The organism is Enteractinococcus coprophilus (assembly GCF_006716305.1).
In the GTDB taxonomy this organism is placed as follows: Bacteria; Actinomycetota; Actinomycetes; order Actinomycetales; family Micrococcaceae; genus Yaniella; species Yaniella coprophila.
In genome coordinates this window covers 230,687-692,059 of record NZ_VFOU01000001.1, presented here as the reverse complement: position 1 = coordinate 692,059, position 461,373 = coordinate 230,687, and the positions used below count along the sequence as shown (strand labels likewise).

426 protein-coding genes, 3 pseudogenes and 5 riboswitches (2 of these 434 only partly in view) are annotated in these 461,373 nt (G+C 57.4%); of the genes and pseudogenes, 241 read left to right on the top strand and 188 right to left on the bottom strand.

Annotated features, from left to right (window positions below; translation table 11 throughout):
• The 3 genes from FB556_RS03205 to FB556_RS03195 all read left to right on the top strand — a co-directional run.
• Positions 1-1,188: the 3' portion of a CCA tRNA nucleotidyltransferase gene (locus tag FB556_RS03205; RefSeq protein WP_379985062.1), read on the top strand. Its footprint begins 270 nt before the window's first position; the window shows 1,188 of its 1,458 coding nt (coding positions 271-1,458); its start codon lies off the left edge, out of view; it ends in the stop codon at positions 1,186-1,188.
• Between the two features lie 159 nt (positions 1,189-1,347).
• The gene (locus tag FB556_RS03200) at positions 1,348-1,872 is read left to right on the top strand and encodes a DedA family protein (protein ID WP_211343962.1); all 525 of its coding nucleotides are present in this window, start codon (positions 1,348-1,350) and stop codon (positions 1,870-1,872) included.
• Between the two features lie 21 nt (positions 1,873-1,893).
• Positions 1,894-3,600: a formate--tetrahydrofolate ligase gene (locus FB556_RS03195; RefSeq protein ID WP_211343961.1), complete on the top strand. Its 1,707-nt coding sequence runs from the start codon at positions 1,894-1,896 to the stop codon at positions 3,598-3,600.
• Between the two features lie 95 nt (positions 3,601-3,695).
• On the opposite strand, the gene FB556_RS03190 is transcribed toward FB556_RS03195, so the two are convergent.
• From FB556_RS03190 to FB556_RS03180, 3 genes are all read right to left on the bottom strand, one after another.
• Positions 3,696-5,027, bottom strand: coding sequence for an acyl-CoA dehydrogenase family protein (locus FB556_RS03190; protein WP_141864666.1), 1,332 nt, complete (start codon positions 5,025-5,027; stop codon positions 3,696-3,698).
• 78 nt (positions 5,028-5,105) lie between these two features.
• A riboswitch (SAM riboswitch) is annotated at positions 5,106-5,218 on the bottom strand.
• A 285-nt stretch (positions 5,219-5,503) separates the two neighbouring features.
• Positions 5,504-6,655, bottom strand: coding sequence for a hypothetical protein (locus FB556_RS03185; protein WP_141864664.1), 1,152 nt, complete (start codon positions 6,653-6,655; stop codon positions 5,504-5,506).
• A 22-nt stretch (positions 6,656-6,677) separates the two neighbouring features.
• Entirely contained in the window at positions 6,678-8,111 is a 1,434-nt protein-coding gene (locus FB556_RS03180; protein WP_141864662.1) for a cbb3-type cytochrome c oxidase subunit I, read from the bottom strand.
• Positions 8,112-8,235: 124 nt separating this feature from the next.
• On the opposite strand from FB556_RS03180, the gene FB556_RS03175 reads away from it, so the two are divergent.
• A complete protein-coding gene (locus FB556_RS03175) occupies positions 8,236-8,667 on the top strand; it encodes a DUF1801 domain-containing protein (RefSeq protein ID WP_246057177.1) in 432 nt (143 codons plus the stop codon).
• An 85-nt stretch (positions 8,668-8,752) separates the two neighbouring features.
• Here FB556_RS03175 and FB556_RS03170 read toward each other — a convergent pair whose 3' ends face one another.
• Positions 8,753-10,114, bottom strand: coding sequence for an MFS transporter (locus FB556_RS03170; RefSeq protein WP_141864660.1), 1,362 nt, complete (start codon positions 10,112-10,114; stop codon positions 8,753-8,755).
• A 208-nt stretch (positions 10,115-10,322) separates the two neighbouring features.
• Here FB556_RS03170 and FB556_RS03165 point away from each other — a divergent pair, with 208 nt between their 5' ends.
• The gene (locus FB556_RS03165; protein WP_141864658.1) at positions 10,323-12,578 is read left to right on the top strand and encodes a carbon starvation CstA family protein; all 2,256 of its coding nucleotides are present in this window, start codon (positions 10,323-10,325) and stop codon (positions 12,576-12,578) included.
• On the top strand, positions 12,575-12,790 hold the full coding sequence (locus FB556_RS03160) for a YbdD/YjiX family protein (protein ID WP_141864655.1): 216 nt from the start codon (positions 12,575-12,577) through the stop codon (positions 12,788-12,790). The genes FB556_RS03165 and FB556_RS03160 overlap by 4 nt, the downstream gene beginning before the upstream one ends.
• Positions 12,791-13,024: 234 nt before the next feature.
• Here the strand turns inward: FB556_RS03160 and FB556_RS13790 are convergent, their stop codons facing one another.
• Together FB556_RS13790 and FB556_RS03150 are read right to left on the bottom strand one after the other, a co-directional pair.
• Positions 13,025-13,192 carry a putative quinol monooxygenase gene (locus FB556_RS13790; RefSeq protein ID WP_342774650.1) on the bottom strand — a complete coding sequence of 56 codons (168 nt, stop codon included), beginning with the start codon at positions 13,190-13,192 and terminating at the stop codon, positions 13,025-13,027.
• A 105-nt stretch (positions 13,193-13,297) separates the two neighbouring features.
• The gene (locus tag FB556_RS03150) at positions 13,298-13,885 is read right to left on the bottom strand and encodes a helix-turn-helix domain-containing protein (RefSeq protein WP_141864653.1); all 588 of its coding nucleotides are present in this window, start codon (positions 13,883-13,885) and stop codon (positions 13,298-13,300) included.
• Between the two features lie 86 nt (positions 13,886-13,971).
• Between FB556_RS03150 and FB556_RS03145 the strand changes: the two genes are divergently transcribed.
• Together FB556_RS03145 and FB556_RS03140 are read left to right on the top strand one after the other, a co-directional pair.
• A complete protein-coding gene (locus FB556_RS03145) occupies positions 13,972-14,937 on the top strand; it encodes an NAD(P)/FAD-dependent oxidoreductase (protein WP_141864651.1) in 966 nt (321 codons plus the stop codon).
• The gene (locus FB556_RS03140; RefSeq protein ID WP_141864649.1) at positions 14,934-15,578 is read left to right on the top strand and encodes a class I SAM-dependent methyltransferase; all 645 of its coding nucleotides are present in this window, start codon (positions 14,934-14,936) and stop codon (positions 15,576-15,578) included. The genes FB556_RS03145 and FB556_RS03140 overlap by 4 nt, the downstream gene beginning before the upstream one ends.
• Before the next feature lie 55 nt (positions 15,579-15,633).
• Here FB556_RS03140 and FB556_RS03135 read toward each other — a convergent pair whose 3' ends face one another.
• Complete coding sequence (locus tag FB556_RS03135; protein ID WP_141865314.1) at positions 15,634-16,719, bottom strand: inositol-3-phosphate synthase; 1,086 nt, start codon at positions 16,717-16,719, stop codon at positions 15,634-15,636.
• A gap of 125 nt (positions 16,720-16,844) precedes the next feature.
• Between FB556_RS03135 and FB556_RS03130 the strand changes: the two genes are divergently transcribed.
• Both FB556_RS03130 and FB556_RS03125 read left to right on the top strand, forming a co-directional pair.
• On the top strand, positions 16,845-18,311 hold the full coding sequence (locus FB556_RS03130) for a glycosyltransferase family 87 protein (protein ID WP_141864648.1): 1,467 nt from the start codon (positions 16,845-16,847) through the stop codon (positions 18,309-18,311).
• A gap of 5 nt (positions 18,312-18,316) precedes the next feature.
• Positions 18,317-19,570 carry a M18 family aminopeptidase gene (locus FB556_RS03125; RefSeq protein ID WP_141864646.1) on the top strand — a complete coding sequence of 418 codons (1,254 nt, stop codon included), beginning with the start codon at positions 18,317-18,319 and terminating at the stop codon, positions 19,568-19,570.
• On the opposite strand, the gene FB556_RS13850 is transcribed toward FB556_RS03125, so the two are convergent.
• The gene (locus FB556_RS13850) at positions 19,482-19,748 is read right to left on the bottom strand and encodes a hypothetical protein (protein WP_379985056.1); all 267 of its coding nucleotides are present in this window, start codon (positions 19,746-19,748) and stop codon (positions 19,482-19,484) included. The two genes, FB556_RS03125 and FB556_RS13850, sit on opposite strands and share 89 nt — an antisense overlap.
• Before the next feature lie 160 nt (positions 19,749-19,908).
• On the opposite strand from FB556_RS13850, the gene FB556_RS03120 reads away from it, so the two are divergent.
• On the top strand, positions 19,909-20,157 hold the full coding sequence (locus FB556_RS03120; RefSeq protein ID WP_141864644.1) for a type II toxin-antitoxin system Phd/YefM family antitoxin: 249 nt from the start codon (positions 19,909-19,911) through the stop codon (positions 20,155-20,157).
• Positions 20,158-20,395: 238 nt separating this feature from the next.
• On the opposite strand, the gene FB556_RS03115 is transcribed toward FB556_RS03120, so the two are convergent.
• Complete coding sequence (locus tag FB556_RS03115; protein WP_141864643.1) at positions 20,396-20,983, bottom strand: NAD(P)-dependent oxidoreductase; 588 nt, start codon at positions 20,981-20,983, stop codon at positions 20,396-20,398.
• A gap of 425 nt (positions 20,984-21,408) precedes the next feature.
• On the opposite strand from FB556_RS03115, the gene phoH2 reads away from it, so the two are divergent.
• Positions 21,409-22,746 (top strand): RNA 5'-3' helicase PhoH2, encoded by a 1,338-nt coding sequence (gene phoH2 / locus FB556_RS03110; RefSeq protein ID WP_246057210.1) that lies wholly within the window; start codon positions 21,409-21,411, stop codon positions 22,744-22,746.
• On the opposite strand, the gene FB556_RS03105 is transcribed toward phoH2, so the two are convergent.
• The 4 genes from FB556_RS03105 to FB556_RS03090 form a co-directional block, all read right to left on the bottom strand.
• Complete coding sequence (locus tag FB556_RS03105) at positions 22,743-23,003, bottom strand: hypothetical protein (RefSeq protein ID WP_246057176.1); 261 nt, start codon at positions 23,001-23,003, stop codon at positions 22,743-22,745. The two genes, phoH2 and FB556_RS03105, sit on opposite strands and share 4 nt — an antisense overlap.
• Positions 23,004-23,072: 69 nt before the next feature.
• Positions 23,073-23,684: a hypothetical protein gene (locus FB556_RS03100; protein WP_141864638.1), complete on the bottom strand. Its 612-nt coding sequence runs from the start codon at positions 23,682-23,684 to the stop codon at positions 23,073-23,075.
• Complete coding sequence (locus FB556_RS03095) at positions 23,685-24,152, bottom strand: hypothetical protein (protein ID WP_141864636.1); 468 nt, start codon at positions 24,150-24,152, stop codon at positions 23,685-23,687. It lies immediately after the preceding gene.
• A gap of 118 nt (positions 24,153-24,270) precedes the next feature.
• Entirely contained in the window at positions 24,271-26,355 is a 2,085-nt protein-coding gene (locus tag FB556_RS03090) for an alpha/beta hydrolase (protein WP_141864634.1), read from the bottom strand.
• A gap of 280 nt (positions 26,356-26,635) precedes the next feature.
• Here FB556_RS03090 and rpsF point away from each other — a divergent pair, with 280 nt between their 5' ends.
• The 5 genes from rpsF to FB556_RS03065 all read left to right on the top strand — a co-directional run bounded on the left by rpsF (position 26,636) and on the right by FB556_RS03065 (position 29,811).
• Positions 26,636-26,938 (top strand): 30S ribosomal protein S6, encoded by a 303-nt coding sequence (gene rpsF / locus FB556_RS03085; RefSeq protein WP_141864632.1) that lies wholly within the window; start codon positions 26,636-26,638, stop codon positions 26,936-26,938.
• A 43-nt stretch (positions 26,939-26,981) separates the two neighbouring features.
• The gene (locus FB556_RS03080; RefSeq protein ID WP_141864630.1) at positions 26,982-27,548 is read left to right on the top strand and encodes a single-stranded DNA-binding protein; all 567 of its coding nucleotides are present in this window, start codon (positions 26,982-26,984) and stop codon (positions 27,546-27,548) included.
• Between the two features lie 76 nt (positions 27,549-27,624).
• Positions 27,625-27,861 (top strand): 30S ribosomal protein S18, encoded by a 237-nt coding sequence (gene rpsR / locus FB556_RS03075; protein WP_043055447.1) that lies wholly within the window; start codon positions 27,625-27,627, stop codon positions 27,859-27,861.
• Between the two features lie 19 nt (positions 27,862-27,880).
• A complete protein-coding gene (gene rplI / locus FB556_RS03070) occupies positions 27,881-28,345 on the top strand; it encodes a 50S ribosomal protein L9 (RefSeq protein WP_141864628.1) in 465 nt (154 codons plus the stop codon).
• Positions 28,346-28,533: 188 nt separating this feature from the next.
• Complete coding sequence (locus FB556_RS03065) at positions 28,534-29,811, top strand: HNH endonuclease (RefSeq protein WP_170200343.1); 1,278 nt, start codon at positions 28,534-28,536, stop codon at positions 29,809-29,811.
• Between the two features lie 83 nt (positions 29,812-29,894).
• Here the strand turns inward: FB556_RS03065 and FB556_RS03060 are convergent, their stop codons facing one another.
• Entirely contained in the window at positions 29,895-30,098 is a 204-nt protein-coding gene (locus FB556_RS03060) for a cold-shock protein (RefSeq protein WP_043055449.1), read from the bottom strand.
• A 467-nt stretch (positions 30,099-30,565) separates the two neighbouring features.
• Positions 30,566-31,894, bottom strand: coding sequence for an aminotransferase class I/II-fold pyridoxal phosphate-dependent enzyme (locus tag FB556_RS03055; protein ID WP_246057175.1), 1,329 nt, complete (start codon positions 31,892-31,894; stop codon positions 30,566-30,568).
• Positions 31,895-31,966: 72 nt separating this feature from the next.
• On the opposite strand from FB556_RS03055, the gene FB556_RS03050 reads away from it, so the two are divergent.
• The 11 genes from FB556_RS03050 (at position 31,967) to FB556_RS03000 (ending at position 44,810) form a co-directional block, all read left to right on the top strand.
• Complete coding sequence (locus FB556_RS03050; RefSeq protein ID WP_141864624.1) at positions 31,967-32,707, top strand: YggS family pyridoxal phosphate-dependent enzyme; 741 nt, start codon at positions 31,967-31,969, stop codon at positions 32,705-32,707.
• Positions 32,708-33,656: 949 nt separating this feature from the next.
• Positions 33,657-35,030, top strand: a complete 1,374-nt coding sequence (gene dnaB, locus FB556_RS03045) for a replicative DNA helicase (protein WP_141864622.1) — start codon at positions 33,657-33,659, stop codon at positions 35,028-35,030.
• Between the two features lie 38 nt (positions 35,031-35,068).
• Positions 35,069-36,268, top strand: a complete 1,200-nt coding sequence (locus tag FB556_RS03040) for a pyridoxal phosphate-dependent aminotransferase (RefSeq protein ID WP_141864619.1) — start codon at positions 35,069-35,071, stop codon at positions 36,266-36,268.
• 103 nt (positions 36,269-36,371) lie between these two features.
• A complete protein-coding gene (locus tag FB556_RS03035; protein WP_141864618.1) occupies positions 36,372-36,569 on the top strand; it encodes a CsbD family protein in 198 nt (65 codons plus the stop codon).
• 125 nt (positions 36,570-36,694) lie between these two features.
• Entirely contained in the window at positions 36,695-37,258 is a 564-nt protein-coding gene (locus FB556_RS03030; RefSeq protein ID WP_141864616.1) for a YbhB/YbcL family Raf kinase inhibitor-like protein, read from the top strand.
• Between the two features lie 38 nt (positions 37,259-37,296).
• Complete coding sequence (locus FB556_RS03025) at positions 37,297-38,013, top strand: ubiquinone/menaquinone biosynthesis methyltransferase (protein ID WP_246057174.1); 717 nt, start codon at positions 37,297-37,299, stop codon at positions 38,011-38,013.
• Between the two features lie 17 nt (positions 38,014-38,030).
• Positions 38,031-38,594: a 2'-5' RNA ligase family protein gene (locus tag FB556_RS03020; RefSeq protein ID WP_211343959.1), complete on the top strand. Its 564-nt coding sequence runs from the start codon at positions 38,031-38,033 to the stop codon at positions 38,592-38,594.
• 401 nt (positions 38,595-38,995) lie between these two features.
• A complete protein-coding gene (locus tag FB556_RS03015; protein ID WP_246057173.1) occupies positions 38,996-40,780 on the top strand; it encodes an N-acetylglutaminylglutamine amidotransferase in 1,785 nt (594 codons plus the stop codon).
• 42 nt (positions 40,781-40,822) lie between these two features.
• Positions 40,823-41,947, top strand: coding sequence for a glutamate--cysteine ligase (locus FB556_RS03010; RefSeq protein WP_141864612.1), 1,125 nt, complete (start codon positions 40,823-40,825; stop codon positions 41,945-41,947).
• Between the two features lie 251 nt (positions 41,948-42,198).
• On the top strand, positions 42,199-43,977 hold the full coding sequence (locus FB556_RS03005) for an RNA-binding domain-containing protein (RefSeq protein WP_141864610.1): 1,779 nt from the start codon (positions 42,199-42,201) through the stop codon (positions 43,975-43,977).
• An 80-nt stretch (positions 43,978-44,057) separates the two neighbouring features.
• On the top strand, positions 44,058-44,810 hold the full coding sequence (locus tag FB556_RS03000; RefSeq protein ID WP_141864608.1) for a helix-turn-helix domain-containing protein: 753 nt from the start codon (positions 44,058-44,060) through the stop codon (positions 44,808-44,810).
• A 4-nt stretch (positions 44,811-44,814) separates the two neighbouring features.
• On the opposite strand, the gene FB556_RS02995 is transcribed toward FB556_RS03000, so the two are convergent.
• Both FB556_RS02995 and FB556_RS02990 read right to left on the bottom strand, forming a co-directional pair.
• Positions 44,815-45,078 (bottom strand): hypothetical protein, encoded by a 264-nt coding sequence (locus FB556_RS02995; protein ID WP_141864606.1) that lies wholly within the window; start codon positions 45,076-45,078, stop codon positions 44,815-44,817.
• A gap of 103 nt (positions 45,079-45,181) precedes the next feature.
• Positions 45,182-46,396, bottom strand: a complete 1,215-nt coding sequence (locus FB556_RS02990; RefSeq protein WP_141865305.1) for a globin domain-containing protein — start codon at positions 46,394-46,396, stop codon at positions 45,182-45,184.
• A gap of 244 nt (positions 46,397-46,640) precedes the next feature.
• Here FB556_RS02990 and FB556_RS02985 point away from each other — a divergent pair, with 244 nt between their 5' ends.
• Positions 46,641-46,925, top strand: a complete 285-nt coding sequence (locus FB556_RS02985) for a hypothetical protein (protein ID WP_141864604.1) — start codon at positions 46,641-46,643, stop codon at positions 46,923-46,925.
• Positions 46,926-47,129: 204 nt separating this feature from the next.
• On the opposite strand, the gene FB556_RS02980 is transcribed toward FB556_RS02985, so the two are convergent.
• Together FB556_RS02980 and FB556_RS02975 are read right to left on the bottom strand one after the other, a co-directional pair.
• Entirely contained in the window at positions 47,130-48,116 is a 987-nt protein-coding gene (locus tag FB556_RS02980) for a MetQ/NlpA family ABC transporter substrate-binding protein (RefSeq protein WP_246057172.1), read from the bottom strand.
• A 45-nt stretch (positions 48,117-48,161) separates the two neighbouring features.
• A riboswitch (SAM riboswitch) is annotated at positions 48,162-48,254 on the bottom strand.
• A gap of 283 nt (positions 48,255-48,537) precedes the next feature.
• On the bottom strand, positions 48,538-49,125 hold the full coding sequence (locus FB556_RS02975; protein ID WP_141864602.1) for a TetR/AcrR family transcriptional regulator: 588 nt from the start codon (positions 49,123-49,125) through the stop codon (positions 48,538-48,540).
• A gap of 132 nt (positions 49,126-49,257) precedes the next feature.
• On the opposite strand from FB556_RS02975, the gene FB556_RS02970 reads away from it, so the two are divergent.
• The 7 genes from FB556_RS02970 (at position 49,258) to FB556_RS02940 (ending at position 57,978) form a co-directional block, all read left to right on the top strand.
• Positions 49,258-50,028: an electron transfer flavoprotein subunit beta/FixA family protein gene (locus FB556_RS02970; protein WP_141864600.1), complete on the top strand. Its 771-nt coding sequence runs from the start codon at positions 49,258-49,260 to the stop codon at positions 50,026-50,028.
• 13 nt (positions 50,029-50,041) lie between these two features.
• Positions 50,042-50,989 carry an electron transfer flavoprotein subunit alpha/FixB family protein gene (locus FB556_RS02965; protein ID WP_246057171.1) on the top strand — a complete coding sequence of 316 codons (948 nt, stop codon included), beginning with the start codon at positions 50,042-50,044 and terminating at the stop codon, positions 50,987-50,989.
• Positions 50,990-50,994: 5 nt separating this feature from the next.
• The gene (locus tag FB556_RS13615; protein WP_246057170.1) at positions 50,995-52,791 is read left to right on the top strand and encodes a cytochrome b/b6 domain-containing protein; all 1,797 of its coding nucleotides are present in this window, start codon (positions 50,995-50,997) and stop codon (positions 52,789-52,791) included.
• Between the two features lie 9 nt (positions 52,792-52,800).
• Positions 52,801-53,961, top strand: a complete 1,161-nt coding sequence (locus FB556_RS02955; RefSeq protein WP_141864596.1) for an acyl-CoA dehydrogenase family protein — start codon at positions 52,801-52,803, stop codon at positions 53,959-53,961.
• Positions 53,962-54,081: 120 nt separating this feature from the next.
• Positions 54,082-54,519, top strand: coding sequence for a hypothetical protein (locus tag FB556_RS02950; protein ID WP_141864594.1), 438 nt, complete (start codon positions 54,082-54,084; stop codon positions 54,517-54,519).
• Positions 54,516-56,216 carry a DUF5671 domain-containing protein gene (locus FB556_RS02945; RefSeq protein WP_141864592.1) on the top strand — a complete coding sequence of 567 codons (1,701 nt, stop codon included), beginning with the start codon at positions 54,516-54,518 and terminating at the stop codon, positions 56,214-56,216. The genes FB556_RS02950 and FB556_RS02945 overlap by 4 nt, the downstream gene beginning before the upstream one ends.
• A 115-nt stretch (positions 56,217-56,331) precedes the next feature.
• Positions 56,332-57,978, top strand: coding sequence for a long-chain-fatty-acid--CoA ligase (locus tag FB556_RS02940; RefSeq protein ID WP_141864590.1), 1,647 nt, complete (start codon positions 56,332-56,334; stop codon positions 57,976-57,978).
• Positions 57,979-58,010: 32 nt separating this feature from the next.
• Here the strand turns inward: FB556_RS02940 and glsA are convergent, their stop codons facing one another.
• Positions 58,011-59,942 (bottom strand): glutaminase A, encoded by a 1,932-nt coding sequence (glsA, locus tag FB556_RS02935; protein WP_141864588.1) that lies wholly within the window; start codon positions 59,940-59,942, stop codon positions 58,011-58,013.
• A 165-nt stretch (positions 59,943-60,107) separates the two neighbouring features.
• Positions 60,108-60,605, bottom strand: coding sequence for a GreA/GreB family elongation factor (locus FB556_RS02930; RefSeq protein WP_141864586.1), 498 nt, complete (start codon positions 60,603-60,605; stop codon positions 60,108-60,110).
• 572 nt (positions 60,606-61,177) lie between these two features.
• Here FB556_RS02930 and FB556_RS02925 point away from each other — a divergent pair.
• A complete protein-coding gene (locus FB556_RS02925) occupies positions 61,178-62,005 on the top strand; it encodes a hypothetical protein (RefSeq protein WP_141864584.1) in 828 nt (275 codons plus the stop codon).
• Positions 62,002-63,471 (top strand): class I SAM-dependent RNA methyltransferase, encoded by a 1,470-nt coding sequence (locus FB556_RS02920; RefSeq protein ID WP_141864583.1) that lies wholly within the window; start codon positions 62,002-62,004, stop codon positions 63,469-63,471. The genes FB556_RS02925 and FB556_RS02920 overlap by 4 nt, the downstream gene beginning before the upstream one ends.
• Positions 63,472-63,570: 99 nt before the next feature.
• On the opposite strand, the gene FB556_RS02915 is transcribed toward FB556_RS02920, so the two are convergent.
• On the bottom strand, positions 63,571-64,302 hold the full coding sequence (locus tag FB556_RS02915) for a GAF and ANTAR domain-containing protein (RefSeq protein ID WP_170200342.1): 732 nt from the start codon (positions 64,300-64,302) through the stop codon (positions 63,571-63,573).
• A gap of 152 nt (positions 64,303-64,454) precedes the next feature.
• Positions 64,455-64,757, bottom strand: coding sequence for a Dabb family protein (locus FB556_RS02910; RefSeq protein ID WP_141864579.1), 303 nt, complete (start codon positions 64,755-64,757; stop codon positions 64,455-64,457).
• Positions 64,758-64,902: 145 nt separating this feature from the next.
• Between FB556_RS02910 and FB556_RS02905 the strand changes: the two genes are divergently transcribed.
• Entirely contained in the window at positions 64,903-65,391 is a 489-nt protein-coding gene (locus FB556_RS02905; RefSeq protein WP_141864578.1) for a Gmad2 immunoglobulin-like domain-containing protein, read from the top strand.
• Here FB556_RS02905 and FB556_RS02900 read toward each other — a convergent pair.
• From FB556_RS02900 to FB556_RS02890, 3 genes are read right to left on the bottom strand one after another with little or no spacing between them, the layout of a single operon-like run.
• Positions 65,388-66,182: an oxygenase MpaB family protein gene (locus FB556_RS02900; RefSeq protein ID WP_246057169.1), complete on the bottom strand. Its 795-nt coding sequence runs from the start codon at positions 66,180-66,182 to the stop codon at positions 65,388-65,390. The two genes, FB556_RS02905 and FB556_RS02900, sit on opposite strands and share 4 nt — an antisense overlap.
• Positions 66,179-67,306 (bottom strand): hypothetical protein, encoded by a 1,128-nt coding sequence (locus FB556_RS02895; protein WP_141864576.1) that lies wholly within the window; start codon positions 67,304-67,306, stop codon positions 66,179-66,181. Before FB556_RS02895 ends, FB556_RS02900 begins: the two co-directional genes overlap by 4 nt.
• Before the next feature lie 45 nt (positions 67,307-67,351).
• Positions 67,352-68,131 (bottom strand): aspartate dehydrogenase domain-containing protein, encoded by a 780-nt coding sequence (locus FB556_RS02890; RefSeq protein WP_141864574.1) that lies wholly within the window; start codon positions 68,129-68,131, stop codon positions 67,352-67,354.
• Positions 68,132-68,247: 116 nt separating this feature from the next.
• Between FB556_RS02890 and FB556_RS02885 the strand changes: the two genes are divergently transcribed.
• Positions 68,248-68,856 (top strand): isochorismatase family protein, encoded by a 609-nt coding sequence (locus tag FB556_RS02885; protein WP_141864572.1) that lies wholly within the window; start codon positions 68,248-68,250, stop codon positions 68,854-68,856.
• Between the two features lie 111 nt (positions 68,857-68,967).
• Complete coding sequence (locus tag FB556_RS02880; RefSeq protein ID WP_141864570.1) at positions 68,968-69,921, top strand: LysR family transcriptional regulator; 954 nt, start codon at positions 68,968-68,970, stop codon at positions 69,919-69,921.
• 83 nt (positions 69,922-70,004) lie between these two features.
• On the opposite strand, the gene FB556_RS02875 is transcribed toward FB556_RS02880, so the two are convergent.
• The 6 genes from FB556_RS02875 to FB556_RS02850 form a co-directional block, all read right to left on the bottom strand.
• Positions 70,005-70,673: a thiamine phosphate synthase gene (locus tag FB556_RS02875; protein WP_141864568.1), complete on the bottom strand. Its 669-nt coding sequence runs from the start codon at positions 70,671-70,673 to the stop codon at positions 70,005-70,007.
• The gene (thiM, locus tag FB556_RS02870) at positions 70,670-71,443 is read right to left on the bottom strand and encodes a hydroxyethylthiazole kinase (RefSeq protein WP_141864566.1); all 774 of its coding nucleotides are present in this window, start codon (positions 71,441-71,443) and stop codon (positions 70,670-70,672) included. Before thiM ends, FB556_RS02875 begins: the two co-directional genes overlap by 4 nt.
• On the bottom strand, positions 71,440-72,825 hold the full coding sequence (locus tag FB556_RS02865) for an MFS transporter (RefSeq protein ID WP_141864564.1): 1,386 nt from the start codon (positions 72,823-72,825) through the stop codon (positions 71,440-71,442). The genes thiM and FB556_RS02865 overlap by 4 nt, the downstream gene beginning before the upstream one ends.
• On the bottom strand, positions 72,822-73,724 hold the full coding sequence (thiD, locus tag FB556_RS02860) for a bifunctional hydroxymethylpyrimidine kinase/phosphomethylpyrimidine kinase (RefSeq protein ID WP_246057168.1): 903 nt from the start codon (positions 73,722-73,724) through the stop codon (positions 72,822-72,824). Before thiD ends, FB556_RS02865 begins: the two co-directional genes overlap by 4 nt.
• Positions 73,716-73,810: riboswitch (TPP riboswitch) on the bottom strand. Its footprint overlaps the gene before it by 9 nt.
• Positions 73,811-73,856: 46 nt before the next feature.
• Positions 73,857-75,158 (bottom strand): LLM class flavin-dependent oxidoreductase, encoded by a 1,302-nt coding sequence (locus tag FB556_RS02855; protein WP_141864562.1) that lies wholly within the window; start codon positions 75,156-75,158, stop codon positions 73,857-73,859.
• A 6-nt stretch (positions 75,159-75,164) separates the two neighbouring features.
• Positions 75,165-75,929, bottom strand: a complete 765-nt coding sequence (locus FB556_RS02850; protein WP_141864560.1) for a 3-oxoacyl-ACP reductase — start codon at positions 75,927-75,929, stop codon at positions 75,165-75,167.
• A 329-nt stretch (positions 75,930-76,258) separates the two neighbouring features.
• Positions 76,259-76,352: riboswitch (TPP riboswitch) on the bottom strand.
• A gap of 172 nt (positions 76,353-76,524) precedes the next feature.
• A riboswitch (SAM riboswitch) is annotated at positions 76,525-76,625 on the top strand.
• 5 nt (positions 76,626-76,630) lie between these two features.
• On the opposite strand from FB556_RS02850, the gene FB556_RS02845 reads away from it, so the two are divergent.
• The 6 genes from FB556_RS02845 (at position 76,631) to FB556_RS02820 (ending at position 82,652) form a co-directional block, all read left to right on the top strand.
• Positions 76,631-77,494, top strand: a complete 864-nt coding sequence (locus FB556_RS02845) for a methionine ABC transporter ATP-binding protein (RefSeq protein ID WP_141864558.1) — start codon at positions 76,631-76,633, stop codon at positions 77,492-77,494.
• Entirely contained in the window at positions 77,494-78,156 is a 663-nt protein-coding gene (locus FB556_RS02840; protein ID WP_141864556.1) for a methionine ABC transporter permease, read from the top strand. The genes FB556_RS02845 and FB556_RS02840 overlap by 1 nt, the downstream gene beginning before the upstream one ends.
• A 46-nt stretch (positions 78,157-78,202) precedes the next feature.
• Positions 78,203-79,120, top strand: a complete 918-nt coding sequence (locus FB556_RS02835) for a MetQ/NlpA family ABC transporter substrate-binding protein (protein WP_141864554.1) — start codon at positions 78,203-78,205, stop codon at positions 79,118-79,120.
• A 17-nt stretch (positions 79,121-79,137) separates the two neighbouring features.
• Positions 79,138-80,040 carry a MetQ/NlpA family ABC transporter substrate-binding protein gene (locus FB556_RS02830; RefSeq protein WP_141864552.1) on the top strand — a complete coding sequence of 301 codons (903 nt, stop codon included), beginning with the start codon at positions 79,138-79,140 and terminating at the stop codon, positions 80,038-80,040.
• A 44-nt stretch (positions 80,041-80,084) separates the two neighbouring features.
• Positions 80,085-81,605 (top strand): NtaA/DmoA family FMN-dependent monooxygenase, encoded by a 1,521-nt coding sequence (locus FB556_RS02825; RefSeq protein ID WP_342774645.1) that lies wholly within the window; start codon positions 80,085-80,087, stop codon positions 81,603-81,605.
• Positions 81,606-81,764: 159 nt separating this feature from the next.
• Positions 81,765-82,652, top strand: coding sequence for a polysaccharide deacetylase family protein (locus FB556_RS02820; protein WP_141864550.1), 888 nt, complete (start codon positions 81,765-81,767; stop codon positions 82,650-82,652).
• Between the two features lie 60 nt (positions 82,653-82,712).
• On the opposite strand, the gene FB556_RS02815 is transcribed toward FB556_RS02820, so the two are convergent.
• A complete protein-coding gene (locus FB556_RS02815; protein ID WP_170200339.1) occupies positions 82,713-83,984 on the bottom strand; it encodes an OmpA family protein in 1,272 nt (423 codons plus the stop codon).
• A gap of 226 nt (positions 83,985-84,210) precedes the next feature.
• Between FB556_RS02815 and FB556_RS02810 the strand changes: the two genes are divergently transcribed.
• Positions 84,211-85,014 carry an aldo/keto reductase gene (locus tag FB556_RS02810; protein WP_141864547.1) on the top strand — a complete coding sequence of 268 codons (804 nt, stop codon included), beginning with the start codon at positions 84,211-84,213 and terminating at the stop codon, positions 85,012-85,014.
• 3 nt (positions 85,015-85,017) lie between these two features.
• Here the strand turns inward: FB556_RS02810 and FB556_RS02805 are convergent, their stop codons facing one another.
• Together FB556_RS02805 and FB556_RS02800 are read right to left on the bottom strand one after the other, a co-directional pair.
• On the bottom strand, positions 85,018-86,262 hold the full coding sequence (locus tag FB556_RS02805) for a M20 family metallo-hydrolase (protein ID WP_211343958.1): 1,245 nt from the start codon (positions 86,260-86,262) through the stop codon (positions 85,018-85,020).
• Positions 86,263-86,275: 13 nt separating this feature from the next.
• A complete protein-coding gene (locus FB556_RS02800; RefSeq protein WP_141864543.1) occupies positions 86,276-87,931 on the bottom strand; it encodes an amidohydrolase in 1,656 nt (551 codons plus the stop codon).
• 106 nt (positions 87,932-88,037) lie between these two features.
• On the opposite strand from FB556_RS02800, the gene FB556_RS02795 reads away from it, so the two are divergent.
• On the top strand, positions 88,038-89,243 hold the full coding sequence (locus FB556_RS02795) for an RsbRD N-terminal domain-containing protein (RefSeq protein WP_170200338.1): 1,206 nt from the start codon (positions 88,038-88,040) through the stop codon (positions 89,241-89,243).
• A 93-nt stretch (positions 89,244-89,336) separates the two neighbouring features.
• Positions 89,337-90,692: an MFS transporter gene (locus FB556_RS02790; protein WP_246057167.1), complete on the top strand. Its 1,356-nt coding sequence runs from the start codon at positions 89,337-89,339 to the stop codon at positions 90,690-90,692.
• 64 nt (positions 90,693-90,756) lie between these two features.
• Here FB556_RS02790 and FB556_RS02785 read toward each other — a convergent pair whose 3' ends face one another.
• Entirely contained in the window at positions 90,757-91,047 is a 291-nt protein-coding gene (locus FB556_RS02785) for a DUF4287 domain-containing protein (RefSeq protein ID WP_141864538.1), read from the bottom strand.
• 183 nt (positions 91,048-91,230) lie between these two features.
• Here FB556_RS02785 and FB556_RS02780 point away from each other — a divergent pair, with 183 nt between their 5' ends.
• Positions 91,231-92,160, top strand: coding sequence for a DUF368 domain-containing protein (locus FB556_RS02780; protein WP_141864536.1), 930 nt, complete (start codon positions 91,231-91,233; stop codon positions 92,158-92,160).
• Between the two features lie 75 nt (positions 92,161-92,235).
• Here the strand turns inward: FB556_RS02780 and FB556_RS02775 are convergent, their stop codons facing one another.
• Both FB556_RS02775 and ppsA read right to left on the bottom strand, forming a co-directional pair.
• Positions 92,236-93,084 carry a pyruvate, water dikinase regulatory protein gene (locus tag FB556_RS02775; protein WP_141864534.1) on the bottom strand — a complete coding sequence of 283 codons (849 nt, stop codon included), beginning with the start codon at positions 93,082-93,084 and terminating at the stop codon, positions 92,236-92,238.
• Entirely contained in the window at positions 93,085-95,493 is a 2,409-nt protein-coding gene (gene ppsA, locus FB556_RS02770; RefSeq protein WP_141864532.1) for a phosphoenolpyruvate synthase, read from the bottom strand.
• A 238-nt stretch (positions 95,494-95,731) separates the two neighbouring features.
• Between ppsA and FB556_RS13610 the strand changes: the two are divergent.
• From FB556_RS13610 to FB556_RS13510, 4 genes and pseudogenes are all read left to right on the top strand, one after another.
• Positions 95,732-96,082, top strand: a pseudogene (locus tag FB556_RS13610) (NUDIX hydrolase); the annotation flags it as partial.
• Positions 96,083-96,184: 102 nt separating this feature from the next.
• Complete coding sequence (locus tag FB556_RS13605) at positions 96,185-96,526, top strand: metallopeptidase family protein (protein WP_246057209.1); 342 nt, start codon at positions 96,185-96,187, stop codon at positions 96,524-96,526.
• 243 nt (positions 96,527-96,769) lie between these two features.
• Positions 96,770-97,336: a hypothetical protein gene (locus FB556_RS13515; protein ID WP_211343957.1), complete on the top strand. Its 567-nt coding sequence runs from the start codon at positions 96,770-96,772 to the stop codon at positions 97,334-97,336.
• On the top strand, positions 97,337-97,930 hold the full coding sequence (locus tag FB556_RS13510) for a hypothetical protein (protein WP_211343956.1): 594 nt from the start codon (positions 97,337-97,339) through the stop codon (positions 97,928-97,930).
• Positions 97,931-98,196: 266 nt separating this feature from the next.
• On the opposite strand, the gene FB556_RS02755 is transcribed toward FB556_RS13510, so the two are convergent.
• Positions 98,197-98,508: a hypothetical protein gene (locus FB556_RS02755; protein WP_141864528.1), complete on the bottom strand. Its 312-nt coding sequence runs from the start codon at positions 98,506-98,508 to the stop codon at positions 98,197-98,199.
• Positions 98,509-98,683: 175 nt separating this feature from the next.
• Positions 98,684-98,875 carry a hypothetical protein gene (locus tag FB556_RS02750; RefSeq protein WP_141864526.1) on the bottom strand — a complete coding sequence of 64 codons (192 nt, stop codon included), beginning with the start codon at positions 98,873-98,875 and terminating at the stop codon, positions 98,684-98,686.
• A gap of 238 nt (positions 98,876-99,113) precedes the next feature.
• Between FB556_RS02750 and FB556_RS02745 the strand changes: the two genes are divergently transcribed.
• On the top strand, positions 99,114-99,407 hold the full coding sequence (locus FB556_RS02745) for a hypothetical protein (protein WP_141864524.1): 294 nt from the start codon (positions 99,114-99,116) through the stop codon (positions 99,405-99,407).
• A gap of 177 nt (positions 99,408-99,584) precedes the next feature.
• Here FB556_RS02745 and FB556_RS02740 read toward each other — a convergent pair whose 3' ends face one another.
• On the bottom strand, positions 99,585-101,852 hold the full coding sequence (locus tag FB556_RS02740) for a YhgE/Pip domain-containing protein (protein WP_141864523.1): 2,268 nt from the start codon (positions 101,850-101,852) through the stop codon (positions 99,585-99,587).
• 131 nt (positions 101,853-101,983) lie between these two features.
• On the opposite strand from FB556_RS02740, the gene FB556_RS02735 reads away from it, so the two are divergent.
• Both FB556_RS02735 and FB556_RS13505 read left to right on the top strand, forming a co-directional pair.
• Complete coding sequence (locus FB556_RS02735; RefSeq protein ID WP_141864521.1) at positions 101,984-102,613, top strand: TetR/AcrR family transcriptional regulator; 630 nt, start codon at positions 101,984-101,986, stop codon at positions 102,611-102,613.
• Between the two features lie 158 nt (positions 102,614-102,771).
• Positions 102,772-103,119 (top strand): hypothetical protein, encoded by a 348-nt coding sequence (locus FB556_RS13505; RefSeq protein WP_211343955.1) that lies wholly within the window; start codon positions 102,772-102,774, stop codon positions 103,117-103,119.
• Between the two features lie 5 nt (positions 103,120-103,124).
• Here the strand turns inward: FB556_RS13505 and FB556_RS02725 are convergent, their stop codons facing one another.
• Positions 103,125-104,984: an ABC transporter ATP-binding protein gene (locus tag FB556_RS02725; protein WP_141864519.1), complete on the bottom strand. Its 1,860-nt coding sequence runs from the start codon at positions 104,982-104,984 to the stop codon at positions 103,125-103,127.
• Positions 104,985-105,037: 53 nt separating this feature from the next.
• On the opposite strand from FB556_RS02725, the gene FB556_RS02720 reads away from it, so the two are divergent.
• Positions 105,038-105,508 carry a MarR family winged helix-turn-helix transcriptional regulator gene (locus FB556_RS02720; protein ID WP_141864517.1) on the top strand — a complete coding sequence of 157 codons (471 nt, stop codon included), beginning with the start codon at positions 105,038-105,040 and terminating at the stop codon, positions 105,506-105,508.
• Between the two features lie 52 nt (positions 105,509-105,560).
• On the opposite strand, the gene FB556_RS02715 is transcribed toward FB556_RS02720, so the two are convergent.
• The gene (locus FB556_RS02715) at positions 105,561-106,568 is read right to left on the bottom strand and encodes an LLM class flavin-dependent oxidoreductase (RefSeq protein ID WP_141864516.1); all 1,008 of its coding nucleotides are present in this window, start codon (positions 106,566-106,568) and stop codon (positions 105,561-105,563) included.
• Positions 106,569-106,764: 196 nt separating this feature from the next.
• Here FB556_RS02715 and FB556_RS02710 point away from each other — a divergent pair, with 196 nt between their 5' ends.
• The 3 genes from FB556_RS02710 to FB556_RS02700 are packed head-to-tail and all read left to right on the top strand — an operon-like array spanning position 106,765 to position 109,763.
• A complete protein-coding gene (locus FB556_RS02710) occupies positions 106,765-107,736 on the top strand; it encodes a Bug family tripartite tricarboxylate transporter substrate binding protein (RefSeq protein ID WP_170200337.1) in 972 nt (323 codons plus the stop codon).
• A 9-nt stretch (positions 107,737-107,745) separates the two neighbouring features.
• Positions 107,746-108,231, top strand: a complete 486-nt coding sequence (locus tag FB556_RS02705; protein ID WP_141864512.1) for a tripartite tricarboxylate transporter TctB family protein — start codon at positions 107,746-107,748, stop codon at positions 108,229-108,231.
• Positions 108,228-109,763, top strand: a complete 1,536-nt coding sequence (locus FB556_RS02700) for a tripartite tricarboxylate transporter permease (protein WP_141864511.1) — start codon at positions 108,228-108,230, stop codon at positions 109,761-109,763. Before FB556_RS02705 ends, FB556_RS02700 begins: the two co-directional genes overlap by 4 nt.
• Positions 109,764-109,925: 162 nt before the next feature.
• Here FB556_RS02700 and FB556_RS02695 read toward each other — a convergent pair whose 3' ends face one another.
• A complete protein-coding gene (locus FB556_RS02695; protein WP_141864509.1) occupies positions 109,926-111,164 on the bottom strand; it encodes an acyl-CoA dehydrogenase family protein in 1,239 nt (412 codons plus the stop codon).
• Positions 111,165-111,344: 180 nt separating this feature from the next.
• On the opposite strand from FB556_RS02695, the gene FB556_RS02690 reads away from it, so the two are divergent.
• Both FB556_RS02690 and FB556_RS02685 read left to right on the top strand, forming a co-directional pair.
• Positions 111,345-112,544 (top strand): CaiB/BaiF CoA transferase family protein, encoded by a 1,200-nt coding sequence (locus FB556_RS02690; protein ID WP_141864507.1) that lies wholly within the window; start codon positions 111,345-111,347, stop codon positions 112,542-112,544.
• Between the two features lie 14 nt (positions 112,545-112,558).
• Positions 112,559-114,034: an APC family permease gene (locus tag FB556_RS02685; RefSeq protein WP_141864505.1), complete on the top strand. Its 1,476-nt coding sequence runs from the start codon at positions 112,559-112,561 to the stop codon at positions 114,032-114,034.
• 469 nt (positions 114,035-114,503) lie between these two features.
• Here FB556_RS02685 and FB556_RS02675 read toward each other — a convergent pair whose 3' ends face one another.
• Positions 114,504-114,749: a hypothetical protein gene (locus FB556_RS02675; RefSeq protein ID WP_141864503.1), complete on the bottom strand. Its 246-nt coding sequence runs from the start codon at positions 114,747-114,749 to the stop codon at positions 114,504-114,506.
• A 501-nt stretch (positions 114,750-115,250) separates the two neighbouring features.
• Here FB556_RS02675 and FB556_RS02665 point away from each other — a divergent pair.
• The gene (locus tag FB556_RS02665) at positions 115,251-115,484 is read left to right on the top strand and encodes a FitA-like ribbon-helix-helix domain-containing protein (protein ID WP_141864500.1); all 234 of its coding nucleotides are present in this window, start codon (positions 115,251-115,253) and stop codon (positions 115,482-115,484) included.
• Positions 115,481-115,900, top strand: coding sequence for a type II toxin-antitoxin system VapC family toxin (locus FB556_RS02660; RefSeq protein ID WP_141864499.1), 420 nt, complete (start codon positions 115,481-115,483; stop codon positions 115,898-115,900). Before FB556_RS02665 ends, FB556_RS02660 begins: the two co-directional genes overlap by 4 nt.
• Positions 115,901-116,194: 294 nt before the next feature.
• Here FB556_RS02660 and FB556_RS02655 read toward each other — a convergent pair whose 3' ends face one another.
• On the bottom strand, positions 116,195-118,177 hold the full coding sequence (locus FB556_RS02655; RefSeq protein WP_141864497.1) for a hydantoinase B/oxoprolinase family protein: 1,983 nt from the start codon (positions 118,175-118,177) through the stop codon (positions 116,195-116,197).
• The gene (locus FB556_RS02650; protein WP_141864495.1) at positions 118,177-120,213 is read right to left on the bottom strand and encodes a hydantoinase/oxoprolinase family protein; all 2,037 of its coding nucleotides are present in this window, start codon (positions 120,211-120,213) and stop codon (positions 118,177-118,179) included. The genes FB556_RS02655 and FB556_RS02650 overlap by 1 nt, the downstream gene beginning before the upstream one ends.
• 164 nt (positions 120,214-120,377) lie before the next feature.
• Here FB556_RS02650 and FB556_RS02645 point away from each other — a divergent pair, with 164 nt between their 5' ends.
• Entirely contained in the window at positions 120,378-121,640 is a 1,263-nt protein-coding gene (locus FB556_RS02645) for a PucR family transcriptional regulator (protein ID WP_141864493.1), read from the top strand.
• A 17-nt stretch (positions 121,641-121,657) separates the two neighbouring features.
• On the opposite strand, the gene FB556_RS02640 is transcribed toward FB556_RS02645, so the two are convergent.
• Positions 121,658-122,443 carry an IclR family transcriptional regulator gene (locus FB556_RS02640; protein WP_141864492.1) on the bottom strand — a complete coding sequence of 262 codons (786 nt, stop codon included), beginning with the start codon at positions 122,441-122,443 and terminating at the stop codon, positions 121,658-121,660.
• 103 nt (positions 122,444-122,546) lie between these two features.
• Between FB556_RS02640 and FB556_RS02635 the strand changes: the two genes are divergently transcribed.
• Entirely contained in the window at positions 122,547-124,496 is a 1,950-nt protein-coding gene (locus FB556_RS02635) for an FAD-dependent monooxygenase (RefSeq protein ID WP_141864490.1), read from the top strand.
• 57 nt (positions 124,497-124,553) lie between these two features.
• On the opposite strand, the gene FB556_RS02630 is transcribed toward FB556_RS02635, so the two are convergent.
• The 3 genes from FB556_RS02630 to FB556_RS02620 form a co-directional block, all read right to left on the bottom strand.
• The gene (locus tag FB556_RS02630; RefSeq protein ID WP_141864488.1) at positions 124,554-125,444 is read right to left on the bottom strand and encodes a LysR family transcriptional regulator; all 891 of its coding nucleotides are present in this window, start codon (positions 125,442-125,444) and stop codon (positions 124,554-124,556) included.
• Between the two features lie 82 nt (positions 125,445-125,526).
• On the bottom strand, positions 125,527-126,147 hold the full coding sequence (locus FB556_RS02625; protein WP_141864486.1) for a response regulator: 621 nt from the start codon (positions 126,145-126,147) through the stop codon (positions 125,527-125,529).
• A complete protein-coding gene (locus FB556_RS02620; protein ID WP_141864484.1) occupies positions 126,144-127,499 on the bottom strand; it encodes a sensor histidine kinase in 1,356 nt (451 codons plus the stop codon). Before FB556_RS02620 ends, FB556_RS02625 begins: the two co-directional genes overlap by 4 nt.
• A gap of 141 nt (positions 127,500-127,640) precedes the next feature.
• Between FB556_RS02620 and FB556_RS02615 the strand changes: the two genes are divergently transcribed.
• Complete coding sequence (locus FB556_RS02615) at positions 127,641-128,747, top strand: ABC transporter permease (protein WP_141864482.1); 1,107 nt, start codon at positions 127,641-127,643, stop codon at positions 128,745-128,747.
• 33 nt (positions 128,748-128,780) lie between these two features.
• Positions 128,781-129,533, top strand: a complete 753-nt coding sequence (locus FB556_RS02610; protein WP_141864480.1) for an ABC transporter ATP-binding protein — start codon at positions 128,781-128,783, stop codon at positions 129,531-129,533.
• An 84-nt stretch (positions 129,534-129,617) separates the two neighbouring features.
• Here FB556_RS02610 and FB556_RS02605 read toward each other — a convergent pair whose 3' ends face one another.
• The 10 genes from FB556_RS02605 to FB556_RS02560 form a co-directional block, all read right to left on the bottom strand.
• Entirely contained in the window at positions 129,618-130,352 is a 735-nt protein-coding gene (locus FB556_RS02605) for a PspA/IM30 family protein (RefSeq protein WP_141864479.1), read from the bottom strand.
• 80 nt (positions 130,353-130,432) lie between these two features.
• On the bottom strand, positions 130,433-132,451 hold the full coding sequence (locus FB556_RS02600) for a TPM domain-containing protein (protein WP_141864477.1): 2,019 nt from the start codon (positions 132,449-132,451) through the stop codon (positions 130,433-130,435).
• Between the two features lie 227 nt (positions 132,452-132,678).
• Positions 132,679-133,224 carry a hypothetical protein gene (locus FB556_RS02595; RefSeq protein ID WP_141864475.1) on the bottom strand — a complete coding sequence of 182 codons (546 nt, stop codon included), beginning with the start codon at positions 133,222-133,224 and terminating at the stop codon, positions 132,679-132,681.
• Positions 133,221-133,928: a hypothetical protein gene (locus FB556_RS02590; RefSeq protein ID WP_141864474.1), complete on the bottom strand. Its 708-nt coding sequence runs from the start codon at positions 133,926-133,928 to the stop codon at positions 133,221-133,223. Before FB556_RS02590 ends, FB556_RS02595 begins: the two co-directional genes overlap by 4 nt.
• Entirely contained in the window at positions 133,925-134,527 is a 603-nt protein-coding gene (locus FB556_RS02585; RefSeq protein WP_141864472.1) for a SipW-dependent-type signal peptide-containing protein, read from the bottom strand. Before FB556_RS02585 ends, FB556_RS02590 begins: the two co-directional genes overlap by 4 nt.
• On the bottom strand, positions 134,511-135,128 hold the full coding sequence (locus tag FB556_RS02580; RefSeq protein WP_141864470.1) for a signal peptidase I: 618 nt from the start codon (positions 135,126-135,128) through the stop codon (positions 134,511-134,513). The genes FB556_RS02585 and FB556_RS02580 overlap by 17 nt, the downstream gene beginning before the upstream one ends.
• Positions 135,129-135,189: 61 nt before the next feature.
• Positions 135,190-135,861: an alternate-type signal peptide domain-containing protein gene (locus FB556_RS02575; RefSeq protein WP_141864468.1), complete on the bottom strand. Its 672-nt coding sequence runs from the start codon at positions 135,859-135,861 to the stop codon at positions 135,190-135,192.
• A 123-nt stretch (positions 135,862-135,984) separates the two neighbouring features.
• The gene (locus tag FB556_RS02570) at positions 135,985-137,838 is read right to left on the bottom strand and encodes a DUF7507 domain-containing protein (RefSeq protein WP_170200336.1); all 1,854 of its coding nucleotides are present in this window, start codon (positions 137,836-137,838) and stop codon (positions 135,985-135,987) included.
• 287 nt (positions 137,839-138,125) lie between these two features.
• The gene (locus FB556_RS13600) at positions 138,126-139,268 is read right to left on the bottom strand and encodes a helix-turn-helix domain-containing protein (protein ID WP_141864464.1); all 1,143 of its coding nucleotides are present in this window, start codon (positions 139,266-139,268) and stop codon (positions 138,126-138,128) included.
• Positions 139,265-140,938, bottom strand: a complete 1,674-nt coding sequence (locus tag FB556_RS02560) for an AAA family ATPase (protein ID WP_170200335.1) — start codon at positions 140,936-140,938, stop codon at positions 139,265-139,267. The genes FB556_RS13600 and FB556_RS02560 overlap by 4 nt, the downstream gene beginning before the upstream one ends.
• A gap of 439 nt (positions 140,939-141,377) precedes the next feature.
• On the opposite strand from FB556_RS02560, the gene FB556_RS02555 reads away from it, so the two are divergent.
• Entirely contained in the window at positions 141,378-141,797 is a 420-nt protein-coding gene (locus FB556_RS02555; RefSeq protein ID WP_170200334.1) for an acyl-CoA thioesterase, read from the top strand.
• An 83-nt stretch (positions 141,798-141,880) separates the two neighbouring features.
• On the opposite strand, the gene FB556_RS02550 is transcribed toward FB556_RS02555, so the two are convergent.
• The 3 genes from FB556_RS02550 to FB556_RS02540 all read right to left on the bottom strand — a co-directional run bounded on the left by FB556_RS02550 (position 141,881) and on the right by FB556_RS02540 (position 145,989).
• The gene (locus FB556_RS02550; protein ID WP_141864459.1) at positions 141,881-144,415 is read right to left on the bottom strand and encodes an ABC transporter permease; all 2,535 of its coding nucleotides are present in this window, start codon (positions 144,413-144,415) and stop codon (positions 141,881-141,883) included.
• Between the two features lie 2 nt (positions 144,416-144,417).
• Complete coding sequence (locus FB556_RS02545) at positions 144,418-145,164, bottom strand: ABC transporter ATP-binding protein (RefSeq protein WP_141864457.1); 747 nt, start codon at positions 145,162-145,164, stop codon at positions 144,418-144,420.
• Between the two features lie 129 nt (positions 145,165-145,293).
• Positions 145,294-145,989 carry a helix-turn-helix transcriptional regulator gene (locus FB556_RS02540; protein WP_141864456.1) on the bottom strand — a complete coding sequence of 232 codons (696 nt, stop codon included), beginning with the start codon at positions 145,987-145,989 and terminating at the stop codon, positions 145,294-145,296.
• Between the two features lie 73 nt (positions 145,990-146,062).
• On the opposite strand from FB556_RS02540, the gene FB556_RS02535 reads away from it, so the two are divergent.
• Complete coding sequence (locus FB556_RS02535) at positions 146,063-146,803, top strand: alpha/beta fold hydrolase (RefSeq protein ID WP_141864455.1); 741 nt, start codon at positions 146,063-146,065, stop codon at positions 146,801-146,803.
• A 44-nt stretch (positions 146,804-146,847) separates the two neighbouring features.
• Here FB556_RS02535 and FB556_RS13785 read toward each other — a convergent pair whose 3' ends face one another.
• Positions 146,848-148,290 (bottom strand): YeeE/YedE thiosulfate transporter family protein, encoded by a 1,443-nt coding sequence (locus tag FB556_RS13785; protein ID WP_141864454.1) that lies wholly within the window; start codon positions 148,288-148,290, stop codon positions 146,848-146,850.
• Positions 148,291-148,523: 233 nt separating this feature from the next.
• On the opposite strand from FB556_RS13785, the gene FB556_RS02525 reads away from it, so the two are divergent.
• Positions 148,524-149,963 carry an L-lactate permease gene (locus FB556_RS02525; RefSeq protein WP_141864452.1) on the top strand — a complete coding sequence of 480 codons (1,440 nt, stop codon included), beginning with the start codon at positions 148,524-148,526 and terminating at the stop codon, positions 149,961-149,963.
• Positions 149,964-149,988: 25 nt separating this feature from the next.
• Here FB556_RS02525 and FB556_RS02520 read toward each other — a convergent pair whose 3' ends face one another.
• The 6 genes from FB556_RS02520 to FB556_RS02495 all read right to left on the bottom strand — a co-directional run bounded on the left by FB556_RS02520 (position 149,989) and on the right by FB556_RS02495 (position 155,114).
• The gene (locus FB556_RS02520; protein ID WP_141864450.1) at positions 149,989-150,414 is read right to left on the bottom strand and encodes a hypothetical protein; all 426 of its coding nucleotides are present in this window, start codon (positions 150,412-150,414) and stop codon (positions 149,989-149,991) included.
• 107 nt (positions 150,415-150,521) lie between these two features.
• Entirely contained in the window at positions 150,522-150,767 is a 246-nt protein-coding gene (locus FB556_RS02515) for a hypothetical protein (RefSeq protein ID WP_141864449.1), read from the bottom strand.
• Between the two features lie 29 nt (positions 150,768-150,796).
• Entirely contained in the window at positions 150,797-151,474 is a 678-nt protein-coding gene (locus FB556_RS02510; protein WP_141864447.1) for a response regulator, read from the bottom strand.
• A gap of 17 nt (positions 151,475-151,491) precedes the next feature.
• A complete protein-coding gene (locus FB556_RS02505; RefSeq protein WP_141864445.1) occupies positions 151,492-152,757 on the bottom strand; it encodes a sensor histidine kinase in 1,266 nt (421 codons plus the stop codon).
• 98 nt (positions 152,758-152,855) lie between these two features.
• The gene (locus tag FB556_RS02500) at positions 152,856-153,887 is read right to left on the bottom strand and encodes a nitronate monooxygenase (protein ID WP_141864442.1); all 1,032 of its coding nucleotides are present in this window, start codon (positions 153,885-153,887) and stop codon (positions 152,856-152,858) included.
• 72 nt (positions 153,888-153,959) lie between these two features.
• The gene (locus tag FB556_RS02495; RefSeq protein ID WP_141864440.1) at positions 153,960-155,114 is read right to left on the bottom strand and encodes a class I SAM-dependent methyltransferase; all 1,155 of its coding nucleotides are present in this window, start codon (positions 155,112-155,114) and stop codon (positions 153,960-153,962) included.
• 142 nt (positions 155,115-155,256) lie between these two features.
• Between FB556_RS02495 and FB556_RS13375 the strand changes: the two genes are divergently transcribed.
• Positions 155,257-155,718: a ParB family protein gene (locus tag FB556_RS13375; RefSeq protein WP_246057166.1), complete on the top strand. Its 462-nt coding sequence runs from the start codon at positions 155,257-155,259 to the stop codon at positions 155,716-155,718.
• Between the two features lie 23 nt (positions 155,719-155,741).
• Here FB556_RS13375 and FB556_RS02485 read toward each other — a convergent pair whose 3' ends face one another.
• The 3 genes from FB556_RS02485 to FB556_RS02475 form a co-directional block, all read right to left on the bottom strand.
• Positions 155,742-157,808, bottom strand: coding sequence for an HNH endonuclease signature motif containing protein (locus tag FB556_RS02485; protein ID WP_141864438.1), 2,067 nt, complete (start codon positions 157,806-157,808; stop codon positions 155,742-155,744).
• A 472-nt stretch (positions 157,809-158,280) separates the two neighbouring features.
• Positions 158,281-158,769 carry an SPW repeat domain-containing protein gene (locus tag FB556_RS13495; protein ID WP_141864437.1) on the bottom strand — a complete coding sequence of 163 codons (489 nt, stop codon included), beginning with the start codon at positions 158,767-158,769 and terminating at the stop codon, positions 158,281-158,283.
• Positions 158,770-158,934: 165 nt separating this feature from the next.
• Positions 158,935-159,516: a HEAT repeat domain-containing protein gene (locus FB556_RS02475; protein WP_141864435.1), complete on the bottom strand. Its 582-nt coding sequence runs from the start codon at positions 159,514-159,516 to the stop codon at positions 158,935-158,937.
• 41 nt (positions 159,517-159,557) lie between these two features.
• On the opposite strand from FB556_RS02475, the gene FB556_RS02470 reads away from it, so the two are divergent.
• The 10 genes from FB556_RS02470 (at position 159,558) to FB556_RS02425 (ending at position 171,418) form a co-directional block, all read left to right on the top strand.
• Positions 159,558-160,517, top strand: a complete 960-nt coding sequence (locus tag FB556_RS02470; RefSeq protein WP_170200332.1) for an acyl-CoA thioesterase — start codon at positions 159,558-159,560, stop codon at positions 160,515-160,517.
• A 12-nt stretch (positions 160,518-160,529) separates the two neighbouring features.
• Entirely contained in the window at positions 160,530-162,260 is a 1,731-nt protein-coding gene (locus tag FB556_RS02465) for an ABC transporter ATP-binding protein (protein ID WP_141864431.1), read from the top strand.
• The gene (locus FB556_RS02460) at positions 162,253-164,058 is read left to right on the top strand and encodes an ABC transporter ATP-binding protein (RefSeq protein ID WP_170200331.1); all 1,806 of its coding nucleotides are present in this window, start codon (positions 162,253-162,255) and stop codon (positions 164,056-164,058) included. The genes FB556_RS02465 and FB556_RS02460 overlap by 8 nt, the downstream gene beginning before the upstream one ends.
• Positions 164,055-164,969 (top strand): CPBP family intramembrane glutamic endopeptidase, encoded by a 915-nt coding sequence (locus FB556_RS02455; RefSeq protein WP_141864427.1) that lies wholly within the window; start codon positions 164,055-164,057, stop codon positions 164,967-164,969. The genes FB556_RS02460 and FB556_RS02455 overlap by 4 nt, the downstream gene beginning before the upstream one ends.
• Before the next feature lies 1 nt (position 164,970).
• On the top strand, positions 164,971-166,302 hold the full coding sequence (locus tag FB556_RS02450; RefSeq protein ID WP_141864425.1) for an MATE family efflux transporter: 1,332 nt from the start codon (positions 164,971-164,973) through the stop codon (positions 166,300-166,302).
• A 28-nt stretch (positions 166,303-166,330) separates the two neighbouring features.
• On the top strand, positions 166,331-166,921 hold the full coding sequence (locus FB556_RS02445; RefSeq protein WP_141864423.1) for a hypothetical protein: 591 nt from the start codon (positions 166,331-166,333) through the stop codon (positions 166,919-166,921).
• Positions 166,922-167,025: 104 nt separating this feature from the next.
• A complete protein-coding gene (locus tag FB556_RS02440) occupies positions 167,026-167,439 on the top strand; it encodes a hypothetical protein (RefSeq protein WP_246057165.1) in 414 nt (137 codons plus the stop codon).
• Positions 167,440-167,456: 17 nt separating this feature from the next.
• Positions 167,457-168,557, top strand: a complete 1,101-nt coding sequence (locus tag FB556_RS02435; protein WP_141864421.1) for an alanine racemase — start codon at positions 167,457-167,459, stop codon at positions 168,555-168,557.
• A 264-nt stretch (positions 168,558-168,821) separates the two neighbouring features.
• On the top strand, positions 168,822-169,997 hold the full coding sequence (locus tag FB556_RS02430) for an alcohol dehydrogenase catalytic domain-containing protein (RefSeq protein WP_141864419.1): 1,176 nt from the start codon (positions 168,822-168,824) through the stop codon (positions 169,995-169,997).
• Between the two features lie 245 nt (positions 169,998-170,242).
• Positions 170,243-171,418, top strand: coding sequence for an alcohol dehydrogenase catalytic domain-containing protein (locus tag FB556_RS02425; protein ID WP_141864417.1), 1,176 nt, complete (start codon positions 170,243-170,245; stop codon positions 171,416-171,418).
• 68 nt (positions 171,419-171,486) lie between these two features.
• On the opposite strand, the gene FB556_RS02420 is transcribed toward FB556_RS02425, so the two are convergent.
• Complete coding sequence (locus FB556_RS02420) at positions 171,487-172,701, bottom strand: MFS transporter (protein ID WP_170200330.1); 1,215 nt, start codon at positions 172,699-172,701, stop codon at positions 171,487-171,489.
• A 260-nt stretch (positions 172,702-172,961) separates the two neighbouring features.
• On the opposite strand from FB556_RS02420, the gene FB556_RS02415 reads away from it, so the two are divergent.
• Positions 172,962-174,539 (top strand): NAD-dependent epimerase/dehydratase family protein, encoded by a 1,578-nt coding sequence (locus tag FB556_RS02415; protein ID WP_141864413.1) that lies wholly within the window; start codon positions 172,962-172,964, stop codon positions 174,537-174,539.
• A gap of 49 nt (positions 174,540-174,588) precedes the next feature.
• Here FB556_RS02415 and FB556_RS02410 read toward each other — a convergent pair whose 3' ends face one another.
• The gene (locus FB556_RS02410) at positions 174,589-175,785 is read right to left on the bottom strand and encodes an MFS transporter (protein WP_141864411.1); all 1,197 of its coding nucleotides are present in this window, start codon (positions 175,783-175,785) and stop codon (positions 174,589-174,591) included.
• 412 nt (positions 175,786-176,197) lie between these two features.
• Here FB556_RS02410 and FB556_RS02405 point away from each other — a divergent pair, with 412 nt between their 5' ends.
• Genes FB556_RS02405 through FB556_RS02380 form a run of 6 tightly spaced genes read left to right on the top strand, consistent with a single transcriptional unit; the run spans position 176,198 to position 181,938 of the window.
• On the top strand, positions 176,198-177,412 hold the full coding sequence (locus FB556_RS02405; protein WP_141864409.1) for an ABC transporter substrate-binding protein: 1,215 nt from the start codon (positions 176,198-176,200) through the stop codon (positions 177,410-177,412).
• Positions 177,412-178,170 (top strand): ABC transporter ATP-binding protein, encoded by a 759-nt coding sequence (locus FB556_RS02400; RefSeq protein WP_141864408.1) that lies wholly within the window; start codon positions 177,412-177,414, stop codon positions 178,168-178,170. Before FB556_RS02405 ends, FB556_RS02400 begins: the two co-directional genes overlap by 1 nt.
• Positions 178,171-178,196: 26 nt before the next feature.
• Complete coding sequence (locus FB556_RS02395; RefSeq protein ID WP_141864406.1) at positions 178,197-178,937, top strand: ABC transporter ATP-binding protein; 741 nt, start codon at positions 178,197-178,199, stop codon at positions 178,935-178,937.
• Positions 178,934-179,827 carry a branched-chain amino acid ABC transporter permease gene (locus tag FB556_RS02390; RefSeq protein ID WP_141864404.1) on the top strand — a complete coding sequence of 298 codons (894 nt, stop codon included), beginning with the start codon at positions 178,934-178,936 and terminating at the stop codon, positions 179,825-179,827. The genes FB556_RS02395 and FB556_RS02390 overlap by 4 nt, the downstream gene beginning before the upstream one ends.
• Positions 179,828-180,901, top strand: coding sequence for a branched-chain amino acid ABC transporter permease (locus FB556_RS02385; protein ID WP_141864402.1), 1,074 nt, complete (start codon positions 179,828-179,830; stop codon positions 180,899-180,901).
• Positions 180,898-181,938: an acetamidase/formamidase family protein gene (locus FB556_RS02380; RefSeq protein ID WP_170200329.1), complete on the top strand. Its 1,041-nt coding sequence runs from the start codon at positions 180,898-180,900 to the stop codon at positions 181,936-181,938. The genes FB556_RS02385 and FB556_RS02380 overlap by 4 nt, the downstream gene beginning before the upstream one ends.
• A 28-nt stretch (positions 181,939-181,966) precedes the next feature.
• Here the strand turns inward: FB556_RS02380 and FB556_RS02375 are convergent, their stop codons facing one another.
• Positions 181,967-182,899 (bottom strand): HpcH/HpaI aldolase/citrate lyase family protein, encoded by a 933-nt coding sequence (locus FB556_RS02375; RefSeq protein WP_141864400.1) that lies wholly within the window; start codon positions 182,897-182,899, stop codon positions 181,967-181,969.
• Between the two features lie 288 nt (positions 182,900-183,187).
• The gene (locus FB556_RS13740; protein WP_281280453.1) at positions 183,188-183,310 is read right to left on the bottom strand and encodes a hypothetical protein; all 123 of its coding nucleotides are present in this window, start codon (positions 183,308-183,310) and stop codon (positions 183,188-183,190) included.
• A 60-nt stretch (positions 183,311-183,370) separates the two neighbouring features.
• On the opposite strand from FB556_RS13740, the gene FB556_RS02370 reads away from it, so the two are divergent.
• Positions 183,371-184,207, top strand: a complete 837-nt coding sequence (locus FB556_RS02370; RefSeq protein ID WP_170200328.1) for a gamma-glutamyl-gamma-aminobutyrate hydrolase family protein — start codon at positions 183,371-183,373, stop codon at positions 184,205-184,207.
• A gap of 118 nt (positions 184,208-184,325) precedes the next feature.
• Here the strand turns inward: FB556_RS02370 and FB556_RS02365 are convergent, their stop codons facing one another.
• From FB556_RS02365 to FB556_RS02355, 3 genes are read right to left on the bottom strand one after another with little or no spacing between them, the layout of a single operon-like run.
• Complete coding sequence (locus FB556_RS02365; RefSeq protein WP_141864396.1) at positions 184,326-184,937, bottom strand: TetR/AcrR family transcriptional regulator; 612 nt, start codon at positions 184,935-184,937, stop codon at positions 184,326-184,328.
• 58 nt (positions 184,938-184,995) lie between these two features.
• Positions 184,996-186,360, bottom strand: a complete 1,365-nt coding sequence (paaK, locus tag FB556_RS02360) for a phenylacetate--CoA ligase PaaK (protein WP_141864394.1) — start codon at positions 186,358-186,360, stop codon at positions 184,996-184,998.
• 36 nt (positions 186,361-186,396) lie between these two features.
• Positions 186,397-186,876: a hotdog fold thioesterase gene (locus FB556_RS02355; protein ID WP_141864392.1), complete on the bottom strand. Its 480-nt coding sequence runs from the start codon at positions 186,874-186,876 to the stop codon at positions 186,397-186,399.
• 298 nt (positions 186,877-187,174) lie between these two features.
• On the opposite strand from FB556_RS02355, the gene paaA reads away from it, so the two are divergent.
• The 9 genes from paaA (at position 187,175) to FB556_RS02310 (ending at position 195,946) form a co-directional block, all read left to right on the top strand.
• Positions 187,175-188,185 carry a 1,2-phenylacetyl-CoA epoxidase subunit PaaA gene (paaA, locus tag FB556_RS02350; protein ID WP_141864390.1) on the top strand — a complete coding sequence of 337 codons (1,011 nt, stop codon included), beginning with the start codon at positions 187,175-187,177 and terminating at the stop codon, positions 188,183-188,185.
• Between the two features lie 6 nt (positions 188,186-188,191).
• Positions 188,192-188,491, top strand: coding sequence for a 1,2-phenylacetyl-CoA epoxidase subunit PaaB (paaB, locus tag FB556_RS02345; protein WP_141864388.1), 300 nt, complete (start codon positions 188,192-188,194; stop codon positions 188,489-188,491).
• Positions 188,488-189,321: a 1,2-phenylacetyl-CoA epoxidase subunit PaaC gene (paaC, locus tag FB556_RS02340; protein ID WP_141864386.1), complete on the top strand. Its 834-nt coding sequence runs from the start codon at positions 188,488-188,490 to the stop codon at positions 189,319-189,321. The genes paaB and paaC overlap by 4 nt, the downstream gene beginning before the upstream one ends.
• Entirely contained in the window at positions 189,321-189,836 is a 516-nt protein-coding gene (gene paaD / locus FB556_RS02335) for a 1,2-phenylacetyl-CoA epoxidase subunit PaaD (RefSeq protein ID WP_141864384.1), read from the top strand. The genes paaC and paaD overlap by 1 nt, the downstream gene beginning before the upstream one ends.
• A 15-nt stretch (positions 189,837-189,851) precedes the next feature.
• Entirely contained in the window at positions 189,852-191,012 is a 1,161-nt protein-coding gene (gene paaE / locus FB556_RS02330; RefSeq protein WP_141864383.1) for a 1,2-phenylacetyl-CoA epoxidase subunit PaaE, read from the top strand.
• 8 nt (positions 191,013-191,020) lie between these two features.
• Positions 191,021-191,803 carry an enoyl-CoA hydratase/isomerase family protein gene (locus tag FB556_RS02325; protein WP_141864381.1) on the top strand — a complete coding sequence of 261 codons (783 nt, stop codon included), beginning with the start codon at positions 191,021-191,023 and terminating at the stop codon, positions 191,801-191,803.
• A gap of 110 nt (positions 191,804-191,913) precedes the next feature.
• The gene (locus FB556_RS02320; RefSeq protein WP_141864379.1) at positions 191,914-193,152 is read left to right on the top strand and encodes a thiolase family protein; all 1,239 of its coding nucleotides are present in this window, start codon (positions 191,914-191,916) and stop codon (positions 193,150-193,152) included.
• Positions 193,153-193,183: 31 nt separating this feature from the next.
• Positions 193,184-194,041, top strand: a complete 858-nt coding sequence (locus tag FB556_RS02315; protein WP_141864377.1) for a 3-hydroxyacyl-CoA dehydrogenase family protein — start codon at positions 193,184-193,186, stop codon at positions 194,039-194,041.
• A gap of 387 nt (positions 194,042-194,428) precedes the next feature.
• The gene (locus FB556_RS02310; protein WP_211343953.1) at positions 194,429-195,946 is read left to right on the top strand and encodes an AMP-binding protein; all 1,518 of its coding nucleotides are present in this window, start codon (positions 194,429-194,431) and stop codon (positions 195,944-195,946) included.
• 49 nt (positions 195,947-195,995) lie between these two features.
• On the opposite strand, the gene FB556_RS02305 is transcribed toward FB556_RS02310, so the two are convergent.
• A complete protein-coding gene (locus FB556_RS02305; RefSeq protein ID WP_141864375.1) occupies positions 195,996-197,501 on the bottom strand; it encodes an FAD-dependent oxidoreductase in 1,506 nt (501 codons plus the stop codon).
• Between FB556_RS02305 and FB556_RS13845 the strand changes: the two genes are divergently transcribed.
• Together FB556_RS13845 and FB556_RS13485 are read left to right on the top strand one after the other, a co-directional pair.
• The gene (locus FB556_RS13845; RefSeq protein ID WP_211343952.1) at positions 197,500-197,766 is read left to right on the top strand and encodes an SDR family NAD(P)-dependent oxidoreductase; all 267 of its coding nucleotides are present in this window, start codon (positions 197,500-197,502) and stop codon (positions 197,764-197,766) included. The two genes, FB556_RS02305 and FB556_RS13845, sit on opposite strands and share 2 nt — an antisense overlap.
• The gene (locus FB556_RS13485; protein WP_211343951.1) at positions 197,717-197,989 is read left to right on the top strand and encodes an SDR family oxidoreductase; all 273 of its coding nucleotides are present in this window, start codon (positions 197,717-197,719) and stop codon (positions 197,987-197,989) included. Before FB556_RS13845 ends, FB556_RS13485 begins: the two co-directional genes overlap by 50 nt.
• 23 nt (positions 197,990-198,012) lie before the next feature.
• Here FB556_RS13485 and FB556_RS02295 read toward each other — a convergent pair whose 3' ends face one another.
• The 7 genes from FB556_RS02295 to FB556_RS02265 all read right to left on the bottom strand — a co-directional run bounded on the left by FB556_RS02295 (position 198,013) and on the right by FB556_RS02265 (position 206,687).
• Positions 198,013-199,098 (bottom strand): hypothetical protein, encoded by a 1,086-nt coding sequence (locus FB556_RS02295; protein WP_141864373.1) that lies wholly within the window; start codon positions 199,096-199,098, stop codon positions 198,013-198,015.
• Between the two features lie 172 nt (positions 199,099-199,270).
• Positions 199,271-201,373: a phenylacetic acid degradation bifunctional protein PaaZ gene (gene paaZ / locus FB556_RS02290; RefSeq protein ID WP_141864371.1), complete on the bottom strand. Its 2,103-nt coding sequence runs from the start codon at positions 201,371-201,373 to the stop codon at positions 199,271-199,273.
• A 115-nt stretch (positions 201,374-201,488) separates the two neighbouring features.
• Positions 201,489-202,307, bottom strand: coding sequence for an enoyl-CoA hydratase/isomerase family protein (locus tag FB556_RS02285; RefSeq protein ID WP_141864370.1), 819 nt, complete (start codon positions 202,305-202,307; stop codon positions 201,489-201,491).
• 104 nt (positions 202,308-202,411) lie between these two features.
• On the bottom strand, positions 202,412-203,776 hold the full coding sequence (locus tag FB556_RS02280; RefSeq protein ID WP_141864368.1) for an MFS transporter: 1,365 nt from the start codon (positions 203,774-203,776) through the stop codon (positions 202,412-202,414).
• 254 nt (positions 203,777-204,030) lie between these two features.
• Positions 204,031-204,501 carry a PaaI family thioesterase gene (locus FB556_RS02275; protein WP_141864366.1) on the bottom strand — a complete coding sequence of 157 codons (471 nt, stop codon included), beginning with the start codon at positions 204,499-204,501 and terminating at the stop codon, positions 204,031-204,033.
• A gap of 153 nt (positions 204,502-204,654) precedes the next feature.
• Positions 204,655-205,758, bottom strand: coding sequence for a mandelate racemase/muconate lactonizing enzyme family protein (locus FB556_RS02270; RefSeq protein WP_141864365.1), 1,104 nt, complete (start codon positions 205,756-205,758; stop codon positions 204,655-204,657).
• A 20-nt stretch (positions 205,759-205,778) separates the two neighbouring features.
• A complete protein-coding gene (locus tag FB556_RS02265) occupies positions 205,779-206,687 on the bottom strand; it encodes a LysR substrate-binding domain-containing protein (protein WP_141864363.1) in 909 nt (302 codons plus the stop codon).
• A gap of 254 nt (positions 206,688-206,941) precedes the next feature.
• Here FB556_RS02265 and FB556_RS02260 point away from each other — a divergent pair, with 254 nt between their 5' ends.
• Positions 206,942-208,009, top strand: a complete 1,068-nt coding sequence (locus FB556_RS02260; RefSeq protein WP_246057164.1) for an SLC13 family permease — start codon at positions 206,942-206,944, stop codon at positions 208,007-208,009.
• Between the two features lie 74 nt (positions 208,010-208,083).
• On the opposite strand, the gene FB556_RS02255 is transcribed toward FB556_RS02260, so the two are convergent.
• Positions 208,084-209,265: an IS481 family transposase gene (locus tag FB556_RS02255; protein WP_141864361.1), complete on the bottom strand. Its 1,182-nt coding sequence runs from the start codon at positions 209,263-209,265 to the stop codon at positions 208,084-208,086.
• Between the two features lie 76 nt (positions 209,266-209,341).
• On the opposite strand from FB556_RS02255, the gene FB556_RS02250 reads away from it, so the two are divergent.
• The 5 genes from FB556_RS02250 to FB556_RS02230 all read left to right on the top strand — a co-directional run bounded on the left by FB556_RS02250 (position 209,342) and on the right by FB556_RS02230 (position 213,840).
• A complete protein-coding gene (locus FB556_RS02250; RefSeq protein ID WP_246057163.1) occupies positions 209,342-209,953 on the top strand; it encodes an SLC13 family permease in 612 nt (203 codons plus the stop codon).
• Positions 209,954-209,987: 34 nt separating this feature from the next.
• Complete coding sequence (catC, locus tag FB556_RS02245) at positions 209,988-210,284, top strand: muconolactone Delta-isomerase (protein ID WP_141864356.1); 297 nt, start codon at positions 209,988-209,990, stop codon at positions 210,282-210,284.
• 279 nt (positions 210,285-210,563) lie between these two features.
• Positions 210,564-211,574, top strand: coding sequence for a Bug family tripartite tricarboxylate transporter substrate binding protein (locus FB556_RS02240; RefSeq protein ID WP_141864354.1), 1,011 nt, complete (start codon positions 210,564-210,566; stop codon positions 211,572-211,574).
• Positions 211,575-211,614: 40 nt separating this feature from the next.
• On the top strand, positions 211,615-212,118 hold the full coding sequence (locus FB556_RS02235; protein WP_141864353.1) for a tripartite tricarboxylate transporter TctB family protein: 504 nt from the start codon (positions 211,615-211,617) through the stop codon (positions 212,116-212,118).
• Positions 212,119-212,148: 30 nt separating this feature from the next.
• Entirely contained in the window at positions 212,149-213,840 is a 1,692-nt protein-coding gene (locus FB556_RS02230) for a tripartite tricarboxylate transporter permease (RefSeq protein ID WP_141864351.1), read from the top strand.
• Positions 213,841-213,855: 15 nt separating this feature from the next.
• On the opposite strand, the gene FB556_RS02225 is transcribed toward FB556_RS02230, so the two are convergent.
• On the bottom strand, positions 213,856-214,752 hold the full coding sequence (locus FB556_RS02225) for a LysR family transcriptional regulator (protein WP_141864349.1): 897 nt from the start codon (positions 214,750-214,752) through the stop codon (positions 213,856-213,858).
• A 137-nt stretch (positions 214,753-214,889) separates the two neighbouring features.
• Here FB556_RS02225 and FB556_RS02220 point away from each other — a divergent pair, with 137 nt between their 5' ends.
• From FB556_RS02220 to FB556_RS02205, 4 genes are all read left to right on the top strand, one after another.
• On the top strand, positions 214,890-215,897 hold the full coding sequence (locus FB556_RS02220; protein WP_141864347.1) for an MBL fold metallo-hydrolase: 1,008 nt from the start codon (positions 214,890-214,892) through the stop codon (positions 215,895-215,897).
• Between the two features lie 193 nt (positions 215,898-216,090).
• The gene (locus tag FB556_RS02215) at positions 216,091-216,438 is read left to right on the top strand and encodes a bifunctional 3-phenylpropionate/cinnamic acid dioxygenase ferredoxin subunit (protein ID WP_141864345.1); all 348 of its coding nucleotides are present in this window, start codon (positions 216,091-216,093) and stop codon (positions 216,436-216,438) included.
• Positions 216,435-217,631, top strand: a complete 1,197-nt coding sequence (locus FB556_RS02210) for an NAD(P)/FAD-dependent oxidoreductase (RefSeq protein WP_141864343.1) — start codon at positions 216,435-216,437, stop codon at positions 217,629-217,631. The genes FB556_RS02215 and FB556_RS02210 overlap by 4 nt, the downstream gene beginning before the upstream one ends.
• Before the next feature lie 96 nt (positions 217,632-217,727).
• Entirely contained in the window at positions 217,728-218,933 is a 1,206-nt protein-coding gene (locus FB556_RS02205) for an aromatic ring-hydroxylating oxygenase subunit alpha (RefSeq protein ID WP_141864341.1), read from the top strand.
• Positions 218,934-219,007: 74 nt separating this feature from the next.
• Here FB556_RS02205 and FB556_RS02200 read toward each other — a convergent pair whose 3' ends face one another.
• From FB556_RS02200 to FB556_RS02190, 3 genes are read right to left on the bottom strand one after another with little or no spacing between them, the layout of a single operon-like run.
• Positions 219,008-219,994 carry an ABC transporter substrate-binding protein gene (locus tag FB556_RS02200; RefSeq protein ID WP_141864339.1) on the bottom strand — a complete coding sequence of 329 codons (987 nt, stop codon included), beginning with the start codon at positions 219,992-219,994 and terminating at the stop codon, positions 219,008-219,010.
• A 44-nt stretch (positions 219,995-220,038) separates the two neighbouring features.
• A complete protein-coding gene (locus FB556_RS02195) occupies positions 220,039-221,328 on the bottom strand; it encodes a cytochrome P450 (protein WP_246057162.1) in 1,290 nt (429 codons plus the stop codon).
• A gap of 12 nt (positions 221,329-221,340) precedes the next feature.
• Positions 221,341-222,300, bottom strand: a complete 960-nt coding sequence (locus FB556_RS02190; protein ID WP_141864337.1) for a PDR/VanB family oxidoreductase — start codon at positions 222,298-222,300, stop codon at positions 221,341-221,343.
• 101 nt (positions 222,301-222,401) lie between these two features.
• On the opposite strand from FB556_RS02190, the gene FB556_RS02185 reads away from it, so the two are divergent.
• A complete protein-coding gene (locus FB556_RS02185; protein ID WP_141864335.1) occupies positions 222,402-223,262 on the top strand; it encodes an IclR family transcriptional regulator in 861 nt (286 codons plus the stop codon).
• On the opposite strand, the gene FB556_RS02180 is transcribed toward FB556_RS02185, so the two are convergent.
• Together FB556_RS02180 and FB556_RS02175 are read right to left on the bottom strand one after the other, a co-directional pair.
• Positions 223,259-224,599, bottom strand: a complete 1,341-nt coding sequence (locus tag FB556_RS02180) for a phenylacetate--CoA ligase family protein (RefSeq protein WP_141864333.1) — start codon at positions 224,597-224,599, stop codon at positions 223,259-223,261. The two genes, FB556_RS02185 and FB556_RS02180, sit on opposite strands and share 4 nt — an antisense overlap.
• 44 nt (positions 224,600-224,643) lie before the next feature.
• A complete protein-coding gene (locus FB556_RS02175) occupies positions 224,644-226,011 on the bottom strand; it encodes an MFS transporter (protein WP_141864331.1) in 1,368 nt (455 codons plus the stop codon).
• 278 nt (positions 226,012-226,289) lie between these two features.
• On the opposite strand from FB556_RS02175, the gene FB556_RS02170 reads away from it, so the two are divergent.
• The 8 genes from FB556_RS02170 (at position 226,290) to FB556_RS02135 (ending at position 234,321) form a co-directional block, all read left to right on the top strand.
• Positions 226,290-226,841 carry a GNAT family N-acetyltransferase gene (locus tag FB556_RS02170; protein WP_141864329.1) on the top strand — a complete coding sequence of 184 codons (552 nt, stop codon included), beginning with the start codon at positions 226,290-226,292 and terminating at the stop codon, positions 226,839-226,841.
• Between the two features lie 351 nt (positions 226,842-227,192).
• Positions 227,193-228,218 carry an ABC transporter permease gene (locus FB556_RS02165; protein ID WP_141864327.1) on the top strand — a complete coding sequence of 342 codons (1,026 nt, stop codon included), beginning with the start codon at positions 227,193-227,195 and terminating at the stop codon, positions 228,216-228,218.
• The gene (locus FB556_RS02160) at positions 228,218-228,991 is read left to right on the top strand and encodes an ABC transporter permease (protein ID WP_141864325.1); all 774 of its coding nucleotides are present in this window, start codon (positions 228,218-228,220) and stop codon (positions 228,989-228,991) included. Before FB556_RS02165 ends, FB556_RS02160 begins: the two co-directional genes overlap by 1 nt.
• 89 nt (positions 228,992-229,080) lie before the next feature.
• The gene (locus FB556_RS02155; RefSeq protein ID WP_141865285.1) at positions 229,081-229,938 is read left to right on the top strand and encodes an ABC transporter ATP-binding protein; all 858 of its coding nucleotides are present in this window, start codon (positions 229,081-229,083) and stop codon (positions 229,936-229,938) included.
• Positions 229,939-230,114: 176 nt separating this feature from the next.
• Positions 230,115-231,116, top strand: a complete 1,002-nt coding sequence (locus FB556_RS02150) for an ABC transporter substrate-binding protein (RefSeq protein ID WP_141864323.1) — start codon at positions 230,115-230,117, stop codon at positions 231,114-231,116.
• Positions 231,117-231,299: 183 nt separating this feature from the next.
• Positions 231,300-232,163, top strand: coding sequence for a methylenetetrahydrofolate reductase (locus FB556_RS02145; RefSeq protein WP_141864321.1), 864 nt, complete (start codon positions 231,300-231,302; stop codon positions 232,161-232,163).
• A 49-nt stretch (positions 232,164-232,212) separates the two neighbouring features.
• Positions 232,213-233,613, top strand: coding sequence for a vanillate/3-O-methylgallate O-demethylase (ligM, locus tag FB556_RS02140; RefSeq protein ID WP_141864319.1), 1,401 nt, complete (start codon positions 232,213-232,215; stop codon positions 233,611-233,613).
• A gap of 102 nt (positions 233,614-233,715) precedes the next feature.
• On the top strand, positions 233,716-234,321 hold the full coding sequence (locus FB556_RS02135; protein ID WP_141864317.1) for a PadR family transcriptional regulator: 606 nt from the start codon (positions 233,716-233,718) through the stop codon (positions 234,319-234,321).
• Here FB556_RS02135 and FB556_RS02130 read toward each other — a convergent pair.
• On the bottom strand, positions 234,307-234,969 hold the full coding sequence (locus tag FB556_RS02130) for a GntR family transcriptional regulator (RefSeq protein ID WP_141864315.1): 663 nt from the start codon (positions 234,967-234,969) through the stop codon (positions 234,307-234,309). The genes FB556_RS02135 and FB556_RS02130 overlap by 15 nt on opposite strands.
• Before the next feature lie 149 nt (positions 234,970-235,118).
• On the opposite strand from FB556_RS02130, the gene FB556_RS02125 reads away from it, so the two are divergent.
• From FB556_RS02125 to FB556_RS02105, 5 genes are all read left to right on the top strand, one after another.
• Complete coding sequence (locus FB556_RS02125) at positions 235,119-236,267, top strand: 4-oxalomesaconate tautomerase (RefSeq protein ID WP_141864313.1); 1,149 nt, start codon at positions 235,119-235,121, stop codon at positions 236,265-236,267.
• Between the two features lie 39 nt (positions 236,268-236,306).
• Positions 236,307-237,329, top strand: coding sequence for an amidohydrolase family protein (locus FB556_RS02120; RefSeq protein ID WP_141864311.1), 1,023 nt, complete (start codon positions 236,307-236,309; stop codon positions 237,327-237,329).
• Between the two features lie 8 nt (positions 237,330-237,337).
• A complete protein-coding gene (ligK, locus tag FB556_RS02115; protein WP_141864309.1) occupies positions 237,338-238,018 on the top strand; it encodes a 4-carboxy-4-hydroxy-2-oxoadipate aldolase/oxaloacetate decarboxylase in 681 nt (226 codons plus the stop codon).
• Positions 238,019-238,026: 8 nt separating this feature from the next.
• A complete protein-coding gene (locus tag FB556_RS02110) occupies positions 238,027-239,025 on the top strand; it encodes a VOC family protein (RefSeq protein WP_141864307.1) in 999 nt (332 codons plus the stop codon).
• Positions 239,026-239,214: 189 nt separating this feature from the next.
• Complete coding sequence (locus FB556_RS02105) at positions 239,215-240,774, top strand: acyl-CoA synthetase (RefSeq protein WP_141864305.1); 1,560 nt, start codon at positions 239,215-239,217, stop codon at positions 240,772-240,774.
• A gap of 63 nt (positions 240,775-240,837) precedes the next feature.
• Here the strand turns inward: FB556_RS02105 and FB556_RS02100 are convergent, their stop codons facing one another.
• Positions 240,838-241,302, bottom strand: coding sequence for a MarR family winged helix-turn-helix transcriptional regulator (locus FB556_RS02100; protein WP_141864303.1), 465 nt, complete (start codon positions 241,300-241,302; stop codon positions 240,838-240,840).
• A 131-nt stretch (positions 241,303-241,433) separates the two neighbouring features.
• Here FB556_RS02100 and FB556_RS02095 point away from each other — a divergent pair, with 131 nt between their 5' ends.
• The 9 genes from FB556_RS02095 (at position 241,434) to FB556_RS02055 (ending at position 250,624) form a co-directional block, all read left to right on the top strand.
• The gene (locus FB556_RS02095; RefSeq protein WP_141864301.1) at positions 241,434-242,357 is read left to right on the top strand and encodes an SDR family NAD(P)-dependent oxidoreductase; all 924 of its coding nucleotides are present in this window, start codon (positions 241,434-241,436) and stop codon (positions 242,355-242,357) included.
• Positions 242,358-242,360: 3 nt separating this feature from the next.
• Positions 242,361-243,269 (top strand): amidohydrolase family protein, encoded by a 909-nt coding sequence (locus tag FB556_RS02090; protein WP_141865283.1) that lies wholly within the window; start codon positions 242,361-242,363, stop codon positions 243,267-243,269.
• Entirely contained in the window at positions 243,266-244,444 is a 1,179-nt protein-coding gene (locus FB556_RS02085; RefSeq protein WP_141864299.1) for an acyl-CoA dehydrogenase family protein, read from the top strand. Before FB556_RS02090 ends, FB556_RS02085 begins: the two co-directional genes overlap by 4 nt.
• 37 nt (positions 244,445-244,481) lie before the next feature.
• Positions 244,482-244,952, top strand: a complete 471-nt coding sequence (locus FB556_RS02080) for a MaoC family dehydratase (protein ID WP_141864297.1) — start codon at positions 244,482-244,484, stop codon at positions 244,950-244,952.
• 315 nt (positions 244,953-245,267) lie between these two features.
• Positions 245,268-246,251, top strand: a complete 984-nt coding sequence (locus tag FB556_RS02075) for an ABC transporter substrate-binding protein (RefSeq protein ID WP_141864295.1) — start codon at positions 245,268-245,270, stop codon at positions 246,249-246,251.
• Positions 246,252-246,517: 266 nt separating this feature from the next.
• The gene (locus FB556_RS02070) at positions 246,518-248,197 is read left to right on the top strand and encodes a serine hydrolase (RefSeq protein ID WP_141864293.1); all 1,680 of its coding nucleotides are present in this window, start codon (positions 246,518-246,520) and stop codon (positions 248,195-248,197) included.
• Between the two features lie 69 nt (positions 248,198-248,266).
• Positions 248,267-249,271 (top strand): zinc-dependent alcohol dehydrogenase, encoded by a 1,005-nt coding sequence (locus tag FB556_RS02065; RefSeq protein WP_141864291.1) that lies wholly within the window; start codon positions 248,267-248,269, stop codon positions 249,269-249,271.
• Entirely contained in the window at positions 249,264-249,647 is a 384-nt protein-coding gene (locus FB556_RS02060) for a 6-pyruvoyl trahydropterin synthase family protein (protein WP_141864288.1), read from the top strand. The genes FB556_RS02065 and FB556_RS02060 overlap by 8 nt, the downstream gene beginning before the upstream one ends.
• Positions 249,647-250,624, top strand: coding sequence for a glycosyltransferase family 4 protein (locus FB556_RS02055; protein ID WP_141864286.1), 978 nt, complete (start codon positions 249,647-249,649; stop codon positions 250,622-250,624). The genes FB556_RS02060 and FB556_RS02055 overlap by 1 nt, the downstream gene beginning before the upstream one ends.
• On the opposite strand, the gene ribA is transcribed toward FB556_RS02055, so the two are convergent.
• The 3 genes from ribA to FB556_RS02040 all read right to left on the bottom strand — a co-directional run bounded on the left by ribA (position 250,613) and on the right by FB556_RS02040 (position 254,153).
• Entirely contained in the window at positions 250,613-251,998 is a 1,386-nt protein-coding gene (gene ribA, locus FB556_RS02050; protein ID WP_141864284.1) for a GTP cyclohydrolase II RibA, read from the bottom strand. The two genes, FB556_RS02055 and ribA, sit on opposite strands and share 12 nt — an antisense overlap.
• Positions 251,999-252,150: 152 nt before the next feature.
• A complete protein-coding gene (locus tag FB556_RS02045) occupies positions 252,151-253,224 on the bottom strand; it encodes a 2,3-butanediol dehydrogenase (RefSeq protein ID WP_141865281.1) in 1,074 nt (357 codons plus the stop codon).
• 257 nt (positions 253,225-253,481) lie between these two features.
• The gene (locus tag FB556_RS02040) at positions 253,482-254,153 is read right to left on the bottom strand and encodes an NAD(P)-dependent oxidoreductase (protein WP_141864282.1); all 672 of its coding nucleotides are present in this window, start codon (positions 254,151-254,153) and stop codon (positions 253,482-253,484) included.
• Between the two features lie 190 nt (positions 254,154-254,343).
• Between FB556_RS02040 and FB556_RS02035 the strand changes: the two genes are divergently transcribed.
• The 3 genes from FB556_RS02035 to FB556_RS02025 all read left to right on the top strand — a co-directional run bounded on the left by FB556_RS02035 (position 254,344) and on the right by FB556_RS02025 (position 257,350).
• On the top strand, positions 254,344-255,999 hold the full coding sequence (locus tag FB556_RS02035) for a thiamine pyrophosphate-dependent enzyme (protein WP_141864281.1): 1,656 nt from the start codon (positions 254,344-254,346) through the stop codon (positions 255,997-255,999).
• A gap of 194 nt (positions 256,000-256,193) precedes the next feature.
• A complete protein-coding gene (locus FB556_RS02030; protein ID WP_141864279.1) occupies positions 256,194-256,724 on the top strand; it encodes a hypothetical protein in 531 nt (176 codons plus the stop codon).
• On the top strand, positions 256,718-257,350 hold the full coding sequence (locus FB556_RS02025; protein ID WP_170200326.1) for an RES family NAD+ phosphorylase: 633 nt from the start codon (positions 256,718-256,720) through the stop codon (positions 257,348-257,350). The genes FB556_RS02030 and FB556_RS02025 overlap by 7 nt, the downstream gene beginning before the upstream one ends.
• A 64-nt stretch (positions 257,351-257,414) precedes the next feature.
• Here FB556_RS02025 and FB556_RS02020 read toward each other — a convergent pair whose 3' ends face one another.
• The 4 genes from FB556_RS02020 to FB556_RS02005 form a co-directional block, all read right to left on the bottom strand.
• The gene (locus tag FB556_RS02020; RefSeq protein ID WP_141864275.1) at positions 257,415-258,800 is read right to left on the bottom strand and encodes an NAD-dependent succinate-semialdehyde dehydrogenase; all 1,386 of its coding nucleotides are present in this window, start codon (positions 258,798-258,800) and stop codon (positions 257,415-257,417) included.
• A gap of 10 nt (positions 258,801-258,810) precedes the next feature.
• Positions 258,811-260,367: an APC family permease gene (locus FB556_RS02015; RefSeq protein ID WP_246057206.1), complete on the bottom strand. Its 1,557-nt coding sequence runs from the start codon at positions 260,365-260,367 to the stop codon at positions 258,811-258,813.
• Positions 260,368-260,428: 61 nt separating this feature from the next.
• On the bottom strand, positions 260,429-261,322 hold the full coding sequence (locus FB556_RS02010; protein WP_141864271.1) for a universal stress protein: 894 nt from the start codon (positions 261,320-261,322) through the stop codon (positions 260,429-260,431).
• Positions 261,319-262,866: a flavin monoamine oxidase family protein gene (locus tag FB556_RS02005; RefSeq protein ID WP_141864269.1), complete on the bottom strand. Its 1,548-nt coding sequence runs from the start codon at positions 262,864-262,866 to the stop codon at positions 261,319-261,321. The genes FB556_RS02010 and FB556_RS02005 overlap by 4 nt, the downstream gene beginning before the upstream one ends.
• A 112-nt stretch (positions 262,867-262,978) precedes the next feature.
• Here FB556_RS02005 and FB556_RS02000 point away from each other — a divergent pair, with 112 nt between their 5' ends.
• Entirely contained in the window at positions 262,979-263,677 is a 699-nt protein-coding gene (locus FB556_RS02000) for a TetR/AcrR family transcriptional regulator (protein WP_246057161.1), read from the top strand.
• Between the two features lie 64 nt (positions 263,678-263,741).
• On the opposite strand, the gene FB556_RS01995 is transcribed toward FB556_RS02000, so the two are convergent.
• The 3 genes from FB556_RS01995 to FB556_RS01985 are packed head-to-tail and all read right to left on the bottom strand — an operon-like array spanning position 263,742 to position 267,392.
• Positions 263,742-265,118: a dihydrolipoamide acetyltransferase family protein gene (locus tag FB556_RS01995; RefSeq protein ID WP_141864267.1), complete on the bottom strand. Its 1,377-nt coding sequence runs from the start codon at positions 265,116-265,118 to the stop codon at positions 263,742-263,744.
• Positions 265,115-266,200: an alpha-ketoacid dehydrogenase subunit beta gene (locus FB556_RS01990; protein ID WP_141864264.1), complete on the bottom strand. Its 1,086-nt coding sequence runs from the start codon at positions 266,198-266,200 to the stop codon at positions 265,115-265,117. Before FB556_RS01990 ends, FB556_RS01995 begins: the two co-directional genes overlap by 4 nt.
• 10 nt (positions 266,201-266,210) lie before the next feature.
• Positions 266,211-267,392 carry a thiamine pyrophosphate-dependent enzyme gene (locus FB556_RS01985; protein WP_141865277.1) on the bottom strand — a complete coding sequence of 394 codons (1,182 nt, stop codon included), beginning with the start codon at positions 267,390-267,392 and terminating at the stop codon, positions 266,211-266,213.
• Positions 267,393-267,563: 171 nt separating this feature from the next.
• On the opposite strand from FB556_RS01985, the gene FB556_RS01980 reads away from it, so the two are divergent.
• Complete coding sequence (locus FB556_RS01980) at positions 267,564-268,043, top strand: Lrp/AsnC family transcriptional regulator (RefSeq protein ID WP_379984652.1); 480 nt, start codon at positions 267,564-267,566, stop codon at positions 268,041-268,043.
• 55 nt (positions 268,044-268,098) lie between these two features.
• Complete coding sequence (locus FB556_RS01975) at positions 268,099-269,742, top strand: thiamine pyrophosphate-binding protein (RefSeq protein WP_246057160.1); 1,644 nt, start codon at positions 268,099-268,101, stop codon at positions 269,740-269,742.
• Between the two features lie 29 nt (positions 269,743-269,771).
• Here FB556_RS01975 and FB556_RS01970 read toward each other — a convergent pair whose 3' ends face one another.
• From FB556_RS01970 to FB556_RS01940, 7 genes are all read right to left on the bottom strand, one after another.
• A complete protein-coding gene (locus tag FB556_RS01970; protein WP_246057159.1) occupies positions 269,772-271,427 on the bottom strand; it encodes a thiamine pyrophosphate-binding protein in 1,656 nt (551 codons plus the stop codon).
• A 27-nt stretch (positions 271,428-271,454) separates the two neighbouring features.
• Positions 271,455-272,444 carry an agmatinase gene (speB, locus tag FB556_RS01965; protein WP_141864258.1) on the bottom strand — a complete coding sequence of 330 codons (990 nt, stop codon included), beginning with the start codon at positions 272,442-272,444 and terminating at the stop codon, positions 271,455-271,457.
• A 28-nt stretch (positions 272,445-272,472) separates the two neighbouring features.
• Entirely contained in the window at positions 272,473-272,892 is a 420-nt protein-coding gene (locus FB556_RS01960; RefSeq protein ID WP_211343949.1) for a cupin domain-containing protein, read from the bottom strand.
• An 82-nt stretch (positions 272,893-272,974) separates the two neighbouring features.
• Positions 272,975-274,633, bottom strand: coding sequence for an HNH endonuclease signature motif containing protein (locus tag FB556_RS01955; RefSeq protein ID WP_141864256.1), 1,659 nt, complete (start codon positions 274,631-274,633; stop codon positions 272,975-272,977).
• A 183-nt stretch (positions 274,634-274,816) separates the two neighbouring features.
• The gene (locus tag FB556_RS01950) at positions 274,817-276,583 is read right to left on the bottom strand and encodes a tannase/feruloyl esterase family alpha/beta hydrolase (RefSeq protein ID WP_211343948.1); all 1,767 of its coding nucleotides are present in this window, start codon (positions 276,581-276,583) and stop codon (positions 274,817-274,819) included.
• A 160-nt stretch (positions 276,584-276,743) separates the two neighbouring features.
• Positions 276,744-277,361, bottom strand: a complete 618-nt coding sequence (locus tag FB556_RS01945) for an LOG family protein (RefSeq protein ID WP_141864252.1) — start codon at positions 277,359-277,361, stop codon at positions 276,744-276,746.
• Positions 277,354-277,854 (bottom strand): SRPBCC family protein, encoded by a 501-nt coding sequence (locus tag FB556_RS01940; protein WP_141864250.1) that lies wholly within the window; start codon positions 277,852-277,854, stop codon positions 277,354-277,356. The genes FB556_RS01945 and FB556_RS01940 overlap by 8 nt, the downstream gene beginning before the upstream one ends.
• Positions 277,855-277,916: 62 nt before the next feature.
• On the opposite strand from FB556_RS01940, the gene FB556_RS01935 reads away from it, so the two are divergent.
• Entirely contained in the window at positions 277,917-279,401 is a 1,485-nt protein-coding gene (locus tag FB556_RS01935) for a SulP family inorganic anion transporter (protein WP_141864248.1), read from the top strand.
• Between the two features lie 32 nt (positions 279,402-279,433).
• On the opposite strand, the gene FB556_RS01930 is transcribed toward FB556_RS01935, so the two are convergent.
• The 4 genes from FB556_RS01930 to FB556_RS01915 all read right to left on the bottom strand — a co-directional run bounded on the left by FB556_RS01930 (position 279,434) and on the right by FB556_RS01915 (position 283,547).
• Positions 279,434-280,750 (bottom strand): SLC5/6 family protein, encoded by a 1,317-nt coding sequence (locus FB556_RS01930; RefSeq protein WP_211343947.1) that lies wholly within the window; start codon positions 280,748-280,750, stop codon positions 279,434-279,436.
• A gap of 273 nt (positions 280,751-281,023) precedes the next feature.
• A complete protein-coding gene (locus FB556_RS01925) occupies positions 281,024-282,193 on the bottom strand; it encodes an acetyl-CoA C-acyltransferase (protein ID WP_141864247.1) in 1,170 nt (389 codons plus the stop codon).
• Complete coding sequence (locus FB556_RS01920) at positions 282,190-282,840, bottom strand: 3-oxoacid CoA-transferase subunit B (protein WP_211343979.1); 651 nt, start codon at positions 282,838-282,840, stop codon at positions 282,190-282,192. The genes FB556_RS01925 and FB556_RS01920 overlap by 4 nt, the downstream gene beginning before the upstream one ends.
• A complete protein-coding gene (locus FB556_RS01915) occupies positions 282,837-283,547 on the bottom strand; it encodes a CoA transferase subunit A (protein ID WP_141864243.1) in 711 nt (236 codons plus the stop codon). Before FB556_RS01915 ends, FB556_RS01920 begins: the two co-directional genes overlap by 4 nt.
• Before the next feature lie 150 nt (positions 283,548-283,697).
• Between FB556_RS01915 and FB556_RS01910 the strand changes: the two genes are divergently transcribed.
• From FB556_RS01910 to FB556_RS01900, 3 genes are all read left to right on the top strand, one after another.
• Positions 283,698-284,483, top strand: a complete 786-nt coding sequence (locus FB556_RS01910) for an IclR family transcriptional regulator domain-containing protein (protein WP_141864241.1) — start codon at positions 283,698-283,700, stop codon at positions 284,481-284,483.
• A 68-nt stretch (positions 284,484-284,551) separates the two neighbouring features.
• Positions 284,552-285,349, top strand: a complete 798-nt coding sequence (locus FB556_RS01905) for a carbon-nitrogen hydrolase family protein (RefSeq protein ID WP_141864239.1) — start codon at positions 284,552-284,554, stop codon at positions 285,347-285,349.
• Positions 285,350-285,607: 258 nt separating this feature from the next.
• Entirely contained in the window at positions 285,608-287,317 is a 1,710-nt protein-coding gene (locus FB556_RS01900; protein WP_141864237.1) for a sulfate adenylyltransferase, read from the top strand.
• Positions 287,318-287,399: 82 nt separating this feature from the next.
• Here FB556_RS01900 and FB556_RS01895 read toward each other — a convergent pair whose 3' ends face one another.
• Positions 287,400-288,809 (bottom strand): NAD(P)-binding domain-containing protein, encoded by a 1,410-nt coding sequence (locus FB556_RS01895; protein ID WP_141864236.1) that lies wholly within the window; start codon positions 288,807-288,809, stop codon positions 287,400-287,402.
• Between the two features lie 266 nt (positions 288,810-289,075).
• Positions 289,076-289,387 carry a cupin domain-containing protein gene (locus FB556_RS01890; protein WP_141864234.1) on the bottom strand — a complete coding sequence of 104 codons (312 nt, stop codon included), beginning with the start codon at positions 289,385-289,387 and terminating at the stop codon, positions 289,076-289,078.
• A gap of 711 nt (positions 289,388-290,098) precedes the next feature.
• Between FB556_RS01890 and FB556_RS01885 the strand changes: the two genes are divergently transcribed.
• Together FB556_RS01885 and FB556_RS01880 are read left to right on the top strand one after the other, a co-directional pair.
• Positions 290,099-290,809: a DUF4956 domain-containing protein gene (locus FB556_RS01885; protein ID WP_141864232.1), complete on the top strand. Its 711-nt coding sequence runs from the start codon at positions 290,099-290,101 to the stop codon at positions 290,807-290,809.
• 3 nt (positions 290,810-290,812) lie between these two features.
• Positions 290,813-291,625 (top strand): polyphosphate polymerase domain-containing protein, encoded by an 813-nt coding sequence (locus tag FB556_RS01880; RefSeq protein ID WP_141864230.1) that lies wholly within the window; start codon positions 290,813-290,815, stop codon positions 291,623-291,625.
• On the opposite strand, the gene FB556_RS01875 is transcribed toward FB556_RS01880, so the two are convergent.
• The 4 genes from FB556_RS01875 to FB556_RS01860 are packed head-to-tail and all read right to left on the bottom strand — an operon-like array spanning position 291,622 to position 294,701.
• Entirely contained in the window at positions 291,622-292,296 is a 675-nt protein-coding gene (locus FB556_RS01875; RefSeq protein ID WP_141864228.1) for a response regulator transcription factor, read from the bottom strand. The two genes, FB556_RS01880 and FB556_RS01875, sit on opposite strands and share 4 nt — an antisense overlap.
• A complete protein-coding gene (locus FB556_RS01870) occupies positions 292,289-293,821 on the bottom strand; it encodes a sensor histidine kinase (protein ID WP_246057158.1) in 1,533 nt (510 codons plus the stop codon). Before FB556_RS01870 ends, FB556_RS01875 begins: the two co-directional genes overlap by 8 nt.
• Positions 293,808-294,149 carry a hypothetical protein gene (locus tag FB556_RS13480; protein WP_211343945.1) on the bottom strand — a complete coding sequence of 114 codons (342 nt, stop codon included), beginning with the start codon at positions 294,147-294,149 and terminating at the stop codon, positions 293,808-293,810. Before FB556_RS13480 ends, FB556_RS01870 begins: the two co-directional genes overlap by 14 nt.
• Positions 294,150-294,197: 48 nt before the next feature.
• Positions 294,198-294,701, bottom strand: coding sequence for a TetR/AcrR family transcriptional regulator (locus tag FB556_RS01860; protein WP_141864225.1), 504 nt, complete (start codon positions 294,699-294,701; stop codon positions 294,198-294,200).
• Positions 294,702-294,836: 135 nt separating this feature from the next.
• Here FB556_RS01860 and FB556_RS01855 point away from each other — a divergent pair, with 135 nt between their 5' ends.
• The 7 genes from FB556_RS01855 (at position 294,837) to FB556_RS01825 (ending at position 300,267) form a co-directional block, all read left to right on the top strand.
• Positions 294,837-295,406 carry a biotin transporter BioY gene (locus FB556_RS01855; protein ID WP_141864223.1) on the top strand — a complete coding sequence of 190 codons (570 nt, stop codon included), beginning with the start codon at positions 294,837-294,839 and terminating at the stop codon, positions 295,404-295,406.
• Positions 295,381-296,457 (top strand): AMP-binding enzyme, encoded by a 1,077-nt coding sequence (locus FB556_RS01850; RefSeq protein ID WP_170200323.1) that lies wholly within the window; start codon positions 295,381-295,383, stop codon positions 296,455-296,457. The genes FB556_RS01855 and FB556_RS01850 overlap by 26 nt, the downstream gene beginning before the upstream one ends.
• Entirely contained in the window at positions 296,454-297,497 is a 1,044-nt protein-coding gene (locus tag FB556_RS01845) for a thiolase family protein (protein WP_141864219.1), read from the top strand. Before FB556_RS01850 ends, FB556_RS01845 begins: the two co-directional genes overlap by 4 nt.
• Positions 297,494-298,162 (top strand): energy-coupling factor ABC transporter ATP-binding protein, encoded by a 669-nt coding sequence (locus FB556_RS01840; protein ID WP_141864217.1) that lies wholly within the window; start codon positions 297,494-297,496, stop codon positions 298,160-298,162. Before FB556_RS01845 ends, FB556_RS01840 begins: the two co-directional genes overlap by 4 nt.
• Positions 298,128-298,757, top strand: coding sequence for an energy-coupling factor transporter transmembrane component T family protein (locus tag FB556_RS01835; RefSeq protein WP_246057157.1), 630 nt, complete (start codon positions 298,128-298,130; stop codon positions 298,755-298,757). The genes FB556_RS01840 and FB556_RS01835 overlap by 35 nt, the downstream gene beginning before the upstream one ends.
• Positions 298,758-298,897: 140 nt before the next feature.
• The gene (locus FB556_RS01830; protein ID WP_141864214.1) at positions 298,898-299,650 is read left to right on the top strand and encodes a glucosamine-6-phosphate deaminase; all 753 of its coding nucleotides are present in this window, start codon (positions 298,898-298,900) and stop codon (positions 299,648-299,650) included.
• A 188-nt stretch (positions 299,651-299,838) separates the two neighbouring features.
• Entirely contained in the window at positions 299,839-300,267 is a 429-nt protein-coding gene (locus FB556_RS01825; protein ID WP_141864212.1) for a hypothetical protein, read from the top strand.
• A gap of 13 nt (positions 300,268-300,280) precedes the next feature.
• On the opposite strand, the gene FB556_RS01820 is transcribed toward FB556_RS01825, so the two are convergent.
• The 4 genes from FB556_RS01820 to FB556_RS01805 form a co-directional block, all read right to left on the bottom strand.
• Positions 300,281-300,550 carry a hypothetical protein gene (locus FB556_RS01820; RefSeq protein WP_246057156.1) on the bottom strand — a complete coding sequence of 90 codons (270 nt, stop codon included), beginning with the start codon at positions 300,548-300,550 and terminating at the stop codon, positions 300,281-300,283.
• Between the two features lie 155 nt (positions 300,551-300,705).
• Positions 300,706-301,695 carry a phosphatidate cytidylyltransferase gene (locus tag FB556_RS01815; protein ID WP_141864211.1) on the bottom strand — a complete coding sequence of 330 codons (990 nt, stop codon included), beginning with the start codon at positions 301,693-301,695 and terminating at the stop codon, positions 300,706-300,708.
• Positions 301,692-302,402: a lysophospholipid acyltransferase family protein gene (locus FB556_RS01810; RefSeq protein WP_141864209.1), complete on the bottom strand. Its 711-nt coding sequence runs from the start codon at positions 302,400-302,402 to the stop codon at positions 301,692-301,694. Before FB556_RS01810 ends, FB556_RS01815 begins: the two co-directional genes overlap by 4 nt.
• Complete coding sequence (locus FB556_RS01805) at positions 302,399-303,094, bottom strand: CDP-alcohol phosphatidyltransferase family protein (RefSeq protein ID WP_141864207.1); 696 nt, start codon at positions 303,092-303,094, stop codon at positions 302,399-302,401. The genes FB556_RS01810 and FB556_RS01805 overlap by 4 nt, the downstream gene beginning before the upstream one ends.
• A gap of 112 nt (positions 303,095-303,206) precedes the next feature.
• On the opposite strand from FB556_RS01805, the gene FB556_RS01800 reads away from it, so the two are divergent.
• Positions 303,207-303,782, top strand: coding sequence for a hypothetical protein (locus FB556_RS01800; RefSeq protein WP_141864205.1), 576 nt, complete (start codon positions 303,207-303,209; stop codon positions 303,780-303,782).
• An 83-nt stretch (positions 303,783-303,865) separates the two neighbouring features.
• The gene (gene hutG / locus FB556_RS01795) at positions 303,866-304,807 is read left to right on the top strand and encodes a formimidoylglutamase (protein ID WP_141864203.1); all 942 of its coding nucleotides are present in this window, start codon (positions 303,866-303,868) and stop codon (positions 304,805-304,807) included.
• An 81-nt stretch (positions 304,808-304,888) separates the two neighbouring features.
• Here hutG and FB556_RS13360 read toward each other — a convergent pair whose 3' ends face one another.
• A complete protein-coding gene (locus FB556_RS13360; RefSeq protein WP_170200321.1) occupies positions 304,889-305,056 on the bottom strand; it encodes a hypothetical protein in 168 nt (55 codons plus the stop codon).
• Between the two features lie 643 nt (positions 305,057-305,699).
• Here FB556_RS13360 and FB556_RS01790 point away from each other — a divergent pair.
• Positions 305,700-306,614, top strand: coding sequence for a cation diffusion facilitator family transporter (locus FB556_RS01790; RefSeq protein WP_141864201.1), 915 nt, complete (start codon positions 305,700-305,702; stop codon positions 306,612-306,614).
• Between the two features lie 22 nt (positions 306,615-306,636).
• Here the strand turns inward: FB556_RS01790 and FB556_RS01785 are convergent, their stop codons facing one another.
• The 4 genes from FB556_RS01785 to FB556_RS01770 all read right to left on the bottom strand — a co-directional run bounded on the left by FB556_RS01785 (position 306,637) and on the right by FB556_RS01770 (position 310,994).
• Positions 306,637-308,889 carry a heavy metal translocating P-type ATPase gene (locus FB556_RS01785; RefSeq protein WP_141864199.1) on the bottom strand — a complete coding sequence of 751 codons (2,253 nt, stop codon included), beginning with the start codon at positions 308,887-308,889 and terminating at the stop codon, positions 306,637-306,639.
• A gap of 27 nt (positions 308,890-308,916) precedes the next feature.
• Entirely contained in the window at positions 308,917-309,132 is a 216-nt protein-coding gene (locus FB556_RS01780; protein ID WP_141864197.1) for a heavy-metal-associated domain-containing protein, read from the bottom strand.
• Positions 309,133-309,147: 15 nt separating this feature from the next.
• Positions 309,148-309,456 carry a metal-sensitive transcriptional regulator gene (locus FB556_RS01775; RefSeq protein WP_141864196.1) on the bottom strand — a complete coding sequence of 103 codons (309 nt, stop codon included), beginning with the start codon at positions 309,454-309,456 and terminating at the stop codon, positions 309,148-309,150.
• A gap of 203 nt (positions 309,457-309,659) precedes the next feature.
• Complete coding sequence (locus tag FB556_RS01770) at positions 309,660-310,994, bottom strand: MFS transporter (protein ID WP_141864194.1); 1,335 nt, start codon at positions 310,992-310,994, stop codon at positions 309,660-309,662.
• Between the two features lie 141 nt (positions 310,995-311,135).
• Between FB556_RS01770 and FB556_RS01765 the strand changes: the two genes are divergently transcribed.
• Positions 311,136-312,458, top strand: a complete 1,323-nt coding sequence (locus FB556_RS01765; protein ID WP_141864192.1) for an HNH endonuclease — start codon at positions 311,136-311,138, stop codon at positions 312,456-312,458.
• A gap of 116 nt (positions 312,459-312,574) precedes the next feature.
• Here the strand turns inward: FB556_RS01765 and rraA are convergent, their stop codons facing one another.
• Together rraA and FB556_RS01755 are read right to left on the bottom strand one after the other, a co-directional pair.
• Entirely contained in the window at positions 312,575-313,063 is a 489-nt protein-coding gene (rraA, locus tag FB556_RS01760) for a ribonuclease E activity regulator RraA (RefSeq protein WP_141864190.1), read from the bottom strand.
• A gap of 329 nt (positions 313,064-313,392) precedes the next feature.
• A complete protein-coding gene (locus FB556_RS01755) occupies positions 313,393-313,821 on the bottom strand; it encodes an Hsp20/alpha crystallin family protein (RefSeq protein WP_141864189.1) in 429 nt (142 codons plus the stop codon).
• 87 nt (positions 313,822-313,908) lie between these two features.
• Between FB556_RS01755 and FB556_RS01750 the strand changes: the two genes are divergently transcribed.
• Together FB556_RS01750 and FB556_RS01745 are read left to right on the top strand one after the other, a co-directional pair.
• A complete protein-coding gene (locus FB556_RS01750) occupies positions 313,909-314,226 on the top strand; it encodes a MerR family transcriptional regulator (protein WP_141864187.1) in 318 nt (105 codons plus the stop codon).
• 5 nt (positions 314,227-314,231) lie between these two features.
• Positions 314,232-314,426 carry a hypothetical protein gene (locus tag FB556_RS01745; RefSeq protein ID WP_141864185.1) on the top strand — a complete coding sequence of 65 codons (195 nt, stop codon included), beginning with the start codon at positions 314,232-314,234 and terminating at the stop codon, positions 314,424-314,426.
• Positions 314,427-314,494: 68 nt separating this feature from the next.
• Here the strand turns inward: FB556_RS01745 and exaC are convergent, their stop codons facing one another.
• From exaC to FB556_RS01730, 3 genes are all read right to left on the bottom strand, one after another.
• Positions 314,495-316,018: an acetaldehyde dehydrogenase ExaC gene (gene exaC / locus FB556_RS01740; protein WP_141864184.1), complete on the bottom strand. Its 1,524-nt coding sequence runs from the start codon at positions 316,016-316,018 to the stop codon at positions 314,495-314,497.
• A 113-nt stretch (positions 316,019-316,131) separates the two neighbouring features.
• Positions 316,132-317,412 carry a GAF domain-containing protein gene (locus FB556_RS01735; RefSeq protein ID WP_141864182.1) on the bottom strand — a complete coding sequence of 427 codons (1,281 nt, stop codon included), beginning with the start codon at positions 317,410-317,412 and terminating at the stop codon, positions 316,132-316,134.
• Positions 317,409-317,813 (bottom strand): DUF779 domain-containing protein, encoded by a 405-nt coding sequence (locus FB556_RS01730; protein WP_141864180.1) that lies wholly within the window; start codon positions 317,811-317,813, stop codon positions 317,409-317,411. Before FB556_RS01730 ends, FB556_RS01735 begins: the two co-directional genes overlap by 4 nt.
• A gap of 338 nt (positions 317,814-318,151) precedes the next feature.
• Between FB556_RS01730 and rlmN the strand changes: the two genes are divergently transcribed.
• The 5 genes from rlmN to FB556_RS01705 all read left to right on the top strand — a co-directional run bounded on the left by rlmN (position 318,152) and on the right by FB556_RS01705 (position 322,844).
• The gene (rlmN, locus tag FB556_RS01725; RefSeq protein WP_484068181.1) at positions 318,152-319,339 is read left to right on the top strand and encodes a dual-specificity RNA methyltransferase RlmN; all 1,188 of its coding nucleotides are present in this window, start codon (positions 318,152-318,154) and stop codon (positions 319,337-319,339) included.
• Positions 319,339-319,539, top strand: coding sequence for a hypothetical protein (locus FB556_RS01720; RefSeq protein ID WP_141864177.1), 201 nt, complete (start codon positions 319,339-319,341; stop codon positions 319,537-319,539). Before rlmN ends, FB556_RS01720 begins: the two co-directional genes overlap by 1 nt.
• Positions 319,540-319,829: 290 nt before the next feature.
• Positions 319,830-321,059 (top strand): acyl-CoA dehydrogenase family protein, encoded by a 1,230-nt coding sequence (locus tag FB556_RS01715; protein ID WP_141864175.1) that lies wholly within the window; start codon positions 319,830-319,832, stop codon positions 321,057-321,059.
• 429 nt (positions 321,060-321,488) lie between these two features.
• A complete protein-coding gene (locus FB556_RS01710) occupies positions 321,489-321,905 on the top strand; it encodes a ChaB family protein (protein ID WP_141865265.1) in 417 nt (138 codons plus the stop codon).
• 39 nt (positions 321,906-321,944) lie between these two features.
• Positions 321,945-322,844 (top strand): SDR family oxidoreductase, encoded by a 900-nt coding sequence (locus FB556_RS01705; RefSeq protein WP_141864173.1) that lies wholly within the window; start codon positions 321,945-321,947, stop codon positions 322,842-322,844.
• A gap of 76 nt (positions 322,845-322,920) precedes the next feature.
• Here FB556_RS01705 and FB556_RS01700 read toward each other — a convergent pair whose 3' ends face one another.
• A complete protein-coding gene (locus FB556_RS01700; RefSeq protein ID WP_141864171.1) occupies positions 322,921-323,811 on the bottom strand; it encodes a LysR family transcriptional regulator in 891 nt (296 codons plus the stop codon).
• A 102-nt stretch (positions 323,812-323,913) separates the two neighbouring features.
• On the opposite strand from FB556_RS01700, the gene FB556_RS01695 reads away from it, so the two are divergent.
• Together FB556_RS01695 and FB556_RS01690 are read left to right on the top strand one after the other, a co-directional pair.
• Complete coding sequence (locus FB556_RS01695) at positions 323,914-324,981, top strand: MBL fold metallo-hydrolase (RefSeq protein ID WP_246057155.1); 1,068 nt, start codon at positions 323,914-323,916, stop codon at positions 324,979-324,981.
• Positions 324,953-326,293 (top strand): MFS transporter, encoded by a 1,341-nt coding sequence (locus FB556_RS01690; protein WP_141864170.1) that lies wholly within the window; start codon positions 324,953-324,955, stop codon positions 326,291-326,293. The genes FB556_RS01695 and FB556_RS01690 overlap by 29 nt, the downstream gene beginning before the upstream one ends.
• 76 nt (positions 326,294-326,369) lie before the next feature.
• Here FB556_RS01690 and FB556_RS01685 read toward each other — a convergent pair whose 3' ends face one another.
• Together FB556_RS01685 and FB556_RS01680 are read right to left on the bottom strand one after the other, a co-directional pair.
• Positions 326,370-327,359 (bottom strand): CPBP family intramembrane glutamic endopeptidase, encoded by a 990-nt coding sequence (locus tag FB556_RS01685; protein ID WP_170200320.1) that lies wholly within the window; start codon positions 327,357-327,359, stop codon positions 326,370-326,372.
• A gap of 20 nt (positions 327,360-327,379) precedes the next feature.
• On the bottom strand, positions 327,380-328,060 hold the full coding sequence (locus FB556_RS01680) for a GAP family protein (protein ID WP_141864166.1): 681 nt from the start codon (positions 328,058-328,060) through the stop codon (positions 327,380-327,382).
• A gap of 84 nt (positions 328,061-328,144) precedes the next feature.
• Between FB556_RS01680 and FB556_RS01675 the strand changes: the two genes are divergently transcribed.
• Positions 328,145-329,134, top strand: a complete 990-nt coding sequence (locus FB556_RS01675) for an ATP-binding protein (protein ID WP_141864164.1) — start codon at positions 328,145-328,147, stop codon at positions 329,132-329,134.
• Here FB556_RS01675 and FB556_RS01670 read toward each other — a convergent pair whose 3' ends face one another.
• On the bottom strand, positions 329,135-329,617 hold the full coding sequence (locus tag FB556_RS01670) for an Lrp/AsnC family transcriptional regulator (protein ID WP_141864162.1): 483 nt from the start codon (positions 329,615-329,617) through the stop codon (positions 329,135-329,137). It lies immediately after the preceding gene.
• A gap of 115 nt (positions 329,618-329,732) precedes the next feature.
• Here FB556_RS01670 and FB556_RS01665 point away from each other — a divergent pair, with 115 nt between their 5' ends.
• Positions 329,733-331,373: a thiamine pyrophosphate-binding protein gene (locus tag FB556_RS01665; RefSeq protein ID WP_141864160.1), complete on the top strand. Its 1,641-nt coding sequence runs from the start codon at positions 329,733-329,735 to the stop codon at positions 331,371-331,373.
• A 75-nt stretch (positions 331,374-331,448) separates the two neighbouring features.
• Here the strand turns inward: FB556_RS01665 and purB are convergent, their stop codons facing one another.
• Positions 331,449-332,876, bottom strand: coding sequence for an adenylosuccinate lyase (gene purB / locus FB556_RS01660; RefSeq protein WP_141864158.1), 1,428 nt, complete (start codon positions 332,874-332,876; stop codon positions 331,449-331,451).
• Between the two features lie 197 nt (positions 332,877-333,073).
• Between purB and FB556_RS01655 the strand changes: the two genes are divergently transcribed.
• Entirely contained in the window at positions 333,074-333,538 is a 465-nt protein-coding gene (locus FB556_RS01655; protein WP_141864157.1) for a hypothetical protein, read from the top strand.
• Positions 333,535-335,043, top strand: a complete 1,509-nt coding sequence (locus FB556_RS01650) for a hypothetical protein (protein WP_141864155.1) — start codon at positions 333,535-333,537, stop codon at positions 335,041-335,043. The genes FB556_RS01655 and FB556_RS01650 overlap by 4 nt, the downstream gene beginning before the upstream one ends.
• Before the next feature lie 5 nt (positions 335,044-335,048).
• On the opposite strand, the gene FB556_RS01645 is transcribed toward FB556_RS01650, so the two are convergent.
• On the bottom strand, positions 335,049-335,441 hold the full coding sequence (locus tag FB556_RS01645; protein WP_141864153.1) for a phage holin family protein: 393 nt from the start codon (positions 335,439-335,441) through the stop codon (positions 335,049-335,051).
• Positions 335,442-335,751: 310 nt separating this feature from the next.
• On the opposite strand from FB556_RS01645, the gene FB556_RS01640 reads away from it, so the two are divergent.
• The gene (locus FB556_RS01640) at positions 335,752-336,237 is read left to right on the top strand and encodes a DUF421 domain-containing protein (protein WP_141864151.1); all 486 of its coding nucleotides are present in this window, start codon (positions 335,752-335,754) and stop codon (positions 336,235-336,237) included.
• Between the two features lie 89 nt (positions 336,238-336,326).
• On the opposite strand, the gene FB556_RS01635 is transcribed toward FB556_RS01640, so the two are convergent.
• A complete protein-coding gene (locus FB556_RS01635; protein WP_141864149.1) occupies positions 336,327-338,222 on the bottom strand; it encodes an FAD-dependent monooxygenase in 1,896 nt (631 codons plus the stop codon).
• Positions 338,223-338,364: 142 nt separating this feature from the next.
• On the opposite strand from FB556_RS01635, the gene FB556_RS01630 reads away from it, so the two are divergent.
• Positions 338,365-339,084: an IclR family transcriptional regulator gene (locus FB556_RS01630; protein ID WP_141864147.1), complete on the top strand. Its 720-nt coding sequence runs from the start codon at positions 338,365-338,367 to the stop codon at positions 339,082-339,084.
• Between the two features lie 49 nt (positions 339,085-339,133).
• Positions 339,134-340,243, top strand: a complete 1,110-nt coding sequence (locus FB556_RS01625) for a histidinol-phosphate transaminase (RefSeq protein WP_211343944.1) — start codon at positions 339,134-339,136, stop codon at positions 340,241-340,243.
• 3 nt (positions 340,244-340,246) lie between these two features.
• Here FB556_RS01625 and FB556_RS01620 read toward each other — a convergent pair whose 3' ends face one another.
• Positions 340,247-341,506: an NAD(P)/FAD-dependent oxidoreductase gene (locus tag FB556_RS01620; protein WP_141864145.1), complete on the bottom strand. Its 1,260-nt coding sequence runs from the start codon at positions 341,504-341,506 to the stop codon at positions 340,247-340,249.
• Positions 341,507-341,969: 463 nt separating this feature from the next.
• On the opposite strand from FB556_RS01620, the gene FB556_RS01615 reads away from it, so the two are divergent.
• The 4 genes from FB556_RS01615 to FB556_RS01600 are packed head-to-tail and all read left to right on the top strand — an operon-like array spanning position 341,970 to position 346,272.
• Complete coding sequence (locus tag FB556_RS01615; protein WP_141864142.1) at positions 341,970-343,115, top strand: thiamine pyrophosphate-dependent enzyme; 1,146 nt, start codon at positions 341,970-341,972, stop codon at positions 343,113-343,115.
• Positions 343,112-344,119, top strand: a complete 1,008-nt coding sequence (locus FB556_RS01610; protein WP_246057154.1) for an alpha-ketoacid dehydrogenase subunit beta — start codon at positions 343,112-343,114, stop codon at positions 344,117-344,119. Before FB556_RS01615 ends, FB556_RS01610 begins: the two co-directional genes overlap by 4 nt.
• 19 nt (positions 344,120-344,138) lie before the next feature.
• On the top strand, positions 344,139-345,449 hold the full coding sequence (locus FB556_RS01605; RefSeq protein ID WP_141864140.1) for a dihydrolipoamide acetyltransferase family protein: 1,311 nt from the start codon (positions 344,139-344,141) through the stop codon (positions 345,447-345,449).
• Between the two features lie 22 nt (positions 345,450-345,471).
• Positions 345,472-346,272, top strand: a complete 801-nt coding sequence (locus FB556_RS01600; RefSeq protein ID WP_141864137.1) for an alpha/beta fold hydrolase — start codon at positions 345,472-345,474, stop codon at positions 346,270-346,272.
• 126 nt (positions 346,273-346,398) lie between these two features.
• On the opposite strand, the gene FB556_RS01595 is transcribed toward FB556_RS01600, so the two are convergent.
• Positions 346,399-346,812 carry a CBS domain-containing protein gene (locus FB556_RS01595; protein WP_141864135.1) on the bottom strand — a complete coding sequence of 138 codons (414 nt, stop codon included), beginning with the start codon at positions 346,810-346,812 and terminating at the stop codon, positions 346,399-346,401.
• Between the two features lie 237 nt (positions 346,813-347,049).
• Here FB556_RS01595 and FB556_RS01590 point away from each other — a divergent pair, with 237 nt between their 5' ends.
• Positions 347,050-347,583, top strand: a complete 534-nt coding sequence (locus FB556_RS01590) for a transporter substrate-binding domain-containing protein (RefSeq protein ID WP_246057153.1) — start codon at positions 347,050-347,052, stop codon at positions 347,581-347,583.
• Positions 347,580-348,623, top strand: a complete 1,044-nt coding sequence (locus FB556_RS01585; protein WP_141864133.1) for a cation diffusion facilitator family transporter — start codon at positions 347,580-347,582, stop codon at positions 348,621-348,623. The genes FB556_RS01590 and FB556_RS01585 overlap by 4 nt, the downstream gene beginning before the upstream one ends.
• Positions 348,624-348,626: 3 nt before the next feature.
• On the opposite strand, the gene FB556_RS01580 is transcribed toward FB556_RS01585, so the two are convergent.
• Entirely contained in the window at positions 348,627-349,157 is a 531-nt protein-coding gene (locus tag FB556_RS01580) for a hypothetical protein (protein ID WP_141864131.1), read from the bottom strand.
• Between the two features lie 98 nt (positions 349,158-349,255).
• On the opposite strand from FB556_RS01580, the gene argG reads away from it, so the two are divergent.
• Positions 349,256-350,677 (top strand): argininosuccinate synthase, encoded by a 1,422-nt coding sequence (argG, locus tag FB556_RS01575; RefSeq protein ID WP_141864129.1) that lies wholly within the window; start codon positions 349,256-349,258, stop codon positions 350,675-350,677.
• 99 nt (positions 350,678-350,776) lie between these two features.
• Here the strand turns inward: argG and FB556_RS01570 are convergent, their stop codons facing one another.
• Positions 350,777-351,715 carry a flavin reductase gene (locus tag FB556_RS01570; RefSeq protein WP_141864127.1) on the bottom strand — a complete coding sequence of 313 codons (939 nt, stop codon included), beginning with the start codon at positions 351,713-351,715 and terminating at the stop codon, positions 350,777-350,779.
• Positions 351,716-351,801: 86 nt separating this feature from the next.
• On the opposite strand from FB556_RS01570, the gene FB556_RS01565 reads away from it, so the two are divergent.
• The 8 genes from FB556_RS01565 (at position 351,802) to FB556_RS01530 (ending at position 359,603) form a co-directional block, all read left to right on the top strand.
• A complete protein-coding gene (locus FB556_RS01565; RefSeq protein WP_379984625.1) occupies positions 351,802-352,515 on the top strand; it encodes a GntR family transcriptional regulator in 714 nt (237 codons plus the stop codon).
• Positions 352,516-352,517: 2 nt separating this feature from the next.
• A complete protein-coding gene (locus FB556_RS01560) occupies positions 352,518-353,135 on the top strand; it encodes an amino acid synthesis family protein (protein WP_246057151.1) in 618 nt (205 codons plus the stop codon).
• Positions 353,136-353,137: 2 nt separating this feature from the next.
• Positions 353,138-353,689, top strand: a complete 552-nt coding sequence (locus tag FB556_RS01555; protein WP_141864123.1) for an amino acid synthesis family protein — start codon at positions 353,138-353,140, stop codon at positions 353,687-353,689.
• Between the two features lie 16 nt (positions 353,690-353,705).
• Positions 353,706-354,449, top strand: a complete 744-nt coding sequence (locus FB556_RS01550; RefSeq protein ID WP_211343943.1) for an alpha/beta fold hydrolase — start codon at positions 353,706-353,708, stop codon at positions 354,447-354,449.
• Entirely contained in the window at positions 354,446-355,927 is a 1,482-nt protein-coding gene (locus FB556_RS01545) for an aldehyde dehydrogenase (protein ID WP_141864121.1), read from the top strand. The genes FB556_RS01550 and FB556_RS01545 overlap by 4 nt, the downstream gene beginning before the upstream one ends.
• A 3-nt stretch (positions 355,928-355,930) precedes the next feature.
• Positions 355,931-356,128, top strand: coding sequence for a tautomerase family protein (locus FB556_RS01540; protein WP_141864119.1), 198 nt, complete (start codon positions 355,931-355,933; stop codon positions 356,126-356,128).
• Between the two features lie 33 nt (positions 356,129-356,161).
• Positions 356,162-357,223: an LLM class flavin-dependent oxidoreductase gene (locus FB556_RS01535; RefSeq protein WP_141865252.1), complete on the top strand. Its 1,062-nt coding sequence runs from the start codon at positions 356,162-356,164 to the stop codon at positions 357,221-357,223.
• A gap of 355 nt (positions 357,224-357,578) precedes the next feature.
• On the top strand, positions 357,579-359,603 hold the full coding sequence (locus tag FB556_RS01530; RefSeq protein ID WP_246057149.1) for a BCCT family transporter: 2,025 nt from the start codon (positions 357,579-357,581) through the stop codon (positions 359,601-359,603).
• Between the two features lie 798 nt (positions 359,604-360,401).
• On the opposite strand, the gene FB556_RS01525 is transcribed toward FB556_RS01530, so the two are convergent.
• A complete protein-coding gene (locus tag FB556_RS01525) occupies positions 360,402-360,965 on the bottom strand; it encodes a cysteine hydrolase family protein (protein WP_170200319.1) in 564 nt (187 codons plus the stop codon).
• 39 nt (positions 360,966-361,004) lie between these two features.
• Positions 361,005-362,429, bottom strand: coding sequence for a purine-cytosine permease family protein (locus FB556_RS01520; protein ID WP_141864115.1), 1,425 nt, complete (start codon positions 362,427-362,429; stop codon positions 361,005-361,007).
• 312 nt (positions 362,430-362,741) lie between these two features.
• Between FB556_RS01520 and FB556_RS01515 the strand changes: the two genes are divergently transcribed.
• Entirely contained in the window at positions 362,742-364,220 is a 1,479-nt protein-coding gene (locus FB556_RS01515; protein WP_141864113.1) for a benzaldehyde dehydrogenase, read from the top strand.
• Positions 364,221-364,348: 128 nt separating this feature from the next.
• Here FB556_RS01515 and FB556_RS01510 read toward each other — a convergent pair whose 3' ends face one another.
• Positions 364,349-364,810 carry a DUF3817 domain-containing protein gene (locus tag FB556_RS01510; RefSeq protein ID WP_141864111.1) on the bottom strand — a complete coding sequence of 154 codons (462 nt, stop codon included), beginning with the start codon at positions 364,808-364,810 and terminating at the stop codon, positions 364,349-364,351.
• A gap of 187 nt (positions 364,811-364,997) precedes the next feature.
• On the opposite strand from FB556_RS01510, the gene FB556_RS01505 reads away from it, so the two are divergent.
• The gene (locus FB556_RS01505; protein WP_141864109.1) at positions 364,998-365,564 is read left to right on the top strand and encodes a nitroreductase family protein; all 567 of its coding nucleotides are present in this window, start codon (positions 364,998-365,000) and stop codon (positions 365,562-365,564) included.
• A gap of 102 nt (positions 365,565-365,666) precedes the next feature.
• Here the strand turns inward: FB556_RS01505 and FB556_RS13475 are convergent, their stop codons facing one another.
• Together FB556_RS13475 and FB556_RS13470 are read right to left on the bottom strand one after the other, a co-directional pair.
• Positions 365,667-366,506: an MFS transporter gene (locus tag FB556_RS13475; RefSeq protein ID WP_211343942.1), complete on the bottom strand. Its 840-nt coding sequence runs from the start codon at positions 366,504-366,506 to the stop codon at positions 365,667-365,669.
• Positions 366,507-366,514: 8 nt separating this feature from the next.
• Entirely contained in the window at positions 366,515-367,045 is a 531-nt protein-coding gene (locus tag FB556_RS13470) for an MFS transporter (RefSeq protein ID WP_211343941.1), read from the bottom strand.
• Positions 367,046-367,976: 931 nt separating this feature from the next.
• Between FB556_RS13470 and FB556_RS01495 the strand changes: the two genes are divergently transcribed.
• From FB556_RS01495 to FB556_RS01430, 14 genes are all read left to right on the top strand, one after another.
• Positions 367,977-369,776, top strand: a complete 1,800-nt coding sequence (locus FB556_RS01495; RefSeq protein ID WP_141864107.1) for a polysaccharide biosynthesis protein — start codon at positions 367,977-367,979, stop codon at positions 369,774-369,776.
• Entirely contained in the window at positions 369,773-370,942 is a 1,170-nt protein-coding gene (locus FB556_RS01490) for a DegT/DnrJ/EryC1/StrS family aminotransferase (protein WP_246057148.1), read from the top strand. Before FB556_RS01495 ends, FB556_RS01490 begins: the two co-directional genes overlap by 4 nt.
• A 2-nt stretch (positions 370,943-370,944) precedes the next feature.
• On the top strand, positions 370,945-372,042 hold the full coding sequence (locus tag FB556_RS01485; RefSeq protein WP_170200318.1) for an ATP-grasp domain-containing protein: 1,098 nt from the start codon (positions 370,945-370,947) through the stop codon (positions 372,040-372,042).
• Positions 372,043-372,069: 27 nt separating this feature from the next.
• Complete coding sequence (locus FB556_RS01480) at positions 372,070-373,500, top strand: tyrosine-protein kinase domain-containing protein (RefSeq protein ID WP_141864102.1); 1,431 nt, start codon at positions 372,070-372,072, stop codon at positions 373,498-373,500.
• A complete protein-coding gene (locus FB556_RS01475; protein ID WP_141864100.1) occupies positions 373,497-374,102 on the top strand; it encodes an arsenate reductase/protein-tyrosine-phosphatase family protein in 606 nt (201 codons plus the stop codon). The genes FB556_RS01480 and FB556_RS01475 overlap by 4 nt, the downstream gene beginning before the upstream one ends.
• A 5-nt stretch (positions 374,103-374,107) precedes the next feature.
• Positions 374,108-375,421 (top strand): glycosyltransferase family 4 protein, encoded by a 1,314-nt coding sequence (locus FB556_RS01470; protein WP_141864098.1) that lies wholly within the window; start codon positions 374,108-374,110, stop codon positions 375,419-375,421.
• Complete coding sequence (locus FB556_RS01465; protein WP_141864096.1) at positions 375,418-376,464, top strand: polysaccharide biosynthesis protein; 1,047 nt, start codon at positions 375,418-375,420, stop codon at positions 376,462-376,464. The genes FB556_RS01470 and FB556_RS01465 overlap by 4 nt, the downstream gene beginning before the upstream one ends.
• Complete coding sequence (locus FB556_RS01460; protein WP_141864093.1) at positions 376,461-377,570, top strand: polysaccharide biosynthesis C-terminal domain-containing protein; 1,110 nt, start codon at positions 376,461-376,463, stop codon at positions 377,568-377,570. The genes FB556_RS01465 and FB556_RS01460 overlap by 4 nt, the downstream gene beginning before the upstream one ends.
• A 5-nt stretch (positions 377,571-377,575) precedes the next feature.
• Entirely contained in the window at positions 377,576-378,685 is a 1,110-nt protein-coding gene (gene wecB / locus FB556_RS01455) for a non-hydrolyzing UDP-N-acetylglucosamine 2-epimerase (protein WP_281280451.1), read from the top strand.
• Between the two features lie 69 nt (positions 378,686-378,754).
• Entirely contained in the window at positions 378,755-379,402 is a 648-nt protein-coding gene (locus tag FB556_RS01450) for a sugar transferase (protein WP_141864088.1), read from the top strand.
• Between the two features lie 67 nt (positions 379,403-379,469).
• A complete protein-coding gene (locus FB556_RS01445) occupies positions 379,470-380,756 on the top strand; it encodes a glycosyltransferase (protein WP_170200317.1) in 1,287 nt (428 codons plus the stop codon).
• Positions 380,743-381,747 (top strand): glycosyltransferase family 2 protein, encoded by a 1,005-nt coding sequence (locus FB556_RS01440; RefSeq protein ID WP_141864084.1) that lies wholly within the window; start codon positions 380,743-380,745, stop codon positions 381,745-381,747. The genes FB556_RS01445 and FB556_RS01440 overlap by 14 nt, the downstream gene beginning before the upstream one ends.
• A 3-nt stretch (positions 381,748-381,750) precedes the next feature.
• The gene (locus FB556_RS01435) at positions 381,751-383,052 is read left to right on the top strand and encodes an O-antigen ligase family protein (protein ID WP_141864082.1); all 1,302 of its coding nucleotides are present in this window, start codon (positions 381,751-381,753) and stop codon (positions 383,050-383,052) included.
• Positions 383,049-384,449, top strand: coding sequence for a lipopolysaccharide biosynthesis protein (locus tag FB556_RS01430; protein ID WP_141864080.1), 1,401 nt, complete (start codon positions 383,049-383,051; stop codon positions 384,447-384,449). The genes FB556_RS01435 and FB556_RS01430 overlap by 4 nt, the downstream gene beginning before the upstream one ends.
• A 27-nt stretch (positions 384,450-384,476) precedes the next feature.
• Here the strand turns inward: FB556_RS01430 and FB556_RS01425 are convergent, their stop codons facing one another.
• A complete protein-coding gene (locus FB556_RS01425; RefSeq protein WP_141864078.1) occupies positions 384,477-385,595 on the bottom strand; it encodes a glycosyltransferase family 4 protein in 1,119 nt (372 codons plus the stop codon).
• 282 nt (positions 385,596-385,877) lie between these two features.
• On the opposite strand from FB556_RS01425, the gene FB556_RS01420 reads away from it, so the two are divergent.
• The 4 genes from FB556_RS01420 to FB556_RS01405 all read left to right on the top strand — a co-directional run bounded on the left by FB556_RS01420 (position 385,878) and on the right by FB556_RS01405 (position 390,405).
• On the top strand, positions 385,878-386,501 hold the full coding sequence (locus tag FB556_RS01420) for a YdcF family protein (protein ID WP_141864076.1): 624 nt from the start codon (positions 385,878-385,880) through the stop codon (positions 386,499-386,501).
• A gap of 275 nt (positions 386,502-386,776) precedes the next feature.
• A complete protein-coding gene (locus FB556_RS01415) occupies positions 386,777-388,243 on the top strand; it encodes a tyrosine-protein kinase domain-containing protein (protein ID WP_342774644.1) in 1,467 nt (488 codons plus the stop codon).
• 6 nt (positions 388,244-388,249) lie between these two features.
• Positions 388,250-388,834, top strand: a complete 585-nt coding sequence (locus FB556_RS01410; protein ID WP_141864072.1) for an arsenate reductase/protein-tyrosine-phosphatase family protein — start codon at positions 388,250-388,252, stop codon at positions 388,832-388,834.
• A 272-nt stretch (positions 388,835-389,106) separates the two neighbouring features.
• Positions 389,107-390,405 carry a type III PLP-dependent enzyme domain-containing protein gene (locus FB556_RS01405; protein WP_141864070.1) on the top strand — a complete coding sequence of 433 codons (1,299 nt, stop codon included), beginning with the start codon at positions 389,107-389,109 and terminating at the stop codon, positions 390,403-390,405.
• Positions 390,406-390,429: 24 nt separating this feature from the next.
• Here the strand turns inward: FB556_RS01405 and FB556_RS01400 are convergent, their stop codons facing one another.
• Entirely contained in the window at positions 390,430-391,548 is a 1,119-nt protein-coding gene (locus FB556_RS01400) for a PQQ-dependent sugar dehydrogenase (RefSeq protein ID WP_246057146.1), read from the bottom strand.
• 199 nt (positions 391,549-391,747) lie between these two features.
• Between FB556_RS01400 and FB556_RS01395 the strand changes: the two genes are divergently transcribed.
• Positions 391,748-392,539: a lipoate--protein ligase family protein gene (locus tag FB556_RS01395; RefSeq protein ID WP_141864068.1), complete on the top strand. Its 792-nt coding sequence runs from the start codon at positions 391,748-391,750 to the stop codon at positions 392,537-392,539.
• A gap of 482 nt (positions 392,540-393,021) precedes the next feature.
• Here FB556_RS01395 and FB556_RS01390 read toward each other — a convergent pair whose 3' ends face one another.
• Both FB556_RS01390 and FB556_RS01385 read right to left on the bottom strand, forming a co-directional pair.
• Complete coding sequence (locus FB556_RS01390; RefSeq protein ID WP_141864066.1) at positions 393,022-393,537, bottom strand: hypothetical protein; 516 nt, start codon at positions 393,535-393,537, stop codon at positions 393,022-393,024.
• Positions 393,537-394,793 carry an MFS transporter gene (locus tag FB556_RS01385; RefSeq protein ID WP_246057145.1) on the bottom strand — a complete coding sequence of 419 codons (1,257 nt, stop codon included), beginning with the start codon at positions 394,791-394,793 and terminating at the stop codon, positions 393,537-393,539. Before FB556_RS01385 ends, FB556_RS01390 begins: the two co-directional genes overlap by 1 nt.
• A gap of 155 nt (positions 394,794-394,948) precedes the next feature.
• Between FB556_RS01385 and FB556_RS01380 the strand changes: the two genes are divergently transcribed.
• Both FB556_RS01380 and FB556_RS13355 read left to right on the top strand, forming a co-directional pair.
• Complete coding sequence (locus FB556_RS01380) at positions 394,949-395,647, top strand: YczE/YyaS/YitT family protein (RefSeq protein ID WP_211343940.1); 699 nt, start codon at positions 394,949-394,951, stop codon at positions 395,645-395,647.
• 39 nt (positions 395,648-395,686) lie between these two features.
• Positions 395,687-395,824 carry a hypothetical protein gene (locus FB556_RS13355; protein WP_170200316.1) on the top strand — a complete coding sequence of 46 codons (138 nt, stop codon included), beginning with the start codon at positions 395,687-395,689 and terminating at the stop codon, positions 395,822-395,824.
• Here the strand turns inward: FB556_RS13355 and FB556_RS01375 are convergent.
• A complete protein-coding gene (locus tag FB556_RS01375; RefSeq protein WP_211343939.1) occupies positions 395,815-396,384 on the bottom strand; it encodes a dihydrofolate reductase family protein in 570 nt (189 codons plus the stop codon). The two genes, FB556_RS13355 and FB556_RS01375, sit on opposite strands and share 10 nt — an antisense overlap.
• Before the next feature lie 17 nt (positions 396,385-396,401).
• Positions 396,402-397,064 (bottom strand): dihydrofolate reductase family protein, encoded by a 663-nt coding sequence (locus tag FB556_RS01370; RefSeq protein ID WP_141864063.1) that lies wholly within the window; start codon positions 397,062-397,064, stop codon positions 396,402-396,404.
• Between the two features lie 223 nt (positions 397,065-397,287).
• Between FB556_RS01370 and FB556_RS01365 the strand changes: the two genes are divergently transcribed.
• The 3 genes from FB556_RS01365 to FB556_RS01355 are packed head-to-tail and all read left to right on the top strand — an operon-like array spanning position 397,288 to position 398,946.
• A complete protein-coding gene (locus FB556_RS01365; RefSeq protein ID WP_141864061.1) occupies positions 397,288-397,854 on the top strand; it encodes a dihydrofolate reductase family protein in 567 nt (188 codons plus the stop codon).
• A 9-nt stretch (positions 397,855-397,863) separates the two neighbouring features.
• Entirely contained in the window at positions 397,864-398,115 is a 252-nt protein-coding gene (locus FB556_RS01360; RefSeq protein ID WP_141864059.1) for a Smr/MutS family protein, read from the top strand.
• 57 nt (positions 398,116-398,172) lie between these two features.
• Positions 398,173-398,946 carry a DedA family protein gene (locus FB556_RS01355; RefSeq protein ID WP_141864057.1) on the top strand — a complete coding sequence of 258 codons (774 nt, stop codon included), beginning with the start codon at positions 398,173-398,175 and terminating at the stop codon, positions 398,944-398,946.
• A 105-nt stretch (positions 398,947-399,051) separates the two neighbouring features.
• Here the strand turns inward: FB556_RS01355 and FB556_RS01350 are convergent, their stop codons facing one another.
• Together FB556_RS01350 and FB556_RS01345 are read right to left on the bottom strand one after the other, a co-directional pair.
• A complete protein-coding gene (locus FB556_RS01350) occupies positions 399,052-399,483 on the bottom strand; it encodes a septum formation family protein (RefSeq protein ID WP_141864054.1) in 432 nt (143 codons plus the stop codon).
• Between the two features lie 275 nt (positions 399,484-399,758).
• Positions 399,759-402,269, bottom strand: coding sequence for a metallophosphoesterase (locus FB556_RS01345; protein ID WP_170200315.1), 2,511 nt, complete (start codon positions 402,267-402,269; stop codon positions 399,759-399,761).
• Between the two features lie 298 nt (positions 402,270-402,567).
• Here FB556_RS01345 and ectA point away from each other — a divergent pair, with 298 nt between their 5' ends.
• The 5 genes and pseudogenes from ectA (at position 402,568) to FB556_RS01320 (ending at position 406,884) form a co-directional block, all read left to right on the top strand.
• Positions 402,568-403,218 carry a diaminobutyrate acetyltransferase gene (gene ectA, locus FB556_RS01340; RefSeq protein WP_342774640.1) on the top strand — a complete coding sequence of 217 codons (651 nt, stop codon included), beginning with the start codon at positions 402,568-402,570 and terminating at the stop codon, positions 403,216-403,218.
• 78 nt (positions 403,219-403,296) lie between these two features.
• Positions 403,297-404,592 (top strand): diaminobutyrate--2-oxoglutarate transaminase, encoded by a 1,296-nt coding sequence (gene ectB / locus FB556_RS01335; protein ID WP_141864050.1) that lies wholly within the window; start codon positions 403,297-403,299, stop codon positions 404,590-404,592.
• Positions 404,593-404,618: 26 nt separating this feature from the next.
• Positions 404,619-405,011 (top strand): annotated as a pseudogene (locus FB556_RS01330) (ectoine synthase); the annotation flags it as partial.
• Positions 405,012-405,242: 231 nt separating this feature from the next.
• Positions 405,243-406,082, top strand: a complete 840-nt coding sequence (locus FB556_RS01325; RefSeq protein ID WP_141864046.1) for a hypothetical protein — start codon at positions 405,243-405,245, stop codon at positions 406,080-406,082.
• Positions 406,083-406,245: 163 nt separating this feature from the next.
• A complete protein-coding gene (locus tag FB556_RS01320; protein ID WP_141864044.1) occupies positions 406,246-406,884 on the top strand; it encodes a trimeric intracellular cation channel family protein in 639 nt (212 codons plus the stop codon).
• Positions 406,885-406,917: 33 nt separating this feature from the next.
• Here FB556_RS01320 and ald read toward each other — a convergent pair whose 3' ends face one another.
• From ald to FB556_RS01295, 5 genes are all read right to left on the bottom strand, one after another.
• The gene (ald, locus tag FB556_RS01315) at positions 406,918-408,060 is read right to left on the bottom strand and encodes an alanine dehydrogenase (protein WP_141864042.1); all 1,143 of its coding nucleotides are present in this window, start codon (positions 408,058-408,060) and stop codon (positions 406,918-406,920) included.
• Between the two features lie 69 nt (positions 408,061-408,129).
• Positions 408,130-409,194: a tellurite resistance/C4-dicarboxylate transporter family protein gene (locus FB556_RS01310; protein WP_246057144.1), complete on the bottom strand. Its 1,065-nt coding sequence runs from the start codon at positions 409,192-409,194 to the stop codon at positions 408,130-408,132.
• A 181-nt stretch (positions 409,195-409,375) separates the two neighbouring features.
• Positions 409,376-410,242, bottom strand: coding sequence for a DUF4097 family beta strand repeat-containing protein (locus FB556_RS01305; protein ID WP_141864038.1), 867 nt, complete (start codon positions 410,240-410,242; stop codon positions 409,376-409,378).
• The gene (locus FB556_RS01300; RefSeq protein ID WP_141864036.1) at positions 410,239-410,919 is read right to left on the bottom strand and encodes a LuxR C-terminal-related transcriptional regulator; all 681 of its coding nucleotides are present in this window, start codon (positions 410,917-410,919) and stop codon (positions 410,239-410,241) included. The genes FB556_RS01305 and FB556_RS01300 overlap by 4 nt, the downstream gene beginning before the upstream one ends.
• Positions 410,907-412,184, bottom strand: a complete 1,278-nt coding sequence (locus FB556_RS01295) for a sensor histidine kinase (RefSeq protein WP_141864034.1) — start codon at positions 412,182-412,184, stop codon at positions 410,907-410,909. Before FB556_RS01295 ends, FB556_RS01300 begins: the two co-directional genes overlap by 13 nt.
• A gap of 159 nt (positions 412,185-412,343) precedes the next feature.
• Between FB556_RS01295 and FB556_RS01290 the strand changes: the two genes are divergently transcribed.
• A complete protein-coding gene (locus FB556_RS01290; RefSeq protein WP_141864033.1) occupies positions 412,344-412,841 on the top strand; it encodes a DUF3237 domain-containing protein in 498 nt (165 codons plus the stop codon).
• 47 nt (positions 412,842-412,888) lie between these two features.
• Here FB556_RS01290 and FB556_RS01285 read toward each other — a convergent pair whose 3' ends face one another.
• The 3 genes from FB556_RS01285 to FB556_RS01275 are packed head-to-tail and all read right to left on the bottom strand — an operon-like array spanning position 412,889 to position 417,956.
• Positions 412,889-416,401: a 2Fe-2S iron-sulfur cluster-binding protein gene (locus FB556_RS01285; RefSeq protein ID WP_141864031.1), complete on the bottom strand. Its 3,513-nt coding sequence runs from the start codon at positions 416,399-416,401 to the stop codon at positions 412,889-412,891.
• Complete coding sequence (locus FB556_RS01280) at positions 416,398-416,652, bottom strand: sarcosine oxidase subunit delta (protein WP_141864029.1); 255 nt, start codon at positions 416,650-416,652, stop codon at positions 416,398-416,400. The genes FB556_RS01285 and FB556_RS01280 overlap by 4 nt, the downstream gene beginning before the upstream one ends.
• A 26-nt stretch (positions 416,653-416,678) precedes the next feature.
• Positions 416,679-417,956, bottom strand: coding sequence for an FAD-dependent oxidoreductase (locus tag FB556_RS01275; protein ID WP_246057143.1), 1,278 nt, complete (start codon positions 417,954-417,956; stop codon positions 416,679-416,681).
• Positions 417,957-418,241: 285 nt separating this feature from the next.
• Here FB556_RS01275 and FB556_RS01270 point away from each other — a divergent pair, with 285 nt between their 5' ends.
• Positions 418,242-419,645, top strand: a complete 1,404-nt coding sequence (locus FB556_RS01270; protein ID WP_211343938.1) for a thermonuclease family protein — start codon at positions 418,242-418,244, stop codon at positions 419,643-419,645.
• Positions 419,646-419,671: 26 nt separating this feature from the next.
• Here the strand turns inward: FB556_RS01270 and FB556_RS01265 are convergent, their stop codons facing one another.
• Complete coding sequence (locus FB556_RS01265; RefSeq protein WP_141864025.1) at positions 419,672-420,043, bottom strand: iron chaperone; 372 nt, start codon at positions 420,041-420,043, stop codon at positions 419,672-419,674.
• Between the two features lie 137 nt (positions 420,044-420,180).
• Between FB556_RS01265 and FB556_RS01260 the strand changes: the two genes are divergently transcribed.
• Both FB556_RS01260 and FB556_RS01255 read left to right on the top strand, forming a co-directional pair.
• Positions 420,181-420,510: a DUF2218 domain-containing protein gene (locus FB556_RS01260; RefSeq protein WP_141864023.1), complete on the top strand. Its 330-nt coding sequence runs from the start codon at positions 420,181-420,183 to the stop codon at positions 420,508-420,510.
• Between the two features lie 55 nt (positions 420,511-420,565).
• Positions 420,566-421,072, top strand: a complete 507-nt coding sequence (locus tag FB556_RS01255) for a substrate-binding domain-containing protein (protein ID WP_141864021.1) — start codon at positions 420,566-420,568, stop codon at positions 421,070-421,072.
• A 125-nt stretch (positions 421,073-421,197) separates the two neighbouring features.
• Here the strand turns inward: FB556_RS01255 and FB556_RS01250 are convergent, their stop codons facing one another.
• Positions 421,198-422,421, bottom strand: a complete 1,224-nt coding sequence (locus tag FB556_RS01250; protein WP_425461609.1) for a M20 family metallopeptidase — start codon at positions 422,419-422,421, stop codon at positions 421,198-421,200.
• Between the two features lie 271 nt (positions 422,422-422,692).
• Here FB556_RS01250 and FB556_RS01245 point away from each other — a divergent pair, with 271 nt between their 5' ends.
• Complete coding sequence (locus FB556_RS01245; protein ID WP_246057142.1) at positions 422,693-423,871, top strand: MFS transporter; 1,179 nt, start codon at positions 422,693-422,695, stop codon at positions 423,869-423,871.
• A gap of 216 nt (positions 423,872-424,087) precedes the next feature.
• Complete coding sequence (locus tag FB556_RS01240) at positions 424,088-424,507, top strand: SseB family protein (RefSeq protein WP_141864019.1); 420 nt, start codon at positions 424,088-424,090, stop codon at positions 424,505-424,507.
• Positions 424,508-424,650: 143 nt separating this feature from the next.
• Here FB556_RS01240 and FB556_RS01235 read toward each other — a convergent pair whose 3' ends face one another.
• Positions 424,651-425,406 (bottom strand): SurA N-terminal domain-containing protein, encoded by a 756-nt coding sequence (locus tag FB556_RS01235; RefSeq protein WP_170200313.1) that lies wholly within the window; start codon positions 425,404-425,406, stop codon positions 424,651-424,653.
• A 233-nt stretch (positions 425,407-425,639) separates the two neighbouring features.
• Here FB556_RS01235 and ligM (FB556_RS01230) point away from each other — a divergent pair, with 233 nt between their 5' ends.
• Together ligM (FB556_RS01230) and FB556_RS01225 are read left to right on the top strand one after the other, a co-directional pair.
• A complete protein-coding gene (gene ligM, locus FB556_RS01230) occupies positions 425,640-427,073 on the top strand; it encodes a vanillate/3-O-methylgallate O-demethylase (protein ID WP_141864015.1) in 1,434 nt (477 codons plus the stop codon).
• 5 nt (positions 427,074-427,078) lie between these two features.
• Positions 427,079-428,551: an aldehyde dehydrogenase family protein gene (locus FB556_RS01225; protein ID WP_141864013.1), complete on the top strand. Its 1,473-nt coding sequence runs from the start codon at positions 427,079-427,081 to the stop codon at positions 428,549-428,551.
• A 53-nt stretch (positions 428,552-428,604) separates the two neighbouring features.
• Here FB556_RS01225 and FB556_RS01220 read toward each other — a convergent pair whose 3' ends face one another.
• Both FB556_RS01220 and FB556_RS01215 read right to left on the bottom strand, forming a co-directional pair.
• The gene (locus FB556_RS01220; RefSeq protein WP_246057141.1) at positions 428,605-429,339 is read right to left on the bottom strand and encodes a PIG-L deacetylase family protein; all 735 of its coding nucleotides are present in this window, start codon (positions 429,337-429,339) and stop codon (positions 428,605-428,607) included.
• A 3-nt stretch (positions 429,340-429,342) separates the two neighbouring features.
• On the bottom strand, positions 429,343-429,663 hold the full coding sequence (locus tag FB556_RS01215; RefSeq protein WP_141864010.1) for a putative quinol monooxygenase: 321 nt from the start codon (positions 429,661-429,663) through the stop codon (positions 429,343-429,345).
• A 227-nt stretch (positions 429,664-429,890) separates the two neighbouring features.
• On the opposite strand from FB556_RS01215, the gene FB556_RS01210 reads away from it, so the two are divergent.
• The 11 genes from FB556_RS01210 (at position 429,891) to FB556_RS01160 (ending at position 445,136) form a co-directional block, all read left to right on the top strand.
• Complete coding sequence (locus FB556_RS01210; protein ID WP_141864008.1) at positions 429,891-431,477, top strand: AAA family ATPase; 1,587 nt, start codon at positions 429,891-429,893, stop codon at positions 431,475-431,477.
• A gap of 85 nt (positions 431,478-431,562) precedes the next feature.
• Entirely contained in the window at positions 431,563-432,432 is an 870-nt protein-coding gene (gene catA / locus FB556_RS01205; RefSeq protein ID WP_141864006.1) for a catechol 1,2-dioxygenase, read from the top strand.
• A gap of 1,676 nt (positions 432,433-434,108) precedes the next feature.
• Positions 434,109-435,503, top strand: a complete 1,395-nt coding sequence (gene glnT, locus FB556_RS01200; protein ID WP_141864004.1) for a type III glutamate--ammonia ligase — start codon at positions 434,109-434,111, stop codon at positions 435,501-435,503.
• 96 nt (positions 435,504-435,599) lie between these two features.
• Positions 435,600-436,664 carry an ammonium transporter gene (locus tag FB556_RS01195; RefSeq protein ID WP_246057140.1) on the top strand — a complete coding sequence of 355 codons (1,065 nt, stop codon included), beginning with the start codon at positions 435,600-435,602 and terminating at the stop codon, positions 436,662-436,664.
• 125 nt (positions 436,665-436,789) lie between these two features.
• Positions 436,790-437,620: a class II glutamine amidotransferase domain-containing protein gene (locus tag FB556_RS01190; RefSeq protein ID WP_246057139.1), complete on the top strand. Its 831-nt coding sequence runs from the start codon at positions 436,790-436,792 to the stop codon at positions 437,618-437,620.
• Complete coding sequence (locus FB556_RS01185; RefSeq protein ID WP_141863998.1) at positions 437,608-438,306, top strand: GltB/FmdC/FwdC-like GXGXG domain-containing protein; 699 nt, start codon at positions 437,608-437,610, stop codon at positions 438,304-438,306. The genes FB556_RS01190 and FB556_RS01185 overlap by 13 nt, the downstream gene beginning before the upstream one ends.
• A 1-nt stretch (position 438,307) precedes the next feature.
• Positions 438,308-439,660, top strand: a complete 1,353-nt coding sequence (locus FB556_RS01180) for an FMN-binding glutamate synthase family protein (protein ID WP_246057138.1) — start codon at positions 438,308-438,310, stop codon at positions 439,658-439,660.
• Between the two features lie 225 nt (positions 439,661-439,885).
• The gene (gene glnT, locus FB556_RS01175) at positions 439,886-441,253 is read left to right on the top strand and encodes a type III glutamate--ammonia ligase (RefSeq protein WP_141863995.1); all 1,368 of its coding nucleotides are present in this window, start codon (positions 439,886-439,888) and stop codon (positions 441,251-441,253) included.
• Positions 441,254-441,804: 551 nt separating this feature from the next.
• A complete protein-coding gene (locus FB556_RS01170) occupies positions 441,805-443,574 on the top strand; it encodes an FMN-binding glutamate synthase family protein (RefSeq protein ID WP_141863993.1) in 1,770 nt (589 codons plus the stop codon).
• A gap of 431 nt (positions 443,575-444,005) precedes the next feature.
• The gene (gene fdxA / locus FB556_RS01165; RefSeq protein WP_141863991.1) at positions 444,006-444,323 is read left to right on the top strand and encodes a ferredoxin; all 318 of its coding nucleotides are present in this window, start codon (positions 444,006-444,008) and stop codon (positions 444,321-444,323) included.
• Between the two features lie 27 nt (positions 444,324-444,350).
• On the top strand, positions 444,351-445,136 hold the full coding sequence (locus FB556_RS01160; protein WP_141863989.1) for a succinate dehydrogenase iron-sulfur subunit: 786 nt from the start codon (positions 444,351-444,353) through the stop codon (positions 445,134-445,136).
• Positions 445,137-445,155: 19 nt separating this feature from the next.
• Here the strand turns inward: FB556_RS01160 and FB556_RS01155 are convergent, their stop codons facing one another.
• The 10 genes from FB556_RS01155 to FB556_RS01110 form a co-directional block, all read right to left on the bottom strand.
• On the bottom strand, positions 445,156-446,607 hold the full coding sequence (locus FB556_RS01155; RefSeq protein ID WP_141863987.1) for a protein adenylyltransferase SelO: 1,452 nt from the start codon (positions 446,605-446,607) through the stop codon (positions 445,156-445,158).
• Positions 446,608-446,699: 92 nt separating this feature from the next.
• Positions 446,700-448,337, bottom strand: coding sequence for a thiamine pyrophosphate-binding protein (locus tag FB556_RS01150; protein ID WP_141863985.1), 1,638 nt, complete (start codon positions 448,335-448,337; stop codon positions 446,700-446,702).
• A gap of 5 nt (positions 448,338-448,342) precedes the next feature.
• A complete protein-coding gene (locus FB556_RS01145; RefSeq protein WP_141863983.1) occupies positions 448,343-449,137 on the bottom strand; it encodes a cyclase family protein in 795 nt (264 codons plus the stop codon).
• 89 nt (positions 449,138-449,226) lie between these two features.
• Positions 449,227-450,288: a threonine aldolase family protein gene (locus FB556_RS01140; protein WP_141863981.1), complete on the bottom strand. Its 1,062-nt coding sequence runs from the start codon at positions 450,286-450,288 to the stop codon at positions 449,227-449,229.
• A 34-nt stretch (positions 450,289-450,322) separates the two neighbouring features.
• Positions 450,323-450,754 (bottom strand): PaaI family thioesterase, encoded by a 432-nt coding sequence (locus FB556_RS01135; RefSeq protein ID WP_141863979.1) that lies wholly within the window; start codon positions 450,752-450,754, stop codon positions 450,323-450,325.
• Positions 450,755-450,844: 90 nt separating this feature from the next.
• Entirely contained in the window at positions 450,845-451,576 is a 732-nt protein-coding gene (gene narI, locus FB556_RS01130; protein WP_141863977.1) for a respiratory nitrate reductase subunit gamma, read from the bottom strand.
• Positions 451,573-452,367, bottom strand: a complete 795-nt coding sequence (narJ, locus tag FB556_RS01125; protein WP_141863975.1) for a nitrate reductase molybdenum cofactor assembly chaperone — start codon at positions 452,365-452,367, stop codon at positions 451,573-451,575. Before narJ ends, narI begins: the two co-directional genes overlap by 4 nt.
• A 6-nt stretch (positions 452,368-452,373) precedes the next feature.
• Positions 452,374-453,978, bottom strand: a complete 1,605-nt coding sequence (gene narH / locus FB556_RS01120) for a nitrate reductase subunit beta (protein ID WP_043057722.1) — start codon at positions 453,976-453,978, stop codon at positions 452,374-452,376.
• 12 nt (positions 453,979-453,990) lie between these two features.
• A complete protein-coding gene (locus FB556_RS01115) occupies positions 453,991-457,731 on the bottom strand; it encodes a nitrate reductase subunit alpha (protein ID WP_141863973.1) in 3,741 nt (1,246 codons plus the stop codon).
• Positions 457,728-458,951 (bottom strand): nitrate/nitrite transporter, encoded by a 1,224-nt coding sequence (locus FB556_RS01110; protein ID WP_141863971.1) that lies wholly within the window; start codon positions 458,949-458,951, stop codon positions 457,728-457,730. Before FB556_RS01110 ends, FB556_RS01115 begins: the two co-directional genes overlap by 4 nt.
• A gap of 166 nt (positions 458,952-459,117) precedes the next feature.
• Here FB556_RS01110 and mobA point away from each other — a divergent pair.
• A pseudogene (gene mobA / locus FB556_RS13840) lies at positions 459,118-459,567 on the top strand (molybdenum cofactor guanylyltransferase); the annotation flags it as partial.
• 360 nt (positions 459,568-459,927) lie between these two features.
• Here the strand turns inward: mobA and FB556_RS13835 are convergent.
• Together FB556_RS13835 and FB556_RS01100 are read right to left on the bottom strand one after the other, a co-directional pair.
• Positions 459,928-460,242 carry a DUF6457 domain-containing protein gene (locus FB556_RS13835; RefSeq protein WP_379984591.1) on the bottom strand — a complete coding sequence of 105 codons (315 nt, stop codon included), beginning with the start codon at positions 460,240-460,242 and terminating at the stop codon, positions 459,928-459,930.
• A 481-nt stretch (positions 460,243-460,723) separates the two neighbouring features.
• Positions 460,724-461,373: the 3' portion of an HpcH/HpaI aldolase family protein gene (locus FB556_RS01100; protein WP_141863967.1), read on the bottom strand. 163 nt of this gene lie beyond the right edge of the window; the window shows 650 of its 813 coding nt (coding positions 164-813); its start codon lies off the right edge, out of view; it ends in the stop codon at positions 460,724-460,726.

Below are 461,373 nucleotides of genomic sequence, written 5' to 3'. Positions count from 1 at the left end.
GGCACGATCGGTGCCCGCTATGGCGACTGGATCGTGGAAATTACGACCTACCGGGACGAGAAGTACGATCCGGATTCCCGTAAACCCGAAGTTATTTTCGGCACCGAGTTAGTTGAGGATCTCCGCCGGCGGGATTTCACGGTCAATGCGATGGCGTTGCGCCTGCCGGACTTTGAGCTCGTTGACCCGTTTGGCGGAGTCAAAGCGCTCGTGGCAGGGGTTTTGGAAACTCCCGGCACCCCCGAACAGTCATTTTCGGATGATCCGCTGCGTATGATGCGTGCAGCCCGGTTCGCCGCACAGCTCGGGGTCACGGTATCTCCCGAGGTTGCTGAGGCGATGAAGGACATGGCCTCGCGCATGGTGATTATTTCTTCAGAGCGCGTGCGTGAAGAGTTGGTCAAACTGATGATCTCCCCCAAACCACGCCGCGGCCTGGAACTCCTCGTCGCCTCCGGGCTTGCCGACATTGTGCTCCCAGAGCTACCTGCCCTGCGGGATGCCCAAGACGACGCTCACCGGCATAAAGATGTGTATGACCACTCGATGCAAGTCATGGAAAACGCGATCGAACGCGAAGCCGACTACGTGGATTCCCCGAACTTCGTGTTGCGATTTGCCGCTCTGATGCACGATATTGGTAAACCCAAAACTCGCCGCTTTGAGGCCGGTGGCAAAGTTTCGTTCCGGCATCACGACGTCGTTGGCGCCAAAATGGTGGCCAAACGGATGCGTGAACTGCGCTTCGATAAGGACACCATCAAGGCCGTGGCCCGGCTGGTCGAACTGCACATGCGGTTCTATGGCTATGGGGACGGCGAATGGTCTGATTCTGCGGTGCGTCGTTATGTGACCGACGCCGGCGACCTGCTGCCACACCTGCACGCGCTGACCCGTTCGGATGTGACGACCCAGAATAAGCGCAAAGCACGTCGTCTAGCCGCTGCGTACGATGATCTGGAAACCCGCATCGAACAGCTAGCTGAAGAAGAAGAGCTGGCTGCGATTCGCCCGGATCTCGATGGCCAACAGATTATGGAGATCCTCGGGATCAAACCCGGTCCCCTGGTCGGGCGTGCCTATAAATTCTTGCTGGAGCGCCGTCTGGATGACGGCCCGTCGGATTTTGCGGCATCGAAGCAGGCATTATTGGACTGGTGGGCGCAGCAACCTGAGGCACAAGAATAACCCTCAGCTCACGCCGACGCTTTGGATTGCCTGCTGTCAATGCATTCAGCCGCATCCAGCATGATTAGCTGCAAGCCCAAGCTATGACGCCAGTTAGGAAACTGCCGCATACTAGAAGTTGGGAAGAAGCATTTATCCAATTCTACTGAGGGAGATCGCATGGGCAGTGGTGTCTGGTATAACCCAATGTCCTGGGATGGCCCCTGGATTTGGGTATGGCTCGGACTGTACGTCATCATCTTCTGCCGGGCCGGCGGCACCTACCTGATTGGGCGTGCGGTGCGTAACGGCGTCACCCGGATCGGGGCGATCCAGAAGATCCTGGCTTCCAGCGCCTATCAGCGTGCCGAAACCGCCATCGATCGCTGGGGTGCGCCTGCCGTCGCTGTGTCATTTCTTACCATCGGATTTCAAACGGCGATCAATCTGGCCGCTGGAGCCATTCGGATGCGCTGGTATCACTATCTGCCAGCATTGCTGATCGGCGGGGCGCTGTGGGCCACAGTTTATGCGACCATCGGCTCCGTATCCTTTGGGGCGATCATGGGAGCCTACGAGCGCTCGCCGGTGGCCACGATCGGTCTGACGATCGTGCTGACATTAGTCCTCGTCGGATGGATCATATGGCGGTTAACTGCTACGAAAGCGAGCACTGAGGAGAAAATTCGCTCGACACGCGACTGAATCTTCCGTAACTGTTGTGATGTGGCTAACCTTGCGGTTATGAATGATGCTGAAATATCACTGGCCGCTGAGCTAAAACCTATTGCTGACATTGCCGCGACCGTCAATATCGATGACGACGCCCTGATCCCCTACGGCCACTACATGGCCAAAGTCGACACCCAGAAGATCAAAACCTCCGGGAAGCGCGGAAAACTCATCCTGGTCACCGGGATTTCCCCGACCCCGGCCGGGGAAGGAAAGTCCACTGTCTCCGTTGGCCTTGCTGATGCGCTGAATCTGGTGGGTTCCAAGACGATGGTCGCGCTGCGCGAGCCCTCGCTGGGGCCGGTGTTTGGCATGAAAGGTGGTGCCACCGGCGGCGGGTACGCCCAGGTGGTGCCCATGGAAAACATCAACTTACACTTCACCGGGGACTTCCACGCAATTACTTCGGCCCACAACTTATTGTGCAACCTGGTGGATAACCACATCAACCACGGCAACGAACTGGGCATTGATCCGCGCACGGTGCGCATCAAACGCGTGTTAGATATGAATGACCGCAACCTGCGTAACGTTGTCATTGGTCTGGGTGGTCGTGCGTCGGGCAGTCCGCGCGAAGACGGCTTTGAAATTACCGTGGCCTCGGAAACCATGGCGGTGTTCTGCCTGTCCCGGGATATCGATGACCTCAAAGAACGCCTGTCGCGCATTGTCGTGGCCGAAACCTATGACCGCAAGCCGGTGACGGCCGCAGAACTGGGGCCCAATGGCGCCCAAGGCGGGATGGCGATTCTGCTGCGCGACGCGATGCGTCCTAACCTCGTCCAATCGATTGGCGGGACGCCGGCGCTGATTCATGGTGGCCCGTTTGCCAACATCGCCCACGGTGCGAACTCCGTGATCGCTACCAATACCGCCTTGGATCTGGCTGACACGGTGGTCACCGAGGCCGGTTTCGGTGCGGACCTGGGTGGCGAGAAATTCGTCAACATTACCGGCCCAGCAGGTGGTTTTGCTGCCGCTGCGGTGACCGTGGTCGCGACCGTGCGCGCCTTGAAATACAACGGTGGCTTGTCAGTCGCTGAGGTCAACAAACCTGGCGAGGACCGTTCCGGGCATCTCGACGCGATAGAACGGGGTGCTGAGAACCTGGGCCGTCACCTGGACAACGTGAAATCCTGGGGTGCGCCCGTCGTCGTGGCGATCAACCAGTTCCCGCAGGACACTGACGAAGAACTCCAATGGGTCAAAGACTTCTGTGCCAAACAGGGTGTGCATGCCGAAGTCGTCAGCGTCTGGGCCAACGGGGGCGAAGGGGCCAAAGCCTTGGCCGAACATCTGGTGGACGTTCTCAACGACTCCGAGGACACCGTGCAGCCGATGTTCTGTGCCGACACCGGTATTCGCGAACGCATCGACTACATCGTCAAAAATGTTTATGGCGGCGACGGTGTCGACTTCTCCGCGACGGCCGAACGGCAGCTGAAACAGCTGGAAGACGCCGGCGAAGACAAAATCCCCGTGTGTATGGCCAAAACCCAGTACTCCTTTAGTGACGACCCCAAAGCCCTGGGCGCCCCCAGCGGGTTCCGCGTTACCGTCCGCGAGCTCAACGTCCGCGCGGGTGCCGGCTTCGTCGTCGCCCTGACCGGTGCCATGATGACGATGCCGGGACTTCCCGCCGAACCGGCCTCCGACAAGATGGACGTCAACGAACGAGGCGAAATCGTCGGGTTGTTCTAACCCTTCAACTTCGCCGCGGCCACTGCCATTCGGTACCATTCCCGCAGTGTAGGGCGTGCTATCTGTGTAATAGCACGCCCTACACTCTGTGGGCACTAACTATTGGACGTCGACACGTCTTGAGATTCCTGCTGCGGCTCCGAGTTACGTGCAGTGGAGTGATGCGGTGGGATCACCCCGTTGATCCGGTAGTTTCCAACTGCCTGTGTGCGATAAATAAGCGGCGTATGGCTGGCAATAGTCCGCGCATTGAGCCAGTGCTGATGAAGCTGTTTGGGGGCAAGTGTTGCCGAGGCACCCCCGGCTTCAAAGATCTGATTTGTTGCATTCAGAATGAGCTCGGAGACCACCACGCTGGCTTCGGATAGCGCGATATTCGCTTTTGTGTGAGCAGCTAAAAACACTGGGTCTTCCAGATCGGTATGTCCCTGGACTTCCAAGTAGGACTGCTCGGCAACCGCTGCCGCGCCGCGTACGATGTGCCGAGCTGCAGACACGTTGGCAGAGACTTTGCCAATGACTTCGTGAACCAGTGGATCTTCGGCGGGGGCCTCTGCTGTCGCATGGTTGTAGGTCCGTCGTCGGGCAGCAACATATTCGCTGATATCTTTGAGCGCTGCTTGACCGATACCGGTTTGGGTCGCAATGAGTGCGATCCATAAAATGGTGTACGAAAGCACTCCGGTGGGCACATCGAACTCTTGCACCCGGTCTTGCAATACCGGGACCTCATCGAGGAGTGTTGTGCCCGATGCGGTCAGCCGCTGCCCAAAACCATTCCAATCATCGATCCGTTTGACGCCAGCATGCTCTGCGTCGATGATCGCAAACAACGGTCCTTCATCTTCCCTGCCTGCTCGTGACGCTGAAATCAGCAGGTAGTCGGCGAAGATCGCCCCGGTTGAATAAAACTTGTCACCAGTCAAGTGAGCAATCACGCCGTCGACGGATGGCGTTTCGGTATCGACCCAATGCACTGGGCGCTTCCCGGCTGAGGGTGGCAGTTCCACGAGCGCATTGCCAAAGATCTTGCCATTAGCGACTTCAGCCAGCCACCACGACGACACCGGTCCCTGGGACTGGTTTTGGTGCTGTTCGGTAAACATAAAGTGCCCGTGCAGCGCCTGCGGTAAGTTCGAATCCGCTTGCCCAAGGTCCACTAACAGCTCGGCCAATTGCGGCAGACTGGCACCAATCCCGCCGTGTTCCCGAGCCAAGCGGACTCTTGTGAAACCCGAGGTCCGAAGCTTTTCAAACGCATCGAACGCCAATTCATGATCTTGTTCGCGTTGTTTGGCGCCGGCCGCGATCGCTTCGAAAACGGGTGCGAAGTGTTCGCGGAGTTGCTGATCGGTTGGAGAAGTATCTTCGGTAGCCTTGTGGAGCTGTTCGAAGGTCGGTGGGGCTGCAAGTGCAGATGTCGTCATAAGTTCTTACTCATTTCGGAAAGTTCATGGCACTTCCGCACACGACTGCTCGCCCTTGCAGGGGAGCTTCAGTGAGAGGCACCATACTTGCCCAGGATTTTTCGCTGGACCGAATCATCACCTAGAGCACCCCACTACGGTGAGAGGGTTGCTGTCCGGGTAGCTAGGGCTGTGCACCGGATCTCAAGATTCTGTAAAGCACTATAGCTCTCCCTGTGACCTGGCTCAACTGTGGCAAGGAAAACGAGGGGTTTGAGCGTCATGAATGTTCATCGAGTTCAATACTCTCAAGAGTAGAAAGAACGAGCTGAAGTATGGAATCGATTTCGTCGAAGCTCAGTTGCTATGGCGCGATGTGAACTATCTAGAGATACCAGCTCGTACGCAGGGCGAACCGCATCACGCGTCAGGCGCTCATCACAGTCTGGATTGCGAACCGACTCGAGCGGCCAAAAGGTTCCACTGCCTAAAGCACATCACATCGTTTCGGTCTCGCTGAAGAATGCATCGAACTGATAATCCAGCAGTAACTGCGCCAGGAAGCCAGCGGTTGGTAAATCGGGAACCCAGTTGAAAATCACCCAGGCCGCATTATCCACGGACTGGCGCATAGCCCGTTCGTACAGCATGACCGTTGCAGGATCCTCGCTCCTGGCCTCTTCGACAATCTGCCGGGTTTGGAAAATATCGGCAGAAATCGTGCCGATGATCCCGCGTTCTTGAATTTTTTCGACTCGGCCGACTAAATCTTCGATGTACATGTGCCGGTGCTCTTCCGAGTCCACTTCCGGATGCGGATCCAGGCACTGCGACGCCCAGGCAACACCCATGGTCGCTTCCAGCCGTGCCCGAACCACGGCAGGATCATCCCATGGTGCAGGGGCAGCTCCTTCTTGCAGAGCGCGGGTCATCATCGTCAGTTCGTAAATCATCTGTTGGGCGGCACCCTGCAGGGTGGAGACGTCATGCTGCACTAGCTCGGTGGGACGGTAGGCGAATCCGTCGTCCTGAACCGGTTCATCGGCATCCATGGGGCGCATATCGAGTTCATGTACCACCGCCATTTGCAGGACTTGTTGTGGCAACCGGAAGATCGGGCTGGCACCTTCTTCCAGCGTTTCGGGGCGCAGCTCCTGCCCGAGCTCCGCACCCACCGCCGGCAGGATGCGGTCCACGAGGCGGGCGTAGTTGCCGGACATAAAGTGCGCCAGCAGTTTGCGGTTGGCAACCGTTGGGGCGCCGTAGTTCAGGACGATATGAGTACCAAGTCGGCACACGTCGTCAACATACTGACGGGACAAATAGGTCGTATCGGCAGTGCGACCGCCCATGTTGTAATCGCGCTGATATTGATACACCGCACCGGTCAACAGCACCTGCAACCAGCCATAGACGCCACACCGAGTGATCAATAGCTGATGGGCTTCAATCAGCTGACCAAATTGCGGCTTTAACGTCAGATTCCTCGGCAGGCCCACCCATTTGGCGAAGTCTGTCATATTGGTAGGACCGTAGAGTTCGAAACTGCGGTCCTGCAATTTCTGTGCCGACGACGCCAAAGATTTCAAGCCCGACAATTGTCGGTGGCGCGCCAGGATGTTCTCGGTGTCAATCTGATATTCGGTCACGGCGCCATAGTACAACAGGCGGCTAGTGCACCAGAGCGTTGGCACCCTGTGTGCTGTGGGCGACAGTTACTGACTGGGACGCCTCAAGTCCCGGTGCGCTCGGATCGAAGCTGAATCCCAGTGCCGCGCCGAGTGCCACGGTGACGACGGCGCCGACCACCTGGCGCTTGGACAGCTTTGGATGGATCACGGCTGGATCGGCGGGTTTGCGCGGCGGAACGCCACCGGGCGGGATGCCTTGGATTGCCATCTCAGCCGCGAGCTGGCGTTTGGTACGGAGCATGGCAAGAATGCCGAGCAGAATGCACACCAGAGTCAGGGCGAGCGCCAAGATGGCGATGATCGCGACAAACGTGCGCACTAGTGGCGGCACGGGGAGCAAACACACGATCAGGGCAATGTTGACGGTGAACACCCTCCAGGTGCCCAGCCGGTTAAGTTCGCGCATACCGGCCCTCAGGGGCCGCGGTCCCCCACCGATGACGACCGGTACCAGATAGCTCAGCGCGCCCAAGAGCATCTGCAAAGCGAAGCCGACCAGGAACATGACAGTCAGCACGCCGTAGCTGACGGGCAACACCTGCCAGCCGTCGAAGAGCATCTTGACGGCAAGCGTGACGAGTGCGACCGGTAACCACAGCAGGGCCGCGGATGCCGAAAACGTCGGGAAGGAATGCGGGGCTCTGCCGCGTGCCGCCTGCAGCATCGGGCGATACGTGATCAACGTGCCTGTCAGATAGACCCCGACGCCTACGACTCCCAGCCAAGTGAGATCCACCAGCGGACTGATCATGATTGTCATCAAGCCAACAGCCAGCACCGGAAGGGCACGGATCGAGGTGCGCTCGGCGTCGTCGGCCATTTTGGTCCGGAGCATGGTGGGCCACAGGGTGATCAATGTGCCAAAAATCGATAAGCCTACCCATCCCAGCAGGTTGACCATGGTGTGGGCGACCAACAGTTTGCCATGCCAGTCTCCGGGCAGCCCGCGAGCCAGCAGGACGCCGAAGAGCGCGCCGATGGGCACGAATGCCGCGGCCACGAGGTAATACCGGATGCTGATGCGAAATCTTCCAGGCAGGGCGATCCGAAGCCTGTGCAGAAGGGTTGCCGCATGCCAGATAATCACCCCGGAGATGATCACGGCCCCTAGAATGGTCAGCCACCCTTGCAGGCTCGGCACGCCGATAACGACGGCGAGGATCCCGACCTGCAACAGGGTCAAGCGAATGTTCTGGATGCTGCGGGGGTCGACGTCCTTGGTTTTGAGCAAGGCGTTGGCAAAGTACACGCTCCACACCATGATCGAATGCGTGAAACCGCCTAGAGCAATCAGGTGCACGACCAGCCATCGCGAGGAGCCGAAGACGGGGCTGAGTAACGCGATGAGTATTGCAGCCGCAAGCCACAGTATGACGGGGATGTCCCGCATAAACCACGCACCACGCGTATTCATTGCCGCCCCTTCATCACCGGGATACCACCTACTGTAGATGCATCAGCATCGGACTGTCAGCGGTCTTCCACAGCCGGGGTGCCGGCGGTAACCTAAAGGCAGCGAATGCCCAGTAAGGAGAATCGTGGCGAAGACAACGAATAAGATGCAACCCACGGATGTGGATCCGCATGAATTTATAGCCCAAGTTGAAAGTCCTACGCGCCGCGCGGATGCTGAGCGCATGGTCGAGATGATGCGGGAGGTTACCGGTGAAGAACCAGTCATGTGGGGTCCCAGTATTGTCGGGTTTGGGACTTATCACTACGTGTACGAATCAGGGCGCGAAGGCGATGCTCCAGCGGCCGGGTTTAGCCCACGCAAAGCCAACCTGGTGGTGTATCTGATGAATAATTTCACCGAAGCACACCCCGAAAAGCTGGCGGCACTTGGACCGCATAAGTCCAGCAAAGCGTGCCTGTATCTGACGAAACTGGACAACGTTGATGAAGACATTTTGCGATTTCTCATCAAAGATTCCTTCGACATGATCAAAGAAATGTACCCGGATACCTAACGGCGCTTGCAAGAACCACAACATAGACCGCCTATCGATCTGATAGGCGGTCTTTGTGAACCTGTCAGGAGGAGTTGCTGAGCGGTTAGTTTTCTTGGGTTTCCAGGTCGAAGTCTTTGGACTCACGGGTCAGGATGATCGCAATGCCCGAGACGACGGCTAAACCCATCAGGTACATCATGACCGGGGTAACCGAGGTGCCACCAGTGGAGGCATATAGTGTTGCCAGAATGGTCGGCGTGAAGCCAGCGCCCAGTAGTGTTGCGAACTGGTAGCCCAGGGAGGCGCCAGTGTAGCGGGAACCGGTGCCGAATTGTTCCGAGATGAATGCCGCCAGCGGACCGAAGATGACGGCGTGCAGTGCTAGGGCAATGGTGAACGCAGTGAAGATGAGCCACCAGTTATTGGATTCCATCATCTTGAAGAAGCCCGGCAGGTAGGCGGTAAAGATGACCAGTCCGGTGAGCATGACCGGACGACGGCCGAGGCGGTCGGAAATGTGAGCGAAGAACACCACGAAGAAGACTGAGAAGACTGAAGCCAAGGCAAATGCGTACAACACGGAGGAGCGCTCCGCGCCGTATTCGGTTGCATAACCAACCGAGAAGGTCGATAGCAGAACCTGTAGAGCGAAACCGGAGGCACCTGCCAGCATGGTGAGAATCAGTGCGCGAGGACGACGCAAGACCTCCACGATCGGTAGCTTTTTCTTTTCCTGTGTTTTGTTGTGTTTTTCCTTCTCCAGAGCAGCGAGGAAAATGGGTGATTCAGAAATACGGGAGCGCACGATCATGCCGATGATGAGCAGGATAAACGACAACAAGAAGGGGATACGCCAGCCCCAGGATATAAAATCTTCCTGCGGTAGGACCGCTGCGGTAGTACCGAGGATGAAGGTTCCCAGGGCGGCACCGGTTGGGGCACCGGCGTTCGTGAAAGAGGCAGCGAAGCCGCGGCGGCCTTTCTCGGAGTGCTCGAGTGCCATCAGGGCTGCGCCGCCCCATTCGCCACCGACGGCAATACCCTGACACATGCGCAGGCCGATCAAGATGATGGCACCCCAGGAGCCGATGGTTGCCGAGCCGGGCACCAGTCCGATCAACGTCGAGGCAATGCCCATGATGAACATCGACAGCACGAGCATTTTCTTGCGGCCCAGTTTGTCACCGAAGTGCCCGAAGATTGCCCCGCCCAGGGGGCGAGCAAGATAGCCGGCGGCAAATGTTCCGTAAGAGGCGATAGTGCCGGCCAGCGGATCGAGGTTGGCAAAGAAGACGGTTGGGAAGACTAATGCTGATGCGGAGGCATAGAGCAAAAAGTCGTAGAACTCGATGGACGAGCCCAGGTAGCTGGACAGGATCACCCGGCGCGACTCTTTGCGCTTTTGTGCCGGAGTCAGGTGTGCAACGGTTGGAGTAGTTGCTGCACTTGTCGATGAAACGCTCATGACAAATTCTCCTCGCTTGTGGTTTAGGTCACCCCTAAGCCAATACGGTATAGGTGAAATTGTCAAACGTTGGTAAAGCGTTTTATTTAAAATAATATCTGTTCTGAGGTGAGGGACGTGACACCCTTGGCGATGATGCACGGCATACGAATCGTTTAGTGCTCGGTTAGAATTATGTTCGGCATCACAAGCTAAAAGGAGAAATTCCATGTCGAAGAGGGTTTCTACTGAGAACGTAGATCAGTCTCAATTGCCTCCGGTGGCACTCACGGAGGAAGAGCACGCAAAAGATCACAAGATGAGCCCGCTGAAAATCGCAATGTGGGTTGCGATTGCACTGCTTGGTGGCATGGCGTGGGTCATGTTGGCCATCGTGCGCGGCGAAACAGTCAATGCGATCTGGTTCGTCTTTGCCGCATTGGCAACGTATCTGATCGGATATCGGTTCTATTCGAAAGTCATTGAGCGCTACATCACCAAACCGGATGACCGTCGCGCCACCCCTGCTGAAATCCGCTCGGACGGCAAAGACTACGTCCCAACGGACCGACGCGTCTTATTCGGCCACCACTTCGCAGCTATTGCCGGAGCCGGGCCGCTTGTTGGTCCGGTCTTAGCCGCACAAATGGGCTACCTCCCGGGCACCATCTGGATCATTGTCGGTGTGGTGCTGGCCGGGGCCGTCCAGGACTACCTGGTCTTGTTCTTCTCGATGCGCCGCGGCGGCCGCACGATCGGTCAGATGGCCCGCGACGAGCTGGGCAAGATCGGTGGCACCGCAGCCATCATCGCAGCACTGTTGATCATGATCATTATCGTGGCCATCCTCGCGCTCGTCGTCGTCAATGCGTTAGGCGAAAGCCCCTGGGGTGTCTTCTCGGTTGCCATGACCATCCCGATCGCAATCTTCATGGGCCTCTACCTGCGCTACCTGCGCCCGGGCCGTATCACCGAAATCTCGATTATCGGCTTTGTGCTGCTCATGGCCGCAATCATCGCCGGTGGCTGGGTTGCTGGCACCGACTTGGGCGCTCAACTGTTCACGCTGGAACGCACCACGATCGCCTGGGGCATTATCATTTACGGTTTTGTCGCAGCCGTGCTCCCGGTCTGGCTGCTGCTGGCCCCCCGTGACTACCTGTCGACCTTCATGAAGATCGGCGTCATCGTCATGTTGGCCGGCGCCATCGTGCTGGTTCGTCCCGAGATCTCCTTCCCTGCGTTCAGTGAATTTGCTGGCGGCCAAGAAGGCCCGGTCTTCTCTGGACCGTTGTTCCCATTCCTGTTTGTCACGATCGCCTGCGGCGCGCTGTCTGGATTCCACGCGCTGATCGCCTCGGGGACCACCCCGAAAATGGTTGAAAAAGAACGCCAAACCCGCTTCATCGGCTACGGCGGCATGATCATGGAATCCTTCGTGGCCATCATGGCGCTGGTCGCTGCGATCTCGATCGACCGCGGAATCTACTTCGCGATGAACTCCTCGGCCGCCGCAACCGGTGGCACCGTCGAAGGGGCCGTGGCCTTCGTCTCCTCGCTCGGATTGGTCGGTGTTGAACTGACGCCGGAGATGTTGACGACGGCGGCCCAAAACGTCGGCGAGGAGTCCATCATTTCCCGTACCGGTGGCGCGCCAACCCTGGCGTTAGGAATCGCCCAGATCATGTCAGCCTTCGGCGGCACCGCAATGATGGGCTTCTGGTACCACTTTGCGATCATGTTCGAAGCACTGTTCATCCTCACCGCAGTCGATGCCGGAACCCGCGTGGCCCGCTTCATGCTCCAAGATGCGATCGGCAACGTCGTCCCGAAATTCCGTGAAGTCACCTGGCTACCCGGAGTGTGGATGACGACGGCGATCATGGTCGCCGGTTGGGGTGCGATCCTGATCATGGGGGTCACTGATCCGCTGGGCGGGATTAACACGCTGTTCCCACTATTCGGTATTGCCAACCAGCTGCTGGCTGCAATAGCTTTGGCCGTGGTCCTGGCGATCGTCGCCAAGCGCGGCATCTTTGGTTGGTTGTGGATCGTCATCCTGCCGTTAGCATTTGTTGCAGTGGTCACCGTGACCGCCTCGCTGTATAAGATCTTCTCGCCGATTCCCGCGGTGGGTTACTGGGCCAACCATTTCGCCTTCAAAGATGCGCTGGCCGCTGGCGAAACCAGCTTCGGAACTGCCGAGGGGGCCGAAGCCATGGAGGCCGTAGTTCGCAACACCTTGATCCAGGGCACGCTGTCGATCATCTTCGTGGTCTTGGCGCTGATCGTATTGGTCATGTCGGTGATCGTCACGATCAAGGCCTTCCGCAACGGCGGCGGCCCCGATATGGAAGATGCACCCGTGCCATCGCGTCGCTTTGCACCAGCCGGATTCATCACCACCCCGTCGGAGAAGGCGCTGGAGAAGCAGTGGGAAGACGTCCCGGAGGTGCTCAAACCAACTGAGGCTGGGCAGTCATGAGTGCGAGTATCGCAACGCTCTGGTCGCACTTCCTCCGCGGGGTCAAAGCTGTGCGCTGGTGGGTCACCAATGTGATGGGTGACCGCTCCTATGATGTCTACGTCGCCCACCAGCGCCGTCACCACCCGCACGAGAAGATCCTGAGTGAAAAGGATTTCTGGCGAGCAAAATACGCAGACCAGGACGCTAACCCCGGCGCTCGCTGCTGTTAGCTCGTAGCCATACGAAACACAAAGGATCGCCACCGAAGCTATTCGGCGGCGATCCTTTGGCTTTGTCAGGAAGTGAAGTGTTGGGTGGCTCTAGCGCGGCATATTGCGCAGTGGGGACCCGGCAATAGTGAAATCGTGGCTGTCGAATTGGCCGGTGAGCAGGTGCACGACCTCATCAATGGCGGCTTTCACGCTGGGTAATTGCAGCGACTCCTGGTGCGCTTCGGCGGACTCCTACAGTTCCATCGCATAGACGGTGTCGGGTTCACCGTCCCTGGTGCCCACCTCATAGAGCAGGCAGCCCGCACCCACGAGATCAGGATTCAATCGCGTTAAAATTTCTACCACGGCATCGCGTTTACCGGGTTGGGTTTGAAAGGAGCCAACATGCGCATAAGTCATGCCGTCAGTTTATCGAGATGCCGCGTTCAAGAATAGGGTGCAGCGGCAGCCGGGTAACTGCTGGGGGACTCGAAGTTGAGGTCTCGCGGTTGCTGACGTGAGAGCTCAGAGTTGCTCGGCTTGTGTGCGAAGGTGGGCGCGCTGGCCGTGCCGTCCAAAGAGGCTGAGGTACTCGACAGGCCCTGTCCTAGTGGCGCCGAACCAGTGCGGGGTGCGAGTATCAAACTCCACGGCCTCACCGGGTTGGAGTAGCAGATCCTGGTCACCCAGGATGAGGCGTAGGGTCCCATCGAGAACATAAGCCCAGTCATATCCCTGGTGTGAACGCAGTTCGATGGCGTCCTCGTCGCTGCTGGCGGGCAGGACAAATCTATAGGCCTGAATGCCACCTGGTCGTCGCGTGAGCGGAATGACGACCGAGCCGTCAGGAGAAGCTAGCGGACGTAAGTCAATGCGGGGGTTGGCTGTGCGTGGTGCATCGACCAAATAATCAATGGTGACCCCGTAGTAACGCGCTAGCGGTAAGAGTTGTTCCAATGATGGCCGGCGCAGACCGGCCTCCAGCCGTGACAGCGTGCTGGTGGAAATCCCCGTCTCGGCGGCAAGCGTCGTCAAAGTGACATCACGGCGAAGTCGCAGGTGCTTGAGGCGAGGTCCGATCGCATCAAGAGTTTCGGCGGCAGTTTCATTCATAACGCTATTTTGCCATTCGGCAAGATCATTTGCCAACTCGAGAGAAGTCGGTCATTCTGGTATCGAAATAACTTCAGGAGAGTGACATGAAGGCTACCGAACAGGTTGACCAGTTTTATGAAGTCGCGATTATTGGTGGTGGCGCCGCCGGGCTGAGTGCCGCGCTCACCCTAGCGCGTGCCCGTCGAGATGTCGTGGTCGTTGATGCGGGGACGCCACGCAACGCTCCGGCGGCCGCGGCACACGGACTCATCGGCTTAGAAGGCATCAACCCATTAGAACTACTGCAGCGCGCTCGCCGGGAGGCGAGCTCATATGGTGCACACATCGTGAACGCCAATGTCACGGGTGCGTCGAAGACTGGCGACGGGCGCTTTGCCGTTCGGCTCGATGACGGGTCAACGATACAGGCCGGACAGCTGCTGCTGGCCACTGGCGTGGTCGATGAGCTGCCAGAAATTCCGGGGCTAGACCAGCAATGGGGTCGCGGCGTGGTGCACTGCCCGTATTGCCACGGGTGGGAGATCCGCGATCAGCGCATCGGGATGCTGGCTACCGGTCCCATGGCCGTGATGAAAACACTCTTATTCCGTCAATGGAGCCCGCAAGTGTTGTTTCTTTCCAACGGCATTGAGTTCTCGGCTGCAGAACTCGCGAAATTGACTGACGCGGGCATCACCATCGTGCCGGGTGAAGTGTCTCGTCTGGCGATCACCGATGATCGATTGACAGGGGTCATGCTGGACGACGGCACCATGGTAGAGCTGGATGCACTGGCTGTTTCAACATGGGCTACGGCCCGCTTGGACGGGCTGGACGAGCTAGGTGTTGACACGACCGAAAATGCCGCCGGGATCTCCGTAGTTGCCGATGCCACGGGCCACACTTCGGTGCCCGGAGTGTGGGCCGCAGGCAATGTGGTCAACTCCGGGATGCAAGTCAGCGAAGCCGCAGCCAACGGTGGCCGCGTGGCGATGATGATCAACACAGAAATGATCTTCGGTCCTATCGATCCGGCCAGCATGGCACATAGTTCGGAGAAAAGCGCATGACACACCAATTTGATAAGCACTATTGGGAAGACCACTGGGCCCCAGAGACGGCTCGGGAGGCTCGCAGTATGCCTGTGAATCCCTACCTTGCCGCAGAGACATCGACTCTTAGGGTGGGAACCGCGCTCGACGCCGGTTGTGGAACCGGGACCGAAGCCCGCTGGTTGGCTGAGCAAGGTTGGCACGTGACCGGTGCTGACATTTCTGCACAGGCGCTGGCCACACCCGCCGAGCACACTGCAGCTGCGGGTTTCGGGGATCAGGTTGAGTGGATTGAAACGGATCTGGCGCGCTGGGAACCGGGACGCACCTGGGATCTCGTGGTGACCAACTACGCCCATCCCGAGACCGGCCAGCTGACGTTTTATCAGCGCATTGCGTCCTGGGTGGCCCCAGGTGGCACGATCTTCATTGTGGGGCACCGTCACGGAAGCAGCCACAGCCACAATCACGAGCACGGCGGTTCACATCCGGAAGGCGCGACGGCAACGCTTGCCGACATCACCAGGCTCTTCCCGACACCGCAATGGGGCATCGACACCAGCTATGAGAACACGCGCACTGTGCACACCGGTCACCGGTCTAGACGCTTAGACGATGTGATTTTTCGCGCCCACCGCCGAAACGGCGATGCGATATAGCGTGGTGTCAGCCTAGCGTCCGGTCCGAGTCCTCACAGACCACGGTGCGAAGACTCTAGCGTTCGATGTCTCCGCGGATGAAAGCTTCCACGAGTTCGTGGGCCTGTTCATCGTGGTGCTGGATCGGGGGCGACTTCATGAAGTAGCTGGATGCCGACAGGATGGGGCCACCAACCTTACGATCCAGCGCAATCTTTGCCGCACGGATCGCATCGATGATCACCCCGGCCGAGTTCGGGGCATCCCAAACCTCAAGCTTATATTCCAGGGAGACGGGAGCATCGCCGAAGTTTCGACCCTCGAGACGCACGAAAGCCCACTTACGGTCATCGAGCCAGGACACATAGTCGGATGGGCCAATGTGGACGTCGTCGTCGGACAGCTCCGCTTTCAGGTTCGAGGTGACGGCCTGGGTCTTGGAGATCTTCTTGGATTCCAGACGGTCGCGTTCCAACATGTTCTTAAAGTCCATGTTGCCGCCGACATTGAGCTGGTAGGTCCGATCCACGGTCACACCGCGCGATTCGAACAGGGCAGCCAGCGCACGGTGGGTAATGGTGGCACCGATCTGGGATTTGATGTCGTCCCCGATGATGGGCACACCGGCGTCGGTAAATTTCTGCGCCCAGCATTCATCCGAGGCGATAAAGACCGGCAGCGCGTTGACGAAGGCCACGCCGGCGTCGATTGCGGCCTGCGCATAGAATTTGGCGGCCTGTTCGGAGCCGACCGGCAGGTAGCACACGAGTACATCGACGTTGTCGTCTTTGAGCTGTTGGACAACATCGACGGGTTCAGCGTCGGATTCTTCAATGGTTTCGCGGTAGTACTTGCCCAACCCATCTAGGGTTGGACCGCGCAGTACCTTGACGCCAGTTTCTGGGACGTCAGTGAGCTTGATGGTGTTATTTTCGGACGCGCGCATCGCTTCGGCAATGTCGAGGCCAACTTTTGTGGCATCGACGTCGAAGGCGGTCACAAATTCCAGATCGGAGACGTGGTAGTCGCCGAACTGGACGTGCATCAGGCCGGGTACGGTATCGGTGGTCGAAGCGTCTTTGTAGTATTCAACGCCTTCGATCAGTGAGGTTGCGCAGTTGCCCAGACCGGCGATTGCCACGCGAACTTTTTGGTTGGACAGCACGTAACTCCTTGGTCATGAAAAGTTTAAAGAAATGCAAAGGACTTTTCGTATTGTACGACAGCAAAAGTACCCGACTGCGTTCGTGATGCGTCACAACCGTCAATATCGGTAGACTTCTGCTCATGGCGAGTACAGATGAGGACCTCACGGCGGTTGACCCGAGACCGGAAACACCGTCCACTGCGGACACTCGCCTGGCACCGCGCGGAAAATTTACGCTGCCGGGACGCATCCGCACGTTTTTTGCACCCGGCCACCTGTTGATCATGTTGACGGTCGCCGCGGCTCTGGTGGCGGCCGTATTAAAATCCCCGTGCCGAGTCCGCGGGTGGGGTGCGCCCGAAGTGTATCTCGGCGGATGCTACTCCGACTGGACCGGGCTATGGACCTCACGCGGCTTTGCTGAAGATCCCTGGGCGCCATTCCGGGCCGATAGCGCATTTGAATACCCCATCCTGATCGCCGTGATCGCCTCGCTATTGGCCTGGGTGGCCCACGGGCTGACCCGAGTGTCCGAGACCCTGGGCGTGGACGTCGGAGCGAATCTGGTGTTCTATGACCTGAACTTCCTGGCGGTGGTCGCCCTGTGGATCGTCACCGTGTTATTGGTCGCCAAGCTCGCCGGCATCCGCTACTGGGATGCCACGATGGTCGCCGTAGCCCCCGGCATTATTTTTGCCGGGTTTATTAATTGGGACATGTGGGCCGTGGTGTTCATGGTGGCCGCGATGTGGGCGTTCGCCAAGCACCGCTATGCGTGGACCGGCGTGCTGATCGGCCTGGGTACCGCCGTGAAACTCTTCCCGCTGTTGCTATTTGGCGCGATCATCGTGCTGACCATCCGCACGGCACGCTACTATCCGCTGCTGGTCACCGCCGGCTCCGCCGCCGTCGCCTGGTTGCTAGTCAACTTGCCGATGATGCTGCTCAACCCCGACGCATGGGCCGTGTTCTACAAGTTTTCCTCCGACCGCCCGCCCGGTTGGTCCTCGATCTGGCACGCCTACGCCACCGCAACCGACGCCACAATCCCCGGCGACCTGCTCTCCAGCCTGGCGTTCTGGTCATTTCTCGCGCTGTGCGTGATCATCGCGGTCGTCGGGCTGACCACCAAACACCGGCCGCGCCTGGCCCAACTGATGTTCCTGATCATCGCGGCATTCATCCTGGTCAATAAAGTCTACTCGCCGCAATTCGTGCTGTGGATCATCCCGCTGTTGGTGCTGGCGCTGCCTAATTGGCGGGATTTTTTGATTTTCTCGGTTATTGAACTGCTGCACTTCTGGGCGATCTGGGCCTACCTGGCCGGGCCAACCTCCGAGTACGACGTCCAACACCAACTCGATGAAAAGCTCTACCTGCTGGCCGTGGCCGGCCACGTCGTCGTGCTGATCTATCTGATGCTGCGCGTCGTGATGGACATGTACGAACCCAATCACGATCCGGTGCGCACCACGTTGCGTCTCGCTAACTCTGAACTGCTGCCCGACGACGACCCCGGGGGCGCCGAATTCGACGGCGCCCCCGATAAGTTCGTGTTGCGCAAACGCAGCAAACGTCCCGATCTTGTGAGTCCCGGCCTAGACTGAAGGCCATGACGCAGTATCTTGATGACCTTGCCGCATTCATCCACGCCTCCCCATCGCCCTACCATGTCACCGCCCAGGTAGTCGCCCGCGCAGCGGAGGCCGGTTTCACTGTTCTCGACGACATCCCAGGAGAGCTGCCCAGCGCCCCCGGTGGCTACGTGTTGGTTCGCGACGGCGCGGTCATTGCCTGGCGCATTCCAGACAATCTGCCAGAGCACCCGACGTTTCGCATCGTTGGTGCCCACACCGATTCCCCGACCTTCCGCGTCAAACCCCTGCCGAATAACACCTCGGACGGGTACAACCGGGTCGGCGTCGAAATCTATGGCGGCGTGCTGGTCAACTCCTGGCTGGACCGTGACCTGGGCTTTGCCGGACGCCTCATCACCGACGACGGCGCACACCTGGTCCGCACTCCCGCGATGGCACGGATCCCGCAGCTGGCCATTCACTTAGACCGCAGCGTCAATGACGGCCTGAAACTCGACCGCCAGCAGCACCTGGTGCCGATTGTCGGAGCCGGTGACGACGTCGATATTGTCGCCGCGATCGCCAAGCATGCTGAGGTTGATCCTGCAGCGATTCAAGGCTTTGATCTGGTGCTCACCGACACCCAGGAACCGGCCACGATCGGCGTCGACGAGGAATTCTTCGCCGCCCCGCGCCTGGACAACCTCGTCTCGGTCCACGCTGGCCTGCGCGCGCTCCTAGACGCCGAGTCCGAGCACATCACCGTGCTGGCAGCTTTTGACCACGAAGAAGTCGGCTCCGAAACCCGGACCGGCGCCGGCGGTCCGATGCTTGAAGAAATGCTGACCCTGATCATGGCCAGCCAGAACATCCCGGCCCACCTGCACCGTTCGATCATCGCGCACTCGAAACTGCTTTCGGCCGACGGCGGGCACCTGGTCCACCCGAATTATGCCGACCGCCACGACCCACAACACCACCCGCTACCGAATAAGGGACCAATCCTGAAGGTCAACGCGACCCAGCGTTACCTGTCGGATGGACGCGGTGCCGCTCAGTTCAACCGTTGGTCAGCACAGGCCGGTATTCCCCACCAGGTCTTCGTTTCGAAAAACACTCAGCCCTCGGGCTCCACGATCGGTCCGATCTCGGCCACCCGCCTGGGGATCGAGACTATCGACGCCGGCATCGGGCTGTTATCTATGCACTCGGTGCGCGAGATGTGTGGCGCCAACGATCCTGAGTACCTGGCCAAACTGGCCGGGGCGTTTTATGCGGACCAGCAGTAGCGAATTGCATTCTTTGTGGGGAAAGAGGTGGTTCTCGCAGGATCGATACATCATGCGGTCGGGTGAGCCCAGGGGTTATGGCAATCAATCCCAAGAGACTTGAAATATTTCGTGTTGCACGGGCTTCCGCTTCAACGGACCGATGATGGCGTTCTGCTAGCGCACGTAAGGCAGCCATAGTTCCGGTGGGCGTAGCGGGAATTCCGAGGAGCCGCCCAGTTCAACCGTTGCACTGAGCTGGCCGGAGCGTGCTACCGGACCCTGCGCTAAGAGAACCACTTCGCTGCCCTCGGGCCGTCCTTCTTGTGTGCAACTTGTACAAGAAGGACAATTTGTTTATGACTTCCGTGACGCTATCGCAATTTCGCAATAATCAGAGTGATTACATCGCCGCTGCACAACGAGAGCCGGTAGAAATTACGTCTCGCGGAGCGACTCGGCGGGCTGTGCTCGTCTCCCCGGACTTTTTCGACCGTGCGCTCGAAGCACTTGAGGACCAAGCTGATATCAGGGCTGCTGCTGAAGCTCGCAAAGAACCGGGAGAAACTATCTCTCATGAGGAACTGATCGCCGAACTCGGGCTCTGACGAATAGCGGACTATGACATACCAGATCCGCTACCGACCGAGGGCCGCAAAAGCTTTACGAAAACTGGACAAAAGTGTGGCACGCCGCCTCGATACTGAGCTAGCCGTTTTAGTACTACGCGTTGCTCACCGCCGCGAAGTCTATCGCTAAAAGTCTCGCGGACTCATCCTTATATGCGAGGGGAACCTGTGCCGAGCAATGCTGCTCCAGCGCAGGTTCCCCTTTCGCGAAAAACAGTTAATGCGCCACGGTAAACCGAGTGCCGGTGTGCTCAGGGTTCTCTGCCTCATCAATCAGGGCAACCGCGAAGTCCTCCGCCGTGATGAAGCGCCCGGCTGGTTGATCCTTGGCCACCTCGTATTCGCCGGTGCGCTCGCCGGGTGCGATTTCTGGGGCTGGCGCCAGCATGGTCCAGTTCAGGTCGGTTGCCTGTTCATAGAGGTTATAGATCTCGACGAACGCCTGCGACTCGGCTTTATAGGCTTCCGGGAAGTCGTGGGCATCGACCAACAGGGTCCTGTCCTCGGCCTGTAGAGCACCCGCGCCGCCGACCACCAGGATACGACCCGTCGGTGCGGCTTCGATCAGCGCCTTATGGTTGGCGACGTCGTCGTCATACGATCCCGTGCGACCTGAGACTACGGCAATGATCGTCAGATCGATTTCCGGGTGATCGATCACCTCCACGACCTGTGCGGTATCCGAAAAATCCAGCGGGTTCTCGCCGTGGCGCGAATAGCCGGTGACCTGGTGCCCGCGACTTTCCGCCTCGGCGACCGCGCGCGAGCCGACCATCCCGGTGTTCCCTAATACTGCGATGTGCATGGCATCCTCCATAAGGCTGGTTTCATTGCAGCTGATTACGGTAACGATATCCTGCGGTTGAGCCGCACGCTATCAACTGTTTATCAAAACGTAACCCGGCTTTTGCTCTCCGAATCTTCCCGTTGTCCGTGTGCCTGCGTAGATTGAGAAGTGTCAGAACACTGACCGGAAGGCCCAAGGTTTATGCCAAGCGACAGCAGGGGCCGGTACGGTTCCTGGCTGCCTCTCAGGCGCAGGGCCGACCGTGACCACCACCCGCGAATCGATATGAGGACGGGCAACAACCCGCACCAAAACTTTTGGATGCTGTCGCTGGATTCGACTTGGGGAAGAGTCCCGAATCTCTCCGCAGCACTGTTTTGTAGCGGGCCTGTCGCCGTCTTCGGTCTGGAGTAACTGTGGCCGCCCTCAATACACCAACTGGCATCCCTGAAGACGAACTCGACGCCGCCGTCGCATCGGCCGTGGCACAGAAGTCTTATGTCATCGACACTTCCGTGCTGCTCTCGGACCCCAAAGCGGTCCTGCGGTTCGCCGAGCATGAAGTGATCATCCCGATCGTCGTCATCACCGAGCTGGAAAAGAAGCGCCACGATTCAGAACTGGGCTACTACGCCCGCTCCGCGCTGCGCCTGCTCGACGATCTGCGCGTCCGCCACGGTTCACTCAATAAACCGATTCCTCTCAACGACGACGGCGGCCACCTGCTGGTCGAATTGAACCACATCACCGAAACCGTCCTGCCTGCAGGCTTCCGCCAGGGCGACAATGACTCGCGCATCCTGGCAGTGGCCAAGAACTTCGCGGATGAAGGCCGCGCGGTCACCGTGGTGTCCAAAGACCTGCCGATGCGAGTCAAAGCCGCGGCCATGGGCCTGGACGCCGATGAGTACCGCAACGAGTGGGTTACCGACTCAGGGTGGACCGGCCTAGCCGAGGTCGAGGCCACCGAGGCTCAGGTCTCGGAGCTCTATCACGGCGACCATATCGAACTGGACGACACCAACGACCTCCCCACCAACACCGGGCTGGTCATCACCTCCGGCAAGGGCTCGGCACTGGGGCGGGTCAAGATTGATGGGACCTCGCAGAAATACGTCGAAGTGGTCCGCGGAGATCGAACGGTCTTCGGCGTCCACGGCCGGTCCGCCGAACAACGCCTGGCCATCGACATGCTGTTAGACCGCGACATCGGGATCGTCTCGATGGGCGGCCGCGCCGGCACCGGTAAATCCGCGCTGGCCCTGTGCGCCGGCCTGGAAACCGTGCTGGAACGCCGCGAACACAAAAAGATTATCGTCTTCAGGCCGCTCTTCGCCGTCGGTGGCCAGGAACTCGGCTACCTACCCGGGACTGAAGAAGAAAAAATGAACCCCTGGGCCCAGGCCGTTTTTGACACCCTGGGCGCACTGGTCAGTGAGAATGCGCTCAAAGAGGTCATGGCCCGCGGCCTGCTCGAGGTCCTGCCGCTGACCCACATCCGCGGCCGCAGCCTCCACGACGCCTGGGTCATCGTCGACGAAGCCCAGTCCCTCGAAAAGAACGTGCTGCTGACCGTGATGTCGCGCATGGGGCAGAATTCGAAAATTGTCCTGACTCACGACGTCGCCCAGCGCGATAACCTGCGGGTCGGTCGCCACGACGGCGTTGGTGCCGTCGTCGAAATCCTCAAGGGCAACCCACTGTTTGGCCACGTGACGCTCACCCGCTCCGAACGCAGCCGGATCGCAGCCCTGGTGACCGAACTCCTCGAGGAGCCCTAACCCGAAACCTTCATCATGCCCGTCGTGGCAGCCCGAGCCGGGCGTGTACTCCATACGATGCGTGCACGACCGGCTCGGACTCGGGTTCGGGTAGGCCCGCCCAGCGTAACGGTGCCGTGAGATTTCCGACGGCGCTCGCGGCATATAATTCCCAGGGCTCGTGATACACCGGTGTCCCCCACATGATCCCAGCGCGCTGGTGAAATGCCGTCCACCGGGGGCAACCGCACATAACGATCCGGAATACGTCCGCTCATCGCTGGCTCCTTGAGCGTGCTGATGTATACGTTCTGCGTTCCAGCCTAGAATGCAGAGGCCGGACTCAGCTACTCATTTTTGTAGACGTCGTCGATATTCTCCTCAGGCACGTACTCATCGCCGGGGAACCGCTCCCCCTGCTTGCGGCGCTCATCGAAGGCACGCCGGAGTTCAATAGCGTCTCCGGGAGCACAGTGGGAGATGGCGCCCACCCGGTAGGATTCTTCGGCGGCATCTGGGGTGAAGCTTGCGCGTTGCACCGGTCCCCCGGTGGCATACACAACCGGGAAACCGCCGTGATCGACCACGCGAGTGTCCATGCCAAGTGATTCCCAATATTCGACGATACGCTGGGCATCAGCTTCGTGAGCCGTCCCGCGATCGGCCCAGAGGCTGAACTTATACGCCGCGCCTTCATCCCCGTTGTCGAGGGTGCAGCTCTCGGGCTTGGCTGCACCATGATTGGCTCCCCAGCCGTCGACGTCGAGGTGTTCGGTGGTGTCGATCACTAGATCGACCACGACGTCGCGGTGGTCAACGGCATCCATGACCGACTGTTGGTCAGTCGAAGTGGTGCACGCCGTCGTCATGAGCAGCATCGTCAGCATTCCGGCGCCGCGACCCAAGCGGGACAGGGGTTGCTTTTGTGTTGTGGCGGAGGCATAGCTGGCAGTGATCACTTATCCGCCGCTGATGTTTTCTTCGGGAAGGTACTCATCGCCTGGGAACTGCTCGCCATTGTTGCGACGCTCGATGTATTCCATCTTCAAATCTCCAGCATTGCCCGGAGCACAGTAGGCAACCGCCCCCACCCGGTAGGTCTCGCCGGCCGCATCGGTGGTAAAGCTGGCCCGTTCGACCGGACCGCTGGTTGCATACACGGTGGGATACCCGCCGTGATCCACCACGCGGGCCTCCATGCCCAACGATTCCCAGTACTTCATTACACGCTTCGCGTCCGCCTCGTGTTCGGTTCCCCGGTCTGCTGACAAATCGAAATGATACGCCGCCCCTTTTTCCCCGTCCTGGCCGGTGCACCCTTGCGCGCTGGCCACACCGTGACGAGCTTCCCACCCCTCGACGTCGAGTTGTTCAGTAGTATTGATGACGAAGTTCACCACGGCATCGCGCTGTTCAATAACATCCATGACGGGCTCCTGGTTCGAAGTTGCTGTGCAGCCTGTAGAGAGAAATATCGCGGAGATAAGACAGCTCACCGCTATCACCAGACGGCGCTTGCGTGGCTGACTTTTCGGTGACGAGTTTTTACGGGGCATATGGTGCTCCTGGACCAAGCAATGACCGCTGAAACATCGTAGGTCCCTTCTCAACGTGGTCGCTCATTTCTTCCGGTTCGCCTCGCAGAATGTAGCCGATATTGCGAAGGGATTCGGAATGCCGCTCATAATAGCCGGTGGCGTCGTCGTCGCGCGCACTGTGGGTGGCGACCGGATCTCCCACCCCTTCTGCCTCAGAGTCGGTCCCGAAGGTCATTGCTTCAAAATCATCATCCATGGGGTTGACGCCGTGACCAGAACTGAAATCGCGTCCCATCCAAGCCCACTGATCACCCCCGTCGCTATCAATGTACGGGTAGACATCTCTGGCGTGCCCGGCGTAGACCGTGTCGGCGTTCAGCTCTTCGGCATTGCGAATGTGATCTGGTAGTCCTGCAGAGCCCACCAGTATCAGGTTGTCAACGGCAATATCAGGTTGCGAGATGGCAAAAGCTGCCGTCGTCGTCCCATATGAATGCGCCATAACGTTTACTTGGGGATTCTCCGGGCCTCGGACGGCGTCCAACCCCCGAAGCGCCTTGGCCAAGTTATCTCCTCCGGCTTCGGCCATGTCATTGTGTAAAACACCCAACGAGCCTGGTGGAGAAACTGGGGCCCCATAGCCTATCCAAGCTACAGTTGCAGCGTCGCCTCCGGCATGAACTTCATCGTGAATGTTCTGGGTGGAGTCCGTCCAGCTTTCCATAGTTTTTGTACTGCTGTTCATACCTGCAACCGAGTACGTGACATTCGTAGCGGTGTCTAGATCACCGATGGAGATGGCAGCGAGTGGCGGTTGATCATTGGTCAATGAGATGAGCTGTCGTGGCGCCTGACCATCCTCAGCCTGAATCGAGCGATTGATTTGCTCGAATATTTCTAATTGTGCGTTCAGCTCTCGCTCTTCGGCGAAGATTGGCAGAAGCACAGACTGCGGACGAGTCGGAGAGTGACCAGCATTCTGTAGAGCTTCTCGCCGCTCGGAGGCCAGGGAGCTCAGATGTGAGTTCAGTTCCCGGATGTTTCGTTTGAGGACTTGTCGATTGGCTTGATCGCGGATGGTATAGGGAATCCCCTCGAGATTGCCGAAGATTTCCGGCAGTGTTTCCCACAGGGTAGTTTGTTGATCGGAAGAATGCGTGTCGGCTAGCCTGTTCCACCAACTATTGATTGTGCCAGGGTCCATCAGGTGCAACTGGTTGGATAAAGCCGGTGAGCTATTCATGAGCTTTGCCAGTTGCTCACGATCAGATGTAGCCAGGGTACGAAGCAGCTGGGTGTTACTCATCGCGGTGGCGTGAAGTGCTGGCGCTAGCGCATCCAGAACCTCATTGGTGAGTACACCGGTGCCAGCCACTTCAAACGCATCGGCGATTTTGCTGATCCAATGAGCCTCCAGCCTGCCATGTTCGAGGTACTGGGCAAGTGCGTCGAACAGTGTGAACGTCTCGATGATGACCCACGAACAGTCGTTGCGAAAACTGGACCAGGCCGTCCTGAGAGCTTCTAGTTCTTCTTCGACGATCCCATTGCAACGTTCGGCGATCGCCACGAAACTGCGTAGGTTTAATGGGGATCCGGAGCTTACGGCGTCACCGCTACCCGAGCTGATGCGGTCTCGGTCCCGAACCGCCACATCCGCCTGGATCGTGGGAAGCTTGGTGGGAGTCTGCGATGGCCGCGATATCATGAGCCCGCCGTATTGTGGATCCGTGAACGGCGTCCACCAGGAGGGGTCAGAATCTGCATCCCCTTGCCACGCGGCGTAGCGCTGCTCCCAGTCGGCCACAGCGGCTAAACGTTCCTCTTCGGCTCGGGCATCTTCTTGTGCATATTCGACTTGTCGCGCAACGTTCGACAGGTGAAAGCACACATCGGAGCGGTCACGTTGTTCATTTGCCGCGTTGTTACTGAACAGCCTCGAGTACGCGCCTTGGAATTCATCCATCGCGGTGTTTACCGCGTCAGACCATTCCATGCTTTGACGATGAACGCGCTCATCGGCGGTTTCTAGCGCGGTGATGAGAGCCTTCGCAGTGGAGTGGTCAAAGGCTATGATCCCACCAGCATGCACCCTTAATTACCTTGTCAACCCAACTCAAAACAGTCCCATTCCACCCATAGAGCAAGGCGTCGTCAAGCCCCAGGGACCCAAAAGTTGAAAGTTCACTCAGCGGTAACTCGGGGTCGTCGTTGAGCATGCCCGGTATCGACGCACGCGAGTTTAGTTTTGACCGGGCGTCCGCTATAATGGCGAGGTTGCTGTCTTGACTCCAGATGGGTCGAGACGCTTGCACTAAGAACCTCCTGTTACGGAAATCCCGTGACCACCAGTCCAGAGGAGGTGGGTTCGCATGCGTGCATATGAACTAATGGTGATGCTCGATCCAGAACTAGACGAGCGTACCGTTGAACCAACTTTGCGTAAATACCTTGACACTGTAATCAAGGATGGCGGAACCGTTGACGAACTCGATGTATGGGGTCGTCGTCGCCTAGCTTACGAAATCCAGAAGAAAAACGAGGCTATCTACGCCGTCGTTAGCTTGAACGCTACTCCTGAGCAGGCTCAGGAACTGGATCGTCAGCTCGGTTTGAACGAATCCGTGATGCGCACCAAGATCATCCGTCCGGAAGATCAGAAAATTACCCTCTAAGTTTTAGTTCCACGACCCCCTGCTACTGCATTAGGAGCGCTTCATGGCCGGAGAACCATATATCACTGTGGTGGGCAACCTAGCGGGAGATCCAGAACTGCGGTTTACCGCATCGGGTCACGCTGTTGCTAACTTTACGATTGCTCAAACCCCTCGAAACTTTAATCGCGAATCCAACCAATGGGTAGACGATGAAACCCTGTGGGTGCGTGCTTCCGTATGGCGTGAAGCGGCCGAGAATGTAGCAGAAACGCTGACCAAGGGTATGCGCGTTATTGCGCACGGTCGGCTGAAGGCTCGGTCATTCGAGACCAAAGATGGTCAACAACGGACCAACTGGGAACTCGAAGTCGACGAGATTGGCCCATCGCTGCGCTGGTCTACCGCGCAGGTCAACCGTGCACCACGTTCCGGTGGTGGCGGCGGATTCGGTGGCGGTGGCGGCCAGCAGCAAGGCGGCTCCGGTGGAAACTGGGGTGGCGGCGCACCAGCCGGAGGCGGTTGGGGTGCACCAGGTGGCGGTCAGTCTGCACCGAGCAACGACCCGTGGGGTGGCGGAGGATCTGCCGGATCCTGGGATCAGGGCAACGACTCTCCACCACCGTTCTAAAACTGAAAAATCATTATTTAATGACCATCCCGCTTTTTTAGCGGGCTCCAGGTTATAGCTAAAAAGGAGCACCAAGATGGCTAAGGCAGAAGTTCGTAAGCCGAAACCAAAACCGAATCCGCTGAAAACAGCGGAAATCGAATACGTCGACTACAAAGACGTTGCGTTGCTACGCAAGTTCATCTCCGATCGCGGCAAGATTCGTGCACGCCGCGTAACCGGTGTCACCGTCCAACAGCAGCGTAAAATTGCGCAGGCCATTAAAAATGCCCGCGAAATGGCGCTGCTACCGTACTCCGGTTCCGGCCGCTAAACGCTGAGGGAGAGAAATCATGGCAAATCAAAAAGTCATTTTGACCCAGGAGATCCCGAACCTCGGTTCGGCCGGTGACGTCGTCGAAGTACGCAACGGTTACGCTCGCAACTACCTGATCCCACGCGGCGAAGCCGTCCGTTGGACCCGTGGTGCAGAGCAAGAAGTTGAAACCCTGCGCGAAGCAACCGCTGCCCGTTCGGCACGCACCCTGGAAGCCGCTCAGGCCCAGGCTGCACAACTGGCAGAAGCACCAATCCAGATTCAGATGCAGGCCGGTGACACCGGACGCCTCTTCGGTTCCGTCACCACCGCTTCCATCGCTGATGCAATCAAGGCAGCCGGTAAGGGCGACGTCGACCGTCGTTCGATCATCGGCGCCGGTGACATCCGCGCACTGGGTACCTACCCAATTCAGGTTCGTCTACACGAAGACGTCCTAGCTGAAGCACGCGTGTCTGTCGTACCAGCACCGAAGAAATAACCTTCTTCACGCTCATCCGGGGCGGATCCTCTCTATGAGGGTCCGCCCCGGAGGCGTTTAACGAGTTGTTGCTGATGGGATGTACTTCCTTGGCGTGTCGCTGTGGATAAGCGCGGCGCTGACGGAGGTTATCCCCAGGCTCCATTGGCATGGCCGTGGTGATGGAAGGGCCTGGTTACGGTGGGAACATGACGACGATTCCAACATCCCAGGTCGAATATGTCACGGAGGCCTGTGACAACATCGAAGCGTGGGATCCCGCGGTTGATGAGGCTGAATGCATTGACCGGATCAGGGCGTTGGCGATCGGGAAATCTAGATTCGAAGCGGCGATGGCCCGTGAGACGGCTGACCTCGCTCGACGGCGCGCCCAGGCAGAGGCTGACCAAGGAGTTGTCGAAGCTGATCGGGGTAAGGGATTGGGCGCTGAAATTGGTCTTGCTCGAAAAGAGTCGCCCTCGCGTGGTGCGCGGCATCTGAATTTGGCGCGGGCATTGACCACTGATCTACCGCATACTTTCGACGCTCTACGGGAAGGGCGACTGAGCGAAGAACACGCTCAAGCAGTGGTCCAAGAGACTTCTTGGCTCTCCTCCGAGGATCGTCGCGAAGTTGATGTGATGCTCGTGGACAGGTTTGGTACGCTGGGGCCTCGAAAGCTTCGGGCTGAAGCTCGAGCCCACGCCCAACGTCTCGACGCGGCTGGTGCTGTTGAACATATCAACCGAGCCGTCGGCAGTCGTCGAGTTGGCGTGCGACCAGCACCAAATGGTATGGCGTATCTGACCGCTACGCTACCGACCCAACAAGCCGTTGGCGTCTATTCGAGCCTTCATCGAGATGCCTCGACCATGGTGGGCACCGGTGAGACCGAGGATCGCGATGGTCAGCCGCGGACCCGTGATCAGATTATGGCTGACCTGCTCGTGGAACGAGCCACCGGTCAGCAGACTGCTAAGGCTGTACCGGCCGAGGTTCAGTTAGTCATGACGCCTGAGACACTGTGCGGCTGGGATGACACACCCGCTTGGCTCTCCGGGCACGGACCGATTCCAGCACCGGTGGTTCGACAGTGGCTAGCGGACGAAACCATGGTGGCGTTCTTGCGGCGAGTTTTTACAGAACCCAAGACAGGGCAATTAGTAAGTTTGGAATCCACCGCACGAGCATTCCCTCTTGGATTGCGACGGAAGATTTTGCTGCGTGACGATATTTGTCGCACCCCGTACTGCGAAGCACCCATCAAAGAGGTTGACCATATCCACCCGGTTCGCCAGGGTGGAACGACCAGGTGGGACAACGCTTCCGGGCTCTGTGTGGCTTGTAACCAGACGAAAGAAAATAGGGGTTGGGAACACCGAGGAAATGGGCAATTCTTGCGGGTTACCACTCCAACCGGTCACCACTACACAGTAGCGACACCTGAGCTGCTCCCGGGCAGAGACATCGATCCTGAGCCACCGTAAAAGTGTTTGGACAGCAAAACGGCGGGGGTCCGACACAATATCTACTGATACTGTGCGGTCTCCCCCGCCGCGATGCTAAAAGTTTAGAGACCGCGAATGTTCGACGCCTGTGGGCCTTTTTGTCCCTGCTCGATGTCGAATTCGACCTTCTGGTCTTCTTCCAGGTTGCGGTGACCGCTGCCCTGGATAGCGGAGAAGTGTGCGAAAACATCGGCGGAGCCATCATCTGGAGCGATGAAGCCGTAGCCCTTGTCGGAGTTGAACCATTTGACTGTGCCTGTGGCCATTACGTCATTCCTTATTTCTTAGTGGTAGACCACGATTGTGGCCCGTGAGCCCGCGATGACGTCGCCAACGCGGAATTTTTGGGGGTCAGATCCTACCCTGCACATGATCGCAGCTGCGGTAACGTGCGGTAGCTATTGATGGAGCGGAGGAAATACAAGAGATCGGATATCAATCAGCGGTGAAATCACGCAAGATTATGATTCGCGATAAGTGCAACACGGCCAGATGGGCGGTGTTAGAGGTGATGCAGTGGTGAAGATAAAACCCAATTCGTTCAAAAGTCGTACATACCCGGGGATCCGGATTATTCATTCGCAGTCCAAGGACCACGACCGCTTTTCATCGTACACGGTGAAAACCGTCTCGTGAAGATACAAGCGACTTGAATACTAAGAACACCTTATCGCTTGATCCTCAGATTACCTAATCGAAGGATTAGATATCAGCTCACGGGCGAGTGCGACGGTCAGAGCACGGCGACTAAGTCCTCAACGAAGGTGGTGCGTTGGCCGGGTGTCAGCTGGTGAATCGTGACGCGAATGTGGTTTGCGGCGTCGTCGGTGTTATCAAGCGAGAACTCTGCTCCATCCCGCACCAGCCAGCCTCGTGCGGCCAGCGATTCAACTACTGGGGCAGCCGTTTTTTTCAGGTTGATCCAGACATTCACGCCATCGGCTGACAGGGCGGTGATCCCGACGGCTTCTAACGCGGCGATGAGTTCGGCGTTGGCTCGGGCGTATTCGGTCGCGGCATGAGCCAGTTGTGCCGGGGTATCCGGGTGGTTCGCCAGCAGGTAGGTGAGCCGCTGGAGCAGGTGGGAAACCCACATGGCCCCGGATCGGATGTGCGCTGCCAGCCGAGAGGCTGTCAGTCTGTCGGTTCCGACAATGCCGACGCGCAGGTCGGGGCCGAGGGACTTGGACACCGAGCGCACCAGGGCCCACCGCGGATGATTGTCCGGGGTGATAGAACGGTACGGGTGGTTGGAGACTTGCCAGAAGTGATCATCTTCGATGATCAGCACGTGCGGGTGGTCGGCCAGAAGTGCAGCGAGGGCTGCAGCACGAGGTGCGGAGATCACGGCACCGGTGGGGTTATGTGCCCGCGGCGTGACCACCAGTGCACGGATACCCTCATCTAGGGCGTGCTGTAGTCCTTCAACGGTGAGCCCCTCTGCATCGACAGGCATGGGCACTGGGCGATACCCGGCAGCCTGAGCCGTCTGAATGGTCGTTAGGAAACAGGGTTGTTCGAAACCCACAGCATCGCCGATGGTCAATGAATCGGCCAGTAATCGTTGCACTGCATCAGCTGATCCTGCGGTGATGGTCAGTTCGGCATGACCCACCTCTTCGGCGAGCATGGCCCGGGCCCAAGCGGCGAGATCGGGATCGATGACCGGCTGACCATACAGTACCGGTTCATCGGCCGCTAACTGCGCCAGGGCGTTGCCTGCAGAAGGCAACAGATCTGGGTCGGGATTTCCCGAGGCGATGTCGATCAGCCCGGGAACGTTCGAAAAGCCTTCCTGGGGGAGTGGTTGGAGGTCAACGATTTTGGTGCCAGCACGTCCCCGCGTGACGGCAACGCCAGCTTGCACCAGGAGCCCATACGCTGCGACGACGGTATTGCGGTTTACATCCAGATACTCGGCTAAGGCGCGTACAGGAGGAAGGCTGGCGCCCGGGGTCAGTCGGCCTGCATCCACCAGGTCGCGCACTGATTCTGCGATCTCGGCGGCGGTTTGAGCGGTAATGGAGGCGATCGGATCTGATATCGCAGACGACTGGGGCACCAAAACTCCTCAAATACCCTCCGCTACGAAGGATGAACGTTGACAGAATCTCTTCTATGTTACATTTTGGTCATGTCCACGCCTGAGAATACGCCACGCGTAGCCGTTACTGCAGAAGACTTCCGCCAAGCCCTGACTGAGGTTCAAGAAAAGATTGCTGCCGCCGCACAGCGAGCCGGTCGCGACGCCCGTGAGGTACGCCTCCTGCCGGTCTCAAAGACCGTCCCCGAAGAGCGAATTCGTGCCGCCCATGCCGCTGGCATCGAACAATTTGGTGAAAACAAAGTACAGGAAGCTCAAGATAAAGCTGCAGCAATGGCAGATCTGGGTATCCATTGGGCAATTATTGGGCCCCTACAGTCCAACAAAACACGCGAAGTTGCTGAATTCGCTCATGAATTTCAGGCGTTGGATCGCATACGGATTGCCCGGCGTCTCGACACTCAACTCAAAGAATATAACCGTACGTTAGATGTTTATGTACAGGTCAATGTTTCTGGTGAGGAAACGAAGTCTGGTCTTGAGCCTGGGGAAGTCGAAGAGTTCCTGGAACAGTTGGTGGGGTTTAGCGCACTCAACGTAAAAGGTCTCATGACGATGGCGCTTCATACCAATGATGAGGCAGTCATTCGGCAAAACTTTTCGGCGCTGCGAAGCCTTCGAGATGAGCTGTTGGATCGTCGTCCCGAACTCATCGGTGAGGGTGGCCTATCGATGGGGATGACGAATGATTATGAGATCGCCATTGAAGAAGGCGCAACAGTCGTACGTGTTGGGACCGCCATCTTCGGAGAACGCGACTACTCAAAGTAGATACGTTATCCACACGATTTCCCCACGAGTTACGCACATGGAATTCTGCGATATCCACAGAACCTGAGGTGCAATCCAACCTTGTCGCCAAGGGATTCTCCCCGCTCAGCCGACTGGGGATTCACTGTCGATAGATATCTGACGCTGAATGTTGACTTGACTTTGGCACTCGAAACCCCTGATACCGACTCTGGGCGGAACTGTGGGTTAGCCTGCAACGCATACGTTCGAAGCCTCAGGGACCCCTGGCGTTAGAGGGGTATACCGCCTATTTCAATCAAGTTATTGGGTGCAGCTGCGTGCTGGCCCGATGGCGAAGGATTGGTGAACAATTCCTTGTAGGAGTCTGGGCGCCGAGGATTCTACAGTTTCTTCTACCAAACTCGGTTTAATCCCATACCACCGCCAGGACGCTCTGTGTGAGCGATGAAACCAAGAGCCGCTTGAAATTTTCAGAACTTTTGAGCTTTAAATTTCGCCTCTTGCGACATGCCGGAAATCATGCGGAACTGTTCAGGAATGACACAAGTGTAGTTTACCCCCAACATGTGCAAAACTTGTGGATAACTTTCATTGTGGATGACAAGAAAGTTAAAATTCCTTAAATTCTCGGTTGTCAAATCTCGAATAATAGGGGTACAAATCCTCTTATCCACATCCTGTGGGTTGTAAAACACCTAGTCAGAGTGGGGTTTGTGGATACTGTGCATAAGCGTTCCACCGGTCATCCACAGTTTGTGCACATTGTGGGCAAAGTAATTCACAAGTTATCCACAGGTAGAGCCTTGACCTCTATTGATCCACAGCTTTTCGGCCGGTATCGTCTTCGGGTACTAGCCCGTAGCAGCCGATATTGGCATTAGGGGAAGAATGCGTGCATCGGCTGTTTCGGGCGCGAGGTTTGCAGCGTTCTGCTGGTAGGGCTGGGGGAGGGTACATTAACAGGACAATGGCTAAATTTAATGCAATGGAAACTGTCAATGGGGTCTCAGCTAATCCTCGCACTCCGCCACAAGATCTTGACGCAGAACGCTCTGTCCTAGGCGCGATGATGCTTTCAACCGATGCGATCGCTGAAGTATCGGAAATTCTGCGTCCGGTTGATTTCTATTCTCCTGGTCATGAGCTGATCTACACAGCTATTACGGATCTCTTTGCCGCTGGTGAACCAGCCGACGCGATCACCGTGACCTCCATGCTGGATCGGCGCAAAGAACTCTCCCGAGCTGGCGGAGCAGCCGAAATCCACACCTTGGTGCAAGCGGTGCCAACTGCGGCGAATGCCTCCTTCTATGCAGAGATCGTCGCCGAAAAAGCGATCCTGCGCCGCATCGTAAATGTGGGTGCCAAGATCTCTCAAATGGGCTTTAACGCCGAGGGCGAGGTCGAAGACATCGTCAATGAGGCCCAGGCAGAAATCTACAAGGTGGGCGAAAACCGCACGGGTGACGACTATGTCGCCCTCGGGGACATCCTGGCCGAAACTATCGATGAGATCGAAGCCGCCTCCACCGCAGGCGACGGCATTTCAGGCGTGCCAACCAACTTTGACGAACTCGATGAGCTGACCCAAGGTCTCCACGGCGGACAAATGATCGTCATCGCGGCCCGTCCTGCCGTTGGTAAATCCACCCTCGGGTTAGACTTTGCTCGCGCCGCAGCCATTGGTCACGGCATGACCAGTGCGTTTTTCTCGTTGGAAATGGGTAAAACGGAAATCGCTATGCGTCTGTTGTCTGCCGAGGCGACGATCTCCCTGCAGGATCTGCGCAAGGGGACGCTCGATGAGGGACAGTGGCGCAAGATGGCGCTGACTCTGCAAAAGCTCAACGAAGCACCTTTCTTCATTGATGACTCCCCGAATATGTCGATGATGGAGATCCGAGCGAAATGCCGTCGACTAAAACAGCAGCACGACCTCAAACTCGTGGTGCTCGACTATTTGCAGTTGATGAGCTCGGGTAAACGCGTCGAGTCCCGTCAGCAGGAGGTCGCGGAATTCTCGCGTGCACTGAAACTGTTGGCTAAAGAACTCGAAGTTCCAGTCATTGCGCTATCGCAGCTGAACCGTGGTTCCGAACAGCGTACCGATAAGCGTCCCCAGGTTTCGGATCTGCGCGAATCTGGATCGATTGAACAGGACGCCGATATGGTCATCCTGTTGCACCGTGAAGACATGTACGACAAAGAATCCCCGCGCGCTGGCGAAGCCGACCTGATCGTTGCCAAACACCGTAACGGTCCGACCAAAACCATCGAGTTAGCCTTCCAAGGCCACTACTCACGCTTTGCCAATATGGCACCCTCAGACGGCGGCTTCTAACGCCACCGTGTCACGGTGTGATTTGGCATACTGGGGGCATGGCAGCTTCACAGTTCTCTCCCAGTCGTCGTTCCGCAGTCGCACGTTTTCAAGTCATGGACATCGTCGGGGACGTCGACGCCATGAAAGCCCAAGGCGTCGACGTCATCTCGCTTGGCGCGGGCGAACCCAGCGGGGGCGCGCCCGCCGCCGTCAACCGCGAGGCCGCTCGGTTGCACAACTTGGACTCCCCGGTGTTCAACTACACCCCCTCGTTGGGGATCAAAAAACTTCGCGAAGCGATCGCCCGCCACTATAAAGATTGGTACGACCTCGACGTCGATTACGAATCAGTTGCCGTGATGACAGGCTCCTCGGGCGCCTTCGTTTCCAGTTTTATTGCCGCGTTTGACGTCGGCGACCGCGTTGGTTTGGCGCGACCCGGCTACCCGGCCTATCGCAATATCCTGCGTGCACTCGACGTCGACGTCGTCGACCTCCCCGCCGGGGTGGAAACAAATTTCCGGTTCAATGTGGACCGTCTCGCAGCATTTCACGCCGAACAGCCGCTCGACGGCCTGATCTTGGCTTCCCCCAATAACCCCACCGGTACGATGGTTCCCCGCGAAGATATGCGTCAGATCGCCACGTGGTGTGCAGAAAGTGGGGTTCGTCTGGTCTCGGATGAGATCTACCACGGCATTACTTACGGGGAGGATCGGGGCGCCTCGGCCTGGGAATTCGATCGCAATGCCATCGTCATCTCATCGTTTTCCAAATACTGGGGCATGCCCGGCTGGCGACTGGGCTGGATGCTGATGCCACAAGACCTGCAGCCGGCTGTTTCCGGATTGGCGGGGTCCATTTCGCTGTGCCCACCCGCGGCCAGCCAACATGCGGCCGTCGAGGCATTCAGTGCTGAAGCCTATGCCGAATCCGACGCTGAAGTGGCCGAATTTGCTCGGACCCGACAGCTGGTGTTGGACAATGTCGACCGGTTGGGCTGGCGCAATGCGGCACCGGCCGACGGCGCCTTCTATTACTACGCCCAGCCTTCCGCGAAAGTCCTGGCCCGCTACGGCAATACCGTGGCATATGCGGCCGACGTGCTTAAGAAAGCGCACGTTGCCTTGGTTCCGGGCGTGGATTTTGACGGCGTCGACGGCGACCAATACATTCGGATCTCCTTTGCTGCTGGCTACGATAACGTCGCCCGCGCGATCGAACGGCTCGTCGAGTTCGACGCGACCATTGATTAAAGCTGATAGTTGGCTCAAAGTTCACTGAAATCAGGTGACATTTCAAGTAAATGTCGTTAGCGTCGTTAACGAACCTGTCCCCGAGGAACCTAGAGGTGAATGTATGGGATTCGATGAAAAAGCAGATGCCATGAAAGATAAAGTCACTGGCAAGGTCAAAGAAGGCGCTGGCAAAGTCACCGGCGACGCAAAGACCGAAGGTGAAGGGAAAAGCCAACAGCTTCAGGGCAAGGTGAAAGAAGGCGTCACTGACGCCAAGGACAAAGCTAAAGGCTTTACCGAAGGATTCAAAAAAGACTAACGAACCATAGTTCGAGCAAAGAACCCGGATCGGCTGCGCACCGCGCAGACCCGCCCGGGTTCTTTGCTGTGCGGCTGGGTTAGGCTGTCAGATGCACCCACCGGTCTATAACGTAAAGGAGCACCATGGTTGATATCCAAGAACTCGAGCGCATAGGCAACGACAAATTCGCTCGCCTGGAAGAAGTCCCCGAATTTACCGTCACCTCCAACACCGTCAGCCAGGGCCAGGAATGGCCGATCGCCCAGTACTCGGGTGCGATGGGTGTACCCGGCGGCCGAGATATCTCTCCACACCTGGCCTGGGCCGGTGCCCCAGAGGGCACCAAATCCTACGCCGTGACCATTTTTGACCCGGACGCGCCAACCGGTTCTGGATTCTGGCACTGGTCCGTGGGCAACATCCCCGCCGACGTTACCGAGTTGGCCGAAAATGCCGGTGTCGCCGACGGCTCCGGCTTGCCCGAGGGTGCATTCCAGCTCAACCACGACGGCGGTGGCCGCGGCTTCATCGGTGCCGCCCCTCCAGCCGGGCATGGCGCGCACCGCTACATCATCACCATCCATGCCCTGGGTGTGGAAAAACTCGACATTCCCGACGATGCGAGCAACGCCTTCTTTGGCTTCAATCGCTTCGGCAACACCGTCGGTCGGGCTAGCCTGACCGTCTACGGCATCATTGAGGACTAAAATCTGCCCGCACACCGTGGGTGTTAGGCTTAGAGATTGTGACGACACATCATGCAGCCGTAGACGCCCACGGTGCCACCGTGGCGGATATGTTCGACAACATCGCCGACCGTTATGACCTGATGAACCTGGTCATGACCTGGGGCCAAGAACCCCGTTTTATTCGCGATACGGTCGACGCCGTCAAACTCGGCCCCACGCCCAAGGTCTTAGACATTGCCACAGGCACCGGCGACTTGGCCTTCGAAGCCGCTAATCAGCGCTACGGGGCTGAAGTCCACGGGTTAGATATCTCTACGCAGATGCTCGACGTCGCACGCACCCGCCCCGGCGGCGCAAATATTCACTGGGCCACCGGCGACGCGATGGACCTGCCCTATGCGGACAACACCTTTGACGCCGTCACCCACGGGTATCTGCTGCGCAACGTCACCGACATCGCCACAACCCTGGCAGAACAGTACCGGGTGCTCAAACCCGGTGGCATGATGGCGAGCCTTGAGATGTCCCCGGCCCCGCGCAACCTGGTCAAACCATTTTCCACCGCGTATATCAAATACGTGGTCCCGCGCCTGGCCAATACCATCACGCAAAATCCCGACGCCTATGAATACCTTTCGCGCACTTCGCGCGCATTCCATACGGCCGATCGCATCGAAGCCATGATGCAAGAAGCCGGGTTCGTGGCTACCGGCTACCGGTCCTACATGTTTGGCACCATGGCCATCCACTGGGCGCAAAAACCCGCCGAGTAACGAACCAGTGCAGTAGCGTGACACGGTATTTCATCGGCCTCATGGTCCCCACGCCCGTCCAGGACCATCTCACCGCACTGGCCGAGACCATTCAGGCATCCGTGTCTGTCGATCACCCGTCGACGGTGTCCTGGAATCATCCCGCCGACCTGCACTGCACACTCTTTTTTCTTGGCACGCAGGATGACGAGCACCTCCTCATCGACTCGATGACCGACGTCGCCACGCTGCTAGCCCCGGTCACACTCACAGCCGCGGGCGCAACGCACTGGCTGGGTCGAAATAGCCTGGCAGTACCGGTCACCGGAGCCGAGCGCCTGGGGACGATGTTCATTGACCGCATGGGTGAACTGTCTTCTGACCACCGGGCGCGATGGCGTCCGTTTCACGGGCATGTGACGCTCGGTCGGGTGCGGCCAGTCCCGCGCGCGGCAGATGATGTCTTCGGGGGTCATGAGCTGGAGGCTATCATCTGGCAGGCCCGCCAGGTACAGCTTGTTAAAGGAACTTCCGGTCCCGGTGAGCGTCGCTACCAGGTGGTGGCCGAAGCCCTGCTGGGTGGCATCGCGCCTGACGATTAACGCTGTTCGTCAGCGACACGCCACAACACATTCGTTTTCCGTTGTAGGGCTCGGTGACCCGCATTTTCCGATACTGACCTCGGAGAATCCGAAACTCAGTCGCTTGCCTATTCGGGGCTTTTCAGCGTCTACACAAGATTCATCAGCCAATCACTCAGGGGTTGTGGTTAGCGTGAGTTCAGTAAACAAAATTTAACGTATTGCGCTTACACCACGCGCCATCCGAGTCTTGACTGTGGATGCCGAGGAACTCTCAGGAAAACATCAGCTCACGAAAACTAGTGACCGAGATTTCGCGACTGTTAGCGTCGAAGATCAAGAGCTCACAATAAATTTCTGCGTGAAACACACAAAATTTAACAACGAAGAACATCTATACCGATCAGTGGGGTAGAACTTTTATGTTGTCTGCTATTGCAGGAGAAGTTGCTTTCAAGGGAGCGCGAGCCGAGGAAAAACCAGTACACACGATGCTGCAGCACCTGGCTAACCACAACGGCCAGGAACCAACCGTGATACAAAACGGTTGGCTGGCATTCGGCCAAGTACGCCTCGATAGGCCAGCACCTTCGGCTAAGGCACCCGGACCACTCATCGATGAGGATCACGAAGTGGCCGTCGTATTTGATGGACGGATTCTCAACCGTGACGAGTTGTGCACCGAGTTGGCTGCCGACTACCGGTTCCGCACCGACTCGGATGCCGAAATCGTGCTGGCAGCATATCACCGCTGGGGCACAGATTTCGTTCAGCACCTGCACGGTCACTTCGTCATCGTGCTGGCAGATCAGCGCCGTCGTCGAGTGATCCTGTCCCGAGATCGGTTGGGCGCCAAACCGCTATATCTGGCACACGCCAACGGCCGGTTGCGCTTCGCCCCGACCCTACCTGCGCTCGTTGCAAGCGGCGGCATCGACACCACGATCGATCAAAACGCGCTGCATCACTACATGAGCTGGCACTCGATTGTGCCCGCACCGCGCACGCTCGTCAGCGGGGTTACGAAACTGCCACCCGCGACCATGCAGGTCATCGATGCCGATGGTCAGACCGATGAGACCATCTACTGGCAGCCGGACTACGCTCGCAGTACCAGCCGGTCAGACTGGAGCGACCGGGACTGGCATGACGCCATTCGCCAGTCGTTGGAGACCGCTGTGCAACGCAGCATTGTCTCCAAAGATCACATGGGCGTGTTGCTGTCCGGCGGCCTGGATTCCAGCCTGCTGGTGGCACTCCTTGCCGAGGCCGGCGTTCAGGATATTGCGACCTTCAGTGTTGGCTTTGAAGGAGTAGGGGATCAAAGCGGTAATGAGTTCGTCTACTCAGACCGCGTTGCCGAGGAATTCGGCACTGATCATCACACGCTGAAGATCGGCACCGACGAACTGTATGCGGCAGTGGACGACGCCATCGCAGCAATGACTGAGCCGATGGCCAGCCACGACGTGCCGGCATTCTATTTACACTCCCAAGCCGTCGCCAAACACACCAATATGGTGCAATGCGGTCAGGGCGCCGATGAAATTTTTGCAGGCTACCGCTACCACCGTGCCGCCGACGGCGTGGATCGCCAGGAAGTCCTACCAACCTTCTTAGAGGCTTTTGAAGACCATAACCAAGACGACCTGGCGGGCATTGTGAACCCCGAGTGGTTGGCCCCATCGGACGTCAGCCGAGAACTGCTCGCCGAATATTTAGCCGAGCCCGGAGCGCAAACTTCGATAGACGCCGTGCTGCGCCTTGAGACACAGTTGATCCTGGCCGATGACCCGGTCAAACGCGTGAGCAACATGTCTATGGCTGCCGGTCTTGAGGCCTTCTTGCCGTTCCTTGATCACGAATTCGTTGAACTGGTGATCACATGTCCCACCGAGTTACGGACCGACCAGGGCGGCAAAGGTATTTTGAAAGACATCGGCCGTGAGCTCCTACCAAATGAAGTGATTGACCGGCCAAAAGGGTACTTCCCGGTGCCGGCCTTGAAACATCTCCAAGAGCCCATACTGTCGCAAGTCACCGAAGCGCTCCAGGCCCCAGAAGCTCGGAAGCGCGGACTGTTCCGACAGGATTTCCTCGACCAGTTATTAGCAGAACCCAATGAGCATTATGTTCCGACAGGCGGCAACTTGTTGTGGCAAGTCGGGTTGTTAGAAATGTGGTTGCAACGTCACGGTTTGGGATAACGCGACGAATCGAAGGTTTCCTGTTGTTGAAAGGATGCGCCGATGCGCAAATTTGGGGTTGAAGAAGAATTGCTGTTGGTGGACACCGAATCCCTGGAGTTACTACCCGGGGGAGCGTTGGCTGTTGCAGCACAGGGCAATACCATTCCCAGTGGGCATAGTCTGACCACCGAGTTCAAACAAGAACAGGTGGAGGTCAACTCGCCACCCCAATACACCCTGGCCGGGCAGCTTGAGGCTATCCGTACCGGGCGCAAACTGGCACAAGAGTCCGCGGCCCTGGCTGGTGGGGCGGTAGCGGCTCTTCCGGTGGACCCAGGTGATCATCAGACGCATATGGTCCCAGGCGACCGCAACAACCAAATGGCGCACCGCTTTGGGGCGACTGCAACCGAGCAACTGACTAATGGGTTTCACATCCATGTTGATATTGAGTCACGCGAAGAAGCCGTGATCGCCCTAGACCGCATCCGCATCTGGTTGCCTGTGCTGCTCGCTCTGAGCAGTAACTCCCCGTTTGCTCGAGAGCTTGACTCCGGTTTTGCCTCGTATCGCTACCAGAAGTGGACTCGGTGGCCAAACTCGGGACCTACCGAAATCTATGGCAGCGCTGCCGCTTATGATGCCCACCTGCAAGCGTTATTCAACAGTGGCGTTCCGCTAGATGCCGGGATGATGTATTTTGACGCTCGCGCCAGCGATCACCAGCCCACCATAGAAGTTCGGGTAGCTGATGTTTGCCTGCATGCCGAGCACGCCGCCGTCATCGCAGCGCTCACACGGGCGTTAGTAGAAACCGTAGTCCGACACCAAGACCAAGACCCCCTGCCCGTGCCGGTCACTGTGTTGCGGGCTTGGACATGGCAGGCCAGTCGTTACGGTGTCGAGGGAGAGCTTGTCCAGCCGTACACCGGTACGCCGGCGCCGGCCGCGGATGTGGTCACCCAACTGCTAGCTGAAGTTCGTCCGGTGTTGGATGAATACAAGGAAACATCCATTGTTGAAGCGGTCGTCGATGACATTCTGCAAGGTGGGTCTGGTTCGGCCATACAGCGCCGAGCCTACGAGGATCATCATGATTTTCAAGACGTGTTGCGCGTAGCGCTTGATGCCACCCTCGAGCAACGAGATCTCCAAGGGATCGCACCAAGTTCCAAGGCCGATTGAGACGCCTCTGGCACTAAGAGGGCTCGGCGCGGTTCAAGATATTGTGAGGCCAACTTGAGGCGTCCGATAGGTCGTCTGCGTGGAGACTCAAACATTGCGAGTCTCCACGCAGACTATCCTTCACAGTTTCATTTGCCGCCAGGTAGTTGAAACAATGTCCCGTTAGCCCTTGTCAGCTTGGAATCGTACCTAACATTCAAACTTTTCGCTGAATCATAAACATTCAAACATCTAAAGTATACTCTGAGGCTATGATCACTTCAGAGTCTCATCGCATTCAAGACCTGTTGTCTCAGGGGACGACTTCACCGCTGACACGCGCGGTCTACGAGGTCGTGGATGACACACTGGTCGAAACGCTGTGTGCCTTCGCGAATATGCCCCGCGGTGGTTTCATCGTCATCGGATTAGGCGATAACGCTCAGCCTATTTTATTGAAGGCGAGTGAGACGCTGGAGTCCGAGCTTCAGGCACTGTCACAAGACCACATCCAGCCCGCTCTCCAGCTGAGTCTTTTCAGGGCAAACTTTGACGACCAGCCGGTGCTGGTAGCAAACGTGCCCCCAGCCGACCCGGCCGCCATGCCATTTCGGGTCGTTGCCACCCATCAGGCCTACATACGCTCTGAACGGGGGAACTATGTTTTATCGCCGTCAGAGGTTCAGCAGTTACAAGATCAGCAGCAGGAGGCTTACGATCTTCGCGCCGTGAACGACTCTTCAGCCCAGCACCTCAATGAGGCACTCGTGCAAAGATTTCTCGAAGCGGTTCGACATGATTCCCAAATCCTAACCGATGCCAGTGATACTGAGATTCTGCAATCAACAGGGGTCATGACAACCGACGGTCTGCTCACGGTCGCTGGAGTCTATACGCTAGGTCGGTATCCGCAGCAGTTCTTTCCCAACCTTCGCATTACCGCCACGTCCAGGAATGCAACGACCGAGCAAGATGCGACGCCGCAGCGCTTTGAAGGCCCATTGCCCGTGCTGTTAGAAAATGCAGTCCGCTGGGTGATTCGCCAAGCAGGGGACTCCAGCCAGCACTCGGTGCATGGCTTGCATCGCACCAGCATCCCCATCGTGGCGATTCGTGAGGTCATCACTAATGCGTTGATCCACCGAAGCTTGAGCCCGCATACGTTGGGCCAAAGCGTGCAGCTAGAAGTGGTCGAAGGTGAGCTGACGGTCACAAGTCCTGGTGGGTTGCACAAGATAAGCCTGGAACAGCTGGGACGGGAACCCAGGGAAACGGCGGTGAATCCGTCCCTGTATGAAATCTGCAGGTTCGTTTCGGTAGAGGGTGGACACCGGATCGTGGATCCTGCCCGTTGTACGCTTCGCGAGGTACATTGGGTGCTCCGCCGGGCTGGTGTGCACGCGCCGGCATATCTCGATTCCGGGCTGCAGGTGATAGTCACTGTTGGTCGGCGCGATGAGTTGACCGACGCTGATACAGACTGGTTAGTCACGCTGCCGTCACATGACCGGTTGACCACACCGCAGCGCTACCTCTTGGTCGCGATGAGCAACGGGAAACCCTGGAACACAGACGAGCTGTATCGTGAGTTCGGTCCGGCCGGTACGAAGTTTGCAATAAGCCAGTTAGCGCACTTGGCTGAGCTGGGACTGGTTCGCACACGTCAAGACCACGACGCGACGAGGTATTGGATCGACAAACAACTGCAACGAGACGACACAACACACATCGGACAACCGCTGGCGTTGCAATCAGTACCTAACGAGACACCCGCACCACAACTCGGAGCAACCGATCATGCCGGTACGGATCATTCTCCTCGGGACAACGATGATAGCGCCGCTGCACGGGCCGCCGCAGTCAGCAAACACGGCGCCACGTTATGGAACGTCCTGCGGGAAGACCCTATGAATATCCACGACCTTGCACACGCCACGAAGCTGAGCCTGTCGCAGACCCGTTACGGGGTGCAACGACTCGTCTCCGAAGGCATCGTCCTTCGCACGGGTGGCCAAGGACACCGGGAGACTACCTATCGGCGGTCCGCCTAAGCGGCTGCTCATGACCCCGCTCTCGCGCCGAACGCGAAGTGACTCGCCAGTAACGTCCATAGTGTCCCTAGGATGAAAGCATGCCTCGCAGAGTTACCGATTATCGGGGGCTGACGGAGGGCAGCAGACTCAAACTGCTCCATGCCATCCAACGGCGACCCGGCCAGACCCTCAAAGCCCTCGCCGCAGCCGCAGAGATCCATATCAATACGGCGCGGGGTCACCTCCGAGTGCTCGAAGACGAAGGCTTTATCACGGCCACCCCGGTTGACACTGGTCGTCGCGGTCGACCACCGATGCAATACCACCCGGTAGACGACGTCGACCACAGCCCGACCGCTCGCGAACGCGCCGAAGAAGCCGGCGCTCGCGGTCAACTGCTGCGCCGCATCAGCCCTGAACTTGGCCACGGCCAAGATCTGCCCGACGACGCATTACACCAACTCGACGTGCTGTATGAACATCTCGACGACGTCGGCATGGAACCGGTGCTCGATCACGCCCAGCTCACCGTTGACGTCAAACCGTGTCTTTATCAGGACCTGCTCGCGCAGGATCGTCCGGCAGTCTGCTCGGTGCATGCCAAACTGGTGCGTCAACAACTTGACCAGGTCGACGGGCCGCTCAAACTGCGCCGTCTCCACCCGTTTACTACCGCTCACAGTTGCCTACTGGTGCTGGGACGCGAGGATGAACAGCCTGCTGCGAAAGATGCTAAAGCAGCAACGCCCGGCATCGATGGTTATCGCACCGATGCCGAGCTTGCCGAATTTGCCCTGGCGGCCCAACAGCGTGCGGCGGCCGGAACCACCCACACCGAGTGCCCCGTGTAGGGTTTTAGTATTTTTCTTTTCCGGTAGAGATCCGTCGGATGCGCCGAATGGCCAGCAGTACGCAGACCGCTGCTAGCGCAAAGGCCGCGTAGCCGAGCACTGCTGGCTGATCAGGAATGCTCAGAAACGTGAACCCGATGCCAATCATGATCACCGCGCCAAAGAAGAACACCGGGACCATGAAAAATCCCATGCGGGTGGCCGAGCGACCTTGCTCCGGGTCAGGGCGCTGCGGATGCTGGTCTGGTGCAGTATTGCCACGTTCCATGACTCCTGCCTTTCACCTGCTACGACCACAGAGCTCGTGCTCTTGGTGTTCTTCAGGCTACCCTTGAAACGTCATGGCGGCTACGGCCGGCGTTGTCTTACCGCTAGGCATTCGCGGGGTTTTGCGCCCACATGTCCGGGCCGAACACCTCGTAATGAATTGCTTCAGAGGGCACCCCCTGGTCCATCAGGGTCTTGCGGGCAATCTGCATGAACGGTAGCGGACCGCACATAAACACTTCGGCATCCTGCGGCAGGTCTACATCGGAGAGGTCCATGAACCCGGGACGCGCCGGGTGCAGGGTGGGAGCCTCTTCGGCGCCCTCTTCGTACCAGTTCTGTGCCCGGGCGTCCGGCATCGCGAGGACCTGACGGCGCAGCCCGTCATAGAGTGCGTGGTGGGCGTGGGTTTTATCGGCGTGGAATAATCGCACGGTGCGTTCGGGTTGACGCCGCGACAGGTCTTCCATGATCGCTGCAACCGGGGTAATACCAATCCCGGCCGAGACCAACACCAGCGGTTTATCTGAGTCTTCCAAAATAACGTCGCCGGCCGGTTGTGAGACATCCAGGATAGTGCCCGGCGTGGCATGTTCATGCAGCCAACCCGACACGCGACCATCCGGTGCACCCTTGACGCCGCGCACCCGTTTGATGGTCACGCGCAGCGAGTCGCCGCGCGGACCCGAAGAAATCGTGTACTGCCGCGGTTGACGGTGACCATCTGGCAGATCCACCGCAATGGACACATACTGGCCGGTGTAGTGACTGGGCACCTGACCATCGATGGGGGACAGCAGCAGTGAGAACACTTCATCGGATTCTTCAAAACGTTCGACCACACGGTACGGGCGGTATGGAACCTTCGGATCGGTGCCGGCATTGGCATACAGCCGGGCCTCTTCGGCGATCAGTGCGGTGGCAAAGAGCCAGTAGACCTCATCCCAGGCCGCAGCGATCTCCGGCGTGGCAGCGTCCCCCAGTATTTTGGCTACCGCTCCCAGCAGGTAGCGCCCAACAATCAGGTACTGCTCGGCGGTGATGCCCAGCGAGACGTGTTTGTGCGCGATACGCTGCATAACCGGGGTGAAATCCGGGGCATCCGGATTAATCAGGTGCACAGCGAACGCCACCACCGAGGCGGCCAACGCCTTGGGTTGCTCACCGATCGCTTGGTTTGCGAGGTTGAACACGTTGAGCAGTTCGGGGTGGGCTTCGAACATGTCTCGATAAAAAATAACCGTCGCATCGTCAGCAATCTCGGCGACGACGCCAGCGGTTTCTTTGACTACTAATTCAGAGTCAGGTGATAATTTCAGCATCGGTTCAGCTCCTTTGGACAACATCCGCAGCGCGGATTTCGAACGTTAACCCATTGTCATCCCGGGCCTGGTTGATTGCAGTCGTTTCCACCGTGTTTAATGCGCTACGACTAAACGACCTCATCAGAAGCCTCTGAGCGGCAAAAACTTTGCTGGCCAATTGTGGGGTAATCCCTTCGCACAGCGGCGGTTGGCCGTTAGCGTGGTGGCTAAACCAACCCGTGTTTGAAAGGTGAGACGTATGAGTTCCCATAATGATGAAGACACCGTATCGCCACACGACAACACCACGTCACCCCAAGATCCAGACCACGGACTCTCTGCCACCCGGCTTGGGTTTTTCGGGATCCTCGGCGAAGTCGTCGTCCTGCTATTGGTGCTGTTTGTCGGTGTCAGGTTTTTCATGCCCGAAGGTCGACCTGATCTGGTGGGCTGGATATTGTTTGCGATCGCCGCTGTCCTTGTTATCGATATCATTCGCCGCATTGTCCGTGCCGTGCGCAGAGATCGCAGGGCACGAACCTAAACACGACGATTTTCTGTGCGCTAGGTAGTGCGGGTCTTACGGCGCAAATCTTGAATCTGCTGTAGCGCCATTCGGGTGGACCGTTCGGTCAGATCGGCCCCGTGGCCCTCAATGAGTATTGTCCGCCGTAAATATGCTGCAACCAGAGGGTTTGCCGCAATATAATCCAACACTCGCTGGTCACGTTAGAGCCGGAAGCTCAAATCATGACGCTCCTGGTGCACTGGTCTGAAAATCGTCCCAGACTTCGGACACATCGATATTAAAAGCCGTCTTCTTCAGACCACCGATATATTGATCAAACCAATCATTGACTTCTTCGGATTGGTAGGCGGCTCGCAAAGCCTCGAACTTTTCTGGTTGGGTTTCAGCAAAATCATCAGTTGCCGCGATGACCACGGTATAGGGGAGTTGTGCTTCGGCGTCGTCTTCTATGAGCAGTGGTTCCGTGGCCGCAACCTCTAGATCTGATTCTGCGATGAGTCGCGTGAACGAAAACCCTGCATCAACATCTGGAAGGATTTGTGCCAGCGACTGTTGATCCACTTCAACAAATTTGTAATTGTTCGGGTTATCAAGAATGTCCTCTTGGGAGATTTCGGTGACTTCCTTGGAATCATCGACTGTCAAGAGGCCCGCTTCATGTAAGAGCAGCAAGCCGCGTCCATTATTGGCACGATCAACAGGCAGCGCAATCTGCGCGCCATCGGGCAAGTCTTCGATCGAATCGTATCGTTCGGAGTATATCCCGGCCGGTGCTTGAAATATCGCCAATAATGGTTCGATATTTAAGTCGTAGTCAGCATTGAACTGGCGGAGGTATGCCAGATGCTGAAAATAATTTACATCGTACTCGCCGTTAGCGACCACCTGGTTCGGCTGAATAATATCCGTGACGTAGGTGGGTTCCAGTGTCCAGCCATCTTCTTCCAACAGCTCAGCGGCAATCTTTGTTGGTTCTTGGAAAGGCCCGGACTCTGTAAGGATCATTGAAATCGTTTTGTCGTCGGCATTATTTGCTAGACCGCAAGAGGTAAGCGACAGAAGACTCATCGCGCCCACTACAGTGAGCATGAATTTCGTGACAGAGTGGTGTGAGTTTTGCATTAAGGGAGCTTTCTTTAAGGTGCTGTAAGAAGGGTCTTCAAAGAGCGCGGTCAGCGAATCCAGGACGGCTCTCATACTGGTCATGCGAGCGAAATATATTTAAAGTTTAGAAATCACAGTGATAAATGGTTCCCATCGTTACTGGCGGTAGCACGATACCCGCAAGGGGCAAGGTTGCTGCGACTTCATAGAGCCAGTTCTCTCAGTCGCTCTGGATGGTGGTGATTCGTGGTTATGAATCGTGAGGACACTCTACAGGTGGAAAAACACGAATGCATGTCAGCCCGAGGTTGTGATCACGGGCTTTGCGCATCAGGCGGTACCGGATGTGTTCTAATTCTCGGCGTGCGTTGCGCGGTCTTGTAAGTAAATACAGCACTAGACATGGATCGGAAGCCGAATGTCCATGTCAGAGACCACGTTGGTGAATATGAATAAGTGTTGCCCCAAGTGTCGCTATGTGAAGAGCGATTGGGCACGATATAGCACCCGGTGCGACCCCATGCTAGGTAGTGCGGGTCTTGCGCAGGCTGAGCTGGTAGCGCTGCGGGTCTTGGCCCAGGTGCCCGGCAATTTGATCGACGAACGGTTGCATCAGCACCTGACCGAGCTGCACCAGCATGACCTGCATGACTTGGTCTTCGGCATCGCGTGACGTCGACGCAATCCCACGACGGCGCAAATCTTGAATCTGGCGCAATGCCATGCGGGTGAACCGTTCGGTCAGATCTGCCCCGGCCCCATTGCCCTCAATGAGCATCATCCGGCGCAAATAGGCAGCGACCAGTGGGTTGGCGTCAATATGATCCAACAGGCGCTGGTCGAGTTTCCTGACGACGCCGTCAACACTTTCATCCGTCTCCTGGTAGGCAATCGCATTGGCGATACCGTCTAACAGGTCGTCTTCGACCGCTTGGATTAGACCGGCTTTGGTGCCGAAGTGGTGAGTGATGAGCCCAACGGTCACTCCGGCGCGCGAGGAGATCGCACGCATTGAGGTGCCATCGGAGCCGTTGAGCGCGAAAAGCTCCAGGGCCACCTGACGAATGCGAGCCTTGGCGGTCAGATCAACATTGATAACGGGGTGTGACATTGTGGTAGACCTTCGTGCGGTAACGTGGCTGGGCCACAGACAGGGTTGCCCTTAAACTCTTTCGGAGCGTCTAAATTGTACGGTATATTGTACAAATATACAGTGCGTGAACGTCATCACTATGAGGTGTAAATGAAAGTCGTAGTGCTCGTCAAGCAGGTGCCCGACACCTATGAGAAGCGCCATATCGCGTTGGACACCGGAATGTTAGCTCGGGAAGCATCTGAAAACGTTGTGGATGAAATCGATGAACGCGTGTGCACGGTGGCAGCTGACCTGAAAAAGTCCGGCACCGCGACCGAGGTGGTGTCCGTGACCATGGGCCCTGCTGGAGCGGATAAAGCCATTCGTAAGGTTTTGGCGCTTGCTGCGGACCGGGCGGTACACATTGTCGATGACGCCCTGGCCGGTTCGGATATGGTCCAAACCGCGCGCGTGTTGGCCGCTGCGGTGGCCGACGCTGATCTGGTGCTCACGGGTGAGGCTTCCACCGATGGTGGCGGTGGCATGGTGCCGGCGATGATGGCCGAGATTCTGGGTCGACCGCACATTGTGGCGGCCGATTCGATCGAGGTTGCCGAAGGAATCGTAACCGCGGCGGTCAATACCGAGACCGAAAAACTGACTTTGACGGCTGCCACGCCAGCGATTGTGTCGCTGACCGAAAAGGCTGGCGAGCCGAAATTGCCAAACTTCAAAGCTATCCGCGAGGCCAAGAAGAAAGACATCACCATCACCTCGACCGCGGAATTGGGCCTGGTTGCCGGGCCGGATGCTGCGTATGTGCGCAACGTGATGGTGTCAGCCGCCGAGCGTCCACCGCGGGAAGCCGGCCAGAAGGTCTCAGGCGATACCGCTGCCACTGAACTTGTCGATTTCCTTGCCTCCCGGCACCTGATCTAAGGAGACTTTGAACGTGTCGAAAGTGCTCGCGCTGATAGCTACCACCGACCCTGCAGAAGTTCTGGGTGCCGCCTCGACCATTGGCGATCCGGTCGCCGTGGTGACCACGCCCCCGGATGCTGACACCATCGCCGCGCTGGGTGCGGCTGGGGCCACCGAAATTTTTGTTCACGAAGGCCCAACTGATCAACTGGGCACAGCCCAGGTAGCCGCAGCAGTGGCGGCGATCAACCACTATGGCGCCTCGTTGGTGGTCACCTCGCACACTCCGGTCAACGCGGCGGTGGCCGGTCGGATTGCCATTGCCGCCAAGGGGGCGGTGGCATCGGATGCCACTGGGATCTATTGGGACGCCGACGGCCAAGAGCCCGTGGCCCAGCACTCGGTATTCGGTGGTGATTACAACACCGAATCCACCGTAGAAGGTGGTCTGATGATCGTGACCATCCGCCCGGGAGCGATCGCAGACCGAGCAGAAGCTGTTGCTCAGCCCAATGTTGTGACCTCGGATGCTGAAGTGGCCACCGGTCCGGGGGCTACGATCGTCGCAACCGAAGCGCTGGATACGACTTCAGACCGGCCCGCTTTGGCTAATGCCTCCGTGGTGGTCGCCGGTGGCCGTGGCGTGGGTTCCGAAGAAAACTTCCAACTCATCGAAGACCTTGCCGATCAATTCAATGCCGCCGTCGGAGCCTCGCGCGCCGCAGTGGACTCCGGGTATGTGCCCCACAACCTGCAGATCGGCCAAACCGGTGTCTCGGTCTCCCCGGACCTCTACATTGCCGTTGGTATCTCGGGGGCCATCCAGCACCTGGCCGGGATGCAGACCGCCAAAACCATTGTCGCCATCAACAAAGACGAAGACGCACCGATCTTTGACGCTGCGGACTTCGGCGTGGTCGGAGACCTCTTCGAGGTCCTGCCACAAATTGTAGATGAACTCCAAGCCCGTAAAAGCTGATATCTATGACAAAACGTCGCATGGTCGGATGGCAGCCACTCATCGTCGAGCATACCGATGCGCCTGCCCAGGTGCCGTCGACCGCAGTCGAACCCGCTGCCCCAGCGCCAAGTGCCGCACCGCAGACCACACAGCCCGTGGTCGAACAACCAATCGCAGCGCAACCAGCAGCCGCCGCCCAACAGACAGCACCGGCCCAAGCCACCGGTCCGGTCCAGGACCCTGATGTCCCACGCCGCCGCATGGCAGGGTGGCAACCACTGACCGCGGCGAATACTGCAGCTCCCGTGGCTGCCGCTGATCCGGCGAGTCCTCCGACCCAGACCGCTAGGCCAACGACGACGAGCGCGCCAGAACCAGCTGATGGTGCGATGACGTCTCAAACGGCAGCGCCGACGGGTCGGATCCAGGATCCCAATGTTCCCCGCCGTCGGTTGGCCGGTTGGCAACCGCTAACCGTTGCTCACGATACTCCCGTGACATCTACTACTGCACAGGTTTCTGACAGTGGTGCACCAGCGGAAGTATCCGAACAGCCAGCGACTGCGGCAACCGACCCTGCCGTAACTGAACCTGCTGTGGCCGCATCGCAGAGCGCGCCGGCCGCCCCGGCACCGGTGACTGACGATGTACCGCGGCGTCGCATGGACGGTTGGGAACCACTGAAAGTTGGCCACCCAGCCACCGCACCTGTGGTCGAAGAGACCCCAATACCCGAGCCGATGGCAGAACCCGCTGCTGCGGTTGCCGAACCGGTCGCCGAACAGCCCGCGCCGAAGCGCATGGGCGCCTCAGCTGCAGTACCTGCGGAACCGCAGGTCACGATGCCAGAGGTGGTCACTCCGGCTGCCAAGACGCCAGCGCCTGTTGCTGCGAGCCCCGAAAAGCAGGGACTGTCAAAGACCGCCAAGGTCGTGCTGAGTTTGCTGGGTGTTGCTGTGGTGGCGGCAGGCTTGGTGCTGTTGGCACAGTGGTTGCGCACGCTGGAGCCGGTTGCGGAATTTCTTGCGACGTACGATGGCACCCCAACACACCCCGACGGGGTGGAAGCCGGCATTCCGGCCTGGGTGGGCTGGCAGCACTTCTTCAACTTCTTCATCATTGTGATGGTCATCCGCTCGGGGTGGTTGATTCGCAAGCAGGAACGACCCGAGGCCTACTGGACGCCCACCGACGGTGGATTCTATTCACCGAGCAAGAACAACACCCCGGCGAAAGTGTCGATTCAGCAGTGGATTCACCAGAGCTTTAACGTGTTGTGGGTCGCAAACGGGCTGCTCTTCTACATCATGGTCTTTGCGACCGGGCACTGGATGCGCATTGTGCCCACCAACTGGGATATTTTCCCCAACCTGCTCTCGGCTGGAATCCAGTACGTGTCACTGGATTGGCCGGCAGATAACGCGTGGATCTATTACAACGCCCTACAGATCATGACGTATTTTGTCACCGTCTTCATTGCCGCACCGATCGCCGTACTCACTGGGCTGCGGTTATCGACCTGGTGGCCACAGAAAGCCGAGGGCTTGAATACAGCCTTCACCCTACCGATAGCCCGCACGATCCACTTTTACACCATGGTGTACTTCGTCGTGTTCATCATCGTCCACCTGTTCCTGGTGTTCACCACCGGGGTGCTGCGCAACCTGAACATGATGTTTGCCGCACGCAACGCAGACGACTGGATCGGCATCGCAGTCTTCGCCGTCTCGGTAGCGGTGACCGTCGGGGTCGCCTGGCTGATCAAACCCATCTTCATCTCCCCAATAGCCGAAAAGACCGGAACGGTCTCAACCCGCTAAGGACTCATCATGATCTTGGACAACTACCATCCGATTTGGGAAACCGAAGAACACGCCGACCTCCGCGAAATGGCCCGCGAATTCATGGCCGCCGAAATCACCCCGCACGCCGAACGCTTTGCCGAAAGCCATCAGGTCGACCGCGACCTGTGGAATAAGGCCGGCGACAACGGGCTGCTGTGCATCTCCGTCCCGGAAGAATACGGGGGCGGTGGTGGGGACTTCAGCCACGAAGCCGTAGTCCTCTATGAACAGGGTCTTGCCGGAGATGACTCTTGGGGTTATGCCATCCACTCGACCATCGTGGCACCCTACATTGTGGAATACGGGACCGAAGAACAAAAACAACGTTGGTTGCCCAAACTGGCCTCCGGAGAACTGGTCGGAGCCATTGCCATGACCGAACCGACCACCGGTTCGGACCTGAAAGCCATTCGCACCCACGCCACGCGAGACGGCGATGATCTGATCATCAACGGTTCCAAAACGTTCATCACCAACGGCACCCAGGCCGGGTTGGTCATCATCGTGACCCGCACTAGCGATGAGCCCGGCGCTCGCGGCATCTCCCTGGTCGTGGCCGAAGTCGATGGCCTGGAAGGCTTCGAACGCGGCCGCGTGCTGGCCAAACTTGGCGGTCACGGCCAAGACACCCGCGAACTGTCCTTTACAAATATGCGCGTCCCAGCCGCCAATATCCTGGGTGGTGAAGCTGGGGAAGGCAAGGGCTTCATCCAGCTGATGCAGCAGCTGCCGCAAGAACGCTTGGCCGTGGCGATCTCCGGGGTCGGACAAGCCGAAGCCGCCGTCCGCCAGACCATTGCCTACACCAAGGAGCGCAAACTGTTTGGGCACACGGTCATGGACTTTCAGAACACCAAGTTCGTGCTGGCCGAGTGCGCCACCGAAACTCTGGCCGGCAAAACGTTTATTGACTACTGCATCAACGAACACGATGCGGGTCGGCTGACCGGCGAACAGGCCTCGGCCGCGAAATACTGGGGCACTGATCTTCAAAATAGGGTCATCGATCGTTGCCTACAGCTGTGGGGTGGTTACGGGTTCATGATGGAATACCCCATCGCTCGGATGTATGCTGGCGCCCGCGTTCAGCAGATCTACGCCGGCACCAACGAGGTCATGAAAGACCTCATCGCCCGCGAATTCTAACCGCACCTCGTCACTACAGACCGGTCCCAGGAAGCTTTCGTAGACGGGACCGGCCTGCAGTGTCGCATACCTCTTTCCCACACCCTTGCCAACCGGCTCTCACAGGCGGATACTTAGGTTATGAAGCAGGTGTCCAACGTTGTGCTCGCCGTCATCACGGGACTGATCGTGATCGTGGCGATTCTTGCTGCGATTTTTGCTAATCGCGACCAAACCGCCCGGTGGGCACCGGACTCACCAGAGGCCACCGTGCAAAGTTACGTTCAGGCCGTCGTCGACCAAAACTATCCGGCAGCCCTGCGCCACCTAGATCCCGCCCTGATGTGCAACGTCAGCCATTTTGAGCAGTCCTACTACCCACAGGACACCGCCATTTCGCTCTTTGAAGCCAACGTGACTGACGACCGTGCGACCGTCAGCGTTGAAATTGGCAGCTACGGCGAACCATTTTTTGATACCTTCGTCCACCAAGAACAATTCGAACTGATCCAAACCGACGCCGGGTGGCTGATCACCGGTAGCCCATGGCCCGTCTACATTTGCGCGGGGATGCTATGAGCCTTACGATTCTGCTGGTCGCCCTGCTGGTCGGGGCCGTCGGATTTATCGTCGTCGCCGCCCGGCGTATGCAGGGCAAAAGCCTCACCGGGCACATGTTCCGCCGCGCCTTCCAATACGTGCTGCTCTACGCGCTAGTCATCGTGGTGGCCAATGGTGCCGCCGACCTGTTAGCCCGTGCATTTGGCAGCACCCCGGAGTTCGACGAACCCCTGTTATTGGCCCAATCCGTGACCGCCGTCGTCATCGGTCTGCCGATTACCGCGTTGTTGATCTGGTGGATTGTGCGAACCCATCGTAACGACCCCGAAGAACGTGGATCGCTGATCTATCAGGCCTATTTGACCGCCGCGGCACTGACCGGGGCGGGCATGACGGCGGTCAAACTCTCCGAAAGTCTCACCACGGCGCTGGGCACCCAAATTTTCGACGGCGACGCCGTGGGACACCTGATCATCTGGGTCATTGTGGGGGCCATCCACTGGCGGGTCATTCAACGGACCCTGGCGCCGGCCAATGCGGTTGCGCACTTGCTGCTGGGCTCGACCATCGGGCTGGTGTTAGCTACCGGTGGGCTCATCGACCTGTTGGCCACCTCGCTGGAGATGCTCACCGGCACCCAAATCCTGATCGGGTCCTTCGTGCCGCTGGGCTCAGCAGCCGGACTGTTCGTGAGCGGCGCGCTGCTCTGGATCGTCTACTGGCTACTCTCGGCCAGCAAGCTGCCCCGCGGAAGTATCTGGCACGCCTACGTGCTGTTGCTCGGGGTTGCCGGCGGACTCACGACGGCGCTCGTGGGTGCCCAAGCGTTGCTCTGGCGCGGGCTGGTGCATCTACTGGGCGACCCAATGCCCTTTGTCACCTGGTTTGAATGGCCGCAAGCCGTAGCCGCCCTGCTGATCGGCGCACTGGTCTGGTGGTACCACCGCGACCTGTTGGATGCGACTGACCACACTCCATTGCACCGGGTCTATCAGTACCTGGTGTCGGGCATCGGCGCGATCGCCGCGGCTGCCGGGGTCGGGTTACTGGTCGTGGCTCTCGTGGACGCCATCACCCCGGCCCAGCTGTACCACAACCCGCTCAACACGCTGCTCGGCGGACTGACCCTGATCATTGTGGGTGCTCCGCTGTGGTGGTCGCACTGGCGACTGGCCCAGCGCGCCGCAGAACAACATCCCGAGGTCGAGCTCACGGCGGTGTCGCGCCGAATCTATCTGATCGTGCTGCTGGGCGCCGCCGCTATCACCGTCGTGATCGCGCTGATCGCAGCCGTTGCCGAAATCATCGCCGACGTCATGGAAAACCAACTGAGCCTGACCACGCTGTACGACACCCGCACCGAAATCGGCTACCTGACCGCTGGCCTGACCATCATCGCCTACCACGCGGCCGTACTGCGACAGGACAGCCGGAATGCGCCCGCCGAACCGGAAGCCACTGATACCCCGGCCGTTGCAGCCGACACGGGCAAACTCATTCTCGTGGGCCCGATGGACCCGACGCTTGCCACCACGCTGCGCAAACGCTTTGGCCGACCCGTCCAATTCTTGGCCAGCAATACCGGGGAATTGTGGAATGCCGACGCCGTGCTGGCCCAAATCGAAGCTCACGACGTCGACACCGACTTGCTGATTATCGCCAGGGAACAAGGGCTGGAAACCCGACCGATTGACGAAGTTCGCAACGTCCAATAACCCTGTCAGACCCACTTCACGTTGACCAAGATCTTCGCTATTGTGAGCTACATCATCTTCTTGTGGGTCGTGCCCCGTCTCGGCCCGTGCCCCGTCCGATCAGCGAAGGACCATCATGGCAAATGTCGTTCACGGCTACCCATCCACCATGCAAGACGATTACCAACTCACGATGGGCCGGCTCATCCGCCAAGCCGTGAGGTCATTTGGTGACACCGAGATAGTACACCGCGACTCCCACGGCCAGTGGGGTCGCACTACGTATCAGGAAAACTTTGACCGCATCGAACGCGCTGCGGCAGCCTTCGACAAGCTAGGTGTCGGCCTGGGTGATCGCGTCGGGGTCATGGACTGGAACTCGTTACGTCACTACGAACTGTATTGGGCTATCCCGGCAATCGGAGCGGTATTCACCCAGTTGAACCTTCGCTTGGCTCCCGAAGATCTGCTCTATGTCATCAACGACTCCCAAGCCTCCGTCATTGCGGTCGACGAAACATTGGTACCCGCAATCCAAACACTGGCTGAGCGCGCCAAAGGGGTCAAAACCTGGGTCATCTTGTCTGAGGGCCACATCGAGCACACCTTACCCAACGCCGTCTACTACGAAGACCTGATCGCCGACGTCGAACCGCTGGCCGCCTGGCCAAATATTTCCGAAACCTCGGCGTTTGCCGCAGGCTACACGACCGGCACTACCGGGCGACCCAAAGGCGTGTTTTATTCGCACCGCTCGCAGTATCTGCACTCGTATAACACCGTCAAAGATCTCACCGTCAGCAACGAAGACGTCGTCATGCCGATCACCCCGATGTTCCACGTCCTGTCGTGGGGCATGGTGCAGGTGGCGGTCATGGTAGGTGCCAAACTTGTACTGCCCGGCATGTTTTCGGCCGAAACGCTGGGCGAGATTACCGGGGCGCTCACCGACGAGGGGGTGACCGTGACCAACGGTGTGCCTGCAATCTTCACGCCCATGTTAGAGGTGCTGAAATCCAAGGGTGTCACCGATCTGACGGGGCTACGCATGCTGTGTGGCGGTAGCGAACCGCCGAACTCCCTGATTACCGCATATCGTGAGACTTTCAATGCCGAAGTCGTCCACGGGTGGGGCGCCACCGAGACCTCACCGATTGTCACCGTAAACCGGCTACGACCCACACTGCGCGCACGAATGTCCCAGGAGGAACAGCAAGCCTACGGGTCCAAACAGGGCAGTTTTCCGGTCAACGTCGACTACAAAATCGTCGACGGCATGGGCAACGAGGTACCCGACGACGGTGTGACCTCCGGCGAAGTGTTGCTCAAAGGCCCTTGGATCACCGCGAGCTACCACGGCATGCCTGCCGAAGACCTCGCAACGAAGTTTGTCGACGGCTACTGGCGCTCCGGTGACGTCGCGAGCATCGACGAAAACGGGTTCATCAAGATCACTGACCGACTCAAAGACGTCATCAAATCCGGTGGTGAATGGATCTCGTCGATCGACATGGAAAACCTCATGGTTTCCCACCCGAAGGTCGTCCAGGCCGCCGTGGTCGGACTCGAGCACCCCAAGTGGGATGAACGCCCCTTCATGCTCTTAGTGCTTCAGGACGGCGACGACATCACCCGCGAGGAAATCGACGAGCACTTGCTGCAACGGTTTGCTAAATGGCAGTTACCTGAAGAGTTCAAGGTCGTCGACAAAATCCCTGCGACCTCGGTCGGCAAGATCGACAAGAAAGTCATCCGCCGCGAATATAAGGACCTCTACCAATAGCCCACGTCACGACAGACTTGTTGGGGGCGGGTTCACAATTGTTCGCGGGCACCGGTTTCTCGTGAGGTTTGCCCAAGCATTGTGTAGGCTTCGCGGGCAATTGCAGTCCATAGGCGGATGGCCAGTGCTGGATTGGAGTGTTCAAGTGCGGCGATGTGTTGTGCGGTGAGGACGAGCGCCTCTACATCGTGAACCGCGCGGATGGTGGAAAGCTGCTGGCAGCTGTCGCCTAGCGCGAATTGGCCGAAGGTACTACCGGCCGATAAGTACCCGTGACGGTAGTCGGTCTCGCCCTGGCCTTGAGCGGAGAGCTCTACCCGGCCAGATCGGATGAAGTAGATGCCATCAAAAGGTTGGCCAATCTGGCGGATTACGGTGCCTGCGGGGTAGTGCTGCACTTGCATGTGTGCAGCGAGTTCATCGGCTTCCTCGTCCGTGAGGAAACCGAATATCGGGGCGATGTGTGGTTGTTGCTTCGTGCGGTAAGTTTGCAGAGCTTGTGGTGCATAGCGTTGGGCTAAGCGTAGTTCTGCCCATTCTAAGGCTGCGGCACGATCGTCAAAGAACCGAAACTCTCCAAGGGTGGTGCCGTGGTGGGCCTGGGAAGGTAGGTCAATCTGGCCGGTGGAGGTCGTGTGGGGCTGCTGGCGAGGATCTGGGAAGTCCAGATCGTCGCGGGTCGTGCTGTAGGTGAGAATACTGCTGATCAGGGAGTCATCCCGGTCGATAAAAAGCATATCTTTGGCCTGGTCGCGCCATGTGGCGAGGGTCAACGCCAGCAGAATGGTGGTGGCTTTGCTATAGGCATCGACCCTTTGGAAATCGAGGATCACCATAGAAACTGACTCAGGCATGGCTGTGATGGTTCGAATCATGGTTTCAGTTTCGGCAAAGCCCAGATCACCGGATGCTTCTAAAATGTGACAGTGATGGCCAAACTGCCAGGTCGTGCGGGATAGTTCAATAGAGCGAATGGGTCCAGCTGACGCATCAGCTAAGGAGTAGTGGGCACGCAAACTTGAATCACCAAGGGGTGAAGCATCGGCATAATGCAACCCAAAATCGGTGGTAATGCGTTTGGTGGCGGCAATACCTCGTATGGAATTGCCGTGTGTGTCTAAGGGCGCTGAGTATATGCTGATACCCATTTGCCCTGGTACCACGATCATGATGCCACCATCGACACCCGATTTTGCTGGTAGTCCAACATCAGTCATCCAGTTACCGGCGGCGTTATACATGCCGCACGTCATCATCACCGACAATACGTGACGGGTCGTTTCTGGCGAGAACACTTGAGCCCCGGTGATGGGGTTGCATCCTTTATTTGCCAACGTTGCTGCCATCATCGACAGGTTTTGCGTGGTGACGTCTATTGACGATTGCAATAAATAGTCTTGCAGTGCGGCTTCGGGATCAGTCTCAACAATGCCGAAGGAATGCAACAACCACGCCAGAGCACGATTGCGGCCGACGCTAAGATTTTCGGCCTGATACACATCGTGGTTAATCTCTAATACACCGGGAGAGCCAGCAGCGGCCTGCTGCATGGTAGTAGATACTCGGGTAATGCGCTTGGTATCGTCGTGGTCTTGGATCAAGCCCACGGTGGCAATAGCCCCGGCAGTAATCATGGGGTTGGCGGGCCGTCCATCAACTTCCAGCGAGATCATATTGAAAGCATCCCCAGAAGGCTCAACATTGACTGCCTTGGCTACTTCTTGGGGACCTAAATCTTCTAAAGCCAGACCATAGCTAAAGACTTTGGCAATAGATTGCATCGCAAACTTGTGATCGACGGCGCCGGCCGAATACTGACACCCCTCGACAGTGGTCAAAGTGATACCGACGGTATGAATATCCGGATTTGTGGCACCTTGCGTGACAGGGTTGACGTGGCCTGCTGTGATCGGCTGCACATGGGCCATTACTTCGGATAGATACCATTCCAACGGTGAAACCATGACCCATCACCCATCCATTCGCATCGATCTGACTCTATGCTGCGAATTCTTCACCATAACTCATACGAGAAGTCTTGTAGAAGGTCCTCTGACCCCCTGATGACACCGCACCCCAACCGAGGTGTCATCGGGGGTCTACCCATATGGTGTGTCGATCTGTAGCTGTCAAGGTTTATAGGGTGTTACTGCGTTGATCGTGACCTCAATAGCTTTGCCATTAGGCGCTGTATAGGTGACGGTTTGTCCGGTCTGCGCACCGTGGATGGCTACACCCAGTGGTGAGCGTTCGGAGTAGACGTCCAAGTCGTCGTAGTCTTTAGCAATCTGTCGATTCCCGAACAGGAAGCGTAGGTCTTGATCGCCCACGGTGGCTTCCACAACCATCCCCACGTCAACTACACCGTCGTCTGCAGGGTTTTCTCCTACATGCGCGGTTTCCAATAACTCTTTAAGCTCTAAAATGCGGCCTTCATTTTTTGCTTGTTCTTCAAGCGTGGTGAGGTAGGCGCCATTTTCTTCAGCGTTACCTTCAGCGCGTGCTGCTTCAAGCCGGGTGGCGATTTCTTGTCGAGCTGGGCCGCAGAGGTGTTCGAGTTCTTTGCTGAGACGGTCGTAAGTTTCTTGGGGCAACCAAGCGCTCGGAGCTTTGGTGAGAATAGTCATGATGGTTTCCTGTGCAACAGGGCGGGGTATCCCTGTGATTGTTCATATGGGGTATACCCGCCGAAAGAATAAGGGCCATAGCGGAAATTTCACTATGGATGGTCTTTGGTGCGAGCCAACGCACCTCGTGGTACCTTGCCAACTCTCCTTGAGATTCGCATATGCCGAAGCACAGCTGAAGCTATTTGCTTCAACATCCGCCACCATAACGATGCATTTCGAGAGGGGACAAGAACTCTTTGCTGAAGGTTTCCTGTGAGGTAACTAGGAATTCCCGAGAGGTCATGAACAATGTGGGCATACCCCACGGGCCTCATCCTGACCAATTGCGCTGCGGATGTTCTCCTGCAAAGACCACCACGGTAGTCTGACCGGACCGACCTGACATGGGCTGCATTGCAGGCTCTGGTTGCTTTCAGATGAGTCGCCTGCCGGGCCACAGCGGCGAACATCGACTTGCTCCCCGAGATTATGAACCGTATATTACGTTGAAAAATAAACTTCCAAGGTTTTAGGTAAAGTAGCTTCAGGTTCAGCAGTGGGCTCTTCCGATACCGCTTTTAAGGAGAATCGTGGAGCATGCCCTAAAAGTCCACGTCGAAGCCGATATCCTGCCAGGACCGCTTCGCATCACAGCAGAAGGCCACCTTACGGCTGATACATGCCAAAGTCTGCTGGAAATCCTTGAACCTGCCCTGACGCTTCAAGGATGCCCAAACATCACCATTGACCTGACAGAAGTCACACATCTCGAACACGGTGGCCTCCAGCGTCTTGAGCAATACGGTTCACAACAGCAAGCCAATGGGAAGCTTCCCAAAATTCACCTCATTGGGGTGTTCGCGTCCCAGGTTGCGCCCGCTAATACCACTCAGGAAAATCTGCACGGCAAGCTCCTCGGCCCCGCGCAGGGAGCTACCGTCCGAGAAATGACGTCACCCATAGGGCCGAGGGTGCTACCGAGCCAAATGCTGGAACACGCTGCACACGAGATCGCAGTATGGAGTGAGCCAGTGGTCGTGATGGATGCTTCAGGTAAGCCACTGGGCATCATCACCGAAGCCGACCTGGACACAGCAGCGAGCAACGCTGCAGAAAACTGGCGCACAATACCGTGCGGCCAATTGACCGAATCATCGGAACTTTTTCTCAGCGCAGATGATCCGCTGGAGAGTGTGCTGCAGAACTATCAGCAGGGGCAAATCCGACCACTTGTTGTCCTGAACGGGCATGAACCCGTTGGGGTGCTGCACCCTACCACGGTTTTTCAGTGGTGCGCTGAACACTATCCGGCAGTACTGAGCACCCTCAGTGACCGTGCCGTCCAAAACATTTCGATAGCTGCTGCTCCCGAGCAGATTAAGGTTTTAGCAAAGCCGCAAGAAGAGGGCGTTCAATGACCAATACTATGAATCCATTAACCCAACAAGAATCCGCTGGTGCGCTCACGCTGTCACCTGAGCAGACGCAAATTCAGGTGCAGGTGGAACGGATGGCCCGCGGTGGTCATGGCGTCGCACAGCATGACGGACGGGTGGTGTTCGTTCGTCACGCGATACCCGGTGAGACCGTCGTCGCGAAACTCACCGGGGTTGGCCCGTCTGGCAGATACCTGCTGGCCGATACCGTCAAAGTTATCGCTGCCTCCGAGTTTCGCCGAGCACATCAGTGGAAGATTGCTGATCCACTGCGCTCGTATGGGGCGGGCCGTCCACCGATCGGTGGAGCGGAATACGGTCATATTGTGCTGGAGTATCAACGCCGTATTAAAGCCAACGTCTTCCGGGACAAGATGGTTCGGCTTGGTGAACAGATACCTGAAGACATGGAAATCTCTGTGGCCGGTATGGACTGCGACGGCGCCTCGGGAATGCACTGGCGCACCCGAAATGCGTTTGTGGTGTCTGATACGGGACGGTTGTCCCTGCCGGTGCACCGGAGCCTGCAAAAGGTTCGCATCCGTAACGTGCCGTTGGCTGTTCCGCAGTTAGATGACCTAGAACTGTGGGATTATGACTTCTCGGGTGCGGTGCGTGTTGAAGTCGTCACCCCGCACCACGGCCGTGAAGCACTGATCACCATCGTGCCTGCCGCCTACATCGCCGGTTCCGAAGACGCGTTGCAAAAAGCCATGAATGCGTGGCGGCTTGAGCTATCAGAGCTGCCCGAATACGTCTCGATCGCGGTATCAACACCATCGCAGCGACACCGCGGAACCATGGAAGTGACCACGTTACGCGGACGCGAGTGGGTCACCGAAGAAGTCGTCTCCGACACTCACGGAAGCCATGATTTTCGTGTCTCGAATTATCATTCCTGGCCGGTGCACAAAGAGGCGCCCGCCGTACTGGTGGACGCAGTCCTCAAAGCTGCCCGGGTCAAGCCGGGTGACGTCGTCGTAGATCTCTACGGCGGCTCTGGCCTATACTCCCGGTTCCTAGCAGAAGCGGTCGGCCCTGATGGGACCGTGCTGTCCGTGGAGCCCCGCCCAGCTGCAAGCCGGGACGCACACGTTAACCTCGAGAGCCTGCCTCAGGCGATCGCGCTGCCCGGCAACGTGAACCACGTGATGTCAGGCTGGCTGCGTGCTCCGGAGGTTGACCTCGCCAGCGGTGGCCTCAACGGTCGCCGGGTGAACACCGTGGTGCTGAACGCGCCCAAAAAGGGTGCTCGCAGCGCGACACTGAGCCGGATGGTCAAACTGGGACCGGACAGGATCGTCTATGTCTCTCAGGATCCAGTTTCGCTGGCTCGCGACACTAAATGGCTCAACCAACATGGGTGGCAGCTGACGGAAATCGACGCCTATGATTTCGCACCGAATACCCACGAGGTGCAAACCATCTGCGTCTTTACTCGAGCCTGATCGTTGTCATTTCAGTAATCCCGGGGCTGCCAAACAGTGCGGGCCGTCGCATGACGGTGCATTGCTTGGCAGCCCCGAAGAGTTCTCGAGCTAGCTCCGTTAGGCATCAAAGGCGGTCTTCGGTGTGCCTTTGCCTACCGATGCGACAAGATTTTCAGCCAGGTCACGAACTTTCACGTTGCGGACGCTGGAGACCTGAGCGAGGAGGTCAAAGGCCTCCTCCTGAGAGCAACCTTGTTGCGCCATGATGATCCCGATGGCAATATCAATGGCTGTTCGAGACTCCATGGCCTGTTGCCGATCTTCCGCGACCTCGGCTGCATCCGCAATCCGTAAGGCTACCGAAACCGCTAACGACGCCAAAGAAGCAAATTGCTGGGCCTCGTCAATATCTTCGGCGGTAAAAGCCTCTGGTTCCAATGCATAAAAATTCATGGCGGCGGTCGCCGTGTCACCGAGTGACAACGGTGCTGCCACCACGCTGCGAATATCAGAAGTCCGCAGCATAGCCATATATCTGGGCCACCGCGCTTCCTCTCGCACATCGTGCGACAGGATCACTTTGTGCTGCAGTTGCGCTTCAAGACAGGGACCTTCATCAAAGCCCGCCTGGGTTTCGTCGAGATCCTTGGCGGTCTGGCTACTGTGTCCCACCACCGTCTTGCGTCTATTGCGGCTTAACAGGATGGCACAATAACCCTCCGTGGGGCCGATGACTTCAAAAGCAGCAAGTTTGGCCAGCTCATTGAGAAATTCTGCGATCTCGTGATTGCTCGCTAACAACACATGCAGGGATTCCGCTGCAGACGGCGGGGTATGTGTAGAGTCCATGATGGGCCCTTTCCGTCGAGGTGAGTGACCCATTACTGAGTCGAAGGTCTAAGCCTGAGATCATGTTAACTCACACACCACCGGCATGGTGCGGCAAGACCCTGGTATTCATTGAACGCGTAGTCTTGAGCGCGGTGTGCCTTGCACCGGGGCTACACCGTGAAATCGACGGCGACGCGGTCGGAAATCATGCCTTTGATCATCTCGACGACGGGTACATGCTCAGGGTGGTCTGCATAAACAGCCAGCCCCTCGGCGTCGTCGAAATCTGCGATCAGGATGAGGTCAAAATTTGCGCCCTCATGCAATTCGTTGCGGTAGACCTTGAGGTCGCGAATTTCGGGAATGCGCGCTGGCAGAGCCTCTAACGCTTCAGCAATTTTTGCGGCTTGACCATTGCGGGCAGCAAAAGTCTCCCCGTTGAGTTTCCAGTTAACAATATGTCGAAGCGTCATAGCCTGTCCTTTTGGTGTGTGAGCCGGTGTGTTTATCGTATCGCTCAGGGACCGACGTGAGTAGGTTTTATCGTGGCGATTCAACGGCGGTGGCTGTGGTCTTAGGCCATGGAAAACACTCCCACAGCAGTGCAGGAGGATCATCGTGAGCATCAATGTTCAACAGCCCCAGCCCTACGATATCGTCAGCAACAACATCATGATCGCCGGGACGGCCGGTGGCGCGTTTGAGGCTAGTTATAACTACCGGATCAGCGAGGGCCACGACGAGGTCGAAGGGCATTTCATGGCCGGTGACGGCACCGGTGGGCACGGCCAGTTCCAGGTTGTCGCCAAGGTTGCCTCGGCCGCGTTCAAACATGCCGTGGCCTACATCGAAGTCTTCCACGAGTCGCCCAAGGATGGTTCGCCCCGCGATCGGGTGGTGGTTCCGGTGATTCTGGGTGCCGAGATCGTGCCCGGGTACACCAACTACTTTGAGCACGTGGTGAGATCCGGTGACACGCTCTGGAGTATCTCCAAGCAGCACTACGGCAACGGGAATCTGTACCACCGGCTCCTGGCCGCGAACCCCAAGATCACCAATCCCAACGTGATCAGCGTTGGCGACATCGTCCGAGTGCCGCGCGCCTAATCGCGAGACACTGCGGGCAGTCCGGCCACGACGATCCGAGCCGGTGCATACCGAATGCCGGTAGGTAGTCGGGGATAGGCGTACCGAAGGATGCGCCACAGCCGATCTTCCCGAATAGACTTCGCGCCGTCCCAGTCCCAGCCCAGTTGGCACCGAATATCAGCGGGCAATAGCCCGGCGGTTAGGAACCGGGCCAGGGGCATGGCGGCGCGTAGCCATGTCGGAACGCTGTGGGCGGCAAAGAGGTCGGTCATGATCTGTCGGCCGACCGCGGTGACTTGAAGGGTGGACATCTGTTGGTCCCAATATCGTTGGAACGATGCGCGGTCTTCAGGCCAGGAGGCTTCGGGCATGCCCAACGCGGTGCCTAACACCGCGTAGCTGCGGTAGATTTGCTCGGCGTCGTCGGCAGCAAGCCGCTCGCCCCAGATGCGCCAGCGGATCTGTTCGGCGGTCCAATACAGGGTGGCGGTCACCCAGCGTTGGGTCTGCGGATCGGCGGCACTGTATGGTGCGCCGTCCACGACGCCCTCGACCGGTACGTGGGCGCGTGCGACCCAGTCGATGACGGTGCCACGGGCGGGTTGGGCTTCGGGCAGGACGACAGCGAAAATATACTGCAGCGTACGGCGCAGCCTGCCCAGCGGGTCGGCAGTGAAATTGGAGTGCTGCTGAACCCCTGCGGCCACCGAGCGGTGGGCCACCTGCAGGCCAATGGCCGCCCCGGCCCCGGCGAGGATGATGCCTTCGCGGGCAAGCTGGACGTTGGTGCGCGGGGAGCTCGCTGTCATCTGATGCTCCCTGAGGCTGTCGCGTCGGAGATCATGGCGTCGAGGGTGCGAATCAACACGACCAGCCAGGCAAAAATAATCCCGGCGAAGGCCAGCTCAAGTGCGGTGAGGTTGTAGTAGCCCAGTGGATCCCACAGGGCCACTGCAAAAATACCCACGCCGAGCATCAGGTAGCTGATGACATACATCGCTGCCGGGGCACCGGGTAACCAGATTGGCACGCTGAGCAACATGATCCCGAACGTCACCGCTAGGACTTGCACGAAACCGGTGTGGATCGGGTCGCTGATGTGGATCGTGATCCAGGACAACCCGATCAGGCAGATACCCATCACGATCATGCCGCTTCTTAATACTGGGACTAGGGCACGACGCTTGCCCTGGCGGTGGCGGTGTGCGGCCCAAGCCGACAGGTCCTGGCTGATGAAATTCGCCAGGGTCGTCAAGACGATGCCTGAGACGGTGATCGTGGTGTTGAAGGTCCAAAACGACAACACTCCGGCTTGCCCGGTGCCCAGTTCCGAGAAGAACTGGTGCCACCAGTAGGGGTTCTCGGCTAACAGCATGGACGCTAAGACGCCTGCGGCCATGAATAAGGCCAGCAGGGTTGAAATCGACGACGACGAGGCCCGTGAGGCCGAGCTGAAACCAAAATAGGCCGTCGCGGCACACACCAAACACAACATAATGGTGGCCGCTATGGCATCGACGATGAGCCCTTGGAACGCCTGCTGGAAGAGCCGGAAGACACTCAACACCGCCATGGTGGCGATCGCGGCGTGGAGAATGAAGATGCCGATCAGATCGATCAACCACCATCCCCAAAACCGACGGCGCATCCACCCCAGGGCGCCGCGCGGTGATTCGGTGGCGATGATCAACCCGATCAGGGCCGAGGTTCCGGCGGCAATCCCGGTGGTCACTCCGGCCACGGTGCCCACCGAGTAGCCTCCCGCTAACGGCGTGAGTCTGCCCGAAAAGGCGATGAAACCAACCACGATAGCCGCCACCGTGAAACTGATCGAAACCCAGATCGCCCGGGATGCTGTCCGGGCCGCAGATTTCCGCGCCCCGTCGGGCTCGGAGGCGGCGCGATGCTCGAGTGTTGGCGTTAGGTGGTCCACGCTTCCCATTCTAAATGTGGTGGCTGATCCCCGGGCAGGAAGCGGTTAGCCGCGACGAACATACGGTGCAATGCGACGAATCGTGGCAGCCAATGACAATGCGGTGGTGCCCGAGGTAGCCGGATTGATTGGGCTGGGGGAGGCAGCGAATTCGAATCGGAAACGTCCGGCGGCCCCAGATGCTTCGATCACGTGGGCCGATTCGGGGTGTTGTGGATCGGCAACCAATGTGACCTGGACGCGCTGCAGAGCCTCGGCCAGGGGTTTGGCGCCGCGGGTCGCATAGGCCAGCGCGACCGAGACGTTCACATTGCCCGGGAACTTTTCGATCGCAGCAATGGGATTTCCGGAAAACAGCACCTCGGGTTCCGTGAGTTTTTCTAACCGGGTGGCTTCGGCTTCCGACATCCACGGCTGAATCAGCCCGGTGGGATCCTTCGACGTCGTAATAGACACCTGATCCAACTGGTCAGCCACGGCCTCGAGCACATCAAACCCACCGATGGCACCGTTGGTCACGTGCAGGTGCGGCGTCATCAGCGCTTCGGCAACCTCCGGATCCGCCAGCGCACCGACCGAGGTGAGCACAAAAGGTTTGTGTACGCGCGGTAGGAACTGCTTCGCGACTGCTACTCCAGCGGCTTCGACCACCAGATCAGCGTTGGTCACGGCGTCGTCGAACTGTTCTGCGGTGATAAGTTTGACCCCCATGGTTCCGCGCTCGCGGTGGGCGGCAACGTCGCGGACCATGGCGGTGAAGTCATAATCTAATAGGCGCACGATATGACGACCAATGGATCCGAAGCCCAGGAGCAAAATCTTCATGGCATCAACTGTAGTGAATCCCGCACTGATGTGAGCGGAAGGTATCAATAATCCTTATACCCTAGTGACGCGGATCTCACCTAGACTACGACGTGTTGGTTGAGGAGGACCCCAGTATGTGGCAGTTTGACGTGAATTCAAGCGCCCTTTTAGTCATGGATATGCAACGGGATATTGTAGAAGACGGCCGCCCGATGGAAGTGCCGATGGCACGGCGTCGGTTGCCGCAGATGCGCGAACTCGTCGACGGCGCGCGTGCGGCGAACGTACCGATCATCTACACCCAGCATGTTTTATATGACCAGTTCAACGTCTCCCCGTTAGAAACTAGTCAAAACACGCGCCTCCTCACCGAGGGCATGCGTGACGGGACTGACGGGGTTGAAATCGTGCCACAGCTGGGTCCTCAACCGACCGATCACGTGGTGAAAAAGCATCGGTACGACGCGTTTTACAACACGAACCTTGAGGTGTTGTTACACACGCGGCGGGGTTACCGGATGGTCGACACCGTCGTGATTACCGGAACGCTTACGGAAGTGAGCTGTGACTCCACCGCGCGCAGTGCTTTTATGCGCGACTTCAAGGTCGTCTTCGCTAGGGACGCCACCGCAGGAGCCTGTGACACCGCCCAGGAAACCACCCTGAACACGATCGACACGTATTTTGGACGAGTATTATCGAATGAACAAATTTTGCAAGCTTTCGCAGGCACGCTGGTCTAGGCATGCCCGGTGGGTCGCGCGTCAAGCACTTCTCCTGCCATATTGTGTCCACTCGCAGCGGCATAGAGGCAGAGCGTTGCAGTAACGGTTGAACCTCAGGAGCCCACGCCAGTGGATATCGAATCTATGCGGACTTTTCTTGCTGTAGCAAGACATCGCAGTATTTCTCGCGCCGCGCAAGAGCTCTACGCCACCCAACCCACGGTGAGTCTGCGGATCAAACGCATTGAGCAAGAACTCGGGTTCCCAGTCTTACTGCGCAGCTGGAAGGGTGTCGATCTCACACCGGAGGGTCGGCATATTCTGCCAACGATCGCCGAGTATTTATTCCGGCTCCAGACCGCCAAACGGATGACTCAGGAAGCACTCACCCACAGCGGCGTCAGCAGCATTATGGATGCCCACGCGATGTCTGAGACGGTCGGGGTTGATGAGTGGTTGGTCGGTGCGGGAACCACCAGGTTGATTGCAGCGTTGGATCACATCCCGGAGGCCCATTTGAGGGTCACCAATTCGGCCAAACTGCATTCGATGGTAGCCCACGGGATTTGTACACGAGGGGTGACCTACTCGGATGGGATTTCAAAATCGTGGGGCAATCACGAAACCCTCCTGTGGTCTGAACCCTTAGCGCTCGTGCACCCGACAACTGACGACGGCGTCGCTGAGCCCTCGGTTGATGCGCTGCGACACTACTTCACTACCAGAACGTTTTTATTGATGGATGACCCGGTCTTTACAGACCACTCCGGGGTGACCGGACCGTTGCTCGAAGACCTGATGCCGCGTAACACGCGCGTCGTCGATCATGTGGATATCATGGCCGCACTGTGCCTAAAATCCGGCAACGCAACATTAATCCCGGCCGGCGTGTGCCAGCGTCGTCCAGCCTTCAATCAACCGGGGATTACCTGGACCACGATGGATTATCCATGGGGTCCCGTCTCGGTGGTGTTAGTGGAAAACGACTTCGAACAGCTCGACGCCAGGGGCGAGGCCCACGAGGCTATTATGGCCTGGGCTGACCAAGAACATGCCCAGCACACTGCCATCGGTCCTCGCTAGTCCTCCGCGCTCCCTGTCGGCCAGCGTGCTGACGTTCTACAACACTCTTGAATACCTCGCGCGAGAATACCCAGGGAGGTCCGTCAAGATTGTCGACTGGAGCCAGGCCTCTCCGGTGGCCATGCCGCTAAAACATCGTGCACCACACGGCCGGGCTGCGCCGCCTGCATGATCGAACGAACTAAAGCCACCCCGGCGATGCCGGTTCCGGCGAGCTCACCAATATCTTGCGGTGTGACATCCCCAATGGCTATGACCGGCAGCTGTGTCGCTGTTACGATTCTTGGATAGCCGGTCAGGCCCAGGGGTTCACGCCCCGAGTCTTTGGTCGGAGTGGGTCGAAAAGGCCCCACTCCTAGGTAGTCGATGATTTTACGATACTGATCTGCCTGTCGAACCTGCTCTAGGGTCCCGGCGGACAACCCGATGATTGCCTCGCCGCCCAGCAGGGTGCGAGCATCGGTGACCGGTAGGTCTTCTTGACCAAGGTGTACCCCGTGCACAGCGGCACCGCGCTGTCGGGCCGCCATGGCGATGTCGACACGATCATTGACCACTACACGGGTCTGCGGATTTGCCTCAGCCACCGCCTCGGCGACAGCCACGGTCAGCTGGAGCAACTGGGCTGCGGACGTTTTTTTGGCCCGGACCTGAACCATCCCGGCGCCAGCGCGAGCTGCCTGTGCTGCAGTATCAACTGTACTTCGATCGGTACCGGAAGTGACCAGATAGCACCGGAACTCTAGGTTCATTGTCCAACCTCATCTAACGCATCAAGTACATGTAACCGAAAGGATCCGGGACCTGCGGCACGCTCGAGTGCGATTTCGCCGGCCAGGGTGAGCCACGTGGTGGCAGCCACGGCCGCCAGGAACCGGTCTGGACTCACCGCAGCACACGCCGCAGTCAGCGCACCCAGTAAGCACCCGGTACCGGTCACCCGGGTGAGCATTCGGGTTCCGCGGTGCACTCGACGCTGCTGGGACCCGTCGACAATCAAATCCACCGCACCGGACACTGCCACAGCACCACCGGTGCGGTCGGTGATCGTCACAGCCGCATCCCGGGCCATGTCCGGGGTGGCACGTGAGTCAGCACCCCGTCCGCCCGGCCCAGCGTCGGCCAGGGCCAATATTTCTGAGGCGTTGCCGCGCACCACCGTTGGGCGAGAAGCCAACAGGGTGCGAGCCAGCGGCGTCCGGACCGGAGCTATCCCGATGGCCGTGGGATCAAGAACCCACGGGTGCCCGGCAGCAACCGCGGCCTCCACGGTTGCCGGAATACCTTCCATCGCATCGCTGCTCAGAGTGCCCAGGTTGACCAATAACGCATCGGCGGCGGTCGTCAGGACGGGTGCTTCGTGCATGGTCTCGGTCATCATCGGTCGTGCACCGGCGGCGAGTAGCCCATCGGCCACGATGCCCATCGAAACGGTCGCGGTGATGCAATGCACCACAGGCTGCTGCTCACGCACCGCATTCAGCACACTGGCGATGCCTTGCACGTCAGGATCAGGGCTCATAGCCTACCGCCCTTGTATCGGTCGGTTGCCAAGGTCGCGGCCACGACGTCCAGTTGCTGATCGATCTCTCGGGGCGTTAAGCGCGGGCCAAGTAGAGCACCAACAATTACCAGGGCGCCGCCCAGCGCAACCATCGCCATGACTGAACCGTGTCGTCCCAGCACCGGTTCAATCAACGGTAGATAGAACGGATATAACGCCGGAAGCACCAGGGATAGGCTATAGCCCATGCCATAGCCGGTGGAGCGCACCTCGGTGGGGAACCGCTCGGAAAGGTACGCCGATACAGGACCGTAGGCGGCGACCGTGATCACCTGAAGCACCGCTGTACACAAGATTGCCTGGCTCAATGACGATGATGTCACCGCCAGCCGCCAGATGAACGGAGCCACCAGCACGGCGCTTAGCCCCCAGATAACGAAGAGTTTTTGTCGCCCGATGTAGGTGGATAGATGCCCCGCCAGTGCCATAACCAGTGCCTGGGCAATCGTGGCGATGCCAATCGTCACAGAGACTCGCGTGTCCGACAGGCCGGCATCAGTTGCCAGCCGTGCGGTGAGTAGCAGCACCGTGCTGTTGGTCAGCAACCACAACCCGGTCATCAGCAGAAACACCTGCCAGAACGCTGAAGCCCACGTACCCACCAGCATGTCGCGCAGCCGTGTCCGTGGTTGGGTTGGTTGTTCCCGATCCCGTTGGATATGGCGGTCAAATATCGGGGCGTCGGTGACCTGGCGACCGTAATAGAGCAGTAAACCGAGCGACAACATCGCCCCGAGGACAAATAGGACCCGCCAACCCCACGCGGCATACGCGTCAGGGCCTAGCACCAGCAACAGTATTGCTACGGCCAGCGCGATGCTTGCTTGGGCCCATGGCGCCATCGAAAGGATCAGCCCGCTCATGAGGCCACGACGGCGCGGGGTAGACCACTCCATCGCCAGCGGAATAGCTGCTGAATATTGGCCGGCCACAAAGATCCCACCGAGGAACCGCAACGCCAAGATCAAAACGATGGTCCCGCTACCCAGCACGTCATATGTGGGCAGCAGGGCAATGGCCAGTGCGCACGCAGCAGTGCCGCCGATGGCTATGCGGGTGGTCCGAGTTCGGCCGAACCGGTCAGCGAGTCGCCCAAAAATCACGCCACCTAGGGGGCGTCCAAACAGCATTGCGACCACCACCAGTGCGGCGGTTGATGCACCGGTCGTGGGACCCGCCAGAACCACCATGGCCGGTGCTAGAGCGGTTAATGGCAGGAACACATGAATATTGTCAATCCAGTTGCCAACCACCCCGGCTCGCAACGCAGCCTGACCCGCCGGTGGCAGATCGCTGAGTCTAGTCGACGATGTTGAGGTCGCGGTAGGAAGTTGTGTCATCGAACCTCACCCTGTATCAAATTCAGGGACGGCGTCTCGGATGGATTTTTGGACGCTGTTGGTGGTGTCTCCACCAGGCTGCGTCGTGATCGGTAGGAATGATCTACCGGCCCTTGCCCTGTGCCGACATTGAGCGCTTCACCGTGTTGGATGGCTTCGTGGAGCCAATCGGTGACCCACAAGAGCGCGGTGGCCGGATCATCTCCGGCACCAAGCCGGGTGACAAGCGCTGCAGACAGGGAACACCCGGTGCCGTGTGTACTGGTCACCGCAAGGCGGGTGGCATAGGCCGAAGTGCGCACACCTTCGGGACCGACCCAGGTATTCGTGATCCTGCGGGAGGTGAGATGGCCGGTTTTGACGAGCACTGAAACCCCGGTGGTGGCGGCCCAGTCGGATGCTTGGGCAATGGCCTCGGATTCGTTCGTGGCCGGGGTAGCGCCGGTCAGGACCGCCAGCTCGTCGATATTTGGAGTCACGAGTGTGGCCCGAGTACAGAACTGGATCATGGCATGCTCTGCGCGCCGATCAATCAGCCGGTCGCCGCTGGTTGCTACCATGACCGGGTCTACCACCAAAACCTGTGGTGGATGGTCATCGAGCCAGGCAGACACGGTTTCGATAATCTCTGCGGTGCCCAGCATGCCGGTTTTCATCGCGTCAATGGTGACGTCGTCGCTCACTGCCTGGAGTTGTGCGGCAAGAAACGTGGTCGGCGGGGTGTGGATAGCCCGCACCCCGTGCGTATTTTGAGCCACTAGTGAGCTCACTACAGCCATCCCGTAACCGCCGGCTGCGGTAATGGATTTGAGGTCTGCAGCGGTGCCGGCACCGCCAGAAGGGTCAGTTCCTGCGATGGATAATACGCGAGGAACAACATCAAGGTTCAGTGAAGTCACTATGGACATCCCTTCGCTAGTATGAACTAGATCAGGTTCCACGGGTGTTGTCTCAGCGCTGCAACAGCGCACCCCGTGCCCGCAAGTCGAGTTGAAATATGGTGGTCAGGCTGGTTTTGGAACGCTCTACATTCAGACGCTAGGCCGCTCCAGTCCGAGGTGGCCTCGCAAAGTGGACGCCGTATATGCGGTGCGATATAAACCCCGACGCTGCAGGATGGGAACCACCCGGTCAATGAACTCTTCTATTGCGCCAGGCAACAGCGGGGGCATCAGATTAAAACCATCGGCGGCACCTGTGCTAAACCAACATTCGATGGCATCAGCCACCTGCTCGGGCGTCCCCACCATGGTGCAGTGCCCACCGCCCGCTGCCAGTCTGCCCAGCAGTTGGCGAACCGTGGGGCGCTCTGTTTCAATAATCCGCAGGATCGTGGCATACCTACCTTGTGGGCCAGCGAATTCAGCAGGCGGCGGCAGGTCGGGAACGGGCATATCAAGGTCCCAGTCACTGCAGTCCTGCCCAAGAAACGTAGATAACTGGGCTAAGGATTGGGTGGCAGGCAGCAGCTGATCAATTTCTGCTTGTTGTGCTCGGGCTTCAGCCTCGGTAGACCCCAGGTAGGTGACCAGCCCAGGCATGATGGCGACCGTGGCCGGGTTCCGACCCTGTCCGGCGATCCGTGTTTTCAGGTCGGCATAATATTCCTGACCCTGGGTCTGATCGTATGCTACCGCGTAGATCCCCTCGGCATAGCGTGCCGCCAGATTGCGGCCTGCCTTTGAGGCACCAGCCTGAAACAAGACTGGGCGGCCCTGGGGGCCGCGCGAAATATTTAAAGGTCCTGCCACCTGAAAATGTTCGCCGACGTGATCCACCGGATACAGCTTGGTGGGATCAGCGAAGAGCCCGTTCCGGTCAGCCAGCACCGCATCATCAGCCCAGGAATCCCACAGGGCAGTTACGACATCAATGAATTCCGCAGCCTGTGCATAGCGCTTGTCACTCGGTGGCATCCCGTCCATCGAATGATTCTGTGCCTCTGCATCGAACATTGAGGTCACCACATTCCAACCAATCCGCCCGTGGCTAATGTGGTCCAGCGAGGCAAGCATTCTCGCCACGTGGAAAGGCGAGTGAAAGGTGGTGGACACAGTAGAAATGAGCCCGATACGGGTGGTGTTACGGGCCATGGCGGCTAGCGTGGTCAACGGTTCCAAACTCCACAGTGGACCTGCAGATGGGGCACCCACAGACTGTCCATCCGCAAAGAACACCGCGTCGAATAGCCCAGCTTCGGCTGTTTGCGCTAGGCGCTCATAGTAGGTGATATCGGTCAGTTGCTCGACCGCGGACGCTGGATGGCGCCAGGCCGCCTGGTGGTGCCCGCAGCCGTGGAGAAAGAGGTTGAAATGCAGTTCGCGCACAGAAATCTCGTCCTAGTTCATCACAAGGCCGCCGTCAACGACCAGATTTTGGCCGGTGACGGCCCTGGCCCACGGAGAAGCGAAGAACATGATGGCATCAGCAAACTCTTCCGGGGTCGTTGCTTTCCGCAAGGGGGTCGATGAGGCGATGAGGTCAAAAACCTCATCGGGGGTTGCTGCGCTGGCATCGGTGGTCTGCAATAGACCACCTGACACCATATTGACCGTAATCTGGTGTTGTCCAAGATCCGTGGCCAATGTGCGAGTCAGCGATAACAGAGCGGCTTTTGCTGCCGTGTAGTCATGGTAGGGCACTACGGGGTGTTGGAACAGATTGGTCCCAATGTTGATGATGCGACCGAATGCCTGGTCGCGCATGCCGGGAAGCGCCGCCTGGACCGTGTTGAGTGCGCCCCGAACACTGCCAGCCAGTTGAGCCTCGAAATGTTCCCAACGAATATCTGTTGGATGCGGGCGGGCGTCCCCGTTAAACGAAAAGTCCATCAGCGCGTTGTTAACCACCGTGGTGATGGGGGCGTTGAAATGGTGTTGGGCGGTTTTAAATATTGCCGTGACCTGTGCTGGGTCGGTGACGTCGCCCTGCACCGCGAGGGCGCGGTCTGGGCCGTGCGTTTCAACCAGTTGTTGGGCCGCTTGGTGGCTTTGGTGGTAGTTAATCACGACCCGAGCTCCTTGGCTGGCAAACGCCTTGACGATGCGTTTGCCCAAGCCACGGGCGCCGCCGGTGACCAGAACAAGTTGTTGTGATAGTTGCATGTGATCTCACTTTCGTGGCTGCGCAAGGCAGCTTGATAGGACGTGGCTGTGCACGGCAGCATGCTGGGAACAACATCCTGCAACGGGAGTCACTGCGGACGCGCTGAATACGCCGGGTGCACATAGAAGGGTGACTGAGGAGAGCCAAATTGGCATGCAAGGCTTGGGGGCCGCTGTCGGCACGCTATGAAGTCAAGCAGGGCGTCTTGAGCCACCGTGAATCGGGCGGGTGCTCAGAGTATGACCGGCCGATGCGCAGCACGGAAGACCATCGGCAGCTAGGTGAAAGGCTTGGTCTGCTAAGACCGTGCAGAAAAATGCTGGTGTGAGAATGCACCGATAAACATCCCTTCGCTAGTTCGAACTAGATCAGGTTCAGCGGGTATGTTCTCAGCGCCGGGCGGCGCACCCCGTGTCCGGTGCCTACTATAGCCAGAAAGTAGCGGTCCACGTCAAGTCCTGCTGATGGGCCACCAAAGCTGCTCACTGTTGGCGCTGTCACCCCGCCATGCGGTGTGCTCTGTGACTCAATGTGACACGTCGGTAGGCCGAGACATTGTGAGGTGAAGCAAAGATCGGGTACCGTTTCACATGCAAACCATTCAGAGCGACCGAGAGATCTGGCTCGTTGACGTCGCAGCAACCACCACCTTGTTTCACCAAGTTGGACGGTGCTACTGCCAGGAACAATGGAGTGATCGATGATTTCTTTGTGCAATATTTCAACCGTCTTTACCGCGCGTGGCAAAACTCCTGTTACAGCAGTTGACGATGTCAGCCTGGATATTCCAAAGGGTAGTATCCAAGGCATTATTGGGTTCTCCGGTGCCGGAAAGTCAACGCTCCTGCGCAATATCAACCTGCTGGAACGCCCAACCCAGGGGCAAGTTCTGCTTGACGGCACGGACCTCACCCAGCTCAATGACGAAGAGCTCCGCCAAGCCCGTCATCAGATTGGCATGATTTTTCAGGGCTTCAACCTGGTTAACAACCTCACCGTGGCACAAAACGTTGAGCTGTCGCTGAAATTCGCCGGGGTGAAGGGCAGCCGTGATCGTCGCGAACGTGCCGCCGAGGCGTTAAGCATCGTCGATATCGCAGAAAAAGCCGATGCGTATCCGGCGCACCTATCGGGCGGTCAGAAACAACGGGTGGCGATCGCCAGAGCCCTGGCCACCCGCCCGCGCGTTCTGCTCTGCGATGAGCCAACTTCAGCACTGGACCCGTTTACCACCGCGACTGTCCTGCAGTATCTTGCCGATATTAATCGCGAACTCGGCATCACCGTGGTCGTGGTGACACACGAAATGGAAGTCGTCAAAGCACTGACCGATCACGTCGCAGTGATGGAATCCGGCCGAATCGTGGAACGGTTCCCAGCACTGCAACTCCACGACCCGCAATTCCAGCCGGCGACCGCCATCGGTAAATACTTGGTATCCGATGGCATCCAAGTGGACCGTGCCCCGACGAGTGCAGACACCCTGACTCCAGTCACAGCGGTGACCGGGGTCGAACGGGCACTTGATCGTGAGCCAGTTGCGGTGGCAGGAGGGCGCGACTAATGCAACGGATTATCGAACTTCGCCCCGAACTCATCCAAGCCCTCCTCGAAACGTTCGCGATGATCGGGGTGGCCATCCCCATCGCCGTGTTACTTGGCACCCCGTTAGGTATCTGGCTTTTTGTCCACGCCCCCGGATCGATCGCTCCGCAACCTAAATTGCATGCATTCGTCAGTGGCCTGGTGAATATGCTGCGATCGTTTCCATTCCTGATCCTGCTGATCGCCATCATTCCCTTCACCCGATTCGTCGTAGGAACAACGGTCGGCACCGCAGCCGCTATCGTGCCACTGACGATCAACGCCATCCCGTATTTCGCGCGCCTCGTCGAACAAAACATCACCCAACTGGGTACCGGCGCGGTCGAAGCATCCCGAGCCATGGGAGCAACCCGCAGGCAAATCATCCGCAACGTGCTGCTCGTCGATGCCAAACCCGGCATCATCGGCTCCATCACCATCACCACCGTTAGCTTTATCTCCTACTCAGCAATGGTCGGATTAGTCGGCGGTGGCGGGATCGGTGACTTTGCGATCCGTTATGGCTACTACCGGTACGAGACTCCGGTTATGGTCATCGCCGTCATACTCATGGTGCTACTGGTCACCGCGGTCCAGCTGGGCGGCAATCGACTGGCTTGCGTGACCGACAAACGTCTCTAGACCACACCGACTACTCACACTCTTATCGACCTCTCGAGGATTTGCCATGCCATTTTTCACTACCCGAATCACATCCAGCACCCGCCATCAAATCACCGCCGCGCTAGGTGCCCTAGCAGCCCTGACGCTGACAAGCTGCGGTGTGACACAAGCAAATTCCGCCGATAGTGGCGCCGCAGACAAAACCATCAGCTTGATCGTCACTGAATCTGCCCCCTACCAAGAACCCACCGAAATTGCTCGAGAACTGCTTGCCGAAGATGGTTGGGAGCTCGAGACCACCTACGTCACAGATATTGTGCAGCCCAACCAAGTGGTTTCCCAGGGTGAATATGACGCAAACTATTTCCAACACCTGGCCTATCTACGACAATTCAACGCAGATAACGGCACCGAGGTGGAACCTGCATTTTCGACCTATTACCAGCCCTCCGGGATCTTCTCCCTGCAGCACGACTCGTTCGAAGAGCTACCTGACGGCGCGGAAATCTCATTGGCCGTGGACACCGCCAATAACGGGCGTGGCATCAAACTGCTGGCCGATCACGGTCTTCTCGAAATCGATGAGTCCGTACCCGTCACCGAGCTATCCCAAGCCGATATCATCGATAACCCCAAGAATTTTCAGTTCATTGAAATTGATCAGCAATCATCGGCCCACACACTGACCGATGTGGATGCCGGTTTCGCGTTTGCTCGTCTTGTCGCTGAAGCAGGTCATGACGTGCACGACGTGGCCCTGGCTTTAGAAGACGATGATGACGTGCGCCGTCCGTACACCAACGTCATTGCCGTGCAGCCGGGGGAACAGGACTCTGAAAAAACCCGGGCACTGCAACGTGCGTATCAGTCCCCTGAAGTGCAGGAATGGTTTGCGGACTATCTTGACGGCGCCATCGAATACAACGATGACATCACCATCGATAATGCCCAGGAAATCTGGGCAGAATTCACCGCAGAGTGATTGAAAGAAGACTTCTTATGCAAAATATTTTTCAAACCAAGCGTCACTTTGGGGTTATCAGCCTGAGCCTGGCGGCATTTGCACTGGGTGGCTGCGGATTGACCCAAGCGGCTCCGTCTGTGCAAGAAGTTGAAGACCGTACGATCCGAATAATCGTGACAGAATCGGCGCCGTACCAAGAACCGACTGAGATCGCCAAAGAAGTCTTGGCCGAAGATGGTTGGGAACTGGACACCACGTATGTCACCGACATTATTCAACCAAACCAAGTGGTCTCACGCGGCGAATACGACGCCAACTACTTCCAGAATGCTGCATATCTGCGTCAGTTCAACAAGGATAATGACACCGACGTGGCACCGGCGTTCTCGGTCTACTACGCTCCAGCAGGGCTGTTCTCGCTGCAATACGACAGCCTCGATGAGCTTCCAGACGGCGCCCAAATCTCGTTGCCAGTCGATACCGCAAATAACGGGCGTGGCATCAAGATCCTCGCCGATGCCGGACTGCTAGAAATCGATGAATCTGTTGATGTCACCCAGCTGTCACAGGACGACATCGTCGATAATCCACACGACTTCGACTTCATTGAAGTCGATCAACAATCGACCGCGCAGACCCTGCCCGACGTCGACGCCGGGTTCTCATTTGTTCGCATGGTGGTCGAAGCCGACTACGACCTTGATGAGATAACCCTCGAGCTGGAACCAGAGCTCGATGAGTCGCTGCCGTACTCGATCGTCGTCGGTGTCCAACCCGGCACCGAGGACAGTGAAAAGATTCAGGCATTGCAACAGGCCTATCATTCCCCGCAGGTCCAAGACTGGTTCGCGGAATACCTGGAGGGGTCGGTCGCATTCACCGACGAATACACGACCGATAACATTGCTGACCCTTGGGAAAACTTCACCCAAAAATAACCACCACAAACGCCACACGCAGTATTTCAAAGGAGCGATCCGCTTTGTCACCTCAGTCTTCTTCCCTGCAGCGCAGCCCGCTGATTCTGTCAGCATTCATGATGAATACCACCAGCCATATTTTGGGCGGTGCTTGGCGGCGTGACGAGGCACAACAGCACCGCTTCAATGAGCTCTCGCACTGGGTGGAGTTAGTGAAAACACTCGAAGACGGTGGGTTTGATATTGCCTTCTTCGCCGATGTGGTCGGCGTCTATGGGGATCACGAAGGTGGTTGGGCTTCGCATGTTCGCCGCGGTCTGCAGATCCCAGCGAACGATCCACTGGTGTTACTATCTGCCTTGGCTGCGACCACGCAACGCATCGGCCTGGCACTGACCTCATCGGTTATCCAGACCCATCCGTACACGTTTGCCCGGCAGCTGAGTACCTTAGACCACCTGACCGGCGGCCGGGTGGGGTGGAATGTTGTGACCTCCGCCCTGGAGAACGCGCACCGCAACTACGGCGGGCCGGGACTAGCCCGGCATGCTGATCGATATGATCTTGCCGAAGAATATCTCGAAGTTTGCTATAAACTCTGGGAGGGTTCCTGGGAAGACGATGCCCTGTTGGCGGATAAAACCCGAAAGCATGAGCGCGGGATTGGGCTCCACGCGGATCCGGCGAAGATCGCCAAAATTTATCACTGCAGCGATAACTATCAGGTCGATGGGCCGCACCTGTCATCACCATCTTCGCAGCGCACGCCGCTGCTCTTCCAGGCCGGATCCTCACCTCGGGGGCGTCAGGTTGCCGCCGAACACGCTGAAGCAACGTTTTCGATGGCACCGCGCATCGAACAGGCTGAGGAACAGGCCGCTGATATACGACGCCGTGCCGCCGAATTTGGTCGTAACCCGCACGATGTGAAATTCATTCAAGGCTTGTCGTTCGTCGTGGGCTCCACGGAGGCAGAGGCCCGCGCTAAAGCAGCCGATCTCGACGAATCATTGGATGATCACGCGCTGATCGCCCACACCGGGGGCAGCCTGGGTGTTGATTTAGGGTATTTACCGCTGGATACTCCGATCGGTGAACTCACCACCGAAGGTTCCCGCGGGCACCTGCTTGAGCTGCAAAAAATGGTGCCGGATGGGGATATGACCGTGCGCGACCTGGCACGGTTCCGCGCCCAAGCAACGCGCATCACTGGAACTCCGGAACAGATCGTGGATGAACTCGAACGGTGGCAGGACGCGGGCATTGACGGTATCAACGTCATCAATGCAACGCTCCCCGGAAGCTATGTCGAATTCATTGAACACATCATCCCCGAATTACGGCGTCGGGGCATGGCTCGATCTGCTGAGGAATTACTCCACAGCAAGGAACAAACCCGCGCGGCCGACTCACCGGTGCGGATCGCCTGCCTGCAACGCATCCTGCGGCAGCTTTCCGTGGAGCATTTAGCCAATATAGCGCGGCTGCTACGGAACGCCCAAAGACTGAAGTGCTTGAGCAAGCCACATCGGCAGTCTGAGGACTTTGGGCTGCGGGTAGCTCTAGCTGCTGGCCGCGCGTGAAGTGACGCTTAGAGTGGTGAACCCACCCACTAGCGCAGACAATGAGAATACCGTGAGAAGAAGTTGCCTGCCTCAGACCATGGCTTACCACCCGACTTGCTGATTAGGCTAAGAAGCGTCCTAATTATGGCGCGACGACGTAAGGAGTCGAGGTAGCTTATGGCAAAGAAAATCTATATTGCAGTCGGTGTGGATGTGGACGCCGTCGGGGGTTGGTTAGGATCCTACGGCGGTGAAGACTCCCCAAACGATATTTCGCGGGGACTATTTGCCGGTGAAGTCGGCGTCCCACGGCTGTTGCAGTTGGCCCAGCGACGCAATATTCCGTTCACCTGGTTCTGGCCCGGACACTCGATCGAGACGTTTCCAGAACAATTTGACCAGGTTGTCGAAGCCGGCCACGAGATCGGGCACCACGGTTATTCGCACGAAAACCCGCTTGAAATGTCACGAGAACAAGAGACCGAGGTTTTCGAATACGTTTATGATCTCATCGAACGACGGGCGGGGACCGCGCCGGTCGGTTATGTGGCCCCGTGGTGGGAGATGTCGCATCACACCAACGAGATCCTCGCAGAAGCGGGCATGTTGTATGACCACTCGTTCATGCACCGCGATTTTGAGCCCTACTACGTGCGCGTCGGGGACACTTGGACCAATATCGATTACGAAGCCGAAAGTGCCAAGGAATGGATGAAACCTTTGGTCCGGGGTCAGGAAACGGATCTGGTAGAGATCCCGGCGTCCTGGTACATCGACGATCTCCCACCGATGATGTTCATCAAATCCAGCCCCAACTCGCACGGTTTTGTCAACCCGCGCGACATTGAACAGATGTGGCGTGACCAGTTCGACTGGGTATACCGCGAGATGGACTACGCTGTTTACCCGATGACCATCCACCCGGATGTTTCCGGGCGTCCTCACGTCCTGTTGATGTTGGAACGACTCTTCGATCATTTCCAATCGCACCCGGGCGTGGAATTTGCCTACATGAAAGACATCGCTCAAGACTTCAAGCAGCGTTTCCCGCGCAAGAAGCAGTAATCTTTTACAATGACGTCGGTTGCATTGGTTTGGTTGGTGCAGCCGGCGTCATTGCATTCGTTACTCGGCTGGAGCCTGCGAATCGTTCACTTGGTAGTCAATGCTGGGGTCATAATCCTTTGGAGTCACCGTAATGACCACGCGACGATTCTGCTGGCGCCCGTCGTCCGAGGAATTCGACGCTCGAGGGTGCTCTTCGCCTAATCCCTTGGCGGTCATATCACCGGCCGCGATATCGGTATTATCGGTCAGCCACTGCAGCACCGATCCCGCTCGGCGCTCCGCCAGCTCTGTATTGTCTGTGTATTTCTGCGACGGGAGATTATCCGTGTGCCCCTCAACAGTGATGGTGACGTCGTCACCGCGCTCGGCAATATCATCGGTGATGGCCTGCAACTCGGCGGTCGCATCTGAGCGCAGCTCGTGGTCGTCGCTATCGAACAGCACATCACCTTCGGTCGTGTAGGCGGTGACTTCGTCGCGCTCGGCAACCTCGGTATTTTCGGTGCCCTCAACCACATAGGATTCCAAATAATCAGCAGGAATATGGGCGGCCGGAAGCCATTGGGGCTTGGTTGAATACGGATTGAGCGCCATGAGATTGATGTGGGTTCCGCTATTGGATGCACCACCGCCGCGCGCATCATACTGCTGGATTTGGGTCGGGGACAGGTCATAAGGACGCACAATGGAGGGCCGGACCACGCTGGACACGATCTGGGTGTTTTCCGAAGTCTTTGGCTCGGCCTGACACACCTGGTCTTCGCGAACACCGGCGATGTGCACGGCCTCGACCTCAATGCTGTCCTGAACAGCTTCCTCAAGCACCGTACCATCTGGCAATTCAAGACCTTCGAGTCGCCGCTCTGGAACGCGGTATCCAGGAATGAACGCCTCCGAAATCTCCACAGCCGGCAAGCATCCGCCCGGCGCTGGATACTCAATAATGCATCCGGCCTGGGCTATCCGTTCGGGAATTACGATCTCGGGTGCGCCCGGCAGCTCAACCACTGCACCCTCGATTTCCACGGTGCGAGCCTCCACGCCCTCAATGCGTTGTTCTTCAAAGACGGCGTCGTCGAGCCACTCGACCGTGGCACCTTCGAGCTGCTCGGCCTGAACGCATGCTTCGAGCTCAGCCGGATCGTCCACCTCCGCGATCAGTTCGCCGTCATTGGCGATGGCTTCAGCGGGTGTGGACGACGGTGCTGCATTGGCGCCGTCGTCGGCATTCTCTGCAGGGCCCTGGGCGGCGCATGAGGTGAGCAGCAGTGCTACGGCTGTGACAAGGCTCAACAGGCTACGGGAAATGGCGGAGCGGACGGTGGTCATGAGGTCTCCTCTCAAAAGCAACATGCGTCCGGGGTGCTTATGAGTCGAATGATTCGTGGGAAGAGTTGTACAGATGCCGCGAAACCTTGTCCGGTTTAGCAATCGTTGCTCCGCCGACTCACGGGCTACGCGACGAGTCTAGAGGGTAACCGGGAGTTGAGTACGCGTTTTACCCTTGAAGAAGTCGAATCGTGTGGGGTGACGCTCGCGGGCCTAGACTGGCTGCATGCGCTCAGAACTTATTGGTTTCGGAACCCTTGTACAAGCCGGCAAAGACAACCCGGATATATACCGCACCGCAACGCTTTCAGCCCTAGAAGTGGGGTATCGTATCCTCGACACCGCGTTGCGCTACGAAAACGAAGTCCAAGTCGGCCAGGCGATTGCCCAAGCGGATGTGCCTCGCGAGGACATCACAGTGACGACGAAGATCCCCGGCCGTTTCCAGGGCTACCACGAGGCGAAAACCTCGATCATTCGCTCACTGATTGACCTTGATCTGCCCTACGTTGATACAGCATTGATCCACTGGCCGCTGCCGAACCAGCACAAGTACGTTGATACCTGGCGCGCGCTGATCGAAATGCGTAACGCCGGACTGATCCGCACCATCGGAGTGTCGAACTTCCTACCTGAACACCTGCAGCGACTGGCGGATGAATCCGGTGAAATGCCGGCCATCAACCAGGTTGAGATGCACCCGTACTTTGGGCAGGCCGAGCTACGCGCGTTCCACAAAGAGCACGGCATCCAAACCCAAGCGTGGTCACCCCTGGGGCGGACGACGGACATGATCGACGATCCGGTGTTAGCCAAGGTCGCCGAAAAGCACAGCGCAACCCCGGTTGAAGTCGTACTGGCCTGGCACGTGCACCACGGCTCGGTCCCGTTGCCGGCGTCGTCGAATCCCGAACGCCAGCGTGCGAACCTGCACTTTACCGTTGAACTCGATGACCAGGATATAGCTGAGATCGATGGTCTTGAACGCGGTCGGATCTACATGGATCCGGCCACCCACGAGGAGTTTTAGACCCTACAGCGTGTTTTCGACCAGCTCACCGGTGATCAGACGTTCGGCCACACCGGTGAGCATATCAACGCCGGCCAGCATGTCCTTATCGGTGGTGAACTCTTTTTCATTATGTGAATAGCCGTCGCGGCTGGGCACAAAGAGCATCACGGTGGGGACTTGTTCTTTCATATTTGTGGAGTCATGTCCGGCAACCGTTTTGATGTACTGGAATGGTTGATCCAACTCACGCACGACGTCTTCGGCAAGTTCCAAACCGGCAGAATGATACGGCATGAGACCCCACTGGTGGGTGAGCTCTTGTGTGATCTCGACTCTGGCCACGGCTTCAATCGCGTTGCGCTGCTGTGCTAAGACGACCTCGGCGTCGGCTAATACCGTGGTATCTACCGAACGCAGATCAAGATTGATTGTGACTTCACCGGCGTAGGTGACCGGTGAATTCGGGAATAACTCCAGGGTCGAAACTGAGGTATGCAGCAGACCTTCGGGGAACTGGTCGACGAGCTCGCGGGCAGCAACAATGAACTTTGCGGCACCGTAGAGCGCATCTTTGCGCTGGTCCATTGGGGTGGCACCCGTGTGGCCCTGTTCGCCCTTGATGGTCACCGTGTACTTTTTGGCACCCCAGGTGCCGTCGACCAGGCCGATGGTCTTACCGGCGCGTTCGAGAATCGGGCCTTGTTCAATGTGGATCTCCGCGTAGCATGCGGCGCGCGGCGCAGTGTCACAGCGGTGGACCTCTTCGTCAGCGAGTGCCTCAGCAACGCTAATGCCCGCCTTATCGGTGACGGCCAATGCTTCGTCGAGCTCAAGCTCGCCGGTGTAAACGCTGGAGCCCATCATCGACGGGGTGAAGCGGGAACCTTCTTCGTTGAACCAGTTAACGACCGCCAGGTTCAATGATGGGTTCAGGCGACCGGCAGCGATTCTCTCCATGACGCGGTGGGCAGCGTGGGCGGCGGCGAGCACGCCGTAGGCGCCGTCGTATTTTCCACCCATCGGTTGCGAGTCGAGGTGGGAACCGAGCAGGACATAGGGCGCGCCGGGGATGTATTCTTTGAGGCCAAATTGGTTGCCGATGGCGTCTTGGTGCTCACTCAGCCCCATGGCGCTGAAGGTGTCGCGGAGCCAAGCCCTGACCTCAAGATCGGCGGCTGTGCCGGCTTGCCGGTCCACACCGCCTCCTGCGGTCGCACCGACGGCGGACATGTGCTGGAAGTCAGTCAAAAAATCTCGTGATGTCATGGGGTCCTGAGGGTTAGTGTGCATCGAGTTGGCCGTATACAATGACGCCGCCGACCATGGTGGCAACGATTGGGATGTGGGCGACCTCGGTAACCGGCACGTCCAGTGGATGTGCGCCGAGGACGACCAGATCAGCGAGATAACCGTTGGCCAGGGTGCCTTTGTTGTGTCCCCACCCGGTTGCCCGAGCAGATCCAACGGTATACGCGTGCAGGGCTTGGGCAACGGTAACGCGCTCGTTACTTCCGTACGGGTTGCCTGCTTCGGTAAGTCGTTGGGCGAAAGCTTGGATGACTGCAAGTGGTGCCCCGTGGGCGACCGGACGGTCCGAGCTTCCAGGCAGGATCATACCAGCGTCGAGCAATCTGCGTGCCGGATACGATAGCGTGGCGCGATCCGGGCCGAGGTTGTGCAACATCCCCTCGCCAAATACGGAAATGAAATATGGCTGGGGGACGAGCACAATTTTTTGGGCGGCCATCAGCGCGATTTGGTCATCGCGGACGACGCCGCCGTGTTCAATGCGGTCGGGCATCGGGCCGGGACCGTGGATGCGGCGGGCTTCGGTGATGGTTTCGATGGCAAAATCAATGGCCGCATCACCTATCGCGTGCAGGGCCAGCGCCCAGCCCGCGCCGGCGGCTTCGATGACGGCGGTGCGCATGGTCTCGGGGTCGCCCTGCATGTAGCCGTGGTGGTGCTGGCAGTGCGCATAACCTTCGGTCATCGCGGCGGTGGCGCCCAGCAGTGAGCCGTCGGTGAAGACTTTGACCGGCCCGATTTGCAGGCGATCATCGCCCACGCCCGATCGGATGCCGGCATCCAGCCCACGGGCAGCCGGGTCGTGGGCATGGCCGGGCAAGTCATGCAGCGCGTCTATGGTGATCATGGTTTGGGCACGGTGTTTCAGCAGCCCACGGTCGGCGGCCAGCTGGTAGGCCGCGAATTCTCGAGGAGTGTGCCCGATCCAACCACCGGCGATGCCCGCATCGGTCACCGAGGTGAGTCCCTCGGTCAGGTAGTGCTTGGAAGCAGCGGCCAACGCTTCGGCCACCGATCCGAAGGCTTCGGGCTGCAACAGGTCTTGAACGGCGCGCATCGCGTTTTCATCCAGCAGACCGGTGGCTCGGCCGCGATCATCGGTGACAATTTCGCCACCTTCTGGTTGTGTCGTCGGGTATTCGTCAATGCCCGCAAGGCCAAGGGCAACACCGTTGACGGTATAAGCGTGGCCCGAACGGTGTTTGATCAGCACCGGGCGGCCGAGGGCGACGCCGTCGAGACGATCACGATCCAGACTGCCGGTCAGCTGCAAAGGGTTGAAGTTCGAACAGATCACCCACTCGTCAGCCTCCATATCGGCGATACGCAGTGCGATGGCAGCATAGACGTCATCGGGGGTGGTCACCTCGGCGAGGTCGATGTCCAGAAGTGTCTGGCCAAACCATACGCTGTGGGCATGCACATCATTGAAGCCCGCCACAATACAGGCACCTTTGGCATCAAATACCTGGAGCGGGGAGGCCGCATCGGGACCCTGCAGTAACGGATCCAGTTGCTCATCGAGACCTACGATAAGCCCCTGCCAGATCCCAATCCGCGAGGCCCGGGGCCGAGCACGATCACCCGTGAGAACCTCAGCGTTATAAATTAGCGTGTCCAAGCGCATGCCCCAAGCATCCTTCCAACGTCCACTACATCCAGTCCGATTCAATAAAGCTTGGCCTCGGGCTGCAATGGTAAAATGTGAGACGCAACCCCGTAGAATTATGCATATGCATAACGATCACCGCCAAGCAGTGTCCGCCAACAACGTCTTCTCCCAGGGTGGTAACATCACCACCGGCGCCAGCTGGCAGACGATAGTGCAGCGGGTTGCCGACGACTTAGAATCGATAGTCGAGGAATTTCTTACCGAACTGCACGGACGCGGCGTCTACGAGGACGGCCAGGTAGAAAGCACCGACCTACGCCACACTGCGATCGAAACGTTTCGCTATCTTCTCGACCGGATAATGGGCAAACCGCTAACTGAGCACCAACAGCATGCTGCACGACGGCTCGGAGTGCGACGCGCGCGCCAGAAGGTTCAAATTGAAGATCTCATGGCCGCGATCCGCCTTGACTTTGTGGTGTTGTGGCGGCGTATCCGAGCGACCATGGCCCCTGATGAGTTGCCGGTGTTGGTCGATCACACCGAGACCATGCTCACCACAATTGAACGCTATATTCGCGAAGTCCAGTTGGAATTTCTGGCAGAAACCGCACGTATTGCCCGCGATGCGCGGCTCGCCACCGAGCGACATATGGCTCGACTATTAAATACCAGCCAGCTGACCCCTGCCAGCCTGGAGGTCATCGCTCAAGGGCTCAGCGTACAGGTCAATGCTGAATTTGAGGTCGTGGTGATCAATGAGTCTGCGGTGCTGGAAGTCCAGGAGGCGTTAGCCGAACCACTGGCTGCTGGCAAGATTTTGGGCTACCCCTACCGGTCAGGCTACTGCCTGATTCAACAGCGTACATCACATGGGGCATCTTTGGTGCGGTTATCTCACAACTACGCCGGAGCGTATGTCCCTCGAACCACAGGACTCGAAGCGGTCCCCAACGCCGTGGCAGCACTTACCCGATTGTTGGAATACCAGCCGGAACTCAACGAGTTGGTGAGCATTGAAACCCTCTGGCCGACAGCTATTTCCGACACCCTGTCGTCGTTACTGCCAGGTTTTCCAGACAGTTTCCTGGCCGGACTCAAACACCTGCCGCCAGGTGAACTAGACGACGTCATCACTACCATCAGCCAGTTCCTTGAGACCGGATCGATCAAAGACACCGCAGTGCGTGTTGACCGGCATCGCAATACCGTGATCAACCGGCTGCGAAGTTTCGAAGCGGCCACCGGGCTCGACGTGAAAATCCCTCGCGACGCGGTCCTGGCAGCTCTGGTCCTGGCATCACCCAAGATGCAAATGCACAATTAATCTTGAACTCGGCAGTGCAAGATCCCATTGCGAGTGGTGTGGGTCATGCCGAAATATTGGGGTCATTATTTACTCACCTTAAGGAGGCCTCGCGTGACCAATACTTCTGGGTCAACCGCCGCCGCGTCACATGACTCACCGCAGACAGAAAGCCTGCAGGTCAACTCGAAGGACGTGGCGCGCATCGCGCGGGCCGCATTCGCCGGGACCGCACTAGAATGGTACGACTATTTCCTGTTCGGGACCGCAGCAGCTCTCGTCTTCAACTTCCTCTTCTTCACTGAACTGAACCCAACTGCAGCCGTGCTGGCATCTTTTGCAACCTTCGGCGTCGGTTTTGCCGCCCGCCCGATCGGTGCATTCGTGTTCGGTATTCTCGGCGACCGCTGGGGCCGGCGCCCGACCCTGATCCTGTCGATCGTGTTGATCGGAGTCGCCACCGGCATCATCGGTATGCTGCCGACCTATGACCAAATCGGGTTAGCAGCCCCGGTCCTGCTGGTCGTGCTGCGTCTGTTCCAGGGTCTGGCGGTTGGTGGCGAATGGGGTGGTGCAACGACGATCGCGATCGAACACGCCCCACCAGAAAAACGCGCCCGCTATGCGGCCATGGTCCAGTTGGGCTCCCCGGTGGGTACCCTGCTGTCCTCGGGTGCTTTCGCCATGGTGTTGCTCATGCCCGAAGACACTGTCAATGCTTGGGGTTGGCGCCTGCCGTTCTTGGCAGCCTTCCCACTGCTGGCGGTTGCGCTGTGGATCCGGATGAAAGTGGAAGAATCTCCGGTCTTCGAACAGCTAGCTGAGATGGATGACCGCCCCAAAGTCCCAGCGGCAGCTGTCTTTACGAAGGCGTTTGGCCGTCTGGTCATCGCGATCTGTGCTGCCCTGTTAGGCGTTGGCGGGTTCTATCTGATGAACACCTACGTCATCTCCTATACCACTACCGTGCTGGACGTCGAACGATCCTCGGTCGTCAACGCGACCCTCATTGCCGCACTGGTCCAGATCGTCGTCGTCGTGATTTTCGGCCGCGTCGCCGAACGCCTCGGCCCCGGCCGAGTCACCTTTATCGGTGGGCTTGCAACCGCATTGGCCGCCTGGCCACTGTTCCTGCTCGTCGACACCGGCGAACCATGGGCCATCACGGTGGCGATCTCAGCGGGCATCGGCCTGCTCACCATCACCTACTCGGTCACCGGCGCACTATTAGCCGAGCTGTTTCCCGTGGAACTGCGTTACTCGGGCGTCTCGCTGGGCTACAACCTGGCCGGTGCGCTCACCGGCTTCCTGCCGTTTATTGCCACCTGGGCAACCGGAATCCAAGAGACCCCGAGCGTCATGCCGGCCGTGGTCCTGCTGGTCATCGTTTCGCTGCTGACCGCCCTGGGCGGTCTGCTGGGCGAACGGCTGCGCGTCAAAGACGACGTCGTCATCACCGAAGCGCAATAACACCACGGCACCGGCACCTTTCTCGGCCCGAGCACCTCAAGCGCATAGTGCTCGGGCCGAGGCATTACTGAGGTTTGGTGGCTTGACCGTCTAACCACAACGTATCGGAGTCATCACGGTGCGAACCGGTACTCCCGACATGTTTTGCGTCAATCTGCGGCCCCTTTTTGATCACGTGCACCAGAGCCATCCCGTGGCCGCGACCCAGACCATAATCTTCCTTGAGCCAGGCCAGAATCTCGCCGGCCTTGACATCAGTGCCGTCAAACCCGTGACTCTTGGCAATCTCGATTAGCTGCCGCGGAGTCAGTCCGGTCTTGTCCTCAATCGCATCTAGATACGCCTGAAAAGACATCAGCGTCATCTCCCATACTCGGGCAGCGCGTTGAACTGTGGGGTCGTTTCACACCTTACGACCACGCGAGGCCCAGCACAATGGGTGCCCCGGATGCTCGCTGTCAGTGCAATACGGTGTGTAATAGAGTAACTTCTCAGCCGGTTCAACTAATCTAGGTCCGATTCAAAGGATTGTGAGTAGATGACCCCAACACCCCAAAGAAAAACTTCGTTGATCGGCAACCTCATCCGCGGCGTGCTGATCGGCATTGTGGAAACCATCCCCGGCATCTCCGGCGGCACGGTCGCCTTGGTCGTGGGTATCTACCAACAACTCATCGAATCCGCTTCGGCCTTGATCCACTGGGGCCTGTCGCTGATCCGTGGACGACGCGACGATGCCCGCGAGTACTGGAGCCACATTTCTTGGCGGCTGCTCATCCCGTTGGGTCTCGGCATGGTCGCCGCCGTTTTCACGATCGCCGGCCCCGTCGTGAACCTATATGAAACCTACCCGGAGCGCATGCGCTCGCTGTTCTTTGGTATGGTCGCAGCCTCCGTCATGGTGCCGCTGCTCATGGTCCGCGACGACGTCACCTACCGCAATAAACGTCTCGGATGGCGCCATCTGGTGATGTTCCTTGCCGGTGCCGTGGTTGCCTTTGTGGTGCTCTCGCTGCCTGCCACCCTAGCGTTAGAACCGCACTGGTATATTGTGCTGCCTGCCGCCGCGATCGCCGTCTCAGCCCTTGTGCTCCCCGGCCTGTCCGGCTCACTCGTGCTGCTGACCCTGGGACTGTATGAACCCACTCTGCGAGCGGTCGAAACCCTTGATCTGGGATATCTCGGAGTGTTCCTTGCAGGCCTTGCCCTCGGTGCAGTCGTGATCGTCCAGTGCATGAAGTGGTTACTCGAACACCACCACGCGACGACCCTGATCATCCTGTCCGGCATCATGATCGGCGCCCTGCGCGCCCTGTGGCCATACCAAAATGACGACGGCGCCCTACAACCGATAGACGGCGGACTGGGCCTGAACATCCTCTTGGCAATCATCGGCGCGGCCGTGGTGACCACCATGGTCATTGCCGATCGAAAGATGAGCCGACGGGCACCACAACCCATCCATTAGGGGCTCGACGGTGTGCTCACCAACCACGACGGCTAGGTGCCCTGATTCAGCTGGCCGTTGACTAGATCGTTATGGTTATAAATTCATCCGTTGCAGGATGGTCGCGGAGATCTCCTCGACCGACATTGACGCCGAGTTCACATAGGGGATCCGGTGCATCGCGTAGAGGTCCTCGGCGTTGCGCAGTTCCCAACTGCACTGCGACAACGAGGCGTAGGTGCTGTCCGGTCGGCGCTCCTGACGGATCTGGCTCAGCCGCATCGGCTGGAATGTCAGCCCGAAGCATTTGCGCACGAAGGGGCGCAACGGCTCCGGCAGGGACTGACTCGTAAAGTCCTCATCGATCAGTGGGAAGTTCGCGGCCAGGATGCCGTGCTGCAGCGCCAGATACATTGTGGTGGGCGTTTTGCCGCATCGCGAGGGGGCGATCAGGATCAGCTGCGCCCGTTCCAGGGCGCGGATGGACTGTCCGTCGTCGTGCTCAATGGCGTACTCGATGGCGGCGATGCGGGACTGGTAACGGATCGCGTCACCAAGGCCGTGAGCCCTGCCAGGTTCTGGGCTCGCCGTCGTCTGCAGGGCGTCCTCCAACTGGGCGGTGTGGCTGCCGAGTAGGTCGATGAAGTGCCCGCTGCTCTGTGACAGCAGTGCACGAATGTCCGGGTTGACCACCGTGGAGAAGATAATCGGCCGCTTGTCTGCCGCTGCGACGTCATCGATGTCTTGCACGACGTTTTCCGCTTCCTGCACGGAAGCGATAAAGGGAATGGTGTGGCGTTCGAACCGGTGGTCGGGAAACTGGGTCAGCAAGGAATTGCCCAGCGTTTCGGCGGTGACGCCGGTGCTATCAGATAGGAAGAACACCACGGTGGCCGGCTGTTGCTGACCGGCCGCCGCGGTGTTCCTGCTGTGTACATCGGTCATTTAGATCTCAGCACCGGTGTCGGCCTTGGCCAGGCGCAGCCAAGTGTCGATCACGGCGTCGGGGTTCAGTGAGATTGATTCGATGCCCTGCTCCAGGAGCCATTGGGCGAAGTCCGGATGGTCGCTGGGTCCCTGGCCACAGATGCCCACGTACTTGCCACGTGCACGGCAAGCGGAAATAGCCATTTCCAAGAGCTTGGCAACCGCCGGGTCGCGTTCGTCAAACGCCTCGGCGACCAGCGCCGAGTCTCTGTCTAGGCCGAGGGTGAGCTGGGTCAGGTCGTTGGAGCCAATGGAGAAGCCGTCGAAGTAGTTCAGAAACTCATCGGCCAGCAGTGCATTGGTGGGCACCTCGCACATCATGACGATTTCCAGGCCGTCTTCGCCGCGGACCAGCCCGTTGGCGGCAAGCAGTTCGGTCACGCCGCGCGCCTCGTCCAGGGTGCGCACGAAGGGGACCATGAGCTTGATGTTCGTTAGGCCCATCTCGTTGCGAGCGTACTTCAGTGCTTCGCATTCAAGCTCGAAGGCCTGACGGAACGACTCCGAGAGGTACCGGGAGGCGCCTCGGTAGCCGATCATCGGGTTCTCTTCGACCGGTTCGAAGGCGGGACCGCCCAGCAGGTTGGCGTATTCGTTGGATTTGAAATCCGAAAGCCGGATAATCACCGGCTCGGGGGCGAAAGCCGCGGCGATGGTGGCAATGCCTTCGGCCAGTCGCTTCACATAGTAGTCCCGCGGCCCGTCGTATGCCGTGATGCTTTCTTGGATTTGCCGCACCGTATCATCCGAGAGGGTGGCTGGGCGCTCGATCTCGCCGGCCACGGCCAGCAGCGCGTTGGGATGGATACCGATCTGCCGGTTGATAATAAACTCCAAACGGGCCAGCCCAATACCGTTGTGCGGGAGCCGGGAAAAGCTAAAGGCCTGTTCGGGGGTGCCGACGTTCATCATGATCTTCACCGGTGCCGGCGGCATCGTGTCGAGGGTCGTCTCTTGCAGTGAGTAGTCGAGCAGGCCGTCGTATACGAAGCCGGCCTCGCCCTCGGCGCAGGAGACGGTCACCGGAGTACCGTCGGCCAGAACCTTCGAAGCGTCCCCGGTACCGACGATTGCCGGGACCCCCAGTTCCCGGGCGATGATCGCCGCGTGACAGGTGCGCCCGCCACGGTCGGTGACGATGGCGGCGGCTTTCTTCATGATCGGTTCCCAGTCCGGGTCGGTCATGTTGGCCACCAGCACGTCGCCGGGCTGGAACGAAGCCATCTGGTCGTGTGAACTCAGTACGCGGACCTGGCCGGAGCCGATACGCTGGCCGATGGCCCGGCCCTCGGCCAGGACAGCAGAGCGCTCGTTGAGCGTATAACGGGAAACGGTGCCGGTAGCCTTGCGGGACTCAACGGTTTCGGCCCGGGCCTGCAGGATGTATAGTTCCCCGTCCACCCCATCCTTACCCCATTCGATGTCCATGGGCCGGCCGTAGTGAGTTTCGATCGACACCGCGTGCCGGGCTAACTGCTGAACTTCCTCGTCCGTGAGACTGAAGCGACGACGCTGCGCCGAGGGAACGGGCATGAAATCGACGGTCCGGCCGACCTCTTGGGATTCGGTGTAGGTCATCTGCACGGCTTTTTCGCCAAGCCCGCGCTTCAGAATCGCAGGGCGACCGGCAGCCAAGGCAGGCTTGTGAACGTAGAATTCGTCCGGATTCACCGCGCCTTGGACCACCGATTCGCCTAAGCCGTAGGAGGAGGTGATGAATACCGCGTCGGTGAACCCTGACTCGGTGTCCATGGTGAACATCACGCCTGAGGCGCCGAGGTCGGAGCGAACCATGCGTTGAATACCGGCCGAAATGGCGACATCTGCGTGGGCGAAACCGTGATGGACCCGGTAGGCGATGGCCCGGTCGTTATACAGTGAGGCAAAGACGTCCTTGATTGCGCGCAAGACATTCTCCACGCCCCGGATGTTCAGGAAGGTCTCCTGCTGGCCGGCAAAGGACGCATCGGGCAGGTCCTCGGCCGTGGCGCTGGAGCGCACTGCCCAGGATACCTCGGTATCCGCGCCGTGCTTATCGGTCAGCGTGGCGTAGGCCGTGCGGATCTGTTTCTCGAAACCGGCCGGGAACGGCGTCTGGACGATCAGGTCACGGATTTGCGTCCCTGCCTGCGTCAAGGCTGTTACGTTGTCGCTGTCCAGGTCTTCTAGGATTCTCTCGATGCGCATGTCGAGGCCGGACTCTTGCAGGAAGCGCCAGTAGGCATCCGCGGTTGTTGCGAAACCGTCTGGGACTTTGACCCCGGCTGCGCTGAGGCTGCCGATCATCTCGCCAAGCGACGCGTTTTTACCGCCGACTCGCTCGAGGTCGTTGAGGCCAAGTTCGGAAAACCATAGAACGTCGGTCATAAGGGGTGCTCCTTGCAGGAAACGCTCATAAAAGCGCCGGGACGAAACGTGTTGCTACCCAAGGCTATACGATGTGACCCTAATCATGGCGATCTCCTGGTGTTGTGATTTGGTAGTCGATGGGACTGGTAAGCATATGATGCAGCTTCGATGAGTATGTTTCTTGGACGCCGGGTGGATAATCGCTCACCCGTTGCCTCATACAACATCGCACGCAGCCTGTGATTAGATAAGTTCCATGACCGCACAGCACTCCCACCCGTCCATTAGCGTCTCGGCCGTTGTACTACTCAGCGACGACGGCCAGGTCGCACTGGTCCGCAAACACGGCACCACAGCGTTCATCTTCCCGGGTGGGAAACCCGAGGCCGGTGAAACCGGCCCAGAAACCGCCGTTCGCGAGGTCGCTGAAGAGCTTGAGGTTGCCTTGAGCATTGAGGGCCTGATCGACTTGGGAGAGTTCACCACACCTGCAGCTAACGAAGCCGATACCGCACTGCATTCCCGGGTGTATGCAACGAAACTCCCGCCTAAAGCGAATGTGCAAGCACAAGCAGAAATTGCCGAACTCCTATGGGTGACTCCCGGGCAGGTTTCTCTTGCCGATGGCTATCGGCTTGCGCCGTTGAGTTCCATGATCCTGCAGGCCTTGGCAGATGGCGACCTGGCCCTGGAGCACCAAGCGCTTGAGATGTCATTGGAAGAGTTTGAACACCTCGTCGGCGAAGAACTCGATGCCCTGCCTGAAGGCATGGTCGAAGGCTTGGACAATGTGGTCTTTGCGGTGGAAGATCGACCGGATGATGGCTCGCAGGGTGTGCTGGGCGTCTATGAAGGTTTCGATCTCCCCGGCCGTGCCGATTACGGATATATGCAGTTGCCGGATCGTATTGTATTGTTTCGCGAACCGTTGTTAGACACGTGCAACGATGAGACGCACCTGCGTGAAGAAGTTCGCGTCACACTCATCCACGAAATCGCGCACTATTACGGTATTGACGATGCACAGCTGCATGAGTTGGGATGGGCCTAAATATGACTGTTAACTTCGTTTGGCGGTTTTTCACAGGCCCGGACGGCACGTCTGAGGCGCATCGAAATCGCAGTTGATGTGGGCGCCCAGATGAATTGGCCCAATGCCCAAGCTGAGATGGGATCATGGTCGCAGCGTTCAGCCGGCTCTCTGTGGCCTACGCTACACTCGCGGTAAGTTCGACGTTATGCGGATGGTGCGGTCGGACGGGTACGTGAACTTCTCGTATCGAAGGAGCGGACTGTGACAATACACGACAACCACAGGCAGAATCCGGAACCGATGATCATCGGTGTGCTGGCCGATCCGGTGGCTGCACCCTCAGAGGTCGCACAGCATCTCGAACAGGAGCTCCCGGGGCTCCTGTCTGAACAACTGCCGGATCGAGAGTGGAAAATCGAAGTGTGTCGGGAGCGGTTGCCGCCCAGCGACATGCGTGACGCCGAAATGCTGAACCTGGCAACCGAGCGTAAGCGGCAGCGTAGCTGGCACTTCGCGGTGTGCATCACCGATCTTCCGCTGATTGCCGACGGTCACGCCGTTGCAGCTGATGCAAGCAGCAGTCGAAACGTCGCGGTGGTGTCTCTTCCGGCCTTCGGCGCGATGGCATTGCGGCGTCGAGTCCGTCAGGTGACGGCACAGCTCATTATCGACCTGTACTGCAAGGGAACCCCGCACGAGGACTCTGAGGAGCATCGCCAGCGCCGCATCGCCGCGCTGAGTGGGGCATTGCGTCGGACCACACCCGACGACGATGATATCGACCTGCGCATCCTCGCGTCGCGGAGTCGGCTGCGGCTGCTGATCTGAATGGTCCGGGATAACCGGCCCTGGCGGTTGGTGTCGGGTCTGCGGGGAGCGCTGGTGGGAGCGTTCGCATTTAGCGCGTTCTATTTGATCAACACCACCTTGTGGGAACTGGCACTCACGATGTCGGTGTGGCAACGGGTGGCCACGGTCATCGCCTCGATCACCGTGATGCTCACGTGGCTGATCGTCTACCATCACCTGTGGGAGCGCAAGACGCATCTACCGCCGCAGGAACGTGATCTCACGGGCTTGTTTAATGCCTCGACCGTAATCACCCTGACCATCGGGCTGGTATTTGGCTACCTGGCGCTCTTTGTTCTCAACCTGATCGCCACATTCCTGGTCTTCACGCCCGAGGTGTTTCGCCAGTACGCCGGACCGGAGCCTGGACTCGCAGAGCACCTTATCGTTGCTCTGATAACAACCGCCGCCGCAACCGTGGCCGGTGCCATCGGCTCAGGCTTCGAGTCCGAAGAGTCGGTCCGCGAGGCCGCCTACAGCTTCCGCGAACGCGAACGCCGTCAAGCCCTGCAGCGCTCCCGAGCGACCGAGCCGGAGGATGAGACGTTGACCCAGACCGCGCGCGATGCCTAATCAGCCGCTGCGAGGAAACGAACCAGGATCATCCGGTGCAGCACTAAGCCCGCCGTAATCGGACATCTTCTAGACCGGTCCTGGATGCTGGCAATTTACTCTGACCACGATACCGGGACTGGCCTATGACCTGACCCAAACGTCCACCGCAGCACAAAAGGTAAACACACGACTCGCTGAAGCCCGCCCCGCATGGCCCACCAGGGTATACCATCCTTGACATGTGCTGTGTTCGTTAACTTGGGTGGGCGGTTCTATGCGTTGCATTAGGCCGAGGGGATGGTTAGCGCAGCTACCGCTGCTAGAACCCCGATCCCCATCATGACCATGCACCCGTTTCTCACGGAGCGTTTTCGCTGGGTTGGGGGCGTGTGTGCAGCCACACCGGTGATGCCGCCGGCCACTGCCACCCCGGCGCAACCGATCCAGGCAATGAGCGCTTGGAGCATGTAATCAGGCTCCGGAGGAGCCGGATACACCAGGGGCAAGGCGTAGCGGAAAGCAGCCACAGAGACTAGCGCGGCAATGACCACTGCCGAGCTCACGATGACGGCAATCCATGCGGCGTTCTTAGACAATTGCGCTACCTTTCCAAGGCCCCTTTGAGGGCGGTGCATTTGGGTAGCAACATTAAGAAGTACCGGGCAGACCGCCATATGAAGCTGTGAGCAACCGCCAAACGAAAGTAACAGTCACAGCTGGATCCGCATATTCGAGGCTAACGTCATAGCCTTTTTGTTCAAGGACGTGTGGCTACAGCTCGGAGAAGGCGATCCCTTCATCCCAGCCGTTGAAACCATCGATGGTGACCGAGCTGCCTTGGGTTTCACCATCACCTGGAGGGGCGGTGTCCTCTGGGTCATAGTCGTCAATACATCCGGTCAGAGCTAGGCCGACAACAGAAAGGATCGCGGCCGTTTTATAGAATCGAGCTGAGATTTTCATGGTGTGTCCTAAGTGGCGACAGGAGTGGATACGCTGGTGCCGCTAGCTTCGAGTTGGGTAGTGGAAACCAGCGGCTGTCAGCAAGTTGAAGGACTAACTACTGAGTCAGACCCTCAACGTATTCTTGGTTTGCTACTACTCATTCCTCGATGATCGAACGGTAATCATCGACATCCTAGTTCTCATTAAACAGCACGCGTTCTAACGAGTCCAGCAACTCCGAAGCAATTTCAAAGTTTTGCAACCAAGTAACGACCTTGGCGTTGGCCTGGTCAACCGGCGCCTTTTCACCAACCCCGTCGTGCCGATTGAAGTCGCTACCACTCTGCCTGACGATGCGCCGCGTTTTGTCGATCACGAGGCCGGCGACAATGCCCAGACCATCAAACTGTCAGCCGCCGGGTTCATTGATCATGCCGGTTTTCACAAAGGTTTTGGTCTCAATGGTGAACCCGGTGCCGTCAACGGTAGAGCGTCGCTGTCGAGGAAGCACACGCTGGCGTTAACGAACCGTGGCGGTGCCACCACTTAGGACCTGATTTCCGCCGCCAAACACTGTCCGTAATAGGGTGGAATCGAAATGGGGTATTAGGCTGGTGCCTGAACCCGTCTTGGTTAGAATGCAACTGGGCACCTGCGTACTCGAGCATGTTCCGCTTGGCGTCTCAACCGACACGCATCGCTACCGTCAAGGCGCTGGCGTGTGATTTCAGCTCCGCGCGGGTTCTTTCGTTGTTTTGGCGTGCTGAGCAGAGCGTTTCGCGGGGCGGGAGCGGTGGGTCTTAGCCCAGGTCACCAGGATTGCGCTGATAAGCGCGACGAAGGAAACTAGCAGCCATACGGCCAGCGGTAGCAAGATACCACTTGTGTTGAATGTGCCCCCGGCAATCAGCGATCGCAACCCGGTGACCACGTGGGTCATGGGCAGCCAACTATGTAGGTGTTGGAAGAACTGCGGAGCTGTTTCAATTGGATACGTCCCGCCCGCAGCTGATAGCTGCAAGACAATCAGGATCAGCGCAAAGAAGCGGCCGGGTGCATCGAAGACGGCTATGAGCATCTGATTCAAGATGAAGAACGTCAGACTTGCGAAGAAACTCAGTGCATAGACTCCAGCTGTTTGCGCCATATCAATATTCACGACGAATCGTACAAAAGTGACCATCAACGCACTTTGAATAAACGCCATGAGAAACGCCGGCGTTATGCTAGCCAATACGGCGCGTAGTCGGGAATCAGTGGCCATAACGCGACGGACGTTGATGGCAGGTTGCATCAGGAAATAGCCCATGGCTCCGACCCAGAGTGCAAGTCCCATGAAATACGGCGCGAGACCCCAACCATAACCGGGGACCTCATGGAGACGCTGCTGAGCTAGAGTGACAGGGTCTGAAGCAGTGTCAGCCAGGTGATCGCTTTCTTCGTCGGAATAGCGGGGAACATCGCCTTTACCCTCATCGAGTCCTGTTGCTAGATCACTAGCTCCCGTGTCGAGCCGACCCAGTCCACCGCGCAAATCATAAGCTCCCGCCGTTGCGTCGCCTGCCCCGGAGGCTAAATCGGATGAACCATCATTCAGTGCGGTAGCGCCCTCATCAAGCGTCTCAAGCCCGGTGCTGAGCTCACTGGAAGCGGCTGCCGCTGTGCTAATCGCACCAGAAAGCTCTTGTGCCGCATCTACGAGATCGCCGGTGGACGTCGTCAAGCGATCAGCAGCCTCGTGCATCAGCTCACTACCCTCAGTGCCCCGATCTGCTCCGGCATGCACGCGATCCAGGACTTCCTGCAACTGTGCAATGTTTGTTGATAAACCGGTCAGGCCGGTGGCGGGACCACCTGTCGTCTCGACGCCAACCAGATCGGCTACATCCTGGCGTAGTGCATTGGCCTGTTTTTGCGCCTCATCGTGGGAGTTTTTTACTGCCTCCGCGTTGTCCATCATTTCTTGCACAGCAGCCTGACGTTGTTCGTCCGAGAAGGCGTCCCAGCTATCTAAGAGGTCCTGTCCGTTAGCAGAGATGTCATCGGTGTACTGTGACCCGGAGGTGAGTAACTCCTCAATATTTTCGGAGGCTGATCCCGCCCCCTGAGCGTTATCTAAAGCGCTTTGTGCATCACTCGCCAGAGTGTCGACTTTTGCCGAGGCGTCTGCAATATCGTCAGCGATGGTTTCGATGCGGTCGGCGAACTGGTGAGCTTTGTTGTCAATATCTTCAGCTGTATCAGGCAGGTCTTGAGTTTGGGTATCAAGGGTGGCTAGACCTGAAGCTAGCTCACGGGACCCAGAAGCGGCTTCACTAGTGCCAGCCGCGAGATCAGCCGCACCATTTGACAGCGTATTGGCTCCACTGGTGAGCTCATCAAGACCCACGACCAGATCGCCTGCTCCGGTACGAGCACTGGAAGTTCCATCGGAAAGCTCGTGGGCACCATCGGCCGCTTTATCTAGTGCTTCCCCAATCTCGGTAAAGCCCACCGTCATCTGCGCTACAAATTCTTCGCCGACTTGCTTTGATACAGACATTTGAACGGCTTCGCCCACGGTGGCAGCGATATTGCCGGCGATAATATTCGAAGCATCATCGGTGATGATTGTCAGTTGAGATTGAACTGCAGCTAAAGGGTCATCGTCGCCCAGGGATGCCGCGCTTGACGAGAAGTCTTTGGGAATCTCTAAAATTGCTCGAATGTCGTCGTTTTCTAAAGCATCGTAAGCGACGTCTTCGTCCATGGTTGTCCAATGGAAGCTTTCATCAGAATCTAGCAACGTCTCGGTGAGATCATCGCCTAATTGAAGCTGCTCACCCTCACTGGTCGTGGCAGGCTCGTCCTTATTTACAATGGCGGCGGACATGACCTCTAAAGAACCGGTGGGGTCTTTGACCGACCAAACCAACAGGCTGGCATAGATCAGAGGAATCACGGCCAGTGCCGTCAGGATAATCGTCAACTGAACCTTGGGGTTGAGTCGGGACATAAAACGAACTCCCAAGCTGCATTTCGTACACTACTTTGACACATGTAAATCTTACAGGTGTAAACTTATCCTGGTATGCTAGATCATGTCAATCTGACAGCACGCTTATCGATGAGGATTGGTGTAACAACATGATGGCAGTGACCTCTGAGCTCGAAGGTGTCGATGGTTCGGTCAATCCGCGAGCTGAGCGCTCGAGAACAGCGTTGATTGTTGCCGTCACCGAAGCTTTGGATAAAGGGCAGCCGGGGGAAACCTTTAGTGTTGCAGAAATTTCACGAGCGGCAGGAGTGAGCCGACCAACCCTGTATCAGCACTTTGGGGACCTGCCAAGCCTGATGCGCGCAGCGGCACTGGTGCGACTCGAATCGCTATTTGATACGGTTCCATCTCTGCAACCGCCTCACACGGTGTCGTGGGCGACGGCCGCCACAAAAGTGTTGCAAGCTCTACTTCAAGAGCTGGAGCATCGCCGCGCCTTTTACTTAGCGATCTTAGACTCGACCGCAGGGCGAGACGTGCGAGAAGATGTCATCGAGTTTTTAGCTTCGCGGATTATTAACGTACCCACGCTTGGATCTGTCATCAAGAAAGCTGAATCCACTGCTGCAGGGCTGCGCGAACACGCCATGTTTTTAGGTGCGGGCGCACTCTGGCGAACAGAGCGTTGGCTCCGAGATAACGACCCAGAGCCTGCCTCCCAGCTTGCCCGCCGGTTGAGCCACATACTAGCAACCGCCGGTGGCATGCAAGACGTTTAAGAACGGGCCGATAATGAAAGCTGTGCACTTGTAGTGCTTGTGATCGTGCGGGGTTACCAGCTCGATGAACATCGGTTGCGGGCCGACTGGGCACGAAGTCTAGAAGAGTAAGGTAGTGGTGGAAGTATTCTCTCTATGTCTCAATCAGGAGCTATCTTATGACGCAGTACCCGCCGTATCCACAATCAAGCCAGCCTCCCTATCAGCAACCCCAGCAATCAGGGAATCTTAGCTACGGCAATCTGCCACCCCAGGATCGGGAAAGCCTAGGCAGCTGGGTGCTGGTTACGTTTATCATGTTCATCCCGCTGGTGAACGTGATCTACATGCTGGTGTTGGCGTTTGGTAGCGGTACTTCGATCGCGAAACGCAACTTCGCTCGTGCCAGCCTGATCTGGATGGCCGTAGGGATCGTGTTGAGCATCGTGATGTTCATGCTCTTAGCGGCTATGGGAGCATCGTTCTTCAACGAAATCTCCAACACCTACGGGTTGCTTGCCTTCTGATGGTGCTAGACGGCGCGACGGGCCGCCAGCGTTGCAAACGCCCCACCGGCCCGAAGTAGGTCATGGGACGCCCCGACTTCAATAATTCGACCGGCCTCGAGAACCACCACCGTGTCGGCGTTCATGACAGTCGAGAGTCGGTGCGCGATCATCATCGTGGTGCGATGTTCGGCCAGCTCATCGAGTGCTTGCTGCACATGAGCTTCGGTTGTGTTATCTAATGCTGACGTCGCCTCATCTAACACCAGAATTGGTGGGTTGCGCAGTAGCGTGCGAGCAATCGCTAAGCGCTGCTGCTCACCACCGGAGAAGCGGTGCCCGCGCGCCCCGACGAGCGTGTCCAGGCCCTGGGGGAGTTGCTGAATCGTTTCGGCAACCGCAGCATATTCCAGTGCGGCCCAGAGCTCGCCGTCATCGGCTTCGGGCTTGGCCAACAACAGGTTTTGTCGCACCGTATCGTGAATCAGATAGGTTTCTTGCGACACCACACCGACTAACGAAGCCAGGACTTCGGGATCAATATCTCGCACGTCAGTGCCATCAATCAGCACGCGTCCTGCCGTGGGATCATACAGCCGAGGTAGCAATGCTGCCAACGTGGATTTACCGGAACCGGTGGGCCCCACCACCGCGAGTGTAGAGCCCGCCGGGATTTCGAGATCAATACCGTCCAAGATGTTGCGCTCGGTCGCATCTGAGCTACTTGCATAGGTAAAGTCGACGTTCTCGAAGCGCACCGTGCCCGCTACTGTCGTCGGATCAATCTTGACCGGATCAGCCGGTGGCACGATTTCAGGTTTCAGGTCCAGGTATTCAAAGATCCGCGAGAAAAAGGCCATCGCGGTAACCCACTGGACGCCAACATCTAAGAGGCTCATCAACGGCCGGAAGATCTGGGCTTGCAGCGTTGTAAACGCTACGAGTGTTCCAATGGTCATCGCCTCCGAAGCCACGGGCAGCCCGGCCGTGAAGTAAATGATCGCCGGAATGGCGGCAAAGACGATCTGCATCGTGGCCATCCGCCAGCGACCCGCTAACTGACTGCGCATCTCGAGATCAATGAGTGCCTCGGAGCGCTCTTCGAATCGCTGGGCATCGCGCTGGGTGGTCCCCAGTGTTTTGGACAACCGCGCACCAGAAACCGACAGACCTTCTTCGACCTGCGTATGCAGCTGGGCTAACGCTTGTTGGCGTTCATCGGTGACCGCACGCCGAATAAACGCGACCTTCCGCGACAACCAGATCGCCGGCGGCAGTACGATCAGCGACAACAGCGTGAGTACAGGAGACAAAACGACCATTGCCGTCAGGGTTGCCACCACGGTCGTCAGGTTCGATGCGACACCCGTGGCCGTCGTCGTCACCACCTGTTGCATGCCCGAGATGTCGTTCATCAACCGGGATTGGACTTCGCCCGAACGTGTCGTGGTGAAAAAACTCATGGATTGGGCTTGCACGTGGGTAAACAGGCGCACGCGCAACGTATGCATGACCTTTTGGCCCATTTTGGTCGACATCCAGGTTTGCACGACGCCGATCAGCGCGGTGATCGCGGCGACGACGACCATGCCACCGGTCAGCAGTCCCAACAACCCGAGATTTTGTTGTGGCAGGGCCTCATCTAACACCCCGCGCAACAAAAATGGTTGGGCGAGGTTGACGACCGATGCCAGGCTAATGAGCGCTACGACCGTGATGATCGTAGTGCGGTGTGGCTTGAACAACCGGGCGATGCGCCGCAGGCTCACCGGATGCTGGGTCAACTGCGTGCGGTCTTTGGGGTTCAGCTTTGCCGGGCCACGCTGGCGGGTCGCACCACCGGGTTGCGTGCGTGTAGAAAGTTGTGGAGTAAGCGTCATATTCATGCTGAGGTTACCTCATCATGAGGTAACTGGTCAACGTGGGTTACAGTAGAACCATGTCCGAGGAACCAGCTCAGCCTGAACTTGCAGAACAACTGCACCGCATCAACCATCGCCTGCGACGTCGCTGGGGTTCCCAGCTTGCGCCACATGGGATGAGCCCGCATTACTATCGCGCGCTTGCCGCCATCGCGCATTCGCCACATGTAGAAGACGGCGGAGTGTCTGGGCTCAAGCTGCGTGACATTGCCGAACGGCTACGCATCGCGCCGCGCTCGGCCACCGAGGTGATCGACGGCCTTGAAGAACGCGGCCTGGTCCAGCGCGTGCCGCACCCGAAAGATCGGCGCGCGACGCTCGTCGTCATTACGGATGAAGGGCGCGCACTGCACGAAGAGTTACGGGTCGAGCGCCAGCGCTCAAGCAAAGAGTTCTTCGCCGTCCTGAATGAGGCCGATCGTGGCGAACTGAGCAGGCTGCTCGGTAAGCTCATCGATGCGCACCCGCGCCCGGAAAGAGACTCCTAACGTCTGGATTTCTGTGCAAACCCTGCTCGAGGTTGGGCGCCGTGTTGGGGGCTTAGTTTTCGATGCTCCAGCCCAGCGCTGGTGCGACTTGGGTGCCTAAGAGTTCCAGCGAGCGCATGGTGATTTCATGGCCCGGATCTAGGGAGTGGACTTGGAAGCTGACTTCGGTCGATGCGTTGGCGGCCTGATCTCCGGCTAGTTGCTCGGCAACTTCATCGACGGTGCCGAAGTAGGTGTTGGTGTAGCGCAGCAGATCGGCGTCGTTGAGATCATCAGCCGAGATTAGTTCGCCGTTGTTGCGCAGGTTGCGTTCGGCTAGCACCGCCACCCGGCTCCGCAAGTGTTGCAAAGCAGCGGAACGATTTTCTTCATCAATAACGACCGCAGTACGGGACGCGAGAATGCGCGGTGCCACGCCGTCGGCCAGTTGCTTGATGTACGTCTGGATGATCGGCATCTGCAGGTCTCCGACCAGTTCGCCCACTTCCGAGCCCGGCTGAATGCGCGAAAGCATCAGCCCATCACCGGCTTGTCCTGCGCGGGTGGCACCGTTGGCGGAAAAGGTTGCCTGCCACATGCGCTCATTGAGACCTTCGGCCAACGGTTGCAGCACCATCCCGGCTTGACCCAGCGGTTCTCCGGCCAGGGCGGCACGTAAGATCGGGAGCTTATCGTTGAAGAGCTCCCGAGCGTTGGTGTTGGCATACCCCAGTGCATCCAGGTTTTCAGCGCTGGCGCCCGGGGCGATACCAAATTCAAGCCGGCCCCCAGAAAGGATATCTACCACGGCGGCGTCCTCAGCGGTGCGCACCGGATTTTCGTGTGGCAGGGTGACCACAGCGGTGCCTAAGCGAATTCGTTGCGTGGCCTGTGCTGCCGCGCCCAGTAACGGCCACGGGGTGGGCAGCCCACCTTCATCCGCATTGAAGTGGTGTTGGGCAATCCAGGCGGTGGAAAAACCACACCGTTCAGCCTGCTGAATCTGCTGCAGAGCCCAATCGTAGCGTTGACTCGCGGTGCCGTCTTCGAGGAGCCGAGTAAAAAATCCAATGCGTGGCACGTGTCCAGCCGCCTTCCGTGTTCAAGATGCGCAGTATCGCTGAACATCTTCCCCGAGACGCGCCCAATAGGCAAAGCATTGTTACCTTGAGTTGCAGCTGCAAGTTAAATCGCGGGGTCAGCCGAATAGCATGAGCGGTTGCCCTAATACTTGGTTTTCTTATAACCGTTTTAGCCACACCGGAGGTTTGCCACCCATGAAGCTGACGACCGCACTGCGTGTCACTGGAGCATTGGCTGCAGCCGTATTGACACTGACTGCTTGCACCGCCGAAGGGAGCCAGGACGACGCCGCCTGGCCTGATTCCAACCTGGAGATGCTCATCGGCTTCGGCCCCGGGGGAACACCGGATCTGATCGGTCGTGGGGTCGGTGATCAATTGCAAAGTGAGCACGGCATTAATGTAACGGCGACCAACCGCACCGGTGGGGCCAGCACGATCGCCTTGAATGAAGCACTCAGCGCCGAAGCCGACGGCACGACCCTGGCCCTGGCGACGTCCAACGGTTTATTGTGGCAGCCCCTAGTTGAAGACGGCCTGACTTACGATCAGACCGAAGGCTACGAAGCACTGGCAAAAGTTGCTGAATCACCGTTTTCCTTGATGGTTGCCTCCGAGGGCGACTTTGACACCATGGAAGACTTCATTGATGAAGCCGACTCGGGCACCGAATTATCCATCGCCGTCACCGGTGAAGGCGCCCAAACTGACCTGACGGTCCAGTTACTCAATGAACAAAACGACTGGAATCTGCGCAGCGTGCCATATACCGACGGCGCTGGTGAAGGCATCCTAGCGGTCATGCGCGGCGAAGTTGATGCCCAAATCTCCACGACCGCCGGGGTCCAGGGACAGATCAACTCCGGCGACGTCAACATTCTGGCCGTCCTGGCTGATGATGCTGAACCCGAAAACCCTGATGCCCCAACCATAGATACCTTTGGTCTCGAGGTGCCCATGGGCACCAGCTTCTATGTCGTCAGTCCCGAGGGGTTGGATGAACAGCTGCGCGAAGAAATGATCACCGCCATGAATGAGCTCGTGGCATCCGAGGAATGGTCCGAAACCCTGGAAAGCCTCGGCCTACCGCAAGCCACACTGGATCATGAGGCGACGCAGGAAGAAATCTCCAATCTCATTGATGAATATGCTGTCCTTGAGCCATAACCGGACACCATGACACACCAGCAGCAACCCGAAAGCACCCCGCTACAAACGCCGCAGGTTGAGCAACGCTCAGCCACCACTGCCTGGCGCGTCGCCGGGGTCCTGGGGCTGCTCGTATCGGCAGTCGTCGCCTGGGTTTCCTGGACGAATTATGAACTAGGTACACTAGATCGGCCCGGCCCTGGCTTCTTTCCACTGCTGGTGGCGGGGTTGTTGGCTATCGCCTCGGTCATTGCCCTGGTTGAGGCCCGCGGTGCCACCTTCGGGTATGAACCCATTGCCTGGCGACGCTTCGGGCTCGCGGCCGCAGTCATCTTGGGCGGTGCCGTGACGCTGCCGATCTTCGGATTCCTGCCGGTCGCTCTGGTGGGTACCATCGCACTGGCCATCATGATTGAGGGGAAATTCCACTGGAAGATCCCGGTCACCATGACGGCGATAGTTTTTGGCATCTGGTTTGTTTTTGAGCGCCTTTTAGGGATTGGACTGCCATGAATCCTTGGGAAGGTTTACTGTACGGACTTAGCGTTGCATTCACCGTTGAACACCTGATTGCCGCACTCGTGGGAGCATTACTGGGCACCATTATGGGGCTGATACCCGGTATCGGTCCGGTGTCCGGTGCCGCTATCTTACTGCCGCTGACCTATGTCTTTGACCCACTGACAGGCATGATCGTGATCGCCGGGATGTTTTACGGGATCATGTACGGCGGCTCGACGACGTCGGTGCTGCTGAATATTCCCGGAGATGCGCCCTCGGTGGTCTCAGCATTCGAAGGTTATCCGCTGGCCCGTTCAGGACGCGCTGGGCCGGCATTGGGGATCACCGCGATTGCATCATTCATCGGGGGCACCGGCAGTGTGATCGTACTGAGCATGGTGGCAGCCCCCGTGGCCCAGGTGGCGGTAGTCTTTGGATCCGCCGAATACTTTGCGCTGACTCTGGGTGGACTGTTGGTGCTTGCCCGGATCATGGGTGGGTCCCTGACCGCCGGGCTGTTGCCGTTAGCCTTTGGCCTGTTGCTGGGTGTACTGGGTGAAGACGCGATCAGCGGTCAGGCGAGATTTACCTTTGGCGTCCGCGAAGCCACTCAGGGCGTCAGTATCGTCGCCCTGGCGGTTGGCCTGTTTGGGCTCACCGAAATCCTGCGCATCATCATCCAACGGGGCTCCACTCCGCGCGTCGACTCCTTGCGGTGGCGTGAATTGATCCCGTCAAAATCGGATATGCGCAATTCGGTGGGCAGCTGGTTTCGCGGCAGCGGGATCGGCTTTGCGCTGGGATTATTACCCGGACCAAGTATCTCGTTGTCCACGCTGTTGAGTTATCGCTTGGAGTCCATGGTCGGACGTGATCGAGAAAAATTTGGCAAAGGTGCGGTCTCGGGGCTGGCCGGACCTGAATCGGCCAATAATGCTGCTGCGACGTCATCGATGATCCCGCTGCTCGCGCTGGGGCTGCCATTCTCAGCGACCCTTGCGGTCATGTTGGTGGCGATGCAAGTCCACGGGATCCAGCCCGGGCCGCAACTGGTCACCACGAATCCGGATTTATTCTGGGGCCTGATTGCCTCCCTGCTGATCGGCAACGTGATGCTGCTGCTCTTGAACGTGAACCTGATCCGCGTCTGGGTTGCGGTGCTGCGAGTGCCCAATTGGGTGCTCTTACCCGCGGTGGTAGCGGTGTGCTGGGCCGGGGTGTACACGTTCCGAATGAGCTGGTATGACCTTCTCGTCGCGGCAACTCTTGGCGTCATCGGTTTCTTCATGCTGCGCTACAACTTCCAGCTGGTACCCGTGCTGCTGGGCACCCTGATCGGACCGCTCGTGGAGCGACACTTCCGTCAGGGTATTACCGCAGCTAACGGCGACCTGACCTACTTCGTTACCCAGCCGATTGCCGCTGGCATTTGGATTGCTGTTGCGCTGATTGTGGTCGCGCTACCGATTGTGCGCTGGTGGTTGGGACGTCGTCGGCAGGCCACAATTGTCACGACCGCCAACGAACGCCACCCATCCGTTTAGCGCGACAGACCCCAACCGCCAGTGCTAACGCCGACGCCACGGTCACAACCCAGATCCGAAGACGATTCGATGATGCCGCAGCGGCGCGCATAGGTTTTTACCCTTTGGTTCAGCATAAAGAGAAGACCGGCGCGGCACACGGTGCCCGCCGGTCTTCTGAGCTTAGCTAAACGCAGCTTCACCAGTCAGCTTCTGCCCGACGATCAGCGTGTGAACCTCGTCAGTACCTTCATAGGTGCGCACGGATTCCAGGTTATTTGCGTGACGCAGCGGCGAGTAGTCACCGGTGATCCCATTGCCACCCAGAATGGTCCGGCATTCGCGGGCGATCTCAATGGAGACCCGCACGTTATCGAGTTTGGCCATCGAAATCTGGTGCAGCTCCATGGTCCCGGCATCGTTAGCGCGCCCCAACTGTAGCGCCATGAGCTGGCCCTTATTCAGGGCGATAGTCATGTCAGCCAGTTTCTTTTGGGTCAGCTGGTAGGCGGTCAGGGGTTTGCCGAACTGCATGCGGGTCGATGCGTATTCCAGCGCGTCTTTGATGGAATCGCGTGCCGCGCCCAGCGCACCCCAAGCGATGCCGTAGCGCGCTTCATTGAGGCATAGGAACGGGCCGCGCAAACCGGGGTTGTGCGGCAGAATTGCATCAACCGGTACCCGGGCATCGTCCAGGGCGATATCGCACTGCAGGGAGGCGCGCATCGACAGTTTCTGTTCGATCGCTTCGGCGCGGAAGCCAGCGGTTTCGGTTGGCACAATGAACCCGCGGACCACCATCTCATCGTCGGGGCGGGTATCGCCGTCGGGGTGCACACCGGCCGCTTTGGCATCAGCAACGGAGACTTTGGCCCAGATGATCGCGACCTGGGCGACGGTTGCCAGGCCGATCCAGCGCTTGGCGCCATTGAGCACCCATTCGCCATTCACCAGTTTGGCGTGGGTGGCCATCGACGACGGATCCGAGCCCGCGGTCGGTTCGGTCAGCCCGAAGCACCCGATGATCTCACCGGTTGCCATCTTGGGCAGCCAGGTCTGTTTTTGTTCCTCGGAGCCGTTCTTGGCGATCGCCGTCATCGCCAACGAGCCCTGCACGGAAATTACGGTGCGCAGCCCGGAGTCGCCAGCTTCCATTTCCTGCATCGCAATCCCGTATTCCACCGCCGAGCGGCCGCCACAACCGTAGCCGTCGATGTGCATGCCAAACAGCCCCAGTTCGGCCATTTCTGGGATAAGTTCCATCGGCAGGTGAGCATCATCGAACCACTGGGCGATATTTGGGCGCACCCGGCGGTCGACGAACTCGGCAACCTTGTCGCGGACTTCGAGTTCTGCATCGGTCAGCATGGACGCGATATTGAACAGATCGGTTTTCGAATTGCGTAGTTGAGTCTTCGACATGCATACTCCCGGGATCAAACGGCTGCGGGGCCTGTGTGGTTGGTTGTGATGGCATTCACCGTAGCGAACAGGCGGGCACCCAGCAACAACTTGACCGCATCATTGCAGACTTCGACGCCGATCAATACGTTTTGAACATCGATCTTGCATTGGACCGTCCGCCCGCCCACCATTGGACCTATGACTATGACACTAGGTTCTTCATCTCACGGTGTGCTCGACGGCATTGTCGTCGCAGATTTCTCGCGCGTGCTCGCCGGCCCGTATGCGACCATGCTCCTGGCCGATATGGGCGCGACCGTCATTAAGGTCGAGTCCCCGGCGGGCGATGACACCCGTGCCTGGCAGCCGCCGGTCCGGGACGATCAGGCGACCTATTTCTTATCCGTCAACCGCAATAAACACGCGATCGCACTGGATTTGAAGGACGACGACGACCTGGCCAGGGCCCACAAGTTGTTGGCTAAGGCCGATGTGTTCATCGAGAACTGGAAACCCGGTGGGCTAGAAAAATTCGGGATGGACCCGGCCACGGTTGCCGAGCGCTACCCGCACCTGGTGCACGCTTCGATCACCGGTTTCGGTACTAAGGGTGGGGCGCATCTGCCCGGATATGACCTGCTTGCCCAGGCCGCCTCCGGGCTGATGGACATCACCGGCGAACCCGAATCACACGGTCAGAAAGCCGGGGTCGCGATTTTCGACGTCGTCACCGGCCTGCACGCCACCGTTGGAATTCTTGGCGCCCTGCAGGAACGCCAGCGCAGTGGCAAGGGGCAACACATTGCGGTGAATCTGATGTCGTCAGCGCTGTCGGGACTCGTCAATCAGACCTCCGCCTATGTGGCCGGCGGCGTGGTGCCGACGCGCATGGGCAACGACCATCCCTCACTTGCGCCCTACGGGCCGTTTGCGGCAGCCGACCAGCCACTGATTATCGCAGTCGGCAATGACGGCCAATTCCGCAGGCTCGCCGAAGCACTCGGTGCACCGGAGCTCGCTGATGACGAGCGCTATGCCACCAACCCGGCGCGCAACGCTCATCGCGAGCAACTACGCACCGAGCTCGAAACCCATCTGCGCCACAAGACCGCCTCCGAGTGGGTGGAGGAACTGCGCGAGGTGCAGATCCCGTGCTCAGAAGTCTTCACGATCGCCCAGGGTGTCGAGTTCGCCCAAGACATCGGGCTGGAACCCGTCCAACCCGCTGGAGCCGAACAAGTGCCAACCGTGAAACACCCGATCGACTACTCGCGCAGCACAGTCGCCTACGACAAAGCGCCACCGCAACTCAATGAGGATGCCGATGCCATCCTGGCCTGGCTTGATTCGCCGAACACGGGCACCGTGAGCCCGCCCATCTCCGAAGCTGCCTACTAAGAGGGAACCCCACCATGACCAAAGCAGTGAACCAGCAGACCGAGCAGATCTCGTTAGCCAAGACCCTGTCGAATAAAGACGTGCTGGCCCTCGGATTCGGCGCCATGATCGGCTTCGGGTGGGTGGTGCTGACAAAGGGTTGGCTGCTCGACGCCGGGCCGGGTGGCGCCTCCCTGGCCTTCCTGGTCGGCGGCATCATCATGGCGTTCGTCGGGCTCGTCTACGCCGAGCTGACCTCCGCGATGCCGAAAGCCGGAGGCGCGCATAACTTCATTTTGCGCGCTCGCGGACCGCACGGCGCATTTATTGGGTCCTGGGGATTCATCGGCGGATACGTCACCATCATCGCTTTTGAAGCAGTGGCGGTGCCCAACACCATCGAATACATCTGGCCTAACATTAACCACGTGCCGTTCTGGACGATCGCTGGATTTGAAGTCCACCTCACCTGGGCGTTAATCGGAGTAGTCACCGCCATTGTGCTGACCTGGATCAACATTCGAGGCACCAAAGTCGCGGGCATGGTCCAGACGTTTGTCGTCCTCTTTCTGCTCTTGGTCGGCATCATGTTAATCACCGGTGCATTTACCGGCGGAGAAGCCCGCAACCTGGAACCGTTATTTACCCCGGGAGTCACCGGTTTCTTCGCCGTGATGATTGCCGTACCGTTTTTGTTTGTTGGTTTCGACGTCATCCCACAGTCTGCGGAAGAGGCCAACGTACCACCGAGGCAAGTCGGCCGGCTCGTGGTTATTTCTGTCATCATGGCGACCCTGTGGTACATCATGGTTATTTTTGCCAGTGTGCTCGGCCTGAGCGGTGAACAGTTGGTGAATTCGCATCTGGCGACTGCTGATGCGGTGTTCAACATGTTCAATTCCCAAGCGGCCGCTAATATTCTGATCGCCGGGGGACTGGCTGGCATCCTGACCACCTGGAACTCGCTGCTGATTGGCGCCTCCCGGATGATCTATGCGCTGTCCCGGACCGGTATGTTGCCCAAGCGGCTGGCGAAACTGCATCCGGTCTATAAAACTCCGGTCAATGCGTTGTTAATGCTGGGCGCTATCTCTGCCGTGGCACCATTTTTCGGATCGGCAATGCTGGATTGGTTGGTTGAATCTGGGTCACCGATGATCGTGATTACCTATATGCTCGTGTCGGTTTCGTTTGTGATTCTGCGGCGTCGCGAGCCGCAGATGCCACGGCCATTGCGTGTCGGCGGTAAGGGTCGCGGGGGAGAGCTCATCGGGTGGTTTGCGATCATCTTGACGATCGCGCTGCTCATCCAGTATCTGCCCGGTATGCCCGCTCAGCTGAGCTGGCAACCGTGGGTTATCTTCTTGGCCTGGTGGGTCGCAGGAGCCTTCTTCTACTACCGACTACCACGGGGAATTCGTGCAGGAGAAGACGTTGAAGAACGCCTTATCAGAGCCGTACAAGAACGAGAACGGCAACGTATTACATCGGCCCGAGTCGAAAAACATTGATATATCGGGACTCAAAAGATCAGGACGAGGTGACAATTATTCACTCGCGAAAGTTGATCGAACCTCGTGCGCTGTCGTCAGTATCTCATGGACCATCCTCAGCCCGCGATGCTTTAGCCAAGTCTTCGGCACTTACAGTGCCTGTATAATCCGCACACGGTGATCGCCTAGAACATACTCAACAGTGAGCGCCCCGTCACGGCTTTGAGGTGTCTTCTCATGCCGATTCGCTCAGCGAGTTGAGCCGCAGTGAATCCGACTTGTTCACGCAGCTCGCGGAGAAGGTAGGCGCGAACCTCTGCGAGCATACATGACTTGTGCTTCTCGATGGTTTCGCGGTCCACAGGGTGCTTGCCAGGAAGTCTTCATAACGCAGTGCCATTTCGGTTAGCTTCCTTTCATCCTGGTTGGTACGGACTGAATGGTCAGGGATGCCTGGCGGAAACCGTGCAATATGAGGTGCGCCGTTTTAGTCGCGCCCAAAGCGCTGGTAAGCGGCTTGCCGAGTAGTCTCGAGCGCTGCGCCAATTATAGTCCAGGAGTCTCCAGCTGCTCTGGCTTCGGCTACCGCTTTATGAAGGTCAGCTTCGGCCTGGGCGACTTTTGCGCGGGCGGCACGAATGTTCCGGAAGTGCGTTGCGTCCCTGGCCGGGGTAGTCGCAGGGTCAAGAGAACCCAGACCGTTGAGGTCGTTTGCGTGTATCTTAGAGCTCATGTTTATCACCTCAGATAGTCGTAGAATTTTGGACGTAGAGCATCTCCGTGGATGATTCGTAGGGGAGTCTGCGCTGGCACAGCCACCACTTCCATCAAATTGCCCGATCGATCAGGGCCTATCACCAATAGACGGTCCTCGCCGTGGTACTCATATTCAACAAGTCGTAAAGCGTTGTCATAAGCATGGAGAATATCTGCTTTGCTGTATCCATGTTTAAGCGCGCTTTGCAAAACTTCCACACTGTAAACATAACATTTACAGGCGCTAGAAGTTAAGTGCGATTTGTTGGCTGAGGGTCTATAGTTCGTCTATCAGAAACAAGCCTATGACTCCTGATATCACCGCATACTCATGCAGGTTGCCGACGGAGTTGGGTATTGCTCATGGATGAGGAGCTGGTATGAGCTGCAATCCCAGGTCGTCGTCAGAAGCAGGGCTGCTTGTCGACGAACTCGCAGAGACTTTATATCATTAGTGCCATCAACGCGAGGTGCCTTGATGTCATCAATTATTGTTCGCGGACTTGACCCGTCTGTGAAACGTCAACTGGCGGTACAGGCTAAAGAACACGGGCGGTCGCTGGAAGCCGAGGTGTGGGACATCCTTACCCGCGCTGCAACACGCCCGCATATAGGCCTTGCATTGGCGCAGGCCGCTCGCGAAGTCGGCGGTGTTGACGATCTGCAGATTCCCGAACGGACTGATCCAGCACGAAGTGTGGATTTTGAATGATTGTTTCCGATACGAATGTAATTCCGGAGATATTCCGTCCGCGTCCTGACCCGCAAGTGCTCTCATGGCTTGAGTTGCTCACGGATGATGTTGCCATCACGACCATCACGCTGGCTGAGTTGCTGGCCGGAGTTCAGCGTTTACCGGATGGCGGGCGAAAGACGCAGCTGGAAGCTGCAGTCAATGCGGCGGTTGGACCGTATCGCCACACCCAGTCCATTCTCGCCTTCGACTCCGATGCTGCGACTGAATATGCGAATGTGATCGCGGGACGCGAGCGTGAGGGCCGGCCGGTAAGCATGGCGGATGCGCAGATCGCAGCGATCTGCCGAGTGCACGGAGCAATCTGTGCAACCCGCAACACGAAAAATTTCACCGGAACAGGCATCGGAAGCGTCAACCCATGGACTGCCTAAAGTCCTCGTCGTGAGAATATGTGAGATAGCTAGCTTGGAAACTTTATGAAGAGTTGGTTCGAAGTGGGTGTTTAAGCGGGTAGAGCTGCTCCCGATCAGCAGCGGACTCTATGACCGTGGTCGCCTATTGAAGACTGTGCCGTCCCGTCTATGGTGAATTTCAAACGTTTTGGTTATCGAAGAGCTGACGAGTTGCGACCTACTGCAGTGAGGGGCTCAGTCACCGAAGATGTTTTGTCTTCGGTGACTGAGCTCTTACACGCGCATACGGTGATGCAAGGTCGCGGCGGTGCCTTAAGACCAATGGTTGGCTGAACGGAGTTTCATTGATTCACGGTACTCGCGAGTCGTTTCCGGGAAGAGTTCACCAGTGCCCCAGTCGAGGATGACCCCATAGCGACGGATGACATCATGCATCGTCAGCTCACCACTTCGGAATCTTTGGGCAACCGATTCTGGATCTTCTTCCAACCAGGAGGAGCGATTCTCGGCGATATACGCTCGAGCAGCCGTCGTGGCAGCTTCATCGATCTCGTACTCATCTAGCTCGGGGTCGCCGACACGGATCACGACGCCATAGTCTTTCTCTGCGCGGTCCACCGACACGTATTCGTCAATGACGTCTTCAAGGACAAGTTCTGGATCGCGTTCGAGCGGGTCACCGAAACCGCCTCCACCAGCGGAAGGGCGGGTGAACTCGTCACCGGGTTGAACCGGGTGGCCGGAGAATACTGAGCCCAGATACTGTTCTTCCTCAGTACCTTTATTGATCCACACCCCGTGCGGTATCGAGGGGAGGCCGCCCTCGATACCCCAGGTGACAGACCGGGCACGGTCGCAGGAGTAACTGACGACTGTCGATTGAGCATCTGTGAGGATCCCACCCTTTTGGACCCCTACACCACCGCGGAACTTGCCTGGACCGGCTGAATCGATGGCAATCGAGTGTTCGGTGGTGATAACAGGTGACAATCTTTCTTGGCCTTCGAGAGGTTGCACTGCAAGTCCGGCACCGAATACCGGCGAGGTCGCACCGGAACCGTCTTTGGTCGCGCGACCGCCCCAACCACCGGCCATCCAGTCGTACCACATGAAATATGGCTTGGATTCGCTGCGTGCATCCCGTCCGCCAACTAGAAGATATTCAAGGTTGAACGAACAGGCCATGGCACGTTCTGGCATGATGCGAGACCACAGTTCGAACACACCGTTCATAATTTTCTCGTGTGGACCCGAACAGAAACCGGTCACAGCTGTCGGCCACGCGGCATTAACGACGGTCCCTTCGGGACCGATGTCTGCAGTGACTGCGCGATAAAATCCTGAGTTCAGGGGGACTTCCGGAAAGAAGGTCTTCGTTCCGGAATACAGCGACGAGTGCGTGGTGCCATAACCGGAGTTGAGAAAGGTAGCCACTGAGGGTGCTGAACCGTTGAGATCGTAATGGATCCCATTCTCATCGAGTGTGAGTTTAATGCGAATCGGGATCAGCTGCTCAGGAGTGGAGGGATCATTATCGATGTAGTCCACTGTTTCCCACGTTCCGTGCGGGAGTGTTTTGATCTTTTCCAAGACCGTGCGCTCAACGTAATCCTGAGTTTCTTGCATGGCATCTACTACAGTTTGCTTGCCGTATCGGTCGACGAGGCGAAGCACCTCGCGCTCGCAAACCGCTGTGGCTTCGGACTGCGCATGAAGATCGCCCATAGCAACCTCGGGGGATCGCGTATTGGAGACAATCAGCTGCGCAACATCTTTGAGAAAGACGCCCTTGCTCCAAACACGTACTGGCGGGATTCTGACACCTTCTCCAAAGTGGTCCGTGGCGTTGATATAAAACGACCCGGGGACCACACCCCCAATGTCCGCCCAGTGCCCTTTGTTCTGCGAGAAGGCAATGATCTCCCCTTCCGAGAAGATCGGGCGGATGAACGAGACGTCGTTGAAGTGTGTCCCACCGCGGTAAGGGTCGTTGATTAAGAACACGTCGCCCGGGTGGATGTCATCTTCAAACTGTTCAAGCACCGCTTTGGCTTGGAAGTGCAACGTTCCCACGTGTACTGCAATATCGCCGGAGCCCTGCATGACCGTATTGCCCTTGGCGTCGCACAGCGCTGAAGAGAAGTCTCGCGAGTATATGACAAACGAGTAGCAGGTGCGAAGAATTTGTTCGCTCATCAAATCGACCGAGGTAGCGAAGGCGTTTTTGAGGACTTCAAATGTCACCGGGTCGAGACGATCAGTCTGTTGTTCGACTGGCTGTGTCATCGTAGTCATTAGTTGCTCCTTCTAATATGGATACGGATATTGAGCCACTCATCAACCTCGGCATCAGTTTCTGGAGGTACCACAGTGGTCGAATCAAGCTGGTTGATGATTGCCGGACCTGTGAACTTTGCGCCGGCTGGGATGTCGGAACGGTTATAAATCGGTGTTTCGTGCCATTGCCCGTCAAAGTAGACGGAGCGCCTTTCGACGGGTTCCCCGGGGCCTCCGTCAGTGATCGCAGCTGGTTGGAAGTTTGGCTTGGTGGTCTTGCCGACGGCATGTAGCTGCAGTTGATACAGCTCGACCGGGGTCTCGTCGTTGCGGAAGGCGAATTCGCGTTCGTGTTGTTCGTGGAAGGCTTCGATTGCCTTATTGAGTGCATCTTTACCATGACCCATTGGAATCACGAGTGAACGCCACTGACCCACGTACCGCATGGAGACCAGACGCTGCAGAACAACGCGATCATCAGAGACTCCCTCATGACGCAAACGTGCCGCGGCCTCGCTCTCCACTCGACGGTAATTTGCTTCGAGCTCTTCGATGTCAGCTTCGCTCGCTAGCCCGGTGTATTGGCGGGAGAAGTCGTGTTGGATATCGACCAATAAACAACCCATTGCGGAAGTGACACCGGGATTCGGCGGCACGACGACGGTCGGGATATTGAGTTCTCTTGCAACGTCTACGCCGTGCAAAGCTCCCGCTCCGCCAAAGGCGAGCAGTGCGAAGTCGCGAGGATCATGGCCACGCCGGATCGAAATAATGCGCACTGCATCGGCCATGTTTGCGTTGGCAACCTGAATGATCGATTCAGCGGCTTTTTCCAACGTGAGGCCAAGCGGCTCGGCGATGACCCGTTGAATGGCTGCTGCAGCGAGATCCTTGTCGAGGCTTTTTGCGCCGTCCGCCAATGATGTACCAAGACGTCCCAAGACCAGGTTCGCATCAGTATTGGTTGGCTGATCGCCGCCGGTATCGTAACAAGCCGGCCCCGGTGCGGCGCCAGCCGACTGCGGGCCATTGCGCAGCGATCCGGCGATATCGATGTGAGCGAGGGAGCCGCCGCCAGCGCCGATAGTTTTGACTTCAATTGACGGGAAGATAATAGGGTGTCCGTACTCGACTGACCACTCTTGAGTGATGCGCAGTTCACCATCTGCGACCAGGGAGATATCCGTAGAGGTACCTCCCATATCGAGACTTACGGCGTTGGCATAACCACACTGGGAAGCAACATGTTGGGCAGAAATCGCGCCAGCTGCGATCCCGGAAGCTGCAAGCCGAACAGGGAACTGATCAACTGTCCGCGGGGTCATAGAGCCACCACCGGAGTGAAGCAATAATAGGTCTCCGGCGTAGCCACCTTCGTGCAGTTTGTCCGAGAGACGGTTCACATACCCCGTGACAAGCGGTGCTAGCACAGCATTCGCTACGGCTGTATTGAATCGTCCGTATTCAAACATCTCTGGCAGGATCTCAGCGGAGGTAGTAATTGAAGCGTCGGGCAGTTCCTCCTCAAGAATCTCTCGCATCCGCAACTCATGGGCAGAGTTGGCAAAAGAGTTCAAGAAACATACCGCAATGGTTTTTGTTCCTCGTTTGCGTAGCAGCGCGGCGAGGCGCCGAGCTTCGTCTTCATCTAATGCTTTAACCACACGACCCCGATAATCGATACGCTCACTGACCTCGAATCGGTCACGGCGTTGAATATAGGGGCCTGATACATCGTTGTACGCGTCCCAAAGATCATCTTTAGTGCCGTCACGAATTTCTATGACATCCCGAAACCCGGTGGTCGTGACGAGAGCCGCCTTTGGAAAGTTCCGCGTAATGAGAGCATTGGTCGCCACGGTGGTGCCATGGGAAAAGAGCGAGACGTCGGCAAGATTAATGTCACCTCGCTCGACTCCATTCATCACGGCGATCATGGGGTCGTGGGGAGTAGAAGGGACTTTAGTTACTCGCATGCTTTTCGATTCATCGTCGAAAATACAAACGTCAGTGAACGTGCCGCCGACATCAACAGCGACTCGGAGTTGCGCCATAGCTAACCTCCAGTAGTGAGCTCATAGTTTGTGTGACACAAGTCTCGTGGACGCGTGCAGGTTTGGCCATTGGGTAGAACGAGAAACCGAGATTCGGATATTGTAATTATTCCAAGACAGTAGGGTGGGGTGGCGCCAACGCCCACCTCAAATTCCGAAAAATCGTGGCGTCTGGTCAAAATCTTGTCTTCAAGATGCCGATTTTTCTGTGTGAATGGAGTCCAGTAGTGACAGTCGATGGACGTGCTTTGAAGTTTCTCCAACGGGTCATGAGGCACCTTCCTGATGAAGACCAGTTGGGTTACGTGCTCTCGAGCATTGCTGCCGAGATTAATGCAGCGGTGTTGGTATTCGATATTGAAGGCGAACTCGTGGGGTCGATTGGTGGCGCTCCTTCCGAACTGATTTGGGAAAAAGTGGAAGAGGATGTGGTCGAATCAACAGCGCGTGTGGGGAAGTGGGTCCTGCTCACTCGACGTTTAGGCCCTAACAGACAGGGCTTCACTTTGGTTCTTGCGACTCGAGTTGCTGAAGAAGTTGAAGCTTCTGCTGAGCTCATTGATGCTGCAGAAATAGCAATAAATGCAGTTCTGGCGGTTCTTCGGGGTGACGATGCTCGCTGGGTACGAGAGAATGCTGAGCTGTTAGAAGCGCTTGAAAAAGGAATTCCGCAGGCCAGAGAACATCGGTTTTGGCCTCGGTTAACAGAATTTGGCTTTATTGCGCACACGTCCTTTCTGGTTGTCGTAGACGAAGCAGTCACGGGAGACGTGCCCTCGAGCGATTTTCTGTGGACGCTCCACGAACGGGCCTATTCCTCAGGCGTTCCCTTATTAGCTGCGGCTCGGCTCGCGATTGCTTCAAGTGATTCCGTCATACACATGCTCGTCCCAGATACAGCAGATGCGAAAGACTGGTTGAGGCGTGACTTTTCTGGTCGGGCTGTGGGTATTTCAGAGTCACATTATTCCCTCACAGATGTTCCGATTGGACTGCGTGAAGCTGAGTATGCTCAACGAGTTGCCATCACTCGGGCAAAAGCGCGAATGAACACCGGGGAGGGCAGTGAACTGATTGCTGAAGTGGCAAACTATCGTGAACTTCGTTTAGGGACTTGGAGCGCCGTCATCTCCCCGATTGATCAATTTCGCAGTCGGAAACGAGGTTTGTTGGGCACTTTTGATCAGCATGCCGAGATTTTAGAAACCGTCATCATATTCCTTGCTAATGATCTGAGCGTGAATGACACTGCTCAACAGTTATTCCTGCATCCAAATACAGTGCGGTACCGACTAGGACGTGCCGAAAGTTTGCTAGGGGGTTCGCTTTCTTCGCCACTTGTCATTACAGACCTAACGCTAGCCTTAGAAGCAGAGATCTGGGCGCATCGTCCACATGAACATCGGGCGGGCGAGGGCAGCCAGTGAAGGCCTGACTGTTGGATCTAGAGCATATCGGACCGGGGCGGCTGATCTTCCCCGGAAAAAGCTTCTCGCACCTCATGCTGGACCGTGAGCAGTGCATCAGCGATTTCTTGGCGTGCCACAGTCGAATATCTGGCTAGGGGCAGGGCGACACTGAAGGCGACGTGTTCCCCGCCGATGTGGCCCAACGAGGTCGCAAGCGCCACGAGTCCTTTTTCCGTGGCTTCGACATTGATCGCGTAGCCTTGCCTACGAATGTCGTCGAGCTCGTGGTGTAACTGGGCGAGATTGAACGCCACCGCCTGTGGGGTGGCCCCCTGAGCGGTCGGGGCGTAGCGCGCATTAACGACCGCTGGGGCGAGATCCGCCAGCATTGCCTTGCCGGACGACGCCAGATGTGCCGGCAGTCGTTTGCCGATTCGACTGGTCAATACCAGCGCTTGGTCGGTAGCCGCTATTGCATCACTGTGGTGCACCGTAGTGCCAACCAGGTTGGCAACGTGCACGGTTTCATGCACCAGACTCGATAGTCGTTCCAGGTGCGGGCGCAACCGATCATGAAGTGCCGGGACCTCTGGTGCCCGCCCAAAATGCAGTGCGTTAGTTCCTGGAAAGTAGCGACGTTTCGCCCCGCGCACGGCAAATCCGTCGGCTTCGATCGTCGTCAAAATGCGCGACGCCGTCGACGGGTTGACTTCGAGATGCTCGGCGACTTCCGTGACGTTCACTGAACCTTGGGACGCCATGAGCTTGAGGACCTGGAGTGCTCGATGAATCGCCTCAATACGCGGTATATATTTGCTCACACCGCAAATCTAACAGGTTTCGTTGCTTGTGTCGCATAAACCTGGGTAGGGTCACCTCAGGACGTGTTGTGCAGCACTTTTTGTAAAGGACGGATAGACCCTCATGCAATACCACCTCAACGGCTATACCTACGGCGATCCAAGCATCGCTCCTGCCGACCCAAACCATCGTCGTCTCGACGAGGAAATGCCAGCCGAAGTCGATGTGCTGGTTGTTGGCACCGGACCTGCCGGCGCTGTGCTGACCGTGCAGCTGGCTGAGTTTCCGGAAGTCTCGGTGGTGACCGTCGATCGTCGCACCGAACCCCTGGCGCGCGGCCACGCCGATGGTGTTGCTTGCCGGACCGTAGAAATGTTTGAAGCGTTCGGCCTGGCCGATACCCTGGTGCGCGAAGCGCTGTGGGTCAATGAAACGGCCTTTTGGTCGGTGGAAGAATCCGGAGCCGGCATCACCCGCACCGGCCTGGTCCAAGACGTGGCCGATGGCCTGTCTGAATTCCCGCACGTGATCGTTAACCAAGCACGCATGCAGGAATTGCTCTTTGATAACGCGAAGAAATCGCCGTCCCGTCACGAAGTGGACTACGGCTGGCAGTATGTTTCTCAGCTCATTGACGAAACTCACGACTATCCGGTTGAAGTGACACTGGAGTCAACCCGCGAGGCCACCGCCGGTGATACCCGCACTATCCGTGCCAAATACGTGGTCGGGTGCGACGGCGCCCGCTCAGCGGTACGAAAATCCATTGGTCGCCAGCTGCACGGCGACGTCCAAAACCACGCCTGGGGTGTGCTCGATATTCTGGCCGTCACCGACTTCCCGGATATTCGCAAAAAAGCCGTGATCAGCTCCGAGGCCGGTTCGATGATTCTCATCCCACGCGAAGGTGGCTATCTGGTGCGCATATACGCGGATATGGGTGCCGTCCCGGAAGACGACTCAGAATTCCGCAACCGCATCACCGTCGAGCAGGTCATCGACCAAGCCAATGCGATCCTGTCGCTCTATACCGTGGACGTCAAAGACGTCGCCTGGTGGTCGGTGTACGAGGTCGGCCAACGCATCGCCGATGGTTTCGACAACCTCAATGACGACGAACGTGCCGCAAATCAGCCGCGCATCTTCATCGCCGGCGACGCCTGCCACACCCACTCGGCGAAAGCCGGTCAGGGCATGAACGTTTCAATGCAGGACACGTTCAACCTCGGCTGGAAACTAGGTGCGGTGCTCCGCGGCCAGGCACATCCGAGCCTGTTGCACACTTATGCCGAGGAACGCAGGGTCACCGCGCAAGAACTTATTGACTACGACACTCACTGGTCCCGCATGGTCGGCTCCCGTGACTCAGATGATCCGGTCACCCCGAAGGATGTTCAAGACCAGTTTGTGCGCGGCGGCAAATTCACCGCCGGTTTTGCCACCCATTACAAACCAGAGTTCTCCCCGCTGACCGGCACCGGTGAACACCAGCGACTGGCCACCGGTTTTGAGATCGGCACCCGCTTCCACTCGGCACCGGTCATTCGGGTGGCCGACGCCAAACCGGTGCAGCTGGGCCACGTGCACCGCGCGGATGGTCGCTGGCGGATCTACCTGTTTGCGGATGAGACCGGGGTGGGCTCCGGTTCGACTGTGGCAAACTGGTGCGAACGGATGAACACCGAACCCACCAGCGCGATCAACCGATTCACCGAACCGGGCGCTGATCGTGACACGACCTTTGATATTTATGCGGTCACCCAGGAGCCGCACCTGGACGTTGATGTCAACGACATCCACGGACTCTTGCAACCGTCCAAGGGCACATTTGGGCTGAAAGACTACGAGAAAGTTTTCTCAGCGGAAAAGACCAATGGTCGGTTGCTGGGCGATATTCCAGGTCTCGACGCCACCCAAGACCTCTATGAGCTGCGCGGTGTGAACCGTACCAAGGGTGCGGTCGTCGTCGTCCGGCCGGACCAGTACATCGCCCAGGTATTGCCGCTGAATGAATTCGATACGCTCGATGCCTACTTCGCGACCTACCTGCTGGACACCAAGGTTAGCGCCTAACAGCGAGATCCTCGTCCTCGGCCTGGGTCACCACTCGTCTGTGGCCCGGGCCGGCGGCTAGCCGAAGAGCGCAGTCGCCGTGTCGATGACGGTCTCTAACACCGGATTCAGCGCATCGCGTCTCCAAACCAGGCGCAAGGGCAGCGGTGTATTTGAAGGATCCTCAACTTGCAGGAACTTCACGTCGTCGGCAGGTATTGACGAAGCCACGGAGGACAGCGTCAGTGATGCACCCATACCCAGGCCCACCAGCAACATGACGGTCCAGGAATCTGGCACAGTTTGTTGTCGCCGCGGCACAAAACCAGCATTGAGTGTGAGCTGCCGAAAACGGTTCTGCAGAGCGGAGTTGTACCCGCCGGGCAGGTTGATCCACGGATCCTGGGCTAACTTGGCCATCTGGATGGTGTCGTGTTTGGCTTGCGGATGGTTTTTGGGCAGGGCGATCAGTGCCTCGTCGTCGCTCAGGTGCAAGGCGTCGAGTTCGGAGGGCAGAAATTCCCAGAGCCCGATGGCGAAATCCAGGGACTGATCGAGGACTTTTTTCAACGAGTCATCGGCAAACTGGGAGGACTGGACTTCAAAGCGCAAGCGGGGCGCCCGCATGGCAAGCTCCCGGGCCAGTGCTGCGACCTCAGCATTCGATGACGCACCAGCAAAGCCCAGTGATACGGTACCGATCTGGCCGGTGATCGTGGACTTGACCGATTCAATAGCGCGTTCGGAGGCTGCTACCAAATCACGGGCCGGCTCGATGAGCGTTTTCCCGGCCACCGTGAGCTCGACTTGGCGTGAGGTGCGGTTGAACAGCTGGGCACCCAGGGACCGTTCGAGTCGTTGAATGAGCCGTGACAAGGGTGGTTGGCCCATTTGCAGGCGCTCGGCGGCCCGACCGAAATGCAGTTCTTCAGCCAGCACGATAAATGCCCTGGCTTCGGTGACTTCCATTCGACCTCCTACACCACGCTGCGGCTGACCTTAGTATAAACCTGCGCAACGGCAGTACTCGTTCGGATACCCCAACTCTGTACTAAATCAATCGTTGTTCTTGGGCGGTGGTAATAGCGGCCGTCCGGTTGGTCACACCTAGCTTCTGATAGATGTGCACCAGGTGGGTCTTCACGGTGGCCTCCGAGATAAACAAGGACTGTGCCAGTTGCTTATTCGTCGCTCCGGTGGCCAAGAGGGTTAACAGTTGCACTTCGCGGGCCGATAAGGCGGTTTTGGGCTGCTGCATTCGGTTCATTAACATCGCGGCGATGTTCGGTGACAGGGTGGGTTTTCCGGCCGCTGTATCCACGATCGCCTGGCGGAGTTTCTCCGGGGCGGCGTCTTTGAGTAAATATCCTTTGGCCCCGGCATCGATGGCTGCTAGCACGTCCGACTGCGTATCGTAGGTGGTCAACACGAGCACCGGAGGGCCATGTGCAACCGTGATGCGCTGCGTGGTGGTAATGCCGTCTAATCCTGGCATTTCGATGTCCATGACCACGACGTCGACCTGGTCATCGAGCATGGCCAGGGCTTCGGCGCCGTCAGCGGCCTCGCCGACGACGTGCACCCCGTCAAAACCTTCTAATAAAGCGCGCAACCCGGTGCGCACCACCGGGTGATCATCGACGAGCAGGACTCTGACCGCAGTTTGGCTCAAGGTGTTGCCTCCTGGGCGGACCGGTTGGATTGACTGGTCAGCGGGATCCTCGCGGCAAGCACCGTACCTTCGCCGGGGGTCGATTCAACGGTGAGGCTGCCTTTGAGGGCGGTCAGGCGTTGTTCGAGACCGTAGAGACCATATCCGGTGTGCTGGTCTTGCGGGTTGTGTGGTGCTTGCGTGAAACCTGGCCGAAAGGTGTGGGGGACGTCAAAACCCACGCCGTCGTCAAAAATATCCACGGTGAGTTCATTGGGCCAGATCCCAATCGTGATGACGGCGTGACGGGCGCGGGCGTGGGCGGCGACATTGCCCAATCCAACTTGGACGGTACGCAACACGGCGGCTCGGACGGGCTCAGACAGGGTCGCCGGAGAGTCCCCTTCCCACCGCAGAGAGGTTTGTAAGGGTTGGTTGCGCACGGCAAGTTCGGTTTCGTAGCGTGCGGTGAGCCGCTCGAGCTCTGTACCCAGCGAGACATGGGGATCGGCAGTGGACAGGTGACGCACGAGTTCTCGGGCCTCAGACAGATTAGCGACGGCGGTTTCTTCGATGGTTTCCAACGCTCGATGCGTGGGTGCTGGCAGCTCGTGCTGGCCGGCTGCCCTGGCGAGTAACACGATGGACGAGAACCCCTGGGCCAGGGTGTCGTGGATTTCGCGAGCCAAGCGTTCGCGTTCTTCAAGCTGGCCGGCCCGGTGTTCAGTGATGGCGAGATCGGTTTGGGCCGCGCGCAGCGCTGCGGCAACCCGCTGGTGATGCGTCGCCTGGCCCAGCAAATGTCGATAGGCAGCCGAGACCAGTACGGCTAAGACGGCACCGATACCGGGGCCGAGGATAGTGGCAATATCCGGAGACTGTGGCCCCGTGGCGCGCACCGTATCCCACCACGGCACAACCCAGGCGGCCACCCACAGGAGCACCACGACAACCACTCCAGAGACTTTTCCTGCCAGGGCGAGGTAGAGAAACATCAACGGGAACGCGACCCAGACAAAGGCTGGACTCAAAAACAACAGCGTCAGCCACAACGCAGTAATCACTATCAACCATCCCCACACCAGGGTGTTGGTTGCAGCCGCTGCAGGGGTTGCCGACACATCCCCGGTGGCACCGCTGTCTTGACGGTACCGACGGTACTCTCGCGAGGTCCCCAGTACATACACCAGGGCCAGCACCACAACGAGAAAGACGATGAATAATCGGTGGTGTATGGGCGGTGCTGGCACGCCGTTGGCGGGAAGAAAGGTGCGGACCAGTCCCAGCAGCAACAATAGCGCAAACATCACGTGCAGCCCGATGCGCAGGATACGCAAAACCGGGGAGTGCCCTGGAGATACAGCGGTGGTCATATATATAACGTAACGAAATTTATGCGGACGAGCATCAACCGAATGGTTGACCGCCAAATCAACTTATCCCCCGATGTATAACGGAGCGCGAAAAGTCAGACTGGAATCAGTACCCAAATCTTAGACCGTAGGGATGATTTCATGTTTGTTGGATTACGCGAAATTCGAGCCGCCAAGGGGCGGTTCACGCTGATGGGCGCAGTAGTCGGCATGATCACACTGCTATTAGTGATGCTCACCGGCCTAACTGGCGGACTCGGGGCGCAAAATACGGCGGGCCTCAATGCACTGGACCCGCAACGCTACGTCTTTGGCAACGCGCTCGACGATACTGCACCCGAAGACCCGACTTTTGCTGAATCATCGGTAACCGCCACGGACCAGTCAGCTTGGGCTGCGACCACCGGAGTTGACGAGGCGATACCGGTCGGCATGACCCAAACCCTGGTGACCGGGGAATCATCTGGCTCTGTGGCTGTATGGGGTATCCCCGAAGGCTCCGGTCTAGTGGAGCACACAGCCTCACCCGCTTTAGCCGGGGTCACTGAACCTGTTGACGACGGCGCAGTGGTGCCGGAATCTATCGCTGAAGAATTAGCGCTGACGGTTGGCGACGATGTGACGATCGGTCCGCTGGAGTTGACCGTGACGGGCATCGTTGAAGACCAGTGGTATTCACACTCGGCAATCGTCTGGGTGACCACTGACTCTTGGCAGGCGATTGCTCACGCCGGCGACGACGTCGTCGGTACGGTTTTAGCTGTCTTCGGACAAGAAGACACAGCAGCTTGGGCTGCCACTGCAGAGACCACCGCAACCGTAAGCACCGGGGTGTCCGAAGCGTTCCAGGCATTGCCCGCGTATTCATCCGAATCCGGTTCGCTGACCATGATGCAAGGCTTCCTCTATGCGATTTCCGCGCTGGTGATCGTCTCGTTTGTCACCGTGTGGACCATCCAACGCACTCGCGACCTGGCCGTCTTACGAGCTCTCGGGGCATCGGGTGGATACCTGATGAAAGACTCGCTGGGCCAGGCCGCCGTCATCCTGGCCATCGGTGTGACCGCAGGGGCAGGACTCGGCGGCGGGCTGGGAGCCCTGGCCAGTGCAGCCGTGCCAGTGAGCTTGTCGGTGCTGACTGTGATTGGGCCTGCCGTGGGCATCTGGGTTTTGGGCATCCTTGGATCCGCGCTCGCCGTGCGCCGTGTGGCCAACGTTGACCCGCTGTTGGCTCTCGGTGGCAACTAACCAATTCGTTTCGACTAGATAGGACCTATGATCATGAATTCGACACCCACCCGTAACGGTACCGCCACCGTCGATCTTCGCCAGGTAAGCCTGATATACCCGGATGGCCAGCGCCCGGATGGAACACCACGAACCATCGCGGCTCTAGACCACGTGGACTTCCAAGCGCAGCAGGGTGAGCTCACCGCACTGATTGGGGAATCCGGTTCTGGAAAATCATCGTTGCTATCGGTCATCGGTGCCCTGGTGCAGCCGACATCGGGCACGGTCATGATCGGAGGCACTAATATTGGAAAACTCGATGACGCACAGCAGTCACAGCTACGGCGTGATACCGTTGGCCTGATCTTCCAACAACCCAATCTGCTGTCGGCACTGGGAGTGCGTGATCAACTGTTGGTCACGGACCATCTGCGTGGTCTGCGCGGAAAACAGCTCAAAGCCCGCCGCGCTCGTGCCGATGAATTGCTCGAGATTGTGGGATTACAGGACATGGCCGACCGAAAAATCCATGCCCTTTCCGGCGGACAACGTCAGCGAGTCAACATCGCGCGTGCCCTGATGGGCACCCCACAGGTGCTATTGGCCGATGAACCGACCTCAGCATTAGACCAGCCGCGTTCGCACGACATCATGCGGTTACTTCAAGAACTGACCAAAGAGTTTTCAGTCGCCACGGTGGTGGTAACCCACGATCGCGGACTCGTGCAGTACGCAGATCAACAAGTCACCCTTTCCGACGGCAAAGTGGTCTCGACCGATCGAATAATGGCGACGGCCAAGTAACCATGTTCCTCAACTGGCCTTAACGAACTGACCGTCAAAACCCATAACGGGAATTGACGGTCAGCCTGCTAGAGCGGCGGTGTACTAGCTACCGAGCTCTTTTTGCTGTTGGCCAGCCTTCAGTGCAGCCAGGCGTGCTTCGACTTCGGTTTGCTGGCCAAGGTCTTCCAGCTCTTCGAACTGGGAGTCGAGGGTCGAGGCGGCGAGTTCTTCCTGACCGCGGACGCGAGCTTCTTCGCGACGAATCTTTTCTTCGAAGCGGGAGATCTCTGAGGTCGGATCCAAGATATTAATAGATTTGACGGCGTTTTGAACCTGCGACTGGGCTTGGGCGGCTTTGGAGCGAGCGACCAGCTGATCGCGTCGGCTGACCAATTCCTGGCGCTTTTGCTTCATCATCTCAAGCCCTTGTTTCAGCTTGTCAACGACCTCATTCTGGGAGGTAATCGCCGGTTCTGCGGTCTTAGCCGAGGATTCTGCATCCATCTGACGTTCGATGGCAACACGAGCAAGATTGTCGAATTTCTCGGCACCGGCGGTATCACCGCTGTTGCGGAGTTCCTCTGCCTTATTCGAAGCGGCTAGAGCCTTATTGCCCCAGGTTCTAGACTCTTCGAGGTCATCGCGGTAATCATCTTCTGCTAAGCGGAGGTTACCAATGGTTTGTGCGATAGCAGACTCGGCGTCGGCAATGTTGGATGTGTAATCGCGAATGAGTTGATCAAGCATTTTCTGCGGATCTTCGGCCGAGTCCAACATCGCGTGAATATTGGCTTTGGCCATTTGGGTAATGCGGCCCAGGACGGATTGTTTCTCCATATTCGTTACCTTTCGTATGGTTCCGGCTCGCCGCCGGGTCATCGTTGGTTGTTGCTACGTTAGGGGATGTTTATGAACAATTAGAAGCTTCCGCCGCTGCCACCGCCAAAACCTCCGCCGCCGCCAAATCCGCCACCGGAGCCGCCGAAGAATCCACCGCCGCCACCCCCAGAGCTGAAGCCTCCGCCACCCCAGGACGAGGAGTGACCTCCGCCGCCAAGAATATTGCCCAGCAGAATGCCGCCGAGCATGGCACCCATATTCGACCCACCGCGGTTGCCACCACCGCGGTGGAAGTCATCGAAGTCGTGATAGTTCTGTTCGGCCAGTTGTTGGGCTAGTCGGCCGAGCTGGACCGCGTGTTGTGCTTCTGCAACGGCCTGGACCGGATCGGATTGGCGCAGATCCAGTGCGGTATTGAAATGAGTTTGGGCCGCGGCTAACTTGGTGCGAGCATCATGCCGAACAGCGCCGCGACGACGGCGAATGTAATCATCCGCTGCATCAATGGTGGTTCTGGCTCTGGCCATCAGAGGGTCGAACTCTCGTCTGGCGGCGTCAACTTGTTGTTGGCTGTCACGCAGCGGTTGCAATTGTTCGGCTAGCGGGTCGAGGGTGTCATCAAGGGCTTCAAGATCCTTGATCGGACGTCGGCTCGGAGTCTGAGCCGATATCTGATCCACGGTCTGCTCCAGGGCGGCGATACTACGCGGCAGCGCGGAATCCGTTCTGTGCTGAGCAGCAAACTCTTTGGCTTCCGCTAAGAGAGACTGGGCTTGTGCAAGCTCGACGCCGAGTTGACGTTGCGCTTTATCTAAGAGCTCCGGGAGTTGTTGGATCGAGCCGAAAAGTTCCTGGAGCTCCTGGGTGGTGTTCTCGGCTTCGTGAACATTCCAGGCTGCCTGGGACGTGTCTCCTTGTTGCAACGCGGTGTCGGCGGCGTGAATCTTTTCTTCACCGAAGGCCAACAGGCGCTTGGCTTGCTCTAAGTTTTCCACACCTTCTTGGAACGTCGGCCCATCGTAGTGTGCCGACAGACTATCGATCGTGGCCTGGGCCGTTTGAATTTGTGCCGGGAGTGGCGCAAAGACGGCTCTTACGCGTTCGAGCGCTTCGGGTGCATTCTGTTCCAGATCGCGTAACTTGGCGAAGTCATCTTCGTGGGCCTGCAACGAGGACATGACCCGGGCCGAACGGTCCAAGATCTCTTTCAACCATGCTCGCTGATCTTCTTCAGTATCCGGAATATGATCATCGAGCTGATGCTGCAGCTGGAAGGACTGCTGCATATGGTCCTTGGCGGCTTGCAAATCTTTCTGGAAGACTTCAACCGAGGCATCCCCATAGGATGCTTGAGCGAAACCGATCTCTTGTTCTGCGATCTTGATCGCGTCATCGGCCTGGATCAGTGCTGAACCGGCCTGAGTACGCAACTCCTCGACGGGCATAGCATCCCGCGGATCGGTTGGTCCAGAAGGCACCGTCTCAGCCCGTTGCTGGCGGTCCTTCTTCTTCGTCGAGGAACGCCAGATGAAAAATGCGACGAGAATACCAATCGGCAGCAGCCATAACAGCCACCCGCCACCAGACGACTGGTTGCCGTCACCGCCCGAACTTACATCACCGCCGGCTGCAGCGGCCAAGCCCTCGATGGCCCCTTCACCAGCACCAAACCAATCACTATTGGACAGTGCAGGCAGAATGTATTGGCGGTCAATATCGGATTGGTATTGCCGGAACGGGCCGGCGGAATTCGCGACAAAGTTATAGTACCGATCGTCAGTGGCAATCGCCAGAATATTATCGTTAGTCCCCAACTGTTTTTGATCGGCGACCGCCTGGACCCACTGCTCGGGTTCTGCGGGGTTTTCAAAGCTTGGAACATAAATGATAAACAAGCTGGCGCCGTGTTCGGATTGCAGCTGGCGCACCTGCTGCTCAAGTTCATCTTCTTGGCTTGAAGACAGCACATCGGATTCGTCCACGACAAACGTTCCCGGCGGAATGGTTACCGGGTCAGCCGCTTGAGCTGGTGAGAGGAAACCGATAATGAACAGGGACACCGTGACCAGTGCCAACCCAAATTTTCTCAAGGTCATGAACCCACCTATATCGTGATCCGGGTGCTTGTGGCTATATTTGTGCCTCCCTGAAGTTTACCGGTTTCACATCCGCATTGCGTGGTTAGGGCTACGGTCTCAACGGTTTTCGCTGCAACTTCCCAGCACAACCCCTGCGACGTCGCGATAGTGGTGTTCGCGGCGCACCGGCATGTCAGCCCAGGAATCCTTGAAAAATTTCGCCGCTGACGCAGGACCACGCCATGCTAGTTGTCGCCCGGAGCTGAGGCGCCTGCCAGGTCTAACTCGACATCGAAACCGGCCATGCGAGGTGGTCCGCCACCACGATTGCCCTGGGTCGTATCGAGGGGGAGGTGATACCCAATGGTGATCTGGGTTTCAGCGCCCTGGGCCAGCTGCATATCCACGATGGTCGTTTCCTCGTTGGCGGCCAGCTGACGCATCGTGGTTTGTCCCGTGTTCCAGTCAATGAGCAGGTTGTCGTAGAAGCCATCGGCGCGATCCCGCGTGAGCTCCACGTTGGTAATGGTGGCGCGCAGGATCGCATCCGATGGGCCAGCATTGCGCACGAACAGCGTGCGCCGGACCGAATCGCCGGGCACCACAACCGGGGTCCCGAAAAACGCTTCCGAGGTTGCCGAACTGTACTGCTCGCCGTCCCACGATAATTGGATGGCCTCATTGTGCCCCTGGGTTATCGAGGCCGCAGACATCCCAAGGGCAGCAAGCACCAGGCCGCCGCCGGCGATAGCCGCAAGTTGTTGCAACACGGAACGTGAACGTTGTTTCACGAATCAGCTACTGACGGCCGGAAGGTTTCATAGCGCACGGTCAACTCATGGCGCGGCTCCTCGGCCGGGTCCAGGACGGTGGTGACTTCAGCCTGCCACTCATCGGTGGCCTCAACGCTGATATCGGCGGGGTCTTCGGCGGTCACCTTGGCCGCATTGGCATAGCCACCCTCATCCGGGAATTCATCGACCACGGCGATCAGGCACCAGTGCTCAACGACCGGTTCATCCGTGGCCGAGTACTCGGCACCCACGGGAGTCGAGGTGGGTTTAGCATCGGCGTTTGGGGCGGCATCGACGGTGCATTCGTTCTCGGCGCCCACCCGGAAGAGTGTGGTGTCTGCGGCGCCGAAGATGTTGTCGCCCCAGTCGGGTTGTTCGATTTCATAGCGCAGGCCCAGGTTGCCCTGGCTGATTGATTGGGTTTCGAAGGCGATCGCCACAGCACGCTGTTCTTTGAGGGTCGCGGCTGTCTCGGCATTGATGGGCACGGTGACCTGTCCGTCGACCGCAGCCTTGGTCGCACCAGGGGTGCCCGCGGCAAAGTATTCATAGCCACTGTGTGTTTGGGCGGCGAAATCTAATTCGGTGTTCCAGAGTGCCAGGGTGGTACCCCCTGCACCGACGAATACACCCGCAGCAATGCCCACGGCCGAGAGTTTCAGGGTGCGCTGCCAAGACGGTGGCGTTTTACGGTGTTTCACGATGCCCCACCTCCTGGTCGAACTTGATGAACTGCAATATCAAAATTGCCCAGTTCCCTGACCGGATCCGCGGTCTCAGCTCCGAAGCGGTTCTCAAGGCCGGCAAAGTCTAAATCCACCTCAACGGTGTACTGCCCGTCGTGCACGGCAGCAAATTCCATGGCCTGGCCGAGTTCGAGTGGTTTCTCCTGCAGCGGGTTGCCCTGGGCATCCACCAGCGTGTAGGTGCCGGTCACCCCGTCGGGTACAGCTGACTCGGTGGACCAATCAACGCTGAGTTCGGTGTCTAAATTGTCGCCGCGAAGGCTGGTTGCAAATGGGATGGCCACCGCAACGGAGTCTCCGGGGCGAACCAAAAATGTTGCGGGGTCAATCTCTTGCGGGGCGTCAGCCACATCGGTGGAGGTTTCTTGCCAGGTTGGGACTCCTCGGCTGGTCACGTTCAATTCGCCCGAGGAGACCATGCGAGCCTCGGTGGTGTCCTGATCGCTCCACAGCGCAAAGGTGCCACCGGCTGCACCGAGTCCAGCAAGGACTGCTACGCCAATCGGGAGTAACCAGCCGCGCTGGGCGGTGTCGTCGTTAGGCGATGAGGTCATGGCCCTCCGATCGTTGCGATTGTTCAGAGCGTTTCTGCCTGCGTGACGAGATCACGCCCGATGAAATTGCGTATATCGCGTATCCGAAGAGGCCGAGTGCCGCGATCACCACGATCATGGTGCGGTGTTGGCCAAAGAGCATCGAAACGTGACCGACGTAGGGCACGTGATAGATCACCTTGCCCATGACTTGTTCTTCAATAATGGGGTCGTCATCCTGGCCGTTGGCATCGCCGCGGGTCACATAGCTGACACCTTCGTCACCCGCGCGGTGGGCGATAATGCGGTGCGTGACCAGGGTGGGATCACCGGAGACCGGTTGGAAGGTGACGACGTCGCCAATCGCATAAGACTCCTGGGGGACTGAGACGACCATATCGCCGGGTGAATAGGTTGGTTCCATTGACCCGGACAATACGGTCAATCCCGCCCCGCCCATGAGTTTGGGCACGATAGCGACCGCACCCACAATGAGCAGTAAACCCACCAGCACAGTGGCTGTTACACCAGAGATCACACCACGCAGCACGCCGGGGTCTTCGGCCCTGGCGGCGCGGTCAGCTTCCCTTTGTGAGTGACGAGTGTCTGACCTGGTTTCCATGGTGTGTTCCTTTGTTGTGCTGGTGGGTCCTGCAAGTTATGGGTGAGTAGTGGGTTGGGGGTTAGCGAGGGCCGCCAGGTCCACCGCCGTGGCCGCCACCTTTATAACCGTGAGCGCCCGAACGAACCTGCTGCAATTCGAGTTCCGAATCTTTCAGCAGGGCTTGCGCCTGGGTCAGGTCACGGTTTGAGGTGCCTTCTTTGAAGGTCACGGTGACAGTGACGGTGAATTCAGCTCGGCCTTGGCCGTCGGCGTCAACCCGTGGCAGGTTGCCTGGGTTGCCGTTATCCTTGGACGCCAGGTAGATGGTCGAACCGTCTCTACCACTGGTGTCTACGGTTCTACCCCAGCGATCTTTGACTTCGTATTCGACCTCTAGACCCGCAGCCAGTTCCCCAACAGCTTGCTTCTTGCCTGCTTCGGCAAGTTTCAGCTTGGCAACCATGTTCTCGCCTTCCAGGGCCACTTTGATTGGGTAGCGAGCCTGGATCTTATCTCCCGGAATGATGCGGAAGCGTTCCAGGTTGATCTCGTGACCGTGTTTGCCCTTATCGGTGCGGTCTGGCGAAATATCGCGCCAGTTGACCTCACTGACCTGGACCTCGAGGTTACCGGAAGCGATCCGCTGATCGTTGAGGTCAGCGCTGTCGCTCCATAGCGCAAACGTTGACCCACCGAGTAGCAATCCCAGGCCGGCAGCGCCGGCGAGGAAGCCCTGAGTTGTTTTCTTCATGTTCTCTCCTTGTAGTGTGACCCGACGTCAAGCCGGGGGTAGTGATTGGGTGTTTGATGAGAAAAGTGCTACGGATACGTTTGTTGCCCGCGAGCACGACACATAAGAGCCAACGTGAAGCACTTAGTGATCGGCCGTCACCGCCCCCGAGGCAGTGCACGTCATCGACTCGCCCACTTCCAACATGTCGGTTGGGCAGTCAATGTCGTCATCGGGCAACTGACTATCTGTGACGACGACGTCGTCCAGCGGAGTTTCCCCCGTATTCGTCACCAGGTAGGTCCAGGTGACAGTTGTGCCGGCGGGTACCGAGCTGCCACGAGGAATCTCGGGTGCATCAGCTAATCCGCCAATATTTTCGCTACCCCAGGCCTGTTTGGAGATCTTCAGTCCAGAATCCAGGGTCTGTGCGGCGTGGAAGGTGCATTCAACACGGTCGCCGGGCGTCAGGGTCAGCTCAGCTGCGGCCTTGCCGGTGGTGACTGGGTCACCGTTGATCTCACAGGTGGCGTCCTTGGCGGCCCACCCGTTGGCTTGCTGCTGGTCGGTCAACACGGAACGCAGGGTGAGACTGGTGGATTTCGCCGAATCGAGATCGACCGTATAGGACACGGTGCCCTGGTCACCGGTCTGCTGGGTGGCCTCCGGAGACACTGTCGCATTGGCTGCCTGTGCGGTGAACGCCCAACCGGAACCGGCCGTTTCGGCCTCTTCGCCGTAAGCGGTCCGTTGCTGGGTGATCTGCACGGTGGTCTCACAGGCGACCTGATCGGCGACGGAGTCCAGCAGCATGGGCAGCCGGCCGATGCCGATGGTATGAACATCTGCCCCGGTGTAGGACGCCGAGTTCGACGTCTGCGTGCCTGCGATGGCGCGTAGATTGGCCGCACTGGTCGAGCCGATCCCCACCGCCAAGATGCGCGTGCCCTGGGCTTTGACCGCATTGGCCGAACGGATCGTGTGCTCAATGTCGGCAAAGCTGTTGGCTTTGGCCCCGGCCCCGACCACAATTGCCAAGTCGTACGAGCCCTTGGCAGCTTGTCCCAGACCACCGTCGATGACGGTGACCGTGGAGTTGCTGCCCGCCAGGCGTTTTTTCATGGCCTGGACTGCCGCGTTGCCAACCGGGCCGGAGCGGTCCAAGACCAAGGCGATGTCGGCCCCGGGGCGGCAACTCAGCGACGCGGACGGATTGGCTCGCGAATTTTGCCAGGTGCCCGATGAACCGTCGGTGCGCATAAAGTCGCTGCCGGAACTATAGGTTTCACCAGCGCGCAAGGCGGGCCCGGTGCGGAACCGGTACGGTGTCTCGGAACGCAGCCCCAGTTTTGCGTTGGCGTACCAACCGGAGGGGGCGGACTCTTGAACTACCCAGAAGCGTTGATCGTAGTTGTCGCCCTGCTCATAATCATCCGTGGCCGGGTGGGTGTCCGGGATAGTAAAGGAGCATTTCCCCGAAGCATTCGAAGTACATTGGGCCCAGGCGCCCGAAACAGCGGCCGCCGGACCGGACGCGCCACCGGTATAGAGACGCAGCGAGACTCCCGCCAGACCCGACTGATTGCCACCGACCTGTACCGTGATGGTTGCTTCAGTTTCTTCGGGTTCGACTTCGGTTTCTTCGTCGGGCGTTTCGGATTCTGCAGCCGAAGCAGATGGAGAAGCGCTGGTCGTAGGGTCCTTCTTCTTCGGAGACGCGGTCGTCGAGCCCTGACGCGGTTCCTGCTGTGGCGCAGCAGACTGCGGGGCCTCTGCTGGTGCGTCGTCGGCATCATCCGTGCCTGGAGTGACAGGCACCATGGAGGTTTGACGTGGTGTCTGTTCAACCGTGGTCGACTCGGACTCCGATGCGGAAGCAAACACGGTGCCACCTGTCAGCCCGGTGAAAACCAGGGCTGCACTAAAGAGGGTGGCAACCGATTTCCGGAACGGTTTCCGGTTGTTGCACACCCCAGTGTCCCTCGCAGGTCGTCGCACGCGGAGCCACCTCTCCGTTTGGTGATGAATGATGACGAGCACTGGAGATTCGCAGTCTGCGCGCATTGAGCGATAAGTGAGTATCGACTGGAACCTCAGCTGACTCACAGACTATGAGCCGCGAGCGGACAGAACACTAGCGCTATGACCAGTCCGCTGTTTGTTCTCCGCGACGGCTCGTGGGGCGCGTGGCTAGGTTTTGAACAGGAAAGCGTGAGGACGTCGCACAGGTCTGTTGAAGACACAAAAAACTGGCCCACCATCGGTGGGCCAGTTTGGGGGTGCGCTTAGTCTGTCGCGGATTCCTCGGACGCGCGGGCACGCTGCGACTCGTGGAAGAGCGTGGCGACCTCCGCACGGGAGGTCAGTTGCAGTTTGCGCAAGATATTCGACACGTGGAAGCGCGCGGTGGACTGTGAGACCACTAACCGCTCGGCAATCGACCGGTTCGAGTGGCCATCTGCTAACAACTCGGCGACTTCCCGCTCGCGTTGGGTCATACTCGTCAAGACGTCTTTACGTGATTGACGGTTTTGTTCAATTGCAGTATCCAATTCCTTGCGCGCTGCTGGCAGATAGGCCGTAGCGCCGATGTCTTCGAGCGTGGTGACGGCCTGGCGCAGCATGGTTTCGGCTTTTTCGAAATCATGTTGTTCAAACAGGAAGACCCCGTAGTCACGGTTCGTCAGCGCCCAGGTCAGCGGATATGTTTGGTGCTTCAGTGCTGCTTTATAGTGTTGCTGGGCGACATCAAGTCGGCCGTGGGCCTGTGCCAGACGAGCCTTGAGCCAGTCCAGGGTGCCCCAGTGTTCGAACCAGGTGGTGCCGCGACGCTGCGACAACTCGTCAATGAGCTGTTCGGCTTCATCTAGTTCACCAGCGTCAATGAGGCAGTGGACTCGGAAGGTCAAAAAGCCGTGTATCGTCGTCCCAATATTTCGCACCTCGGGGCGCGAAGTGATCTCTAGAATGGCTTGATCGTCGCCGGTAGCCCGAGCATATTCAAGTTTTGCCATAACGGACAGATCGCGGCCGTAGTGTTCCCACGCGAAATCCCAGATACGCATCGCTTGGCTGATATAGGGTTCGGGATCGCTTTGCTGGGTTATGGTCATGATCTTGGCGCGAAGTGCTGCACCGGTCAGGCGCGCTTCGAGATCAAGAGTGTGGTGGCTGATTTCTTCGAAATGGTCCAGGGCTTTGGATGCTTCGTTATATTTGCCGAATAATAAGAAGCAGTGCGCTTGAATGATGCGTGGCGTCGCGTTGGACCATGACTCCAAGGTGCCGCGATCTAACAGCTCAATGGCTTGATTGGCCATGTCATGGGCCCGGACCGTTTGGCCTAGCGCCATGGCGAGTCCCGCGAGCATGGTGAGACAGTCAATCTTGGTGCCGTTGGGTGGCAGGATTGCCACTCGTTGCATCATGTCGGGTAATTTCTGCGGACATCCTGATGCCGCCCATCCAGATTCCACTGAATGAGTTCCAGACAGTCCAGGTGGACGAGGAAATCTTCTGGTGCAACCATCCAGGCGAAGCGGCGATCCAACAGTTCTTCGGGGTCTTGGGGGCCCTTGGCGATGAAGTCTCGGGCCATTGGAATCATATCCAACACGGCACGACGATCAGGGCTGCGCATCATCATCACAATGAGAGTGAATGACAGATACCCTTGCAGCGCGGTTTCATCAGGGGTTTCGCTTGGCGATTCCAGCACCTGTTTGGCCCGGTCTTCGGGGTAGGGCTCATCGATGAGATATATCCGCAGCAGCAGTGCTAAGAATTCTCGCAGCATACTGTGCGGGAAGCTCTCAATCTCGGATAAGAGATCAAGGCACCGATAGCCTGACTTTGCTCGAATACTGATCAACACGAGGTCGGTGATCAACCGTTGGCGCACGGTAAAGTTCTCCGCGAGATCTAATCCCATCCGCAGAATCTCGGTTGCATGGTCAAATTGGCCTAATTCAGTGGCTTCCGTGACGTAGTCTTCGACGCGCGCTTCAAGGGTTTCATTCCACGACTCAGCCCCCATAAACATGTGGCGCACCGACCGGTACCCGTCGGTCAACTCAGCTAACACCCGATGCACTCTGCGCCGAAACGGTGGTTCGACGGTGGAACGCACCGCAGACGCGATGAGATCGTGTTTGGGCACGATGGACCTGCCAAATCCGGATTCCCGAATCACCCCGGCCTGGATGGCACCGCGGATCTTATTGGGCAGGCCGAGTTGTTCTAGTGCTGCCAAGAGCATCTCACGGGGTAGTTCGTGCTGCGCCAGGCATACAATTTGGGCTGCGGTTTGAGCTTGCAGATCCAGCTCGTAGAAGGAACTCAGCAACGGATTTTGAACTGCGACATCGCGGATTGGAAATTCCCAGGTGCGGTGTAGCTGCTTAACCTCTTCGGGCGTGACCTGGCTGAAAATACTATCAACACCGATAAAAGCACCACCGGTGGCTCGCTGTAGCTCGGCGGCGTTGTTCGGTGAAATCATCATGCCAAATCGATCCATGGCCAATGCGCGAATCTCAGTTTCTTGAAGCGGGCCAATCTCAATGTGCAGATCTTGCGGATTGGCGGCAGCTGACTCGGCTAAAAACTGCCCGATTGATGAGGGTTCGTGGGGTGTCCGGGCACTCAAGACAAACGCAATATTGCGTCGGTTCACCCGCGGAATCAAATGGCGCAGCACACGAGTGGATTCGTCGTCGATCCAGTGGGCGTCGTCGATGAGAATGATGTGCCCCTGTTGCGGGCCGGTCGCGTCGAGTAAATGTCGCACACAGGACCGTGCCACGGAGAGCGGTTGTTTTTTACTTTCGGTTTCAAAATCCCAGTCCGGGTCGAACCCGGCCGCGAGGAAGCGTTCGATGAAGCTATAAGGCTCGCCGCGTTCGATCCGATCCGCAGCCAGAAATGTCACCGGCCAGAGCTCGCGATGTCTGGCTTGTTGGGCGAGTTCGCGCAAGAAATAGGTTTTGCCCATTCCTGCCAGGCCATCCACCAGGACGGTGCCGCCACCCTGCGAGAGAACATTGTCGAGCACGTCCGAAGCCGCTAGACGTCGAACAGTGATTGGGTTACCTGACAATATTCTTCCCCTTCCTTCAAGGTGTAAGCGTCGGTGAAGAGTGTTTTATAAAAACGCGGATCGTACTGCAACCCAGGCAGCTGAAAGCAGCCTGAGGTAGAGAACACATCGCTCGGAGGGGCATGCTGTCATATTTTGCGAGGACTCTCCGCGTTCATATGTCAAGACTAGCGGTGATCCAGTAATAGTGGAATGGTTCGATGAAAGATTTTAACGATAAAAGATTCAACTAAGGCATGATCCTGCGAAAGTTGATGATTCAACCGCGCTGTTTTGCTGGGCATGTTGATGGTTAGTTGAATGTCGTTACTTTGGAGTAACTATTACTGCGTGTCTAGACATTTTGGAGGTGTCGGATACGGGGTTTGACGACTCGGCAGCGCGATCGGGTTAGTGTAGTGTCAGCCACAAATTTTCTTGTCGAATTTCAGGAGCCGCTGTGTCCAATGCACCAAAGCATTCGCTGTCCATCGAAATCCAACTTCGCTGGTCAGATCAAGATTTACTGGCCCACGTTAACAACGCCACGATCATGACGCTGGTTGAGGAAGCGCGTATTCGAGCGCTCTACCAGTTGCAAGAGCAGACACAGTGGGACGGCCCGTTGGATATGGTGCTGCGAACGGCACACACCGAATTTTTACGTCCTGTCATGTATGAGGACAGTGTGACCGTCAACGTGTGGATTTCCCGGATCGGAAATACCTCGTATGTGCTCCAGCACGAGCTGGTGCAACACGGTGAAGTCTGTGTCAACGTCGAGGCGGTCGTCGTCGTATTTGATAGTAAAGAACAGGCCGCAATGCCCATTCCGGCTCCGGTTCGGGCTGCTTTCGAAACCGTTTTAGCATCATCTTAAGCAGTGCAACACCCCATCGGCGCCCCGAGTTTCGAGGTCCAGGCCGATGGGATGTTGTGACCAAAAATGTCTACAAAGACTGCTTAGGCGGTGGCCAGCCCTTCTACGGGAGAGAGCTTGGCGGCTCGATGCGAGGGTGCAACCGAAGCGATGAGCCCGGCCAGCACTGCGGTGCCGATGATGCCGATGATTGCGGCCCACGGTAAGGAGACGGCCAAAGTATCTGCCTGGTCTTCAAGGATCGGGGTAAAGATCGCCACTGAACCGACCCAGCCGTAAAACATCCCCAGCGCGCAACCCAGGATGGCGCCGACCGCACAAATGAGTACGGCCTCCCAGCTGAGCATGGCTCGCAGGCCGCGTTTGGTCAGTCCGAGCGCTCGGAGGAGCGAGTTTTCGCGGGTACGTTCAAGGGCGGATAGGGCCAGCGTATTGGCAACGCCCACGAAGGCGATGAGCACGGAGATCGCCAACAGACCGACCACGGTAAGCATGACGGTGCCGATGATCTGCTGGTAGGTAGCCCGGATGATCAGTGGCGATTCAAAGTTTCCGGCAGAGACTTCGGCGTTGGAAGCCATCGAGGTGATCAGGTCCTGCATGTCCGTGGCGGACATTTCGGGGTCATCGACTGCTATCCACGCCACTGCGGGGCCGAGGGGTTCGGCGTCCCACGCTGCAGCGGTTGCCGTGGAGACGATGGCGGTGACCGACGACAGTTCAGATTGCACGGCGTCTAATTCGACCGGACCTTGGGAAGTCTGGGCCGTCAGCGTCTCGTAGTCATAGCGATTTGAGACCAGCACGGTTCCAGGATCAGCCAGTGCTGCGGCGTCCTGTTCAGTGAGTGCTGCCGAGATCTGCGCGATACGTTTCGGATCACCGGCCATGACGTGTTCTCCTTGGTCAACGGTTGTAGCAACCGGGGTGAGTGGGACAGCGGCGGCGACGCCCGGAGTGGTGGCGACGGCGCGCGTGGTTTCCTCGAGCCGCTGGCTATCTGCCGGGTCGATGTCGGACAGTTCAGCATAGACATCCACCGGGAAGCTGGTGGCTAGGAGCTGGTCGGTGTTTTCCTGCACGGTTCGGCCGCCCGTGAGAATCATGGCGACCAGTGTGGTACCGATAATCAAGGCCGTGGCGGTGGCGGCGGTACGCGATCGATTACGCACCGAATTCAACTGCGCCATCTTGCCGGGGACGCCGATCGGGCGCAGCGCCCAGCCCAGGCCGTAGACGACAGCCGGTACGAAGAGTACGCCTAAGAGCAGTGCGCCCAAGAAGGAGATCGCACCGCCGAGGATGGCCATCCCAATGTCGCCGTGGAACGCGAAGAGCAGCATGACGGCGGTCCCACCGATGAGCGCGAGCGCGCCGAGGACGAGTCGAACGATCCCGGCTTGTGACCCCACGGTCACTGCTGGCACCGGACGCATGGCTGCAAGCGGGGAGACTCGCATGGCTTTGGACGCGGGCGCCCAGGCTGCGACCACGGTAATCAGCACTCCGGCCAGCAACACCCACAGTAGGGTGGCATCGATCGCGAAGGTCGCTCGGGCAACCCAGCGCTGGGCCAGAATGATAAGCCCGAAGATCAGCCCGATCGCTGCGACAATCCCGATGACCGAACCGATGATCCCGATCAATAGGGTCTCGGCCAGCACGGATTTGCGAATTTGTGCGCGCGTAGCACCCAGGACCCGTTGGAGCGCATACTGGCGCGTGCGCTGGGCGACGAGCACCGAGAAGGTGTTGTTGATGACCAGCATCATGACCAATAGCGCAATAGCTGCAAAGCTGCCCAGCACCACGGTGATCGCGTCGAACCCGAGCTTGTTGATCAGGGATTCGGAAATCTGGACTTCCGGGGTGTTGACCGTGGCCACCCCGGACAGGGCGGTCGTGATCTGCTGCAGGACGGCGTCAAGGTCGCCGTCGACACGCACCAGCCCCATGGTGTAGATCGGGTCATCGCCGGTGAATGCTGCAAGCGCCGATGGGGTCAGGTAGGCAGCCATGGCACCGATCGCGGTTGGGTCGCCCGAGGTGTCTACGATCCCCGAGACGGTGAACTCGGTTTCGTCGTCCTCGATCAGGCCTCGTAGGGTGACCGTATCGCCGACGGTTAGCTCATGGCGTTCTGCGGCGGTGGTGTCGACGGCGATTTCGGTGTCGCCTCTCGGTAGCGTGCCGGCGGTGATGGGGGTGGACAGCAGTGAAGTGTCATCCGGGGTATTGGTTGCCAGTAGGAAGTCGGCGTCGGCGTCGAAGCTACCGCGCCGGGCAGAATCTTCGGGCAGGACCAGTCCGGTTCCGACCTGCAGCAGTGGATACACTTCCGCCACGCCGCTGATTGTTTCTAAGTCGCCGGGATGCTCCAGCCAGCCGACCTGATCATAGAACGCCGATTCGGGATCGAGATACGCGTCTTGCTCTGCGGTGATGAGCAGGTCAGCGTTGGCGTAGGTTGCACCCAGCATTTGCTTGGTGGTTTCTTTGGCTGAGGATGTGACCAGCAGCGAGCCGGCCAGAAACATCGTGCCCAGCGTGATCGCCAGCAGGACCGCAACATAGCGGCGCGGGTGGGATTTCAACTGGCTGATGGCAAGTTTCCACATGCTTAGGCCCCCAGTTCTGCCAGAGCGGCCAGCACGGTGTCGGCAGTGGGGTCCTCGACCCGGCCCACGATGGCACCGTCTTTGAGCAGGACGACGTTGTCAGCATAGGCGGCAGCATGCGGGTCGTGGGTGACCATGATGATGGTCTGGCCCATGTCGCGAGCCGAACGTGCCAGCAATTGCAGCACTTCGGTCCCGGTTGCCGAGTCCAGGGCGCCGGTGGGTTCATCTGCGAAGACAACGTCCGGTCGAGTCAGCAGGGCCCGCGCGACGGCGACGCGTTGTTGTTGCCCGCCGGATAATTCGTGGGGGTGATGCGCCAGGCGGTCGCCTAATCCCAGGACCTCAATGATCTGGTCGAACCACGCCTGATCGACCTTCGTACCCGCCAGATCCAGGGGCAGTAGGATGTTGTCACGCGCGGACAGCGTTGGCACCAGATTGAATGCCTGGAAGATAAATCCGACGTGTTTGCGCCGCAGGATGGTCAGCTGGTGGTCGCTCATCCCGGTGATGACGGTTTTGCCGATGGCCACCTGCCCGGAATCCACGGTGTCAAGCCCGGCGAGACAGTGCATCAGGGTCGATTTCCCGGAGCCGGACGGTCCCATGATTGCGGTGAAGTCTCCGGGGTGAAAGGCCACGGAAACGTCGTCGAGGGCGGTCACTTGGGTGTCATCGGTGCCATAGGTTTTGGTAATGGATTGGGCTGCAACCGCAGAGGGTGCGGTGATGGTGTGTGTCGTCATGGTTTCTAGTCTGCGTTGAGCTGGCGTTGAGCACATCACCAGCCATGACGATCTTGAGGCGGTACCGTCATCCTCAAGGATGAGGACATCCTCCTACTTCCAGTAGCCCGCGGAGGGAGGTTGCGTGACTCAAGCGTCCCGACCGTGAACCGGTCTGGCGTTGGCCGGGGGTTCTCCGACCTCGTCGATGGTATGACCACTACAAGCGGTTTTGGTGACGTTGGCGCGCGCAATGCGCGACACCGCGAACCAACGCATGTCATTGCGCAGACGGCACCACCCGACGAGGTACCACTGCCCGCTCGTGGAGGCGAACAGTACAGGCTCAACGTCCCGGGTGGTCGTGGTGTCGTCTTTCGAGGTGTAACGGATGCGGATCACTCGCTGCTCGGACATCGCCTCCTCTAGCGCCGACTTGATGGCGCGCGAAGCGGAGGGAGGGGTGTTGACCCAGACACGGTGGGCTAGCTCGTCAGCGCGTGCTCGGGTTGTGGGATCGAGGACGTTGAAGATCTTTTGGATACCCGCTGCTGCCAGATCGGCGTAGGGGGCATCAGGTGCAGCGGACACGGCTGCCATGAGCGCCATTGCTTCCGCTGGCGACAGACTGACAGGTGGCAGGGAGCCGCCTATTAATCCATAGCCACCGCCCGGTCCTGGGCGAGACCATATCGGCGCACCACTGTTCTCTAACGCATCGAGGTCTCGCTTAATGGTGCGAATGGATACCTCGAATGCTTTTGCCATCCGTTCAGCAGTTATTCCGCGCGCGCCGCTGCGGCGTAACATCTCGGAGAGCGCATGGAGCCGTTCGAGTCGTTTCACAGTTCAGACTCCGTCAAATTCATGACATAAATGATGACATACCCTTGTCCGAAGTGCCTGCGAGGATGGTGCTATGACAGATACTACAAGCAAGCCGACCATCATCCTCATTGCCGGCCACTGGCTGGGCGCTTGGGCGTGGGAGGAAGTCCGTGAACATCTCATCGCCGACCACGTTCGTGCATATGCGATGACCCTGCCTGGTCTAGATGCCAACGATCCCGAGCGGGCGACCAAGACCCTCGACGATCAAGCTGCAGCGGTTCTGGACGTCATCACTGAACTCGAGGGCTCCGAGGCTCACCCCGTCACGCTCGTCGCGCATAGTGGGGCCAATGCCCCTGTCAGCATCGTCCTGGATCGGCACCCTGAGCTCATCCAACGAGTAGTGTGGGTCGACTCCGGCCCCATGGCGACTGGAACCATTTTCGCACCAGACCTTCCGGAGGAGGTGGAGGAGCTTCCGCTGCCATCCTTCGACGCCCTGGCCCAGCAGGTAAGTCTCGAAGGTTTGAGCACCGAGGCCCTTGAGCGTTTTCGCGCTCGAGCAGTCCCTGAGCCTGGCCCCGTGCTGCGTCAGCCCGTCGAACTCACGAACGAGGCCCGACACGAAGTCCCCACCACCCTGGTGTGCTGCTCGATGCCGAGCGCGCAGATGTTGGAGCTAGCCGAAGCCGACCATCCTATGTTTGCCGAAGTCGCGAACCTCAAGCACCTCGACGTCATCGACCTCCCGACGGGGCATTGGCCGATGTGGAGTCGGCCCCGAGAGCTCGCCGACCTCATTCAATCGGCGGCTTCTCGAACCAACTGAACAGCACTGCACGCACGTCTTGAAGGGCGAGGTGACCTGGTTGGTTAGCCGGTCAGGTCACCCTTTTTGATGGTGATCTGCCAGGATGCTTCGCCGGTTTCGCGGAAATCGGTGACTTCGTGGCCGTCGTCCACGGCCCACTGCGGGATGGTTTCGGTGCCCTGGGTGCAGTCGAAGTCAATCACCAGGTGTTGTCCGGCGTCCAAATCAGCCATGACGTCCTTGGCTTCGATCAGCGGGAACGGGCAGACCGCACCGAGTGAATCCAGTGCGAAATATCCATTACCCAGATGCCGGGCTTTTTCTTCGGGCGCTTGCAGGGTGATCAGTCCGGTCGCCATCGACATTCCAGATAGTCCGGAGTTGGTGGCGACGGCGGTGTTGGCTGCGGGCGCCGTGTTCAGGGCAACGGCGTCCGGGGTACCAGCCGTGCCGCCCACGCTGTCGTCGGTGGTGTAGGTCTGGGGGGTCTTGGCGGGTTTCGCGGTGGCTGGCTTGAGCCAGAACTTGGCGCCCACGCCGATCCCGACGGCGATGAACAGCAGGGCAATCCACCCCTGGAAGCTAAACAAACTGGTCTGGACCATACCGTTACCTACGGTGCAGCCACCGGCCAGCGTGGCACCCACACCCATCAACAGGCCACCACCAACAGAACGGACGGCGGTTGTCGCATCCGGGATCCGGACCCGGAATTCACCGGTTGCCTTGGCGGCGATAAACGCGCCCACGAGCAGTCCGAGTACTAACAGCACGCCCCAGTCAATGAAACCTTCGTCACCGGTGACCGTGTATTGCAGGGTGTTGGCGGTTGGGGTCGTGATCCCCAGCCCGCTGTTGCGACCGGTCGCCGCCGACAGTGGCCAGGCAATCACGCCGATGAGCCCAATGAGTGCACCGGCGGTGTAGAGGTTCAGGGGACGTTTCCACGCCGGTTGGTTGGTCAGTCGTGCCGGTTTGGGGCGCTTGGCGTCCTGGGCGCGGAAGCACCGCACCAAAAAGAAGGTCAGAACCGACAGGGCGATCGCGAACCACCACGGTGAGACACCCAGCAGTTCGGGGATGGTGGTCAACCCGGAATCCCAGCTCTTCATCCAGCCATCAAAACCAGCCAGGGCACCATATTTCATCGCCGCAGCCGACACCGCATACATGGCCAGCGCAATCCAGGAGCCCACGAGGCCCTCGGCCGAACGGAACCAGGTTCCCGAAGCACAACCACCGGCCAGAATGATGCCCAAGCCAAATAAAAACCCACCGACGACGACGGCTGCCGGGGCAAACGTGCTCTGGCCCGGGGCGATCACACCCGTTGAGGTCAGGGCCGCGATGCCCACCGCGTGGACGGAAATGACCACCAGCAGCGCCACGAACGTGCGCCAGGTGCGTTGCATAAAGATGTCACGCATCATGGCGGTGACACAGAACCTGCCACGCTGCATGACAATCCCCAGTACGGCGCCGACGGCTAAACCTGTCAGAATCATAAGAGACCAACCTTCAAAGTGTTTCAGTGAGGCGAAACTTATTAGTCAAATGTTGTAGTGCTCGAGCCTAGGGCCCTGCGGCCTCGGCTCCAAACGTTCTGACCAGAATCTTCACGGGGCGTCATATTTATTCATCTAAACCGCCACCGCGCCATCACCCGGTTATCGCACATCAACCTGTCATTGGTACGCGTAGGATGGTGTGCTGAGTGTTTCGTGAAAGGTAGGCCCTTGTGACCGTTGTGCTGGCAGCCGTCCCTATCCTCGTGGTGATCGGACTGTTGCTGACCCGCCTGCCCGCCTGGGTTCCCCCGGTTGCCGGAGTATTGACCGCAATAGCCGTTGGCCTGTGGGTGCTAAATGCCCACACCACCGAAATCACCGACGCGGTCGGCGGATCCATGACGACGATGCTCAAAGTCCTCGCCATCATTGGCGGAGGCGTGACCCTTGCCCGGGTGATGGATTTCACCGGAGCCCAAAAACAACTTGCCGACTGGCTATCGGCCGGGGGAGCCACGCTAGGTTCTGCCTTGATGATGGCCAATGGCGTGGTGCCGTTTATGGAATCGGTGACCGGTTTTGGGGTCTCACTACTGATCGGCCTCCCGCTCACATTGGCGTTCGGTTTCACCGCCTACCGGGCCGCGCTCATCACGCTCATGGGCATCGTCATCGGCCCGTGGGGATCCATGGGCCCGGGCACCTTGCTCGGTGCCGAACTGGCCGGTCAGCCACTGACCGAATTCGGTTTAGCCACCGCCGTCGTGAATATTCCGGCCGTCATCATTTCCAGGATCGTCACCGCATTCATCGCCGCCCGGCACGCAAAAGTCCGCGGGCCAAAACTTATCGGCTATCTCGCCGTTGGTGCGGCATCGGGCCTCGGGCTGGCAATGCTTGTACTGGTTTCGAACCTGCTATTAGGTACCCCGGTGGCCGGTGCCGTGGCCTCCGCTGTCATGACCATCCTGTGGTTGTTGGTGGTCCGCAAAGGCAAACTGCTCCCCGGACCCGGCGGCTCGATCGTGCCCTATGCGGTATTGGTCTTGGGCACCATCGCCGGTCAGGTGGTCTCGTCGCCCTTCGAAACCACCTGGTGGACCGAAGTCATCGCCAGCCCCGCCGTCTACGCATTCGCCGGAGTCGCCGTCGCCCTGCTGCAATACAAACAACCCGCCCCAGGATTCGCCGCCAGCTCGTTCAAACTCTGGCTCAACACCGGCATCCCGACCGCGCTGTACATTTTGTTCGGCGTCGTCATGCAGGGCGGCCACATCGCTGAAACCCTGGCCCAATCCCTCGCCTCGCTAGGCGCGGGCTACATGTTCCTGATGCCGGTGGTCGGTGCGCTGGGCGGGTATATGACGGCGTCGGGCACCGGCACCAACGCGATGTTCGGCCCAACCCAGGTCGCCGTCGGAAACCAACTCGACATCCACCCGCAGTGGTCGATGGCGATGAATAACGCGGCCGGCTGCTGGGGGACCATCGCCTCACCGGCACGTATCGAACTGGCTTATCAACTCTCGCGCGGCACTTCAATGCAGGACGCCGGACCCGAGGTGACCCGCGGCCGCCTACTCGCCGTGACCCTACCGGTTCTGGCGTTCAGCACTCTCATCTGGGGCATCATGGCGTACTTCCTGCTGCCCGGGCTTACCCCACTGTAATGCGCAGAGGTCTTACGCTCCCCGGTCATATCAGCGTCGTCGGAAAGCAGCGGCGCCCCAATGTAGCACTGTCCCTTGCGGGTATTGGGTGAGATTTTTTCAACGGTTGGATTCGGAGAATATAAACAGCCGTCAAAAGAAACGTCATCGCCGCGAAAAAGAATAACCAACTTCCCACGACCAGCTGCCAATTGAGGTCATTACTGATGCCCGTATAGAAAAAGGATGCTGATAGGCTCACGAGTAGGCCCGTGACGAGTGCACCGAATGCCGGCACAATGATGGATTGATACGTGCTTTGATCGGCCAGACGCTGGGAAAACGTGCGCGGCTTATGCGGTTTCAGACTGAAGTATATAAGGGGCGCCGTGAGATTGGTCAGCAACAGATACAGGCACAGCAGGACTAAGGTTGTCGCTGTACTAACGAAAATTTCCTCACCGTCAAACACCGTTCTGCTCCCTTACGTGAGCCGATTGGCTTGGATGACCACTCGTGATCGGTACTGTGATTCACATTACCCAGTGTGAGGGGCTAGGGCTATGCCGCTGAGGCGAATTACTCAGTCTTTCCGGCGTCGTCCTTAAATGCATTGACCACCAGGTAGGCCACGGCGATACCGATCAGCGCGACGCCGACCACAAAGATGCCCACATAGAAGTTGCCGGTGAAAAAGTTCAGCGCCAGCGAGGTTCCCATAACTATCGCGCCGATGATCAACATCAGCGTCATCCCCACGGTGGCCGGCTTGGCACGGCGTGGGTTTGCTAAGTCTTTATCGTTTAATCCTTTGCGTGGTTCCATGCGATCATTATCGCCCAGCCGCCGCGGCGCTACACAATCCCGGTGCGGTAGGCGAACACGACGGCCTGCACCCGGTCGCGTGCCCCAAGTTTGGTCAGCACCCGACCAACGTGAGTTTTGACCGTCGTCGCAGAGACAAACAGCTTGTCCGCGATCTCGGCGTTGGACAGTCCATCGGCCATGGCTTCCAACACCTCGCGCTCGCGGGCCGTCAAGCTCTCCAGAGCCGCCAGTTCGTCGTCGTGGTTCGACGACGACGTCGCGCGTTTGGGCTTGACCAGGTGTTCGAGTAGGCGTTTGGTGGTCGAGGGCGCGATGACCGCATCCCCGTGATACACCGATTCAATGGCGGCCAGCAGTTGCTCGGGCGGAGCGTCTTTGAGTAAAAACCCACTGGCTCCGGCGTCAATGGCATCCAGGGCGTATTCGTCGAGGTCAAACGTGGTCAACACGATGATTTTCAGCGCGTCGTTGCGTTCCAGCAACCCCCGGGTGGCGGCGATCCCGTCCAGGACCGGCATGCGCACGTCCATGAGGACGACGTCGGCGGCCAACACGTGCGCGGAGGTGACGGCGTCCTGACCGTTGGCGGCTTCGCCGGTGACCCGCAGGTTCTCGCGCGAGGTGATCAGCATCGACAGCCCCGAGCGGATCAGCGCTTGGTCGTCGACGATCGCCACATTAATGGGTTGGTGAGCACATTGCATGGATTCTATTGTCCTCGTTATCCGTTCGCGCCGTGAAACGGCAGATGGGCGTGCACGCGAAACCCGCCGCCGGCCTTTGGTCCGGCCTCCAGTATGCCCTCGTACAGGGCGACCCGTTCGCGCATGCCCACCAGGCCCTGGCCGGCTTGATCGGTTTCGGTGGCGCCCACGCCGTCGTCGTCGATGGTCACCGCGACCCCCGAGGTGCGCCAGTGCAGGGTCACGGTCGCGCTCGCGTGCGGTCCGGCGTGCCGAGCTACGTTGGTCAGGGCCTCTTGGATGACGCGATAGAGCACAAGCTCGGCGCCATCGGGCAGGTGCTCGGTCGGTTGACCGGTCACGTTTAGCTCGACGTGCAGCCCGGACAGGCGCACGGTTTCGATGAGTTCGGGTAGCTCTGCCAGGCCCGGCTGGGGTGCGGTATCGGCGTCGTCGGTATCGCGCAGCACGCCCAGCAGTCGGCGCATTTGGTTGAGCGCATCGCGGCCGGTGTCTGCGATGGTTGCCAGGGTTTGCCCGGCAATCTCGGGCTGGGTTTTGGCCGCGTACCGTCCGCCGTCGGCCTGCGAAATCACAACCTGCAGCGAGTGAGCGACGATGTCGTGGAGCTCGCGGGCGATCCGGTTGCGTTCATCGGCGGCGGCCAGTTCGCGTTCTTGTCGGGCTTCCACGGCTAACTGTTGTGCGCGAGCCTGGAGGGTTTCCAGGCGGACCCTGCGGGTGCGTTGAATATTGCCGATCGCCCAGGCCAGGACTACCAGCGCGATGGACGGGATGCTCATGACCACCCCGACTTCCCACCCAATCGGCTCCAAGATGTCACCGGCGTTCTGCCCGCCGGGCCCCATGACGTGGGGGATAAAGGCTATCGCGGCGCCGAATAACAGTCCCCCGGCCAGGCCCGTGAGTAACCCAGCAATCGAGGCCCACCGCGGGCCGATATGCGCTAAATTCTGCACCGTGAGCAGCACCATGAACATCGTCGGCACCAGCTCCGGGCCAAGAACCAGGTGAATGAGCGAGCCGACCACCACAAGTGCCGCGGAGGCCACCGGATTGGTGCGACGAATGACCCACGGTGCCATGTGGAACACCATGATAACGACGACGATGGTCTGCAGCATCCAGTCCGGCCAGTGGTGCAGGTAGATCGGAAACGTCGTTGAGGCTAGCGTACTGGCCGACGTTAGCAGCGTTAGCCCCAGCAGCGGCAGGATGAACAGGCCGTCAGCGGTGCGCGGGTAGGTGCGCCACAGGTAGGTGATCCGGTCAAAGAACTTCACGAAGCCTCATCTTAGGGCGGGGTTGCTGCTCGCGCGTCATCCTCGAAGACGATTTTGTGCGTCCACGTACCTCGGCCAGCGGTGCAGCGAGCATTGAGTTAGGCTTCCTCGCCCGCCAACCAGCGCACGATATCAGCGGCCGGCCCGGTCCGCGCGTGCAGATACCCGGTTCCGGCAAACAGGTGGGTCGAGCGCGGGTCCATAAGCTGGGCTGCGGCCCGTTTGATCGGCACCGTTAGTGCGTTGACCTCCGGGTATGCCGCGGGCGCATCGAGCTCCATCAGCTCGTTGACCAACGATCGCGACACCCGACCCGAGAACACGCGCGTCAACCGCGTCGTCCCAGAGCGGTCTTCTTGCAACATGTGCCGGTGTACCGGATTCGTTCCGGCCTCATCCGACAGCAGTAGCGCCGTCCCAACCGACGCCGCAGCAGCCCCATATTCCTGCACCTCATGCACCTGCTCGGGCGTAACGATCCCACCAGCGGCCACAAAGGGAACATCGACGACGTCGTCCACCGCAGCTAACAACTCCAGCAGCGGGATGTCTTCTGGCACAGCCAGCGGATCATGCACCGAGCGGTGCCCGCCGGCTTCCGGGCCTTGCACGACCAGAAAGTCCGCGCCGTGATCGACCGCATTGCGTGCCTCAACTACCGAAGTCACTGTCACACCAACTTGCGAACCAGACTCCTGCAGCCCCTCAAAGACTGCCGGTCCCGGTAGACCGAAAGTAAACGACACGATCGGCCATTGGCTCGCGGCTTTGATCTTCGCGTCCCAATCGCCCAAGACATTCGCCCCGGCCTCCTCGAGCGTGGGGAGCTCCACACCGAGCCGTTGGGCAAACGGGAGGAGCTTTTCGCGAAACGCCGCCAGCTTTTCGGTGCGCTGTGCGCGGCTGGCCACCGGATCCACCGCCGTATTGGCCGCATCCGGAACAAAGAGGTTCACGCCAACTCGGCCGGCGTCAGCCACAGACCGATAGTCCTCAACCAGTTGGGCTGCACTCTTGCCGCCGCCTCCCAGAAATCCCATCGCGCCCGTGGAGGCAACCGCTCGAGCCAGTGCGGTTGACGACGGTCCGCCGGCCATTGGCGCTGCCACGATTGGGTGATGAAATTCCATGAACGAACCCCTTGCTGTCAGTTGGCTGGACTGTTCCACTCTAGGCCGATCCCGGCGCGGACCGAAGAGCTCCTAGCGCTCACTGCGCTGAAGTAACACGGCGGTTTCGGCATAGGGAGTGTTGGGATACATGTCAAAAAGTCTGGCAGAAACAGGTACGTAATTGTTCAATTTCACCAGATCTTCGGCCAATTGCACCGGGTGGGATGAGCGATACATCAGGTGTTTGGGTCCGGTCGTATTTAGTTGCGGCACCAGCGCGCACAATCCTTCGGCTGTCGGCGGTGTGACGACGGCGAGATCTGCTACGTCGTAGCGATCGAGCCGGGCCGCATCACCGGGCACAAATCGCGCTAGGTCCCGGTAGCCCATTTCATGGGCGGTGATATTTGCCGCACGCACTGAGTCCTCGCACGCATCAACGCCCCAGACCGCCCGCAGCGTAAGGGGGTCCGGCGTATTACGTCGCACCATCGACAACCCCAGGCCGCCTACGCCACTGAAGAGGTCCCAGACGGTATTGGCGCCCACCCCATCGGCCCATGCCCGGGCCTGCTGGTAGAGGTATTTGGTCACGTGCGGGTTCGTGCTGAAATGCGACGTCGCAGTGACCTGCAGTGGCACGTCATCAAATTGCAGGGTTAAGTATTTGCCGTGCAGGGCGTATTCGTCGTCGTCTTCGATGCACACACTCACTACTCGCGCCGGGAGCCGTTGCTTGGTCAGTGGTTTTAACAGAATTGGTAAGTATGTGCGCAGCGGGGTGAGTGCCGCGCCGGTGCGCACCACGAACCGTAACATCAGTTCATTGGCGGGGGAGATCGTTACCTCGATCGTCTTGAGTTCGCCGGTGCTGGTCGATGCCTGGTAGGGCTGAATTTCGGCGGCGGCCACCATGTTTTGAATCGCAGCGAATACGAATTCCATGTCTTGGGGGAATTGCGGACACCCGGTGATGTCGACGCCGACGTCGTCGCCCTCGGGCAGTACCCCGAGGATCGGAATATCCGAGGTGCCCGACACGGTCATGGTGGCTTTATTCTTATATCGCCATCGGGGTGAGGTAACGGGGTCGAGCCACAGCTGGTCGGGATGCTCGGTGCGGAAGGCGGGGTGCAGGAGCTCTTTGGTCGCGTGAATTTTTAGGATCATCTGCTCTGAGTAGGCAGAATCGATCCACAAACACGCGTTGCAGAGACCTGAGGTGAAGTACTCGCATTCGAGCATGGTGTCCAATGTAAAGCAGATTACTGGCCGGTAATAGGGTTGGTATGCTCACCACACCAGCCGAGGTTGACAGATTTGCATCGGTTCTGGCTCTAGAGTGTTAAGCGACCCCGCCCGTCGTCGATTTTTCAATAGGTGAATTATGTCTGAGCCGCTTGAACACGCAATGCTGTTCGATCTGGAGCCTACCCAAACGGCCGAAAAACCGGTAGAGCAGACCGTCGTGGCGCAGGACGAAGATGCAGCCGGCCAAGGTGCGCTCGACATTGGTATCGCTATTCCAACGCCGTTTACTGAGCCGGAAGTTGATGAAGAAGTTGAAGCCGAGGCAGAAGAGGTCAATGAAGAGGTGCTGCAGCACCCGGAGACATCGCCTCGTAGACACCCCAATAAGGTGAGTTTTTATCAGGAACCCGAGGACACGGCTCGCCTACGCGGTGCCGTCCTGCATACGATGGTTGCCGAAGGTCACCGCTCGCTGAGCCAGTTCATTATTCGTGCGGTCATGAAAGAAGTCCAGCGCGTCGAGGATAAATACAACGACGGCAAACCCTTCCCCGCTGTTGCCCCCAATGAAATGCCCCAGGGCCGTCCACAACGATAGGTATGTGCATGTGGGTACTGGTTTCAGAGTGCCCATTGGATGTTGCGAAGCAGCGGTTGATAGGGATCTAACCACGGTGCGGGTTGGAAGTAGTGGGTGCCCTCAATGGTGCGGATCGTCCATTTGCCGTTGTGCACCTGCCCGTGGTGGTAGGTGCAAAGAGAAATAGCGTTGTCGATATCTGTTTGACCGCCAAACTCCCAGGGTTCAAGGTGGTGGATATCGCACAGGGCTGCCACGATAGTGCATCCTGGAGCTTGGCACCCGCGATCGCGTGCGAGGATTGCTTGTCGCTGTGCTCTGGTGAAGAATCGTTTGGTACGCCGCTGGTCCAAAATGCTGTGATGTTTGTTCCAGATCTGTCCGACTATTTCGGAGTCGCAGGTCAGAATCCTTATGTCCTGAGGCCGGACGGAACCGAAATTGATGGCCTCAGAGATGAACCCTGTCCATGGGGGCGGACTCTGGCCACTTTGATGCGTGGGGTCGTTGCAGGTTCCCTGCTTCGAACTGCCAGGATTCGGGCATCTAATCAGTGGTGGGTCAATTCCGTTGGGACCTCGGGGCCTGCGGACTTTTTCGGGGAGTGCCCCGATCTCTAGTGTCTCGTAGGCCGTTTCGATATCTTGCACAATATGCAGTGTTGATGCAGCGCCGTGTGCTCGCTTGAGCGCCAGTTCTTCGGGAGGGATCTTGCGTATGGCATTGAATAGTCCAAGAAATATTGCTCCGAGTCGTTGTCCCGGAGTTAGCTCCTCCAGATCGTTGAGCTCTTCTTGAGTGACGGGATTGCCATTCGAGTCTTCAGCAACGACGTCAGCTGGATCTTGATCGATTTGTAGGTCTTCTAAGTTCGGTGCATCTGGATCATAGAGTGGATCGACGTCGAATTCTCCGGTGCTTGACTCCTGTGCGGATGCTGACGATGCATTATTTGCCGTGGGATTCTGCGAAGCTGAGGAGTCACTTTGTGGTTTTGCTTGCTCTTTTCCTTGGCGAAACAGAAACGCTTTGAGGTTCTCGTCGATTTTTACGGGTGCGCCATTATTGCTGAGTTGCTCAATGGCGAAGCTCTTATATTCAGCAAACGCTGGTGGTGTTAAGTGCATCCAGACTTTCCCGGAACCATCGGAATAGGCTTCATCCCGGAGAACGTTGTCGCCTTCTTTACGCAAAGCTTCTGCCAGCGGTGGACCGTCAGAACAGATGTGATGGGCAATAGTGTCGGCCCAGCGCTTCCGCGCAGTATTGAATGCATCAGGATTTGAAGTCTCCGCCGCTTCCACGAGCGTCGATTCAAACGCTACCAGCGCCGCATCTTTGTAGCCTAAGTCAGCACCGATCTTATTGGTGTATCTGGTGAGATCCTCATCCATCCGAATGATGCGATCTAAATTTTCTGCCGAGATCTGCCCATCCTTGAAAGCTTCAGCGAGCTTCGGAAGCTTCGGCTGGTTCTCCTCTGCGGAAGGATTGATGCCGGGTTTCCACGTCACATACTCTTGGCGAGCATGTAGCTGCTTAGTTTTGTTTCGGGAGAATCGCAGGACTTCTTTGAAGTATTCTGTGCTGTTTTTATAGGCCACGACGCCTATAGGGCTGCCGAAATACTCGGGCTGAGCAGAAAATGCCGGCTGAATTTGGCGACAGAAATGGGTGACGACAGCTTCCTGTGAGCTCTCCATTTGCCGAGTGATTTCAGCAAAGACCGGGATAGTATCCCAAACATTTTCCGGACTTTTTGGAATCGGTGGGTTCGGGACAGGGGAACCCTGTTCGTTGTCTATCTTGTGATCTGCGACTGATTTATCTGGATCATCTTCAACTACCTGGGCATCACTGACCGTAGGGCCTATGGGTGAAGTGGAGCTGGGAACGAAGCCTGACCAATCCTCGCCCGCAGCCAAGGTGTACTGGGCGAATTCATCGAAAGTCGCAGGATCTGCAGCACGCGCGGCGAGTCGTTTTTTGAAAATTAACGTCACATAGGCCAACTGCGTGAAGCTTAGATCGTCAATAAATGACAGATCCGCGTGATCCGGCAGCGGCACCTCGGTACCGACATCGGGTAATAATGCGGTGGCGTCCATGACATGGTCCTCTCAGCGAACAACAGCTTATGAGTTTGAGGTAACGGTGTTCCTCGACCGCATCTGTAGCAATCAGTCAGTTCGAATCAGTGACTGTTAAGAATTCTTGTTCTGATCCATTCTATCCAAAAAGTCCTCCACAGGCAATGGTGGCGATGCATTTTGTTTAACACTTTGGCGATTAAGAAGCAGATTGATAACATCTTTTGCTAATGTCTGACCGGTGTGTTCTTTCTATTGTGGATATCTATCAGCTTTTAATAATTTCCCGCAGGTTTGGAAGACACGGTCGCAGGCATTTTTTACATGAGCTAAGTGTCACGCACCTGACCGGGCCGGCTGCGATGCGCACATGCAGGTAGGTGTGCTCGGTTTCAGCGTATTAATGGCCCCTGATTCGTTCAGGCATAAAAGAAGTGGTACCCATTGGTGGGTACCACTTGTCTAGCGGATAATAATAGCGCCGGGTTTTTTATACATACTGATATTCGTGTGGATTGGTCGTTGATCTGCCTGAGCGGTTTCGATACGCAGCAATCACTGACAGGATAATCAGTGCTGCGCCAACCATCCAGGAAGTCATCATCGCGGTGCGTTCCTCGACGTGTGCGTTAAAGAGGGCCGAGACGATGACCACGGCGCCGAGCACCATTTTCACGAACTCAGCCAACGTGGAGGATGCGGTAGTCCCTGCCCACACGCTTGCCACGATGACCAAAACGCCGAGCGTCACGAACAGCACGGCAGGTACGCCTGGGATCCAGAGTGGCGCTGAGGCTAAGTAGAGACCGAGTCCAACGCTGAGCCAATCCTGCCATGCTGCCCAGCGTCGTCTGTTCCCAATAATCGCCTCGTGGACTAACGGATGTTTGCTTGCATTAGGGGAGCTAGGGGAGCTCGTTTTCTGCACCGTGAAGGTGGTTCTCGGTTTTACGGGTGAGTTAGTGTGTTTCTTCGCCATCAGGTTCGCCTCCAAAATCTACATAGAACGTGTTTTGCGGTCGGCTCTTCAAAATAATGGCGTGGCCTCTATTGTAGCCCTATTGCTTCAGCGTCACCATGGGAAACAGCCACGGCGAACGGTGCTGGCGGGTTACACCTTCACGAGGCTTTGAGCGGTGGCACCTCAGTATCGCGGAGCGGTCGCCAGATCCGGCCGGTTGTGGCGTTTGGCAATCTCACCCAGGGCATCTTCGGCGGCGGCGGATAAGAAGGAATTGGGGTCCATGACGAGCCGCTGCAACCGATCGATGGCCACGTCGTGCTGCGGTGTCGCCGTCACACCAATGGCGCGGGCGGCGGCAATGCGCACGTGCGGGTAGGCATCGTCGGTGAGGAGTTCCACGAGTTTATCGACGTGCTTGAGTTCATGGCGGGCGACGAGTTGGGCGGCGATTTCGCGAACCTGCCAGTCGTCGTCATCAAGTGCTACGACGACGGCGTCCTCGGCTTTGTGGTGCCACGCGTGCAGCAGCGCTTGGCCGGCCCACACGCGCGCCATGTAGGGCTCAATGGCTTCCATGCCGCCGAGGAGTTTAATGTCGGGATCGTGTTCGGCGTTGGGCGGAGTTTCCTGCGATAACAGGCGCATGGCCCAGTCGACGAGGGTCGGATAGCCCAAGGTTTCTACGGCCGTGGCAACGCGTGTCGTGACGGCTGTGGAAAAGTGATCTGGGCGGTTAGCTGAAGGCGATGCAGAATAGGACATGTCTCTATTGTGCACACATCGCAGGTGGTAGTTTAGGGATTATGCGCTCGCGAAGTTCGATTACCCTCCACTTCCGGGCTGAAGCGTATGATCATCCCTCAGGATACGTGGACGCCGGTACGGTCATGAGCTGGCTGGATAAGGTCGGTTATGCTGCCGCCGCCACTTGGGCAGGCTCGAATGTGCAGGCCACCTATATAGGCAACATGAAATTCGGGCACCCGGTGCCTGTGGATACGCAGATCACTGCGCAGGCGCGTCTGATTTACACTGAAAATACGCAAGTGCACGTCCAAGGCAGGCTGACCCTGCCAGAAGTGTTGGATGACGACGGCGAGCCGACCGTGGCCACCTGGGTGGTCATGGTGTACGAGGCCGTGGATGCCAAAGGTCACCCCAAACAGGTCAAGCCCTGGGAACCGCGTACCGAGGCTGGCCATAAGCGCCGCGAGGTCGCCAAGGCCCGCTCGATTGAACACGCCCGCGGTGAAGACGCGCTGGGTCAAGTGTCTTTTCCGGACCCAGCCGAAACCACCGCCGAAGTCGTGCTGCTGTGCTTTATCGCCCACGCAGCCCAGGTAACCCCCGGGTTCCGACTCCAGGGCGGGACGCTGATGAGTTGGCTGGATGAGGCCGCGTTTGTGTGTGCTTCACGCTGGGCAGGCAAACCTGCCGTCGCCGTGTTTGCGGGCGGGGTGCAGTTCTATCACGGCGTGTACGTTGGCGACGTCGTGGAAATCGAAGCCCGTATTGTACACACCACGGAGCGCTCAATGTATCTGGTGGTGCGCGCCTGGAGTGGCAAACCAGAACAACGTGACCTGCGCCCGGTGGCCCAATCGATTGCGATTATGGTCGTGGCCGAAGAGGGCAAAGCCGAGCCGGTGCCCAGCTGGCATCCGGCCACCGAGGCGGAAAAGCAACTGCAACACCGCACGATCGAATTAGTATCGATGCGCAATAAGAACGTTTATGAGTGGTCGACGGTAGAAGTGCCCTGACCGGGTAGGAACATCTTGCTCAAACTCCTGGCGCGTTTCGCACGCCCATATATAGGCCAACTGACGGCCGTTGTCATTCTGCAACTCGCAACGGTCGGAGCCATCCTGTTCCTGCCCGCGCTGAACGCCCAGATTATCGACGATGGGATCGCCACCGGCAACACCGACATCATTTGGCGGCTCGGCGGGGTTATGCTCGCCGTCGCACTGATTCAATTGGTCGCCTCGATCGCATCGGTGTGGTTCGCGGCAATTTCGGCGATGTCGATCGGCCGCGACCTGCGCGCGGCAATCTTCCGCAAGGTCTCGCGGTTTTCCAGTTACCAAATGTCCCAGTTCGGGCCCGCCACCCTGATCACGCGTGCAACCAACGACGTCCAACAGTTACAAATGGTCACACTGATGGGCATGAGCCTGCTCGTGTTGGCCCCGATCATGGGGATCGGTGGGGTGGTCATGGCGATGCGCGAGGACGCCGGACTGTCCTGGCTCGTGTGGATTGCCGCGCCCGTGGTGATTGCCATCATGATCCTCGCCGCGTTGAAAATGATGCCGCTGTTCCGGCAAATGCAGGAAGCCATCGACGACGTGAACCACACCCTGCGCGAACAGATCACCGGGATGCGCGTGGTCCGAGCATTTGTGCGCGAAGACTATGAAACGACTCGGTTTACCAAGGCGAATCAGCACCTGACCGACCTGGCGATCGGTGTCGGTAAGATCTTCGTGTTGCTGTTCCCACTCATTTCCCTGGTGTTGCACGGGGCGACGGCTGCGGTGCTATGGTTCGGCGGGTTGCGTGTAGACGCCGGACTGGTCGAGGTCGGCTCGCTGACCGCCTTTATGCAATACCTGCTACAGATTTTGATGGCCGTGATGATGGCCACGATGATCTTTATTATGATCCCCCGCGCGATGGTCTCGGCCAAGCGTATCAACGAGGTGTTGGCCACCGAACCCGAACTGACCGAAGGCGACTTTGCACCCGATGATGTGACCGGGCACCTAGAATTTCGCAACGTCACCTATGCGTATCCCGGCGCGGACGTGCCGGTGTTAGAAGACATCAGCTTTAGTGCGGCCCCGGGCCAGACCGTCGGGATTATCGGGTCCACCGGTTCGGGCAAGACCACGCTGCTGAACCTCATCCCGCGCCTGACTGACACGACCGACGGCGACGTGCTGATCGACGGCGTGCCCGTAAGCGCCTACTCGCGTGAGGCGCTGGCCAAGATTGTGGGAATGGTGCCGCAAAAGGCCTACCTGTTTTCGGGCACGGTCGCCTCCAACCTGCGTTTCGGGGCACCGGATGCCACCGACGACGACGTCTGGGCCGCCCTAGAAACGGCTCAGGCCGCCGATTTTGTGTCAGTGCGTGAAACAAAGGACGCCGTCGGACTGGCCTCTTCGGTTGCCCAAGGGGGTACGGATGTCTCCGGGGGCCAACGCCAACGCCTGGCAATCGGCCGGGCCTTAGCCGCCAGACCGAAGATTTACCTATTTGACGACTCGTTTTCAGCACTGGATGCGACCACCGATGCCAAACTGCGGGCCGCGCTGTCCGATCAACTCACCGAGGCGACCATTCTGATCGTGGCCCAACGCGTGGCTACGATTCAGCAAGCCGACCGCATTTTGGTGTTAGAACACGGTCGCATCGTCGGCGACGGCACCCATGACGAACTGCTTGAATCCAACGGCGTCTACCAACAAATTGTCGAATCGCAGGTGGGCCATGACTGAAACCGCTGAGAATACCGAGGTCAAGGAAGGCGCCGATCCGGGCCGTAAGCCCAAAGCGTTCTGGCCTGCCCTGAAACGCTTGGCCGCGGTGTTTGCGCCCTATAAAACCAAGCTGATTGTCGCCGTCGTTCTCACGGTGATTTCGGTGGGGTTACAGGTGTGGGCGCCACTGGTATTAGGCGAGGCGGTCAACGTGCTCTTCCACGCCGAGGGTATCGATTTTGTTCTGCTGGGCGAGCTCATCACTCGCGTGCTGGCCATGTACGTGGTCGCGATGGGCCTGATGTGGTGGCAGGGACGAATCCTGATCATCATCGGTGTGGAAATCACCTACCTGCTGCGCCAGGATGTGGAAAACAAGCTGCACCGGGTCCCCACCAACTGGTTTGATGGAACCCAACGCGGCGACCTGCTATCTCGAACCACCAACGACGTCGACAATATCCAAACCGCGCTGCAACAAACCGTGTCGTCGATTCTCAACGGCGTGTTGACGATCATCGGTATTACGATCATGATGTTTGCGATCTCCTGGCAGCTGGCCTTGATCGCGCTGATTGCGGTGCCTATTGCCGGCGTTGTGGTCGGGGTGATCGGTCAGCGCGCCCAAAAACTGTTCTCCGCCCAGTGGGCCAACACCGGCAAACTCAACGGCCACATCGAAGAGGCCTTCACCGGCCACGACGTCGTCACCGTGTTCAACCGCCAGGACGCGATGATCGCCGAATTCGATACCCGCAACGACGACGTCTACCAGGCCAGCTATAAGGCCCAGTTCGCCTCGGGGATGATTCACCCGATCATGCAGTGGGTGACGTACCTGGGCTACGTTGGCATTGCGGTGGTGGGGGCGCTGCGCGTGGCAGCGGGCGCCCTGCCGCTGGGCTCGGTCACCGCGTTCATCCAGTACTCGCGCGAATTCAACCAGCCGCTGGGTCAGCTGGCGGGCCTGGCCAATATGATCATTTCGGCGGTCGCTTCGGCCGAGCGGGTGTTCGAATTCCTCGACGCCGATGAAGAAACCGAAACCGACGGTCAGCTGCCAGAGGTCACCGGAGCCGTGGAGTTCCGGAATGTGCGTTTTGGTTATGACGACGGCGCCCCGCTGATCACGAACCTGAACCTGCGGGTTGAACCGGGCCAGCTCGTGGCAATCGTGGGCCCCACCGGGGCAGGCAAAACCACGTTGGTGAATTTGCTGATGCGTTTCTACGAGGTCGACGCCGGACAGATCCTGCTTGACGGGACCGATATTTCCACGCTCTCCCGCTCCCAGCTGCGCGAACCGATCGGTATGGTGCTTCAGGATGCGGTGCTGTTCTCCGGGACCATTAAGCACAACATCGCCTACGGCAACCCCGACGCAACCGACGACCAAATCGTTGCTGCGGCCCAGGCTGCCCGCGCAGATTACTTCATCAACCAACTGCCCAACGGTTATGAAACGCAAGTGACCCTGGATTCGGATGCGATTTCGGCCGGCGAGCGTCAGCTGCTGACCATTGCCCGGGCATTTCTCTCCGATCCACGCCTGCTGATTCTCGATGAGGCGACGTCCTCGGTCGACACCCGCACCGAGGCGCTCATCCAAGAAGCCCTGGCCCGACTCCAAAAAGGTCGGACGTCGTTTGTGATCGCCCACCGGTTGTCGACCATTCGCGCAGCCGATGTCATCGTTGTGATGGACCACGGCGACGTCGTCGAGCTTGGCAGTCACGCCGAATTGTTGGCAGCACGTGGAATGTACCATGACCTATACACTGCCCAAACCCAACAGCACATTGAAGGAGGCCGGTGAGTTACCAGACGTACGGGAACAATCCGCCCGACAATCCGTATCCGGTTGGCTGGCCGGGGAAATATTCGACAGGCTGGCCCAACGCTTCGCCCGGGCCGACGAAGCGCCCACGTGGCCAAGTCGATCCGGCCGACCCCACGGCTTCAAATCCTGGCAAATTCCACTGGGGCGATGCCTTCGGGCTCTTCGTGTATATCGGCGGGTTTATCTTCGGCGGGATGCTGCTGCTGTTTACAATTCCCGGCGTGACGGAGTTCGGCGCCGATATCTACGGCTATGACCCAGTCAGCTTCAACGAAGTCCTAGCCGCAGACGAAATGCCCGGCTGGTTTATGATGTACTCCAACGTCGTGCTCTACGGGCTCATCGGCGTCATCCTCATGGCGGTCTCTTGGCGGGCGTTTCTCCACTCCTTCCGCTGGTTTGCGACCTGGTGGTGGGTCAAAGTCCTGTTGCTGCCCGTCATCTGGCTGTCGACATTGCTGTTCACCACGATCATGCTGACGGTCTCCGGGCAAGAACCCGACATCTCGGCTAACCAACAAGCCGTGCAAGAAGCCGCAGGGGAGTCCTCGCTGTGGGTCTCGATTCTTATTTTGGGACTGGTCGGTCCGTTCGTCGAGGAATATATCTTCCGCCACATCCTGATCGGCAAACTCTCCCGGTACATCTCGCTGTGGATCACCGTTCCGATCTCGATTGTGGCCTTCACGCTGCTGCACTTCCTGTCGGACCCGAACACGACATTTGCCAGCGTGCTGCCCTACCTCTCGATGGCCATCGCTTTCACCGCCGTCTACCTGATCTCAAAAAAATCGTTTGCCTACGCCTGGCTGTCCCACGCGTTCAACAACGTGATGTCGGTGATCCTGATGGAATTCCAGTTCGCAGAAATGGCCGTCGTCATCTGATATGACGACGACGTCGCACCGGCCGTTATCCCGCCAGATCCTATCCATCGCCGTACCGGCCTTCGGCGCGCTGATCGCCGAACCGCTCTTCTTGCTTGCCGATACCGCGATGATCGGACGCCTCGGAGCCGCAGAACTTGCCGGCGTCGGCCTGGCCGCAGCCATCGTCCAAACCGCCACCGGCCTGCTAATCTTCCTGGCCTATTCGACCACCCCGGCCGTCGCCCGATTCCTGGGCGCCGGCCAGATCGGCAACGCCCTGGCCCGCGGCCGCGACGGCATCTGGCTGGGTCTGGGCCTGGGCGCACTGCTCGCCGTCATCGGGTGGTTCACCGCCCCGTTCCTAGTGCACATCGCTACCCCCGACGCCGCACCCCACGCGATCAATTACATGCAGTACTCGATGTTCGGCCTACCCGCGATGCTCGCAGTGCTGGCCGCCACGGGGGTACTACGTGGCCTCCAAGACGCCAAAACCCCGCTGAAGGTCGCCGGCGCCGGCTTCGGGCTGAACATCCTGGGCAACTACCTGCTGATCTACGTCCTGGAGCTCGGCGTGATCGGCTCGGCCCTAGGCACCTCGGTCGTCCAGTGGCTGATGTTCGCCGTCTACGTGGCTATCCTGATCCCGCGCATGCGTAAAAACGACGTCGGATTTGCCCCGACGACGGCGGGCCTGCGCGCGACCGCCCAGGTCGGCTCCTGGTTGTTAGTGCGCTCCGCATCGCTGCGCGTGGCCGTCCTGGCCACGGTGCTGACCGCCACTTCCCTGGGCACCGAAGTGCTGGCCGCCCACCAGATCGTGTTCAACGTGTACTCGACCATGGCCTTTGCCCTCGACGCGCTGGCGATCGCCGCCCAAGCCCTGATCGGCAAAGAACTCGGCGCCGCCAACGTGCCAACCGTCCGGGCCCTCACCTCCACGATGATCCGCTGGTCATTCGGCTTCGGCGCGATCACCGGGCTGTTGCTCGGCGCCACCGCACTCTGGCTGCCCTACATCTTCACCACGGACCCCGTCGTCATTGAAGCCACCACCGCCGGACTACTCGTCCTGGCCGTCTCGCAACCGCTGTCAGGGTACGTGTTCGTGCTTGACGGGATCCTCATGGGCGCCGGCGATGCCAAATACCTCGGCCTGATCGGCATCGCCAACATCGTGATCTACCTACCCGCCCTGTACGGGCTGGCGGCGCTCGCGGCCAACGCCACCCACATCGGCGCGGTGGCCTTGGTATGGATTGGCTTCGCCGGCATCTACCTGGCCGCACGCGCCGTGGGCCTGTGGTTGCGCATCCGCACAGACACCTGGATTCGGCTCGGCGCGCATTGACAATCCTCGTGAGTAGAATGGAACGGCCATGAACCAAAAAATAGCCCCCGAGATTACCGCCGTCATGTACCGCCCGGTCCTGATCCGCGCCGGTATCGCCCTGATTTTCGGTATCGCCACATTTTTCATCCAAGAACCCACCGACGCCATCGTCAACTACGGTGCCGCGATCTTCTTTGTCTTCTCCGGGTCCGCGATGTGGGAATACCTGCGCCGCGAGCCAGTGCCCGAAGGCATGCGCACCCCGCTGTCGCTGACCGCAGCTATCTGGATGCTCGCCGCACTGACGCTGGTCGGAGTGCAACTGGGCGGGTTGTCGGAAACCGTCACCTGGGTAACCATCGCTGCGGGCCTCGGTCTGTCCGGGCTGGCCGAACTGTGGGCATCGAGCTGGCGGAAAGCCTTCACCCCGGCCCGCGATCACCTCATCGCCGGCATCGCCGGGGTGGTCATGGCCATCCTGCTCATCACCATGGACGTGGACTACCACCGGATCTTCGGCATCACCGGAACCTACGCCCTGATCACCGGAGTCCTGTTAGGCATCACCGGACTCGGCTACTGGTTAGACACCCGCAAAGCCATCCAAGAAGACGGGTTTGTGCCACCCGCTCCGTAACCTGAATTTCGCCCTGAGCCCGCCAGTTCTACGTTGAGTAAAACACCGACTAGAATACATCTGATTCGAGATTTCAAAGGAGCAACTGGGACACCCGGAACACCATGTCAGACTCACCTAAAAAACCACGCGGCGGCTTCAAGGGCGGCATCAAGGGTCCATTGGTCTTTTCCTTCGTCGTAGGGATCATCGCCTTCGTCGTGGCCACCCTGACGTCAACCGGTGGCCTGAACAACCCGGACCACCCGTTGCGCATCGACATCGGCCTCATCTCCTTTGGCATCGCCTTCGCCGCCACCCTGGTCGTGGTTGCCCTGCTCCAACTGACCGGCCGCGAAAACCCAGAACACCTGTCCGAAGGTTCCGGCATCCACCGTTCCTCTGAAGAACTCCACCGCGCCGCCGTCGCCCGCGCCCGGGAACGCATGCGCCGCGAACGCGAAGAAGCCGAAGGCCACGGTCCCACCACACAGCAGCCCGACGACGCCGCTGACAGCAATACCGACGACGCCCGCTAAATTTTTTCAAGAGCAGCATGCGGGAGTTTGATCTAGACCGGATACCGTATACGCCTGCCATCGTCATCGACGAAACCATCCTCGATGCCAATATCGCAGCCATGGCAGACTTCGCGGCCGCCAATCACCTGACGCTCCGGCCTCACGCGAAAACGCATAAGATTGCCGCGATCGCTCACAAGCAACTCGCCGCCGGCAGTCCCGGGTTAGCTGTTGCCACCCTGGGTGAAGCCCAGTACTTTATCGCCGCCGGCGTCACCGATCTGTTCATCGCCTACCCTGTGTGGGCTACCGCCGACGACGCCGAACTCCTGGCCCGTCTGGCGACCGACGGCACCCTGGCCGTCGGCACCGACTCGGTGGAAGCCGTACACTGCCTGGCCGATATCACCGGCGAACATCCCGGCATCGAGTGGATGATCGAGCTGAACTCCGGGCACCACCGCTCCGGCGTCTTCTCGGATCAAGTTGTGCCCATCGCTCAGACGATTGCGCAGCGCAACATGACGCTGCGCGGGGTCTTTACTTTCCCGGGCCACAGTTATGCGCCGGGGGAGCACGATACTGCCGCCGCCGATGAAGCCGAAACGTTGCATGCTGCTCAACACGAACTTGCTGCAGCGGGTTTTGATGTCGCCGTACGCTCTGGCGGGTCCTCGCCGACGGCCACCGCAACCGTTGCCAACGCAGCCACCGAAATCCGCCCCGGGGTCTATGTGTTTGGTGATACTCAACAGCTGGAACTTGGCAGAATCGATTATGACGACATCGCCTTGACCGTAGTGACGACGGTTGTTTCGCGACACGACGCCCATGCAGATGCCCCGGCCCGAATTATCATCGACGCCGGCTCGAAAATTCTGGCCACCGACAGGGCGCCGTGGGCTACCGGTCACGGTCGGGTACTGGGCCACCCAGATGCTCGAATAACTGCGGTGTCTGAACACCACGGCACAATCATCTGGGACGACGGCGAGCTGCCGGCCATCGGGACCCGGTTGCGCGTCATCCCGAATCACGTGTGCGTTGCGGTGAACCTCGTGGACGAGGTATTCGTGATCGATGGTGAGCAGCGAGTTTCGACGTGGCAGGTTGGCGCACGAGGCATGAACACCTAGGAGAGACAATGTCCTACATTTGCTAGCACTAATCAAGCATCGCCAGAGACAATGAGGGTATGTACTTGTCGGTCGAAACCATAACCATCATCGTGTCCGCTGCCAGTTTAATCCGCTGCCATGTGATACCCCTGTGAGTGCGCTGAGCAGATACTCAAGATCTCAACAAATCGGCTGCTCACCATTGACGCGTCAGAATCAAGCTCTTAAGCTCGCTCCAAAGTTAAATGTACGCCCCACAAGTGCTTAGAGCGAGGAAAATTCATGCGAGCAGTCACCTGGCAAGGCCGACGCAACGTCTCCGTCGAAGAAGTTCCCGACCCAACGATCCAAGAGCCCACCGACGCAATTATTCGTGTCACCTCGACCGCAATTTGTGGTTCCGATTTACACCTATATGAAGTCCTCACCCCATACATGACCGAAGGCGACATCATCGGGCACGAACCGATGGGCATCGTCCAAGAAGTCGGCTCAGGGGTCACCAACTTGAAAGCTGGCGACCGCGTCGTCATCCCATTCAACGTCTCGTGCGGTTACTGTTATTACTGCCAGCGGGGTTTGCAGTCGCAATGCGAAACCACGCAGGTAACTGAATACGGCACCGGTGCCACACTGCTTGGGTTCTCGAAGCTCTACGGTCAACTGGCAGGCGGCCAGGCCGAGTACCTTCGGGTGCCACACGCCGATTATGGGGCCATCAAAGTCGGTTCCGAACTATCGGACGAACACTATCTCTTCCTTTCGGATATTTTGCCTACCGCCTGGCAGGGTGTGAAATACGCGCAGATGCCCGATGACGGCGTCATGGCGGTACTGGGTCTTGGACCCGTTGGCCAATTCGTCGCCCGCATCGGCGCGCACTTGGGTTACGACGTCGTCGCGGTCGACCCGGTCTCAGAGCGCCGCGAGATGGCAGCTCGATACGGTGTGGCTGTGGCTGCTGAACACGAGGAAGCGGTCCAGTTGGTCAATGAACGCACGAATGGTCGCGGCGCCGATGGCGTGGTCGATGCGGTGGGCATGGAAGCCCACGGGAACCCTGTCGCTTCGGCAATTCAACGGGCTGCAGGAGTGCTTCCAAACGCCCTTGGGCAAAAGGCTATGGAGAACGTCGGGATTGACCGGACCTCAGCACTGAATTCCGCGTTCGATCTTGCTGCCCGCGGTGGCACCGTGTCACTCAGTGGCGTCTACGGTGGGGCTGCCACACCGCTGCCGATGTTGACGATCTTTGACAAACAGCTGACCATTACCGGTGGCCAGTGCAACGTCCGGAACTGGGACCAAGAATTAGTTCCCTTCGTAGAGGATTCGGCTGATCCGCTGGGTGTTACTGATCTGGTCACCCACCGTATGTCTTTGGATGAGGCACCGGAAGCCTATGAGATGTTCCAAAAGAAACAAGACGGCTGCATCAAAGTCGTCTTGCGTCCCTGATTCAGAGCGGGCGTGGTCTGAGCTCTAGCGCGCGGCATCTCGTTCGGGGTGCTCAACAATACTGCTCGTGTTCACTACCTCCACAGCATTACCCGTATGCACGTGAGGGGACGGGAAGCGCGCCGGGCAGTTACTCGAGATCTCAATCTAATGTATTGCTCGGCGTAGACGCCTCAAAATCAAGCCTTTAGACTCGCAACACAGCAAAACGTACGCCCCGCGATCCAGTAGAGCGAGGAAGGTTCATGCGAGCAGTCACCTGGCAAGGCCGACGCAAGGTCTCCGTCGAAGAAGTTCCCGACCCGAAAATTCAAGATCCAACCGATGCGATCATCCGGATCACCTCCACGGCCATCTGTGGTTCCGATCTGCACCTTTACGAAGTGTTGACGCCGTTTATGACCGAAGGCGATATCATCGGCCACGAACCGATGGGGATCGTGGAAGAAGTCGGCGCCGCCGTCAATAATTTGAAACCCGGCGACCGTGTGGTCATTCCCTTCAATGTTGCTTGTGGCACGTGTTATTACTGCTGGCGTGGACTGCAGTCGCAGTGTGAGACCACCCAGGTGACTGAGTACGGCACCGGTGCGACCCTGCTGGGATATTCGAAACTTTATGGCCAACTGCCCGGTGGTCAAGCAGAGTACCTGCGGGTACCGCACGCCGACTACGGGCCAATCAAAGTCGGGACCGAATTATCCGATGAACACTACCTCTTCCTATCCGATATCCTCCCCACCGCATGGCAAGCCGTAAAGTACGCGCACATGCCTGATGACGGCGTGCTGGCGGTGCTGGGACTTGGTCCGGTGGGGCAATTCGTGGCCCGCATCGGGGTTCACCTGGGCTACGACGTCGTCGCAGTTGACCCGGTGGTGGAACGTCGCGATATGGCGGCTCGCCACGGCGTAGTCGTGGCAGCGAATCATGAGGAAGCTACCGAGCTGGTCAATGAACGCACCCGCGGGCGCGGAGCCGACGGGGTGGTCGACGCCGTCGGTATGGAAGCGCATGGGAACCCAATTACTGCGACCTTGCAACGCGCAGTGGGTCTGCTGCCCGACGCGCTGGGACAAAAAGCTATGGAGACCGTGGGGCTTGATCGCACCGCGGCCCTGACGTCGGCGTTGGAACTGGCTGGCCGCGGCGGCACCGTGTCGCTCAGTGGGGTGTACGGTGGGGCGGCCACGCCACTGCCGATGCTCACGATTTTCGACAAACAGCTGACCATCACGGCCGGTCAGTGCAATGTGCGCAACTGGGATCAAGATCTGCTGCCCTATGTTGAGGACCCCGCCGACCCACTGGGCGTCACTGATTTGGTCACGCACCGTGTCCCGCTGGAACAAGCGCCCGAGGCGTATGAGATGTTTCAGAAAAAAGACGACGGCTGCATTAAAGTCGTGCTGCAACCCTAAAGCAGAGTTGCACCACCTGCAGAACCACCACGAGCATGCCTGTTGGAAGTTTCGGACCAGCGCCCGGATTAGCTATCGTGGTGTCGGTCCTGGGCAGTATCCGCGACAACGGTATGGCGCCCGTGTGTCAACCAGTACACCCCGATCGACGCCAGTAGCACCGCCGCCCCGGCAAGGTAGAGCCCGAAGTAACCGCTAACTCCGATTGTGAAACCCAATGCGACCGGCCCCACAGCAATGCCCGCGTCCAATGCCAGATAGTGTGTCGACGTCGCAATGGGAACTCGGTCGTGCGTCGTCCGACTGATGCCTACCGCCTGCAAGCTTGGGACAGCACCGCCCTGGCCTATCCCGCCCAGAATGGCCGCGACGATGACCTGCCAGAGGCTATCGGTCACCGCGAGTAATCCCAGACTCAGCGCAAACGCCAGCAGTGCCAGCGGGATGACGGCGTTTTCGCCGCGTTGGTCATGAATGCGGCCTGCAAAGAGCCGGACGCCGAGCATCGTCAACGCAAACACGATAAAGAATAAAGACGCGGCCTCGGCCATCCCTTGGCCTACTAGAAACGGTGGTAGGTAGGTGGTGATCAACGCGTACCCGATAGCGCTGAGGAACGCGACAATGGCGACCGGCAAAACCTTGATATCGATGAGGTCAGAGCCGCGGATGCGCCAGCGTTGGGCGTGCTCTGCTGCGCTGGGTGGGTGTTCTTGAATGCGCATCGGCAACACGACGAGGAGCGAGATGGCAGCGCATAGCGCCGTGAAGTTGAAGACCCACACATCGGAGGTCACCGCACTGATTTGTACGGCAGCAAATGGCCCGATAGCCATGCCCAGGGTGGCCGCCAGCGCGTAATATCCTAAGCCTTCGCTGCGCCGGCTGATCGGAATAATGTCAATCACGACCGAGGTGATGGCCGTGGAGATGATCCCGAACGCCGTGCCTTGGAGGATGCGCAGGATGATGAGCACGCTGTAGTGATCCACCAGCGGATAGAGCAGGGAGCTCACCGTGAAAGCGATCAGGGAAAAGATCAGGGTACGCTTGCGGCCAATGAAGTCCAGATACTTGCCGATCACCAGGCGCACCAGACCGGCGCCGAGCACGAATGAGCTGGCGGCAAAGCCCGCAGCGGTGTCACCGACCTGAAAACGATCTGCGGCATATAAAGCCATGAACGTCATGAGTGCAACGAACACAATGTAGGCGCCTAAAAGCACCGTGAAAGCTAGGAAATAGTCGCGGGTAAAAAGCGCATTCTTGGTCGTAGCAGTCATGTCCCCACACCAAGCATTCGCATCCTCCGGATCCATTTCATGAACAAATAGTTAACCAACGCAACGATTCTAGTCACGATACTACTCTCGGGGTGATGCTCAACACTGTTGACCACACCGGCAGACCACAACCGCCTCCGAAGTCGAGGTCAGGGTGCTTCTTCGTGAGCGAGCCATTGTTTCAAGCGGGACTCGCGTGCTTTTATAGGGATATCTCATCGCACATTTCGAAGCTCAACTAAACGACACAGGAGTTTTTCATGCGAATTGCAGTCGTTGGAGCGACCGGTAATGCCGGAACCGCGGTGTTGCGCGAGTTAGCTCGCCAGGACGGCGTCGAATCGATTCTTGGTATTGCTCGCCGGCTTCCAAATCAAGAGTTAGAGCCGTATAACCATGCTGACTGGCGCAGCATCGACGTCCAGTTCGAAGATTCGCGCGCCGAATTGATCGAAGCGTTGACTGGATACGATGCCGTCATCCACCTCTCCTGGCTCATCCAGCCCAATAAAGAGCGCGAATTGTTGCGCCGGGTCAATGTCGACGGCACCCGCCACGTCCTAGAAGCAGCGGCTGCCGCCGGGGTCAAACATATTGTCGTGGCGTCCTCGGTCGGCGCATATTCTGGCGTCAACGACGACCAGCTGCGTGATGAGTCCTGGTCGACCGTTGGGATCGCGAGTTCGCACTACAGCGTAGATAAAGCGGCTCAAGAACGCGTCATGGATGAATTTCAGGTCAAGCACCCCGAGGTCACGGTGGCCCGACTCCGTCCGGCGTTAAAATTCCAGGGCAGCGCCGGTTCTGAGATTCAGCGGTACTTTCTCGGCGAGTGGGTGCCGGTGCAGTTCTTGCGTGCCGGGCGCCCACCGATCATCCCTTTTCCGAAAGAAGCCCGCGCCCAGGCGGTTCATACCGACGACGTCGCACAAGCATACGTCTTGGCCGCGCTCAAGGGGGCCGACGGGGCCTTCAATATCTGCGCCGACGATATTTTGACACCGCAGATTATTGGGGGAGTGCTGACGGGCAACACGAAATACGGCCGGGTGCTCCCGATACCGAGTAAAGCCTTGCGTCCGTTGGTCAAAGCGGCCCACCGCTCGGGATTGCTGCCGGCCGATGAGGGATGGTTGGACATGGCGGTCCATGCACCGCTCATGGACAATACCCGAGCAAAGCAGGAACTTGGGTGGCAGCCAACCAAAACTGGTGCGGAGGCGTTAGCAGAGCTGATCGAGGGCATGGCAGCAGGCCAAGGCAAACGTTCTGCGCCGATGCGCCCGCGCGAACAGCGCTCGGTTGCGCCATTTACCCTGCCGCCGAAAGGCCACCGGCTCCCCGACGACATTGACGCATTAGCACTGCGGCAGTACATGGCAGACCACTTGGCCGGAGCAGCAGCGGGGTACAACCGGATGCAACGGCTGGCGCAAGCCTATCTGAATACTCCGTTCTATGGTGATGTTGCCACCGTAGCCGAAGAGGTCCGGATCGAGCAGAAGTTTTTACAAAAACTGATGAATAGCCAAGGCTTCCCACGTCCCGGCCTCCTCGCCCCGGGACTGTGGGTTGGTGAACGCGTCGCGCGCGTGAAATCGTATTTTCCGAAAGAGGTCAAAGACGTCCCGTCGGTTTTGGTGCTGGAAACCGAGCTGATGTTGTCCGCCGTGACCGGCAAACTCCACGGCTGGAAGACCCTGATAAACAACGCCGATGCACTGGGGGTTCCGGCAAGCGTCTTTGAACAGCTCATCGATGATACTCTGCGCCAGTATGAGCGTCTGCAGAAAGCTCACGAATACGCCCGGGAACGGGCCTTCAAGAAAGCCTTTTGAGCACAGCGTCGGCGACTAACTCGAAAATGGCTCAGCGGCTGGACTCCTCCTATCTGGTGGCGATGGTACCTTTGGCATGCCGTCCGTGGGCAAACCAGTAGACCACGACGCCGACCAGCACGATGCTCGCCCCGGCGAGATACAGGCCGGTGTAGCCGGTCAGACCAATCAAGAATCCCAACATCACCGGGCCGATAGCCAATCCCGAGTCCAGCGCTAAATAGTGGGTAGAGGTTGCAATCGGGATGCGATCCGTCGTCGTCCGGCTGATCCCCACGGCCTGCAGACTTGGTAGCGCGGCCCCGTGGCCGAATCCGCCCAACACAGCGGCGATGATGAAGTGCCCCAGACTGTCTGCAACTGCGATCACCGCCAGTCCCAGCGCGAGTGATATCAGCGCTCCGGGCAGCACGGAGTTTTCACCGTAGCGGTCGTGCATGCGGCCGGCGAAGAGCCTGACCACCAACATCGCGAATGCCCAGACAAAAAAGAAGATTGAGGCGGTACTGGTCATCTCCAATCCCACCAGGTAAGCGGGCAGATAGGTCATGACCACCGAGAACCCCATGGTGGTGAGTAGCCCGACGACGGCGATCGCCAGGATGTTGAAATCCACCAGATCCGAGCCGCGAATGCGCCAACGGCGTTTATACTCGTCCCGGGTCGGGGTGCGTTCTGTGATCGTCATCGGTAGAACTGCAAGCAGTGCTACGACTGCACAGATCGTCGTGAAACCAAAAACCCACAGACTGGACGCGCGTTCGCTGAGCTGAATTGCCGCCAGCGGTCCCACCGCGTTGGCTATCGTGCCGGCCAGGGAAATATATCCCAGTCCTTCGCTGAGTTGACCCAGCGGGATCAGCGTGATGACGGTCGAACTGATGGTCGTCGAGGCGATCCCGAAGGCGGCCCCGTGGAGAAACCGGACAAGCACCAACAACACATAATTGCCCAGGATCGGATAGCACAGACACGACAAGACGAACATCGCCAGGGTGATGATCAACGTGCGCTTGCGTCCGATAAAGTCTAAGTATTTGCCGATCAAGATGCGCGATAGTGCCCCACCGGCGACGAATGAACTGGCCGCGAAACCGGCTGCAGTGTCGTTGACGCTAAACCGACTGGCGGCATACAGCGCCATATAGGACATCAGGGTAATGAACACCAGGCTGATGCCGAGCATCACGACGAACGCTCGTAAATAATTTAGCGTCCAAAGACGTTGCTCGGATGATGACGACATGAACCCTAACTACCGTGGCAGACAGCAGCCTGCTGCTGTCGAAAAGCGTGATCGGGTTGCAACACTCCACGGCTTCAACGCCTATACGGTGCGCTACCCAGATTCTGTTATAGCAGAGCGCGCCTGGGATGAGGTCCCGTGCTAGCTTGTGTCCGGACGCACTGCAGCGTCGCGTCTAGAAAGCGAAGAACTGGTGTTCCTGGTAAAAACTACTTTTCCCTACACCACATGTATAAAGAATCCTTCGGAATATTATTCCTGCCTGAACGATATCTCTCATTGAGTCAGGCAATGATTGACATAAACTATGACCTCTGGCAAGGTGCTTCATGACAAGATTGTTACTCACATAACAAAATCAGGGCTGAACATTTAAGCCTTCCATCTGTGTTTGGAACTTGAAGAGGGAACCATGAAAAAAGCATTAATGGGAGTCGCGGCATTGGCAGCGCTCACGCTGGGTTTATCAGCATGCGGGGCCGATCCAACCGCTCAAGAAGACACTGCAGCAGCGCAGAACGGGGCAAATGAATCAGAAATTGTGATCGGCGGGTCACTGAATCTCGATGGAGAACAGTCTGCCTATGATGCATTAATTCTTGAAGGAATTGAAGTTGCCTTTGCTGAAGCCAACGAAAATGGCGGAGTACTTGGCAAACAAATCGTGTGGGAAAATCTCAACGGAGCAAGCGACACTACCACGATCGCCAATAACACCGAGACTCTTATCGAGCGCGGCGCAGAAGCCTTTATCGCTCCGGCTGACTTTGACTACGGGAGCCCAGCTGCACGCGCAGCGCAGGACGCCGGCATCGTTGGTATTTCCCCGGGAGCAACATCGCCAAGCTATGGCTCAGACATGCTGGGGGACAAGCAATTCACCATCGGCTATTGGAACACTGCCATGGGTGCCGCAGCAGCGGAGTGGGCATATAACGAGCAAGACTTCCGGAATGCTTATGTCGTGACCTATGACGGCCTGGACTACACCGAATCCCTCAGCCGGTACTTCATCGAATCATGGGAGAACGCTGGCGGAAATATTGTAGCTGAAGATATCTATAGCGGCGGCGGCGATTTCAGCGCCCAACTGCAACGACTCCGTGGGGTCATTGATGAAGTCGACGTTATTTACATCTCGGTGTACAACCCTGACCTTGCACAGTTCATTCGCGAGATTCGCGCATCCGGGATCGACACGATGATCCTGGGCGGTGACGGATATGACGGACCAGAACTCAGCGAGAGCCTCGGGGAAGAGTTCGGCAACAACATTTACTACGTTACACACGCCTTCCTGAGCGAAGACGCCAACCCGGAGATCCCAACGTTCATCGAAACCTTCACCGAACACCAAGGCGCAGAACCGCTTTCGATTCTTGAAGCGTTGGGCTACGACACCGCGACTGCCCTCATCCAAGCGATCGAAGCAGCAGGTACGACCGATGGCGAAACACTCGCGCAGCAGATGACCGACATGGAGTTTGATCTACTCAGCGGGAAACTCACTTGGGCTTCGGCTGAGGACGGTCATGAGCCACACAAGGAAACGGCAATCGTTTACCTCGACGAAGGCCAGCCGGTATTCGACAAGTGGTTCAAGCCGGAATGGACTCCGGAACCGTAATGCACGACCTTTCGAACCGTGAAAGGCTCACTGCCAGTGGCGTCGTCATGGACTTCGCCGGCCTCCGGGCCCTGGATGATGTGAGCCTTTCACTTGGTCAACACGAGATCGTTGGATTGATTGGGCCCAACGGGTCAGGCAAAACCACCCTGGTTAATGTGCTTTCTGGAGCCCTGGCGCCGACAGCAGGGACGGTGACGATTGACGGTGAGAAGGTCACAGGTCTTGCTCCACGCAAGATCTCCCATGCCGGTCTGGTACGAACTTTCCAAACAGTTCGACTTTTTGGGACACTGAGTGTCTATGAAAACGTCCAGCTAGGTGCACTCGGAGCGGGTATACGTCGATCCCAAGCTGCAGCTAAGGCTCATGAACTTCTTGAACTGTTCGGCATTGATCACCTGCGTGATGTCCTTGGTGACTCCTTGTCGTATGGACAAAAGCGGATTGTAGAGATCTTGCGAGCTATTGCTACCGACTGCAACTACCTGTTGCTAGATGAACCGGCAGCGGGACTCAACGAGGAAGAAAGCGACCGGTTATTGGGGCAGCTTTCGAATATTCCGGACCAGTTCGGCTGTGGCATCCTCATCATTGACCACGACATGAATCTCATCATGCGGCTGTGCCAACGACTTCACGTACTGAACCAGGGCAAGACAATCGCTGAGGGCACTCCTGAACAGGTGCGTGCAAACCCGACGGTTGTTGAAGCCTATTTGGGAAGTCAAGCCGCGCCAGAGGCCGGCGCATCCTAGAGCGCCACATCTAAACGGAGTAGGTATTGAGTCTTCTTGAAGTAACGGATCTCCACGTGAGATACGGGGCAATTCCCGCGCTGAAAGGTATTGACCTTCGCGTCGAGGAAGGCGAACTTGTAGCAGTTGTCGGGGCCAACGGCGCCGGAAAAACCACAACGCTAGCTGCTATCGCCGGTGCCCACCGCGCGTCCGGGGGCAAAATCATCTTAGACGGTCAGGAGATCCAACGCAGACGCAGCGCCGACATTGCCCGCCGAGGTATTGCATTAGTGCCCGAAGACCGCGGGATTTTCCCCAGCCTGACGGTTGATGAAAATCTACGCCTCGGATCCTATTTGGTGCATGACGCCACAGAAGTCACTCGCATGCGCTCGCAGATTTTTGAACGCTTTCCAATTCTTGAACAGCGCGCAGATCAAGGGGCAGGAACGCTGTCGGGAGGCGAACAACAACAGCTTGCGATTGCTCGCGCGCTGCTGACTAAACCGCGTCTCTTGATGCTTGATGAGCCCTCACTGGGGTTGTCACCAGCCTTAGTGGATCGTGTCTTCGAGGTCATCGAAGATCTACATCGCGAAGGCGTGACGATCTTGCTTGTGGAACAAAATGCCACGCGGGCACTGGATCTTGCTGACCGGGCGTATGTTCTCACCACCGGGGTGATGACAGCCAGTGGTACTACTGACCAGATCCGTGCTTCAGTCGACATTGAGTCGGCGTATTTGGGTGGCGTGCAGTCGGCCAATTCTGAGGAGAAACCGTGAACGAGGTTTTACAGGTCGTGGTGAACGCACTCAGCCTGGGGAGTCTGCATGCACTGCTGGCACTGGGACTGGTGATGGTATTTGGGATTTTGAAGCTGGTGAACTTCGCCTACGGTGAGCTCATCATGGTTGCCGGATATACCTGGTTCGTGCTGCAGCCTAGCTGGGTACCGTTAATACTCATCATGCTCGTGGCTATCGTCGCCGTGGTAATTACCAGTGTCGCCACAGAGCGGATCGCATTTCGGCCGCTGCGTTCGGGTTCTATGAACGCTATGCTCATCACCTCATTTGCGGTCAGTACCATCCTGCAGTCTTCCGCGTTGATCTTTGTCTCACCTCGACCAAGTGTTATTAATGTCCCGCGAGGCCTGACCTCGTACATCAGTGTCGGTCCGGCACAAATCTCTGTCCTGAATCTCGTCATCTTCGCGGTCAGCATCGTGACGCTGTTGGGCTTGATGCTGGTTATGCAAAAAACACGACTCGGGATCACGCTTCGGGCAGCTGCCGATGATTTCCGTATGCTACAACTGCTAGGGATCCGTGCTGATCAAGTCATTGCTACGGCCTTTGTTATCAGTGGCCTGCTTGCCGGTATCGCCGGGGTACTGTGGGTCAGCCGCATTGGGATGGTGTGGCCCACGATTGGTATGACCCCGCTGCTTATTGCAATCATTGCGATTGTTGTCGGCGGAATGAACAGCTTGAAAGGTGCGATTGTCGGGGGGTTCTTCATGGGAGCCCTCCATATCATCATGCAAACGTTCCTCCCGCAGAATCTACTCGCCTTCCTTGATGCCTTTATTTTCGGAGTGGTCATCCTGGTCTTGGTTTTCCGTCCCGAGGGCATCGTTAAAGGTCGCTTCCAGACAGAAAGGATCGGCTAGATGACGCAGCTATCACGGTTACCCTTGGCTCGTAAGACCCTTCCTGTCATTATCACCCTCGGAGCACTTGTGGTCATCGCGGTGGGGGTGTCCTTGTTCGGTTCGACGGTGACCAACCGCATCGTCACAGTGATGTTTGTACACGTGGTTCTGGTGCTAGGACTGCAGCTGTTCATGGGCAACTCGGGAATCCTGTCGTTCGCACACGTGGGCTTTATGGCAATCGGAGCCTATGGTTCAGCGCTGATGTCAATTCCTGCGGAGAATAAAAGCAGGTCATTACCCAACCTCTACGAACCGTTGATGGGAGTTGAGCTCGGTTTTCTGCCTGCTATCCTCGTCGGAGCGGCGACTGCTGGGCTGTTTGCCGCAATCACGGGAGTGGCACTGATGCGCCTATCAGACACTGCAGCCGCAATCTCGTCTTTCGCGTTGCTTGTAATCATCAACGTCGTGTTGTCGCAGTGGAACGAAGTCACAAACGGCCCGCGCACCTTATCGGGGATTTTGAAATATACCGACATGTGGACCGCATTTGGGTGGGCAGCCATCGGGGTGATCGTGGCATTCCTCTTCAAGGAATCCTCGCTAGGCATGAAGCTTCGGGCGTCTCGGGATAACCTGCACGCAGCAGACGCCATTGGCATCAACGTGACGCGAACCCGATGGATATCGTTTGTCTTCTCGGCCTTCATTGCCGGGCTTGCCGGAGGTTTGTGGGCACACTTTATCACCTCATTCCAGCCAGATGCACTCTATTTTGAGATGACCTTCCTGGTGTTGATGATGCTCGTCGTCGGTGGACCGCACACTATTACCGGAGCCACGCTGGGTGTCATCATTGTGACTGTTGTCAATGAAGGATTACGATCGATTGAAAATAATCTGGCCCTCAGCGGGGCGCTGCCCTTCAAAACAGTTGGCATGACTGAAATCGTGCTCGCCGTGGTACTCATTATCATGTTGGCGTTGAGACCCGGTGGCATTATCCACACCGTTGAATTGGGTGGGGGAGTGGGACGTCGCCGTGAACTACAGACTTCCGCATCCTCACAGAAAGGTACAAGACGATGAGAACCCTGGAAACCATGACATTTGAGGTCGCTCCGGATATTGATCCTGCGAAGTTGACCTATACATTCGGCGGGGTCGAAGCACAGGCTCAGGTCAAACCAGGTACCGTGATCTCGACTTCGACTCTGGATTGTTTCGCCGGCCGTCTGACAAAAGACGGCAAAGGCACTCCCTCTGAGCAGTTAGATTTTCGTTATCTCAATCCCCAGACCGGTCCATTTTATGTCGAAGGTGCTGAGCCTGGTGACACCTTGGCCGTGCATTTTGTAAGCATTGAACCACGGTTTGATTGGGGAGTGAGCATGATGCTGCCGTTCTTCGGTGCACTGACCGGAACGGGCACCACTGCCACGCTGAATGCGCCGCTCCCAGAGCAGGCCTGGTTCTATGACTTTGACGTCGAAAAGAACACCGTCTGGTACCAAGCCAATGACAGCGACCTCCGGCTGCCGCTGCCGTTGGATCCCATGCACGGGACCGTTGGGGTGGCTCCGGCAGCAGGTGAAGCACGCTCGTCGCTGGCCCCGGGAGATTGGGGTGGCAACATGGATTCACCTGAAATGCGTGCACAAACTACTGCCTACTTCCGAGTCAATGTACCTGGCGCGATGTTCAGTCTTGGTGATGGCCACGCCCGCCAAGGCGAGGGAGAGGTCTGCGGTGTTGCCGTTGAGACTGCCATGAACACGGTGTTTATTCTCGAAGTCATTAAAGGCGGCGGTCCAGCCTGGCCGCGCATCGAAAGTGATGAATACCTTATGACCACAGGCTCCGTAAAACCGTTGGAAGACGCGTTTCGTATCGCCAATGTGGAGATGGTCAACTGGGTTTCAGAGCTTTTGGAAATCAGCCAGATGGATGCATATCAGCTGGTATCACAAACCAGCCTGAGTCCAGCCGCGAATGTCGTCGATACCGTGTACACCATGGTCTGTAAAGTTCCCAAGAAGCTCCTGGGCGAAGCCGCGCTCAGGGCTTTCGGTGGCACCCACGAGTCGCTTCGCAAACGGGCACAAGAGTGGACGTCCCTCCAGTAGAACCCTTGCGCCACCCAGCACTCACGGATTAGTAATGGTAAGTGTCCGTGGGTGCTGAACCGTAATCATCGGAGTCCGGGCGGATCCACTCGATACCTAGTGCCTCGGCCAGTTCGATGGTGCCGTTGGCGCGGGCTAAACGAGGCAAATCGGAGCCGTTGCGGATCTGGCCACCATCCTTTTGGAATTCTGCTAGGAAGTCATGCGCCCAGGTGAGTTCTTCTTGCGATGGGCTCAATCCAGCATTGATCGTGGCGGTTTGTTCCGGCAACAAGCAGAGTTTGCCGCGGAACCCGAATTCGGCAGCGATAGAAGCACCCTGGATGAGGTTCTTACTGATCGTACCCTGGGTCGGGCCATCGATCGGGGCGGGCAGCATCGCGGCTTTGGACGCGATGGTGAACTGGCTGCGCGCATATGCCAATGCTCGAGGAGAACTCCCAAAACCGGTGTCACGACGGAAGTCACCGACCCCAAATGCTAACCGGAAGGTGCCGCGTGCTGCAGCAATTGAGTTGATGCGCTGGAGGCCACGGGCCGTTTCCACCAGGGCCACGATCGGCACTCCTGGGAAGCGTGCAGCAGTTTCGTTGACGTGGTCACTGGATTCGACCATAGCTAGCATGATGCCCAGTAACCCGCCGTTATGATGCGAGCCATCCAATTCGTGGCTGATGTATTCTGCCAGCTGGGCGACATCCTGTTCCCAATATGGGGTGCCATATCCGTTAATCCGAACCCAGCCGGTGTGACCGTTGGCAAACTGGTCCACAACATGCTGTCGTGCGGCGTCCTTATCTTTGGGTGCCACCGAGTCTTCAATGTCATAGACGACGACGTCGGCCGCAGAGTCTTCTGCCGGTTGGAAACGAGCGGGCTGAACAGCGTTGACTAACAACCACGACCGCGCAAGATCCGCCTGAACTTTTTGTCCCGGGGAGGGGGAAACGTATGTGGTCATGATCGAACTGTTGGACACCAGATCTCCTCTAGCAACTGCGCCGGGGGCAGCTACTACGCAATGTATTGAAAACCTTGAAGCCCGGCAGAATTATTCCTGCTACAACAGTACCTGCGGAAGATGTTGCAGACCAACGAATCAAGCTGCTAGGGCACCGGCTGTGAGCGCGACCGCTTTTAGCGAGGGAGTGTATGTTGTTTAACGAACCACCCCTTGCTATCTCACAAGGGTGGGAGGTCCTGTCGGAAGACGAAAATATCCGCTCCCGGTGACCTAGGCGGCCAGCTTCTAGCTGGCTTTGGTGTTGTAATAGCCCGAAGCCTTAGCGGTGAGAAAAACCACACGTTGTAGGTTGTCGGGCCAGGAATTATCTCCGAACGGGTGACGTTCCACTAGTACTGCCGGCATCATGCCAGGTAGGCTGAACCACTCTTGCCAATTGCTTAGCGTTTCAACCATAAGGGGGACATATTGACTAATGGGATCCATCCTGGATTTTCGGTGCGTTACTTCCAGCAGAAAGAAGATTTTGACAACGATGGCCGCCCCGTCGTCGCCGTCGTCGTTGCCTTATGGTCGCCTGAATTGAGCTATGTCACGGCGCAATTTATCCACGACCTGACAATGCAAGCGGTCAACACCATTCGGGAACAGGGCGGTAGGCCCCTGGTTATCGATAGCTCTGCGCCCACTCTGCAAGAGCGCGGAACGAGCTGGCAGGACAACGTCGATGCTTTCGTCTTCTTAGGTGGAGCCGATGTGCATCCAGGATTCTATTCCGATGTAGACCTGGCCCAAGAAATCCCGTGGATCGATGCGAAAGCTGACAAGTTCTGCCTAGATTCTATTAACCGTGCAGTTGAAGAAGATCGGCCGCTCTTAGGCATTTGCCGCGGCTCGCAGCTTTTGAATGTATCCCAGGGCGGCACGCTTGTAGAACACATCGACGGGCACCGGGTCGATCTGGGCGACGGCAACATGGGCTTCATGGATGAAAAGGTTGAACTTGTCCCGGAGTCCAAGATCGCAAAAATCTTAGGCGACGCCGGAACCATCGGCGTTCGCAGTTCACATCACCAGACGGTTGATACCCCCGGTGACAGCATGACCGTAACTGCTTATGCACATGACAACAGCATCGAAGCGATTGAGCACACCGGTAAACAATGGGTGATCGGGCTGCAGTGGCACCCCGAAGAGGCTTCGGCCAATGAGGAGCACCGTCGGAAAATCTTCGGCTCGCTGATTACCCAGGCCAAACAACAAGCTGTTAAACGAGCATTTCAGGAACCAGCGCTGCAACAATAACTCCGGCATCGGGGCCTAACGGCGCCGTTCGCCAATAAAACACCACACTCCCGGTAGGTACCTTCTCGGTGCTACCGGGAGTGTGGTGTTTCAAGGGTTGTTTAGGAGGTGGCTATGTCTAGGGCTTCCTGATGCCGTTGAAGATCAGATCAATTAGCGCTGCAGCGGTTTGTTCTGCACCGGCTGACTTCTCAGCGGCATACCAGTCCACCAGCGAGTTGATCGTACCGAACAGTAGCCGCGCCAAAATCTTCGGGCTTGCAGTATCACGAACTGAGCCTTGATCCTGTGCCTCTGCAATGAGGCTGGCCAGACGAGTGGTCAGACTACGACGTCGTATCAGCGCTTCAGCCTCGACCTCGGAGTTGCCACGCAGGCGGAGCAGCAGTGTCACGGAGGACTGTTTTTCAACCAGTACCCGCACCGCACCGGCGATGACGGCTTCGATCTGTGTTTGGGCCGAGCCGTCAGTCTGTTCGGCCTCATCCATCGCGGCTTCGAGGCCATCGAGTGCTTCGTTCAGCGCACTTTCTAAGATCTCTTCTTTGGTCTTGACGTGGTGATAGATCGCAGACTTTGAAATGCCGAGCTCATCGGCCAACATTCCCATGCTGGTGGCTTCGTACCCGTGGCGATTGAAGACTTTTACGCATAGATCAACCAAGGTTTGGCGATCGTATCCGGGACGTCCACGTCGCGCGCGGGTAGTCGAAGGTTGGGTTGTCGTCATTCGAGCTCCTGAGGGGCGAAGGATGCGGTTAGCACGTCAAAAGTCATGAGCCTACTGGCTAGCTCTGCTCGCGGAGGTCGTAGATGCGACGGAGTTTACCTGACGAGCGGGCCAGGGTATTGGGCTCTGCGATCTCGATCTTACAGGAGCAGCCAATGCGGGTCTTGATCTGGGCCAACAGTTCACGACCGCCTGCTTCGGCTGCTTCTGTGGTGGCGTTTTCGCGACGTTCGATCTTGATGGTGAGCTCATCCATGCGATGTGGACGGGTGATCTCCAGTGTGAAGTGCGGGGACAGGGTCTCAATCTCCAGAGCAATCTCTTCGATCTGGGTCGGGAAAATGTTGACACCGCGCAGGATAATCATGTCGTCGGATCGGCCGGTGATGCGGTTCATGCGGCGGTGGCCTGGGCGAGCGGTGCCTTCCGACAGGCTGGTCAGGTCGTGGGTGCGGAAGCGAATGATCGGCAGGGCTTCACGGGTCAAAGTAGTGAACACTAGCTCGCCGGATTCGCCGTCGGCCAGGACGTTTCCGCTGATCGGGTCAATAATCTCCGGGCGGAAGTGGTCTTCCCAAATGTGGCAACCGTCTTGAGTCTCGACAGCTTCTCCGGCGACACCAGGACCCATGAGTTCGGACAGGCCATAAATATCGCACGCTTTGAGGTCGTAGAGCTCTTCGATTTCCTTGCGCATTCCCTCGGTCCAAGGTTCGGCACCCAAGACGGCGACCTTCAGGGACGTATCGCGCGGGTTGATGCCAGCTTTGGCGAAACCGTCAGCCAGTGCGAGCAGGTAAGTGGGGGTGCACAGGATGACTTCTGGTTGGAAGTCGGTGATGATCTGGACCTGTTTGTCGGTCTGACCGCCGGACATCGGGACGACTGCACAGCCGAGGCGTTCAGCACCGTAGTGTGCGCCGAGCCCACCGGTGAACAGGCCGTAGCCGTAGGCGTTGTGGACTTTGTATCCGGCTTTGACACCTGCAGCGCGCATTGAGCGAGCGACCAGCGATGCCCACATCTCGATATCGTTTTCGGTGTAAGCAACCACGGTTGGCTGGCCGGTGGTGCCCGAAGATGCGTGAATGCGGCGGATCTCATCCATGGGCACAGCTAGGGCCTTAAAAGGATAGTTCTCGCGCAAGAATTCTTTGTCGATATAGGGGAACAGCTGCAGGTCATCAAGTTTTTGGAAGTCGTTGGGGTGCACGCCGTGCTCATCGTAGAGCTCCCGGTATGCCGGAACGTTGTTATAAGCATGGTGCAGCGTCCAGCGCAGACGTTCGAACTGCAGGCGCTCGATTTCTTGACGGCTGTAGAGTTCCTCGGCGTCTAGCTGGTTGCGATCTGCCGGTGGGGCAGGCGGGGTCCATGGCTGGGGGATGTTGTGAGCGATGGGTGCGACGCTGTTGCTCGTCATGTGGATTGTCCTTTAGTTAATCTTGATCTGGAACTTTTATCGGCGTGGGTTTGGAATCGTGCGGGATCGACCGCGAAATTCCGCGACCAGGTTGCCCTGGTCATCTACAACGGTGATGTCGTAGAGACCGGACCGTCCTGTCGAAGCTCTCAGGTACCCGGTTGCCGTCAAGGTCGTGTTGATTTGTGGTGATGACACGAAGTTGATGTCGGAGCCCTGCGCGACCGTGATGGTGGAGCCATCACCATCGGGGTCATTGCAGGTCCATGCAAAGATGGTGTCGGCCAGCGCAAACACCATGCCGCCGTGAGCGATGTTAAAGCCATTGAGCATTTCCTCGCGGACTTGCATATGACCTTTTGCGTAACCAGGCGCGTATTCGGTGATCGTAACGCCCAGCCATTCTGAAGTCCTGTCGTGGCCCCAGGCGGGGTGATCGTTTGGACCGAATGTACCCCGGCGCACTTGTGGAGGAGTGACGGGGGCAGTGCTCGATACATCAAGCGCATGTGACATAAGCTGCTCCGGCTGTGATCTGCATAATTATTGACTGACCATTCATACGGTAACGATAAGTGTGACGTGCGTCAAATGCTAGTTGCTGGACCCTGGTCTTTTGTGAGCGTGGAGTGTAAGGCGTGCTTTGCGCTTCTGTTCACGACAGCCTTGCGCCTCCATGGCGACACGGGCACCGTAGGGGTAAGTGGTGAAGTTGCGCACCTCACGTTGGTCGCCTATACTGACTGAACGTTCGGTATTTCACCGCTTGTGAAGTAGTAGAAACCAGAAAGTAATCCGTCGCGAGGTGTCTCTTATGTCAACTACGTCAATACACTCCGATGCTCCAGTCGCCGATCTCGACGAGCAACGGGCAGGTCAGGAGCGCTTTGACCAAATCATCGCTGAAGATTCTCGAATTGAGCCCAGCGACTGGATGCCCGAAGGCTACCGCAAGACACTGGTCCGGCAGATGTCGCAGCACGCCCACTCCGAGATTATCGGTATGCAGCCAGAAGCCAACTGGATCACCCGTGCGCCATCACTGAAGCGCAAAATGATCCTGATGGCCAAGGTCCAAGACGAAGCAGGCCACGGCCTGTATCTGTACTCGGCCACCGAAACACTCGGGGTGCCACGCGAAGAACTGGTCCGCCAGCTCCTCGACGGTGAAGCCAAATACTCCTCAATCTTCAACTACCCAGCTATGACCTGGGCCGACGTCGGAGCCATCGGTTGGCTCGTCGATGGGGCGGCCATTCAGAACCAGGTGCCACTGTGCCGTGCCTCCTTCGCACCATATGGCCGAGCCATGGTTCGGATTTGTAAAGAAGAATCCTTCCACCAGCGCCAGGGTTGGGAAATCCTCTACGAACTATCCCACGGCACCCCAGAGCAAAAAGCTATGGCCCAGGATGCAGTCAACCGCTTCTACGGGCCTGCCCTGCAGATGTTCGGTCCGCCGGACGATGACTCCCCGAACTCCCAACAGTCCATGGCCTGGAACATTAAGCGTTTCTCCAACGATGAGCTGCGCCAGCGTTTCGTGGACATGATTGTTCCACAAGCCGAGGCCCTGGGTCTGACCCTGCCGGATCCAGATCTGAAGTGGAATGAAGAGCGCGGTCACTACGACTTCGGTGAACTCGACTGGGATGAATTCATGTCCGTCATTAAAGGCAAAGGCCCGTGCAACGTCCAGCGCATGCAGCACCGTCGTGCAGCCCACGAAAATGGTGCTTGGGTCCGCGAAGCAGCAGCCGCCTACGCCGAGAAACAGGCGCGTCGTCAACAAGATGCTGCCGATACCCACCTGATTGGAGCCTAAGAAACCATGTCCCAACACAACGTTGACGCATCGTGGCCACTGTACGAAGTATTTGTCCGCTCCTCCCGCGGGCTCTCCCACGTACACGCCGGTTCGCTCCACGCCCCGGATGCCACCATGGCACTCCGCAACGCCCGCGACCTGTACACCCGTCGCAACGAAGGCACCTCGGTGTGGGTTGTGCCATCCGACGCGATCTCAAGCTCGGATCCAGATTCTAAAGGCGGGTTCTTTGAGTCTTCGCAGGGCAAAGCGTTTCGTCACGCGACCTACTACACCAAGTCTGAAGGAGTGAAGCACCTATGAGTTTCGCAAGTTCTGATTCCGCAACTCGCCAGTCCGCTGGTAACGCGATCACCCCGGAAGATATCATTGCCTCGGAAAACAAGGCGCCTGAAGATGTGGCCACCTACGCGATGTATCTCGGCGACGATGCCCTGATACTTGCCCAGCGTCTGGGCTATTGGATCTCGCGCGCACCAGAAATGGAAGAAGACGTCGCCCTGGCAAATATTGCCCAGGACCAGTTGGGTCATGCCCGCTTCCTGCTGTCCTACGCGGGATCCGCATGGGGTAAAACCGAAGACGAACTGGCTTACTTCCGTGACACCCACGAATTCTACTCGTGTCGGCTAGTCGAACAAGAAAACGGCGACTTCGGGCAAACCATCGCCCGCCAGTTGATCTTTGCGACCTACCAGTATGAACTGTTCTCCCGCCTGGTCGATTCCAAAGACGAAACCCTGGCCGCCGTGGCAGCGAAGGCACTCAAAGAGGTCATGTATCACCTCGACCACGCCGCCCAGTGGACCCTGCGTCTAGGGGACGGCACCGAGGAATCGCACCGCCGTATGCAAGAAGGCCTCTACTACATGTGGCCATACGTCGATGAACTCTTCGCCGACGATGATCTGCTGCGCGATCTCGCCGACCGCGGCATCGCCGTGCTGCCATCGACCCTGCGCGAGTCCTTTGACCAGCGCATCCAACCCATCATCGAACAAGCAACGCTTGAGATCCCCGATGTGGCCGGCGCCTTCGGTGGCGACCGCTCGGGTCGGTTCTCCGAACACCGTGGCCACATTCTGGGAGAGATGCAAGTGCTTGCACGTCAATTCCCAGGAGCAACGTGGTAATGACCGCCGCATCGACAACACTACGACCAACCGATCAGGTGGGTCAGGAACTTTGGGACGCCGTTCGCAACGTTCCTGATCCCGAAGTTCCGGTTGTGACCATCGAAGACCTCGGCATTTTGCGCGGCGTCGAACTGGTCGCCGGCAAAGCCGTGGTCACCATTACACCCACCTACTCGGGCTGCCCCGCGATGGAAACCATCTCCCGCGACGTCCAAGCAGCACTGGCTGCCGCCGGTTATCAGGACTCGGAAGTCAACCTTGTGTTGACGCCGGCCTGGACCACCGACTGGATGTCCGACGACGGGAAACGCAAACTTGAAGAATACGGGATTGCACCACCGACCGGAAAAGCCGCGGTCAACGGGCCGATCATGATACAGATGGCCGTCAAATGCCCGCAGTGCCACTCCCTGAACACCCGCGAAGTCACTCGCTTTGGCTCCACCGCGTGCAAGGCCCTGTACACCTGCAACGACTGTTTGGAACCATTCGACTACTTCAAAGTCCACTAAGGAACTCGCTGAAAAATGACTGAAACCTTGAAGGCACCCGCCCGGAGACGCGCACGGTTCAACTCGCTCACCGTCTCCGAGATTCGCCAGCTGACCGACGACGCTATTGAAGTCGCCTTCGCGATCCCCGAAGAACTCCAAGACGACTACAACTACGTGCCCGGTCAGTACGTTGCACTACGAGCAACCATCGACGGCGAAGAAGTGCGCCGCTCGTACTCAATTTGTGCGGAGCCTGTACCCGGCGAAATCCGCGTCGCCATCAAACGCGACTTTGGCGGCCTCTTTTCGACCTGGGCACACGAAACGCTCAAAGCTGGCGACACCATCAATGTGATGAACCCGCAGGGAGCCTTCACCTCGCGCATGCACTCAACCGCGCTGAATGATCCCGAAGCGATCGTCGAAGCCCACGAAAACGACGGCGGACACTTCGTTGCGATAGCCGCCGGTTCCGGTATTACCCCGATCATGTCGATTGTGGCCACCGTGCTGAAATCCACGGACAACACCACGATTGACCTGATCTATGCCAACCGGTCCGCCATGGATGTCATGTTCGCCGAGGAACTCGGGGATCTCAAAGACAAATACCCTGCTCGTCTGTCGATCCACCACGTGCTATCGCGCGAACAGCGCATCTCCCCGCTGATGTCAGGACGCATCGATGAGGAAAAACTCGACGAACTGCTCACCAACATCATCCCGGTAGAAAACGCCGTCGAATGGTTCCTCTGTGGCCCCTTCGAACTCGTGCAGATGACCCGCGACAAGCTCAAAGAACGCGGAGTCGACGAAGACGCCGTTCGCTATGAACTGTTCACCACCGGCGACCCGTCGGATGGTCCGCGCGGTCAACGCGGCCGCCCGGTCGAAGTTGATCCGAGGGGCAAGAACCGGACCATCGAATTTTCGCTCGACGGCCTGTCGTCATCGGTTGAGACCCCGGTGTCGGCCAACGAATCGGTACTCAATGCCGCCCTGCGCGTTCGCCCGGACACCCCGTTTGCTTGCGCCGGAGGCGTGTGCGGTACATGTCGTGCGAAAGTGGTTACGGGGACGTTCGAAATGGACGAAAACTACGCACTGGAATCTGACGAAGTCGAAGCTGGCTATGTGCTGACCTGTCAGACGCGCCCAACCTCTGACTCCCTGACCGTCGACTTTGATGCCTAAGGATGCCCATGATCAATCTTGAGATTACCGACAACATCGCCGAGGTCACGCTCAACGCACCAGAAAAAATGAACGCGCTCGACGAGACCGCGATCAATGACCTTGGTCAGGCCTATACTGAGGCCGCCGAAGCCGGCGTGCGCGCCTTGTTGCTTCGCGGTGAAGGTCGCGGTTTCAGTGCTGGACGCGATATCTCCAATGTTGATCCAGCCGTCGACGACGCCTACGACTACCTGTCGAAGTTGGTGACTCCGGTACTGCGCCAGATGGCCGACTTCCCGGCACCCACCTTCGCCGCCGTCCAAGGCGCCTGCCTTGGTGTTGGCCTGGGCCTGGCCATTGCCACCGACGTCGTCTATGTTGCCGAAAACGCCAAGATCGGCTCACCGTTTGCCAACCTGGGTGCAACCCTGGATTCGGGCGGCCACGCACTGTTCACCGAACGCCTCGGCGCCCACCGGACCCTGGATCTGATCTACACCGCAGATCTGATGTCGGGCAAAGAAGCCGTGGAACAAGGCCTCTTCTCGCGCTGGGTTCCAACCGATGAACTGCTGGACTTCACCCGCGAAAAAGTCGCAAAAGCCGCCCAGGGCGCAACCGGTGCCTTCTTGGCCTCGCGCGAGCTGGTCGCCCAGATTCGTGACCAACGCATTGGCCTGTGGGAGTCGGTGGAACAAGAAAACATTGCCCAGGGCAAACTGTGTTCAACCGCCGACTACGCCGAAGGATTCGCTGCGTTCCAAGAAAAACGCAAACCACAGTTCACCGGTGAACTGATCACCGGATAATCGTTGGGAAGATCGCTCCCAACCTCCCTAAAACCTGCAGCTGGCTGTTGTCTTGCACAACAGCCAGCTTGTGGGTTAGCGGTCACCTAGTACGTGCACAACCAAATTTCATGCCATCTCAAAGGAGCCACGTGGTAGCAGAAGCATTCTTAGTCTCGGGTAAGCGCACCCCGGTGGGCCGTCACTCTGGAGCCTTGAGCTCCGTGCGTCCCGATGACCTGGCCGCCTTGACCATCAAAGCCGTCCTGGAAGACACCGGGATTGATCCAGCCGACGTCGATGAGGTGCTGCTTGGCAACGCCAACGGTGCCGGTGAAGAAAACCGCAACGTGGCCCGCATGGCCTGGCTGCTCGCCGGTGGCGACCAGTCCGTACCCGCGATGACCGTGAACCGTCTGTGTGCTTCGGGCATGTCCGCAATTGAAACTGCTGCTCGCATGATTGCCGTCGGTGACGCCGACATCGTCATCGCCGGCGGAGTCGAATCCATGTCGCGCGCCCCGTGGGTCCTAGAAAAACCCACCCGTGCATTCGGTCAACCCGGGCAGATGTTCGACTCTGCGTTGGGCTGGCGCTTCGTCAACCCGCGCTTTGAACACGGCGACCTGTCACGCGACGGCAAAATGACCTACTCGATGACCGAAACCGCCCAAGAAGTCGCCAACGTTGACGGCATCACTCGTGAAGAGGCCGACGAATTCGCTGTCGCGTCCCAGGCCAAAGCCGTTGCCGCACAACAGGCCGGCTGCTTTGATAGTGAAATCGTGCCGGTGGAAATCACCGACCGCAAGGGCAACGTGACCGTGGTCGATACCGATGAAGGCCCCCGCCCCGGCACTACTGTCGAAAACCTGGCGAAACTGCGCCCGGTCACCTCGCTGGGCGATGTTGTCACCGCCGGGAACTCGTCGAGTCTCAACGACGGCGCCTCGGCCATTATCGTCGCCTCGCAGAAGGCCATCGATAAGTACAACCTGACCCCGCGCGCTCGTGTCGTGGCCGGTGGCTCAGCCGGACTAGCACCCGAAGTCATGGGTCTGGGACCGGTCCCAGCCACCGAAAAGGTCCTGGCCAAAGCCGGCTGGACCGTCGATGACCTCGACGCCGCCGAAATCAACGAAGCCTTTGCCACCCAATCGCTGGCCTCGATCCGCCGCCTGGGCCTGAACCCAGACATCGTCAATACCTGGGGTGGCGCGATTGCTCTGGGGCACCCGCTAGGCTCCTCGGGGTCGCGCATCATCATTACCCTGCTGTCGCGCCTGGAAGCAGCGCAGCAGTCCCGCGGTCTGGCCACGATGTGCATCGGCGTCGGCCAGGGCGCCGCGATGCTCGTCGAACGCGTCTAAGACCCTACCCGCACAAGATTTCAGGAGCAGCATGACAAAGACTCTTCCGACTACCGTTGGCGTGTTGGGCGGCGGCCGCATGGGCGCCGGCATCGCCCACGCCTTCCTCACCTCCGGCAGTAACGTCATCGTGGTAGAACGTGATGACGATGCCGCCACCGCAGCCCGCGAACGGGTCCTGCGCGATGTAACCGGTTCCGTGGAACGAGGCAAGGTTGACGGCAACGTTGCTGACTACGAAGCGAAACTGACCGTGACCACCGAACAGGAAGCCTTTGCCGACGCCGGGCTGGTCATCGAAGCGGTGCCCGAGGATTTTGACCTGAAGGTCGCCTCGCTGCAATCGGTCGAACAACACCTGCCCGAGGATGCCTACCTGGCGACCAATACGTCATCGATGTCCGTTGATGGGCTGGCCGAACAGCTCAAGCGCCCCCACAACTTCTGTGGCCTGCACTTTTTCAATCCGGTGCCGGCTTCGAAGCTGGTCGAGGTCGTCATCGGCAAACAGACCTCCGAAGACCTCAAAGCTCTGACGACGCAATGGACCGAAGGCATCGGCAAAACCGCGGTCACTGTGACCGACGCTCCGGGTTTCGCTTCCTCTCGACTGGGTGTTGCCCTGGGGTTGGAAGCGATTCGGATGGTTGAAGAGGGCGTCGCCTCGGCCCAAGATATCGACAATGCCATGGTGCTGGGCTACAAGCACCCGATTGGTCCGCTGGCACTGACCGATATTGTCGGACTCGACGTGCGCTTGGGCATTGCCGAGTACCTCGAAGACAAACTCGGCCCGCGCTTTGCGCCCCCACAGCTCATGCGTGACATGGTGGAACGCGGCGAACTGGGCCGAAAAACCGGTAAAGGTTTCTACACCTACACCGATTAATCACCACACATTGCAACAGCCGGGCACGGACCACAGGGTTCGTGCCCGGTGTGGTTAAGCACAGTTGACGCGGCGCGCTCTCGGTGGACTCGGCCAGATCGGCACGGGCATGCGTGGAAGCCACGATCGAAACCTATTCGGTGATCTTAGGTGAAAGTGCAGCTGTACGGATCAATGGGTGGTTTCCAAAGAAGATATTGCGGAAATCATGAAGTGAATTGCTTCCGGAAACCCGGCCCCTCGGCTAACTACGATCGATTTTGAGGAAATCCCCGGGGGCGTCCCACACTCGATCTGTGCCCTTGGGGTGGCACTCCACGCATTGTGTCTGCTCGTGGTGATTTGTAAGCTACCAAGCAGTACATTCATAACTGAACGGACGGATACGTGTTGGCCCCAGCATCATTCGACAGCATTTATGCTGCCTTTCTTGACCGCGTCGAACACCATCCCGATAAGCCGGCCGTTGAGCTTCCCCATGGCGGCTACATCACCTACCACGATGTGCTGACCGATGCCCAGCGCATCGCGCACCTGCTGACCCAGGCCGGGGTGAAACCGGGCGATCGAGTGGTCTGCCAGGTCAAAAAGTCCGTTCGCGCGGTAGCCGCATATCTTGCAGTGTTGCAAATAGGTGGCATCTACGTGCCACTGAATACCGCCTACACTGGTGTCGAACTGCAATATTTTCTCGACGACGCCGAACCTGCCGCCGTGGTGGTTGACCCCGCTGATACAGCTGGAGTGCGCGATATGATCCCGTCGGCGGCAATCTTCACGCTCGATGGCGTAGGGAACGGCACTTTGAGTGCCTGCGAAACCAAACTCACGGCCCACGTAGCCGTGACTGCTGCAGACCCGGCCGCGATTCTCTACACCTCAGGAACCACCGGCCGATCGAAAGGTGCGGTGCTCACGCACGGCAACTTGGCCAGCAACTGTCAAGCGTTACTCGAGGCATGGGAATTTACCGGCGACGATCGGCTTATCCACGCGCTGCCAATCTTCCACATCCACGGGCTGTTCGTGGCAATCAATATGAGTCTGACGGCTGGGGCCACGATGCTGTGGATGAACGAGTTGGACGTTGATGGCATCATAGATCGTTTTGCTAACGCAACCGTGTTGATGGGTGTGCCAACGTTCTATACCCGGCTTCTGGCTTCCAACCGACTGACCCCGAAGGCGGTAGCCAATATGCGGTTATTCGTTTCTGGGTCGGCACCGCTACTCAGTGCTGATTTTGAGGCGTTCTACGAGCGCACCGGTCACCATATTTTAGAGCGCTATGGCATGACAGAGACCGGGATCAACACGACCAATCCGTGTCGGGGTGAACGTCGGCCGGGCAGCGTTGGTCAGCCCTTACGGGGCATCGAAGTCGCCGTGGTCGACGCCACGACCGGGGAACCGCTGTCTGACGGGCAGGTCGGTTCGATTGAAGTGCGCGGGCCGAATGTGTTTGACCGGTACTGGCGCAATCCAGAAAAGACTCGCGAAGAAAAGCGTGACAACGGGTTCTTTATCACCGGCGACCAGGGCTTCTATGATACCGAAGGTTATTTACACATCTCGGGCCGGTCAAAGGACATGATTATCTCCGGCGGGTACAACGTCTATCCCAAAGAAGTTGAACAGCTGCTGGATGAACACCCACTGATCGCTGAGTCGGCTGTGATCGGCGTCCCGGATGCTGATTTGGGGGAGGGTGTGCTCGCGGTCGTGGTAGCACGCAATGGACAAGCCCCCGATGCAACGGAATTGACCGGCATGCTGAGCGATCAGCTCGCCCGTTATAAACAACCGCGTGCCTACCGAGTGGTCGAGCAGCTGCCGCGCAATGTGATGGGTAAAGTACAAAAAGCCCAGTTGCGCGAACAGTTTGCCGAGGTCTTCGCGTTATAAAAGGTTAGGACCAGCAGCTAGAGACCGTCTCCTGAACGAGACGGCGTCCTCACTCGTTGAGCAAGTCCTTCTTATCCGCCAGGGGCGTTTCCGCTGGACCATTGACCACGGAACCATCCGGCAAGAACTTTGAGCCGTGACAGGGACAGCCCCACTGGGAGTTCGATTTGTTCCAGAGCACGATGCCGCCTAGGTGGGTGCACACCGCCGAGACGACATTGAGCTCCCCGTGGTTGTCTCGGTGCACGGCCAGTTGCTCTCCACCGCTGCATACGACGGCCGCGTCGCCCGGGGTCAGCTGACCGATGATCTCGTTCGCGTCGCGATCGGTGCCGCTGCTGGTGCGTGCAGAGATTAATGCGCTGTCGACACCGGAAAGTTCGCGGGCCGGGTCGAAGATGTCACGGTATTGGCTGGTCACCTGCTCTTGGGTGATGGCGTCGCGGATGATGGCCGCAGCCACACCGGCAGTCGTGAGTCCCCAGCCTCCGAAACCCGTGGCGATATAGAGTCCGTCGTCGGCCAGCGATCCGATGAGCGGGAGGCCGTCGGCGGTGGAGTAGTCCTGTGTTGTCCACCGATATTCGGCCTCGCCGACGTCGAAATGTTCGCGCGCCCACCCCTCAAGGTCGTCGTATGGTTCATCCCCGATGTTTGGGTTCTCAACATATGCACCGCCAGTAACTTGCAGCAGCGGACCTTCGGGACGTTCGATAACGCGCACCGAGCGCATCGGGCGATCGTAAGAGATCAGCACGCCCTCGGGAATGGTCTGTCCGTTGCCTAGCGGCATAGCGACCACGAATCCTTGATGGCAATACATCTGCTCGAACAGATTGCTGCCGACGCCGGCCGTAGGGGTCAGGGCTGCCACGATGACGTTGTCTGCGCGCACTTGCCCTTCTTCGGAGCTGACCGTCCACTGATCATCAAAGCTCATCTCGTTCGCACTGGTGGACTCAAAGATCTGCACCCCGCGCTCGGCGAGCACTTCCGCGAGCCGGATGAGCAGCCGCCGTGGATGCAGCTGAGCCTGGTCGGTAAACCGCACGGCACCGACCGTCTCGAACGGGACGGGGACGTCCGTGGTGAACGATGCCGGAAGTCCAGCGTCCTGCGCCGCTTGAGCTTCGGCGCGCAGCGCCTCGACACTACTAGGAGCCGTGCCGTAGACATAGGCGTCGGTTGTCTGGATGGCTTCTTCGATTTGCAGCTCCGCGGCGATATCGCGGATGCGCTGCAGTGCATCCTGGTTCGCCTGAGCGTAGCTACGGGCGACATCGGCGCCGAGCTCCTGAGATAGGCGAGCATAGCGGGCTCCGTGCTGTGAGGTGAGTTTCGCCGTCGTATGGCCAGTGACAACTGAAGCTAGGCGCTCAGCCTCAAGGATTGCCACGCGTTGACCTGCTTCGGAAAGTTCGAACGCGGTCAACAGACCCGTGATACCTCCGCCGATAATACAGACATCGACGGTTATGTCGTCCTGCAGTGTGGGGTAGGAGGTGGGCGGTACCGACTCCATCCAGTACGAGTTTCCGGCTTTTACGGGGCTCATGGCATGCCCTTTCGTCAGAATTTCACGTCAGTGGGGCAATACTAACACCGCACAATTCCAGGGCCTAGGGCTAAGAGATCGAGACATTTGCTCGAGCGTCGCAACGGGCGCGAACCAGGCCGAAGAGGACTTCGACAGCACTCTCGACATTGACCTCAAGGGCGTGTTCTTTTGCCTGGAGTATGAGATTGAGGCCATGTTCAAAACTGGCGGCGGTGCCATTATCAATGCCGCTTCCGTTGCGGGCCTCATTGCTGACCCCTGATATGGCCCTCTACGTAGTCGCGAAGCGCGGCGCCGTTGGGCTGACCCGTTCGGCTGCTTATGACCATGGCAAAGACGGCATCCGCGTCACCTCCAACAGCTTCTTGAGCAAGGCCGCATCCCCGGAAGAGATTGCTGGCATGGTGCTGTTCCTGGCTAGGGATCTGGCCGGATTCGCTACCGGTGGCGTGTATACCGTCGACGGCGGTCAGACCGTGCGTTAACCCGCACCGGCGCATGTGCGCGTTCAGAGAGTCGCAAGTTCTGCAACGGCCAGCGAGAGATATTGGCAGAGATCCTGATGAGTCACCATGCCCGACTTCCGGAATAGGACCAGACTACTCTCGGCACTGCTGCCCCCGTCGGTGTGTGAGGTGATACCAAGTTGGCCGTTTCGCCATCGTGTCGGACGCTGTAAGGATGCCCGCAGGCCCCGATGCGCTGCGCGAATCTGAGTGTGGCCGTGTTCTAAAAGCTCGGTGGCCGCTACTGTCACGGCGTCATCGAGCCAACCAGTGAGACGCAGGGTCACCCGATCCTGGGGCGCAGCTGGCAGCGCTTCAAGCGTATGATCGGCGAGCACCTGATCTACCAGTGAGACCGGCCCCGCCAGATAAGTCCAGGCAAGGTCTATTTCGGAAGCTACGCACCAGCTGTGGTCTGCAGGCCACCACAGATTGGGCGTTTGCTGATACTCCTCAAGGAATAACAGCGCAGCCTCGACTGGGCCGGTGTAGAGCAGGTAGGTACGCTCCGGCAGCTCAACCCGGGGTCCATCGCGTACTTCGATGGGCACCGGATCGATAGGTGGCGCCGACTGATGTGCTGGTGCCCCTTCGCCGATGAGCTCGAAGCGGGCGGCGTCGTCCCAGCCGTACCCATCCCACAGAGCGAACCAACAATGTTCGGGACTCGTGGTGTGTTCCCGGAGGGTTGACACCAGGTGCGCAGCGTCCGAGGCATCCAGTGCGCCTTCGGTTGGCCCAGCACTATCCCATGGAGCCGGACCCGCTGGTCGCTGGCGTGGCAGCGCGATGTCATGGAACTGTACGTCGTTGGTCACGGGCATCTGGCTCCACGCGGCGACATGTGACCATCTGACGAGTTCTTCGCCTTTCTGGACGGGGTGGAGCAGTCGAGTATGGGATTCAAAGCCCTCCGGAATAACGGACCGTACTGTGCCCTCGTCGAATGGGGCTAACTGGGCGGCAATCCAATCGGCCGCGAGCACCGCGGTGCTCCATCCTAGCTGTGGATCGCTGATGACAAGCCTCCTATCGACCGAAGTCACTGCCTTGACGTAACGAGTTGGCAATACCGTCGCATGGACCATCAATAATCCATGTCATAGCACGGATTGTACTTTGGCAGGGCACGAATATCACTACGATGCGCAACGACGGAAGATTGGTCGGTCGCACTGAACCTGTGCAACCACAACAGGGGCGGGCCATTCGGTGCTGAATGGCCCGCCCCTGTTGTGGAAGGTGTGAGGTGGAAGCGTGTTACTTGGCGTACTGTTCCGGCCAGGTTTTGGTGACCAGGGTCAGGACGTCGTAGGTTGCGACGATCTCGTCGTTTTGGTTGTGTAGCACGGCATCCCAGCGGACTTCACCGTATTCATCGGTGACGCGCGGGGTGATCTGCTTGGCGGTCAGGGTGACGCGGATTGAGTCATCGTAAGTGACCGGGGTGATGAACGTTAGATTCTCCAAGCCGTAGTTCGCTAGGACGGGCCCTGGTGCGGCGTCGACGAACAACCCTGCAGCCCAGGAAACCAGCAGGTAACCGTGGGCCACACGACGCGGGAAGAACGGGTTGGCCATCGCGGCTTCTTCGTCGGTGTGCGCGTAGAACTTGTCACCGGTTTCTTCGGCGAAGTCCAGAATCTCCTGCAGGCTCACGTGGCGCAGTTCGGAGGCGAACTGATCACCGATGCGCAGGGTATCCAGTGGCTTACGGAATGGATGAACGCCTGTGCCCTCGTCGACCATCTGGCGGGTGACGGTATTGGCTTTGGCGCCCTGGTGCCACACGCCGGTGATGGCGGTGAGCATATCGGGCGAACCCTGAACCGCGGAGCGCTGCATGTAGTGCTGGACGGCACGCACGCCACCGAGTTCTTCGCCGCCGCCTGCGCGACCCGGACCACCGTGGACCAGATGGGCGACTGGCGAGCCGTGACCGGTTGAGGTCTTGGCGGTGTCACGGTTCAGGACGTGGAGACGACCGTGGTGGGCGGAGATGCCGAGGGTGGTTTCGGCAACGTAGGCTTCGTCATTCGAGGTAACGGTTGCGACCAGTGAGCCGCCACCAAGTGCGGCCAGGCGCACGGCTTCGGCCGGGGTGCCATCGTAGCCGATAACCGAGGTGACCGGACCAAAGGCTTCAACATTGTGGACGGCGTGAGTATTCGCGTCGTCGAATTCTAGGATGGTGGGCGGGAAGAACGCGCCGGTCTCATCGTACTGGTCAACTTGATCGGGACCGCCCAGGCGGACCTTGCCACCGGCATCGATCAGCTGCTGGGTGGCCTTGGCAACGTCGTGCTGCTGATCCTTGGAAGCCAGCGGACCCATGGTGGTGCCCTCGGCATCTGAAATACCGACAGTGATCTTTTCGGTCAGACGGTTTGCCAGGGCCGTAATGAATGGTTCCTTGATCGCCTCTGGGACAATGACCCGACGGATCGCGGTACATTTCTGGCCGGCCTTAGCCGTCATCTCGACGAATACGGCCTTGACGAACGCGTCGAATTCTTCGGTGCCTTCGGTCGCGTCCGGGCCTAGGATCGCGGCGTTGAGCGAGTCGGCTTCGGCGGTGAAGCGGACGCCACCATTGAGTACGCTGTCGTGGCTGCGCAGCGTATTGGCGGTGGATAGGGAACCGGTGAAGGCAACGTGATCGCGGTAGTCCAGGTGATCCAACAGGTCACGGGCCGAGCCGGAGAGCAGCTGCAGCGAACCTTCGGGCAGAATGCTGGATTCCAGCATCATGCGTACGACGGCTTCGGTGACATAACCGGTCGACGTCGCGGGTTTAACGATGGTTGGGACACCGGCAATAAACGACGGTGCGAATTTCTCTAAAAAACCCCAGATCGGGAAGTTGAACGCGTTGATCTGGACGGCCACACCGGGAATGCGCTGGTAGATGTGGGTACCCAAGAACGAGCCATCGCGGGAGAGGACTTCGGTCTTGCCATCGATAATGACGTTGCTGTTGGGCATTTCGCGGCGACCCTTGGAAGAGAACACAAACAGCGTGGAGATCCCGCCGTCGGTGTCAATGTAATGGTCGCGCTGGGTGGCACCGGTGCGGAAAGAGACTTTGTAGAGGTCCTCTTTGCGCTCGTTCAGATACTGTGCCAGCTCTTTGATTTTCAGTGCGCGCTCGTGGGTGGTCAGCTCACCGAGCGAGCCCTGACCAACGGTGCGAGCGTAGTCCACCATGCCGGCGATATCGATGCCATCTGAAGAAACCTGGGTGACCAGTTCACCGGTGTTTGCATCAAGAACTTGCGCGATGTTTTCTGGAGCGTCAGGAGCTTGCCACTTTCCCTGTGCATACGACGACAGGACAGTTTGCGCGGGTGCGTTGATTGTCATGAGGGTAAAGACTCCTTATTACAGTCTGAACGTTCGTTCGGTTATTGCGGCCAGTATAGCGTAGATAACATTGCCCGGCCACCCAGTATTGCGATCTACGTCACCTGTATGGTGGTTATTTCTTGCGTCGATCCAGGAAGGTTTGCATGCGATCGAACTTGGCTTCGGATTCAAACAGGATCGCCTGTCCGAGGTCATCGGCCCATGGGTGGGCCTCTCGCGGCAGCTTGAAAACGCGCTTGGTGACTTGGACTGCCAGCTGGTCTTGTTCGGCGATCTTATCGGCCAGTTCGTGGGCTGCATCCATGAGGTCTTCGGGTTCATGGATGGAGTTGATCAGGCGGTATTGCAGTGCCTCTTCGGCGTTGAGCATGCGCCCGGTCAGTAGTAATTCCAGGGCGATGGTCTCGCCAGCGAGTTCTTTGATGCGCCACATCGCGCCGGCGGCGGGGGAAATGCCCAGGTTAGTTTCGGGCTGGCTGAAGCGCACCTTGGTGGAGGCAATGCGGAAATCGGCTGCCCAGGCCAGTTCGGCGCCACCGCCCAGTGCAAAACCGTCGATCGCTGCGATGACCGGCATGGGGAGTTCGTTGATACGGTTGAAGATTTTCGAGTTCACGCCCCGCAAGGCGTCATGCCGACGGCGCTCGCGGAGCTGGGCGATGTCAGCGCCCGAAGCAAAGATTCCGCGGGTGCGGGTCGGGTCTTTCGGGTGCGGGGCTTCGGTGCCGGTAATGATCAGGGTGTGGGGGTGATCTTCCAGCCACTGGCACAGGGCATGAAATTCATTGACCATGGTCTGATCGATCGCGTTGAGCACTTCGGGGCGATTCATTGCGGCGACCACCCGGTCTGGTTTCTCGTGATCGAGCCGCACTTCAAGTGCCTGGAAATCCGCGGTCAGAGTTTTCAGTTCGTCAAACAGTGTCGACATGAGTGTTTCCTTTCGTGTGGTGTAGTTCAACGGCCGACGGCGCCGGAAACCGTGATGAAACGGTATCCGGCGCCGAAGCGAGGTGCTTTGTGGTTATACCTAGGTTAGGCCTTGGTGACGGCAGCTGCTGTAGCCTGCTCTGCGCTCAGCGCGGCGTCGTCGTCACTGAGGTCGCGGCCTTCGACGGATTTCGGTACGAGGATGACGGCAATAAGTGAGACTGTCGCCAAGGCGGCGATGTACACGCCGATCATCCACGATTGGCCGGTGGCGTTGAGGATCATTTCGGAGATCATCGGGGCAAACGCGCCACCGATAATCGAGCCAAATGCATAGCCGATCGACACGCCTGAGTAGCGAACAGCTGCTGGGAACATCTCAGCATACAAGGCCGATTGTGGTCCGTAAGAGGGACCGAGTCCGACGGTCAGCATGAAGATCGCCAGGGTGAACCACACCAGGGAGGCGGTATCGATCAGGAACCACATTGGGATGGCCCAGACAATAATCCAGGCATATCCGATGATGAAGGTCTTGCGTTTGCCGATCTTGTCACCGATCCAACCGCCGAACATGGTGAAGGCCAACCAACCCAGACCACCGATGATCGAGGCCACCAGGGTGGCCGAGCGCGGCATGCCCAACACGTTGGCACCGTAAGAGGCGAAGAAAGCGATGACGAGATAGCCTGCGGCGTTGTTGGCGGCGAAGATCAGTGCGGCCAGAATGACGGGGCGCTTATGGTTGCGTAGCAGTTCGCCCAGGGGTGCTGAGGATTCTTTGCGGCGTTCCTGCATTTCGGTAAAGACGGGTGATTCGGCCACGGCGCGACGAATGAGGTAGCCGACCAAGATCAGAACGACCGACGACAGGAATGGCACGCGCCAGCCCCATGCCAAGAATTGCTCTTCGGTGAGGAAGCTGGTCAGTCCGAACATGAACAGGGTGGCTAGGATCATGCCCAGTGGGACGCCAATCTGCGGGTATGACCCGAAGAAGGAGCGCTTATTGGTTGGGGCGTGCTCTACCGACATCAGCGCAGCACCACCCCATTCGCCACCTGCAGAGAAGCCCTGCAGAATACGCATCAGGATCAACAGGATCGGGGCGGCTACCCCGATGGTCGCATAGGTTGGCAACAGGCCGATCGCCGCAGTGGCGACACCCATACCCATCAGGGTGATGACAAGCATGAGTTTGCGCCCGTATTTATCGCCGAGGTGGCCGGCAACGATGGCACCCAGTGGACGGAAGAGGAAGGAAATACCGACGGAAGCCCACGACACAATCTGTGCCAGGCCAGGACTCTCGGCGGCTAATGGTTCGAAGAAGAGCGGTGCCAGGACGAACGCTGCGGCCTGAGCGTAAATGAAGAAGTCGTACCATTCGATGGTGGTGCCGACGAGTGTTCCTGCAAGGACGCGGCGCTGCTCAGCTCGAGTGCGCACGCGAGGCGTAGTCGTGGACATGTTCTCTCCAGTGACAATAGGAATGATGCATTGGTGTGTGAGTGATGGCCCAGATGATCGGGGCGCTCTTGCCGACCGTTAACTCACTGAACGATCGGTCTGGAAAAGTATTATGCCACACATGTGAGCATAGTCACAACTAACGCGTGATTCTGCGGTTTTCTGGTCGATACATCCGTGTCTGGGGCCCAGTCCGCTGGGGTCAGAGTGCCTCGTCAACGCCCGGATGCCACTTCGATTAAGGTTCTGCTGAGCTATGCGCGTGGCGTCCGTGGAATAGTTCTGAAACGCCCCCGGAATTCGGCGATGATCGTGTCGTTGTCATCGGTGATGGTAACGTCGCACAGGCCCGAGCGTCCGGTGGTCGTGTGCCGTCGCCCCACCGCCGTTAGTGGGGTGTTGACTGGGGCAGAGGCGATGAAGTGAATGTCTGAGCCCTGGGTGACCGAGATGGTGGTGCCGTCGCCGTCGGGGTTATTGCACGCCCAGGCGAATAGCGTGTCGGCAAACGCAAAGAGCATCCCACCGTGGGCGATGTCGAAACCATTGAGCATTTCGGGACGAATAGTCATGTGCCCTTTGGCGTAACCCTCGGCGTACTCGGAGATGGTGATGCCCAGCCAGTCGGCGGCTTTATCCACACCGAGTATTGGGTGATCATGGGGCCCAAAGGTGCCGCGTTTGACGGTCTGATCATTCGAAGCGGAGTGCGCGTTATTCGTCATGAGGGATATCGTAGTCGTGTTTTATCGACGCTGTGCGATGCACAGGGGGCAATTCCGGATCGACCCGTCTATGAGATGCCACTGGCCTATGCCCTCACGTGGTGTGAGAACATAGGCCAGTGGCGCTGTTCGGTGGCTGACAGCCTGGGATGGTTATTTGTCGGTGCGGTAGTGTTCCAATTTGTCTGCGTCAATCTCGGCGCCCACACCTGGCAGGTCACGAACGGAGATCCGGCCGTCGACGATCTTGATTGGATCGGCCAGCAGGTCATCCGACATATCCAAGAAGTTCGACAGTTCACCCGCGCGGGCAGAAGTTGCTCGGTGCGCGGCACCGAAGGTCACGGTTGCCATTGAGCCAACTTGCGTGTCGATCTGGTTGCCCATCGTGACATCTACACCGAGCCCGGTGCACAGGCCCAGGATCTCGGTGGCCTCGGTGAACCCGGAGCGTGCGGTCTTGATACATATCGCATTCGCCCCGCCGGATAGGAGCTCGCGCGAAGCGTCGCCGGCGGTTGGCACCGATTCATCGGCAACGATCGGGATCGGGGAGTGGTCGACCAGACGGCGGCGACTCATGGCCTCTTTGGCATCGCATGGTTCTTCCAGCATGGTCAGCCCCAGATCAGCGGTCTGGCGTAGCACTTCCATGGCCTCATTGGCGGTCCAGCCGCGGTTGGCGTCCAGGTAAATTTCGACGTCGTCGCCCAGTCCTTCACGCAAGACATGGCAGGCTTCAATGTCCAAGGAGAGGGGCCGACGTCCGACTTTGAGTTTGAACGTGGTGATGCCATAATCTTCGCCGAAGCGTTGAGCTTCTTCCAGCAGTTCCTGAGCCGGTTTGAATCCCAACATGTGGCTGACGCGCATCGAGTCGGTGTAGCCGCCCAATAGTTTATGGACCGGGGTGTCTAGGGCTTTACCCATGAGGTCCCACAGGGCGATATCGACGGCACCTTTGGCCACCTGGTTGTTGATTGTCCGGTGCATCACGGCGTGGACTTTTTCGCGGTCAAAAGGATCCAGCCCGACGATTTCCGGGCCAAAAATATCTTCAACGATCACTTTGATCGACGTCTGCGTCTCACCGTAGGTGTAGGGCCGCGGCGGCGCATCCGCGGTCCCGGTGATCCCAGCATCGGTGTGAATACGCACCACAATGTGGTCGGCGGTGGTGACTTCACCGGAGGCAAATTTCAGCGGATGCGTATAGGGAATCGCATACGGGATTGCTTCGACGGCAGTGATCTTCATGTTTGCTCCAAGGAACTTCTTTACGATTGGTTATTTTGGTTTTCTAAATTTTTGGTGGCTTCGCGTGCCAATTCGATAAACGAGGACAATAACGGGCTGGTGTTTCCGGTTTTCCATGCGGTCCCCAGCCCCACCGAGACTTCTTCTTCAAGGGGTCGGACGACGATGGATGCGGACAAGGGCAGGGATTGCGAGCCGGGGACAAATGTCACGCCCAAACCAGCGCCGACCAGGGCGATCAGTGTGGATGTTTCGGTGGCTTCCTGGACGATACGCGGGCGGAATCCGGCCTGTCGCGCCATTTCGGCCATGACCGAGAAGACCGAGGAGCTGCGCGGGTACCCGACGATGTCCTCCTTGGCGAACGCTCGAATGCTCACCGGCCCGGTTTCCTGGGCGAGTTCGTGGTGTTGGGGCAGGACGGCGACCAAACGGGTTTGTTGGATCTCGTCGATACTGATCTCGCCTGATTGCACCGGTGGGCGCAGGATGGCGACGTCCAACCGGTTTTCTAGGAGCGCCTCTTCCATTTGCGGCGTCAACTTTTCTCCCGCAACTTGTAACCGCACCAGCGGCATGCGAGCTCGGGCCAGCCGTACGATTTCGGGCATGAGGCGGTAGGTCGCGGTGCCGGCGAAGCCCACGCGTAAAATTCCGGCGGCCCCGCGGCCAATTTCGGCGACGTCGTGTTTTGTGGCCTCGACGTCGGCCAGAATCTGTCGAGCACGCTGCATCAAGAGGGCCCCGGCCTCAGTTAGTTCGACTTTTCGGGTCGTGCGTTCTAAAAGGAGCGTATCCAGTTCAGCTTCTAGCTGTTTGATCTGGCTCGACAGGGGCGGCTGGGCCATATGCAGCCGATCGGCTGCTCGACCAAAGTGCTTTTCTTCGGCGACGGCAAGGAAATACCGCAGGTGACGTAGTTTAACCATGGTCCTCCTTTATGATCCAGCCGGGCAGGTGCACAGCATCGACAACAGGCTACGCCGGGGATCCGGTACAAGTGAAAGACTTCTTACAGGGCAATTCATATGCCTAGCATATCAATTGCGTCCATTTTCATACTTTTGTATCTAGATTAGTTGGTCTATGGTGAGTCAGGTCATCCCAGCGGGTGACCGTGACCATTAAGCACTGTGGCCTCGTCTAGGGGTCCAAACATCACTGACTTCATCGAGGAGGAACCGTGACTGTCACAAATCAGGACCAGGCAGCGGTGGACAAGCCAGCCATCGGTTCGCAAGCTGGCCCCCAGGACGCGCTAGATAGCGTATCGAAACGCAACTGGTGGTTAGTCGCACTGGGTCCCCTTGCTGGGCTAGCGCTGGGGCTCATCTTGCCCGACTCGTTGTCGTTCGAAGGTCGCGCCGTCGCAGGTGCCGCCCTGTGGATGGCCATCTGGTGGATTACCGAAGCCGCCCCGATCCCGGTGACCTCACTGTTGCCACTGGTGCTCTTCCCGTTATTCGGTATGGGCACCATGGCCGAAGTTGCCTCACCGTACGCCGATACCGTGATCTTCCTGGTCATGGGCGGTGTGATCCTTGGTTTGGCAGCGGAGAAGTCTCAGCTACACATGCGCGTTGCGCTCCTGACCATTCGACTGGTCGGGACCAAGCCCTCTCAAATCGTGCTGGGCTTGATGATGGCTTCGGCCTTTATTTCGATGTGGGTTTCCAACACCGCGACGGCCGTCATTATGGTGCCGATTGCCGTGTCGATCCTGAGTCTTGTCCGCTCGATTGATCCGGATGCCGTCGGCAAGAAATTTGCCGCCTCGATGCTCTTGGGCGTCGCCTATGGCGTAAGCATCGGCTCCACGGCGACCGTCATTGGGCAACCACCGATGGCCCTGATGAAGGGCTACCTCATGGAGTCTTACGGTTTTGACCTGACGTTCGGCACTTGGATGCTCGTGGGTGTTCCGTGGGCTGCTGTCATGTTGTTCATTGCTTGGATTGTGTTGACGAAAATTGTCTACCGCCCCGAGATTGACTCGCTGCCCGGCGGAAAAGAACTCATCCGCGACGAACACGCCAAACTCGGCAAAATGTCGACCGCAGAACGCCGCGTTGGCTACATTTTTGCTGCAGCGATCTTCTTCTGGATCTTCGTGCCGTTCATTGCCCAAATCGGCTGGGTTGCCGAAAACATCCCTTTCCTGAGCACCATCAATGACGCCCAGGTTGCGATGGCGGCTGCAATCGCGTGTTTCATCGTCCCTGTCCTGAGTCGCGACATCGTTGACAGATGAGTCGCGACATGGATGACAAAAGCCGCAGAATGTATTTTCTGCGGCTTTTGTCGTTCCCGGGGTTGTTCATGGGTTCATTCACTGAGGGGTTTGCGCCAGGTCGGTTTCTGATAATCCTTGGTGGCGTCCAAGATATATTCGGTGAGGATCTCGCCGGTGGCCGCATCTGAGATAGTGACGTGGTCGTTGTGGATGAGCATCAGCACTTGCTTGCCGCGGTGCGCGGAGCCGATGCCCAGATGGCGGATTTTGCTGGCGTAGCGCAGTGTGACTTTCCCGTTGTTGTCCACCCGGTCGGTGCGGGTGCGGTATTCGGTGTCATGGGTGGTGTTCGGGGTGGCTTTGGGTAAGGCCGTGTAGGCCTGGGCTGGGGTGCGCCGGTTGATCGCTCGGTGGGGTCGTTCGGTGTTATACCAGGTAGCAAAGGTATCCAAGAGCATTTGCAGTTGTTCTAGGGAGGCCGGCAATGAGCGGGCGCCCAGCCAGCGTTTGAGGGTTTGGTGGAAGCGTTCGATTTTGCCTTGGGTTTGCGGATGTGATGGTGCCCCGTTGCGTTGTTGGATGTGATGGGCGGCTAGCAGTTTTTCGAACCCGTTTTTGGCCCCGGGCCGGCTGGTGAATCGAGCAGTGAACACCATCCCGTTATCCGTCAACGTGGCAGCTGGCGGCCCATAGGTGGTGATCAGCTGGTCCATCACGGCCACGACATCGGCGCTGGTCCACAGGGCTTTGGCCTGGATGGTCAATAGCAACCTGGAATGATCATCTAAGAAATCTAGGATCTCCACCCGGGTGCCATCGACTAAGAACCAGTAGGTGATATCGGCTTGCCAGCACCCATTGGGTAGTTCGGCTTGGAATCGGATATACGAGGATTTCGGACGCTTCTTCGGCTGGGCCACCACCAGTCCGGCGGCGCGCAGGATGCGTTGGATGGTGGAGGTCGATGGCACGTGGAAGCCCTCTCGGGCCAGATGCCAGGCAATGGTCTCTGGGCCAGCATCGGCCCCGTTAGCCACTAGGGTTTGACGCAAGCCAATAACCCGGGCCCGCACCGTCTCGGTCGTCGTTTGCGGCCGGGATTTGGGTGCCTTAGATTGCGGCAAGACCGCCGCAACCCCACCGGATCGATACCGTTGCACGAGCTGATGGACCCATTGCCGGGACACTCCAAACTTCGCTGCAGCCTGAGCAATACTCAAGCCTTGATCTACCACCGAGCGAGCAATAACCAGATTCTTTTGTGAGCTAGACATAGCTCATCATTGCCGGCAGCACTGTCAACGATGTCGCGACTCACCGGTCAACGATCACTGTCCCAAAATGTCAACGATGTCCCGACACATCGGTCAACGGTCTCTTGGGTTCAGTCCAGTCAAAACCTGTCAACGATGTCGTGACACTAGACAGTGTTTCATCGTCCCAGCAGAACGTGTCCGCGATGATCGCTCTGGGGCGCCACTCCTGCGGTGGTCTGCAGCCAAAGAAATCCCCTGGGGACTGCTCTTGCTCTTCGGTGGCGGCCTGTCGCTATCGGCCATGTTCACTCAGACCGGCTTTAGCGAATGGGTCGGCGAACAAGTCTCCGGGCTGAGCTGGATGTCATCTGCGCTCATTATTTTCGCGGTCATCCTCGTCTGTCTCATCCTCACCGAGCTGACGTCAAACACCGCAACCGCCGCGGCATTCCTACCGATCTTCGGTGCGGTGGCCGTCGGTATTGGATTAGACCCACTGTTCATGACCGTCGCCGTCACCCTGGCCGTCTGCTCCGCATTCATGTTGCCGGTTGCAACCCCGTCGAACGCAGTAGCCTTTGGTTCTGGCGAAATCACCATCAAACAGATGGCGCGCGCAGGGTTGGTCCTGAACATTATTTCCCTGGGCATGATCATGCTGGTCATGTACACCCTCGTGCCGGTGGTCTTCGGCATTAGCATGTAACCGATCCACATTTCCGTCTACGAAAGGACACCGCATGCTGTTTCTTGCACGCATGGACGTCATCTTCCCAGAATCTATGGACTCCGCAACCAAGGCGGATTTCCAAGTCCGGGAGAAAGAATACTCCGGTAACCTGCAGCGGCAGGGGATCATGAAAGGTATCTGGCGCGTGGTCGGCGAATACGCGAACTACTCGATTTTCGATGTTGATGGTCACGATGAGCTTCATGAGATCCTGTCGGGCTTCCCAATGTTCCCGTACATGGATGTCAAGGTCACCCCACTAGCAAAGCATCCTAATGCAACCTCGGATGACTTTTTCGCGGGCTAAACCAAAACGTGAATGAAGCGCTCCAGGACGGCTCTGATGGTAGGCCCGCCCTGGAGCGTTTTTTGCTCCGGATGCGCTTCCGATGGGTGCCGATGTTGCAGATAAATTACGGTTATGTACGTTCTAGCTGGGGGCAGGCCACCAGCGGATACGCCTCAGGTCGTAATGCCCCAGGCCATAAGTAGAGTTGATGGACCTTATAAAATAGTTCTAATTGCCTTATGTGTGTGAGGCGTGTCATAGTTGTGCCCTCAGGACTCACACTCTTTACAAGGAGACATGATGAACTTTCGTCGCACGATTTTTGCTGGAGCTACTGCTGCTGTCTTGGCGTTAACCATGGCCGCATGTGGGCCACAAGGTAGCAATGGCGATGCCTCTGCAGAGGACTATCCACAGGGCAATATTGAAATGATCGTGGGTTTTGCCGCCGGTGGGCACAACGACTCCGTTGCACGAAAATTTGCCGAAGGTCTTGGGGAAGAACTCGGTAGTCGCGTTCTAGTCGTCAACCGCGAAGGCGGTGGCGGTTCGATTGGCACGACCGAAGCGGCCAACGCCGCAGCGGACGGTTACACTCTGCTCTTTGCACCAACAGGGGCCTTTACTTCGACCATGTTGCAGCAAGATGTGTCTTATGAAATCGAGGACTTCCGCTCGATTGCACCGGTAGCCGAAAACACCTTCGTCATCGCGGTGCCGGAAGACTCACCGATTCAAGAGTTCGAAGATCTTGCAGATGCCACAGACCGGTTGACCTTCTCCGCTTTTGGTGAGGGACACAATACGCACCTCATCGGTGAATCCATCGTTGATAAATATGATCTGGATGCTGAGGTCGTGGCCTTTCCCGGTAGTCCTCCTGCCCTGCAGGCCATCGTCAACGGTGACGTCGATTTTGGTGTTCAAGATGTCACTTCCGCTTTACCTCGTATTGCATCGGGAGAAGTGCGCCCATTGGCCGTGACAACCGAGTATGTGCCAGAAAAACTGGAAGAGATTGCCCCAGATCTTCCTTCGATCGCCGACTATGACTTGGAAAACGCTCTATTCGCGGGATCGCAAGCTCTGGCCATTCAATCCGAAGCCAGCGACGAACTTGTCAACAAGCTTCGTGAAGCCTCCGAAAACGTTACATCCTCTGAAGAATTCATCAGCTTCCTGGCAGAGTCCGGCAGCGTGGTACCTGACCATGACCAAGGCGAAGCATGGTTCACGGACTATATGCCACGTGAATTACAACGCTTCCGCGATCTCTATGAAGATCTTGGCATTCCTACGGTTGACTAATTACTTGCCACCACTCTTTACCTGAAGCTTGAGGACTTCCATGACGTCCAAAGAAGAATATACGACTGGCGATGAGATTTATGATCTCGACGTCTATGAGGGTCGGCCGCCATACACTGAGCCCGGACGGACCGATTGGTACTCTCCATTCATCGTGCTGATCGTGGGCGTAGTCCTGCTCATTCCTTCGATCCAGCTAGGATTAGGAGATCTGACACGACCGGGGCCGGGCATGTGGCCAGCCATTAACGCTGGAATCTTGTTGCTCATGGCACCTGCGATTCTGATCGCACGGCACAAATTCGAGCCACCGACATATCAAGGTCTGCTGCGCGTGATTGGAATCGCGGTACCGCTGCTGATCTTTGTACCGCTCTACGACTATATGGGACTCATCGGTGCCGGCGCGTTTGCGGTGTTTATCATTGGCAGATTCGTCGGAAAATTGGGCTGGATCGCGACGATCTTGTGCACAATCTTAATTCCTGTCTCGGTCTATATCATCTTCTCCGTGTTATTGGGAGTCACCTTGCGGGGCTTCTAAAGCTCGCGGTGACGCAACGTAGGAATACTCATGAATGAAATTCTCGAGGGGCTAGGCCACGGTTTTTCCGTGGCGTTCCAGCCCGAAAATCTCTTATTCGTCTTCATCGGTGTCACGGTAGGAACCTTGATCGGGCTCATTCCGGGTCTAGGGCCGGTTGCCACGATCGCACTGTTACTTCCGTTAACGTTCAGTCTGGAACCTGCTAGCGCCATCGTGATGCTGGCTGGAATCTACTATGGCTCGATGTACGGTGGTCGAATACCGGCCATCTTGCTTCGCTTACCGGGTGATGCGTCGGCGGTAGTTACGACTTTCGATGGTTATCCACTCACCCAGCAGGGCAAGGCCGGCCCAGCGCTAGGTATCACCGCCATCGGGTCCTTCCTCGGTGGTACTGTGGCTATCCTCGGGCTTACGTTCCTTGCACCAAGCATGGCTTCGTTTGCCGGTCAGATTTCTGCGCCGGATATGTTTATCCTGGCGGCATTAGGCTTGTTGATGGTGACATTCATTGGTTCTGGATCCAAGCCGAAAGCGCTTGCTGCGGCAGCGATGGGGATTCTTGCTGCGATAGTGGGACTAGACCCTGCCACTGGCACTGAACGTTTAACTTTTGGAAACTTTGAGATGACCGCCGGCATCCACGTGGTTGCGGTAGCTGTGGGACTGTTTGGCATCGGTGAGATAATGCACAACGCCCAAGAAGGCTTCTATAAAGGGGCCGGGAAAAAACCACTGGGCCGCATCTTGCCGTCTAAAGCTGACTGGTTGCTGACACGCATGGCAATCCTACGTTCTTCCATTATTGGGTTCTTTATCGGAATTATTCCCGGCGGTGGCGGAACGATTTCCTCGGTCATTGCATACGGTGCCGAGCGTCGGTTCTCAAAACAACCGCAGAAATTCGGAAAAGGTGCCATGGATGGGTTGGCGGCAACTGAAACCGCCGATAATGCTTCGTCAAACTCAGCATTCTTGCCCTTGTTGACCCTCGGAGTTCCACCAAATCCCGTGCTGGCGCTCATCTTCGGTGCGTTGCTGTTACAGAACATCACGCCCGGCCCAGCACTGGTCCAAGAACACCCCGACGTGTTCTGGGGTGTAATCGCCTCGATGTACGTCGGAAATATCATTCTGCTAATCCTCAACTTGCCGTTGATTGGGGTTTTTGTACGGCTACTGAAGATTCCTGGCAACATCATGGCTCCGATTATCTTGATTGTTGCTATTGCCGGAGTGTACTCGGTGCGAAACTCGATGTTCGACGTACTGACCTGTATTCTGTTCGGTATCGCCGGTTACGTTCTTCGAACGTTCAACTTTGACCTGGGACCGTTTGTTCTTGGATTCATTCTCGGACCAATCCTAGAAGAGAACTTCCGTCAAACCATGGTCATGTCCAATGGTTCCTTCGGCATCTTCTTTGAACGACCAGTCCCATTGACCATCATGATCCTGGTGGTTCTAGTCACCATTTGGTTTGCATACGATTCCCGTCGTCGTAAGAACAAAACCCGAGTGACTATGGACCAATTTGCTGAAGCAGAACGTGTTGCCGAGGGGCCACAGCAGGATCTTGCAGCCAGCTTGGCGAATGTCGATACAGGTGAAATCAGCTCCGCTGGCAGTGCCACCGCAGGCGGACCAGGCCATCAGGACACCGATCCAGCGACTAGCGCTGGTGAACACGGTGAGGAATCGAACCCACCGAACCGGTGACAGTAAGTAGCTGGGTTACCGGTCCTGGAGACTCAGATACTCAAGTGCCGCTGTAACTCGAGCATCTGGTTTGAGTTCGGGATGGGTGATTCCTATGACTGCGTTATACGGCATCGGATCGGCGATGGGGATGTATCGAATTTCTCCGCCGTCGTATGTCACTTTGGTTTCCGGAACCAGATTGAGGTAAGACCAGCCTAGACCGTATGCCACCATAGATCTGACCGTCTCATAGTTCTGTGATGGCCACTGAATGTGTGGCTGTAAACCAAGGGCTTTGATCGCATCAGTAATGCGTTCGATTGATGGGGGCATTCGAATCGGAATGAGTGGCTCGTCGATGATTTCAGCTAGATGAATCGACTGTCGCTCGGATAGCGGATGTTGAGCCGATAATGCTACGTGTTGTTGCACCTCAGTAATGACTTTGAAAGGAAAACCTTCCTGCAAACTCAGGTGATAAATAATTCCAAGATCGACTTTGTCCTTACGCACGGCATCGTGGATTTCGAACGGTTGGAATTCCTCGACGTGGATGGTGACTTGCGGATGTTCTTGCTGAAAGTGATGGATCAATGGGGGAATCGCGTAAGGAGAAATGGTAGGCGCGATTGCTATTCGTAGGGTGCCCCGCATTTCGGACAGATCATTTAATACGGCATCGCGGGCGTCTCGCAAAGCATGGACCACGTTTCTGGCGTGGGGGATTAACGCCTCACCCGCCGGAGTGGGAGCCGCTCGTTGGGATGGCCCTCGGATCAGCAGCGAAGCATTCAGCGTCCTCTCTAATTGCTGAATGGCCATCGAAACCGCTGCTTGGCTGATGTGGATATGCCGAGAGGCGGCGCTGATCGAACCATGGTCAACAACGGCTAGGAAATAGTCCAATTGTCGAATAGTAACTTCAGACATTCCCCCGCCCTTCGCAGCCGGTGTTATCAAAAAGATTGAGGTTACACATAAAAACTCTTCAATTTACTCTATGTGGCGTACTTGACACACTTAGGTTTTATATCCAATGACTACATCAAATCGAGGAACGATACACAGTGTCTACTCAGTCTGCTACCCACCACGTCATAACCCTCGGCACGGCCGGCGGTCCAAGATTCTGGAAGGACTCGGAACGATACGGTATTTCAACAGCGATCGTCGTTGAGGACGGTTTCTACTTAGTTGATTGCGGTCACGGTGTTGGTCGCCAAATCGAACGGGCAGGTCTGTTGATGAAGGACCTCAAAGGTGTCTTTATCACTCACCTACACTCGGACCATACCGTAGACCTCAATACTATTGGGCTCTTCGGGCTCTACGAACTGGAATCACGACTCGGGAACCCCGTACCGATTTACGGCCCTGGCAACCGCGGCGCTCTACCGCCAGTATCGCCACAAGCAACGCGCGATCCCCAGCCGCTAGCGCCGCATGATCCAACGCCTGGTACCCGTGCCATGTTTGAAAAGCTCATGGAAGCACATGCCACAGACCTCAATGACCGCATCATTGACTCGCTGCGCCCATCGCCTCTAGATCTTTTTGACGCTCGAGACATTGAGATTCCAAGCGATATTGGTTACCACCCAAATACTTGTCCAACGCCTGATATGACGCCCTTCACAGTTTTTGAAGACGAGTACGTCCGGGTGAGCGCAATATTGGTCGAGCACCCACCAATTGCCCCGGCTTTTGCGTTTCGATTCGACACGTCCCAGGGTTCAGTCGTGATTTCTGGTGACACTACATTCACACCAAACATGATCACAATTTCACAGAATGCAGGGCTCGTTTTGCACGAGGCTATTGATTTTGATTTCATCGACGAGCTCTACGCTGGAAAGACCGATGAAATTTCGAAGGCTTCTCGCGAGCACCACTATAAATCACATACTTCGGTCGAAGATGCGGTTCGTGTCGGTCGTGAAGCAGGAGCCAAGCGACTGGCACTACATCACTTGGTTCCAGGCATGACTTCACCGGAACGTTGGAGGGGCTTTACCCCGGATTTCCACGGAGAGTTCCTCGTGCCGAATGACCTTGAGGTTATTCCCTTCAATTAGGACATCTACGAGAGACGCCGACGACCCTCATGTTCCCGGCGTCTCCACGTGTTTGTTGAATTTGTTGGACGAAAAGCGGGACCCTCTTGACAGTGCGAGACGACTTCGTGAGATGATCGTCACACGTAATGTTGCGCAGTAATCTTCATGTTGCGCATTAGGCAACAATTTCGATTGTCGGTGGGGGTAATCCATGAGTCTGAAAGTCTGTCATCTCAGTGAGCTGACCCCGGGAGAAGGGCTGCGGATTGAGTCGGTGAGCCCGCCCATTGCCGTGTTTCTCACGGAAGAGGGCACAGTCCATGCAATTGATGACACCTGCACGCATCAGGATGCTTCGCTGGCAGCGGGCTGGGTCGAGGACTGCAAAGTCGAATGCCCGCTACACGAGAGTTCATTCTGTTTACTCACCGGAGAGGTCGACCAACCTCCGGCGAAACAGAAAGTGCGCGTCCACACGGTGGAAGTCCGTGGTGACGACGTCCTGGTCGAGCTGTCCCAAGAAGCCCCCAATCTGCCTCCAGGAGTATCGGTCTCATGAATGCCCCAATACATTCCTCAGAGAGCACCGTGCTGATTGTCGGTGCCGGGTTAGCCGGTTATCACGTCGCGCGGCAAGCTCGACAGCACGGGCACACCGGGCCCATCAGCATCATTGGTGATGAGAACCGTCCCGCCTACGATCGTCCGGCTTTGAGTAAAGCATTTCTCAATGGCACCGTGAATTTCGAAGACCTACACCTCGATGATCCTTCAAACCCTTTAGAAGTTACCTGGCACAGTGGCTCCGGTGCTGTGGAACTGTCAACGGAGCCATTGGGCGTCCGGACCGCAGATGGCACCTTCCACGCGGGTGACAACGTTGTGATCGTTACCGGGGCAGAAGCCCAACGCTTGCCGTCATTTGGGCGAAGCGGTGGGGCATTTGTTCTGCGCAACGTCGAAGATGGGTTGGCCCTACGCGAGCGGATGATCGAGGGCCAGCGCATCGCCGTGGTGGGTGGTGGCTTCCTGGGTTTGGAAGCCGTCAGCACCTTTTTGGATCGTGGAGCGGCAGAGATTACGGTCATCGCTGACGAACAATTTCCTGGCGAAGCGCGACTGGGTGCCGCCGTGGGCCAAGCCATCCGGCACTTACATGAACAGCGTGGCGTGAAATTCGGGCCACCGGTCTACGCACATTCTGTGACCGACACCGAAGACGGCAGCCAAGTGCTAAATCTGACCAATGGAGACGCCGTCCAAGCCGACGTCATCGTCTGTGCCATTGGAGCCACTCCGGCAACACGTTGGCTGCGTGACGGCGAGCTGACTTTGGGCCCAAGTGGTGCAATTTTGTGCGACGACTTTGGGTTTACCGGCATCCCAGGGGTCTGGGCTGCCGGTGACTGTGCGCAATGGACCTCGCAAGCCGCCGGCATCCGGCCGATTGGTCAATGGCAAGAAGCCGTAGAACAGGCCCGGATCGTTGCAGCAGCAATTATGGGTGCGCCGCCGGTGCCGTTTCAAGAACCATATTTCTGGTCGGAACAATACGATGTGATGATCCAAGGTGCTGGCCGCATCGCACAATCCAATGAGGTGCACATTCTCGATGGCTCCATCGAAGGTGGCGACCTGTTAGTCAGTTATCGCCTCGACGGCGAAGAGATCGGCATTCTGGGGATGAACCGGATGCGCGAGATCAAACGCTGGCGGAAGATGCGCACGGCGCGCGTTCTGGCTTCTGCTTAACCGCCCCGATACCCACATTCTGCTTTCACTGGTTTTATTTTTTGCACCTGTTGGTGCTTATTCGTCATGCCCGGAATACCCCAGAAAGGCTTACCGATGATCATTGACTCCCTGGATGCTCCACTTCCTGGATCCTCCTTGTTACCTACCCCAGGCGGAGACGTGTACACCGATCCTGAAACCTTCCGTCTTGAACAACAGAATATTTTTGAAACCATGTGGAACTGCGTCCTTCGTGTTGACTCCCTGGCCAGTGCAGGGCAATGGAAGAGGGTGACCGTCGGACGCGAAGAGCTCATTGTGGTCCGTACACGCAAAGCCGGGATTCAGGCGTACTACAACGTGTGCCGACACCGCGGCATGCGGGTCTGCACCACCGACGAAGGCAAAAGCAGAACTCTAAAGTGTGGCTACCATGCCTGGACCTATGCACTTGAAGGCGAGCTTGTTGCGGCACCGAATCTGACCTCGATGCCGGACGTGGACCGTCAAGAATACGGCCTCAAGCCAGTGCACGTGCGCGAATGGTTGGGCTATGTTTGGGTCTGTCTAGCTGATGAACCACCGTCATTTGAAGAAACCGTGCTCGGGGAGGTGCGCACGCGGTTTGGTGAGGTGCAGTCGATTGATAACTACGGTATCGAAAACCTCAAACTTGGCGAATCCAAAACCTATGAGGTCGAAGCGAACTGGAAGTTGATCATCGAAAACTTCATGGAGTGCTACCACTGCGCGACGATTCACCCGGAACTGACCGAGGTCATCCCGGAATTCGCAGACGGGCTGGCATCTCAACGCAAGAACGGTGAGATTCACGGAGCAAGCTTTGGTAGTGATATCGAAGGATTCACGGTCGACGGTTCCAGTGGCGTTGCGGAGCTACCTGCGATTGCGCCCGGCCAGGAACGCAAATACTACGCAATCACCGTCAAACCCCAGATGTTTATCAATACGGTCCCGGATCATGTCATTATCCACCGGATGTTCCCACAGTCGGAATCTAAGACCATCGTGGTCTGTGACTGGTTATTCTTACCCGAGGTCGTGGAACAGGATATGGATATCTCGAAGTCGGTGGAATTATTCCACCGCGTCAATCAGCAAGACTTTGAGGCGTGCGAATTGACCCAGCCGTCCATGTCGTCCAAGGCCTACACCCGGGGTGGGGCCCTTGTTCCCAGTGAGCACCATATCGAAGAATTCCATCAGTGGTGGCACGAGACGATGGGATACAGGCAACAGCCTGCCGCTACTGACAGCCCAGTGAAAGCTTCTGCGGACGCCGTCATAGCCGAGCAGTGAGCTAAATCCGAGGGGAAGCGACCGCAGTGCGGCGGTCGCTTCCCGTCACATGCGCTACCCCGTGGTCTAGGCAGTTACTCGACGACCAAGTCGGAAACTTTCAAAGGACCAGACGTGATGCCGTATTTCTCCATCAAATCTGCGCCGTATTGGAGTGCATCCACATTCAGCTCGGTGTCGTAGTGCGGCAGCGTGAGTTCTTGAGCCACGCTTTCATCAATTTCGGTGTATTGCGGCACGAGCTCTAAGTGCAGCTCGTGGTTGCCTTGCAGGTCTTCTGACGACTTTGCAAGTGCGTCTTGGAAGGCCGCGAGAACATCAGGGTTTTGTTCGGCAAATTCTCGAGTGGTAACCCATCCACCCACCGGCATATCTGCCGCGGGTCCAGCGAACATATCCCCGATCCGCTTCAGACCGGACTGTTGTGAAATAGTCTGGAAGGGCTCCACCTGCCAAATCACATCGACGCTTCCGTTCGCCACGGCAGGCGCCATATCCGGGTTGGGCATTTCCACCAGATCCACACTGTCCGGGCTGAGACCGAGATCCTCCAGCTGAGCGTATACGGAGACGGTGCCGATATTTTGCAGGTTATTGACGGCAAAGCTCTTGCCTTCAATATCGGCGAACTCTTCAATATCAGAGTCTTCGGCGACGAAAATGCCGTGATCATCTTTAGCCACGTCATTACCCGAGACTAAAGCGACCGGCAGACCCTGCTCAGCTGCCAGCAGGATTGAGGTGTAGTTGCTATAGAGAATATCCACATCTCCAGAGATCAGCGACGGGATCGCAGCAGCCCCGCCTTCTGTCTGCATCAATTCCGCATCGATTCCGGCATCTTCCAGGTAGCCGGCCTGGTCCGCGTGGACGATTGTTGAGGTGTGTACGAGCGGGAAATAGCCAACGTTGATGGTGTCTAGGCCACTTGACCCAGCGCTTTGGTCGGTGTCATCGGAAGCACTGGAGGTCCCACAAGCGGATAGCACTAGCGCACTGACGGCTGCGGCACCGAGGAACATCGAGCGTTTTTGGGCAGGACGGGATGGTGAGATGGTCATAGCAGACTCCGTATTTGGTAATGAGAGCGATTGTGCTCGGTGATCTAGGCGGGAACGAAACGGATCGGCAGGGAGTCCCAGCCAATGAGCGTGTTGTTGATGTGGCGTTGTGGCGGTGCGATGAATTCGATGCGCTCGACGCGTTCGATGAGGGCCTCCATAACGCAGGATGCTTCGAGTCTGGCCACGTGTTGGCCCACGCACTGGTGGACTCCACTGCCAAAAGCAAGGTGACCCGACGGATCCCGCGTCAGATCGAACGCATCGGGGTTCTCCCACCGTCGCGGATCGCGATTAGCTGCACCCAAAAACATCAAGACTTTCTGGTTCTCAGGCAGCGTGGTTCCACCGATGGTCACCTCGGTTGTTGTGGTCCGGAAGAACGTCTGGACCGGGGACTCGAGTCGCAAAGCTTCTTCGAACACTCGACGCACCAGTTGCGGATTCTCTCGCAGGCGAGCGTACTGATCTGGATTCGACGCCAGGTGGTACAGCACCGCGGAAATACCGTACACGGTGGTGTCGACGCCTGCTGTCAGCAGTGACCTGACGATCAATGGCGCTTGTTCCTCGGTGATGTGTCGTTGATCGGCAGCGCGCCAGATGTCATCACCAAAACCATCCTCGTTGAGGGCTTCACGTGGGCATTGGTTGCCAATCCACTCGAAGACCGGACCGATGGTCTCGAGATCATCGGTGACAAGGCGGTTGCGGGGACCAAAAGCATTGAATGCGAAGTTGCCGTAGGGTAGCAGGTTTGCCCGCCCCTCCTGTTGCAAACCGACCGCATCGGGAAAGACGCTCAGCGGATACACTTCAGAGATTTCGGTTACCGCATCCAGTTCAACGGCGCCGTCGTTACTCACGGTAGTGCCGTCGTTCAAGAGCCCGCCAAGCAGCTCGTGTGCTGTTTGACGCCATTCATCATGGTAGCGCCGCAGCTTTCGAGCACCCAAAATCTTCTCCAACGCGGCCCGGGGCGCATCATGTTGTGGCGGATCGGCTTCTAACAACAACGACGGCGCTCGCCAGGGCTTCTCGGAGTTAAAGTTTGCCAGGCCGACACCGGCAGCACTGGAAAAATGCTGCCAGTTTTCTAAGGTCTCGCGCACCGCATCGTAGCGTGCGACGGCATAAATGTCGTAGGCGGGAATGTAGACGACGTCGCCGTCGGCTTCGCGCAAGCGTTCATGCATGGCATAGGGGCTGGCCAAGGTGGCTTCATCGAATGGGTCCACGTCCATAACGGGTGCTTCAATGCGCTGTTCAGCTGGCTCGTCGATGGCGGCTGGCATGCCGGAAAATGGGCAGCGAGCGGTTGAGTTGATGGTCATCGGGGTAGCTCCTTAGAGATCGAGAACCAGGCGTTTGGACAGGGCGCGGGAAACACACGGGAACATGCAAGTATTGGCGGCGCGTTCGTCGTCGTCGAGGATCGCGTCGCGGTGATCGATTTCGCCGGAGACGACATCAACTTCGCAGGTGCCGCACACGCCTTTTGAACACGAGGTGATGACACTGACTCCGGCTTGAGATAGTGCGTCGATGACCGGGGTGGTTCCCAGCGCGTTGATGACTTTGCCGCTCCGGTAGAGCTCGATTTCGTAGGGTTCGGAGCTGACTGTGGCATCGGCAAGGGTGTTGGTAAACCGCTCGGTGCGCAAGAAGTGCTTGGGCAGGTCAGGGCATTCCTCGGGAAGAGCTTCCAGCATGGTCTCGGGGCCGCATGCATAGACCATGGTGTCTTCGGGCAGGTCGCCCAGCCACTGGCGGATGGAAGCCCGCCCGTTGTCAGTACTGGTGTGCATGGTCACGCGTCCGGGATAGTGGTCTGCAAGATGGCGATACGCCATCCGGTCTGCGGTTTTGCCCAAGTACAGCAGCTGCCATTCGAGGTTGAGTTTTTCGGCTTGTTCGATCATCGGTAAGACTGCGGTGATCCCGATCCCGCCGGCGATAAACCGGTAATGCTGAGCCGGTGCTAGGCGAAAGTTGTTGCGGGGGCCGCCAAAGCTGACGACATCTCCGAGTTGGACGTCTTCGTGGATCTCCACTGATCCACCGGTGCCGTCGTGCTCGCGTTGCACCGCGATGCGGTACTGATGTGGCGTCCAGCGATCCCCGCACAACGAGTACTGACGGATCTTACCGCTGGGCAAAACCACGTCGATATGGGCACCCGGTGCCCAGTCGGGTAGGCGGCTGCCATCGGCTCGCTCCAGCACGAACTCAGTGACGCTTGTGGAACGCTGAATCCGGTCGACGATCACGAGTTGGTCGGTCCGCGTCGCAGTCTGCATCGCCATGGGTTCCCTCCAAGGTGGGAATATTCAACGAATGGGAGCAATTGTGACACCGCTCACCTAGAATGTGGAGTGAGTTTTCCAATCATCGGAAATGAGGGAGCATGCCGAAGCAGCGTCAGGGAACACCGGTGTCGATGTTGGCACGTCAGCTTACGATCCTGGATGCTTTCGATGCCGGAACAGCGTTTCTCACGTTGTCCGAAATCGCCGAGCGCAGCGGTTTGCCCATGACAACCACCCATCGACTTGTCGGCGAGTTAGTGGAAGAACGCATGTTAGAGCGGTTGCCAGACCGTTCATATCAACTCGGGTTACGTTTGTGGGAGCTGGCAGCCCGTACGCCACGAGCCATGGGCTTGCGCGAAATCGCCTACCCGATGGTGCAGCTAGTGCAGAACCAAGTACGCCAACATACACAGCTTGGCGTCGAAGGTGGCTATGACGTTGTCTATCTAGAACGGATGTCTCGGTCGGATGCTGTAGTGAATGCGACGATCGTCGGTGGGCGGATCAGTCTTGGTGCTTCGGCGATCGGACATGTTTTGTTGTCCGATCGCCCCAAAGAATTTCTCGCGGAGGTCGTGGAATCAGGCATTCGGCGCTATACCGATAAGACCCCGCAAACATTTGCCGAGCTGCTGGAGCTCGTCGAACGAGCGCGCGAGGTGGGCTACTCGATCGCCGAGGGGTTTATTCATCCTGCAGCACGTGGCATGGCGGCGCCTATTTATGGTGCCGACGGCCAGGTACTGGCCGGGCTAGGTGTGGTTGTTCCCTCGGGCGGGCCGGTGGATATGCGCATTGTGGAGCTGCTCCGCAGGGCGGCGCGCGGTGTCAGTCAGCAGATGCGAGCCGCTTATATCGACCCGAACCACCCAAATGCCTTACCGGGTGCGAAATTCCGGGTGCTGATCAATTCGTCGAAAAGCTCCATGGAGTATTTCGACGAGGACGGCTCTTAGAGCGCTCGCAGATCATAGATCCGCCGCAGTTTTCCGGACGAGCGCGCCAGGGTATCTGGCTCGACGACGTCGATATTGCACGAACATCCAATCCGATCTTTGATGCGGGCCCTGAGTACTTGCCCGCCGGCTTCCGCTTCGGCCAGCGAAGCCGTAGCGCGACGCTCGATTTTGATCGTGAGTTCATCCATCCGGTTCGGCCGCGTGATTTCCAACAGAAAATGTGGAGACAACGCATCAATCTCCAAGGCGAGTTCTTCGATCTGGCTGGGGAACAAGTTGACACCGCGCAGAATGATCATGTCGTCCGAGCGCCCAAGAATGCGATCCATGCGACGGTGACCTGCACGAGCCGTGCCAGGTCGCAGCGTGGTCAGGTCATGAGTGCGGAACCGGAGAATCGGTAAGGCTTCGCGGGTGAGGCTTGAAAACACCAGTTCCCCGGATTGGCCGTCCGGCAGCACCTCAGTCGAGATGGGGTCGATGATTTCCGGATAGAAGTGGTCTTCCCAGAGGTGGCAGCCGTCTTGGGTTTCGACAGCTTCACCACCCATGCCGGGGCCCAGAAGCTCGGACAGCCCGTAGATGTCGCAGGCTTTCATATCGAATAGGGACTCGATTTCTTCGCGCATCCCCTCCGTCCATGGTTCAGCACCCAGCACGCCATACTTCAGCGAGGTATCTTTCGGATCAATGCCCGCTTTTACGAAACCATCGGCAAGGGCTAGCAGGTAGGTGGGAGTGCACAAAATGACGTCGGGCTTCAGATCGGTGATCATCCGGATTTGTTTCTCCGTCTGACCTCCCGACATCGGAATGATGGGGCAGCCGAGCCATTCAGCGCCGTTGTGAGCGCCCAGTCCACCGGTGAAGAGTCCGTATCCATATGCGTTGTGGATGACGTGACCGGGTTGCACACCTGAAGCCCGGAATGATCGGGCCACTAACGAGGCCCACATTTTTAGGTCATTGGCGGTATAGGCCACCACCGTCGGTTGGCCGGTGGTTCCTGACGAGGCGTGAATGCGGCGAATGTCCTTCATAGGCACAGCCAGTGCTTTGAGAGGGTAGCTGGCTCGTAAGAACGCTTTGTCAATGTAGGGGAACAGCGTTATATCGTTTAGCGAGGTGAAATCGTTTGGGTGCACGCCGTGGTCATCGTAGAGCTGCCGATACGCCGGGACGTTGTTGTATGCGTGGTGGAGGGTCCAGCGAAGCCGCTCATATTGCAAATCTTGGATTTGTTGGCGGCTGTAGTGCTCCTCTGGGTCCCACATGCTGGGGTCTTCAGGCGGTGTGGGAACAGCCCACGGGTGTGAAAGGTTGAGAGGGGTCATCTGGATCCTTCGCGGTGCGGTCGTGATGAGAACATGACATGAACTTAACTTGTGGCCAGATCTGTTTCCGGAGCCTCATCGGACGTGAGGTCCCCGTGGTCTTCATCGTGGAGATCACGGCCTTCGATGGTTTTGGGAACGAGGCGGACTGCGATCAGCGATACGAGCGATATCGCGGCAATATATAGACCGATCATCCAGGATTTTCCGGTTGCCGTCAGAATCACCTCGGAGATCATCGGTGCAAACGCCCCGCCAATGATCGAACCGAATGCGTACCCAATAGAAGCACCCGAGTACCGAACAGACGCCGGGAACATCTCGGCATATAGTGCTGACTGTGGTCCGTATGACGGGCCAAGCCCAACGGTGAGTAGAAAGATCGCCAGTGTGAAGAGGGCAAGCGAGGCCGTATCGAGCAGGAACCACATGGGGATAGACCAGATGACGATCCATCCGTAACCGATCGTGAACGTGGTGCGTTTTCCGATCTTGTCACCCATCCAGCCACCCAACAGCGTGAAGATGAACCAGCCGACCCCGCCCACCAGGGAGGCGATGAGCGTTGCGGAACGTTCCATGCCTAATACGTTGGCGCCGTAGGCCGCGAAGAATGCGATCACCAGGTAACCGGCAGCGTTATTGCCCGCGAAAATCAGTGCGGCTAGGATGACCGGACGCTTGTGGCTGCGCATCAGTTGTCGCAGCGGAGCCGCTGATCTCTTCTTGCGTTCTTGCAGCTCTGTAAAGACCGGTGACTCGGCAACTGCGCGGCGGATCAGATACCCAATGAGGATCAGCACGACCGACGATAGAAACGGAATCCGCCATCCCCAAGCCATGAACTGTTCTTCGGTCAGACTGGTAGTAATCAGGAACATAAATCCCGTGGCAAGCAGCATGCCGATCGGGACACCGATCTGTGGTGCCGAACCGAACAACGACCGTCGGTCACGAGGGGCATGCTCGACGGACATGAGAGCCGCGCCACCCCACTCACCACCCGCTGAGAAGCCCTGCATGATGCGCATCACGACCAACAGAATCGGTGCGGCTACACCGATTGAAGCATAGGTCGGCAACAACCCAATGATTGTGGTCGCCGCACCCATGCCAACTAGCGTGAGCACAAGCATCAGCTTGCGTCCGTATTTATCGCCAAGATGCCCGATCACGATGGCGCCTAGCGGACGGAAGAGGAATGAAATACCAACCGATGCCCACGAGACGATCTGGGCAAGTGCGGCATTATCGGTCGCTAAGGGTTCGAAAAAGAGCGGTGCTAGAACGAAAGCTGCCGCTTGAGCATAGATGAAAAAGTCATACCATTCGATGGTGGTGCCAACGAGCGTGCCGGCTAAAACACGACGCTCCTCGGCGCGTTTCCTCGAGTCAGAAGTTGATGCGCTCATGGGGTTCTCCAAGGATGTGACGGATGAACTACCGACCGCTCAGCGCGTGTTATGAGAACTCTTACGTTATATACCCGATGCGACAACTTGTGAACTGAACGATCGGCATGGCACGACATCGACATATGCTATGCCGTGCTTCACAATATACGCCGCCTCGTGCCAAGGGTCCAGACATTTGGCAAGATAGAACTGTTCGTTGCCGAGGCTAGCCCCTGCCTGACGTGCACGTGTATGCTGCAAGGCAATGTATCCGACAATGCTCTAAGGAGTCAGCCATGCGGCGCACTGGTCATCTTTGGCGAACACGAAGCGAGCGAGACGGTTCACAGGAAGATCAGGCGTCCATTCGAAGAGTGTTAGAAGCCGCCTTCGGGACGGACGCAGAAGCTAACCTGGTCGACGACCTGCGCCAGGACAAGGAACACTGGATCCCGCGATATTCGGTGCTCGGCTTTACCGCCGCGATTCCGGATTCAGAATTCGAGACCACCGCTGCTGCTCACGCATTGCTCCACCGATGCATGATCGATGGTCAGCCCGGTCTCATGCTCGCCCCTACCGGTGTATTACCTCAGCATCAAGGCGAGGGCGCCGGGTCAGCCGTCATCGAAGCAGCCATTGAGTTAGCGCGAGAAGATGGGGAGCCCTTCATTCTTGTCTACGGCTACCCGCGTTTCTATCCACGGTTCGGATTCCGTGCCGCGTCGGAAGTTGGTATCACAGCGGACTGGGCAGCAGAAACCCCCGCCCTGCAAGTGCTGATCCTAGATAATCATGCCACCCTGCCGACAGGAAAAGTTCAGTTGCCGTCCGCCTATGGAATATAGGCGCATGGTGCGGCCCTAGTAAGCGAGCGTGCTGCAGGCCAAAGAAGTAGCACGCTCGTCTGGGTCATGGGTCGTCTTGAGGCGACATTCCAAGGGTCGGTGTGGAGTAGACCTCAGGTCGTGCAAAGTTTTCTAGCCCGTTTCTTGTCTGAGTTATATGCTGAGATCTGTAGGTTCATTTCGCCTGCCTATCTCTATGCCAGTAACCCTTGATCTCTAGAATAATTGAGTACTTGAATCATTTCTGGCTGCGGGTTATTCTTGTTCAACGTGGCGCACTTCACACATCCTCACCTTGATGAAGCGACGGCACACCTAAACCTCAACTTGCACACGTAGTGGAGACAACACATGACAGAACGCGACCCTTCAAAGGGGCCTGCGCCGCACGATGACGAGGCGGTGGGACGGGAGCGACAGGTTCGCGACCTGCACCGGCTGGAAACGGGTGGCTCAGACGATAATTTCCCAGCGGGGTATCGAGTCGCTAGCTTAGACACCTCAACGCGACCGGATCCTGGCGCGCCGGCGGTGTCGGTGGCGCAACGCGGTGCGACCGGTCGGCGCACGAGCACCGGGCGGGCCCGCGCGGTCCGGCAACGACGTCGGACCTGGGCGAACCGGCTGTTAGGCCTGGCCGGGATTGTCTTATTCCTGGTGGCCTGGGAGCTGTTGCCCCTGCTGGGTATTGTCGATGGCCGGTTTATGCCACCGGCCTCGGCGGCGCTGACGGACCTGTTCGCCAAGTTTGGGGATTCAGTATTCTGGATTGCGGTGTGGGATACGCTGCGCGCCTGGTTCCTGGGCATGGTCATCGCGGTGGTCTCAGCTGCAGTGTTAGGGTTTTTGATTGGCTCGTCGCCGTTTTTGCGCAAATTTACGAACTCCACGATTGAATTCTTACGCCCGGTGCCCTCGGTCGCGTTGATTCCGTTGGCCGTGTTGGTCTTTGGTGTGGGCATTGAATCCGCCCTGTTGCTCATTGTCTATGCCTGCTTCTGGCAGGTGCTCATCCAGGTCCTCTATGGGGTGGCCGATGTGGATGTCGTGGCGATGGATACTGCCAAGTCCTATGGCATGGGCACTTTCGCGCGGATCCGGTATGTGGTCTTTCCGACCGCGTTGCCGTATTTGATGACCGGGATCCGCCTGGCCGCAGCGGTGGCGTTGATTCTGGCCATTACTGCTCAGTTGATTATTGGGACCCCCGGGTTGGGTGCTGAAATTGCTCGCGCCCAATCGGGTGGCGCCTATGTGTCGATGTATTCGCTGGTGTTAGCAACCGGCCTGTTAGGCGTGATTATTAACATCATCTTCCGTGCTATTGAGCGTCAGATTTTGTCGTGGCACACCTCGATCCGCTCGGAGGTCAAATAATGCGGTATGCAAAGAACTTTCTCTACATTGTTGGCCTGCCCGCGCTGTTACTGATCGGCTGGGTGCTCTGGTCCGCCCAATCCACCAGCTTCTTTGTCCCCACCTGGGAACAAATGACCAACGCATTTTCCACCACCTGGACCTGGTCGCGCATGACCACCGACGTCTTCCCCTCCGTGGGACGGTTGATCGCCGGCATTATCGTATCGATCATCCTAGGCATCGTGGTGGGATTGCTGGTCGGGTCGTTTAGGTGGTTGCGCCAGTTGATGGAACCCACCATGGAGTTCTTCCGGGCCGTGCCACCGGTCGTGTTGATTCCGGTGTTCATGCTGCTCATCGGCATTGGTGACGACATGAAAATCGCCGTCATCGTACTGGGTGCAGTCTGGCCGATTCTGCTCAACACGGTCGAAGGTGTTCGCTCGATGGACGAGGTGCTCTCGGATACCTCTCACACCTACCGCATCTCTGGGGTGGCTCGAATTCGCTACCTCATCTTGCCTTCCGCCATGCCGCAAATTATGGCCGGGATCCGCCAGTCACTGTCGATTGCGCTGATTCTGATGGTTATTTCCGAAATGTTCGCCTCCTCGGCCGGGCTGGGCTACACCATTATCCAATTCCAGCGCTCTTTTGCCATCCCAGAGATGTGGTCGGGCATTGTAGTGCTGGGGCTGATCGGTGTGATCATGTCGTTTATCTTCCAAATCGTCGAACGCAAAGTCCTGGCCTGGTACCACGGCCAACGAGAAATGGAAAACGCCGGCTAAGTCCCGTGCATACTGAAGTTTTTGTAAAGGAAACACCAACCATGACAACCTCACCTGAAGAACACACCCCGGTCATCAACCAGGGCACCATGGCCGATACCCCCGATGGGCACATCCCGGTGGGTCATACCCTGCCCGAGGGTGAAGCCCTGCTCTCAGTGCGGAATCTGAAAAAGATCTATCACACCGACGGCGGTGACATTGAAGCCGTACGCAACCTGACCTTTGACCTACCCAAAGGCGAACTAACCTGCCTGGTCGGGCCCTCAGGGTCGGGGAAAACCACGTTGCTCAAAGCCATCTCCGGACTCTTAGAACCCACCGCTGGTGAAGTGAAGCTGGCCGGCAACCTCGTCACCGGGCCACCCAAAAACATGGCCGTGGTGTTCCAGGAATACGGTCGGTCGCTGTATCCGTGGATGCGGGTGCGCGAAAATGTGGAACTGCCACTGAAGGTCGCGGGTATGGACAAGGCCAAGCGCAGCCAGCTCGTCGATGACGCCCTGGAGGCTGTCGGGTTGGATCACGTGCCACGGTCCTACCCGTGGCAGCTCTCCGGCGGTATGCAACAGCGCGTGGCCATCGCCCGCGCTGTGGCCTACCAACCCGAAGTCTTACTCATGGACGAACCCTTCGCGGCCGTCGACGCCCAGACCCGCGCTGACCTCGAAGACCTGGTGCGCCGCGTGTGGAAGCAACTCGGCGTCACCGTCCTGTTCGTCACCCACGATATTGACGAATCCGTCTACCTGGGCTCCCGGGTAGTCATCTTGTCCTCGTCACCCACGATCGTCCAACAGGACATCAAGATTGATCTGCCCGACGAACGCGACCAACTCGAAACCCGCTCCTCGGCGCGCTTTGCCGAGCTCCGCCACCACGTCTACGAACAAATCCAATTAGCCAAACAAGGCTTCCGCCCCGACGCCGCCAAAGCCCAAGTCTAAAACTCCACCAGCCGCACGCACCGCGAGGACTCCGCAACAGGGTCATCGCGGTGCGTTCGCCGTATCGGTGGAAAGTTGGTTCGCGAAATCATTGACGTCACCATGTAAATCCGCATAACCTTATGACCTACCTCACCTTTTGCGTGAGGTTCACACTTTCCAATGAGGAGTACAGAATGAAAAAACGTGGAATCCGCGGGAGCCTTATCGCCGCTGCGACGGCGTCACTGCTGGCGCTGACCTCCTGCGGTGGGGGAGACGATGCCCCTACTGAAACCGATCAAGAAGCGACCCAGTCAGGCGGCGAGCTCACTGAGATCTCAGTTGGCGTTATCCCGATCGTCGATGTTGCGCCAATCTACTTAGGTGTTCAAGAAGGCATCTTCGAAGAACACGGCCTCGACGTTGAACTGACCCTTGCCCAGGGTGGCGCCGCGATTATTCCGGCCATCCAGTCGGGCGACTTCGATTTCGGTTTCTCCAACATCACCTCGTTGGTTATCGGTAAATCCCAAGGGCTGCCACTGCAATTGGTCGCACCTGGACCACAGACCACCGGTGAAGCTGGCAATGACTTCTCCTCGCTGTTAGTACCGGAAGACTCAGATGTTGAGTCGATCGCAGATCTTGAAGGCAAACGCGTCGCCGTCAATACGCTGAACAACATCAATGACACCGTGCTGAAAGAAGGCATGCGTCAAGCCGGTGGGGACCGCGACTCCATGGATCTGGTGGAAGTAGCCTTCCCGGATATGGGTGCTCAGCTGGAGTCCGGCAACGTTGATGCGATCATGGCCGTTGAGCCGTTTGCGACCCTGGCAAAGAATGCTGGCGCTAAGGAAATCTACTCCCCCTACGCCGAGCCGATTGAAGATCTGATGATCGCCGGCTACTTCACGAACACTGACAAGATCGAGAGCGATCCAGAGTTGGTCGATTCTTTTGTTGCAGCCGTGAAGGAATCCCAGCAGTACGCAGAGGATAATCCTGACGCCGCCAAAGAGATCCTTTCGGAATACACCGAGATCGAACCCGAAGTCGTAGAGCAACTCCACATGCCACGCTTCCCGCAAGAGGTCAATCGTGAATCCACGGAACGCATCATCGAATTGTCGGACGAAACCGGACTCATTAACGAAACCGTCGACATTAATGACCTGATCTACGAAAGCAACTAACTCATAGCCATCCCCGGCTGCACATGGCAAAAGACCACCTGCGATGCATTTATCGCAGGTGGTCTTTTCGTTGACAAAAAGAATTATTGCGAAAGGCATTGCAAACTACCTATGGACATAGATAGTATGTGATGTGCGACATCGATTTGCTCGGTTGTTCCGGGCCAAAAGTGAGGATGATACATGTCCCAGCCAACAAATACCGAAAACGTTCGTGCCTTAGTGCAGGACGCATCTCTAGAGATGACCGGTAAAGATGTTGAAGCCCTGCGTGAAGCAGCCCCGTTTATCGCCCCTGGAACGCGCATTAATGTGACCTTCCTAGGCAATGAGGACCTCGAAATGCGCGTGACGGCGTCCAAGGCCGTCAAGGAACTTGGGTTTATCCCCGTGCCACACATTTCCGCCCGCCGCTTGCGAAGCGAAGACGAGCTCAAAGAATTTCTTCAAGCGCTGGCCGATGTCGATGCTACGGAGTGCGTGTTTGCTGTAGGCGGTGACCCGGCTGAACCGATGGGCCCTTATGGTTCGTCGCTGGAAATGATCGAGTCTGGGATCTTCGCTGATTTCGGCGTCAAAGAAGTATCCATCGCCGGATACCCCGAAGGTCACCCGGATATTTCGAATGAAGTGCTGACCCGAGAGCTCAATGGCAAACTCGACGAGCTGGCAAAACAAAACCTTGGCGCCAGGATCCTGACACAGTTTGGGTTCGACACCGATCCGATCGCCACCTGGCTCAACGAAGTAGCTGCAGACAATGTCACCGCACCAATAGGCATCGGCGTACCCGGGCCGGCAGGCATCAAACGCTTGTTGACCTACGCTCGCCGCTTTGGTGCCACGACCTCCGCAGGCATCGTGAAGAAATACGGCTTCTCGCTGACCAACCTCATGGGCAGCGCCGGACCAGACAAATTCATCGGCAACCTAGCAGACGTCGTAGCTGCCTCTGATTATCAGGGTGAAGTCGGCGTCCACTTCTACACCTTTGGCGGCATGACACGAACCGCCGAATGGCTTCAAGACTTCAAAAACAAGCTCTAGTCCAACCCCTTTTCTATCCTTCCCACCACAATTTCGAAAGGCGGCCACCATGGCAAAGTCTCTTCAGGATCTGCTCAACGAACAGTCAGCAGTCGACCTGCTGCGCAACGCTCAGACCGGTTCCTACATCTACCCGGTTGTTCCTGCAGACTTCGGTAACTGGATCAACGAACAAAAAGCATGGCGCAACGCCGCGGTCCTCTACGACCAGTCCCACCACATGGACCAGGTCTTTTTGTCCGGTTCAGATGCGATTAACCTGATCTCGGATACCGCGATTAACTCGGTAGCAAACTTCGCTGTCGATATGGCAAAACAGTACGTCCCAGTCTCCTCGACCGGTGCGGTTGTCGGTGACGGCATTCTCTTCCGTGAATCCGAAGACGAATTCACCTACGTCGGTCGTGCTCCAGTAACTAACTGGCTGATGTACCACGCAGAAAAGGGCGACTACAAGAACCTCGACCTGCAGGTTGACCGCCGTTCACCATCGCGTCCATACGGTGCGGCTGTGAACCGTGAACTGTTCCGCTTCCAAATCCAGGGCCCAGCTGCTTGGGATGTCATCAACAAGCTCAACGGCTCGGAAGTTGAACAGTTGAAGTTCTTCCGCATGGCTCACATGAACATCGACGGCCTGCAAGTTCGCACCCTGCGTCACGGTATGGCTGGTGCTCCAGGTCTGGAAATCTACGGACCATACGAACACCACGCGCGCGTTCGCAACGCGATTGTTGAAGCCGGTGCAGAATTCGGTCTGCTACCAGTTGGCTCCCGCGCATATGCAACCAACACCTTGGAATCCGGTTGGATCCCATCGCCACTGCCAGGCATCTACTCGGGCGAAGGCGAACGCGGCTACCGCGAATGGCTCGGTGCTGACTCGTATGAAGCCACCGCTCCACTGGCCGGCTCCTTCATCTCGGATAACATCGAGGACTACTACGTCAACCCGTGGGAGATCGGCTACGGATCCTTCGTGAAATTCGACCACGACTTCATCGGTCGTGACGCACTCGAAGCCATCGACAAGGACAAGCAGCGTCGCAAGGTCACCCTCGAGTGGAACACCGACGACCTGAAAGAAATTCTAGACTCCCCGCTGAACGTCGAAGGCCCGAACTACAAGTTCTTCGACCTGCCACTGGCTAACTACGGTGCCTCGAACTACGACAAGGTCACCGACGCCGACGGCAACGTTGTGGGTGTCTCGATGTTCACCGGCTACACCGCCAACGAACGTCGCGGCCTGTCACTGGCTACCGTCAACGCTGACGTACCAGAAGGTGCTGAACTGACCGTGACCTGGGGCGAACCAGATGGCGGCTCCAAGAAACTCTCGGTCGAAACCCACGAACAAAAAGAGGTTCGCGCGATCGTTTCGCCGGTTCCGTACTCCACGGTTGCCCGCGAGTCCTACCAGGGTGGCTGGCGTACCCAGTACAACTAAACCGACCCATTGACCACGCGGTCGTATCCTGATGAACCAGGGTGCGGCCGCGTTGTCGCATCAGCACGTTCCGAATACGAATTTGAGTACACTACGGTTGCCATGAGTTTACGTTCTGCCCTCCTCACGTTGCTGTCCGCCGGACCGCACACCGGTTATGACCTCGCCAAGAACTTCCACTCCTCTGTGGGCTTTTTGTGGCACGCCCCGGATTCTCAGATCTATCCGGAACTCAAGAAAATGCAGGTCGAGCAGCTCATCGAAGGCTATCCGGTGCCATGGGGGTCTAAAGGCGCGACCAAGACCGAATACGCGATCACCGACGCCGGTGTGGAATACCTCAATACCTGGCAGGGCCAGGCGGTCACGTATCGTCCCGAACGCAGTGAAGTGCGCCTCCGAGCCGCGTATTTCGAATTTGCCGGCGACGGTGACGCCCGCTCATGTCTTGAAGGCCACCTGGCTCACTACCGACAGGTCGTTGAAGACGTCAGACGCCAAATTCACGAACTCGAAGAACACGCATCGGATATTCATCAACGACGTCTGGCCCGTTATCAAGAGACCGAGCATGCCAAAATCACCCGGTTCAAAATCTTCGCCTACGAAGGCGTACTACGACAGGCCGAAGCAGAAATCGCCTGGGCCCAAGATGGGCTAGCCATCCTAGACGAACCTCAAACCGCTGAGTCGTCACCCTTGGCGTGATGAGGCAATCGCTTCGGTCACCGAATCCAAATGCGCTTGCATCGCCGCGCCCGCTGCCTGTGGATCGCGAGCACAAATCGCTTCAATAATTGCTTGGTGTTGCGGCAGTGAAACCTGCGGACGATCCGGCCGGATCGATAACTGAAAGTGATACCGAATGGCCTGACCGCGCAGCCGGGCAATGGTTTGGGCCGCAGTCTGCTGATCAGCGATCTCAAGAATTAACGTGTGCAGTTTTCGATTCAGATTCGAATACTCATCGCGGGCCCCACGCTCCACAGCCTCCTGCATCGCAGCACCGATCCGGCGCAACTCACCCGCCTGCTCATCCGTAACTTTTTCCGCGGCCTTGCGTGCACACAGGGACTCCACCGCGCCGCGGACCTCCGTGATCTCAATGGCTTCTTCTAATGAGACCTTGCGAACCCGTGCACCACGGTTAGGAATCCGCTCAACGAACCCCTCGGTAATCAATTCATTGAGTGCTAACCGCACCTCGCCGCGGGATGCACCGTGGGCTTCGGCAACATCGGCCTCGATCAACCGCTGATGGGGGACGAGATTGCCCGCCACAATATCCTGACGCAACCGGTCCGTCAGGGACAATTCCTGAGTGGCTTCCGGTGCAGGGGTCGACGGGCTGGTCATGATGATCGGTCTCCAAAATGTTTCTTCTTCTCGATACTCGTACTCATCGTAGTCAGGGAAGCGCCGCCTGTCATCGAACGTGAACAAGATTGTAAACAATCTTGTTAGCAGCTATTGTGGTGTGAGGACTCCCACCCTCAAGGATGATCATGACCACTACCGCTGCCCGCCGCCTCGGCGATCAAACGGCCATTCCCATGTGCCTCATGCGAGGCGGAACTTCTCGTGGCCCGATGTTCTTGGCCGCAGATCTACCAGACGATCCGCAGGTCCGCGATCAGGTGCTCCTGGCAGTCATGGGTAGTCCCCACCCGCTGCAGGTTGATGGTCTCGGTGGCGCGCACTCCCTGACCTCAAAAGCAGGCATTATTGAGCGTTCCGATCAGGCCGACGTGGATCTGGATTTCACCTTCGTGCAGTTACAGCCGGAAGCCACCACGGTGCAGACCACACAGAATTGCGGCAACATGTTGGCCGCTGTGGTGCCCTTCGCCGTCGAGGCCGGGCTGATCCACCCCACTGAAGATGCCACCGACGTCGTCGTGCGGACCACCAATACCGGGCTCATCTCGCGGATTGGGATCAGCACCCCTCAGCTCAACGGCCAACGCTACGTGCGATACTCCGGCGACGCCGAGATCGCCGGGGTCAACGGCACTGCCTCTCCGGTGAACATCCGGTTTCTCAACACCGCCGGCTCGATCGCCAGCGCGCTGCTGCCGACCGGCAACGTGTCCGATGCAGTCGAGGTTGAGGGCCAAGACTACACGGTCACCTTCATTGATAACGGCCAGCCGTTGGTCATCATCGATGCGGAAGATCTCGGGGTCACCGGCTATGAAACCGTGGCAGAACTGACCGAGAATACGCAACTCAAAACACGGGTCGAGGCCCTACGCCTTGCTGCGGCCAAAGTCATGGGCTTAGGCGATGTCACCGAGGAGTCGTATCCCAAGATGACCCTGGTCGCTGCACCGAAAAGCGGTGGTGCGATTAGCACCCGAAGTTTTATCCCGCACCGGGTTCACGAATCGATCGGCGTACTGGCTGCGGTGACCGTGGCCACCGCGCTGCTCATGGACGGCACGGTGGCTGCGCGTGTGGGTGTGCCGGGCACTGGCCAACGCCAGACCATCGGAATAGAACACCCCACGGGCATTTTCGAAGCGCTGGTGGATGTCAACGACGACGGCGAGGTCGTGGCCTCGGGCAATACACGAACCGCCCGGCTGATCAGCCGCGGTGAGGTCTATGTCCCAGCAAGTATTTGGGACCCCAGCGGGACCGAAAAGTTTTAGCCAAGCAGCTACGCAGGCAATAGTGGAAGGACACTAACGTTGATCATTGATATTCATGGGCACTACACCACGGCTCCCGAGCCGCTGGGGCAGTGGCGCGATGCCCAACTGGCCGCCCTCGACGGTGGGCAACCGCCGGCCGCGGAAGGCCCCGTCATTTCGGATGATCAGATCCGCGAATCCATTGAGACTAACCAGCTGCGATTGATGAATGAACGCGGCATTGACGTGCAGGTCTTCTCTCCGCGAGCGTCTTTTATGGCGCACCACGCCGGAGATTTTGACACCTCGGCCGCCTGGTCACGTCACTGCAATGATCTGATCGGTCGGGTCTCCGAGCTTTACCCGGATCGGTTCGTGCCATCAGCCATGCTGCCGCAATCCCCGGGCGTCGACCCGACAACGGTGATTGACGAACTGGAACGCTGCGTGAACGAACACGACATCGTGGCCGTGAACCTGAACCCCGACCCATCGGGAGGACACTGGACCTCTCCACCGCTGACCGATGAACATTGGTTCCCGGTGTATGAAAAACTCATCGAACACGAACTGCCCGTCATGGTGCACGTGTCCACCTCGATCAACCCGGCCTTCCACACCACCGGCGCACACTATCTCAACGCCGATACCACCGCCGTCATGCAGCTGCTCCAAGGCGACCTGTTCGCCACCTTCCCCGAATTGAAGATGATCATCCCGCACGGCGGCGGGGCGGCACCATATCACTGGGGCCGCTTCCGCGGCTTGGGCATGATGATGGACAAACCACCGATCGAAGAGCATCTGCTGAACAATATCTACTTCGATACGTGCGTCTATCACCAGCCCGGTATCGACACCCTGCTGGAAGTCATTCCGCACAAAAACATTATGTTCGCCTCCGAAATGATCGGGGCGGTGCGCACCGAAGATCCCAATACCGGACACTACTTCGACGACACCGTCCGCTACGTACAAGCCGCCGACCTGTCAGACGAATCCAAACAAGCCATCTTCGAAGATACCGCGCGAGCCGTCCACCCGCGCCTCGATGCCCGACTCAAAGCCCAGGGCCGCTAGGAGGAAATATGACTGAACTTGGTGTGGTGTACACAGACATACAACGTCCAGATGCCGACGACGTTGCGGCGCTGAGCCACTACGGCTCGGCCACCATCCACGAGGCCATGGGTCGCATCGGATTGATGCAGCCCTATATGCGTCCGGCCTATGACGGCGCAAAACTCTGCGGCCCAGCCGTCACCGCACTGCTGCAACCAGGCGACAACTGGATGATGCACGTGGTCGCAGAACAACTGACCGACGGCGACGTCGTGGTCGCGGCCTGTACTACCAACTCGGACGCTGGATTCTTCGGTGACCTGTTGGCCACCTCCTTCCGTGCTCGCGGGGGCGTCGGCCTGGTCATCGACGGCGGGGTCCGGGATACGGCAGACTTAGCAGACATGGATTTCCCGGTGTTCGCCAAGGCCATTCACGCCCGCGGCGCCGTGAAAGAAACCCTGGGCTCGGTCAATATCCCGGTGACTTGTGCCGGTGCGGTGGTCATTCCCGGAGATGTGGTGGTGGGCGATGCCGACGGCGTCGTCGTCGTTCCGCGCGACACGGTCGCTGAAGTGGTTGAGGCATCAAAGGCTCGTGAAGCCAAAGAAGCCGGGGTTCGCGAGCGGTTAGCCGCCGGCGAGCTGGGATTAGACGTATATGGCATGCGAGAAAAACTTGCGGCCAAGGGACTGCAATACCGATAGGAAGAATCATGGCGGAACGTGAAAACTTTGACCTGGCACACATCAGTGCCGTAGAAATCCTGACCCCAAAATTTGAGGAGAGCCTATGGTTCTTCAAGGACCTGCTGGCGATGCGCGAAGTCGCGCGGATCGGTGATTCGGCATATCTGCGCTGTTGGGATGAATATGAAACCTACTCGATCAAGCTGACAGCCTCAGATACCAACGGCGTTGGCCGCACCATGCTGCGTGCCACGAGCCCTGAAGCCCTCAAACGCCGGGTCGCAGCCATCCAAGACACCGGACTAGGTAAAGGCTGGAAAGATCCTGAGGTTGGCATCGGCGAATACTACGAATTCGAAGACCCCGATGAGCACCTCTTTGGCATCTATTACGACACCGAACTGTATCAGGCCGATGAACAAGACCGTCCTGCCCTGAAAAATCAGGCAGCACGCTATCCGGGCCGCGGGGTGAATGCTCGCCGACTGGATCATATTAACTACTTGGCCTCAGATGTAAACGTGACCGGTGATTTCTGGGACCAAGTGATGAAAGCGCGGGAAACCGAGCAGGTCGAGCTTGACGCCGGGGGCTATGCGGCCCGCTGGTTCCGATTCGCGCAGAAATCTTACGACGTCGTCTACTCGGATGACTGGACCGGGGAACGCGGACGATTCCACCACCTGGCTTTCGCAACCGATACTCGTGAAGACATCCTCAAAGCCGCTGACTTCTTCCTAGAAGAAGGCGTCTACATCGAATACGGGCCGTATAAACACGCGATCAACCAGACCTTTTTCCTCTACGTCTGGGAGCCAGGCGGCAACCGAATTGAGTTCGCTAACGCCGGTGCGCGGTTGATCCTGAATCCAGACCAGCCGGTAGTCAACTGGTCTGAAACCGAACGCGCCAAGGGTCAGGCCTGGGGTATGAAGACCGTGCCAACCTTCCACACCCACGGCACCCCCTACGTAGAAAACCAGGAGGAAATCGACCGGGCCGCTCTAGAAGGCCGACGTCTCTAACGGCCACTGACGGATACGTTGCCATGCGCCGGGTGGGCTCGCGATATCTCAGCGGGCCCACCCGGCGTTGCTTACGGTCATAGCACCCTTGGAATCCTGCGCTTTTACAATCGTTGCGAATCACAACGGTTTCAGGCAGAATGTACTCAGTATGATTGCGCTCACATTGGGATTCACGTAAGGAGTCAGATGACGAACCACGGCATTGGCGATTGGATTGAGCGTCGCCAGATCAAATCAGCAGGTCGCCCTGCAGTTACCGCAGGGAACGTAGAGCTTAGCTATGAGCAGTTTGGCGATCGCATTAACCGTCTGGCTAATGCGTTAACCGACCGCGGCGTTCAGCGGGGCGAGCGAGTCGCCTACCTTGGCGAAAACTCCGTGGAATTCCTCGAAACGCTCTTCGCGCTGGGCAGTATCGGTGCTGTTTTTGTGCCGCTCAACACCCGCTTAGCCGGACCGGAAGTCATCTTCCATTTGGAGGACTCGGGCTCCAAAATGCTCATTGCTTCCCATACGATGGAACCGCTGGCGGTGGCAGGAGTTGAAAACACCGATGTTGAGCGCGTCATTTTTGTCAATGACGGCGACCGAGTGCCGGCAGAACAGGGCCGACTGCAGTTGCCATCCGAGCAGTACGACGACGTGCTGGCCAGCGCAAGCGCCGATCGTCCGCGCGTCAACGTTGAGCTGGAAGACCTGGCCATCATTCTGTACACCTCGGGGACCACCGGTAGTCCCAAGGGTGCGATGCTCAGCCATAGCAACCTGACCTGGAACGCAATCAACGTCATCACGGATTTAGCGCTGACCAATGACGAGATCTCGCTGATGATCTCACCCATGTTCCATGTTGCAGCCCTGGGCATGGGCGTGCTGCCGACCTTCCTCAAGGGCGGGCATGTCATTCTTGAGCCCCGGTTCGACCCGGGTCGTGCACTCGAGCTGGTCGAGCGCCATAAGGTCACCTTTATTTCGGGGGTTCCGACCACCTATCAGATGATTGCCGAGCATCCTGACTGGGAGAAAACTGACATTTCTTCGTTGCAGAGCCTTACCTGCGGCGGGTCCGCAGTGCCGCTGCGCATCCTGGAAGCCTACGAGGATCGCGGCCTGAGCTTCACCATGGGCTACGGTATGACCGAAACAGCTCCAGGGGCCACTACGCTGCCAGCTCGGTACTCTCGCGAAAAGATGGGATCTGCAGGTTTGGCGCATTTCCATACTCATGTTCGGGTCGCAGACTTCGATGGCAGCGTGTTGCCGCCCAATGAGGTCGGCGAAGTTCAGATCCAAGGACCCAATGTTATTCAAGGCTATTGGAATCGAGAAGAAGCCAATAAGAATTCGTTCATCACGGATGACTCCGGCACCTGGTTCCGCTCCGGCGACATGGGGTATTTGGACGACGAGGGTTTTTTGTTCATCTCGGATCGCCTCAAAGACATGATCATCTCGGGTGGTGAGAATATTTACCCGGCACAGGTCGAACAAGAACTCGCACAGCTGGATTCCATCGCCGCGGTAGCTGTCTTCGGTGTGGCCGACGAAAAGTGGGGGGAAGTTGGTCGGGCTGCGATCGTGGTTCGCGAGGGCCACGAGCTGACAGAACAAGAGGTGCTGTCGTATCTCGATGGCCGATTGGCCCGGTATAAAATCCCGAAGTCCGTAGTCTTTGTCGACGACATGCCGCGCACCGCATCTGGCAAGATCCGCAAGCCGCAGCTGCGCGAGAAGTATGGCAACTAAGTATTAAAAAACATCGGGGCGCAGCTTATGCTGCGCCCCCGGAGGATAGGGAAAGTGTCCAGTTTATAGGGTCACTTTGGTTAAGAGCTCCCGAAGCTGGTCTCGCTCTGAGGCCGTGAGATTGCCCAGGACGTGATCTTCGGCGGTCATGGTGATTGAGCGAGCCTGCCGGTAGAGCTTTTCGCCTTGCGGCGTCGCCACGATGTTCTTGGACCGCCGATCACGACGATCGGTCTCGCGTTTGACCAGTTTGCGGTCCTCGAGGGTGTCGACTAGAGCGACGATCTGCGAGGGATCGAGTGCGACAAATGACGACAGCTCGCGCTGGGTGGGCTTCAGATCAGAAGCTGCGAGTGCCAGTACGGAAAACTGCCGAACATTCAAGTCGACCTCTTCGAGCAGCTTATTGGCATACGCGTTGCCCTTGGCTGCGAGCCGGGCCGTGAGGAATTGGATTTCTTTAGCCATCTCAGTGTCGCGCAGTGGCGAAGGATCGAGTTCATTGGCTTCTAATAGTTCGGCGTTCATATGAAACATTTTCCCATCGATTATTGACATCTACAAGAATATCAGATGAGATAGACAATAGGTGCTATTCACAATTATTTCTAGAATCAATGAAAAGCTGGTTCTAGCCAACTCAGAAGTGAGGACAAGTCATGTCACTGAACGGCAAAGTTGCAATTGTTACCGGATCTGGCGCTGGTCTCGGACTAGCTTACGCGCAGGAGCTGGCACGCCAGGGCGCCAAAGTTGTTATCAATGATGTCAACGAAGACACTACCAAGCAAGCTGTGGAATCCATTACTGCTGCAGGTGGCACCGCAATTGGCGTCACCGCTGCTGTGGGTTCCACCGAAACTGCCGAAAAACTTGTCAACACTGCCGTCGAAGAGTTCGGCACACTCGATATTTTGGTGAACAATGCTGGCATCCTGCGCGACCGCTCGCTGCTGAAGATGACCGACGACGATTTCGATGCCGTCATCAATGTGCACCTGCGCGGCACCTTCACCTGTGTTCGTGCCGCGTTCGGATACTTCAAAGAAAACGGCGTCCAAGGCCGCATTGTGACCATCGGTTCGCCAACCGGACAGCGCGGTAACTTCGGCCAGACAAACTATGCGGCAGCTAAAGCCGGCATCGTTGGCATGGTTCGCACCTGGGCGTTGGAAATGAAGCGTGCTGGCGTGACCGTCAACGCGATCATCCCGGTGGCCGCCACTGCCATGACCGAAACCGTTCCATACTTCTCCGCTGCCATCGAGGCCGATAAAGCCGGTGAGCCAATGCCGGCATTCTTCCGCAAAGAACTGGGCTTCGGCACCGCGGCCGACGTCGCCGGCCTGATCGCCTTCTTAGCATCCGATGAGGCTGCCAACATCTCCGGCCAGGCCATCGGTGTAGGCGGGGACCGCCTGCAGGTTTGGGGCCACCCAGAACCCGTCGCCACCGAATACCGCGAAGGCGGCTGGACCTATGAAGCCATGCAGTCCGAGGGTCGCCAGCTGATCGAAAACAACTTGCAGAGCGTTGGCGAAGAATTCCAAGAACTGCCAGCCGAACTGCAGCCAAAGGCCTAAGTGATATCTGTGGCAAAATACGAATCCAAGATTGACGTCTCCGCGATCTCCGCGGTGGACGTGCACGTCCATATTGAAATGGACGATGAAGGACATAAGCCCATGCCGGAGGTCTTCTACGAAGCCTCGGCCAAATACTTTAAGTCCGAGGATCGCACCCCGTCAATCGACAAGATTGCTGAAACCTATCGCGAGCTGGGTATGGCCGCCGTCGTCTTCACCTTGGATGCCCGCACCCAGTTTGACGGGCACCTGCCAAACTCGATTGATGATCTCGTGGCCGGTGCGCTACGCAATAACGACGTGCTGTTGCCATTCGGCTCGGTGGATCCCCGCAATGGTGATGCCGCGATCGAAGAAGCCAAACGCCAAGCCGATGAACTCGGTGTGCGCGGGTTCAAATTCCACCCGTCGGTGCAGGGCTTTGACCCATCCGACCGCCAGTTCTACCCGCTATGGGAAGCACTCGAGGACATCGGCCTGCCGATCCTATCGCACACCGGCCAGAACGGTATGGGTGCAGGGCTGCCCGGCGGTGCCGGCATCAAACTGGGGTACTCGAACCCGCTACTCTTGGATGAGGTCGCCGCTGATTTTCCCCACCTGCCGATCATTATGGCTCACCCTTCGGTGCCGTGGCAGGACGAAGCGAACTCGATTGCCACCCACAAGGCCAACGTTTACATTGACCTGTCGGGCTGGTCGCCGAAGTACTTCCCAGAATCGCTGGTGCGTCAGTCCAATAATGTGCTGAAGCACAAGGTGCTATTTGGTACCGACTACCCGCTGATCCCACCAACCAAGTGGATGGCCGCATTCGAAGACCTGCCGATTAAAGACGAGGTCCGCCCGTTGATTCTCAAAGACAATGCGGTCAAGCTGCTGGGACTTGATCAGGAGGCTGCCGCATGACACGCGAACCCATCTGGGATGTCTATGGTTTTTCGGATCGGCTCACCGACACTGAGAAAACCGTGCTCGCTGAATTGCGCACCACGCTGGATGAAAAAGTCCACCCGTATCTCAACGACGCCTGGAGCGACGACCGGTTCCCCGAAGAAGTCATCGAACCGCTGGAATCGCTGCGTCTGATGGACCCACCGGCACTGAAAGCAGCCGGTGAACCCGTCCGTGGCATTTTTGAAGCCATGCGAACCTTTGAACTGGCCCGCTGCGACATCAATATCGTCACGTTCTTCAATGCCCAGGCCGGCCTGTTCCGCACCGTCATCAATCAAGGCGGCGACCCTGATCAGGTTGCCGAACTCGATCCAAAAGTCACCAATTACGACCTGCTAGGTGTGTTCGCGTTGACCGAGCCAGAGAATGGTTCGGATGTCGCCCGCGGCCTGCAGACCAGCGCAACTCAAAACGCCGATGGCACCTGGACGATCAGCGGCGAAAAGCGCTGGATCGGTGGTGCTTTCCGCGCCGACGTGATCTGCACGTTTGCCCGCGACACCGCAGATAACCAAGTCAAGGCATTCCTGGTCCCACGCGAAGCCGCCGGGGTGACGTTGGAAAAGATCGAACGCAAAGCCTCGCTGCGCATCATGCAAAACGCCCACATTACCTACGAGAACGTGCAGGTGGACGACGACGCCCGTCTGAAGAACATCAACTCGTTCAAAGATGTGGCCGCTTGCCTGCGCTTGATGCGTTCGGATGCATCGTTTATTGCAACCGGTGCTATGGCCGGTGCTTACGAAGCGGCCGTCCGCTACACGACGCAGCGCGAGCAATTTGGCAAACCGATTGCTGGGTTCCAGTTGATCCAGGAAAAACTGGCCACGATGCTGTCCAACGTGACCGCCTCGGTGGCCATGGCACTGCAGCTGATCGATCAGCAAGAAGCCGGCATCTATAAAGACGAGAACTCGGCGATGGCTAAAATGTTCACCGCAAAAAAACTGCGTGAAACCGTTGCCCTGGCACGCGAAGTATGCGGCGGCAACGGTATCACTTTAGATACCGACGTCGCACGCTTCCACGCCGACGCCGAAGCCGTCTACTCCTATGAAGGCACCCACGAAATTAACGCACTGATCGTCGGACGCTCGATCACCGGCATCAGCGCATTCGTCTAATTCGACCTCTACCTACCTATAAAGGAACTTGATCCCCATGACTGAAACCACTGCCCGCACCGTTGTCCCGTTTGAAGAAGTTGCCAATATGGTCGGCACCGATCTGGGTGTCACCGAATGGATGACCATCACCCAAGGCATGATCAATACCTTCGCTGATGCAACCAGTGACCACCAATGGATCCATACCGACGTGGAGCGTGCCAAGGAAGGCCCATTCGGTGCGCCGATCGCCCACGGATTCCTGACCTTGTCCCTGATCATTCCCTTTTGGTCAGAGCTGTTTGACGTCACCGGTGTCACCACCAAGGTCAACTACGGACTGGATAAGGTGCGCTTCACTAACCCGGTTAAAGCCGGTGCTCGCATCCGCATGAAAGCCGAAATCACCGACGTCCAGGAAGTCAAAGGCAACGGTCTACACCTGGTATCCAACGGCGTTATTGAAATCGAAGGCGAAGAACGTCCAGCTGTCGTGGCAACATTCCTGTCACGCTTTTACGCGTAAGACCTACGCGCCGATGTGAAGCAGCCTGTGGAAGGTAATCCCTTCCGCAGGCTGTGGCGTCTTCAGAAGAGATCACCGTCAAGGGTCCCTTCAGGATTGCGTTTGTAGTACCATCACATTGCTGTAATGTGCGTCACAAATTGACGCCAAGAACTCTTCCATTCGTGGGAGAGTTCGTCTATTGTTAACTTCAATTGATGAACAAGTTGATTAATACTTTCTGAACCTTTTATTTCCATCACCCATCAGTTATTCATTTCCTTTCTTCTAGCGGCACACCGATGCGCGCTGGAGGCACTCTCACCGGGAGAATATATGAAGAAGAAATTCCTATCTGGTTTTGCAACAGCTGCAGCAGCAGCCCTGATGCTCACCGCATGCGGTGGCGGCAATGGGGGCGAGGGCGGTAGTGAAGCTGGCGGCGAGACCGAAGAGCTCCGCGAAGTCACCGTCGGTGTACTGAGTATCGCACCGAGCGTGGGCGTAGCCTACGGTATTGAAAACGGCATCTTCGAAGAACACGGCTTTGACGTGACCTATGAAATCTCCAGTGCCGGCGCTGCCATGCTCCCTGCGGTTTCTGCAGGCCAGTTGGATTTTGGCGTTGGCAACCCACTGTCTGTCACCACTGCGGTTGACCAGGGGCTGGACATGAAGATCGTGGCCGGTTACTCAAACTCGTTGGAAGAGGGGAATGACGTGGCCGGTGTGGTCACGCGCGCCGACTCGGGTATTGAAACCTGGGCCGACCTCGAAGGCAAAACCACCGCGGTCAACGCACTGAACACCCTGGGCGACCTGACCGTCACCTATCTCGCGGAAGAAGATGGCGCAGACCCAGCTAAGGTCAATTTCTCCGAGATGGGCTTCCCTGACATGCCGGCTCAGCTGGAACGCGGCAATGCCGATGCCGTCTGGATTCCAGAACCTTTCCTGTCCCAGATGCTCGATGACGAAGAAAATAAACTCGTCGGATACTCATTCCAAGAAACCGACCCAGGCATGGCAACGATGGTCACCTTCACCTCGGGGCAGCTTGCTGAAGAAGACCCAGAAATGGTCGCCGACTTCGGGGAGGCCATGAAGGCAGCCCTGGCTGCTTCACAAGAGGATCAGGAAGGCTCGCGTGAACTGCTGGTCGAGTTCCTAGAGATCCCTGAAGAAGCCGCACAAGAACTCGTCATGGAACGTCTCGATGGTGAGGTCAATCGTGAACAGCTGATGTTCATGGTCGAACTTGCTGACAAGTACAACTTCATTGACGAAGCTCCAACTGAAGAAGAGCTGTTCCTGAAGTAACATTCGCCAATCGAAGGACCGTAGTCACTGCACGTGGCCGCGGTCCTTCGTGGTTTAATCTCGTGTGCTCAAGGTAGAATCTCAAGCACTCATTACAGATTAAGTTCCATGTGGACCTCACGCCGTTGCGCTTTCAGGGGTGAGCACTATTGGTGACACAATGCGTCGCTAATGTACAAAACGGTCGGCTCTACTGACTATTCTGGAGCTTAGCGATCAATCTGTACGATCATCATCTAATTCCTGCAAAGACCTGCGTGGAGCGTATGACACAGAATCTCAACGAACTTGACCAGCGTATACGCCAAATCACGCAACAGGGCCCTTTTGCTGTGCACTGGCAGGTACGAGACATCGCCACTGGCCAATACATTGGCCAAGAAGCCCGGCAGGTTCTGGGTTCCTTTAGCACTCGAAAGGTCAGCGTCCTGCTAGCCTGTTTGGCGTTGGTGCGTGAGGGCAAGCTATCCCTAGAGGATTCCTTCGTCATCACCGAGGAACTTAAAGACGGCGTACAGGCCGGGATTATGCGGAACCTGTCTGCCGGTATTGCGCTGAGTTTGCGTGACCATCTTGCACAGATGATGATTACCTCCGATAACATCTGCACTCAGTTGGTATTCCAGGCCATCGAAGACGCCACCGGCAACAGCCTGCAGTGGGTCAACGATTACTGCGCGCAAGTCGGAATGTTTGACACCCTGCACCGCGAAATTTTCCCCCGCTCTGGTGAACTGACATGGCACCACTCCATAGAAGGCATGACGGTCACTTCAGCCCACGATCAGGCGCTGTTACTAGAGCGGCTTGCACGCGGCTGCTGCGATGAGAAGGCCGCCATCGAACTTGGCCTCACCCAAGAACTTTGCAGCGTCGCCGTCGACATGATGGGACATATTTTCACGCCGCTACTGGGTGCACACCTGACGAAAGGCCGCTTCGTCGAAAAGAACGGACGCGGCATCCGGGGACTCTCCCAGGTGGGGCTGTTGCTGGACGAGGATGATAACCCGGTCGCTTCGGTTGCGGTCTTTGCCGAATCCATCCCGGTGCAACTGCTCGATGGCACCCCCGGTCGCAACTCCGCCCGCGAAATGTTCATGGACTTCGGTCAACTTCTCGAAGCCTTCTACCTCGGAGGATCCTTCGAGCCAGTGGCACGGCCCGAAGCAGTCCCACCGGATTTCTGGGAACAAGAGTGCGGCGAACTCCTCTGCGACGTCGAGGATGGCCGTGCCGTCAATGAGAGCATGGTCTTCACGTTCTCAGGCATCGGAAAACTGTTTCTCGCCTATACCCTCAATGAGCTGGCGCGCCACCGCCCCGAACTGCTCCAGGACACGGTGCAGATCACGGCTCAGCATCGCGCACTGGCCGACACCGGCACGCTTCGCCACCTCACCGGCGATGTGCAGGTCAGCCTTGACGACGCCGTTCGCCTGATGATCGGCAGCGGGGACGGTGCCGCAACCCGGGCCATCCTGGATTATCTCGAAACAGTAGGCATCGACGTCCTGGAAAGCGCTCGTCAGAGCGTCGTGCACTTGGAATCGACCACAATCACCGGGCTCGAAGACCGTTCAGCCGGTGACGGCCTGATCGGGACAACGACCGGGGCCGACGTGCGCGCGTTATTGCGTGAAATTATTGATGCTCACGGGACAGTGCTGGAATGGATGTCGACGACATTTGAACCTGCAGGCTTAGCTACGGCGCTGCCCGGTTACGGCCCCCATACTGCCGAACACTGGACGGTATCGGATTGGTCCGGCCTGGAGCATCTCCGTCCAGATGAGGGACGCACTTCCGTACTGATCTTGCAATGCCCACGAGGTAAGGGACCAGTTGGTATGGTCTCGCACGCCCCGGCGGGGACTCCGCAGGTATCCGCAAAATTCGGTAGCGTGGGTCTGTCCACCTACGCCTACGAGCAGTTCGCAAGCTAGCCATCCCCCTCAGTGATCTCTCAGCACTCAACCATGGCGTCACTGCTGGTCAGGCGATAGGCTGCACTCATGGCTTGGCAGTACTGGACCACCGCTCCCCGTAAAAGTAGCTGGCGCGAAGTGCCCACCCCGAACGTCGATGCAGCGCACCCGTTGCGCATTCGGACCACGGCAACTGCCATCTCCAAAGGCACCGAAACCCTGGTGCACAACGGGCAGGTGCCAGACAGCATCGCCGAGCACATGCGTGGCCCCGCTCAACTCGGCGACTTCTCCTACCCGGTGTCCTACGGTTATCTCGCCGTGGGCGTGGTCGACCAAGGGCCAGAAGCTTGGCTGGGCCAACGCGTCTTCGGTCTGCTGCCACACCACAGCCACCACCTCGTCACCCCCGACGACGTCCTGCCCATTCCCGAGGGCATCTCGGATCATCGCGCACTGCTCACCGGAGCCGCCGAAACCGGCATCAATATCCTGTGGCAACACCCGCCCCGCTTCGGTGACCGAGTGACCATCATCGGTGCCGGCATGATTGGAGCGGCCACCGCCCTGCTCTGCTCCCGCATGCCACTGGAGCGGTTCGAAGTCGTGGATCTCAACCCGGCCCGGCGCCAGCTGCTCACCGACTGGGGCATCACCGCGGTCGCTCCCGAGGACGCCGCAGATGACTGCGATATCGTCATCCACGTCTCCGGCAGCCAAGCAGGGCTCGCCCGGGCACTAGAAATTGTTGGCGACGACGCCGTGGTCATTGAGGCCTCTTGGTATGGCGAAAATGCGCCCGCTGTCCCACTGGGCGCTGACTTTCACGCCCGGCGGCTCAGTATTATTGCAAGCCAGGTCGGCCAGGTGCCGCCCGGGCATCGTCATCGTCGCACGACCGCCCAACGCAAAGCAGCCGGACTGGCCGCCCTGACCGATGACCGCTTCGATGACCTGATCACCGGGGTATCCGATTGGACCGACTTGCCCCAGGTCATGGATCAGGCGACCACCCCCGGTGAATTCGCCGATGCAACCCTTTGCCACGTCTTTGACTACCCCAAACCCGTGAAAGGATCACCGAATGTTTAGTTTGACCGTCAACGATTACGTGATGATCGCCCACAGCCTGCCCAATGAGTTCTTTGGTCCCGCCCAACAACTCCACGGCGCGACCCTGACCGTTGAGGCGACCTTCACCCGACCCGAACTTGACGAACATTCGGTGGTACTCGACATTGGCCACGCCACCCAGCTGCTGGATGACGCGTTGGCGCCATTGCGCTACGCTGACTTAGACTCCCACCCAGATTTTGAAGGGCGCCTGTCTACGAGTGAGGTGATCGCCCAGTACATCGGCGATAAGCTCGCGGCAAGCCTGGCTGAACAACCCGATATTGGCATCAGCGTGACGATTCACGAAAACCCCCGCGCTCGCGTCAGCTACACGGTTGCCGACCGGGGTTAATGTTTCATCTGTTCGAACCCGCCCTGGGTCGCATCAGCGGGGGACTGCGCTATAACTGGGCAGTGGTTGACGCCGCAGAGGGTCAGCTACAACGCCACGCGATAACCGGCGGGTGGCCAGAACCCAGCGAGCAGGATATTGCGGCACTCACAGAGCTGATTGCCTCACTTGACGGTCCGGTGTTACTGGACGGGCTGATTGGCTGTTCGCTGCCCACGCCTTTAGCGGAGGACCGGCCGATAGTTCAGCTAGTGCATGCCCTGGCCGAGACACCGGAGGCCACACGACGCGAGCGGCAGCATCTACGGGCCGCAGATGCGGTGATTGCCACGAGTCAATTTGCCGCAGACGAGTTGCGCAAGCGCCATGGAGTCCAAGCGGTTGTGGCCACGCCCGGGGTGGAAGAGCGCCCAATGGCCGTAGGTGGCACCGGTGGGAGCCTGATCAGTGTCGGCGCGGTGGAACCCAACAAGAACCAAGTGTTCCTAGCCGAGGTTCTAGAGCAGTTGACTGCGCGCGGTGTTACCGGTTGGCACTGCACCTTTGCCGGACCACTCACCGATGCCGACTACGCGCAGCAACTTCAACAAACTCTCGCTACTCTGCCCGCAGGCACGACCACTGTTGCCGGAGAACTGGATGCGACGCAACTCGCGGCCCTGTATCATCGCGCAGACTTGCTACTGTTACCTTCGCAAGCTGAGACTTTTGGCTTGGTCGTGCGCGAAGCACTAGCAGCAGGCGTTCCCGCGTTTGTGACAGCGGGGACCGGCGCAGAAGAAGCTCTCGGCGGGGGAGAAGCCCTACCGCTAGATGAAAATGTCTGGGTCGAAAAACTCCACCAGTGGCTTGAAGACGCGCACTATCGAAACCAGATAAAAGCCGCGGCGCGCACCGCCAGACAGCGATTGTCTTTCGGTTGGCACGCCACGGCCCAAATCATTGTGGATGTGCTGCGCTCAGTCTCAGCCCATTGACGGTTCTTGTTCCTCGACCTCGCGCATCTGAGCCGGGGTCTGGGCGGAGTGTTTTCGTGCAGCAGAGCTCAGCACATATTCGGTGCACACATCCTGGCCGAACACGTACCGCCGGAACGGGTAGCGCAGCGCCTTGGCCATGTCATCGGACCCTTCGAAGCGAATGCCCGGGACGCCGTCACCGATTAATACCGGAGCGGTGGTGAGGAACAATCGGTCTAGGGCACCTGCAGCAAGGAATTCCGAGACTGTCTGTCCGCCACCTTCCACCAGAATCGAACCCTCAACGTGTTCACGCAGCACCGCAATGACTGCGTGCGGATCAACGCGCTGTGCCGAGGTGCTCGGTAGACGCACGATCTTGACGTGCGGTGCTAGTGGTCCCTCAACTTCAGTATCTGCGCCGATGAGCCAAATGGTGGGAGCATCGCCGGACTGTAGTACCCGTGAGTCGCGTGGAATACGCGCTTGCGGATCCAGGACGACCCGCGTCGGGTTTTCTCCTTCGACCGCACGGACGGTCAGTTGCGGGTTGTCGGCCACAACCGTGCTGGCACCCACCAGAACCGCCCCCACGGCTGCACGAACGCAGTGCAGATGGCGGCGATCCAGCGCGCCGGAGACGAACATCGCGTCGCCGCTGCGGGTGGCGATAAACCCATCTTCACTTTGTGCCAGCTGGGCCAATACTTCGTCATTGGTCGCAATGGTCCGGTAGACATCCAGTTCCAACGAGTGATCCAAATCCGGGTGTCCGGTTGGCACGTCATGGTTCATACGCTGACGTTTGGACTGCAGATACGCACTGTTTTCTGGACGGTCTGGCAGCTGCAGATTCAGCCGGCCAACGACTTCGATCCCAAGGGCGGTCAAGGCATCGGATTTGGCAGGATTCGATGACAGCAACCGGATGCGCGTACATCCCAAATGAATGAGCATTTGCGCTGCGGCTTGATAATCGCGGGCATCATCGGGCAGACTCAGTGCTCGATTGGCCTCGACGGTATCCAAACCCTCAGTATCTTGCAGCGCATAGGCGCGCAGCTTATTCTCTAACCCAATCCCGCGGCCTTCTTGGCCTCGTAAATACAGCAAGATGCCAGTCCCTGCTGTCGAGATCGCCTCCAGCGAGGCGGTCAGTTGGTCTCCGCAATCACACCGATGCGAGCCCAGCACATCTCCGGTTAAACATTCGCTGTGCATGCGCACCAGCGGAGCATCTGCGGCGGCCAGATCCCCCAGGGTCATCGCTACATGGGTGATGCCGTTGAATGTATAAGAACGTAGCGTGAACGTTCCGAAGTCGGTGGGCAGCGAGCTTGGCGGTCCTGCAACGAGTGCAGCTTTCGAAGGTAGGCTGTTCTGTTCGTCCATGCGACAAGTGTAAGAACTTTAGTCGTGAACTGGCTATGGCTCAATCGCGGTTGGATACACGCGAGGAGCGTGGCATAGCGGCGGGGCACTCAGCACCAGATAATAGTGCTGAGTGCCCCGACAGAGTTGTTTATATTATCTGTGCGTGCACGTTATTCTTCGAGTCCCTTACCGGTCGGCGAGACAAGAATTTTCACCGCCGTGTCGTTGTGATTGATCAGGGTATCGAATCCTTTATCAATCAGATCATCCAGGCCGATCTTATGGGTGATGAATGGCTTGAGGTTCACCTTGCCCTCGCTGACCAGTTTGATGGACGGCTCGTGACTGAAGTGATACCCAATGGTCCCACGCAGATCCTGCTCCTTGGTCACCAGTTGTACTAGGTCTGCCTGCGGCTTATGACCCCAGATTGATTCGTTGACGATCACACCGGCCTTCTTGACCGCGGAAAATAGGGTGTTCAGTACGACGTCGACAGAAGTGGCCTCAAAGCCGACATCGGCACCCTTATTGTCGGTGATCCGCATAACCTCTTGGACAACGTCCTGTTCGGCTGGATTCACCACATGATCGGCGACCCCGGTGTCTTTGGCTGTCTCAATACGTTTCTTGGACAACTCGGACATGATGGTCGTCACCCCGTGGGCTTTGGCGACCGCTGCGGTCAAAAGGCCGATCGGTCCGGCGCCACCAATCAGGGCGACGTCGCCTTCTTTAGCGCCTGAGCGTTCAAAAGCGTGATAGGCCACGGCCAAAGGTTCGATCAGGGCGGCTTCGTCGAGTGCGATATTATCTGGGATCGGGTGCACCCAGTGGCGGTTCACCGAAATCTGCTCGGCAAGCCCGCCGCCCATCCCGGCCAGCCCGATAAAGTTCTGATCCGGTGTCAGGTGGTAGTTCTCCTTGCCCCAGTACTCTTCATGGATAATGTAGGGCTCAACGACGACGTGCTGCCCGACTTCAAGGTCACTGACATTAGCGCCTACTTCAGCAACGGTGCCCGAGAATTCGTGGCCCAGGGTGATGGGAACTTCTTCACCGGAAATCGGATGCGGGTTGCCTTTACCTGGCACGAAAATCGGGCCGTCGAGATATTCATGCAGATCGGAGCCGCAGATACCGCACCAGGCGATATCGATCAGCACATCATCGGCTCCAGGGGTGGGGCGTTCAATATCTTCGATTCGGATATCTTTTTGGTCGTAATAACGAGCTGCTCGCATTGTCATAGAGACCCTCCTTGGGTTGGTCGACAACACTAGATTTCCTAGCTATTTCATCGTCTCAACTCTGTATCCAAAAGAAAACAGGGGATTATCGACGTTCACCCTCGGATGGTCCACACATCTTGTGGTCCCCCAAATGAACCAGAATCTCTTCGCCTGTGACTGATCCACAATCGGGATTCTGGTGGCTTCCTAGCAAACGCTCAGAAACCACCTGCAAGGCGGGTTTCCGAGCGTTGCTGTGGTTGAAGGTCTTAGAGCCCGAAGACGTGATTGATGGGGGTGTCGCCGTCGACAAAATCTACAACGGTGCGAATGCTCCTCTCGGAGGTGAGCGCTGACAGGACCGCCTGAGCAACGTTGCCACGCGACGTATCACTGCTCTCACCTTCAACGAGGTTGTCAGAGGCCATGCGTCCAACTCGACGGATCTTGTCCGACGGGTCCTCCAGAGTTAATGCGCCCGGTCCAAGGATGGTCCAGTCCAGGTCGGATTGCATCAGATGATCATCAGCGATGGCCTTGGATTGCGCGTACGGATAGAACGGGCTGTCGTTTGGCACGTCGTGTTCTAGAGACGACCCAAGGTAGGAGACCATGATGTAGCGTTTGGCCCCAACTTGCTGCGCGGCGTCAATGGAGGCGATTGCGGCGTCCCGATCAATGGCGTAGGTGCGGTCGGGGTTTCCACCACCGGCACCGGCCGCCCAAATGATTGCATCCTGGCCGCGGAATGCTTTGGCAAAATCTTCCCGGGTCGCAGATTCGATGTCGAGGACGAGGGGAACCGCACCTAACGTGTGGATGGTGTCTTCTTGGTCAGGGTTGCGAATGATGGAGGTTACGGTGTGGCCGGCCTGCACTAGTAGAGGTGTTGCGAGCTGGGCGACTTTTCCGTGACCGCCAATGATCATGACCTTGGACATACGTGAATCTTCTCCTGGTTGTCGGATCGATTGTGCTGGATGTTTGTAGCGGTGTATTTGTGATGGGAAATAAATGTCTGAAATTCCACTATCCCTTATATCGCTGGTAATTTGTAGAGGTTAGCGCTTGCCCATGGTCAATGGCGACTGGGCTGAACGCAAAGTACTTCAGTCAAGGAGCTTTCCATTCATGGCATACCCTCTTAATAGTAACGGGCAACGAAAATCCGCAGGTCACGTCATCGTCGACACACTCGTAGCGCACGGCGTAGAACGCGTCTACACGATTCCCGGCGAATCCTATTTGGATGTTCTCGACGGCCTGGCCGATTCCCCAATTCAAAACATCGTGTGCCGTCACGAAGGTGGGGCAACCTACATGGCTGAGGCCGACGGCAAACTCAACAAAACCCCCGGTGTTGCGATGGTGACCCGTGGTCCCGGTGCAGCTAACGCGCACGTCGCACTGCATACCGCCTGGCAGGACTCCACAGCGATGGTGCTGTTCGTGGGCCTGATCCCGTTCGAACACCGCGAAAAGGAAGCCTTCCAAGAATTTGACCCACACGCCTGGTTTGGCACCGGTACCAAACGCGTCATGGTCTTAGACCACCCGGACCGCGCATCCGAGATCGTGGCCGAAGCGATGTTCGCTGCCTCCTCCGGCCGCCCCGGTCCCGTCGTCGTGGGGCTGCCCGAAGACATTATTCAAGAAGAAATCGATGCCCGACTGCACCCGCAGATCCCAGTGGCCGGCGGCGGTATGACCGTTGACGACTGGAAAGAGCTCTACGACGCGCTGCTGGAATCCGATAAGCCACTGTTCATTACCGGTGGCAACGACTGGACCGAAGAAGCATCCAAACAGCTCAGCAGCTGGTTAGAAGACCACCAGATCGCCGGAGCCGTGGAGTGGCGCACCCAGGGAACCATCCCGTTTGACTCACCGTCTTACGTTGGCCCGATGGGCTATGGTCGGCCAAAACCCACCTATGACCTCTTAGAAGAAACCGACCTCATCGTGTTCGTGGGCACCGTGCCCGGTGACACCGTCACCGACGGTTTCACGATTCGACAGAACTGGGATAAAAAGAACTTCCTGGTCACCATCGACCCGGCTCTGCGTGGTCGTTCGGGTCCGGTATCCCACCAGATTGTGGCCAAGCCGGAAAGCTTCGTGCGCGACCTGGTGCGCATGGACCTGCCCAATAAGCCCGAGTGGGCAAACTGGACGGCCAAGATGCGTCGCCAGCAAGAAGAATTCGCGGCCCTGCCCACCGAAGGCATCGACGACGGCCCCGCCTCAATGGATGCCATGATGGCCCACTTGGTGCCAACCCTGCCGTATGACGCGATGGTCACTTTCGGTGCCGGCGAGCACACCAACTGGGTACACCGCTACTTCCCAACCCACCACTATGGCTCGCTGATCTCGGCACGCAACGGTTCCATGGGGTACTCCATTCCATCGGCTGTGACAGCGTCGCTGGATAACCCAGAAAAGATTGTCGTCACGGTCGCCGGTGACGGTGAGTTCATGATGAATGGTCAAGAACTGGCCACCGCCGCCCAATACGGCGCCACCCCGTTGGTCATCGTCATGGATAACCAGGAATACGGCACCATCCGCACCCACCAGGAACGCGACTACCCTGGCCGCGTCTCCGGCACCCAGCTGAAGAACCCAGACTTCGCCGCCATGGCCGATGCATTCGGCGGCTGCGGTATCCGAGTCACCGAGAACTCGCAGATCCCAGCCGCGATTCAGCAGGCCTATCAGGCCATTGAGCAGGGCAAGTTCGCCTTGATCCACCTGATCGTCGAACAGCGCAAACAGGCCTACTAGAACATACCGACGACGGCGCTGGAAGCGCCTCAGAAAAATGCGGGAGCAAGCATCAGCTGGCTCCCGCATTTTTTATCTGTGTTGGCAGAACATGCACAGCGTCATTCCAGAAATAGCTCAGCAGGCCACATGACCTGCCCCTTCATTTCCGTCTATCAGGGATATAAGATTGAATCGAAGGAAAGGAGGGTCACATGGTATCGCATAGGCCCGACCCTCAAGCAGAGCGGTTCGCGATCAAAGAGACCGTTGCATACCAACAGATGGTACATTCCATGCGGTTATTGGGTGAAGCTGTGGAAGCGTTGGAACAACCGATCTCACCGCAGATGGCGGCAGGGGTTGTCGCAACGGAAAATGCTTGGCGCGATATGGAAACGGAGTTTGGCTTCCTCGATGGCCGAACGGTAGCGCAGATCTCAGGTTCAAAACAGACCACCGGCGGGTTCGCCAATGACCGCCGGAAAGCTCACAAAATCTTAGGTATTTCTCGGCGCAATGCCTATCGCTACCCGGGCTTCCAATTCACCGAGTCCGGCGAGATCTACGAGTCAGTGTTGCAAGTACTGCGTGAAGCCACGGAGCTTAACGTTACTGATGAGGATGTGGCACAGTGGTTTCTCCTGGAGTCCCCGAGTCTGGGTGGTAAGCGACCCGTGGATGTGATTGCTAACTCCGAACAGGTGCTGGCCGTATTCCGTGGCCGATTTGGAGCCCAGTGGTAGAAACTCAGTGGCCTACGGGTCTACGAGTCGCAGAGACCTTTACTGTTCAAACCCAACAACTGTTGTACCGGGTTTTGAACAATGACGGTGGGAGACGAGTCACTGACTTCAACCCAGGCTACGGAGCACCGACTCGTTTTGCATTTTTTACTGATGATGCCGGAGATATTGTTCCGGTATTGTACGCAGCGTACTCGGCTGAAGCCGCAATCTCTGAGACCCTGCTCAGGGATATTCCAGCCGCTGGTGGCGCCCTCATCCCAGCAGACTATATGCGGACAGTTATGGCGGCGTTTCGTACTCGTAGAACACTGAAATTAGCAAAGTTTATGGGCACCGGGCTTCGGGCGCTTGGCACCACTCATCAGGCGCTCACGTCATCGGACATGCACACTTATCCCAAGACTGTCCGCTGGGCGCAAGCTGCGCATCGTGCAGGATACGAAGGGGTGGCGTGGATGAGTAATCGCTGTAACGATACCGTAGCGGTTGTACTCTTTGGTGACCGCGTCGAATCAGATGCGCTCGTCGCCGACCCCTCCGTGGCTAGAATTTTCAGCAGGATGCCCGACAGAAACTGGCTGGCAGATATCTGCTTTCCGTTGGGTATTCGGGTCCGATGGTAACTAGCTCAATGAAAAATGCGGGAGTCAGCATTAGGCTGGCTCCCGCATTTGTTATCTCGTGCAGTTATTTTTTGACCGTGAACAGGCGTTTGTTGACGAATTCGTCCATGCCAACCGGGCCGAGTTCGCGTCCGTAGCCTGAGCGTTTGACTCCACCAAAGGGCACTTCGGCGGATTCTTCCGGCGAGGTGTTGGCCCCGACCATACCGGCATCGAGTTGATCAGCGAATTTGCGGGCACGATCGGCATCGGTGGCAAACACTGCAGAACCCAGGCCGTACTGGGAATCGTTGGCCAGCTGCAGGGCTTCTTCATCGGATTCCACCCGGAAGATATTGATGACCGGTCCGAAGAATTCTTCATAGTAAATTTCGGAACCTTGCGGCACATCCGTCACCACGGTGGGCTGGACATAGAATCCCGGCAGGTCTGGACGGTCACCACCGACATGAACGGTCGCGCCAGCTGCTTTGGCCCGCTGAATTTGATCAACCAGACCCTCGGCGGCTTTTTCCGACGACAGCGGTGAGTAGGCATTGTCCTCGGGTTGGCTCGGGTCACCCGGTTTGAGATCGGACGCCAGGTTGACCATCTCGGAAACGAAATCATCATAAATATCGTCCATGACAATCATGCGCTTATTCGAGTTACAGGCCTGACCCATGTTTTCCATGCGCACGGCAAAGGCCTGCTCGGCTGCTGCTTTGACATCATCGGTACTCAAAATGACATACGGGTCCGAACCGCCCAGCTCCAACACGGCTTTCTTGAGGTGCTTGCCAGCCTGTTCGGCAATGGCCGCACCGGCGCGCTCGGAGCCGGTGAGTGAAACACCCTGGACGTGCGGGTGGGCAATGAATGCTGAGATCTGCTCATGGGTGGCAAATACATTTTGATAGACGCCCTCCGGAATGCCGGCCTCATCCATCATCCGCTGCATAGCCAGCGCGGATTCAGGGCACGACTCGGCGTGTTTCAGGATGATGGTGTTGCCCAACACCAGGTTCGGTGCTGCGAACCGGGCGATCTGATAGTACGGGAAGTTCCACGGCATGATCCCCAACAGGGGACCGACCGGACGACGCTGAATATATGAGACCGTGTCGTCGTCCTCACTGACCTGCTGATCCGCGGCAAACTTCGGGCCATTGGTTGCGTAGTAGCGGAAAATCTCGGCGCTGAACTCGGTCTCGTCTTTGGCCTCGTGCAGTGGTTTGCCCATGTCCTTGGTCATGATCGACGCGAGCTCGTCAGCGTTTTCTTCCAGCAGGCTCGCCAGTTTTTCGACCTTTGCGGCGCGTTCTTCGATGGGCAGGCTGCGCCAGGAGGCAAAAGCCTCGCGTGATGTCGCAACGAGACCGTCGACGTCGCCGTCGGCAATAGTGGGATACTCGGCAAGGACCTCTCCGGTTGCGGGGTTGATGGTTTGGAATACGCCAGGGGTGACCAAAATGGTGCTCCTAAATCGTGGTGATGGTTGTTGTGTCGTCGGTAAGAGAAGTCGTTTTCGGTAGGGTTTCACCGGCGAAAAACGCAGGGTGTTTGATGCGCGTCCAGATCATCAGGACCACACCGAGTAATAGAACCCCCATACCTAGGATGAATACCATGCCGATACCACCCAGGGAAGTGCCCGAACCATAGGACGGGTCAATCGAGTCTACGGCCGTCTGGAAGAACATGACCAGCAGCACCACGCCACCGATGCCCGGGAACAGGCCGCGGAATAGGAAGTCGCGCACGGAACCGGTGAGTTCTTTGCGGAAAAACCACACGCAGGCCATGGCCGTGATCCCGTAGTAGAAACAGATCATCAACCCCAAGGCGGTGATGGTGTCCCACAGGGCGTTTTCACTGATCAGACGGGTGATCGTGTAAAACCCTGCGGTGCCGACCGCCGAGGCGATGGTCGCAACCGACGGGGTGCGGAACCGTGGCGAGATTTTCGAAAAGGCCGGTGGGAACGCTTTGTAGTAGCCCATAGCCAGGATGGTTCGGGACGGGGAGATCATGGTGGTTTGTAGGGAAGCAAACGACGAAGCCAGGATCGCGATCGACATCAGGATGGCCACTGGCCCAAGGACTGGACCGGACAGGACGGCGAAAATTGACTCCTGGTTCTCTGGGTTGCCAGCGCCTAAGCCTTGATCGCCGATACCGGCCCAGGCGATTACACCGATGGTGACCAGGATGTAGAGGGTGATGATGATCAAAATGGTCAGGGTGGCTGCCCGGCCCGGGGTTTTTTCCGGGTTGCGAGTTTCTTCGTTCATGGTCAACACCGCGTCCCAGCCCCAGAACATGAAGATCGACAGCGAGATCCCGGCGGCAAAGACCGAGAAGTCGGTGATTTCTAGCGGGTTGAACCAGTCCAGGCTGACCGGTGTGGCATCGAAGGCCTGACCGTTGTTGGTCTGAACTAATGCGGCAACCACAAATGCTCCCAGCACTAGCACCTGGAAGGTGACCAGCAGGTATTGCAGTTTCTGGGTCGTGTCGAGACCGCGGTAGGCCACCCATGCAGCGATCGCGGTGAAGACCAGGGTCGTCGGAATATTGATCCACAGGTTCTGGGTCCACAGGGCGATATCGGGGTTGCCGAGAACCTGGGATAACAGGATATAGAAGAAGTCGACGGCGACCGCAGCCAGGTTGGATAACACGATCACGGTTGCTGCGATCAGGCCCCAGCCGTTCATCCACCCGATCCACGGGTTGAAAGCCTTGACGCTCCAAGTAAACGACGTGCCGGAGTCGGGGACGCGATTGTTGAGTTCTCGATACCCAAAAGCCACCAGCAGCATCGGGATAAAACCGACGAGCAGGATCGCGGGGACTTGGGTGCCGACCGTGGAGATGGTTGGTCCCAGACCGGAGGTCAGTGTGTAGGCCGGGGCAATACACGAGACGCCGATGACGGTGGCCCCAATAATGCCGATCTGCCCGGTTGCTAGGCCTTTGGCTGAGCGACCGCGTTCTGGAGTCTTGCCAGACGGCGTTGAGCTGGGGGTGCTCAGAGGAGGGGAGGTGCTCACAAGATACCTCTTTCGGTTCAAGTCGCCGGGTTGCGGCCGGCTGTTAGGTGGTCTCCGCGGGGATGACCATCATGGGGGAGGGGATGTGTCGCAGAATTCTGGCGGCTGTAGCGCCTAGAAACGTGTGTTGGTTTGAGGCGAGTCGTGAGGAGCCGAAGATCACCAGTTCGTGTTCCATCCAGGTCAGCGCCTCGACGGCGTCGTGGACATCTTTGCCGGTTGCCACGACCGTGGCGGCCTGGTCGTTGGCTACCATGTCGGCGGCCTGGGCAGCGAGTTGCTCGTTGCCGAATTGTTCGACCTGGGCAATCAGATCTGCGGTCTCGATGCCGTCGGGTAAGGAGTCGGCTTGAGCTTGATCTAGGAATAATAAGGAGACCAGTCGCAGCGGGAGGTTGAAGGACTGCGCGGCGGCCAGCGCGTATTGAATCACGGCTTCGGCGCCGGGTCGTGTCCCGAACATCGCGGTGAGCCACGAGAGTTTTTCTTGGTTCTGGTAGCCGCCCGGAGCCAGCGCCACGGGCACGGGGCTGGAGTGCAATAGCGTGGTGGCTGTGCCGCCGAGTCGGAAGCGCCGCAGCAGCCCGCCGCGCCGACCACCCAGCACGATGGCTGAGCCGTTGAGCTGTTGAGTCGCCGTAAGTAGTCCGGCAGCATCGGAAGAGTCGCTGATCGTGTGGATACTGCTGCTAATATCCGCCGGCAGAGACGCCTGGGCTTGTTCGAGCCATTCGCGGACCTGTTGTTGGATGATGGGCATGTGGCCACGATCCGAAGGGTAGACCGCAGCATAGACGTTGTCTTCCGGGATCACGGTCACCAGATTCAGATGGGCGCCGGAGGTCCGGGCCATGGCGATCCCGAGGTTCAGCGCATCGCGGCCGGGCTCGGTTGCGGTGTAGGCGATGATCAGGTTTCGGAAGGTGGGGGTGCTCATGACAACCTCTCCAGGATGCGTTGGGCCACCAGCTCGCCCTGTCGGATTGCGCCGTCGACGTGTTGATAGCCCTCGGCGGCAATATCAGAACAGGCGTAATAGATGGAACCGGTTGGCCGGTTTTGCAGGTGCCCCCAGCGGCTGAGCCCGCCGAGGTCATAGCTGGTGGCATATGCGCCGCGGGTCCACTCCTCGGCGGCCATATCGGACAGGAAAAACGCGATCGGATGCAGGGCTTCGTCGCCCAGATACACCGCGAGTTCTTCCAGAATGCGCTGTTTGCGCTCCTCGGCGGGCATCGCCCACAGGGTCTCGGCGTGGACATCAGATACAAAGCTCACCAGGGTGCCGTGAGGGTTTTCTGCCGTTGCATCGTCGACCAGGTTTGGGCCGTAGTTCGTGTTGTCATAGACCTCCTGGACCATGCGCCCGCCCCCGAAGCCGGTGCCGGAGAGTCCCTTATCGCGCCAGAACGGGGTTTCATACACGGCGTGGACTTTAATGACCAGACCCATGGAGATGTGCTGGTGGGCGACCATGTGCTCGCGGGGCAGCGGTGGTACGTATTGGATCCGGTGATACAAGTTCGGCGGAACGGCCAGTACGGCGTTTGTGGCGTGAACAATCACGGTATCCGAATACGCTGTTACATCACCCGGAGCGCCGTCGTCGGGTACCCCATTGCGCACGTCTGCGGCTACGTGATTCAGCGCATCGGCGGTGTCGGGATCGACGGTGGCCCAGTCCAGCTGGCGTACCGGGGAGGACAGGTACACGTCCTCGCCAAGATATTTAGCCATTTTCTGGGAGACCGACTGCATGCCGCCCACCACGCGTTTGTCTAAAATGAAGTCTTCGTCCACCAGGTTGGTAAAGGATCCGGCGGATGCCGCCATGAGAATCGCCTGCAGCGCTGAAAACGTATGAGCGGGTTTGGTCAGCATGCCCGAGGCAATGTAGATCGAAACGTTATCAATGGCCTCTTGATCATCCGAGTGCTGTTTCAACCAGTCCCGAAACGAGATCGCATCTAACTGTTCGGCCCCGGGCATCGCCCAGGGCTGTGCCACGTCCATTTCGGTGACCTTGGCATTCAACAGGTCAATGAGCTTGTCGATCTCTGCTGCCGTCGTCTCGGATACCGGCAGCTGGTCACCCGTGTAGGTGTGGCGGGTGCCATCGGGTGAGACATAGACGTTCTGGCCGTCACGGTAACGGGCGAACGTTGTTAGCTCCAGTTCATCGACCAGGTCGATCAGGCGTGTCTGATCCGGTGAGATCCATTGGCCGCCGATTTCGATGAAGTGTTCATTACCCGCTTCGTCTTGGACCTTCCCGTTCCAGGTGCGCCCGCCCACGCGGCTGCGCGCCTCAAGAACCGCAACGGACTTGCCGGCTTTCTTCAGCGTATAGGCGGCCATCAGGCCGGCTGGGCCGGCACCGATCACCACGACATCGCGTTGAATGGTTGGACGGTTTGGTTGTGTTTGATACAAACTTGTCACAGATTCCCCTGATAATGAATGCGGTTCATTTAGTGACATGATACACACTGTAGGTCCTGTTGCAAAGCCCCGGAACTCAACACGTCAGCCTGGGAAAACTGCGCCGCACTTGTAAGATGGTCGACGTATCACATCTGGATTTGAGGACATAGTGAACACTACGAAACGCAGTGCGGGTCGCCCCGTCAAACCGGTGTTGAGTCGCGAGCTGATTGGTGAACAAGCACTCGAGCTCGTCACCGCTCGGGGGCTTGAAAACTTGACGATGACCAAGCTGGCCAAACAGCTCAAAGTTGCAGCATCCGCGTTGTATAACCATGTGACGAATAAGGCCGATATCATACTGCTCATTCAGGATGCACTGGTATCTCAGGTGTCGCTTGAGGGCATGCAGCGGCTCCTTGACCAACAGGCCACGCTTGAGGAGGCGCTGCGCGACTGGGCAGTGTCCTATCGTGCGGTGTTCGCAGAGTACCCGTCGCTGATTCCCACTATCGCGGTAACCCCGGTGTCCGAAGCGCCCAAAACCTTGCGCATGTACAACACAGTGGCGCAGGCACTGGCCAGCGCTGGCATCCCGGATACTCAGATACTCAGCGTGGTCGTGGCGTTTGAGTCATTCCTCTTCGGTTCGGCTCTAGATGTTGATGCGCCATCGACAATTTTTGCTACCGACGACGTCACGGAAGATAGCGCTTGGTTGGATCGCGTGGTCAAAGCATCCCGGGTCCACACTCCTGACCTCGGTGATAATGCAGCTGGGACCGTACGAAACCAGTATGCGGAACCGCCCTTTCAATTCGGGCTCGCCGCGCTCATCCGCCACACATCCTCACTGGTTGAAAACTAACGATCGCGAGGCCTTACGAGCTTGTGCTCGAAGACCCCGCGACCGTGAAGTGGCAGTGTCAGCCTTACAGATCGGCCAGGATTGAGGTCGGGTGCTGCATCGCGTCGGCCACCGTGGTCAGGAATGCTGATGCAGTCGCGCCGTCCGTCACACGGTGATCAAAGGACAGCGTCAGTTCGGTCACCTTGCGCACCGCCAGCTGTCCCTCCACAACCCACGGGCGGTCGATGATCCGACCCAGGCCCATGATGGCGACCTCGGGTGCATTAATAATCGCAGCCGCGCCATCGACTCCCAGCACCCCGTAGTTATTCAGGGTGAACGTGCCGCGGGTCAGTTCTGCTACCGTGCATTGGCCGCGGCGGGCTTTGTCAACCAGTTGTCGGATCTCGCCGGTGAGCTCGCGTGCAGAGTAGCGTTCGGCGTGTTCCACCGCCGGAACCACCAGCCCGCGCTCGCTGTCGGTGGCAATGCCTAAGTTAATCCCATCAAAATAGACGAGCTCAGCGCCGTCGTCGGTCTCTACGAACCGCGTGTTGAGCACCGGGTAGCGGCGCAGTGCGGCGGTCACGAACCGGGCAATCAGGCCCAAGAAGCTCGGTGCAGTCTCCGGGTTCTCGGCTTTGAGCCGGCTTTGGAGGTCCAGTAGCTCGGTGACATCCACATCTACCCATGAGGTCGCGTCCGGGATGGTCGAGCGCGAGCGCACCATCTGGTCGGCGATCATCTTGCGGACTCCGGTCACCGGGACGCGCTCGGCAATCGCAAGGCCCGCTGGAGCAGTCGCGTGATCGGCGGCCGGTTGGGCTTGAGCTGGTTGTGAGGCTGTGGGCGCGGGCTGCTGCGCGACCCCGTCGATAGCTGCCATGACGTCTGCTCGCAGGATAACGCCTTCGGGTCCGCTGCCGGTGAGCTGTCGAAGATCGATCTCGTGGCGTCTGGCTAACTGGCGTACCAGCGGAGAAATCACCCGGGGCGCGCTGGCGCCATCTGATGCCCCCTGCGGATCCGATGTGCCATTCCTGGCGGGTTTCACAGCCCGTTTGGACCGGCGCGTGCGCCCGGTCGTTGTGCCGCCCGAGGTCCCGTAGCCGATGAGTACATTGCCGGACGCCCCATCATCACTATCTTCCGAGATGGTGATGCCGGCGCGTTCTTCTTCTCGATAATCCAGTGCACCGGGGCGCTCGCCGTCGTCGGCCGTGGTTGCAACGGTGATCAGGGGATTGCCCACGTGCAATGTGTCACCCGGGTTGCCGTGCAGCGTGTGCACCGTCCCGGCATACGGGGAGGGCACTTCCACCAGGGCTTTAGCGGTTTCGACCTCGGCGATCGGCTGGTCCACGGTGATGGTGTCGCCAACGGCCACAAGCCAGTTGACAAGGTCGGCTTCGGTCAGCCCTTCGCCGAGATCCGGCAGGTCGAATACTTGGGTCGTCATCGGTTGCCTCCTACTGTCACGGCCGAACGGTAATCGACTGGGGTATCGTCCCATTGCAGATCATCAATGGCATCCAAAATGCGATCAACATTGGGCAAGTAGTACTTCTCCAGCATCGGTGGCGGATACGGGATGTCGAAACCTGTCACGCGCAACACCGGGGCCGCCAGCGAGTGGAAGCAACGCTGCTGAATGCGTGCCACCAGTTCGGAGGCAACCGATGCGAAACCTTGCGGCTCGGCAACGACAACGGCCCGACCCGTTTTGGTGACCGAGTCTACGATGGTACGTTCGTCCAGGGGATTGATGGTGCGTAGATCGATGACTTCGACACTGATGCCCTCATCTTCGGCTGCTTCGGCGGCCGACAAGCACGTGGTAACCGACGGGCCGTAAGACACGAGGGTGACGTCGTCTCCCTCCCGGACCACGGCAGCTCGAGCATAGGCTTCACCGTGTTCGCGGCGGTCTTCGACCTGTGCCCAGCGAGTGTTGAATTCTTCGCGCAGCTCTTCTAGTGAGACGTCTGCCTTGGTCCAGTACAGTTTCTTGGGTTCCATGAAAATAACCGGATCATCCAACCGAATCGCATACCGCAGCATCAGGTAGGCATCTTCCACGCTTGCCGGCGTATACACTTTCAGTCCCGCGGCGTGTGCATAGAAAGACTCTGAAGAATCCGAGTGGTGTTCGACCCCGCCAATGCCACCGCCGTAGGGAATCCGTACGGTAATCGGCAGCGACACGGCGCCCTTAGTCCGGTTGCGCATCTTGGCCATATGACTGATCATTTGTTGAAAGGCCGGGTAGGCAAAGGCATCGAATTGCATTTCGATGACCGGCCGCACCCCGCCGATCGCCATCCCGATGGCAGTGCCGGCAATCCCAGATTCCGCGAGCGGGGTGTCAAAACAGCGGTCATCGCCGAATTGCTGGGTCAAGCCTTCGGTAATTCGGAACACGCCGCCCAGCGTGCCGACATCCTCACCGAAAACCACCACGAGATCATCGGCCGACATCTCATCGGCCAGTGCCGCATTGAGTGCTGCGGCCAGGGTCAGGGTAGATTTTTCCTTACTCATGCCAGGCTCCTTACGCTGTCGTGTCGTCTGTGTGGTTGTCGCGGGCGAGTTCTTCAGCAAGCTGGGCCCGCTGTTCGGCCAGCTGCGGAGTTTGCACCGTGTAGACGTGATCGAACAGGTCTAGTGGTTGCAGGTCAGGTTGTTGTCCCATCGCCTCACGCAGCGCGGTAGCGACGTCTTCGGCATCGGCCTGATACTGGGCTTCCAGCTCCTCTGTCAGGGCGCCCTGCGACTGCAGGTAGGCACGCATCCGGGTAATGGGATCCCGCCGAGTCCACTCATCAACTTCTTTGCTCTGCCGGTACCGGGTCGCGTCATCGGCGTTGGTATGCGACTGAATCCGATACGTGTCCGCTTCGACCAAAAACGGTCCGCCACCTTCGTGACAGAGCTTGACAGCCCTGCCAAGGACGGCCAGCAGCGCTGCTAGATCGTTGCCATCCACAAGTTCTCCGGCCATGCCATAACCCACCGCTTTATGCGCCAGCGACGGGGCGGCGGTCTGGCGGGAGAGCGGAACCGAAATCGCATACTTATTGTTCTGCACAAAAAAGATGACCGGTAGCCGGAAGACGGATGCGAAGTTCAAGGCTTCGTGGAAATCTCCCTCGGAAGTCCCACCATCGCCGACCATGCCTAGCACAACGACATCTTCGCCCTTCAGACGTGCTGCATGTGCCATGCCCACGGCGTGCAAGAGCTGGGTGGTCAGCGGGGTCGATTGAATCGAAGTGTTGCGGTCATGAGGGTTATACCCCTGGTGCCAGTCCCCTCGAAATGAAGTCATGACTTCGAGAGGGTCCACGCCTCGCGCGATGACCGCTACCGTGTCACGATAGGTCGGAAAGAGCCAATCGCTGGGGGACAAACACAGGGCGGCCGCGACCTCAGAGGCTTCTTGGCCGTGTGACGACGGATAGACGGCCATACGGCCCTGGCGGACCAGCGCGTAGTTTTGATCATTGACTCGGCGGCCAATGACTAATTGGCGATACCCTTCTAACAGCTCATCGACCTCGGGCATCGGGTACTCGTGGCCAGGGGTGTGGCCCTGCTCCTCGGGTGGCAAGAGCTCGCCGGTTTCCGAGATCATTTGAATACGTCCGTGGGTGGGAAGTAAATAGTCTTCAAGACTGATCCCGAGCTTCTTAGCTTGTTCTTCTGAGAGATCAGGTTGCACGTTGTCCGGCATCATAGCTGACGGTCCTCTCGTGTGAGCATAGTAACAATGCCTCCAGTATGACCGGAGGAATCGAACAGTGGACCGTACTTCGAGAATCAGCGACAGATATCACTAATACCTCTACACTGGTATACACATTGTCCGAAAAGTTTGAATTTCAATAGCGAAATGGTGATGGCCGTGACGACGCCGGAAGAGTGGTCTGTGCAGGCTCCTGCCTTGGATTCGACCGACCGAAATATCATTTCGATCCTGGCCCAGGACGGCCGGATATCGATGACCGCACTGGCCGAGAAAGCGCACATTTCGCGCGCACACTGCCACGCAAGGCTCCAGCATTTACAGAACACCGGAGTGATCACCGGTTTTACGGTGAAAGTTGATCCCCTAAAAATGGGGTTTGGAGCCTCAGCGCACGTTATTCTGAAGCTTCGTCAACATAACTGGCGTGCCCTGCGCCAACAACTACTCGACATCCCAGAAATCTGGCACGTCGCCCTGACCGGCGGGCCGATGGATGTGATCCTGTTGGTTCGGGCGAAAGATGCCGCAGACCTGCGCCGAGTGGTCTTTGACGAAATCCAGCCGCTGGCGGGCGTGGTCGATACTCAAACATTTATGATCTTTGACGATCTGGTGTCGCGCAGCGCACTGCACTAGCTCGGTAGTCTTGTTCTCAATGCACCATCAGTCAGCTCACCAAGGAATCTTTACCGTGACTACCGTTTCTGAAGTTGTAGCTCGCATTGTCGCCGAGCATACCAGCGAAATTTTCGCTCTGATGGGTAACGGCAACGCCTATTTCACTGATGCTCTGGCTCGCGATGGCAAGGTTCGTATGACGGGGCTACGCCACGAAGCCGGCACCGTCGCCTCGGCAGACGCCTACTACCGGGTCAGTCGTAAAATCGCGGTGGCGACGACGACCTTCGGCCCCGGTTACACCAATGCCATCACCCCGCTGGCCGAGGCCGTGCAATCGCGCACCCCGATGGTCTTCGTTGTCGGTGGCCAACCAACTACCGGCCCGCGACCCTGGGACGTTGACCAGGTGGCCATCGCCACCAGCGTTGGTGCACCAACCATCACTGTCATGACGTCGAATCCAGCCCAGGCGACAACAGACGCTTTTGACATGGCTCTTGCCCAGCGTGTGCCGGTCGTGCTGTGTATCCCACATGACATCGGCGCTGCGCAAGCCGAGCCTGAGCCGAACGTCGTCGCAGCTGCAGTCCCTGCTGCGCCAGAAGTTCCTGGCCGCGTGTTGGATGACGTCGTCCCGCTGCTGGTCGGGGCCAGACGCCCGCTCATCATTGCAGGTCGCGGAGCTCGTGAAGCCGCAGGTCTCCTGGGCGAACTGGCCGATCGACTCGGCGGGCTGACCGCCTCCTCAGCACCAGCACGCGGAACATTTGCGGGCCGACGCTACGATCTCGGCGTGTGCGGTGGCTTTGCTTCTGAAGCGTCCTCAGATCTGATCCGTACCGCCGACGTCGTACTGGTCGCGGGTGCCGGACTCAACCAGTTCACCACGGCATTCAACACCCAATTCAACCCTGACGCACAGCTAATCCAGATCGACCTGGCACAGGATAAAACCAACGACCGCGTGAATGTCTTCTTGCGCGGCGACGCTAAACCCACCCTCGAAGCGCTCTTGTCACGACTCGAAACTCACGCGCCACCGGCCACGCCTTGGGCAGGCGAAGCTGAACATGCTCGAGATTCAACGTTGAATTTTACCCGCGATACCGGCACCGGCCAGGCAGAGGACGGACTGTTAGATCCCCGCAGCGCAATGCACCGTCTCAATGAGATCCTGCCGGTAAACCGGCAGGTCGTTTCCGACGGTGGACACTTCATTGGTTGGTCCAGCTACTACTTCGATCTGCCAGCGCCCGATAGCCTCATCATGGTCGGCACCCAATATCAATCCATCGGCTTAGGTTTGCCTTCGGCGCCCGGTGCAGCCCGGGCACGCCCTGATGCCACAACCATCGTTGCAACCGGCGATGGCGGTGGTGCCATGGGCCTGCCCGATCTCCACGCGCTAGTGCAGACCGCCAAGAGCGCCGTCGTGCTGGTTTTTAATGACGCTTGCTACGGCGCGGAAATCCACCAGTACGGCTCCCAAGGTCTCGATGAGCAGATCATGGAGATTGAACAGCTCGATTTTGCCACGGTCGCCAAGGGTTTCGGAGCTCAGGGAGTCGTGGTGAACACTCTGGATGAGCTAGACCAAGTCCAAACCTGGGTGGACGATGGCGCACGCGGCACGCTGGTGGTGGATCTGCGCATTTCACGCAATATCGTCGCACCCTACATTCTGGAAATCATCGAGTTGACGATCAAACGCTAACCGCTCGTCATATGCCATGGCCATCGGGTTCATTGCTCAGGAGGAGCGCTGATCTGATGCGTGGGCTGCCACATTTTCAGCGTGGTTTGCAGCACCAGCACATTGGGACCGGTGGCCAGCCATGCTGCCTGCAGATCATCCGCCAGTGAGTCGGGCGCAGCCAACGTGGCTGGGATGCCGAATGATTGGACCAATGCAACAAAATCCGGACGCGTCAGCTCGGTGCCGACGGTGGCTCCGAAGGCAACTTGCATGTATTCTCGCAGGATCCCGTAGCCGCCGTCATCAATGATCAACCACGTCACGGCGAGATCGTGCTGGCGGGCGGTGGCAAGTTCGGCAATCGAATACATCGCCGAACCATCGCCGGAAACGGCCAGCACGCGTTGTTCTAAACCAACCGCACCACCTAGCGCTGCGGGGAATGCGTAGCCGATACCTCCGGCGCCCTGTGCAGAATGAAATGCTCCCTGCTTGGCATCCCAGGTGTTCCAGGCCCAATAGCCTGCAATGGTCATGTCCCAGAACGTGTGCGCCTTATCGGGCAGCGCGTTGCGGATGGATCGCATGATGGACTGTTCATGCTCGAGGTCTTGTTGGCCAAGACGATCTGCGATCTGCCGGCGCACGTTGTGCACCAAGTCGGCGGAGGTCACCCCATGCCAGGTACTTTCGGTGGGCTTTGGGCTGCGCTCTAGGGCTGCCAGGATCGCTTCGAGTGCCAGTCCGGCATCGGCTCTGATGCCGAGGCCAGGATAATTTGATTCCAACACGCGTGGTTCCGCGTCGATGTGGATGAGCTGGCCGCGCGGTTGCATCGTGTAGTAGTTCGAGCTGACTTCTCCTAACGAAGTGCCCACCGCCAGCAAGACATCGGCGTCCTCCAGTACTTCGGTCAGGTAGCGGTCTTCAACCCACCCACCGAGTGATAGGGGATGATCGTCGGGAAACGCGCTATTACCGCCCGGAGTACACGCGGTCGGCGCGTCGAGTAGTTGAGCAAGCCTGGACAGTGCTTGTTGGGCTGCGACACCGGAGCGGCGCACACCGCCACCGGCCACGATGGCAGGACGTCGTGCTGCGTGGAGGATCTCAGCGGCACGAGCCACACTGCTGGAATGCGGTGTGAGCTGAGGAATCGTGACGTTCAGTTCGCCGGGCGACGGTACGGGAGCGGGGGCGAGCAGTACATCTTGGGGAATCTCGACCCACACCGGCCCTTGGGGAGCAGTCAGCGCCGTCCGCCAAGCGTCTTCCAAGACCGCTGGAATCGATGAGACATGATGGATCGTGTGTTGTGTTTTCGTCACGTTGCGCGCAGCAGCTTTTTGGTCATCGAGCTCGTGCAGCATACCTTTGCGGCGCCCACCCAGACCTGCTTCCGGTATTTGTGAGGCGATCACAATCATCGGGATACTGCTGGCGTAGGCTTCTTGGAGACCTGCTAACGCGGTTAGTGCTCCGGGCCCGGTCGAGACGATCAGCACCCCGGGCTGATCTGTCACACGAGCGAAACCATCAGCTGCAAAAGCAGCGTTATTTTCGACCCGCGATGAGACGAGCCGCAACGGGCTGCGACCCAGGGCGTCGAAGAGTCCCAGGACATGTTGGCCGGGGATACCAAAAACGGTGGTCGCTCCGAGCACGGATAGTGTTTCAATGACCAGGTCCCCACCGGTTGGCATGTCTATCTCCTGTGCGTTGGCCATCGTTTACTCGGCAGCACGGAGGTCAGCCATCAACGACAGCAGGTCATAGCACGCATGAGCGGCCGCGATCCCGGTGAGTTCAGCGTGATCATAGCTGGGTGACACTTCGACGACATCGGCACCGATGATGTTCAGCCCTCGGAGGCCGCGCAGCAGTTCTAATAGTTCGCGACTCGTGAGCCCACCGGCTTCGGGTGTTGCGGTGCCTGGTGCGTGGGCGGGATCGAGCACATCGATGTCGAGCGAGATATAGACCGGTTTGTTTCCGATACGTTCGCGCAGCATAGTCACTACCGTTTCAACGCCCTTGTAGTAAAGATCAGCGCTGGTGATGATGCCGAAGCCAAAGCGGGCGTCGTCGTCTAAATCTTTCTTGCTGTAGAGCGGTCCACGAGTGCCGACGTGGCACAGTGCTGAAGTATCGAGTAGCCCTTCTTCAGCAGCTCGTCGAAACGGTGTGCCGTGGGTGTAGTCAGCCCCAAAATAGGTATCCCACGTGTCCAGATGCGCATCAAAGTGCAACAGGGCAACGGGTTGTCCTGCGCATTGCGATGCCGCACGCAATAAGGGCAGTGCGATGGTGTGGTCACCGCCGATGGTTAGCAGTGAAGCGCCGTCCGCGGTGAGTTCCAGCGCGTCGTGTTCTACCGCGGTGATAGCTTCTTCGATATTGAACGGGTTCAACGCCATATCGCCGGCGTCGGAGACCTGTACTTGGGCAAATGGTGATGTGCCCGTGGCCGGATTATAGGGTCGCAGCAGCCGGGAGGCCTGACGAACGTGGGTGGGGCCAAAGCGTGCACCGGGACGGTATGAAACCCCGGTATCAAATGGGGCGCCAATGATTTTAATATCTGCGCTGCGTCCTGCAGCTTCTAGATCTCGTAGGCGCGGTAACAGTGCGAAGGTCGATTCGCCGCTGTAGCGCGGGATCAGTGTGGAATTGACGGGTCCGATGTTGCCGTTGTCGATGATTCTCGGGATCTCACGCATGCCGTCCGCCTGTTCAGATGGTGTCGCTCTAGGATGCTTCGGGGTCTGTTGAATGTTGTTCGCCGGTGAGCATGGTCAGTAACAACACGTTGCGTTTCTCAGCATTTTCCGGAGCGGAGACTTCGTGGACGACCATCGCGTGCAGATGCATTACGCTTCCTGGCAGCAAATCAACCTCGCCGTCATCGGTGACGACTTTCAAGGTGCCTTGCAGGGTTTGCAGCGTAATAGGGTGGGCTGTGGTGTGGGCGCGGAGTACCTGGCCCGGGGTGAAGGTCAAGAAAATAAGGTTCGCACCGTCACCTTCGAGTTTCCGAGTGATGGCGGGTGGTGTCCCCGTTCGAGGTTCCGGGGCGTCTGATGCGTGAAACACATGGACAGCAACATTCGGATCAGCTTCTGCAGGCCCGAAAGCTTTCGGTGGCATGTTGAAGGGTTTTCTTGCCATGGCTGCGGATCCTTTCTTCAGCTCATCACTTCGGTAACCTGGTGACCTCAAGCATAGCGAATACGTGGTGATTCGCCCCACGTCACCGCCAAAAGCGGTTACGTCGTGGCCGACGGTCCGGATCGAGGTATTCAGCGGGAATGAACCAGGCGATACCGTCTTGCATACTGATAGACCACATCCCGGCGTGTACCGCGTGGTGATGGTGCGAACACAAGAGCACGGCGTTACCGATCGATGTTGTTCCGCCGGTATGCCAGGCTTCTACATGGTGGGCATCGCACCAGGGTGCCGGGATTTTACAGTTCGGTGCCGAGCACCCGCGATCTCGAGCAATGAGCGCTCGTCGTTGATCTGTACTGAACAACCGTGCGGTGCGTCCTAGGTCAAGCAACGCTCCGTTTGAGCCAAGGACCGCTGGGATCAATTCTGCCTCGCAGGACAACGGTCTTATTGATGATGGTGAAATAGGCCCTGTGAAGAGCGCCTGTGAAATGAACGTCGTGGCGTTTGGCCGTGACGGTCCAGTCGCAGGACAGTCGTGGGTGAGTTGGTCATAGAGCGTCTGATAATCCATGATGACGCTCAGTTGCGGCGGCTTACCACCCACGACGGGGAAGGTCGTGGATGCCAAGGACATACCGGTGTCGATGACTGCGGTGATACCATCAAGCAGCTTTTGCTCGCGTGTGCGTTCGTCCGCAGCGGTCACCGGATTTCCGACCTCGTCTTCACTAAACAGGGGTTGCTGTCCGGTAGCGTCGTCAAGTTTTTTCCGAATGACCGGGGTCGTGAAGTTGGGTAGTGAGGTGCCGAAGAGTTTTTCGAGCAGGGTCTTGAGGGGGTCAAAATTGGTATTGGGATTATTCACCACCGACGCGAGGACCCGGAGACGCTCATGGAAGAGATCATCCACGCGCAAGACCCAGTTGTGCAGGCCTCGGACGTGACCGCGATAAAAGGCGCCTCTTTTACGGTCCAAGACCTCGTCATTGAGGACGCCATCTTGGTTAAACCAATACGTGGTGTGCTGAGACCATCGCTTGGCCACTTGGCGTAGCCCATCCGGATCTAATTGAGCAGCCAGTGCAGTGAGATGCTGTTGGCCGGAGTCCAAACGGTCCTGAACCTCTGGTGTAAGTGCTTTGGCCTGGACCGCTTCGCGCTGCACCTGATTGACCGTATCCACCACGATCTCGGCAGCAGAGGAATCAATGACCGCCTCGAAAAATCGCTGTGCCACTTCAGGGTAGCGAGACTGCGGAACGTGTCCGCCGTCAAAGCTGGGTGCCGGCGCAAGTTCTGCGGCTAACTTCACGCGAGCCTTGGCTTGCCGCAGCGGGATATGCAAAGTGTCGCGCAAATACTCTGCGATGTTGCGAAACGCGGGTTTTCCTGCGGGCATGCCGAAAATCTCGACGCGTTCAATGTCCGAATAGTACGCATTTGAGGCGAACCCCGCCATGATGGTCTGTATCGCTGCAACCGTACGTGACAGTTGTTCGATGTTTCGGATCAGCACCGGGAAGGGCATATCTGGTGGGCGCGCTGTCCCTTGAGGCGGTGAAGACCCAGCACCCCAAACGGTTCCCCAATCAATTGACGCCTGTTCCACGGTAAAACGCGCAAGCTTGGCATAGGCATCCGGTTCGCGATAGCGCGCGAGCGCTTCGGCCAGTAGCTTTAGGGCTTGGCTGATGAGACCTGCAGGGTTGGTCTCGGTACCTAGATGTTGAGTCATACCGAGACTCCACCACTGATCTGCACTCCAGTGGCATGCGACCTAAGAAATGTGGATAACCGTCTCTGGTATCCATACCTGAGGAATATCGATCTACTTCTGGGACGAGGGCACAAGGCGATATCAAGATCGCAGCTAAAAGCCGCTGCTTTGTTGAGGGTCCGTCGCGACAGATTTCCTGGTCTAGCTATGCTTGCGACGCTTCCACATGTACGCCACAGTACTAATTCCAGGGATCACTAGGAACAGGATCGTGAGGGTAAGAGCTGCGCTGCCGGGTTGTCCGTCGGTCGCTGCTACTCGCGCGTTGAGTATCTCCGACCTTTCACTAACTCGACACTTGAAACTTGCCGCACGTTCAGGGTCACCTGCGGTGTAGAAAGCGATTTCTGGGTAGGCACACAGCGGTCGAGTGCGATTCGTTGACCAGTCAGCTGGCAGTGCCTTATTTGCTGGATTCACCCAGGCATTCAGCGCCTCCGGTTGTTCGTTCTTTTCCACCCAATTGATCAGCGCAGTTAAGGAGTCGTGTTGATCTGTTGCTGGTCCGCCACGGGTGTGCGCCATGCCGGGTATTTCATAGTATCGAACGAAGTCCGCAGCATTCCCGCCATGAGCGGCCTGCAGATTGCGATACCAAGAAGATGTGTCCTCCATGGAAAAGACTCCGTCAGACGCTCCATGCAGCACCATCATTTTGCCGCCGCTGGCCTTCAAGTCCTGGTATGTCAGATCCGGTGGGACCATAAAGCCCACCGCGCTTTGAGCATACCGTTCAGAGGTTGCATAGATAGATTCGTTGGCTTCATCAATGTCTAGAGTCAGCACAAACTGCCCCAGTGAGCTCATCGCAGGAGCGTAGGGCGGGGACGAATATATGTAGCCGAGCACAACGGAATCTCGCGTGACAGGTGCCTTGAACTGCCATGATGCCCAACTCTCCGACACGAGACCGGGATCGTAAGGAAACGAGGAATAGATTGCAGAGCCGTCGCTTGTCGTTGCACCATCGAACACGTCGGTGATAACGCGTTGTTGTTCACTCGTCAGGCACGTGCCATCACGATCAGATGCACACATGGGAACATGGTGTGCAACATTGAACATTTCCTGGCAATTGGCACTGGCAAAGACCATTCCGTCGGCGAGACCGTCGAGCGCATCACACTGCTCGAGGATCGCTTCGGCGACCAGAACGCGTTCCTCACTGGTGAATGCCGAATCGAGATTCTTGTTGGTGGTTACTGTATTCCATTGTTGAGCACCCCATAATTGTGCGATGGCGGCTTGTGGACGATGGAAACTCGGCGCGACTGCTAAAAAACCGTCGTAGTCATCGGCATAGCGCGATGCTGCGACCATGGTGTGGCGTCCGCCATTCGAGCTGCCAGCCATATAAGAGAATTCTGGTTCGGAGCCGTACGCCGTGTCGATGAGTGCTTTGGCCATCGGCGTCAGAGTTCCGGTTGCCTGGTAGCCGTAGTCGAGGCGTGCCTGTGGATCAAGACCAAACGTGGGATTTTGGCTGGAGGTGTGTCCGGAGTCAGAACTGATGACGGCCATGCCCATTTGTAAGGCACTTTCGCTGCCGCCTGCAGTGCCTAATGCGGTAGTGACGAAGCCATTGAGCCCTCCGTTGCCCTGGTAGAGGTATTGCCCGCTCCAGTCTGTGGGAAGCCGCATCTCAAAACTGATGGCATATTCTTCGCCATCAACCGCGCTGACGCGTTCATTCATTCGTCCGGTGACCAGGCAGTGTTGTGCGATCGGCTTGCCACGGTGTGACAGGGTGCCGTTGGGCACTGTTGAGGCGGAGGCTATCGTCGTGGCGGGAAATGTGAACTCGGTTAACCCAGCACAAGCTGAAGCGATGTTTGTCGTGACGTCGGCGTGTGCGGGAGGGCTGAGCCCAGTGAACAACAAACCGAGTGCAGCTGCACCGGAGGCCACGATAGTTCGTAGGAGACGAGACTTTTTACCACCGAGTTGCGCAGGAGGGCTGTCGTTCCATGACGTTGTGCAGGGTTCCATCAAGGGGCCTTTCGTGAGGAACAAAAGTGAGCGGTTGCTAGTCCTGCGAATGCACCTCTTTGTCTTCAGATTCCCAGCGTCATCCCGAGTGCAGTTCAGTGCGGTTCGTCGGGGGATCTTTCCACGGATGCTTGGGAGGCTGCCATGTTGACAGTGCAGCAAGCAGTGCCTTTGGTTCAGTTTCCACAATGAGCGCCTCAGTAAATTCGCGGCGCATGAAACCCTGAGCAGCCATATGATCGATCATGGCAAGTAGCGGATCCCAGAAGCCTGCCACGTTCAGCAGGGCGACCGGTTTTTCATGAATACCTAACTGTTGCCAGGTCCAGGCTTCAAAAAGTTCCTCGAGGGTACCGGCCCCACCCGGTAGGGCAACAAACGCGTCACCTAGGTCGGCCATGCGTTCCTTACGCACGTGCATATTGGGCACGATCTCTAACGTCGTCAGGTTCGGGTGGGGAATTTCTGCGGTCGTTAGTGCTTCGGGCATGATGCCAGTTACCTCGCCACCAGCGGCCAACACGGTATCGGCCAGGACACCCATCAGCCCAACATTGCCGCCACCAAAGACGGCCCCGTACCCGTGGTCGGTCAGAGCGTGGGCGAAGGCCTCAACGGCTTGAACATAGGCGTCACTGTTGCCGTGACGCGAGCCCGTAAATACCGTGATACGGCGGAGTTCTCGTGGTTTAGACATGGGCTTCCTTTGCGTAGCGGTCTTGAAGTTGTTGCAATGTTGACCGGATATCGCTGGCGTTCTGGTTGAAAATATCGCCAAGCTTCCACAACCGGATAGTCAACGGACTGGCCTGCCGATAGTCAAATGTTTCGGTCACCCACGTCCCGCCGTCGTCGGCAGGCTCAAACACCCAGTGCCACACGTGCTTGGAGGGATGCTGCCACGCAATCTCATGCTGCGGGTCCGCTATCAGCACTCGCATTTTCAAGGTGTAGGGGATCCCGAGTCGGCGCATCCAAATATTAAAGGTGTCACCTTCAGCCAGCACCTCGGGGCCACGGACTTTCTTTGATAGCGAGCCACTGCCGTCCAGCTCATGGTGCCGGTGTGGGTTTGCTGCCATCGGCCAGAGCTGATCAACGGTGGTGTTGACTCGCACCCGATAGCTGATGGTAAAAGACCCAGAGTCAACTTCGCGGACCCGATCGGTAGAATACTCATGTTCACTCATCTTCACAGACTACGCTGCAACGCGCATATCTGACCACAAATACTCAGCTACAGAGGTGCTTTATGTCCGCGGCGACGGTTACGCCTGCCTTACGCCAATCCGTTCGCGAAACCTTCAAACGACCAGCCTGGATGCGCACGGAAATCCTGGCCGGTCTGGTGGTCGCGCTCGCATTGATTCCCGAGGCCATCGCGTTTGCCCTCATCGCCGACGTCGATCCCAAAGTCGGACTCTACGCGGCCGGCATCATGGCCATCTCGATCTCGTTTCTCGGCGGACGCCCCGCAATGATCTCCGCGGCCACCGCCGCAACCGCCCTCGTCATCGCACCAATTGTGGCATCGCACGGGATCCAATACCTGTTTGCCACCGTAATTCTGGCCGGCATCTTACAGATTGTGCTCGGCGTGGTCGGCGTTGCCAAACTCATGAAGTTCATCCCGCAATCGGTCATGACCGGTTTCGTCAACGCCCTGGCCATTCTCATCTTTATTGCCCAGCTGCCCGATTTGATCGACGTCCCCTGGGCCGTCTACCCGCTGTTCGCTCTCGGACTGGCCGTCATCTTCCTGTGGCCCAAAGTCACCGAAGTTGTCCCGTCGGCCTTGGTCGCCATCGTCGTGGTGACCCTGATCGTCATCATCTTCAACATCGATGTCCCCACCGTGGCAGATAAAGGCGAACTGCCCAGCCAACTGCCATTCTTCTTCATCCCGGATGTCCCGTTCAATCTGGAAACCCTGGAAATCATCTTCCCAGCAGCACTGGCCATGGCCGTGGTCGGACTGCTGGAATCCTTAATGACGGCGCAACTGGTCGACAACATCACCGACACCGGTTCGAATAAAACCCGCGAATCCATTGGCCAGGGTGCCTCCAACATGCTGGCCGGATTCTTCGGCGGCATGGGCGGCTGCGCGATGATCGGCCAAACCATGATCAACGTGCGCGCCTCCGGAGCCCGCACCCGCATCTCGACCTTCGTCGCTGGCGTCTTCCTGCTCATCCTGGCCATCGGCCTGGGCGATATTGTCGGCATGATGCCCATGGCCGTGCTGGTCGCCGTGATGGTCTACGTCGCCTACGCCACGTTCGAATGGCACTCGATCGCCCCGCGCACCCTGAAGAACATGCCCAAATCCGAAACCCTGGTCATGCTCATCACCGTCATTCCCACCGTGGTCACTGGCAACTTGGCCGTCGGTGTGGGCTTAGGTGTCCTGGCCGCGATGATCGCCTTCGTCCGTCGCGTCTCCCACTTTGCCAAGGTCTCCCGCAGCGTCGATGACACCACTGCCACCTACCTGGTCACCGGCCAGCTGTTCTTTGCCTCATCGCATGACCTAGCCAATCAGTTCGAATATGCTCTCGACCCCGACCACGTGGTCATCGATTTGCGCCAAGCTAATATCTGGGACCATTCCACTGCAGCCACCCTCGATGCGATCAACGAGCGCTACACCGAACGTGGTAAAACCGTAGAGTTTCTCGGTCTGCGCGGGTCCTTCCCATTTGGTCGTCAAAACGTCTCAACGAAAGATCATTAGCAACGACGCCGCACATGCGGGTTGGCTCTGGATTAGAGACCGGTTACGGTGATGCGGTAAATAATGCAAGCCACCGCCGCGATCCCGGCGACGGCAGTGAAAACGTTGGAGACCTTGCCTCGGTATCTTTCTAACGCGTCGAAATGATGGATCGCATACATTGGCATCAGATACAGCACCACGGCAATGATTGGGCCTGCAAGAGTTTCGATCATGTCCAAAATGCCGATGTCGAGGATAGCGACCAGCCAGGTGGATAAGAAGATGAAGACCGCCACTGTGACGCTGATGGTCTGTTCCGAAGGATTCTTCCTGGCCTTTGTGGCGACAGAGCGCATGATGCCGGCGGCTCCTTCCGCCGCGCCGAGATAGTGCCCAAAGAACGAGGAACCGATTGCCGCAATCGCAACCGCCGGTCCGATATAGCCTATGAACGGATTATCCATCACCTGAGCTAGGTAAGACAGCACCGGGAGGTTCGCCTCACGAGCTTCCTGGAGTCCATCGACCCCCAGTGCCAAGATGGTCGACCAAACGAATCCCATGGTGAAAATGACCAGCAGAATCGTGGTGCGACGTAGCACCACATTGCCGCGGGCATCAGATTCGGAGCCATACCGTCGCTGCATCGCCAAAGTGTATTGAGAAACTGCCGGAGAGAAGTTGAACGCGAAGATCAACACCGGAATGACCAGCAAGAGAGCTTGGCCCATCTCACCCCAAGAGTGTGTCGTCTCCGAGACGAAGCTTGGTTGCCACGACGGGATGAGGTACAGGGTGACGCCGAGCAGAGCGGCGATCAGCGGATACACCAACCACTGCATGACCACCAGCATCACGCGTTGACCTCGGATCATCACGAGCATCATCAGCGCAATCAACACCCCCGAAAGTAACCAGCGGGGAGGAGAACCCCAATTCAACTGAGCGACCAGCAGACTATCGACGGTGTTCGTGATAGCAATTCCGTAGATCAGGACGATGGGGAAAATCGCCAAGAAGTAGAGGACCGTGACAACCTGTCCGCCAACTGCGCCGAAAAGCTCGCGGGCAACTACGGTGATATCCGCACCGGGGTTCTGTGAAGCTGACACGAATCGCGATAGCCCACGATGCGCGAAAAACGTCATTGGCCCAATGAGCACAGTCGCGATAACCAGCGGCCAGAGGCCTCCGGCCCCGGCGTTCATTGGAAGAAACAGGATGCCAGCGCCGACAGCGGTGCCAAAGAGGGAAATCGCCCAACTGTTTTCGAACTGACGACGTTTTGTGGATCCGCGCCCGTCGTCGGCTACGGTGGCGCCGTCAACGGCCGGCCGGGATTCGGGATCAGCTGGTTCTTGTGACATAAATATGCTCCACTTCTGCGGGGTGTTGCAGATCGTGTCCGTAATTAGGACATTTGCGCTTACCTCCATAATGCCCGACAACTGGGCGCCGTGATAACAGACAATCGTAGAAGCCTTCACACGGAGCACATCGTGCAGACGACCGACATGAGCTTGTCCAACAACGAAGCAACGTATCCAACGCTCTACTAAAGGATTTCACTCTATGCGGCCTGAGCCGTTGAGGGGACCACCGGCCTAGTAGAAAGGCAACGCCAATGACGTGTGTTGGCTCTAGACGGCGCGGAGGATGATGGCGCTGCCTTGGCCACCACCGCCGCAAATACCGGCTGCGCCGACGGATCCGGCACCGACTTCAGCCAGTTGGCGTGCCAACGTTCCAACAATTCGCGTTCCAGAAGCACCGATCGGGTGTCCCAGGGCAATCGCCCCGCCACGCGGGTTGATCTTCTCCAAATCCATGCCCAGCTCCTTTGCCGACTGTAACGAGACAGCTGCGAAGGCTTCGTTGATTTCCACGACCTTCAACTCAGCGGCGTCATACCCGGCTTTATCCAGCGCGCACCGGATCGCATTGGCCGGTTGCGAGTGCAACTGCACGTCCGGCCCGGCAACAAAAGCGGTGGACTCAATCCGCGCCAGGGGTTTCAACCCCATACGCTCAACGGCGGCCTCGGAAACCACCACAACGGCAGCCGCGCCGTCGGTAATTTGTGAGGCATTGCCAGCGGTCACGGTGCCATCCGGGGTAAAAGCCGGGCGCAGCTTGGCCAGCGACTCAGCGGTGGCATCACCACGCACCCCATCGTCATGTTCGACGACCGTTTCCACGCGACGAGACTTGACGGTGTACGGTGCGATCTCTTCGGCGAGCAACGCCTGATGCTGTGCCGCCCGCTGATGAGACTGGGCGGCGTAGGCGTCCTGGTCGTCTCGGTCGAGTCCTAACTGGCAGTTGCCCTGATCCGTCAGCGTACCCATTGCAATGCGCTCGAAGGCGTCGGTCAGTCCATCATGATCAACGGTATCTTGGAAATTTGCTGCCCCGTATTTGGTTGCTGAACGTAGGTTCGCCACGTGCGGGGCCTGCGACATCGATTCTTGTCCGACAGCGACCACGACCTCGGCTTCGCCAGCATTGATCAGTCGGTTGGCCTGCGAGACGGCTTCGGTCCCTGACAGGCACACCACATTGAGTGTCTGAGCGGGTTTATTGAACCCAATCCCGGCACCGATCGCGGTCTGTCGGGCAGGGTTTTGTCCGGCACCAGCCTGCAATACTTGGCCGGCGATCAGCTGGTCCACGTCCTCTGGGGAGATGCCCGCGCGTTCTAGGGCTGCAGTCACCGCGTGCGCACCAAGATCAACGGCGGTTTCGGTGGCCAACTGGCCGGTGAATTTGGTAAATGGGGTACGCGCGTATCCTGCAATATAGGCGGTCATGCGGCTACTTCCTCCAGCTCTACAGCGAACGGTGCATCCGTGATGTCAAGCAGTTCGTGGATTGTGTGTCCCGGTGCGATCTGACGTAGGACTAGTTGGTGGTCAACGACGTCGAAGACGGCCCGGTCGGTGATAATACGGTCGACCACACCCGCGCCGGTCAGCGGGAGCGTGCATTCGGTGACGATTTTTGGGGTGCCATCTTTGGCCACGTGATCGGTCATCACGACCACCCGCGGGGTGCCTGCCACCAGATCCATGGCTCCACCCATGCCTTTGACCAGTTTGCCCGGGATCTGCCAATTCGCCAGGTCACCGTTTGACGCGACCTGCATGGCACCCAGGATCGCGGTTTTGACGTGACCGCCGCGGATCATGCCAAATGAAGTCGCCGAATCGAAGAAGCTGCCGCCCGGTTCGATCGTCACGGTCTGTTTGCCGGCATTAATCAGGTCGGCATCTTCTTCACCCTCATACGGGAAAGGGCCCATCCCCAGTAGGCCGTTTTCGGACTGCAGTTTCACGGAGACACCCTCGGGCAGATTATTGGCCACCAGCGTTGGCATACCGATGCCCAAGTTCACATATTGGCCATCGGTGAGTTCTGCTGCAGCGATCGCTGCCATTTCATTGCGGGTCCACATTATGATGCAACCTCCTGCAGGGAGCGGACGGTAACGTTTTCGATTTCCTTGACCGGATCAGCATCCACCAGCGCCTGAACGAAAATGCCGGGCGTATGCACCTGATCTGGATCCACGAAGTCATCCAGAACGTGCTCGGCTTCGGCGAGCGTGAATTCACCCGACATAGCAGCCAGTGGGTTGAAGTTCATCGCGGTCTTACGGTAGCGCAGATTGCCTTCCGTGTCGGCAGTGTGCGCCTTGACCAGGGCGATATCAGCGCGGATGCCTTTTTCCATGATGGAGCGCTGCCCGTTGAAGACTTGTTCTTCTTTTCCTTCAGCAATATCGGTGCCCACACCGGTCGCGGTGAAAAACGCCGGGATACCGACGCCACCGGCACGTAGTCGCTCGGCCAGGGTGCCCTGTGGGGAGAACTCAACTTCGAGCTCTCCGGAGAGATACTGCTGGGCAAATAGACTGTTTTCACCAACGTAGGAAGCGATAACTTTTGAGACCTGCCGGTTTTCTAACAGGATGCCTAAGCCTTTGCCATCGATGCCCATATTGTTGGAAACGATCGTGAGGTCCTTAGCCCCTGTCTCACGCAGCGCATGAATCAGGCGAGTGGGATTGCCGGATAATCCAAACCCGCCGACGGCAATGGTCATTCCATCTTGCACGACCGAGGCCAACGCCTCGAGTGCATCATCTTGATACTTCGATTGCATGGTTTTCCTTCATCTGTCCACGATGTGGTGATTGACTAATCTGAGGTTGAACCTACTGACGCCCTTGGAATAGAACAAGAGTTCCCCAAAAATTCGATGACAATTGCTCAAAAGGTGACACTGCCAGCCAGAAGCGTCCATACTATGGACATGGCAAAAAAGGGATCCGGGGTTCAGGTACTATCGCGGGCAGCAGCCCTGCTGCGAGTCGTCTCGACAGCGATGCCGGACGGGCTCACCACTTCAGCAGCTGCACGTGCCACCGGTATTGCGCGGCCAACGGCCCACCGTATTTTAGACTCTCTAGCTACCGAAGGGTTCTGTGACCAGGACACGAAAACTGGCCGCTGGCTATTGGGACCAGAGCTCTTCCTCATGGGCAATATCGCAGGAGCACGCTATGACGTGACCGAAACGGCCCAAAAACATGTGCATGCTCTGGCACAGCAAACCGAAGAGTCCGCGTTTTTCTCCACGCTACGTGGGAACGAGACGGTTTGTTTGGTCCGTGAAGATGGCGCGTTCCCGATTCGATCCTTCGTGCTCTACGAAGGGCGACGCTTCCCCCTGGGGGTAGCCTCTGCAGGATTAGCCATCCTGGCGTTCATGCCGAAACGCCAAGTTGAAGAATATCTTGCTGAATACGACCTGGTCCCGGAGCACTCAGCCACCCATAGTGCCGAGTCCATCCGAGAGCGTATCGCTGACGGGCGGCAAAAGGGCTACGTGACGAACCCTGGACTCATTGTTGAAGGCAGCTGGGGGATAGCAGCCCCAGTTTTCGACGTCACGGGCTTCCCCGCTGGCGCCTTAAGTCTGACCGGCATTGAACCACGCTTCAAACAACCGCGCCGGGACGAACTGGGGAAATTACTGATGCATCATGCCCACGAATTGTCACAGGCACTGCAACAGCAGGCCTGGAATCAACGGTGATAGGACCTTTTTCTCGGACCGCTACAGCGTTATTCTTCTAGCACCCCTCTATATACGGAAGAAAGCGCATGAATCTTCACGCTGCAGTGATCCAGTACGCTCCGACCACCGACAAAACAGCAAACCTTGAGCTCATCACACAGTTGGTAGGCAAAGCAGCCGACCAAGGAGCTGAGCTGGCCGTCTTACCGGAATACGCCACCTTCAGTAAACCAGGCGTGGATGAGTCCTTCGTTGCATCTGCCGAAGATCTCGACGGCCCTATGGTCACCGCCTTGTGCAAGCTCAGCGTAGAACGCGACATTGCTCTTATCGCGGGTGTCAGCGAACCTGATGGGCGCGGGCGGATTTTCAATACGCTGATTGGTATCCAGGGCGGAGAAATCCAAGCCACGTATCGCAAACTGCATCTCTACGACGCATTCGGGCAGCAGGAATCCCAATGGGTCGTGCCTGGAGCGATCCAGGATCCACAAATCCTAGAAGTCAACGGATACAAAATCGGGCTGCAAACCTGTTACGACCTGCGTTTCCCTGAAGTCTCCCGAGTGCTTGTGGATGCCGGAGCAGATGTGCTGGCACTGCCAGCCGCGTGGGTTCCAGGTCCTTTGAAGGAAAATCACTGGACTACTCTGCTGCGTGCTCGCGCTATTGAAAACACCGTATATGTTGTGGCTGCAGATCAGTCCGCGCCCACCGGGGTGGGGCATAGCTGCATTATTGATCCGATGGGTAACATGATCGCTATGATCGGCGACGACGTAGGAATCGCACGAGCAGAGCTCACCGAAGAACGGATCACCAGTACACGTACAACCAACCCAGCACTTGCTGGGCGCCGATTCAGGGTCAGCCCGAAAGAGTAAGGCGCCTTACCTATTGGGCTTCAGACGGCTGCTCCGACCGCATTGGACCGTGGGCCGTTCACTTTTGAAGCCTTTCTCAGTACCATCCCCTGTACATGCTGCAGTGACGTAGGACACTTAACTTCCATTTGTGGTTACCTGCAGTTAGAGGAGCCGGTACCAGTTTCTCCGTCACGCGCAGCGTCACACCTTCCGACGGCGTTCCAATGCTTGAGAGCTTTTGAGATGTCTGAGATATGAAGAGGAGAGCGGGAAATCATGGTAGAAAAAGCGTTGGTGCTAGACCAAGAAAAGTTCGCAACGTATCCACAACAACCTCACGGTGGCAAGTTGGTGGACCGGGTAGCAACAGGTCAGGCTCGCGAAGACGGACTAGCAAGAGCTCAGACACTGCCGAAGATCATGGTGGATCTTGAAGCGGCCATCACCTTGGAGCTCATCGCTACAGGAGTACTGTCACCCAATGAAGGTTTCATGAATGAACAAGAGTATCTCTCGTGCTTGGAAACCGGTCGCATGACTAATGGCCTACCGTGGCCCGTTCCATTGAGCTTCGCCCCAATCGGTGAGCGCAATAGCGAAGTCGTCAAATCCTTGTCCGTGGGCGACGAAGTGGTATTAGTCGATGAGGATCACAAGCCGATAGCCCTGCTGAAGCTTGATGACCTGTTTAACTACGACAGGGCGCATCGCGCGAAACATATCTTTGGCACCACGGACCGCAAACACCCGGGCGTCGATGCAATCTACCGCCGGATGGGTGATACCGCGCTCGCCGGCAAGATCACCTTATTGAACCGCCCAGACTGGGGGCCGTTTGAAGGCATGCGCATGGAACCCAAAGACACCTGGCGTCTCTTTTACGAAGAAAGAAAATATACCAGTGTCGCAGGGTTCGTGACCGGCGCGAACCCCATGCACCGCGGGCATGAGTATATGCAAAAGAATCTGTTAGAAGAAGTCGATGCACTGCTGCTCTTGCCACTGGTGGAGATGGCGAAACGTGAATATACGCGTCACGAATTCCGCATGCTGGCCTACCGCAGCGTGCTCGATGAATACTACCCGTCAGATCGAACCATCATGTTCCCACTGCGAGTTACCTACGTTTTTGCCGGACCTCGCGAGGCCGTTTTACACGCTTTGATCCTGAAGAATCTGGGGTGTACTCACAAGATTGTCGGCCGGGATTATGCAGGCGTTGGTGATTACTACGAGCTGTACGAAAGCCAGGGCATCTTTGATGAATTCACGCCAGAAGAACTCGGGATCGATATCCGCTTCTTCAACGAAGTGTTCTACTGTGTGCGATGCGCACAACCCACCACGTTGAAGACCTGCGCCCATGATGACAGTACGCGAATCTACATCTCGGGCTCAGGGATTCGCGAACTGCTGCGCCACGGTTTCATCCCACCAGAAGAGATTGCGCGACCAGAATCTGGCCGCATCGGCATCCAGGGGGTTCAGCCCAAGGGACTCAACGAAGACGGGGAGTCAGTGAAACCTGCTGGCAAACTGATCCAAACGATGTTCCCGTACTATCTGACACATAAAGGTATCGGTGGACGAAAACGTGAGAAATTGTTAAACCCAGATGACCTGACCAAGGATGACATTGAGACCATCATGCTCGATATTCAGGAAAATGCTGGGCTGATTTACAAACAGACCGCCCAGGAGTATGCACGCTCCGCAGACATTAACCGCGCACGGCAACCTGCCTGGGTCGAGAAAGCTCAGGCTGACGTTCGCAAAGAACAAGAACGTGTGATTCGCACGTTGGAAGATAAGGTCGCCAATGCTTCCGAAGAAGCCTCGGATGAATTCATGTATCAGGGCCGAGACGAAGCACAACAGGAACTCGATGTCGCCCGGAAGATTCTGACGGAGACCGGAGAACCCATTACGGAAGAAAAAACCGCGGACCGGGTTTGGAATATTGCGCCCTACGACCGGTATTACTAGGACACAATCGACCTGAAAAGCTCAGCTGCCAACAAGAACCTTGTTGGCAGCTGAGCTTGAAGCATTAGTTCGAGTCGAGGAGTTATTTTGTTCTGACGGATTTGACAACGTCTTCGTCGTCCATCATCTTTTCGATCTCGTCTTTTTCTGGTTGCGACAGGTAGCGCTGCAAAGAATCGTCGAGTTCGCGTATCCACGGAGTGTGGTGACGTGCTGACATCGTTCCGGTCATCACTGATCGGTGCTGCTTATCCCGATAAGTAAGGACGTTTTCTTTCTTATCACGAACCCATGCCAAGAAGATCTCCACCACGGCGTCCAGATCGAACATAGGATAATCACTGTTATCGATGAGATCCCGAATGTAATCGGCCTGGAAACGGACTTCTTCAGCTTCGGTGCTCAAGTCATGGAAACGTTTCACCCATGTTTGAATGTGGGCTGCACGATCCCCGGCGGAGGGCAGTTCGGCACGGTCGAGGATCAGGTCGCGAACATACCATGCTTGGGCATCGAACATATTGAACGTGAACCATTGATCCTGTGCACCCAGGTAGTAGAGGTTCGGGTTTTCTTGCCAAACCACACCGCGGTAGAGGCCAGACGGGTAGACGTTATTTGGTGAATCGATGGCCAGGTCACTTGGCAAGAATGGGTAGTTGTGGATGTAGCCGGTGCACATGACCACGGCATCAAACTCGCGTACTTGGCCGTTGACGAAGTGCACTTTATTACCTTCGAAGCGCTCTACCAGAGGCAGTTCTTCCATACCCTGTGGCCAATCGTGTCCGATAGCTTTAGTACGGTAGCTCAGAGTAACGCTGCGCGCGCCCATCTTATAGGCTTGCACACCGATGTCCTCAGCCGAGTATGAGGAACCGATCATCAGTACGCGCTGATCCGCGAATTTCTCGGCACCACGGAAATCATGTGCGTGCTCGATTGATCCTGGAAAGGTTTCGATACCCTCAAAGGTTGGAACGTTCGGGTAGGCAAAGTGCCCAGTTGCTACAATGACACGATCAAATTCTGATGACGAGGTAGTACGAGTTTTGAGATCTTCTACCGTGACGGTGAAAGTGTCGGTGTCCTCGTGGTGCTGCACCCAACGAGCCGCGGTGGCGAATTTTACTTTGTCTTTGGCCTTGCTGGAGCGTAGGCGTCCGTCAATGTAATCCCACAGGACTTCGCGCGGTGGGTATGAGGAAACGGGACGTCCGAAGTGCTCATCAAACGTATATTCGGCGAATTCGAGTGCTTCCTTTGGTGCGTTGGACCAGAGGTTGCGGTACATCGAGGAGTGCACGGGTTCACCGTATTGGTCGATACCGGTGCGCCATGAGTAATTCCACTGACCTCCCCAATCATCTTGCTTCTCATAGCAAACGATTTCAGGGACTTCTGCCCCGGCGCGTTCCGCCGATTCAAAGGCTCTCAATGCTGCCAGGCCGCTCGGGCCGGCGCCGATAATTGCAATACGTTGTTTTTGCACAGTGTCCTTTCGCAAATGTATGCATGCCGGTAGGCCGGTGGAGACGATTCAAGCGCTGTGTGCGTAGCCTCTACACCCCACGAAATCCGCGGTGGCAGGGTGGCTCCGTTCTCCTGGGAACGGGCAGATAATGACCCTGCTTTATGCCTTGTCTTAGGCATGCTCAACAGGATCATTGTATCAAATTCTCGACTTTTATACTTAAAACCTCTCAATCGGCGTGTTGATAATGGTCCCGTGAAGTCGCTTGCATGACAGTTGAGCTTCTATAACGTTGCTTGTCCGCCTGCGAATGTGAAACGGATGCCCTTGGGCATGATGTGGATGGCCTTGAACGTAGGGTCTGGGATAATCTCATGCCACACTTCAGCGGGAATCACGATGCTCTGACCGGCTATGAGTTGTGGTTTGGTCTCCGGAAATTCCACGATAAGTTGGCCCTCGGTGACCACCAAAACGGATTCTTCAGATGCTTTATGTCGAGGCCACTGGACGCCCTCAGAAGCCTCCATTTCTTTGGTGTCGAATATTGCGCCCTCTTCTAATGCAGTGACTTGTGGTCGCGGAGTGGAGATCATAGCGATGCTGCCTTTCGGTTTTTTCCCTGTGGGTGCTTGTGCCCAAGTGTCGCATATAAGGTGTGGCATCCTGCAGCCTGCTGGGGCCGAAGTGTAGCGCTCTATGACGTGGTATACGAGAGTGGGATATATGGTGCAGCCTCTTCAGCATTGTTGTGACAGGCGCAGATGAAGGACCAAACGATATATTGCAACTTTTTATCAGGAGGTTTTCATGCCCACTCGAGCAATCATTGACGGTATTCAACAGCGTGCTGGAGTTGAGTCCCCCGAAGCGGCACGCGATCTTGCTGTTGCTGTGTTGGCTAATTTGACTTGAACCGACCTGGCGGATCAAGAACACGGTTTCGCAGCCGAATTGCCCCAAGAGTTCGGTGAAGTGCTAATGAGTGTCACCGTAGAAAAGGAACGCGCTGATGCATCCACGATGGTGCATCGAGTCGCCGCCTGACTCAACACTGCACTGGATCAAAGCGACCCTGGACCCGCGCGAGGTTCTCATTGTTGGTCGAAACTGTGTCGCCGGAGCAACGAGAGAAAGTTGTTGCAGCACGTCACCAGGACTTAAAGCACTACACCATATGGGATGTCTAAGCTCAGCCCAATAGCGGCTGATAAATGAGAAACTTCTCACCGTCTTCTTCTTTTCGTTTCATAAACACTTCCTAGGGTGAATAGGAACTGAAAAGCAAATGAAAAGGAGACATCAGCATGATGGCATTGTGGATGGGCCTGGTAGCCAATATCGTCGGGATGGCAATCCTGGTTTATCTCGTCTATTTCCGGCGCCACTTCCGGCGGGACCTTGCGCTTGCCTATATCGCGTTAAGTATGGGCATCTTTGCCGTCACGCTGCTGCTCTCGGAATCCGAAGCCGGTCTGGGGCTTGGTCTTGGATTGTTCGGCATTCTGTCGATCATCCGCCTACGCTCTGACACTCTCACCCAAGAAGAGGTGGCCTACTACTTCATCTCGCTTGCGATTGGACTGATCAACGGACTGCATCCAGATCCGGCATGGGTTTCGCCATTGATTACCGCGTTTTTGGTTGGTGTCATGTTTATTGCTGACCACCACTGGATCGGGGCGAAAACCGAAAGACAGATGGTCACCTTGGATCGGGCATACCCATCCCAGCAAGAACGCGTGGCAGCACTGGAAGAGCTGCTGGATGCCAAAGTCTTGCGCACCGTCGTGATGGAATTGGACATGGTCCGCGACATGACCATTGTGGACGTTCGCTATCGCACCAATGAATCTGTCGGGACCTTGCCCGGCGATAAGATCCTGGAACGCATCAAGAACCGCAAAGAACCCCTGGATCAGCAGCAAACTATCGCGCTGCAAGAACCGATCGGTGCGCAGCAGCGCACATCATCTGGGTTTGCGAACCGACTCGTCAATGCGATCACGGGTCGATAGTCCATGCAGGAAACCAACCAGAAACAACGCTTCAGTCAAGCCCGTATTGCCATGGAGTGCGCGGTTGATGATCGGTCAGGGATTTCCCTGGCCGACGTCGTGGAAAACGCGGCTCTGCAGACCCGGGTAGATAAAAAATTCTTATTGACTCCCGAACAATTTCGCCAGTTTACCAACCGGCTGGGTCCGGAATTTTCGGTCATGCAGATCAATGGGCTGCGCACTTTCCAATACCGTTCCACATACTTCGACACCCCAGACTTTGAACAGTACGTCGCTCACCGCCAAGGGCGTCGTCGGCGGTACAAGGTGCGCTCGCGGACATACGTGGAATCTGAGCTGTGCATGTTTGAGATCAAGACGAAAGGTCTGCGCGGGGCGACGGTCAAGCATCGTCGCGAGCAGCCGATAGCCGATGCTCACGTGCTGACGCCGGAAAACTTGGAATTTGCAGCCCAGGTGCTCGCCCAAGAATATGGGCACAAGATGCCAAAATTGGTTCCGGCATTGCGCAATGCGTATCGGCGGGCAACACTGGTAGACCCGGTGGATGGGGAGCGCGTGACCTGCGATGTGGATTTGCGCTTCGCCGATACGGACGGTGTGGTGCATGGGCCAGACATGGTGATCGTGGAGACTAAGACTGCCGATGGGCGCGGGATATCCGATACAGCACTGGCGGAGTTGAATATTCGTCCGGTGAGCATGTCGAAGTACTGCCTTGGGGTGGCAACACTGAACCCTCAGTTGCCGGCGAATAACTGGTCGCGCCTTCTGAAGCGGCTCGACTGGCAACGTACAGCTGCCGGTGGCTAGCTGTCTGGTTGGGTGGCTAGGCGGTAGCCGATACCACGGACGGTTTCGAAGCGGTCGGTGCCGAGTTTATTGCGCAAATATCGGACGTAGACGTCGACGACGTTGGAGGCGGGGTCAAAATCATAGCCCCACACGCGGGATAATAGCTGTTCCCGAGATAGCGCTTGGCCGGGGTGGCGCAAAAACGTTTCGGCGAGCTCAAATTCTCTGGTCGACAGATCGACTTCCACGCCGTTAACTTTGACGACCCGGCGCAGTCGATCCAGTTCTAACCCGTTATGCGTCAGGATCGATACTTCGGCCTCTTGTGGTTCGGCGCGCAAGCGCAACTGGACGCGAGCCAAGAGCTCATCGAAGTGGAATGGTTTGGCCATGTAATCATCGGCGCCGGACTGTAGGCCGGCGACCGTGTCGTCCACGGTGTTGCGAGCCGTCAGGATGATGACCGGGATGTCGAGACCGACCGAGCGGATGTAGTTCAGCACACTGTAGCCATCGGCGTCAGGCAGGCCCAGATCGAGGATGATCAGATCGAAGGTAGCGCTGATCGCTTGGGCGCGGCCTTCGGCGGCAGTAGCGGCGGTTTGGGTGGTAAAGCCGGCGGCTTTGAGTCCTTTGGCGAGAAAGGAGCTAATGCGGGGTTCGTCTTCAATAATGAGGATTCTATTCACCGACACCGTACTCCTGATCGCTAAAACGGGACGGTTCCAGCGTACCTGTCGTGGTGGCAAGCGCCGGTGTTTGTTCCTCAGGTGCTAACGGGATGGTCAGGATGAAAATCGAGCCTTGGCCGGGTGCGGATTCCACGTGGACGTGGCCTCCGTGGGCGAGCGCGATGGCTTCGACAATGTTCAGCCCGAGCCCGGAGCCTTGGGCACGTTGGCCGTTGCCGCCGCGACCGAAGCGTTTGAAGATGGTCTGCTGGTCTTCTGCGCTGATGCCGATCCCGGCGTCGGCAACCCAGAGGCACAGTTCGGTGTCGCCGGCGATGCTCAGGCGGATGGTGCTGCCCAATTCGATGGGGCTACCGGGGTCGGAGAACTTCACGGCATTGGCGCACAGCTGCAGCATGGCCTGGGTCAGCCGCGGGCCGTCGATCAGAACCTCGCCGTCGGCGTTGGCTTTCAGCGACCAGTCGCGCTCGCCCAGGGCTGCGGCCTTGGCGGTGATGTCGTGCATCAGGGCATTGATATCGGTCGGCTTGGGGTGAAGGAAATCTGTGCTGTTGGACTGGGCGAGGGTGACCAGGTCATTGACCAATAACGACATGCGGTGCAGCTCGTCTAAGGCGATGTCTTTGGTTTGGGTCACGTCTGCTGGGTCGGTTTCGTCCATGACCTCCAGGTGCCCACGAATAATGGTGATCGGGGTGCGCAGTTCGTGGCCGACGTCGTCAAGCAGTTGCTTTTGTTGTTCCAGGGATAGCTGCAACCGGTCGAGCATGTTGTTGATGGTCTCGGTCAGTTCGGCGAATTCATCGTGACCGCGGGCCTGGATGCGCGAGTCGAGGTCTTGTTCGGAGATACGTCGGGCGTTTTCTTGTAAGTCGCGAACCGGTTGGAGCATGCGTCCCAGCAACAGCCAGGCAACCACGCCACCGATGAGCATTGCACCGGCTCCTGCAGCGGTGAAAATGACCAGCGACATGCGCAGCTTGTGGAGTTCGGCTTCGACGTCGAAGGTGGTCAGGAACACGGCCGTGGTGTCATCTTCGGCTAATTGCACGGGCACGACGGCCGAACGATACCGGGTGATGTCGGTTTCAAAGGACGTGAGGTAGACGGCCTCGGGGGATAGCTGGGAAGCCCAGTGCACAAACTGGGGATCGTTTTCCAGGCGCATTGTGACGTTTGTCGGCGCACTCCACACGATGTCCCCGTTTTGCATAGCGAGCATGCTTTGGGTTTCGGTGATGTGGTTATACTGCATCGCCGTGTACATCAGGTCGGCTGCTCGGGTGAAGTGCTGCTGGGTGTCGGGGTCAATGCTGGTGTCGGCCAGTACGCGGAATTCTTCGACATCGCGGGTCAGTGTGTCATCCAGGGTGGACTCGAGATTTTCGCGCTCGAGCACGTAGTTGACGGTTCCGGTGATTAGCAGTGTGAGTCCGGCGAGCATGATCATGCCGATCAACAGGCGAGCCCGAACCGATAGGCGACTGCCCGCAGCGCGCTGGGACTCGTTAGTCGTCGTCATCGTCGTCCCAATCATCATCGTCGTCATCATCCCAGTCGTCATCGTCCCAATCATCGTCATCCCGGTCGTCGTCATCGACCACGACCGGGGGAGCGGGCTGGACGGGCTGACTTTCAGGTGAGGGACTTTCAGCTTCCGCGGGCGTTTCTGTTTCGGTGGTCGCTGACGCCGTGGTGGAGGGGGCGGGTTCGTGCGTGTTGTGCACAACAGGGCCGAGGTCGATATCGTCGGGCCCGCTCATCACGGGCTGGATCGCAAAGGCCGCAGTGATGACGGCAACTACCCCGACGAGGACCCAGATAAGTCGGGTGACAAGGACACGTGACATGGCTCCAGTATGCAGGGTCAACATGAGACGAAAATGAGAGGCCCTACCTTAGAGCAGCAGATCCAGCGCCTGACGGAACGTGGTGATTGTGGTCGTGTCGACCTCAAGGCCCAGTGCTTGGGCCTGCATGCGCTGCTGGTTCAGGGTTGCGTGTCCGATCAGCAGTGCCATGAGTGCATCGGTAGTCACGGTGTCCCCAGAGACCTCCGCGATGATTTCGCGCATCCGGGAGCCGCCGGTGCCCAGGGCTAGGACGGATGCGGTGAGTTCAGCGGCATCGCGGGTGGTGACGAGTTTGTCGTAGAGCAGTTCGGCTCGGGCAACCAGATCCGCGCGCCGATTACCGGTGGGCGGAGCGACATCCAAGTCTTCCAACAGCTGATCGACCATGGCGCCCAATAGGGATTGTTTGTCCCTGACGTGCCAGTAGAGTGCGGAGACGGCGACGTCGAATTCTTTGGCGACCCGGCGCATCGAAACATCGGCTAGCCCGTGGGCGGCTAGCAGGCGCAGCCCAACGCGGCTGAGGGAATCGCGAGTAATCGTAGACATTACCGACCATCATAATGCTGGTGGATGAGTAGTGATCTTCAAGTCGTTTCACACTGTAGCGGGCACGGCAATTTCAGGCTACACTGAACACCGTTCAATGAACGGTGTTCAACAATTTTTTGTCAAGGAGTCACAATGTCGGCACGAGACATAGCGCGCATCGCGGTATTTGCAGCCCTCACCGCCGGGATGGGGTTGATTGGCGCCATCAGCGTGGGTGGTGCCGTACCAATTACCCTCCAAACCCTGGGCGTAATGCTGGCCGGAGCGGTGCTGGGGCCGTGGCGTGGAGCTGCGTCCATGGCGCTCCTGTTGTTCGGGGTGGCCATTGGGTTGCCGCTGCTGGCTGGGGGGCGCGGGGGTATCGGGGTGTTTATGTCACCCACGGCCGGCTATCTGATCGGCTGGGTGGTTGCCCCAATTGTCATTGGTCTGATCGTCGGGTCCCGCCCCGTGTGGTGGCGTGTAGCGCTGGGTTCAATTATCGGGGGTATCCTCGTGGTGTATCTCTTCGGTATCCCCGTCCAGGCTTGGTTCACTGAGCTGAGCATTGGCGAAACCATCATCACCTCCCTGGTGTTTCTGCCCGGTGACCTTACCAAAGTTGTGATCGCCACCTTAGTGACCATGGGACTCTACCGCGCCTACCCGCGCGCTTTTGCGATGGAATCAGCCAAACGTGCCCCGGAACCTGTCGCTCATTAACGCAGCGCGAGCAGCCGACGCGTTGGCACAAGCGCTAAGCGTGCGTGCCGACGGTGGCGTCCCACTGATCACCGATCCCAGGGCGCCGATTGCCGACGACGCGCTGGCGATCTCGCTGCCAGAGGCCGCGGCTTGGGCTGTGCTAACTTCTGGCACTACCGGTGCCCCGAAGATCGTGGTGCGCACCGCTGACAGCTGGCGGGTAGCCTTCGCACCGCTCAATGCTGAGCTCGGCCTGCGTCCAGGCGACGGACTATGGATGCCGGTGCACCAGGTGTCGTCGATGGCGCTATTCTCAGCGGCTTGGGCACAGGAATCCCACCTGGCATTGGTCATCCCGGAAACCGGTGACCCCGGGCTGAATCGAGCGGTGGCCGCACACCTCACACCACTATGGCTGGAACACCTGGTGAAGCTACTGGAAGCCGGAACCCCATCGACCATTGACACCGTGTTGGTCGGCGGCGACCGTCTGCCCGCTCAACTAGCCGAAAACGCTGAACGACTCGGGCTGCGTGTCGTGCCCTATGTTGGTGCATCCGAGCTGAGCCTGGTTGCCTGGGATACCGGGGATGGCATGCAGGCATTTGACGGCGTCACCACTCGCATCATCGATGGCGAGCTGTGGGTGGCTAGCCAACAGCTCGCCCTGGACGTCATCGGTGGCACATTGCGCACCGAGGTCATCGACGGCGTGCGGTGGGCAACCGTTGGTGATCGTGTGCACGAAACCGACGGCATCCTGGAGTTCCTTGGCCGGGGCGACGGTGCGATTCTGACCGCCGGCGCGACCGTGGTGCCCGCCGACGTCGAACGCGTCATCACCGCGCACCCGCAGGTGGCTGCTTGTCTGGTGCTGGGACAACCTGATGCGGTGCTTGGTCAACGCGTCGTCGCATGGATTGTGGGCAACGCCGAGATCTCTGAGCTACGGGCCTGGGCGCGCTCTCGGTTACCTAAAGCGGCCCGGCCGGTGCAATGGCATCGCGTGAACCAGCTGCCGCGCACCCCTTCGGGTAAGATTCGGCGAGTAGTCCCGGAGGTAGCATGACCCGCATTGTTGTCACCGCCGGTGCCCGGACCGCGATCACCGGCTGGCACCGCGGCCAATCTGACATGACCGACGACCAGCTCGCCGCGACCGTCCTCTCCGCAATGCGGCGCCAACCCGATCTGGTCATGCTGGGCAACACCGTGGGCCCCGGAGGCAATGTAGCCCGAATCGCCACGCTTGGCACCGGCTGGGAAACCACCGGCGCCGTCACCCTGGATGCTCAGTGTGGCTCCAGCCTGCTAGCTGTGGGCCAAGCCGCAGCCCATGCCAAAATGACCGGGCAAACCGTGGTCGCCGGCGGCACCGAATCCCCCTCCACCGCCTGGCCCGATGGTAAACGAACCCAGGCGGCTTTCGCGCCGAAAGGTTTCCCCGACCCGGATATGACCGAGGCGGCAGACCGGCTCGCCATCGACTACGACATCAGCCGCGAAGCTCAAGAAACCTACGCGCTACACAGCCACCAGCGTGCCTTGGACCATCCCTCACACTTCCTGGTTGGCGGTCGTCCCGACGACGGCCCCCGTGATGTGACCAAACTACTTGGCCGACTTGACCCCGTGACCAATCACCCGCTGGCCACCGTGACCGGACTATCGGCCGCTCGCATCGCTGATGCCGCAGCCGTCGTGGCGCTAGCACCCGAGACCACCGTTGACAGCCATCTCGGGGTGGAAATCGTAGACTACCGGCTGGTTGGGGCCGACCCCGCCCTGCCGGGCATCGCCGCAGCCCCTGCGATCGATGCTTTACTAACAGCCCACCGCCTGCACATCCACGACATCAGCGTCATCGATATCGTTGAGGCCTATGCTGCCCAAGTGCTTGCGGTCTGCCAGCGTCTCAAACTCGACCCAACCGCGGTCAACCTCCACGGCGGCGCCCTGGCTCACGGCCATCCATGGGCCGCATCGGGCGTCATCGCTTTATTAACCACCATTGAACAACTACACAACGCACCGGCCGGAACCTACGGCCTCATTGCTGCCGCAGTCGCAGGCGGCATGGGGGCCGCCGTGCTGGTGAGGAACCTATGATTGAACTGCAAAACGTGACCGTCACGGTCAAACCAGACGACGCCGTCCTGCTGGACAACGTCTCGGCCACCCTGGATGCGCCCACGACGGCGATCATTGGCGAGAACGGCTCGGGCAAATCGACCCTGGCCAAAGTGCTCTCCGGGCTGCTGGACTACACCGGCTCGGCCAAGATCCACGACATCGAAGTCGCCACCGGGCGCAAACAGCTAGCCCGCCGCGTCGGAATGATCATCGCCAATGCGGCAGCGCAAGTGATTATGCCCTCGGTCGCCGAAGATATCGAACTGTCCCTGCGTCATCTGCCCAAAGACCAACGCCAGGCGACCCTGGAGGCGGTACTGGCCGAACACGATCTGGCCGAATTCGCCGATCGGCCCGCCCTGTCGCTGTCCTCCGGGCAGCTTCAACGCCTCGCGTTGGCCTCAGTACTAGCCACCCGACCAGATGTGCTGATTGCCGATGAGCCCACCACCATGCTGGATGCCCGCTATGCCAAACTCGTCGGGGAACAACTCTTTGCCTCCGAAGACCGGCAGCTGATCCTCATCACCCACGACCTGCAGCTGGCCGCCAAATGCCAGGACATCATCTGGATTCATGACGCCAAGATCGCCCACCGTGGCTCAGATGCGATCGACCGCTACTTGGAGCACATCGGCTGACATGCTCTCCCTGTACTATCCTGCTGGCTCGTTTTTACACCGAATGCCCACCGGACTCAAGCTCGCCCTGTTAGCCATCGGTTCGGCTGCCCTGTTCTTCCTCCCGGACTCCTACTGGTCCATCTTGGTCGTCGCCATCCCATTGCTGGGCTACGTCCTTGCCCGAATTCCGCTGCGCATCATGGTCACCGATGTGCTGCGCATGGCCTTTCTGCTGGTCTTCTTGCTGGTCACCCAACTGATCTTCAACGAGCCCGAAGTCGCAACCACCGTGGTTGCGCGGCTAACCACCATCATCCTGGCTGCCCAACTCTTCACCCGCACCACCAGAATCAAACACCTAGTCGTCACGGTGGAAAAACTTATGACGCCGTTCGAGCCCTTGGGCGTCAACCCCAGCAAGGTCGCACTGGCAGTCGCGTTGATGCTGTCGGCACTAGGCCAGATTATGGGATTCATTGGTCAGGTCCGTGACGCCCAGCACGCTCGCGGCGTGCGCTTAGCCCCCTGGGCGTGGGTCGTACCGGTATTAGTGCTGTCGTTGAAACACGCCGACGATATGGCAGATGCCCTGGTCGTTCGCGGGCTCGATTGATTTTGACCCGCTACGTATAGCGGTGAGGATAGGTCGCCGGTGTAAAGTGAAGAAATCGGCACGCGGGAAATCAGCCGGTGAGGAAACACGGATGATGCCGTTACACTTAATGCCTAAAACAATCCGAACGGGGATAACGAATGGTAAAAGTAAAAATTCTGCCCGATAAGGTCAACGCCTCCGAAGAGGTCGCTCAGACGCTGCACGACCTGATCGTGGAAAAACCTAACGCGGTCATCGGCGTCGCCACCGGTTCCACCCCGGAACTGGCCTACGAGCTGCTGGCAGAAAAAATCAAAGAACACAACACCGATGTTTCCCAGTTGCAGTTCTTTGCACTGGACGAATACATCGGACTGCCATGGGATCACCCCGAGTCATACCACGCCGTCATCAACCGCACCGTGACCGTTCCGCTGGGTGTCGAGCCATCCCAGGTCCACGTACCTGAAGCCCCCGACGATGCCACCGAAGGCCCGGTCCGCTACTATGACGAACACATTGAAGCCGCCGGCGGCATTGACCTGCAGTTGCTGGGCATCGGCCGCAATGGCCACATCGGGTTCAACGAACCCGGCACACCCTTTGATGCGCCAACCCACGTCGGTCGTCTCACCGATATGACCCGCCAAGACAATTCTCGGTTCTTTGACAGCGTCGATGAAGTCCCACCCCTGGCCGTGACTCAGGGCATCGGCACCATTCTGAAATCCCGCAAGGCCATCCTGATGGCTTTCGGTGAAGCAAAAGCCGATGCCATTCGGGACTCCTTGGCGCAGCCACCGGCCGAAGACCGCCCAGGATCCGGGCTGCAACTGCACAGCGATTGTGTGTTCTATCTAGACGAAGCAGCCGCTGCAAAAGTTGACTGCGAGCCGCTGAAAGTGAACTAACGCCCTATAGCTGCCAACAGCCAGGCGCCGTCGCAGGTGAATGTTTCATGAATTGTCGCCGACGACTTTGGAAACGTGTTTGCTAGCGCCTTCAACCAATTTTGGTTCCTTGTGAAACCTCGGTAGCGTGGGGCAGGGCTTTTCCCGCCCCACGCGCTGATCACTCACCTTGAAGGAACCATTTTCTCATGCATATTCGTCGTCACCTTGTCTTTGCTGGCGTAGCTACAGCAGCCGTTTTTGGTCTCACCGCATGTGGCGGCAGCGCACTGGCAAGTTCCTGTGAGGACTACTGGGAATTTGATCAGGAGCACGCCGGCGCCATCGGGGAAGCGATGCAGCAGGTCGGTTCCGGTGCATCCTACGACGCCGATGCAACCCGCGCCATGATCGACGATGCCACCAACGACTTCAAGGCACTCCTTGATAACTCCCAAGACGAAATATTCGTCGAAGAAGCCTCCAAAACCCTGCCCATGTTCGAGATCGTCAACACCCTGGCAGACCCAGATGTATCCGTTGACGAGAAAGCAGAACTGATGGGTTCATCAGACCTCAACGAGATCATGGAAGCCGAACGCAACCTTATTGAGATCTGCGAAGCGGAAATCAACTAGCCTGCGGGGGCTTCTACTGGTTGGTTGATCCGCGGGGCCAGATGAGATGGTCACGAGGGCCCTCCAAACGGGCTACCGCGATTTTGACCTCGGTGAGCTCTCCTCGTAATTGGTGAAGGTCTGCACGGAATTCTCCACGAACTGCACGGAACTGTTCATGGACTTCAGCGAATTGGGCGTTCGTGCGTCGTATCATCCATGCGAAGCCAGCAAAAATCCCACCGCCCAGTGTGACGAGCAAACCGGCGGCGGAAATGAGAATAGCAAGCGTTTCTACCGACATATACACATTCCTATTCTGCACCATAGAGAACAACTGTTTCCAGCAAATCTAGGAGATTATCCCTATGTGCGGAGCGGCACCGTCAAGATATGTGGAAAAATCGGGTCGGGCAGGCCTGCGGGTGCATCTTCAGTACTGGAGGCGTGGCATTCGACCTAGATGGTAAAGAAGAACCGGACTAGGTGGAAAAACACCGGCGCTGCGAAGCTCAGGGAATCTAGCCGGTCCATGATCCCGCCGTGCCCGGCAATGGTCGCGCCAAAGTCTTTGACCCCGCGGTCACGTTTGATCGATGACATCACTAGCCCACCGAAGAAGCCCATCAGGCAGGAAACCAGAGCCAGCAACGCGGCCTGCCACCAGGTAAACGGCGTGATCCACCACAGGCCGGCTCCGATCGCGGTTGCCGTCAGCACGCCACCGATCAGCCCTTCCCAGGTCTTATTCGGCGAGACTTTCGGTGCGACCGGATGTTTGCCCAACGTCTTGCCCCAGACATACTGGAACACATCAGACAGCTGGACTACCACCACAAGAAACAGCATCAGCAGTGCACCTTCGGCACCGCCGGAACCCAGCGGCGCTCCTTCAGCTTCCTGCCGACCCAGGTCCATCATGACCGGTAATTGCATGATCGCCGGCACGTGGCTGATGGCATAGACACACACCATGAGTGCCCATTGAATCAGTGCCGCACGCTGCAAAAAATTATCGGTGTCGCCAACCAGCGCGTTGCGGATCGGCAAGAATAAGAACGCATATACCGGGATCAGCACTGCAAAGGCGCCGTACCAGTGCTCCCATAAAAACCAGTAGTTGATCAGCGGAATAATGTAGACCAGCCAGACCAGCGTCTTATGATCTGATCGATGCGTCGGGGCAATCGTGAGAAATTCGCGCAGCGCAAGGAACGACAGCACCAGGAATAACACGACGACGGCGGTCTCACCGATTAACAACGTGACCGCCAGTCCGATGGCCATGATCCACCAGGCACCGATGCGCTGGTTTAGGTTCTTCAAGGTGGCACTTTGGCTGCCTTGATGGCGCAGCCCTAGGAGGACCGCAACGATCGTGGCCACGACGAGGATGCCGACGATGCTGACGAAGAGGCTCACGACGGTCTCATCAAAGAGTCCGATCATGTGGCGTCTCCTTCAACGGCGTCCTCGGTTTTAAGTTCTTCGGCAAGGATGCTGCGGGCGCGGTTGAGAAATATTTCCTGGGGCTCGTCGTCTTGCAGATAGATCGGATGATGCACCACGACGGTGGACAGATGGGGGACCGGGATGAGCTCTCCTTTGGGTAGTACGCGTCCTAAGTTTTTCAGCGTCACCGGTACCACCGGGATGTGCGGGGCATGTTTGGCGAGTCGGTACAGACCAGCATGGAAGGTGGCGACCTGATCAGCCGGTCCGCGAGTGCCTTCGGGGAAGATGATGAGCGAATCGCCTTCATCGAGGATCTTGGTCATCCCGGTAAGCTGGCCTTGTTTCGGTGAGCTGCCCGAATCTGTTCTGACGGTGGTTTTCTCATCGGCACGAGTATACGGGCGGTCCTTATAGCGCTGCACGAGATGCGCGTTGAAGATTCCACGGGCAATCGAGCGTCGAATGCCGGCACCCCAGTAGTCTGCGGCCGCTATCGGTCGGACCCGAGGCTGCAGCTCTGCCGGCATGATGGCCCACAGCATCAGAAAGTCCAAGTGCGAGGAGTGATTCGCGTAGTAGATGGCCTGTGTTGGAAAATGCGGCGGGGAGCCGTCGTCGCCCTGGGCGATGAGATTCGCTCCGGCTGCGGCAATAATCGTTTTCGATAGGCCACGTTTCAAAAGGCCCGAGGGCTTATTCATTGAGTATCGGCCTCTCGTGCATGCAGCGCGGCGGTGATCCGATTCAGCCGCATGATCACCGTGACAATCGAGCCCACCAGGATAATGACCAATCCGGTGGCAAGGAACAGCCCGTGAGCATCGAAAAGCGGTTCGAACAGCGACGCCAGGCTGGCCACGACCAATACCCACATGCGCGCAGGCTTGGCCATTGGGCCATCAAAGAAATTCCCCATCCCGTTCGCAGCCCCCAGCGTGCGAACATAGGCGGTCATCACGGCGGCCGAGGCAGCAGCCCACCCAAGTACCACGCCCCAATCGAGGCTGTCGGTTGCCCAGACCCCCAGCGTGGCGTACCCGGCGGCGGCCAGCAGGATCAGATCAGCCACCCGATCTGGCACTTCATTGAAGAGGTCACCGGTTGGGGTGTGCATGCCCTTTTCCACGGCCAGCATCCCATCGAGCATGTTCAACAGTAACCGCAACGGGATACATAGCACCGCAACAACCAACCAGGCAGCCCGTGCGCCGTCGGTGGCGACCACAGCAGAGGCGATAAACGCCACACCACCAAGAGCGGCGAAGAACACAGAACCTACTGACACTTTATTTGGGGTCAGCTTTGCGGCATACATGACATCAGCAAGTTTGGCCGCCCACGACGTCGAGCGCTGGGGGATAGCACGCCGATCGGTGCCCTGCGGAGTGTTCATGTCCGGCATCGTTCCTCGTCAATCTCAGCGGTGGAAGTACTGCTCCAGTGTAGGCGGTGGGTTAGGCTAAACCTAGATATTCCTGACCGCACACTCTGGGAGTTGATGCCAGATGTTCCGTACATATGTGGACCACGGCGTCGCCGCCGCCTGGGGTACCGCCGAAGCAACCGTCTTTTTCGTCGTCCCCGATCTCTGGACTAGCTGGCTTGCCCTTCACAACCCGCGCCGCGGTTTTGCCACCACCATCTCGGCACTCGCCGGCGCATTGGCAGGGGGTGCGACGAACTACCTGGTCACCCAGCGCATGTCGCCGGACGAGACTGAAGAGACCCTGGCAGCGATCCCCGGCATCTCCAAAACAATGATTGCCGACGTCGAGCGCGAACTCGACGAAAAAGGGTGGTCCGCACTCGTATTGGGGCCAACCCGCGGGGTGCCGTATAAGATCTACGCGCGCACACTGGCCCACGGCAACGCCTCGTTCGCTAGGTTTATGGCACTATCTGTGCCGGCTCGCATGGGACGATTTCTCGCCGTCACCGGTGGTGTCGGGGCCTTAGGAAAGCTTGCAGACCGACGCGGATGCAGCAGTAAAACTAAGAGCCTGCTATTTGTCGGTGGTTGGGCTGCGTTCTACACGTGGTACTTCACAGCAGGTCCCGGCAAACTGGGACGTTCACGGTAGATGATAATGCGGCTTCATCGCGTGAGGTTGGCTTGTCATGAGGGGTTTCACTGCAGACCTCGCCGGGCTCTAAGCTGGAGAACATGACAGAATTTTCTTTCCCGAACTGGTCCGGCCGTGATGACGGAGCAGGTCCAGAACACGCCCGCTGGCACAATCGCATCCAAATCGTTGACCCATCCCAGCCTGGGTTGGTGCTCTTGGGTTTCGCGTCGGATGAAGGAGTGCGCCGGAATCAAGGGCAACCCGGCGCGGTCGAAGGCCCGGCTGCGATCCGTGCTGCGTTAGGCTCGTTCGCCGTCCATCACTCGATCCCGCTTTATGATGCCGGGGATATCGACGTCGTCGACGGAGATTTAGAAAACGCACAACAGCGTTACGGCGAGAACCTAGCTGGCTTGTTATCCCAGAACCACGTGACCGTGGGACTGGGTGGTGGTCATGAGATCACGTGGGCGTCGTATTTGGGTGTGCGTGCGGCGTTCCCAGATGCACGACTGGGCATCATTAATCTGGATGCGCATTTTGATAATCGTCCGGGTGAGCTGGCGACGTCGGGCACCGGCTTTGCTCAGATTATGAAAGCCGAAGCGGGGCGCGACACTCTGGTGACCGCGATGGGGATTGCTGAGGCGTCGAATACGGCTGATTTATTCGGCCGGGCACGGCAGGCGGGCATCGGGTGGATGACAGACGACCGGTGGATTACCTACCCTGGTGAGGCAGGCCGGGCCGTAGCACAGCTGCTTGAGCAGACCGATATCGTCTATCTGACCATTGACCTTGATGTATTGCCCGCCGCCGTGGCCCCGGGACTAAGTGCTCCGGCAGCATATGGTGTGCCGTTGCCTTTGGTTTCAGCGGTGATTGATCACGTCGCGGCATCCGGCAAGTTGGTTCATGCGGATATCGCGGAGTTGAATCCGAGACTTGATAATGATCATCGGACTGCAGCGGTTGCAGCGCGGATGGTGGATCGTCTGTCGAACGCTGCACGGGCTAGAACTATGCCGACGAACCCGTAACGGTTGCGTACGCTTTACTAGCCTTTCGGAACAGGGTGCTCATCGATTCAGAGCGTTGAACTGGTAAAACATGGGGACGGTTTAAGGGTCGATACGAGGGTGCTCGTGGAGTACCCATCCAGTCCACGGATCGGATGTGATGGTTCCGAGGTCGCTATAGGTAGCAAACCCTTGAAGGTCTGGGACTGCTGCCTGTTTGCCTGGCGGTGTTGGGAAAATCGTCAGGATGATGCCAATAAGTTTCAGCACGGTGCCCTCCCTGATAGTACTGAGATATACCCCGGTCCAGAACTGGAGCTTTGGTCCGGTAGCGCTTCGTGGCGAAACGTGCAGATCATTGTGACACAAGTCACAGTATTGAGCAACCGAAGGTTTTAGGGTGCGGCCGAGAGCGCTGAAAGCTCGGCCCAGGGGTGAGCAGCCGAGCCGTTTCAAAAACATGGCAGTTCAGCGCAGCCAGCGATGAAGATGCGGCCATCGAGACCTCTGTGATTGTCGCGTTGAGTAGGGCGAATCATGTCCGCCGTCTCGGCATCAACGAGTGTTCCGGGGCGAGACTCGGCTGGCCCTCGTTTTATGTTGGCAATAAATCTGACCGAGGTGTAATGCTCAGACAGTAGACTCGAGCTCGCTGACCGCCGGGAGGGCAGGTTGTCGGGGCGAGTGCTGCGATGACTTAGTCGAATGACTATTCACAACCCAGCGTGACGGCAGATGTCATCAGCAAAATTCTCCGGGACTGCACTCCTGATGGTTAGCGGATCCGGAATAGTCGTTTCGCCTTTGGTAACAGTGTCAGTTTTGTCTAACACAATGCAGTGGCGGGTCGGTGCTATAGAACCTCGGCGATCTCGCCGGGCAATCTCCAGGCCGTCATGCTAAGAGTAGCAACATGACAGTTTTGATTGCATTCTGTGCCAATGTGCTCGTTGCGATCGCGAAATCGATAGCAGCCGCGTTGACGGGGTCGGCTTCGATGCTCGCCGAGGCAGCACACTCGTGGTCGGATGCGGGTAACGAAATTTTTCTCATCATTGCTGATAAGCGCTCCGTCAAGCCACGCGACGAGCGCCACCCGCTGGGTTACGGGCGAGAAGCCTACGTGTGGTCATTGATCGCCGCATTCGGTATTTTCACCGTCGGCGCTGTGGTTTCGGTTATGCACGGGATTCAGGAACTTTCCAATCCCGGGCCGGTGGAGTCGCCGGGCGTTGCGTATGCGGTGCTGGGGATCGCCTTCGTACTTGAAGGCATCTCCTTTACTCAAGCCACCATCCAAGTCCGACGACGGGCCCGGCAAATCGCGGTGTCACCGTTGCGCCTGATTTTCGGCAGTTCGGATGCGACTTTACGTGCTGTAGTTTTTGAAGATTTCGCAGCACTTGTCGGTCTGGTCATCGCAGCCGGCAGCATCGGGCTGCACCAACTCACCGGCAACGCGGTGTGGGATGCCGTGGGCTCGATCACCATCGGTGTGCTGCTTGGTGTGGTCGCCCTGGTGCTGATCGAACGCAGTCGCCACTTTCTGGTGGGGGCGGCATCCTCGGCCGCATTGCGGAACCAGGTTGGTCGACGATTGCTGGCGCAACCCGAGATTGAACGCGTGACCTACTTGCACCTGGAATATGTTGGTCCCTCCCGGTTGTTCCTCGTTGCTGAAGTAGACCTGGTCGGAGACGCCAGTGAGGACGACGTCGCTACTCAGCTGCGGCGTATCGAATATGCAATCGAGCAGCACGAACAGATCGCCGAAGCAGTCCTCTCGTTATCGGTCAGCGATGAAGAATCGTTGCAGTTCGATACGTGAGGGCACCACCGCTGTGCGGTGTTTAGCGTCCGAAGCGGGTGAGTCGTAGCGAGTTGAGCACCACCAACACCGAAGATGCCGCCATCGCAGCACCGGCGAACATCGGGTTCAACAACCCAAAGGCCGCGATCGGAATGCCAGCCGTGTTATAAGCGAACGCCCAGAACAGGTTGGTGCGAATAATGCTCAAGGTCTTGCGTGACAACTGCAGAGACTGGGAGACCTGTGTCAACGACGAACCCATGACGGTGATATCGGCTGCTTCACGCGCCACATCGGTTCCTGATCCCATCGCGATGCCCAGGTCAGCCTGGGCTAATGCTGGAGCGTCGTTGATCCCGTCACCGACCATAGCCACAGTCTTGCCAGCGGCTTGGAGCTCTTGTACCTTGTCAACCTTGTCTTCCGGGCGGACTCCGGCAAAGACGTTTTCTGGGTCAATCCCGACTTCGGCGGCGACCTGTCGGGCCACTGATGCATTGTCGCCGGTCAGCAGGATCGGCGTGATCCCCAGGTCTTTGAGTTCGGCAATAGCCGGAGCCGAGGTATCTTTGATTTGGTCTTGCAGTGAGATAATGCCGGCGACCTCACCGTTGATGACAACCCAGATTGCCGTGGCGCCGGCTGCTTCTGCATCGGCCAGTGCCTGATGCTGCGTATCGGTGAGTTCACCGACCTGCTGGGTGATAAAGGTTGACCGGCCTGCTGCAACGCGGTGTTTGGTGCCGTGCATGGTAACGGTGCCGATGACGCCACCACCCGCGGTAGATTCGAACTCGGTCACTTCTGAAAGCTCCCCAAGCTGTCGCCCGGCTTCCACGATGGCTTGGGCGATGGGGTGTTCGGAACCCAGTTCAACGGCTGCGGCGGCCCCAAGGACGTCATGAGACTGGTGGCCATTCATGGTTTGTGCATTCGAAACGGCCATTTCGCCTTTGGTGACGGTCCCGGTTTTGTCTAACACAACGGTGTCGACTCCGCGGGAGTCCTCTAAGACCTGTGGCCCGCTAATGAGAATTCCCAGCTGTGAAGCGCGACCGGTTCCGGCCAGTAGGCCAACGGGGGTCGCCAGGCCGAGGGCACACGGGCACGCGATAATCAGGACGGTGACAGCAGCTCGGAAGGCGGTAGCTGGGTCGCCAGCGATCAGCCAGCCGATGAGCGTGACCGCAGCAATGAGCAAGACGATCGGCACAAAGACTGCCGAAATGCGGTCGGCTAGGCGGGCAATCGGGGCTTTTTCGGATTGGGCGCGGGAGACGAGCTGACCCATTTGTGCCAGGGTGGTATCGGCGCCGGTGCGGGTGGCTTTGACGACGAGTCGGCCCGAGGTGTTGATCGTCGCGCCGGTCACGGTATCGTGTTCCGATACTTCTACGGGTACGGATTCACCGGTAATCAGCGAGGTGTCGATAGCCGAGTGCCCCGACACCACAAACCCGTCGGTGGCGATCTTCTCGCCCGGGCGCACAATAAATTCCTCCCCCACGTGCAGGTCCGCCGCGTCAATGATGACCTCTTGGCCGTCACGGACGACGGTCGCCTTCGTGGCCGCCAAATTCAGCAACGACCGCAGCGCTTCACTGGCCCGATTCTTAGCCCGAGCCTCAAGGTATCGTCCAAGTAGGAGGAACGTGGTGACCACACCGGCCGTCTCGTAGTACAGCGAGTGATCGTGTGAACCGGCCATGTGCGTCATACCGGGATCCAGCAACAACTCTACGGTTGAGTACACCCAGGCTGCCGTCACGCCGATCGACACGAGCGTATCCATGGTCGAGCCACCGTGCCGGGCAGCTTTGACTGCACCACGGTGAAACGGCCAACCGCCCCAGAATGTCACCGGTAGTGACAGCACCATTGCCACCCAGCCCCAGTGTGGGAACTGGAAAGCGGTGAACATCGAAATCAGAAAGAGCGGAACCGTCAGGATTGCAGAAATAATCAACCGCGGTTTCAGCTCTGCTGCCCCGGGTGCGTCATCGACGTTCGACTCCTCGAGGTCGGATTCCGCCTCATCAGTCGCAGCGCTCTGTGGCTGGTCTTGGCCGTGGATGACGGCGTCATACCCGGCCTTGGACACGGCATCGACCAAGATCTGATCTTCTAACCCGCTCGGCACCTTAATGAAGGCTTGATTCAGCGGCAGATTGACCGAGGCCTCTACGCCGTCGATCTTTTCTAGTTGCTTCTCCACGCGCCCCACACACGAGGCACAGGACATGCCTGAGATATCCAGTTGTACTTCGCGGGTGTCGGTGGTTTCAGCTGTCATGAAGATCCTTGAGTCGATACGAGAAAGTTAGTTGACGACGGTGTATCCGGCGTCGGTAATGGTTTGGGTGAACTGCTCTGCAGATGGTGTCGGGTTGGAGGTCACGGTTGCGGTTGAGACCCCGTCGTCGACCAGGTCAACGTTGACGTCCGTGACGCCGGGCAGCCCGTAAAGAGCTTTGGTGACCGAGCCGACGCAGCCCTGGCAGGTAAGTCCTTGGAGTTTCAGCGTGGTTTGTGCCATGAATAGCTATCCTTCCTAGCGGAGAAGTCGGCCGATAGTGGCCGAGACCTCTTGAACTTTTTCTTCGATGACGGCTTCATCGCCCGAGGCCGCAGCATCGATGACGCAGTGGTTCATATGGTCGGTAACCAGTCCCAAGCTCAGGGCATGCAGTGCTTTATTGACGGCGGACACCTGGGTGAGCACGTCAATGCAGTACGCGTCATTTTCGATCATGCGTTTGATGCCCCGTACCTGGCCTTCGATGCGCGCCAAGCGCTTGAGGTAAGCCGCTTTATCGTCGGTGTAGCCCACTGCGTTGTGGTCTGACTGTTGTTTCGTCATGATGGTCCCTTGATCTGAGCTGGTCTCTCACTCGGCTACTATACCCCCTAGGGGTATAAGATGGACAATGCTTCACCCGCAGCAGACATGCCCCACAGGGTATCTATATTCAGCATCACTCAGAGCCCACTTAAATGCCGTGGCGGGCCACCAGAATTTTCTGATGACCCGAGGGTGAGCTGAACATCATGCGGCTGTGCTGACTATGCGACCGGGGTCCGAGAGTCGTAGCGCAGAAATCCTGGGACCAGCCGCACGGCCAGCGTTGCTGCGATGACGCATAGCAGGCCGCCCAACATCATGGTGACGGCTTCGCCGATCCCAGCCGAGACAGCGCCGGTGAGCATTTCACCGACCCTTGGACCACCGGCAACGACAACGATGAAGACTCCTTGCAGCCGTCCTCGTAAATGATCGGGTGTCGCGGTTTGCAGGATCGTATTTCGGAAAATTCCCGAGACCGAGTCCGCCGCCCCCGCAACCATGAGCATGGCCACGGCAGCGCACAGCAACATCAGACTAGGCTCGCCGCTGGCCGCGCTACGAATGGCAAGCCAGCCGAAGAACCCAAACAGCGCGATGGACAGACCCCAGACCACAATCGACCAGTAGACGGCTTTGCCTTGAGCGGTGATGCGGGTGAACGTGCCGGAGAACAGGCCTGCGATAAATGCACCAGCTGCAATACCCGCGAGCAGCAATCCCGTGACGAGTTCTGCAGGGTCATCTGTCGATCGGCCAACCCCTTGTGCATAGCTGGAACCAATGATCAGTACACCCATCGCCGGCAGGACGGCGCGCGGGAAAGCCGTTGCCATGGCGATGATGTCCAGGATGAACGTCATCCGCAAATTCTTGCGTGTGGCCAAGAATTGGAAGCCTTCCCAAACGGATCGCAGCCCAACTTTCCGGTCTGAGACCGGTTCTCCGTCTGGATGGACGGGTGGCAGCGCCGGTAGACGATAGACGGCATAGAGCGTTAATAAAAATGTGACAGCATCAATCGTGTAGGTCCACGAATAGCCGATCGTCGCGACCAGCCCACCGGCAAGTAGCGGCCCTAGCATCATCGAAATAGACATGGAGAGCATGTTCAAGGCATTGGCTGATGCGAGCAGTTCCGTGCCGACCAGTGCTGGAATAATCGCCCCTCGTGTTGGTTGATTGATCCCCGAAGCGCCGGAATGAATCGCAATCAGACCGTAGAGCAGCCAGATATTTTCGATGCCCAACCAGGCATGCAGACAAATTGCCACAGTGGTGAGCCACAGTACCAACGCGGAGTATAAGGCGACTTTGCGCCGGTCGACGTGATCGGCGATCGCGCCACCGTAGAGCCCTGTGATGATCAGCGGTACCAGCGCAAATGCGCCCAGTAATCCCACATAGGCGGAGGAGCCGGTGAGGGCAAAAATCTCGAGTGACACTGCGACCAGTGTCAGCTGGGTACCAATGGCCGATAACGAGTTGCCGATCCACAGTCTGCGATAGTCGCGGCTGACCTTTAGCGGGGTGATATCGGCGAAAATAGTGCTCACTTTCACAGCATAACCCAGCATGCCTAGCAGATAGTTTCGCGGTCTGTGGTGGTTTTCCACAGTGTGTGGTGGCGGGTGGTGGTAGTGCACAACCGCATTGCGTTTTCTTATCGTGTCCGTGTGGCTGACTAGGGTTGGGGTATGGAAACACGGGATGAGGTCGCAGGAGACGTGGTGCAGCGGGCGATGGCCGTGCTGGGCTCGTTACCGGCCCCGGAGTCCCCGGAAGCTTGTATTGATCGGCTCCAACTGGTGGAACAAGCCGCCCGGATGCTGCGGGGCGATCAGGCCTTGACGACCTCGAAACTCGTCGACTACCGGCATGCTGACGAGGCCGCGTTACGGATCCCTACCTCCGAGCGGTGCAAGGGCATCGAGGCCGAAGTCGGGTTTGCTCGGGGCGAGTCCCCATATGTGGGGGCCGCGTTGACCCATACGGCCACGGCACTGTGCACCGTGTTGCCCCATACGTTGGCGGCGCTGACCGAGGGTCGGGTCAGTGAATTTCATGCCCGGGTGGTCGCCCAGGAAACCCTCCATCTGTCTGATGCCCACCGCCGGGCAATCGATGCTTTGATTGCCCACCGGTTGGGCAAAGCCTCCACCACCCAATTGCGGCGGCTCATCCAGGGCCATGCCTACCGGTTAGATCGGGCCGCCGCCGAAGCCCGGGCCGCAGAGAACACATCCCGGCGCCGGGTGTGCAAAGACCCCGCCGGGGATGGCCTGGTGTATGTCACCGCTGAGCTGCCCGCCCACCAAGGGGCCGCCGTGATGGAAACGCTCACGCGCCTCACCAACCAACGCCTCGACCAAGGCCAAGCCGTGGATGCCGATGGCACACCGTTGACCCGAGACCAGGTGATGACCGATCTGTTCGTGGAGTTACTCACCGGGCAAACCACCGCCAACGGGGTGCAGGCTGAAGTCATCGTCGTCATGCACGACACGACCTTGTTCGGGGCCGATGACCTGCCGGCTTGGTTGCCCGGCGACGGCCCGGTCCCGGCCGGGATGATCACCGACTGGCTAGCCGACCCAGCCGCAAACATCTTCTTACGGCGGCTCTACACCCGACCCACCGATGGGCAACTGGTGGCCATGGATTCCCGGCGCCGCCACTTCCCCAAGAATCTGACCAAAATGCTGCGACTCCGCGACGATGTCTGTGCCACACCGTGGTGTAATAGCCCGGTCCAGGACGCCGATCACCGCCACCCCTGGGCCGAAGGTGGGCCCACCAGCTGGGACAATGCCACCGGACTGTGCAAACGCTGCAACCAACGCAAAGAAAATCGGGGTTGGACCTACACCGGCACCGTGGATGAACTCACCGTCACCACCCCCACCGGACACACCTACACCGTGGACACCCGCCCACCCCTGGCCGAGATCAAACACTGGAACAGCGACCCACCCCCACCCCTCGGGGCCATCGACATCGCCTGGGCCGCCGCAGCATAATCTTGACTGGCCCATGGCACTGGTTGAAAAGCCCACGTGGCCACATTCCGGGACTGCCCTATTCAGCTTGAAAAGTGGTGCGTCATCCTTGACTGATGACGCACCACGGCTGGTGCTTATAAAGCGCGCGCATCCACAATCACGCCGTCTTCATCGGCGTAGACCAGCGCACCGGGGATGAACTCAACGTTACCGATGGCCACCGGCACATCACGTACTCCAACGCCGTCCTTAGCGGACTTGCGTGGATTGGACCCCAGCGCTTTGACACCGAGCGGTAATGCCTCGATTTCATGACGATCCCGCACAGCGCCGTGAATGATGACCCCGGCCCATCCGCTATCTGCAAAGGCTTTGGCAATATTGCCGCCCATCAGCGCTGATCGCAGACTCCCACCGCCGTCGACGACGAGCACCTGTCCGTTGCCCGGTTCATTAGCGATGGCTTTGACTAACCCGTTGTCATGCAGACACCGGACTGTGCGAATGCGACCATGAAATTGTTTATGCTGGCCCAGGGAATGCAACGGCAAGTCGAGGGAGGCTACCTCATCTTCGAACTGATCATAGATATCCGAGGTGTAGAAGATCTCGCGTTGTGTCATAGGTGGACTTTCTTTGATCGAGGATATTGCACTTGATGCTTCCTCGCGGCTCACCTGATCTAGCGTAGCTTCCTCGCCGCGCGATGGACAGACGACAAGCGCCGCGAACCCCAAAAGGGGCGGCGGCGCTCATCGGATGGATTTTGTATTAGCAGGGTGGCTCACTGACCATGATCCAGTCGAAGTCACCCTGGTCGTCCGGCACCTGATGTGGGTTGGGCTCAGGCTCAGGGGTAAGGAAGTTAAATAACGTTGTCATAATCAAGTGCCTCCTTCCAGGGGTTGACTATGCGGCGGTCATATTTCTTAGGTCAGCAGCGCCCGGTGCGTTATGAGGTGATCGACTTCGAGTCGTTGCCACTGCTAATTTCAATCTTGCGTGGCTTGGCTGTCTCTGCGACTGGAACTTCCAGCGCAAGGACGCCGGCCTCATAGTTCGCCGAGATATTGTCGGTGTCCAGGTTGTCGCCGAGCACCAGCTGACGACTGAAGTGCCCGCGTGGGCGTTCAGATGCCAGACGTTCGACGTCGTCGGACAAGGGAGCGCGTTCGGCTTTAACCGTGATGACATTGCGTTCAACATCCAGGTCGATACTGGAGGGATCGACACCTGGCAAGTCGAATTCGATGTGGAACGTGTCGCCGTCGCGCCACGCATCCATCAACATCATGGTTGGCCGCATCCGGGTGCCCGTGGAACCCAAGAGCTGTTGAGTCAGACGGTCGAGTTCACGGAATGGATCACTGCGCATAAGCACGGAGAATACCCCTTTCATTCGACGGTTTGATTCATTTGTTAGCGGAGGAAATCTATAGCATCCGCTATAGATTTGATATACCATAATATGGACATTCGCACAAGGGAAAGTATGAACGAAGCGGAGACTTTAGACGAGATTGATGATTCCAGGGGCGTGTACACCATCTCGGTGGCTGCCGAGCTGGTAGGGGCGGGGGTACAGACGTTACGCCTGTATGAGAGTCGCGGCTTGGTTGAGCCGGCACGCACGCCGGGCGGGACACGACGCTATAGCAATGATGACATCGAACGTTTGCAACGCATCACCGCACTACTGGAAGACGGATTGAACCTCGCCGGGATTGATGTGGTCTTGAAACTTCAAGATGAGAATGCAAGGCTAAGAGCCCAGCGAAAGGAGTAGTTGTTATGCCCGCAGATCGCAAGAAACCGCAACTTGAAGTTCCGGAAGAAGGTCTCCTGGAAAACTTCGTCGACGCTGAAGGAGACGAGGACCAGCCGATACTACCGAGAACACCCAAACCGATCACGGTCAATGAAGCTGACTGGGTCGAACAACATATTGATGTACCTGTTGATGACGACGACATCGAACACTCCTAAAAATAGCGTTTAAAAACTGGAGCGCAGATCGCAACCGATCTGCGCTCCAGTGTGTTAATGGGTGAGTTTTAGAAGAAACCCTGTGGCTGTTCGGAGTAGGACACTAACAGGTTCTTGGTTTGCTGATAGGCCTCGAGCAACATCAGGTGAGTCTCGCGACCAAAACCGGACATCTTGTAGCCACCGAAGGCTGCGTGTGCCGGGTAGGCGTGGTAGTTGTTGACCCACACCCGACCGGCTTGGATGTCACGTCCAGCACGGTAGGCAACGTTGCCGTTGCGTGACCAGACACCGGCACCCAGACCGAACAGCGTGTCATTGGCGATCGATAGGGCGTCGTCGTAATCCTTGAAGGTCGTGGTAGCAACCACCGGCCCGAAGATTTCTTCCTGGAAGACGCGCATATCGTTGGAACCGCGCAGCACGGTTGGGGCCACGTAGTAGCCGCCGGACAGTTCGCCGCCGAGATCCACGGCTTCGCCGCCGATCAGGACTTCGGCACCGCCCTGTTTGCCGATATCGATGTAGGACATGATCTTTTCGAACTGGTCATTGGATGCTTGAGCGCCCATCATGGTGTCGGTGTCCAGCGGGTTGCCCTGTTTGATCTGCTTGACGCGTTCGATGCCCAGATCGTAAAAGTCATCGGCAATGCTCTCCTGAATGAGTGCACGCGATGGGCAGGTGCAGACTTCACCCTGGTTCAGCGCAAAGAACGTGAACCCTTCCAGCGCTTTATCCAGGTAGCCGTCGTCGGCGTCCATGACGTCGCCGAAGAAGATATTCGGGGATTTGCCGCCGAGCTCCAGGGAGACCGGGATGATGTTCTCGGTGGCATACTGCATAATCATGCGCCCGGTGGTGGTTTCACCAGTGAACGCAATCTTGCCGATACGTGGCGAGGACGCTAGCGGTTTGCCGGCTTCTAAACCGAAGCCGTTGACGACGTTGAGCACGCCCGGTGGGATGAGGTCGCCGACCAGTTCCATCAGCACCATGATTGATGCAGGGGTTTGTTCGGCGGGTTTCAGCACAATACAGTTGCCACCGGCTAATGCCGGGGCGATTTTCCAGATGGCCATCAGGATCGGGAAGTTCCACGGGATAATTTGGCCGACCACACCCAGTGGTTCGTGATAGTGGTAGGCCACGGTGTCGTCATCGATTTGCGACAGAGAGCCTTCTTGTGCGCGGATGGCGCCGGCAAAGTAGCGCAGGTGGTCGATGGCCAGCGGCAGGTCTGCGTTGAGCGTCTCGCGCACGGCTTTGCCGTTGTCCCAAGATTCGGCGACCGCGAGTTTTTCGAGGTTTTGTTCCATCCGGTCGGCGACGGCCAGCAGTACCGCGGCGCGTTCAGTTGCCGAGGATTTATTCCAGGTTTTCGCAGCGGCGTGCGCGGCGTCCAGGGCGGCTTCGATGTCTTCGGCGGTGCCTCGGGCGATCATCGTGAAGCACTGGCCGGTGATCGGGGTGGGGTTTTCAAAGTATTGCCCCTTGGCGGGGGCCTTCCATTCGCCGCCAATGAAGTGATCATAGCGATCCTTGAAATCTACGACGGCGCCGTCGGTATTCGGATTTGCGTACACGACCATGGTGATACCTTTCCCTAGCGTGGAGGAGTGTCAGCGCCCGATGGGCGACGTGGTGTGACGTGTCCCACTCTAAGGTTGGGTGGGTTGCAGCAACGTTGCAACCCGCTTGCGGATCAGTTGGTCAGGCGTTGGAGCGTGGCGGTCACAATGGCCCGACGGGGACTGTGGGACGGCAGGATTTTCAGGGCCAGCATCCAGGCTTCGACGTCGTTGGCCGCCTGGTGGCGACCCAGATAGGACCACAGTTGGTCGGGAGTCGCATCGGCCAATACGGCTTCGCGCAGCGTGACGGCAAAATGTTGGCGAATGTCGACGATACCGGGCGCGTCCGAGCCGGGCAGAATGTCGGCCGGGGCGACCTGGAGGGCAGTGGTCAAGTCACCGCGGTGTAGCGCGCGCATTGCCGCGTGGGCATCGGTGGCCACTGCGGTTTGTAGTCGGTAGGGCTGAGAGTCAATGCTGATGGGTAGTTTCCGGGTGAGTAACAGCTTGCGCAACCGGGACATCTCGGCGCGCACCGTGGTCAACCGGGCGGGCAGCTCATCGGGTGTCAGGTCGCCGAAGAGTTCGTGGGCCAACTGGGTGGCCGAGAGGCCGGAGCGATGCCAGTCCAAAATGGTCAAGATTTCTGCGTGACGGTTCGATAGACGCAACTGCCCAACGCGCGGGGTGCGTCCGGTCGCGACCTCAATCAGTGGCGTATTCGGTAGGGCAACCGGGGCGCTGTGGTGAGCGTCGGGGAATGTCTGGCTCGCCCAGTACTGCTCGATGACCTGAGCGGTATTGGACAACATGGCCAGAGCCAACGGGGTAACGGCAGCCTCGGAGCCGGTAAGATCCAGCATGCCCACGATATTGCCAGAGGGGTGTCGCAGCGGGACGGCGCTGCAATAGAAGCCGTGCACAGCGTGAGAGAAGTGTTCGGCCCCGGCCACCTGGACGGGAGCACCGGTCGATAGGGCGGCCCCGGGCGCAGACGTGCCCATGGATTCTTCGGACCAATCGGCACCCGGAGCAAAGCCGATCGTTTCGGCCTGCGCTCGCATCGGGTGAGCGCCATCAACCCAGAGCAGATGACCGTCGGTATTGGATATTGCCGTAATGAGTCCGACCTCGTGCGCCGGTGCCAGCAGCGTTTCGACCAGGGGAAGGACCTCAGTCACCGGGTGGGTCTTTCGGTGATTGTCCAGGATATCGGTGGAAATCGTGGTCGGAGCCGTGACGCGCTCGGGAGTGTGGTGGAGTTTCAGGCACCGCCGCCACGATTCAGATACTGCGGAACGGACGAATCGAGTATCGACCACGGCGTCGTGCAGTTTTTGGTGGGCGGCCGCTACGACCGCCTGGTACGCGTCGTCGGCGGGGTTGTGGTGCGCACGTGCCAGAACCGTCATGATGGCAGCAAGGTCGAGCGCATAATAAAGCGTTTGCCTTCTGGGGATTCCACAGAGAACCCTGCGCCGCGACCATCGACTGTATCTAAAGTGATGTGCGATCCGCGCAGGTACTCGAAGTGGGGTTTCGCAACCCAGAAGCCGATCTCGGTGGCAGGTAGGTCATCCGTTGCGGGCAGGTCGAATGTTCCCAACAGCAGGTCTTGACCGCCGATGCGAAAATCCCCCACCGGATAACACATCGGGGAGGAGCCGTCACAGCATCCCCCCGATAGGTGAAACATCAAATCACCGTGGATGCCGCGCAATTTTTGTAGAAGGCTCAGCGTTTCTTCGGTCATGGCAACCCGGGAGAAGTCTTCCCCCGGGATGTCTGGACGAGAGGCAATAATAGTAGTCATATACGCAGCCTAACGTTAAATGTGATATACGTCATCGCGGATATGCTGTCCCGACACACACCGAGACCGGAGCCCACGGTGGTCATCTGCGAAGCGGGCTCATGCCGTGAGAGAAGTGGCCATTATACGTGTATTGGATGGCGGTTGCGTGTGAGACAATATGGCAAATGGCACAGAAGTATACTCCTCGGAAACCCGGTACTCGACCGATGAAGCCTCAGAAAGACCGCGCTGGTCGGCTGAAGCTGAATCCGCCGCGCAAACAATTCTTAGATCCCGAGGTTGAGCAGCTTGCTGATGAGCGGGCTCGCCTGGCGCAACACGGCGTTCGTCCGGCCATGGAGAAACCTCGTCCACAGGTGCAACCACGTACTGAGGGATGGACCCAGCGCACGGATGCCGAGGGTCGCCCGAAGCTAGAGTTCAAGCAGCCGCGCGTTACCCAGCCTGCTCAGCACCTCGCCGATATGTCGATGGTAGACCGTGAGGAAAAGGTCAAAGAACTTGGGCTTCCTGCATTCCGCGCCCGCCAGCTCTCGACCCATTACTTCACGCATTACACCACCGACCCTGCCGATATGACCGACCTGCCGGCTGCCAAGCGTGACGAACTCGCCGAGATCTTCTTCCCGAACCTGCTGACCGAAGTCCGCAGGATCGAAACCGAAGACCGCCAGACCATCAAATTCCTGTGGAAACTCTTCGACGGCGTCCTCGTGGAATCCGTCTTGATGCGCTACCAAAACCGCGTGACCCTCTGCGTCTCCTCGCAAGCGGGCTGCGGTATGAACTGTCCATTCTGTGCCACCGGACAAGCAGGGCTAACCCGCAACCTATCGACCGCCGAAATCGTCGAGCAAATCATTGCCGCCAACCGCGTCATCGCCGCGGGGCAACTTGGTGTGCCAGAAGGCGGTCGCAACATCGAACGCGTTACCAACGTCGTGTTCATGGGTATGGGTGAACCACTGGCCAACTACCGCCGCGTGATGAACGCCGTGCACCGTATGGTTGACGACGCCCCGGCCGGACTGGGTATGTCCGCTCGCAACATCACCGTCTCTACCGTCGGCCTGGTGCCGGCCATTAACAGGCTGGCCGGAGAGGGCATCCCGGTCACCTTCGCATTGAGCTTGCACGCTCCCGATAATGAGCTGCGCGATCAGATGATCCCGGTGAACTCGCGCTGGGACGCCGACGAAGCCCTCGACGCCGCGTTCAATTATTACGTGCAAACCGGACGTCGCGTCTCAATTGAATACGCACTCATCAAAGACATGAACGACCACGCCTGGCGCGCCGATCTGCTGGCCAAAAAGATCAACGCCCGCGGTCGCGGCTGGGCCCACGTCAACCCGATCCCGCTCAACCCGACCCCGGGTTCCATCTGGACGGCCTCCGAACCCGACATCACTCAAGAGTTCATCGACCGACTTAACGACGCCGGTGTCCCAACCACCCTGCGCGATACTCGAGGCAAAGAAATCGACGGGGCCTGCGGACAGCTGGCCGCCGAAGACGCCTGATGCACAAGGAGGCGCCCGGCATCAAAGTCCTGTGGGTGTTCACACTCATTCTTGGGCTGCTGCTTGCCGGGTTTGCCGCCGTCACTATTTTCGTCGAAGACGGCCAGATCACTACTGAGCAGTGGATGCTGCTTGGTTTGGGTTCCGTCAAAATCATTGGCGCCATCATTGGGCTGTGGATGTTTCACCGGTCAGATTAGCGCAGTGGAATACTGGCAATGCCCATAATTGGCGCATCCAAAAAGGAAGACTGCGTCAGAGCAAAATCGCTTACACGCTATGCACGCCGAATACGACTCCGCCAACCGTCGGATTCGACTGCGCAACCGCATCAGCAACACTGCTGGGATCACACCCGTCTTCTAAGAGCAGTGTGGGACTGCAAAAGTACCCGATACCCGATACCGGCAGTTCATGTTAGATTTCCGTGTCCAAAAGCAGACTAGATTGAGACCTAAGCCTCATATGCCCCTTTGTCGAAAGAAGTCTCATGCCCACATCGTTTCCGGGAAATCAGCAACCCGACTACCAGCTCACCGACGCCCAAGACATCGACTACTACGACGTCTTTGCTGACATCCCAGCCGCCGATAGAATCATCTGGCAGCGCACCCGTCAGTTCGCCGAAGCGCACGTTGACACCATGCGCCAGGGGTGGAACGAGCACCACTATCCGCTAGAAGTCGCCCGGGCCATGGGCCAAGCCGGGCTGATTAATGACGGCGTTGATCACCCTGACATTGAGAAGTTCTCACCGTTGGCCGCCGGGTTGGTCAACATGGAACTTTCACGCGTCGATGGCTCGCTGGGTACCATCCTGGCGGTCCAAGGCGGACTGGCGCTACGTACGATCACGATGTTCGGTGCTGAAGACCAGCAGGCCAAATATGTTCGGGCAATTGTCGACGTCGAGATTCCAGCGGCCTTTGGCCTGACGGAACCGGACCACGGTTCAGATTCGACTGGACTTTCTACCACGGCGACCCGCCAAGCCGATGGGTCCTATGTCATCCGCGGATCTAAACGGTGGATCGGCAACGGCTCCGCGGGTGGCATCACTATCACTTTTGCTCGGGTCGATGACGAAGGAGCAGAAGATCACGGCAAAGTCCGCGGATTTATTGTGCCACAGGACGCCGAAGGGTATACCGGCACCCCAATTCGGCACAAAGGATCCCTGCGTGCCATCGACCAAGCAAATATTTTCTACGACGACGTACATGTCGACGTTGAGGCACTGATTCCAGGTGTGAAATCCTTCCGCAATGTGTCGGAGGTGCTCTATGCCACGCGTATTGGTGTTGCCTGGTCAGCCCTGGGACATGCCACTGCTGTGTTCGAGTCGGCATTGGCCTATGCAACCCAGCGGAAACAATTCGGCAAGTATTTGGCTGAACACCAGATGATCCAGGAGCGCCTCACGCGAATGCTGTCCGAGCTGGTCTCGATGCAGTTATATATGGTGCGGATCGCCCAGCTAGAAGCAGCTGGAACTCTGCAACCAACCCAGGCTGCTCTGGCCAAGTACAACAACACTCGAGTGGCCCGGCGCATTGCCGCAGATGCCCGCGACATGCTGGGCGGGAATGGCATTCTGTTAGAAAACGGAGTGATCCAGCATATGGCAGATATCGAAGGCATCCACACGTACGAAGGCACCGAATCCGTCCAAGCACTCTTGGTCGGTCGGGATATTACCGGCTATGGCGCCTTCGCCTAGCCCACACAGCATGCGAGAACACGAAGATGGCTACGGGGAAGTTTTCCCGTGGCCATCTTCGTGACGATACTTCAACGAAAGATCATCATCGCTCAAACACTCTTGCTAGCTCGACTTACCTCTTAAGAGTTGCAACCGCCTTTTGCTCTTGCCTTTGCAGGATCTGTACCTTTTTGATTTGTCGAAGCGTCCGGGGCTTTGCTGTCCAGCTCTGCGAACAGGTTCTTCTGCACGCTCAAGCAGATCCAGTGAATTTTCCACGTTTCGTTCAGGTCGAAGCATTGTTGAACGCCTGGATTTCGGCTTGTCCAAAGTTTCCTCGCCGACTCAGCCTGGCTTGGGAGTACACCGTTTACCCGGCCTTTAGGAAAACCCTAGGACACTGTTAGCGTGAACTACACGTGGTTCTCAACGGAAGGAGTAGGCACCATGCCAAAGACAAAGAAATCCGGCGAAGCCAAGAAGTCCGAACTCCCCAAAACCCTCAAAAAGTCGCCGAAGAAAGCGCAACGTACTTTTGCCAAAGCTTATGACTCGGCGATGGATCAGTACAACGATGAGGAACGTGCCCACAGAACAGCGTGGGATGCTGTGAAGAAAAAATATGAGAAAGTCGGAGATCACTGGGAACGCAAGCCGAAGAAAGGCGACTCCGACAAACAGGCCGCCGGCGGAAAAAACACCGATCATGAAACCGCAGGTGGGATAGATGCGAACGCAACTAAAGAGCATCTGTACGAACAAGCCCAGAAACTCGACATCGAGGGGCGTTCCAAGATGACCAAAGATGAGCTCATCGAAGCATTGCAAAAGGAAAGCAACCGAAGAACTTCGAAAAATTCCTAACCCCCACGACCGAGGCTCAACGCCGCAGGAGGTTGCACCATGACACAATCCGACCAGCTGACATTCCAAAATCCGGTCGACCGTTTTCCGGAAATTTCACCACCAAAACAGGACCAACCGGAGCCGGGACTTGATGCAGAAATCGTGCCGAAAGGGGATCACGGTGAAGAATCATATCGTGGTACTGGCAGACTCGAAGGACGTCGGGCGCTCATCACCGGTGCCGACTCGGGTATCGGGGCGGCAGTAGCCATTGCCTTTGCGCGCGAAGGCGCCGATGTGGCGCTCAGCTACTTGGAAGAAGAGCAAGAAGATGCCCAGCACGTGATTCAAGCCATTCGAGAATCCGGCCGCAAGGCTGTCCCGCTGCCTGGCGATATTCGCGACAAAACATTCTGTAATCAGCTTGTTGAAGATGCAGTGAGAGAACTTGGTGGACTTGACGCGCTAGTTAACAACGCTGGCAAGCAGGTCATTGCTGAAAGTCTTATGGAACTTCCTGATGATCAGTGGGAAGAGACCTACAATACGAACATTCATGCGATGTTCTGGATCACCAAAGCAGCTTTGAAACATATGCCAGCAGGATCGACGATCGTTAATACCACCTCAATTCAGGGCTATAACCCCAATGAGATGTTGATTGACTATGCGTCAACAAAGGCTGCCATCAATAACTTCAGTAAAGGGCTCGGCCAACAACTGGCTCCCAAGGGGATTCGCGTCAACGCGGTCGCCCCAGGGCCGATTTGGACGCCGATCCAACCCTCCCAAGGCCAACCGAAAGAAAAACTGCCGCACTTCGGGCAGAACACTCCGCTCGGCCGGGCTGGGCAACCCACAGAAGTTGCTCCGGCATTCGTGTTTCTCACGTCCCCGGAATCCAGCTACGTGATCGGAGAAACGCTCCACGTAAACGGCGGCATTCCGACCCCATAGAACGTCAACGCTCATACAGAACGCCCACCAGATCGTCATCTGGTGGGCGTTCTTACTGGCCTCGGGCAGACCACTATCAGGTATTCGGTAATTCCTGAAGGCAGGCTTCGAGCGCTCGCACGGCAGCAGTTGTATGCCCAGGCGGAAGGGCCAGCATAAGGGCGTTTCGAGGGATCGAATCGGATATATTCCGTGTAATGAGCGGCCGACCTTCGGGTGAGGACGACGACGCATGCATGAGCACCCCATAGCCGAAGTTCCGCCCCACAAGATTCTGTACTGTTTGAACGCTGCGAGTTCGTGCTGCAATTTTTGGGTCCAAGGAGCGGCTGTAAAACTCATTAAGCGTTCGTTCTAAAGCTGGCTGCTCACTCAGGAGGACCGCTGGGAAATCAGCCAGCTGAGCCAATGAGACTTCAGAAAACTCGGCCAGGGGATGCTGAGGTGACATGATGGCCTGGCGACGGTGGTCCTGCACGAAGACGGTTCGACAACCAGGCTCAAGCTGCGCTTCATAGATTAAACACGCTGAGAGCTGGCCCGACAACATCTTCTGCTGGATGTCTTGGGCATTATCTTCATCAAAGATGAGTTCAACTGCCGGATGGTGTCTAGCAAACCACTCCACCAGATGCGGTACTACGTGCATCGACAGTGTGCGGAAACATCCAATGTGCAGCGGCCCTGATAAGCTCTTGCGCACCTGAGAGGCGCGATCTGCCAGCTGCTGCGTTTGATCAAGAATGGCGCGAGCCTCCGGAAGAATAGCCCGCCCTTCCGCTGTGAGAACTACACCTTTTGCGGGGCGGCGGATCGTGAGTGTCACGCCCAGAGTTTTTTCTAGTTCCGTCAGGGCAAGGCTTACAGCCGCTTGACTGACGTGACTTGTTGCAGCGGCTTTAGTGATGGATTGGGTCTCGGCGACAGCCACAAAATATTCCAACTGACGCAGCGTTAACTCGTTCATAAGCTTAGCTTAAGGACTTGGTGAGTTCTTTTCGTTATGCAAGGAATTGTGACCCCGGTAACGTAAGCTGCTGTTGGTGATATAGATCACGGAAGGATCGTTGTGACACATTTCGAAATTGCTTATGCAGCAAGTGTGCCGCCCCACGTTGTGACACTGGGGACTGCCGGTGGCCCTCGGTGGTGGTCAGACCACCAGGGTGCACCTCGCCAGGGAATAGCCACCGCCATCGTAGTCGATGATGGATGGTACCTGGTCGATTGTGGTTCTGGCGTTGGCCGTCAGATTCAACAAGCCGGACTAGCGATGGCCGATTTGAAGGGCATCTTCATCACCCACATGCATTCAGATCACATCGTGGATCTCGGCTCGCTAATGTTGTTTGCTCCCTTCGAGATCAAGCAGGCTGGTCGAGGCCCCATCCCACTCTATGGTCCTGGAGACCGTGGTCGAGTCACACCGTTGTCGCCTCGAGCAACGACCAAGCCACAACCCGTGAATCCCGAGAAGCCGGGGGCAGGTATTGAAGCAACCTTTGCTGGATTGGTGAACGCCTACTCGGCTGATATCAACGATCGCGTGATGGATTCGCTGACGAAGGGGCCCTACGACTACTTCGCCCCGCAGGATATTCAACTCCCCGCAGACGTGCCCTTTGATCCAGACCATAACGTGGCACCAGCAATGGAGCCGTTTGTGGTCTTTGCCGATGAAACCGTTCGCGTAACAGCGACCCTGGTATCGCATCATCCCACGGCACCGGCATTCGCTTTCAGATTCGACACGCTCAACGGGTCAGTCACTATTTCAGGCGATACCGCACCGTGTGACAATCTCATCCGGTTGGCTCACAACACTGATCTGCTGCTGCACGAAGTCATCAGCCTGGAGACCATGGCCAGCATGTATACCGATACCGCAATGCTACAGGCGACCATGGATCACCACCGTCGGGCTCACACCACGGCTGAAGACGCCGGGCGCATCGCCACCCAAGCTGGCGCGAAAACTCTGGGTCTGCATCACCTCGTTCCGAGTCACGCCCCAGTTGAAGTATGGCAAAAAGCGGCAAACACCTACGCTGGCCGTCTGGTGATCGCCCAAGACCTTGATCGGATCTCTTTCGAAAGGAGCAAACAGCATGACAAAGCAGATCACTACGTCGCCTAACGTGGGTAGCAGCGCCGATGCCTATCACGCATCGCCTCGAGACCTGCGTCGAATTCAATTTTCTAGTTTTCTTGGCACCGCGATTGAATATTACGATTTCATTTTGTACGCCACCGCGGCAGGCATTGTTTTCAATAAAGTCTTCTTTGTCGGGCTAGATCAGCACGTTGCGCTGATCCTATCGTTTGCGACCTTAGCTGCTGGATACGCAGCACGTCCCTTGGGTGGGTTGATCTTCGGTCACCTGGGAGACCGGCTGGGGCGTAAGACCATCCTTGTGGTGACGGTCTTGATCATGGGTATCGCTTCAACCTTGATGGGGCTCTTGCCCACAGCACATCAAATCGGTGTTATGGCACCTGTGTTATTGGTCAGTCTGCGAATCATTCAAGGCATTGCCGTTGGTGGCGAGTGGGGCGGTGCCATGCTGTTGGCCTTTGAATCCGCACCACGCAAGAAGCGCGGATTAGCTGCAGCGTTTGCCTACATGGGCGCGCCGGCCGGGACCATCATCGGCACTCTGGCATTATCTGGGTTCTCGCTGTTACCCGAAGAACAGTTCCTCAGCTGGGGCTGGCGCATTCCGTTTATTTTCTCAGCAGTTCTCATGCTGTTAGGCATCTTTATTCGCATGAAAGTGTCCGAGTCGCAGGTCTTCAAAGAAATGGCGAAGAAACCTGCTCCGAAGAAAGTTCCAGTTGCCGAACTGGTGATCAATCACCCAACAAAACTGCTTCGCGCAATCGGTAGTGGTCTCTCTGGCCAAATGGCGCAGGGACTCATGGGTGCTTGGGCGATTGCTTTCGCCGTCCAGCAAGCCGTGCTGCACCAATCAGAAGTACTCAATCTGAAAGCAATTGGCGGCATCTTCACCATTACCTTCGTGGTTATCGCTGCGCGGTTGTCAGATCGCCTGGGACGACGCAAGGTGCTCATCTGGGGCAACGTGATCGGCATCGTTTTAGCCTTCCCGGTCATGTGGTTGCTCGAAATGGGGACCGCCATGGCCTTTATGCTGGCCATTATCTTGGGCCTGTCCCTGGTTCAAGGCTTCACCGCTGGCCCCTACGGCGCCTATGCTGGTGAGCTGTTCCCAACCCACGTTCGATATTCGGGAGCCTCCATTGGCTACCAGCTGGCCGCATTGCTGGGCGCGGGCTTCACCCCGATGATGGCGACAGCCTTAGCGGCTGCTGGCGGCGGATCGCTGCACCTGGTCGCTATTTTGTGGATGAGTTTCACCGCCGTGAGCCTGATTTCCTTGATCTTTTCACAAGACGCTTCGAAACGCGAGATTCACGAACTGAACTAACAACTCAGTCCTGCTAGATGGCAGAGACAAGATACGTCGATCGCACTGGGCCAAGGACCTGGTGCGATCGACGCTTTCATCGGGGATGAGGGTAATCGCTTGGCCAGGCGGCAGCCGGGTCGACTGCAGGCTGGGGTGCCGGTTTGAAAGATCGGGTCAGCAAAAAGATCCCTAGGATCACAGTGGCGATAATCCAGCCGGCGGTACCCGCAATGCCCACGTGTGCGGCGTCGTAAGTGGGCTCCGCAGAGAATAGCAGCGGGAGTGCAGCTGTGGCGTTGATAGTCGAATGCCCCAAAGCGGCTGGCCATACGGAGTTGGTGCGGATTGTCAGCCAGGCGAGGATCCCGCCGATCAGGGTGCAAAACACGACCATAAAGATGACGGATAGCCAGCCCGGCAGGCTGGGGTAGTTGTGTCCCAACAGTATGAGTGGAGTGTGCCATAGCCCCCAGATGACGCCCGTGATCAGGATGGTTGGAACGACACCCATGGGCAGCAATTGTGGGGTGAGCCAGCCGCGCCACCCGATCTCTTCGCCGAGGGCGGGCAGCAGGTTGATAAACCACGAAGCCAGTACCACGTTGATGAGTTGGGTGATAAGGAAAAATTCAAGAGAGATGCCGGCCAGGCCGGCATCCATGAGGGTTTGTTGCAGGCCTGAGAAGTTCTTCAGATCAGCGTCATAGAACCCCAGCGCAGAAGCAATTGGCATGCTCAGCACGCCAATGATCACCGGGATGACAAATGCGAGGGCGAGGTAACCGAAAAACCGTGGAAGCGGGCGAGGCCTTCCGAATCCGAGGGCCGCTGCGCGCCGACCTTTTGGGTGGTTCTTACGCACGATTAGCCACGCAACCAGTCCGGGGATGAGCATCGTGAGCAGTCCGACCGGAAGATAGAGCCCCTGAAATAGCCTCTCGTCGTTGACAATGTAGAGCGGCAGGGCCACGAGCCAGGCGAGCGCATAGGTGCCGATCACGAACCAGAGAATTTGGCGCCAGGGAATTGTGGCGCGAGTTGTCGGGGAGGTAGGTAACAACTGCGGTGTGGGTTGGGGCGACATGGTGCCAGTGTAATGCAGGCCTAGAGCACCCGAAATACAATAATCCAGGCGCCGATGCCAATGGCCAGCCATGCGGTAAACGTTGAACCAGCACCGGTCATGGTTTCTTGGGTCTTGGACAGCAGCAAATCCGTTTGTTCGGGGTATTTTGCTCGCGCCCACGTCAGGAGGGATGCGGGCAGGATCATGATGACGTTATAGAACGCCAACCAGAAAACGTCCCATGGCAGGCCGGGACCGTTGGCCGCGATGAGGCTGATACCGACGAGATACGGCCACATGGTTGCAGCCTCAATGACGATGGCGGATAAGGCCAGGGTCGCGGTTGAGGCATTGGTGGCAAGGGCACTGTCCCGAAGTCGGGTGATCACTGAGGGACCGGGTTTAGTTTCACGTCGTCCGCGGAAAATCCCGATGATCCCCATGACGACGACGAGTATGCCCAGGCTGATGACCACGCGATCGGCGGTCGGGCTTTGCAGAGTGTCGAGGTAAGCATCGATCAGCTGATGAGCTAGGACGAGCACCGCGGTGCCAAGGAAGAGGTATGTTACGGCGGTGACGGTGAGATAGGTGACGAGCCGGCGTGGTTCAAACGCGCCCGGTCGAGCCAGCAACCATAAGGGAACCAGCAGGGTCGAGAGGGTCGAGGCATCTAAAAAGGCCAAACCGATCAGGGCTGCGATGATTGCAATACTCATGGCACCTTTCACGGTAGTCGGCAAGCTCACTATAGTTGATGGTAGTCTCGCACCGACTCAATTTCTCGAGGATTTGATACAACCATGTCAGGATTAAGCCACGATATTGCTGCGATGGTGGCGAACCACGCTGCGGGCGACGAGGACGGGTTTTATGCGGTGGCGCTTGATGTTGCACACCGAGAACTCACCGAAGGTCGGCGCAATGCGGCAACCGAGATTCGCAAGGCTATCGAACAGGCTCGTGGTGAGACGGTAGAGCTGCAGACGGTGGATGACGATGATCCCGGAGTTGATATCGATTCTGATCTCGCCGAGTTCATTAAGGTAGCTCGTCCCGACGCGAACTTCGAAGAACTCACCATTTCCGGGGACCTGATTGAGCGCGTTCGTCAGATCCTAGATGAACACCGCAATGCAGCGTTACTGCGCGACTTCGGTTTCACACCGGCGCACCGCTTGTTAATGGAAGGGCCTGCTGGGACCGGGAAGACAGCAACCGCCGAGGTGTTATCGGCCGAGCTGGGCATCCCGCTGGTTACGGTCTATCTGGACAACCTGCTCAATGTGTATTCCTCGGAAGAAGATGTGCCGTCACTGCGCGAGGTTTTTGACCGACTGGCACGTCGTCGTGCGATATATCTGTTTGACGTCTTCGACACGATCGGGGAAGACACCATCAGCGGCATGACCCGGCGCGTCTTCAAAGCCTTCCTACTGTTTGTCGATGTGCTTGGCAAAGGCTCGATCGCGATCGCCGCGACCAACCGCCGCGGGGTCTTGGACCGGTCCATGTTCCGGCACTTCGATACGGTCCTGAACTTTTCGCTGCCCACACCACAAGAAGCGATGCGCGTGCTCCGCTCGCAACTGGGCGACCGGGCACCAACACCCGTCATGAACGAAGTCGACATCTACGAACAATACTTTGAAGGACTCTCGCAGGCCGAACTGACACTGGCGGCACGCTCTGCGGCAAAAGCTGCGGTGATGCGTAATGAAGCCCAGGTTACCCAGGACGATTTGATCTATGCGCTGACGAATCGTGGTGCGTTCATGCTCGACGACGAATAGTTACTCTGTAATGCGTTCGAGCAGTGGTTTCGTGCGATACCCTAAAAATTCGCGCAACACCACAGCGGTTGAGGTGCGCACGATCCCGGAGATATCCAGGATCAACTGATTGACCCGGTAGAGATCTTCCGGGGACGTGGCAGCAATTGTCAGCCGGAGATCGGCGTCGCCGGTGGTTGCATAAATCTCCACGATCTCGGGGATCTCCGATAGCGCCTTCATGGTTTGTTTATCGTAGCCCTGGCGAATCGAAGCGTTCATAAATGCCGTGACCTCATACCCCAGCGCCCGGGGAGTAATGCGGCGTTGAAATGATTCCAGGACGCCGTCGTTGAGTTTTTGTAATCGCGACTGGATGGTGTTGCGCGACACCGAAAGCCGCTGAGCAAGGGAAACCGTTGTAGCATCGGGGTCTTCGACCAGTGCCAGCAGAATTTCTGCATCGAGCCCGTCGAGCTCGCGTTTCGACCTTGAGGTTGCCATTCCGTACTTTCTGTTTGGGACTTTTGAGCATAATGCCCAATAAGTTTCAGGTGACTTGATCTTCCTGCTCTGTTGCGTGAAGGTAATCACAGTATAGCTTGTCAGGAGGTCTTCCATGGTGCAATCACCGGTACAACAAACCACCGTTACAGATGTGCTCGTCAAGGTCGTCACCGAACGGGTCGATCGCGTCTTTGGACTCATTGGGAATGGCAATGTCGATTTGGTGTCCGCGTTGACTGCGTCGGGCTTCCCGTTTACTTCGGTGCGTCATGAAGTAGCTGCTGTGACCGCTGCCGATGCCTACTTCCGGGCCACCGGAACCATGGCGGTGGCCACGGCGACGTACGGTGCCGGCTTCACCAATATGGTCACCGGTTTAGCAGAAGCCCAGCTCGCGCGCATTCCGATGGTTGTGGTGGTCGGGGACGCGCCCTCCACTGGACGCCGGCCATTCGATATCGACCAGACGACAGTGACCGTGGGGTTGAATATTCCGGTTATCACGCTTGACCAAGACAACGCCGGGTCTGCTATCGTGCGGGCTTTTGATATGGCTGCCGACGGACAAGAACCCGTCGTCGTGATGCTGCCATACGATCTGGCGGATGCACCCGTCGAGGATGTGCACACCAGCGGCGCCTATCAGCCGATCGCCCGGCCCAAGGCTAGTGATGCGCAACTTGAGGAGATCGCCCGCGCCCTGGTTGCCGCTGAGCGCCCGCTGATTCTGACCGGTGGGGGAGTCGTCCGTACCAACACCGCGCACCTGGCCCGCCAGCTGGGTGATGCCGTCGGTGCAGTATTCATGCACTCGTTGACCGCTTCGAATGTGACCGGTTCCGAACACAGTCTGGGCATTGCCGGCGGCTTTACGCCCGAGCATAAGCTCCCAGCCGTACAGGCCGCCGATATGGTGCTGATTCTGGGTGCCACCAGCAATAACTTCCAAACCCGCAAGGGCACACTCTTTGGCACCGATAATATTTACCGGATTGATCTGACCGCCAAGTGGAATCTCACCTTGCCGCAAGCCAACACCGTGTCCGCAGAACTTACCGATGCGCTGCCGCGGTTACTCGATGCGGTCAACCGGCTTGCTCCCACGCCGTCGGCCTATCGCAACCAACTGGCAGAACTGGTCGCAGCAGATACCCTGCCAAGTGAGCCATTCTACGGCCAGGACGGTCGGCTGAACCCGCGGCACGTTGCAGCACAGCTCAATACCGTCTTGCCAGCAAACCGCCAAATCGTTCTGGACGGCGGGCACTTCATTACCTGGATCGGGGAACGCCTCGACATCCCAGATCCGGCCAGCATGATTGCCGTCGGCACCGCGATCCAATCGATCGGGTTGGGTTTCGGGTCGGCTGTTGGAGCTACGGTGGGGACTCCCGGAAAATTCACCACGGTCATCTCGGGTGACGGCGGCGGGCAGATGGCCCTGGCCGATCTGCCGACCTTTATCCAAGAGACCGACCACGGGGCGGTCATTGTTTTCAACGATGCCGCCTACGGCGCCGAAATCCATCAATACGCCGCGATAGGTGCAGATGCCACCGCGATGTATCTACCGCAACTCGATTTTGCCGCCATCGGCCAGGCGATAGGAGCTACCGGCATCACGGTCAATACGCTCGATGACCTCGAAATATTCGCCCGCTGGATTCAACGGGGTGAAGGCGTTGCGGTGGTCAATATCAACATCTCCACCGGGTTTGCACACCCCGCGATGCGCCCAGGCGCGACCGGTTAGACCTACTAGAAACTAGAGAGCGCTGCGGACGTCCCACATGGGGCCTCCGCAGCGCTATAGAAAGAAAGCTTGCGCTTAGTAGCCGCGGTTTTGCTGACCGAGGTGTTCGCGTGCCAGGTCAGCAGCCAGCCCGGTGTAGGTGCCGGGCGTGAGATCTTTGAGCCGCTGCTCGGCGGCGTCGGACAGGCCTAGTTCACCGACGAATTCACGCATGCGTGCGGCATCCACTCGCTGACCGCGCGTCAGATCTTTGAGACGTTCATAAGGGTTGTCCATGCCCGGGGTACCAGCGATGGCTTCGGCGCGCATCACTGTCTGGATGGCTTCGCCGAGTACCTCCCAGTTGGTGTCCAAATCTGCAGCTAGGGCGTCTTCGGCGACGTCGAGTTGGCCCATGCCGCGGGTTACGTTGGCCATGGCCAGCACCGAGTGCCCTAATGCCACGCCGATGTTGCGCTGTGACGTCGAGTCGGTCAGGTCGCGCTGCCAGCGGGATTCAATCAGTGTTGTGCCCAGGGTGTTCAGCAGCGCGTTGGACAATTCGAGGTTGGCTTCGGCGTTTTCGAAACGGATGGGGTTGACTTTGTGCGGCATCGTGGAAGACCCGGTCGCACCGGCCACCGGGATCTGGGCGAAGTAGCCGATGGAGATGTAGCTCCAGACGTCGACACAGAAACCGTGCAGGATCTGGTTGAAACGAGCGACGTCGTCGAAGAGTTCCGACATCCAGTCGTGGTTTTCGATCTGGGTGGTCAGCGGGTTGAAGGTTAGTCCGAGGTCTTCAACGAAGTCTTGCGCGATGACGGGCCAATTGGCGTGTGGAACGGCTGCCACGTGGGCCGCGTAGGTTCCGGTGGCACCGTTGATCTTGCCCAAGTACTGCTGAGTCGAGATCCGGCGCAGCTGACGGTTCAACCGGTGGACGAAAACAGCGAGTTCCTTGCCCAGTGTGGTCGGCGTGGCTGGTTGGCCGTGCGTGCGAGACAGCATCGGGGTGTCAATGGCCGTGTTCGCTACCTCAGCGATGGCATCAACCATCTTGTGGGCGCTTGACAGCCAGACCAGCTGGATGGCGTCGCGGACACCCAGCGCATAGGACAGGTTGTTGATGTCCTCGGAAGTGCACGCGAAGTGCACCAGTGAGCTCAGATGACCCAGTCCCAGCGCTTCGAGACGGTTGGCAATGAAATATTCGACCGCTTTGACATCGTGAACGGTCACGGCTTCCGTTTCTGCCAGTTCGGCGACCGAGCTCTCGTCGAATTCGGTAACGATCGCGCGCAACCCGTCACGCTGAGCGTCAGTCAGACGCTTCAGTCCCGGGACGACCATGCCGTCGCACAGGTGGATGAACCATTCGACCTCTACATGAACCCGGTTGCGGTTCAGTGCCGCTTCGGACAGGTGATCGACCAGGTCTGCTACGTAGCCGCGGTAGCGACCATCGAGGGGACCCAACGGAATATCAGTATCAGCCAAACGTACGCGCATATTATCAGTCATGGTCTTTATTCTGCCACTGGTCGTCGCCGGATCGCGTTCATGTCGTAGCCGTGACACACCCCAACACCTGCAGTGTTGTCCACACCATATGTAGGAATCAGCGGTTCTCCACATCCTGACGGCCCGGATGACTCAACGGTCTCCTGGTTTCTTACGCTGGTGCCCAATGACGATGTGGCCTATGAAAGGAGCAGCCAATGGTGGCGCTGATTCCCCCGCTATCTGAGATCGGAGCGGGCATCGGGTATGTGGCCAATAACGCGTGCGATATGGCTTCCAGTGCGGTCCAACAGTGGGTGACGAGTCCCTCGATAGCTCAAGTCGGCTTACAGGCGCTGTCCTCCCAGATTGACGCCTTGGAACAACTCGTGGTCAAACTTCGCATTGTTGCCGACGGCGTGGAACAAGTCCATGGAAAGCTCGTTGCAGCCCACCACATTGAATGGCACTCACCAGCTGGCCAAGCGTTTCGAGAAGCGGTGAACCTTGGTCAAAGCCGAGCTCAGGAGCTGGAAAACACCGCCAGGCAGACCGTGCGGTTAGCGCAGGCCAGTCTCGAGGAATTACGGACGGTGGTTGCCGGGCTCCAAACGCTCTTGGCCACGGCCCGAGCAGCCGTTGGAGATTCAGTCGCCGGGGCTCTGGGACAGGTGTGCGCATGAGTGGCAAAGTCACCGGCGGACCATCTCATTGGCGCGCCAATCTCGACGAACTCACGCTTGGTGCCACGCAGTTACGTGAAGCTACTGAACAGACCATGCGGTTAGCAGGTGACGCCATGGTGGCCGGAGGATTGCTGTCCGGGGTCACGATCATGACGCCACAAGGACCACTTATTGCTGCCAATACGATCGAACTGTCGACCAGTCTGCTGGGTATGCGTGCCCAAGTGGAAGTCCTAGCTCAGGGTGTCAACTATGCGGTTGCCGCCTACCTGGAAACAGAAGCTCAAATTACCAACCTGATGACACTGACCATGACCCCTACCGCTGTGGTCCTGAGCTTATTTGGTGTGACCAGCGACCTCAATGTCCCTAATGAGATGTACGAACTGGCGATCCGTGGCACGACCAGTTCCGTGTGGGCCTTGGTTGAGATGGCAGTTAATACAGGCAACCAAGTGGTGCCCGGCTCGAAATTAGCGCTGGGTCATGCGATCGGGTGGACCTTCGGACTGAATAAGAGCATTTGGGATGTGCCTCCGACGCAGCGTACTTATGAGATGCTGGCTCACACGCTGCAACAGTTCGGGCTGACGCAACTGGCTCCATACGACATCAATAATGTCACCTCCGCACCGGGCCTGGACGGGTGGCAGGATCGTGACACGTTAGATGTCTATGGTTCCACTAAAGCCATGCAATTGTTGAAAGACTATGCTTACGAGCCTGACACGGTCACGATTGCCAAGCTCACCCAGGCTGACGGATCGGAAGCATATGCGCTGCTCTATGCGGGTACCACCCCGCTGGGCGAGGACGCCGGTCCACTTGGCTTGCTACACCAAGAGAATGCTTTTGGGGCAACCGGTGTCGTCGAATCGATTGCAGCAGATTCCGTGCACATCGAGGAAGCCACGATGCAAATGCTGGAACAGGCCGGTGTGCCAGCCGGCGCGACGATTATCCCGATGGGTTATAGCCAGGGCGGCACGCATGCCATGAACGTCGGCATGAGTGACAAGATGAAAGCGAAATATTCTATCCCCGATGTGCTCACTGTTGCTGCACCGACGGGACATCGGCGTACCGATGATCTGTCGACCAACTTCGTACACATAGAACACGAACACGACAAAGTCCCAGCATTAACCGGAGCCAGTAATGAAGGACGAATCAACCGCACGACGATCGAAGTCGAAGGATACCCAGAGTATGAAGTCGAAGCTGGGGTCTTCGGTCCGGAACATAACTTTGAGGTCATTGACCACCAGCTTGCAGAAGCGTTGGCCGATCCCGGAGTGGCCAAAGCCGCGGCCATCCCGCTGGAGAATCTAGAATCAAAAATGGGCGGGGCCGTGGCAGTCCAACAGTTCCAGTTGGAACGCCAGCAGGCCACGCCCACACGCCACCCGTTGGTACCTTCAGGCAGAGCAGCAGCAGAACTCAAGAACATCGTCTCGGTGCGACCGCTACAAGAATGGATGACAACGGTACAGACGAAATGATGTTACTAATCAGTTACCGAGCCGATAAGCCGGTTCACAATCGCCGAAACCACCGCGATGATCAACGCGGCCAAGATAGTTGTCCAAAAGAAGCTGTCTATGACCACGTGGACCGGTAGAAATGAGGTGATCCACACTGTCAGCCACAGCATCGCCGCGTTAATGATCAAGGTAAATAAACCCAGCGTGAGACACGTGACGGGTAGTGACAGCAAACTGACAATCGGGCGGACGATTGCGTTGACGAGACCGAACACCACAGAGACGATGAGTAGTCCCAGGACGGTTTCGACGGTACTGACTCCACCGCTATCGGAAGTGATGTCCATACCGGGCAGAATCCACAGCGCCACCCAGAATGATGCTGCAGTCACAAGTGTTCGTAGAAGATAATTCATATGACAATCTTCCCACGAAGATATGCCCATCTTCACCTCAGCTCACGCTAAAAAACTTCACAGCAGCGGTCCGGAAGAGTTGAGCTCTTGTCGTGATCCTTGGGAGTCTGCGACATGTCCATTCTTAGCTCGTCCAGACCCTCAAAGTGTGGCAGCGATTATCGATGGTAGATAAGACGGTCACTACGTAAAAACGAAGTCTCAAGACAGCCTCAGCGTTCTCCTAGGAGAAGCCCTCTATTATGCCGTTCCAGACTTCATGTACCTTCTCTAATAACTTGTGGATCCATCGATTTCTAGAGGAGACAGTATGTGGGACGAAGTATTTATGTTCAGCGCCCCTGTGCTCGAAATGTTCTTGCGCGGAACGGTCATGTATCTTGTGGTCTTTTTGCTCATGCGGTTCCTGGGGCGGCGTGAGTCGGGGGACCTGAATGCCTCAGACATTATCTTGGTCGTTCTTATTTCTGAGGCTGCTAGTCCCGGGTTTGGAGGAGAAGCCTCCTCCATTTTTGACAGTCTCGTCGTGGTGGCCACCGTGTTGTTCTGGGCGACGATACTGGATATCGGCAGCTATCGATGGGCGTGGTTGGATAACCTTACGGCACCGCGTCCTCGTCCGTTGATCAGGGATGGCAAAATTGTCCAAAAAACTGCACGACGGGAGTTCCTCACGAAAGAGGAAATCTTATCTCAGCTGCGAATCAACGGTTTTCAGGAGCTCTCCGAGGTGAAAGCCGCGCATCTAGAGCCCAGCGGACAAATTAGTTTCCTTCCCTATGAAGAAAACCAATAGGCAGCAAAGCGAAAACGCTCGGCATGGAGACATCCATGTCGAGCGTTTGCGTCGGACTTGTGAAGCTGGTGGTTTCGGTTACCGAAAGCCTAGCTCTGTGGTAAGAAGATCCCGTCGAATAGTTCTGCGATGGCATCGGTAGCGTCGAGTGGCTGGACGGTCGAGACGTAGCCGTCAGGGCGGACTACGATGACGGCACCTTGCTGCGAGATTTCACGAGCCTCAAAGATGCTGTTCTCTGTGAGGGTACCGAAGACTTGGTTCAGGTCAGTGATCTGGAATGGACCCACAACCGGGCGGAAGATAGATGGGGTTTCCATCAGCTCGATGGCTTCCTTTGGTTGCTGGTAGATGACCTTGACATCAAAGAGACTATTGATGTCATTGTCTTTGCGAGTGTATTTCAGCACCGGAGAGTTCTCGTCGTTGCCCAACCATGCACCGAAAGTATTCGCACCGTTGGCGGCATCGGTCGAAGCTTTCTCGTCGCCGAAGACGTAGATACGCCACCGCCCATCAGCCTCGTGCAAGTGCCCCAGTTCCACCGGGTTCGTATCCGAAACCCGGCTGACTTTAGCCGACTTGAAGCGCTTCCCAATGGTGTAGCCTTTGGCCAGATCTTGGTGGGCGTTGCCGGTGGTCAAGGGCGACGGTTTGTACTCGGTCATGAAACCGGATGGGAATTCAAAGGTCTTAGTGTAGAACTTCGCCACGTAATCAGGCGATGGCAGATCTTCCGGCTTGGCGGCCATGAGGCTCGACCACTCTTTATCGAAGTCGATCAGGTTTTGTGCGATTTCTTGGCGCTCGCCCGAATAAGTGTGCAGCAGAGATGGATCGGAATACCCCGATAAGACTTGCCCGATCTTCCAGCCGAGGTTAAAGCCGTCCTGGATAGAGACGTTCATGCCCTGGCCGGCTTTAGCCGAGTGGGTGTGGCAGGCATCGCCGGTGACGAAGATCCGCGGGTTCTTCTCGTCTTCTTTGCCGGTGTCGACGTCGTCGAATTTGTCGGTGACGCGGTGACCGACTTCGTAGACCGACCACCAGGCGACTTCTTTGACGTCTACGGTGTAGGGATGCAGGATTTTGTTGGCGCGGTCGATGATATCTTCCAGCGGGGTTTGACGAACCTTGCCACCGTCATCTGGATCGACATCGCCTAAGTCAACATAGAAGCGAACCAGGAAGCCACCTTCACGTGGGATCAGTAGGATCGAGCCGCCATCATGGGAGTGGATCGAGCATTTGGTGCGGATATCCGGGAAGGTGGACTCGACCAAGACGTCCATAACGCCCCAGGCATGGTCAGACTTGTCGCCGATTGGGACACGACCGATGGATTTACGAACCTTGGAATGCGCACCGTCCGAACCGACAAGGTATTTGGTGCGAACCCGGCGGATTTCCCCCTCGCGTGGGCCGGCCGTGATCTTGAGAGCTACTTCGATGGGGTATTCCAGATTCTCATCGATTTCTTGGGACACGAACTCGTATCCGTAGTCTGGTTTCAAGCGTGAGGGCGAGCGTTCGGCGAATTCTGCAAAGTAGTCCAATACGCGAGCCTGGTTGACGACCAAATGTTTGAACTCGGAGATGCCGGTCGGGTCATCGAGCTCGCGTGAGGTACGAGAAATGTTTTCGGGATTGTCTTCATCTGGTGTCCAGAAGTTCATTTCGGTCAGCCAGTAGGCTTCGTTGGTGATTTCGTCGGAGAAACCGAAGTAGTTGAAGGTCTCAACCGAGCGAGCCTGAATACCATCAGCCTGTCCAAGCACGAGACGGCCATCGCGACGTTCGATGAGACGAGTGTGGACATCGGGATACGAGGACAGCGTGGCCGCCGTGGTCATACCCGCTGGACCGGATCCGACGATCAATACATCCATCGTGTCGGGCAGTTCATCAGGGCGATCCAAACCGGTACCGGCGGCGGGCTGGACCCGTGGCTGCGTGGAGACATATCCGTGATGGTGAAATTGCATGCGCTTACTCCTGTACGACTCGCAACGTTGCGGAAAATATTGTATGTTCTATATTTGAACACCTTGTTCAGTTATTGAACTACCATGTGTGAGCGTACCCACGGTTTGTGGAATTGCCAAATCTCACCATTGAGGAGAACTCATGTCCGAATCTGCCGGCGGCAGCCTGTCCTTGACGCTGTCACGAGGTATTCAACTGCTCGAATACGTATGCGCAGCTGACGTTCCTCCGACCATCGCGGAGGCCGCCCAAGCATTGGACATCCACCGTTCTGCGGCATATCGTCTCCTGCGCACGTTGGAGGCGCATTATCTGGTGCGGCGCGACGAAGCAGGCAAGATTTTGCCGGCGGCGGGGCTGACGAATCTTGCACGTGGTGTAGAAAACTCACTGCAAACCGTCGGGCTGCCGATCATGACGAAGATTGCCGATGCACTCGAGATGTCGTGTTTCATCGCGGTCGCACAAGGCACGGACTGCTTCACCTTGGTCACGGTTGAAGCCACCACGTCGCACGCAGTCACACAACATCCAGGAACCCGGCATCACCTCGACCGAGGAGCTCCCGGCGTAGCGTTATTAGCCGGCCTCAGCGAGCAACAACGAGCCGATCTCGACGGGTTGGAACTCTCGACGAAGGCAAGAGCTGAGCTGGCCAAGGCACAAGCCGACGGATACGCGTCGTCATTTGACGAAGTGATCCCCGGAGTGGGATCCGTCGCAGTGCCCCTCATGGTTGCCGGGCAGCTTCCGGCGTCATTAGCCGTGGTCTTCCCGCGTCAAGAAGTCGACGAGGCGCGTATCGTCAACCACTTGCGCGAGGGCGCTAAGGTCATTCTTGACCGACTGGGTGCCGCATAAGTCGAGGTCAAATCACCACAACGCCAGGCGCATCGGTAGACTAGCCAGCATGGATTCTTCAGCTGTTTACCCGCGCCCTATGCTCAAACAATTGCCCGCGTACCAATCCGGCCAACCACCGGTCGAAACTCCGGGGTTGACACCGTATAAACTCGCGTCAAACGAGAACCCCTATGCACCTGTGCCACAGGCCCTTGAAGCCATGACGGCGGCAGTCACTGCAGAGGTCGTGCAGCGCTATCCCGAGACGACCTACCTGAAGTTACGTGAACTCATCAGCCAAACCTATGAAGTGCCAGTTGATGACGTCACCGTTGGTGCAGGCTCACTGGGAATCCTCACCGGGTTGGTCCAGACCTTTGCCGGGACGAATGATGACGGATCCCAGGACGAGGTCATCATCCCATGGCGCTCCTTTGAGGCCTACCCGATCGTCATCCGTTCTGCCGGTGCCAAAGATGTCCAAGTGCCACTGAGGCCAGACAGCACCATGGATCTGGAGGCCATGTTGGCCGCGATCACCGATCGCACCCGCATGATCATGTTGTGCACACCGAATAACCCCACGGGCACGATCGCTTCAACCAGCGCCCTGCGGGCATTCATTCAGCAGGTCCCAGAGCATATCCTGGTCGCCATCGATGCCGCCTACTTAGAATTTGTTCGTCACGACGACGTCGATAACTATCTTGAGCTGTACCGCGAATTTCCCAATGTCGCGGTGTTGCGTACCTTCTCGAAGGCCCACGGCCTGGCGAATATGCGCGTCGGATACTCGATCGCAACACCACAGATTTCGTTGCCATTGAAAGTCGTGGTCCCCGCTTTTGCGACGTCTAGCGTGGGGGTTGAGGCCGCGCATGCTTCCTTGATGCACCTTGATGACGTGTTGGCCAACACCGAAAAGGTTGTCACTGAACGTGCCAGGGTGTGGCAGGCCTTTCGCGAGCTGGGCTACAACCCACCTGTCTCCGAGGCGAACTTTGTGTGGCTGCCCCTGGGGGAGCTCGCACAAGCATTCTCCGAGGCTTGCGATGCTCAGGCGCTATCGGTGCGCGCGTTCCATCCTGAAGGCGTACGAGTCTCGGTTGGCGAACTCGAAGCCAATGATCGGGTAATCCAGGTAGCTACTGACTTCGCGCCACGACTCCAACGGTAGCGTTTAGAGCGCGAAGGGCCGCATGTCGATCTGAGCGCCGGCTACGACGCCTGGTTTGCCCTCGACCATCGAAACTACAACTTCTGCGGTGACCGGTCCCAACGAAAGGCCATGCATGTTGTGGCCGGTCGCCACAAGCACGTCCGGGCTGCTTTTCAATGGAGAAATAATAGGCAGTCCGGTCGGCGTCATGGGGCGTGGACCGGTCCACTCATCAAAGCGTGGTTTATCGGCAATGCCTTGAATGAATGCCGATGCCTGGGAAGCCAAATGGTCCATGCGCTGTTGTGAGAACTTCTCGATCTTTGTGGAGAAATCCATCAGGCCCACCACGCGCAATTTGCCGGATATCGGCACCCCGATGGTTTTGCGGTCAATCGAAGCCACCAGGTAGCCCGGCAGGCGGTCGGGTTGGACATGATATGAGTAACCCGTCCCGGAAGTGACATAGGCTTTTCGGGTCTCGGCCAACCCTTCAATAGCCGGGGTCGTCCAGGCGCCGGTTGCCACCACGGCTTTATCAAAACCACGGGTTATTTCGCCCTGCGCGGTGCGCAGGGTCGCTTGGGTATTGTTGATGCCGACCAGTTCGGTGTGCTCAAGAATCTCAGCGCCAAGCTGTTGCAACTTTGCATGCAGCTCATCAACGAAGAGTCCCGGGTCGATGTAGCGCTCGGTGGGGGCTAAAAACCCGGCGCGCACGTGTTGATCTAGCACCGGTTCAAATTCGTGCAGGTCGCTGTCGAGCATAATCTGCCCCGGGATTTCCTGACCTAGCATTTCGGCGCGCGCCACCTGCTCATCTCGAAAATCGCGCAAAGCATCAACCGAGACGTGAGTATTAAGGAACCCGTGGCCACCGCCTGCCAGAGAAATGCCATCGGCATGGTAAGAATCAAATGCCGCAAACGCACCCCGAGTCAATTGATCGAGGTTTTGGGTATTCTTGCGCACGTTGCCCGGCAGGGTGTTATAAATAAAGCCGGCACCAAATGCTGTCAGCAGTGGTGCAGCCAGCGGAGCAATGCCCAAATAGTGACGTCGAGTGGTGATCCCGCGGATGATCTCGGTGAGCTGCTCGGGCTGGGGCATCGGAGTGACCTGGATGGGAGTGATCTCCCCGGCATTGCCGCGGGCCGCGCCGGAACCCACCTCATCTTTGTCAATCATCGTGACACGATGCCCAGCACGCGCTAACGAGTACGCAGTGCACAGACCAATCAAGCCCGCACCGGCAACAAGAACATCCTGAGAAGCAGCCATCGCGCATTCCTTCCAGCTTTATCACTTGGCACTAGTTGTCCAAGTCTACAAACTTCCAGGAGGCGATGTGAATGACGCGTTCTCGGGACAACACGCTCCGAATCGCGAATTGTTACGGATGATTTATATCTCTTTTTTCGGAGTGCACTACAGCGCGAAGAATGCTGGAAAAATTCCACTACTTTGGGAGAGGCTGGACGGGGGAAGTCGGGTGGTTTGGCGCGAGTGCAACGAAGTGCGAAAATCTATAAAAATCCTCGTCAGATGCACGCTTGACCAGCCCCTACCTGTTGCGTATAGGAACCTATACGCATGACCAGGATCGCGGGTGTACAATACATGTGACTAGCCTCACGAGTGCCCGCCACCATTGGGTACGATGAAGCTAAAGTTCCTGATAAATCTCGCTGTCTGTCTTCAGAACCCGAAGTGGCAGCGACCTCTCTGACCAGGAGAAGTGCACATGTCGACCATTTCGTCCCCGACGGGGCATCAACTCCCCGAAGAAGCCATCGGAATTCTTTCTGCTGACGGGTTTATTGACCCGACCGATGCCGCACAAGCTTTCGTTGAAGACGCCACCGCCATCGGCCATGAACGCGTGGCCGAAATGTACCGACTCATGGCGCATACCCGACGCATTGATCAAGAAGGTGTGAATCTTCAACGCCAAGGCCAACTGGTTTTGTGGACTCCATCGATTGGCCAAGAAGCCGCCCAAGCCGGCGCTGTCACCGCGCTAGAAGACCGGGACTGGATTTTCCCGACCTATCGCGAACACGTGATGGCTCGTGGCCGTGGCATTCCAAATGAAAATATCTTTGATTTCTTCCGCGGCGCTGTCCATGGTGGATGGGATCCAAATGCATATAATATGCAGCCTTACACCGTCGTCCTTGGTGCCCAAGTGCTGCACGCAACAGGCTACGCCTGGGGTATGGCACAACAGCAGCGCGGTTGGACCGACGCTCGTCGTCGCGACGAAGGGCGAGTAGCTATAGCCTGCTTCGGGGACGGCGCCTCAACCCAAGGTGGCGTCCACGAGGCCATGGTGTTCGCCGCGTCTTTTGACGCACCGGTCGTATTCTTTGTGCAAAACAACTACTGGGCAATCTCTACGCCGTTTGAAGTCCAGTCCAAGGTGCCACTCTTCAAACGCGCTCAGGGCTACGGATTTGACGGGTTTGCTGTTGATGGCAATGACCCGATCGCTACGGCTGCGGTCATGGATCGAGCAGTCGAGCATGCCCGTCGTGGAAAGGGACCAGTGCTGGTCGAAGCGCATACCTATCGCATGGGTGCCCACACCACCGCTGACGATCCGACCAAGTATCGCACCAAAGAAGAAGAACAGGCTCATGCCCAAGGCGATCCGATGGTTCGTACCGAAGCCTATCTGCGCCGTCGTTTTGATTACACCGATGCGTTCTTCAACGAGGTGCAAGTCGAAGCAGACGAAATTGCCGCCACCCTGCGCGACAAGATCGTTGATGCACCCGATACCGTCTCCCTGCGCGACCAGTTCGATCTTGTCTATGCGGAAGGCCACTCGCTGGTCGAGGCACAAGCCGCCGAATTCGATCGCTGGATGGAGGGCGAAGACGCGTGACCGCCGTGTTTGATGATGTGTCCTCCGGGACAAAAAAACTCACGATCGGTCAGGCCGTCAACCGCGCCCTGGCCGATGAGTTAGCCGCCGATGAATCCGTGATGCTCCAAGGCGAGGATATTGGCGCTTTAGGTGGCGTCTATCGTGTGACCGAGGGACTGGCCGCCCGCTTCGGCTCCCACCGCGTTGTGGACTCACCTCTCGGAGAAGCCGGCATCGTTGGTACCTCGATTGGCCTGGCGCAAGCTGGCATGCGGCCCGTTGCTGAGATCCAATTCGACGGGTTCGTGTACCCGGCCTTTGACCAGATCGTCTCGCAGCTGGCCAAGCTACACTCCCGGTTCCGTGGCACCCAACAATTCCCGGTCACCATCCGCCTGCCCTACGGTGGCGGCATCGGCTCGGTCGAACACCACTCTGAATCTCCCGAAGTGTACTTCGCCCACACCGCTGGCTTGAAGGTCGTGACGTACTCCAACGCGCACGACGCCTACTGGGTCACCCGGGCTGCGATTCAATCGGCCGACCCGATCATCCTGTTAGAACCTAAAAAGCACTACTTTGTGCGCAGCGACGTCGACTTTGACAATCCGATCACTGATCCGTTTGCCACGGTAGAAGTCCGCCCGGGCAAAGACGCCACCCTACTGGCCTGGGGCCCGCAGGTTGCCACCGCCCTTGCTGCGGCCGAAGCCGGCGTCGAAGATGGCTATGACCTGCAGGTGCTGGACATCCGTGGCATGTCACCGTTGGATATCAACACGATAGCCAATGCGGTGAAAACCACCGGGCGTGCCGTCGTCGTCCACGAGGCCTCCACTTTTGCCGGATTCGGCGCCGAAATCTCCGCCGGACTCATGGAACACGCCTTCTTAAGTCTGGAAGCGCCGGTGCAACGGGTGGGCGGGTACCACATGCCGTACCCGCCGTCGCGCCTGGAACAGGATTACCTGCCCTCGGTGGACCGGATCCTGGACGCCGTCGACACCACCTTCACCTACTAACGCCGCGCAAGGAGCACGCATGAAGATCTTTACCCTGCCCGACGTGGGCGAAGGCCTCACCGAAGCAGACCTCGTGAATTGGATGGTCAAGGTTGGCGATACGGTGACCGTCAACCAGGTCGTTGCGGAAATCGAAACCGCCAAATCGCTCGTCGAGATCCCCAGCCCGTGGGCCGGCGTGGTCAAAGAACTCTTCGCTGAAGTCGGCGACACCGTCAACGTAGGTGACCAGTTCTTCGCGATCCAAATCACACAGAACGCTGCTGAGGACGCTGACGGCGACGACGCACCAGACCAGGCTCCGCTGGTGGGCTCTGGCCCCAAAGAAGACACTCCCGGACGCCGCCGCCGACGCGGTCGCGCCCAAGTCGAAGCACTCGTCGGGATCGAAACCCCGGTCGAGCAAAAACCCGTTGAAGACGCGCCTGTTGAGCTCGAGCCGGCGCCTGCACCCGTGCAGAAGTCTGACCTGTTTACCAAGGTGTTGGCCAAACCACCGGTCCGTAAACTCGCAAAAGACCATGGACTTGACCTAAACGCCATCACCGCGACGGGTCAGCACGGGGAAGTCACGCGAGCCGATGTACAAGCCGTGCTTGACGGCAACGGGGACAAACCTGCTCCAGTACAGAAAGCCACGGCGGGTTCGGAGACGATCAAGGTAGCCGGCGTGCGCAAGGCAACCGCCAAAGCGGTTACCGAATCCTATACAACGGCCCCGCACATTACCGTCTTCCGTGAGGTCGATGCGACCCGGACCATGGAATACATCCAGACGCTCAAAAAGCACCCGCGCTATACCGATGTGCGCATCTCACCGTTATTGGTGTTGTCGATGGCCGTGGCCCAAGCAGCACTGAACACGCCCGAAGCAAATGCGACGTGGCACGGGGATACCTATACATTGCACCGCCACGTCAACCTGGGTCTTGCTGCGGCCACCCCTCGCGGGCTGTTGGTCCCGAATATCAAAAATGCGCACCAATTGAGCCAGCTGGAGATGGCCGACGCTATTCAAGAACTCACCCAACGAGCACGCGATGGCAAAACTCAGCCAGCCGAACTAACTGGCGGCACCATCACCATCACCAACATTGGTGTGCTTGGTCTGGATACCGGCACGCCGATCTTGAATCCAGGTGAGACCGGGATCGTGGCGTTCGGTGCCATCAAGCAGAAACCGTGGGTCGTGGACGGTAAAATTGAGGTCCGCTCGGTCACCACGCTGGCAGCCGCATTTGATCACCGAATCGTTGACGGGGTCGAGGCGGGTGCCTTTTTAGCTGATGTGGCCGCTATCCTGGAGGAACCAGCGTTATTGATCAGCTAATCCGTGGAATGAGTGATTGACCGTGGCCAACCCGCACATTGCAGCGATCCGATTAACCGAATCCGGCTCCTTTGACCCACATGCACGAGACACACTCATCGTGGGGCCAAGCATGGGCACTGCAGTTCGTCCGCTCTTCGCCGAGATGGCCAGGCACCTCACTCATCGTTTCCAGATCATCGGCATTGATTTGCCAGGCCAGGGTGAATCACCTGCCCACCACGGCACCGTCACGATCGAAGAGCTTGCCAACACGGTTGCAGAACTCGTTGCGAACCTCAGATACACTGGCACGATCAGACCGGGTTCAAAAGTCTATTTCGCGGGCTTGTCGATCTCCGGCCAGGTCGCGCTGCAACTTGCTCTGGAACATGCTGAACTCTTTGATGGCATTGCGGTACTGGCTTCTGCCCCGAAGATCGACGAACCGGAAAACTGGGAGGAACGCTACCACCTGGTGATGGAATCGGGAACCGAAGCCATGGTCGAAATGTCTGCCAGTTTGTGGGTAGCCAACGGTTTCGTTGAGACGAAGAAGCTTGAGCTCCAAAAGGAATCCATGATCAACACAGACGATCGATCCTATGCAGAAATGTGCAAGGCGTTGGCGTTATACGACGCCACTGACCGCCTGGCCGAAATCGAGCTCCCGCTGTTTATCGTCGCCGGCGATCAGGACCAAATGTGCACCGTGGACGACGCGCAGATCATGTCGCAGAGTGTGCAAAACGGCTCGATGGTCGTCATGGAAAACGCAGCACATCTGTTACCGATCGAACACCCCACACAACTGGCTGATCTTCTGGATCAAAATCTCAACTAGCGCCAGGCTTTCTCCTGGTGCTTAAACAGTTGTGCCCAGATTCATAACGAATCGGGGCACAACTATAGAAAACCTGGATTAGGACACCTGATCGGCATCTTCGACACCATTTTTTACTAGCCGAAGCTAGGACGAGATAAGCTCAACGAGATCGCCGACCTTCTCGTCGGAGATATTCCGAGCGATGTCTGCCTGGGCGATCATGCCGACTAGTTCGTGACCATCGATGACTGGAAGACGACGAACCTTGTGCTCTTTCATTGTGGAAATGGCTTCGTCGATGGAGTCGTCCGCACCGATGGTTACGGGTTTTCCATCGCCAATTTCACCGGCGGTCATCGTGTTTGGGTCTCTACCGGCTGCGATACATTCGATGACAATATCGCGGTCGGTGAGCATCCCCTTGAGTCGGTTATCTTCACCGCAGATTGGCATTGAGCCAACTCCGAGATCCCGCAGCTTCTCGGCTGCTTGCTTGAGGGTGTCTTTCTCGCCGATACATTCGGCATCTGCTGTCATAATTTCGCGTGCAGTGACCATCGTTCTACTCCTTCAATCGGGGAACTCTGACAGTTTCCACGCTGGCAGCCACCATGTCTTACGTCAAGGGATATTCATGAATTTTCAGTACGTATGGAGCTGCCACTCAGACTGGTGAAGAAGTCCAAAAGAGGTCAGCGAATATATCTTGTGTTTGCATCCTTCTCTCCTTATGGTCGAAGAACATCACTGCAACAATCAAGTGCCGGACACCCGTGCGGAAGGACGGTTGAACCCGTGAAAACTCCTGTCCCCATAGTAGGTCTATTAGGACGAGCACTAGTCATGTGTGGTCTAGCGCTCGCGCTCGTTGGATGCAGTGGGCATTATCCAGCGGACCCAGACGGCACTCTTGACCGTGTTAGCGGTGGGTCACTACGCGTTGGTGTATCCCACCAGCCCCCTTGGACAGACACCGCCGGTGACAATAGTGCAGAAGACCCCGGAGGCATCGAGGCACAATTGATTGAAGACTACGCGCAAACCATTAACGCCGAGGTGGAATGGCATGCCGGGGGCGAAGAGCAGCTGATCAAGCTGCTATCAGAACGGGAGCTTGATGTTGTGATCGGTGGACTCACGGATAAATCCCCGTGGTCTTCTGATGTCGGTTTGACCACCGGCTACGCAGAATCCATTGCCGTGGACGGCAAGATCGCAAAACATGTTATGGCTGTGCAGATGGGTGAAAATGCGTTCATGACGAGTCTGGAACGCTACCTACTGGATCTGGATATCGAACAACAAGTGCCTGAGGAGATGCGGCCATGAAAAAAGCTAACGATCCACAAGGCGATGCATCCAAGGTAACCAGTACTCCGCAGGAGACCGGGCACGTTGGCCAGCATGATTTACCGCCAGAACAACAAGCCGCTTTCGCCAAAGCGGTGCGTTTGGAACGGATCAGCATCTTCGTCCGTATCATCACAGTGGCGATCATTTTTTCGCTGTCCGGTAGCTCGCAGGCAATGCGAGCCTCCTGGATTGGCGACTCGTTAGGATTTCTGCCGCCCATAGCCTTCCTCATTGCTATCCGGTTCATTGGCCGACCACCAACACCGCGACACCCCTATGGTGTTCACCGAGCCTTGGGCGTCGGCCACCTGGTGGCTGCCGCAGCATTACTGTCCCTTGGCGGAATGCTGCTGTTTGAATCTGCCATGGGACTGTGGGGTGGACAACGGCCGCCCATTGGGCTCATCAATATTTTCGGGACGACGATCTGGGCAGGCTGGCTTATGGCAGTCGCGTCCGTCATTGTCGTGATCCCAAGTGTCATTCTCAGCCGAATCAAACTCAAGCTAGCGCCAGTACTGCATAACAAGGTCCTCTACGCCGATGCCGATATGAACAAGGCGGATTGGTTAACGGGCTTGGCCACTGCTGTTGGCATTATCGGGGTCGGGGCAGGACTGTGGTGGTTTGACGCTGCGGTCGCGATTTTCATTGCGCTCGATATCTTGGGCGACGGCCTACGAAACCTCCGCGGGTGTCTGGCCGATCTCATTGATGCCCGGGCTACGACAACCGACTCGAAGGCACCCAGCCCAGCAATAGAACAGGTCCGACAAGCTCTGCTAGAGCTTGACTGGGTTCAGGATGCTGATGTACGAATGCGTGACCAGGGTCAGGTCTTCCATACAGAGGCCTTCGTCGTGCCCCACGAAGGGCAGATGCCCCCACTTGAAGAGCTGGAAGTCGTTCGAGAGGCCATCAGCGAGCTGGACTGGAAACTCGATGACTTGGTGCTCATTCCGGTTGCGGAACTTCCCGAGGAATTCTTACCGCAGATTGATGACCGGGAACTCTAACCGCTAGTCCAATGTGCTGGAGATCGACGAGACGATGGCATCCATGGCGTCGACAAACGCATTGGCCTCGTCGACGGTAAAAAAGAAGCCAATGGGCCGGTAGTTCTGTGGATCCCGGGTATCGACAAGCGCGACCGATGTCTCATCGGAGGCCGGCAGCAGCCACACCATGGCGCGAGGATTGTCGGTATCCGGGGCCGGTTTACCGTTGACGGTTTTCAGATCAAAACCAACCCAGCGGATGCCCTGTTTGAATTTGCCCTTACGGAATATCACAAATGGGCCACCCATTCGTCCTGTGGCGGGGGAGTCCAATGTTTTGTTGATCAGTTCCACGGCAGTCTCGGCGTCAGGTCGGTCACGAAACGCTGCCGAGCCCACGGTGCCATCGGGCGCGATAGCCACGAGATTGAAGCGCTCCCCGGTGCTGTCCGATCCGATCACCAAGCCGACGTTCGGGTCATTGTGGACGCCCCATTGGTCGAGCGGGAAGGCAATGAGTCGATTGGATTCATGTGCATCAGAAGTCGACATGCACCTAGCTTAAGCCACACCTGCTGAATGCAGGCTGTGAGTCGACGTTTGGTGCAACGATTCAGACAAGGCGACCTTTAGCTACTATTCTTGAGACCATGTCTAAGGTTTTGTCTTCTCTCCCCGTCGGCGAACGCGTTGGTATCGCCTTCTCAGGTGGTCTCGATACGTCTGTAGCCGTTGCGTGGATGCGCGAACACGGTTCTATCCCATGCACTTACACCGCTGATATCGGCCAATACGATGAGCCAGATATCGAAGGGGTAGTCGACCGTGCAAAAGACTACGGTGCAGAAATTGCACGCTTCGTCGACGCCAAGAAGCCCCTGGTTGAAGAAGGCTTCGTGGCCCTGCAGACCGGGGCGTTCAACGTCCGCTCGGCAGGCAAAACCTATTTCAACACCACTCCGCTGGGCCGCGCCGTCACCGGCACACTGCTGGTGCGCGCGATGAAAGAAGACAACGTCAACATTTGGGGCGACGGCTCCACCTACAAGGGTAACGACATTGAACGGTTCTACCGTTACGGCCTGATGGCCAACCCCAACCTGATGATTTACAAGCCATGGCTGGATTCCAAGTTCGTGGAAGAACTCGGTGGCCGGGAAGAAATGTCCGAATGGCTCGTGGAACGCGGCTACCCGTACCGTGACTCGACCGAGAAAGCCTACTCAACCGACGCCAACATTTGGGGCGCCACCCACGAAGCAAAATCCTTAGAATTCCTCAACGTTGGCCTCGACATCGTCGAGCCGATCATGGGCGTTGCTGCCTGGCGCGATGACGTCGAAGTCAAAACCGAAGAAGTTTCGATCCGCTTCCACGAGGGCCGTCCGGTTGCCATCAACGGTACCGAATACACCGACCCAGTCGCTCTGGTGTTAGAAGCCAACACGATCGGCGGCCGCCACGGCATGGGTGTATCCGACCAGATCGAAAACCGCATCATCGAGGCCAAATCCCGCGGTATCTACGAAGCACCAGGCATGGCCTTGTTGCACATCGCATACGAGCGCCTGCTCAACGCGATCCACAACGAAGACACCATCGAAAACTACTACGTCAACGGCTACCGCCTGGGCCGTTTAATGTACGAGGGCCGCTGGTTTGATCCACAGTCGCTGATGCTGCGTGAATCCATCCAGCGCTGGGTTGGCTCGGCCATCACCGGTGAAGTTACCCTGCGCTTGCGTCGCGGTGACGACTACACGATCCTGGACACCACCGGACCAAACCTTTCTTACACCCCAGAAAAACTGTCGATGGAACGCGTTGAGAACGCCGCGTTCGGTCCAGACGATCGCATCGGTCAGCTGACCATGCGCAACCTGGATATCGCCGACTCGCGTGCACGTTTGGAGCAATACGCTTCGCGCGGCACGCTGGGTGGCCCAACCGCCGATCTGATGGGCGAGCTTGAAGTCGGTGGCGCAGAACAGATTGCCGCTTCCGATGTCGACGTCGACGCCGAGCAGGACGCCGCCGGTCTGCACGCCGCGTTTGATGCTGGGACTGACTAGCAGCCAACGCCTTTCTTTAGGATCCTTTGAAAGGATTATTAACATATAAAGTTAGCGATGCAATTCTAAAATTGCATCGCTAACTTTTGCATTGGTGCATTACAGGGCGGTTAGCCCATCAGAATCAAAAAATTTCCCACCTTTATACAAAATAGGATCATTATCCAGCGCCTCGGCATGCTGCACCCGCCCGATGAAGATCGTATGTGTCAACGCCTGAAAACGCTCCTTGACCTCTACTTCGATAGAAGCGGCAGAGCCTTCAAGTAACGGTGTACCATGCGGTCCAGGACGCCAGTCAACGTTGGCAAACTTATCTTTAGACTTCGAAGCAAAAACGTCCAGCGTTGCGCGCTGCTGTGTTGAAAGAATATTAATCCCAATGTGATCAGACCGGAACAATGACGGGTAGGTAGACGAAGATTTCATGACGCACACCAGAATCAAGGGTGGATCCAGCGATACAGAACAATATGCGTTAGCAGCCAAGCCGCGAGGCTTACCGTCTTCATCATGTGCGGTGATAACGGTTACCCCGGTGACAAATTGCTTATTGAACTCTTTGAGCAACTCACGGGCTTCAGTTCCTGCTTCACGATCTGGCGCGATCTCTTCAAACGCGGAAGCTAGCGACGGCAGTCCGAGATCTGCCAGTAAAGCGGTCATATTCCAGGTCGCCTGTTCGTACACAATCTTGCCGTCTTTAATCGTCGACAACGTTGCACCGGAGGTTGTTACCTGCCGTCCGGTTGGTGGGACATTGCCCAATGGCTGAGTAAAAGTTCCATCCGTCGTCCAAAACAACCCAATTTCATCACCATGCGTGAGGACGCGCTCAATGGTGGTGGTTGAGTCCGGAAGGGCTTGTCGCATCTCATGAATCTGCTGAATGAAACCGTCAGCATCGACAGATTTTTCTGACCCTTTGCTTTCGCGTACAAAATCAGGTGCCAAGAGGTCCCGAAGCGGATCGTAGTTGCCGTCGTTCCAAGCAGCAGTCCATGCCTGTGCTATTTGTGTCTCAATAGTCTCTTGCATGCAAGAGACTCTAGTCACGCCGTGTGATGTGCGTCAAGTGCCGTGCGTTTACTGGGAATTGTTCGCGATGTTGACAGTCTTAGGTGATGTCCCTTACAGTCTGTTGTATGCAAGAGAACTTACGAGGCGACAGCCGAGAGCGCTGTCGAGACACAAGTCGATCTCTCCTGAGTCAGATTAGGGATCTCGTCTTGGATGGCAGTTACAGCTCCGATGAGATCATCCCCGAGCAGGCACTGGCTGAAGCATATGGGGTCAGCCGTACGCCTATTCGGGAAGCCTTGAAGCAACTGGAGAATGAAGGCCTCGTCGAAATCCGGGCGCGTGTTGGTACGTTCGTTCGGTATCCAACCCGCCGGGAGGTCATCGAGCTATTTCAGGTTAAGGAATCGTTGGAAGGTCTGGCTGCAAATCTTTTAGCGCAGCGCGCCCCCACTGAAGAAATTGAAAAACTCCAAAAGAATGTCCAGGAATCCTTCAAAGTCGTAGACGAAGACGACGGGGCCGCTTATGCCCGCCTGGTTCATGAATTCCACTGGACGCTGGTGCTTGGTTCAAAAAACCAGAAGCTTATTGAAAATTACGACCGGCTGATGAATCAACTGACGTATCACCGTCTGGTATTGGAAACGGTTTCGGTGCCAGGCAGGATCAAGCAATCGATCCACGAACATCAGGCTGTCGTGGAAGCCATCATTGCTCAGGATCCGATGGGCGCTGAATTAGCGATGCGCAACCACGTGCATGCCTCAAGTCGGTTCGTTTTGTATCAGCCCCATACCCAAACAGTAGGAGAGTAATCGTGGCCAAAATCGCTAAGACTCTTGACGAGATATCGGTTCGAACCATTCGAACAGTCGTCGAGGAAGTCCACTCTGAGGGAGGTTCTGCCGCGTCTTCGCCGCGAAAAATTGCAGCTTCCTACGCGGTGTTAAAAAATCCCTGGCTCCATGAGGGGACGGCTGCAAGTCTCACCGACTTTGCTGCTTACGCTGCACCAATTTTGGCACAAGAAATCACCTCTCGTCTCTTAGAGCATCTCGGTGATGCCAACGACGTCGAAGCGTTTGGCAAGGCAGCAGTTGTCGGACTGAATGGAGAAATCGAACACGGGGGAGCCTTTATCCATACCCCGTTCTTCGGCAATATCTTTCGAGAAATTCTGGGCGGCACCTCGATCATTTGCTTCTCGGAAAGTCGAGCCGAACCCAGCGACAGTCTCAGAGTCCCCTTGTGGCATAAAACGGAGGCTGCGACCCGAGACTACTACCAAAGTTTGGAGATCCAGCTCCCGGACGCGCCACATGCTGATGAGATCGTTGTCATGGGTCTAGCCTCAGACGGTCCCCGACCACACCCACGCATCGGCGATCGCGCTACCGATCCGACCGTAACACTCGATATTTTTCAAGGAGAATAAGTATGAAGCTTCGCAAGATCACCACCATTGTTGATGAGGTCCTGATGGAAGGCGGCAAGGGTGTTGACCCAGTGGCACGCACGGCCGTCGTTGCGGCAATCATCGAAAACCCATGGAAAGATCAGGGGTTTGTTGACGATCTAGGCCCCGGTATCGATGACATCGCTCCACAACTCGGCGAGCTTCTAGCGCCTCGCGTCATGGAAGCACTCGGTACACCGCTTGAAGCATACGGCAAAGCCGCCATCGTCGGTTTGAACGGTGAAATTGAGCATGGCTCAGGTCTGATTCACACGTTGAAGTTTGGTAATTACTTCCGGGACGCTGCCGATGCATCAACACTGTTGCCGGCTGTGGAAAAGCGTGGTCCTGCAGGAATCGTGTTCGATATACCACTGAAACACTTCACCGATGCAACGATTCGTTCGCACCATCAGTCCTTTGAAGTACGGATTCCCGATGCCCCGCACGCCGACGAAATTCTGGTCGCGCTGGCCGGAGCGAGCCAAGGCCGTCCGCAACAGCGATTAGCCGATCTGTCAACCGAACAGTAAGTTCTAAGGACCGAGTGTGACACAAGAAACACCAACGCTAGTCTTTCTCCATGGCGTGGGACTTGATCGGACCATGTGGGAAAATATTAGCGACCAGCTACCCGAAAGTGCCGTCTACCTGGATCTGCCAGGACATGGTCACCAACCTGTGTTGCGGGAACCTACATCGTTGCAAACACTTGCCGACGACATCGCAGCGAGATTGCCCTCCGGTCCGATCCAGTTGGTGGGATTTTCCCTTGGTGGTTTGATAGCACAACGCTTGGCGATCGACCTACCAGAAAAAATTGTGTCAGTTGTGGCAGCGAACAGTGTCTGCAAACGTACAACGCAAGAGCGCGCGGCGGTGCTGGGACGGCTAGCAACCGCCCGCGCTGATTTCCTCGAATCTACACAGCGATCCATCGAGCGTTGGTATCCAGCGGGAGTGAACGTGCCAACCGAACTGATCCAACAAACACAAGCCGTCTTGGCTAATAACGACAGAAGATCGTTTCTATATGCCTACGAAGTGTTTGCGACAGCAGACGCAGACTTGGCCGACGACCTGGTAAAACTCCACCAGCCGTTACTTGCCATGACCGGTGAACTAGATCCTGGATCCACTCCTGAAATGAGTCAACGCCTGGCGGACTTAGTCCCAGACGGAAAAATACATATTTTTTCTGGCGCCCGGCATATGGTCCCGCATGAACAACCCCATGAATTTATTGCACAACTAGAGCAGCACTTTGCTTTAGAGGAGGCTGACGACCGATGAGCCAAAAATATGGCCACTTCATCAACGGTGCCTGGATTGAACCGGACTCCGGTGAATACTTTGCCAGCACAAACCCTGCCAACTTGGAACACCTATATGACGCTGCCCGAGGAAACGAACGGGATGTAGCTAAAGCTGTCGAAGCAGCTGAAAAAGCCTACCACTCCAATAGTTGGGCCAACCTCAGTCAAACACAACGTGGGAAATTACTCCGCAGACTCGGTGATCTGGTTGGCGAAAATGCTGAAGAACTTGCCAGATTTGAAAGCCTTGACAATGGCAAACTCTTGCGTGAAATGCGCGGTCAGATGGCCAATCTGCCTGACTACCTCTATTACTACGCAGGGTTGGCGGATAAGATTCAAGGTTCGCAAATTCCGACTAATGACTTGGCAATCCTGAACTACACACAAAGAGAACCACTGGGTGTCGTGGCCGCGATTACGCCGTGGAACTCGCCGTTGACATTGACCACTTCAAAGTTGGCACCTGCGCTGGCAGCCGGCAATACGTTAGTCATTAAACCTAGTGAATACACATCGAGAACGATCTTGCGGTTTGCTGAATTAGCTACTGAAGCGGGATTCCCCGACGGTGTCGTTAATGTCGTTACCGGATTCGGCAACGAAGCCGGTAGTGCCCTGACCGATCATAAGGCGATTGCAAAGATTTCCTTTACTGGCTCCACCACCACAGGAGCTATGATTGCGCAAAAAGCTAGCGCTCGGTTTATCGGCACCACCCTAGAACTCGGGGGCAAAAGTCCGAATATCATTTTTGGCGATGCCAATATTAAAAATGCTTCAATGGGTGTCATCGCTGGGATTTTCGCTGCCGCAGGCCAGACGTGCATCGCCGGAAGTAGAGTATTTGCCCACCGTTCCATTTACGATGAATTACTAGAACGAGTAGCAGAACGCGCACAATCCATAAAAATTGGTGACCCGCTGGATGAAGCTACTGAGCTGGGCCCGCTAGCTTTTGATCAGCAACTCGAAAAAGTTCGGCACTACGTCAACCTTGGTATTTCCGAAGGTGCGACAGTCTACTCCGGTGGGGATAATGCTAATGTCGATCTTCCTGGATATTTCTACGCACCAACGGTTTTGACGGACGTCAACAATGACATGAACGTTGTTCGTGAAGAAATCTTTGGTCCGGTTGCGGCAATCATGCCTTTCGATTCCGAAGATGAAGTTGTCGGTTTAGCCAACGACACTGAATACGGCCTCGCGGCCGGAGTATGGACACAAAACCTGTCACTGGCTCACCGGATGAGCAGACGTCTAGAAGCCGGCACGATTTGGGTCAACACTTACCGGGCTATGTCACCCATGTCGCCCCGCCAAGGGTTCAAAAATTCAGGTGTCGGCATCGAGCACGGACTGGAGTCTATCAATGAATACACCAAATTAAAATCAGTCTGGATTAATACCAGTGAAGAAGAAGTTGGCGACCCATTCATTATGCGGGGTTAACACATGCCACTCATTGATATTTCCATCGCCAAGGGTCGGACGCCTGAACAACTTCGGGCTTTGATCGACCAAGTGCACCAAGCAGCTGAAAACACTGTGAAGGCTGCGCCAGAAAACATCACCGTCATCGTTCGTGAAGTCGATACACACCTGTGGTCGCGCACTAATACCACCATTGACGAAAGAAACAACTCTCAGTAATACACCGCATTGAATCTGGTAAGGAAGTACACTATGCGCTTTTCGTTATTTGCACACATGGAGCGTTGGGACGAGTCTGTTAGCTATGAACAGGCGTTCCAGAACTTGACTGACCTAACCCTGCTCGCTGAAGAGGGCGGCTTTTCGACTGTTTGGATCGGGGAGCACCACTCGATGGAATTTACCGCATCGCCTAATCCACTGGTGCAACTAGCCTACCTGGCCGGCAAGACATCAAAAATCCGGTTAGGTGCTGGCACTGTGATCGCTCCTTTTTGGAATCCAATCCGTGCCGCGGGCGAGTGCGCGCTGCTCGATGTCATCTCAAACGGGCGCATGGAAGTCGGTTTAGCTCGTGGTGCTTACCAATTTGAATTTGATCGCATGGCACCCGGTCTGGCCTCTTCAGACGGCGGAAGTTATTTGCGTGAACTCGTGCCAGCGATTCAACGATTGTGGGAGGGTGACTATGCTCATGACGGTGAGCATTGGGAATTTCCCACCGCAACTTCGGTCCCTAAACCGATTCAACAACCTAATCCACCGATGTGGATTGCCGCGCGCGACCCCAATACACATGATTTCGCAATCGCTAATGGTTGTAATATCATGGTCACTCCGTTGATGAATGATGATGACGAAGTTGTTGATCTGAAACGTAAGTTCGACGGTGCCGTGGCAAATAACCCACAGGCAACCCATGACCCTGAACTGATGGTTCTTCGTCATACTTATCTGCATCCAGAATCTGAACCTGAAGGCTGGCGCAAGGGGGCAGAGGCAATCAGCAAATATTTCCGAACCTTCGTTGCCTGGGGCTCCAATGACACAACCCCGACCAATGGATTCCTGGATCCGAAGCCAGTCGAAGATTTTGCGGAAGGCTCGGCAATGCTTCCAGAGTCCTTGCGTAAAGCAGCCATGATCGGCACACCGGAAGAAGTGATCGCTCGGTTGAAAACCTATGAGGAAATGGGCATTGACGAATTCGGCTACTGGATCGACAACTCGATGACTCACGAGGAAAAGCGCGCGTCCTTGGAACTCTTTATCGAGCACGTTGTACCCGCATTCGACAAAAGCAAAGTTGTATAACATTCGACGTGAGGGGTAGCATGACATAGTCATTTTTTGCTGCCCCTCATGGGTAGAACGGGACGAACGTTCCAACTACATATTTCTAGGGAAGCGATTCGCTGAAGGTAACACCAAGTATAAAGCGTGCTTCCCAATAGATTCCAGCGGACCTTGTGAGTCTCCGCTACCATCTCTGCACGGCTGGGTCCCCTCGAACATCTGAATGTGTGTTGCAGGGCGGAAACACTACACCTCTGGGCAACACTTTTGATTTGGTTAGCTGTGCTGTAACGATGTTAGCTGTAGCAATTGACCAATGCGCACTGAAAATCCATTTCACCATTTCTTTGAGCAAACCACGGCTTGAAGTTCGGTGAAGAACCCGCAGCTTTATCCGCAACGTTGCTGCTTTGAGCCTGCTTACTGCAAGGAGCTAGTCATGAAAACCGAAGATTCTGCGTCTGTCGATAATTCGGGGGCGAAAACAACTCCTATTGAGACACGACTGCCCGGTCGAACGGCGCTCCCGGTAGGGGTCTATCCCGAAGATATTCACCCTGGCCTACTCTCAGGCGTGGGCATTGACGACAAAGATCGTAAATTTGGTATCGACAAGACAATATTTGCGGTCACAGGTACCCTCATCGTTGGCTTTGTACTATGGGGCATCCTGAGCCCAGAGTCGGTAGCATCCGTCGCTGGAGTGTCCTTCGCTTGGGCAATGAATAACATGGGCTGGTTACTCAACCTGGCTATGGGGGTGGGTATTTTCGTCATGCTCTACGTCGCATTCAGTAAATACGGCAAAATTAAGCTCGGCAAGGACCACGAGAAACCCGAGTTCTCTCGTTTTTCGTGGGTTGCCATGATGTTCGGTGCAGGGTTGGGTGTTGGACTATTTTTCTATGGTCCCTCGGAACCCCTGGCAAACTTTATCTCGCCTCCTCCGCATACGATTGCAGCTCAGCAAGAGGCCATCAACGCGTTACAAGAAGGCGCCGCAGCAGAGTCACAAATCAATCGAGAAGCAATCCACCAGGGCGTATCACAGGCTAGCTATCACTGGGGTCTGCACATTTGGAGCATGTATGCGCTTGTCGGTGGAGCGTTAGGGTATGCCACCTTCCGTCGTGGTCGTCCGACTCTTATTTCATCAATTTTTCAAACACTACTGGGCAAAAAACATACGCAGGGGTTTGTTGGGAAAATTATCGATATTTTTGCGATTGTTGCGACACTTTTCGGTACTGCAACCACCCTGGGATTATCTGCAATCCAAATCGGACAGGGCGTGACTATTGTCAGTGGTATCGGTCCGATTGGCAACAACGTTCTGATTGTCATCATCAGTATCTTGGGTGCCGGATTTATCATTAGTGCGGTGTCAGGTGTTACAAGAGGTATCCGCTATTTATCAAATACCAATATCACCCTGACTCTTGGGCTTGTGCTCTTCGCCTTCTTTACCGGGCCTACGCTGTATTTGTTAAACCTCATTCCCTCCGGAATCCTGCACTACCTTGATAACTATCTAGCGATGATGAGTAAATCGTTGTCATGGGGACCAGAAACCGTAGAGTTTCAAGCCTGGTGGACCGCGTTTTACTGGGCCTGGTGGATCGCTTGGACACCATTTGTTGGAATGTTCATTGCTCGCATATCACGTGGACGGACGCTGCGAGAATTTGCCCTTGTGACCATGGGTGTACCGACGTTGATTCTGATCTTAGCGTTTACCGTGTTCGGAGGATCGTCTATCATCCATTCGATTAACGGTGTTGAAGGTTTTGATGGCGATGCATCACCTGAGGCAGTGCTCTTCAATCTCTTTGATACGCTTCCCTTTAATAACATCATGCCGTTTATTCTTATTGGCGTTCTAGCGATCTTCTTCATAACAGCGGCCGATTCAGCATCCGTTGTGATGGGCATGATGACATCACGAGGCAACCCAGCGCCGAAGAAGGGCTTGGTCGTCTTTTGGGGCCTGTGTATGTTGGGCATTGCCATAGTGATGCTGCTGTCAGGTGGCGAAGATGCGCTCTCTGGCTTGCAGAGTTTGATCTATCTTATTGCGCTACCTTTTAGTTTGGTCCTTATTTTGATGGTGGTAGCCTTCCTCAAAGATCTAACGACTGACCCTGCACGACTTCGTTATGAATACGCGCAAAAAGCGATGTCAGATGCAGTTATCCGGGGCATCGAAACACACGGTGATGAGTTTGAAATCGCGGTGAAGCACTCGCCTGATGGACGTGGTGCAGGTAGTGATGTTGACGCTTCGGATCCGAAGTATACGGAGTGGTATAAGGAAGAAGCTCAAACCGGGACGATGAAACTCGTGACGGGCCACGAAATCGAGCCTCATGGACAAGACAACACGGAATCTCAAGGTTGATCAGTCGACTTGTCCAGCACATAACGGTCAACGTATAACCAGCAGCCGGTGAGCACCAGGACGGTGTCTACCGGTTGCTGGTTTTAATGCTCTGCCTGGCGTCGGTCTGCTGCTCGGATGTCTGATGATCAGATAGCAGGGATATGGGTAACCGGGGCTGCTGCAACTTGATGGGTTGAATAATTGCAGTACTGTGAATAATTGCAGTACTGGAGGCCGGTGACGGTGCGACTGAGATCCAGGGCCTGTCACTGTCAGCACGATCGCCAAGAATTGCACATCGTCGTCGCCCACAGCGGTCGAATACCGCTGTTGTCAGCTGCAAAGGTGGCTATCGTAGCGTTTAACGAGTTCGTGGCCTGCAGCCGCATCTAACGCGGCTTGGCCTGCTGTGCACTGTGCTATATCGATGCTGATACTGGCGTCATAGAACAAGGCATAACGGGGTGGTGGCAGATGCAGGACAGGAACAGGCCCGACACTATCGTTGATGCCAGCGCAAGATGGCAAATACCATGATTCCGGCAAGTTCGAGTGTGAAAAATCGTTGTTACCAACCGCTACTCTGTCGCTAGACTGATAGTCTCGGACCGTCAGAGACCTTCCTGTGAGAACATGTTACGAACATGACGACCATTCATGATTGCGCCCCAGCAGTTAAGCTCGTTAGGCAGAGTGGACCCAAAACACAAAAGCCCACCGGCGACCAGGCCGGTGGGCTTTGCGGATTCTTGAACTCGTCAGCCGTAGTCTAACGAGCTAAGAATACGCATGATCATGAAGTATCATCATGATAGACTATGCAGCTGGAGTGTGATTTAGGGCACTCTGAGTTGTAGTTACGGATACCATCGGCTCTAATAAGCGCAATAACTCCAAAGTGTCTTCGTGTGCTTCTTCGGTTGCACCGGCACAAGCGTCGGCTACTACTGTCACGTGCTTGCCAGCATCGATGGCCGGAAGGACAGTACTCAGAACACAACAGTCGGTTGCAACACCAACGATCGTTAATGAAGCATAAGGTTGAGCAAGATCAGCTAGTTGTCCTGGCCATTTACCAAACGTCGATGCTTGGATACAAATATCGTCGGATGCGGGCTCCATGGTGAGTTGCCACAGGGCGTCCGTTGGCTCGATCCTGTATTGGTCCCAACGATCGTAGTAGGGAGCCCATGCGCCGTCTTCTGCTGGATCGCGAATAAACTGTGTCCAGACAGCTGGACCTGGATGGTTTTTTCTAAGTTGTCGTATGTTCTCGGCCGCGGCGTCATAGCCGACGCACTCCCATTGGGCTTCAGGCAGCTGGAAGGCTCTTTGCATATCGATAATGACGAGGAGAGAATCTTCGAAATTTTTTGACATGGTCATAAGGGTATTTCTGTGTAGTTGGTGGACCGCGGCTTAGCCGGGTAGATGAGTTTTTTGTGGTGATGCCGTTCCAGCAGCCAGTGGTTTAAAGCTCCGGAAAATCAGATAACTGATGGCAGATGCGATTCCGCCTATGAAAAATGCAATGTCACCAGCTGCTGAACTGATATTCGCCAGAGGCCCGGTAAATAACTCGGTATTCCAAAAGAGCATTGACGCACCACAACCGATAGCCCATGCGATGAATCCCCATTCAATTTTTCTTGAACGGTCAAATAGTTCTGCGACCCCGGCCTGACCGCTGCGTGATGACCGCAAGTAATAGTCTAGAAGCAAGACCGTAGAAAATGGCATCACTAGATAAGCTAGCACGGATAAGAAATCGTAGAACGTGCCATATGGGTCGCCCTGCATCCATAGCGCAATACCGATGCTCAGAACCGACATCGTGATGACGCCGACCGGTCGGCTGATAGGTAGCCCGATCGTCAGTAAAGAAAGGGCCCCTCCGTAGAGATTCATGGCGGAAACCGGGATCGTCGACAGGACCACCGTGATCATGGCTACCGGTGCCCACGAGCCGGTCAATTCGCTGAGTGCTTCAACAGCTCCCAGATCTGCAGCGAAGCTTGAAACAAGGACACCGATACTGCCTAACCAAGCCATCGAGAAAAAACTTCCAGCTGCCGTAAACATGGTGATTTTCGTGTGTGAAACCGAGGCCGGTAAATAGCGAGAGAAATCGGAAGCAAAAGGAGTCCACGTCAAAACGTACGCGAAAAAGAAGCCAGCAAATACGGCCCAGGATGCGAATGAACCGTCGCCGAAATCTCCTGCTGGAACCGAACTTAAATTGAGCTCGACGTTATTGACCGAGATGACGGAGATCACTGCAAACAGCACCGCCAGCACGACGGTGGCAATCTTATTGATGAGGTGTACGAGGTTATATCCCCAAACTGCCGTAACGGCTTGCAGAGAGTAGATCACTACTGCGCCCAGCCAGAACGGTACGTCTACTAGTGTTTGCAGCGCTAAAACGGCAAAGACTGTATTGACTGCTGTCCATCCCAAAGCGGAAACCACGGTCAGCAAGGTTACCGGAACTGCATTAGCGTGATAGCCCATCGGGCCGCGGCCTTGCACCTGTTGTGCAACTCCAAATTTTGCGCCGATCCCCGCAAGGAGACCCATGAGTACTGCCCCCAGCGCAGAGCCCACAGCCACTGCCGAGAGGCCTTGTAATACCGTCAGCCCGAATGAGGCAGAGAAAAACCCGGAGACTAGGACGGCAAGTACCATGTTTGCAGCAAACCACAGTGTAAATTGTTGGCGGGCGTTTCCATGACGCTCGCTTGCGGGTATCTCCTCGGTTCCATAAGGCTCAGCAGAGCTGAGCGAGCTTCCGTAGACAGCTTTGGGCGTGATATCCACCACTTCTATTCCTTGCTCTTGCATGCATGAGACTCTAGTCACACTTGAGGTGTCCGGTCAAGAGGGGTGATAAATCGCAGGATATTGCGCCATCGATATTGCCTGTGGTGCGAAAATCAGGACGTGTTGTATGCAAGGAAGTTGAGTGGCTCATCAACGTCTGCAGCGCGAGGTTGGTCAAAGAGCACTCCTGATTCACCGTAGTCAGATGTCTGAACTTGAGTAGTTCAGGCGCCGAGCTCTGGAAGAATTTCAGTCGGGGTCTCCGATCAATGTCGTGAATCGATCAGACTGACTAGGGTTGTGTGAAAGACCTGACAAGAGAAAGAGATCGACATGACGCTAACCCATGAACAAAATCAGTTGCTGGCCGATCCACGCTGGCACAATAACATCCTGTCCGGCGGTTGGAAATCCGGCACCGGCGAAGACATCACGATCATTGAACCAGCAACCGGCGACACCCTTGGCACCATTGGGTCCGCAAGTCCCGACGACGTCGAAGCAGCAGCCAAGAGTGCGGCGGCTGCCCAGAAAGAATGGGCCAGGATGGTCCCGACCCAGCGTGCCGCAATCCTGCGCAAAGCCGGTCTCCTGTTTGAACAGCACGCCGAAGAACTCCAGTCCTGGATCATGAAAGAGACCGGGGCGATCCCACCGAAAGCTGATCTGGAACTGCACGTGGCCGCCCAGGAATGCTACGAAGCTGCAGCGCTGTGCACCGCACCGCAGGGTGATGTATTGACCTCGGATGAACCGCGCTGGTCGTTTGCGCGTCGTCGTCCGGCAGGTGTTGTTGCGGTGATTTCGCCGTTCAACTTCCCACTGATCCTGTCGATCCGCTCGGTTGTTCCGGCTTTGGCATTGGGCAACACCGTGCTGTTGAAGCCCGACCCACGCACTCCGGTGACCGGTGGTCTGATGATCGCGCGCGTCTTGGAAGAAGCAGGGCTACCTGAAGGCGTTTTGCACCTGCTGCCGGGCGGTGGCGATACCGGTGCGGCCATGACCGAAGCACCGGAAGTTCGTGTGGTGTCGTTTACCGGTTCTACCGCAGCCGGCCGCAAGGTGGGAGAGGCCGCCAGTCGGAACCTGAAACGCGCCCACCTCGAACTCGGTGGCAACAACGCGCTGGTTGTCCTACCGGGTGCCGATCTGAATGCTGCGGCATCCGCTGGGGCATTTGGTGCGTTCATGCACCAGGGCCAGATCTGCATGACCGCCGGACGCCATCTGGTCCACGAATCATTAGTTGACGAATACGTTGCCAAACTGGCCGAAAAAGCAAAGAACCTACCGATTGGTGACCCCGCCACTGAGGCTGTCGCACTTGGTCCTATCATTGATGAAGGCCAGCGTGATAACATCCACGCGATCGTTGAAAAAGCCCAGACCCAGGGAGCCACGCTCGAGGCTGGTGGCCAGTACGAGGACCTGTTCTACTCGCCAACTGTGCTGTCGAACGTCACGGTAGACAACACCGCCTGGGCCGATGAGATCTTTGGTCCGGTAGCCCCGGTCATGTCGTTTGCGACCATTGAAGAAGCCGCCGACATCGTCAACAACTCAGAATACGGCCTATCGGTTGGCATCCTGGGGGATGTCGGTACCGCAATGGATCTGGCAGATCAGATCGAATCCGGCAAGATCCACATCAACGAACAAACCGTCGGCGACGAAGCCAACGCCCCATTTGGTGGTGTCGGTGCATCCGGTACCGGATCGCGTTTCGGCGGGCAACAGGCCAATATCGAAGCCTTCACTGAGACCCAGTGGCTAACCGTGCGCTCCTCGATCGCACAGTACCCGTTCTAGCATCAGATAACGCAGCCCAAATGCACGGTTGTTATCACCTGCGGGTCTCGATAGCAACCGTGCATAGCACTTCAACGAGGGATCTCCGGGCAGGCAATGAGCGTGCGTTGATGCTGCGTCGTCACCGGTTAGCGTTCCACCGGTGGGCCCATGAGGAGCAAAGTAACGTAGGCGATAATCACGACCGCCAAGCCACTCAAGATGCTGCGGGCCGGGTGATTGATGACCCACCGCAGCAGCCGGTCATGCCAGGTGTGGTCGCGCGGATCCTCGGCGGCGGTTCGGCGCCACTGACCTTCGAGGCGGCCGGAGCGGTGTAACCAAATATCCACCGGGACCGTGGCATATGGGACGACCGCGCTGATGACGGAGATCGTTGTTGGTACTGCTGACCAGCGTTGATTTTTCGATACCAGAACCGCAGTCAATGCATAGGATAAAAACACGAAACCGTGGATCCCGCCGCCGATGGTGACCGCCAGATCCCAGCCCTGGCTGGCTCGCAGAATCAATCCACCAATGAGCAACGTCCACGAAAACACCTCCGCAATGGCAAAGAAACGGAAGAATTTACGCGGCGTTGCGAACATTATGATCCTCGAATACAGCGGGGCAGTGTCGGTAGGGCGTTTGGCGCCTTCAACACCCTAGCTGATCGACCTGAACACAGTCCTTGGAAACCACCGGCTTGCGCTGCCTGCATCCAGTAATATGGGCAATACTTCCGTACCGCAGTCGATGAGCAGCGCACGACACCCCGCGAGATAAGGAATACCAATGACGACGACCGACTCAGCATCTTCCCGCCCCGTCTTCGACGCCATGACCCGCCGTGCTTCACATTCGAAAGTCACCGATGAGGCCCCCAGCCACGAAGAACTTGGCGAACTGATCAGCGTGATGTCCAGCGTGCCGGATCATTCGCGCCTGCGGCCCTGGCGGATCATCGAGCTACGCGGCAAAGACCGCGAAGCCCTGGGCAAGGCGCTGGCCAAGGCCAATAAGACGCCCAAAGAAAAGGGTATTTCAAAGGCCACCCGAGCGCCGCTGCTGCTGGCTCCCGTCGTCTGTCCAAAAAAGAGTAAGAAGGTGCCGTACTGGGAACAGGAAGCGGTGGCCGCCGGGGTCGCCCATCTCCTGAGCCTGTTGCTGGCCGAAGCCGGCTGGGGCACCATGTGGCGCACCGGGCTTGCCACACGCTCCAAAGCGGTTCGTAAAGCCATGAAATTAGCCAAGGACGAGCAGCTGCTCGGCTGGATATACGTGGGTGGGGTGCCCGAGAATAAGCGCAAACCCAAACCACGCAAACCCCTGGATCTAAAACAGCATTTAACCTCGCTGTAACGCGCACCCTTCCCTTCCGGGGTCTGCTCACCCAGCCCCAATGGGACATGAGGCGCTGATGTTGCACTGAATGCTCCAGCCGAGTGTTTGTGGGGTGCGTGGTTACCAATTGCCAGCTGCCGGGTCATCTCGTTCGGGTCTAAACCGCGAGACGGCAAGAAAGCCAAGTCCCAACACCAACACGTGGAGCACCAGGGACAGCCCCATCGCCTGTGAGAAACCGGTGTATTGCAGACCGATTTGCATGACGGCACCCAAGGCTGCGGCTCCGATGACCGCACCCACCTGACGAGCAGTGTTGTAGACGCCCGACCCCGCACCCACCAGATCGGCTGGCAGCCCACGCATGGAAATAGCAGAGTTTGCCGACCATGACATCGCGTTAGCAGCGCCCTGCAAGACCAGAGGAATCAGCAGCCAACCAAGCGGTACTTCGGTAGACATCAGGATGGCAAATAGGGCCATCGACGCCATCATGGCACCAAACCCGCATGTGGAGATCCGTCCTGGTGGCAGGCGATCAGTGAGTCTACCCAAGATGGGAGCCGTCACCACCGACACAATGGCCTGGGGCAAAATCAGTAACCCTGCCATTTGTGCGCTGAGTCCGGCGCCAAGCTGCAGATACAACATGATGGGCAGGTTCATCGAGTACACCGCAAAGCCCAACGTGGACACCGAGATGGCACCCCAACGGAAATTGCGAATCCGGAACAATTTGAGCGGAACTAACGCATCCTGGCCATGACGTTGGGCACGGCGCTGCAACCAAATGAACACGACCAGCCCGACCATCCCAAGGGCCAGCCCACCGAACAACCAGATGGGCCATCCCAGCCTCGGGCCCTGTTGCAGCGTCAGCACGATAGCTAGGACGGCGACCAACGACAGCACGGCGCTGACCGGGTCAATACGCGATACTCGGGTGGGTAACTTCGGCACTCACATCGCTACCAGGACGATCGCGAGGATGCCAAAGGGGATATATAAAAAAAGACCCAGCGCCAACCTAGCCCGCCGGCTAGGAAGCCGCCGACCACCGGACCGAATAGTCCTGAGGAACTGGCAACTGCTGACCAAATACCCATGGCCGCGCCACGTTGATGATAAGGAAAGATCCGGTGGATCACACTCAGCGGCTGTGGGTTCAACAACGCTGCACCAAAACCTTGGACGGCGCGAGCAAAGATCAGCAATTCAATGGTCGGCGCGAAAGCGCATGCGGTGGCGGCCAGCACGAAGATAGCCATGCCGACCAGGTACACGTTGCGTTGCTCGAAACGATCACCCAGGCGACCCGTTACCAACAGCGGGACTGCAAACGTCAGCAGATATATAGCAGAGACCCACACAGCCTGATTGACCGAAGCGTCCAGCTCTTCGGTCATCTGGGGCAGTGCGATGGCGATCAACGACTGATCCATCAAGGTAATGAACAGGCCTACACACAACGCACCCAGAGCTTGCCACACAAACGCCATCGTAGGGCTCGCTCCCGACAGAACTGCCAGCGTGACTCTTTGGGTCGCATGCTGTTGGCCGCTGACATCCTCAATCTGTGCGCTGTACAGGAGCGATTTCGTGAAAATCAACCCCGGTATCACCCTGCGTGGGTGTGGGGGAAGAAGCGCTACGGCCAGCACGCCGGTGCCGCACGACAAATTGCCGGATTGCCGGATAGTCCGAACCCTGCGTTACCCGCCGCCGTTAACAGTCAAGAAAACTGTTGGTGACAAGGGGGTATGTCCATGAAATGCGGAGTCTTGCTGCCCAGCTGGAACACGGCGCTTAGTGGCATATCGGATCCCATGACGTAGCGGAAACCGCGAGCGAAAGAATATGCGCATTCAGGAATCCTAACGCGAACCTAGCTTAAAACCCTCCACATCCCAACGCCTCCCACGGCTGTTTGGGGGCATCGGCCAGGTGTCGAACTGACGCAATGGCTAGTGTGCTACCTCATGCTCACTCCCTAATCTGAAAGCAAGCTGAGAATCCTGACAACACTGGTACCTCACACACAGTGCAACGATAATCACGCCTCGTCACACACATCTAGGAAGAGATGGAAGGCCTACCCGTATGAATACGTCTGAAACGCACAGAACAGTATCTGCACAGCACCGTTGGATAGGTCTACGTGGTCTGAATATTCCAGACCTACGAGTATCTGCCAATCAGACGTCGCGTCCCTACATCTCTAGCGTATCCCCGTGTGACGCACACTCGGAGTTTTTCAGCGTATTTGCTGCTCCAGAGGAGCTAGTCATGGATTCACACCTTATTCCTACTACCTCGTGTTCTTTCTGGCCGTCTCACACCGTCGACCGTGATCAGCGCGAAATCCTGAGCCGTCCCAATTTCCAGAATAAATCCTGAGCCGTCCCAATTTCCAGAATGTGGTGAGACACCATGACCTCCGCGGTAACCGCGCGTCTAGATGATCCTCTTGTTCATGGGCCCAAAGTGCGTTACAGAGATAGCCACAGGCTCATTGATATTGCCTGCTGGGCACTAGCCATCTTCGGCGTGTATCTCATTCATTATGATTTTGTCCTCACACCACTACAAGTCGTGATGGTACTAGGACTGATCGTGATTACCGGCAGCGCCCAGTGGCTTTTTGGTTGGGGATTCTTCTTGTACCGACGCCGGTTCAGCACCGGCAGTTTCGACGAAATACGCGCCCTGTGGAAATCTGGCCTAGCTGCAGGAGCCATCTTATTGGTTACCGGGATCATTACCGGCTACTTTATGGACCATCCAGCGGCCATCGGCATCATCGTCATTCCGGCTGCGATGACGATGATGTTTGGTATTCGCTACGGCGAACGGCGTCGTCGTCTGGCCCGCGCACATCCCGACACTAATGCTGAGCGGACCCTTATCATTGGTGCCGGCGAAGTTGCCACCAGACTCATCCAACAGCTCGTGGCCACCTCGGGGACAAAATATTGGCCCATTGGGATGGTCGATGACTCCCCAGAAAAATGTAATGTCCAGGTTCACCATGTGCAGGTCCTCGGCACACTAGCCGATTTACGCCAGCTAGTGCCCAAAACCCGAGCACAGGTCATAGCCATAGCTATTGCGTATCCACCCAGAGGCTTGGTCCGCGAAATTCAACACCTAGCCGATGAGTTGGACGTTGTCGTGAAGGTCATCCCGTCATTAGTCGAGCTGTTTGAAACCGGAGTCCAAACAACTGACTTGCGCGATGTATCAATTTACGACCTACTCGGGCGGGCTCCGGTGGAAACCAACGTTGAAGAAATCGCCGGCTACCTCACTGGAGCTCGGGTGTTAGTGACGGGTGCCGGAGGATCGATCGGTTCGGTATTATGCCAGCACATCAGTCGTTTTCAACCCGGTGAATTGATCATGGTAGACCGTGATGAAACCGGTCTCCAACACACCCAGTTGGCGGTCAGCGGCAATGGGTTACTCAGCACCAAAGAAACGGTGCTGACCGATATTCGTGACGCCGATGCGGTTCGTCGCATCTTTGAAAATTACCAACCAGAAGTCGTCTTTCATGCCGCAGCCTTGAAACACCTCCCGATGCTGGAACGCTTTCCGGAAGAGGGCTGGAAGACCAACGTGCTGGGCACGTTGAATGTACTGGAAGCTGCTGCGGCGGTCAACGTACAACGTTTCGTGAATATCTCCACGGATAAAGCGGCCAACCCCACCAGTCAATTGGGCTACTCCAAACGTGCCGCCGAAAAACTCACCGCCTGGGTTGGTCAACAAACCGGCAATGAGGGCTACCTGTCGGTGCGGTTTGGCAACGTCATCGGCAGCCGCGGGTCAATGTTGCCAACCTTCACCAGTCTGATTGAACAAGGCGGTCCCGTGACCGTCACCCACCCGGAGGTCACCCGCTATTTCATGACGGTCGTAGAAGCCTGCCAGTTGGTGCTACAGGCCGGGGGAATTGGCAGTTCCGGTGAAGTCATGATCCTAGACATGGGCGAACCCGTACGCATTTTGGATGTTGCAAAACGCATGATCTCGTTATCCGGCAAGGACATCGACATCGTATTTACCGGCCTGCGCGAGGGTGAAAAACTCCACGAGCAGCTCACCGCCGATACCGAAGCAATCTTGTCCTCGGCACACCCGTTGATCAGCCGGACCCGGATTGAACCGTTGCCCGTTACTGAATTGAACTATCTCAACCCCACCGCGAAAGTGCAGAGCCAGTCATGACTGAATCACAGCTTATGCTGACTGAACAGGACCTCACCGAAGAGCGCATCCACCTGTCTCCCCCCGATGTCGGTCAGCTTGAAGAACAAGCGGTCCTGACGGCGCTGCGTTCCGGTTGGGTCGCACCAGTGGGGCCGGATTTGCAGGCTTTCGAACAGGAAATGGCCCAACGCATCGGTGTGAACCATGCGGTGGCCTTGGTCTCGGGGACAGCAGCCCTGCACCTGGGGCTCTTAGCACTGGGGGTGCAACGTGGTGACGTCGTCATCACCTCCACCATGACCTTCGCAGCCACCGCTAATGCGATTGTTTATACGGGGGCAGAGCCCTTCTTTGTCGATGTGGACCCAGCAACCGGCAATCTAGACCCGGAACTCTTAGAACTGGCCATTGGATACTTGCGCCACACCGGACAAAACATCGGTGCGATTATCCCGGTGGATTTACTGGGCAAAGCTGCAGACTACACGCGAATTGAAGCCATAGCAGCCCGCCAGGAAGTGCCAGTGCTTGCTGACGCAGCAGAAGCCCTGGGTGCCTACCACCGTGGCCACCCGGCAGGTAGCTTCGGGGATGCCTCGGTCCTATCGTTCAACGGCAACAAGATCATGACTACTTCGGGCGGGGGCATGCTCTTGACCAATACCGAAGAACTTGCCACCCGCGTCCGGTATCTTTCAACGCAGGCACGCCAGCCAGTGGCCCACTACGAACACACCGAGATCGGTTATAACTACCGGTTGAGTAACGTGTTGGCAGCACTTGGCCGGGCTCAACTAGAACGACTGGATGCGATGATGACGCGCCGTCGTCAGCTGCGACAACATTACCGCCACTGGTGCGACAGTACAGCCGGCATCACTGTGTTTGGCGCCGACCCTGATGACCAGGATAACTGCTGGTTGACTGCAGTGCTCTTTGACCCGGTACACCACCCTGGAGCGGTTGACGCGGTCATTTGCGAACTGGATGCCCGAGGTATTGAAACTCGTCGGCTCTGGAAACCCATGCACCTACAACCGGTCTTCGCCAAGACCCGATCGATACTTACCGGTGCCGCCGAGCACCTCTTTCAGAACGGCCTGGTGCTACCGAGCGGGTCGACGATGACTGCTTCACAAGTCCGACGCGTCTTGGACGCGCTCGAGAGTGTCTGCGGAGGATGACGATGACAACCGGTCATTTGGGAGACACTGACATGCGAATCATCATCAGTTGTGCAGGACGCCGGGTCTACGTCGTTCGCTGGTTCCAAGAAGCACTGCGCCAGGCCGGACTTTCTGGTGATGTCTACGTCTTGGAACATGACCCGGTAGCTGCCACCGCAGCCGCTGCGGATCACTACCGACCCATGCCAGCTTTTGACGACGACCATTACGCCGAGCACCTTTTGGAGGTGATCGACGAGCTACAACCGGATTTATTCATCTCCCTGAATGATCATGAGCTGACAGTCCTATCCCAGGGCTTAGCCGATCAGATTCGGGCATCTGGGGTGGTGGTGCCGGTGCTCTCTGCCGCCGGACATCGGAAAGTAGCCGACAAACTGGCCATGAGCCGCGCCCTGGAACGGGTTGGGGTACCCACACCGGAAACGGTAGTCGCCTCCGATGCTAAAGGCGTCTACGACCTACTTGAAAGATCCGCTGCGGTGATTGTCAAAGATCGGTGGGGTAGTGGTTCTTCAGGGTTGCGCCACTTCACTGCGGACCAAGCCTACGAGTGGTTCAACACCTACGGGACGAAACTCATCGAAAACGATCTCACCCAGCTCGATGAGATGATCTTGCAACCGGCGCTGGAAGGCATCGAGTACGGATTGGATATCATCACCCCGGTTCGCGGCGGTCCCGTTGAAGGCTTATTGGGACGCCGGAAATTGGGCATGCGACACGGCGAAACCTCGGCAGCCATTACCGTGGATCCCCGACCATTTAACGGTCTGGCCACTGCCCTGAACGCGACCCTGAGAATCCAAGGCACGGTCGATGTCGATGTGATCGTATCTAACGACGGCATTCCACATGTCATTGACATCAACCCGCGGTTTGGTGGCGGTTATCCGTTCAACCATATTGCCGGTGCCGACGTCCCGCACTTTTTGCTGGCCTCCACTCTGGGGGTACCACCCCGCCCCGGGTGGAATCGCTATCGCCATGACTTTGTCGGAGCCAAACACGAAGGCATTATCGGCTTCGAAAATATCAACCAGACCAGCACACCGACCGGCATCAGCACCGCATCAACGCTGAGTGGCACACGTTAGGACAACCCCAGGAGGTCAGCCGTGAACATGCAGACGTCACAGCCCCCGCAGCGGGACGTTCACGTCAACGTGCGCAATTACGGCCATATGCTCATCAAACACTGGGTGACCATTGTTCTGGGCACGGTGTTGGGTCTGGTCCTGGGATTGTTGGCTTCCACACAGCTGGTGCCAAAATATACGGCCACCACCACCCTATATATATCGGTGCGGGCCACTGGGGGCGGAGCCACCGACGACCTGCTGCAGGGTGCAAATTTCGCACAAGCCGCGATGCCTAGCTACGCTGACGTCGTCAAAACTACCTTGGTGCTTGACCAAGTATCTGAAGAACTTGACGGCAGCATCTTGCAGGCCGAGCTCAGCAGAGCACTAACCGTTAGTTCCCCGCCGGAATCCGTCCTGTTGAAAATCACCGCCGCCCACGACGACGCACAGACAGCTGCCCGCATAGCCAACACAACCGGGGCGGTTTTTATCCAGGTTGTCGAAAACGAGCTTGAGACCAGTAACAGCGGCCAGCACAGTCCGGTTCAAGCGCGTACCGTAGATTTGGCCTCGGTTCCCGAACCGCATACCGGATCACATTACATTCGCAACGGCACAATCGGGGTATTTATGGGCACCCTATTAGGAATTGGCCTGGTGGTGGTTCGTGACCTGCTCGATACCCGAGTGCATACCGCCAACGACCTTGAAAACGTTACAAGCCTGCCGGTACTAGGACGCATTCCCCACGATGACAAGATCCACCAGCATCCACTCATTGTGCACGATGAACCCTCTTCCGCTCGCGCCGAAGCCTTGCGAATGCTGCGCACCAATCTGCAGTTTTTAGGTTCTGGCGGCCCCGAAACCTACCTGCTCACCAGTGCGGTGCCCGGGGAAGGTAAAACACACACGGTAGCCAATTTGTCCATCGTGCTGGCTGAATCCGGTGCCCGGGTCACCCTGGTGGACGCCGATCTGCGCAGACCCCGGGTTGCCGAGGTTATGGGCATCGAAGGAACCGCAGGACTCAGCGACGTCCTAATCGATCAGGTCAGTCTCACCGATGTGCTCCAACCCTGGGGACTCCATGAGCTCACCGTACTGCCCGCCGGCCAGATCCCACCAAATCCCAGTGAATTACTGGGATCACCTGTCATGCGTAACTTGATTCGTGAACTCGAAGCAATCTCCGACTACGTCCTCATTGATACGCCTCCGGTACTGCCGGTAACGGATGCGGCAGTCGCATCGACTTTCACGTCAGGCGTCATCATGGTGGTCTCGCTGAATCACACCAAATGGAGTGAAATCATCCAAGCCTTGGAATCCTTAGAAACCGTTGACAGCCGGCTGCTGGGCTTCATCACGAATCGAGAAACCTCTGCCACTCCCGGTGCCTCCCGGCGAAGCGCAAGAGCTTCCTACGGCATGCTGGACACTTTCAGTAATGCGAGGGCGAGACGATGATTCACATTCTGACGCTGTGCACCGGCAATGTCTGCCGCTCGCCGCTGAGCGCGCAACTGTTCACCGACCGTCTTGACCCCAAGTTTTTCCGTGCCGAAAGCGCCGGTCTGTCCCCATTGACAGGGGACCGAATGCCAACCGAGATGCATCGCATTGTCGCCAGATTCGGCCTAGAAGACGCCACCGCACACCGAGCCCGGGCCTTGACCATTGAAACCCTGACGAATAGTGACCTGATCATCGGCATGTCACGGCATCATCGGAGCGCCGCGGTCCTATTGCACCTTCCTGCTGTTCGACAAGCGTTCACGCTGCTGGAACTGGCCCACATTGTGTCGCATATCGAAGAACAGGATGTGCGCGCTGTGGTGCAACGGCATACGGATGTCGAATTTGCGGTGCTGGAGACCGTGGTGCGGATGCGCGGCATGGTACCGCGGCTGTCACCTGCACGCCGCTATGACGTCGAAGACCCCTACGGCCGCTCGCATCAAGCCTTTGAACGTTCGGCACAACAGATTTACGACGCGGTAGACCAGATCGCAGCGTTCTTTCATCGCGTTTTCGCCACGCATCAGAGGAAACTACAGGAGAGGTCCTAACGGTCATGAAGCACACTTTGTACGATGAATCCGCTGCCGGTGCGCAAGGCCGCACGACCGCAGAAGGTGAGCGACCCAAACGGATCGTGATCCTGTCACAGTTCTATACGCCAGAACCCCATCGAATCGCCTCGACGATCGCCAACACCCTGGCAGCGCGGGGCCACGAGGTCAGTGTGGTCACCGGATATCCGAACCGGCCCGCTGGCAAACTGTATCCCGGATACAAACAACGGTTGTGTTTCACCGAATACATCAATGGCATTCCAGTGCATCGGGTCCCGCTGATTGTCAATTACTCGCGTAAAGCACTCGAACGGATCGCCAATTTTCTGACTTTTAGCATCAGTGCATTGACCGTAACCTCAGCCATCAAAAATGCTGATGTCATTTACGTCTACGGTAGCCCGACAACTGCTGCTATTCCGGCACAGGTCTGGCAGAAAACCCTGGGCATCCCGTACGTCATACACGTTCAGGATCTGTGGCCGGAATCAGTCACCGATTCCGGGATGGTAACCAACTCCAAAACCAATACGATGATTCGCAACATCATGCAACCCTGGTTGAAACGTGCCTACGGGAACGCTGCCGGGCTGATTGCGATTTCGCCGGGGATGAAACAGCTGCTCATTGACCGAGGCAATCAGGCCAATCGGTGCTCGGTGGTCTACAACTGGGCGGTCGAGTCGACCATTCAGGTCAAACCGGCAGTATCGTTTACTGATGCCGGGTTGCGCCTGCTCTATGGCGGCAACTTCGGGGTGATGCAGGACCTCAACACCGTCATCGAAGCAGCGAAAACCTTCGAAGACACCGACGATTTTACGCTTGAACTTGCCGGCGGCGGAACCCAGGAAACAGTACTGCAGCAAGCCGCTGAGGGAGCCTCAAATATCAAGTTCCTTGGCCGGCTATCCAAAGAAGCCGTGGCCAAGAAATACCAGGAAGCTGATTTCCAACTGGTCACTTTGAAAGATATCCCGATTTTTCGGACGACCATCCCATCGAAACTCCAAGCCAGCCTCGCCTCGGGGGTACCAGTCATCACCACGGTTCAAGGAGACGTGGCGGACCTGATTACTAAACATCACGCCGGGCTCGTTGCTGATCCGGAGGACCCCGAATCCCTGGCTGCAGCATTTCGTACCGCATACCACATGACGGCGTCGCAACGAGCCCAAATGGGCGCCAACGCCAGAAAACTATATGAAGAAAATATGTCGCAACACGCTGCGATGGCCGCCGTCGAATCTATTTTGACTCGCGCTATCGGGGCGCAACGCGCATCACGCAAACCTGTAGAGAAGGCATCATGAGCAACGGAAATATTGTACTGATCACCGGCGGCACAGGCTCCTTTGGCAATACCGTCGCCAAATCACTCTTAGCACGAGAAGACATCCAAGAAGTCCGGATCCTGAGCCGTGACGAAGCGAAACAAGACCAGATGCGACACGACCTCAATAGTGACCGGCTACGGTTCTACTTAGGTGATGTCCGAGACTATCTCAGCGTGGAACGTGCCATGCGCTCGGTGGACTATGTCTTCCACGCAGCAGCGCTCAAACAAGTACCCTCAGGAGAGTTCTTCCCCATGGAGGCGGTGCGAACCAATACCCTGGGCTCAGACAATGTCATCCGGGCAGCAGACAACGCCGGAGTCTCCTCGGTGGTGTGCCTGTCAACAGATAAAGCCGTCTACCCGGTCAACGCGATGGGGATGAGCAAAGCTCTCATGGAAAAGATCGCCGGTGCCTTTGGGCTCAACAACCAAAGTTCCGACACGATCGTGTCGTGTGTCCGGTACGGCAACGTCATGTACTCGCGCGGTTCCGTGATCCCGTTGTTTATCCAGCAACTCAAAGCCGGGAAGAATCTCACGGTGACCAATCCTGAGATGACTCGGTTTATGATGTCATTACAAGACTCTGTCTCACTGGTGCGATACGCGTTTCACAACGCGCAACAAGGCGACCTGTTCATTCGCAAGGCTAAGTCATGCACCATCGGCAATCTGGCTCAAGCCGTGATCAACTTATTTGAATCGGACGCCAAAATCGACATTATCGGAAGCCGACATGCCGAGAAAGTTTCTGAAGCACTGGCAAGCAGAGAAGAACTTTCCCGGGCCGAGGACCACAAAGAGTACTTTCGGATCCCAGCCGACAGCCGTGAACTGAATTACGAACTGTACTACGAACAGGGCGATCGGACCCGACATTTCTTCCAAGACTACGATTCCCACACCGTGGAGCGCATGTCCGTGGCCGAAACTGAAGAGCTATTGCTGACCCTTCCGGAAGTGCGTTTCGAACTACAACAAGCGGGTCTGGCACCGCTGGAACGGAAAGCTTCATGACCATCATGGCAATCACCGGGGCCCGCGGGTTTCTGGGTTTCCATCTCCGGGCAGCAGCCCAAGAATATGGCATCCGAACCATCGGGATCCCGCTGGGTGAAGAATTCGACCTCGAACAGGCTACCGCAGCGATTCAAACAGCCGATCAGGTCATCCACCTCGCCGGGGTCAACCGGGGCACCGATACAGAGATCACCCAGGGCAATGCGCACTTGGCTGAACAGTTGGTAAGCGCCTTGGCCAACACCGAGGCTCAACCAACCGCGATGGTCTATGGCAACAGTATCCAAGCGGGCAACGGCAGCGTATACGGCACCGCAAAACAACAAGTCGGTGACATCCTTGCTGCGGCCGCCGACCAAATGGGCATGGTATATCGCAATGTGCTGTTGCCCAATATTTTTGGTGAATACGGACGACCGTTTTATAACTCGGTTGTGGCAACTTTTAGTCACTTGATAGCCACCGGCCAAGAGCCAATGGTCCAAGACGATAAAGAGTTGCACCTGTTGCATGTACAACATGCTGCAGACGTGCTGCTAGGCCAACAGCCGATGACTGCTTTGGCGACGCTGGCCCACTGTGAAACTGTCACCGGGGTGAAATGCTTGCTTGAACAGTTCCGTGATGTCTACTCGGCCGGAGAGTTTCCGGATCTGAGCACCACATTTCGCAGAGACTTGTTCAATACTTATCGGGCCTACGTGTTTCCCGACCATGCACCGCTTGGCATCATGCGCCACGCAGATCAGCGGGGAGCATTCTTTGAGATCGTTCGTTCCCACGGTGGTACAGGACAGACTTCTTTTTCCACAACCGTGCCCGGTATTACTCGTGGTGATCACTACCATCGGCGCAAAGTAGAGCGTTTCACGGTCCTGGCGGGCGAAGCCGAAATTAACCTGCGCAGACTGTTCGACGATCGGGTATTTACCTATCGAATCTCTGGGGAGGAGCCCAAGAGTGTGGACATGCCAACAATGTACACGCATAATATTCGTAACGTCGGAGATGAGATGCTGTACACGGCTTTTTGGACGAATGATATTTTCGATCCGGATCGGCCAGATACGATTACCGAGGCGGTCACATGCACAAACGACTGAAGGTTATGACCGTAGTTGGCACACGGCCTGAGATTATCCGCCTAGCCTGTGTCATCCAACGCCTCGAAGAGTCTACGGATCACGTGTTAGTGCACACCGGTCAAAACTACGATTACACACTCAACGAGGTGTTCTTCGAAGATTTGCGTTTGCGAGCTCCAGACCACTTTCTCGAAGTCGAAACTACCTCGCTAGGTTCCGTACTCGGCGATGTGCTGCGGGGGACAGAACGGGTCATTCTTCAAGAGCAGCCCGATGCGATGGTTGTGCTTGGCGATACCAACAGTTGTATTTCAGCGATTATGGCCAAACGAATGAAAGTCCCGGTCTTCCACCTAGAAGCTGGTAACCGGTCCTTTGACCCTAACGTGCCAGAAGAAATCAACCGCCACCTGGTGGATCATGTCAGCGACTATAACCTGGCCTATACCGAAGAATCCCGACGCAACCTCTTAGCTGAGGGACTCAAACCACAACACGTCACGGTTATGGGGTCGCCCATGACCGAGGTCCTTGCCACCTATCGTGATCGAATCGAAGCATCAGATGTGCTGACTCGATTGGAACTAGAACCCGGACAATACCTGTTGGCTAGTGTCCACCGTGAGGAGAATGTCGATCGAAAAGACCGCCTTGAACAAGTCGTGGCTTCTCTGCAAGCTGTCGCAGCAGATCAGGGGGTGCCCTTATTGGTGTCCACGCACCCGCGCACTCGAAAACGACTTGGCGAATTTCAGTTGCAGACCAATAGCACCATCCGCCTACATGAACCCCTGGGTTTTCACGACTATAACAAATTACAGCTCAGCGCACGATGCGTGATCTCAGACTCGGGGACGATCTCTGAAGAATCTTCTATTTTGAAGTTTCCAGCCGTCACCTTGCGCGATGCGATTGAACGTCCCGAGGTCGTTGATACCGGAGCCATCATCATTACCGGACTCAATCCCGATGATGTTGTGGACGCCGTGCGGATAACGATCTGCCAGTTTCAGCAGGATGGTCCGCCCACCATCCCACGTGACTACCAGATTACCGACTCGTCACGCAGGGTCGTGAACTACGTGCGCTCACATGCAGCGACCCACCATCTGCGACATGGTATTCGCACCTGATGCAGCCAAGGAGACCAGACAGGATCTCTCACACAACGACTACTCACACCATAGATGCGGAGGAAGCTTATGGGCACCTCAAAGAAAAAATACGATTACCTCAAGCGAGCCATTGATATCGTCGGTTCCGGGGTAGCACTGGTGGCCCTATCACCGATCATTGGTGCCGTCGGGTTAGCGGTGCGGAGCAAATTAGGTTCACCCATCATCTTTCAGCAGGAACGACCAGGCAAAGACGGCAAGATCTTTACGATCTACAAATTCCGGAGCATGCTGGACGTTGATGAAGCCAAAGGACTGGTCAGCAACGAGGATCGGATCACATCCTTTGGGCAAAAGCTTCGGTCCACCAGCCTGGATGAATTACCATCCCTGTGGAACGTGCTGCGTGGTGACATGAGTTTGGTCGGCCCTCGCCCGCTACATGTTCGATACCTCCCGCGCTACAATGCACACCAACGACGACGCCACGAAGTCAGGCCAGGGATCACCGGGCTGGCACAAGTCAGCGGAAGAAACCTGCTGAACTGGTCCGATCGGCTTGATATGGATGTCGAATACGTTGAGCAACGCAGCTTGAGTCTGGACTGTCAGATCGTGTGGAAAACGGTGGCAGCCGTGTTAGACCGGTCGGGCATCAGCGCCGAAGGGCACGTCGCCTCGTCCGAATTTACGGGAGCCGCAACAGCTAACCAGCAGGCCGCAGATGCCGCCTAGTAACTGATCATGAATCAGCTTTGCAAAGCCCGGATGAAAAACAATGCCAGTGAGGACGGTACAAGTAGTGGGTCTGGATAACGAGAGGCCGTATGAGCCGGATATGATTTTTCTAGGCGGCATGTTTCCACAAGCCTCGGCAGATTGGATTCAACGCAATAGTAAAGGCAATATTCATAATGCCGCCAACGTCATGCAGTGGAATCTCGTGCGCGGACTTGCCAGCCATCTCGGATCGAAACTTAACGTAGTTTCTTCGCCTTTTCTTGGCTCGTTCCCGAAATATTTCAAGAAAATCAGAGTTCCAGACTTTCAGCTTGAGATAGTCAGCGGAGCAGGAGGCCAAGGGATTGGATTTTTAAATCTCCCCGGGGTCAAGCATGTGTCAAGATACTTTCGTCTCCGACGGACTCTCAGCGCAGCGATCCAAACTGCACGCCCGCCTCATGCCGTCATAGCGTATTCTTTTTCGGCAGTCATGGCGTTTTCCTTGAGACGTGTAAAACGGTTGGACCCGACCATCGTTACGTGCTTAGTCGTTCCAGACCTGCCTGGTTTTATGAATTTGAGCGCAAAACGGTCGCTGCCTCGGAAGATGTTAGGAAAACTGCTCATCAAGCGCCTGTACAAGACACTAGAAGATGTTGACTGTGCGGTGGTCTTGACCGAACCCATGGTTTCCTACATGGGATTTACCAAGCCCCATGTCGTCATCGAGGGGATCGCCCCACCGTCTGATGCACCTGATCTCGACCAAAGCTCCACGGAGTCACCCGCTAGCTCAGACACCATGATTGTCTACACCGGTGGCCTCAACGCAGCCTTCGGAGTGTTGGAATTGGTTCAAGCATTCAGCACACTCACCGACCCATCATTACGACTGGTGCTATGCGGTGTCGGAGATGCCGTCCAGGCGATTGAAGAATACGCCACCTCTGACCAACGGATCATCTATCAAGGTCTGTTGCCTCACAAGGAGGTCGTTGCATTGCAACGGCAAGCCACAGTCTTGGTGAATCCTCGCCAAAACACGGAGGAATATGTCAAGTATTCGTTTCCGTCGAAACTGATGGAATACATGGTCAGCGGCACTCCTACGGTTGCCTACGATCTCGATGGTATGCCAGCGGAATACCGGGAGCATCTCTTTATCGTTCCAGAAAATGACATCGCGTCGTTGGCCAAGACGATCCAACAAGTCCTGGCACAGTCTCCAGCACAACGACGCGATTTCGGGCACCGAGCACGAACCTTCGTACAGGAACAGAAGAACCCTGAGGTGCAAACCAAAAAGATTCTTCGCATGATCGATGCCGTTACAACTCAACGTAAGGAACGCTATGGACGCGTTTGACATCCCCGTCGTACTCTTCCTGTTCAGGCGTAAAGAGTCAGCATTACAAGTGCTGGACCGAGTGCGCATGCGCGCCCCACGACGGCTGTACTTACTCTCAGATGCAGGACGAAACTATGAAGAACGTTCATTAGTCGCTGAGGTGCGGTCAGCAGTTGAAGCCGCCATTGACTGGGACTGCGAAGTCATCAAGCATTATGCCCAAGAAAACCGGGGCGTTTTTGAAAATATTGGTATGGGCGCACAATGGGTCTTCGAACGAGAACCATGCGCGATTTTTCTCGAGGACGACAATGTCCCTGAAGTAACGTTTTTCGATTATTGTCGTGAGCTCCTCCATAAATACGAGCACACCCCAGAAGTCCTATGGATTTGTGGCACGAATTACTTGGAAAGCTTTGAGCCTGCAAATGCCGCCAGCTACATGTTTACCCGGCATCTGTTGCCCTGCGGCTGGGCATCTTGGGGCAAGAAATTCAATCATTATTACGACGTCGATTTGGCTTCAGTAGAAGACCCCGACACCATCTCCACGGTACGGTCCCGATATGAGAACAAAGGGCTTTTCCAACAACAATTGCGGAGTATCCAAGCCGAACGTCAACGTTTCAACCAGGGACAGCAGTTTATTTCCTGGGACTATCACATGGCCTGGACGCTGCGGAAACATAACCTGCTAGGAATCTCACCGGGACGCAATCAAATACGGAATATTGGGGCTGATGAATATGCAGAGCACGGTGGCACGTCCTTGCAACTCGAGATGACACGGCGATTTTGCGGTATGGACTCAATTGCTCTGGATTTTCCGTTGCAACATCCCCCAAAGATTGAACCTGATCGAGACTACGAGCAGAAAATCGCGAAGATCATCCTGCTACCCGCATCTGCACGTATGAAAACTGCCGTGCGACGCATCCTTGGCAAACTTTTGAGAATAGACGGCGAAACATCCATCACCTCGTCAATACGTGACTGGTTGCGAACGTAAACGATGTATCAAACGCAACGGCTCAGCAGCCCCCAGCAGCAAACAGCACCAACAGACGCTATTTTACGTCTTACGACGATACTTGTTGGTGTATTCCTCACCGCCACCATTGTGATTCTCAGTGGCTACGCTCTGACCACTACCCCCGTCTTGCCCAGAACCGTGCATGTATCGCTTGGGCTGACCGGGGTCTTGTTCATCTGGTTTGTCATGACTGGCAAACCGCTGGTTACCCGAAGCAACTGGCTCCCTTTGGCATTCGCAGCGGTGTTGTCTGTGACAGCACTTTTGAGTGCTTTGCTCCAGTCCAATGCATCATTGCCTGGTACGTTGCAGGTTCCGGTATTGATCATGTGTGGCTACCTGCTTTCACAGGCCATACCCTTTGACATTTTCGTGCACTGGTTTTGTGGGGCAATGGCAGTATTTTCGCTGATTGCTCTGGCCGCCTGGCTGCTGTTTATCGTCTTCGAACTGCCGCTAGTGGGCAATGAAGTCATCAACTACAACGGCGCGGTATACAACAATGGTGTTATTTACTTTTTATTGCTGGGGTGGGATGGTCTACCGATCGACAGATCCATGGGACCCTTTTGGGAACCTGGGCTTTTTGCCTCGTTCATTGTGATCGCGTTATTAGCTGAGATCTCGTTTAGGATAGCTCCGGTACGAAAATGGGTCATTGTTTCGTTGCTCTTGGGAATTGTGATTGCACAGTCGACTGCGGGGTTCTTGCTGGTTATTCCCGCGCTGGCCCTGGCCTTATTCCGGCGACGTACGACCATCACTGGAGTCATTGCTTTTTTCATTTCACTGCTCGCACTGACGGCCTACACTCAGCTTGAATCCATCATTCGCCGGCTCATCGCTTTTAATCCCGAGCTCTTTGGCAAACTGGAACAAGAAGCATTACAGAGCTCATCACGGATGAAAGTGTTAGATCTGAATTTTCAGATCTTTAGTGATTCCCCACTGATCGGTTGGGGCTTTGAGGGCGCAAACCAGGAAGTCTGGGATCAGATGGCTAGTTCAGGTGTTGCCGCGCAGACCTCGACCAGCACGTATTTTCTGGCTGCCTTGGGGATTGTCGGACTGCTATACACTTTGGGATGGTTCGCTGTCCTACTAGATACGAGTATCAGTCTCAGTGAGCGAGTTATCATCCTGATCTGTTTTTTGATCATCGTGAATAAAGAGCCCCATAATGCGATTTTGGTGACCTTCGTGTTCTTGTTCTACTTCCTGTCGAGGATGCGGACCCCGGATAAGTTCCAGAATCTTGTCGGGAAGGTGGCGCAAGTATGAGGCGGCTTTTGGACAAGATCCCAGCAATCGTGTCAGCTAATCGGATTCTGCTGAGCAACATCACCGGTACAGCAGTCCTTCGGGGTGTTGCGATTCTGCTGAGCCTTGCCGCGATGCCAGCATATTTGAGCTACTTTTCAAATAGCGCGGTCCTGGGCACTTGGTTTACAGTTTTATCCCTCTTGACTTTCTTGTCATTTTTCGATTTCGGCGTTGGCAACGGCCTGAGAAATAATGTTGCACAAGCGATGTCTGACAAAGAACATGGCGGCGCTCGCGAGCTCATTTCAGCGGGGTATCATCTGGCCTTCGTTGTCATGATTGTCGTTGCCGCGTTGGGGTATTTGACTATTCACCTCATTGACTGGCAGCGTATTTTTGACCTAGAGAATACTAATGTAGGAACCGAAGTTCTTGAACTCACGCTAGTGATCGTCCTGGGGACAGTCTGTGTGCAGCTGTTTTTGCGAAATGCGATTTCGATCTTATACGGGCTGCAACGAATGGTCATTGCGCACACCCCGGCCTTAGCAACATCGACCATCATTCTGATCTTTTTATTGTTCGGTGGCACCGGCAATACCGAAACCGACTTGTTGCGACTCGCTAGCATATTCTTTGTGGCCACAGTCGCTCCGCTGCTGGTCGTACACATCGGGCTGTTCTCATTTATCATCCCGGGGATGCACCCGCGTTGGAAAACCTCTCTGACGGCGATGCGCCGTGTTGGCGGATTAGGCCTCGGGTTTTTCGCCGTGCAGCTGGCCTTGTTGGTTGTACAGTCAACGGACCAAATCCTGATCACCACCGTGTTTAGTAGTGCAGATGTCGTAGATTATCAGGTGCATTTACGTGTGTTCACGGTAGTGACGATGGCTTTTCAATTGCTAACCCAACCATTCTGGTCAGCCGTCACATCGGCTGCGGCCGAAGGTAAGAAGAGCTGGATCGGTAACGCAGCCAGGACCCTCTATCTGATTGCTGCGGGCGCGACCTTGATGGGACTTGTCCTAGTCCCGCTGTTGCAAAGTATTTTTAATCTCTGGCTGGGTCCCGGTGAGATCGTTGTGGTTTGGTGGCAGGCACTAGCATTCGTTTTACTCGTCGGAGTGCAATTGTTTATGTATGCCGGAACCACCATTGCCAATGGGACCGGCGCATTGCGACCACAGATGGTGTGGATGCCCGTTGCCGCTATCATGAAAATTCCACTGGCCTACATACTGTCCCTGAGCATCAACACCTGGGCAGCCATTGTCATAGCCCACGCACTCGTCATGATTCCGCTCGTGCTGGCGCAAACCCGTGCCCTGAAGAAAGCCGGGTATTTAGGGGCGTCAAGAAACCCGAAGGCTCGCACCATGCAGCCAGAACCAGAACAACGGTTACAAGACTAGACATTCTCGAGCAAGAGGGGTTCGATACTAGTCACCTAATGAAGGGGCGATTTCTTTCCAAGGGGCTGTTACTGGTTTGGGCAACGTCAGAAGGATCGTTTTCAGGTATTCAGCCGCTGCGGTAGGCGATATGGTCTTGTCAGCCCATGTCCTGATGGCACTGCATGTTTGATGATCGTGGTGGAATGCAAGGGCTGAACGTAATGCGTCTTCTAGACTTGAACGGTCTCCAGATCGAAAACGACCGCCGAGCATTTCGTGGGTGACTAGGTCACTGGCGCCTGCGGCATCACTCACAACGACCCGAGTGCCGTCCATGAGTGCTTCGTTGATGACCGCGCCCCAACCATCATGGGCGCTGGGAAGAATGAGAAGATCACTGGCGGCAATTTCTTCACGGATTGCGTGATACGGCCGGTAGTCATGGACATGAATACGACCTTCTAGACTATGCAGCTCAATTTCGCGGTGTACTTCGGAGGACTGAGCACCCTGCCCGTACATATCTAAATGCCAGCTCAGGTGCTGCAACCTGGCTAGAACGCGGATTAACAAGAGGGGACGTTTCCACTCGGCGAGGGCTCCCACGAAGATAAGCCGCTGGCTGTCAGCTGGCGACTGGGTTACCGGAGCGGATGCATCGACGAAGTACCCAAAATCGTAGATCGGGGTGGACCGTAGCGGCCGAAAACTTTGGAGTTGTTGTTTAGCGCGAGGACCGCACGGCAGGACACCTGACAGATGCGGGCCGAGTCGCTTGACACGTCGACCGGCACGGAGCAGCCGCAGGAAACCTTTGAATCCACGATCGTCCCACGGCTCAGTGAGTACAAACATCATGGCATCCGAGATGGGGGCCAGATGAGCCTGGACTTCACGCAGGCCTGGCCAAGCACCGAAGCCAGCAAACACGTGTACATCAGCATTACGGTAAGCCTCCGCAGCGCGCTGCCAGTGGCTGGGATCAAATATTTCTAGGTGGGCCTGGCCATAATCTGGGGTGTCCCATCCCATAGCTTGCCGAGCGCTCGAGACAGCGTTGAATGACACGGCGCTGACACGTAGTCCTGCTAACCGGGACAGCTCCCGTATCACCGGAGCACGATGGATTGACAGGGCCTCTTGCCAGAATACTATCTCTTTCATCAGTTGCCCTTCTGACGACCAGCGAACTTAACCACCGAAGAAACGACAGTTGCCCACCGTGGTGGGCAGCATGAAAACGTGCTTTCAGCCTACACTCAAGGCAGCATATTCCGTCAGATACTGATTGCTGAACGTCTTGAAATAGTGCGCCATAGCTGGCAGAAATCAGTGACGGGTGACACCATAGCGGCTAGAATTGGCTATGTCTCAAGTCACCAAGATGACACGCGTGGAGTCAACTTCATGTGTGTCTCCTCAATCGCACACCTGAAATGAGCAGTCATGACGTCAACACCCGAGCGAACGGCAGGAAACCCCAGAAGGCGAGCGCGATGGTGGAAGGTCGTAGGTGGTGTGACAGTTGTCGTCATTATTGGCTGGTTGGTTTATGTAAGCGTGAATATCGTGGCACCAAGGCAAGGCGACCTAGACTCGCCACGTGACGTCGTGGTGAGTCTCGCTCCGCAAGAGAGCCGCCTGCCGATGGCTCAGCAGCTCATTGCTGAAGGTATTGCCGATACCCTAGTCATTTCGTATTTTGCGCACGATCCGATGAATCACATTGCAGCTCCTACCGACGGTATGGTTCCGCTGTCGAATTATTGTGAACCCAGCGAAGAACCCGACATCCTGTGTTTCACACCGGAGGAGGATTCAACCCTTGGGGAAGCGCTCGCCATCTCAGACCTGGTCAAAGACAACTCCTGGGACTCTCTGACCGTGGTGACCGACCCGTTCCACGCTTTCAGAACCCGGTACATTTATGACCAGTGCTTAGATGGTGACGTGGAGATCAATATCGTCTTTTCTGAGCGTGATCTGAACATCTCTGAGTGGGCCTGGCACGTGGTCTATGAAAATGCGGCGTTTCTGAAGGCGGCATGGGAAACGACAACGCGGTGCTGATGATCACTGGCGGAACTGCGTAGAGCAGTTGTGGTGAGGTGTTCCCTGTGCAAGCAATTCGTCGTCCTGGTCGGTGATGATCAGTGTTCAATTACCTGTGATTGAAATACAATAATCGCTAATTGAAATGTTCCAAATGAGTCTGTGAAGCTTCTACCATGGTGAGCATGGAGAAGAGTACGTAGGTTCTAGTTCTTGAGTGCTTTGGCAATGGGGCTAGCTCTACTGGGTAAGCTGATACAGGAGGAATTACTCAACCATTGTGAACGTGCGCAGTGCGACCTGGAGGGTGCCTGGTGGAATTAGGCGACTATTTACGGATCCTGTATACCCATTGGGTACTTATCGTGGTTACCACGATTCTCGGAACAGGCGCCGGCTTCGTCGTAACTCAGCTCACCACTCCGATCTATGAAGCCGAGGCAAAACTCTATGTGTCAGTTCGTACCGACTCTCAAGCCTCTAGCGACTTACTCCAGGGTTCTAACTTTGCGCGTCAAAGTATGGCTACCTTCGTTGAATTAGCTACCACCAAAAGCGTGTTGGTACCACTTGCCGAAGAGCTCAACCTCGACGTGTCGCCGCGCCAGCTTGCTGACCAAATCACGGTCTCCGCTCCGGCCGACTCGACTCTCATTAACATCTCTGTGCTTGATGAAAATCCGATGCGGGCCGTTGCGATTGCCAACGAGGTCGGTGTGCAAACGCGAACTCTGGTCGAAGAAGAGCTGGAACCACCGCATGACGACGATGCCACCAGTCCGGTACAAATCACCGTCGTGCAACCGGCTACCGAGCCTACTGCACCGGTGAGCCCACGACCACAGACGAACCTGGTCCTGGGATGTATGCTCGGAATGGCAGTGGGTGTTGGCATCGCACTGCTTCGAACAGTCCTGGACACGCGGATTCGTACGACAGACGACATCGAACAAATCAGTGCAGCACCAATTCTTGGACGGATCGCGCATGATTCCAAAGCCGCTAAGAAACCACTGATCGTTCACCTGGATCCCAAGAGCCCTCGCGCGGAGTCGTTTCGGACCTTGCGGACTAACGTCCAATTCTTGGCGGTGGGGGAGGGCCCTAAGACGTTTGTCATATCAAGTGCCGGGCCCGGAGAAGGTAAATCTACGACTGCTGCGAATCTGGCCCTGGCCCTGGCCGAGACCGGAATGAAGCTTGCCCTGGTGGACTGTGACCTTCGCAGACCACGCGTCGCAGAATATATGGGCGTTGAAGGCTCTGTAGGACTGACCGACGTGCTGATTGGTCGTGTTGAAGCAGCCGACGTCATGCAGCGCTGGGGTCAGACCCAACTATATGTCTTACCCGCAGGCCAGATTCCACCAAACCCCTCGGAACTATTGGGCTCGTCGATGATGGACCAGCTGCTGGCTCAACTTGAGCAACAGGTCGATATGGTAATTCTGGATGCCCCACCCGTGCTGCTTGTGACCGACGCGGTCGTCGTCGGAGCAAAAACCCAGGGCATGATCTTTGTGGCGGCAGCAGGTATCACCAAGAAACGAGCCCTCGAAGGCGCGATCACTTCGCTTGATACCGCGCATGTTCCACTACGGGGCATTATTGCAACCATGTTGCCGGCCAAAGGCGCTAGTCTGAACGGCTATGGCGCCTACGCATACGCCTATGGTGAAGAAAATCGAACAGCTCCGCGGAGATCCTGGTTCCGCAAATTGCTGCCGAGGCAAAAGGCCGGCACGAGACGAAAAGGATGACCGCCGTTGGCAGCTTTCCGCATTTTGACCATCTGCACCGGCAATATTTGTCGGTCGCCCCTGGCACAACTCCTCCTAGAACAGGGTTTGGACGGCATCCCGGTAGAGATTCGAAGTGCTGGAATCCAGGCGCTCGTGGAACACCCGATGCCAGCACCGCAATTGGCTATTGCACAACAGCTTGGACTCAAAACTGCCGCCGATCATGCTGGGCGGCAGCTGGCCCCGGACGATCTGCACAACGTTGATCTGGTGCTTGGCATGGCTCGAGAACACCGCAGCGCCGCGGTACAGCTGAATCCAAACATACTGCGAAGAGCTTTTACGCTTCGAGAGTTTGCCCGCATTAGCGACGTGGTCCCTGCATCGCAACTGCACGCTCCAAGCGCCCAGACACCGGCGGACAAGCTGCGCCACGCTGTTGAACGCGCCGCGTCATATCGAGGCATCCCGATACCCCCGGATGCACCGGAGGATGACGATATCCTCGATCCCTATCAACGCAGCGAACAGACCTATCAGACGTCCCGGGATCAAATCGTTGCAGCGGTGGAAACGGTCATCGCCTATTTTGAAGGTGCTCTGCGCTGACTGGTCTGCTTACCGTTAGGTGAATCCAGAATGGTCACCACCGTGACATGAAGCCACTGGAATGTCCAGAATTTCATGGTAAATTTCACGACAGTGTAATAGTATAGAGCTTGCAGCCTGAGTGAAAGATATCGCGTCGCTCACCGCTGCATCCATCGCCACTTTTTGCTGGAATGCTCGTAGCAGTGCTGACGCAGCCTGGGTTGTTCTCTGCGAGGTTTCGAAGAGTCTGGCGTAGAGAAAATTTTTATATGCTGGAGGCCGGAAGTCTCATGGATCGCTCACACCTACTCGACGAGAAACAACCGCCAACACCGGCTTTTGTTATCGACGAACCACTGCTGGAAAAGTTCACTGATCGATTCTTAACGGCGAAGCACACGCATTGGCCGTATTCGATTCTGGGCTATTCGTTCAAAACAAACTCCTTACCCTGGCTGGTTGCATTCATGCGAGATCGAGGTGCCTGGGCCGAGGTTGTTTCCGACGCCGAATACGAATTGGCGCTGACGCTGGGATATTCGCCGGACCGAATCGTCCTCAACGGCCCTTATAAAAGCCGCGAACGACTACGCACGGCGTTGCTTGGCGGTTCGATTGTCAATCTTGATGCCAAACGAGACGTTGCTTGGACGATTGAACTTGCTCGGGAACTACCGGACCGAGATTTTGGTGTCGGGCTACGTATCAATTGGGATTTGGAGACCCGAGCCCCTGGAGAAAGCACCTTCGGCGAGCAAAAGAGTCGCTTTGGGTTTAGCCCCGAGAATGGTGAGCTTGACCAGGCGATCTCCGAGCTCAAAGCTGCCGGCGTCCGGATTGCGGGGATTCACGTCCACCGGAACTCCCGAACCCAAAGCTTGAAAGTCTACCAAGCTGCTGCCACGGTAGCCGCTGAGATTATCACGTCTCGAAATTTGGACCTGGACTGGATTGATATCGGTGGCGGCTTCTTCGGCAGCGAGCACGGTAGCCCAACATTTGATGATTATTTCCAGGTGATCAGTGAAACGTTAGAGGGCGTCGTCGATATGGAACGCACCTGCTTAATTACGGAACCAGGCGGTGCTTTGGTTGCGGTGCCATTCGAATTTCACGCCAGCGTTGTTGATATCAAAGAAATTGAGGGTCAGAGGCTGGTGGTGACCGATGCCAGTCGAACCAACATCGATCCCCTGCTGAGAAAAGACAAACCATATGAGATCAGTCTGAAAACCCAAAGTACTGAACGCCTAGCGCAACAGGTGTTGTGCGGTTTCACCTTGGTTGAAGGTGACCGGATGATGACCCTGCAGGATACCCCAGCTCTGCAACTTGATGATCGGATCGTATTTTACAAAGTCGGTGCGTATACGCTCAGCCTGCAGCCGCTATTTATCGAGTACCTGCCGGCAGTGTATGTTCGAAACGAGGACCAGCAGCTGCAACTGGTACGACGCAAATGGGGCGCTTTAGAATACGTTCAGGGCAGCTATTGGCCACAGTCGCCAGCAGAACCAATGGAGGATGCAGTTACGCTCAAGCGTCCAGTGAACACCGCCCGGAAACTCGGGGCAGAACCAGCGATCTAGCGGCACCCCGTCGAGGTGCGTAGTTTATTGCACCTCGATGCGAAGAATTCGATCGTCTACAGGTGTGGGAGCCCCGTTGCCGTCAGTGTTGCTGGTCAACACCCAGATAGAGCCATCGGGTGCGGTCGCAACGTCGCGCAGCCGACCATATTCATGCTCGAAATAGGCGTTGGATGTGGTGACGTCGTCCAGGGGAATTGCCCACAGCCGCTCACCACGTAGTGCTGCCATCAGCAGTGTGCCGTCATTGATTTCGATTCCGCTTGGGCTAGCATCTTTTGGTATCCATTGCTGGACCGGGTCGATGAATTCTTCTTGGTCCTCAGCACCTTCAACTTCTGGCCAACCGTAATTGCCACCAGGTTCGATCGCATTGAGTTCATCCCAATCGTCTTGACCGAATTCGCTGGCATACATCGTGCCATCGGCAGCCCAGGCAATCCCTTGAGGATTACGATGCCCATAACTGTAGACCGGAGAATTTTCAAAAGGATTATCGTCGGGGATGTCGCCGCTGGGCGTGATGCGCAAGATTTTGCCCGCCAGTGAGTCCAAATCTTGGGAGCCGCTTGGTTCTAAGGCATCACCCGTCGTGGCGTAGAGCATTCCGTCCGGACCGATACCAAGACGGCCACCGTTGTGATAGTCCGATGCCGGGATGCCGTCCAAGAGGACTTCTGGTTTACCCAATGCCAGAGTCTCACCTGCACCCGAGAGATCAAAACTCAAAATGCGGTTGTCAGTGGCCGTGGTGAGATAGGCCAAGAGCTTGTCCTGGTGAATCACAATTCCTAGCAGCCCACCCTCACCACCGGGCGTTGCTTGATCAACAACGGCCAGCTCACGGACGGTACCTTCGTCATTGAGCGCCACGATACGTGCGTTGTCGCGTTCGCTGAGCACCGGTGTATCCCCGGCAAATGCCACAGACCACGGTGTTGTCAGGCCCTGGGCGATGACTTCAACCGTACCTAACTCGATAGGATCGGGGTTTTTGCTCGGGGTGGCTGTTTCGGCGTGATCGCTCGCCGGCTGCGACGCCTCGGGCGTATCCATGGTGGTAGGTTCTGGATCTGCTGCGCACCCGGTGACCAACAATATGCCCGCCAGCAGGATCGGGCATGTTCGTTGAAGAAATTGCATGCCTAGTCCTCCCGTACAGTGAGAAAGTGATAAGTCCTACCATTATCGCAGCTGTCACAAGGGTGTGCACGGCTCGGTATGCGCTATGTGCTCCGGCGACCGGACGCACAACGACTCTAGAGGAAGGCGACGATATCTCGTGGCTGGGTGGTCATGTTGCGTATGCTCATCTGAGACTGACCGACGAATTGAGGTACACGTGACATCAAGAACACTGACCTGGGTAGAGCAGGAAGAGAGCCTGGGCGCAGAGGAAAACCTGGCGTATTCAACAACGTTGCTGCGAGCTGTGCAACGCGATCGGCTTGAAGGCCCCCTCGTCCGAATCTATCGACCCGAACCAACGGTGTCCTTTGGTCAGCAAGACGTGCGCATGACCGGGTACAACGCAGCGCAGCAACGCAGCAGACAGCACGGGTTTAAGTCCATGGTGCGCAAAGTGGGTGGGCGTGCGGCAGCATATCATCGAGGTTCACTGCTGATCGATCACATCCAGCCTGCAGATCATGCCATGGTTGGTTTCAAGTCTCGGTTTGAGTACTTCGGTGCACTATTTACTAACGTGTTGACGCGACTGGGTGTGCAGGCTGCCGTCGGAGAGATCCCGGGGGAGTATTGTGCAGGAGAATACTCGGTTCACGGTGTGCTAGCACCCAATCTGCGCATCAAACTCGCCGGCACCGCTCAACGCGTGGTCAAAGGCGCCTGGCTGTTTTCCACCAGTCTGATTGTGCAGGACGCCGAACCCATTCGCAACGTGCTGACCGATGTTTACGAAGCGCTGGGCATTGAGTTTGATCCCCAAACTGCAGGAGCCGTGGAGGACGGGGCAGCTGGCGTAACCGTTGATGATGTGATCGACGAGCTGCAGTGGGAATATGAACACGAATTCCTCAGCGGCGGGCTTGATGGGGCCGACACATTCACTTTCGCGCCGATGCTCTGGGACGAGCTGCTCGATCGTGTTCCGCAGGATTCATCCGCCGCTTAGACCTGCTCTGTTCCCGGGTTTGTGGGGTGCCTTGTGCCCTGCGGACTTGGTTTCAGACGTCTTCGATGAGCCAAGAAGCCGCGGGCTGTTGTTCGTTTCGCTATTGGATAAACTTGATGGATCCCGCCTACTTCGGTATGAATGCGAGGAAGTAGGGCCAGGAGTGCGTTGGGACTTCTGGTGATAGTGGCGGTTTACACGAGATTGACTTGCCGCGGAAACACTTTCCGTGTCGAGCTATCGGTCATGCTGACATTCTTACACCCTGTAAAAAATACCCAATCATCGACGACTTCGCGCTGCTGATTGCCAGACGCGGCGGGCCGGGAAATTCAGCATCGACGCGTTGCTGCCCGGTTCTGGCTACCGCACCCCGTCAGCCACCCGGACGCAAAACTCCCACCTCGTGGATGCCTAACAACAACCTGATCACTCGTTGTGCGTTACGTCGTAGGCAGCTAGTGATCAGCCGCTCCCGGTTCCTAGAGGGACACGTCGTCGCTGGACGGGCTCGGTGGCAATAGTCCGCGAACGACAGCGACCATCAATAGCAGCAATACAATAACTAAGACGGCTTCGACGCCGATGTAGTAGTAGTGAGCCGTGGAACCACCCTCAAAGGTTCCGGCCAATACTCGATCGGTGTGAGCTGCCAATAATGGCCGAATCACGGCGGTCTTGATCAGCAGTAGTGCAAGGGCCACGAAGCTGTAGAGCTGCATTTTATGAAAGTTTGGCAGTTCCTGGTGGCGGTGATCGCGCCACATCGAGATCAATGCGATCAGCAGCAAGATCCCCAGCAGCACCTCGGTAATGTTCATCGCTAAAAAGACGCGACGCCCGATGCCCAGGCCCAGTGGAATCGTGATGCCCGGTGCCGTAAATTTTAAAGGCGCTTCGATGAACGAAATCCCAATAATCAACCCCAGCCAAATCGGTGGGATCAACAACATCAAGGCTCTAGCCCAACGAGGCGTATGGGTGGTTCTAATGAGCATCAACGTTTCTCCTTACGCTGCGTGCGGCGATGGAGTAACACGGTGACCACACCGCACAGTAGATAACTCAAGCCTACGGCGATCCAGCCGGCGGTAAATCCATGCGTTACGTCCTGTAACAGCCCCATAATGAGCGGCCCGGCCGCAAATCCGGCATACATGCCCATCGAATTCAGTCCGGAAGCTGCACCAATTTTATGCCCCGGCACCACACGCAGTAGACCCGCATTAATGACGACGTTGGCCCCGAAGACCGTAATACCGTGCAGGGCGGCACCGACCCACACCAGAGCTGGAAGTTGCCAGTAGGCCGCACCGAGAAACGCAAAGACGCCCAGTAGTGCGCCGGCACTAATGTAGATCAATAAACGCGACGGTTGGGCTCCGGCCTGCATGCGGCGGGACCAAGCAATGCGTGAGACCACACCGACCACGCCTGACACGGCTGCCGCGGCACCGCCCAGTACTAACGAAAAATTCAGTTCTTGGACCGCAAACAGTGGCAGATAGACGTTGGTCGCCTGCATCCCCATGCCCGATAGCATTGCGATAACGGCGAAGAAGTACACGATCACCGGCATTTTTTCTTTGGTGGTCACAGTCGAGATCTGTCCGGTATCAACCGTGACTTCCGGTGGGGCGGGTTCAACGGGCCGGAATTGGCGGGCGGCCAGCTGGGCCGGCGACGGCACGTATTTCAACGACACGAGCCACAAAAGCAGACAGACCACCGCGCCCCCCAGGGCGGCGCCCGTCCAGCCCAACACGATCGCAACCGAGGGGAAGAACAAACCCGAAAACAGCTGGGAGGCCTGGACACCAGACTGCTTCACCCCGATCCAGCCGGTGCGTTTCTCCGCTGGCACCGCACGGATAATCACCCGGTTGGTGGTGGGGTTCGAAATCGCTTGGGCTGGTCCGGCCAGCACGGCGGCCAGCAGCAACACCCAGTAATCGTGCGCAAAAGCAGCCACCACGAGCGCAACAGCGGTCCCTACGAAAATGATGAGCATCTGGGAACGGGCGCTGATCTTATCGGCCAGGTTGCCCAACCAAATACTCGACAACGCCGCAGTAGCAAACACCACTGTGACAATCAGGCCAAGCTGTCCGGCGGAAATGCCCAGCTGTTCGATAATCAGCGCCGACGACACTGAGATGCCGTAGTTAAACAGCGGGCCGGCACCCATCGCGCACAACAAAATAACTAGCAGGCCGGTCGATGCCGACCGTGCAGGGGTTCTATCAGTGGTCACATCCACCACAGTAGTCCTTTTTCGACGTCGTCGACCGGAACGGGGTCATGCATTCGGTAGCGGATCTGACGACCGCAAATCTTGGATTCATCGCCCGTGCGACTACAGTAGTGGCAGGCCGGTAGGCCATACCGGATGACGAAGCGAGGACCACGATGCCCGAGGGCATGCACAACGAAGAAATCACCACTACCGAAGACACCGCATCACAACCCAAAGCTGCCAGTATGTTGGGCCGTTGGGCCACCTTTTTGCTCGGTGTGTTTGTCATGTCGGTCGGCATCGCACTCAGTGTGCACGGCCAACTGGGTACCGCCCCGATTTCCACGTTCCCGGCGGTCATCGACGCCGCAACCTCATGGAGCGTCGGTGGCGTGACCGTGGTGATGAACGCCGTGTTCGTGCTCATCCAGATCATCATTTTGCGACGGCGTTTTCCACTGTTTCAACTCGTACAGCTGCCGATCGCCGTCATCTTTGGCACCCTGATCGACGTCTCCATCTTTTTGACCGAATGGGCACAGACTGATAACTATCTGCTCCAGTGGGTCGTCACGATCGTCGGTGCGCTCATCCTGGGTATCGGCGTCTACATCCAGATCCAACCCAAACTGCTGTATCTGCCGGGCGAAGGCATCGTCATGGCGCTGACCCATGTCACATCGGCACGATTTGGAACCATGAAACAAATCGTCGACTGGTCACTGGTGATCATCGCTGCCATCGTCTCGCTGGTGCTCATGCAGCGGCTCGAAGGTGTGCGCGAAGGCACCGTGTTCGCAGCGTTTGCCGTCGGGGGAGTGGTCAAAGCCATCGAAAACCTCCGCCGGCGTCGGCCAGCAGCCAAGGATTAGCTTGCTGGCCGAGGTCGCCGATACGCTGCAAGCTTCGAGATGATGCATAGGGCAGCTGAAGCCATAGCAGCACTGCCAAATGCCGAGAAAGTCACGGTGGCGGGCCACATCCATGATTGGGAACCCGCACCCATGGCTGCACAACTCGTGAAGTTTTGCTCAGCAGCTCAGCCATAACGCACACGATATTTGATGTGCGTGACGTTCTGCCCCTCGGCGGCACGCAATTGCTCCAACTGAATGCCACCTGGATCCACACCGTCGAATAACTGACGTCCGTTACCAAGCAGTACGGGCACCAGATGGAGCTGTAATCCCTCAAGGAGACCGTGAAGCAGTCCCTGACGGATCGCCCCACCGCCGTGCAGGCCAACATCCTTGGCTCCTGCCGCATTGTGCGCCTGCTCGACCGCGGCTTCGAAACCATCGTTGACGAAATGAAAGGTCGTGCCCTGCCGGACGTCATCGGCCGAATACCGGCTGGTGACCACAAAAACCGGCACCCCAAACGGTGGCTTTGGACCCCAGGCGGTCTCGGCGTGCTCGTAACTATCCCACCCCATAACCACAGCACCAACCCGCGTGTACTCCTCAGCAATAATGTCGTGCACCCCGGATTCCGGGCGGTCGATCACATCGCGTGGCAGCCAAGCATGCAGCACCTCACCACCTTCACCCAACATGTGCTGCGGAGAAGGATTCAACCCGGTGTAGTAGCCGTCTAGAGAAACGCTCACACTGGCATAGCAGCTCATCAAGCCTCCGGATCTTCGACTTCGAGCACCACTTCTTTACCGTCTTCCACCCCAACGGTCTTCCGCCCACCGAAGGGTTCCGGCGTCATCTCCACATCAAACACCCCATTCTGGGTCACTACGCCGTGGCGCACGTGCATCTTCAAAGACGGACCGGCCTCGCTGAAGATCCCAAAACCTGGGCCAACCGTCACCGGTGCCACAAGAAAACGATAGACATCAATGAGCCCTGCCTGGTGCAGTGTGCGGGCCAATTGAATACTGCCGTGCACCTGGAGTTCACCCTGGCTCTCAACGCTTTTGAGACGCCGGATTTCGTCGAGGAAATCATCCCCCAGCCGGGTGGAGGAATCTGCCCACACGTCTCTGAGTGCAGACGACGTCACCACATACTTCTGCGAGGTGTTAATTAACCGCGCTACGAGATCATTGGGATCGGTGACCTGGGGCCAGTGCGAGGCGAAGATATCGTAGGTGCGACGCCCCAGCAGCAGGGCTCCGCACTGATCGAACCAGCGGGAGACGGCCTGACCGCAGCCTTCATCGAATACGGACATGAGCCAGCCGCCGTCTTCAAAGCCGCCACGAGTGTCTTCCTCCGGGCCGCCTGGCGCCTGGCTGACACCATTGAGTGTCATAAAAAGATTGATACTGAGCCGCATGATGGATTTCTCCTCCAATACACCGTGAGGATGGCTCAGTCACCAGTCTAAAAACCTGGGTGACAAATGACTACTGGTCCTTCGGCGACGCTGACGGCGACGTCGCTACCTCGACACCTAAGCGTCGGGTATGAGAACAATGCATCGTGCGCTGACCAGGGTTTTCCTCGAGATTAGTGCGCACCGGTGTTGGGGAAGATTCTTGGGCGCTAGCCTCGCGATTATGGGACAAATCGTGTATGAGACCGCCACGAGCTTGGACGGTTACCTGGCGGATCAACACAATTCGTTATCGTGGCTCTTTGCTGTGCCAGACGGAGACGACCCGCAGCTTGCTCCGCCGCGGGCCGCAGTCCAGGTCATGGGCTCCACGACCTATGAGTGGGTACTCGACGAACTTGGGGCGTTAGAGAAGATGGACGCCTGGGGTACTGCGATGCCAGATGTGATCACCGTGGTTTTTACGTCTCGAGACCTGCCTGCCCCGGGCGATGCTGATATTCGGTTTATGTCGGGCGATGTGGCCGCGGCGTTGCCACAATTACGTGAGCTCGCGGGTGACGGGATCATTTGGGTAGTCGGTGGTGGGGGACTGGCCTCGCAATTTATTACCGCACGAGCCCTGAATGAAATCGTGCTCAGTGTCGCCCCGGTCGCACTGGTCGAGGGCGCACCTCTGCTGGGCCAGCGGATTGAATCAGATCGTCTAATCCTGGTTGAGGCGCAGCAGATCGGCCAGTTCGCCCGGCTGCGCTACCGATTGACGTATCCTGGCCAGGACCAAGGATGAGGAGCCTGCGTGCGTTTGAAATTAGATCTTCACGATATCTACAACAAAAGTCGGGACCTTGATCAGGCGTTGCACGACATCATCGACGAGGCGGAGGCCACCAAGGTCAAGACCGTGGAGATCATCCCGGGCAAGGGCAGCGGCGCACTGAAGAAGCGAGTCCTGCGCTTCCTCGACCGGAAAGACATTAAAGCGCGATATCACCGTGTGGAAAAAGACAGCAGGAATTTCGGGCGGGTCTTCGTGCATTTCAAACATTGAGCTCTAGGACCGTTCAGCAGGTTCAGCGTATGTTCAGGCTGATCGGGATATCATGAAATGATGATCGCGCCTAGAGTACTTAGCCAAAGTGGCACCACCACGCCACCCGACGACGTCTCCTACGGTTGGCTTGGCGACCTCGTCGTAGCCGTCATGGAGGCACTGGGCCCGATCGGCCTTGGGCTGGCAGTATTCATCGAAAATGTATTCCCCCCGATCCCGTCCGAGCTGTTCCTAGCGCTCGCCGGTTTTACCGCAGCCGGTGGCACGTTTACCCCGGCCGCAGGCATTCTGTGGGCGACCATCGGTTCAGTGACCGGTGCGTGGGTGCTCTACGGTTTGGGTGCCTGGTTCGGACGATACCGCTTATACAAGGCCGCCTATATTATGCCGTTGGTCGATATTGACGACATTGAACGCACCGAACGATGGTTTCTTAAATATGGCTACTGGACGGTGTTCTTCGGCCGGATGATCCCGATCTTTCGCTCGCTGATTTCGATACCGGCGGGTCTTGAACGCATGAACTTCTGGCTATTCACCCTATTTACCGCTCTCGGATCGCTCATCTGGAACACCATCTTCATCATGGGTGGTTACTTACTGGGCGCGAATTTCCACTTGATTTCCGACTATGCAGACGTATTTTCTAACGTGGTCCTGATCGCCGTCGTTGTCGTGCTGGCTATATGGGTCACGGCGCGGATCGTGCGTAATCGACGTCGTGCTCGTGACCCCAATTATCAGCCGGAAAGCCCCGCGGAAGTCGCCGCGAGGATCGATCGGTTGGTCGGACGCATACAAGCCGACGATACGCGCAGCTCGGAGTAAGCCTCTCGCGCCGTTCGCTGCCGCGAAGCCGGCGCCGATTGCATCTTCGTGGTAGGGCCGCGTATCACCCCTGATCCGGAATCGTATCGGCCGCACCGTCAGACACTAGATCTGGGCGCCCTTCATTGAGCCGCTGTCGCCGTCGGTCTGCAACAGGCAGAGGATCTCGCGGTCATCAATGCGCTGCCAGGTATCTTCAGAAGGATAGATGGTCGTAATCCAAAGATCGGATTCGAGATAGTCAATGCCGACGTATTCCTCAAACGCCGGGATGCACTGCTCTTCAGCTGCGCTATCTAACCCGGCCTCTTCAGGAAAGTCGCCTTCGGGCATCTCGAAGACGTGAAAAACCTCAAGGTCATGGGACTCCTCACACGAGATGGCAGCGATCTCGTCGATCCCCTCGTCGGATAAATCTGAACTATTGATGCAGTCGCCCACAGCCGCGGTCGGAGCTTCCCCACACGAAGCCAGTGCAAGAGCACCAATCATTGCGGTAAGCGCTAATCCGCCGCCGCGATACAACGAGTTCTTCAAGGTTTCTCCTAGCTAGTGTTGAGGTAATTCCCAGATCAGACCATAACCAAGCTCTGACATCGAGCGCAAGCCAAGGCTCTATTGAGCATCGAGGAAAGAATCCAGCCGTGCTGTCACAAGGTCAATGGTTGCGAACAGTGGATGGCTCCGCAGGAACGCTGTTCTTGAAGCTAGACCGTGTCTCGCAAGAAAGCCGGCGGCGCGTCTCCGGGTTGAGGAAACACGCCGCCGGTGAATTTGTCAGACGGGTGCGCCTTACAAATGGTTCGTGGTGGTTACGGGGTCAGCCTATTACGCTTTACCAAGAACAAGATTAGACCAATTGCCAAGGCGGTTAGACCAATCGCGACCGCCCACATAATGCTGGCACCGGTGTTGGCCAGCGCGCCGTCGCGATCGGTGTCGGCGCTGCGATCAGCATCGGTCACGTCATCATTGGCTCCGGCGGCATTGTCGTCACCGTCGGTGCCACTGTTGAGATTCGGATTCGGGTCACTGGCATCATCCTCGCCCGAGGTTGGGGTCGGAGTAGGCGTTGGTTCGTCGTCGGTGTTGTCTTTGTCTTCATCGGCGACTTCAGCAACGATGACGATACGTTCGAATTCGGTCTCGTTCCCGGCCGCATCGGCGAGGCGGTAGGTCATGGTCTGCTGACCGAGGACCGAGGTGTTGATTTCGCCTTCAACTTCCACGTCGTCGGTGGTCAGCGTTGCGCAGTCGTCCGAGATTTCTAGACCAGCCAGCGGATCGAATTCGCCGTCGAGTGCAACGGTGGCGTCGGCTGCGGTGATAACGGGTGCGGTGTGATCACGCAGCAGTTCAACCTTGTCGACCACAGTGCCGTCGAGTTCGACAGTGGTGGTCGTCACGGTGCACTGGTCAACTTCTACCCCGGTGATGTTCTGTTCACGCTGCTGGTCGCGGAAGCGTGGCTGGAAGCCCTCGCGGTAGTTCGAAGCGTCCTGCAGATTGTAGTACTTGGAGCCGCTGGAGGAGTTGGCCGTGACGAACAGGGTCTCGTCCTCTTCTGGAGTGACGCGAACGTAGCTGCCGTCTTCAAGTCGCTGGCTGGAATCAGTGCCTTCGTAATTGGCGATGAGTTCCTGATCGGTCACGTTGCCTTCAGCATCCACGATGATTTCCGAAGTCTCAGGATCAACCTGATTACCATCAGCATCGATCAAGTAGCTACGGGTGTAGGAGTGGTCGTGGCCGGTCAGGACGACGTCGATATCCAAATCATTGATGATAGGGCCAAGGTTGTTGCGAATACCGTCGGTGGTGCCGGTCACCGAGTGGTTACCGCCGCTGTAGAGCGGACGGTGGAAGGTCAACATGGTCCAGGACACATCATCACCGTGCTCAGCGATGGTGGTCTCCAAGAACTCGCGGTGTGCATCGTAGTCGGAACGGAATTCGGTGCTGATGTTCAAATGCAGCACGTCATTGTAAATGAACCAGTAGCTGCCCTGTGTTGGGTCGTAGTCTGCTAGGTTTGGCAGGTTGTAGTGCTGACCAAACAGATCCTGTGGTGAGCTGCGGTTGAAGTCGTGGTTGCCCAGGGTGGCCATCAGCGGCTGTGAGCGCAGCTGCTGCGCTGCGATGACGGACAGATATTGGTCCGGGTTACCTTCATAGGTTTCAACCTGGTCGCCAACAGAATGAATGTACTGGGACTCTGGGAACAGCTGATCGTTAGCGTCCAGTGCACGCTGCCAACCGGCGCCATCCGACTGCAGGTTGCCCGAGGAGCCCAGCTGTGGGTCACCGACCATAGTGAAGGTGTGCTCAACGTCGTTGGGGTGGACTTCAAACTGGGCGATATCCGACCAGGTGCCATCCTCTGAGCCAACACGGTAACTGTAGGTGCCCGGGGTCAGTTCCGACAGGGTCGCCTGAGCATATTGTTTGCCATCGTGAGCGGAATCAGCCTGTTCGGTGGCGTCAATTGTGGTCGCATTTTCGGGCATGGTATCAACTGCCCCTGAAGCGATCTGCACGGATTCTGCAACACCCGAGTCGGTCAGCCACGACAGACGACGCTCGGATGGATCAGCGCCCATTTGCAACAGAATGGCGGTCGGGCCTTCTGGCTCGTTGGTCTCTACAGTGAGGTGTTCCAGTTCGAAGTAGAGGTCCGAGCTGGTCTCACGACCGTTGTGCAGCTGGACGGAGATCGTGTTTTCGCCATCTTCCAACAGGTCTTCTGGAACCGTGAACTCGCGGTAGTGGGGTGCAGAAGCATTGGCTCCACCGTAGACGAGGTTGCGGTCGTCGCCATCTTCGGTGAAGGGCAGGTCGTCGTCGTGGAAGCCGCGAACTTTCTCACCGTTGACGTAGACGATTGCGGCGTCGTCGTACAAGATTGCGCCATTGACTTCGTCACCGGCATCGAGTTCATCTGTGTCGACGGTGAACTCGGAACGGAAGAAGAACGCTTCCTTATTGTCGGTTGTACCATCTTTGTACTGCGACAGCAGGTTGTCTGGTGTGTAGCCTCCATTGAGTTCGGCGATTTCACCACGCAGCGCGCCGAAGCTACCGGCCGCAGAATCCCACGAGGAATCGTCGAATTCTGGGGCAGTCCAGTCGGTGCGTGACGGCAGGTGGTTGGCCGGATCCGTGCCGTCATCAAGATAGCGCCACGTCGTTGTTTCGTCGATCAAAACGTCAGATTCTGGATCGGTTTCAAGATTCGCTTGTGCTGGGGCAATAACCGCCAGGCTGGATGCCACGAGCCCAACGGTCAACGTTGAAGCAGGTAGCCAGCGAGAGATGCGAGTCAAGAGGGTCACCTCCGAGGAGTGATGGTTGAAGGTTGTATGAACGATGGTCATCGTGTCGGGGCGAGTTGAACGTTGGGCTATATGTGACCTGCAGTTTGGTCACCTAAAGGTTGCCAGCAGGTGAAGTCAGTAGTCATTACCCAGGATGTGTGGGTAACTTCACGTTCTTACGTCGGGAGGCAAGGGATTCCTTGCATAACGAGAGCGCAACAAAAGGATAACGTTTTGATAACATTGGCTTGACCCCAGGTGGTGCTCTTTATTGGGTGCGGATCGGCGACACCCTGCGGGAGCGCCGGTGTTTTGGCAGGTTGAAATGTGGCCGATCGCGCGCAAAACTGCGGCTGAGCTGGTTGATCTGAATCCTCAGCTCGTTATTGTTGAGCCTATGCATCTTTCCGAATCTAAGAACGATCATTCTGGCTATGCTATTGATCTGCGGTCCCCGCGGGTGTCCGATGGTGCCGATATCTGGCGCCTGACTCGTTCAACCGGAGTTCTTGATCTGAACTCCTCATACCACTATCTGCTGTGGTGCCGAGACTTCGCCGACACCAGCGTCGTCGCCACGACCGAGGATGGCAAGCTCATGGGCTTTGTTACCGGATTCTTTCGACCCAACGCACCGACCACCCTGTTGATCTGGCAGGTCGCCGTCGATGAGGCAGCACGAGGCCACGGACTGGCCAGCCGGATGCTGGACTATCTGGTTGAAACCACCGGCACAGAATACCTGGAAACCACCGTGACCGATGACAACGCCGCGTCCAAACAACTCTTCGCCTCGCTAGCGCACCGGCACGAGGCGCCACACGACATCGAATCGCTGTTCACTTCCGAGATGTATCCGGATGAACACGACACCGAATACCTCCACCGCATCGGACCGTTAGTGCCCGAGCTGGCGCGTCGTCGTGCAACAGCCGCCGAGCAGCTAGCGCTCAACTAATCACTCACCCGATTTTCCAATCTTGTTGTGCAGCTGTGCTGCGCAAAAACAGTTCACCAACACCTTAGAAAGGGACTCATGGATACCACCATTTTTGAAACCACAGAATCACAGGTTCGCAGCTACTGCCGCAGCTGGCCCACCGTCTTCACCTCAGCCTCCGGCTCCATCCTCACCGATGAACAGGGCAAAGAATACATCGACTTCTTCTCCGGTGCAGGTGCCCTGAATTACGGCCATAACAACCCCGAACTGCGCGCCGAATTGCTCAATTACTTCAGCTCCGATGCACTCGTGCACTCGCTGGATATGATGACCCCTGCCAAACGCGAATTCTTGACCACGTTCAAAGAGGTCATCCTGGACCCGCGCGGCCTGGGTTACAAGGTTATGTTCCCCGGACCAACCGGTACTAATACCGTGGAAACGGCACTGAAACTGGCTCGCAAGGTTACCGGGCGCCAGCACATTCTGTCGTTCACCAACGCATTCCACGGCATGACCCTGGGTTCCCTGTCGGTTACCGGGAACTCGATGAAGCGTCAGGGAGCTGGCATGCCCCTGACCAACAGCTCTAAGATTCCCTACGATAACTACCTCGATGGGGAAACCGCAGACTTCCTCTGGCTCGAACGCGTCCTGGAAGACTCCGGCTCCGGCGTCGATAAACCAGCTGCGATCATCGTCGAAACCGTCCAGGGCGAAGGTGGCCTCAACGCCGCTCGCGCCGAATGGCTGCGCGGTCTGCGCGAGCTGACCCAACGCCACGACATCCTGCTGATCGTCGATGACGTCCAGGCAGGTTGCGGTCGCACCGGGACGTTCTTCAGCTTCGAAGAAGCCGGCATCGTGCCCGATATCGTATGCGTGTCCAAATCGATTTCCGGTTATGGCCTGCCGATGGCCCTGACTTTGTTCTCCCACGAACTCGACGTTTGGGCGCCGGGTGAGCACAACGGTACCTTCCGCGGCAACAACCCAGCATTCGTCACCGCCACCGCTGCACTGCGCCGCTACTGGGCCGATGACTCCTTCCAAAGCGGCCACCTGGCCAAGGTCATTGACACCGTCCAGGATGCGCTGACCAAGATCGCCATCGAAGTCGAAGGCACTACCGTCAAAGGTCGGGGGCTGCTGACCGGACTGTACTTCCGCGATCCAGCCGTCGCAGGCAAAGTGGCTGCTGCCGGCTTCGAAAAAGGCCTGCTGATGGAAACCTCCGGACCACAGGACGAGGTCCTCAAGCTCATGCCGGCGCTGACCATGGATCTGGTCGTGCTGGAGCGCGGGCTGAACACCCTGGCCGATTGCATCGCCGAGGTCACCGGTCAAGACATCACTCTGGTATTCGAACCAACAACCGCCAACGCCTAACTCAAGCCTGCGAAAGGATCCACCACATGATCGTTACCCAACTAGAAGACCTCAACGACACCGAACGCGACGTCACATCCGAAACTTGGCGCTCCCGCCGCATCATTCTGGCCCGCGAAGGCGTGGGCTTCTCGATGCATGACACGGTTATTTATGCCGGTACGACGTCGACGTTTCACTACGAAAACCACATCGAAGCCGTCTACTGTGTTCAAGGTACTGGGACCTTGACCAACGAGGAAACCGGCGAAGTCCACGACCTTCGCGACGGCACACTGTACTTGCTCGATGGCCACGAAAAGCACACCGTGCGCGCCGAGACCGAACTGCGCATGGCTTGTGTATTCAACCCACCGGTCACGGGGCGGGAAACCCACGATGAGTCCGGTGTCTACCCGCTCATCACCGAAGCCGAAGCCGACCGCAAAGTGCCCAAGGGTGCACGAGTCGGTGAAGAGACCCGGATCGATTCTCAGGCGGGCACCCCAGCGATGACCTCCTAATTCGACGTGATCTCGCCAGACAGCGGCGTCATTGTGAACTTCCAAACAACACCTGCGGTCTACACTTGAAAGTTGTTGCTTTGGCTAGGGCGCTCCCTACGCTGAATCACCACCGTAACGACCACCACAGCAGAAAGTTTGGAAAATATGTCACGATCGATCCGAGCAGTCGTCGCAACGGCCGCCATCGCCGGGCTGGCACTGAGTGGTTGCGCCCGCGATTCCGATGTTCCCGCCTATGACGACATCGAAGGTCAGATGTGGGAATCCATGGCAGCGTCCGAAGCCATGGGAATGACAGGGGTCCTGCCAGATGAGATGGCCAGTGACCGAGAAATCATCGTGGATATGCTCGGTGCAGACCTGTCCGAACTTCAGATTTATGGTCCGCTGGACGGTTCTGCCACCGCGATCCGCTTGGGCGACGATGAAGACCCGATCATGACGTTCTTTGGTGACGAAGTGTACGTGTCCTGGGACATGATGTGGGAAGTCTTGACCTCATCGATGATGACTGGTGCTTCCGAGGCCGACATTGAAGAGGTTCGTCAGAACACCGCAGATTTCGAAGGGAAGTACATCGACGTCAGCGAAAATTATGCCTCCATGGCAGAGTCTGTCAACATGGCAGACCTGCTGGAGCAGATGCGCTCGGCTGCAGAAGCCGATCAGACCGATGAAGTCACCGGGTTTAACTTCGGAGAACTTCAACAAGAAGGCGACTACATGCGCCTTGACATGGAAACCGACGATACCGGCTGGTTCTACTCGACTGACGGCCAGAAGGAAGGCGACATCATGAACGGGGAAGCGGTGCACTTCATCGGACTTGTGACCGACCGTGAGGCTCCGCGCATGGTCGAGATGCGCAATGGCGATGATCGTATGGACTTCACCTGGGACGACGAAGTGGACATTCCCGAAAAACCAAGCGAAGATCAGCTGATTACTGAAGAAGACCTGATGGCCGCAGCTGCCGGCCAGTAAGACTGATCAAAAGCGAACGGGTGCCACATGTCGAAGTATGGCACCCGTTCGCGTTTCTACGATAGTGCTGGTCAGGTGCAAGACTGCACCTTGCACTGGCCAGTTCGACAAGCAACAATGGATCGATGAAGTCGAATACCAGCAGCAAGGATGATGTAGGCACATGGGCCCTGAACAGATTCTGTTGCTACTACTAGACCTCTTGGGCACGTTTGCTTTCGCGCTCAACGGCGCACTGACCGCAGTGCGACACGTGCGCATCGATATCATTGGTGTGCTGACCCTGGGCATGATCACCGCTCTGGGCGGTGGTATCCTTCGCGACATCATGCTCAATGATCTCCCACCGGCCACCTTCCAAGACTGGCGATATCTTGCTGTGGCTGCATTCGGGGCCTTCATTGTCTTTATCTTTGCCAAGCACTTAGGCCGCATCACAGTACCGATCGAAGTTCTCGACGCCGTAGGCCTGAGCGTCTTTGCGGTCACCGGCGCCAGCAAGGCTATGGAATACGGTCTTGGCCCGGTGCAGTCGATCATCCTGGGCACACTCACCGGGGTCGGCGGGGGCACTATACGAGATGCCTTAATCGGTCGCATTCCGTCGGTGATGAGTGAAGGGCTCTATGCGGTTCCCGCTATCGTTGGTGCGGGCCTGACCGTAGCAGCGATGATGGCAGATCTTTACGGGGTGGCTGCAGCAGTCATCGCTGCCAGTGCCTGCTGGCTGATTCGAATTATCGGGATCCGCTATAAACTCGACGCCCCCACCCCTCGCGGTACACATTCGCTCGAAGATTGATGCGCCGAGCCTGACGCTCTCCAGGAAGTGTTCTCAAACGCTGGCGAGAATGTCCTGAACGTTGCGGAAATCGTGATTCTGTTCCAGCTTGAGTTCTTCCAACATGGCTTCAAAAACACCACGGTGAGTGATCTTGCCATCGTGAGCGTTCAGACCGGAGGCCAGGCCCTCATCGGCGGCGAGCGCTTTCGTCCACCCCTGGGAGGCAATGCGCTGAATATATGGCAGCGTGGCGTTCGTTAGGGCCGCCGTCGAAGTCTGCGGCACGCCACCGGGCATGTTCGAAACGCAGTAGTAGATTTTGTCGCCCACTTTATAGGTGGGGTTTTCGTGCGTCGTCGGGCGCGAATTTTCAAAGCAGCCACCCTGGTCAATGGCAATGTCAACCAGCACGGAGCCTGGACGCATACGTTCGACCATTTCGGCGGTGACCAGTTTGGGTGCGGCAGCACCCGGGATGAGCACGGAACCGATGACCAGGTCGGCATCGGCAACAGCTTCGGCAATGTTCATTGCATTCGAGGCGATGGTATCCAGGCGGTTGCCATGAACTTGCTCCAGCTCTGACAGGCGTTCGAGGTTTAGGTCAATGACTTTCACATTGGCGCCCATGCCCGCGGCAATCACACCGGCGGCTTCACCGGCGACACCGCCACCAATGACGACGACGTTGGCGCGACGAGTACCGGGCACCCCACCCATGAGCACACCCGAACCACCCTGGGATTGGGTGAGGTGATAAGCACCGGCAACCGGGGCGAGTCGGCCGGCGACCTGGCTCATTGGTGCAAGGAGTGGCAGCGTCCGGCCGCGAGTCACGGTCTCGTAGGCCAGCGCCGTGACTTTTGAATCAAGAATGGCTTTGGTGCAGTCGGCCGATGCGGCCAGGTGCAGGTAGGCGAACAGGAGTTGGCCTTCGCGCATGCGGGTGAGTTCTTCGTCGACGGGCTCTTTGACCTTCAGAATCATCTCGGCGCCTTCCCACACCTCTGCGGCGTCGTCGACCAATTCTGCTCCGGCAGTTTTATAGTCCTCATCGGTGATGCCAGACCCAAGTCCGGCACCTGCCTCGACCACCAGCGTGTGGCCGGCTTTGACCAGTTCGTGCACCCCACCGTGAGTCAGGGCAACGCGGTTTTCGTTATTCATGATTTCTTTAGGAACGCCAATCAACATGAATCACAGCCTACTCCTTCTCAAGACGGTTGTGATATCTCGGAACGCCGCTTTAGCATAGAAAACTCACTAGCGACGTCGGATGATGCGCAGCAGGATCGCTCGGATCATCGCGACAAACGTCACGGCCCAGGCGGTCACTGCCACCCATAACCAGGCGGTGCCGACGGCCTCGACGATCGGTAATTCGTTGACACGTCCAAGATAGATCCCGGCCACCGAGTACATGCCCAGTGGGAAGACGATGCTCCAGAGGCTGGGTTCATATCGCAGTGGCACTCGGTGGATGACGTGACGCCAGACGCCGACACCGAATAATGCGGGGATCAGCCAGGTGGCAAAACACCATAATAATACGGCCGTACCGGCGACCAGTCCGCGGGTGGCATCCACCATGGGTGCCGATGCCATCTCAGCGATGCGTGCTGCTGCTACGACGGTGATTGCCAGCGCTCCCATCGAGATCCAATACGTTGGGTTGAAATCGCGTGGATCCAAGGGGAAAGTCATGAGTCGTAGGGCCACGAACATGGCGACTGCGACATAGAGGATCATTCCTAACGACCAGGCAAAGACTGCGGTGATGGCCAATATTTCTCGGGCTCCGGCCAGGATGGGTTCCAGCGTCGCGGAGAGCATCGCAACCGATTGTGCCCCAACGATCCAGACGAACCACAGTCCGTTGGCGCCTTTGATAATCGGGCGCTCGGCACGACCTAAGACGGCCACGACGGGGACAATATAGCCCAGGAACAGCCAACTGACCGCAGCCACAATGAGCAACACCGCGGCAGCAGTCCACCAGCCCGCCATCGCCAGACGCGACCCAATCACCCCACTGCCGGCTACAAATGTGAAAAAGCCAAAGGACCGGGCGATATCAGACACGTCCGACACCACAGCAGAGCGATAGGCAATAATCCGCCAAAGATTTAACACGACGAGCACCACGTATGCAACCACCGTGATAGCCAGTAAGAGTCTTGAAACTACCGCATAGCCGCACAAGTGCAGCGCAACCGAGACAATGCCGGTCCCCATGACCAAGGCGAAATAGCCGGGCGTCAAATCGACCGGGCTCCACCACTTGGTGGTCACAGAGGCGGTTGAAGAGTCAGAGCCAATGGTATGCACGAGGATTCCTTGCTTGCAGGCGACACTCATCTCACCATAAACCCTCACCCGGCGAGTCACGAGGGGCACGGACCGACGGGCCAAAGAACCTGAAGGCGCCAGGAGCTATTCGCTGGAGACTTGCGTCGAAGTGCACATCATCTGTGCACTTCGACGCAAGCCACGCTGAACTTGACGGTCTCTACTCCGTCGGTGTTTGACCTGGTCGCAGTGTCACATCACCAGCTGCGATGTCGACGGTGACGCGATGTGGTGCATCCGAAGCGGTCCGGAGATTGTTATTGATGCTGCCTGCAGACGAATCTGAAACGACGGCGTACTCAGCGTCTGGTAGTGCCAGGATCAGCTGCCCGGCACTGACATCAATGTCCGTCGTAGTCGGTGCAGTGCCCGTGAGTTCGGAGTCGATGCGTCCGGCAGCAACTTCAAAGGATGCGGTTTCAACGTCAGCCAATTGCAGGTTTGCATTGCCTGCGTTGACTTCGGTCTGCAGTGCGCGAGCTGCGCCGCCGACGTTAATTTCTCCGGCATTGAGTTCTACTGCGAGTTCGTTGAAGTTGCCGGTGGCATCGAGTCGTCCGGCATTGAGGTCGAACTCCGCGTTCAGAGTTCCATTGTTGAGTTCCTGGGGCAGGGTCACGGTGACTTCGGTGCCTTCACAATTGAACCAGCACCAGGACCACCAGGTATCTGGAGCATTGACGGCCAGAGTGTCACCGCGGTGGACCAGTTCCCAGCGGTCGGCGTGCTGGCCGGTTGCGTCCAGGGTGGCCTGATCGACGTCGTCGAACAGAATATTCACATTGCCGGCATTGGAGTTTAGCTCGAGTTGGGTGACACCGGTGGTGTCGGCGGTTTGGCTAGCGGAGCCTTGTGACGACAGACCGATGATCGAGGACAACAGGGTGGTCACGAGGACTCCTACCAGGGCGAGTGCCCCGACGATGGCAAGAGTGATCATGATCGGTTTGGTGGCCGAAGATCGTCGCGGTTCTGGGTTGGGTGGAGCTGGTGGTTCGGGTTGTGGGTACGGGGTGTGGGTGCTCATGGCTGATCCTGTCGTGGCTGCGGGCTGGCAGCCTGGTTTTCGATGTGTGCCAGGGCGGCTAAGACGCGGCGGTTGCCGGTGCCGTCGGCTTCAAGTTCAAGTTTCTGGAAAATCGCGGTGATGTGTTTTTCAACGCTTGCTTCCGAAAGGTGCAGCAGTCCGGCGATCGCCTGATTGGATTTCCCTTCGGCCACAGCCGCTAACACGGTGCGTTCTCGCGGGGTGAGGCGCTGCATGCGGTTGTCGTGATTCGATCTGGTCAACAACTGGGCTACCACTTCCGGATCGAGGATGGTGGCCCCGGCGCGGATTTGTTCAAGCGATTCCACGAATTCGGCGACATCTGCGACGCGGTCTTTCAACAGGTACCCCAGAGCTGGGGTATAGGCGGAGATCAGCTCGGATGCGTAGCGCTCTTCAACGTACTGAGACAGTACCAACAGCGGCAGCTCGGGATATTGCTGGCGGATGCGCAGGGCTGCCCGGATGCCTTCGTCCGAGTAGGTGGGCGGCAGGCGCACATCCAGAATGGCCAGATCCGGCATATCGTTTTCCAGCGTGGGAAACAGTTCGATGGTATCCGGTAGGGCCGCTGACACTTCGTGGCCGGAGTGTTCCAACAGGCGCACCAGTCCTTCGCGCAACAGGACGGAGTCTTCACAAATTAGGATGCGCATGGCACGCTCACTTCCAATGCTGTTGGGCCACCGATAGGGCTCTCTACCTGCATCGTACCGCCGGCTGCCACGACGCGGTTGCTGATCCCATCCAGGCCGCCGCCGGGGACCACTCTGGCTCCGCCGGTGCCGTTGTCTTCGACGCGGGCCCAGATATAAGGACGACCGGCGTCGTCGTCGCGCATTCGCACGGTAACACGGGCTTCGGAGGCTCGAGAGTGTTTGGCGGCGTTGGTCAGGCCCTCGGCGATGGCGAAGTACACGGCGGCTTCGGTGGCGCGGTCACACCGGTGGGGGAGCCGGACATCCAGGTTCACCGGAATGTGGGAGCGACCAGCCACCGCGGACAGTGCGGCATCTAAACCGCGATCATCGAGTACCGAGGCATAGATGCCGCGGGTCAGTTGGCGCAGTTCGGTGATGGCCGATTTAGTCGAGGTGTGTGCCTCATCGATGAGCTCTTTGGCCTGTTCGGGGTTGGTGTCGATGTGTTGTTTGGCCAGACCTAGAGTCATACCTAACGAGACGAGGCGTGGTTGCACGCCGTCGTGCAGATCTCGTTCAATGCGGGTGCGTTCCACTTCAGCGGCGCGCATCGCACCTTCGCGCTGAACGGTGGTGGTGCGCACGCGTTCGGTGAGATCAGACTCGCGAGCGGTCGCACCGATAATTGCGGTAGCGATGGTGCGGTGCAGGAATAACAGCCCGATGATCACACCGGCGCACACCAGCGCCAGGAGCAACAGCAGCGGCGCATATCCGGATTCAAGCTGGATACCGAATGCCGTGGTGACGGTGTCAGCATCTGTGAGCGGCGAAAATGAGGCGATGATCAGGGCAATCAGCGAGCGAAACGCGCCAATCATGATGGCCCCCATCAAAGAAGCCAGAACGAAGTTCCCCAGGGCCGCCCACATCCGGCCGTGCACGAAGTTGGCACCTAAGGATCTGACGTAACCACCGAAGGTTGGTTCGGTGCGGGGACGCCACTTCAGCGGATGAGCGGGGATGTTGTACAGGCTTGCCACACGTTCGATCTCAAGCCAGGCTAGGCCGAATAAAACGTAGAACACGCCCAGCAGGACAATGATGCCGATGCCGAACACGAATAACAGGCCAACGCCGACGCCGATGGTAGCGGCGAGCAGCCCGAGGACTGCCCAACCTAGGGTGCCAAGCACTGCCAGGTGCAGCAGGGTGAGGCCCAGCCGGAGCGGCGGGCGCGAGGTCGGATGAACCTCGGAGGATGGTGTTGTTGAAGTCATGCTTTAACAGTAGGGTCCCGCAGATCAAACCAACACCGAGAAAGCCGGACACTTTGATTATGGATAACCCGAAAGATCGCCGTGGCAGGAGCAGCGGAAACCGCCCAACGACGCAGCCAACACGACAGCCCCTTCGGATGAGCTAGGTATTCTGGAGCCATGACAACACCACCTAATACCCCAGCCCTGCCTCCAGCCCCCGAACTGGAATACCTGGGTCGTCTGAACATCGAAGTCGAAGCCCCGGTCGAAGTCGGTCGCACGTACGCCGGGCAGCGTCGGGTCATCCCAATTACCGGCGGCAGCCTGACCGGTCCGAAGGTATCGGGCACGATTCTGAACGCGGGAGCCGATTTTCAGGTCATTCGCAGTGCCACCGAATCAGATCTCGATGCTCGGTACGTCATTGAATTGGACGACGGCGCGCGCCTGTTTGTTATGAATGTGGCCTATCGGACCGGCTCAGCCGAAGACATCACCGCACTTGCTGAAGGGCACGAGGTGCCTGCCGAACGGATTTACTTCCGCTGCGCGCCCCGGTTTGAGGTAGCCGATAGTGACACCTCGTCATGGCGATGGCTGGAATCCACCGTGGTCATTGGTTCTGGGCGGCGCGAACCCGACGCGGTGATTATCGATTTGTGGATCGTGCGTTAAACACCTGGTGGCCGGCCCGTATTGGACCGGCCACCAGCATGGGTGTTCTAGTTGGCGTAGGCCATCGTGTAACCGACTTCAGCCAGTCGGTATTCAGCTCCGGCATCCAGCAGCGTATCCCACAGGTATTGACCCGAGGAACGCTCGCAGTGGACCAAGTAGCTGAGCGCGCCGTCGACGTCGTCACGGATGATGTCGGTGACCACCCCGGCGACGCTGCTGCGCAGTGCGGACCCATCCGGGACAATGTCATCGGAGAGTTCCAGCGAGCACAGCTTATTGAGCAGTGCGGCTGCTTCATCCCCGGTGATCCGGAACAGCGCGCGACCGTGCGTCAGGTCGACCACAGTGGTCAGCTCATTGGCGCTATCAGCCATGTGCTGCAGTGCATTGAGCATGGTCTGCTGGGAGCCTGGTTCGCCCAAGATGTACCACTGGCCAGGGCCAGAACCGATCACCAATGTGCCGTCTTGACTGCGATGGGTGCGACCGAAGCTGGCATGCAGTTTCTCGGCGGTTGAACCGGTAAACGAGCTGCGAACCTCAAGCTTGGTCATGACACTTTGGTCCTGGATAGTCAGCGGACCAGCTGCCGGTTGGGCAGAGACTTCCCAGCCCGCAAGCAAGGTCTTGGCGTCACCGACGCGTACCGGGCTGCGGCCAATTGGTTCGCCGACTTCGACGCGGGCCTCCGGCTGGCTGTCATTATCCAGTCGGGTACCCTCTTTATCCACCGCGGTCAGACCCTCCATGACCTTGCCCTGAATCATGGTGCCATCGATCTGGCGGATCGTGACCATGGTGCCGGGTTCGGCCAGCGACTGTTCGACCTGGGCCAAACAGATGGACCGACCCAGAGTGGGGGACAACCGTGCGGAGGTGATGCGTCCGGCGATGGTGCCATTGCCGAAGAGGATCTGGCTTGCCTCATCCGGAACCACATGGGTATCAACCGGTTGGACGGCGACCAGGCGCATTCCGGTCTGGTTTTGCTGTTGCCAGGCCAGTTCGGGTTTGCCCACGAAGTCGTCTTTATCTAATTTGATGGCCCATTCCAGACCGGCACTGTAGCCCTGGGTCAAGCCATCCGTGTCCTGGCCGACGATCAGGTGGCCGGTCTCCAGACGCAGGATGCGCTGGGCTTCGATACCAAATGGACCAACGCCCAGGTCCTGGCCAACTTCCAGCAGGGTCTCCCACACGTGCAGCCCGTAGGCGGCCGGGACGTGAATTTCATAAGAGAGTTCCCCGGTAAACCCGATCCGCCACAGGATCGAGTTCTCGACCCCGGCCACGGTTCCGGTGCGAACCTCCATGTACTTGAAGGCCTCCGCGGACACGTCCACATCGGTCAGTCGCGACAACAGCGTCCGGGCGTGGGGTCCGGCGATGTTGATACTGGTGTAGGCGGTTGAGACCGGGGTGGCGTTGACCTGCCATTCTGGGTGGAAGGTCTGCAGCCATTCTTCAATCCAGTCCCACACGCGGCCGGCGCCACCGGTTGTGGTCGTCATCAGGTAGTGGTCTTCATCGAGTCGGGCGGTGACGCCATCGTCCATGACCACACCATCTTCAGAGACCATGACCCCGTAGCGGACCTTGCCGATGCCCAATTTGGACCATTTATTGGTGTAGAGCAGGTTCAGCAGTTTTGGCACATCGGGACCGCGCAGGTCGATCTTGCCCAACGGCGACACATCGATGATGCCCACCCCATCGCGTACCCGACGGACTTCAGCCTGTGGATCCCCGTAGTGTTCGGGACGAATCCACTGACCAGCGATCATCGGTTTGGCACCGTGGGCTTCGTGCCACGTCTGGATCGAGGAGTAGCGGATCGGGTCGTATTTCTGGCCGGCCAACGCTCCCAGGGTCACCGGTGCATACATTGGTCGCCACGTGGTGGTCCCGGTTTCGGCAATGGTCTTGCCGGTGGCTTCTGCAACGACGGCGATGAAGTTCACCAGTTCGATCTTGCCCTGTAGCGGTCCCATGGTCACGGTGGTGAAGCGTTTGACCAGTTCGGCTGAGTCGTAGCCTTCCGCCACGGCGGCCTGCAGATCAGACGAGGTGATGTCCTCGGAGTAGTCCACGAACCCGTGGGTCGAAGAGCGGAACAGTTCAGGATGCTGCGGCACCGGTAACGGCTGCACCTCTGGCAGGTTCTCAGTGGTCGGGGCCTCAGTTTGTCCTGAAACCGTTGGGGCAGACGCGATCTTCAAGCTGCGCTGCGCTAACGCGTGAGCCGCGGCACGCGCACCGACGGCGGCACCATGATCGCGCAACTGCGCCACGGTGCCATCCCCGGAAATCCCACCGGCAGCGTAGACGCCCTCTTCGGTACCACCGGGTAGGAAGCGGGCTGCTTGTGGTTCGTAGTACGGTTTGTCGCCGGACATATTCAGCAGCGAGGTTGGGGCAGTCCAACCCACGGCCGTGACGAGCAAATCGGCTGCGATCTTTTGTCCGGTGGACAGTTCAACGGACTGCACGCGGCCGCGGCCGGTTGCTCGGACCACCGTGTCACCCTGGCGGGCATCGACGACGGCAACCACTTCTACGCCGGCACGACGCAGGTCTTCGACCGCGGCATCACCTTCGGGATTGGCAGTGACTACCACGGCGCGGCCGCCGGGGCGCACCGAGTAGAGGTTGATCAAACGACGTGCGGCCGTGGAGAGCAGGACGCCGGGCAGGTCGTTGCCTTCAAAAACGTAGGGGCGTTCCAGCAGCCCGGCTGCGACCACCAGGCTGCGGGCGCGAGTCTTGATTAACCGTTCGCCCATGCCGGGTTCGGGGGACCGTTGTACAACGGCCAACCAGTTGTCATCGTAGCGGGCGGCAACCGTGGTGTTGGTGTAGACGGTGATATTGGGGTTAGCGGTGACTTGGGCGCGGAGTTCACGGGCCAGTTGACCGTCCGCCCAGCGCAGGTGACCACCCAACTGGTGGTCTTCTTCGACCAGCATGACGGATGCTCCCGAGGCAGCGGCCGCCAGGGCGGCTTCCATGCCGGCAGGCCCGCCGCCTGCTACCAGCACATCGGTGTGGGCGTAGCGCTTTTCATAGGTTTCTTCGGGACGATTCTTGGAGACCTTGCCCCCATGGACGAAGCCGCGCAGCACCCGCTGATAGGCGGGGCGCAAGAAGTCGGGTTTCATGAAGGTCTTGTAATAGAAGCCCGGCCCCAGGAATCGCGCACCGAGTTGGTTGACTGCACGCACATCGTATTTCAGCGACGGCCAGGTGTTCTGCGAGGTGACATTCATACCCTCTTCGATCAGCCGGTGCGCACCGCGAACGTTAGGTTCGTCGTCGACCTGCAGTATCGTTCCTGGATCATGTAGCGTCCCGGTCAGCACACCTCGGGGGCTGTGGTATTTCATCGAACGTGAAAACACCCGCTCGCCGGCCGCATAGAGTGCCGAGACGATCGTATCGCCCTGGTAGCCGGTGTAGGTCTTGCCGTTCCAGGTAAACGTGACCCGCTGTGATCGATCGATTTCCTCGTTGGGCTGTGTTACTAGACGCAGCGGTTGATTATGCTCAGACGGGGTCATCGAACGTCTCCTTCGGAACGGATGGCTTTATTGGCAAACGTGTCGCGGTGCAGCATGAAGAACTGGCGGCAACCTGAGGAGTGGAACCACTGTTCTTTGACGACACCCCAGGTGTTATTACGGAAATACAGGTAGTCGGCCCATTGCTCTCTGGTTGCGTTGGCAACATCGGGGCGCGGTGGTTTTTCACCGTGTTGTTTGAATTCGGTGGCGTTGCGTAGCCCGCACCACGGGCAGTTGATTTGCATCATAACGTTGCTCCTTGTCGTGATTCGGGTTAGTGGCCAACCGCGGCAGCACCCTTCTCACCGACCAGTTGGCCAGATGAGAAGCGGTCCAAGCCGAAGCCTTGGATGATTTCTGGACGCTTACCGGTGGCAATGGTCTCGGCCATGGCTTCACCAGCGACCGGACCGGCCTTGAAGCCGTAGGTGCCCCAGCCGACGTCGACATAGAAGCCCTCGACTTCGGTTTCACCCATGATCGGTGAGTAGTCCGGGGTCATGTCACACAGCCCGGCCCACTGGCGCAGTAGTCGCATCTTGGATAGCGACGGCATCAGGCTGAGCACGTTGGTGGCCAGACCTTCCACGAATTCCAGGGTGCCGCGCATCGAGTACGAGGTAAATGGATCAACGCTGGCGCCGAAGACCAGTTCACCGCGGTCGGTCTGGCTGACGTAGACGTGCAGTGTGCCAGAGACGACGACGGTACCGAGGAACGGTTTGACCGGTTCGGTGACCGCTGCCTGCAGTGGGGACGTGGTGACTGGCATTTTGACCCCGGCCATATCCGAAATGAGCGAGGCCCAACCTGCAGTACAGTTCACGGCCGTACCGGTGGCGATATTGCCTTTGTCGGTCCGAACGCGGGTGACACGACCGTTTTCGACGTCGATGCCGGTGACTTCGGTGTGCTGAATGATGTGTACACCCATCTCGTGTGCAGCACGGGCATAACCCCACACCACCGCATCGTGGCGGATGGTACCGCCGGGCGGGTGGTAGAGCGCCCCGAGTACCGGATACCGGGTGTTTTTGGAGATGTCGATATAGGGGACGAGTTCTTTGATCTCGTCGGGGCTAATAACTTTGGAATCGACGCCTTGTACCTGGTTGACCTGCGCGCGCCATTGCATGGTGCGCATGCCACCGTCATCGTGAGCCAGCGACATGTGACCCATCTGCGAGAACATCAAGTTGAAGTTGAGTTCTGACGATAGCTGTTCATAGAGTTTTAGCGAACGGTCGTAGAATTTCACACCTTCGGGTGTCAGATAGTTTGACCGCAGAATCGAGGTGTTGCGCCCTGAACCGCCAGCGCCAATATAGTTCTTGTCGATCACCGCGATGTCGGTAATGCCGTGGTTCTTTGCGAGATAGTAAGCGGTCGCCAGGCCATGCAGCCCACCACCGATGATGACGACTTCATAGCTGTCTTTCATATCTGGTTCTGACCAAATTTCAGGCCAATCTTCTTGGGTTAGCCCTTTGGAGAACAGCTGGAAAGCGGAATAGCGTGAACGTTTCTTGCCGGGGTTTATATTATTCACCACGCGTATCAAGTCCTTTGAATACGAGAATGCTCGTTGTTGTCTACGGTGCGGTATCGGGTGTTTCGAGCGTGCTTCGGGATCATTACTGATGGAGGAATGCTCATCATTGCTACTGTGAATTGTGCGCTACGTTACAGTTGCTCACCAGGTTGCCACCGGCAATGCTCCTAGTCAAGGTTGAAAGAACCCGACCGCTTTTGCCCTTAGAGGGCGGTGAGAGACGTCCCGAAAACCCGCCTGGCTTCACTAAATAGCTTGATTTCGGGCGCTTGAATGTGGCGGATTGTGTACATCGTTTCGGAAAGAGAAACGATCGACCCTGAAATGGAAAGAGTGGGCGACTGGCCACAGCGGCCAAGCTTATGCGGTGGTTCGGTAGGTTTCACAAGGTTGCGCATCCGAAGCTTGCGCAAGTTCCGAGCGGCAAAACGGGCCATCCCGCGCTTCCTTGATGCCGATACAGCCTTATGTGAGTCCGCAGAGCGGCTCTGGGTTATCTTTATTCCTGATCACACCTACTCTCAGAGGATTTCCATGGCTCTAAGTAAAAAGGCAGCCTTGTGGACTGCCGGAATGCTCATTGCACCACTGACTATTGCTGGAGTCGCGTTCGGAACTACTCTCAACGACAAAGACGACCGGGCTACTGTGCTGCGTGTGATCGATGGTGACACGCTCGATGTTGAACTCGATGGCGAACCCACACGCATACGACTACTGAACATCGATACCCCTGAGACAAAACATCCTCACGAAGCGGTGCAATGTTTGGGGCCTGAAGCAACAGAATTCTTACAAGAGCTACTTCCTGCGGGGACTCGCATTGATTTGGAGTACGACGTCGAGCGTAAAGACCGCTACGACAGGACACTTGCCGGAGTCTTTTATAACGACACGTTGGTGAATGCCCAGATAGCTGCCCGTGGCCTTGGCGTTGCGGTCACTTATGAGCCCAACCATAAGTTTTATGACGAGGTGAAGGCAGCAGAGCGCCAGGCTCGCAATAAGGCCTCCGGGCTTTTTGATCCCACAACACAGTGCACGCCACCTCAAATGATCGAAAACCTGCAGGACCAGGTCGAACAGCTCAGCGATGCACAACCTCAGGATGTTGAGGAGGCAGAAGCAGAGCTTGAGGCTTTGGCTCTCGTTGCAAGACAGGCGGACCACTTAGCAACGCTGTTGATGGAACTCGAAAATCACCATCTGAACAACGGGCAGTTCGCCTTTTTGTCTCATCTGTACGGCTCGCGGTTGGAAGCGTTTCATACGCAGCTTGATATGGCTGTTGCTACTCTGGATGAGCGTGAGACGCAGCTCGAACAGATTCGAGAGGACATTCAAGCTGAAGAACAACGCCGCAGAGCCGAGGAAAAACGAAAGCAGCAAGAGCAAGAGCGAAAAGAAAAAGAAGAACGGGAGCGACAAGAAGCTGAAGCTGCTGAGCGCCAGCGACAACAAAACGCCCAGCAGGAACACCGTCGCCAAGCTGAGGCCGACACTGCGCGGCAACAAAGCCGCACGCCGCAAAATAGTGACTCGTCAAGTGGCTCGGCACCTGCGCCGTCAAGGAACTCAAACCCCAGCCGCAATGATGCGCCGTCCGGCTACGGTACCGATGCGGATTATCCGGGATACACCGGACCTCGATGCTATGCGCCGGGCGGTAGATCCTGGAAGCCGTGCTGAGCTGGGTAAGGTCTTGACGTTGAGGTTCACTTCGCCCAGAAAGTCTTGGAACCCTTCTTAAACTCAATGCTGCGCTCAATAATTTCTGCCAGCAATGCGTAATTGACATCTTGGGTCCATAGGATCCGGAATAACGCCTTGCTGTGTGAGTATCCTGCTTCGGTGAGCTTGTCACGGAACTCATCGAGGATGTGACGCTCAGGTGCGACCGAAAAGTGTTTGCTGGATGCACTGAAACTGATGATGAATGTTCCGTTGTGCGTCATCATTGGTTGGTTCCACTTGATTTCGACTTTGAGTTCCGGAAACGTCTCAGTACCCCACTGGATGACGTGTTCGAGTTTCGTGCGGTGGTCGTCATTGGGAATGGTCTCAAGGTATTCCTGCAGCGTATCCATGGCTTCACTGTAGTTTGACCTACGCGTTTTCTGAATAGCCCAAAGCGTTGGTGAAGTCAGCCATAGCAGCTGGCCCGGGAGCCACCTAGGATCTCAGATAGGCATACACATGAATACCCATCGAGGAGGACTGGAATTTGTCGCAGAATATTACGAGTACAGCGACCGTGGCGATTGAGCGGCCTGCACGGTATGGCAAGCAATTAGTCAATCATCTCAAGCGCAAGAGCGGGGGCGAATGGGATGCTGAGGCTGAGCGCGGCTGGATCAACCTAGGCGACGACCGTGCTGAGGTCGTTGCAGCCCAAGAACAGCTTGAACTGGCCGTCGAGGGTCCAGCTGATCACATCGAACGACTCGAAGGCGTCGTTGGTCGTCATTTGGTGAGTTTTGCCAGAACCTTAGAAATCGTAGTGCAATGGCACCGCAGCGATGATGCTGAGGGAACGCGTCAAGCGACTGAATAGTCTTCGACAAGGTCGTAGTGCTTTTCAATTAGTACTCTACTCAATGGTCTTGTAGGTGAGGCCGGTTTGGAACGCATCTACGGGCCATTTTTCCGAACCGGTTCCAGATCTTTCGATCGATGAGTATTTCACGACCGAAGAAATGATCCAAGACAACTCGGAATTGGTCGAGAAATTTACTGCGGCCATGAAGGAATCGCAGCAGTTTGCCGAACAGAACCACGACATCGTGCGCGAAGTCATCGTAGAATATACGACAACCGAACCCGAGATCCTCGAACAAACGACTGTCCCACGGTTCCCACAAGAACACCGCCGAGAATCACTGCAACAGGTTATTGATATGTCGGAGCGTATCGGGCTGATCAGCGAACCGAACGAAGTCGAAGAACTGCTCATCGACGGCGCCCAAACTACAACACAACCTAAGAGGCGGGCTCTCCGAATATGTTCGAAGAGCCCGCCTCTTAGGTTACAAGAATGCATCCTGCGGTGGTTTAGTTACCGATTGGTGGCGGTGCGACGTCTTGGCGTTCTGGACGGCCGTTTTCGGCAATTTTGACTTTTTTATCGCGTGGAACCGTCAAGATAATTGATGCGATGGCCAAAGCAACCATCAAGACGTTGAATAATAGGCTTCCATGTCGCGTCGGCGGTTGACTGAGATGTGGTAGACACGTTGGTCTCCTAATCTTTCGCGAGGTAGGACAGAGCCGCTACCACCTGCGTTTGAATGCCTATTTCTAATGTCGGGTCAATCTCTGGAGCAAAGAAGGGGGAGTGGTTGGCCGGAATATCTTGGGCAACGGTGCCAGCTTCAACTGCCTTGCGGTATTTTTTTGGGGCCACCGAGCCAATGAACCAGAACGTGTAGGGAATGCCAAAGGCATTCGGGAGGCGACTGAAGTCTTCCGAAGCGGTGTACGGCTGTGTTTCATAGACCACATCCGTACCGAAGAATTCGGTGAATGCCTCAGTGATCTTGGTGTTGACGTCTGGAGTATTTGTCGTGAGGGGGAACTGATCGTAGTATTCGAATTCCGGTTCTTTTGGGGATCCAGCAGCCTGGCACTCGCCGCGCACGATACGCTCGATAGCGGTCATGACATTCTTGCGAACCTCGGTGTCATAGGTGCGCAGGTTCAGCAGTAATTCTGCCCGGTCGGAGATGATGTTGGATTTGGATCCGGCATGCAGCGCACCGACGGTCACCACAGCAAATTCGCCGGGTTTGGTCTCGCGTGACACGATCGTCTGAAGCCGCATCACGATGGAAGAGGCTAAGACCACCGGGTCGATAGCGTTGTGCGGCATCGAACCGTGGGCGCCGCGCCCATACACCGTGATCTTCAACGAATCGCCGGCCGACAACACTGGTCCGGCACTGGTGCCTATCGTGCCAGCTTCCGTCGGCATCACATGCTGTGCCAGGGCAACATCCGGCTTCGGAATCTTCTCGACGAGCCCGTCGTCCACCAACGCTTGAGCACCCTGCGCAGTTTCTTCGCCAGGCTGGAACACCCCGATATAGGTTCCAGACCAGGCGTCCTTATTCGTCGCCAGTAACTCAATTGCCCCCAAGAGCGTGGCGACGTGCATGTCATGTCCGCAAGCATGCATTGCACCGTCGATTTGTGAGGCGTAGTCCAGCCCGGTCTGTTCATCTACCGGTAGGGCATCGGTATCGGCTCGAGCTAACACGGTAGGACCGGTACCGTTGCGAAGAATCGCAACGACGCCGGTCCCTCCGATACGTTGCACGTCTACATCCAGGTGAGCCAGTTCAGCTTCAATCCGTTCAGCGGTTTTGTGTTCCTGCATGCTCAGCTCGGGTTGCTGATGCAACTGGCGATATACCTCGCGAAGTCGAGCTAATAATTCGTCCATATTTTCCAGAAACGGTACAGACACTACAACCTCCCATGTGGGCATCCGATCATATGCAGACTCGGCACTGTCAAGCGCCCGCCCGTAGGAGTTGGCCAAGCCTGACGACCTCATACGAAATTATCCTCAGTATAAGAACCAGGTATGACAAAAGCATGACGTGGTGGTCGACAGAATGGCGGCGGGAGCTGGGCTGACGTTCAAGTACCAAAGAATTCAAGTGTTCTCGACGCACAATTATCAGGTGGAAAGCTGTTGAAAAACTCGGAGAAATTGGCAGCGCTAAGGTAGGTGTGTGACCTCTCATGCACCCAAGTCCGCAACCCCAGTGACTCACCCGCCGGTAGCAGTCGCGTTAGCCGCTTTTACTTCCAGCGTGGATCGGTTCGGGGTCTCCCCGCTGTTGGTGATCTTGGCGTTAGATTTCGATGTCTCGCTCAGCACCGCGGTGACGGTCGCTTCGGTCTATTTCTTTACGTATGGACTCAGCCAGCCGTTGTGGGGGATGCTGTCCGATAGATTCGGACGATTGCCCGTGATGCGGGTCGCCCTGACAGGGGCACTGCTGTGCGGAATAAGTTCTGCCTTTGCCCCCAACCTGATACTGCTGACGATTGCTCGGGCCCTGACAGGTGCTTTCTTTGGGGCGATCGTCCCGGCCGCCATCACATATGTTGGTGATACCACCGCGTTGCGAAATCGACAATCAGCCCTATCCGATTTGATGGCGGCTATCGCGGTTGGAACGGCATTCGCCACGGCAGCCGCAGGCATATTAGGCCAGGTCTTCAGCTGGCGGATCGTCTTTGCCCTGTCCGCTACGCTTGCGCTCGCAAGCCTCATCCCGCTGTTCCGTTTGACCGAACCCACTCGCGACCAGCGCACCGGGGTGCTTGCCGCGTTGAAACTGTTCTTCAACGAAAAATGGGCCGGCTTTGTCGTGTTCCTAGCATTTGTTGAAGGTGGCCTGGTGCTCGGTATTCTCACGCTGCTGGCTCCCGCATTGGAATTTCAAGGCATCGAAACAAGTTGGGCTGGCCTATCGGTAGCCGCCTACGGGCTGGCAACCCTGGTTTTTTCCCGTCTGGTTCGTCCGATAACTGCCAAGCTGAGCGGGCCACGAGTTGTCTTCATTGGTGGATGCAGCCTGGTCATTGGCTTAGGCACAGTGGCGGTGCACCTGTCTGTATTGAGCGTAGTGATAGCAGCGCTATTACTCGGGGGCACCTGGGCTTTCATGCACACCGGGCTGCAATCCTGGGCGACCCAAGTGATCCCAGAAGCCAGGGGCATGACAGTGGCATTCTTCGCTGGCGCGCTCTTTGCTGGCAGTGCCGTCAGCTCTGCGGTGGCCGGCACCCTGGCCGAAGCTGGACGATGGACGCTGATCTTTGGCACCGGTGCCGGACTCGCGGTTATCCTCACCGTCGTCGCCGTTGCAGGATTGGCGCGATACGAATCCACGCAGGCATGAGACACAAGAGCCGCTTTGCACCGGGGCATCTAGTACTGGAAACAGTGTCCATGACGAGTGAACGTTCGGCATCTAGGCCAGCAAGCCCGCATCTGCGGACCGAATGGAGAACTGGAGCAGCCTAATGATTTCCCCGAGCGTCAGGGAACGCGTAGCGTGGAGAGTGTCATACCTGTGCAACAGGTCCGTTAGATGAAGAATACTTGAGGTTTGAAGATGACACAGGATGCAGGGTTCCCCGAACAGACCCATTTGATTGAAAAGCTTACGACCGCTACAGATGGCGAAGAAGTCACCAATGAACAAGTTGTTGATGTCATCAACGCATTCCTCAACTCACAGGTCGTGTTCCCGTCGGTGGACAAAGCTGGTGACGACGGTTCCGTGAGCCCGCTGATGCTGCAGGACACCGACGGCAACCCCGTCATGCCGCTGTTCACCTCGCCCGACAATATCCCTGATGACTTTGCTGAGGCAGCCCCACACGTCAGCGTGGTTCCTGGTTCAGCAATTATTCAGTCGGTTACCGATGCCGGTATCGTTATCGATTTCGGCACATCACGTCAGTTTGGCTTGGGCAAAGAACAAGTCGCTGCTGTTCGGGAAGAAATCATTTCCCAACTCGGCCAGGCCTAACCACGAGCCAGTAAAGCATCATGGCCAAAGGGCTGCAGCTCACAATGAATGATCTGCAGCCCTTGTCAGACTCGTGATGCCAGGAGTTGTTCAACTCCTAGCGTTGCGCGCCGCAAGATGATGATCGCAGGGCTGCGGCACGACTAGATATGTGTTTCGATTTCAGCCTGCTCACGAAGCTCATCAAGGAGTCCTGAGATTGCCTCATTTTCCTTTTGCATGGTCGCCTGCTCGGTGAGCTGCGGCTCCATCTCTTCAAACGATGGTGTCTCTTGTGCCTGATCTTCTTCCAGCTGCTCATTCATTGCTTCCAGCTGTTCCACCTGCTGATCATACATTTCTTGCAGCTCGTCATCAGTGGGCTCTTTGACATCGAGGTCTTCAACGACCTGCTGGATCAGTACCTCTTTATGGAGATCTTCCCGGACGCGTTCTTGGCTCAAGCCTTGAGACTCAAACTCTTCCATCAGCGCATCGCTTGATTCGAGGCCGTTTTCTTCTGCCATCGTGGCTAAGAGTTCATCGACGTCTTCTTCAGACGAACTCAAACCTTGATCTTCGGCTTCCATCGTGAGCAGCTCGGAATTGATCATCATGTCCAAGGCCTGAGATTTCAGCTCATCTTGATTCGGCTCCTGACCGGTCATCTGGGCCTGCATCGAAAGCTGCTGGAATTGGGCCTCATAGCTTTCGGCAAAGGCTTCTCCAGAAATCTCCCGGCCATTGACCTCAGCAACAACATCCGGAATATTCTCCACGTCAGGTTCGGGCATCGCCTGTTCTCCCTGCTGGCTTTGATCGGTCCCTTCCGAGGCTGCATCTTCACCATCAGCCCCACACGCGGCCAGACTGAAAGCAGCCAACACCGCGGCAATACTCAGGAGTAATTTCTTGGGCATAACTGCCCCTTCCATCGGTTCTGTGCTTTGTATCCCGGCGAGATTAGCAAATACAACTGTGAATGACACCCAGCTCACACTCAGGGGATTCCCAGTAGCCCGCGGCAGGTTTTGGCAAATAACCGCGTTGTGAAAACCCTGTCTTCTCACTATGCTCAAGACTGTGGGCTGCTTCACACGATACTTTGTGATCGGGCAGTTCAAGGACAGTCGTTGCAACAAAGGAACGCTCCATGGCGCCATCCAGCCACCACAATCCAGCGTCCAACTCTTTACAAGACGTTCTCGATCGCGCCGAAAATCCTGTCGAGTACATGCGAAATGCCCCGACCGGCGCCTATATCTACCCCGTGGTCGCTTCGGAATTCACCAACTGGCGGGATGAAGCCCAAGCCTGGCGACGAAGCGCAGTGATGTTCGACCAGACGCATCATATGGACAACCTGATCATCACAGGTCCCGACGCTAAGAAACTCTTGTCGTATACAGCGATCAATTCATTCAAGAGTTTCCCTGTCAATCGCGCAAAGCAATTCGTTGCGGTGACACCCGCAGGATATGTCATCGGTGACGGTATCTTGTTTCATGAAGAGCCTGAACAATACATCTACGTGGGTCGCGCACCGGTCACCAACTGGTTGCTCTTCCACGCCGAATATGGAAACTACGACGTCGAATTACTCGTTGATCGCCGTTCGCCGTCACGCCCCATGGGCAAAGCTGTGCATCGGCACTACTGGCGCCTGCAAATCCAAGGTCCTCGAGCCTGGGAGGTGATCGAACGCCTCAACGGCGGACCGGTCGAGCAGTTGAAGTTCTTTCATCTGAGCACCCTGGAAATAGGGGAGTTAACGGTTCGCACGTTGCGTCACGGGATGGCTGGTGCACCCGGTTTAGAACTCTGGGGCCCATATGAGTTTTACGACGCCGTGCGCGAAGCCGTGATGCAGGCCGGCGAGGATGTCGGATTGCTGGCAGTTGGAGCGCGAGCCTATTCTTCCAATACTTTAGAATCCGGCTGGATACCGTCGCCATTGCCTGCCATCTATACCGGCGATGGCATGCTCGCTGACTATAGAGCCTGGCTGGGAGGAGACTCTTATGAAGCCAACAACACGATTGCCGGCTCGTTTGTATCCGAAGACATCGAAGACTACTACACCACCCCCTGGGAGCTCGGGTATGGCAATTTCATCAGAGACGACCACGACTTCATCGGTGACCACGCCCTGCGCACCATGGATCCCACGGTCCAACGCCGCAAAGTCACGCTCGCTTGGGACGACGAGGACATGGTGCGGATTCATGCCTCGATGTATGACAAGGATTCGGTGCCGTATAAGTTTTTTGATCTGCCCAATGCGAACTACGGTTCGTCGAACTTCGATGCAGTCCTAGATGAGACGGGCGCCGTCGTGGGGCTTTCGATGTTCACTGGCTATTCGGCTAATGAGCGGACCGCACTGTCATTAGCCGTGGTCGATCCCGATATTCCCCTGGGTGCTCGACTGAAGGTGATCTGGGGTGAACCCAATGGCGGTAGCCGAAAGACCACCGTAGAACACCACCAACAAATTGAAGTCGGAGTCACCGTGGCTCCGGTGCCCTATTCCAGAGCAGTCCGTGATTCCTATGAAGGCGCATGGCGTAAGAAGGGACAAGTGTAGCGACCATGAAAACCAACATCCTCCACACTCAGTTGTATTATGGCGGCCGATATTATGACGCCAGTCATAGTTTTGACACTGAGCATGTCATGGAAATCCGCAACCCTGCACGACCATCGCAGATCGTGGGAATGGCGGCAGCAGCCACCCATGAACAAGCCCGTCAGGCGGTTGTCGCAGCCAAGTACGCGTTTCCAGACTGGGCGGCAACCAGTGCACAGCACCGTGCTGAGTTGTTACGGGCCGCGGCAGGCACGGTGATGGAAAACTCCGATGCGGAAGCTCGCCTGTTGTCCGAGGAAAACGGCAAGGTGATCGGTGAGTCCACGTTTGACCTGCTGGGTTTGGTGCAACGCACCGAACTGGCCTGCGATTTGGCAGATCGGGTGGACGACGTCGAAACGCTGCCCGGCCCGCCCACCGAAACGCTCGTGTCATTCAAACCGATGGGGGTGGTCACCATTATCGTGCCCTTCAACTGGCCCATCGCGATCCTCGGCGCCTCCATGCCATATGCGCTCATGGCCGGAAACACCGTCGTAGTCAAACCGCCACCCAGTGCCCCCTTGGCTATGACGCGTGCGGTGCAGCGGTATGCCGAAAAACTTCCACCCGGTGTGCTGAACGTCGTCACCGGTGAAGACGCCGAGATCGGCTCAGCGCTGGTCTCGAACAAAGACATCGCCAAGGTCTGTTTCACTGGGTCTGTTCAGGGTGGTAAACGCATCATGACCATGGCCGCTGAAACCATGACCAGTGTGCTGCTGGAACTCGGGGGCAACGATGCAGCGCTCATCCTCGACGACGCCGAATTCACCCAAGAAAATATGGACGGGTTATTTGCTGGCATCTTTGGTTCGACCGGCCAGATCTGTATGAACGCCAAACGCCTCTACGTGCACAATTCGAAGAAACAAGAGCTCATTGATGAGCTAACCAAACGTCTCGAAACCGTCAGGCTAGGCCCAGCTTCTGATCCTGAAACTACCATGGGGCCATTGCATCAAAAATCGCAGTGGCAATACGTGACGGCACTGGTTCAAGAAGCCAAAGAGGCCGGGGCCGATGTGCGCGAATTCGGCGAGATGCCGACTGGCGCTTGGGCTGGCGGGAATTTCGTGCGGCCATCCATCATTGTGGATCCAGACCCTACCCTCCGCGTGGTGACTGAAGAACAGTTCGGCCCGACCATCCCGATCATCGGGTTTGACGACGTCGAAGACGGCATCCGGATGGTCAACGATACGCCCTATGGTCTGTGTAATAGCGTGTGGACCTCCAATGAGCAGACCGCCAAAGAGGTCGGTGCCAGGCTGCAGTCCGGCTACGTCTTCCATAACGCTCACGGGGCTCCGAGCTTAGATCAGCGAGCACCCTTTGGTGGCGTCAAACAGTCCGGGATGGGCCGCGAGATGGGGATCCTGGGTCTGCGTGAATTCCAGGAACCCCACTCCTTAGGGCTCAACAAAGGATCGTGAAGACGACTTCATGAGGCTGCACCGCCGCGCTCATCGGCGGTGCAGCGTCACGTTTACTCATGGACTGCGAAACCCATCGCATAGGGGACACCTGCCGGTTCGCCCATCGCCGCGAGCATCGGGGGAATAAAGGCTTCAGGTGCAGGGTGATCGGGCAAATCGGCCAAATAGTGTTTGTGAGCGGCCAGTGATGCCACTGATTTGTCCATGCTTGCCTTCGAAACCGAGACGAAGTGTGTTGGTTCGGTACCGGTCAATAACAGCGTCGAAACCTGCCAAGGTCCCAGACCTTCGTCGAAGTGTTCGGTAAACAACCATCTATTGCCAGCATCACGTGAAGCGTCGATGGCGGCTAACCCTACGGCCCGGTGGTCAGGGTGGTCCAATCCCCAGGGAACGACCAACTCGCCAGAGCCGGTGACGAGGACATCGGGCTGAAACGCACGGATTTCATAGGTCAATGCTTTCCGTAGCGCGACACCGTATTCGACCATGCCGTCCGGAAAGTCCAGAATGCGTAGATGGTTCACGCCCACAATGTCACAGGCTGCCCGTTGTTCGGCAGCGCGAAGCTGGTAAGCTTCCGCCGGCGGCCGCTGCATTCCCGCTTCGCCACCGGTTGCCAGCACATAACCCACTTCGATTCCGCGGGACGTCCATTCGGCCACCGCCGCTGAGGTGCCGTACTCGGCGTCGTCGGGATGCGCCACAATCACCAGTACTCGCTGGAATGCGCCATCATCGAGCGGCACCAGCGATGGACTCAGCGGCGAAGGGTGTTCGACCACGAGCTAGTCCACCGCCATCTCGCCGAGCTCATCCCAGTGTTCGCCTTCGATGAGCATATTTCGAACTTTGGGGGTTTCTTGCAGTAGGGGCGGTAGATCTTGCTGCGCCTTCTTGAAATGGTCCGAGGTTACGTGGGCTTCGGCAGCATCATCCTTGAACGCTTCCAGCAAAACGTATTCATGAGGGTCCTCGACGCTGCGGGACCATTCAAACCACAAACATCCCGGTTCGCGACGAGTGGCTTCCGTAAATTCCCGGGCATGCTCGGGCCACTGATCAGCGTATTCTGGTCGGACTTTGAACTTCGCTGCGATGAAAATCAAGGCTTTACTCCTGTGTTAGCTCGATACTGGACAATGTTGCCTTATCAAGCCTGTCACGTGCTGAGAGTACGAGCAAGCATCAGCTAAATATTGAGACTTTATCTATACTCAAAACATTTCAATTGTGCTGGATCTTGTATTTAATTCATTGCAAAAATCGGTGTAGGGTGAACAGCACCTTATTGCGTGATGATCGTCACGTGAATGAAGTGTTCGAGGAGTGAAGTATGTTCGTTGCCCCAGCTGAAGTGGTTGCTGTTACAGCGTCGCCTGCCCTGGAAAAAGCCCGTGGTCAAGCAGCCAATTGGCGATCCAAAGACATGGGGATCTCGGAGCAATACCTCACCGACGACGCACTGACAGACCTGGTTGAGGCCGCAAAGAAACTGGATCACGAACAATTTGCGCGTTCAGTCATGGCCGTGCAGTCAGCCAGAGCCGGGAACTTTCAACCGATCCCACATATCGACTCGGCAGCTGAGATGTTCAGGGAGTTCCTCAAATCCGACATGATCGACGGCTGGCTGTACGTCCAAGAAGCCGACGGATACCTGCACCCTTACCTGGTGATCCGCATTGAAATGGAACACGCAGACCGGTCCCGGGAAGCCCGCATAAAAATCACCATGGAAGCTGACAACCCAACGGTTAAGCGCCCCTCCCGCGCACCCCGAGTGCTGTACTTTGAAGATTCTGAGCTCGTGGGTAAGACGCCGGTCGATGTCTTGACCAGCCACCGAGTGTATAAAGAAACACCCGAATTGAAGGCCCAGTATCAGCATCGCCGTGATTCTTTCCAGCAGCTCATTGATCACGGTTTCGGCAAGCAGTACCTCTACACTGGGCGAGCAATTCGCACCGAAGACTTCCGCTCAGCCAAAGAGCGAACGCAGCGCAAAGTGGTCCATGATATTGCGCCTCATGAGATCGCTCCGTTGCGCATCGTCACCGCATCCACGCTGTTTGAACCCGGTCACCACGGGACCGTACCGGTCGTCACAGCAGTGCGCGTTTTCGACTTGTCGGCTCAGGACTACCTGGACGTCAATACCGCTGATCTCACGCAATATGCGTACGACACCGGCCTGAAGGACAAGCTTGTTCTACCCGAAGACCAGCGGGAGCTCTTAGATATCCTGACCTCGGATATCACAGTATTCACCGGCGACATTATTGAAGGTAAATCAGCTGGCAACGTCATTTTGGCCCGCGGTCGTCCCGGGGTGGGTAAGACCCTGACTGCTGAAGTGTATGCGGAGGTCATTGAAAAGCCACTGTATTCGATTCACACCGGCTCCTTGGGGATCACCGCAGACCTTGTACGCCAGAACTTGGAAGAGATTTTCGAACGAGCCAAGCGCTGGGATGCCGTATTACTGCTGGATGAAGCAGACGTGTTCGTGCTGGAGCGTGGTTTCGAGTTACAGCAAAACGCAATTGTCGCTGAATTCCTGCGCACCCTGGAGTACTACGACGGGCTGCTGTTTTTGACCACCAACCGCATTCACGGGGTCGATGAAGCCATCCTCGCCCGGTGTGCTGCAGTCATTGATTACCTGCCACCACACACTGAGCACGCCCGTCAGATCTGGCAAAACCTCGCCGCTGAACATGACATCGTCCTCGCCCCGGCTCTGCTAGAACAACTCGTGGTGAGCTTCGATGGTATTACCCCGCGCGACATCAAAATGGTGCTTCGTCTGGCTTTGCGCATGGCGATCCATCGCGGCGTAGAGTTATCCATCCAGGTCTTTACTGCGGCGGCGCGCTTCCGGGGACTGGCGCCGCAACTCGAGCTTCAGGGCCACAACTGATACGTCTCCCCACACTTTAGAGCACACAGTAGATAGGCCGTGTCATGCCACGACCCAGCACATTGAGTAGAAAGTAGAAAATACCATGACAGAAAAAGATTACCTCGACGAAGCGCCAGCAGCAGCCGTATCCGGAAACCTCGCATCGGAGCGTTTCGCAGAACGCATTGCGGCAGCCCAAAGCCATGGCGTCGTCGATACGGAACGCGTTGACCTACTGGCCGGTCGTGCTATCAAGGCGCTCAACGATATCATTCTCGAAGAGCGCGTCAGTTACGACGAATACAACGCGTTGAAAGCTTGGCTCATCAAGGTCGGCGAAGACGGCGAATGGCCACTGTTTCTTGACGTATGGCTAGAGCACTCGGTTGAAGACGTTGCCACCAGCCACCGCGAAGGTAACAAGGGCTCAATCGAAGGCCCATACTACATCGAGGATGCACCAGAAATGTCCTGGAACGGCACCATTCCTATGCGTGAAGATGAGCCGGGCACGCCGCTGAAATTCTTCGGCCAGGTCCGTTCGACCGATGGCACCCCGCTGACAGATGCCACCGTTGAATTATGGCACGCAGACAGCGACGGCTTCTACTCGCAGTTCGCTCCGGGCATCCCAGAATGGAACCTGCGTGGCACCTGGGTCGTCAATAACGATGCACGCTTCGAAATTCACACCATTGAGCCTGCGCCCTACCAGATCCCAACCGATGGTGCCTGTGGGCAGCTGATTGCCGCTGCCGGTTGGCACGCTTGGCGCCCAGCGCATCTCCACCTGAAGGTCAAAGCTCCAGGTCACGAGCTGCTGACGGCACAACTGTACTTCCCTGGAGATCCACACAACGACGACGACATTGCCTCGGCAGTCAAACCAGAACTGATGCTGGATCCACAACCAACCGAAGATGGTAAGGGCGTCACCGTCGAATATGACTTTGTCCTGGACCCAGAAGCCTAAGCGGTATTCATTAGCAGGTAGGTCTCACGGACTCACCATAGAAAGAGGAGCAGCACAATCTGCTCCTCTTTTGCGTTAACGGCTTTCACCGACGGCGCCCGCCGAAGAACCCGCGCGATCGAACGCAAAGTCAAAAATGGCAACGAAGGTGCGCTGGCCGGCCGCTCTCTTGCCTTTAACTGAAATCGACCCTTGGACCGAAAAGCAAGTTTCCTTCTGGCACTGGCAACCAGAGCTCATCCACGCACTGATCGCAGTTCGCCGGTTGGATGAAGCTGCCGCATTGATAGAAGATTTCGTCACCATACCAAGCATGCCCCGCGCTTTATCTGTGCCACCGCATCCCCAGCCTGAGTTACTGCGGTTTACAAAGACATCGAGGTGACAGAGGTGCTCTACCCGGAAGCGCTTAAACTCACTTCGATGAACGGCAACGCGACCTTTCACTGTCGCTATTCATTTGCTTAGATCGGATGCTGCTAGCCGCTTGACCCGTGACCGGGGTTCTTTCAAAACGTCAACGCTCCTGCCATGGTCGATCGCTGTAATCAGGGTCACGTAATTTCCAAGCTTGTGATCCAAGGCTCACAAATAAAGAAACGGCTCGGCGCCTGTATCGCTGAAAAGACTGTGCAGTATCACCCCACGCGGATCTATTCGAAGTTCTCCATCCGTTCTTGCACTGAGGTGGCTCGGGTTAACCCCAACGGAGCCGATTGGACAGGCAGCCATGATCCCAGCGCCCGGGTCTTTCCGGAAACACCGTAGGTGTTCCTTGGTGTTTTTCCCGGTCAGACGTGCACCAAAATTAATTGCACTTTGAGGCGAGCCCGCAAGGAGTCTGTGGCGGCGCGAGAATTGTCTAACAATTTCCGTAAGGCGGTGCGAGTAATGCCCGAGCTAGCCCCCTGACTCACCCAGCAAGCTTAGGGATAGAGTCCTCTGCGAAAGGCAACTAACTTTCTCAAGATTTGTGCAATCATCGGAAAACCTTCGAATCACTAGGCGAGACCCTCGCGAGGTCACAGATCGTCGGCATCTGCAATGAATTTCTGCCGCTCGGTAGAGTCGCTCGTTCGCTATTATCGAACTCGAAGTGCGGGATCTCCGCACTTTCTGACGTATGCGACGTTTTAATGTTCAAGAAAGCCCCTCGATTGTTCACTGAGTCGCGAGTTATCGACACTTCTCGCGTTCCATGGTGCGGGGGTGGCGTATGGGGCCGCCAGCCTTGGGTCGCACTCGATCGCAATGTGTGTCCGCGCGTCGCGGGAGATGGTCCAGACCACGCTGTGGGGTGGCGCACTATGGTGCGGAAATGGCAGGACATAGAGCTCCGGTAGATCCCTGCTGAGCGTGCTCTTCTGCGTCTCGGGCGACTAGGGCTAGACCGCGAATATCTTCACTCGTATGATGTGACATAGTTAACAGTTTCTGTCAATCGTTTTCGAGGGCAGAATGATCATTTCGGATTCGCTAACACGATAAGTAGGTGTTGTCTACCCCTAATCTCCGCTCACTTGCCGCATGGTTCTGCGGTTGACAGCCCCTAAAGTGACTGGAAAAGTTACCTTGCATCACTGAGCGAACCTCAGACATCTACGTCCGAAAAGCTTCTTCATTCTCCTGAATGAAGACTGACCCATGAGTTCAAATTCACCTGATTGGAGCGGTCCATGGCACAGCCTGAGTCTGTAGAAGATGTCAAAAGATTAATCGAAGAACATGACATTGAGTTTATCTTTGCCTCGTTCACGGAGATCCGCGGAAAAGCTAGTGCCAAGCTGGTGCCCGCAAGCCAAGTCGATGCACTTTTCTCCGACGGGGTAGGCTTCGCAGGCTTCGCCGCTGGTGAGATTGGACAGGGCCCTCAGAGTCCAGACATCGAAGTGATCCCAGACCCAAAAACCTTCCGCATCGTGCCATGGAAGAAGGGTCTGGCACACGTCATCGGTAACGCCACGGTTGAAGGCAAACCCTGGCCGTACTGCCCACGAACCATTTTGCAGAACCAAATGAAAAAAGCCGAAGAGCAGGGCTACGTCTTCAAACTCGGTTTTGAAGCCGAGTTCATGCTGGTCGATTTTGACGACGACGGCAAACTTAAAGTCGCCGATAAATACGACAACTGGGGCCGTCCCTGCTACGACGTCAAAGCCCTGACCCGGCAATACGACCTGATGACTCGACTGTCAGAGTACGTGACGGAACTTGGCTGGGAAAACTACGCCGTCGACCACGAAGATGGCAACGGGCAGTTCGAAATCAACGTGACCTTCTCAGACGCACTCGAAACAGCTGACCGCTCGGTGTTCTTCCGCTACATGGTTGATTCCTTGGCTGAAGAATACGGCATGATTGCGACCTTTATGCCTAAGCCATTTACCGATAACACCGGTAACGGCATGCACTACACGATGAGCCTGTGGGATAAAGACACCGATGAGAACCTATTCTTGGATGAGAATGATGCACGTGGTCTGGATCTGTCCGAGCTAGGGTACCAATTCGTTGCCGGCATCCTTGACCATGCGCGCGGTTACATGGCCATGGTCGCACCCACGGTCAACTCGTATAAACGCCTGAAAGCCGGTACAGAAACTGTCCGCACCTGGGTTCCCGTAGCGATGACCTACGGTGGTAACAACCGAACACAGATGATGCGTATCGCTCGGTCTGGAGCCATCGAAGACCGCACTCCGGACTTCTCTGGTAGCACCTACCTCGGATTCACTGCGGCCCTTGCCTCCGGCTTAGACGGGGTGAATCGCAAACTCGATCCGGGCGAACCGAACGACCTGGATCTGTACCTGACGCCACCCCGCGAGATTGAACGCCGCGGCATCCGCACCCTGCCACATTCGCTGATGGAATCAGTGCACTACCTTGTCAAAGACGATGTTCTACGCGAGGCTTTCGGACAGGTGCCTATCGACGACGAATACGGTCGCCCATCGGACAATACAGAGGCTTTCGTAGATCACTACGCCCGCATTAAGCGTGCCGAATATCATAACGTGACTGACGAAGTCACTGCCCATGAAATCGATATTTACCTGCGCTTCCCATAAGCCAGGCAGTCTTTCCAATCGGTCTAGCCCAAGGGAAGTAACCTCATGCACTTCGCCTCAGACACTCTCACTCACTTACACTCCGCGGCAACGACGATGAACGATCAGGTTGCTGAACTGTTCCAGTACCACCGAGCTCAAGATGTGTTCTTCATGTTGATGCTCGTGGCTTTCTTGATGATGTTCATCCGCCGCTACGAATGGGGGGTCGCTCTAGCAACACTGTTAGTGTTTGCCACGGTCTTTCCCCTCTACATCCTGGCGTACACGACCTTCTTTGACGCCGAAATAAATATCGAGCTCCTCATCGGCGCGGTCTTTGCGGCGATTACGTTAGTGATTGCTATCGGCGTCTTCTTAGGCCACATCTCGACCATCGCCTTCCTCGTCGTTGGCGTGCTGTTTGTGCCTTCGTACATGTTCATCGAATGGTTCCTGTTTACCGCACTGGATGGTGTCTTAGATGCCGGCGGTTCGATCCTGGTGCACATGTTCGCAGCCTACTGGGGCTGGGGCGTCATCCTGGGACTGCGCAACAAGGCGGTCAACGATGAACCAGCTAATACCAGTGTGCACTCCGTTTCGTTTGTGTGGTTGGCCTCGATGTTACTGATGGTCCTGTGGCCATCATTTGTGACCGCGCTGCTGCCACCAGAAGATGTCATTTCTGGCATGGCGAACACCTACCTGGCGATGGTGGCTTCAGTCTTAGTGACCTACGTGATACTTTGGGCACTGAAACGTACTATTGATCCACTCGTATTCACCTATGCCATCCTCGCCGGTGGGGTGGCCATCGGGGCCAGCGTTGACCTCGCGACCCCGTTGCAATCCTGGATTATCGGACTCGTCGGCGGTGGGATATCCACACTATCGTTCCTCTTCCTTGACGGATGGTTGCGCAAGAAAACCGGCGTCTGGGACACCATGGGAGTACACAACCTGCACGGCGTACCGGGCATCATCGGGGGACTTGCCCCGATCGTGCTAGGCCTTGCCGGTGGCGCCCAAGCCATTGCTGTGGTGGGCACCCTGGTTATTGGCCTTGTGCTCGGTTTCATCGTAGGCCTCATTCTCAAGGTCATGCCGAAACCAACCAAGATGCTCGACGACGCCGAAGCCTTCCCAGCCGTAGAAATGCGAGCAACTGATCCCGCCTAGCTAGCGGCCTAACCAAAACACTACGTAACAACACAAAGACACGAAATATAGGAGGTCTATCCATGTGTGGAATCGCTGGAATCCAACTGCGTGACGAAAAGCTTATCCCGCAGCTAGGTTCTCTCATGCATGAGATGGTCGACGGAATCGTTGTGCGCGGACCAGACTCTGCTGGCGTCGCCATCTACGGCGACCGAGAACTTTTACCTGAGGAATATTCCTCAGTATCGCTCTTGGACGCGCCCGGTGATACCCGACAGCGTGTAGCTGAGAGACTATCGCACGACGCCGATGTCAGCGTCGAAAACATGTCCGACACCACGTTCATCCGAGCCAAAATGCCAAGCGATCAGCTGGTGGCACTGGTTCGGGAAATCGTTCCCGAAGCGAGCGTCATCGGTGCAGGTGACGACAGTGTCATTTATAAGGGTGTTGGAAACCCAATGGACCTGCGTGAAACCTACCGTCTATCAGACGTAACAGGTTGGCAAGGAGTGCTGCATACTCGTCTGGCGACCGAATCGGCCGTGAGCGCTGCCGGTGCCCACCCGTACTCGGTCAACGGGCTGTCCGTTGTCCATAACGGTTCTTTCGCTAACCATGCCACGATTCGTCGTGACCTAGAAGAGAAAGGGCTCACCTTCGACTCCGAAAACGATACGGAAGTAGCCTCACGCTACATTTCCTATCGCATGCAGCAGCTCGGCGAAGACCTCCAAACTGCAGTCGAGGCGCTTAGTGAAGAATTCGATGGCTTCTATACGCTGCTGGTGACCACCGAAGATAGTTTTGCGGTGGTGCGTGACCAATACGCCTGCAAACCTGCAATTATCGCCGAACACCCCGACTGGGTGGCCATGGCCTCAGAATTCCAGGCGATTGCTCACCTGCCGGGCATGGAAGATGCCGAGATTTTCGAACCAGGACCAGGGAAGGTGTATACATGGAAACGCTAACTGAAACCACCGTAGATTTTGATCTGGCAGAACAGACCGTTCGGGAACTCAACCACGAACTCCACGCACCGACTGCAACGCATTACCGGGTGTTAAATCCCCGCGGTGCCCACTCGGTTGCCGCAGGAATCAATGATGAAATCGACGTCGAAATTGACGGCGACGTCGGGTACTTCTGTGCCGGTATGCACAAAACCGGCAAGGTAACCGTCAATGGCATGGCTGGCCCCGGTGTCGCCGAAAACATGATGTCTGGCGTTGTCCATGTCAAGGGCCACGCCTCGCAGTCGGCGGCTGCCACCGCACACGGTGGCCTGCTTGTCGTCGATGGTAACGCCTCCACCCGTTGCGGCATTTCGCTCAAAGGTGGCGACATCGTGGTCAAAGGCAATATCGGTGCCATGAGTGCGTTCATGGCCCAGGCCGGACGCATCGTTGTATGTGGAGATGCTGGCGAAGCCTTAGGCGACTCCATTTTCGAAGCCCGTCTGTATGTTCGGGGCAAGGTCGCATCTCTGGGTGCTGACTGTATCGCTAAAGAAATGCGCGAAGAGCACCGCGAAGAACTGGTGCAACTACTCAAAGATGCCGGCATGGATCAAGAAGCCAACGACGACGCCTATGTTGACTCTTTCACCCGTTACGGCTCGGCACGTACCCTGTACCACTTCAACTCTGGAGAGTAAATTGAGAAGTCCTGAAGATCGTGGGCTCCGCGAGTCCGCAATTTTTGATAGAGCATCCATCGCTGCGATCCAGCACGCCGCCAAAACCGGTGTCTATGACATCCGCGGGTGGGGCGCCAAACGTGCAGTCCCACACTTTGATGATCTGTTGTTTCTGGGGTCTGCGATTTCGCGTTATCCAATGGAAGGGTACCGAGAACGGTGTGACACAGACGTCACCATGGGCGAGATGAATGCCAAGAACCCCATGACCCTCGATATCCCGATCACGATTGCGGGCATGAGTTTCGGTGCACTGTCAGCACAAGCGAAAGAAGCCCTGGGGCGTGGGGCGTCTGCAATGGGTACTTCCACGACCACCGGCGACGGCGGGATGACCGAGGAAGAACGCGAACACTCATCCAAACTGGTCTACCAGCTGCTGCCATCCCGCTACGGTATGAACCCTGACCACCTGCGCAGAGCTGATGCCATTGAAGTGGTGGTTTCTCAGGGTGCAAAACCCGGCGGGTCCGGCATGCTGCTGGGACAGAAGATCTCGTCACGTGTTGCAGAGATGCGCACGCTGCCCGAAGGCATCGACCAGCGCTCCGCCTGCCGCCACCCAGACTGGACTGGCCCGGATGACCTGACCCTGAAGATCGAAGAACTCCGTGAAATCACCGACTGGAACGTACCCATCCATGTGAAGGTCGCAGCCTCGCGCCCGTACTACGACACCAAACTCGCGGTTGCCGCCGGAGCCGATGTCGTGGTGGTCGATGGGATGCAGGGCGGTACTGCGGCAACCCAGGAAGTGTTCATTGAACACGTGGGCATCCCAACCCTGGCGGCCATTGGTCCGGCGGTGAAAGCACTCAAGGAAATGGGTGTTCACCGCAAGGTCAAACTCATCATCTCTGGTGGTATCCGCACCGGGGCAGACGTTGCCAAAGCCTTGGCACTGGGAGCCGACGCGGTAGCTATTGGAACTGCAGCTTTGATCGCGCTGGGTGATAATGACCCACGCTGGGCGGAAGAATACGAAAAGATCGGCTCGGCCGCCGGCTACTATGACGACTTCCATGAAGGTCGCGATCCGGCTGGTATCACCACGCAGGATCCAAAACTAGCGGCTCGACTGGATCCGGTTGAAGCCGGTAAACGCCTGAAGAACTACCTGCAGGTCTTGACTCTGGAAGCCCAGACCATTGCGCGTGCCTGCGGTAAATCTCATGTGACCCACCTCGAACCAGAAGACCTTGTCGCGCTGACCATTGAGTCGGCCGCGATGACCGGTCTGCCACTGGCAGGAACCGACTGGGTTCCTGGTCGCAGTTCAAACGGCTGGGGTCCAAGTAGCAACGGCCTGTAGTGTTCCGGTCCGGTCCGTCTTTGCCATGACAACGCCTGCCGCCCGGAAGTTTCCCGGGCGGCAGTGTCGTATCTATCACCGTTTCGTCCTTCCCAAAACTGGAGGGGATTGTTCGCCAAGTCTCAGTCAGTAGTCGCACACAATACAAGCCCCACCGTATCTATGTTCTGTTTACAAAGGATCATGGCCACACCTGCTTGAGAAAGCAGCAGAGAGGAAAACAAAATGATCGACTCACGGGAAAAACTCAAAGAACAAGCCGAAAAAGACGGCATCGAATTCTTCATGGCAATGGGTACCGAAGTCAACGGTAAACCCAACGCCTCAGTAGCACCTGCACAATACCTCGACGACCTGCTCGATGAGGGCGCAGCATTTGCTGGCTTCGCAGCAGGAGGCCTCTGGCAGGAACCATCAGATGGCGACATCGCCTACATGCCCGACCCATCCACCTACACACGTCTGCCATGGCGTCCCAACATGGCGGTGCTTATGAGTTACCCGCATGTCAAAGGACAACCGTGGCCGTATGCGCCGCAAAATATCCTGAAGCGACTCATGGACACCATCCAAGAAGAAAAAGGCTGGACCTTCAAGACCGGCATGGAACCAGAGTTCTTCCTGATTCGTCAGAACGACGACGGCAGCATCAAGATCGCTGACCACCTGGATACCTCAATCAAGCCGTGCTACCACGCCTACGGGATCGAACGATCCTGGCCCTACCTGAGTAAAATGTCCCGCTACGTCAACGAAATGGGCTGGGGCAACCCCGCTATCGACTCCGAAGACGGCAACGGCCAGTACGAGATGAACATCGACTACTCAGACGCGATGACCACCTCGGACCGTCTGATCTTGTTCCACTACATGGCACACGCCGTGGCATATCAGGACGGCGACGGCATCGTCCCAACGTTCATGGGCAAGCCGTTTACCGGCAACACCGGAAACGGGCTGAACACCCACTTCAGCATGTGGGACGAAAACGGTAACAACCTGTTCCAGGATGATAACGACCGCTACGGGCTGTCCAAGATGGCCTACCACTTTATCGGCGGGATCATCGAAAATGCTTGGGGCATGCAGGCCTTGATTGGGTCGAACGTCAACGCTTACAAGCGCATTGGCGTGCCACACCCAACGTCAGGCTCAACCTGGACTCCCACGCACGTGATGTACGGTGGCAACAACCGCACGACCATGCTGCGTATCCCAGCCGGCGGTCGGGTCGAACACCGCGGTGTTGACGGCGGCGCCAGTCCCCACCTTGCTACCGCGGCGATCCTTGCAGCAGGTCTTGACGGTATCGAACGTGAACTTGATCCCGGTCAGTGCCTGGAAGAACGCAACACCTACACCATGAGCCGGAAAGAGCTGGCGGATTTCCAGCCATTACCGGCTACGCTGTGGGAAGCCGCCAATGCGCTGCAAGAAAGTGACGTCATGCGCAAAGCCATGGGTTGCGGTCCGCACGGTGACTTCGTAGACTTCTTTGCCGAAGAAAAACGCAAAGAATTTGCGATGTACCATTCGCATGTTACCCAGTGGGAGATCGATAATTACCTCATGGGACCTATGCCAATGGTCTAAAAACTAGCTCGTAAAGCGACCTTCCAGCGAACTGGGCCGACTGCTTCGGCCCAGTTTCGCATTTACCCAATAAAAAGCACCCAGCGTTGCTATCAGGCTCTATTGCTCGGTGCCTTCTACTCGTTTGTATTGTGACAGGAGCGGGGCCAGAAGTTCCGGGTCCCTGGTGCCTTCACAACCACCCGTGTTTTCAGAGCATCACGAGGAGTCGCTGCGTCCTCACATGTTCCCCGACGACGTTAAGACAGACCGGGCGACTCCGATGTTCGGCTTGAAGTAAAGGCTATAACGATGTCCGGCGTCATAAACTGCGAATAGTGTCAGGATCTTCATCGCTGGCCTCGCACTGTCGGAGTCACACACAGCAGAACTACAACAGGCACAAGGCTGAAATACCCGATTCACGGAAAGTTGTGTAACAAAATACACGACAGCCCATGGAAGAACACTCTTCCGAAACAACACACCCTCAGCCCTGAAAGAGTCTTTGGAACTACGAAGCGTCCAAAATTCTTCAGCATCGCAACATAGCAGGTGCATAGGATGCTGTCATGATGCGGTTCTTCTTTTTGACGGTATTCATCCTGTTGGCTATAGCAGCGATCATTGCTGCATCATTTGGGCTGATCGGGTGGCTGGTCCTTGCCGCTCTGATAGTAGTCCTCGTGGCCATGGCGCTCTTTGACCTATTTCAAACCAAACATTCGATCTTACGAAACTATCCGGTGCTCGGACGCATGCGGTACTTACTCGAAGCAATCCGCCCAGAAATTCAGCAGTATTTTATTGAGCGCAATACCGATGGTCGCCCCTTTGACCGTGACATTCGAGGACTGATTTACGCTCGAGCAAAAGGCATGGATAGTCATACATCGTTTGGGACCGAACTCGATGTCAGTGCTCAAGGCCATGAGTTCCTGTTGCACTCCAGTATGCCGCTGCCTCCTCCAGAAGACCCACATCGAGTACGGATCGGCGGCCCGGACTGCCAACAACCCTATGACATGTCATTGATGAATATTTCCTCGATGAGCTTCGGTGCGTTATCAAAAAATGCGGTATTAGCAATGAACAAAGGTGCAGCTCTGGGGGGATTCGCTCAAGAAACAGGAGAAGGTGGCCTGACCAAGTACCATCTCGCCTACGGCGCAGATGTGATCTGGGAAGTCGGATCAGGCTACTTCGGCTGTCGAGATGAGCGCGGAAATTTTGCCCCAGACGTCTTTGAGACCAAAGCAGCTACTGAACAAGTCAAAGCGATTACCCTTAAACTTAGCCAAGGTGCCAAACCAGGCCTGGGTGGGGTCCTTCCAGTAGAGAAGATTACTCCCGAGATTGCTGAAGCACGGGGAGTACCGGAAGACCAAGACTGTATCTCACCTGCGTCACATTCAGCATTCCGCACCCCTCGCGAGCTGATGCAATTTGTCGCCAGACTTCGTCAACTAGCCCACGGTAAACCTATCGGCTACAAACTGTGTGTCGGCTCCCGTGTTGATGTACTAGCAATGTGCAAAGCGATGTTAGAAACCGGTATCAGTCCCGACTACATCATCATTGATGGCGCCGAAGGCGGAACCGGAGCAGCCCCATTAGAGTACCAAGACCATATCGGTCTGCCCCTGACCGAAGGACTCAGAATCGTTCATAACGCGCTCGTAGGCACCGGTCTCAGAAGCCGTATCCGTCTGGGCGCTGCCGGCAAGGTGGCTTCCGGTAATGACATAGTCAAGCGGCTGATCCAAGGAGCTGATTTTGTTATGAGCGCTCGAGCGATGATGATGGCTACCGGATGCATCCAAGCCCAAATCTGTCACACTAACCGCTGCCCGGTAGGAGTTACCACTCAAAACCCGCGACTCATGCGAGCTATCGATGTAGAAGATAAAGGAAACCGTGTTCATAATTATCACAAGCTCACAGTAGCCGAAGCGGGGCAATTCATGGCGTCAATGGGCGTATCACATCCTGACCAGCTCACTCCGCAGATGCTGCACCGCCGAATCGATGAGCTATCAACACGTAGTTATGCAGAGTTGTTTCCCGGTCTGAAGTCTCACCAACTCCTTGAAGACCCACCTATTGACTGGGCCGAAGATTGGAAGATCGCAGACTCTGACTCCTTCGGCGTCCCAACAACTACTTCCAAAACCCCACATCGCACGTCGACCCACCAAGCACCAGCTGCTGAGCATCGCGCGATCCGAAAAGACATTAAGACTCCCCGGGGACGGGTGACAAAGCCAGTACAATCTTCCGGAAACCGTCCAGAAGCTCAACCAGGCCGCACCACAACAGATCATGAGCCTGAAAGCCGCTGAGAAACCCCTAACTCGATGGCTCCTCATTCGTAGCAGCTAGCCCACCAAAGCGGGTACGCCCAACGTGCCAGTCGCCGTGGCCTGCGAACGTGCTGATCCCCACTCCACGTACGACATTGTGAAATGACCAGCTGAGGTGATCTTTTTGTTCCTCGATCATGGTTGCTGGTCCAGTGATAACCGGGCTGTTAAGCGGAACAAACGCAACTGACGGTATCTAGCACATCATGGCATTGAAAGTCCGAGTGCAGGCTACGTCGAAGCTGCAGAGACAGTGAGCGGCGAGGATGGTGTTCGCCATGTTGATCTATCACACCGCAGAGCAAAAATGCTATCGTGATCTACACCACAACACCGCGCTCGGTGTCGAAAGTCGCCCCAGAAATTGCCCGGTGTCGTAGTGCATCAGCTGCCGAGCACGAGGATGACTGATGACATACATTATCGCGTTACCGTGCGTTGACGTAAAAGACTTCGCGTGCGTCGATGAATGCCCAGTGGACTGCATTTATGAAGGCCGACGATGCCTATACATTCATCCTGATGAATGCGTCGATTGTGGGGCTTGCGAACCCGTCTGCCCTGTGGAAGCCATTTACTACGAGGACGATCTGCCCGCAGAGTGGTCCGAGTATTACCTAGCCAACGTTGAGTTTTTCGATGATATCGGTGCCCCGGGCGGTGCTGCAAAGCTTGGGCTGATACCTAAAGACCACAGCATAGTAGCCCGGCTTACTCGACAGCATTAGGGCACCACATCGAAAGGAGATATCACGATGACCACTACTTTCGGATCTGATGAGCCTTCTTCAATCACGGACGTGAGGCAGAACAGTGATGTAGCTCAAAATGAGTCATTTCTCGTGACCCTTCGAGTGCAGCGGTATGTTCCTGAATTCCATAAAGCGCCATATTGGGATAGTTGGACCATCGAAATGTCCGGAACTGACCGGGTGCTTGACGCACTACACAGAATTAAGTGGGAGCTCGATGGTTCCCTGACATTTCGTCGTTCTTGCGCTCACGGGATCTGTGGTTCCGATGCAATGCGCATCAATGGCTTCAATCGTCTGGCATGTAAGGTCCTACTGAAGGACCTCGACATTTCTAAGCCCATCATTGTGGAACCGCTCAAAGCCCTTCCGGTAGAAAAAGATCTCATCGTTGATATGGAGCCGTTTTTCCAGTCCTACCATGAAATCATGCCGTTTTTGATCAACAATCATCGCGATCCGACCCGTGAACGATACCAGTCTCCAGAAGACCGGCAACGCTACGATGACACCACCAAATGCATCCTGTGTGCCGCATGCACAGCCTCATGCCCGGTGTTCTGGACAGACGGACAATACTTTGGTCCGGCCGCAATCGTAAACGCTCACCGGTTTATTTTCGATTCACGGGATGACGCCGGCGATCTGCGTTTAGAGGTGCTTAATGATCAAGAAGGCGTGTGGCGGTGTCGCACCATATTCAACTGCACGAATGCCTGTCCACGTGGTATTCAAGTCACCAAAGCCATCGCTGAGGTCAAAAATGCGATCCTTCGCCACGCTGTTTGATCGGCATTTAACTACCTTTTTAAGTGCCACAGAAGGTCTGGTAAGTCTGGGCGAACGCCAGGGACGCCGGTTGTTCCAAGTTTACGAATTTGTCGCGACGAGTATAGGGGTCCGTGACGGCTGCGAACAAGGTATTGAACGCGGTGAGATCCTCGGCGGTTACGGCATTTTGGATGGCCGCTTCGACCAGATGATTCCGTGGCACATAGACGGGGTTATGTTCCGCTACGGCTTGTGTATCAGGTTTGAGCGCCAGCCATGATTCATACCAGGACATCAACTCCGGAGCCACATCGGCGGGAATAAGTCCCGAGGATGCGACATTGCGGAGATTGGCGAAAAATGAGGTGTAATCTGTTGCGCTTGCCTTCAGGTGTTCCAACAGCTGCGTGCCCAGGGTTGCGGCGTCGTCACCGGCACTCAGTCCCAAACGCTTGCGGAAACGCTCGCCCCAGGCTTGAGAGTAGGCAGTCTGAAATCCTGTAACCACCTCGGTTGCCGCGGTGACGGCCTCGTCCTGGTCCATCACCTGTTTATCACCGGGGTGCATGATGACCGGCAAGAGCGCCTCCGCAAAACGTGCCAGGTTCCATTCAGCGACGATGGGTTGGTTGCGGTAGGCGTAGCGTCCGGAATAGTCGATCGAGGAAAATACAGCGCCCGGGTCAAAACCATCGAGGAAAGCCACCGGACCGAAATCAATGGAGTGACCCGCAATAGTCATGTTGTCGGTGTTCATGACGCCGTGAATCATCCCGGCGTGCATCCAATCGGCGATCAGCTCGGCCTGCCGTAGTACGACCTGGTTCAGTAGACCCAGCCCGGCGTTTTCGGTGGCAAGTTCGGGGTAGTGACGATCCAGGCTGTAGCTGGTCAGCCGGATGAGCAATTCGAGGTCGTTATGCGCTCGGGCGTATTGGAACGTGCCGACGCGGATATGGGATGGTCCGGTGCGAACTAACACGGCGGCTGGTTGTTGGGTTTCGCGCAGAATCGTCTTACCGGTGGTGATGACAGCCAGCGCCCGTGTGGTGGGAATGCCCAGGGCGTGAACGGCTTCAGAAACCAGATACTCCCGCAGCATGGGGCCCAGGGCAGCATACCCGTCTGATCCAGGACGCGAGTACGGGGTTGGCCCGGTGCCTTTGAGATGAATGTCCACCAGCTGACCATTGAGGGTCAGCTCGCCGGTGAGAATAGCGCGACCGTCTCCTAACACGGGCACGTAGTTGCCAAACTGGTGGCCTGAGTATCCTTGTGCCACCGCGGTTGCGGTCTCGGGCAGGGTATGGCCCAACAAGAAATTGATGCCCTCGTGGGTGGTGAGCCAGTCGGCGTCCAAGCCAAGTTCGGCTGCCAAGTCACGGTTCAGGACCACGAGCTTGGGGTCGGGGGTTTCAGCAGGGGTTGCTGGCCGGACAAGTTCGGGAAAGGCCGTAGCGTATTGCGAGGTCAGATTCGGCAGGCTCATATCCGCTCCTAAAAATTCCGTTGCCTCACACAGTAGTCGGCGCAGGGCTGTTGCCGATAGGGTATGCGTTCACGGTGAACATCTGCAGGTGTTCAGTGCCCTGAGAAAGCTTCGGCCAACCACCAGGAGCCGCCATCGTTAGCGATCTTTGCATCAATGACCAAGGGAGCGGTGGGGGAGGTACCCAGCCAGTCGGTGACCGCATCCAAGTCCTCAAGGTCGCATACGGTAATACCGCTGGCGCCGAAGCCGCGGGCAATCGCTGCGATATCGGTATCGGGGAAGGTCACGGTGTCGTGGTCTTCACCGGTGAAGTGGTGGATTTCGGCACCGTAGGCGGCGTCGTTATAGAGCAATACCACCAGCGGGATCCGGTAGCGGACAGCGGTTTCGAGTTCTTGGACGGCCATGAGGAAGCCACCGTCGCCGGTCCCCAGCACGGGCAGGCGGTGTGGTTGGGCCAGTGCGGATCCGATGGCCGTATAGAGCCCTAGGCCGATGGCCTGGAAGGCCTGAGTGAAACAAAACCCGAACTCATCGGGTACATCCAGGTACTGGGAGGGATAACCCATGAAGTTGCCCGAGTCGATGGAGACGACGCGTTCGGTGGGCAGCAGCTCGTTGAGGCGTTTGGTGACGGCACGAGGGTCGACCATCTGACCGGGTACCGATAGGTCCTCGGTTTCGGTCTGATCCCAGCGGGCACCCGTGGCGATGCGCTCGCGGATGGCCTCCGTGCGATAGCGGACCGGCTGCTTATTCGACAGCAAAGCCATCGCGTCGGTTGCGGTGGCCGCGGCATCAGCTACGACACCGAGCGTGACCGGTCGATGAGCTCCGATAGCGGCGTCGTCGGCATCGATCTGGACGATGTTGGTGTCGGTGCCGATGAGTTTGCCGCCGCGCATGGTCCACATGTTCAAGGCGGTACCAAAGGCGACGATCAGATCGGCACCGGTGATGAGCTCTGCGGTGAGCGGGGAAGAGAAGCCACCGGAGATCCCGAGGTTATAGGCGTCGTCGTTAAACAGGCCCTTGGCAACCGCGCTGGTTGCCAGCAACGCACCGGTTTGTTGTGCTAGGGCGGTGATCTCGGACTTGGCGCAGCGGCCCCCGCGTCCGGCGATGAACACCGGGCGTTCGGAACCCTCGAGGAGGTCCACGAATTGCGCCAGTGCTTGGCGATCGGGGCGCTGCGCCTGGGCGGGCTCCACCGTAATCCCCTCGATGCTGCCAACCGCGGGTGCGGCTTGGACATCCAGGGGCAGATTCAACACAACCGTGCGCCGCTCGCGCAGCGCGGTGCGATAGGCGCGAACCACGTCGGCGACGGCGGTGTCCGGGGTGTGCACCCGGTGAGCCTCAGCACCCAGACTGGTCGCAAAACCGTCCTGGTCCATCGCAAAGTTGGAATGCAGTGCTCCGCGTGAGGCCTCGGCGGCCAGTACGAGCACCGGCGAATCCGACTTGGCGGCCTCACCGATTCCAGTGGCTGCATTGGTCAGCCCGCACCCCTGATGCAGTGATACCGCAACGACGGCACCCGACATCCGCGCATACGCATCGGCCATGGTTGAGGCCCCACCTTCGTGGCGGGTTGCGGTAAAGGGCACACCGGCACCGCGCAGCGCATTGGTGACGTGGAAGTTGCCGGAGCCCACCACGCCAAAGCAGTGGCCAATGCCCAGCTGACCCAGCAGCGCGCCAATTTGATCCGCAACCGTCGTCATCAGTCTTAGCCCTCCACCAGCGCATAAACGCGGCACGGAGAGGCCGTGCCGTTGACGATTGGCAGCGGGGCGATAATGATGACGGCACCGCGGGTGGGCAGGTTGGTCAGGTTCTGCAACGAGGTGACACCGTATTTATCGTTACCCAGCAAGTGGTAGTGGATTGGAAACGGCGGGTCGAGTTCAGCGCCCCGGCCCGCATCGATGCCCACGGTTTCCACACCGATACCTGAAATTCTGGTCTCTTCGGCCAGCCATTTGGCGCACCCAGCCGAGATGCCCGGGGTGTGCGAGCCGGTTTCGTCTTCGTTCAAAAACGCTTCTTGATCCTGGGCGTACTGATCCCACCCAGTTCGGAACAGCAACCACCCGTTTTCTGGCAGCGGGCCGTGCTCGGCTTCCCAAGCTTTGACGTGTTCAATTTCCAACAGGAAGTCGGGGTTCTGGGCCGACTCAGCCGAGAAGTCCAGGACGACGGCGTCGCCGATCAGGCGTTCTGGCTCAATCGAGGCGACGTCTTTACCGTCCTTACCGCTGATCCAGTGGATCGGTGCATCCAGGTGGGTGCCGATGTGCTCACCGGTGGCAATGTTGTTGTGCGACCAGAACGGGCCCTCGTCGTTGAAGTGCGCAACATTTTCCAGGCTAAAATCCACCAGGTTCGGAAACGGATCGGGCAGTCGCAAGGCCGGGGTATCAGCGGAAAGTTTATTCGTCAGGTCCAAGATCTGGATCTGTTGTTTTGCCAGAGCGCTGGCGAATTGGCTCAGCGTCGAGGTGCTATTGCTGGTCACGGTCATGTTATTCCTATCAGGCGTGAAGAGGTGTCCGAGATCAAATATAGTGTGGGCCAGCTCATACGGGTGATCTGTGGCGCAATGCTGCGGCGTTATGCACGCAGTACCTGCAACAGTTCTTCGACCTTGGCGGTGGTGGTTGCCCACGAACACACCAGGCGCACAATCGGCAGTCCGGCATCATTATTGCCCCACAAATGGGCAATATAGTGCTCACGCAGGGTGTTCACCAGTGCCTCGGGCATCGCGGCCAGCACGGTATTGGCATCCGGAGTCTGCACCTCAACACCAGGAATCGCAGCCAACCCCTCTGCCAAGTAGATGGCCGCAGTATTGGCCGCACTTGCGTTGCGATGCCACAGCGAAGTGCCAAACATCGCATTGAGCTGGGCCGATAAAAACCGCGTCTTGGACGCCAACTGGGTGGTGTACTTGATGATCGGTGCCAGCACATCTTCCGGCACCCGATTAGACAGGACGACGACGGCCTCTGCTCCCATCGCCCCGTTCTTGGTTGCACCCAGCGATAGGATATCCACGCCCAACGCTGTCGTCGCGCCATGCAGATCCAACCCCAGTGCCGCGGCCGCTTGCGACAAGCGTGCCCCGTCCATATGGATGGCCAGGCCGGCTTCATGGACCACATTGCACAGGTCGGTTAGCTCCTCCGGCGTGTACACGGTGCCCATTTCGGTGACCTGAGAAATACTTACCGCGGTCGGCTGGGTGGCCTGCGGATTGCCGACGTCGGAGGCCAACACCTTCACGACGTCTTCGGGACGCAGTTTGCCCCGATGGTGCGGCTGCGGTTTTAGCGTGATGCCGGCACGCACCGGGGCCGAAGATTCCGAGGTGTAGACGTGGGCGGTATCGGCACAAATCACCGAGCTGTGCGGGTGCGAGATGGCCTGTAGGGACACGATGTTGGCGCCGGTCCCGTTGAAGACCGGGAAGCTGTAGGCTCCGGTGCCAAAGATGTCGTCAATCGTTTCGCCAAACGCCTCGCTGGCTGCATCGGCACCGTAGGCCGCGGCGTCGTCATTGACCGCGGTGATGGCTTCCAAGATCTCGGGGTGTGCCCCGGCGATATTATCGGAGGCGAAGTGCGGGTCGGCACCGGGTGTACGGAAACGGCGAGCTGGCGTGGTCGTCATAGTCCCATTGTCTCACTGGATCGTGAAGTCGCCACTAGTCGGCGTGGTCCAGCACCGCCATGGTGCACCGAGAGATGCACACGAGCTTGTCATTTTGGTTGTGCAGCCGGATGTCCCAGACCTGGGAACGGCGGCCGCGCGAAACAGGTGTCGCACGGGCGGTGATGACGTCACCGGGAATACCCGGGCGAATGTGGTTGGCGTTGATTTCTTGGCCGACGACGTATTGTTTGTCCCGATCAACCGTCATGGTCGCACCTACCGAGCAGGCGGTTTCGGCCAACACAACGGACACGCCACCGTGGAGAATTCCGGCGTTCTGTAAGGTCCTCTGGGTCACTGGCATGGTCAGTTCCAGATAGTCGTCACCGATCTCAGAAAACTCAATATCCAGGACCTCGATAACCGTATCGGCACGGTACTGAGAGAGTTCGTCGATGGTCGGGTTACCAAACCAAATGCTCATGTCACGCTACTTTCCAATGCTAAAAGGGCACTGTTGGACAGTGTATGGCATGGCGAATGCGGTTTGGTATAGGCAGTTGCATGCTGCACATCAGAAGTCGATCTGTTCCCATCCGCGGCGCTGGGGTTGACGCAGCTGGTCCTTGCTGCGGTAGACGATGTAGGGCCGGGTGATATAGCCCAGCGGCACCGTGAACACGTGGACGAGGCGGGTAAACGGCCAGACAGCAAACAGCAGGATTGCCGAGATGACGTGGATCTGGAAGCCCGGGGGCGCTGTGGCCATCAGCATGACATCGGGTTGCAGTGTCCAGAACTGGCGGAACCAAATAGAGATGCCTTCGCGGTAGTCATAGTGGCCCAGGGCGCTTTCGAAGATGGTTGCATAAGTGCCGGCCAGAATAGTGATGGCCAACATCAGGTACATCAGCTTATCCAGTTTGGTGGTCTCCCCGAAGACGCGATTATTGCTGCGTCGCCGGTAGATCAGGATCGCCAGCCCACCGACCGTTGCGATGGCTGCTGCCAGCCCGACGGTGATTGCCATCAGGTGGTACCAGGCATCGGTGAGGCCTACTGCTTCGGTCCAGGATTTGGGGACCCCAAGGCCGATCACATGTCCAAGGAACACGAAGATGATGCCGTAGTGGAACATTGGCGAGCCGATCCGCAGCAATTTGGATTCATAAATCTGGGATGAGCGCGTCGTCCAACCGAATTTGTCATAGCGGTACCGCCAGATGTGCCCGAGAATAAAACTGGCCAGAGCCAGATAGGGGATGATCACCCACAAAAAGGTGTGCCACGCAGTTGGTGAGGTCATGAGCTTCGTCCCTTCAGACTGTCCAGCGGTATAAAGGTTTTGCCGGCGGGCGATTGTGGCGGTGGTGAGGTCGCATACGGGGTCATATCCATGGGCGGCATGTCTTCGGAACCGTCACCGTAACCACCCAGTCCCACCAGTTCATCCTCGGGCCCTTCGGCGGCGAGCTTTTGAACCGCTTCGATATCGGGCCCCTGCAGGGCGGGCAGTGTGGCGCACACGGCATCGATGGCACCGTGCCAGACGGATTCCTGCTCTTCTAGGTGAAGCCGCAGTAGTTCTAGACCAGCACGGTTGGTCGTGAGGATGTTTGCTGCTTCTACCAGGCTGTGGCCTGCACCAAATTCCAAGACATAGGTCAGATGGTCGGGCAGTTCGTCGTCGGAGACTTCCAAACCAGCGTTGCGATACTGCTCTTTAATTTTTAGCAGTGCCATGCCTCGACGGCGAGTGTCGCCGTTGGAAAAGTACGTCAGATATAAACATCCGCGACGCCGGGTGTCGAAAGTCTCGACATAGTCACTGCGTAGATCAATGATATCGCCGGTGTCCAGGGCCGTAATCAAGTCCTGGAGCCCTTGCCGAGGTCGATCCGGCAGGCCTGCGATCACCCGTTCTAGGAGGGGCAACCGCTCCACCAGCTCGTCGCCGGGGTAATCGATCAGCCAGGAGGCGGCAGTCCATGCAGCACGGACCTGATCATCGGTCAGCGGCACCTGAGTATCCAGGGTGCCTTGCGTCTTAGTGCGCTTTTTCTTTTTCAGGCCAAGGAGGTTGAGTGGGGAAACCATGGCTGCTTACGCTCCCCTCGGCTCTGGGAACAGGCCCGGGGGTCTGCCTTTGCCGTCCCAGTTGAATAGGTTGAAGCGACCTTTCAGGTGCTCCTTATCGCCGGGACCAACAAATTTGTCAGCATTACCAGCAGCACCGGGAATGTCTTCCATACCGGGTCCGCCGTCAAAGTTCAGCGGACAATCGCTGCCAATGGCTTCCAGATCGTGAGCCGATTCGGAGTGTCCGGCGGGAATGACGTAGCGCTCATCGTATTTAGCTAAGGCCAGCAGTCTATACATGTCTTGCATGGTCTGACCGTCCATGCCCACAGCATGGGCGATGGACTCGTCGGGGGCATTGTCTAGGTTGATATCGCGCATATAGGAGCGCATGGCCGCCATTTTGCGCAGCACATCAGCCACGATATCGACATCACCTGCGGTGAACAGATTGGCTAAGTATTCGATGGGGATGCGCAGCTCGTCGATGGCACCAAACAGGTTGCCAGCATCTTCGGCGTCGTATCCGGTGTCGGCAACGATATCCACGATGGGGGACAGCGGCGGGATGTACCAGACCATGGGCATCGTGCGGTATTCCGGATGCAATGGGAGGGCGACTTCGTATTCTTTGATGAGTTTATAGATTGGTGAGTTTTGAGCGCCCACGATCCAGTCGTATGGAATACCCGAGGCTTCGGCGTTTTCCATGACCTCTGGGTCGAATGGATCCAGGATCAGGTCTTTTTGTGCTTCGTAGAGGTCCTGATCATTGGGGGTTGCTGCGGCTTCGGTGACTCGATCGGCGTCGTAGAAGACCAGGCCGATGTAACGCAGACGTCCTACACAGGTCTCGGCACACACGGTCGGTTCGCCGTGTTCGATGCGTGGGTAGCAGAACGTACATTTCTCGGCTTTACCGGTTTTGTGGTTGAAATAGATTTTCTTATACGGGCAACCTGAGACACAGAATCGCCAGCCGCGGCAGCGTTCCTGATCCACCAAGACGATGCCGTCTTCGCTGCGCTTATAGATCGCGCCCGAGGGACACGAGGCAGCACACGAAGGGTTCAGACAGTGTTCGCAGATGCGGGGCAGATAGAACATGAAGGTATCTTCAAATTCCAACTTCACCTTGTCTTCGATGCCCTTGAGCATCGGGTCTTTGTCTTTATTAGCATAGGTTCCGCCCAGGTCATCATCCCAGTTGGCGGACCATTCGATATTCATCCGTTCCCCGGTCAACAGGGATTTTGGTGGGGCGGTCGGGATGTGTTTCTGTGCGGGGGCATTGAGCAGGTTCTCGTATTCATAGGACCAGGGTTCGTAGTAGTCCTCGATCCCTGGAAGCTTCGGGTTGGAGAAGATGCTGGCTAGCTTTGCCCATTTGCCACCGGATTTTAGTTTGAGTTTGCCGCGTTTGGACAGCGCCCAACCGCCCTGCCACTTTTCTTGGTCCTCATAGCCCCGGGGATAGCCCTGACCTGGCCGCGTCTCAACGTTGTTAAACCAGACGTACTCGGTACCTTTGCGGTTGGTCCAGGCCTGCTTACAGGTCACCGAACAGGTGTGACACCCGATGCACTTGTCGAGATTCATCACCATTGCCATCTGCGCCATTACCCTCATTGCGATTCCCTCTCAGTACTCGACGTTCTGGTTTTTCCGACGACGAATCACCGTGATCTCATCACGTTGATTCCCGGTCGGACCGTAATAGTTGAAAGCAAACGACATGTTCGCATACCCACCGACCAGGTGGGTTGGTTTGATCATGATCCTGGTCAACGAGTTATGGACACCGCCGCGTTGCCCGGAGGTTTCCGAGATTGGCGTATTGACGGTGCGCTCCTGGGCGTGGTGCATAAAAGCGGTGCCCTTGGGCATGCGGTGGGAGACGATTGCCCGGGCTGCGACCACGCCATTGCGGTTGACCGCTTCGATCCAGTCGTTGTCTTTGATGCCAACGGCTTCGGCATCTTCAACACTCATCCAAATGGTCTGACCGCCGCGTCCCAGGGTCATCATGAAGAAGTTTTCCTGGTACATCGTGTGGATGGCCCACTTATTATGCGGGGTCAGGTAACGCACGGTGATGTTTGTGCCATCGGTTTCACCGATTGCCGGTTCGTTGAATAAGGCATTCATATCCAACGGTGGCCTAAATGTTGGCAGCGCGTCGCCCATTTCAATGAACCAGTCATGATCGATATAGAAATGCATCCGACCGGTCAGCGTGTGCCATGGTTTCAGCCGTTCGACGTTGATGGTAAACGGTGAGTACCGTCGCCCACCGGTCTCTGATCCGGACCATTCCGGTGAGGTGATCACCGGCACGGGGGCGGCTTTAGCATCTTCGAAAGAAACCAGCTTGCCTTCATGCTCAGCAGAGAGATCCTGGAGTTGCTGCCCGGTGCGACGTTCCAGATGGGCGAATCCCTCGGTGGCCATCAGACCGTTGGTCGTACCGGACAAGCCCAGAATGTAATCGGCTGCCTGCAAATCGGTTTTGATCAGCGGTTGGCCGGCCCCGACCCCGGTCCTTGCGGTGCCGTTGATGGACCGGAGGCGTTCCACGTGGTGTTTGACGTCGTAGTTAATGCCGCGCGTCGTCATCCCTTTTTCTTCAAGCAGCGGACCGATGGTGGTGTATTTGTCATAGATTGCGGTGTAATCCCGTTCCACCTCAACCAGTTTGGGCATGGTCTGGCCGGGGATCGGTTCACATTCACCGAATTTCCAGTCCAGCACTTTCCCGTGGGGCGTGTTCAGCGCATCCGGGGTGTCATGCTGGAGCGGTTGGGCAACGACGTCGGTCCGGGTACCCAAGTGTGTTTTAGCTAAATCCGAGAATTTCTCGGCAATGGTCGCCCAAATATCCCAGTCGTTGCGGGACTGCCAAGGGGTAGAGATCGCCGGATTGAAGGTGTTGACGAACGGGTGCATATCAGTGGTCGACAGGTCGTGTTTCTCATACCAAGTTGCTGCTGGCAGCACGACGTCACTGTGCAGGGTTGAGGTCGTCATCCGGAAATCTAAGGTCAACATCAAATCGATCTTGCCAATGGGTGCATCCTCGCGCCATTCCACATCTCGGGGACGCAGATGCTCCGGAGTCTCTTCGGCGCTGACCGTGTTATCCACGCCCAGCAGGTGTTTGAAAAAGTACTGTTCCCCCTTGGCCGACGAGGCCAAGGTATTGGCACGCCACATGGACCAGATGCGCGGATAATTATTCTCCGCGTCTGGATCTTCGGCAGCGAAACGCAACCGGTCGGCCTTCAGCTCATCGACGATGTGGTCAGCAGCTGTCTTGCCTGCGGCGTGAGCCTCATCAGCAATGTCTAACGGGTTGCGATCAAAGGATGGGTAGAACGGTTGCCAACCCAAACGGGTCGATAGTGCCACAGCATCGGCGGTCGTCATACCGGCGAATTTGCCCTTACCCGCGCGAGCTGCCAACTTATCCGCACCGAATTGGTCATAGCGCCACTGGCTGGTGTGCATATACCAGTACGTGGTTTGAGTCATTTGCCGTGGAGGCTGGGCCCAGTCCAGGGCATTGGCCAGGTGGATCCAACCGGTGAAGGGTCGGATCTTTTCCTGTCCGACGTAGTGCGCCCAGCCGCCACCGTTGACACCTTGGGTACCGCACAGGTTGGTCAGGGTCAAAAATGTCCGGTAGGTCTGGTCCGAATGGAACCAGTGGTTGGTGCCAGCCCCCATGATGATCATGGACCGACCCTTGGAATCTCGCGCGTTTTGGGCAAATTCGCGGGCAATCCGAGCAGCGGCCTCGCCAGGGACACCGGTGATGCGTTCCTGCCAAGCCGGGGTGTTGGGGCTCTCGGCATCGTCCAGGCCGGTCGGCCAGTGGCCGGGCAGACCGTCTCGTCCGACGCCGTATTCTGCTAGCAGTAGGTCAAAGACTGTGGTGACCTTCCGACCGTCGGCCAGCGTCCGGTAGGGCACCCCGCGCATGATGGTATCGATGTCGCCCTGGTCGGCGGTATCAAAACGGGGAAGCACAATTTCTGCGGTACCCTCAGCTGCACCCAGCAGCGTCATGGCGGGTTGGATGTCACCCAGATCAAGATTCCAGCGGCCTTCGCCGTCGTCACTGAAGCGGTGGCCTAGGGTGCCGTTGGGCACTGCCGGTGCATCGGTGGCGGTGTCCCACATGACTGGTTTGAATACTGCGTGTTCGGTGGTCGACTCCTCGGAAGTACCCTCAGCAAGATCGGTGGCCACGATGAACTTACCGGGGGTGTACTGACCCGACTCGTTTGAGCTGAGTTCGACCAGGAAGGGGAGGTCGGTGTATTTCTTGACGTAACCGTCGAAGTATTCGGTGGTGTTTTCGACGAAGAATTCTTTGAGGATGACGTGCCCCATGGCCATAGCCAGCGCGCCGTCGGTGCCGGTGGCCGGTGCTAGCCATTCATCAGCGAACTTCACGTTCTCGGCATAGTCGGGGCTGACCGCGATAACCTTTTGGCCGCGGTAGCGTGCTTCCGCCATCCAGTGAGCATCGGGCGTTCTGGTGAGCGGTACGTTTGAGCCCCACATCATCAGGTAGCTGGCGTTGAACCAGTCACCGGATTCTGGGACATCAGTCTGGTCACCGAATACTTGGGGTGATGCTGGTGGGAGGTCCGCATACCAGTCGTAGAAGGACAGCATGCTGCCGCCAATGAGCTGGTGGAAGCGTGCGCCCGAGGAGAACGAGACCGGACTCATGGCTGGGATCGGGGAGAACCCGGTGGTGCGGTCTGGGCCGAGATACTTCACCGTGTACACGTAAGCGGCAGCGACCAGCTCTACCACTTCGTCCCACGTTGCTCTGACAAGACCACCTTTGCCACGCGCAGATTTGTAGCGGCGAGCTTTTTCTGGGTCTTCGACGATGGATTTCCAGGCTTCGACCGGATCGTGGTGTTCAGCTTTGGCCTGCCGGAACATCTGCATCAACACCGCACGAACATAGGGATAACGCACACGGGTGGGGGAATAGGTATACCAACTGAACGACGCACCACGCGGACAGCCGCGGGGTTCGTATTCGGGCATATCGGGCCCAGCTGATGGATAGTCGGTGGCTTGGGCTTCCCAGGTGATCAGGCCGTCTTTGACGTAGACATTCCAGGAACATGAGCCGGTGCAGTTGACTCCGTGGGTAGAGCGAACGACTTTGTCGTGGGCCCAGCGGTTGCGATAGAAAGAGTCGCCGTGTCGTCCGCCGTCGTAGTGGACTTCGCGGTTGTCCGGGCTAATGGCGGCCTTGCGGGAGAAGATTTTGCGCACCCCGACCAGTGCATCCATGGCTGCATTATCGATGCCAGCAGCTTTGTCTCGGGAGGTAGCCCGGTCGTCGATGGTCATCCCATACTCCTTTGTTCTTCGGTATCAGCTGCGTTCTTCGTCCGCATTCCGCGGGCGGTCAATAAGGTAATGAGTCCAGCAAGGACGGTGGCTAGGGCAAGCAGTAGCAGGCCCCAGCGGTACTCTTGGGTTGCTATCCACAAGCCGCCCAGTAGCAACGGTGGTACGAAGCCGCCCAGTCCACCGGCTGCACCCACGAATCCGGTGATCGAGCCGACCTGATGTGGATCAGACACTTGAGCAACCAGGGCGAAGACGGCGCCGGACCCCAGCCCGAGCCCAATCGCCATCAATAAGAAAGCCACCGTGCCCAGACCTTCTAATCGGGGGTTGGTGGCTAGCGCCAGAGCACACAACAACACGATGGTGTAACTGGACAGCAGGGTGATGATGGCGCCGATTTTGTCCGAGAGCATCCCGCCGATCGGACGCAAAATGACTGCTGCTACAACAAAGCCTGCCATGCGCAAGGAAGCATCGCCGGCTTCTAGTCCGTAGGCGTCCATGAGATACATGGGCAGATACACGGAGAAGGCCACGTACCCGCCGAAGGAGAGCGCATAGAGATAGCATGCCTGCCAGGTGAAGGGCAGTTTCATCACGGCGGCCATCTGGCGCCCGATGTTCTGTTCGCTGGGCTGCCAGTCGGGGTGGTTCTTCATCAACGCCAATGCGGCGAGTGCATAGGCCAGCAGGGCAGCAGCGGTCACAATGAACGGTACGACGTTGCCTTGTTCGAATAATGGCACCGTGGTGAACGCGGCAATAGCTGTTCCACCCATGCCGATGCCGTAGATGCCAGTGGCTGTTCCGCGACGCTCCTTCGGAAACCAGGAGTTGACGTAGGGGACACCGATGGCAAATGAGGTGCCGGCAATGCCTAGCACGAAGCCGCCAACCAGTAACGTGCTGTAGGTGTATTGGCCGACGAAGCCTAAAAAGAGCACCGGGATGATGGTCAGTAAGGAGATCGTGGGCATCATGAGTCGGCCACCGAAGCGGTCCGTGAGTGCTCCGACGATGATACGACCCAGGGATCCGACCAGCACCGGGATGGCAACTAGCAGTGAAGCATCGACCACAATGCCTTGCTCTACGAAGACAGGTCCTAGCGGGCTCAGTAATGACCAGGCCCAGAAGTTCACGGCAAAGCCCAGCGTGGCCATAACCAACGCTGTAGTTCGCTGGACTTTGGTCGGTGTAGGTGCGGGGTTGCTCATGGATCATCCCTGCCTATGCAGTTCGGTCCTGCCTATGCACGCGGTTATGGGGTTACGCTAACATAGTTGTGAATCAGTTCACAGGTTCTATTTGACGCAATCGCAGGTCAGCCAGAGGTGGCTGTAGGGGCCTGAATGGCCTAATGCTTTGCTGATCCCCGGGGGTATGTTCAACATGTTCGTACAGCACACCGTCCACGCTGTCATTTTGACCGGGGGTCGATCGTCGCGGATGGGCGGACGACACAAGCCGGGAATCCTTATTGATGGTCGTAGCGTCATTGACCGAACAGTTTCCACCCTGTGGGCTGCTGTGCCTGAAGCCGAAGTGGTCATTGCTGGGACGGATGATGGTTTGTCACCAAATCTGCGACATAAAGTCACGGTTGTGCGGGAAGACCCGCCATTTTCTGGTCCACTGGCCGGTGTAGCTGCAGCATTGGAGACGATCCCGCAGACGGAAGATGTCGTAGTTCTGTTGGGCGGGGATCTGCCTTTCCTGTCCGCAACGACGATGAGGAAGCTTGTAGACAGTGCGGTTGCCGGGGCCGAAGTGACCAGCTGTCTGGATGCCACCGGACATCTGCAGTATTTGTGTGCGGCCTGGCCACAAGAGGTGTTGCGCGCTCAGTCAGCACGTGTGGAGGATCCTGCTGGGGTGCCGCTGCGTGCGCTCTTTTCGGGGCTGATCCCGGAATTGATCGAGTGTGATCCGGATGAGCTACGCGATATCGATACACCCTATGATCTTGCCCGAGCAGTCACGACCACAGATGGTCGCCCGGTGCCAGAATCGCTACTGACCACCGTTGATCGATTTGAAGACGAACACGGTCAGAACGTGGCAGGATTGAGCCCTAGTCAGACGGCTGAGATTTTAGATTTCGCGCGCAAGGTGAAGTATGCACCATCCGCAGCAAACCCCGCGGTCGCAGCGTTTCTCGCCGGTCAATTAGCGGGTGGCCAAGAAGGGTTATTAGTCGGAGAGGCCCTGGACCGTGTGCTTGCCGTCGTCGGTGGCGACCATCAGGTTGGGGATATCCATGAGTCTGCCGACCATCTGGCAGGCGGTGGCGACGTCGGGAGCTTGTCCGGTACTGACCAGTAATCCGGCCAGATACATGGCAACGGGCCCGGCGGATCGCACCAGTCCGGTTGAAGCTTGGGATGCGGCAGTGAGCACGGCATCGACGTCGTTTTGTGTTAGCGGTTTCAGCCGGAGTTGCTCGGCCGCGTGCTGGGCCCAAGCGGTCAGTTCGTCGAACTTCGAAATGTCATATCGATTGCCCATAGGACAAGCTTAGCCAACGTGAGTGCCCCCGAGATAGGTGTGCCGTCGGGTAGGCGCTCAACGGTGTGAGTCCATAGTGCTTGTCTGATAGCGGCCGAAGGAATGACGTGATCAGTCTGCCGGCACGCTCACGTGATCTCGAGGTTAAGGGCACGTATTTTTCCAGGACAAGACTGAGTAGGACAACACTCACTGCCCGTTGGTATTGTTCTATCCGTCTGATCCGCTGAAGAGCTTCGAGCTCGGTTGTAACAGGTGGCAGCGACTCTACATGTCTCAGCAACTGCTGCATCTTGTCAAAAAATGGGTCAGGTGGATTCATATCCGCAACAGTAGTGCTGACCTGAGCAGCAGGTCAGCGAATCTGTGCGATTTGTGGATAACCAAGGGCCTCAACGACCACCTGTGGAAAACACGAGCTAACGACAACGCCCAGCAACCATCATGGTTACTGGGCGTCGTCGGTATGAAATGAATCGAGCTAGTAGCTGGTGGTGGCCGTTTCTACGGTGGTCCACTTGGCAGCAAGCTGTTCGGTTGCACGTGCCAACAAGGCGACGTCGGCACCAACGTTGACGAAGTCGGCTCCGGCATCGACGTAGTCCTGGGCCTGATCGGGGTTGAACGCGTTGACCCCGGCGAACAGCCCGGCGGCTTTGGCCTTGGCGATGACGTTCTTAGCGGCGGCTACAACGTCCGGGTGGTTTTGCTGCCCGGTGTAACCCATCGAGGCGGATAGGTCGGAGGGGCCAATGAAGATCCCGTCAATGCCCTTGACCGCCAGGATCTCGTCGAGGTGTTCGAGGGCCTCGGCGGTTTCGATCTGGATGGTCAGGGTGATGGTTTCTCGCGCGGTGGTCAGGTAGTCCGGATAGCGACCCCAAGCACCTGAGCGGGCTAGCGCCGAGCCGATGCCACGTACACCTTCGGGCGGGTAGGCGACCGCAGCCGCGGCCTTGCGGGCGTCGTCGGGGGTGAAGATCATCGGGATGATCAGCGACTGGGCGCCCAAGTCGAGGTACTGCTTGATCAACGTGGTGTTATTTTCCGGGATGCGCACGACCGGGATCGAATCATAGGCGGCAAGAGCACGCAGCTGGGATTGGACGGATTCCAGGCTCAGCGGAGAGT

Bases quoted from the DNA above. Each gene is read 5' to 3' on its own strand.
- FB556_RS01645 (WP_141864153.1), bottom strand. From the start codon at position 335,441: ATGAATTATCTTCTACGAACACTTGTGACTGCAGCATCATTCTGGGTG.
- FB556_RS02700 (WP_141864511.1), top strand. From the start codon at position 108,228: ATGAATCCTTGGGAAGGTTTACTGTACGGACTTAGCGTTGCATTCACC.
- FB556_RS01715 (WP_141864175.1), top strand. From the start codon at position 319,830: ATGCCCACATCGTTTCCGGGAAATCAGCAACCCGACTACCAGCTCACC.
- FB556_RS03160 (WP_141864655.1), top strand. From the start codon at position 12,575: ATGAGTGCGAGTATCGCAACGCTCTGGTCGCACTTCCTCCGCGGGGTC.
- FB556_RS02985 (WP_141864604.1), top strand. From the start codon at position 46,641: ATGAGTTCCCATAATGATGAAGACACCGTATCGCCACACGACAACACC.
- FB556_RS01510 (WP_141864111.1), bottom strand. From the start codon at position 364,810: ATGTTCGCAACGCCGCGTAAATTCTTCCGTTTCTTTGCCATTGCGGAG.
- FB556_RS02470 (WP_170200332.1), top strand. From the start codon at position 159,558: ATGCGCTCGCGAAGTTCGATTACCCTCCACTTCCGGGCTGAAGCGTAT.
- FB556_RS02135 (WP_141864317.1), top strand. From the start codon at position 233,716: ATGAGTTTACGTTCTGCCCTCCTCACGTTGCTGTCCGCCGGACCGCAC.
- FB556_RS02775 (WP_141864534.1), bottom strand. From the start codon at position 93,084: ATGACCGATGTACACAGCAGGAACACCGCGGCGGCCGGTCAGCAACAG.
- ppsA (WP_141864532.1), bottom strand. From the start codon at position 95,493: ATGACCGACGTTCTATGGTTTTCCGAACTTGGCCTCAACGACCTCGAG.
- FB556_RS02060 (WP_141864288.1), top strand. From the start codon at position 249,264: ATGTTTAGTTTGACCGTCAACGATTACGTGATGATCGCCCACAGCCTG.
- catC (WP_141864356.1), top strand. From the start codon at position 209,988: ATGCTGTTTCTTGCACGCATGGACGTCATCTTCCCAGAATCTATGGAC.
- FB556_RS01745 (WP_141864185.1), top strand. From the start codon at position 314,232: ATGCCCGCAGATCGCAAGAAACCGCAACTTGAAGTTCCGGAAGAAGGT.
- FB556_RS01540 (WP_141864119.1), top strand. From the start codon at position 355,931: ATGCCACTCATTGATATTTCCATCGCCAAGGGTCGGACGCCTGAACAA.
- FB556_RS01160 (WP_141863989.1), top strand. From the start codon at position 444,351: ATGACCACTACTTTCGGATCTGATGAGCCTTCTTCAATCACGGACGTG.
- FB556_RS02155 (WP_141865285.1), top strand. From the start codon at position 229,081: ATGGCCGATACCCCCGATGGGCACATCCCGGTGGGTCATACCCTGCCC.
- FB556_RS02175 (WP_141864331.1), bottom strand. From the start codon at position 226,011: ATGAGCGCATCAACTTCTGACTCGAGGAAACGCGCCGAGGAGCGTCGT.
- FB556_RS01830 (WP_141864214.1), top strand. From the start codon at position 298,898: ATGGTAAAAGTAAAAATTCTGCCCGATAAGGTCAACGCCTCCGAAGAG.
- FB556_RS02515 (WP_141864449.1), bottom strand. From the start codon at position 150,767: ATGGAACCACGCAAAGGATTAAACGATAAAGACTTAGCAAACCCACGC.
- FB556_RS02400 (WP_141864408.1), top strand. From the start codon at position 177,412: ATGCACGACCTTTCGAACCGTGAAAGGCTCACTGCCAGTGGCGTCGTC.
- FB556_RS01800 (WP_141864205.1), top strand. From the start codon at position 303,207: ATGTTCCGTACATATGTGGACCACGGCGTCGCCGCCGCCTGGGGTACC.
- FB556_RS02815 (WP_170200339.1), bottom strand. From the start codon at position 83,984: ATGACCACCGTCCGCTCCGCCATTTCCCGTAGCCTGTTGAGCCTTGTC.
- FB556_RS02445 (WP_141864423.1), top strand. From the start codon at position 166,331: ATGAACCAAAAAATAGCCCCCGAGATTACCGCCGTCATGTACCGCCCG.
- FB556_RS01240 (WP_141864019.1), top strand. From the start codon at position 424,088: ATGACACAGGATGCAGGGTTCCCCGAACAGACCCATTTGATTGAAAAG.
- FB556_RS02150 (WP_141864323.1), top strand. From the start codon at position 230,115: ATGAAAAAACGTGGAATCCGCGGGAGCCTTATCGCCGCTGCGACGGCG.
- FB556_RS02160 (WP_141864325.1), top strand. From the start codon at position 228,218: ATGCGGTATGCAAAGAACTTTCTCTACATTGTTGGCCTGCCCGCGCTG.
- FB556_RS01840 (WP_141864217.1), top strand. From the start codon at position 297,494: ATGATTGAACTGCAAAACGTGACCGTCACGGTCAAACCAGACGACGCC.
- FB556_RS01265 (WP_141864025.1), bottom strand. From the start codon at position 420,043: ATGGATACGCTGCAGGAATACCTTGAGACCATTCCCAATGACGACCAC.
- FB556_RS03115 (WP_141864643.1), bottom strand. From the start codon at position 20,983: ATGCACATCGCAGTATTAGGGAACACCGGGATGGTCGGCTCGCGCGCG.
- FB556_RS02125 (WP_141864313.1), top strand. From the start codon at position 235,119: ATGACCACTACCGCTGCCCGCCGCCTCGGCGATCAAACGGCCATTCCC.
- paaE (WP_141864383.1), top strand. From the start codon at position 189,852: ATGACTGAAACCTTGAAGGCACCCGCCCGGAGACGCGCACGGTTCAAC.
- FB556_RS02725 (WP_141864519.1), bottom strand. From the start codon at position 104,984: ATGAATATGACGCTTACTCCACAACTTTCTACACGCACGCAACCCGGT.
- FB556_RS02185 (WP_141864335.1), top strand. From the start codon at position 222,402: ATGCCGAAGCAGCGTCAGGGAACACCGGTGTCGATGTTGGCACGTCAG.
- FB556_RS01835 (WP_246057157.1), top strand. From the start codon at position 298,128: ATGCGATCGACCGCTACTTGGAGCACATCGGCTGACATGCTCTCCCTG.
- rplI (WP_141864628.1), top strand. From the start codon at position 27,881: ATGGCAAATCAAAAAGTCATTTTGACCCAGGAGATCCCGAACCTCGGT.
- purB (WP_141864158.1), bottom strand. From the start codon at position 332,876: ATGACTGATAATATGCGCGTACGTTTGGCTGATACTGATATTCCGTTG.
- FB556_RS01355 (WP_141864057.1), top strand. From the start codon at position 398,173: ATGATGATCGCGCCTAGAGTACTTAGCCAAAGTGGCACCACCACGCCA.
- FB556_RS01430 (WP_141864080.1), top strand. From the start codon at position 383,049: ATGAGGCGGCTTTTGGACAAGATCCCAGCAATCGTGTCAGCTAATCGG.
- FB556_RS01680 (WP_141864166.1), bottom strand. From the start codon at position 328,060: ATGAGTATTGCAATCATCGCAGCCCTGATCGGTTTGGCCTTTTTAGAT.
- thiM (WP_141864566.1), bottom strand. From the start codon at position 71,443: ATGAGCCCTGATCCTGACGTGCAAGGCATCGCCAGTGTGCTGAATGCG.
- FB556_RS02295 (WP_141864373.1), bottom strand. From the start codon at position 199,098: ATGGTCCATGCGACGGTATTGCCAACTCGTTACGTCAAGGCAGTGACT.
- FB556_RS02705 (WP_141864512.1), top strand. From the start codon at position 107,746: ATGACACACCAGCAGCAACCCGAAAGCACCCCGCTACAAACGCCGCAG.
- FB556_RS01420 (WP_141864076.1), top strand. From the start codon at position 385,878: ATGACGTCAACACCCGAGCGAACGGCAGGAAACCCCAGAAGGCGAGCG.
- FB556_RS01650 (WP_141864155.1), top strand. From the start codon at position 333,535: ATGAGTGGCAAAGTCACCGGCGGACCATCTCATTGGCGCGCCAATCTC.
- FB556_RS01625 (WP_211343944.1), top strand. From the start codon at position 339,134: ATGGATTCTTCAGCTGTTTACCCGCGCCCTATGCTCAAACAATTGCCC.
- FB556_RS02105 (WP_141864305.1), top strand. From the start codon at position 239,215: ATGACGAACCACGGCATTGGCGATTGGATTGAGCGTCGCCAGATCAAA.
- FB556_RS02810 (WP_141864547.1), top strand. From the start codon at position 84,211: ATGCGCTCAGAACTTATTGGTTTCGGAACCCTTGTACAAGCCGGCAAA.
- FB556_RS01765 (WP_141864192.1), top strand. From the start codon at position 311,136: ATGGAAACACGGGATGAGGTCGCAGGAGACGTGGTGCAGCGGGCGATG.
- FB556_RS03065 (WP_170200343.1), top strand. From the start codon at position 28,534: ATGACGACGATTCCAACATCCCAGGTCGAATATGTCACGGAGGCCTGT.
- FB556_RS01295 (WP_141864034.1), bottom strand. From the start codon at position 412,184: ATGACTTCAACAACACCATCCTCCGAGGTTCATCCGACCTCGCGCCCG.
- FB556_RS02110 (WP_141864307.1), top strand. From the start codon at position 238,027: ATGGCGGAACGTGAAAACTTTGACCTGGCACACATCAGTGCCGTAGAA.
- FB556_RS03015 (WP_246057173.1), top strand. From the start codon at position 38,996: ATGTTGTCTGCTATTGCAGGAGAAGTTGCTTTCAAGGGAGCGCGAGCC.
- FB556_RS01190 (WP_246057139.1), top strand. From the start codon at position 436,790: ATGCATGAGATGGTCGACGGAATCGTTGTGCGCGGACCAGACTCTGCT.
- paaD (WP_141864384.1), top strand. From the start codon at position 189,321: ATGACCGCCGCATCGACAACACTACGACCAACCGATCAGGTGGGTCAG.
- FB556_RS02475 (WP_141864435.1), bottom strand. From the start codon at position 159,516: ATGTCCTATTCTGCATCGCCTTCAGCTAACCGCCCAGATCACTTTTCC.
- FB556_RS01435 (WP_141864082.1), top strand. From the start codon at position 381,751: ATGTATCAAACGCAACGGCTCAGCAGCCCCCAGCAGCAAACAGCACCA.
- FB556_RS01640 (WP_141864151.1), top strand. From the start codon at position 335,752: ATGTGGGACGAAGTATTTATGTTCAGCGCCCCTGTGCTCGAAATGTTC.
- FB556_RS01900 (WP_141864237.1), top strand. From the start codon at position 285,608: ATGGTAGAAAAAGCGTTGGTGCTAGACCAAGAAAAGTTCGCAACGTAT.
- FB556_RS02070 (WP_141864293.1), top strand. From the start codon at position 246,518: ATGACACAGAATCTCAACGAACTTGACCAGCGTATACGCCAAATCACG.
- glsA (WP_141864588.1), bottom strand. From the start codon at position 59,942: ATGGTTTCACCGTTGGAATGGTATCTATCCGAAGTAATGGCCCATGTG.
- FB556_RS01845 (WP_141864219.1), top strand. From the start codon at position 296,454: ATGACCCGCATTGTTGTCACCGCCGGTGCCCGGACCGCGATCACCGGC.
- FB556_RS02740 (WP_141864523.1), bottom strand. From the start codon at position 101,852: ATGTCCCGACTCAACCCCAAGGTTCAGTTGACGATTATCCTGACGGCA.
- FB556_RS02325 (WP_141864381.1), top strand. From the start codon at position 191,021: ATGATCAATCTTGAGATTACCGACAACATCGCCGAGGTCACGCTCAAC.
- FB556_RS13845 (WP_211343952.1), top strand. From the start codon at position 197,500: ATGGCATGCCCTTTCGTCAGAATTTCACGTCAGTGGGGCAATACTAAC.
- FB556_RS02265 (WP_141864363.1), bottom strand. From the start codon at position 206,687: ATGGTTAAACTACGTCACCTGCGGTATTTCCTTGCCGTCGCCGAAGAA.
- FB556_RS02440 (WP_246057165.1), top strand. From the start codon at position 167,026: ATGTCAGACTCACCTAAAAAACCACGCGGCGGCTTCAAGGGCGGCATC.
- FB556_RS13470 (WP_211343941.1), bottom strand. From the start codon at position 367,045: ATGGCGTTTGTGTGGCAAGCTCTGGGTGCGTTGTGTGTAGGCCTGTTC.
- FB556_RS01555 (WP_141864123.1), top strand. From the start codon at position 353,138: ATGAAGCTTCGCAAGATCACCACCATTGTTGATGAGGTCCTGATGGAA.
- FB556_RS03005 (WP_141864610.1), top strand. From the start codon at position 42,199: ATGATCACTTCAGAGTCTCATCGCATTCAAGACCTGTTGTCTCAGGGG.
- FB556_RS03150 (WP_141864653.1), bottom strand. From the start codon at position 13,885: ATGAATGAAACTGCCGCCGAAACTCTTGATGCGATCGGACCTCGCCTC.
- FB556_RS02675 (WP_141864503.1), bottom strand. From the start codon at position 114,749: ATGAGCTCTAAGATACACGCAAACGACCTCAACGGTCTGGGTTCTCTT.
- FB556_RS02600 (WP_141864477.1), bottom strand. From the start codon at position 132,451: ATGACCTTGAGAAAATTTGGGTTGGCACTGGTCACGGTGTCCCTGTTC.
- FB556_RS01665 (WP_141864160.1), top strand. From the start codon at position 329,733: ATGGTGCAATCACCGGTACAACAAACCACCGTTACAGATGTGCTCGTC.
- FB556_RS01365 (WP_141864061.1), top strand. From the start codon at position 397,288: ATGGGACAAATCGTGTATGAGACCGCCACGAGCTTGGACGGTTACCTG.
- glnT (WP_141864004.1), top strand. From the start codon at position 434,109: ATGGCACAGCCTGAGTCTGTAGAAGATGTCAAAAGATTAATCGAAGAA.
- FB556_RS02200 (WP_141864339.1), bottom strand. From the start codon at position 219,994: ATGACCATCTCACCATCCCGTCCTGCCCAAAAACGCTCGATGTTCCTC.
- FB556_RS02170 (WP_141864329.1), top strand. From the start codon at position 226,290: ATGCGGCGCACTGGTCATCTTTGGCGAACACGAAGCGAGCGAGACGGT.
- FB556_RS03060 (WP_043055449.1), bottom strand. From the start codon at position 30,098: ATGGCCACAGGCACAGTCAAATGGTTCAACTCCGACAAGGGCTACGGC.
- FB556_RS02435 (WP_141864421.1), top strand. From the start codon at position 167,457: ATGCGGGAGTTTGATCTAGACCGGATACCGTATACGCCTGCCATCGTC.
- FB556_RS02630 (WP_141864488.1), bottom strand. From the start codon at position 125,444: ATGGAAGTCACCGAAGCCAGGGCATTTATCGTGCTGGCTGAAGAACTG.
- FB556_RS02750 (WP_141864526.1), bottom strand. From the start codon at position 98,875: ATGAAAATCTCAGCTCGATTCTATAAAACGGCCGCGATCCTTTCTGTT.
- FB556_RS03010 (WP_141864612.1), top strand. From the start codon at position 40,823: ATGCGCAAATTTGGGGTTGAAGAAGAATTGCTGTTGGTGGACACCGAA.
- FB556_RS02485 (WP_141864438.1), bottom strand. From the start codon at position 157,808: ATGGACGCCACCGCATTATTACCCGATGTCGGTACCGAGGTGCCGCTG.
- FB556_RS02550 (WP_141864459.1), bottom strand. From the start codon at position 144,415: ATGTGGAAACTTGCCATCAGCCAGTTGAAATCCCACCCGCGCCGCTAT.
- FB556_RS02320 (WP_141864379.1), top strand. From the start codon at position 191,914: ATGCCATCTCAAAGGAGCCACGTGGTAGCAGAAGCATTCTTAGTCTCG.
- FB556_RS01450 (WP_141864088.1), top strand. From the start codon at position 378,755: ATGGGCACCTCAAAGAAAAAATACGATTACCTCAAGCGAGCCATTGAT.
- FB556_RS01370 (WP_141864063.1), bottom strand. From the start codon at position 397,064: ATGCGGCTCAGTATCAATCTTTTTATGACACTCAATGGTGTCAGCCAG.
- FB556_RS13850 (WP_379985056.1), bottom strand. From the start codon at position 19,748: ATGGCTGCCTTACGTGCGCTAGCAGAACGCCATCATCGGTCCGTTGAA.
- wecB (WP_281280451.1), top strand. From the start codon at position 377,576: ATGACCGTAGTTGGCACACGGCCTGAGATTATCCGCCTAGCCTGTGTC.
- dnaB (WP_141864622.1), top strand. From the start codon at position 33,657: ATGGCTAAATTTAATGCAATGGAAACTGTCAATGGGGTCTCAGCTAAT.
- FB556_RS02375 (WP_141864400.1), bottom strand. From the start codon at position 182,899: ATGACCACATACGTTTCCCCCTCCCCGGGACAAAAAGTTCAGGCGGAT.
- FB556_RS03145 (WP_141864651.1), top strand. From the start codon at position 13,972: ATGAAGGCTACCGAACAGGTTGACCAGTTTTATGAAGTCGCGATTATT.
- FB556_RS01380 (WP_211343940.1), top strand. From the start codon at position 394,949: ATGCCCGAGGGCATGCACAACGAAGAAATCACCACTACCGAAGACACC.
- FB556_RS02865 (WP_141864564.1), bottom strand. From the start codon at position 72,825: ATGACACAACTTCCTACCGCGACCTCAACATCGTCGACTAGACTCAGC.
- FB556_RS01390 (WP_141864066.1), bottom strand. From the start codon at position 393,537: ATGCTCATTAGAACCACCCATACGCCTCGTTGGGCTAGAGCCTTGATG.
- FB556_RS01750 (WP_141864187.1), top strand. From the start codon at position 313,909: ATGGACATTCGCACAAGGGAAAGTATGAACGAAGCGGAGACTTTAGAC.
- FB556_RS01150 (WP_141863985.1), bottom strand. From the start codon at position 448,337: ATGACGACGGTTGCGGATCAAATTGGCGCGCTGCTGGGTCAGCTGGGC.
- FB556_RS13615 (WP_246057170.1), top strand. From the start codon at position 50,995: ATGACAAAACGTCGCATGGTCGGATGGCAGCCACTCATCGTCGAGCAT.
- FB556_RS02620 (WP_141864484.1), bottom strand. From the start codon at position 127,499: ATGACCACCGCTGTATCTCCAGGGCACTCCCCGGTTTTGCGTATCCTG.
- FB556_RS02945 (WP_141864592.1), top strand. From the start codon at position 54,516: ATGAGCCTTACGATTCTGCTGGTCGCCCTGCTGGTCGGGGCCGTCGGA.
- FB556_RS02430 (WP_141864419.1), top strand. From the start codon at position 168,822: ATGCGAGCAGTCACCTGGCAAGGCCGACGCAACGTCTCCGTCGAAGAA.
- FB556_RS01885 (WP_141864232.1), top strand. From the start codon at position 290,099: ATGATGGCATTGTGGATGGGCCTGGTAGCCAATATCGTCGGGATGGCA.
- FB556_RS01615 (WP_141864142.1), top strand. From the start codon at position 341,970: ATGTCGACCATTTCGTCCCCGACGGGGCATCAACTCCCCGAAGAAGCC.
- FB556_RS02460 (WP_170200331.1), top strand. From the start codon at position 162,253: ATGACTGAAACCGCTGAGAATACCGAGGTCAAGGAAGGCGCCGATCCG.
- FB556_RS01820 (WP_246057156.1), bottom strand. From the start codon at position 300,550: ATGTCGGTAGAAACGCTTGCTATTCTCATTTCCGCCGCCGGTTTGCTC.
- FB556_RS03130 (WP_141864648.1), top strand. From the start codon at position 16,845: ATGGCGAGTACAGATGAGGACCTCACGGCGGTTGACCCGAGACCGGAA.
- FB556_RS13480 (WP_211343945.1), bottom strand. From the start codon at position 294,149: ATGTCACGTGTCCTTGTCACCCGACTTATCTGGGTCCTCGTCGGGGTA.
- FB556_RS02800 (WP_141864543.1), bottom strand. From the start codon at position 87,931: ATGCGCTTGGACACGCTAATTTATAACGCTGAGGTTCTCACGGGTGAT.
- FB556_RS13355 (WP_170200316.1), top strand. From the start codon at position 395,687: ATGATGCATAGGGCAGCTGAAGCCATAGCAGCACTGCCAAATGCCGAG.
- FB556_RS01860 (WP_141864225.1), bottom strand. From the start codon at position 294,701: ATGTCTACGATTACTCGCGATTCCCTCAGCCGCGTTGGGCTGCGCCTG.
- FB556_RS02585 (WP_141864472.1), bottom strand. From the start codon at position 134,527: ATGACCTCATCGCCTAACGACGACACCGCCCAGCGCGGCTGGTTACTC.
- FB556_RS02840 (WP_141864556.1), top strand. From the start codon at position 77,494: ATGCAACGGATTATCGAACTTCGCCCCGAACTCATCCAAGCCCTCCTC.
- FB556_RS13510 (WP_211343956.1), top strand. From the start codon at position 97,337: ATGGTCCGGGATAACCGGCCCTGGCGGTTGGTGTCGGGTCTGCGGGGA.
- FB556_RS01670 (WP_141864162.1), bottom strand. From the start codon at position 329,617: ATGGCAACCTCAAGGTCGAAACGCGAGCTCGACGGGCTCGATGCAGAA.
- FB556_RS01460 (WP_141864093.1), top strand. From the start codon at position 376,461: ATGACCATCATGGCAATCACCGGGGCCCGCGGGTTTCTGGGTTTCCAT.
- paaA (WP_141864390.1), top strand. From the start codon at position 187,175: ATGTCAACTACGTCAATACACTCCGATGCTCCAGTCGCCGATCTCGAC.
- narJ (WP_141863975.1), bottom strand. From the start codon at position 452,367: ATGGTTTCCCCACTCAACCTCCTTGGCCTGAAAAAGAAAAAGCGCACT.
- FB556_RS02085 (WP_141864299.1), top strand. From the start codon at position 243,266: ATGACACGCGAACCCATCTGGGATGTCTATGGTTTTTCGGATCGGCTC.
- FB556_RS01145 (WP_141863983.1), bottom strand. From the start codon at position 449,137: ATGACCGTGACCAGCAATAGCACCTCGACGCTGAGCCAATTCGCCAGC.
- FB556_RS02885 (WP_141864572.1), top strand. From the start codon at position 68,248: ATGTGGCAGTTTGACGTGAATTCAAGCGCCCTTTTAGTCATGGATATG.
- FB556_RS02405 (WP_141864409.1), top strand. From the start codon at position 176,198: ATGAAAAAAGCATTAATGGGAGTCGCGGCATTGGCAGCGCTCACGCTG.
- FB556_RS01720 (WP_141864177.1), top strand. From the start codon at position 319,339: ATGCACAAGGAGGCGCCCGGCATCAAAGTCCTGTGGGTGTTCACACTC.
- FB556_RS13835 (WP_379984591.1), bottom strand. From the start codon at position 460,242: ATGGGCAATCGATATGACATTTCGAAGTTCGACGAACTGACCGCTTGG.
- FB556_RS13605 (WP_246057209.1), top strand. From the start codon at position 96,185: ATGTCATTGGAAGAGTTTGAACACCTCGTCGGCGAAGAACTCGATGCC.
- FB556_RS02210 (WP_141864343.1), top strand. From the start codon at position 216,435: ATGAATGCCCCAATACATTCCTCAGAGAGCACCGTGCTGATTGTCGGT.
- FB556_RS01780 (WP_141864197.1), bottom strand. From the start codon at position 309,132: ATGGCACAAACCACGCTGAAACTCCAAGGACTTACCTGCCAGGGCTGC.
- FB556_RS01855 (WP_141864223.1), top strand. From the start codon at position 294,837: ATGTCGGCACGAGACATAGCGCGCATCGCGGTATTTGCAGCCCTCACC.
- FB556_RS02100 (WP_141864303.1), bottom strand. From the start codon at position 241,302: ATGAACGCCGAACTATTAGAAGCCAATGAACTCGATCCTTCGCCACTG.
- FB556_RS02890 (WP_141864574.1), bottom strand. From the start codon at position 68,131: ATGAAGATTTTGCTCCTGGGCTTCGGATCCATTGGTCGTCATATCGTG.
- FB556_RS02580 (WP_141864470.1), bottom strand. From the start codon at position 135,128: ATGGAAACCAGGTCAGACACTCGTCACTCACAAAGGGAAGCTGACCGC.
- FB556_RS02055 (WP_141864286.1), top strand. From the start codon at position 249,647: ATGTTTCATCTGTTCGAACCCGCCCTGGGTCGCATCAGCGGGGGACTG.
- FB556_RS02275 (WP_141864366.1), bottom strand. From the start codon at position 204,501: ATGACGAATAACGCGCACTCCGCTTCGAATGATCAGACCGTCAAACGC.
- FB556_RS01595 (WP_141864135.1), bottom strand. From the start codon at position 346,812: ATGGTCACTGCACGCGAAATTATGACAGCAGATGCCGAATGTATCGGC.
- FB556_RS01195 (WP_246057140.1), top strand. From the start codon at position 435,600: ATGAACGATCAGGTTGCTGAACTGTTCCAGTACCACCGAGCTCAAGAT.
- FB556_RS01710 (WP_141865265.1), top strand. From the start codon at position 321,489: ATGCCAAAGACAAAGAAATCCGGCGAAGCCAAGAAGTCCGAACTCCCC.
- FB556_RS02205 (WP_141864341.1), top strand. From the start codon at position 217,728: ATGATCATTGACTCCCTGGATGCTCCACTTCCTGGATCCTCCTTGTTA.
- FB556_RS01775 (WP_141864196.1), bottom strand. From the start codon at position 309,456: ATGACGAAACAACAGTCAGACCACAACGCAGTGGGCTACACCGACGAT.
- FB556_RS03030 (WP_141864616.1), top strand. From the start codon at position 36,695: ATGGTTGATATCCAAGAACTCGAGCGCATAGGCAACGACAAATTCGCT.
- FB556_RS02065 (WP_141864291.1), top strand. From the start codon at position 248,267: ATGGCTTGGCAGTACTGGACCACCGCTCCCCGTAAAAGTAGCTGGCGC.
- FB556_RS02255 (WP_141864361.1), bottom strand. From the start codon at position 209,265: ATGTCTAGCTCACAAAAGAATCTGGTTATTGCTCGCTCGGTGGTAGAT.
- FB556_RS01535 (WP_141865252.1), top strand. From the start codon at position 356,162: ATGCGCTTTTCGTTATTTGCACACATGGAGCGTTGGGACGAGTCTGTT.
- FB556_RS01475 (WP_141864100.1), top strand. From the start codon at position 373,497: ATGATTCACATTCTGACGCTGTGCACCGGCAATGTCTGCCGCTCGCCG.
- FB556_RS02385 (WP_141864402.1), top strand. From the start codon at position 179,828: ATGACGCAGCTATCACGGTTACCCTTGGCTCGTAAGACCCTTCCTGTC.
- FB556_RS01700 (WP_141864171.1), bottom strand. From the start codon at position 323,811: ATGAACGAGTTAACGCTGCGTCAGTTGGAATATTTTGTGGCTGTCGCC.
- FB556_RS01115 (WP_141863973.1), bottom strand. From the start codon at position 457,731: ATGACCATCGACGACCGGGCTACCTCCCGAGACAAAGCTGCTGGCATC.
- FB556_RS02650 (WP_141864495.1), bottom strand. From the start codon at position 120,213: ATGGCGCAACTCCGAGTCGCTGTTGATGTCGGCGGCACGTTCACTGAC.
- FB556_RS01730 (WP_141864180.1), bottom strand. From the start codon at position 317,813: ATGACTACTATTATTGCCTCTCGTCCAGACATCCCGGGGGAAGACTTC.
- FB556_RS01280 (WP_141864029.1), bottom strand. From the start codon at position 416,652: ATGATGCAAATCAACTGCCCGTGGTGCGGGCTACGCAACGCCACCGAA.
- FB556_RS13740 (WP_281280453.1), bottom strand. From the start codon at position 183,310: ATGATGCCGGCAGTACTAGTGGAACGTCACCCGTTCGGAGATAATTCC.
- FB556_RS13790 (WP_342774650.1), bottom strand. From the start codon at position 13,192: ATGACTTATGCGCATGTTGGCTCCTTTCAAACCCAACCCGGTAAACGC.
- FB556_RS01690 (WP_141864170.1), top strand. From the start codon at position 324,953: ATGACAAAGCAGATCACTACGTCGCCTAACGTGGGTAGCAGCGCCGAT.
- FB556_RS01960 (WP_211343949.1), bottom strand. From the start codon at position 272,892: ATGGCAAGAAAACCCTTCAACATGCCACCGAAAGCTTTCGGGCCTGCA.
- FB556_RS02130 (WP_141864315.1), bottom strand. From the start codon at position 234,969: ATGACCAGCCCGTCGACCCCTGCACCGGAAGCCACTCAGGAATTGTCC.
- FB556_RS02450 (WP_141864425.1), top strand. From the start codon at position 164,971: ATGACGACGACGTCGCACCGGCCGTTATCCCGCCAGATCCTATCCATC.
- rlmN (WP_484068181.1), top strand. From the start codon at position 318,152: ATGGAGAAACCTCGTCCACAGGTGCAACCACGTACTGAGGGATGGACC.
- FB556_RS01325 (WP_141864046.1), top strand. From the start codon at position 405,243: ATGTCACGATCGATCCGAGCAGTCGTCGCAACGGCCGCCATCGCCGGG.
- FB556_RS02040 (WP_141864282.1), bottom strand. From the start codon at position 254,153: ATGTCCAAGGTCATGATCATTGGCGGTCACGGAAAAGTCGCCCAGCTC.
- FB556_RS02875 (WP_141864568.1), bottom strand. From the start codon at position 70,673: ATGAACCTAGAGTTCCGGTGCTATCTGGTCACTTCCGGTACCGATCGA.
- FB556_RS01185 (WP_141863998.1), top strand. From the start codon at position 437,608: ATGGAAACGCTAACTGAAACCACCGTAGATTTTGATCTGGCAGAACAG.
- paaB (WP_141864388.1), top strand. From the start codon at position 188,192: ATGTCCCAACACAACGTTGACGCATCGTGGCCACTGTACGAAGTATTT.
- FB556_RS02500 (WP_141864442.1), bottom strand. From the start codon at position 153,887: ATGGAATTTCATCACCCAATCGTGGCAGCGCCAATGGCCGGCGGACCG.
- FB556_RS13375 (WP_246057166.1), top strand. From the start codon at position 155,257: ATGTCTGAGCCGCTTGAACACGCAATGCTGTTCGATCTGGAGCCTACC.
- FB556_RS02380 (WP_170200329.1), top strand. From the start codon at position 180,898: ATGAGAACCCTGGAAACCATGACATTTGAGGTCGCTCCGGATATTGAT.
- FB556_RS01990 (WP_141864264.1), bottom strand. From the start codon at position 266,200: ATGAGTAAGGAAAAATCTACCCTGACCCTGGCCGCAGCACTCAATGCG.
- FB556_RS02920 (WP_141864583.1), top strand. From the start codon at position 62,002: ATGACCAATACTATGAATCCATTAACCCAACAAGAATCCGCTGGTGCG.
- FB556_RS02820 (WP_141864550.1), top strand. From the start codon at position 81,765: ATGGCAAAGAAAATCTATATTGCAGTCGGTGTGGATGTGGACGCCGTC.
- narI (WP_141863977.1), bottom strand. From the start codon at position 451,576: ATGACCTCACCAACTGCGTGGCACACCTTTTTGTGGGTGATCATCCCC.
- FB556_RS01655 (WP_141864157.1), top strand. From the start codon at position 333,074: ATGGTGGCGCTGATTCCCCCGCTATCTGAGATCGGAGCGGGCATCGGG.
- FB556_RS02720 (WP_141864517.1), top strand. From the start codon at position 105,038: ATGTCCGAGGAACCAGCTCAGCCTGAACTTGCAGAACAACTGCACCGC.
- rpsF (WP_141864632.1), top strand. From the start codon at position 26,636: ATGCGTGCATATGAACTAATGGTGATGCTCGATCCAGAACTAGACGAG.
- FB556_RS01930 (WP_211343947.1), bottom strand. From the start codon at position 280,750: ATGTCACAAGAACCAGCTGATCCCGAATCCCGGCCGGCCGTTGACGGC.
- FB556_RS02145 (WP_141864321.1), top strand. From the start codon at position 231,300: ATGTCCCAGCCAACAAATACCGAAAACGTTCGTGCCTTAGTGCAGGAC.
- FB556_RS02285 (WP_141864370.1), bottom strand. From the start codon at position 202,307: ATGTCGACACTGTTTGACGAACTGAAAACTCTGACCGCGGATTTCCAG.
- FB556_RS03080 (WP_141864630.1), top strand. From the start codon at position 26,982: ATGGCCGGAGAACCATATATCACTGTGGTGGGCAACCTAGCGGGAGAT.
- FB556_RS01490 (WP_246057148.1), top strand. From the start codon at position 369,773: ATGACTGAATCACAGCTTATGCTGACTGAACAGGACCTCACCGAAGAG.
- FB556_RS02940 (WP_141864590.1), top strand. From the start codon at position 56,332: ATGGCAAATGTCGTTCACGGCTACCCATCCACCATGCAAGACGATTAC.
- FB556_RS02415 (WP_141864413.1), top strand. From the start codon at position 172,962: ATGCGAATTGCAGTCGTTGGAGCGACCGGTAATGCCGGAACCGCGGTG.
- FB556_RS02240 (WP_141864354.1), top strand. From the start codon at position 210,564: ATGATGAACTTTCGTCGCACGATTTTTGCTGGAGCTACTGCTGCTGTC.
- ligM (WP_141864015.1), top strand. From the start codon at position 425,640: ATGGCGCCATCCAGCCACCACAATCCAGCGTCCAACTCTTTACAAGAC.
- FB556_RS01210 (WP_141864008.1), top strand. From the start codon at position 429,891: ATGTTCGTTGCCCCAGCTGAAGTGGTTGCTGTTACAGCGTCGCCTGCC.
- FB556_RS02795 (WP_170200338.1), top strand. From the start codon at position 88,038: ATGCATAACGATCACCGCCAAGCAGTGTCCGCCAACAACGTCTTCTCC.
- FB556_RS13505 (WP_211343955.1), top strand. From the start codon at position 102,772: ATGACGCAGTACCCGCCGTATCCACAATCAAGCCAGCCTCCCTATCAG.
- FB556_RS01545 (WP_141864121.1), top strand. From the start codon at position 354,446: ATGAGCCAAAAATATGGCCACTTCATCAACGGTGCCTGGATTGAACCG.
- FB556_RS01570 (WP_141864127.1), bottom strand. From the start codon at position 351,715: ATGCAAGAGACTATTGAGACACAAATAGCACAGGCATGGACTGCTGCT.
- paaZ (WP_141864371.1), bottom strand. From the start codon at position 201,373: ATGACAATCAACGCACCCGCGCAAACTGTCCTGTCGTCGTATGCACAG.
- FB556_RS02280 (WP_141864368.1), bottom strand. From the start codon at position 203,776: ATGTCCACGACTACGCCTCGCGTGCGCACTCGAGCTGAGCAGCGCCGC.
- FB556_RS02305 (WP_141864375.1), bottom strand. From the start codon at position 197,501: ATGAGCCCCGTAAAAGCCGGAAACTCGTACTGGATGGAGTCGGTACCG.
- FB556_RS02955 (WP_141864596.1), top strand. From the start codon at position 52,801: ATGATCTTGGACAACTACCATCCGATTTGGGAAACCGAAGAACACGCC.
- rpsR (WP_043055447.1), top strand. From the start codon at position 27,625: ATGGCTAAGGCAGAAGTTCGTAAGCCGAAACCAAAACCGAATCCGCTG.
- ligM (WP_141864319.1), top strand. From the start codon at position 232,213: ATGGCAAAGTCTCTTCAGGATCTGCTCAACGAACAGTCAGCAGTCGAC.
- FB556_RS01580 (WP_141864131.1), bottom strand. From the start codon at position 349,157: ATGTCGACTTCTGATGCACATGAATCCAATCGACTCATTGCCTTCCCG.
- FB556_RS01815 (WP_141864211.1), bottom strand. From the start codon at position 301,695: ATGATCGGACTCTTTGATGAGACCGTCGTGAGCCTCTTCGTCAGCATC.
- FB556_RS01425 (WP_141864078.1), bottom strand. From the start codon at position 385,595: ATGAAAGAGATAGTATTCTGGCAAGAGGCCCTGTCAATCCATCGTGCT.
- FB556_RS01135 (WP_141863979.1), bottom strand. From the start codon at position 450,754: ATGAGCATTTGGTTTGGTAACCCGACCATCGACGAACTCTCTCAGTAC.
- glnT (WP_141863995.1), top strand. From the start codon at position 439,886: ATGATCGACTCACGGGAAAAACTCAAAGAACAAGCCGAAAAAGACGGC.
- FB556_RS01785 (WP_141864199.1), bottom strand. From the start codon at position 308,889: ATGACAGCTGAAACCACCGACACCCGCGAAGTACAACTGGATATCTCA.
- FB556_RS01630 (WP_141864147.1), top strand. From the start codon at position 338,365: ATGTCCGAATCTGCCGGCGGCAGCCTGTCCTTGACGCTGTCACGAGGT.
- FB556_RS01440 (WP_141864084.1), top strand. From the start codon at position 380,743: ATGGACGCGTTTGACATCCCCGTCGTACTCTTCCTGTTCAGGCGTAAA.
- FB556_RS01915 (WP_141864243.1), bottom strand. From the start codon at position 283,547: ATGCAATCGAAGTATCAAGATGATGCACTCGAGGCGTTGGCCTCGGTC.
- FB556_RS02970 (WP_141864600.1), top strand. From the start codon at position 49,258: ATGAAAGTCGTAGTGCTCGTCAAGCAGGTGCCCGACACCTATGAGAAG.
- FB556_RS01905 (WP_141864239.1), top strand. From the start codon at position 284,552: ATGAATCTTCACGCTGCAGTGATCCAGTACGCTCCGACCACCGACAAA.
- FB556_RS01305 (WP_141864038.1), bottom strand. From the start codon at position 410,242: ATGAGCACCCACACCCCGTACCCACAACCCGAACCACCAGCTCCACCC.
- catA (WP_141864006.1), top strand. From the start codon at position 431,563: ATGACAGAAAAAGATTACCTCGACGAAGCGCCAGCAGCAGCCGTATCC.
- FB556_RS02655 (WP_141864497.1), bottom strand. From the start codon at position 118,177: ATGACTACGATGACACAGCCAGTCGAACAACAGACTGATCGTCTCGAC.
- FB556_RS01470 (WP_141864098.1), top strand. From the start codon at position 374,108: ATGAAGCACACTTTGTACGATGAATCCGCTGCCGGTGCGCAAGGCCGC.
- FB556_RS02545 (WP_141864457.1), bottom strand. From the start codon at position 145,164: ATGACGACACACACCATCACCGCACCCTCTGCGGTTGCAGCCCAATCC.
- FB556_RS01585 (WP_141864133.1), top strand. From the start codon at position 347,580: ATGAAAAAAGCTAACGATCCACAAGGCGATGCATCCAAGGTAACCAGT.
- FB556_RS03165 (WP_141864658.1), top strand. From the start codon at position 10,323: ATGTCGAAGAGGGTTTCTACTGAGAACGTAGATCAGTCTCAATTGCCT.
- fdxA (WP_141863991.1), top strand. From the start codon at position 444,006: ATGACATACATTATCGCGTTACCGTGCGTTGACGTAAAAGACTTCGCG.
- paaK (WP_141864394.1), bottom strand. From the start codon at position 186,360: ATGACGAGCAACAGCGTCGCACCCATCGCTCACAACATCCCCCAGCCA.
- FB556_RS01825 (WP_141864212.1), top strand. From the start codon at position 299,839: ATGCATATTCGTCGTCACCTTGTCTTTGCTGGCGTAGCTACAGCAGCC.
- FB556_RS02365 (WP_141864396.1), bottom strand. From the start codon at position 184,937: ATGACGACAACCCAACCTTCGACTACCCGCGCGCGACGTGGACGTCCC.
- FB556_RS02805 (WP_211343958.1), bottom strand. From the start codon at position 86,262: ATGACATCACGAGATTTTTTGACTGACTTCCAGCACATGTCCGCCGTC.
- FB556_RS01805 (WP_141864207.1), bottom strand. From the start codon at position 303,094: ATGAACACTCCGCAGGGCACCGATCGGCGTGCTATCCCCCAGCGCTCG.
- FB556_RS01940 (WP_141864250.1), bottom strand. From the start codon at position 277,854: ATGAGTGAACATGAGTATTCTACCGATCGGGTCCGCGAAGTTGACTCT.
- FB556_RS02660 (WP_141864499.1), top strand. From the start codon at position 115,481: ATGATTGTTTCCGATACGAATGTAATTCCGGAGATATTCCGTCCGCGT.
- FB556_RS01405 (WP_141864070.1), top strand. From the start codon at position 389,107: ATGGATCGCTCACACCTACTCGACGAGAAACAACCGCCAACACCGGCT.
- FB556_RS02665 (WP_141864500.1), top strand. From the start codon at position 115,251: ATGTCATCAATTATTGTTCGCGGACTTGACCCGTCTGTGAAACGTCAA.
- FB556_RS01970 (WP_246057159.1), bottom strand. From the start codon at position 271,427: ATGCCAACCGGTGGGGACCTGGTCATTGAAACACTATCCGTGCTCGGA.
- FB556_RS02315 (WP_141864377.1), top strand. From the start codon at position 193,184: ATGACAAAGACTCTTCCGACTACCGTTGGCGTGTTGGGCGGCGGCCGC.
- FB556_RS02930 (WP_141864586.1), bottom strand. From the start codon at position 60,605: ATGACTATTCTCACCAAAGCTCCGAGCGCTTGGTTGCCCCAAGAAACT.
- FB556_RS03050 (WP_141864624.1), top strand. From the start codon at position 31,967: ATGTCCACGCCTGAGAATACGCCACGCGTAGCCGTTACTGCAGAAGAC.
- FB556_RS02425 (WP_141864417.1), top strand. From the start codon at position 170,243: ATGCGAGCAGTCACCTGGCAAGGCCGACGCAAGGTCTCCGTCGAAGAA.
- FB556_RS02605 (WP_141864479.1), bottom strand. From the start codon at position 130,352: ATGGAGAAACAATCCGTCCTGGGCCGCATTACCCAAATGGCCAAAGCC.
- ectB (WP_141864050.1), top strand. From the start codon at position 403,297: ATGGATACCACCATTTTTGAAACCACAGAATCACAGGTTCGCAGCTAC.
- FB556_RS03040 (WP_141864619.1), top strand. From the start codon at position 35,069: ATGGCAGCTTCACAGTTCTCTCCCAGTCGTCGTTCCGCAGTCGCACGT.
- FB556_RS01480 (WP_141864102.1), top strand. From the start codon at position 372,070: ATGCAGACGTCACAGCCCCCGCAGCGGGACGTTCACGTCAACGTGCGC.
- FB556_RS02045 (WP_141865281.1), bottom strand. From the start codon at position 253,224: ATGCGAGCAGCTCGTTATTACGACCAAAAAGATATCCGAATCGAAGAT.
- FB556_RS01225 (WP_141864013.1), top strand. From the start codon at position 427,079: ATGAAAACCAACATCCTCCACACTCAGTTGTATTATGGCGGCCGATAT.
- FB556_RS02075 (WP_141864295.1), top strand. From the start codon at position 245,268: ATGAAGAAGAAATTCCTATCTGGTTTTGCAACAGCTGCAGCAGCAGCC.
- FB556_RS01790 (WP_141864201.1), top strand. From the start codon at position 305,700: ATGACAGTTTTGATTGCATTCTGTGCCAATGTGCTCGTTGCGATCGCG.
- FB556_RS02005 (WP_141864269.1), bottom strand. From the start codon at position 262,866: ATGTCACTAAATGAACCGCATTCATTATCAGGGGAATCTGTGACAAGT.
- FB556_RS01955 (WP_141864256.1), bottom strand. From the start codon at position 274,633: ATGACTCAACATCTAGGTACCGAGACCAACCCTGCAGGTCTCATCAGC.
- FB556_RS02910 (WP_141864579.1), bottom strand. From the start codon at position 64,757: ATGACGCTTCGACATATTGTTAACTGGAAACTCAACGGGGAGACTTTT.
- FB556_RS01870 (WP_246057158.1), bottom strand. From the start codon at position 293,821: ATGACGACGACTAACGAGTCCCAGCGCGCTGCGGGCAGTCGCCTATCG.
- FB556_RS02995 (WP_141864606.1), bottom strand. From the start codon at position 45,078: ATGGAACGTGGCAATACTGCACCAGACCAGCATCCGCAGCGCCCTGAC.
- FB556_RS02030 (WP_141864279.1), top strand. From the start codon at position 256,194: ATGGTATCGCATAGGCCCGACCCTCAAGCAGAGCGGTTCGCGATCAAA.
- FB556_RS01290 (WP_141864033.1), top strand. From the start codon at position 412,344: ATGACAACACCACCTAATACCCCAGCCCTGCCTCCAGCCCCCGAACTG.
- hutG (WP_141864203.1), top strand. From the start codon at position 303,866: ATGACAGAATTTTCTTTCCCGAACTGGTCCGGCCGTGATGACGGAGCA.
- FB556_RS02690 (WP_141864507.1), top strand. From the start codon at position 111,345: ATGACTATGACACTAGGTTCTTCATCTCACGGTGTGCTCGACGGCATT.
- FB556_RS02845 (WP_141864558.1), top strand. From the start codon at position 76,631: ATGATTTCTTTGTGCAATATTTCAACCGTCTTTACCGCGCGTGGCAAA.
- FB556_RS01880 (WP_141864230.1), top strand. From the start codon at position 290,813: ATGCAGGAAACCAACCAGAAACAACGCTTCAGTCAAGCCCGTATTGCC.
- FB556_RS02685 (WP_141864505.1), top strand. From the start codon at position 112,559: ATGACCAAAGCAGTGAACCAGCAGACCGAGCAGATCTCGTTAGCCAAG.
- FB556_RS02420 (WP_170200330.1), bottom strand. From the start codon at position 172,701: ATGACTGCTACGACCAAGAATGCGCTTTTTACCCGCGACTATTTCCTA.
- FB556_RS02900 (WP_246057169.1), bottom strand. From the start codon at position 66,182: ATGACAGCGAGCTCCCCGCGCACCAACGTCCAGCTTGCCCGCGAAGGC.
- FB556_RS03105 (WP_246057176.1), bottom strand. From the start codon at position 23,003: ATGAGCGGACGTATTCCGGATCGTTATGTGCGGTTGCCCCCGGTGGAC.
- FB556_RS03180 (WP_141864662.1), bottom strand. From the start codon at position 8,111: ATGAATACGCGTGGTGCGTGGTTTATGCGGGACATCCCCGTCATACTG.
- FB556_RS03120 (WP_141864644.1), top strand. From the start codon at position 19,909: ATGACTTCCGTGACGCTATCGCAATTTCGCAATAATCAGAGTGATTAC.
- FB556_RS02780 (WP_141864536.1), top strand. From the start codon at position 91,231: ATGACCCCAACACCCCAAAGAAAAACTTCGTTGATCGGCAACCTCATC.
- FB556_RS01810 (WP_141864209.1), bottom strand. From the start codon at position 302,402: ATGAATAAGCCCTCGGGCCTTTTGAAACGTGGCCTATCGAAAACGATT.
- FB556_RS03035 (WP_141864618.1), top strand. From the start codon at position 36,372: ATGGGATTCGATGAAAAAGCAGATGCCATGAAAGATAAAGTCACTGGC.
- FB556_RS01140 (WP_141863981.1), bottom strand. From the start codon at position 450,288: ATGACGACCACGCCAGCTCGCCGTTTCCGTACACCCGGTGCCGACCCG.
- speB (WP_141864258.1), bottom strand. From the start codon at position 272,444: ATGCGTGAGATCCCGAGAATCATCGACAACGGCAACATCGGACCCGTC.
- FB556_RS03095 (WP_141864636.1), bottom strand. From the start codon at position 24,152: ATGGATGTTATTGAACAGCGCGATGCCGTGGTGAACTTCGTCATCAAT.
- FB556_RS02495 (WP_141864440.1), bottom strand. From the start codon at position 155,114: ATGCTCGAATGCGAGTACTTCACCTCAGGTCTCTGCAACGCGTGTTTG.
- FB556_RS01525 (WP_170200319.1), bottom strand. From the start codon at position 360,965: ATGTCAAAAAATTTCGAAGATTCTCTCCTCGTCATTATCGATATGCAA.
- FB556_RS01945 (WP_141864252.1), bottom strand. From the start codon at position 277,361: ATGTCTAAACCACGAGAACTCCGCCGTATCACGGTATTTACGGGCTCG.
- FB556_RS02915 (WP_170200342.1), bottom strand. From the start codon at position 64,302: ATGGACTCTACACATACCCCGCCGTCTGCAGCGGAATCCCTGCATGTG.
- FB556_RS01110 (WP_141863971.1), bottom strand. From the start codon at position 458,951: ATGAGCAACCCCGCACCTACACCGACCAAAGTCCAGCGAACTACAGCG.
- ligK (WP_141864309.1), top strand. From the start codon at position 237,338: ATGACTGAACTTGGTGTGGTGTACACAGACATACAACGTCCAGATGCC.
- FB556_RS02850 (WP_141864560.1), bottom strand. From the start codon at position 75,929: ATGCAACTATCACAACAACTTGTTCTGGTCACCGGCGGCGCCCGTGGC.
- FB556_RS02950 (WP_141864594.1), top strand. From the start codon at position 54,082: ATGAAGCAGGTGTCCAACGTTGTGCTCGCCGTCATCACGGGACTGATC.
- FB556_RS02785 (WP_141864538.1), bottom strand. From the start codon at position 91,047: ATGTCTTTTCAGGCGTATCTAGATGCGATTGAGGACAAGACCGGACTG.
- FB556_RS03170 (WP_141864660.1), bottom strand. From the start codon at position 10,114: ATGAGCGTTTCATCGACAAGTGCAGCAACTACTCCAACCGTTGCACAC.
- paaC (WP_141864386.1), top strand. From the start codon at position 188,488: ATGAGTTTCGCAAGTTCTGATTCCGCAACTCGCCAGTCCGCTGGTAAC.
- FB556_RS01320 (WP_141864044.1), top strand. From the start codon at position 406,246: ATGGGCCCTGAACAGATTCTGTTGCTACTACTAGACCTCTTGGGCACG.
- FB556_RS02575 (WP_141864468.1), bottom strand. From the start codon at position 135,861: ATGAAGAAAACAACTCAGGGCTTCCTCGCCGGCGCTGCCGGCCTGGGA.
- FB556_RS01685 (WP_170200320.1), bottom strand. From the start codon at position 327,359: ATGTCGCCCCAACCCACACCGCAGTTGTTACCTACCTCCCCGACAACT.
- FB556_RS02180 (WP_141864333.1), bottom strand. From the start codon at position 224,599: ATGACCCCTCTCAACCTTTCACACCCGTGGGCTGTTCCCACACCGCCT.
- FB556_RS01485 (WP_170200318.1), top strand. From the start codon at position 370,945: ATGACAACCGGTCATTTGGGAGACACTGACATGCGAATCATCATCAGT.
- FB556_RS01465 (WP_141864096.1), top strand. From the start codon at position 375,418: ATGAGCAACGGAAATATTGTACTGATCACCGGCGGCACAGGCTCCTTT.
- FB556_RS02215 (WP_141864345.1), top strand. From the start codon at position 216,091: ATGAGTCTGAAAGTCTGTCATCTCAGTGAGCTGACCCCGGGAGAAGGG.
- FB556_RS02035 (WP_141864281.1), top strand. From the start codon at position 254,344: ATGGCATACCCTCTTAATAGTAACGGGCAACGAAAATCCGCAGGTCAC.
- FB556_RS01890 (WP_141864234.1), bottom strand. From the start codon at position 289,387: ATGATCTCCACTCCGCGACCACAAGTCACTGCATTAGAAGAGGGCGCA.
- FB556_RS02235 (WP_141864353.1), top strand. From the start codon at position 211,615: ATGACGTCCAAAGAAGAATATACGACTGGCGATGAGATTTATGATCTC.
- narH (WP_043057722.1), bottom strand. From the start codon at position 453,978: ATGAGGGTAATGGCGCAGATGGCAATGGTGATGAATCTCGACAAGTGC.
- FB556_RS03200 (WP_211343962.1), top strand. From the start codon at position 1,348: ATGGGCAGTGGTGTCTGGTATAACCCAATGTCCTGGGATGGCCCCTGG.
- rraA (WP_141864190.1), bottom strand. From the start codon at position 313,063: ATGACACAACGCGAGATCTTCTACACCTCGGATATCTATGATCAGTTC.
- FB556_RS03125 (WP_141864646.1), top strand. From the start codon at position 18,317: ATGACGCAGTATCTTGATGACCTTGCCGCATTCATCCACGCCTCCCCA.
- FB556_RS02835 (WP_141864554.1), top strand. From the start codon at position 78,203: ATGCCATTTTTCACTACCCGAATCACATCCAGCACCCGCCATCAAATC.
- FB556_RS02610 (WP_141864480.1), top strand. From the start codon at position 128,781: ATGAATTCGACACCCACCCGTAACGGTACCGCCACCGTCGATCTTCGC.
- FB556_RS01735 (WP_141864182.1), bottom strand. From the start codon at position 317,412: ATGACGGTTCTGGCACGTGCGCACCACAACCCCGCCGACGACGCGTAC.
- ald (WP_141864042.1), bottom strand. From the start codon at position 408,060: ATGTTGATTGGCGTTCCTAAAGAAATCATGAATAACGAAAACCGCGTT.
- FB556_RS13495 (WP_141864437.1), bottom strand. From the start codon at position 158,769: ATGGCGAAGAAACACACTAACTCACCCGTAAAACCGAGAACCACCTTC.
- FB556_RS03000 (WP_141864608.1), top strand. From the start codon at position 44,058: ATGCCTCGCAGAGTTACCGATTATCGGGGGCTGACGGAGGGCAGCAGA.
- FB556_RS02830 (WP_141864552.1), top strand. From the start codon at position 79,138: ATGCAAAATATTTTTCAAACCAAGCGTCACTTTGGGGTTATCAGCCTG.
- FB556_RS01400 (WP_246057146.1), bottom strand. From the start codon at position 391,548: ATGCAATTTCTTCAACGAACATGCCCGATCCTGCTGGCGGGCATATTG.
- FB556_RS01505 (WP_141864109.1), top strand. From the start codon at position 364,998: ATGACGACGACCGACTCAGCATCTTCCCGCCCCGTCTTCGACGCCATG.
- FB556_RS13785 (WP_141864454.1), bottom strand. From the start codon at position 148,290: ATGATTCTGACAGGTTTAGCCGTCGGCGCCGTACTGGGGATTGTCATG.
- FB556_RS01605 (WP_141864140.1), top strand. From the start codon at position 344,139: ATGAAGATCTTTACCCTGCCCGACGTGGGCGAAGGCCTCACCGAAGCA.
- FB556_RS01705 (WP_141864173.1), top strand. From the start codon at position 321,945: ATGACACAATCCGACCAGCTGACATTCCAAAATCCGGTCGACCGTTTT.
- FB556_RS01910 (WP_141864241.1), top strand. From the start codon at position 283,698: ATGGCAAAAAAGGGATCCGGGGTTCAGGTACTATCGCGGGCAGCAGCC.
- FB556_RS02270 (WP_141864365.1), bottom strand. From the start codon at position 205,758: ATGAAGATCACTGCCGTCGAAGCAATCCCGTATGCGATTCCCTATACG.
- exaC (WP_141864184.1), bottom strand. From the start codon at position 316,018: ATGGTCGTGTACGCAAATCCGAATACCGACGGCGCCGTCGTAGATTTC.
- FB556_RS02010 (WP_141864271.1), bottom strand. From the start codon at position 261,322: ATGAGCACCCCCACCTTCCGAAACCTGATCATCGCCTACACCGCAACC.
- FB556_RS02410 (WP_141864411.1), bottom strand. From the start codon at position 175,785: ATGTCGTCATCATCCGAGCAACGTCTTTGGACGCTAAATTATTTACGA.
- FB556_RS02080 (WP_141864297.1), top strand. From the start codon at position 244,482: ATGACTGAAACCACTGCCCGCACCGTTGTCCCGTTTGAAGAAGTTGCC.
- FB556_RS02165 (WP_141864327.1), top strand. From the start codon at position 227,193: ATGACAGAACGCGACCCTTCAAAGGGGCCTGCGCCGCACGATGACGAG.
- FB556_RS02190 (WP_141864337.1), bottom strand. From the start codon at position 222,300: ATGGCGATGCAGACTGCGACGCGGACCGACCAACTCGTGATCGTCGAC.
- FB556_RS01520 (WP_141864115.1), bottom strand. From the start codon at position 362,429: ATGCAAGAGCAAGGAATAGAAGTGGTGGATATCACGCCCAAAGCTGTC.
- FB556_RS01675 (WP_141864164.1), top strand. From the start codon at position 328,145: ATGTCAGGATTAAGCCACGATATTGCTGCGATGGTGGCGAACCACGCT.
- FB556_RS02230 (WP_141864351.1), top strand. From the start codon at position 212,149: ATGAATGAAATTCTCGAGGGGCTAGGCCACGGTTTTTCCGTGGCGTTC.
- FB556_RS02975 (WP_141864602.1), bottom strand. From the start codon at position 49,125: ATGTCACACCCCGTTATCAATGTTGATCTGACCGCCAAGGCTCGCATT.
- FB556_RS03140 (WP_141864649.1), top strand. From the start codon at position 14,934: ATGACACACCAATTTGATAAGCACTATTGGGAAGACCACTGGGCCCCA.
- FB556_RS02695 (WP_141864509.1), bottom strand. From the start codon at position 111,164: ATGTCGAAGACTCAACTACGCAATTCGAAAACCGATCTGTTCAATATC.
- FB556_RS02355 (WP_141864392.1), bottom strand. From the start codon at position 186,876: ATGTCACATGCGCTTGATGTATCGAGCACTGCCCCCGTCACTCCTCCA.
- FB556_RS01155 (WP_141863987.1), bottom strand. From the start codon at position 446,607: ATGAGCCTGCCGAATCTGACCTCGCAATACGCTACGGCCTTTCCCGAA.
- FB556_RS02195 (WP_246057162.1), bottom strand. From the start codon at position 221,328: ATGACCATCAACTCAACCGCTCGCTGCCCATTTTCCGGCATGCCAGCC.
- argG (WP_141864129.1), top strand. From the start codon at position 349,256: ATGTCTAAGGTTTTGTCTTCTCTCCCCGTCGGCGAACGCGTTGGTATC.
- FB556_RS01495 (WP_141864107.1), top strand. From the start codon at position 367,977: ATGACCTCCGCGGTAACCGCGCGTCTAGATGATCCTCTTGTTCATGGG.
- ribA (WP_141864284.1), bottom strand. From the start codon at position 251,998: ATGGACGAACAGAACAGCCTACCTTCGAAAGCTGCACTCGTTGCAGGA.
- FB556_RS02225 (WP_141864349.1), bottom strand. From the start codon at position 214,752: ATGTCTGAAGTTACTATTCGACAATTGGACTATTTCCTAGCCGTTGTT.
- FB556_RS02535 (WP_141864455.1), top strand. From the start codon at position 146,063: ATGACAGATACTACAAGCAAGCCGACCATCATCCTCATTGCCGGCCAC.
- FB556_RS01565 (WP_379984625.1), top strand. From the start codon at position 351,802: ATGTCCCTTACAGTCTGTTGTATGCAAGAGAACTTACGAGGCGACAGC.
- FB556_RS01935 (WP_141864248.1), top strand. From the start codon at position 277,917: ATGTCCGCGGCGACGGTTACGCCTGCCTTACGCCAATCCGTTCGCGAA.
- FB556_RS02250 (WP_246057163.1), top strand. From the start codon at position 209,342: ATGTCCCGACACATCGGTCAACGGTCTCTTGGGTTCAGTCCAGTCAAA.
- FB556_RS02735 (WP_141864521.1), top strand. From the start codon at position 101,984: ATGATGGCAGTGACCTCTGAGCTCGAAGGTGTCGATGGTTCGGTCAAT.
- FB556_RS01235 (WP_170200313.1), bottom strand. From the start codon at position 425,406: ATGCCCAAGAAATTACTCCTGAGTATTGCCGCGGTGTTGGCTGCTTTC.
- FB556_RS03190 (WP_141864666.1), bottom strand. From the start codon at position 5,027: ATGACGACATCTGCACTTGCAGCCCCACCGACCTTCGAACAGCTCCAC.
- FB556_RS02635 (WP_141864490.1), top strand. From the start codon at position 122,547: ATGCAATACCACCTCAACGGCTATACCTACGGCGATCCAAGCATCGCT.
- FB556_RS13600 (WP_141864464.1), bottom strand. From the start codon at position 139,268: ATGATGCAACGAGTGGCAATCCTGCCACCCAACGGCACCAAGATTGAC.
- FB556_RS01620 (WP_141864145.1), bottom strand. From the start codon at position 341,506: ATGGCTGCTTCTCAGGATGTTCTTGTTGCCGGTGCGGGCTTGATTGGT.
- FB556_RS01515 (WP_141864113.1), top strand. From the start codon at position 362,742: ATGACGCTAACCCATGAACAAAATCAGTTGCTGGCCGATCCACGCTGG.
- FB556_RS01925 (WP_141864247.1), bottom strand. From the start codon at position 282,193: ATGACCGCCTATATTGCAGGATACGCGCGTACCCCATTTACCAAATTC.
- FB556_RS01635 (WP_141864149.1), bottom strand. From the start codon at position 338,222: ATGCAATTTCACCATCACGGATATGTCTCCACGCAGCCACGGGTCCAG.
- FB556_RS02095 (WP_141864301.1), top strand. From the start codon at position 241,434: ATGTCACTGAACGGCAAAGTTGCAATTGTTACCGGATCTGGCGCTGGT.
- FB556_RS02980 (WP_246057172.1), bottom strand. From the start codon at position 48,116: ATGACCAGTATGAGAGCCGTCCTGGATTCGCTGACCGCGCTCTTTGAA.
- FB556_RS01300 (WP_141864036.1), bottom strand. From the start codon at position 410,919: ATGCGCATCCTAATTTGTGAAGACTCCGTCCTGTTGCGCGAAGGACTG.
- FB556_RS02710 (WP_170200337.1), top strand. From the start codon at position 106,765: ATGAAGCTGACGACCGCACTGCGTGTCACTGGAGCATTGGCTGCAGCC.
- FB556_RS01985 (WP_141865277.1), bottom strand. From the start codon at position 267,392: ATGCCGGACAACGTGCAACCTGATCTCTCAGAAGAACAAGCTAAGAAG.
- FB556_RS01285 (WP_141864031.1), bottom strand. From the start codon at position 416,401: ATGACCCCGTCTGAGCATAATCAACCGCTGCGTCTAGTAACACAGCCC.
- FB556_RS02510 (WP_141864447.1), bottom strand. From the start codon at position 151,474: ATGCAATGTGCTCACCAACCCATTAATGTGGCGATCGTCGACGACCAA.
- FB556_RS01170 (WP_141863993.1), top strand. From the start codon at position 441,805: ATGATGCGGTTCTTCTTTTTGACGGTATTCATCCTGTTGGCTATAGCA.
- FB556_RS02615 (WP_141864482.1), top strand. From the start codon at position 127,641: ATGTTTGTTGGATTACGCGAAATTCGAGCCGCCAAGGGGCGGTTCACG.
- FB556_RS01995 (WP_141864267.1), bottom strand. From the start codon at position 265,118: ATGACGACCCAAGTATTCGACCTGCCGGATCTCGGCGAAGGGCTGACC.